The organism is Haloarcula halophila, from assembly GCF_029278565.1.
Taxonomy (GTDB): domain Archaea; phylum Halobacteriota; class Halobacteria; order Halobacteriales; family Haloarculaceae; genus Haloarcula; species Haloarcula halophila.
Genome location: NZ_CP119559.1, coordinates 168,277 through 614,276, shown reverse-complemented (window position 1 = coordinate 614,276; position 446,000 = coordinate 168,277). Strand labels below are relative to the sequence as shown.

Genomic DNA, 446,000 nt, shown 5'->3' with positions numbered 1-446,000 from the left:
AGGAGTTCCGCGGTGCCCACTGGCGCGCGGAACACCAGGAGCGGAAAGACGACGAGTGGATCAAGCACACGATGCTCGCCTGGAACGACGGCGATCCGGAACTGTACTACAAACCCGTCGAACTCGACGGCGACGAGGAGACCTACGAGCCGAAAGAGCGGTCGTACTGAGCCCACACGATCGGAACGGCGAATCGAATCCCACCGGGACTGACTCTTCTCGCCCCCGGAACCGTCGGTCTGTTCGCGGTCGAACTCCCGGGACGGCTCGCTGTTGCTGTGACCCTCACACTGAGCAGGAACTCCCGTCCTCACGGAGCGAGTGACCGACGCAGTCGCTACGTAGCGGAACTCACTGAAAGCAAGATTGGGGGTGGGTGGGGGGTGATGGCACCAGAACGGTGCCTACCGTAGTACAGGGAGCCTTCGATTATAAACGTGGCGTCGCAGTTATCATCTTCGAGAACGCTTCCGGTCCGAACTACCGGCGGTCGCTTCGTTCGGTTCGGGGTTCGGTTGCCGTTCTGCTCTCCATGCTCGTTCGTCACTGAAAATGCGTGGGACCGGATTCGAACTGATCGGAGACGGTCGCTCACTGCGTTCGCGCTGCGACTCCCAGAGTTCGAATCCGTCAGACGGTCTTGTCACTCACGGATTCGTTCGTAACAAAAATGCGTGGGACCGGATTCGAACCGGCGGACCCCTACGGGACAGCGCCCTCAACGCTGCGCCGTTGGCCTGGCTTGGCTACCCACGCGCTCGCTGTCTTACTGCACTCATTCGTACCCGACGGTCCAATAAAAGCGCTTTCGTTTCGTCGTCGGCTGCGGGAGAGAGTCCCATTCGTCCGAACCGGACGTTTCAAATACGACGAGGCAGCTACCTGCCTCATGGCCAAATACTCGACCGGCAGCGGGGGGAGCGACGCCGGCGGGAGCTGTGAACTCTGCGGTGCCGACGGCGGCGACCTCCAGACGGCGAGTGTCGCCGGCGCGACGTTGCAGGTCTGTGACGACTGCGCACGCGACCACGGCGAGAACGAACGGACCTCCACAGGCGACAGCTCTCCCGACGAGCGTGACCGACGCAAGCGCGCGGCGCAGAACGTCGCACGCGCCCACGACGCACAGCAAGCCGACCCATCCCACTGGGAGGACGGCGCGGACTACGACGACGACCAACTCCCGTATCTCGTCAGCGGTTACGGCGACGTGGTCGTCACCGCCCGCCAGGAAGAAGGCCTCCAGACTGCCGAACTCGCCGAGGAGCTCGGACTCGACGAAGCCGACGTACTGGCCGTCGAACAGGGCCGTGCGACCCAGGCCAACGTCGGTGGCTCCGTCATCGCCGCCCTCGAACAGTTCCTCGACGTCGAGCTGGTCGAGGCGAACTGACCGAGTCGACTCCCGAAGTCTCTTTCCATGCCGGCGTGCAACTGTGTCGCGTGACACACGACGCTGTCGTCTACGATCTGGACGGGACCCTCGTCCGCCTGGCCGTCGACTGGGACGCTGTCGCGACGGAGGTCGCGACCGTCCTCCGAGAGCGCGACGTCGACCCCGGAACGGGCGATCTCTGGTCGATGCTGGAACTGTCCGACGAGGTCGGCCACCGGTCTGCTGTCGAGGAGACGATCACCCGACACGAACGCGACGGGGCCGACCGCTCCGAGCGACTCCCGCTGGCTGAGGGACTCCCGCACGGCGTTCCGGTCGGCGTCTGTTCGCTCAACGCCGAGGTCGCGGTCCGCGATGCGCTCGACGTTCACGGGATCGAGCCACACGTCCAGTCGGTCGTCGGGCGGGATACCGTCGGGTCGTCCAAACCCGATCCCGAAGGGTTGCTCCGGGTGATCGACGATCTGGACGCGTCTCCGGAGGCGACCGTGTTCGTCGGGGACTCCGAGAGCGACGCCGAGACCGCCCGTCGAGCGGGCACGGACTTCGAGTGGGCTCGGGCGTTCGATCAGCGCCGGTACCGGGCGTAGAGATAGACGCCGATCGCTGTCAGGAACCAGACGACGGCACCGACTCTGACGGCGAACAGTGCGCGGGCGGTCCACGTCGACAAGGTGAGCGGGATCGACGCCACGGCGACGATCGGCGAGCCGACCAGGATCGTCGTGACGAAAGTCACCTGCATCACCCACCCGAAGTCGACGCCGTCCGGATCGGTGTGTTCGACTGCTGGCACGAGTAGAGGTTGACGTGGACCCGGCAAGCCGCTTCCGGTTCGGCGAGGACGAAACACGAAGACGTAAGCCCCAGGCGCGCCCGCTCACGGACATGACGACCGTCCGTGACCTCCAGGCGATGGCGGGCGAAGAACCGATCACGATGCTGACGGCATACGACGCCGCGACCGCCGAGATCGTCGACGAGAGCGGGGTTGACGTCGTTCTGGTAGGCGACAGCATGGGAAACGCCGTCTTGGGCCACGAGAACACGCTTCCGGTGACAGTCGACGAGGTAGCTTCCCACGTGGGGGCCGTCGCACGGGGAACTGAGGACGCGCTCGTCGTCGCCGACATGCCCTTCCTCTCTTTCGGTGCCGACGAGAGCGAGAGCGTCAAGAACTGTGGGCGGATGCTCAAAGAGGAAGGCGCAAACGCCGTGAAACTCGAATCCGGTCCGCACACGATCGAGTTGACCGAGCGCTTGGCCGATCTCGGAATCCCGGTGATGGCACACCTCGGTCTCACCCCACAGAGCGTCAACCAGACGGGCTACACCCAGCAGGCCGACGGCCGCGAGGAGGCCGAGACGATCCTGGAGCTGGCGCGCGAACACGAGGCCGCGGGCGCGTTCGCGCTCGTCCTCGAACACGTCCCAGCGAACCTCGCTGCACAGGTGACCGAAGCGATCGACATCCCGACGATCGGGATCGGTGCCGGCGGTCAGTGTGACGGCCAGGTACTCGTCTTCACTGATGTCGTTGGCATGGCCGAACAGAGCCCCCCCTTTGCCGAGCAGTTCGGTGACGTCCGCGGTGAGATGCGCGAGGCCGTCTCGGAGTACGTCGAGGCCGTCGAGTCGGGATCGTTCCCGACAGCGGAGCACGCGAGCCGTTCCGAGGAACTGGACGACCTGTACTGACGGCCTCGGCCGCTCGCTCTCCGCCGTCTCGTCGTTTACTTCCACCGGTGGCTGATCCGATAGCGGTCACAGCTACCATACTGCTATTAGATCTGAAATTTAGGCAGATATCTTGATAACCCGTCTTACTACTCGTGTAACCACATGGTATCGCGAAGGGGATTTCTGAGGGGTGTCGCTTCGGCGAGCGCCCTCGCCGGCGGTGCCGGTTGCTCGGGCCTCCCGTCAGGATCTGGCGACTCGGCGGCCACGTCGGGAACTATCGTGGTCGGGTCGAAGACGTTCACCGAGAACCGGATCCTCGGCTACATGGCGTACGAGGCACTGAACGAACTGACCGATCTACAGGTGGTCGACGAGATCGGGTACGGGGCGACGTCGACGGTCTGGAGCGGGCTGACCGGCGGCGAACTTGACCTGTACTGGGAGTACACCGGGACGCTCCGGTTGACACACCCGCCACAACAGGACTCGCTGATAGCCGATCCGGAGGAACAGTTCCAGCAGGCGAGCCAGACGATCGCGTCGGAGTACGATCTCCGGGTGTTGAACCGCGCGCCGTTCAACAACACCTACACGATCGTGACCCGTCCGGAGTGGGCCGAGCGGACCGGAATCGATTCGGTCGGTGCCCTTGCTGAGCATGTCAACGCCGGCAACACCGATGTGACGATCGCACTCGGCCCCTCGTTCTACGACCGGGCGGACGGATGGCCGGGACTGCTAGACCACTACGGGTTCGAGGAGTCTGCCGTCGAGACCTGGTCGGACAACGTCGAGGTCGTGTCGCTGGGGCTCACGTACGAGTTCCTGGGGACCGGCGACGCGGACCTGGCCATGGGATTCCTCACCGACGGGCAGATCGGTATCCAGAACTTCCAGCCACTGGCCGACGATCAGAACTTCTGGCCGATCTACAGCCCCTGCCCCTGTGTCTCGGCGTCGGTCGTCGAGGAAAACCCAGCGGTCGCCGAGGCGTTGAACCCGATCGGACCCAGCATCGGCGACGAAGCGACGATCCGGGAGCTGAACGCGGCCGTGACCAACGACGGGGAGTCCCCGCAGGCAGTGGCTCGAACCCATCTCGAATCTAACGGGGTCGTGTGACAATGTCGGGACAGAATACGGGTCTCTCCGCGCTCGTTCCGGACCGGATCCGCGGGTCGTACTTTCTCAAGTTCGCGATCGCGACCGGGCTGGTCCTCCTCGCGATCGGCCTCATCGGCTACGGCGTTCAGGCACAGACCTCCGAAACACTCAGGGAGGACGTTCAGAAGTCGCTGACACAGCAGACTGCCTCGGAGGCCGGGAGCCTCTCGGAGTTCATCGAGAGCCGGCGGGGACCGGCCCGGTTCATCTCCGACGCACCGGTGTTCGAGAACGGGTCGAACGCGGAGATCCGCTCGTATCTCCAGGAGCAGCGTGAATCGAAACTGTCCGGTTCTGTCACCGGAGTCCACTATATCGACACGCGCGAGGAGCGCATCGTCGCAAGCACTGCGTCGGGACGTGCCGGCGAGGACATCAGCGACGTGCCGTGGTACGGTAGCTACGCGTTCGGTGATTTCGACGACGTGATCGTCAGTGAACCGTACGAGGGGTCGGACGGACGGACCCAGATCGCGTTTATCAGCCCGGTCAACGGTGTGTTCAACGGCGGACTCGTGGTGACATACACCGCGGACGAGGTCGGCACACGGTTCCAGAGTCCCATCAGTGGCACCTTTACCAGGGTCGTCGATTCCAGCGGGAGAGTCCTGTTCGCCGACGAAAACGCCACGACGCTCCAGCCGTATCTCGACGACGAGAACGCGACCTCCGTCGCGGTCGCCCGGGGGTCCGAGGGCGAGGCGGGCTTCGTCAGCGACCCCGCCATCGACTCACAGCAGTCACAGAACCTCGTGGTGTCGTACGCTCCGGTCGCTGGAACGGACTGGGTCGTCCTCAAACACGTGCCGGCGGCGAACGCCTACCAACTGGCCCGGAGCGTCGGCAACGGGGTATTGCTGTTGGTCGGGGTGGCACTCGTCGGTGTCGTGGCTATCGGGGCGACCATCGGCCGGAACACCGCCATCGCCGTCCGCGAGCTGTCGGATCGCGCCTCGGCAATCGAACAGGGGGAGTACGACGTGACGCTCTCGTCGGGCCGGATCGACGACGTCGGACAGCTGTTCGACTCCATTGCAGGGATGCGGGACAGTCTCGTCGACCGGATCGAGGAGGCCGAGCGGGCCGTCGAGGAGGCCGACGAGGCCCGCACGACCGCAGAGGAGGCGAAGGCCAGTGCGGAGCAAGCCCGTGAGGAAGCCGAGGCACTGAGCGAGCAACTCGAAGCCACTGCGAGCGAGTACGGGGACGTGATGGCCGCCTGCGCCGGGGGTGATCTCTCCCGTCGGCTCGACACGGACGCCCAGAGCGAGGCCATGCGTGACATTGCGGTCTCGTTCAACGCGATGCTCGAAGAGTGGGAGGAGACGATCGTCAGTATCCAGACGTTCACTGACACCGTCGAGGGGGCGAGCCAGGAGAGCGCGACCAGCATCCGGGAGATCGAATCGGCGAGCCGGGACGTGAGTGAATCTGCCCAGCGCATCACGGAGTCGACCCAGGAACAGCGTGAACAGGTCGAACGCGTCTCGAGTGAGATGTCGGACCTCTCGGCGACCGTCGAAGAGATCACGTCGACCGCCGAGACGGTCGCTGCGACCTCCGAGGAGACCGCCCGGACCGGCGAGGAAGGCCAGTCAGCCGCGACCGAGGCCGTCGATGAACTGGATGCGATCCGGAACCAGACCGAGCGAGCCATCGCGTCGGTCGAACAGCTCGACGAGCAGATGGCCGCTATCGGCGAGGTCGCGCAGGTCATCGGTGACATCGCGGAGGAGACGAACATGCTGGCGCTGAACGCCAACATCGAGGCCGCCCGCGCGGGCGATGGCAGCGGCAGTGGTGAGGGGTTCGCCGTGGTGGCCGACGAGGTAAAGGCCCTGGCCGAGGAGACCAAGGAGTCCGCCGAGCAGATCGGCTCGCTCATCGAGGAGGTGACGGAACAGACCGAGCAGACCGTCGACGAGATGCAGGACGTCGGCGAGCGAGTCGACAGCGGCAGCGAGACCGTCGAGAGCGCGCTCGACGCGCTCGACACGATCGCTGAACAGGCCCGGGAGACCAACGCTGGGGTACAGGAGATCTCCCAGGCGACGGACGAGCAGGCCGACGCCGCCCAGCAAGTGGCCTCGATGACCGACGAAGTGGCCGACATCGCCGACGAGACCTCGGCCGAGACCGAACGAGTGGCCGCTGCCGCCGAGGAACAGGCGGCACAGGTACAGGAGGTCAGCCAGCGGATCGAGGAACTCTCCGACCAGGTGGGGGAACTCCGGACGGAACTCGAAGCGTTCGAGACCAGCGACGCAGCGACGACGAGTGTCACGCCGGCGAGCGCCGACGGTGGCTACCCGGACGAGCGCACCGACTGAGACGACTCGTCATCGGCGCTCCCCGCCAGCGCCTGGCTACTTCCGGCGGACGTGACGGGACCGTCCGACATCGGCCACCCGAACGTTTAATTATCTGTCAACCGCCGGTTCGAGTGTGGTTTACGAGACGGGCAACCGCACGGTCGACGACGCAGTCGCGCGCGTCCTCGACGGCGAGCGACTGGACCGCACGGACGGAACGGCACTCATCGCACAACCGGTCGATGCGCTCGCGGCGGGCGCGGACTACGTCCGGAGCCAGTTGGGCGACGGGACCGTCGACGCGTGTTCGATCGTGAACGCAAAGGCGGGCAACTGCGCGGAGGACTGCGGGTTCTGTGCCCAGTCGGTCCACTTCGATACCGGCATCGACAACTACGGCTTCCTGGGTCCGGAAAAGGTCCTCGAAGCCGCGAAACGGGCCGAACGTGACGGCTCCCAGCGGTTCGGGATCGTCGTCGCCGAGAAGGGCGTCTCCAAGGAACAGCGCCCGGACGAGTGGGAAGAGGTTCTGGAGGCGATCCGACTGGTTCGGGACGAGACCGACGTGGAAGTCGACGCCAGCCTCGGCATCCTCACCGAGGAGGAGGCCGCGATCCTCGCCGAGGAGGGGCTCAACCACTACAATCACAACATCGAGACCTCGCCGCGGTACTTCCCGGAGATCGTCGACACCCACTCCTTCGAAGACCGGGTCCACACCCTGGAAGTGGCCAAGGAGGCCGGGATGGACCTCTGTGCCGGCGTCATCCTGGGGATGGGCGAGACGCCGACCGATCGCGTGGAAGCTGCGATCGCCTTACAGGAGATCGGCGTCTCCTCGCTGCCGGTCAACGTTCTCAATCCGGTCGAAGGGACACCGCTCGCGGCGCGCGGGTTGCCAGACATCACGACCGAAGAGGTCGTCCGGACCATCGCGGTCTACCGATTGCTCCACCCCGAGGCCCGCGTTCGGCTGACCGGCGGGCGCGAAGTGAATCTGGACACCGAGGGCCAGGTGGCCGCTCTGGAGGCCGGCGCCGACGGTATCCTCACCGGCGACTACCTCACGACCGAGGGCCAGTCCGCCGCCGACGATCTGGAGATCGTCGAGGCTGCGGGACTGGAACCCAACACCGAGGCCAACGAGTTCGACCCCGAGGACGTCAAGACACGGGCCGAGGAGGGGACCGACACCGAGACGGCCGCCGGCACCGCACAGACGAAATCAGAGCTCCAATCCGACGACTGACCGAACGTCGACTCGTCAGTACTGTTTCGGCGAACCGCTTTCGGACAAAGGGTCGAATGGGGGTGGATAGCCCCCAGCGTGTGACACTACGGAGCCTTGCGGCTCCACCCTCGATTATGGCGGGCGATCGTATAAGTATCTGGTACGTTTCACGTGGAGATCGGTGGGAGACACCACCATACTGCCCAGCAGCGAGAGGGGGATGCGCAGCCGAAACGGGGGCTCACTCCAGTGAGAGGAGCTTGTCGATATCGACGCCGTCGGTCAGTAGTTCCGCCATCCGCTCGACCGTGGCCTCGTTTCGGGTTCGCCCGGACCGAAGAACGTCTTCCAGTCGGTCGATCGTCCGTCGAGTGTCCGATTGGACCAGCAACACCGGGACGTCTTCTTCCTCGGCCCGGCCGAGGACGGCGCTGGCTGGTCGGAACCCACCGGTCAGTAATAACGCTTTGATCCCCGAGGCCTCCAAGGCGGCCGTCTGGACCTCCGAGCGGTCGCCGCCGGTGACCATCACCGCGTCGCGGGTCCGACGGAACTGGTCGAGCGCACTGTTGCCGCCCATCGCACCGACCGAGAACCGTTCGACGTGTGCGTCCATCGAGGCGCCCGTCGTGAGCACGTCGGCACCCACGCTCCGGGCGAGATCCTCGACGGTGACCCCCGCCAGTTCCTGTACCCGCGGGAGCGAGCCATACACCGGGACGCCCTTGCTTTCGAGGAACGGCAACACGTCGTCGACGAGTTCGCCCATCGCGGTGTCGGTGACGCCGTTGAAGAGGACGCCGGCCAGGCGGTCACCGATGGTCTCTGCCGCCGCCAGCACCTCGTCGGCGTCGCCGGGGGTGGCGTAGCCACAGACCAACAGGACGCGGGCGTCGATCGCCTCGGCGATATCGACGTCGGTCAGGTCGACGATGCCGCCGGTGTCGAGGCGGTCGCTCCCCTCGACGACCATCAGGTCGGTCTCGGCCGAGAGCGACTCGAAGTTGTCGAGGACGCGCGTCCGGAGTTCCTCGGGGTCTTCACGGCCGCGGATCGCCTCCTGGATGAACGTCGGCGAGTAGACGATCGGCTCCATCTCGTGCATCTCCGCGTCCAGGTCCAGCAGGCTGCGCGCGAGCATCGGGTCCTCGTCGCGGGTCTTCCCGACGGCGCTCTGGAGCCGCGTCCCCTTCGGTTTCATGTAGCCGACCTCGTGGCCGGCGTCGTGTGCGTGTTTCGCGAGCGCGAGCGTGATCGCGGTCTTGCCGATACCTTCCTCCGTAGACGTGACGAGCAGCGTGTTCTGGTCGGTCATAGTTCGTCCTGGTCGATGGTGAGTCGCAGGTCGACCGCCTGCACCCCGTCGGGGGTCGCGACGAGTGGGTTGATGTCCAGTTCGACGATGGCCGGGAAGTCGGTGACGAGCTGTGAGAGCCGCTGGACGGTCTCGACGAGGGCGTCCTCGTCGACGGGCTCCCGTCCGCGTGCGCCGCGTAGCAGCGGCGCCGATTCGATGTCGTCGAGCATCTCGCGTGCCTCGGGTTCGCTCACCGGGGCGACCCGCACGGTGTTGTCTTCGAGCACCTCCACGAAAATACCACCGAGGCCGAAGAGCAGCAGCGGGCCGAACTGCGGGTCCCGGTTCATGCCGAGGATGGTTTCTGTGCCGGAGTCGAGATCGACCATCTCCTGGACCTGGACGCCCAGCACGGTCGCGTCCCGCTGGTAGTTGCGGGCACGGACGACGAGGTCTTCGAAGGTGTCCCGCACGTTCTCGGGGGAGACACCGACCTCGACGCCGCCGATGTCCGATTTGTGGAGGATGTCCGGGCTGACGATCTTCATGACCACGTCGTCGCCGATCTCATCGGCGATCGCCTGGGCCTCGGAAGGCGTCGTGACCACGTCACCCTGTGGTGTCGGGATACCGTAGGCGTCCAGCAGGTCCATCGCCTCGACGCCCAGCCGGTTGGTGTTCCGGCGCGTGGCGGATTCGAGTATCTCGCGTGCGCGCTCGCGGTCCACGTCGAAGGCCGCCGGCTCCTCGAACTCCCGGGCCTGGATTCCGCGGTACTCCCGGAGGACGTCGAGGCTGTCGACGGCCCGCGCAGGGTCGAAGTAGTTCGGGATGCCGGCCTCGCTCAGTACGTCTTGCCCCGCGCCGACGGATTTCCCGCCCATCAGCGTCGTCGCGATGGGGACGCCGGACTCCTGTTGTTGCTCGACGACAACGCTCGCCAGTTCCTCGAACGACAACACCGCGGTCGGACAGGCGACGACGACGGCCATCGAGACGTTGTCGTCGGCAAGCACCGTCTCCAGCGCGATCTCGAAGCGCTCTGCGGGAGCGTCGCCGATGATGTCGACGGGGTTGTAGATGTTGGCCTCGTCGGGCAGCACCTCGCCTAGGCGGTCCAGGGTGGCGTCCTCGAACTCCGCCAGCGAGAGCTCCGAATCGCCGACGGCGTCGGTCGTCATCACGCCCGGGCCGCCGGCGTTCGTGACGATCGCGATCTCGTCGCCCTCCGGGAGCGGCTGGCCCGAGAGGATCTGCGCGTAGTCGAACAGTTGCTGGACGGATTCGACACGCACCGTGCCGGCCTGTTCGAGACCGGCCTCGTAGGCGCGCTCGGAGCCGGCCATCGCCCCGGTGTGTGAGGCGGCGGCGGTCGCCCCGGCGTCGGTCCGGCCGGACTTGACGAGCACGATCGGCGTGTCCTGTGTCACCTCGCGGGCCGTCTCGATGAACTCCGTCCCGTCGCTGATGTCTTCGAGATAGCCCAGGATCACGTCGGTCTCGGGGTCCTCACCCCACTCGGCGATGAAATCGCCCTCGTCGAGGATCGCCTTGTTCCCCAGCGAGACGATGTCCTTGAACCCCACGTCACGTTCTGCGGCCCAGTCCAGGACGGCAGTGACGAAGGCCCCCGACTGGCTCATGAAGGAGATGTCACCTTCGGTGGCCATCTCGTTGCCGAACGTCGCGTTCAGGCCGACGGGCGTCGACATCACGCCCAGACTATTGGGGCCGACGAGGTTGAGATCGTACTTCTCGGCAACCGCTCTGAGTTCCCGCTCGCGAGCGGCCCCCTCGCTGCCGGTCTCTCCGAACCCTGCGGTGATGACGACCACGTTCTCGATGCCGGCCCCACCGGCGGTTTCGATGGCATCGACGGCGACATCCGGCGGTACGACGACGACGGCGACGTCGACGGTCTCGGGCGACTCGACCGACGTGACCTCGTCGTAGCAGTGCAACCCCAGAGCGGACTCCTTGTAGGGGTTGACCGCGATGACCTCGCCGTCGAACGATTCGAGCAGGTTCGACGTGATCGCACGGCCCACCGACCCTTCCGAGTCTGTGGCGCCAATCACGGCGACTCGTTCCGGCGCAAACAGCGTCGATAGTCGTCCCATTCCTCTGGGTGGGGGTACCGGTGCCTCGTGGAAATAACTGCCGAGGTGTCCCACGCGTTGGGAACTATACTGGTAAATTCGGTACGTCTCGTGTCCGTAAGCGTCGGTCTCGTCGACGACGGGGACCTTTTGAGGACGCTATGCGTACGGACAGCTATGACGGACGAAGACCTGCTGGAACCGTTCCACCTCGCGGTCATCCGGAGCGTGGCGAACGAATCAGACGTTCCCGAACCGACCCTCCGTGACGCGCTCGAAGCACACCAACAGACGATGCGGGACTCACCCGGTGTCGACGAGTTGGTCTACGAGTGGCGAAAGCGATTCGACGCGCCGGTGCTCGCACAGTCGGACTCAGTTTACATCGTCGCGGTCCATCCGGGCGTCTGGGAGGAGTACGGGGAGCATCTCGACCTGGAGGAGGACGTTCTCGGCGCGGTCGCAGCCGTCCACCAGGAACAGACTCTGAGAGACGACCGCGTCACGTTCGAAGACATCGACCCCGACGCCGTTCCGTTGATCGTCGCTCGGCCGTCGTGAGTGGGCCGTACGACTCATTACTGGAAAGTATTATTACCGATACGCAAAATCTATTTTTCTCGTTCGCAAACGTTTAAGTGGTTGCCGGTCGTACTTCGAATCGAATATGGCGACACAAGAACACGTCCGTCGAGAGTTCGGTGCTGTCGAAGAGAACGAACTCCGGCTCGACAAGGAGAAGTCCGAGCAGATCATCACCGCGCTCAACCAGGACCTCGCGGACACGTACACGCTGTACCACCAGCTCAAGAAACACCACTGGAACGTCGAGGGTGCCGAGTTCCGCGACCTCCATCTGTTCCTGGGCGATGCGGCAGGCCACGCCGAAGAGGCAGCGGACGAACTCGCGGAACGCGCCCAGGCTCTCGGCGGAACGCCGATCGCCGGCGGCAAGGCCCAGGAGGAACACGCGACCGTCGAACCCGAGGGCGAGGACGTCTACGACATCCGGACATCCCTGAAGAACGATCTGGAGCTGTTCGGTGACGTGATCGAGTCGCTGCGGGACCACATCGAACTGGCCGAAAACCTCGGCGACCACGCGACCGCACAGATCCTCCGGGAGATCATCGTCCAGACCGAGGAAGACGCACACCACATCGAACACTACCTCGAAGACGACACGCTGGTCCAGTAAGCGCGATCCGGCGGACGGTTCGGTATCCACTGACCGGGTTTTCGGGAGCCAGGGAGAAACGAGGAGCGCTATTGCCGGAGGTCGACGGTGAGGTCCGTCGCGATCCAGCCGTCGGTGTTTCCGTCTTCGGTGAACACTGTGCGCTCTTGCCCGCAGTCCAGGGCTGTCACCAGCGGGTTCTCCGCCTCGTCGTCATCGGATACGACGTCGTCCGTCTGTGGTGCCATTACCGGGATTAGGCAACCCTAAAGACATAAGGGTTTTGGTACACCTAGTATGTTCCCCGAGTACCGACAGGCGAACTTTTGTATTCGACCCTGTTAGGGCGACACATGAGTACCAGTCCGGACGAGGACATTACCGCCCTGTTGACCGACCTCGTTTCGACGCTCCGGGAACTCGAGACGGAGGTCGAACCGACCACGGAGAGCGGTGTCCCGCGACCGCCGACGCCGGAGGAACTGCTGCGGTTCACGAGTGACGTGACTATTCCGGCCGCGATCCTCATCCTGAAGACGAACATCCAGGCGCTGAAACTCCTCCGTCGCGCCCTTCGGATGGCCGAGGGGCGACCCACCTCGACGGGGTCGGCGTCTACCGAGGTGAAAGACCGGGCGACGAAACTGAGCAAGGCGACGCTCTCGCGTCTCGACGAGGCGCTCACCGACATCCAGAGCGCCGTCGAGGGTCGACCCGAGGACGAGGACGCGCGCGAACTACTGGAGGAGGCCCGTCAACTCCGTTCGGACCTCGAAGAACGCCTCGACGAGGAGGCCCCGGAGACGAACGGTGGCGTTCCTGCGGACGACGAGACGGACGACGTCGCCGTCGACGTCGATGCGGAACTGCGCTCGATCAAGGACGACCTCGACGATCTCGACGACCCTGGCCGTGGCGAATCTACCGACGGAACCGACGACGAGGACGACGAAGCGGGTTCGTAAAGCCGATTTTCGGTCGGGCGCGATAGTATAATACAAAAAACATAATGTTTTATTATGATGGGGGCGCGACGTACAGGTATCGATGCCGGAAACAGAGTGTCCTCCAACACGGCGTGTCGAACTGTTCGTCAGAGCTTCTCTGCCGACACCGTCCCGCGAGCGTCGGACGGCGATCGAGACAGCGCTCGAAGCGTTGGCACGGACCGACGCCGTCGACGAGACGAACACGACTCTCTGGGAGAAACGCGTTCCCGTCGAGGACTGTGGGGACCGGCTCGAACGTGACCGCTACAACGAGTTCGCGGCGTGGGCGCGCGAGGAAGGCGTCCGGCTCGCGCCGTTTTTCGACACCCGGACGTGTTACAGCATGCAGACCGGACGGAAACGCGAGGAACTGGTCATGCCGGTGATGTGTGTCGCGGTCTACGAGGACGGCGACCTCCGACAGGTCGCGCCCGTGGCCGGCGACGACGGTCCGATCTCGGTCGATGACTGTCTCACCGACCTCACTGCCCACACTGAGACCAGGCGGCCGAACACGAGAACCGTCCCGACGGCCGACTGATCATGCCTGGAGCGTACACCGATACGGCTATCGTATCACCTGTCGTAAGACACTCGGAACTCGGTGTACGATACCATGGCACAAACTCGTCGGGCAGCGGTGTACGTCCGCTCGCCCGCTCCGGCGGCCACTGAAAGCGCCAGGAAACCGTTCTGGCTCGGTTGCAGTCGCTTCGTACGGCCGGCGTACTCGAGGACTTCTCGGTAACCGACTGGGTCCGACAGGCTATCGACGGTGATCCGGCGCTCCCTACCGTGGCGGACCTCCAAGCGTGGGCAGACGACCACGGCGTCTCGCTGGCCCCTGCTTTCGACAGCCACGACCGCCACAACTGGTACACTGGGGTCGACGATGCCGTGACTGCGCTCCCGATCGTCTGTCTGGCTCTCTACGAGGACGACGAACTGACCGCAGTGTACCCACACGTCTGTGACCGTGGCCCTCGCAGCGTCGCCGACGGGATGGAGCAACTCGAAGCGGGCAGCACCGGGAGACCGTGACCGAACCGATCAGACCGGGTCCCAGCGGTAGCCGTCCCAGGGTTGGCTCTCGGGGTTCGGACTCTTGAGGCCGACCTCGGGGTCGCGCAACTCTTCGACGTAGACCGGCTCGACGGTGTCGCCGGTCTCGACCTCGTCGGTGGTGACCTGCCCGAGCGCGCGGACGAACTCATCGTCGGTGTCCAGATCGGAGATGTCGAACTCGACGAACGCAAGCGTGTTCGGCTCCCGGACGCCCGGCGGTGTCGCCGTCGATTTCGTCCAGGTGACGACCTCGGCGGTCCGGTCCGAGAGGTCGAGGCTGTCGTCCTGCGGTTCGCCACAGTCGGGACAGCGCGGGTGGGTCGGATACGACACGTGACCGTTCGGACAGATACCGGCTTCCAGGCTCATTCTGCGGCCTCCATGATGGTGGTGATGACACAGTTCCCGAAGCCGCCGACGTTACAGGCCAACCCGGTTTCCGCGTCGACCTGGCGCGGACCGGCCTCACCGACAAGCTGTTCGTAGATCTCGACGCCCTGTGCGACGCCGCTGGCACCCAGCGGGTGCCCCTTGGACTTGAGTCCGCCGGAGGTGTTGATCGGCAACTCGCCGTCTTTCGCCGTCGAGCCGTCCATGGCCATCTCCCAGGCGGTCCCCTGGTCGGCGACGCCGATCCCCTCCAGCTGGAGGAACTCCAGGATGGTGAACATGTCGTGGAGTTCGGCCACGTCGAGGTCGTCGGGGCCGAGGTCGGCCATCTCGTAGGCCTCCTCGCTGGACTCGACGACCCCGCCCATGATCGTCGGATCGTCGCGTTCGTGGACGACGTGGGTGTCGGTCGCCCCGCCGATCCCGGAGACGACCGCGTACTCGTCGGCGATCTCCGCGGCCCGTTCTTCCGTCGTGAACATCATCGCCGCGCTCCCGTCCGTGATGGGACAGAAGTCGTACAGTCGGAGCGGATCGGCGATGATCGGCGACTCCAGGGCCTTCTCGACGGTAATCTCCTTCTGGAACTGTGCGTTCGGGTTGTCGACGCCGTTCTCGTGGTTCTTGACGGCGACCCGGGCGAGTGACTCCCGGGGCGCGTCGAACCGTTCGAGGTAGTGGCGCGCGGTCAACCCGGCGAACGACGGCAGCGTGATCCCGTGTTTGTACTCGTCGGGGTGGGTGATCGAGGCGATGATGTCCGTCGCCTCGCCCGTGGTCTTGTGGGTCATCTTCTCGCCGCCGACCAGCAGCGTCATCTCGCTGGCGCCGGAGGCGACAGACTGCCAGGCCTCGTAGATCCCGGCCCCGCCCGAGGAGGAGGTCTGATCCACCCGTTCGCTGTACGCCGGCAGCAGGCCCAGATCGTGGGCGAGCGCATTCATGACGCCCGTCTTGCCCTCGAACTCGCCGCTTGCCATGTTCGAGACGTACAGGTGCTCTACTTCGTCGGGTGTGACGCCGGCATCGTCCAGACACTCCTCGCCCGCCTGCGTGAGGAGTTCCTGGAGCCAGGCGTCACGCTGCCCGAACTTCGTCATCGACGCGCCGATTACTGCGACTCCCATGGCTACGTCCACTCAGGGGTCTGGTGTATTCGTTACGGTCCCTTCGGTGGTCATCCCGACGGGACGACGGCCAGCGGCCCTTCGGGTGTCTCCGCTCCAGAGCTGAGGTGAACTGTCCACCCGTCTCTGGTCCGGGCGACGTGGCCAAACTGCGGCGGTGGCGACTGTCGACGGAGGAGTTCGACGGCGACGGGCAGGACGATACAGTCACCGTCCCGGTCGTCGACGCGGTAGCCGTGCAGGGTCACGCGGTGCCCGTCGTCGGGGACCGGGTTGAGTTCGAACGAGTGGAGTATGTCAGTCGACCGCAACACGGAGAGGGTGTCTCGAAGCGGCGCCTCCGTCCCGGGGGACTGTGGTAACCGGTCCGCGGTCGCCCGGAGCAGGTCGTACTGCTGTCTGGCCGTGTAGTGTGCGTCGATGGCTTCGGCGAGACTCTCGATCAGCAGCAAGGACAGTCGGTCCCTGTCGGGCGTGTTCTCCGCGGCGTCCAGATACCGGTCCATGACGCTGCGCTGGACGCGGCCGTCCCGTCGGGACAGGATCTCTAGTAACGCGGCCGTGACCGAGTGACAGTACTCGGGGAGGTCCTCGGCCGGGAACTGCTCTTCGGCGGGGGACAGTCCCTGATCACAGACGATCAGATCTTGCACGTGGACCGCCGGATCGTACCGCCTGAGTGCGGTCCGGTAGGCGGTCGCGACACTGGCTGCCTCTGCCGCTGTTGCCCTCGTCGGGAACTGGAGCCCGCTGACGGGGATCGGGGAGTGGCCCGTCTTCGCACTGACGACTCGATAGGGACCGACGGCCACACTCAACTCCTCCAGTCGCGTCCGAATGTCCAACAGTGTGTGTCCGACCATCGCTACAGGGAGGTGGTCGGGATACGTCCATCGGACACACGCATTGTTGCTCCGGCGCTGTCCAGCGTTCTCTCGGCGTCGGTACCAGCCGTCGGCGAGTCGAAGCAGTTCATCGGATATCACCCAGTTGGTTTCGCGTGTCTAGCAGAGCGGGTCCACTGAACACTCCCGATCCCGTGGGAACCGTTCGCTCCCAATCCTGCCAGTCCACTTCCGGTCGATCGAACGAAGCCACGGAGACCCATATTTGCTTTAGGCTCACCTAACTATCTTAAGCTTTCCCAATCTTAGGCGTGCCTAATTCGTGCGGTCCTGGTAGTCCTGGGAGACGGGAACCCACACAAGATTCTTTACCGACTGTCTGTCACTCACAGGCATGCAGGAAGCATGGGTCACACTGCAGTGTCCCGATTGCGAGGAGAACTGGGAAGCCCAGGTCGGCGATCTCGCGGCCCCTGACACGGACTTCGACTGTCACGGCTGTGAGACGGCCGCCCCGCTCGCGGAGTTCATGCAGACGACGAGAGATCTCGAAGTGCTTCAGGAGTTTCACTGATCTGTCGGCCCCCGCCGAACGGTGACTGATTGTCGCTGTTCGGCCGGTTACAGCGGGATGTTCCCGTGGTCCTTCGGCGGGGTCTCCTCGCGCTTGCGCTGGAGGAGATCAAGGTCTTCGATGAGTCGTTTCCGGGTGTCTTTCGGTTCGATCACGTCGTCGAGGTAGCCCCGCTTTGCCGGGCCGTAGGGGTGGGCGAACTCCTCGCGGAACTCGTCCATCAGTTCCTGGCGCTTGGCGTCGGGGTCGTCGGCGTTGGCGATCTCTCTCCGGTAGAGGATGTTGACCGCGCCACGGGGACCGAGGACTGCCATCTCCGATCCGGGCCAGGCGTAGTTGACATCGCTGCCGAGGAACTTCGAGGACATGACGATGTAGGCCCCGCCGTAGGCTTTCCGGACGACCACGGAGAGCAGCGGTACCGTCGCCTCGGCGTAGGCGTAGATGAGCTTCGCGCCCCGGCGGATGATCCCGTTGTGCTCCTGGTCGGTCCCGGGCATGAACCCGGGCACGTCGACGAACGTGAGGATCGGGATGTTGAACGAGTCACAGAACCGGACGAACCGGGCGGCTTTCTCGGCCGCGTCGATGTCCAGCGTACCGGCGCTGACCCGGGGCTGGTTGGCCACGACGCCGACAGCCTTGCCGTCCATCCGGGAGAAGCCGGTGATGACGTTGCGCGCCCAGTTGTCGTGGACCTCGAAGAACGAGCCCTCGTCGACGATGGTGCCGACGACCTGGGTCATGTCGTAGGGCTTCCGGGGAGCGGAGGGGACGATGTCGGTGACCTCCGGCACTTCGCGGTCGGGTTCGTCCCACGGTTTGACGGAGGGTGGGTCCTCCATGTTGTTCTGTGGCAGATAGGAGAGCAGTCGGCGGATGTTCTCTAAGACCTCCTCCTCGGAGGGGTACGAGAAGTGGGCCACGCCGGATTTCGTCGAGTGGGAACTGGCCCCGCCGAGTTCCTCCTTCGAGACCTGTTCGCCGGTGACGGTCTCGATGACGTCCGGGCCGGTGATGAACATGTGGCTGGTGTCCTGGACCATGAACGTGAAGTCGGTCAGCGCGGGGCTGTAGGTCGCACCGCCGGCACACGGGCCCATGATCGCCGAGATCTGGGGGATGAGTCCACTGGCCTTGGTGTTTCGCTCGAAGATCTTGGCGAAGCCCACGAGCGAATCGACCCCTTCTTGAATGCGTGCGCCGCCGGAGTCGTTCAGCCCGATGACCGGGACGCCGTTCTGGATGGCCTTGTCCATCACCTTACAGATCTTGTCGGCGACCACCTCGCCGACAGATCCGCCGAGGACGGTGAAGTCGTGGGCGAACAGGAACACCTTCCGGCCGTCGACCTCGCCGTAACCGGTGACGACGGCGTCGCCGGGGTAGCGTTTCCCCTCCATCCCGAAGTTCGTCGAGCGGTGTTCGACGAAGGGGTCGACCTCGTTGAACGTCCCCTCGTCGACGAGGAAGTCGATCCGCTCGCGGGCGGTCATCTTGCCTTTCTCGTGTTGGGACTCGATGCGGGCCTCCCCACCGCCCAGGTGTGCCTCCTCGCGCTTTTGGCGGAGTTCTTCGACCGGATCTGTCGTTTCTTCGTCGTCTGGTTCTTCCTGTTGACTCATGTTACCACTCCATGCCGCCGTTGACCCCGAGTACTTGCCCGGTCATGTAACTGGACTCCTCGCTGGCGACGAACCGGACGATCCCGGAGATGTCCTCGACGCGGGCGAACCGGTCCAGGGGAATCTCCCGGAGGATCTTCTCCTGGACGCGCTGTGGGACCTCTTCGAGCATATCGGTCTTGACGAAGCCGGGTGCGACACAGTTGGCGGTCGACCCCGTATGTGCCAACTCCAGGGCGAGCGTCCGGGTGAAGCCAAAGAGGCCGGACTTCGTGGTCGCGTAGTTCGCCTGGCCGATGTTGCCCTGCTGACCGACGACACTGGAGATGTTGATAAGACGGCCGTGGTCGGCGTCGCGGATGTCGTCGTAGAACGCCTTCGTACAGTTGAACACGCCGCCGAGGTTCACGTCGATGACCGTCTCCCAGTCCTCGCGGGTCATGTTCTCGAACTTCTTGTCGATAGTGATGCCCGCGTTGTTGACGAGCACGTCCGCGCCGCCGAACTCGTCGGCGACGGCCGCTTGCATCGCCCGGACCTCCTCTAGCTTCGAGACGTCGGCCTGGGCGGCGACGGCGTCGCCGCCGTCCTCGCGGATCTCGTCGACGACTGCCTCCGCCTCCCCTTCGGACGATCGATAGTTCACCACGACGTTCGCGCCGTGGGCGCCGAGGTCCTTCGCGATGCCCCGGCCGATCCCCCGTGAGGAGCCCGTAACGACACAGGTCTGGTTGTCCAGGTTCATTGCAGACTCGTCCGTCCTCGTTCGGTTCCCGTACTCATCTCTTACGTCTACAGGCAGAGCACAGCCAAATAATAGTTCGCCTCGAAATATCTAGATGGTTGATAGTTCTGGCTGAGAGCGATCGGAATAGTACACACGTGGGTATCGATCCGATTGCGACAGACATTTTAGGGATGCCTAAAGAGTTGGTACTACCGATGGATTCGGACATCTGTGTCGTCATTCCGACGATACGAAACCCCGACTGTCTGCGCACCTACGTACAGAACGCTCGCGATCACGGGTTCGAGACCGACCGGCTCTTCTTCGTGCTCGTCACGGAGGAGTTCTGTGACACAGAGGAGATGGAGGCGATGCTCGACGAGGAAGGCGTCGACGGTGCCGTCTTCGACGGTCCCGCTCGCGACGAGTGGTTCGCGGACCACGGCGCCGCCGAGTACGCGGACCTGATCCCCGAGGCCAGTCACGCACAGACCTCCTTCGGACTGCTGTACCTCTGGGCCAACGAGTTCGAGTACGGCGTGTTCATCGACGACGACACGGCCCCACACGAGGACGTGGACTTCTTCGGCACGCACATGGAAAACCTCGCGTTCGAGGGCCAGATCGAGACGGTCAGTTCCCCGGAACGCTGGGTCAACGTCCTCTACCAGAACGAGGACGAACACGGCCTCTACCCGCGTGGCTACCCCTACGCGGCGATGGACGAGACCGTCGAGACCGAGTCTACCTACGTCGACGACGTGGTCGCCTCCCAGGGGTTGTGGACCAACGTTCCCGACCTCGACGCCGTCCGTATCCTGATGGACGGCGACCTCCAGGGCCAGGCCCAGACCCGGACCGAGGCGAGCGACTTCGGCACCGATTTCGTCGCCGCCGAGGGCAACTACCTCACCGTCTGCTCGATGAACCTGGCCTTCCGTCGGGAAATCGTCCCGGCGTTCTATCAACTGCCGATGGACGACAACGAGTGGGACGTGGGTCGGTTCGACGACATCTGGTCCGGACTGTTCCTCAAACGGGCCTGTGACGTGTTGGGCAAACAGATCTACAACGGCGATCCGCTCTGTGAACACAACAAGGCCCCGCGATCGACGTTCTCGGACCTGACGAACGAGGTCCACGGGCTGGAACTCAACGAGCACGTCTGGGAGATCATCGACACGGTTGGCGACGACGCCGATTCCTACGCCGAGGTGTTCGAAGCGATGGGCACCGCGATGGCCACCGGCGATTTCAGCGACTGGGAAAACGGTGCCTTCCTTAACTACTGCGGGGAGTTCATGCTCGACTGGCTGGACTGTCTCGACGTGGTCGAATCCGCGGACGCGGGCCGCGTCCCGGCCGCGGCCGACGACTAAAACACAAACCATTTAGGTGAACCTAAATCAACACCACAAACGATGACTGATACTAACGACACTTCCGCGCGTACCGGATCGTCGCGCCGCCGGTTCCTCGCAATCGGTGGGGCTGCGACCGCGACGGCGCTGGCTGGCTGTAGCTCGCTCTTCGGTGGCGACGAGGCCGCCGGCGACGGCGGCTCGGGCAGCGACGGCGGTTCCGGCGGCGACGGTACGACCGGCCAGCAGGGAACAAACGTCGAGATCCCGTCACTGTCGGCGTTCCGCGGTTCGGGGACACTCGTCGAGGGACGCCCCGCGCCGGGTGGCACCTCCATCCAGGACCTGCCGGACCTCTCGGGCTCGCTGAACCTCTATATCGGCGGCGGTGAAGGGGGCATCTACTTCCAGTTCGTGGAGATGCTCCAGGAGATCTACCCCGACTTCGAGGTGTTTGCCAGCAGCGCCGCCTCCTCCTCGCTGGCTCAGACCGTCGTCGAGGAGGTCAACGCCGGGTCACCGCAGGCCGACGTGTTCTGGTCGATCGACGCCAGTTCGCTCGGCTTCGTCGCCGACAACGACGCCTACGAACCGTTCTCGGACGACGTCGTCGAGCCAGTCCCCTCGGGCTTCCGGGGCTCGGACAACGCCTGGGTCGGCGTCGCCGGCCGCGCCCGCAGCATCCCCTACAACACGAACGAACTCAGCGAGAGCGACGTCCCGAACAAGGTCGCGGACTTCCCCGACACCGACGCGCTCCGCGGAACGATGGGTTGGGCGCCGACTTACGGGGCGTTCAAGTCCTTCGTGACGGCGATGCGCCTGCTCCGGGGCCGCGACGCCGCCAGGCAGTGGCTGGTCTCGATGCGGGAAGCCGGGACCGAGCAGTACCCCAACGAGTTCGTCGTCTCCAACCAGGTCGCCGACGGCGCGCTGAACGCCGGTTTCGCGAACCACTACTACGCGCTGCGGGTCCAGAACCAGCGGCCCAACGCCCCAATCGACCTCGCGTTCACCGAGGGCGACGCCGGGGCGCTGGTCAACGTCGCCGGCGCGCTCCAGATACAGGGGACCCAGAAGTCCGACCTCGTCAACACCTTCGTCCGACACCTGCTCTCGGCGGAGGCCCAGGAGTTCTTCACGACCGTCAGCTTCGCGTACCCGATGATCTCCGGCGTCGAACCGGTTGGCGGCCTTCCCACCGTCGATCAGCTGAACCCGCCGGACATCGACCTCTCTGAGCTGTCGGACCTCGAACCGACCCTCCAGCTGATGCGCGAGGCCAACGTCCTCGGATGAAGATCAGGGAGCGTGTCGCGGCTGCCCGAACGCGTGCCACAGACGAGGACTCCGCCGTCGGCCGCGGGCTGACGCTGTTGTCGGCGGCCGTCGCGGCCGCCCTCGTCGCGCCGTTAGGGTGGCTTGTCGTCGACGTGTTCGGACTCGGCTCGCGGGCACTCTCGCTGACCGTCGCGCCACAAACGCTACAGGTACTCGTCAGGAGTGTCGCCCTCGTCGGCGCCGTCACTGCCGGGAGCGTCGTCGTCGGCGTGCCCCTCGCGGTCCTGACGGTCCAGGGGGGGCTACCGTTCCGCCGATTCTGGACGGTCGTCGCGGCGCTGCCGCTCGCGATACCGAGTTACCTCGGTGCCTTCGCGGCCGTCTCGGTGTTCGGCCCCCGCGGGGAGCTGGCCGACGTGCTCTCACCGCTGGGGATCGACCAGATACCGACCATCTACGGGTTCACCGGCGCCGCTGTCGTCCTCACCCTGTACACCTACCCGTACGTGTTCCTGACGACGCGGGCGTCGCTGCTGTCGCTCGACGCCTCGCTCGTCGAGGCCGCGCGCACCCTCAACGCCAGCCGGTGGGAGGCGTTCCGCCGCGTCACGCTGCCACAGATACTGCCGGGGATTACTGCCGGGGCACTGCTCGTCGCGCTGTACACGCTCTCGGACTTCGGGACGCCGAACATCATGCGCGTCGAGGTGTTCACACAGTTCATCTACGCCCGCTACAACGCGTTCATGCGGGAGTACGCCGCACTGCTGTCCCTGGAGCTGTTCGCGGTGACCGCCGTCGTCCTCGCGCTCGAATCCCGGACGGGAGCCGACGACTCCGGCGCGTACGGTAGCAGCGGGAACCGCGGCGCCTTCGATCTGGACCTGGGCCTGTGGCGTTTCCCGGCGACGCTGTTGCCCGCCCTCGTCGGCGCCGTAGCGATCCTGCTGCCGATCGCCATCTTCGGGATGTGGTTCCTCCGGAGCGGTCCGGGCTACGCCAGCGGGTCGATGGCCTTCTCGTGGTCCTACGGGCTCAACTCCGTCTACGTGGCGCTGCTTGCCGCCGGCGGTGCCGTCCTCGTGGCGGTCCCTATCGGACTCCGGTCTGCTACCTCCGACTCCCGGCTGGCGTCGCTCGCGGACCGTGCACCGTACGTCGGCTACGCTGCTCCGGGGATCGTGCTGGCGATCGCGCTCGTGAGTTTCAGCCTCGACGTCCTCCCGGCGCTGTACAAGACGATCCCGCTGTTGGTGTTTGCCTACGTGGTCCGGTTCATGCCACAGGCCATCGGCTCGATCCGCACGTCGCGGCTCCAGGTCGACCAGGGGCTCGTCGAGGCCGCCCGCGTCCTGGGGCGGTCCCGTGCGGGCACGTTCCGGTCGGTGACGCTCCCGCTCGTGTTACCGGGGATCGCGACGGGTGCGGCGCTGGTCTTCCTCACGACGATGAAGGAGTTGCCGGCGACGCTGATCCTGCGGCCGCTCCGGTTCGATACCCTCGTGACGTACATCTGGCGGGTCCAGGAGGCAGGGTTGTACGGCGCCGCCGCCGTGCCGGCGCTGGTACTTGTCGTCGTCTCTGGACTCTCGATGGCGGTCATCCTCGCACAGGAAGGACGGAGCGACTGACGAGGACCGATGACTCGACTACCCGATCTCCACTGGAACCGCTTGGCGACGGCCGCACTCGGTGTCCTGACCGCCGCCGTCGTTGCGTTCGTCTCGACGCAGGTGTTCCCGTACCACTCGCTGAACCACGACGAGGGGGTCTACCTCCAGCAGGCCGCGATGTTGCTGGAGGGGCAACTGTTCCTGCGATCGCCCGTCGAAGGGGCCGTCCGCCCGTGGTTCTTCATCGAGAGCGAGCGTGGGATGTATCCGAAGTACACGCCGGTCCCGGCAGCGATGTTCGCCGTCGGGAAACTGCTCGGGGGGTATCGCGTGGCGCTCGTCGCCATCGCTGCGGGGAATGTCCTGGGGGTCGTCGGGCTGGTCCGGGAGGCGTTCGACCACCGGACGGGCCTGCTCGCCGGCGCGTTCGTCCTGGCTTCGCCGCTCTTCCTCATCGACTCCTCGGTGTTTCTCCCGTACGCCCCGACGACTCTGCTGAATCTCGCGTTCGGCTACGCGTACCTCCGTGCGGATCGGACCGGCGACCGGCGCGTCGCGGCCGCGGCCGGGGCGGCGATCGGGCTGGCCTTCTTCTCGCGGCCCTACACCGCGGTCCTGTTCGCGACGCCGTTCATCGTCCACGCCTGTTGGACGCTCCGGCAGAACCTCCGCGGGGCGCTTCCGCGACAGGCGGCGACGGCGGCGCTCGGGTCGGCGGGTGTCGTCCTCACGCTCGGGTACAACGCCGTCGTGACCGGTGCACCGTTCCGGTTCCCCTACCAGGTGTTCGCGCCCGAGGACGGGCTGGGCTTTGGCCACCGCGAGATCCTCGGCCACGAGATCGTCTACACGCCGGAACTCGCCCTCCGGGCGAACCGGGTGGTGCTGGACCTGTTTTTCACCGAGTGGATCGCCGGCGGGCTCGCGGGGGCCGGCCTCGCGGCTGTCGGCGTCGCCCTCGCCGTCCGGGCCGGGGTCACCGCCCGCCAGGCGATCGTCGGTGGGATCGCCCTCAGCGTCGCGGCTGGCAACGTCTACTTCTGGGGGAACTACAACATCCTCGGTGACCTCGAAGTGGCGGGCGACGGACTGGTCTCGGCGCTTGGCCCGTACTACCACTTCGACCTACTGGTCCCGACTGCGGCATTCGCCGCCCGGGGGGCGCTCGGTGCTGTCCGGGCGATCAGGGACGCCCTCATGGACCGGGCCGGCGGGCGGTCCGTTCGTGTCGTCGTGGCCGCGCTCGTCCTCCTGAGCACCGCGTCGCTGGGGGGGATCACTGCGGGCAACATGGAGGCCCCACTCTCGGAGAACTTGGAGGTGACCCGGACCTACGAGGACGCCTACGAGCCGTTCGAGGGGGGCTCGCTCGAAAACGCCGTCGTCCTCCTGCCGGACCCGTACGGCGACTGGCTCAACCATCCGTTCCAACACCTCCGGAACGACCCTGGGTACGACGGCGACACCGTCTACGCTATCGACGACGAGCCCTTCGCGGTTCACGACGCGTTCCCCGACCGCCAGTTCTACCGGTACGTCTACCGCGGCGCCTGGGCGCCCTACGCCGGCTCACCGAGCGAGGCGTACCTCCAGGGGGTCCGTGACGTCGAGGGAGACCGGACCCGTCTTGGGACGATCGTGGGGGTCCCCGATGGTGCCACCGGTGTCACGGTCCGGCTCGGGGTTGACGGCCGAAGCATCTACTACGTGGTGCCAGATCCCGGCGAGGAGGTGTCGCTTGCCGTCCTCGTGGACGACCGGGCCGAACTCCAGGGCGACGCCCGTCCCCTCCAGAACGAGACGTTGGCGGTCGAGGGCAGGGAGACGGTCCGGACGACCGTCTTCGTCGACTACGGCGGCGGCAGCGGCTTCGCCTACCGGTTCGACCTCCCTGTCGACGTTGCCGACGACCGGGTCCGGGCGCTCACCCCGCGGATCGAGCGGTGTCGTAACGCCCGCGCCTGTGGCGGTGCGGCCGCCTACGTCCCCGGGACGGGTCCCGAGGGAACCTTCGTCGAGACGAACCTGACCGCCGTCGAACGCAATTCCTAAGTTTAGGCTCGCCTAACAGACGTGGTATGGAACTGAGTCGCCGGGACGCGATAGCCGCCCTGTCCGCGGCCGGCGTGGCGGTGGGCGGCGGTGGTGCCGTTCTCCTCGCGGACGATGACGGGAACGGCGCGAGCACGGGGACCGACGACGGTGATACCCAGACTCCGTCGGGGCCACTCGACGAAGCGCAGTTCGAGACGCTCACGGCGGCGGCCGAAGTACTCTACCCGGAGGAACTGTCCGGCGTCGACGAGTTCGTCCGCCGGTTCGTCCGGGGGCGGGCACGCGACCGGCCCGACCACGCAGCCGGGATCGCCGACGCGGCCGCCTACCTCGACGAATACGCCCGGGCGTGGTTCGACGCCGAGTTCGCGGCGCTTCCCCCCCAGACCCGGGACCAGGCGCTCAGACGGATGAACGCCGACACGCTCGAACCGGACCCGGAGGGGTCGGACGAACAGCGGGTCCGGTACTTCGTTGTCAACGAACTCCTGTTCGCGCTGTATGCCTCCCCGACTGGCGGGGAGCTCGTTGGCATCGAGAACCCGCAAGGCCACCCTGGCGGGATACAGAGCTACCGGCGGGGGCCGGACGCGTGACCCCCGATCGCCGCGACGGCGGTTACCGCCGCGATTCCGTCACGTACATCCGACTGGTTCTCCCACCCAGGAACAAGCGATGCCGTCCGCCGGTGGCGACCGGCGACGGCCCACAGGAGAGTCGATACAATGTCACATAGAAACCAGGAACAGTACGCCTCGGACTTCGATACGGTCGAAGCGGCCGTCGACGATCCCGAGCGGACCGTCCTCGACGTGGACGGCGTCACGAAGGATTACGGCCAGGAACTGGCCGTCGACGACCTCTCGCTGTCGGTCAAGGACGGCGAACTGCTCACGCTGTTGGGGCCCTCGGGCTGTGGGAAGACAACGACGCTCCGGCTGCTGGCGGGCCTGGAGCGTCCGACCGAGGGGTCGATCTCGATCGCCGGCGAGACGGTCACCGGCGGCGAAGGGAGCTTCCGCCAGCCCGACCAGCGAGACGTGGGGATCGTCTTTCAGGACTTCGCCCTGTTTCCCCACCTCACGGTCGCGGAGAACGTCGCCTTCGGACTCACCGACGACGAGGCCGCGGTCGAACAGCGAGTGGACACGCTGTTGGAACTGGTCGATCTCACCGACCACCACGACAAGATGCCGAGCAACCTCTCCGGGGGGCAACAACAGCGTGTCGCGCTTGCTCGGTCGCTGGCACCCGAACCGGACGTACTCCTGCTCGACGAACCGTTCTCGAACCTCGACGTCCGCCTGCGGGTGGAGATGCGCGAGGAGGTCCGGAAGATTCTCAAGCGAGCCGGGGTCACCGCGATCTCGGTCACCCACGACCAGGAGGAGGCCCTGTCGATCAGCGACCGGGTAGCGATCATGAACGACGGGACCGTCGAACAGATCGGCGATCCGACGACGGTGTTCGAGAACCCCGAGAGCCGGTTCGTCGCGAGTTTCCTCGGCCAGGCGAGCTTCCTCTCGGGACAGGTCACGACCGACGGCGTCGAGACGAGCCTGGGGACGTTCCCGACCGAGCGGCTGAACGGCTCCGTCGGTGCCTACAGCGGGGCGACGGTCGACGTGCTGGTCCGCCCTGACGACCTCCGCGCGACGCCGACCAACGAGGGGACTGCCGACGGCTCCGTCATCCACCGACAGTACAACGGCCCCTCGTTCGTCTACCGCGTGGAGCTCCACAGCGGCGACGTGGTCCACTGCATGCACAACCACGTCGAGACGTTCGAGGCGGGGGAACCGGTCAAGGTGGACCTCGTTGCCGACCACGAACTGGCGTGGTATCCGGTCGAATGAGCCGGCTGCGACGCCCGGGGGTCCAGGCCGCCGTCGTCGCGCTGTTGGGCGGGCTGATCGTCTTCGTGCTCGCACACGTCGTCTTCCCGTACCACACGAGCAACCACGACGAGGCGGTCTACCTCCAGCAGGCCGGGATGCTGCTGAAGGGGCGACTGTTCCTCCGTCCGCCCGTCGAAGACGTGTTCCGCCCGTGGTTCTTCGTCGAGAGCGAGCGGGGGCTGTACTCGAAGTACACGCCGGTCCCGGCAGCGATGTTCGCCGTCGGGAAACTGCTCGGGGGGTATCGCGTGGCACTGGGACTGACCGCCGCCGGGACTATCGCCGGCCTCTACCACACTACCCGCGAGGCGTTCGACGCCCGGACCGGCGTCGTCGCGAGCGTCCTGTTGCTCGCGTCGCCGCTGTTTCTGGTCAACGCCGCGGTGTTTCTCTCATACGTCCCGGCAACGTTCTGGAACCTCGCGTTCGCCGCGAGCTACCTCCGTGCCGACAGGACGGGGAGTCGCCCGATCGCTGCGCTGGCGGGCGCCTGTGCCGGGATCGCCTTCTTCACTCGGCCCTATACCGCGGTACTGTTCGCGACGCCGTTTATCTGTCACGCCCTCTTGACGTGCCGGACGCTCCGCCGTTCCGATCTGGAACGGGTCGGTCTCACTGCCGCCTTCGGGGTCGCCGGCGTCCTGCTGGCGCTGGGGTACAACGCTCTCACCACGGGCGACCCGCTGGTGTTCCCCTACCAGGCGTTCGCCCCGAACGACGGGCTCGGCTTCGGGGAACGGTCGATCCTGGAGTACTCACGGGAGTTCACCCCCGCGCTCTCCGCGCGGGCCAACGGGGAACTCCTCCGGAAACTCGCCACACAGTGGGTCGTCGCCGGCCCGCTCGGGACAGTCGCCGCGGCGGTGGGGGTAGCGATCACACGCCGGCGCGGGTTCGACGGCCGGCAGGCGGCGCTCGCGGGGGTCTTCCTGACGGTCCCGCTCGGGAACCTCTACTTCTGGGGGACGGTCAACATGCTCGGTGCGCTGTCGGACCCGACCGACGGCCTCGTCAGCTTTCTCGGTCCCTTCTACCACGTCGACTTGCTCGTCCCGGCGGCCGCGTTCGGTGCCGTCGGCACGCTGTGGGCCGCCGACCGACTCCGGGTGGTAGTCGAGGCCAGGGTTCATCAGAACCGTGTCCGGCCCGTCCTCGTCGCGGTCGCACTGGTCTGTGCGACCGTCGGGGGTGGCGTGGCCGTGACGACCGCCGCGGAACCGGTCCGGGACAACTACCTAGTCACCCAGCAGTACGAACAGGCCTACGCACCCTTCGAGGAGCGGGACCTCTCGGACGCCGTCGTCTTCCTCCCGACGCCGTACGGTGAGTGGCTGAACCATCCGTTCCAGTATCTCCGGAACGATCCAGGTTTCGACGGCGAGACGGTGTACGCGATGGGAGAGCGGCAGTTCGCGGTCGTCGACAGCTACCCCGACCGGCGGTACTACCGGTACGACTACCGGGGCGAGTGGGAACCCTATCGTGGCCAGGCGGTCGACCCGCGGATCCAGCGGCTCCGTCTCGTCGAGGGGACGGCGGTAACTACCCGTGTCGAGGCGACAGCGCCGGCGCCGGCACGTCTCACATCGGTCCGACTCGCGAACGGCGATAGCGAGATGGCGGCCGCAGTCGACGGGACGGAGCCGCTCTCCCTGCGGTTGGTGACCGACGCCGAGACGACGCGGTTGGATGGGGCCACACCGAACGGGACCCTCGCGGTGCCGACGCCGGACACCGGCACGATCACGCTCGTCGCGTTCGTCGACTACGGCGCGGGTTCGGGCTACAATTACCGGGTTGAACTCCCCGTCAACCGGAGCGATGAGAGCGTACGGACCCTCACGCCCCGGGTAGCGGTCTGCTGGACGGATAGGGAGTGCGAGGCGCCCTCGGCACACGTTCCGGGCAGCTACCAGTACGACATCGACCTGAACGTGACGGTCAGCGCCGCGGCTGAACGGAACCGGGAGTGAGACCGCTTCGACACTCTCGCCCGCGGGTGTAGCTCTCGTGGGACTACCGGAGTCGCTCTTCGACTGCGACCCGGACGATCGACCCGGCGATCTCGGCGCCACCCGAGAACGGGTCGAGTTTCGTCTCACCTTTCCGTTCATCGTACTCGATTGGTATCTCGCGGACGTCGTAGCCACGCATCAGCGGTCGCATCAACAGCTCCGCCGAGAGGCCGGTGTTTTCGGTCCAGCGGATCTTCTGGACGATTTCACGCCGGTAGGCCCGCATTCCGGTCGTCATGTCGTGTGCCCGCTTGCCCATCAGGACGCTCCCGGCGAGTGCGAACAGTTCGTTGCCCAGGCGGTTCATCGCCGGCATCTCCTCGGCACCGTGATAGAGCCGATCGCCGCTGACCACGTCGGCCCCGTCGTTGATCTCGTCCAGGAACTCGGGAAGTCGCTCCATCGGGTAGGTGTCGTCACAGTCGGTCGTGACGACGACGGGTCGATCCGGCGTCAGGACGGCCTCGCGGACCGCGACACCGTATCCCTGTGGCTCCTGTTCGATGACCGTCGCACCGTGGTCCCGTGCGATCTCCGGGGTTCGGTCGCTGGAGCCGTCGACACAGACTACGTCCGCCTTCCCGTCGGTTACGCTCTCGATGTCCGAGAGGACCGTCCCGATCGCGTCGGCCTCGTTGTACGTCCCCATTACGACTGCCAGATCGTCGAACGTGTACTCCGCTGGCGCTGTCCGATGGCGCTGTTGACTCATTGAGTGACTGTGTGGACTATGCAGCCTTGAATGTTTAGGTTCGCCGAAATTCTAGTCAACGAAGTGACTTTGTTCCGGCGAGGTGGCGTCGGCCCACACCGTCTCGAAGAGGCCCCGTCCCCACTGGATCGCCGAGTCGTCCTCCGAGACGAGCGTCGCTCGCGCCCACTGTCCGTTCCGTTCGGGCAGTGTGAGGATCGTCCACTCGTCGGAGACCCCCAGTGCGAACGGTACGTCGGCGATACGGACAGCAGTCGACTCCCATGACGAGTGGGGATGTCGTTCGGGACTGGGTCCCTCGACGAGGTCCGTACTCAAGACGAGTCGTGCGTCCTCGTGGTCCGGCATCGCATCGCCGTAGGCTTCGTGGTAGACTGGCGAGACGATATCGCAGGCCTCGACGGCGTCGATCCGGCTGGCGATATGTCTGACCTGTCTGTTGAGGTCCGACTCGCGAGCCCGCAGGATCTCGTAGTCGCCCAACTCCGGCAGCCGACAGCGGTACACCTGCGGGAGTACCCTCGTATCGTGGTCGTTCCAGTAGTCCTCGTCGTCTGCCAGCAGCGACTCGGTGTCACGTATCCGACCGAGCGCGTCCGCGACGAGTTGGCCGCCACCCGTCAGGCTCCAGCCGTCCCGGTGGGAGTCGACGAGCCCCTTCTTCTCCAGGTTCGACAGCGCGTCGTACACCGCGGACTCGCTGGCATCGAGCGCGTCGAGCAACTCGCCTGTCGTCCTCGACATCTCACCCAGTTCACAGACGAGATCCTCACGAACCGACGACGTACAGACGTACCGTATCGGCCGCTGTCCGGACATGGCCACGTCGTCGTTCCCGTCGATCCGACAGTACATATCACTTTCCACTCAGGTCGGAATCCCTCGTGCTGGACCGACTGTTCCCCGCTGAGATACTGTGGGGTTTTTCACCTATCGCTGTGCAGCCACGATTGCTGTCAGGAGCCACGCCGGGTCCCTGCTGTCGTATGCGACCGCTGTCGGTGTGGTCCCAGACAGCCTGACATCCCCACACGATGCCTCTGACCGAGGCTCGCTTCGAGCCTCGTCGTGGGCCTCCCACCCCCACGTCCGTTTCAAGCCCGATAGCCGGTGTGTTACTTTCCGGGTGGTTCGTCACGGCCGATACGGATCTCGTAGGCCTCGATGTCCTCGTAGGCGGCTACCTGTCCACCAACGTCGACCGGGCCGTCCGCCGTCTCGACGACCATCGTCGCGATTTCCCTGTTTGAGCCGAACGACGCTTCGGTGACGCGGCCGCTGATAACCCAGTGGTCCCCCGTCTCGACGTCCCGTCCCTCGATCGTCGCGTAGAACTCGCCTTCGATCGAGGTCACGTCGGAGATCGCACGACGGATGGTTCCATACCGCCGCGGGAACGGGATGTCGCTGTCGTCGGTCGCGATGACCTCACCGGTCGTCCACAGCACGGTGTTGAGGAAGCCGGAGACCAGAAAGCCCAGTTCCGAGCGGTTGAAAACGACGCCGTAGCGGTCCGTGTTCCCGCTGATGCTCTCCCGTGTCGCATACATCGAGTAGTTTCCGTCGGCGACCGCGACGACCGGCGTCGTGACACCGCGACGCCCCATGGCGGTCGTCGCGACCGACGTGTAATCGAACTCGTCCGGGTCCGGGACCTGATCCGCCGGCGAGATGAGGATTTCCGTCGCGATACCGGAGTCGCGTTTGGCGGCCAGTCGCTCCTCGAAGCGACCGAGGAGCGACGGCGTCAGCGACAACAGGAGTTCGTACTCGGCCGCGTCGATGATGTCTTCCAGGTACCGGAGAATGGTCGGGCGGGATTTCACGAGCGAGACTGCCTCCGGTTCGCGTGCCGGTGCCGTGTACCGATCCGCGAGGTCGTCGACGAGCGTATCGAGCGACTCCTGGATATCACCGAACGCCTCACGGGGGTCGATCGCACGGACCTTCATCGGACGTGACTCCTCCAGTTCGACGAGGCCGACAGCGCTCAGACTTCGAGCGGTATCGTACACCCGTGGCTGTGGGATATCGGTGTGTTCGGCGATCTCGGAAGCTGTGAGCTCGCCGTGTTCGAGAACACAGATGTAAGCGGCCATCTCGTATTCGCCCAGATCGAACCGTGTGATAACACGTTCGAGCGCAGCTTCGAGACTGTCGTCGGGCATATCCCAGGGTTCACCGGAAAGCTACAAAGAAGTTCTCACCTGCTACTGAATCCGGGGCGACTCCGCGGCGTCGAGTTCACGGTTCCGAAGCGCTTTGCCGCTGGACGCCTCGAAGACGTGGATCGCGTCTTCCGGGAACCCGACGACGATCCGTTGACCCGCGGTGACGCTTTTCATCCCGTCGATGACTGCCTTGAACGTCCCGTTTTCGGGGTCGTTGCCCTCGAAGACGAGGTGGACGACGTTCTCGTCGCCTTTCGGTTCGACGACGTCAACGATCGCGTGGTAGTCGGTGTCGGACTCAACGCTGGATTTGAGCACGACGTCCTCCGGCCGGATACCCAGTGTCAGGTCCGTGGTGTTGCCCAGTTTCGAGACAGTCGTGTCCGAGAGCGGGTACTCGAAGTCGTCGGCGACCAGGATCGAGCCGTGGCGCTCGATGTCGAAGAAGTTCATCGACGGCTCGCCGATGAACCCGGCGACAAAGAGGTTGTTCGGCTGGTGGTAACACTCCAGGGGGGTGCCACACTGCTGGAGGACACCCTCGTCGAGGATGGCGATCCGATCGGACATCGTCATCGCTTCGACCTGGTCGTGAGTGACGTACACCGTCGTCGTCCCGAGGTTGTTCTGGATCTGCTGGAGCTCGGTCCGCATCTCCGCCCGGAGCTTCGCATCGAGGTTCGCCAGCGGCTCGTCCATCAGGAACACTTCGGGTTCGCGTACGATCGCCCGACCCAGTGCGACTCGCTGCTGTTGCCCACCGGAGAGTTCCGAGGGTTGGCGGTTGATGAGATCGCCGATCCCCAGTAGCTCCGCGGTCTCCTCGACCCGGCGGCTGATCTCGTCGTCGGGCATGTCCGTCGCCTCTTCCAGTCCGAACGCCATGTTCTCCTTGACGCTCATGTGTGGGTACAGCGCGTAGGACTGGAACACCATCGCGATATCTCGGTCGGTCGCCGGGATGTCGTTGAGGACCGTCTCACCCAGCCGAATTTCGCCGTCCGAGATGTCTTCCAGGCCCGCGATCATCCGGAGTGTCGTGGATTTCCCACAGCCGGACGGGCCGACCAGTACCAGAAACTCGCCGTCGCCGATCTCTACTGAGACGTCGTCGACAGCGACGATCCGCTCGCCGTCGTCGTCGAATACTTTCGTTACCTTATCGAGTGTCAAGCGTGCCATCGCTTACCTCCCCAGTTACCGTACCGCGTATTTGATATTTCGGGACCGTCCCGAGCGCGTTCGTCTACAAGGCTCTCTGGACACCGTATAATGCTACCGCTCTCCGATCGAGCGATAAAAAGTCCGGTGAACGAGGTGCCGCCGTTAGCTCCAGGCGTTGACCATCTGGTTGATGACCTCTTCGTTCGAGGCACCACTGATGAACGAGGAGACGGCCGAACTCGCGCCGGAGGCGACTTCGGGCGGTGCCGCCAGACCGTGTGCCAGCGACCGGGGCTGTGCGTCGCTGTTCTGGAAGTCCTCGATCTGGTCGGCCGAGAAGTCGTTGAACGGCTCGGTCGAGGCGTCGCCACGGGGCGGGATCGCACCCTTGCCGGGGCAGAAGATCTCCTGTGCCTCGGTCGTGCCGACGAACCGGCACCACAGCGTCGTCGCTTCCGGTGACGGGTTGTCGACCGGGTACGGGAACGAGTCCATGTTCAGCGAGTAGTAGCCCTCCGTCCCGGGGTACGGGATGTAGTCCCAGTCCTCGCCGTAGTTGAACCCGTCAGTCGTGACGTAGGTCCCTGCCGCCCAGTCACCCTGGTGGATAAAGCCGGCGTTGCCGTTGATGATCTCGGAGTTCCCTTCGGTCCAGGAGATCGAACCGGCGTCGCTGGGGTAGAATTCGCTGTAGTCCCGAACGATGTCGAGTGCCTCCGCGAGCGAGTCGCGGTTGGCCTCGATCTGGCCCTCCTCGAAGGTCTGGGCGTAGGTCTCGGCGTCGGTGACACCGAGGTACACCGTCGCGAACAGCTGGATGGTCGACCATGGCGCGTTGGTTTGGTGGGCCATCCCCGTGTAGCCTGCTTCCGAAACCGCCTGGAGCGCGTCGGTAACGTCCGACGGTGAACTCAGGCTGGACGGATCGACACCAGCATCCTCGATGACGCTGACGTTGTAGAACAGGTTGTTGATCCGGTGGATGTTCAACGGCACCGTCACGTAGTTTCCGGCCGGCTGCGCCGCGGCCTGGGGACCCGCGAGGTACCCATCCTTCATGTTGTTCTCGTTCCAGACGGACTCCTCGATATCTTCGAGCAGGTTGGCATCGGTATACGGCGTCAGTGCCGCACCGGGCCAGTTCTGCCAGGTACTCGGGTGGTTGCCGTTCTGGATCCGGGTCCGGATGTTCGACTGGAGGTTCTGCCCGGCACCGCCGGCGATGAGGTTGTCGTCGAAGTCGACGTACGGATACTTCTCTGTGAAGGCGTCCATCACCGATTGGATGGCCTCCAGACCGTCGCCCTCTCCCCACCAGTGAGCGACTTCCAGCGCGTTTGTCTGTGTCTGCTCGTCTCCACCGTCGCCGGAGCTGCCATCCCCGGAGCCACCGTCACCGGAGCTCCCATCTCCTGAGTTGCCGTCACCGGAGCCACCGTCCCCACCGGAGCCACCGTCACCACCACAGCCAGCCAGTGATGCAGCGCCAGCAGCACCCGCGATGCGCAGCGCGTTCCGTCTCGAAATCCGTTTGTCAGAGTTGTCGTCAGTCATGGTTGCACCAATACCTCACGATTTCATATTGAGGAATTCCACTTAATACTTCTGTATGACAACAACAGCCGTTTGACTTACAGAAATGACCGCCAGATACCGCTGCAGTCTTGCGGTTTTAATTGGTATTCGATGTTGAAATAATCCTTTTTCGCCGTGTCCCGGAATCGGCTCGAACTTCTAATTCCGATCTGAAAAGCACTGAATTATCTGCCTGAGTAGGGGATTATTCGCCTGGAAGGGGTATTCTGCTCGCGCGCGTTCACAACGAGTCGAATTCGACGACCGCCTTGATCTGGTCGTCGTCGTTCTCGAAGGCGGGTGCGACATCGGTCGGCTCCGCGACCGTCGTTATCAGGTCGTCGAGCAACCAGTTCGGTGCCGCGGAGAGCGTCTCCACGGCGTCCTCGAAGTGGGTGATGTGTGAGTTGACGGTCCCGATGAGACACTTGTTGTGCAGGACGATCTCGTTGTGAAGCGACCCGCCGTCGATCTCGAAGTCCCACGGTTCGGGGATACCGAGCAGGGCACCGACCCCGTTCGGCGCGAGTGCCTGCACGGTCTGGACGGAGTGGGGGGCGAACCCGGTCGCCTCGTAGACGTAGTCGACCGACTCGTGGGCCTCCGGAATCTCGTCGACAGCTGTCTCCCGGGAATCGATGTAGGTCGAACCGAGTTCGTCGATGATCTCGATCGTCGGGTCCGGGCGATCACGGCGGCCGACACAGTAGGTTCGGTCGAACTTCTGTTGGAGCATCCAGAGCGTGAGCAGTCCCAGCGACCCGTTGCCGAGGACACACGCCGACTCCGGTCGCCACTCGAACGGTTCCCGCGTCGAGAACGCGTGTTCGTTGGCCTTCTCGGTGATCGAGACCGGTTCGACGAACAGGCCGTACTCGGCCAACTCCGCGGGGACCGGAACGAGAAAGTCCGCGGGTGACGTGAAATACTCGGCCATGTATCCGTGTTCGCCGACGATTCCGCGTTCGAAGTACTCGCCTTCGGGTGCCATATCCGGTTCCCCACGCCGGAAGTACTCGTTGGTCTCACCGTTCGGCTTTCGGCGCACCGTCGGGACGACGACCTGTCCTTCGTCGAATCCCGTTCCGTTTGGCTTTTCGATGACGCCGACCGCCTCGTGGCCCAGCACCATGTGGTCCTCCCCATCCGGATACCCACCGTGAGCGCCACCGATGACTTCGTGATCTGTTCCGTCGACACCGACCCGTAGCGTCCGGACGAGCGCCTCACCCTTCTCTGGTGTTGGCCGTTCCTTCTCGAGCAGTACGGGGTGGTCCCCGTCCCGCCGAACACCGATTGCCTTCATAATACACCGGATTGTGAGAGCATGAGGGATTAAGTCTTTCTTCAGCGTTTGTTATTCGATCCGAACGGCCTCGCCGGCCTCGCTGGAGCGGTAGATCCCGTCGATGACCTTCTGGACAGTGAGGGCCTCTTCGACGGTGTTTCGCTCGGGCGCTTGCCCCTCCGCGACGGCCTCGACGAACCGGGTCGTCTCGGCGACGTGTGCCCCGCCCTCTCGTGTCTCGATCTCCGTGGTCCTGTGGTGGTCTCCCCCCTGGCTGCTGCTCTCGTAGAGGGTCAGCTCACCCGACGCCAGATCGAGGCCGGCACCTGCCTCGTCGCCACGAACGTAGTACTGCTGGCTGTTCGATCGATTGCTCGCCCAGGCGACCTCCAGCGAGATCGTTGTGCCGTCCGCACAGCGGGCGAGTGCGCTAACGGAGTCATCGACGTCGAAGCCACTCGCTCCCTGGTCTTCGCCCCACATCTTGACGTAGGAGTAGTCGTCGTCGGTGCCGAAGTTCGCCCGCGTGACCCCGGAAACCTCTGTGACTTCCGGATACCCCGACAGATAGAGCGAGAGATCGAGTGCGTGGACACCGATATCGATGAGCGAGCCACCGCCCGACACCGACTTCTGGGTGAACCACGAGCCTCGGGCGGGGATCCCCCGACGGCGGATGTAGTCCGCTTCCACGTGGTTCACGTCGCCGAGTTCGCCCCGCCGACGGTAGCCGTCGAGTACCTCGACCGGTTCCGCAAACCGTTTGTGGAACCCGACCATACAGAACCCCTCGGCGTCCTCGGCGGCCTCCGCGATACGGGTTGCACTCTCCAAGGTGTGGGCCAGTGGTTTCTCGACGAGTACGTCGAGTCCGGCGGCGAGCGCGTCGACGACGTATTCCTCGTGAAACCGGTTCGGTGTCGTCACGAGGACGGCGTCGATCTCCGCGAACATCTCTTCGTGGTTCTCGTAGACGTCTACGCCGTACGTGTCGGCGAACGCGGCTCGGGCGTCCGCATCGATATCGACGCCGGCGACGAGCGTCTCTTCGAGGCCACTCGCTTCGAGCGCGTCACAGTGGATATTCGCGATGTTGCCGAGACCGACGATTCCGAGTCGAACTGAAGACGGGTCACTCATGTCTGGACGGTGGGTATGTACACTGGGTTGGGAAAGCGCTACCGGGTCAGTACAGCTGTCGTTCCTTTTCCTCTCGTTCCTCGTCGCGTTGCTGCTGTGCCTTCTGGCGGCGGCGGCCACGTCTGTATTGGATGACGCCCGGGATGATCGTGTTCTTCAGATCCAGAACGAACGACACGAAGCCGTACGCCCAGAAGAAAAACAGGACCAGCATCAGGCTCCACCAGAGGGTACCAGGCATTGTGTGTTAGTCGTCGGATTCCGCTTCGCTGCCGGCTGTCGCGCCGCCGGCTCCGATCGGTTCGAGCTTGTGGACGATCGCGTCACCCGAGGCGGAGTCGAACAGGTGGACGTTCCGCCTGTCGATGACGACCTCGACGTCTTCGTCCTCGGCGATCGCCGAATCGGGGTCGATGCTCATCAGCAGTTGGTCGTCGGTCGTCCGCTCTTGATCCATCGAGGTCTCCCCTTCGCCCAGCAGCAAGTAGGCGAAGATCTCGTCGCCCATCGGTTCCAGGATGTCCGTCCGTGTCGGGATCGGCATCGACGGGTCGGGAACCTCGCTTCGTTCCTGTGACGGATAGATGTCCTCCGGTCGGATGCCGATCGTCAGATCGTCACCGACACCGACGCCCTCGACGGTCGTCGGATCGAACTCTAAGGTAAAGTTCGGCGTCTCCAGCGCGTTCTCCGAGACCGTCGCCGAGACGAAGTTCATCGACGGCGAGCCGATGAACCCGGCGACGAAGAGGTTGTCGGGCTCGTTGTAGCAGGTCAGCGGCGGTGCGATCTGCTGGAGACTCCCCGCGTTGAGGACGGCGATTCGGTCCGAGAGGGTCATCGCCTCTTCCTGGTCGTGGGTGACGTAGATGATCGTGGTGTCCAGTTCCTTGTGGAGGCGCTGGAGTTCCGTCCGCATGTGGACTTTCAGTTTCGCGTCGAGGTTCGCCAGCGGTTCGTCCATCAGGAACACGTCCGGTTCGCGGACGATCGCCCGGGCGATCGCGACGCGCTGGCGCTGCCCGCCGGACATCTCTTCGGGCATCCGCCCGAGCATCCCCTCGAGTTGGACGATGTCGGCCGCTCGCTCGACGCGGCGATCGATCTCGTCCTGTGGGTAGTCTCGGAGTCGGAGGCCGAAGCTGATGTTGTCGTAGACGTCCATGTGGGGGAACAGCGCGATGTTCTGGAACACCATCGCGATGCCCCGGTCTTTCGGCGGGAGGTTCGTCACCTCCCGGTCGCCGATGAATATCTGCCCCTCGGAGGGGATTGTCAGCCCGGCGATCGTCTCCATGGTCGTCGATTTCCCACAGCCGGACGGACCGACGAAACAGATGAACTCGCCGTGGTCGATGTCGAGGTTCATGTCGTCGACCGCGGTGACTACTTCACCTTGATCGTCGTAGCGTTTCGTGACGTGTTCGAGTTTGACTCGTGCCATTGTGTTACTCCTTGAGTGCTCCTGAGGTCAGTCCGCTGACGATGCGTTCCTGTGCGACGACGACGAGGATGACGACGGGGAGGACCCCGACGATACTCGCAGCCGCCATGAGGTTGTACTGGGTGGTGTACTGGGTCTGGTAGCTGAGTATCCCGCCGACGATCGGTGACCACTTCGCCGCCTCGGGCGAGGTAGCCATGATCGAACTGAAGAAATACTCGTTGTACACCGCGATAAAGGTTAGCACGGAGGCCGTCGCCACACCTGGCGCCGACAGCGGCATGATGACCCGGAACAGCGCGCCGAGCCGTGTCGTTCCTTCGACGCGTGCTGCGTCCTCTAACCCGTCGGGAATCTGTCCGTAGAAGGTCGTGAGGATGAAGATCGACAGCGGCATGAACAGTGCGCTGAAGGGAAGGATCATCGATCCCGGCGTGTTCAACAGTCTCGGCGGCGTGAACAGCGGGATCTGTGTGAACGGCAGTAACAACGGCTCGTTGCCCGCGAAGGCCTTGAACAGCGGGATGACGAACGCCGCCGGCGGGAAGTAGCTGATCGCCAGGATACCCAGCATCAGGAGCGCACGGCCGGGGAACCGGAGTCGACCGAAGACGTATCCCGCGAGACTCGCGACGATCAAGACGATGATGGTCGTGGTGACCGCCAGCGCGAAGCTGTTCAGCATGTACAGGTGGAACGGTACCTGCTCGAAGACCGTGATGAACGCTTCCGGATTGAACCCCTTCGGCGTCGGCAGGGGGATGGTGAACCCACCGAGCTGGGGCAGGAAACTCCCGGCCAGGAGGTTCCCTTCCGGCGTGACTGCCAGCACGGCCAGCCAGTAGAAGGGGAACAGCGTCGTCACGAGGAAAAACACCATCGCGGCGTAGAACAGCGACCTGTAGAGGCCTTCGGGGTTGGCTATCACACGTTTGGCCCAGCCACTGATCCCGCCTTCGTCACTCGCGTCGGTGTTGCCAGTTGTCGTTGCCATGTTAGATCGCGTCCTCCCCTTGCCAGAGGATGATACCCATCACCACGATTCCGATGATCGCCGCAGTGACGAACGCGACGGACGCGGACACGCCCTCACGCGTCGTGAACGTTGCCACGACCATACAGGACAGCGACGGAACGACGGTACAACTCGACACGGTATCGATGATACCGTAGACCCGCATCGCCTGCACGGAACGGAACAGCACGGCGATCCCGATGGTGGGCAGGATCAGCGGGAAGGTGATGTACTTGAACTGCTGCCACTTGGTCGCGCCCGCGACCTTCGCGACGTTGTAGAGGCCGCGGTCGATGCTCTGGAGCCCGGCGAGTATCAATAGCGCCATGAACGCCGAGGTCTTCCAGATGTCAGCGACGATGATGATAAAGACCGCACTGGCGGTGTCGTTGAGCGTGTTCGTCGGCGCCAACAACCCCAGATCCGCGAGGAACGGCGTCGCGAACCCGATGTTGGAGTTGAACATCAGGAAGAAGATCATCCCCTGGATGACGACCGGGACGGCCCACGGGATGATGATGGCCGCACGGATCCACCGCCGGCCGTAGAAGTCCTGATCCAGGATGAGTGCCTGTCCCAGCCCGATCAGGGTCTCGAAGAGGACGCTCACCACGGCGAAGATGATCGTGACGACCAGGGCGCTGTTGAGCATCCCCGTCAGTGTTAGCTCGCTCGGGAGGAACGAGGTCCCACCGGGAAGGTACCGATCCAGCCCACCGGTGAACAGGTCGACGTAGTTCCCGAACCCGACGAAGGTCGTCGAGGAGAAGTCCGTCGAGAGACGGAACAGCGACAGCTCGAAGGTCCTGAGCAGTGGGTACAACGCGACGATACCCAACAGGACGAACACTGGGACCAGTAAGAGGTAGGCGTACTGCGTGTCGCTCAAGTTTTCCATCCAACGCATCACTTGCACTAACGCGCCGGAACGCCGGGACTCACGCCCCGTGTCGGCAGTATCAGTGCTCATCTCCGTGTATCCCTCCTATAGGTTCCATAATCAATAATAACGCAGTATTGGTTTAAAGCTAGGCGAGGCCCCAGTGGTTACGACTCGGTCTCCACGAGGCTCTCACGCAGCGTGTCCATCGCCGACTGTGAGTCGGCCTCCTGACTGACCGCGCGGTTGGCCTGCTGGGCGATGTTGCTCGACTGGTTGCTCCAGACGGCGGTCACGGGACGTGGCATCGTGTTGTTCCCGGCGACCTGCAGCGTGTCCATGTACCGACCGACGACAGGCACGTTCCGTGCTTCGTCGGAGTTGAACAGCTCCGGCCGCGGGGGCAGCCAGCCCTGGATGGACAGCAGCCTGAGCTGGAAGTCCGGCTGCATCGCGGCACGGATGACCTCCGTGACCGCCGAGTCCTTGCTGCTGTTGGGGTTGACCGTCATGTGCCAGCCACCCAGCGCGGAGGTCGTGCCACCGGTTCCGGGCTGTGCGGCCTCTGATTCGGACACGGCGTACGGGATCGGCATCGCACCGAGGTCCTCGCCGAGTGCTGGGTCCTCGGTCTCCTCCGGGTTCCGACCACAGAGCGCGAGCGAGTACGGCCAGTTGCGGTGGAAGACGGCGTTGCCGCTCGCGAACGGCGCACGGGACGGCTCCTCGTTCCACCCGAGGATCTCCGTCGGGGTGAACCCGCCGCCGTACCCCTCGAAGTCGCCGCCGAAGTCCTCGTCGTGGACGAACTTCCGCATCATGTTGAGCGAGTTGACGACCTCGGGCTCGTTGACCGTGATCGGCCGGTCGCCGATCGGCCCGAAGAGGTTGTCCCGGCCGCCGAAGTAGGCGCCGCCCCACGAGGACATGACCTCGTTGAACGTACAGCAGGAGGTTCCCTCGTAGATGTCCCACTGTGTCGTGAAGCCGAAGTCCACGTCGGCGTTGTCGTAGGTGTCGGCCGCGATGTTGGACCACTCCTCCCAGGTCATCGGCTCGGTCGCCCAGTTGTTCGATTCGGGACTGTAGCCGGCGTCCTCGACGAGGTCCTTACGGTACTGCATCGTCGGGAAGTCGGGGAACACCGGGACACCGAAGAGGTTCCCGTTGCTCGGGTTCCGGGCCGTATCGGTGAACGCCGAGAAGTAGTTGTCCTGAACGTCCGTCAGGAGTTCCTCGGGCAGGGTCTCGGTGAGGTTCTGGAGCTGTCCCCGCTGGATGAAGATGTTCGTCCAGCCGTTGTCCATCAGGAACATGTCCGGCGACGTCTCGCCGGCGCTCAGGAGGCGATTGTAGTTCGACCGTGCCGCACCAGTGTCCTGGTCACGCGGGACGAACTCGATCTCGACGTTGTCCGGGAGGCCGTTGTCCCGCAGTGCCTGCTTGATGGCGTCGCCGTTGTTCTGGACTGCGACGGGGTCGAACCCCCACTCGACCGTCGTCGTTTCGCTGCCACCGCTGCCGCCGCTGCTGCCGCCGTCGCCGCCGTCTCCGCCCGAACCGCCGTCTCCGCCGTCTCCGCCGGAGCCCCCGTCACTCGCACAGCCAGCCAGTCCTGCGACCACACCGGTCGCCCCAGCCGCTTGGACAAACCGTCGTCGCGAGATACCGTTCGTTCCACTGTCACCTGTTGTGCCGTTGTCCGACATGTCTATCCTGGTTCTTACTGGGTTAGCACTTAAAGGTTATCCATAATTAACCACAGGTGTTGTTAATCGACTGTGAACGGACCATCAAACATGAATATATCTGATAGATACACCCCGATCTCAACTGTCAGTATATAAAAACTCGGTAATGCACAACGGTCGTTTGGGATAGAGTCCCGCTCAAACGCGTAAACTGTGGGACCGTTTTTTCGGCCGTCCTACTCGTACTGTATATCCGTGACCGTGATGTTGGTCGCCTCGATCTCCTCGATCACGGCCCCCCATCCACCGATCTCGTACGTCCGATCGTCGGTGACGACCGTCGCCGCGACACGGCCCGCCAGCTGTGCCAGCGGGACCGGTTCGACTCGGCCCATGTTCTTCCCGGTGTAGTCTACGTCCGTGATGATCCCGGTGATCTCGACCGATTCGTTGGTCTGGGTCTTGTACCCCGCGACGACGACTTCGATCCGAGCACCTTCGTCCAGTAACGGTTCGATATCCCGAACCGCGTGCCGGAGATCGACGTACGTCGTCGGCGTCTCCGGGCTCCGACGTGTGTAGATCGTATCCCAGATCTCCCAGAGACACGTCAGGAAGAACCAGTGGAAGACGTACGTATGGGTTCGATCGTTGACGAGGACACCGTAGTTGCTGATCGAGTGTCGGTGGGGAGCGAAACACGTCCACGCCCGGTCGACCAGGACCAGAAACGGTGCGGGGATCGAGCGATGGCGTGCTTCGGTACAGACGCCCTCTAGTTCCTCGTGTGTCGGGATCTCCGCGTCCGGTTTGGTACAGATACTGAGCTTGATGTCGACGCCGCGTTCGCTGGCCTCCCTGAGGGCCGGTTCGAGTTCGTAGAACTGCTGGGTATTGACCCCGATCTGGATCTGGTTCTCCGCCCCCTCGATCAGTTCACGGGCACGGTTGAGAACCGTCTCGAACCGTTTGACGATACTGACTTCGTGATCGCTGATCTCGGGTTGGTCCCACCGTTCCTCGATGGTTTCGGCGGCGTCGAGGTACTTGTTCGAGCGCGAGCGCAGGTCTTCGAGCACTTCCTTCGGGTCTCTGGCACGTGCCGTCAGACTGTCCTGCTGGAACGTCTCGATATAGCCTTTCGATTCGAGGTCCCGGAGCACGTCGTAGATCCGCGGGTCCGGAACGTCACACGATTCCGCGACGTCTGTCGCGGACGCCGTTCCCAATTCGAGCAAGGCGACGTACGCCTCGGCCTGGTAGGGAGAGAGTCCAGCGTCTTCCAGTACGTCGGTGAGTTCGTCGTCGTTCATCTGTGTGTCATCTGCGTAGATATCCTGTTGCGAACGCGAATCGCGCTCAGTCTTTCCCTGGGACCGGCCACTGCGGGTATTTCGGTTCCGCGATGCGGGCACACTCCTCGTCGCTCAGCGACAGCGTGACCGCATCGATGTCTTCCTCCAGGTGATCGATCGTCCGAGGGCCGATGATCGGCGCGTCGACCACGTCCTGTTCGAGGAGCCAGGCGAGACTCACCTGTGCCGGTGTGGCGTCGTTCTCGGCTGCGATATCCCGAACCGCGTCGAGCACTGCCCAGTTTTCCTCGGTGAACCGGTCCGCGGTGTACTCGTCGTCAGTGGCACGTCCTGCGGTCGGCTCGTCGCCACGGTCGTACTTGCCTGCCAGGAACCCCCCACCGAGCGGCGACCAGGGGATCACACCGATATCCTCGCTCTCACAGACCGGCAGGAGGTTCGCCTCCTCGTGTCGGTCGACGGCGTTGTACTCCGGTTGCATACAGACGAACCGCTCGTAGCCCTCGATATCCGCGGTGTACAGCGCCTTCTGGAACTGCCAGTTGGCCATCGTACTGGCGCCGATGTACCGGACGTACCCCTCGTCGACGAGGTACGTGAGCGCCTCCAGCGTCTCCTCGATCGGCGTCTCCTCGTCCCAGCGGTGGATCTGGTAGAGGTCGATGTACTCCACGCCGAGCCGATCGAGACTGGCGTGGCACTGGTCGATGATGTGTTTCTTCGAGAGGCCGCCGCCGTTCGGGCCGTCGTGCATGTCGAAAAAGACCTTGGTGGCGACGACCAGTTCGTCCCGGCGATACGAATCGAGGACCGAGCCGACGATCTCCTCGCTCTCGCCGGCCGAGTAGGCGTTTGCGGTATCGACGAAATTGATCCCGAGATCCAGTGCCCGCCGGAGAAGCTCCCGGCTCGCCTCGGCGTCGTTCATCATCCAGGGTTCGCTGCTTCCGAAGTTCATCGTCCCCAGACAGAGTGTAGACACCTCTAGGCCCGTCGAACCGAGAGCCGTATACCTCATCTCCGATTCCGGCATGAGAGTATGTAACAACACATGTTGTTAAAAAGTTTGGTGAGTGTGCTACTAGCCGCTTGTGTGGGGAGATTGATAAGGGACGTGTTGTAAGTGCAGGACACGATGACAGTTCTCGATTCGATACGCGACGAGACACATACCGGGAAGAACAGATGCTGGCCGTGTACGATCGTCAACGTCGCTATTCTTGGGTTACTAATACTATTTCTGGCGGTTCGTCGACGGCGATTGGTGGCTGCTGTCGTGGCGACGCTGGGGCTCGGTGTGATCGCCCTGCGGGGCTATCTCGTCCCGTACACCCCTGTGTTCGCTCCCCGTCTGGTCGCGGCCTCACCACTGCCTGACGAGTGGTTCCACGACGACTACAGCGTACCTACCGCACCTGTCCACGAACCGGAGGACGTCGCCGAACAGTCTCCCGACGACACGACAGATGACCGAGAGCCAACCGAAGACACGTCGCTCGCGGCCGCTGTCGACCTGGACGGTGAAACGGTGATGGCGGCTCTGGCCGAAGCCGGCGTCCTAGACGCGGACGGGGAGATGCTGTTTCTCGCCGACGATATCGAGACCGCCTGGCACGAGCGGATGGCGGACCTGTCGACGCTTTCGCTGGACGCCCTCGCAGACGATGTCCGAGAGACGTTTCCCCACATCCAGCACGCCGAAGGTCTCCACATCAACGGGCGGGAATGGGTCGCCGTCGGCGAGGGACAGAGTACCCTCGTCGGGAAACCGGTCGTTGTCGCGGAACTCGCCGCGTACCGAGTGCTGTCGGATGTCGTCGACGACGACCGGATTCGAACCGCCGCCGCTGAAACGTTCCGGATGTTCCTTGACGACTGTCCGGTCTGTGGGTCGTCCCTCGTCGAATCGACGGAGGTCGGCTGCTGTGGGAGCTACACGACCCCACGCGAGTCGCCCGACGAGACCCTCGTCTGTCCGTCGTGTAAACAGCGGATATACCGGTTCCCGACCGAGTGAGTACGGGAGGATCGCGTCCGAACAGATCAGAACGGAGTGCGGGAAGGGTCCCGCCGGCAGGATTGGTGGCAACCATGCGCGACGGCCTGGCAGACCCGTCGCGGATACGTCGGTCGATCGCTGGCCGGGTGTGCGACAGTATGGGGGGAAGAGTCCTGGCATAGGGGGATGACGATGGCACGTCGCCGGACTCGTTGGGGCCATCAGTGTCGTCCGAGCACGCGGACGACGGGACACGACCCAGCCACTACCGAATAACAACGGGTGTTGTAAATAGTTTGTGGGGAACGGTTAGCCGATAGCACATGCTATTAAACCCTCCCACACGCAGGAGGGCATATGAAGAACACGGACGACCTCGTCGCGAGCGCGGCCGACCTCGCGGAACGAGGGCTCTCCAAAGGTGAGATCGCAGACGAACTCAACGTCTCGCGTGAGACCGCCAGCTGGCTGGTGGAACGCAGCGGAACGGGTGCGGAGCCGACCTCGTCGCCGTCGGGTGGCCCCCACGACATCCACGTCGACTGGTCCGCGCTAGGGCGGGACTCCGCGCGGCTGTACCACGCCGGTGCCGCCATGGCGGATCTAGCAGCTAAACAGGGCCAAGATGTCGATTTGACCATCGGAATCGAGAAGGCGGGCGCTCCCCTTGCGACCACCGTCGCCCACGAGCTCGACACCGATCTGGGAACCTACGCGCCGACCAAACACCAGTGGGACGACGACGACAGCGAGGCCGCAGACGGCTCGTTCTCGCGGAACTTCGCCGAGATTCGCAACCGAGACTGCTACATCGTCGACGACACGATCACCAGCGGGAAGACGATGTCCGAGACCATCAGCGCCATCCGCCAGCAGGGCGGCAATCCGGTCGCCTGCGTCGTCCTGGCCGACAAACGCGGCGTCGAGGACATCCAGGGCGTCCCCGTCTACTCGCTGTTGCAGGTCATCCGTGTCGGTAGCGACGACGGCGAGGAGTGATCGGCCGAACGCCACCCGAGGGTTCCGAGGACGGTCGCCCCGGAGACGTGTTTTTGCGGTCCCTGGCGGTATCAGCCGGACTGAAAGCGTCTACACTGTCGCGGCTTCGTCGGCGACGGCATGGACGCCGACGACACGCCAGCAGTTACCGCGGGCGAGAACCCGTTCGATGTCGGCGTCGACGGCCGACCCCGGCTCCCTCCCGGCCGTGCCGTCGACCCGAATAGCCATGCCATGGTTGACTAGGATCTGAGGCCGGACTCCCTTCGTTATGGACTCCCTACGCCCGTGGTATGACCGTCGTACCGCCAGCATTGGGCGCGAGAGGGACGAGCCACCGTTTCCGACCCTACACCTCGAAGACGGTCGCTTCGAAGGGTGCCAGCGTGAGCGTCGGTAGGTCGGTCGCGGGGTCGTCGTAGTTCGAGACGAGGAGCCGACCGTCGGACTCGCCGAGATCGACGGTCCGGGGCTCGTCGCTGAAGTTCAACACGACGAGGACGCGTTCGTCGTCTAGGCTCTGGGTAAAGGCAAATATGTGTTCGTGGTCGGGCAGGAGCATCTCGAACTCGCCGTAGACGAACACGTCCCGCTCGTGCCGGAGGTCGACGAGATCACGGTAGTGCTCGAAGACCGAATCGTCGGCCGTTCGGTCTGCGGCGACGTTGATCTCGGTGTAGTTGTCGTTGACCTTGAGCCACGGTTCGCCGTCGGTGAAGCCGGCGGAGTCGCTGTCGTCCCACTGGACCGGCGTTCGTGCGTTGTCGCGGGATCGAGCGTTGACGAACCCACGGAGTTCTTGATAGTCGTCGATGTCGTGTTCCGCCATCAGCAGTTCGACGTGGTTGATCGTGTCCACGTCGACGACCTCGTCCAGGTGTTCCCAGTCGACGTTGGTCATCCCGATCTCGTCGCCCTGGTAGACGTAGGGCGTCCCCGAGAGCGTCAGGAGGAAGGTTCCCAACAGTTTCGCGGACTCGACGCGGTACTGACCGTCGTCGCCGAAGCGGGAGACGATCCGGGGCTGGTCGTGGTTCCCCAGGTAGTTGCTGTTCCAGCCCTCCTCGGCGAGGCCACGTTGCCAGCGGCCGACGAACTCCTTGAGGTCGCGCAGGTCCCACGCCTCGTAGTCCTCGTGGAGGTCCCACCGGCCGCCGTCGTGGTCGAGGTTCATATGTTCGAAGGTGAATATCATCCCGAGTCCGTCGCCGTCCGCACCGGTGTACTGCTTGGCCTCGTCGATGTCGACGCCGGGCATCTCCCCGACGGTCATCACGTCACGGCCGGCCAGCACCTCGTCGTACATCTCCTGCAGGAACTCGTGGATGCGCGGGCCGTTCATGAAGTGTTCGACGCCAGTCTGCCAGTCACCCGCCTCGCCGTCCGGTAGTCCCCGAGTCTTCGAGATGAGGTTGATGACGTCCATTCGGAAGCCGTCGACACCCTTCTCTAGCCACCAGTTCATCATCTCGTAGATGTCTTCTCGGACCTGTGGGTGCTCCCAGTTGAGGTCCGGCTGCTTCTCGTCGAAGAGGTGGAGGTAGTACTGCTGGCGCTGCTCGTCCCAGGACCACGTTTCGCCGCCGAAGAAGGACTCCCAGTTGTTCGGCGGGCCGCCGTCCTCGGCCGGATCGCGCCAGTAGTAGTAGTCCTCGTAGCCGTCCTCGCGGCGGCGGGACTTCTCGAACCACTCGTGTTCGTCGCTGGTGTGGTTGACCACCAGGTCCATCACGACTTTGATGTCCCGGGCGTGGAGTTCGTCCCGCAGGCGCTCCCAGTCGTCCATGTCGCCGAACCTGTCGTCGATCGACCGGTAGTCGCTGATGTCGTAGCCGTTGTCGGCGTGTGGCGACGCGTAGACCGGCGAGAGCCAGACTACGTCGATCCCCAGGTCGTCGAGGTGGTCGACCCGATCGATGATCCCCTGGATGTCGCCGACGCCGTCGCCGTCGCTGTCGTTGAAACTCTTGGGGTAGATCTGGTAGACGACCGCCTCCTTCCACCAGGTCCGGTCCTCGCTCGTCCGGTCGGGTGTCTGGGCACTCTCGTTCATAGCACCCGGTCTTGCACCGTGGACGGTAAAAGTATATCGCGTCTGATATTTATTGGACTATTCGAACAAACGACTCAGTCCCTCACCGAGAGAGCACGTCGTGACGTGACAGTGTCAGATCGTACCCGACGGCCTCGACGGTTCGGGTGGGCCACTCCCCGGTCGTCGAGAGCGTCTCGACACCGTCGGCGGTGACCAGATGCGTGTCCTCGCTCTTTGCGCCCTGAACGGTCGGGTTCCAGGCGTATCCCTGCGGGAGGACGACCGAGGCGTCGTTCGACGGCGTCGCGATCCACTCCCGGCCGGCGAAGCCGGCGGCACCGCCCTGGTGGTGGTTTCGCCACTCGCCGTCCCAGCCGACGGCGTCGTAGGCCGCCTGGACGGCCTCGAAGACGTCGGCCGCGGTGCCCCCTTCCCGCCCGATTTCGCGCGTCGCGGCCAGCGCGGTCGCCTCGACGCGCATTGCCGCCTCCGTCCTGTCGGCGAGCCAGTCGGGCGCGTCGAACGCGACTGTCCGGGTACAACTGGTGAACAGTCCCCCGCGGGTGGCAGTCACCGACAGAAGAGCGTAGTCGCCCAGCGGTTCGTCTTTGGGCGTGTAGTGGCGGTACGACTGCGCGCGCTCGCTCCCGCCGACGAGGACGACCGGGGTCGCGATCCCCTCGCGTTCGAGTTCCCGACGGAGGGCGGCAGTCACGTCCAGTTCGGTGTCGCTCGGCTCGGTCCCGCGGGCGACGGACTCGACCGCCGCAGCCACGTCGGCACTCAGTTCTCGGTAGGTCTCGGCCTGTCGATCGGTCAGTGGCTGCCGGAGTACCCCCGCATCGACGGATTCGAACCCGTCGACGTCGAAGTCGGCCGCCGCCGGTGTCGGGCTGACGCTCTCGACGACCTCGGCCAGCCCCCGAGCGTGCCAGTCGAAGGTCTCGATCGGGACGCCGTCGGCCAGTTCCTCGTCGCGTAGGCGCGGTGCCTCGATGTTGTCCGTGACGACCTGGACCTCGTCGCCGTCGTAGCCGGCGGCGGCGACGCCGACGTCGCCCCCTCTGTCGACGACGTTGTCCCCGCCACCGGTCAGCCAGGCGAAGGAGTTCGGTCGCGCGAACCAGACCGCTTCCAGCCCGTTGTCGTCGAGATACGCGTCCAGTCGGTCGGTGAGTGACATACCACCGCTATCAGAAAGACCGGTAATAAAGACTGCCGACGACTACAGGTCGAAGCTCTCGTCGCCGTCCAGGACGACGACCTCGGTGTCGCTACCGACCCCTTTGACCTCCTTGACGAAGTCCTCGGTCTCGATCTCGATAGGCGGGAACGTGTCGTAGTGCATCGGGAACGCGTAGTCCAGATCGAGCCAGTCGACGGCGACGGCGGCCTGCATCGGCCCCATCGTGAAGTGGTCGCCGACCGGGAGCGCGGCCGCGTCGGGTTCGAGGAACGGGCCGATGACGTCGCGCATCTCCGTCATCAGGCCGGTGTCACCGGCGTGGTAGAACGTGGTCGACTCCTCGTCGCTGACCTGCGTCGGTTTGGTATCGGAGATGACGAAGCCGCCGGGCATCCCGCCGGTCGCCCCGTAGCCGGTCTCCATCCCGTTGGTGTGGTCGGCCCGGTGCATCGTCACGAAGGCGTCGCCGATCTCGACGGTGCCGCCGAGGTTCATCCCCATGCCGCCGACGGCGTCGAACTCGCCGAAGGTGTCCTGGCAGTAGCCGACGACCTCCGGCGTGGCGACGAGCGTCGTCCCCTCGTAGCGGTCCACGTCACCGATGTGGTCGGCGTGGCCGTGTGTCAACAGGACGTAATCGGGGTCCAGTTCCTCGGGGTCGGTGTCGGTCTTGGGGTTGTCGAAAAAGGGATCGATGAGCAGGTCCGTCTCGTCTACCGTCACGTGCCAGGTCGAGTGGCCGTACCAAGTCAGTTCCATAAGCGGACGGACGTACTTCCGGCTGACACTTAAGACTGTACCGCAACCAGGTGGGCACCGGTGGGTTCTTCGCCCGGGCGCCGGACGTACGCACATGAAGCTCGATTCGCCGTCTCGCAGGAGGGTTCTCGGTGCGTTGGGGGCCGCCGCGGCCGGTATCGCGGGCTGTCAGTCCCCTGGGCGTTCGGACCCGGATGCGGACCCGGGTTCGACGGGAGTGGACGATCAGACGGGCTCGACCGGTGAGAGTGCGGTTTCAGAGGCTTACGGGTCGGCCGCCGACGCCGTCGCGTCGATCAGAGTCTACGCGGACGACGGGAGCGGCTCACAGGGCAGCGGCTTCCTCGTCGACGACCGACACCTGGTCACCAACGAGCACGTCGTCGCCGGCGGGAGCGAGTACCACGTCCGGTTCGCGGACACCGGCTGGCGGGAGGTCTCGCTGGTCGGGGCAGACGTCTACAGCGACCTCGCGGTCCTCCGGATCGACGACTCTCCGTCGGGGACCACACCGCTGTCGTTCGTCGACAGCGACCCGCCGGTCGGGACACAGGTCGTCGCTATCGGCAACCCCTTCGGGCTGGCTGGCTCTGTCTCGGCCGGCATCGTCAGCGGCGTCGACCGGACCTTAGAGAGCGCGAACAACTTCTCGATCGCCGACGCCGTCCAGACCGACGCCGCGGTCAACCCCGGCAACAGCGGCGGCCCACTCGTCACAGTCGACGGCGACGTCGTCGGCGTCATCAGCGCCGGCGGCGGGGACAACGTCGCCTTCGCCGTCTCGGCCGCACTGACTCAGCGAGTCGTCCCGACACTCGTCGGTGGAGACGAGTACGAACACTCCTACATGGGCGTCGTGCTCCAGGACGTGACCCCTCGACTGGCCGAAGCCGGTCGTATCGACCCGGAAGCGGGCGTCTACATCGACCGGGTCGTCGAGGGCGGGCCGTCCGACGGCGTGTTACAGGGGAGCGACCGGAATGTCGTCCAGTCCGGCGTCGAGGTCGGCGTCGGGGGCGACGTGATCAGGCGCCTGAACGACACCCGAACGCCGACGCGCCAGGAACTGTCGACCTTCCTGGCGCTGGAGACCAGTCCCGGGGACACGATCGACGTCACGCTCGACCGGGACGGCCAGCGTCAGACGGTCCAGTTACCGCTCGGAACGCGACCCGACCCCTCATCGTGATTGTTGTCAGTCTGTTCCGGATCGACTGCACGAGAGCGTGCGGTCGTCCCGGTACATCCCGACAATGATCAGTACGAGTGCGGGTCGCAACGCTTACTACAACCGGCTTGTATCACTAGCTAATAAATGCCGAACGACAGACGCCAGACCGTCCTGTGGGCCAGCTTTCTGATCCTGTTCACCGTCTTCGTCGGTGCCGTTGGTCTCCCGACGGCTCCGATCGTCGGCGTCGTGCCGGCGTGGGCGGTCGTCGTCGTCGCCGCGATCGTGGCGATGGCGGCCGTCGCGGCGGCCGTCGCACGGACCGGGTGGCCGGCACAACCGGGTGAGTCACCGCGATGAGTGCCGTCGCGCTGGCGCTGATGGGCGTCTATCTCCTCGTGACGCTGGGTATCGGCGTCTACGGCTACCGGCGTACCGGCGGCTCCCCGCAGGAGTATTTCCTGGCCGGCGGCTCGCTTGGCCGGGTCGTCTTCCCGCTGACGATGTTCGCGACGCTGATGAGCGCGTTCGTCTTCCTCGGCAGCGCCGGCTTCGGGTACCGACACGGGCTGGGGTGGCTGGCGCTGTTGGGTGTCGAGGCGCTGGCCGTCGTCCCGCTGGCGGTCGTCGGGCTGCGGGCGTTCCGGCTCTCGCGCCGGGAGGGGTACATCACGCCGACCGAGATGCTCGGCGATCTCCTCGACAGCGACGCGGTGAAACTGCTCGTCGTCGGCGTCCAGTTCGCCTGGGCGGTCCCCTACGTGGCGATCCAGGCGATGGGCGGCGGGCTGATCTTCCGGACGATCTCGGGTGGGACCGTCTCCTTCACCGCCGGCGCGGCGATCGTCACCGTCGTCACGGCCGTCTACCTCGGGATGGGAGGGCTCCGAAGCGTCGCCTGGTCGGACGTCCTCCAGGGGGTGACCGTCGTCGTCTTGCTCGTGGCGGCGTTCGTCTTCGTGGTCCCCGCGGTCGAACCGCTCGCGCTCACCCGCCGGATCGCCACGGAGACCGACCGACTCACGCAGGCCGGCCAGGTCGGCTTCTTCACCCCGCGCGTGTGGCTCTCCTTCCTGCTGATGAACACGATGGCAGTCGTCGCCTATCCGCAACTGTTCCAGCGGTTCTTCGCGGCCACCGACGAGCGGTCGTTCCGCGCGCTGCTGGCGTGGTGGCCCGTGATGGTGCTGATCGCGGCCGTCGTCCCGGTCCTGTTGGGCGTCTGGGGCGGGACGGTCCTCCCCGACCTGGGGACCCCGGATCAGGTCGTCCCGGCGATCCTCCAGGCGTACGCACCGCCGATCGTGGTCGGCGTCGTCATGGGTGGCGCGCTCGCGGCGATGATGAGTACGGCCGACTCGCTCGTGTTGACCCTGTCGTCGCTGGTGACCCGGGACGTCTACCACGACCACCTGGCCGGCCCCGACGCCGACGAGCGGAGGGAGCTGTGGGTGAGCCGCGGGACAGCCGCCGTGTTGCTCGCCGGGGGGTTCGTCCTGGCTCACGCCGCGACCGGCAGGCTCCCCGGCATCGCCGCGGTGGGGACCATCGTCGACCTCTCCGTGTACTTCATCCAGGGGAACGCCCTGCTGTTGCCGGTCTTTGTGGCGGCGCTCTACTGGCGGCAGGCGACGGCGACGGGTGCGATCGCGGCCGTGATCGTCGGCCAGGGCTACTTCCTCGGTGCGACGTTCGCCGGGCTCCCGACCTTTCGGTTCCTGCCGTTCGTCCCCGCGCTCGTCGTCACGGTGTTGGCGCTGGGCGTCGGATCGCTGGCGACCGACCGAACCCGAACTCCACACTCCGAGCCCGAGGCATGAATCCCCACGTCCCGACCGAGACGGACCGAGACGAGTGGACCCGACACGTCGTCGAGACGCACTTCGATCCCGACACCGGGACGCCCTACTGGCTGGAGTGGGCGGCCGACCGGGGGATCGACGTGCGATCGGCCGTCGACGGCTTCGCCGACCTCGACTCGGTCTTCGGCTCGTTCGACGAGGACGTCCTTCGGTCGCTCCCGGTCGAGCGGTTCCACCCGCAGTCGCTGTCCGGCCCCCGCCGGGTGTACGAGACCGGCGGGACGACCGGTCCGCCGAAGCGGGTCGTGATGGCCGACTACTGGCGCCAGCAGGCGGCGTGGGCCGGCCGGGTCCTTCCCGAGGCGTTTCCCCGCGGGAACCTCCTGATGCTCGGGCCGCCCGGCGGCGCGAACAACGCCGGCGTGTTCGTCGAACACCTGGCAGACCTGTGGGGGACGCTCCCCTTCTTCGTCAACATGGACCCGCGGTGGGCCAAACGACTCGCCGACGATCCGCGTCGGTTCGACGAGTACGTCGACCACCTCCTCGAACAGGCCCGGCGCGTCGTCTCGACCCAGGACGTGACAGTGCTGTTTACGACCGCGCGACTGCTCGAACGGCCTGCCGTCCGTGACCTGGTCGCCGATTCGGGGATCGACGCGGTCTACCACGGCGGGACCGCGCTCGATCCCGACACGCACGAGATCTTCCGGGAGGAGTGGTACGCCGACGTGGCCGTCGCCGGCGAGTACGGCAACACGCTGATGGGCGTTGCACAGGAGGCCCCACCGCGACTCCGTCCCCCGGCCGATCGGAACTACAGCCTCGATTACATCCCCTGCGAGCCGTATTTCGTCCCCGAAGTCGTCGACGACGACGGCGACCCCGTCGCTTACGGCGAGCGTGGCCGCGTCCGGTTGACCGTCCTCAGCGAGGAGCTGTTCCTCCCGAAGCTCCTCGAACGCGACAGCGCAGTCCGAGTCCGCGGCGAGGCCCCACTGGAGTGGGACTGGCTCCGGAACCCCGGCACCGCACAGGCGGCCACAGCCGAGGCGACGGAGGGCGTCTACTGATGGCCGAACCGACCGTCCCGGTCGTCTCCGGTGGCGAGCGAGCGACACGCCGGACCCGGACGCTCACCGGCGTCGGCGGCGACCTGGCGACGGTCGCACAGGCCCCGCGAGTCCGGGTCCACGACGCCGTCGAGACCGCGCGGGAGTCGGGCTTCGACGACCTCCGGGCGATCCCGGTCCGGGAGTTGCTCGACCGTCTGGCCGACGCCGGTCGCCGATTCGCCGGACACGGACCGACCGACGACCTGGCGCCGGTCGGTGAGTACGCCGAGCGGGTCGCCCGGGCGAGCGGGCTCCCGGTCGGCTGGGTCCGGACGAGCGTCCACTGGCTCGCCCACGGGCTCCGACACGCCGCCGAGAGCCTCCGGGCACAGTCGCCGACCGGCGACCTCACGGTGTACGACGACCCGTCGTACGTCCGCGAACGGGACGTCGGTCTGGCCTTCGCCCCGCGGATCCGTGTCCTCGGTGGCGTCATGCCGGCGAACGATCCAGCGGTCTACGCCTGGCCGGCGCTGGCCGTGGCGATGAAGATTCCCGTCGTCCTTCGGCCCTCCCGTCGGGACCCGTTCACCGCCGTCCGCCTCGCCCGGGTGCTGCTGGCTGCGGGGGTCCCGGAGTCGGCCGTCCACGTCCTCCCGGGCGACCGCTCGGTCGGCGAGGCGGTCGCCACGCGGTCCGACCACGCGCTCGTGTTCGGCAGTCGGGAGACGACGGCCCGATACCGCGACGACCCGGCAGTCGAGACGTACGGCCCCGGACAGTCGGTCGCGGTCCTCGCTCGCCGGCCCACCGACCGGGAACTCGACAGCCTCGCCCGCGGGATCGTCCGGGCCGGCGGTCGGACCTGCTTCAACCTGACCCGGATCGTCGCCGTCGAGGCGTGTGACGCCGACGAACTCGCGGCCGCGCTGGCCGAGCGTGTCGTCGGGGCCACCGACGGGCCGGTCACCGACCCCGCGACCGACGTGCCCTCGTTCACCGACGGCGATCAGGCAGGACGGGTCGACGACCTGGCCGAGGGAGCGGGGCGGGACGTGACGGCACCGCTTCGGAACGGCCCGCGAGTACGCGACTACGGTGACCACGCACGCTTGGCCCCGACAGTCGTCCGAAGCGATGCGTTCGTCGAGGAGCTTCCCTTCCAGTTCGCCGGCGTCACCGAGCGCTCGCCGTCGTCGCCGGCCGAACTCCTCGCGTCGCTCGACAGCGCCTACCTCGGTGTCACCGTCGGCGACGACTACGAGGCGGCTATGGCCCGCTCACCGCACGTCCGGAAGGTCTACGGCGGCGGCTATCCGGCGAGTGTCGATCTCCGCGAGACCCACGAGACGTTCCTGGCCGCGTTCTGTTACGAGACGACGACCTACGATCCGTCCTGAGACCGCCGATACGTTCGGTTGATCCCCCGCGCTCGCCATCGAAGCCTCAGTTGACGACGACGAACTGGTAGTTCAACACGACTGCGAAACTCACCCACAAGAGATACGGGACGAGCAACCCGCCGGCACGGCGGTCGACCCGCCAGAACGCCCAGAGTGTCGGCACCAACGCGAGCCACAGCCCCACGACGACGGCGAGGGCGACGGTGAGATCCTGTGCCGTGAAGAACGTCGGCGTCCAGGCGAGGTTGACCGCCATCTGGGCGACGAACAGCCGGATCGCGACCCCTCTCCGTGGCGTCGTCTGCCCCTCGCGCCAGACGAGATACACGGCGACGCCAAGCAGCGTAAACAACAGCGGCCAGACCACGCCGAACACCCACGGTGGCGGGTACAGCGCCGGTTTGGCGAGCGACTGGAACCACGCCGAGTCCGGGCCGCCGAGTGCCGCCGGGAGCGCGCCGACGGCGTTGACGAGGACGACGGCGACGACAACACCCGGCAGATCCTCCCTGTCCAGCGCCGTCCGACGCCCACCGGCCTCGCTGTGGTCACTCATGGGCAGGGTACGTGACGGCCCCGGATAGGGGTTCTCTCTCGTCAGTCCAGCGCCATCCCGCCGTCGACGTGGAGGACCTCGCCGGTGACGAACTCGTGGCCGAGCAGGAACCGAACGGCGCGTGCGACCTCTGCCGGCTGGGCAGCGTACCGATCCAGCAGCGTCTCGACCGTCTCGTGGCCGCGGAACCGTCGCTCCTCCAGCGATTCGACGATGGCGTCGTTCATCGGCGTCTCCACCGGTCCGGGGGCGACGACGCTCGCTCGGACTCCCTCGGGGCCGAGTTCCCGGGCTAACCCCCTGATATACCCCTCCAGTCCGCTCTTCGAGGCGGCGTAGGCCGTATCGACCGTCCCCAGCGACGCCGCGACGCTGGAGACGGCGACGACGGCGCCACCGTCGCTCGCTCCACTGTCGGTCCCGGTCCGCATCCGTTCGACGGCCGGTCCGAGGACGTTCGCGGCCCCGGTGACGTTGACAGCCAGATGTCGATCCAGGTCTGTGGCGGTCCGGTCCTCGATCGCGCCGGGATCGGTGTACCCGGCGCAGGTGACGACTGCTTGCACTGGTCCGAGTTCCGTCCCGGCCTCGACGAGGGCGGCAGCGGCGGACTCGTCGGTCACGTCGGCGGCCACGGCGCGAGCGGTCACGCCGTGGGATTCGGCACGCTCGACGGCCTCCGTCGCACCGTCCCGATCCGTGTGATACCCGACCACGACGTCCGCACCGCCGCGGGCCAGTTCGTCGACGATCGCGCGGCCGATGGCTCCCGACCCGCCCGAGACGACCGCGACGCTGTCTGTCAACTCCATAGCGGTCCTCGGGAACGCGCCACAAAAGCGGTTGCGTTCACTCCAGCGGTTCGGCTGCGTCCTGTTCGACGAGCGGATCGGCGTTGTCGGCCGGCAGCGTCACGACGTCGTCGGCCGAGAGGTCGTACTCGCGCTGGTCGACACCGAATATCTCGCCTACGTCGGCCGTGATCCGGACCGTTCGTCGGTCCACTGTCGTCTCACCGCCGTCCGGCTCGGGCCGCGGATCGCCCCCGGATTGTGGGCCGGACTCCGGAGACGAAGCGTCCTCGGCGTCCCCTTCGTCGGCGACCACCGCAGCCTCGTGTGGCGGCCGGTCGGCTCCGTCGTCGGTCGTCGAGGGAGTACCGGTCCCGTCGTCCGAGTGGCCTGGTCCTCCTCCCATCAGGTCGGCCGCGTCGACACCCGGCTCCGAGTCGGTCGGCTCCGTTGGGTCCGGTTCGGGGGTGTCACGGTCAGCCGGTGTCTGCTTCGGTGGCTCGTTACTCACGTCGACCGTCTCGTTCGCCTCGGACTGTTGCCCGTCGACCGCGCCGGTCGGGGCTTCGCCGGCGATGACATCCAGTACGTGCTGGCGGTTGTCCTCGATCGCCGTCACGAGCGTCTCGAACAGCCCCCGTTCCTCCTGGGTCAGTCCGCCGTCCTCGGTTGGCATGTCGGCCGCCGCGAGCGATGCCATCTTGACGATCTTGCCCACGCGACGCTCGTAGATCGCTTCGACGGTCTGTTCGGCGGTCTTGATGTCGTCGGTGAGGCGGTTGACCTCCGGGGAGTCGAAGGGGTCGTCGGCCTGGTCGGCCGCGCGTTCGCGCTCCTCGCGCAGTTGGTTGACGAACTGGCCAGCCTCCTCGTAGAACGTCGGGCGGAGCTGCTGAAGCTGGTCGGTCTGGCGCTCGCGGGACTGGACTGACTGGAGTTCGTCGAGATTCATTCCTGGCTCTTTTCAGCGCGCCCGCGGACCATCAGGAAGACGCCCACGGCCTCTGGTACCGTTACCTCTCTTTCCTCCAGTGTAAAACTATCGCCGTCGAGCTCGACCAGGCCGCCGTCTGTCACTTCGACGGTGATCTCGTGGCCGCGGAACGTCTCCGGGACGGCGTCGACCAGCGGGTCGAAGTCGCCGAGTTCGTCGCGGTCGATCCGTCTGACGGCCAGTCCGCTCCCACCGTGGAGCGATCCCGGGAGCCTGATGAGCCGGTTCGTGTCCGTCGTCACCGGCTCGTCGATCGGCGCGTTGTCGGCCGCGACCGCCTCGTGGACGACCAGTTTCGCGATCTGGAACACCGCCGGGTGAACGTCGATGTTCCCGGCTTCGAGTTCGTCGTAGTTGGTACGGGCTGCGGTCAGCGCGGCCTTCGCTTTCCCCTCGCCGATCCGGTCGTACTCCCGGAGCCGGGCGACGGCGTCGTCTTCGTCCATCGCGAGTAGGTCGTCGAACAGCGAGAGGAGCTGGCGGTGTGCCCGTGCGCTCCACCCGCCGCTCGTATCGAGCAGCCGTTTTTGGGCTGGACTGGACCGCCCCGCGGTCCCCGCGACGGCCTCGGCGGAAACGAGTTCCTCGAACTCCAGGCCGATCCCGCGGACGTAGTCGACGATCTCCCGGCGAGCGTTCCGTTCCAGCGTCTGGATCCCCTCGTCCCGGACGTGGACGTGGTACCCGCGACCCCCCGAGAAGACGATAGTCAGGTCCTCGAACCCGAAATCGTCTTCGAGAAAGTCCAGCAGTCGACGAAGCGCGTCCTGGCACTTCGCGAGCATCTCGGCGTAGCTGTCCTCGCCCAGCGTGACCGACGGGAGGTGGTCGGCGTCCAGGTCGAAGACCAGATCGGACGAGCGCCACCCCTTCTCGCTCATCTGTGAGGCGCCGGGGTCGTCGTACCGGCCCGCCGAGAAGTAGACGTGCCGTGGCCGGTCCCGTCCCAGGAACCCTTCGATGTCACCCAGGTCCAGCAGCGACTCGTGGCGGATCATCGTCTCCCCCGGCCCCTCCGTCCAGGGGATGTACCCCCACTCGCGCTCGTTTGCGGCCGGCGGCGGCGTCACCGACGCCTGTCGGTAGTGGTCGCCGAAGCGGCCTTTGAGATAGGTGCGCGTCCGCTGTTCCATCGGCTACCGGGTTGGGGTGGTCGATTCAAAAGGGTTCCCTTACCTGCGCAGCAGGCTGGTCAGTTTCTCCGTGATGGAGTCCTCACCGAGTTTCAGGTAGTAGGCGTCGCCGCCGTCCTCGTAGTAGTCGTCGATCCGCCGGCGGACCTCGAAGCCGATGTGGGTGTAGAACTCGATGGCCTCGCGGTTGGTCGTCCGCGCGTGACAGGTCACGCTCCCGTAGTCCTCGGCGACGCGGGCGACCAGGCGTTTCCCGAAGCCGTGGCCCCGGTACTCGCTGTCGACGGCCAGAAAGAGGATGTACCCGTCGCGCCGGACCGACGCGAAACCGACGAGACGGTCCTCCGAGCGGTCGACGTAGAGGTACACGCGCGACCGTCTGTAGGCGTTCTGGAAGAAGCCCCGCCGCTGTCTGAGGACACCTTCGGACTCACGGATCGACTCCTTGAGGCGCCAGGCTGCACCGACGTAGTCGTCGTCTCCCCTGTCGACGACCTGTGTTTCGACGTTGACGCTCACTGCCCCGTCTGTAACGGTGGCACGAATATAATTCCACCGACGACGCCTCAGACACGGGATTTCACAGCGCTGTCGGAACGACACCGCTCACCGATACTTGGCGGTCAGACAGGGTTAGGTGTCTCGGGCACGACGATCTAGTATGTCCACTGTGCAGTCCGCCGGCGATCTCGACCCGGTGAGCCTGTGGCTGACACTCGCCCGGAGCCACCCGGCACACGTCGACTACGTCACTGACGGCCCGGGAGCCGCGATCGATGCCGTCCAGTTCGTCATCGGCGTGCTCTCGAACCCGTTCAACGCGGCCCTACTCGCCCTCTCAGCGCTGGCGGTGACCGGCGGGCTGGCGGCCTATCTCTGGGTGCGGCCGACGATCACCGATATCGTCATCCTCCGGGAGAAACTCGCCGGCTACACGGACCTCGTCCCCTGGATGATCCGACTGAGCGTCGGGCTCCCGCTGGTCGGTGCAGGGTTTCAGGGCTACCTGTTCGCGCCCACGGTCGCTTTCGATACAGGCGCGAATCCCCTCGTCAGGCTGTTGTTCATCGGAGTCGGATTTCTCCTCCTGTTCGGGCTGGCGACCCGGATCGTCGCTACCATCGGCCTCGGAACCTACGGTTCTGCGCTGCTGGTCGACCCTGGGGTCGTCCTGGCGCTGGAGTTCGTCCCCGCGTTCCTCGCGCTGGTGATCCTCGGCGGCGGGCGGCCCAGCGCCGACGATATGCTTCAAGCCGTCGCCAGCACCGAGGGGACCTACTACGGTCGTGTTGACCCGGTACATCTCCTCAAAGGGTACCTCGACGACGCGACACGACCCTACCGACGCTACGTCCCGACGATCGTTCGGGTCGGGATGGGCGTGTCGTTTATCTACCTCGGCTTGATCCAGAAACTCGCCCAACCTGGGAGCGGCCTGCTCGTGGTCGCGAAGTACAACCTCACGGCGGTCGTCCCGGTCGATCCGGGACTGTGGGTGGTCGGTGCCGGGCTGACCGAGATCGCCGTCGGAGCGGCACTGATCGTCGGCCTGTTCACCCGCGGGGCCGCTGCGGCGTCGTTCGTCCTGTTCACGACGACCCTCTTCGGACTCCCCGACGATCCGGTCTTGGCCCACGTCGCGCTCTTCGGTCTCGCTTCGGCCGTGTTCACCATGGGATCGGGACCGCTCTCGCTCGACTACGCGATCGGACGCCCGGCGGAGGACCCCGAGAACAGGGGCGGACTCGCGGCCGACTGATCGGCTCAGCCACCGGACCACTCGTCGAGCTGTGTCCGGTTTTCGCTCGTGTTGTAGTAGATCGTCACCGTATCCTGCTGGGTCACGTCCGCGCCATAGGCGTTGCCCGAACTCAGTTGGGCGATGTCCCCCGGACCGATGCGTGCCGACTCGTTGGTGTTTGCGACCTCGGCCCAACTGACGCTGTTCTGTGGCCCCTCGATTTCGAGATTCCCGGCTTCGAGTTCGTCACCCTGGGTGTGTGTGATAAGCAGGAGGCTGCTGTCCTGGACGTGGTCGAACGAGAAGTTCGCCTGGGGGCCGGCGTCTGCCTGTGTGTCGAACACCAACACGCTCAGGCCGACAGTGGCGGTCATCACGATCGTCATGCCGATGAGCACCGCGACACCGATCGATTCCGACATCCCGACCGAGTCACGCCAGAACTGGCCTCCCATTCGTGGTGTCGAGTACGTGAGCCCACGTAAAGTCTGTTCGGTCCAGGGGGGAAGACACATATCGGTCCGGGACACAGCCATCCACATGATAGACGAGACCGTCGAGCAGATCGAGGAGATGCAGACACACAGCTCATCGGTCGTCGCCGTCAAGGCCGCGGAGGCCCTGGAGACGCTCACACAGCGTGACTATCCCACCGTCGACGAGTACCTCCGGGCGCTGGAGCGAAACAGCAGCGCGCTCCGCCGTGCCAATACCTCTCACGCCTCGCTGTACACGACACAGCGACGGATCGTCCGGGAAGTGACGGAGGCCGACCCCGGAGACATCGAGACCGCCAAGGACCTGACTCGGAAGGCCGTCGACGCCGTCGTCGAGGACGTCGAGACGGCTAAGGAGGAAGCGGCCGCGCGTGCGGCCGACCTCATCGCCGACCACGACGTGTTGTTCACCCACGAGTACTCCACGACCGTCCTCGACGCCATCGACGTGGCGCTTTCCGACGGGGCCTCCTTCGACGTGTACGTCACCGAGTCACGACCGCGGTATATCGGCCGGAAAGCGGCCCGAAAGCTCGCCGACCGGGACGGTGTCGACGTAACGCTCATTGTCGACAGTGCCGCCGGCCACTACCTCACGGAGGCCGACCGCGTCCTCGTGGGGATGGACTGTATCGTCGACGAGACGCTGTACAACCGGGTCGGGACGTACCCGATCGCAGCGACGGCGGCCGACGTGGGCGTGCCGGTCACCGTGATCGGTGCTGCCGCGAAGTTCGCGGACGGCGCGTTCGCGTTCGAGAACGATTTCCGCTCGCCGACCGAAGTCATGCGGGAACCGGCAGAAGGGTTCGATATCGCCAATCCCGCCTACGACGCGACACCGACGCGGTTGCTCGACTCGGTTGTCACCGACGAGGGGATCACCGAGTACTGAGTTACCGGTCTGTCACGACCGCGTCACAGTTCGGACAGCACCGCCGCTCGTGGCTCCCCTGCTGACTGATCTCCCAGTCACCACCCACCGGATTCTCGTACCCACACTCCGTACAGAACAGCACGCTCTTGGAGCGAGCGCGGGACGGGCGCCTCGTCTGAGCCCGGTCGATCGAGTAGGTATCGGTGGCAGTCATCAGTGAAATGGAGGGGCTCTACGGCCAAATACCTGTTGGATGATTGTTTAATTATTCATTCGGTTGTGGCCCAATTATGGGATAACATTCCTGATAAACCGAACTACATGGGATCACATATACATTCGGTCGTCGGGTACCCCGGTATCCCGTTCCGAATCGAGCCGCTCGGCGAGTGCCTGGTAGTGTGATTCGACACTCGCGGCGAACGCCTTCAGCGGTCCGGTGTCGATATCGATGTCGTGGACGGCCGACAGCACGTCGAGCAGGCGAAGCGCCGCAGCGGCGTCGGGGGTCTGTGCGTGGACAGGTGTCGTGAACACGCCAACGTCGAGGCCCGCATCCTCGATCCCCCGATCGAGTAGTTCGGCCGGGAGCCCGTCGATGTAGCCGTTCCCCATCGGGCGGATGTCGGCCGTTTCCAGGAACGACGATCTGTACCCCTCCGTTGCGATGTAGAACGGGACGTGGTCGTCCGGCCCGTGTGCGACCGGGACGCCCGAGAGGATCACGACCGTCTCGGTCTCGGTCCGCTCACAGAGGCGCTCGATCGCGTCGGCGACTCCGGTCGCCGCTTCGACGGTCACCATCCGTTCGCCGACGACGACGCCGATCGATCGCTCGGTATCGACGGACAGCCGAGTGTGATGGCGTGGACTGCCGTCCTGAAACGGCGTGATCACCGGCTGGTCGCCGCCGGTCAGGTAGCCCACCTGCTCCATCGGGCGCTCGTCCGTGAGGTAGTCGACGGCGGTCAGCCCCGCTAACCCGTACGTCGAGACGCCGACGATGAGTGTCTCGACGGGTTCGGGCGAGGTGGTCAGTTCGAACCGTGGGTGTTCGGCCATACTGTCCCTGTCTGTCGGCGTGTGGTAATCAGTTGCGGAGGGGGAACGCTTTTCTCGGGGGGTCGTACACTGGTAGACATGGGTGCTGTCTCGTTGTTGCTGCAGACGCCGACTCCGTCGCCGACCCCCGATCCATCCACGACGACGTTCGGTGGTCTCTTGCCGGTCGCGATTCCGGTGTGGCTCGGCCAGATCTTCCAGACGATCGTCGTGTTGATCGGGGCGTATCTGGCGTCACGGATCGTCGTCCAACTCCTCGGGCGGCGGGTCGCACAGCGGTTCAAGCGGCCGAGTCTGACCCGCACCGTCCTCCGGGGGATTCGTGCGGGTGTCTTCCTGCTCGCGCTGCTGTCGATCATGAACATCTGGGGGCTCGCCATCGGCGAGATCGGACTCTCCGTCGCGGTCTTCTCGGCGGTCATCGGTGTCATCGTCGCTCCGATCGTCGGGAGTTTCGTCTCCGGCGTGTTCCTGCTGGCCGACCAGCCCTACGAGATCGGGGATATGATCGAACTCGCCGACACGGACGAACGAGGGTTCGTCGAGGACATCACGCTCCGGCACACGAAGATGTTCACGCTCGACAATACGTTCCTGGTCATCCCGAACGGTTCGATGCGGGACCGTGACGTGGTGAACTACTCCGCCGAGGACTCGCGGACGCGCCTCTCGCTCGACGTCCTCGTCACCTACGAGAGCGACATCGAGGAGGCACGTCGACTGATCGAGGAAGCAGCACGCGAGGTCGACAACGTCATCGGCGGCGGGCCGAACATCCGGGTCGGCGCGGCCCGATACCCCTCTGCGCCGACCGCGTACATCAACACATTCGGTGACCACGGCGTCCTGCTGACGCTGCGGTACTGGGTGACCGAACCCTACAAACTGCTGGCGGCCCGCTCGAAGGTCCAGACGAACGTCTGGACTCGGCTGGAGGACGCCGACGTGGAGATCGCCTACCCCCACTCGCACCTGTACTTCGACGACACGAGCGGGCAACTCCAGGTCTCGATGGACGAACAGGACGGGACGGCGGGTGACCCTGCTCAGTTCTCGGAGGACGCGGAGTACCGCGAGGGCTGACTGTCGGGGTTGACGGTGACGATGTCACAATCCAGTTCCTCCCGGAGGAACTGTTCGATGTTCGGGTCGTCGACGAGTCGTCGGATCATCTGTCGCCAGCGGCTGACCTGTTTGTCCCCGATGACGACCACGTCGGCCCCCTGTGCTGCCACCTCGTCTAAGATCGTCTCCTCGACGAGCATCCCCGACCGGACGATGTAGCGTGACCGGGGGAGGTGACCGAACTCCTCCTCGACCGTTGCCTTGAGTTCCGCACGCGAGACGTTCTGTCCGTTCTGGTAGAGATTGACGTGTAGAACCGTGAGATCAGCGTCGGTAGAGTCGGCGATCCGGATTCCCTCCGCGAGTGTCGCCCGCGAGTTCGCCGAGAGCGGATACCGGACCGGGACGACGACCTGTGTCATTGACCGTGCGTTCGATTGCGGGGGGTAAAACCCTAGCGGCGCAGGACTCGTCCCTCGACGGACGGGTCGATACCGACCGCCCGGGCGTAGTCGGCCAGCACCTCGTACTGGAGTTTCGTCTTCTCGACCCGATTGGCGTCGGTCAGGACCGGGAACTCCATGGCGGACGTGAGTACGTAGTCCGTCGTCGCGAGGGTGTACGTCCGGTCGTCCTCGACCGGTTCCCCGCCGACTGTGAGCCGATCGACTCTACGGCGTTCCCGGTTCCAGACGACTTCCAGTCCGCTGACGTGTGCGTGCCACCACGCCGAGTCGCCGTAGTCGACGACCTGGCCGCTGGCCTGTCGGCACAACCGACGGAGTTCCGCCCCGGTGACCCTGGCGACGGTGACCGGTTCCTCGAAGGGGACGACCGAGACGAGATCCGCCACGGTCACCGCGCCCGACAGCGGCGTCTCGTCGGTCCTGACACCGCCGGCGTTCTGCAATCCGATGTCCGCCCCGGTGTACCAGCGATAGGCGTCGGCGACGAGGTTCCCGATCCGACTCTCCCCACCCTTGGTCGCCTGCCGGGACCGGGAGATCGGTTCGTCGACGTGGGCGACCGTCTCCGTCAGACCCGACCGGTCGAGTCGCCGTTCGATCGCCCGGGCGACCGACGCTTCGACGGTGTCCGTTCCGTCGACCGTCCGAAACGCGGCAGTCGGCTTCGAACCGCCGAGATCGACTTCGACGACGGTGTGGCCGTTCGATTCGGGGCGAGCGAGGAGGGTGCCATCGATCCGTGTCACCCGTCGCTCGTGGACGTGGCCCCCGAGGATCACGTCCACGTCACAGCGCCGGGCGAGTTCGTCGTCGCCCCGGCCGAGATGTGAGAGGACGACGACCTGCTCGGCCCCGCGAGCCTCCAGTGCGTCCACGGCGTCGGCGACGGCCGGGACGGGGTCGGTGACTGCAAGCGGTGCCGCACCCGGACTCGTCGCCTCGGTATCGGGGGTCGTCACGCCCACCAGACCGATCCGGACCCCGTCGACCGTTCGGAGCGCCCAGGGTTCGGTCTCGGCGGCCGCGAACCGATCCCCGTCCTCGCGGACGTTCGCCGTGAGCCACGTCTGTGGCGATTCCTCGATGATGTCCCCGATGGCCTCGACACCGTGGTCGAAATCGTGGTTCCCGAAGGTCTCGAAGGCCGGCTTGACCGCGTCGAACAGTTCCAGGGATTGCCGTCCGTCGGTCACGAGCGAGAGAACGCCGGGACCGGTGTTGTCGCCGGTCCCGACGACCAGCGCGTCGGAGCCATCGAGGGCGTTCAGTGTTCCGGCCAGGCGGGCCAGGCGCTCGGGGTCGTCGTGGGCGTTTTCCACGTCGGAGTAGTGGACGAGCCGCGGACTCATCGGATGGATGTGGGTGGCCGAGCCGGATAGCCGTTCCGCAGTCGTTTAGCCGCTGGCCCGCGACTGTCCGGTATGGAACAGCGAGAGGGACCCGACGGCGAGACGCTGTTCGTCGACCGCGAGGACGACGATATCGGCACCAAAGCACCGTTTTTCGTCGTCTACGTGGACGCCGACCGCGAGCGCCGCTGGGGATTCTTCTGTGGCAACTGCGAGACGTTCAACAACGCGATGGACTCGATGGGGCGTATCCAGTGCAACGACTGTAGCAACCTCCGCAAGGCCGAGGAGTGGGACGCCGCCCACGAGTGACCTCTCAGACCGAGCCCAGCGCCGTCGCCTCCGGCGCTTCGAACAACTCCGCGACCGCCGCCGAGGTGTCGGTCCGTTCGCTGGCGTTCTCCAGCAGGACCGTCTCGCTGGGGAACAGCCGCTCGCCCAGTTCGAGCCCGTGGTCGTGGGCCGTCGATCCGGTCACCGTGAGGTAGACGCCGATCCCGGTAGCGGCGATGCCGGCCTCCTCCTCGACGCCCTCCGCGGGGTAGGTGAAGCCGATCCCGTCGAGTGCTGCCGTCCCCAGGATCGCTTCGACCAGACGCTCGTACCGGGGCGAGATACAGAACTCCCCCTCGTAGTTGGCGACGAACGCCCGGTCGAGCGGTCCGTCCTGGCTGTCGATGACCTCCGGCGTCGCGAGCAGCGTGTGATACACCGTATCGCCGAGGCCAGTCACGACCCGAACGTCGGTGTCCAGCGGATCGATGCGGTCGTTGATCTCCGCGATGCTCGTCAGTGCCTCGTCGCGCAACTGGACGACCTCTTCGAGGACAAGGTCGGCGCTGTCGAACCCGAGCGCGAACTCGTGGGTCCGCAGCGCACGGAACGGCTCTTCCCGGCCGATCAACTGGACCTCGCCCGCCGCGGTCGGGACGGTGACGCTGTCGAAGACGATCCGGCGGGGCATCCCGTCCCGGTCGTCCCGCAACATCGAGAACTCCGGTTCGGTCGGGTCTGACAGCGTCGAGTACGACGAGAGACGATCGTAGACGTCCCGGTCGGTCGACTGGTTACCCTTGGTGACGGCCTTCTCGTAGCGCAGTGTCGAGATGATGTCGTCCGCCAGTTCGGTCGTCCCGGTCCGGGCGGCGAGCCGTTCGAGGACCGCTTCGAGAGGCCGCCCCTTACGTGGAACGGCCACTCTAGTCGTCGTCATTGTCGGTAGGCAAGACAGGGATCGGTAAAACGAGTTCGATTAGGTGCCGCCGCCGATGACCGACGAGAGCTGTTCGCGCCACTCGTTGAGCTCGACGATCTCGTTTTCGAGTTCGGCGAGCCGCTCGTCGATCTCACCGTCGCCCATCTCCTCGCGCACCTGCTCGACTTCGGACTCTATGTCGGAGAGTTGCTCGTCGAGTTCGGCGATCTGGGCGTCGAACTCGTCGACGTCGTCCTCGACGGTTCGGAGGCTGTTGCCCATCGAGTTGACCTCGGACCCGATCTCCTCGACGTCTTCTTCGACCAGCGATACCTCCTTTTCGAGGCTCTCGACGCCGGAGTTGGCCGACTGGGCGGTCGAGCGAGCGCTCTCGATCTCGGACTCGAAGGAGTTCAGTTCCGTCTCGAACTCTTCGAGACGTTGGCCGAACTCCTCGATCATCTCGTCGCCGGTCCCGTTCTCTTCGAGGAACTCTTCGAGGGCGTCGGTGTAGGCGCGTAGATCCGCGATATCCCCCTGGAGCCGTTCGATCTTGGCCTGTATGGCACCGTCCGTATCGCTTCCGCTGTCACTCTCCTCGTCCGAGACCGCGTCCAGCGCCCGCTGAAGTAGTTTCACGTCGTCCGGCGAGACGTTGCTGTTACGGATCTCGTCGGCCATCGCGGCGATGACGGTCCCCTCACCGACGTCTCCGTTCGTCTCCGCGTCCCCGCTTTCGGGCTCGCCGTCGTCGTCGTCCGCCGACGTGGACGCGCCGCCGGCTTCCGGTGTCCCGGTTCCGTTCGGGTCTTTCAGATCGAGGGTCTCGATGTCCTCGTCCTCCTCGTCCTCTTCTAGCCCCGGAACGCTGTCCGCGTCGCCGGCGATGACGTCCTTGACGGCGTCGTCGCCGCCGCCGACGAGGGTATCTTCGTCATCGTCGAGTGGCGGACTGACCGATTCGATCTCGGGTTCGGTGAGGAACTTCTCGACGTCGTCGGTTCCCGTCGCACGGATTCCGTACACCGTGGTGTACTCGGAGTCGGCCTGGATCTCCTTCTCGAAGGCGATGCGGTCCTCGTTGATATCCCAGTATTCGCTCCCGTACTCCGGGTGGAAGCCCAGATCCTCGACGGCGACGTCCTCTGGAACCGTATCCACCAGACGAATGGTCACCGGCTCGGAGCGTTTCGACACGACGTTGAACGCGATCGCCGGGACGGGAAACTCGTCGGCTTCGAACCGCTTCGTGACGATTACCCCATCCGAGCTAACCGTGACTTCTTCGTATGTTTGTGCATCACTCATGTATTCTACTGCGTGACCCTACAGTAATAAATATGCATTGTATAGGCAATCCGACACCACCGACGTGAGGGAAGGGCCGTCTACAGGTCCACTCGGTCGCCGATCTTGGCGATCCGTAACGAGTCGGGATAGGCGAAGCTACTGGCGTGGTTGTGCAAGACAGTGGGTTCGGTCGTCATCCCCTTCCACATGTCCCAGTGGCTCGGCAACAGCGTATCGAGTCGGAGTTCGTTGGCCGCCTCGACGATCATGTTCTCGTCGTTGTACCACTTGGTACGGACCGGTTCGCCGGTCTCCGAATCGTCGATGTTGCCGATCGCACCGAACGCCAGGACGCCCAGGTCGATGTCGTAGGACTCGCCCACGGACTCGAACGCGCCCGGCCTGGCGTCGCCGCCGTGGAAGAACGTCCCGGCGTCGTGTTCGAAGACGTACGAGACTGGGTGGGCGGCGTCGGGGTCGTTGGCCGGCTCGACGTGGATCGTGAGGTCGCCGATCTCGATCGTGTCCCCCTCCGTCACCTCGTGGAGTTGGTCGTCGGTCACCGACCAGTTGTCCGTCCAGCCTTCCTCGTGGATCACGTCGTGGCCGCTGTCGGTCGTGTAGTAGTCCGCACCCGTCCCCGCGAGGATCGGTGCCTGCGAGGGACCGTGGACGTGGTCCGTATGCTCGTGTGTCCCCAGCACTGCGTCGGCTTCGGAGACGTCCTCGGGGTTGAACGGCACCGGTACCATCCGGACGGTCCGTGGCGGGTCGCCGATCCCCAGATACGGGTCGATGAACACCGTCGTTTCGCCGCTGGATTTGACGATGAAGCCGTTACAGCCGAGATACCAGATCGCAAGTCCGTCGGGATCGGCCGCTTCTACCTCGCGCAAGAGCCAGTCGTCCCAGTCAGAATCGACAGTCATGGGGCTCACTGCACGTGGGGGCGATTAAACCGTTACGGGTCGGCTAGCCGATCCGTTCAGTCGGCGAACTCGGCGAGTCGATCGTCACCGCGTCCACCGGCGGAAACGACCGCAGCGGCTCCGAGCCAAGCAGCTATGCGGTTCGACGAAGCTCGGACGCGTCGGGCTAACCGACGACTGTGACGGTCTGTCTCGCGTCCCGACGGAACGGCGTTACGCCAGCGCGTCGGCGAGCCGTTCGACGGGGTGGGGCGGTTCCTCGCCGTCACCGAGCGGGCGGTCGGCCAGTTGCGTCCGGCAGGAGGCACCGGGGGCGACCACCGTCTCGCCGTCGCTCTCGGCGGTCTGCTCGTAGAGGATGCCGGCGATAGCCTTGCTCATGGAGTAGTGTTCGGCCTCGTAGCCGAAACTGCCGGCCATGCCACAACAGCCCGAGTCCAGTGGGTCGACCTCGTAGCCGGCCCGCCGGAGGACGCCGACGGCGTGGTGGTCCTTCTTCGTCGCCTTCTGGTGACAGTGGCCGTGGTAGGTCAACGACTCGTCCGAACCCGTCCAGTCGACGCCGCTATCCAGCGCGAACCGGTCGAGGTACTCACAGACCCCGAAGCTGTTGGCCGCGACCGTCGTCGTCGCGTCGTCGTCGTGACCCAGCAGGTCCAGGTAGTCGGACTGGAACATCACGGCGTCGGAGGGCTCGACGACCACGATGTCCCACCCGTCCGCGACGCGATCAGACAGGGCGTCGACGTTCGTCCGCGCCCTGGCCCGTGCTTTGTCGATAAACCCCTTCGAGTGGGCGGCCCGACCCGAGGCGGTGACGTCTCCCGGTACCCCGACGTGGACGCCGGCGGCCTCCAGCACCTCGACGGCCGCTCGCAACACCTCCGGATGGCTGTAGTTGTTGTACGTATCCGGGAAGAGGAGCGCACGCCGCTCGGCCTCGGCGGCCGGGACCGCCGGCTCACGACCCGCCCACCAGTCTTCGAAGGACTGCCGCCGGAACGTCGGCAGGTCCCGTTCGCCGGCGATGCCCAGCACGTTCTCGGTCACGAGGTCGCTGCCCGGGAGCCGCTGCGCCCAGTTCGACACCGGCGCGAGCGCGCTGCCGATCTTCGAGAGCGTCTCGACGTTGGCGAACACCTTGTCACGGAGGCTGGCGCCGTGTTCCTGGTGGTGAGCGTGTTCGACTTCGGTCTTGAGTTTCGCCATGTCGACCTCGCTGGGACAGTCCCGCGCACACCCCTTACAGCCGATACAGAGGTCCATCACCTCCGAGACGAACGCCTCGTCGGTCGGGTCATCGGGGAGGTCCCCGCTCATCGCCGACCGGAGCATGTTCGCCCGGCCGCGCGTCGCTGTCACCTCCTCGTCGGCGGCCCGGTAGGTCGGACACATCACGCTGCCGGTGGTCTCCTGTGGACCGCGACAGCCCCCACAGCCGTGACAGAGTTCGACCATCCCCTGCATGCCGTTCTCGTTGGTCCAGTCAAGCGCCGGGTCGAAGTCGTACTCGAACTCGTAGTCGGGCGAGAACCGCAAGTTCTCGGTCATGTCGACGGTCTGTGCCCGCGGGGGTGCCTCGCCGGCGTCGACGGCCGCCTCGTCGACGCCGACGACCTGGCCGGGGTTCAACAGCCAGTCCGGGTCGAAGGCGGTCTTGAGGTCACGGAACACCCCCCAGACGTGGTCGCCGTAGAGTTTGTGGTTCCACTGGGTCCGGGCGCGGCCGTCGCCGTGCTCCCCGGAGACGCTGCCCCCGTACTCCCGGACGAGATCGGTCGCACCGTCGGCGATGGCCTCCATCCGGTCGACTCCTTCGACGGTCTTGGTGTCGACGAGCGGTCGGATGTGCAAGCAGCCAGGCCCGGCGTGGGCGTAAAAGGAGGCGAAGGTACCCTCGTCCTCCAGGAGGTCCTGGAAGTCGCTGACGTACTCCGGGAGGTTCTCGGGCGGCACCGCGGTGTCCTCGATGAAACTGATGTGTTTGGCGTCGCTGGTCCGGGACAGCAGGATCGGGAGGCCCGACTTCCGGAGCTTCCAGAACCGCTCGCGCTCGGCCTCGTCGTGGGCTTCCCGGCCGTGGAAGGCACCGACGGGTGCGGCGGTCAGGTTCTCGGCGTCCTCCTGTGGGACGCCCACGGTAGAGACGCCACCCACGCGGTCGGCCAGTAGGTCCGCGACCTTCTGTTTGCCCGCCGCCGTGCTGTCGGCGTAGAACTCCACGAGTAAGACCGCGCCGGTCCCCTCCGGCACGATGTCGGCGACGAGGTCGCCGAACTCCTCGGTGTCGCCGGCCAACTCCAGCAGTACGTCGTCGAGCACCTCGACCGCGGCGGGATCGTGTTCGAGGATCGGCGCCACGTCCGCCATCGCCGTCACGAGGTCCTCGAAGGCCAGCAGCGCCAGGGACTTCGTCTCCGGGATCGGTTCCAGCGAGACCGTCGCCTCGGTGACGATCGCCAGGGTCCCCTCGCTGCCGGCCAACAGGCGCGCGACGTTGACCGTGTCGGGGTCGCCGTACTCACCCTCGACCTCGGCGATCAACCGGTCGAGGTTGTACCCCGAGACGTTGCGTTTCAGGTCGGGGAAGGCGGCGTCGATCTCGTCGCGCTCCTCGTCCAGGATGCGGACCAGTTCGGCGTAGATGCGCGCTTCGAGGTCGCCGTCCGGATCGGCAGCCGTCCGAAGTTCGTCGAGAGTCATCTCGCCGAACTCCGTCACTGTCCCGTCCGCGAGGACGGCCTCGCATTCCTCGACGTAGTGGTCTGTCTTCCCGTACTGCAGGGAGTGTGCGCCCGTCGAGTTGTTGCCGATGGCACCGCCCAGCGCGGACTTGTCGCCCCAGGCGGGGTCCGGGGCGAACTTCAGATCGTGCGTCGCGAGTTCGGCGTTCAGATCGCCAAGCGTCGTCCCCACCTCGGCGACCGCCCGCCGTTCGTCCGGGTCTACCTCGAGCAGCGAGTCCATGTAGCGCGTGAAATCGAGCACGACGGCCTCGTTGACGGCCTGGCCGGCGAGGCTCGTCCCGCCGCCCCGCGGGAGGACGGGTATCTCCCGCTGTGCGCAGTAGGAGACGACCGCGGCCACGTCGTCGGTCGACCGCGGGTAGACCACGCCGACGGGCGTCATCTCGTAGGCGCTGGCGTCGGTCGCGTACAGCTCCCGCGAGTAGTCGTCGAACCGAACGGTCCCCTCGATGCGTTCCGTGAGGTCCGCGACGAGTGCCGGACGGGCGACGCTGTCGGACTGGTGGTCGTAGTCGGCCCGTTCGTCGTCGGCCGGCTCACCGCGTGGCCCCTGCTCGGTTGCGCCCATGTACTGGCCTTCGGACGGGACGACGTTATACTGTCGGCTACCGTTACTGGATGTAGGAGGGGTCCTCGTCGTCGCAGTTGGACTCGTGTTGCCGGGCGTCGTCCTGGTCGTCGAACATGAGTCCACAGGATTCACACTCGTACCAGGTCATCCCGTCGCGTTCGGTAGCGACTACCATACTCGAAGCTCCGAGGGCCTGTCGTATAGTGTTTTCCCGTGACACGAGCGACGGGTGTCGCTGTCGAAACCAGCCCGGGAGCCGACTTGTGGGCGTTGTTGCAACACTCGGCCGGCGACACATTTCGTACGGGTCCGGTCAGTAAGGGGGAAGACGGATAACAGACAGTTCAGGTGGAGGCAGAACGTCCGTTAGCAGCGTGGACTCCGATACGGTAGATGACGATAGCAACAAGTTCGGCGACAACGACTCCGAGGACAGTATTGAACACGAACGCGAGCCCCACTCCCAGTAGGAAGACGGATACTCCCGGGACTAACGGGGCGCGTGAGCCGGACTCTTTTGCCTCAGCGTAAACGAACGACGAGACGAGGGCCTGTACGACGAGAAATACGAGGAAGCCGAGGCCGAACGCGGGCATAGCGATTCGTTCTTTCTGATCGTATAAGTATTTTCGGCGACAATTGATGCGACACCCGGCGAAGGGATACCCGCTAATTGCGCAGCTCTCATCCACCGACTATTTTATATAATCGACTGTCCGAAAATAGGGTTTCGACGGAGCCAACTGGCGGTCTCAGTCGTCGGCGGGAGCCGATCCAGTGCTCGGTTCGCGCTGTGTCGTGGCGACGGTCCGCTCGTTGGCGGCGACCCACCGCAACAGGAGGAAGGCGAACACGTACTTCGCGAGGATGTCCAGCGCGGAGTAGCCCCACGAGGTGACCCCGACCGACTGGACCAGCGCGAGCCCCTCGACGCCGACCGCCCAGATGATCGGGTACCCCAGCCACAACACGACCGTCAGGACCCGGAGGGTACCGAAGATCTCGCCCGTTCCAGCGTCGGCGGCGGCCGTCGGCCACTCCGTCAGGAGGGCGTAGAGGACGACGACGAAGAACGCACAGCTGACAGCGTAGAACAGCCAACGGAACAGATACGAGGAGGTGATCAGTGCCGCCGCGAGCCCGGTCACACACATCCCGATGTCGGCAGTGATGACGGTAAAGAGACTGCTCCGGTCGACGTCCGCGAGCAGTCCCAGCGCGAGCAGGATCATCGGCGTCGAGAGCGCCCAGGTGAGATACCGGCCCCACTGGCTCATGACCTCCTCGCCGGCCAGGGCGTGGCCGGCCGGCATCTCGATGAATCCGACCGTCAGCCCCGAGAGCAGGCCCAGATAACTGGAGATCGAGACCAGCGGGATCAGCAGCGTCGCGGCCCAGATGAACCGGGCGCGGTCGCTGGTGACGTTCCGGCCCATGTAGACGAACAGAAGAATCGATACCCCCGCGAGGGCGATGTTGACCCACAGCGACGAACTCAGCAACGCGTCGTTCTGTATCTGTGCGAACGCTTCCCCCTGTGTCGCCTGTAACAGGATGCTGCCTGCGTCTACTGTGTTTATGAGTGGCATACTCACACCACTTCGAGTCTCAGACGTATAAACACAGAAGGTAACTGATGGGGGTCGACCGGACACGTCGGGGATTCGATCGCCTGTCGAGGGGCAGTCCTCGGACGGCCCGCCCTTCGGGTTCCACACCGGAAACGGCGTGCCGTCTTGCCGACACAACGGGAACGCTGAAGAGTCTCGACCGGCTACGCGGCGGCATGAACGGGTCCCCAGACGGCGGTATCGAACTCACGGTCGAGGGAGCGAACAAGCGCGACGCCGGGCGTGGCATCGCGCGGCTCCCCGAGTCCGTGCGAAGCAGGCTCGGCGTACTGAGCGGTGATCCCGTCATCGTCGAGGGCAACAAGACGACCGTGGTGAAGGTGTGGCCGGCCGACGACGGCGGCCAGTTCGTCCGGATCGACTCCGACACCCGGGCGAACGCCGGCGTCAACATCGGCGACACCGTCAGCGTCCGGCAGGGGTCGGTCACGGAGGCGGTCGACATCACGGTTCAGCCGGCCGACCCCCTCCCGGGGACGGAGGAGTACGAACACACCGTCCGCTCGCGGCTCGTCGACCGGATGGTCCGGGCCGGCGAGCGGGTCCACGTCGACGGGCTCGGTACCTTCCTCGTCCGGTCGACGACGCCCGACGAGTCCGTCCGAGTCACCGACCGGACGACCGTCACGGTCCTCCCGCGGACGGACGACGCCGGCGGCTCCGACGCGACCGAACAGCCCGACTCGGCACCCGCCTCACAGGCCGAGTCCGACACCGGTGTCAGCTACGAGGACATCGGCGGGCTGGACGACGAACTTGATCGGATCCGCGAGATGATCGAGATGCCCCTCTCGGAACCCGAGCAGTTCCGTCGGCTGGGCATCGACCCGCCGAAGGGCGTCCTGTTGCACGGCCCCCCGGGAACGGGGAAGACGCTGATCGCCCGCGCGGTCGCCAACGAGGTCGACGCCTACTTCGACACCATCTCCGGGCCGGAGATCGTCTCGAAGTACAAAGGCGAGAGCGAGGAACGGCTCCGGGAGGCGTTCGACCGGGCGACCGCCAACGCCCCCTCGATCCTGTTCGTCGACGAGATCGACTCCATCGCCGGCTCCCGGGACGAGGACGCCGACATGGAGAACCGCGTTGTCGCCCAACTCCTGACCCTGATGGACGGCCTGGAAGACCGGGGTCGCGTGGTCGTCATCGGGGCGACCAACCGGGTCGACGCCGTCGATCCGGCGCTCCGGCGGGGCGGCCGGTTCGATCGGGAGATCGAGATCGGCGTCCCCGACGAACCCGGCCGACGGGAGATCCTGGACGTCCACACCCGCGGGATGCCGATGGCCGACGACGTGGACCTCGACCGCCTGGCCGCACAGACCCACGGCTTCGTCGGTGCCGACCTCGCCTCGCTGACGACGGAGGCGGCGATGGCGGCCCTGCGCAGGGAACACGACGACCCGGACGTGACCGGCCCCGACTTCGACACCGCGATGGCGACGGTCGAACCCAGCGCCATGCGGGAGTACGTCGCGGAGTCGCCGACGGTCACCTACGACGACGTGGGTGGGCTCGACGATGTCAAACAGACGCTCACCGAGGCCATCGAGTGGCCGCTGTCCTACGGCGAACTGTTCGCGGCGACCAACACCGATCCGCCGAGTGGCATCCTCCTCTTTGGCCCGCCGGGGACCGGGAAGACGCTGCTGGCCCGGGCAGTCGCGGGCGAGAGCGGCGTCAACTTCATCCACGTCGCCGGCCCGGAGATCATGGACCGCTACGTCGGCGAGAGCGAGGAGGCCGTCAGGGAACTGTTCGAACGCGCCCGCCAGACCGCGCCGAGCATCATCTTCTTGGACGAGATCGACGCCATCGCCAGCCATCGCGGCGACGGCAACGAGGTGACCGAACGGGTGGTCTCCCAGTTGCTGGCGGAACTCGACGGGATCACCGAGAACCCCAACGTCGTCGTCCTCGCGGCGACCAACCGCCGGGACATGATCGACGACGCGCTCCTGCGACCCGGGCGACTCGAACAGCACGTCGAGGTGCCGAACCCCGACCGGACCGCCCGCGAGGAGATCCTGGCGGTCCACGCGGCGGGCAAACCGATCGCCGACGACGTCTCGCTGTCCGAGATCGCCGAAGAGACCGGGGACCTCTCCGGGGCCGAACTGGAGGCCGTCGTCCGCGAGGCGTCGATGCTGGCGATCCGCGAGACCGCTGCGGAACTGGGTCCCGAAGAGGCGACCGAGCGGGCCGACGAAGTCGAGATCACTCCCGACCACTTCCGGCGGGCGCTGGACCGCGAGCGCTGACCCGTTCCACAGTCCGTTTTTGTGGGGTGTGTTGACGCATCTCTTTTATCGCTGGCACGCCAACTAGTCGGTATGACAGGTCAGCCAACCAGTTCGTTGCACCACTACGTCGACGGCGAGTGGGTGGCGAGCGACGACGGGGAGACCTTCGAGACCGTCGACCCGGCCACCGCCGAGACTGTGGCGACGGTCCAGATGGGGTCCTCGACAGAGATCGACCGGGCGGTGACGGCCGCCCGCGAGGCCGCCGACGAGTGGCGCGGACTGTCGTACATCGACCGGGCGGAGTTCCTCTGGGAGATCTACCACGAACTCCGCGAGCGGACCGACGAACTCGGCGAGATGGTCTCCCGTGAGTGTGGCAAGGAGATCAGCGAGGGGCGGGCAGACGTCGTCGAGGCCGCCCACATGGTCGAACTGGCCGCGGGCAACGCCCGCCACCCCCACGGCGACGTGGTTCCCTCGGAGGTGGCCAGCAAGGACTCGTACATGCGCCGGCGCCCGCGCGGCGTCGTCGGCTGTATCACCCCCTGGAACTTCCCGGTCGCGATCCCGTTCTGGCACATGGCGACCTCGCTGGTCGAGGGCAACACGGTCGTCTGGAAGCCCGCCGAACAGACCCCCTACTGCGGCCAGATCGTCGCGGAGATGTTCGACGACACCCCGATCCCCGACGGCGTGTTCAACATGGTCCAGGGGTACGGCGACGCCGGCAACGCCATCGTCGAGGACGACCGCGTCGACACTGTCCTGTTCACCGGCAGCGCAGAGGTCGGCCACAGTATCGACGAGAAGATCGGCGGCCGTCTGGGCCGAAACGCCTGCTGTGAGATGGGCGGGAAAAACGCCATCGTCGTCACCGAACAGGCCGACCTCGACATCGCCGTCCACTCCGCGGTGATGTCCAGTTTCAAGACGACCGGCCAGCGATGCGTCTCCAGCGAGCGACTGCTCGTCCACACCGACGTCTACGAGGCGTTCAAAACCCGGTTCGTCGATCTGGCACAGCGCGTGACCGTCGGCGACCCCTTGGAGGAGGAGACGTTCATGGGGCCACTCGTCGACCGCGAGCAGGTCGAGAAGTTCGCGCGCCACAACGACGCCGTCCGCGAGTCGACGGCGACGGTCCTCGTCGACCGTGAGGAACTCCCGGGAGCGGAACTCCCCGAGGGGCAGGAAGCAGGGTTCTGGGTCGGCCCGTTCGTCTACGAAGTCTCGCCGGAGACCGACCTCTCGGCGTACCACCAGGAGGTGTTCGGACCACACGTCGCCCTGGTCGAGTACGACGGCGGGGTCGAGCGAGCGGTCGCGCTCCAGAACGACACCGACTACGGGCTCGCCGGCGCGATCATCTCCGAGGACTACCGCCAACTGAACTACTACCGCGACAACGCGGCGGTCGGCCTCGCCTACGGGAACCTCCCGTGTATCGGCGCGGAGGTACAGTTACCGTTCGGCGGCGTCAAACAGTCCGGGAGCGGCCCGCCACACGGCCGGGAGGTCATCGAGGCCGTCACCGAGCGGACGGCCTGGACGTTGAACAACGCCAAGGAGATCCGGATGGCTCAGGGCCTCTCGGCCGATACCACGACTGACGAGGAGTGAGAGAAAGGCTGTCCGGACAGCCTTTGGCGGACGAGCGACGCCGGGTGGCCGAGCAGCGAGACGGGCTGTGTTGTTGCCGGGTACGACGTGAAAAGCGTCTCACCGGCAAACAACAGTTCTGGACCGAGCGTAAAAAAAGTCCGGTGTCGGGAAGACAGGGGGTTACTCCGCCGCTTCGTCGTCGTCGGTCGTCTCGGCGGTCTCCTCGTCCGGCTGCTCGGTGGGAGGTTCGTCCGCTGCAGGCGTCTCACTACTGCCCCCGCCGAGCAGCGGGACCGAGCGCCCGCGCAGCAATCTGCGGAGCCCGAGCGCTGGCACCACGGCGACGGCGAGCCACGGGAGCGCCCCGGCGATGGTCACGAGCGAGGCCTGTGCGAAGACGATCACGTCGTTGACCGAGCCCACGAAGACGGCGACGAGTGACTGCTCGTGGTACTGGGTCCGGATCTGGTCGATCCCCGGTTCGGGCTCTTGGAGTTCGATCCTGACAGTCGAATACGCGACCCGTTGCTCTAACGACTGCTTTTGGGCTTCCAGCCGCTCGATCTGTCGTTGGACATCGGAGAGTTCCTCCTCGATTCGCAGGAGTTCCTCCGTGCTGTTGGCCTGATCGTAGAACTCCCGGAGCCGGTCCCGCCGGCTCCGGAGGTTCTCCAGTCGCGCCTCCAGGTCGACCAACTGGTCGGTGACGTCCTCCGTCGACGTCTCTTCCGAGAGAACCGTCCCCTGATCGGCCGCCAGGGCCTGGGTATCCTCGTAGGTGTCACTGGGGACGCGGACGACGATGTGGCCGGTCAGCCACGTCTCGTTGCCGCTGCGGTGGAGTCGCTGATCCGAGCCACTGACGTAGCCACCGCGCTCCCGGACCCGGTCGGCGATCGTCGAGCGTGCAGTCGAGAAGTTGTCGACTTCGACCACCATCGAACCGGTCTTGATGATCGCCCGCTGCGTGGGATCGGGGACGCTCCCGTCGCCAGCGCCGCCGGCACCGCTGCTTCCGTCACCGCCGTCGCCGGCATCGCTCGACGCGTCGCCCGCGGCGTCGCTCTGTGCTCCGCTCGCGGCCTGCTGGTTGGCACTCAACTCCGCGCTCTCACCGCCGTCGCCACCGCCGGCCTGTGGCCCGACGCCGGTACAGCCCGCCAGGAGGAGGCAGGCCGCCACCGCCAGGATCGCTGCTCTGTTGGACATCACGACTTACGCTGTTCGCCAACAGGGGTTAATAACAACGTAGGCTCAAAACGGATTTTCTGTGAAAGAACGGCTGTAGCTATCCCCAGTCCGTCCGTCGGTCGGCCAGCGCCGGGAACTCATCGCGGACCCGCTCGACCCGGTCCGGGTCGAGGTCCGCGGTCACGAGCGCGGGTTCGTCCGCGGAACTCGCGAGCACCGTCCCCCACGGGTCGTACACCGTCGATCGGCCCAGTAGTTCGGCGTCGTCGAAGGCTCCGACACCGTTGGCGGCGGCCACGTACAGTTGGTTCTCGACGGCTCTGGTCTGTCCGAACAGCTCCCAGTGCTCGACCCGGGGATACGGCCAGGCGCTCGGGACACAGACCAGGGTCGCCCCCTCGTCGACGAGTCGGCGGTACAGCCCCGGGAACCGCAGATCGTAGCAGGTGGTCATCCCGATCGTGAACCCGCCGAACTCGACGGTATCGACCCGTTCGCCGGGCTCTAACAGCGAGGATTCGGCCGAATCGTACCCGAAGAGGTGGTGTTTCCGGTAGGTCCCGCGCCGGTCACCCTCCCGCCCGAGAAACACCGAGGTGTTCGCCAGCCCCGAGGACTGTGGCACCTCGATGCCGTCAGCGGCGCTGGCGGCGAGGTCCTCGACGATACTGCCGGCCAGCACCGCCGTATCGGTGTCCCGTGCCGCGTCGGCGAGTCGGCCGATTGTCTCGCCCGCGACGCTCTCTGCGTGGCGTGCGTACAGATCGAACGCGAAGTAGCCGACGGTGAACAGCTCCGGGAGGACGACCAGATCGGTGCCGTCCGAGCCCGCACGCCGGATCGCCTCGATGGCACTGTCGACGTTGTGCTCGACGGCGCCGGCCTCGATCTCCAGTTGGGCCAGTGCGATCCTCATACTTCCATTCCGAGGTCCTCGCGCAGTGCCGTTTCTAGGTTGTCGATCTCGTCGCCGAGGTTCCGTTTGAAGAAGCGTTCGACGCCGGGAAACCGACCGTCGACGACGAAACGGTTGTGTAGCGCCGTCCCGCCGTCCTCGGTCGCCTCCAGTTCGTGTTCGCCCTGGACGCGCATCACCTTCGACTTCCCGACGAACCGGACGTACTCCGGCGGTCGTCGCTCGACGTCCTCCGTGTCGACCGTGACGGTCCTGTTGATGACGGGGATCGGAAGCCGCAGGAACCACGTCGAGGTCCCGTCACCGCGGTCTTCCCAGTCGGTAACGACGCTGATCGAACGGGCACGTTTCTCCGGGTCGGCGATAAACTCCCAGACGCGTTCGGGGGGCGCCGACACTCTGATGGTCTGCTCGACCCGGACGGTCATATAGGGACTCCGAACTACTCCCGAATGAATCCACCGACTAACTGGTGGTCACGCGCCAGGTCGTCGACCGGGCGCGGCCCCACTTCTCGATGTCGACTTCGTCGGCCTCTTCCGCGAGCCGCGGCAGTCGTGCACCGACCTGTTTGGCGGAGAGACCGATCGACTCAGCGATGTTCTTGGCGCGGAAGTAACTCTCACCCCGCGAGACGCTGTCCCGGAGATGCTCGAGGATGCGTCGGTCCTCTTCGCTGAAATCGGTCATATCCGAACTACGTGACGGATCGATTTAACGATTCCTTTCTCCGTATCGTCTGCGAGAACAGCTGTCGTCGGCTCGGTCGTCAGCCGTCGAAGACGTGGACGGCGACGATAGCGAGCCCGGCGGCGAGCATGGCGACACCGAAGGCGACGCCACTGGAGACCTGGAGCCCCGTCGCTTCGAGCCCCTGCGCGGTTCGTGTGGCGTACGTGTACCCGTTGACTGTCGTCAGCAACGCTGCACCGACCGCGACGAGCCCGAAGACGAGTCCGAGCCCGAGTCCCATGTCGGTCTCTGCGTCCGTTGAAGCCATACCGGAGCATTCGCCGTCGGCCACTTAGTTCATTCGGGCCGGCCACAGGACATATGTCGACCGCCACGAGAGGAGTGGACGATGAGACGGACACGTGCGGTCGCGGTCGTCGGTGTCGGGTTGGCCGTGTTGTTGGCAACTGGGGTATACATCGGCGTCCTCGGCGCACCTTCCTTCACAGCCGTCGAGAACCGATTTACGGGGGTTTCCGAGGAGACGACGACCATCGGGACGGAGCTGGTGATAGAGAACCCGAACCCGATCGGTGTCCGACTGGGCGGGGCGTCGGTCGACTACTCGGTCCGGATGAACGGTGTCCCGATCGCCGCGGGCGGACGTGAGGGGTTGCAACTCGGTACGGGCCGGTCGACGCTCGCGTTTACCACGGAGATGGACAACGGGCAGGTCCCCGCGTGGTGGTACACGCACGTCGAGAACGGTGAACGGACCCAGGTCGAGATCGACGGCGAAGTCCGGTCCTCGACCCTGGGTCGATCGCTGTCGGTCACACAGGGGGATTCTATCGAGACCGACATCATCGGGCAGTTCAACAGCACAGAGACCCGGCCAGTCGACGCGAACGTACCGTTGGTCTCCGATCCAGTCCTCTATATCAACGAGACGCGTGGCACCTGGGACCGACCCAACCTGACCCGCCAGCAGTCGCCGATGGACCTCGCATTCACCGTCCACAACCCCAAGTCGCTCCCCTACACCGTCTCGCGGATCGGCTACACCGTCTCGATGAACGACGTCGAGGTCGGGTCCGGCGAGACGACCGCCAATTACGTCATTCGCCCCGGCGAGACCGAGACCATCGACGCTCGGGCCGCTATCGAGAACGAGAACTTAGACGAGTGGTGGGTCACCCATCTCCAGCGCAACCAGCAGACACAGCTACGGATCGACTTCTCTCTGGTTCTGGAGGCCAGGGGAACCCAGATCCGGATTCCGCTGGACCCGGTCGACTACGAGAAGTCGATCGAGACTGATATCTTCGGGAACAAAGCCGAGTATCCGACCGGAGGCGGATCGAGTCAGGGAGATATCGGCGATCAGGAACCGAGGACGGCGACGCCGACCGGGACCCCGGACGACGGCGTCCTCGATACCGAAACTGTGACGAGTACCGACAGCGGGAGCGGACTACTCGGGGGTAACGAGACAGTCACGCCGATACCTGGCGATTCGACGACCGACGACGGTATTCTCGCTATTTAAGTCCCGTCGGCGAACCGTTCGTCCGGTACCCTATGGTCACCCGACGAGCGACGCGTCTCGTGAGTTAGCTATCGACGAAAATCTACTGCGCGGAGTTAGTAGTTCTCACAGGGTGTCATAGAACGGGTCATACACCGGAACATCCGACTGTTTGAATCGGTCAGTCTCGGTAAATCACTGAACAAACCACGTACCAAGGACCGGGCGACTGAGCAGTTCAACGGAGCCGCAGGTCGCCGCCTTACTCGCTATAGTCGGATTCGTTGGTGGTCGTCGATTTGACTGGGAAGATCCGCGTGTCAGGTGCGTTGAGTGGGCTGTCCGAGCCGGTGAGCCACGCGGTGAGGTAGACGACGCAGGCTGCGATGACAGCAATGGGGACTTGGAGAGTGAAAACGCCAAAAATGAGTACGACGACGATCGTTGCGCGAGTGAATGCCTGCCGGTTGGCGTCTCCGTAGTACGCGAACGATGCGACGACGAAGGACGTAAACGCGACACCCGTACCGAGGAGATTAGGAGTGTCCACAGGGAGCGCAGTCTACATAGGCGTTCCTGCGGAGTGACCCACGTCTATAGTAACAATTGAAACGATGTACACACCGATTGCACTGCTATCGTGCGATCGGATGTGCATTGATTTTCAATGGTTACGATAGTTCAGTCGGGATCGGCCGAACGGAACGTCGTACGAATCGCCCGCTGATATTCTTTCTCTACAGTCGATTACTAATAGCGCCGAGGACTCCGCCGATAACTACGCCTCCAATCCAGGCACCGAGAGGGGCGCTCAACCGAGTATCGAGTAACAGCGCCACCGTAGCGAAACACAGGCTGCATACGACCATACCGACGAGAATACGCTGATAGACCCCGTATGCGCTCCCCTTGGCGTGGGTCTCGGATGCTGGTTCAGCAGTACTGGAGTTCGCCGATACGGTTGTCGGTTGTGTGGATAACGACGTTTTCGTCCTTGCCGTACCGTCGTCGGCCTCTGGTACTGTTCTCTCTGTCTGTCCAGTGTTTTCCACGGGTTCGTCCGATCCAGTCTGCTCAAGTACCACATACTGGATGACGTGGTCTCGCCCCTCCGGTTCGATATACGTGTCCCGTGACTCGTGATTGGCCGCGTCGACTCGGATTCCGAATCGCTCGATGGTTCGGTCAAAGATGAACCGGACGTATCCGGTTCCAGGCACTCTCTTCGTCTCACACTCGGTCTGTTTCGACACCGTAACCATGGCATCGGATGGGACAGCGACCGTTCCGTCGGATCGAACTCTCAGATGCAACATCCGTTTTCCGTCCGGACACCCGAGACTGTACTTGTCGATCGCAGCTTCGAGATCGCTGGCTAACTCAGTTATATAGCTCTCCGATACTCGGTAACAGGCCCGGTTATGGCTGATCACGTTGTCGCCGAGGTCCTGTGACTTCGCTTCGAGCACCGCGATAACATTGCCCCGATCGTTCCACTCGACGGCCGAAACGGGTCGCCGAGCGACACAGACCTGTGGGTCCGCTTCCGGATGGGGAAGCATGTCTGCCTCACCGATGTTCCCGTTCATGTTGTCGTTGTCCGGGTGCATCAACGCGTGACAGTGGTGACACAGCCCGACGAGATTGTCGAGGTGATTGGAACCACCGTCGGAGAGAAACTCCAGATGGTGTAACTCGAACCTGTCTACGTCCCCTTTGTAATCGTCACAGCGTGCACATCGGTAGTTTTGAAACGCGAAAACCGCCTCTCTTCGGGCGTCCCAATCGGGCGGATACCGGCCGTCGCCGTACGCCGAACTCGCCTCTCCGTAGTTCGAAGGGTCGTCCCATCGTCTGTTTATCTCGTGCTGGAAATAGAGCGAACGCTTTCCCGCCATAGGTACGGATTCCGACAGCTGACGGGACGGGCCTTTATTTTATTATAGCTTCGGAATAAAATACAACGGTATCAATGGTGGAAAGTCACTCGATCGTGGTGTGTTCGGACTCCTCGTTGAGCGCGAGGTTCGTCGCGATTTCGGCGTTTCGGACGGCGTACTCGGCGGTCTGTCGGAGGCTGACCAGCACCTCTCGTATCTGGAGCAGGGACTCGTTGTCCATCTCCGGGAGATCGTCGAGGATCTCGTGTTCCCGGTCGCCGATCTTGGCGTACTCCTCACGGACCTTGATCGCCGTGTCGTAGTCCCGTTCGACGGCGGCCTGGACCGCGAGTTCACTGATCTCGTTGACTTTGTCGGTGAACTCCCGGATGCGCCGCATCGTCGAGGACTCGACGTTCAGCGAGTGGTCGGTCGCCTCCAGTGCGATCTCCGCGATGTCTTCGGCGTTGTCGGCGGTCAACTCCAGGTTCTTGGCGATCGAGCGGTAGCCGATCAGCGGGAACCCGTCGTCGAGACCGATCGCCCGGGCGAGGTTGGGGTTCTGGTAGGCCGTGAAGATGAGACGAAGCAGGAGGACGAAGATCTTGTTGGCCTGGCGCTCGCGGTTCAGCGCCCGCTGGGCGAGGTCGGGGTTCCCGTGGGCCAGGGATTTGATCGCCTCGTTACGCATCGTCGACCCGGTCGACTCCAGCCGTTCCAGCAGATTGTTCAGCGTGAAATCCTCGGGGTCGACGGAACACCGGATCGCGATCCGTTCGGGCGTCTCCTCGATGACGCCAAGGCCCATCAACTGCGTCTCGGCGTTGTAGACGGCGTTGATGTGTGCCGAATCGAGTGTGCCCCCCTCCGGGGCTTCGACGTGGATGATCCGTCGGCCGAGTACGTACTGTGCGACGATGGCTCGCTCGACCGCATCGGCGTTGAGATCCGCGGCGTGGATCGTCGCCTGCGATTCTTCCGATTGGACCGACTCGGGCAGGACCGTCAGCGTGCCCTTGCCACCCATCCGTAGCGACACCTCGTCGCCCTTCTCGACGTTGTGTTTCGACGCCCATTCCGCGGGAAGCGTCATCGCGAGCGTCGATGGCCCCAGACGTTGGACTTTCCGCGTTTCCATATACCCTTTGTTGACTGCCGCCAACCTTAATCTTGACTATACACCCACTTATCTCGATATCAATATACAAACACGCAAGTCGAGACAGCGAGACCTATACGTTCGTCAGGCGACGACCTCGACGAGTCGCTGTTGGTACCGACCGACACGGACGCGGAGCCACCCGGTAAGCGACTCGTCGAGGTCTGAGTCGCCGGTGTCGACCCTGAGACGTCCGATCTCGTCTAACTTCCGGCTCGACGCGACGACCTGGATGCTCGACCGGCGTATCACCGCCGGGGAGAGCTGTTGGTTCCCGCGACCGAAGACGAACCCCTGGCCGCCGATCGGCGAGACGACGATGACGTTTTCCTCACCCAGCGCGTCCAGAATCTCCTGTTCGCTGGCGTCCGCGGCCACCACCTCGCCGTCACGCCAGACGTCGACGCCCAGCGCCGTCCCGTCGAAGCCCAGCCGCGATTTGATCTCACCGACGGTACTGCCCGGGCCGAGCACGTAGGTGACGCCCGGCTCGGCCTCCTCGGCGACGGCCGAGGCCAGTGTCTCGATCGATCCGCCGCCCCGTTGCTTGGCCGACTGGCGCTGGTCGGCGACCGGGACCGTCGCAACTGCCCGCAGTTCGGTCACCACCTCGCCGCCGCGGAAGGCGTCCTCGTCGATGTCGTTGACCTCGGCACGCTCGGTGGCGGCGAACGTCGCGACGATGTGTCCGGCCGCTCGGGGCGTCACTCCGAACACGGAGGAGTAGACCTTCACTCCCGCCGGCACGCCGAGCATCGGTGTCTCGGAACCAGCGCCGTCGATCGCAGTCGCCACGTCGACGGCGGTCCCGTCGCCCCCGACGAACAGCACCACGTCGACACCGGTATCGACGAAGGCCCGAACGGCACTCCGCGTGTCCTCGCCGGTCGTCGCGTCCGGATCTGCGGGTTCGCCGACGACGGTCGGGTCGAACCCGGCCTCGCGGGCCACCGTCTCTCCCATCGGGTCCCCGTAGGTCAGCAGGTCCACGGCGGCGTCCGTGTCGTCGACCGCTTCGAGTGCTTCGCGTGCCCGGTCGGGCGCGCGCGGTTCGGCCCCGCGGCGCTGTGCCTCCGCGACTTTCCCGTCCGTCCCCTTGAGTCCGACGCGGCCGCCCATCCCGGCGATCGGGTTGACCACGACACCGATCCGTCGCATCGTGTCCCGGTATGAGGCCCCGCGGCAAAAGGCGACCGGGAGCGTGTGATTCAAGCCATCGGGCCTGGTTGGTCCAGCTATGCTCCCAGTGTTGGCAAGCGGCGTACAAGCGGGGATAATCAACGGCGCCGGCGCGGTCGTCACCGTCGGTGGACTGCTGTTGACTGCCTTCTGGCTCCAGTACCTCTATCGGTAGCTCCGACGGGCCTTACTGGTCGACGCGCTCGCGGAGCCACGCTGCGGCTTCCTCGACGGCCGTCTCGTCGGTCCCCTTGAACCGGATCGTCACGTTCTCGCCGGGGTAGCTCCCGACGCCGACCGTGGGGAACTGTTCGCGGACGCCTGCGAGCCGATCGAGGAGCGCACTCTCCGGTTCGCTGGTCTCGACGGCGACCACGTGTTCGGGATCGCCGCTGAACTCCTCGGCGACCTCCTCGAACATCCGCTTCATCTCCGCCGGCACGCCGGGGAGGACGTAACATCGCTCGACGACACAACCCGGGGCGACGCCCTCGTGGTTCGGCAGGACCCGCGCACCCTCGGGGACCTCACCGGTCCCGTCGGTCAGATCGTCGCGGGTGTAGCCGCCGTGTTCCGCGAGCCAGGTCAGGGCCTCCTCGCTCTCGACGACCTCCTGGCCGAACGCCGCGGCGACCCCCTCGATGGTCACGTCGTCGTGGGTCGGGCCTAGCCCGCCGGTGACGACGACCGCGTCGTAGTCAGCGTGGTACTCGTTGACGACTCGGGCGATATCTGCGGTCCTGTCGGGAACGACCGTCGCCCGCTCGACGGTGACACCCCGCTGTGCGAGTTGCTGTCCGAGCCAGGCGGCGTTCGTGTTGACCGTGTCTCCGGCCAGCAGTTCGTCCCCGACGGTGACCACGGCGACGCGCATACCTCCCGGTACGATCGGGTGACACAAATACTGTCGGACAGCGCGCTCCCCGAGGGGTTATCTCATCCCCGGCGGCGGTCCACGGTCCCGTGGGTCGTCCTCCTCTTCGATATCGATCCCGGCCTCTTCACGGCGACGCTTGACCGCCTGGAGCTGGCGGTAGTAGTAGACGGAGCCGACGATCGCGACGACGATCCCGCCGACGGTCAGACCGCCGAACAACAGCAGATCACGCTGGAGGTAGTACCGGACGCTGAGCATCTGTGCGTCGACAGCGCCCCACGAGACGGTCATCCGGTCGCTGGTCGGGGGGACAGTCGTGTTGGCGTTCCCCGGACTGACTTGCGAGAGCAGCGGGATGCCGACCCGGGCGTTCGGTGGGAGCGTGACGGCGTAACTTCCACCGTCGACGTACGTCGGCGTCGTGAACTGTTTGCCGGACCGCGGTGCCGAAAAGGCGACCTCGCCGGAGACGTTCCCCCCGAACTGGATCTCCGTCCGCTGGCTGCCTTCGGTGGCACTCAGCGACGAGTTCGCCGGTTCGATCACGGTCCCGTTCTCGTAGCGGAACCGCAGCCCACGGATCGGGACACTCCGCTCCCGACCCAGTCCGTCCCGCGTGTACACTTCGAAGGTCGACCGGTTCTCGACGTCGTAGACAGCCGTGTACGACGACCGGTTGACGACGATGGTCGCGTCCTCGGTCGTCTCCCAGTCGTAGCTCGCGTTCTGGTTCAGTCGGTCGGGATCGGACGGTTCCGGTCCAAACAGGCCGGTACAGCCCGACAGCGCGAGCGTCGCGAGGACGGCGACCAGTGCGAGGTGGCGGCGGTTCATTGTCTCAGGGGACGACAGCGAGCAACTCCGAGGGCATGTACTGTCCGATATCCGACAACAGCCCCGGTGCGTCAGTGTCCGGGTTACAGATGATGCTCTGTTCGAGGAGCCCGATGCGTTCGACGGTCACGATGTCCTGTGCGTGGCCCGCCCGGTTGACGGTCGCGCGGGCTTCCGACCGAGTGACGCTGTTGGCGTTGACCCGGTCGTTGCCCCGGGACCAGTCGTAGAGCCGATCGACGGTCTCGTCGGCCAGTCGGGGCTCCTCGCCGGCGATGAACTGCAGCGGCATGTGCTGGACGATCCCGAACCGTTTGCGGATCTGGGCGGGTGAGCCCCGGCCGAGGTTCAGTCCGTCGGTCGGGATACGGACCGTCTGGCCGAAGCCGACGTCCAGCACGAACCCGTCGTCGTCCCACTGTTCGAGGGTCCCGACGTAGGTCTCGCCGTCCTCGTGGGTCGTGACGAGTTCGCCGAACTCCTCGCGGAGCAGGTTCCGCGCGACGGTCGCGTCGGGGCCGTCGACGGTCACCGTCGGAAACTCGTCGTCCCGGAGGCCCACGTCGAAGGAGACGTCGAGTTCGCCGAACCGGTCCTGAACGATACCACGCAGTCCATCGAGTGTGCGATCGCGGGCGTCGCCGGCGACGTACACTTTCGTTCCGAGGACGACCATCAGGCTTCCACGTGTTCGACGTTCAGTTCGTCGCGCAGTTCCTCGATCCGCGTCTCCATGGCGGCGACGAGCCGGGTGTTCTCCATGGACTCGACCTGGTTCCCACACTCGGGACACTGGAAGCCGAACTCCATGGCCTCGCCGAACTCGAAGCGGATGCCACAGTTCTCACAGAGGTAGAACTCGTTGTCACGCTCGTACTGCCGGCGCTCTTCGAGTCCGTCGAGCAGCCGGTGCATCTCCTCTTCGAGTTTCTCGGGGATCTCGTCGTACTCGAAGGTCCAGAGATAGGTGAGCCACCCCGAATCCTCGTCCCGGAGCCGTCGGTACGACGCCAGGTCGTTCTCGTAGAGGATAAACAGCGCCCGGCGCACGTCGTTCAGTTCCAGGCCCAACTCCTCGGCCAGTTCCTCGTCGGTCACTTCGCCGTCCGGCGGCGCGGCGGCGACCGGCATCCCTTTCGGTCCGACAAGCTCGTGGAGGTATTTCTGTATGACGGGGTCCTCCAAGAGGTCCTCAAAAGCCATTACTCTTCTGTCGGGGGGTCACGTGGTTAAAACCTCCGGCTCAGGGCGTGGGTCCCGGTGGCAGCCGAGGAGAACGCGGCCTGCGTGTGGACCTCGACACCGCTCAGCTCTCGGTGTCGGCCCACGGCCCGAGTCCGGCGTATCGGCCCAGGAACCACCCGAGAGCGAACGGCGTCAGGACCGCCAGACAGCCAAGGCCGACCCACCGGGCGGGCGGTGGCTGGGTCGCCAGATAGCCGAGGTACAGCGTCCCGAGGACGGGAACGACCCGCGAGGTCGGCGACGTGAGTCGGTCGAGCACTGGCAGGTGATTCGTGATGGGCCTACTTTGCTGGCCCGGTCCGGTGGCGTCACCACACCGCGGCCGCCAGATGGAACAGCCCGAGCAGCGTGAACCCGCCGGCGACCAGCCAATCGCCCGGTCGCGAGCCCATGTGGCGCTGTGTCACTGCCCGGAGGAACCACCAGCCGGCGATCCACACGAGGAGGTACGGGGCGAACCGCGTCCCGAGCCAACGACTCGCCAACAGGTCCAGCACACCGATTGTCACCAGCGTGTAACTGGCAGCGTGGTTCATGATCTGGGCGATCCCGCGGATATCCGAACGTTTGGTCTGGTAGGTAACCACGCCGAGATGCAGCGGCTTCAGCGGGCCGCCGTCGGTCGGGATCGCGCCGTCGAAATCCAGCAACCGGGGCATGACGAAGTGGACGAGTCCGAGCACGAGCGTGAACGTCCCGCAGACGGCGAATCCGACCGTTTGGAGGGAGTCGAGGAGCATCGGCGGAGTGGTCTCACAACCGCTACGTGAGGTGAAAAGTATTCCGTCCCGATCACTCGTCGTCGGGCTCGACGACTTTCTTCCCCGTCGCTTTGGGGACGACGACGCGGTCGGGGTCATCCCACTCGCGGTCGAGTTCCCGGCCCTCGAACAGCCGGTCGAGGAAGACGGCCAACGACGCCACCTCGGAGTGTGGTTGGTTGGTCACACCGACGTTGTAGTCGGCGTGTTCGTACACCTCGAAAGGAACCTTCTCGGCGCCGACGACCACCAGCAGCGGACCGGTCCCGTGGTCGGCTCGCACGTCGTCGACGACGTCCTGGATCGGTTCGCCGTACATCGTCAGATGGACGACCCGCCCCTCGAAATCGCGGATGGTCCGTTTGGGTTCCTCTGTCGTCTCGACGGCGAAGGGGCCGCCGAACCGCTCGGTGATGTCGACGATGGTATCCGTCCGACCGCGGGCGGAGCCGGCCATGATGACACGGTCGGCGCCAAGCGCGCGAGCGGTCAACCCGACGTGGGTCGTCATCCGCTCGTCCCGGCCGGGGCGGTGGCCCAACCGGAGGACCGTCACGTCGTGGTCGTCGTTCATCCGTTCAGGGCCGCGTCGATCGCCTCCTGGACGGGGCCGAAGGCGACCTCGCTCCACTGGACGGACTCGCCGTCGACGAAGACGGTCGGCGTCCCGCTGACGCCGCGTTCGCGGCCCGCGGACCGGTCGTCGGAGACTGTCGGTCGGTAGGCCTCGCCGACGCCTTCCTCCCGGATCGTCTCGCCGTCGACGTCGAGACCCTCGGCCAACTCCGCGTACACCGACGGTCCGAGGCGGTTCTGGTTATCGAACAGCCGTTTGTTGTACGTGAAGAAGGCCTCGTCGCCGGCACGGTCCTGGACCGCCCGGGCCGCGCTCGCTGCCTCCCAGGAGACCGCATCGTCGACGGGAATCGGGAAGTCGTTGAAGACGTACTCGATCGACCCGTCCGAGATGTAGTTCGTCTGGATCTGCGGATAGACGTCGAGCGAGAACGTCCGGCAGTGTGGGCAGGCGTAGTCCTCGTAGACTTCGACGGTCACGTCCGCGTCGGCGTCGCCAGCTACCGGGGCCGGGAGGGGTTGGCCCTCGGCGGTCGGCACCGACGGGGAGCCGCCGGAGCCCGAGAGACACCCGGCAGTCAGCCCGACGACGCCGACGCTAGCGGCTAGAAAACCGCGTCGTGTCGACCTGTTCATACCCATCCTCTCTCCGGAAGGCATAAAACCATTCTGTCACGCCCTCCGCCGAGACCGGAATCTTATTTCCGTAGTGCGGTCTGGCGTCGGTATGGACCTCTCTGACAGCCGGATCGTCGTCACTGGCGGCGCGGGATTCATCGGCTCACACCTCGTGGAACGGCTCCTCGAAGACAACACCATCACTGTCGTCGACGACGGCTCGAACGGGAACTTCGAGTGGGTCGCCGACGAGGCGACCGTCGTCGAGGGATCGCTCACCGACGAGTCGGTCGTCGCCGAAGCGATCACCCCGGACACCGATCTCGTCGTCCATCTGGCCGCGTCGAAACTGGTCGACACGGACACGCCCCGCCGGCAGTTCGAGGACAACAGCGAGATGACCTACAACGTCCTCGAACGGATGGACGCGGTCGGTGTCGAACGGCTGGTGTTCACTTCCTCCTCGACGGTCTACGGCGAAGCGCCGCGGCCGACGCCGGAGGACTACGCCCCGCTGGAGCCGATCAGCGTCTACGGGGCGACGAAACTCGCCGAGGAGTCACTCATCTCGACGTACGCCCACAGCCACGACATCCAGTCGTGGGTGTTCCGCTTCGCCAACATCGTCGGGCCGCGGCTTCGTGGGGCTGTCATCCCGGACTTCGTCGAGAAGCTCCGCGAGGACCCCACGTCGCTGACGATCCTGGGCGACGGTCGACAAGAGAAGTCCTACATGCACGTCTCGGAGTGTCTCGACGCGATGGTGTACGCTGTCGAACACGCCGACGGAGCACACAACGTCTTCAACCTCGGGACCCGGACCACCACGTCGGTCGACCGGATCGCCGACATCGTCGCCGACGAGATGGGCATCGACCCCGGCCGGGAGTACACCGGCGGGGACCGTGGCTGGACGGGGGACGTGCCCCGGATGCGTCTCTCGGTGGAGAAACTCGCCGGCCTGGGGTGGGAACCGGCCCAATCCAGCGACGACGCGGTCCGGCAGGCGACGGCGGAGCTACTCGACGAGTTGTAGCTCAGGGCGCGTAGGTGCCGTGGAGTTTGGCCTTGTCGAGCACGTGGCCGCCGGCTGCATCGTAGAGGTCGTCTTTCGTGGCGTTCGGTGACAGTCCGAGCTTCGTATCCAGGGCGTACAGCAGGAACCGGTAGGTGTGTTCCCGCTCCGGTGGGTTGGGGCCGCCCCAGCCGGTCTCGCCGTAATCGTTCTGCCCCTCGCTTACGTCCTCGGCCGACCAGCCTTCGGGGATGTGTTCGGTGTCGGGTGCGACGTTCCAGACGACCCAGTGATCCCACACCTTCCCGGCTGGCTCCTCCGCGTCGGGATCGTCGACGACCAACGCGAGCGAGAGGGCGTCGCCGGGGACTCCGTCGATGTCCAGTGGAGGGTTCGTGTTCGCCTCGGTGTACCCGTGTTCGCGGGGGATTCGTTCACCGTCCTCGAAGGCCGGGCTGGTCAACGAGAGGTCTGCCATGTGTGAGCATATATTTCTCCACCGACAAAAGACTCGTCCCGGTACGCCTTTGAGCGGGTATCCCCAACCCGCTCCCGTGCAAGTCGTCGGCTATCGGCCCCGTGACACCGACCCGGCAGCGCTCGTTCTCGCCGAGGAGCGCACCGTCGAACTGCGCCCGCTCGTTCCCGGGACCGAACTCTCCTACACCCTCGGGTCACGCCACTGTGCCGGCACCGTCGACGGCGAGGTCCACTATCCGTGTGCCAACGACACCGCACCGTACTGTCCGGAACACACCGACAGGTGGCCCTGCGCGCGGTGTACCGGCGACTGCGACAAGCCACTGGACGCCTGCGAGGAGGAACACGCAGTCTACCTGGCGGCGTTCGCGCCGGACGTCGTGAAAGTCGGCGTGACCCGCTCCTGGCGGCTGGAGACCCGGCTCAGAGAGCAGGGGGCCGACCGCGCCGCCCACCTCCGGACGGTGGCCGACGGACGCATCGCCAGACAGGTCGAAGCCGACATCGCGACGGATCTCGGCGACCGCGTTCGGGTCCCGACGAAGATCGACGGGCTCGCGGACAGCGTCGACGAGCGGTGGTGGAAGTCGCTGCTGGAGCGGTTCGCGCCCATCGAAACGTACGACTTCGACTACGGTCTCGACCTGGCGGACCGCCCCCTCGCCGAGACGCTCGCGACGGGGACGGTCCGCGGGACGAAAGGCCGGGTCGCCGTCCTCTCGAACAACGGGAGCACGTACGCGGTGAACCTCCGGGATCTGGTCGGCTGCGAACTCGACGAGGGGAGTGCCGACAGGGACCTCCAGTCGAGCCTCGGCGCGTTCTGATCCGTCATCTCAGTCACAAGATACTTACCACACCCCTGTGGCAGTTCCGCTGTGCGACGCGAACTCACACTGGCCGCCCTCGCCCTCCTGCTGTCGCTCGCGATCCTGGGTTCGCTGCTTGCGACCCCCGGCGCGTTCTCGGAACCCGAAGAGGACGTCCGGCCCAGTAGGCTGGACCTCCGGGAGACGACGATCGACGCGCGGAACGTGGGCGGTGAGACCGTCACGCTCTCGCTCGACTCGCGGCTCGAACACCGTGGTGGAACCGCACGCAACGTCACCGTCGAGACGCGAGCGATCGACGCCGACACCGGCCTGGTCGCCACGCGGACGCGGCAGTCGCTCGGGAACGTCAGCGGCGACCGCGAGATCCAGGTCCTGACGAACCTCACGGTCGAACGACAGGGGGACTACCGCATCGAGACGATCGTCTACGCCGACGAACAGCGCCGGACGTTCGGCCGGACGACCGTCCGCAACGTCGACGCGCTGACCCCGTCGTACGCGAAGAGTACCGTCTCCTTCCAGGAGTTCGAGAACGCCGACGTCCCACTGCGGGCGATCTCCTACCGGATCGAGTCGGTCGAGGACAACCGGACGACGATGAACGTCTCGGTGTTCCTGACGAACACCGGCGACGAACCGGCCGGGGACCTCCAGTTGCGCCTGCGGGCTCGCCAGGCCGAGTCCAACGTCATCGCCGACGAAGCGACGATCCGGGTCGGGCAGATCAGGCCCGGACGGACGACGACCGTCAGTACCGAACTGACGGTTCCCGACGGCTACAACTACTGGCTCGACGGCATCCTCCAGTCCGACGGCGTCATCATCGCCACCGAGAGTGCGCCGGCGAACCTCGACCCGACGGAGGTCCTCGAAGAGAACGTCACTCGCCGTGACACCGGCTTCCAGTCCGGCGACTTCGAGGAGCAACAGACGGGGATGCCACGAGCGACGGACGAACCGACGTTCACGTCCGGTAGCGGCCCCGGCTTCACCGCGGTCGCGGCGCTGGCCGCGGCCCTCGTCGCGGCGCTCGCTCTCGCACGGAGGAACGTATGACCGACACCCCATCCGACACCGACGACACGACCGAACCGCCCGCCAGCCCCGAGATCCCCGAACCGTCGCCGGACCACACGCCGGAGACTGACGACGGCGGCCGATCGATCGCCGTCTACGCGCAGTGGGCCGCGTTCGGGATACTCGTCCTCATCGCGCTCGTCGCCTCGTTGCAGTTCTACTTCGCGGCCTCGGCCGCGGTCAACGAGTTCGTCACCCGGCGGTACCGACCGCTGTTCCGGGCTGGCTTCAACCTCGTGGTGGTGCTGGTCGCCGCGACCGGCATCTCGCTGCTCGTCCGTCGCCTCGCCTGAGGACGGAGACGACAACCCTTTTCCGCGGCCCTACCGAACCCGCGTCCATGGCAGACGACGAACACGAGGAGACCGCGGAATCGGACGGATCGGGCGACGACGGCGAAGAGAAGTCCTTCCGGGAGCGCGTCGAGGAGATCCGCCAGCAACGCGCCGAAGAGCGCGAGGAAGGCGAGGAGGGCGAGATGAGCCGCGAGGAGCGCATGGAAGAGATGATGGGCGGTGGCGGCGGTGGCGGTCCCGGCGGGATGGGCGGTAACCCCTTCGCACAGATGATGGGCGGCATGATGGGCGGCGGTGGCGGCCCCGGTGCGGGCGGTCCAGGCGGGATGGGCGGCGGGCCGCGAGGCCCCGGCGGCGAGGAAGAGAGCAGCGACAACGAGGAACTCACCCGCGAGATCCGCAAGCTCCGTGACGAGGTCCACGACGTCCGGCGCTCGCTGGACCGGATCGCCGACGCGCTCGAAGACTGAGCTGCGCCGAGGCTGTGTTTCTCCTATCGAAGCTCCGATCAGCGCCAGCGGTCGGTACGGGGTCGCTTCCTCAGTCCTCGTAGGCCAGCGTCATGATCCACTGTGAGAACGTATCGTCGTGTGGATCGACTTCCTCGTCGCCGATAAACGGCGAGAGTTGATCGCCGGCCATCAGCAGGGAGAACTCGAGGTCTTTCGCGGCCGGCGTGAGGAAGTACGTGTTGTGGCCGTCGTAGACCGTCTCCTCGCGCTGGATGAGCCCCTTTTCGAAGAGGGACTCGACGATCCGACTCCCCTTCCGGGAGGAGACGTCCAGTTCCTTCCAGAACTCGCTCTGGTGGATGCCTCCCGACTCTCGGATAAGCTCCAGGCCGGCGCGTTCGTCCTCGGAGAGGTCCGCCTCCGCGGTCGCAGAACTCATGTTGTCCTACACCAGAACGGTCGGGCGGTTAAATCTGACCTTCGACCGGCCGGTACTCCGTCCGGCACGGCGGCCCGTCGGCGTACCGAAACGTCGCGGACTCACCGAGGGTTACGAGCGACGAGGACCGCGTTCCGAAGCCGTCGCCGTGGACACAGACGCCGTAGTCGTGGTCGCCGATGACCGACGCGGCCCTGTCGAGCCACGCGTCGGCGTCCTCGCCGGGTTCGACTTGGACTGTCTCCCGGACGCGGTCGGCGTTGCGGGCCTGCCGTTCGCCAGCGTCGGGGCGGCCACCGGGAATCCGGTAGTCGCCGTCGGCACCGACGTTGACCACCACGTGGACGCCCGGTTCCAGCGTCCGGACGGCCAGTTGGCCGTCCCACTCCAGCAGGACGGCGGCGTTCTCGTCGGCGAGCACTAGGTTGAACCCCTCGTACTCGGCCTCGCGGACGGCACCTTCGACGGCGCGGGCGGCCGATTCCGCGCTCTCGTGACCGAGTACGTCACGGACGAGCAGGCCGCGCGAGCGCTCGCCGGCGAGTTCGGTATCGACCCAGCGGTTCGTGACTGCCGCGAAGACGCCGTGTTCGTTGTACCCGAGCCAGGTCCCGCCGGCTTCGGCGTCGCTCGGAGCGACGACGCGTGCGCCCCAGTGTCGCCGTTTCGGCGGCTCCGACTCACGGTCCAGCGACTCGTCTCGGTTCGTTGCCGCGACGACAGGCGCGTCTTCGAACACCTGCCACGCGAGGACGATGGTACACACGGACGCCCGTAGGTGCCCGACAGGAAAAACGGTTGGCGCTGTTCACTCGCTCCCGTCGACGAGCGCACGTGCCGCCTCGCGGTCGACGGTCCCCGAGGCCGTTCGTGGGAGCGTATCGACGACACGGATCGTCTTCGGGACTTCGTACGGCGCGAGTCTGGCCTCGCAGTAGTCCCGGACAGCCCCGGCAGACACCGTCCCCGTGACCAGGGCTGCGACCCGCTGGCCCCACTCCTCGTCCGGGACGCCGACGACGACGGCGTCTGTCACGTCCCCGTTCTCCCGAATCGTCGCGGCTACGTCGCTCGCGACGACGTTCTCGCCGCCGGTGACGATCCGGTCGTCGACCCGGCCGACGATCCAGAGACGGCCGTCCTCGTCCCGATAGCCGAGGTCGCCGGTGTGTAAGCCGTGGCTCCCGAACGCGGCAGCCGTCCGCTCGTCGTCGAGGTAGCCCGGCGTGACCGTCGGTCCGTCGACGACGAGTTCGCCGCGCTCGCCGGGCTCACAGGGAGAGCCGTCGTCGACGACGGTCACCTCCGTGAACACGAGCGGCTGGCCGACCGTTCCGGGATGGTCGAACGCCGTCTGTGGCCGGGCCGTCGCGATCTGTGACGCGGTCTCGGTCATCCCGTAGGTCGGGTGGACCGGTACGCCCGCGTCCCGACAGCGATCGACGAGGGTCTCGTCGGCGGGCCCGCCGCCCAGCAGGACGGTCCGCAGTGACTCGGGCGGTTTCCAGCCCGCGTCCAGCAACCGCGCGAGCATCGTCGGGACCAGCGAGACGCCTGTCACGTCGGACTCGTCCATGACTGCCGCCGTCCCGTTCGGGTCGAACGAGCGCTGGACGACGACCGTCGTCCCGTACAGCGCCCCACGGAGGAACGGTGCCAGCCCGCCCATGTGGTAGGTCGGGAGGGCGACGAGCCACCGATCGTCTGGCCTGACGCCCAGCCGGAACGCCGAGGCGGTGGCGCTGGCGACCAGGTTCCCGACCGTGATCCGGACCCCCTTCGGATCGCTCGTCGTGCCGGACGTGAACAGGACGACCTGCTCGTCAGTCCGGGAGAGCGCCACTGGGTCCGGCGGTGCTCGGTCGATCGCCAGGGGAACGACGCCTTCGCTGCGTGGCTCGTCGACCGACACGACTGGACAGTCGGCGATCTCGCGGGCCGTCCGCTCGGTACCGCGCTCGCAGACGAGCAGCCCCGGGTCGACGCGGGCCAGTTGCGCGGCGAGAGTCGCGGGTTCCAGGCCGACGTTCAGCGGGACCAGCGCCACCCCGGCACGCATCGCGCCGAACAGCAGGGGCGCTATCTCGACGCGAGTGTCGACCAGCGCGGCGACGCGCTCGTTCTCGCCGCCGGCCGATCCGGTCTCGGCGGCGAAGCGAGCGGCGACGGTGTCGACTCGGTCGTCGAGTTCGCGGTAGCGCCAGGTCGGGTCGCCGTCCGCGTCGACGACTGCCGGCCGCTCGGGTGTGCTCGCGACGCGGTGGCTCACCAGATCCTGGGTCGGCCAGTCGACGGGTTCACGCATCGGTGGCCACCTCTCCGGGATCGACGCCCAGCCCGTCGGTCTGTGGGACCGACAGCGTGCCGTCCGCCAGCGTCGTCGGGTCCGGCGCGAGATCTCCGGCGAGTCGATCGCCAGTTGCCAGGCCACAGGGGGCGATGCCGGGAATCGCCGCCGCGACGTGGAGCGCGGCGAGTCTGGCGACGACGCCGTCGATGGTAGTCGTGACGACGGGTTCGATCCCGCGCTCCCGTGCCCGCAACGCGAGCGTGTGAGCGTTACCGGGGCCGCCGACGACCATCGGTTTCAGGATCAACACGTCGGCCGCGTCGGCGTCGATGACGGTGTCGACGCGGTGCTCAATCAGGCTCTCGTCGAGGGCGATCCCGACCGGTCCGCCCCGGAGATCGGCGTGGCCAGCCAAGTCCTCGGCCGGGAGCGGTTGTTCGACGTAGGCCACGCCGTAGTCGGCGAAGGCCTCGACCGCCTCGGCAGCCGTCTCGCGGTCCCAGACACCGTTTGCGTCCGCCCGAAGTGTCACGCCGTCGCCGACCCGCTCGCGGACCGCCCGCAGGCGGTCGAGATCCGCCGAAAGCGTCCGTGCGCCGACCTTGAGTTTACAGCAGTCGAAGCCGGCGTCGACGGCCTCGGCGACGTCGCGGGCGGTCTCGGTCGGCCCGGCGTCGCCGACCGTCGCGTTGACCGGGACCGAACGGCAGTCCCGCTCCTCGTCGAACCACTGGTACAGCGGGACGCCGTCGGCCCGCGCGTCGGCATCGAGTAGCGCCGTCGCGAAGCCGTGGCGGGCCGCCGGCACCTCGTCGGCCGCGAGCGCGAGCAGGGCACCGGTGTGGCCGCCCTCGGGTTCGGCCGCCGCGGCGGCCGCCAGTCCGTCCTCACAAGCCGATAGCGTCTCCGTCCAGCCCGGTAGCGGCGTCGCCTCCCCGACTCCGGTGTGCCCGCGGTGGTCGTACCGGACGACGTACCCGCTCCGGTCCCTGATCGTCCCCTGTGACGTTCCCAGCGGCTCGGCCAGCGGCAGCGAGAACCGCTCGTAAGTGAGATCGGTCATAGCCCGGCGACTCCCAGCCCGACCGCGAACAGTAGCGAGTGGAGAAACAGCGTCTTGCCGACCCGCTCTAACGCGGGGTTCAGCGCCTCGCCGTCGGATCGCGTGAGGACGGTCCTGCTCACCGCGACTGCCAGCGGTAGCGAGAGCAGCGGGGCCAGCGCCGGAAGCCCGTAGGCCGGATCGAGGGCGAAGACGACGGGGACGACGTAGGCCATCCCGACGAGCGCGAGGTACTCCACGCGACTCCACGCGTAGCCCAGATAGACCACGAGCGTCTTCTTGCCGGCCGCGGCGTCGGTCTCGCGGTCGCGGATGTTGTTGACCACGAGGATCGCCGTCGAGAGACCGGCGGCGGGCAGGCTCGCCACGACGACGGCCGGCGGGACGCTGCCGGGTGGGAGCCCGGCCGGGAACAGGCCGACGCCCTCCATGCTGGCGACCGCCTGGACGTAGTACGTACCCGTGACCGCGACCAGCCCGAAGTAGACGAACACGAACAGATCGCCCAGCCCGCGGTAGCCGTAGGGCAGCGGCCCGCCGGTGTAGAGAACGCCGGCGGCGATCCCCGAGAGGCCGACGACGACGATGGGGACGCCCCCGACGGCGACCAGATAGCTCCCGACGAGGACGGCCAGCGCGTAGGTAGCGATCATCGCACGCTTGACCTCCCTGGGTTCGATGAGCCCGCCGGCGGTCACTCTGGTGAACCCCTCGCGCTCGTCGGTGTCCGCGCCCTTTACGGCGTCGTAGTAGTCGTTCGCGAAGTTCGTCCCGACCTGGAGGAGCAAGGCCCCGACGAGCGCGGCGACCGCCGGCACGGGAGCCGCGACGTCGGCGTGGACGGCCATCCCGACACCGACGACGACCGGCGCGGCGCCGGCGGGCAGCGTCTGGGGTCGTGCGGCCATCACCCACGCCTTCCGCTTCGAGACGTCTGCCGTCGCTGTACTCATTGTGGTCGTGTCGGGCCGCGACGTTCAAAGCGACTGTGGTTCCGGGGGTCAGTTCTCGGTGCAGTCGGCCACCGCCGCCCACCAGACCGGTCGACGACGCTAGAGACTGGGACGGAAGCGGATTCGGCAATCGCCGTCGGGAAGCGACGCACCCGACCGCTCGGTCAGTAGTGCCAGGGGACGTCGTCGAACTCTGGCTCCCGTCCCTCGTTGAACGCGTCCCGGCCCTCCTGGGCCTCGTCGGTCATGTACGCGAGTCTGGTCGCTTCGCCGGCGAACACCTGTTGGCCGACCATCCCGTCCGAGTCCAGATTGAACGCGTATTTCAGCATCCGCATGGCCGTCGGCGACTTGCTGTTGATCGCTTCGGCCCACTCGATGGCGGTCGCCTCCAGGTCCTCGTGTGGGACCGCTTCGTTGACCATTCCCATGTCGGCGGCCTCCTCGGCGCTGTAGGTCTTCCCCAGGAAGAACACCTCGCGAGCCTTCTTCTGGCCGATCTGACGGGCGAGATACGCCGAGCCGAACCCGCCGTCGAAGCTCCCCACGTCGGGATCGGTCTGGAGGAACTTCGCGTGGTCGGCGCTGGCGAGCGTCAGATCACAGACCACGTGCAGGGAGTGACCACCGCCGACGGCCCATCCGGGGACGACGGCGACGACGACCTTCGGGATGTGACGGATCTGGCGCTGGACTTCGAGGATGTGGAGCCGACCGACGTTCTCCGGGGCGTCGTCGGCCTCGGGCGGGGCTTCGTCGGCTCGCGGTTCGCTGTGCTCTCCGCCCTCCGTCTCCGAGTCGCGTGGCGACTGGCTGTACTCGTAGCCGCTCTCGCCGCGGATGCTCTGGTCGCCGCCGGAGCAGAACGCCCACCCCCCGTCCTTCGGAGAGGGACCGTTGCCGGTGATGATGACACAGCCCACGTCTGTCAACCGCTTGGCGTGGTCCAGGGCCGTCGCCAGTTCGTCGACTGTCTCCGGCCGGAACGCGTTTCGTTTCTCCGGCCGGTCGAACGCGATCCGGACGGCGCCGGTCTCGGTCGCGCGGTGGTAGGTGATGTCGGTGAACTCGAATCGATCGACCGGTTCCCAGCGATCCGGGTCGAACAGCTCAGAGACCATACCGCCCGTGGGGACGGACGTCGCAAAAAGATTCACTTGTGGCGAAACACTTTCGACTGCGGCAGTCCAGCGTGGACGCGTATGCCCTCCGACTCGACCGATCGCACGATCAAGACTGTACTGGCCGTCGGGACTGTCCTGGTCCTGGCGTACAGCCTGGTCATCGCCCAGCAGATTCTCCTCGGGGTTCTCGCCGCCGTCGTCCTCTGGGGTATCTACCTCGTCTGGCGACTGATCAGCGTTCTCGAACGGATCGCGGGCTCGCTGGAGTATCGCATCGCCCAGTCCGAGCGGGGGGCTGACGATCGGACGGCCACAGAAAGCGAGTTCGACGGCGCCCGGGAGCGGGAACGGGAGCCCGAACACGAACGCTGAGAACCGGGCGCAAGGATTTATACCGACCTGTTACTCATCAAGAACTAACTGGCCGTCAATGACAGAGACGTACTACGACGTACTGGGGATCGCCGAGGACGCTTCGGCGGACGAAGTCGAGATGGCGTACCGCGAGCGCCTCAAGGAGACACATCCCGATGTCAGTGACGACGACGACGCACAGACGGCCACCCAGCGGATTGTCGAGGCCCGCGACGTACTGGTCGACGACGACGAACGGGAGACCTACGACCGCGTGGGACACACCGCGTACGTCGATGGAGAGTCGACGGCAACGACCCCCGAAAGCGACGTCTCCGCCGCGGCACGCCAGGCGGGATACGGTGAGGAGACCGACGGGTCGGCCAGCGAGTCGTCTACGACGCAGTCCCAGGGCTCGGGGAGCGACGGCCGCGGGCGGACCGACCGGGAACGTCGTGCCCGTGAACGTGTCTCCCAGTACGCCGGCCGGTCACAGCGTCGCCGGAGGACCGACAACACGGGGCCGACAGCCAACGCGTCGGCCGCCGGCACGACTACGGGGTCGTCGGCGTCCGGATCGTCCAGTGCGAGCGGTTCCTCGACGGACTACGCCGTCAGACAGGACCACAACTCGGTCAGAAAGCCCGAAGATCTGCTCCCCAGCGGTCGCGCACTCACGGTTCTCGGGCTGTCCTTTGCGTTCTACCCCGTATTGCTCGCCAGCGCGGTGTTCCCACCGTTCCCGCTGTGGGTGAACGTATTGGTCGGCCTCTGTGCGGTGTTCGTCTTCGGCTACCTCCAGTCGATGCCCCGGATCGCCGTCGCGGTGTTCGGCGGCTGGAGCCTGCTCGCACCGCTGATCCTGCTCGGGTTGCCGTTCGGCATCTTCTCGATCGTCGGCATCTTCACCCTCTGTGGGACCTGGCTCCCCTTCGCGTTCTCGGTGTTGACGCTCTCGATACTCCGATAAGGTCAGTTCAGGACGCCGATCTTCTCCGCGGTGTACCCGAAGACGTGTTCGTACCCCTCCGGGGAGAGCAACACGGGGTGGAACGGCTCGTCGGCGACGACGGTTTCGCCGTCCGCAGCAGCGATCGGTTCGCCCTCCGGAACCTCCTCGAAGTTCCGGGCGAACACCTCGTAGCTGTCCGCCGCGTCCTTCGGGATCGGCTCGCCGAGCTGGAACACCGGAAGGGGGTCCGTCCGAGTCGTCGACGCAGCGTCGGTGACGCCGGTCGCTGCGAGGAACTCACGGATCACTTTCGCCGCGTTCGTCGCGGCTGTCGACGACCCTTGATAGCCACATTCGACTTCGATGGTCGAGGGGACCGCCGAGAAGATACGCCCCTCGTTTGCCCCCGCAGTTCGGACGACGGCGTCGACGGAGAGTCGCGGGCAGATCTCTCGTGCCAACGGTGTCACGTCGTCGACCAGGGCAAAGAGGTCGTCGTAGGACTGCGTGGAGTGCAGTGCAAGCACCGTGCATCCCTCCAGTTCGGCGGTGAGTTCGGCCGCCAGTCGCTCCTCGTGGACGTCCGATTCCGGCGAACCCGGGAACAACCGATTGAGGTCGGCGTCGACGTACCGGGTGCCTGCCGCGAGCGCTCGCTCGTTGGCGACGACGAACTTCACCGGCCGCGAGACGTCAGGCGGGTCCGCGAGCACTGCCTCGATACCGGCCGGCCCACACGGTTCGTCTCCGTGGATTCCGCCGACGACTGCGACCTCTGGCTCCCCCTCACCCAGTTGCTCGACTCGCATTGTCTACTGATACGGCCCAGGACATTTAGCGACTACGGAGTCGGTCAGTGGTCCAGTCCCTCCGCGTAGGCTACGTCCTCGGGGCCTGCTTCGGGATAGCCGTCGTCGAGACGGATCTGCCATCCTTCGAGCGCCGCGGGGTCCGAGAGCGCGTTCGTGACTGTCGTGCGAACGTCCAGCAGGTCGACTCCGTAGAAGTCACCGGGGAGCCCCTGAAAATACTGTAGTGACGTCCGAAAGAGCGATCGCATCCCCTCGTCGTTCTCGAAGTCGAAGTGTTTGTACGCGCCGGCAGCGACCTGGACCATCCCGTGGAGGAACTTGCTCTCGGCAGTCCCGCGGCCGTAGTTGTACCACTCGTCCTCGAAACAGTCGTGTGACTCGTGGAACTCGCCGGAGTTGTACAGACGCACGCCGTGGACTACGGCCTGCCGGAGCGTCGCGTGCTCCCACTGCCCGTCGGCCCGCCATCCAGTCGGGTTTCCGACTGGCGGATCGACCGACGGGTCGCGCGTGTGGTCGTCCATACCACGTGTAGGCCGCCGGCTCGGGTCAATCCTCCGGTCGACCTACAGGTCGTAGCCACACTCCGGGCAGGTCCCGGTCGCTCCGTCGGCCGAGTGCTGACAGCGGGGACAGACCACCTCGTCTCCGACCCCACCCGTGTTCTGGTAGCCGGCCTCGTCCTGGAACGCGAACGCGACGACAGCGACGAGAATCAACAGGAGTAAGACACTCACGACGGGCAAGGCGCCGTCGAACTGGAGCGCCATGCCAGCGACACTCATGCCCCCATCGTCGCTGGGGAGGCGTATATACGTTCTGCCGAGGACAATCAGTTGGCTGTCTGCAACCGACACCCAGCGACGCTCCGTGTTCGTGTAACCTTTATATCAGCGACCACTGAAACCCAAGTGCGGAATTCCGAAACTCGAAAACGGCACGTGAGAGGCTGTAAACGGTACCGTGCCATCGATGTGCGAGGGTAGCCAAGCCTGGAAACGGCGGCGGACTCAAGATCCGCTCCCGTAGGGGTCCAAGGGTTCAAATCCCTTCCCTCGCACTGTTGGACCCACGCGGTCCCTCGCATAACAGTGCGGAAGACTGCAACGGAGCGGTCTTCCCTCGCAATTCCTACGAACACCCGACCCCGTAGCGCCTGCTTCACTCAAGATCCGCTCCCGTAGGGTCTCCACGAGCGAAGCGAGTGGAGGCAGGGAAGTCGCAGCACGCGAGTATCACGAGCGTGATCGTCTTCCCGTGGTCCAAGGGTTCAAATCCCTTCCCTCGCACTGACCGACTGCTATCGCCGTCGGGCGGTGTCGCCGAAGGCGGCGACGCCCGAGACGAGAAAGCAGTCGGGACGAGGACCCACGCGGTCCCTCGCGTAACAGTGCGGAAGACTGCAACGGAGCGGTCTTCCCTCGCAATTCCTACGGACGACCTGTTCGGGAGCGGCGCGTCGAGCCCATAGCGACCACTACAGCCACGGTAGCGCTTCCGCTGTTGAGTTGGCCCCACACGCCGCCACCGGGGCGTAGATTTATGCCGATAGAATAGGTACGTTATAGCATGGCAACCGATCACTCCGACGGGTCGCGTCTGCGAGTGCCGCCGTTCGAGAACACGGCGTTGTTCTCCATCGAGACGGACGATGGGTACGTCCGCATCGAGCAGTCCCTCGGGAACCAGGTGCGTTACACTCCCGAAGAAGCGAGGGAGATCGCACACGAGATCCTCGATACGATCGACACTGTCGAGAGCGAGAACTAACTGGTTTTGCTGCATACCGAGGTGGTTTGAATCCGGGGGTGCCAGCGCAAGGCGTGACCGACAGACACCACAGAGCAGCGGTGGCCGAGCGCGCTGCGAGAGCGGGCGGAGCCGTCGCCCGCGAGCGGTTCCGTGGGGCGTTGACCGTCGAGACGAAAGCCAACAAGAACGACGTGGTGACCGAGGCAGACAGGGACGCCCAACAGCAGGTACTCGCGACGATCCGGGCGGAGTTCCCGGGCGATACGTTCGTCTGCGAGGAGGATATCGGCTCCGTCCCGGGTACGGACAGCGAGGGGCTCGTCGACAGCGTCCCCGACGCTGGACCCACCTGGATCGTCGACCCTATCGACGGAACGGCGAACTTCGTTCGCGGGATGCCGCTGTGGACGACCTCCGTGGCAGCCGTCGTCGATGGCGAACCGGTCAGCTCGGCGACGTACGTCCCGGCTCAGGGCGACCTCTACGCGGCGGGGGAGAGCGCAACCCGGGACGGAGCGGGACTCACGGTCAGCGAGCGAACCGATCCGGAGACCTTCGCCGTCTCGGCTGTGGGGTGGTGGGACCGGGACGACCGCAAGGAGTTCGGTCGGCTCTGTACCGCCGTCGTCGAGCGGTTCGGGGACATGCGCCGGTTGGGGTCGTTCCAGTTGACGCTGGCGACGGTCGCCGACGGTGGGTTGGAGGGGGCGATCTGTACGCGCCCGATGAACCCGTGGGACACCGTCGCCGGCGTCCATCTGGTTCGGGAAGCAGGCGGGACTGTGACGGATATCGACGGGAACCGATGGACACACGACAGCGGCACGCTGGTCGCCTCGAACGGCGAGGACCACGAGGAACTGCTGGCCGCGGCGAACCAGGCGCTGACCTGATGGGAACGGCGATGCGGGGGGCGCACACTGTACCGGAAGCCTGAAATCGACTGCCGCCGGTCACTCGGCCATGAGCACGCTCGATCGGGTCGTCGACGAGTACGGGGCCGAGCGGCTGTGGCTCGCCTCGTTCGTCGGACTCGTCGTCGTCGGTGTCGGTGCCGTCCTGGCCGCCCCTGTTCAGGTGTGGGATCGGTTCCTCTGGCACTACTTCTGGGGGCCGGTCTACGCCGACGCAAAGGCGGCAGGCTGTGCGGTCATGACCGAGCAGGGTCCACAGGCGCTGTATCAGGGCTGTAACGACGCGATCGCTGCCGGCCGGATCGTCGCGGAACCGGGCTATACGATCGTCTCCGAGGTCGGCTACATGCTCATCCTCGTCTACATGCTCGTCGGGGTGTACCTCCTCCTCGAAAACCTCGACGTGGCCGAGGACATCCAGCTGTACTTCGCGCTCGTCCCGTTCATGCTGCTCGGCGGGGCGCTCCGGACCGTCGAGGACCTCGGCGACCGCGCCCTCGAAGCCGGGGTCGACCCCCTGATCACGTACCCGCTGAACTCGCTGATCATCAGCCCGGTCATCTACGGGAGCGTCTTCCTCCTGACGCTCGTCTCCCTGATCGCCTGTGTCTGGCTCGACACCAACGGCTACGTCGACAGTTACTACCGGGCGACAGCGGTGCTCGGGGGGACCTTCGTCGCGGCGACCATCGCGTACCTCACGATCGCCGCCCTCACGAGGGCGTACGCGACGCTGTACCCGTCGGTCCTGCTGGTGACTGTCGTGTTGGCGTCGGCCCTGTCGTACGGGCTCTATCGGCTGTACGACTCCGTCTGGCCGGCGGTCAACGTCGGGACCGGTGCGGTCGGGCTGTTGGTCATCTGGGGCCACGCCATCGATGGCGTCGCCAACGTCGTCCTCGCCGACTGGCTCGACGTCCTCGGTGTCCCACTGACCTATTACCCGAAACATCCGGCTAACGCGTTCATCATCTCGGTCACCGAGTCGCTCCAGCCGGCCGGACTGACCGCCGCAATCGGGACCTCCTGGCCGTTCCTGATCGTCAAACTCGCGGTCGCGTCGCTTGTCGTCTCGCTGTTCAACGACGAGTTCCTCGATGAGAGTCCCCGCTACGGGCTGTTGTTGCTCGTCGCCGTCACGGCGGTCGGTCTCGGTCCGGGGACGCGTGATATGCTCCGGGCGACGTTCGGAGTCTGACTCGTGTTCAGGGATACGGGTGGTGTGCCCGGTCCAGTCGCGGTTCGAAGCCCAGTTCTGCCGGGACGGACCGCGCCCGGTCGCCGAAGTAGCTGTTCCCGAAGAACAGCGGTTGTGCGCTCGGACAGACGACGCGGACGGCTTCGAACCCCATGACTTCGAGGTCACGCTGTGTCAATCGGACGCCGTAGGGCTCGATGCCGGCCGCTGTAACTCGCTCGATCAGCGTTTCGAGTTCGGTCTGGGGGTCGCCGACCCGATCCGGGCCGAGACTGCCGACCGGGACCGCCGTCTCCGTGTCGGTCAGCGACTGGACCGACCGGGGCCGATCGGCGTAGCGTCCGATGGCACCGTCGGCGTTCTGTGCCTCCGATCGCCCCATCCCGCGCAGTTCCATCCAGTTCTGGAGCGCTTCGGCGAGCGCACCGACGGCGGCCTGACCCGGATCGAGGTTCGCGTCCATCCCCAGGGCGAACTCCGGCCAGGTCTCACCCTCGACCGCGACGGCGACGACCGGGACGTCCACGTCCTGGGTCAGTAACAGCGGCGTCACGGACAACCCCTCGGCGCTTGCCCGTCGACGCAGCGTCTCGAACTCCTCGTGGTCGTCGACACGCACGGCCAGGGGCTCGTAGGTGGAGTACCACGCCAGGATCGCCGCATCGCGTTCGACGATCTCGTACAGACCCGCGAGCAGCGCGTCGGTCCCCGAGCCTCCCAGTCCCAGCCCGGTCGTGGTCGCGGGTCTGACCCGTTCGGACGGCGGCGGATAGACCACCGTCTCGACCGGGAGGCTCGTCTCGGAACCGGTAGCCAACTGTTCGCCGGGAACCCAGCCGACGGGCGGCTCGGTCGTCTGTGCTTCGGGTGTGACGAACGCGTCCGGATCGACGTGGTCGGCCGGCGGTCGCTCGGTGAAGGTCGCGGTGCGATAGACGCCGGCGGCGTACCGCTCGTAGCTCTCGCCGAGAGCCTTCATGAACGCGGTGTCCCAGTCGACGGCGACGCCGGCGGCTTGCCGAGGCGCCGTGACATCGCTGAACCCGCCCGTGTCACACACGGTCGAGAGATAGTACGGGGCGGGGAACGACTCCGCTTCCCCGACCTCGGTGACGATACCCGTCCGCTCGTCGACCCCACGCTCCGCACGCGTCAGCGCCTCGATATCGGTGTCGTCGGTCCCACGTCGAAGGTGCCAGTCCCGCTCGCCATCACAGTGACAGCCCGGGACCGGGAGGAACTCCCGCTCTGTGTGTGGGACTTCGACGATAGTGCCCGCCAACTCCCCCAGGCTATCGAGCGTTCGCGCGATCCGGTGGCCGGCCACGGCACCGGCGTAGTGCTGTGTCGCGGCGTCCGGGAGTTCGGCCCCGTCAGCGGGCTGTTCGGTCGCAGCCCTGATGCGTGTCTTGAGACAGTCGTAACAGCCACTTTCCGGCCCGAACCCACTGACTGCGGCGTCGACGACCGGGTAGCCACCGATGCCGCCGAGCTCGACGGCGACCCAGTGACGTCCGTCGGCCCGCGCACGCTCGGCGACCGTCTCGACGGCGTCGGCACCTGTCCGGTCAACGACGACGACGAACGAGGCCTCGACGGCGTCGGGGTCCTGCTGGTGCTCGACGGTCGTTCCTGTCTCGGAAAGCGCGGCAGTGAGTGCGTCTGCTGCCGGCCCGCTGCCGACAACGGCGACAGGTGTCATACCTGCCGACTCACGGAGGGCGGTCAAAAGCCTGTATGTCTCGGTTCAGGCCGCGAGGATGCTCTGAGCGACTGTCGCGAGTTCGTCGGCATCGGCGTTTTCGAGCCGTTCGTCCCCCAGCAGCAGGCGGAGCCGCGGACGACCGACGTCGATCGGAACCTTCTCCGTGTCGATCAGCCCCATCTCTTCGAGCTTTGTCTTCGTCCGGGAGAACGTCGCCTTGCTCGCTAGCCCGATGTCCTCACCCCACTTACTGATGTCGTAGAGAAGCTCACCGTTCCGGGCGGCGACCAGGAGGCTGATCGTGACCTCGTCGAGTCCATCACCGTCGCCACGGGCCGTGGTCAGGGAGTCGAGGACGCTGTCGAAGTCCGTCGCCGTCTCCGGCCCGATATCGGACTCAAGTGTCGACTGGACGCGCGAGAGCGGAGGTGTCCGGAGCGAATACTCCTCCGCACCGGACCACTCGGTGTTGTACTGGTCGTAGGCTTGTTCGACGAACTCGTCGTCCTCGGTTCCGAGGCCGCTTGCCGTATCGCCGATCTCGACGATCGCGTGGACCGTCTCGGGTGTTACGGCGATGGAGTGGTTCGGAACGTCGTCGAGTACCCGCAGCGAGAGCTGCTCGGTTTCGATCAGATCGGCGGCCGTACTCGCGACGAGGAAATCGTCCATGACGTCTTTCAGCGCCCGTTCGTCCGCGAGCATACGGACCGTCGGGGCGTCTTCGACTCCCTGAAGAGTCGAGACGAGTTCCGAGATCGTCTCCCGTGACGGGTTGACGATGTACAACGGCCCTGCTGCCTCCGTGAGTATCGTTGACAGCATCGAGCGGCTGTCGTCGTGCAGTAGCGCAGCACTCATGATATGACTAAGTATATAGGGGCCTATCGTATTTAATTTTATCTTCTCGAACTCATTGAATTCTCGTCAGTACTGTAAACACCCAGCTACGTGTTGCCATAAATATATTCTCTCAGAAGTATTAACTGACTGCTATTTGCGCCCGTACTAACTGATAGCAAGACGGTTTCCGGGCGAAATCGACTGCCGAACGGCGCTGTTCGGTTACTGTCTGAGTGTGTCTGCGAGTTCCTCCGACCAGTGGAACTCGCCACCGTAGATTACCGGGAGCGACCGCTGTTCGAGGACATCGACGAGTTCGCTGGCGGTGACTGTGTACTCTCGGGTACGACCGTTGATGGCCTCGGTCCCGCCGTCGAACGGGAGTTGGTAGCGTTCGCCCGCGCGTCGCGGTGAGACGACATCGTACGTGAGGTTGTACCCGTCGTCGCCGTCAGCGAGCCATAGGACGGCCGGTTCACCCGGGCTGGGGAGAATCGCGTACGTCCCGTCGCCGACGACCGCGTAGTCTTTCCCCATCACGATCCGGCGGCGTGCAAGCTGGAGCGCACGGTCGATACTAAACCCGTGGACCAGCAGCCGTGCAAACGCGGTTCCGACCGTGGCCGCGTGTTTGTCCAGTACGTCGGTGAACGTCACAGCCCCCGCGACCGCTCCCCGTCTGACGAAGTCCAGTCCCTCGTCGTACGAGCCACAGGCGTTCAGGAAGAACGTCGGCGTTCGCACCTCCGTGAGTTCACAGGCCGAGAAGGACCCGTCGGGACAGCGGAGCCCGTCTTCGTCACAGTGGCCGATGTAGTGGACGAAGTCGTTGTTCGCCTCGAAGACACTTCCCAGACAGTCGGTCGGGAGCTGTTCGTGGACGGTCACGTCCATCGGGAGACTGTCCGCCCGCTCGCGATAGATCTCCGCGACGGCACTGTGTTCGTCGCCCATCTCGCGGTCGTTGAGGACGACTGCGACCTGGAGCCGGTCGTTGTCTCGGTCCCGGAACCGGTATCGGTTCTCGTAGGCCGCCGGGATCGTCTTGTGTGCGTCGATCGGTGTCCCCGGCGCGAGCCAGGCGTGAATCCGACCGGCCTGCAGGTTGGGGGCGAGGACCGACGATCGGTCGGCGCGCGTCCCCCGGGTCGGGTATGCGTCCGAGAGCGTCCGCTCTAGCAGGTCGCTCCGGTCGAGTTCGGTCCCATCCGGCAGGTAGATCAGGCTGAGCTTGTCGAGCAGAAAGGGGAGACAGCGAACCCGTTCGGCCGACGGGCGTGCGTACGTCGACAGATGCCAGTCCGGCAGGGACTCAGCCACTCTACCGGCCGGGATATCGAGATACCGATCGAGGCGACCGGCGGGTGAGAGTTCCTGTACCGTTGCGGGATCGATGTCGATATCGGCAAGCAGGTTCACGTTGGCGCGGTTGGGATCGACGCGTCTGACGAGACAGTCGAGATAGAAGACATGCCGCAACAGCGCCGCGACGTCCTGCTGGAACGCAGGCAGCGGGTCGAACTCGTGGTGGACGGCACCGTCAGCCGTAGTCAACACAGGTTTGTTTCGGTCGGCGACACTCATCTCCGCCCCGAGATAGTACGCCAGCGGTGCTGCCACGAACACTGACGGGAGGTCCGCGGGGAGTCGGAGTTCGATGCCGGTCTCCGTGCGGTCGCTCTGCACACTGTCGGGAACCGACAGCGACTCGCCGACTGTCAACAGGGGTGGGTGATCACGGAGTCCCGGATGGGACCGCGACGGTGCGATGGTGTGGTGCGCAACGCTCAGCGCGGAGACACCGGCTGCGATACCCGCCGGGGAATCCGGGACCGTGATCCGACCCGGCGTCGCGCGTGCGATCTCCCGGTAGCCAACGGTGACGGGTTTCCGGTCCCAAAGTGAAAGGACGACGCCGTCGTCGGTCGGTCGGAGCGATGCAGGTCCCTCGAAGCGGACGAATACCCGGCAGGCACGGCCAGTCAGCGGATCGGTCGTGTCGCCGCCAGCCGTTCGTACCGTCGTCGTGACGAGGAACCCACCGTCGGGGAGTTCGGACGCGGTTGTCAGCTGGTACTGGGCGTCAAACGAGAGCGACGTTACCGTCGTTTCGCTCCCCGGGAGGACTAGTCGTGCCGTCTCGCCGGCGAAGCTCCCGTCGGTTCGACGGGGGATCGGGCGGTCAGTCGTCTCGGTACACTGCCCGAGCTGTGCGCGGATAGCTGCCGGGATATCCCCGTCAGAGACGCCACCAGCTACTGTCGAGGCGGACTCGTCTGCCGGGTCTGTCACCCCCCAGGTGACCATATGTGCTACCGTGTGTCTTTCTCGGATATATACATGCTGGTCGACAGATCGGTCCGTCGGAGCACGGGAGGGGAGCTGCCGGTCCCCATGACGGTTATGTGACACTCTGACATGCCCCGCACCCAAAGGGTAGATTATTGACGGGCCCGTCCTGAGTGGGGAATATGACCTACGAGAAAGTACGGGAGGCGGACCCGGCAGTCGCAGACGCCCTGGAGGGCGAGCGACAGCGACAGAACGAGACGTTGGCGATGATCGCCAGCGAGAACCACGTTTCGGAGGCGGTCATGGAGGCCCAGCGTTCCGAGTTGACGAACAAGTACGCGGAGGGCTATCCGGGCGAGCGCTATTACGGCGGTTGTGAGTTCGCTGACGACGTCGAGGAGTTGGCGATCGAGCGCGCCAAGGAACTGTGGGGTGCCGAGCACGTCAACGTCCAGCCCCACTCGGGGTCCCAGGCCAACATGGGCGTCTACCTCGCCGTGTTGGACCCTGGTGACAAGATCCTCTCGTTGGATCTGACCCACGGTGGCCATCTCAGTCACGGCCACCCGGCGAACTTCGCCGGCCAGGTCTACGAGGTCGAGCAGTACGAGGTCGACGAGGAGACGGGCTACGTCGACTACGAGGCGTTGGCCGCGACGGCGGAGTCCTTCGAGCCGGATATCATCGTTTCGGGCTACTCGGCGTACCCGCGGGAGGTCGAGTTCGAGCGGATCCAGGAAGCAGCCGATTCCGTCGGGGCGTACCACCTCGCGGATATCGCCCACATCACGGGCCTGGTCGCCGCCGGAGTGCACCAGTCACCGGTCGGCGTCGCGGACTTCGTGACGGGGTCGACTCACAAGACGATCCGGGCGGGCCGGGGTGGGATCATCATGTGCGAGGAGGAATACGCCGAGGACATCGACAACGCGGTGTTCCCCGGTAGCCAGGGCGGGCCGCTGATGCACAACGTGGCGGGCAAGGCAGTGGGCTTCGGGGAGGCATTGAACCCCGAGTTCGAGGCCTACGCCGACCAGACCGTCCAGAACGCGAAAGCGCTGGGCGACCAACTCCAGGACCACGGGCTCGAACTGGTCTCCGGGGGGACGGACAACCACCTCGTCCTGATCGACCTCCGGCCGTCACATCCGGACACGACAGGCAAAGAGGTCGAAGAAGCATTAGAAGACGCCGGGATCGTACTGAACGCGAACACCGTCCCGGGAGAGACGCGGTCGGCGTTCAACCCCTCGGGTATCCGGGCGGGCACGCCCGCGCTGACGACGCGTGGGTTCGACGAGGCCGCCTGTCGCGAGGTCGCGGACCTGATCGCCGAGGTCGTCGACGCGCCCCACGACGAGCGCGTCGTCGCCGAAGTCAGCGACCGCGTCGACGAACTCACCGACGACTACCCCCTCTACGACTGAGTCGTCTTCCCCGACGGTTTTTATCGCCTGGGTCCTACGAGCAGCCGATGCCAGGCGGGGTTCCGACCGCGATGTACCGCGAGCGGATCGACGCGCTGTCGACTGTCTCGGGCGATGGCCCGCCGGTCCTCTGTCTCCACGGGACGCTGATGGACCGGACGATGTTCGATCCCCAGCGTCGAGCGCTGTCCGACGACTACTGCGTGGCTGCCTACGATCTCCGGGCGCGGACGGAACACGGCGTCGATCCGTACGACCTCGACGACCTCGCGGCCGACTGCCTCGCGGCGATAGACGCACTGGCGATGGAGAGACCGGTTCTGGTCGGCATGTCGATGGGCGGGTTCGTCGCCTTGCGGACGGCGCTGGCTGCGCCCGACCGCGTCGGCGGGCTCGTCTTGCTGGACAGCACCGCCCTGCCCCACTCACCGAGACAACAGGAACAGTACGCCGCGCTGGTCGAGCCGCTGGCGGGCCAGTCGACGGTCCCGTCGCCGATGGCCGACGGGATCGCGGAGTCGCTGTTCGGCGAGACCACCCGCACCGAACGGCCTGCACTCGTCGACGACTGGATCGCACGCTGGAAAACCTACCGCGGTACGGCCGTCTACAACGAGGTCCACTCCTGGCTCGATCGGCCCGGAACGGTCGACCGACTTCCGGCGATCGACTGCCCGGCGCTCGTGGTCCACGGTACCGAAGATGCGGCGATCCCCCCGGAGCTCGGCAGACAGACCGCGGACGCGTTACCGCTCGCCCAGTTCGAGGCGGTCGAGGGTGCGGGACACACTGTGAACCTGGAGCGGCCCGCGGCCGTGAACGACCACATCCGTCGGTTCCTCGATGGTGTCGTCGACACACATTGACCGGGGACTTTTGTCTCGTCCGGACGAGCGGGCCGGCATGGACGCGCCGACACGACGCCGGCTTCTCGGGCTCGTCGCCGGCGGCCTCGTCACAGTTGCCGGCTGTACCGAGTCGTCGGAAGGCGACGCGGGCGGACCGACGGCCACGTCGGCCAAGCAGACGACGACAGAGGGCGATACGCCGACGGATCGCCGGACCGAGCCGGACGGTACCGCGACGCCCGAACTCGATCTGCGTGAGGCTAACGTCGTCGGTGTCACGGTCGAGTCCACCGACGACGGCCAGTACCGGTTCGACGTGACGCTCTACCACGACGACGACGGCGAGGACGGCTACGCCGACTGGTGGCAGGTCGAGACGCTCGACGGGGACAAACTCGGTCGACGCGAGTTGCTGCACGCGCACTCGACGGCCCCGTTCACGCGGTCCGAGACCGTCTCGATCCCCGACTCGGTCTCCTGTGTCGTCGTCCGCGGCCACGACCGGACCCACGGCTACGGCGGGCAGGCGATGCTCGTTGCCGTTCCCGACGGGGCGACGAACGCCGGACGGCAGGGGAGCGAGCGGCGGGAGTTCACCGCCGAGGCGTGCCCGTAGCCGGCCACGCGTGACTGTGACACCGTTGCCGACAATGTCATAGTGACGTTTTTGCCTCGCGGGAGTCCCACTCCAGGTGATGACAGAGATTCTCGACGGGAACGCGGTCGCCCAGTCGGTTCGGGACGACCTCGCGACGGCTATCGACCAACTCGCAGACGAGGGCGTCCAGCCGTCGCTGGCGACGGTGCTGATGAGCGACGACCCCGCGAGCGAGACCTACGTCTCGATGAAACAGGACGACTGTGCGGAGGTCGGGATCGAGGCTATCGACATCGAGATCGACCCCGAGGCCGACGCCGACGAGTTGTACGACACTATCGACGACCTCAACGCCGACGGGAACGTCAACGGCATCCTCGTCCAGATGCCTGTCCCCGACCACGTCGACGACCGGGCGGTCCTGCGGGCGATCGACCCCGAGAAGGACGTCGACGGGTTCCACCCCGAGAACGTCGGCCGCCTGGTTGCTGGTGACGCCAGGTACAAGCCCTGTACCCCCCACGGTATCCAGAAGCTGATCGAATCAGCGGGCGTCGACACCGAGGGGAAAGACGCCGTGGTCGTCGGCCGGTCGGACATCGTCGGCAAGCCGATGGCGAACCTGCTCGTCCAGAAGGCCCCCGGCGGCAACGCGACCACGACGGTCTGTCACTCCCGGACCGAGGATCTCGCCGCGAAGACCGGCGAGGCCGACATCGTGATCGCGGCCGCCGGCGTCCCGGAGATGATCGACGGCGAGATGCTCAAGGAGGGTGCGACGGTCATCGACGTGGGGATCAACCGCGTCGACGCCGACACCGAGAACGGAAGCGAACTGGTCGGCGACGTGGACTTCGAGAGCGCGAAGGAGGTCGCCGGTGCGATCACGCCGGTCCCCGGCGGCGTCGGGCCGATGACCCGCGCGATGCTGCTGTACAACACCGTCAAGGCGGCGAGCCGCCAGCACGGGATCGACGTCGACCTCCCCTGAGCGATGTCCCTGGAGGCGTTTACGGACCGGGACGTGGTGACGCGCCGAGTCACGAGAGCGACCGACGCCGCGAGCTTCGAATCGATCCAGCGTCGGATCGAGGACGGCCTGGAGTGGGGCGTCGGCGGACTCGTCGAGGACGACGACGGCCGCGTCCTGTTCGTCCGTGAGGGCGACAGCTACGAGGACGCGACCTGGAAGCTCCCCGGCGGTGGCGTCGAGGCGGGCGAGAGCCGTGCCGAGGCACTCGTCCGAGAGATCCGGGAGGAGACCGGCGTCACGGTCGCCGTCGAGGAGTTGCTGGCCGTGAGCGAGATCACCGTCGCCCACGGGGATCGCTCGGCGCAGTTCCACTTCGGGACCTACCGGGCAACCCCCGAGACCACGACGCTGACAGACGATCCGGGCCTCGCCGACGAGGGGATCGTCGAGGTCACCTGGACCGACGCGATCCCGGAGTCCGCCCTCGACGCGGCGTTGCTCCGTCGGGTCCGGTGAGCTACGAGCCGTCCTCGATCCCGGCGAGCCAGTTGTCGGCGGTGACGTAGGCGGTCTCGTCGCCCTCGATCGCGAACCGGCCGAGGTCGCGGGCCGCGCTGACCAGGCGGTCTGCGTCGGCGGGGTCGATGTCGCCGTCGAGCGCCTCGATCCGTTTGCGGTGATCGCGAATCCGTCCGGAGAGCCGTCGCGCCTGCTCGCTCGGATGGTCGTCGAGGTACGTCCGGAGGTCACGTTGGTAGTCCCCGACGGCAGCGGCCATCGCCAGTCCGTAGGGGGATCGCAGTGTCGACGGGACCTCGTCCGGTGCCGGCCGCTCGCCCGCGTCGGCACCGCTCAGCAGGTCGTAGAAGTACAGTTCCACGTCGTCCTCGATCCGGAGGCCGCGTCCGATCTCGTCGCCCACCGCCTGGAGTTCCCGCGCGGCGACGAACGTCTCGTCGAGGGGTCGGAGCTCGCCCGCGTCGATGAACCCTCGCTTGCGGGCGTAGCTCCGACAGCTCTCCGCCGCTTGCGTCGCGAGTTCCTCGACCGTATCCCGCTCGATCCGGTTTCGGACCGGCGTCAGGTCGAGCGTCGCAGGGGCGTCGGTGTGTCGTGTCCGATCGTCGATCCCCACGCTGTGGACGCTCCCGCACTCCGGACAGGCGATACTTCCGGTCTCGTAGTAGGACCAGCGGGTCCCACAGTCCTGACACTCCCGCTCACCGCGAACTCTCATGCCGTACTCTCGACGCCGAGGACTCAAGTGGGTTCCGCGCTCACTCCCAGACGTGGAACTCGGTCCCCGACAATTTGGTTCTCGGACAACTACTTCGAAAGATAACACGCTCTCACCGGTGCCGGTACATTTAAGTTCCTCACTCTCCTTCACCTAAGTGACGCTTCGCTTGGAGGGCCGAAGCGTCAGCGGGGACCAATTCAGGGCGGCAAGTGGTCGTGTTTTCTCACGACCGCTTTCCACTTACTTCGCTTGACCGATACCGAACAGCAGTAGTGCCGTCGTTCCGTCTAGTTGCCCGCCACTGTTTGAGCAGCCTGTCGGCCACGGACCGCAGGCGGAACGGATTTGTTCGGACCGAGTGCCTCCGGTGTATCGTTTCAGTACAAATAATACCTCATCGTCATCTTTCGGGGAGTGAAGAATTCCTGACTCGAAACCCACCGTTCGTGATTCGCCCCTTCCGGGCTCTTTCCAGGCGGTCTTATCCGGTGTATGGATCTCCAGCCTGACCGGAAACCCTCTGTTCCGACATATTTAAAAGATTTAGACAGTAATATGTGAGCAGGAGAACCCTATGCACGACCTGACCGGCTTCCAGCGCGACCTCCTCTACGTCATCTCCGGATTAGAGGAACCCCACGGGCTGGCGATCAAGGACGAACTCGAAGAGTACTACGAGAAGGAGATCCACCACGGACGGCTCTATCCGAATCTCGACACGCTCGTCGAAAAAGGACTCGTCGAGAAAGGGCAGCGTGACCGGCGGACGAATTTCTATACACTGACACGCAGGGGGCGTCGCGAGATCGAGGCTCGGCGCGACTGGGAAGCGCAGTATATGGGAGAGTAACGGCGCCGTCCCGCGGGGTTTCTGCACTCGTTAGTCCGTCTCCGGAACGACCTCGTAACTCCGTTCGCCGAGTTCGTCCTCTTCGAAGACGAAGATCCGACCGTCAGCGACCTCGAAGTCCACGTCGACGACGACACGCATCTGTTCGTCCCGAACGGTGATCCCAGGGAACAGCTCGTCAGTGTCGCCGTCGTCGAGAATGACGCGGCCGACGCCGGTCTCTTCGAGGATGTCGTCGTGGGTCCGGAGGTCGTTGACGTAGACCAGGATGCCCGTGGTCTCGCTCCGGTCGGTCACCAGGACGTGGGTGTCTTTTCCGGGCGGCGTGCGGACGCTGCCCTCGACGGTTTCGGGGACGCCGTAGTAGTAGACGCGCCTGCCGTCGAGATACTCGACGACGACGCCGTCTTCGGTGAGTTCGACGGACAGCGTATCCGGCGGAATGTCCGAACGGTTGCTCATACGCGACGTTTCATCCGGGTAGGCAAAAGCCACGCGCTGTCGATCCGACCGCTGGTTCCACAGGTGGTAAGTACTCCCGGACGGGAGTAGCGGTCGATGGAAGGTAAGGCAGTGGCACCGGCGGCGGGCACCGTCCTCAACGCCCTCGCGACCGGGCGCGGATCGGCGTTCGCTATCGACGAGTACACGACTGCGACAGTCGAGGTGACGACGGAGACCGGCGTCACCGGCGCGATCGACGGCGCGCCCGAGGCGGATACGCGACTGATCGAACGCTGTGTCGAATACGTCATCGATGCCCACGGCGACCAGGACGCCAGTGGCGGCCACGTCTATACGGAGAGTGAGGTCCCGATGGCCTCCGGGTTGAAAAGCTCCAGCGCGGCCGCCAACGCCACGGTGATGGCGACGCTGGACGCCCTCGACGCGACCGACCAGATGTCGCGTGCGGATATGGCCCGACTCGGCGTGATGGCAGCCCGGGACGCCGGCGTGACGATCACCGGCGCGTTCGACGACGCCTCGGCCTCGATGCTGGGCGGGGTCACCGTCACCGACAACGAGACCGACGACCTGCTCTCCCGCGAGGCCGTCGAGTGGGACGTGTTGGTCTGGTCCCCGCCCGAGCAGTCCTTCTCCGCGGACGCCGACGTCGAGCGCTGTAAACAGATCGCTCCGATGGCCCGACTGGTCGAGGACCTCGCACTGGACGGGGAGTACCAGCGGGCGATGACGGTCAACGGCCTGGCGTTCTGTGCCGCGCTGGGGTACGACACCGATCCACTCGTCGAGGGGATGGCAGCCGTCGACGGCGTCTCACTCTCGGGGACCGGCCCCTCGTTTACCGCCGTCGGCGACCGTGAGGCACTCGAAACCGTCAAGACCTACTGGGACCGCCGAGACGGAGAGACGCTACTGACGACCACACAGACAGCGGGAACACAGACAGTATGAGTTCAGAGCCAACCCCCGAGGACATGTCCCTGGAGGAACTGCGCGACGAGATCCGGACTATCGACCGCGAGATCGTCGAGAAGATCGCACAGCGGACCTACGTCGCCGACACGATCGCGCAAGTCAAAGACGAACGGGGCCTGCCGACGACCGACGAGGAACAGGAACAGGCCGTGATGGACCGCGCCGGCGAGAACGCCCGCCGGTTCGACGTCGACGCGAACCTGGTGAAGGCGATGTTCCGGTTGCTCATCGAGTTGAACAAGGTCGAACAGCGAGAGAACCGGTGAGAGTCAGTTAACCGATACCGTTCGGAAGATCCGTCCCGTTCCTCACGAGGCTCGACGGACTGAGGAGTCCGGACCGAAGCGTCGGCTACCGACAGCACGGCCCGTATCGACGTGTCACGGAACTGGCGCCCTCGCAGCACTGCCCGCTCAGTACTCCCAGAGGCGATCGATCCGATCCCCGATCTCGGGGTACCGCTCACGGAGCGTGTCGACGCTCGTCTCGCCGCCGACGTTGACGACCTGGAGTTCGCCACGGCGGTCGCTGTACACGTCCTGGAAGTCGTAGACGACGCCGACGACGTCGACGTCGTCGGCTACGTCGTCGCTTTCGCGGAGGAACTCCACCTGCCGATCGACGTTGTACTCGACGAGCCGGTTGATCGCGCCCGGGCGATCGACGTCGTCGGGAAGTGCGTCGACGCCGGCTTCGAGGTGTGGTTTGAGCAGGCCGAGACAGTGTTCGATCCCCGGGGGCTCCGAGAGACCCTCGGTCAGGTCGTCGTACGTCGCGGTGACGGCCCCACAGCCGGTGTGACCGACGACCACGGCGGTCTTGGTGCCGGTGTGTGCCAGCGGATAGAGCACGTCGCCGGAGACGGCCTCGCCCGATGCGGTCCGCTGGACGACGCGGTTCCCGATGTTGCTACAGGTGAACAGACGGCCGGGGTCGTCGTTGCCGAAGATGTGGTCTTGCAGGACACGCGAGTCAGCACAGCAGACAGTGACGGCTTCGGGATGTTGTGCGTCCTGCACGTCGCCGAACCGGGATCGAAACGAATCGGCGTGTTCGGCGTTATTGGCGAGTAACTCGGCGACCACCTGGTTCATACGGAATCCACAGTTTCGAGGGATATAGCAGTTGGTGGTCGGGGTGTCACCGAACGGTCTACACACCGTGTTATCCGCCTATTCAGATCGGTCTCCTCCCCAGCCACATCCTGACAGGTAGGAGATTTCCGTTTATAATCTATCACTGCAACCGCCGATACGGTCCGCCCCCTGCTCCCGGCGATTACAGAGGCCGTCGCCGATAGCAAGGACGTTGGACCGGACGAGGCGGAGAGTCCACGCGGCGATTACAGCGACCTGGACGCCTGGACCAACTTGCGGACCACAGTCCCAGTCCGTGGCCACTCTGGTTCGAACTGCCAGCCCAAACCGTGACTGTGGCGAGCGACGGACCGATCTTCGTTGATAGTCAGCCAGAACACGACTGGATGACCGCCTGAGCGGTACACACCGGCTTCGAAGGTGATTCGATCCCTTCGCGTCGAGATCGAAACTAGTGGACACCGGATCGACCGACAGCAGGACGATCGGCTGCTGCTACAGCACTGCGCACGACGACTGTATAGACCGTGCGCTCCTGTTCGACAGCCCTCTCACAGCGAAATCCCGTCCGCTCCGGTCGCCAGAGCCGACACCTTTCGGTCCTGGACCAGCGAATCGAGCGGAGTTGGTTCGGAGGGAGCTTCGTCGTCGCCCTGGAGCGTGCGGCCCCACCACTCCACGTCGTGCCACTCGCCGTGTTTGTAGCCGACGTTCTCGTAGGTCCCGACCCGATCGAATCCCATGGCCTCGTGGAAGGCCCGACTGGGTTGGTTCGGAACGGTGATCCCGGCGTAGACGTTCCGGTACCCCTGTCGTTCCAGGACGGCAAACAGGGACCGGTAGAGCCCGCGGGCGACACCGCTACGGCGGGCGTCCTCGGCGACGTAGACCGACGACTCGACTGCCCACTTGTACGCGTCCCGGTTCCGGTGTGGGCTGGCGTAGGCGTATCCGAGCACCTGCCCGTCGTGTTCACAGACGAGCCAGGGACGGTGCTCCAGGGTCTCGGTGAGACGCTCGGTGAACGCCGCCTCGCTCGGGAGGTCGGTCTCGAAGGTGATCGCGCTGTCCCGGACGAACGGTGCGTAGATCTCACGACAGGCCGGCGCGTCGGCCGGTCTGGCGAGCCGAATCTCGACCATCTGTCCGGGGTAACGCGGGAACGAATATAAGTCGAAAGAACTCGTCGCCGAGTCGCCCGAGCCGTTAACCTACCGCTGTGTCTATCGGAGGTATGCCCACCGAGAAGGAGAAGATGCTCGCCGGCGAGCGATACGACCCGAGCGATCCCGAACTGGTCGCCGAGCGCGAACGGGCGCGTGAACTGACCCGCACGTACAACCGGACCGATCCCGGCGCAGACGGTCGGCGGCGGGAGCTGCTCGACACGCTCTTCGGATCGATCGGCGAATCGATCGTCGTCGAGCCACCGGTTCGCTGTGACTACGGCGAACAGATCCACGTCGGCGACGACTTCTTCGCGAACTTCGGCTGCGTGTTCCTCGACATCTGTCGGGTCGAGTTCGGCGACCGGTGTCTGCTGGGGCCGGGCGTCCAGGTCTATGCGGCGACACACTCGCTGGACCCGGCCGAACGCGCCGCGGGGATCGAGTACGGCAAGCCCGTGACGGTCGGCGACGACGTCTGGATGGGCGGCCAGGCCGTCCTGAACCCGGGCGTAACGGTCGGCGACCGCAGCGTCGTCGCGTCGGGCGCGGTCGTCACCGAGGACGTTCCCGCGGGCGTGGTGGTCCAGGGGAACCCGGCGACGGTGGTCCGTGAGATCGACGAGTAGCTGTCAATCGTCGTCGCGTATCATCATCACCTTGACGCGGCCGACGGCGTCGAAGTCACGGAGTCTGTTGGTCAGCGCCCGGACCCGCTGGGCCGGTCCGCGACAGAACAGCGACTCCAGACACCACTCGCCTTGGTGGGTGTGGCTCGTGTTCAGGATCACGTCCTGGTAGTCGTGTTGGACGGTGTGGAGCGACTCGATGACGTCGTGGTGGCGGTAATCGAAGCCCACGAGCGCGACGATTTCGCCGGATCGCTCCTCGAACCGGGAGTGGGCTTCGATGTACTCCCGCATCGCTTCCCGGACCGCTCGCGAGCGGTTGTCGAGGCCCTGGTCTTCCCAGACTCGGTCGAACGTTCCGACCAACTCGTCGGGGACGTTGAAACTCGTTCGCATCGTCGGACTCTGCTCGTGGGAGACACATGAACACCGCCGGCTCACCTGCGATCGTATGACGATCCCCCCGAACGGGTATTAACTACCCTTAACGGGCCGTTGGTGCTACGTTCGCTCGTGATGATCGAGCGCGAACTGGCCGGCCTCCTCGCCGGTGCCGTCGCCCTCGGAGCGGTCCACGGAATAGAACCTGGCCACGGCTGGCCGGTCGCGGCCGCCTACGCGATGGAGCAGTCAAACGAGTGGGTCTCCGGTATCGCCGCGAGCACCATCCTCGGGCTGGGCCATCTCGTGAGCAGCCTGGCGATGGTTGGCGTGTTCTTCTACGCGAAGTCGTACTTCTCGCTGACGCAGGTCGACGAGCCGCTGACCGTCGCCGGCCTCCAGATCGGCGGCCCGGTGAGCGTCGTCGCCGGTGTCCTCCTGATCGTGCTCGGCATCCGGGAGTACGCTGGGGACCACAGTCACGGGATCAGCGACGGTGACACGCACGACTACGCCGACAGTCACGGCCACACGCGGTCCGACGGGCACCACGATCACGGATCGCTCTCGACGGCTGCCGACCGCGGACTGCTCAGCATCGCCTGGGCCGCGTTCCTGTTGGGGTTTGCACACGAGGAGGAGTTCGAAATCATCGCGCTCTGTGCGGGATCGAACTACTGTCTGGAACTGATGAGCGCGTACGCCGTCACCGTGATCGCCGGGATCGTCGGGCTGACGGCGCTGCTGCTGGCCGGCTACGACCGCTACGAAGACGAAGTCGAGCGGATCACGCCGTATCTCCCCCTGTTCTCGGCAGCGGTACTGGTCCTGATGGGAATCGGATTCGTCACGGGCCTGTTCTGAACGCTCAGTGGTCCCCCTCTGTGGGCCGTCCAGTCCCGATCAGTTCCGCGCTGATCGCCTCGCGTTTCAGCAGGACGAACCCCGCGAAGATGAGCGCGAAGCCGGCGACGGTCGCCGCAGTCAACTCTTCGGGCAGGAACAGGACGCCGGTGATCGCGGCGACGATAGGCGCGGCGTAGGAGACCAGGTTGATCTCGATGGGGCCGAGCCGCTCCAGCAGATCGAAGTAGACCAGAAAGCCCAGCGCGCTCGCGACGACGACGAGATATCCGAGGGCGACGATCCCACGTGGCTCCCAGCGGACCGCCGCGAACGACTCCCCGATGGCGACGCTCGCACCGTGCATGATGCCAGCGCCCAGCAGCATCGACCACGCCTCCATCGTCTCGATCGGGAGATCGGCGTCGACGCGGCGGGTGAGGACACTTCCGAGGGCGAACGCGGTCGCAGCCAGGAAGACGAGAAACAGCGAGACGGTTCGGCTCGTGACGAGCGCACCCTGCTCGGGGTTGCTCAACACGGCGACGCCGACGAAGCCGACGAGCAGGCCGACAACACCCAGTGCGGTGAGGCGCTCCTCGGGGAGGAACACACGAGCGAAGGCGGTCGTCAGGACCGGCGAGAGACTCACGACGATCGCGGCGACGGCGCTGGTGACGCCCAACTCGCCGACAAAGAGGAACGCGTGGTAGGCGGCGATCATGAACAGCCCGCCGATCCCGACCAGCGTCCACTCCGGCCGGGTCCGGGGTCGCCAGCGGTCGGTGGCGTAGACGGCGTAGCCGAGCATCAGGAGCCCAGCGAGGTCGTACCGGAACGCGGCAAAGAGGACCGGCGGGAAGTAGTCCAGGCCGGCTTTGATCGCGGTGAACGCGCTCCCCCAGGCGACAGCTAACGCGACGAACAGTAGTGCGTTCCTGAAGCGCATCGGCTCGATGTCTCCCAGTTCGTGTCCGGCGGCATAACCCTGACCATCGAAGCTACTCCAGTGCGTGCCAGACCGACGCCGAGAGGTACACACTCGCCAGGCCACCGATCGTCAGGATCAGCCAGTACGTCGCCAGGCGATACAGGAGCACCCCGGCAGCGGCCTGTTCCAGCGACGCGCCCGTCAGCAGCGTGAACACGGCGGTGAGCCCGACCTCCGAGCTTCCGAGCCCGCCCGGCGTCGGGAGGAGTGTCGCCACCCCGCTCGCGGGGGCCAGAAACAGCGCCAGTCCGAGCGGGAGCGAGATGTCGACGGCGACGAGGCCGTAGTACAGCGCCAGGCCGAACGCGAGCCACCCGGCGACCCCGAACAGCGCTGCGACCGCGACCCGGCGCCTGTCGGCCGTCGCCGCTTCGAATCCCGTGAGAAACGACTCGACGGCAGTCCCGACTCGCGCTGGCTCGACGAGCCGTGCGACACGCTCGGAGAACGGCGAGAGCGCCCAGTGAACGCCAGCGGCAGTGGCGACGACGAGCGTCCCGACGGCGCCACGGCGGTACGCGACGAGCGCACTGCCGACGACGAGGACAGCCAGTATCGCCACGGACCCTCCCAGGACCACCGGTCCGTCGAACCCCGGACGGGGCCACAGGACCAGTTCGAAGAGCCCGAGGGCGGCGACGCCCAGCGACCCGGCGAAGATGACCAACTCGCTTGCAGTGACCGCCGCGAAGACGTCCCTGAACCGCTGGCCCAGGTCCTCGGAGATGACGTACGCGAGGATGGCCGTTCCGCCGACGTTCCCCAGCGGGAGGATCTGTTTGCCGAAGGTGCCCGAGAGATAGCCCAACTGAACGCGGTGGCGGGGAAGCGAGTCGTTCGTCCCCGCCAGCAGCGTCGCCGTCGTCAGACTCCAGCACAACTGGGCGGCGAGTGAGGTCGCTACAGCGAGGACCACGAGCGCCGGATCGGCACTGGCGAGGGTGTCGACGATAGCACCGGTATCGAGCCCGAAGACCAGAAGTGCGATCAGTGCAACCGCCAGCACGATACCGGCCACCTGTCTGAACTGGATCGAGTGGCCTTCGGTGGCGGTCGCCATCGTACTACAGGCGGCGTCGGCGAGAGTCTTGAACGTATCGGCGGTCAGGCTTCCGGATCGTAGGTCTCGGCCAGCGCGTCGAGCGCTTCGTGATGTTCGGTGGTATGTGGTGCAGTCAGCGGCGAGACGCTGACTTTCCCGTCGACGACGGCACGCCGGTCGGTCCCCTCGGGGTCGGGGATATCGCCGTCGGCCATGTGCTCCCAGATCCGGTCGTGCAGCGTCACCGCGTCGCCGTCGTGGACGGCGTCCATCTGGTAGAGCTGTGAGGGACGTGTGATCTCGATGTCCGCGGGTCCCCACTCGGCGACCGGCGCGTTGACGTTGAGGTAGTCACACTGCTCGAAGACGCCGGCGCCGAGGGCGTGATCGGCGAGGTACGTGGTCGCACGCGCCGCTTCGCCGTAGCTGTCGCCGTTGGCCTCGATGTCGGAGAAGGCGGCGTCTTCCCTGACGGGGATGTACATCGAGACGGCGATCGCGGGAACGTCGAAGAACGTCGCCTCGACGGCGGCGCTGACGGTTCCGGAGCGGCCCAGCACGTACGCCCCGAGGTTGGCCCCGCGGTTACAGCCCGCGATCACCAGGTCGGTCTCGGGGAGGAGTGCCTCCAGCCCTGCCACGACACAGTCGGTCGGCGTCCCCTCGACGACGTAGCCGAGTTCGTGGTCGCGGACCTCGACCTCGTGGGAGATCGCTCGGCCGACGGCGCTCTGGTCTTCGGCCGGAGCCACGACAGTGACGTCGCCGACCGCCGAGAGCCCCTCGTATAACGCCTGCAGCCCGGCGCTGTCGATGCCGTCGTCGTTCGTCAACAGGATCGCCGGTTCGTCCTCGTCCATACCCTTCGTCGGGCTGTCCGGGAGAAAAGCCCACCGCTCAGCGCGCCCGGTCGACGACCGTCTCGCCGTCGACGACGACGTTGTAGGCCGCCTCGTCGTCGTTCCAGAGGACCAGCCCGTTCTGGATCGAGAGGAGGTCCCCGTAGTCGGCTTCGACCAGGTCGGCGTTGAGCATCGAGGCGTCGGTCCGGACCGCGAAGTGGTCGGTGGCCTCGCTACCGTCGCCGATCAGGAACAGCGGATTCCCTCCCTCCGAGAGGTCCGGACTCAACTTGATCGCCAGGAGGTTCACCCGGTCGGTGACGAACTCCTCGGCGTCGGCCATCGGTGCGTGGACTCCGCGGTCTGGGGTCATCTCGATGCGGGTCCGCCCGTCAGTCCGGAGGACGCTGTAGGCGTACTGGACGTCGGTGTTGACGAACTCTCCCGTCCCGCCGCCGGCGTCGTCCAGACGGCGCTGGAGGTCCGGAACGTCGATGTCGGGCTTGCGGTCGAACGACCAACAGTCTCCCTTCGGACGCTGGTGTGGCCAGAGCCGGACCGTCGGGGCGTAGACGGTCGCGGGACCGTCGTCTGCGACGGCCCGTTCCGTCTGCCGGAGGTCGGTCGCGGTGGTGCGGTCGGCCGGAGCGATCGCCAGCATCGTCCCGTCGTCCTCCAGAACGCCGAGATACCGGCGGACAGTCGCTTCCGGATCGTCGAGTTCGCTGAGGACGTTCCCGAAGAGGATCAGGTCGAACGGTCCTTCGGGGTCGAACTGTTCCGCCTGCTCCCGGTGGATCGTCGTTTCGACGTGTGGCGGCGCGCTCTCCAAGAGGTGCTCCAGTACGTCCGCTGCCGCGCTCGGTTCGACGGCGTGGTAGTCGAGCAGTCCGTCCTCGGGCAGGAGATCGAGCAGGCCAAGCGCCGGGCCGCCGACGCCGGCACCGACGTCCAGCATCCGGAGTCTGGACGGGAGCAGGCCGTCACGAGCGAGATCGGCCAGCAGGTACTGGGCGGTCGCGTAGTAGTCCGGGAGGTGGTAGATCGCGTACCCCAGCGCGGTGAGCCGGTCGTACTCGACTGACGCGCCCTGGAGGTACCGCTCCTTGGTGTCCCGGATGGGCTCGCGGAGTCGGTCGCCGCTGTCCCCGCGGTGCCAGTCAGGGCCGAACTCCTCGACGAGCAGGTCCTCGACGGCGCGGGCGTACGGCGTCGGGAACGAGTCGACGCCGTGGAACGGGACCGACAGCGGTTCCTCCGGGGCCGGCACGAATGTCCCGTCCTCGCGCTCGACGATGGCGAGGTCGAACGCTTCCTCCCGGAGTACTTGCCGGACCACCGCGGGATGGGGGCGGTCCTCGACGTACTCGTGGATCTCCTCGGGGTCGAGCGGACGGACGCTCCGGAGGTACTGGGCGTTCTCGCGGATCTGTCGGCGTGTGTCGGCGTTCATAGCTCCTCGTAGATGCGGGCGAACTCCTCGGGGTCGGCGTCGGCCAGACGGCGGGCGGCGTCGGCCACCCCGCCAGCGCCGTCGAAGGCCCGCTGGATGTCGGCGTAGACGCGGGGGTCACCGCCGGTGACGGCTTCGACGAGGTCGGCCAACCCGGCCGATATCGGCGTGTGGAACGACTCGGGGACGTCCTCGGCGGCCAGCGCGAACGCCAGGACGGCAGTGTGGGCAGCGGCCTGGACGGTCTCCATCGCGGTGTCGTGCTCCTCGACGGTCGTCTCGAAGAGCGCGTTCCCGGCCGCCGATAGCGCCTCCCTGAGCCGCTGAACGGTCGGTCCCCCGGCGTCTCTCACGACGGCGACGTTTCCGGGGGCGTTGTCCGGGGCGAAAAGCGGGTGGAGGCTCATCCGTTCGACGTCGGGCGCGGCCGCCCGCATGGCCTCGACCGGTTCCCGCATGCTCCCGGTCACGTCGACGACAGCCTCGGTCGCCAGGGGCGCGTACTCCTCGATGGCGACCCGTGCGACCGGCATCGGGACGGCCAGACAGACCACGTCGAAGCGCTCGTCGGTGTCGGTCTCGACGGCGCGGCCGCCGACGGCCCCGGCAGCGGCGTCGGCAGCGCTCGGATCGGTGTCGGTGAAGGCGACCGTCGCGTCGGCGTGATCCCGGAGCGTCCCGGCGACCCACCGCCCCATCGCGCCCGCGCCGACGACGAGAACGTTCATCGACCGGGCGTAGCCCGCCCCGTCTCAAAAGGCGTTCGGTCACCCGTGGGACGGGTGGCGAACGACCCGTCGGTTCCCACTCTGACGATACCGACGTAGACGCCCGTCGAAATCGACAGAGGGCGTCCGGACGCCCCCTCCTAAACGCTTATCCGTCACCAGAGAGTGGAGCAAGCCATGAAGCGCGTTCGATTCCGTGACTCCGGGGGGAACGTCCGAGGCGGCCGCTGGACCGTCGAGGACGGTGAGCCTGTCGTCACTGCCGCGGCCGGCCCCTACGGCCGCATCGCCTTCGGGGACGAGAGCTACGACCCCGACGAGGTGGATATCCTCCCTCCCTGCGAGCCCACGAAAGTCGTCTGTATCGGCCGTAACTACGCTGAGCATGCCGACGAGATGGAAGAGGAGCTGCCCGACCGGCCGATGTTGTTCCTGAAAGCTCCCAACGCCATCGCCTCTCACGGCAACACGCTCACGCTGCCCTCGGGCAAGGAACGGATCGATCACGAGGCGGAACTGGGCGTCGTCATCGGCGAACAGTGCAAGAACGTCTCCGAGTCCGGCGCGATGGACGTGGTCGCGGGCTACACCTGCGTCAACGACATCTCGAACCGCGACGATCAGAACCGCGAACAGAACTGGGTCCGCGGGAAGGCCTTCGACAACGCCTGTCCGATCGGTCCCCTGGTCGCGACGCCGGAACACGTCCCCGAGGACGCGACCATCGAGTGTCGGGTCAACGGCGAGACCCGCCAGTCCTCCTCCCGTGAACACCTCATCTTCTCTATCCCGGAACTCATCGCGGAGATCACCGAGTACCTGACCCTGGAACCGGGTGACGTAATCGCCACCGGAACGCCCGAAGGCGTCGGCCCGCTCTCGGACGGCGACACCGTCGAGATCGAGATCGAGGGCGTCGGCACGCTCGAACACTCGGTCAAGATCCCGTAATCGCGCATAGCAACGCATAAGTTTAGGATTGCCTAATCCAGCGACGAGATGGAGCAGCGCGAGCCGTCAGACCGCGCGGACGTCTGTGTCGTCGGCGCCGGCCCCGCGGGTGCACTCGTCGCCAGTCGACTCGCTAGCGAGGGCCACGACGTGGTCGTCCTGGAAGCTGGCCCCCGCTTCGACTTCGACTCCCGCCAGGAGCGGATGGAACGGGCTATCAGACCGGGCGACGGCCGGGATGTCTGGGAGATGGGGGGCGAGCGAGACGCCTACAGCGCCAACGGCGAGCGACACTACCCGCTCAACATCTCCCGCGTGAAAGGCGTCGGCGGGTCGACGTTACACTGGCAGGGGATGGTGATGCGGCTCCACCCGACGGATTTCGAGGGGGGCCACGACACCGACGACCCGGCCTGGCCGATCAGTTACGACGACCTCCGGCCTTACTACGCCGAAGCCGAGCAAGCGATGGGCGTCGCCGGCGACGCCGACAACCCCTTCGCGCCGTCCCGGGAGACCCCCTATCCGATGCCGGGGTTCCCGCCCTCCTACAGCGACTCGCTGTTCGCCGACGCCTGCGAGTCGCTCGGGATCGCCACCCACTCGGTGCCGAACGCACGCAACTCGGAGACCTACGACGGTCGGAGCCAGTGTGTGGGCTACGGGACCTGTCAGCCGGTCTGTCCCTCCGGTGCGAAGTACGACGCCAGCGTCCACGCCCGGGACGCCGAGGCGGCCGGCGCACGGATCGTCGATCGTGCCCCCGTCCAGCGTCTGGAGACCGACGGCGAGGGCGGAGTCACCGCCGCCGTCTACGCGACACCGGACGGGACCGAACACCGACAGCCCGCCCGGGAGTTCGTCCTGGCGGCCGGCGGCGTCGAGATCCCCCGGCTGTTGCTGTTGTCACAGTCCGAGCAGCATCCCGACGGCCTCGCTAACTCCTCGGGGGTGGTAGGCCAGTACTTCATGGAACACCTCTACGCCGGGGCCGACGGCGTCTTAGACCAGGAGACCCGCCAGAACCACGTCGGGTTCATCACGAGCGAGAGCCACCAGTTCTACGACGACCCCGGCCAGGCCGTCGAGCGTGCCGACACCGGTGAGACGGTCGTCGAGTCGGCCGACGAGTCGCTCTCGCCGATCAAACTGGAGTTCCTGAACTACGCCGGCCCCTCCCCGGTCGAGATGGCCCTCGGCGGCGAGTCCTGGGGTGACGAACTGCTCGCCGATCTCCGGGCAGCCTACGGAACGCACATCGCAATGGGCGGACTCGTCGGACAGCCACCCAGGAAGGAGAACCGCGTGACGCTGGACACCTCACAGACCGACGACCACGGCAACCCGGTCCCCGACATCCAGTGGTCACTCGGTCCCCGGGTCGAGCGCTCGCTCAGGCGGGCCAACGAGATCCAGCGGGCGATCCTGACGGAACTCGGCGCGGAGATCGGCGGCACCATCGGGCCGGACGCGACCGGTCCCGCCTACCACCACATGGGGACCACCCGGATGGGGACCGATCCCGCCGAGAGCGTCGTCACGCCGACGCTGCGGACCCACGATCTGGCGAACCTCTCGATCGCCTCCTCGTCGGTGTTCGTGACTGCGGGATCGCTGAACCCGACGCTCACGATCGGTGCGCTGGCGCTGAAATGTGCCGACCACGTCGACGAGCGTCTCTAGTAGTACAGCCCGAGGATGGCGCCGGCGTCGAGCAACAGGAGGACAGCGACGACGGCGGCCCCGAGCAGGAACGGCCGGGCCTCGCGGGCCGGTTCTCCGACCTTCTTCTGTTCGAACCCGTCGGAGAGTTTCGACGCGCCGACCTCGACGAGGCCGGCCAGCAGGAACCACAGCGCGACCATCGTCAGGACGAGATGTCCCCGACCGCTCCCGGTCAGTGACGCCGCCGTGTATCGGGTCGCGGCCATGTGACCGCCGGTCAACAACAGTATTAGCGCGCTCGTCCGCGAGACGATCTTGAGTTTCCCCACGACGGGTTCGAGTGCCCGTACCCGGGCGTCGCCGTCCATCGCGACCGGTAACACGGCGTAAACAGTAAACAGGACACTCCCCGACCAGAGCCCCGCGAACACGAGGTGGGTTCCGAAGATCGCGGCATCGACGATGCTCATGGACGGTGGTCGGACGGGACCGTCTTGAACGTCCTGCTTTCGCCCGCCTGACGGCCGGGACCGTCCCCGAAGCTGTCGACCGTCGCGGTGTCGTTCCACCGTCCCGGTATGTGAAAAGCTTTCACCGCCGGCGCTACCACGAACAGATATGCCAGGCGACATCGACAACACGGCCGATGCGCTCTCCCGTGTTCGGACGAACGGGAACCTCGATACGGTCGAGATCACGGACGTGACCGAGGAAGGACACGAGGTCTGTCTCCACATGGAACTGCCCGGCGGTGCCTCCCTGGAGCAGTGTTTCAAACGCCCGCCGGTCTGGGGCGCTAACTGCGACCTCAAGCGGTTTCTGGACGCCTACGGGCTGGCACCGGACGAAGTCGACGAACTGACCGGCAAGCGGGTTCCGGTCGATCGCGAGGTCGTCGACGGGACGCTCCAGTTCGAGATCGACATCGAGGCGCTCCCGATCGAGTGACGACGGGGAAAGGGATAACCACAAGCCGTCCCCCCGATAGTGTATGGACGTTCTCGTTACTGGCGCACACGGAACCGTCGGGACGGCGATCACCGACCATCTCGGTGACGACGATCGGTACACGTTCACTCTTCTAGATATCGAGGACGTGCCCAGCCCCCACGAGACGGTCGTGGCCGACATCCGGGAGTACGACGAGATCCGCCCCCACTTCGAGGGGCAGGACGCTGTCGTCCATCTGGCGTTGATTCCGGGCACGGGCGGCCCCGATTCCCGAGCGCTGACCTGGAACACGGCACAGGCCGAGAACCTCGAAGCGCTCCACAACGTCTACGAGGCGGCGATCGACGCCGGCTTGGACAGCATCCTCTTCGCCTCCTCGAACCACGCCGTCGGGATGGTCGAGGCCAAGAACGCTCCCGAGGTCTACCACGACCGTGGCATCGTCGCCGGCCACGAGGAACCACACCGGCCCGATTCCCCGTACGGGCTCACGAAGAGCTACGGGGAGGATCTCGGTCGTCTCGCCGCCGAAGCCCACGGGATCAGGGTCTACGGTCTCCGTCTCGGGACGATCCGGAACCCGGAGTACGACCATCCCTACGGCGACGCCGAATACGGCGTCGACGAGGGTCGCTGGGAACGGGGAAGTGATGCCTACGAGAAGTGGGTCGCACGCATGAAGGGGCTCTGGCAGTCCCGGCGCGATCTGGCACAGATGGTCGCGTGTTGCCTCGACGACGACTCCGTCGAGTGGGACCACTTCTACGGCGTCAGTGGCAACGAGCGGCGGTGGCTCGACGATCTCGACCACGCCCGGGAGACGATCGGGTACGAACCACGGGACGACGGCGAGCAGTGGGACGGACCGCCCGAGTGAGTGTCGTTCCAGGCTGGTTTCGACGAGGTGAAGATTTATTTACCGCTACGAAGAACTATGTTCTATGGCAACAAACCGCAAGGGCGGTGCGTCGCCGCTGGCACGCATCCAGAGCCGCTACGAGGGAACGAGAAAGAAGTGTCCGGAGTGTGGCTTCGTCGACGAGGCCGGCAACTGGGAGAGCCGGACCAACGGCGGGAAGATCGTCTACCGCCACACCTGCCCGAGTTGTGACGCCGAGCGCGAACACACGTTCTCGATCCTCGGGTAGACCGGCCGTTCCAGCGCCCGGAACAGGTGGTCACTCTTAAGCCGCCCCACCCGCTTGGCACATCCATGGAGCCACGCGATCTCTCGTCGCACACGGTCTATCGGGCGGGCCGGGGTATCGAAGAAGTCGCCCGGGAACTCGGGATCGATCCCGGCGACCTCGTGAAACTCGCCTCCAACGAGAACATGTTCGGGCCGAGCCCGGCAGCAGTCGACGCGATCCGGAGCTCGGCAGAGGGGATGCATTCGTACCCGAAAGCCTCTCACGCCGACCTCGTGGCGAGGATCGCCGATCATTGGGACTGTGAGACCGAGCAGGTCTGGCTCGGGAACGGCGGTGACGGGGCGCTGGACTGTCTCGCCCGGGCGATGCTGGACCCGGGGCAACGTGTGCTGGTCCCCAACCCCGGGTTCGCGTACTACCCGATGAGCGCTCGCTATCATCACGGGACCGTCGCCGAGTATAGTCTCTCGAAGGCCGACGACTTCGCGCAGACGGCCGAGACAGTCCTGGAGGACTACGACGGCGAGCGGATCGTCTACCTCACGAGCCCACACAACCCGACCGGTGCGGAGTTCTCGACCGACGCAGTCCGGGAGATCGCCGAGGACACTGACGAGCAGACACTCGTCGTCGTCGACGAGGCCTACGGCGAGTTCTCCGACCGGCCGAGCAAACGGTCGTTGCTGGCTGACCGCGACGACATCGCGATCCTCAGGACGTTCTCGAAAGCCTACGGCCTCGCCGGTGTCCGGATCGGCTACGCGATCGTTCCCGAGACCTGGGCCGACGCCTACGCCCGGATCAACACGCCCTTCTCGGCGAGTGAACTCGCCTGCCGGGCCGCCCTGGCGGCGATGGACGACGACGAACACGTTCGCAAATCCGTCGAGACGGCCGCGTGGGCCCGGGAGTACATCTACGACGAACTCGCCGCGGACACCTGGAAGAGCGCGGGGAACTTCGTCCTCGCCGAAGTCGGGGACGCCGAGGCTGTCACCGACGCCGCACAGGAACAAGGGGTCATCCTGCGGGATTGCTCCTCGTTTGGCCTCCCCGACTGCGTTCGGATCACCTGTGGGACCCGCGAGGACACGCGCCGGGCCGTCGACACACTCAACGGGATCGTCGAGGTGACAGAGGCGTGAGAGTCGCTGTGACCGGGACACCGGGGACGGGCAAGACGACGGCGACCGAGCGACTCGACACCGATCTCGACGTAGTCCATCTCAACGACGTCGTCACCTCCGAGGGGTTCTCGACCGGCGTCGACGAGGAACGCGGGAGTCTCGTCGCCGACCTCGACGCGGTGGCCGACTGGCTCGACGGTCACGAGGACGTCGTCTTCGAGTCTCACCTGGCACACCACTTCGACGCCGACCGTGTGGTCGTCCTCCGAGCCCACCCCGAGACCGTCGCGGACCGGCTGCGCAGCCGCGGCGACGAGGAGGCCAAGGCCGCCGAGAATGCCGAGTCGGAGGCCCTGGACGTGATCCTCTCGGAAGCCGTCGACCGTCATGGGACCGATGCCGTCTACGAGGTCGTCACGACCGACAGCGACCCCGACGAGGTGGCGGCGGCCATCGAGTCCGTGATCGAGGGCGAGCGCGAACCGAGTGCGGGAACCGTCTCGTACGTCGACTGGCTATGACCCTGGACCGGTTCAGACCCCTCGCCGACCGCGCACTGGGGCCGTTCGTCAGCGCCGCCCGGATGACCGGCCTCTCGCCCAACGGCGTGAGTGTCATCGCCTTCCTGCTGGCGGTGGCTGCAGGCGGCGTCTACGGCGTGGCGACGCGGGACCCCCTGTTGTACCTGCTCGGGGCTGTACTGGTCTTCGCGAACGGCTGGCTGGACCTCGTCGACGGCGCTCTCGCCCGGGAACTCGACGTGGCCTCCTCGGGCGGTGATCTGCTCGATCACGTCCTGGACCGCTACGCCGACATCGCGATCATCGTCGGCCTGGCCGCCGGAATCGACCGGTGGGCGCTCGGTATCGCGGCCGTCACCGGCGTCCTGATGACCTCGTATCTCGGGACACAGGCCCAGGCTGTCGGACTGGACCGTGTCTACGGTGGGGTGCTCGGCCGGGCCGACCGGCTAGCGCTCGTCGGTGTCGTCACCGGCATCGCCGCGTTCGTCCAGGCCCGGCCCGCTGGCCTCTCGCTCGTCGGCTGGCTCCTCGTGGTCTTCGCACTGGTCGGGCATCTCACCGCTGTCCAGCGGTTCTATCACTCGATGCGGGCGTTGGACTGACACGATCGCCGGCACACCATTTATACACTCCCCTCTCCAACCCGGCAGTATGGTCCAGTGCGAGATGTGCGGCAAGGAGGTCTCGTCTCCGAACCGCGTCAAGATCGAGGGTGCTGAACTCGACGTCTGCGACGAGTGTACCGACTTCGGCACGGAGGTCACGACCGAGGATTCCTCCACGACGTCGACGAAGTACTCGACGTCCTCCAGTGGGTCGGACAGTTCGTCCTCGACCGCTTCGAGTGCGAACTCGTCCAGTTCCGGCGGTGGCCGTCGCCGTGACATGTTCGACGAGATGGACGAGGTGGCCCAGGACTACGACCAGCGGATCCGGAACGCCCGTGAATCCGACGGGATGAGCCAGGAGGACCTCGCACGGAAGCTCAACGAGAAGGCGAGTCTCATCCGGAAACTCGAACGCGGGGATACGCTCCCGACCGACGAGATCCAGACGAAACTCGAACGCGAACTGGGAATCTCACTGAGCGAGGGGGGAAGCAGTGAGGAGAACGAGTGGTCGAGTGGCGAGAGCCAGGGGAGCTACACCCTCGGGGACATGGTCGAACGCAAAGACTAGAGTCTGAGGTCTTCTTCCTCGACGTCGAGTTCGTCGGCGAGTGCATCCACGCTCGTTTCGATCTCGTCGATATCCGATTGGAGTCGGTTGTACTGGTCGCTCTCACGGAGTTCCGATTCGGTCTTCTCCAGTTGGAGGACGTTCCGTTTGAGTTTCTTCGTCGTCAGCCGTCGGAGCTGGTCGTTGTAATCCGCGATCTTCTCCAGGCGCTCGACCACCTCGACCAACTCGTCGCGCGTGACCGGCTTCACGATGTAGTCGTCGACGCCCATCTCGATGATCTCGAAGTCCGGGTTCACCGCCGTGACCATCGCGATCTGGCAGTCCACGCTACTCTCTTCGATCTCGGCCAGGACCTCGTTGCCGGAGACGACGGGCATCCGTCGGTCCAAGAGCACGATATCCGGCTCGCGGTCGAGGAGTTCGATCGCCTCTTCGCCACCGTAAGCGGTCACCACGTCGTACTCCGCTGTCGCGAGATAGTCGGTGTAGAGGTCGGCGAGATGCTGTTCGTCTTCGACGATCAGGACCGTCTGTGTTCCCCCAGCGCCACGGTTCACGGTTCAGTTGTCGATGAGGGCGTAATCCGTCTTAATACCCCCAGCTTTCGTGTGGTACCGGGACCCGCACAATCTATTTGCCCGTCGGGTGAGGTGGTAGTCGTATGTTCGTTCTCGTCAATCTGAAGGCGTACCCGTGTGATCCGATCGAGGTCGCGACTGCAGCAGCGGATGTCAGCGACGACGCTGGTGTCCGCGTCGCCGTTGCACCCCAGGCGGCACACATCGAGTCCGTCGCCGAGACGGGCGTCGAGACGTGGGCACAGCACGTCAGCCCGGTCGAACACGGCAGCCACACCGGCAGCACGCTGGCCGAGGCCGTCGCCGACGCCGGTGCCGTCGGGACCCTGCTTAACCACTCGGAGAACCGGCTCAAACTGGCAGACATCGACGGCTCCCTGGACGCTGCCGACCGAGTCGGGCTGGAGACGATCGTCTGTGCGAACAACCCGGCACAGATCGGTGCCGCGGCCGCGCTCGGCCCGGACGCCGTCGCCGTCGAACCGCCGGAACTCATCGGGACTGGGACGCCGGTCAGCAAGGCCGACCCCGACATCGTCACCCGCGCTGTCGACGCGGCCGCTCGGGTCGACGGTGACGTGGACGTGCTGTGTGGCGCAGGAATCTCCACCGGCGAGGACCTCGTCTCGGCGAGTGACCTCGGCGCGTCCGGGGTCCTGCTGGCGAGCGGCGTCGCGAAGGCGGACGACCCGCGGGCCGCACTCGAAGACCTCGTCGAACCGCTGGTCTGAACCTACTCCTCGGTGTCGACGATCTGTCCTTCGAGTCTGTCGGCGTACTCCTTGCGCTGTTCGGCGGGGAGATCCGTCGCCGTCTCCTCGTCGAGGAGCTGGTCCAGTCGCACGTCGTAAGAGCCACGCCCGACGTGTTCGACGAGTCCGCGAAGCCTGAGGGTTCGGTTCCGGGCGTAGGCTGCAGTTCGGTCCCCCGAGCCACCGGCCGAGAAGTGTGCGTTCAACGGCGTCCCGGGACCTTGTTCGACGTAGAAGGAAAGCATCTGCCGCGTCTTCCCCTCCAGATCGGCGATGTCGGCAGCGAGATCCGCGACAGCCTCCGGGACCGAGCCGTCGATCGGATCGATCGGTGCGGCCGCGTCGCCGGCCGGAGCCGTGGTCCCACTCTGGGCGGTCGCACCGCCGGCGTCAGCCTGCTCGCTGGCTCCCGAGGACCCGCTGCCAACCGACGCCATCGCCGCGGCGAAGGCGGACTCGGCGTCGTCGCCGTCCCCGTGGCCGTTGGCTGACACCGCGTCCGCTCCGGCGGATTCGCCGTTAGCGTCGGCGGTCGGCGGGCTGTCCATCCCTTCCTCGGGTACGAAGTCGCCGAACGCGTCGCCGAAACCGCCGCCGGAGGGGGTCTCCGGTGTCTCGTTCTCGGCAGCCGCGTCGTCCCCGGCGTTCTGTCCGTCGGCGGCATCAGTGAACCGGTCCTGGCGTCTCCGTTCCTCTTCTTTCGCGGTCCGTCCGGGGTTGTAATCGTCGACGTGGTCGACCAGTGCCTCGGTGAACTGTTCGGCCATCCGCGAGAGGTCCCGTGCGTCCTGGAGTTCCCGTTCCAGTTCCGCGATCCGTGAGTTCTTCTCGTCGAGTTCCTCCCGTAGTTCCTGGATGCGGTTCTCGGTGGCCTGTTGCTCCTCGCTGATCGTCTCCAGTTCCGAGACGAGATCCTCGCTGACGGACTTCAGTTCCGGGCGCTCGAAGTCGTCGAGGCCCGGCGTCGCGCCCGCGTCGAAGGTCTGCTTGCGGCGAAACTGGACCCGGTGGACGGCTTCGGCCCAATCCGTCATCAGGAACGCTTCCCCGTCGGCGAGATCCTCGACGGCATCGGCGTATGTGGAATCGAGGATCCGCCCGACGACCTTGGTGTCGTTGTTCCAGGTCAGCCGGTGCCAGACGAGCCAGTCACACTGGGTGATGTAGTCTTTCTTGACGTCGGCCGGCCGCTGGCTGATGCCGACGATCCCCAGCCCGTGTTTCCGGCCGCGTTTGCCGATCTTGATGAGCATCTTCCCGACTTCGCCCATCGACCCCTTCTCGGGCATCCACTCGTGGCACTCCTCGACGAGCATCAGGAACGGCTGTTTCTGCTTTTTCGCCTTGGCGAACAGTTGCTTGGCGACTTCCGTCAGCAGCGTCTCGGCCGCTTCCTCGTCGAGAAACGACGAGATGTCCAGGATGATCGGGACGTTCTGTTCCAGTGCGAGCGACGCGATCTTGCCCGCGTGATCCTCGGTGACCTGGATGTCACACTCCTCGTCGCCGCCGACGTGGAGGATCTCGTACTCCTCTTTGAGCCCGTAGTACTCCCCGTCGATGTCGACGATGAGCAACCCGAACCCGTTGTCGAGCAGTTTCTCCGCGATGACGCTCGCGGAGTTGCTCTTCCCGCTCCCGCTCTTGCCGGTGATGAACCCGCGACCGGTGAGCAGTTCCACCACCGGGAGGTTCACCGGGCGACCGGGATCGGTGTTCCCGCCGACGCCGTCGCTCGTATCGGCGACGGTTATCTGTTCGGTCTCTGCCATTCGTACTGTGTCGAAGACACCCACAGCCCATAACTATCCGTCAGACAGGCGTCTGTCGTCCGTTGACGCCACTGATCCGGGAAATCCCTAATGCCGTGGGAACCGAACCCCCATGTGGTCTGGTGAGTGATGGCACGGTACGAGACAGTCGTCCAGGACGGGACCGTCTACGTCGGGACCGCCGAGGGGCGGATCGAGATCGGCCCGCTGGAGGCCATCGTCGAAGCCGTCGGTGGGCCTGCCTGGACGATCGAGTACACCGACGCCTACAGGGAGCAGTTCCCCGAGGTCGACACCTCCGACGAGGGGTTGACCGTCGACGTGGTCGACATGCTCCGGGCGATGACTCACGGCGAGCAGTTCGTCCGGACGCTCGCGGCTCACCCGACGACGGTCCCGCCGGAGGACTCGCTCTCGCCACGGGCGGGGTTGTTCGTCGGGAAACTCCTAGAGAACCTGGAACACGGCGTGGACTGACTCAGCGGAACTCGTCGAGCGTGGTCTGGCCGTTCATCGTATCGAGTCGGGTCGGGCCATCGGCCGCAGTCGATCCGTCGAACGTACCGAGATGTGTCTGTCCATCCGTCCCCGGACTATCGGTCGGTTCCGCGCTCTCCTCGCCGGCGGACTCGAACCCGTCGAGACTGGCCTGCTGGCCGGCAGAGAAGTCCAGGTTGGAGACCCGAACGCCGACCTTTCGGATCTCGGTCTCGGCGAACTCTTCGAGGAGATCCAGCGCGACCGATTCGACGAGTTCCGGGTCTTCGACGGGTCCGGGTAACGAACGGGCGCGCGTGTTGCGCTCGAACGGCGGGGTGACGACCTTGATCCCGATCGTCTGATATCTGGCTTCCTGGCGCTGTGCGCGGTCCGCGACGGCCTCGGCGAGCGTCCGGACGCGGCGTCGAACCGTCTCGCCGTCGTCCGTCGCCTCGGTGAACGCGGACTCCCGCGAGAGACTCTTTGGGTCCCCTTTCGGGGTCACGTCGCGGTCGTCCTCGCCGCGGGCGAACCGGCGGATCTCCCGGCCGCGCTCGCCGAACGCGCCCGCGAGCAGTTCCGGATCGGCGTCGGCCAACTCGCCCGCTGTCTCGATCCGCATACTCGCGAGTTCCCTGGCAGTCACCGGACCGACGCCGTGGACCTCTTCGACGGGCAGCGGCGCGAAAAACTCCCGGATTTCGCCGGGTTCGACGACGACCAGCCCGTCCGGTTTGTCGTAGTCGCTGGCGACTTTCGCCGCGCTCATCGTCGGTGCCAGCCCGACGCTTGCGACCACCCCGACCGACGCCTCGATCCGGTCTTTGAGCGTGGCCGCCCACTCCCGTGCGCCGTCCCACTCGACCACGTCGGTGACGTCAAGGTAGGCTTCGTCGATGCTCACTTCACGGACGGTCTCGGCGGTCTCCTGGAGGATCGTCTTCACCTCCCCGGCGACGCGCTCGTAGTAGTCCAGGTCGACCGGGCGGTAGAAGCCGGCGTCGGAGACGTCCAACTCGGGGTCGTCCGCGGCCTCGACGTTCCGGGGGAGCAGGTCCAGCGCCTCGGAGATGGGCATGGCCGACTCGACGCCGTACTCCCGGGCCTCGTAGCTGGCCGTCGCCACTGCACCGTGTGACTCGTCGGGTTCGTAGCCCATCCCGACGACCAGTGGCTCGCCGCGGAGCGCCGGTTCGCGCCGCCGCTCGCAGGCCGCATAGAAACAGTCCATGTCGACGTGGGCGACGACCCGCTCGCGTCGGCTCGTCCCGGGCAGTCGCTGCCCGTCCATGTCTGCCCATGCGTGGTCGCTCGCCAAGTCGGTATCGTTGTCAGTCACTGTCGGCTGTGTAGACCGCCGTGGTGCCGTCGAGTCGGTCGAGGTTCGCACGGAGTCCCTCCCGCCGGCGCTCGCTCACGCCCGGCAAGAGCGTCACGGCTGCGACGCCGTCGAACGGGTGTGCCTCCAGTTGGCTCCGTCCCTCGAAGAGCCGCCCGTAGCCGTCGCTTCCCCACTCGACGTCGGTCGTCAACACCATCGCCTCGAAGGACTGCCCGTAGTTGGCTTCGGCCTTCGTCGAGAGGGTATCGAGGCGCTGTCCGACCGAGGAGAGTCCACGGGCCTCGGGGAACGCGAGGAGCAGATCCGTCACCGGATAGGCGGGGTCGGCGTCGAAATCCGCCGCGTACGCGCCCGGAACCCGTTCGAGTTCCGGCCCGTCGGTGACCCGGAAGGCGACGAACCTGGCCAACCCGTCCCCGTAGAGGTGGGCCTCTACCACCGGGACGACTCCGTCACCGAGTGGCTGGTGTTCGCCGAACCGGACGACAGCGCGCAACGCGGTCATGGACGCTACGCACTGCTACTGGACGAGTCAATATAAGGGTGAAGTAGTCAGCGGGGTGGCCGTCCCCCGCTGCATCGGTTGGCCGTCGGTGCCAATCCCGGAATAATACGACGGTGGTTCCCGCCGGGAGTCGTGCGCTCCATGTTAGCGTATAACACGAATCGACTTCAATCTTTCCCCGACCGGTCAGTCAGTTACCGGAACCCGCGTTCCCGCTGTCGTTGCGAGCGAGGTCGTCGTCTCGACTCGGTGGTCGCCCCGGGTCGGGTCCTCGGCTGACTCGCCCGCGACGACACTGACCATCCGCCCACACGCCATCTCACGGAGCTGGTCTCGGGCCCGGACGAACGGCTCGACGACGTCGTTTGATCGGTCACCGAGGGCGGAGGTATCCGTGACGAGCGTGAATCCCGTATCGAGATGTCGTGCCGAGGTGACCGCTTCGACGGCGAGCCGGGTGGCCTCCTCGGGGGTCGGCCGTCCCCGGAGGACGAGATGCAGCGTGTTCTCCCCCTGATCGGCGACCACCTCGGACCGTGCTTGCGTCAGTTCCATACCGTCTCTGACAACGGCGGGGAGCCTCACTCGCCCCCCTTACTGGTGAGGGCCGATCCCAGGGGGTGACGGTCACACTGTGAGCCGCCTGACGGTCGTTCCAGCGGACTCGATGTCGCGCTCGGCCGCAGCGGCCACCAGGATATCGTTCTCTCCGTACTGGATCGCCAACCGCTCCTCGAACGCCCCGTCGTCGGGTTCGACCAGCGCGGTGTCTGTCGGCGTCTTGATCGCGACGACCGCAGCAGTGGTCTCGACGGTGACGACGACCTGGTTCCCCTCGAAACTGGTATCGACCCGGAGCCCCGGGCTTCGGTCCGGATCGTGGCGTCCAGCCTCGCTGTAGCGCTCACGGACGAACGCCGGTGTTTCCGCAGGTCGTCCCTCGTCGATCCCGTGGGCGAGCCTGATGAACTGTGCCATCGCCCAGGCGAGCGGCGTTGCCGATCCCGTCCCTTCGCCGTACTCCCAGTCGTACTCCGTGCTGTACTCCCTGTCCCAGACCTGTTCCGCGATCATCCGTCCGGAGTTCGCGAACCGCTGCATCGTCCGGAGGAGTTCGGTCGGTTCCAGGGCGTCCTCGTCGGTGTCGGCCAGCAACTCGTACTCGCCGCGCTCGCCGGTCAACAACGGCCAGAGCCGGCCCTTCCCGCTGTTCTCGATGGCCCACGGTGCGCCGCTGTTCTCGCGGTCGCGTTCGCCGTAGCTGTCGCCGTTGTACCGGTAGAAGGCCGCCCCGGCGGGGAGATCGACGCGGATCGTGTCGTCGACCTCGGCGACCGAGTTCCGGACCGTCTCGTCGTCCCACGGGACGACCCCCAATCGCACCAGTTCGAGGAACCCGGCGTCGATGATATCCCGTTCGTCCAGTTGTGGGCCGCCGTTGGCCAGCCGCCGTCGGAAGCCCGTCTCCGGGTTGCCGTCACGGGTGATCCGGACGAAATACGGCGTTCGGGTATGCCTGTCCGTTCCGGTGTGTGTCGCCGTCCAGTTCTCGACCATGTTTGCCCAGCGGTCCGCAAGCGAGAGCCACACCAGCGCGTCGGCGTCCCGGTCTGTTTCCAGAGCGATCTGTGCTGCGCAGGCTAGCCCGGCGATCTCGGCGGCGATGGTCGACGGCGAGTAGCCCGACTCCTCTTCCCAGCGCTCCTGGCCCGTCGCGGGGCCGTTGCGGACCACGTAGTCGGCCGACCGGCGGACGTGCTCGTAGTCGTACCCGACGTCCGCGAACCCGTATCCCCGTTCCAGCAGACGGGCCGCCATCACCTGCGGGAGCGAGATGTTGTCCATCTGTTCGCCGCCCCAGCGGGTGTTCCCGTTGAGGTACGTGTTCTGCGGGATGAAGCCGTTCTCGTCCTGCTGGTACCGATAGATGTACTCCAGTTGGGTGACGGCGGTGTCCAGGTCGTCGACGAGTTCGAACGCGGTAAACACCTGATAGAGGTCCCGCGCCCAGACGAAGTTGTAGCCGTACCCCTTGGGCTCCTCGGCCGTGACGGCCTCGCCCCACGGGACCGACGGCGACGCGATCGAGCCACCCAGGAACGTCTTGTCCTCGACGGCGAGCAGCGTCATCAGTGCGGTCCGGTACTGGGCCGCCAGTTCGGGGTCGCCGGCCACCGACTCCGGAAGCGGACGGTCTTCGAGGAACGACTGCCAGGACTCCACGTACCCGTCCCTGACAGCGTCGTACCCGGTCGCCAGTGCGCCTTCGGCCTCCCCCAATGCCGCGGCAGTGTCGGCCTGTCGGGCGAAGCCAAGCGCCAGCGTCTCCGAGAGGCGCTCGCCGGCTCCCAGTTGCCCGACGAGGACGACGCTCTCGTTCGATATCGACTCTCTGGGCTCGGGCCGTCTGCCGTCCGCGAACAGTTCGCTGATCGGTCGGCTCCCGCTGGTGCCGACGGTCGCCCAGTCGAAGCGGTCGGCCGCGACCATCGCGAGGGCGACCGAGTATCCCTCCCCGTCCTCGTCGACCAACCGTGGCTCGGTTGAGGACCCGGTGTAGGCGCTCGCGTCCCTCGCTGCGAGGTGGTACCGACCGGGCTGGCCCAGTCGGAGGCCGCGGTCCTGCGTCCCGCTGTTTGCCAGTGCCACGTCGGCTGCCGCGAACAGGTCGTACTGGTTCCCGTCCCGTGCCTCGAACTCGACGTCGGCGACGACCGCGTCGTGGTCGGGATCGGCGACGTATTCGACCGTGAGCCGCCACTCGTGGCCCTGTCCGTCGCCGGTTTCGGTGACGACGTGGCGGAAACAGAGCGCGTCCGCCGCCGTCGGCTCGACCCGCCGCTCGACGGACCCGTCGGCCCGGCCGGCCCCCTCGACGTGGGTCCTGACCGTGTAGTCGTCCGTCCGACAGGAGACGATGAAATCAACTGTCCGGAGGTTCATCAGGTCCACCCGCGGGAACCGGACTTCCGTCAGCGCACCGGCAGTGAGCGTGAACCAGACCCGAGAGGGGTCCGCAGTCCGGTGGTCGGCGACGGTTCCGACCCCGAATTTCTCGCCGGTCGTCCAGCGGGGTCTGTCCGGCGGCCCGGAGGGCGAGGGCGCGGCGCTGGGCAGCGCATCGTGGGCCGCGAGGATCGCAGTCGCCTGCAACCGATAGCCGTGTGCGAACCCCAGCGGCGTCCCGCTGTCGGCCCGCCCGTCGTCGTAGAGCTGTTCGGGCAGGTATCCCAGATCCGTCACCAGCGGCCCGTCGTGTTCGAGCAGTCCGTAGAGTCCGGCGGCACGCTCGAAGAACGCCGTCCCGTCGCGACCGTTCGCTTCCAGCACCGCACCGAGTCGCGCGGCCGCGGCGGCGCCCATCGCCGTCGTCAACCCCCAGATCTTCTCGCCGTCCTGGCCGTCGGTCCGCCAGGTGTCCCCCTCGTACCGGATCAACCCGGCTACCGGCTCGCCGGCCGGGTTCCGGTAGAGTTCGTCGAGACACGCGCCGACGTGGTCGGTGAGCCGCTCGGCCGTCTCGGCGTCCATCTCGACACCGTCGAGCGCCGTGTACGCGGCGAACGCATCGACGAGCGCGAACGTCGCGGCGTCGAGCCGCAGGTCCAGTCCCCCGTCGGTCAGCCGAAGCGCGTACGTCCGGGTCGCGTCCTCCCAGAGTCGATCGAGTCCGTCCGCGACTGCCGCTGCGCCACTGCGCGCTCGCTCGCGGAGGTCGTCGGCGACCGGTGCGCCCGCGACAGTCGCGAACGCTTCGAGGTACGTCGCCGCCGTGTGGGTGAACTGGCCGACCATGTCCTCCCAGAGATTCTGACACGGACCGGGGAGGCCGCCGTCGTCGAGATGCCGCTCCATCGCCCCCACCGCTGCTTCGATGGTCTCCCGGATCTCGCTGGCGGTCTCGGGGGAGAGCAGGTCCCGCCGTTCCCGGAGTAGCGCCGCCAGGAACGCGGCTACCGTCGCCGTCTGGTCGGCCTGGTACTCCAGGGAGTCGTCGTCGCCCTCGACGTGTGCGTGCGCCCAGCCGGGTGCTAGCGATCCGTCGCGCGCCCAGACACGGTGGGGCCAGGTGCCGTCGGACAACTGTGTTCGACAGTACAACTGCGCGCTCTCGACGAGTTCGTCGTCGACAGTCAACCCCAACTCGGCGGTCGCAGTCAGCAGCGACTGAGCGATACGTGCGTCGTCTCGGAACCACGTGTAGCCGTATCCGCCCGAGTTGCGGTAGAACGGATCGAACTCCGGTGCTGCGATCCGGCCGCCACTGGGCGCTCGCAAGAGATCGAGTGCCCTGAGATCGCTCTGGACGACGCGTTCGCGGGCGATGTCCTCCGGGACAGTGATCTCCGTCCGGTCCCGCGCGGCCGCTTTGATGTCCCGGGCGCTCTGGAACCGCTCCGTACACGACTGGAGATCGCGGATCGCCGTCTCGCGGTCGATATCCCCGTGGTCCGAGAGCTGTGTCACGATCGTGGTTCGGAGCCCCCGCCCCTCCTGTTCGAGCGGTGCCTGGACGACCACGTCGCCACTCAGATGTGTATCCTCGTATCGCTCGCGTGGCTTCTCCCGGGGAAACCCGACCGGGTCGTCGGCTACCAGTTCGGGGAACGTCTCGGGAACTTGCCCGCGAACGCTGGCCAGCCCTGTCGTGGCCGAGACGTAGTCGTGTTCGTCGTGGTGAAACACCTCGACGACGGTCCCGTCGTCGGGGCCTTTCTCGGGGTGGACGAGCCGACCGACCTGTGTCTCTCGCCCCTCTGGTGCCAACGTGAGAAAGGCGAGCAACGACGCGTTCGGTGGGACTGCTCCACGGAGTTCCACGTGCGTGAGATGGGCACGGCCCAGCGTCAGGTCGTACTGGTGGACGGTGAACTCCCCGGCGTCGTACTCCGTCTCGATCAACGTCGTCTCCCGGTAGTAGTGTTGTCTGACCGTCTCTACCTCGTCCAGCCAGATCGTCCGGCGCGGCGTCTCGATGCCGAACCGCGAGCGATCGATCCCGTACAGCCCGGAGATCGCACTGGAGTAGTCACGGACGCTCCCCGATGGCGCGACGTGGACGAGTCGGTCCCCGTGTCCGGAGAACGCACCCGTCGACGCCTCGGCGTCTCCCCCACGCTTGTAGTCGTTGAGTGCCGTTCGCAACCGCATCTTCCTGCCTACAACAGCCCACGAGATATATGTCTCATGGTGTGTGTTGACAACCGGACGGAGATACGTCGGCAGTATCGCCGGTCCCCCACTGTTGAACCCTCGGATGGGGAAACAGTATAAGTGAGTTCGCGGTCAGGGTCCGGTATGAGCGATCCAGAGGCCGACTCCGGAAGCCAGTCGATCCCGATCTCGGTCGAGGTAGATATCGACAACGGCCGGACAGTCATCACTGCGACAGGTGACCGGGACGCCGCTGTCGTCGTCGAATCCCGCTCGGGCGAGCGGATCTACCTCCCGCCCGAGGACTTCGAGCGGCCACCGGACTCGGCCGGCGACGGGACGCCCCACTCGGACAGTCCGTACCAGTCTGCGGAGTCGGACAGCCCGTACCAATCAGTCGACGACTCCGACAGCCCGTATCAGTCCGCCGACGGCTCCGACAGCCCCTATCAGTCGGGCGGTGAGGGACCCCAACGTACCGGACTGTCACCGACGGCCGACGGGTTCCGCATCGTCCATCCCGAACCGGTCACGGACCTCAGAATCCTTCGCTGATCAGTTCTCGACGTCGTCTTCGCCGTCCTGTGGATCGGTATCGCCAGCTCCGGCGATCTTCTTGTACAACGTCGCGTGGTCTTCGGCCACTTCGTCCCAGGTCCTGACGTCGTACTCGATGGGCGTCTCTAGCGTCAGTGCGTACTCGATCCCGTCGGCGATCGAGTCCGACTGCGGTTCGACCTCGATGAGGCAGTCGTCCGGGAGTACTTCCGCCGCGCCGGCGTTACTCGCGACGACGCGCGTCCCGACGGAGAGCGCCTCGGTAAAGGTGATGCCGAACGGCTCCGAGAGCGACGGCGAGACGAACAGATCCGCACTGGCGTAGTAGTCGCCCAGTTCCTCCTCGGGCAGGTAGCCCACGAACTCGACCTGGTCGTCGATCCCGAGCAGATCGGTGAACCGTTCGAGCTGTGCGGTGAGGTGACCGGACCCACCTAACACGAGCGTCAGGTCGTCGCGACGGAGCTTCGAGAGGGCATAGAGGAGATACGAGATCCCCTTCTGGTCCGTGTGCCGGCCGAGGAAAAAGAGCATCTCGCCGTCGATCCCCAGTTCGGATTTGAGATCACGGCCGGTGGTTTCCACCGACGAGAACCCGTTGTAGATGACCGTGGACTCGCGGCCGTACTCCCGCCGGACCTTCCCCGCAGTGTACTCGCTGACGGCGACGAGATGGTCGGCGCGGTTGACGACCCGCTGTTCGGTCTGGACCTCCCGGTCCGGGGGTTCCATGTTACGGTCCGAGGACAGTGAGTGAAACGTCGTCACCCACTCGACGTCGTGTGTCGACTGTGCCCGCGATCCCGGATTGTAGCCGAACCAGTCGTTCGTGTGGACGATATCCGCATCGGCCGCCCGGTCGACGAACTCCCCCGAGAGCCGGCCGATCCGGGTGATGATGTCTCCCTGTCCGGTCGGGACGCCGTGGATGTTGTCGTACCCATCGGGGGCGTACTCCGCTGGCAACACGAGTTCGATGTCGATGTCGTCTCTGGTGGTGAGTCGCTCGAACAACTCCCCGACCGCCGTGTCCAGCCCTCCGGTCACGTTCGGCGGGAATCCCCACGCCAGCATCAGGACCTGTGTAGCCATCACCTACATGATTGACGGAGGGATACTTATACTGTTTCCCGGAACGCGACCCCAGTATCACTCGCCTACCGTACAGCTGTGTCACGCTCACATATCATGTTAGAAGGAAAAAAGAGATACCCTCCCCCCGAGAGAACCCCCCTATGGACGCAATAGTTCTAGCAGGTGGGTACGCGACTCGACTCTGGCCGATCACGCGGAACCGTCCGAAGATGCTACTTCCTGTCGGGGACGAGACCATTATCGACGGTATCCTCTCGGATCTCGAAGCCGACGACCGTGTCTCGGACGTGTACATATCTACGAACGAGTACTTCGCCGACGAGTTCCGGAGTCACATCGAGGACAGCGACTTCGAGAAGCCACAGCTCTCAATCGAGGACACGGCCGACGAGGATTCGAAGTTCGGCGTCGTCGGGGCGCTGGCTCAGCTTATCGAGCGTGAGGGCATCGACGACGACATGCTGGTCGTCGCCGGTGACAACCTCATGGGGTTCGATATCGGCGAGTTCGCCTCTTTCTTCGAGGAAGCCGGAACGCCGTGTCTCGCCGCCTACGACGTGGGTTCGAAGGAGCGAGCGACCTCCTACGGCGTGGTGGAACTCGACGGAACGCAGGTCGTCGGCTTCCAGGAGAAGCCGGACAACCCCAAGAGTACGCTCTGTTCGATCGCCTGCTATGCCTTCCCCAGTGAGACGCTCCCGCTGTTCGACGACTACCTCGCCGAGGACAACAACCCCGACGAACCGGGGTGGCTGATGCAGTGGCTCGCCGAGCGGGACGCGGTCAACGCGTTCACCTTCGACAGCTACTGGTACGACGTGGGCGAGGCCGACGCCTACATCGAGGCCGTCCAGTGGGCGCTGGAAAACGAATCGATCGTGGCCGACACGGCGACGGTCACCAACAGCAAACTCGGCGACAACGTCCACGTGATGGCCGACGCCACCGTCACCAACGCGATCCTCGAAGACTGTGTCGTGTTCCCGGGCGCCACTGTCGAGGACGCGGCCGTCGAGTGGTCGCTGATCGACCGGGAGTCGATCGTCGCGGACGTGGACCTCCAGGGCGCGCTCGTCGGCGAGCACTCGAAGGTCAGATAGCGACCCGATGGTTGAAATCCCTCCCCGGTGAACTGTCGCGTATGCGTTTTAGTCGCCGCAGCGGCGTGTTCCTGCACCTCAGTTCGCTCCCGAGCCCACACGGTATCGGCGATCTCGGCGCTGGTGCCCGTTCGTTCGTAGACTTTCTCGACCGGGCCGGGCAGTCGCTCTGGCAGATCTGTCCGGTCGGACCGACCGCCGCGATCCACGGCCACTCGCCGTACCAGACCTTCTCCGGGTTCGCCGGCAACCCGCTGCTCGTCGACCTGGAGTGGTTGGTCGACCGTGGCTACCTCGACAGCGGGACAGCGACCCCCCCATCGAGTGTCGACGACCACGAAGTGAACTACGAGGCCGTCGCCCAGTTCAAACGCGACTGCCTGCGGGAGGCCTTCGAGACGTTCCAGGACGCGCCCGAAGGGTCGGACAGTCAGTCCCTCGCCGAGTTCCGCGAGCGCGAGGCCGACTGGCTCGCCGACTACGCGTTGTTTCGCGCACTCAAACGGGAGTTCGACGGTGCTCTCTGGACGGAGTGGCCCGACGACGTGACGACCCGAGAGCCGGAGACCCTGGCGACCTACCGCGAGGAACTGGCCGACGAGATCGAGTTCCGCGCGTTCTGTCAGTGGGTATTCGACGAACAGTGGCGCGACCTGCGGGCCTACGCCAGCGATCGCGGGATCGATCTCGTGGGCGATCTCCCGATCTACGTCGCCCTGGACTCGGCGGACGTGTGGGCCTCGCCCGAGGCGTTCCGGCTCGACGACGACCACCGGCCGAAAGACGTTGCGGGAGTCCCGCCCAACGCCGGCGACACCGGCCAGCGCTGGGGCAATCCCGTCTACGACTGGGACCACCTGGCCGCGACTGGCTACGAGTGGTGGCTGGGCCGGCTCGACAGGCTGTTCGACATGGTCGACATCGCACGTATCGACCACTTCAAAGGGTTCGACGAGTTCTGGGCGATCCCGGCCGACAGCGACGACCCGGCCGACGGCCGCTGGCTCGACGGCCCGGGTGCCGCGTTCTTCGAGGCCGTCCGCGACCGGTTCGGAAACCTCCCGTTCATCGCCGAAGACCTGGGCTTCGTCGACCACAGCAGCTACGACCTCCGCACCCAGTTCGACTTCCCCGGGATGCGGGTCCCTCAGTACGCCGACTGGTGCGAGGAGGGGAACATGTACCAGCCGATGCATTTCCCCGAAAACAGCGTCGGCTACACGTCGACACACGACACCGATACGATCGTCGGCTATTACGAGTCCCTCGGCGAGCGCCAGCGCGACTGTCTCCACTACAATCTCGGCTCGGACGGCGAGGACGTCCACTGGGACATCATCGAGGCGGTCTGGAACGCGGACTCGACGATCGCGATGACGACGATGCAGGACCTCCTCGGGCTGGGGAGCGAGGCCCGGTTCAACACGCCGGGGACGGCCGACGGCAACTGGGCCTGGCGCGTGACCGAGGCACAGTTGACCGACGAGACTGCCGACGAGCTACAATTGATCACCGACGCGACGATTCGCTAGGCCCTACTGAGTCTGGCGACGACGTCGTCCAGCCACTCCGGCGTGTCGAGGTCGGCCAGGGTGCCGTCGCGTTTCGTCGTGACGATCTCGCTGTCCCCGTTCCGAGTCACGTCCACGCGCCAGGTCCGCCCGTCGTCGGTGCTGAGGTCGAATCGAGCGCCGCCGTCGGGCAGCGTCTCGACGTGTTCGACGGTCACGACGTCACCAGTGTAGACCTCGATCGTGTCTGGCATCGACGGGTCGTAGTTCCCCCGGTCGTAAAAACGTCCGCGGCCGAGTTGACTTCTGGCCCCTCGTCGGCGGCACGGATTTCGGAGTCGCCTCTCGTGTCCTGTTCGTTCGTTTCGACGGTTCGTGATCGCCGAACCGGGGGAGAGAACCGAGAGTAGCTCGGTTGAGATCATCCGGATCGACGGGGGTGGAATGCTCGATATCGAAGAGTCAGCAACACCTGTCCGTTCTGTGGAACGTTCGATACCCTCGAACTGACCACCCCGACTTATCAGAAATTTGAGTATGAAAATCGAGTATTCTGAGAAACCCGAAAATAGCCGCTACATGTCTGCTACCTTTAGAAAATTTAAAGATCGAGATGGGGTCGGAGGGATCAGTACCACGGCCGAAATCGCAGGTTTCAGGGCCTGAGACGGCAGATTCGGGCTTAATCATCTTTGGAAAGTGAGAGGTTTCCAATGTGGTTGCGACGGCGCTCTTCGAGCTTCTCCTCACCGGTCGCCACATCGTAGTGCCGGCGGATCGTCGACGGGGCCGAGTTGACCCGCTCAGCCACGTCCTCGATCGGCATTCCGCAATTGAGTTGCCAAGTGATCGAGCCGGTACGGATCTGGTGTGGTGACCGGGACGAAGGACACTGACTCGCGTGGGTCCGCTTCCGGTACTTGCAGATCTCTCTGTTGCGGCCGTGGGGACAGGACGTGTAGAGACATGGCTGGGTTCCCAGGTAGCACCAGGAGCGAACCGACGTATCAGAAGCGCGTCCCTGTCGCGTCGAGAACAGCGGGCGACGGCCGTGATCGTCACGCTTGTCTGGACGCTCCCGAGCGATGAACTCGTCCAAGACCTCGACGACCTGGGGCGGAACTGCGACCGGCCGCTCGCCGTCGTTCCCGTTCTTCAGACGAGTTCCAGTCTGGGGGCGATTGACGAATCGGAGAGTTCCTTTCTCTTCGTCGTAGTCGTCGAGATCGAGCGCCATCACACCGCTCATCCGGCAGCCGGTGAACCACAGCACTTCGAGCATCGCGTGCTGGGCCGTCCCGCGCATGGCAACCGAGTTCCGATAGTACTCGATCAGTTTCGCCGCGTCGTCGGGAGCGAGCTTCACCTCACTGCGTTCGTCCTCAGCTGAGAGCGAGGGAATCGGAACCTTGTCTTCGAGATCGTCCTCGACAGCCTCGATCCGTTCGAGGTAACCGACCAGCTGCTTCACCGCCATCATCTTGCCCTTCACCGTGACCGGAGCGTCTTCAGTAAGGGACCGGCGGTACTCGTCGAGGAGCCAGCCGGAGAGGTCGCCGACCTCGGTGATCCCTTCAGCTTCGCACCACTCGACGAACGGGGTGAGCCGGTTCCCGTAGCTGCGGATGGTCGAGTCGGTCGAGTCCATGCGACACTCATCGAGGAACCGCTCGCGAGCAGCGCGCGGTGCGAGATCGGACGGCGATCGGGTCACTGTGGACCCTCCAAGACAGCACGTTTTTGAGCGAACGGGGCAACGTAGGTCGTGCGGGCTGTCTGGCCCGCGCAGGTTTCGGAGTGCATCACTGACCACCGGAACCACCTTCTGGGGCCGTGTATCAGCACGGTCCCGCCGTGATCTGGGAAAGCACGGAGTATCTGATACTTCGGTGGCTCCCAGGTGCACTAATTCTGTCGCCGTAAGTTATAGTTTACGACCACTGCTTAAGAAGTACAAGTAGCTTAAAGAGTAACAGGACTGTTGATTTGAACGTGCCTGTAGTATAGCGCAATAGGACAACTAAAATGCGGAAATCAGGGAAGTGGATGACGATCGTCGATGATCGAGTCCTGGAGTACATTCGCGAAGAGGGACACGGTTCTCCGACAGAGATGAAAGAGAATGGGCCGATTCGATATTCTCGACAATATATCGCAGAGCGATGTCGGAAGTTAGCAGATCATGGGCTACTGAAACCAGTCGGAAATGGAGTATATACGATCACCGAGCGAGGCGAAGCCTATCTCGACGAGGAACTCGACACGCATGAGGACGCACCCGAGCAGGAGTTAGACGAGCAGGGTGACGAGAACGGGGCTCATTCTGAAAGTAATTCCTGATATGAGGAAGAACGCGTTCTGGATGAAACAGCAGGATGATCGGATCTTAGAGTATCTGAGGTCCGAGGGAATGTCGTCACCAGAGCTGATCGAGCGGGAAGCGAGTATCGACATCTCTGCGGGACATATTGAGGAGCGATTGCTGATGCTCTGGTACGCTGGGTTCGTGGCACAGCTATGGAGTGACACCTACGAGATCACGAGCGAGGGCCGTCGGTATCTGCGAGGGGAGCTGGACGCGGAGCATCAACCGACACCGACAGTTGATAGGGTACTACGGGGATACTGATCTGAGATTCACCCGGTGGGAGGGTGGAGGGGTGGGTTATAATAAGATAATATTGATCATGAGTCGTCGTCCTCGACCGTCGTTATATATTTTACAGTGTCTCCCTGTTGTACGTAATCTCGTCCGGGTTCAAACTCTGGGTCTTTTGCCAATTTTTTTGGCTTTTGTTGCAACTGTGATGTAAATGTGAAACCGCCAGTAGTCTCGTCAGTAGTCATGATTGCGTAATCTGGATGTATGTCTACAGGCTTCACCTTGATTATTTTATATTCAATTCTCCCGAGTTTTTCACCAGTTTCTGGATCTTCAATTGGATCACTTTCAGTATAAACACCGTATCGGTGATCAGGTTCAACCCCATCATCTGATCCAATATTGACAACAATGTTGTAGTTATCGATCACTTCAGCAACGAGACCATTAGGTTCCATACTCGACCTCACTTTGTCGTTTCATTTTTTCAAGACATTCGATGGCGATTTCGAGTTTGCTTGTATCCATATCTATCACGTCATGATTTATAACTCTCATCCGAGCATGGCCCTGGGATAGATCTGACTGTGCATCAATCTGCCAGTCCTGATCATCACTTTTCCACTCTAAGACTTCAAATTCAAAAAGATCGCCGTCAGTACTGTTATTTTCGACTAATTCAGCCTTACCAATTCTACCATTCACATTTGAGTTTTCATCGTCATCTGATAGTATCAGAAACTCAAGCCCTTTCGGAAGATCCAATTCCTTTTCCGCATGTGCTGTGACACGATTATTACGGTATCGCACAACCCTCAGATCATGGCTTTCGCCTGCGGACTGTGTGTATTCATTAATTGCTAATTGTCTGCTCAATTCATTCATCACAAATTGGATATGGGTGTCATATTGTACTTCCTCATATTTTTGTTCTTGTATTCTGATGTGTTCTGATATTTCCTCAAGAAGTGGACGGATGTTTTCTATTTTATCTAATTCATTATCAGTGTCTTGTTCACCAGAATGAGCGCCAATTGAATATTCTTTGTCTCGAATGGTTATTTCGGTTACATTTGCCTGTTCTTTTAGAAATAACAGTAGAGGGACCGAGACGAGGCCAAATCCAAGTACTGCGAAAGAGAACAACAATAGACTGACTCCACCATTAAAAAACTTGTAAGTTGATACACTCATCATACAAAATCCTAGAATGAATATTAAAGAAAGAATTACAGTACCAAGTATTCGCATTCTCTTGTCCCGGTACATCTTGTTAGTGAAGATGTGTAATATCTTTCTTTTAGATACATTAATAGCAGGATACACTCCGCGAATTCCTTCATAACGAGGGACAGGACCGATTCGACCAGTTGACCAGCCTAACCAGAGGATCTAACGCAGCCTACTCATCGGTCACCGTCCGTATCGGGACCCTTGTCACGAAGCAGATCGAGGAGCTGGGACCACTCGACATCTTGCTCGAACAGTCCAGCTCGAAGATTCCACGCCCAGGGCGCGGCGTCGTCGGGATCATAGCCAACAGCCTTCTCGATCTCTTCGAGACTCCCACCGAACAGCCGATCGGTCGGCGCGTCAGCGTCAGCGGGCCACGTCTCGAAGAACTCGCCTGATTTCTTCGCAGCCTTGTAGAGCGCCAGCGTCGAGAGTCGCTTTCGCTCGGGATGGAGGTCCTTGCCGGTGTGGACAACGACGGCCTCCATGTCGACACCGAGCTTCGCGTACCGCTTCGCCAGTGGCGTGTACTGTTCGGCCACCTCGCGCCGGTTCGTTCGAGCGTCGAAGTGCGTCGATCCTTCGTCGATCAGGATGGCCTTCGGTTGGTCACGATGTTCGAGCAGCTGCACGGCGAGGTCGTGCGCCGAGGTGACGACGATATCCGTCGCGTCCCAGGAACGCACGTTCGAGAGTACGAGAAGGTCGTCGAGGTCGAGCGCACGGAGCTGGATCAGGAGGATGGCCGTGTTCGTCTTGCCAGTGTTCGGGTTCCCGGCAGCAGTGACGAACGCCGGAGCGCCGTTGTTCTCGATCTCGTCCAGGAGCATCATCGGGAGCCGCAGCGCGGAGGCGTCGAGATCCTGCTCGGTCACGCCGACGATGTGGGACATGACCGAGCCGTTGCCCTGGGCGACGGCTTCGGTCGCGGTGTCGGTGAGGAACTTCGAGGCGAGTACGTCGCCGAGTTGGGTACCCTCGAACGTCGAACTACCGGCCGGTGACCGGTCAGTTTCTCGCATGGCAGTCTCGACGAACGACAGCGCCGTCCGGTGGCGGCTGTCCTCGACGACGCCGGTGTGCGGAAGCAGCCGGTCGTCGCCGTCCATCTCGCCACGGACCTGTTCGTAGAGCTTCGCCGCCGTAAGCAGGTGCTCGTCGACGCTCTCGCTCATGCGTACCCAAGCCTCCAGAGGTGCAGCCAGACAGCAGAAACGACGATCGCGAGCGTGAACGCCAGGACAATCTCGACGGCTTCAGTCATCGCCGGAGACCTCCGTGGCGTCCTCGATCGCTTCCTCAACCGCGTCGTCGGTCGCCTGGTCGATGTTGACCGAGACACCCGGCACGTCGGACTCGGGCGAGTCGTCGGTCTCTGCATGGCGAATGAGTCGTTCGAGTCCGAACCGTTCGACAGCGCCGTCGATCTCCTCGGTGATCGACTCGCCTTCGTCGGGGAGAGTTCCGTTCTCGAAGGTCTCGACGATTCGGAACACGGCCTTCCGGGTAGCATTGCGGACGATGGTGAACGCCTGGGACTCGATCGCGAAGCCACGCTTCGCATCCTCTTCGAGCTGGCCGCGACATTCCTCGACGGCCTGGATCGCACGCATCAGCTCCCGATCGGAGAGGGTACCGCGCCAGGTGCCTTCAACGGTCTGTTCTACGAGATCGACCTGTTTACCGAACGCGAGGTTCGGACTCACCCAGTCGAGTGATCCCTCGGTGACTGTCCACTGTTGGAACCGCTGGGCAGGCATGTGGAAGATGCCGCCCTCCAGGACGCGAGCGTCGACGTCGACGATCCAGATGTAATTCGGGTCCCACAGCATCGAGCGGACTTTCTTGCCAGTCGGCCGACCGAGGAAGACGAGACTGATCAGTCCACTCAGGCCGATGATACGGACGTTGCGGGGAATATCGACGCCGATCACAGCGGCCACGGCGAAGATCACTAAGCCGAGTACACCACCGACGAGCAGCGCGTTGTCAGCGAGCCACGCGAACAGCCGGTAGAGTCGGGAGTGATCACGGCCAACGTCGGCCTGCTGGTGCAACTCGGCACGATCGCGGTCGAGGTCGGTGTCGACTGGCGGGCCGTCCTCGGTCATGCGACGCGCTCACCTCGTTCAGCAGCGCCGATCTTCGCCGCGACGGCGTAGTACAGACAGGCGAAGGCGACACCGATCGCGCCGCCGAGGCCAGCATCACGAACGTCGGACCCACTCCAGGGACCGGAGACGAAGAACGTACTCGGTTTGCGGAGGTAGTGGAACCGCTGGTTCTCGATCGACTTGTCCGTCCAGAGCGTGACGCCGCTGGGCGAGGCGACACGGACGGTTGTTTTCCGATCAGCGTCGACGACAGCGGCCTCGAAGCTCACCGTACCAGCGGAGGATTGCCCAGCTGCGGGCGCGATGTTGACGGCCTTGTACTGGCTGCTCCAGAAGGTAATAACCATTTCACCGTCCTGGTAGCGGTAATCGGTCACGACGAGATCGTCGTCGACGACCAGCTCGGCAGCCGGGGCCTGGGCCGGCGCGGTCACGTTGGCGGTCCCGTTCGCTGTCGGCGTCGGGGTCGAGGTCGTTTCTTGCGCTCCGACGGTGGGAACGAGGGCGATGCTACAGGCGACTATCAACAGGAGTGCGAATCGTCGAATCATGGGTGGAAAACGCGGTTAGGTCACCACGGCAGGGCGTGGGTACTGAGCTGGGAGCCGAGCCAGTCGAGCGCCGGTGTCACGAGATCGACGCCGATCGCGTACAATCCGATCAGGATGACACCGAAGACGACGACCTGGCGGATGGGAAGGAGCCGGTAGAGCATCAGTCACCTCCAGCCAAGATCAGAGCGACCACGGCACCAGCCAGGACCAGGAGCATCGCAGAGTTGCCACCGGAGCCGATGATTCCACCACCGGCACCGTCGTCGAGGTTGTTCTCGCGAGCTTCCTGTTCAGCGCGGAACTCCTGGAGCCGTTCGATCTCCTTCTTGAGGGCAGAGACGTTCGCGGTCTCGTAGGTCGTTTTCTCGATGGTGACGTTCTGGCGAGTCTGGTTGTTGACCGTCCGAATCTCGTGAATCGTGAAGTTCGATTCAAGTGTTTCGTACCGTTCGCTCAGAATGACATACTGGGTACCGTTGATGTTGTCGGGGTTGTATGTCCTGTTCACCTCGAACTGCCCGCTCGGAGGGTTCTCCGGGCTGGTGAGGATTCCGGTGTACTGATTCCCGTTTTCGGTGGTGATGTTGAACGCGCCGAGAGTCGAGAAGTTATCGGGGACTCCCTGGCCGGACATGACCAGCTGGCCGGCGACCCAGGTTTGGAAGTCGTCGCCGGGAGATCGACTGGCGCTAACGTAGGGGTCGTATAGGTCCGAATTATTAATATCTCCACTCTGGTAGGAGTCGTAGGTGTTATTGACCAGAGTATCCATCTCGTTTTGTATCTGTGTGTTTTGACTCTCAATTTCCGACCAAAGATTTGCGTAGGTGTCGAAATCTATGTATCTGAGGTTGTTGTAGTCACTATTTGGCCTCTTTACTTCAGCACCTTTTACAACGACACTATCGCCTTGGGGTTCAATAACCCAGGAGGTTGTTGTGGGTCCGACCGTCTTGTTATCCCATTCCGTAGTGGAGACTGGAGTTTTGTAGGATACCCTCACGTCGAGGGCAAGTACAGACATTGTTTCTCCATTTGCCAGCGTTATCGACGTTGTTGTGTCACCGTAGCCAACGGGGACCGGAGTGGGGTGAGAGAGAGAACCTTGCCACTCACCCGCGATCCGAGACGCGTAATTATCACTGATTTCGCTTTCATTTTTGGCGACAGAAGCCAGACCTTTCCCGTGAATTACCTGTGTCTCCCATTGGGAAATGATATTTTTCTGTTTTGTGGCATAGTAGTCCTGAACTGCGTCCTTAGCCTCTAGTCGTGCAACTGATTCTGAACTTCCGTTATTGAGAGCGCGAATATAAGCCTGTTTCCCGAGAATCCTAGCTTTAGTGGCGGTGTCCTGGAGATGATTGTTTTGGGTGGTGTGGTAGTTTTCAGTACTGGACTTGACAGCGGTAGCAGAACTATAAATATCAGTCTTAACCTGCTGTGCGTCGAGGCCAGAAGTGTCTACAGAGCCGATAGTTCCAGGGTTAGGAGTACAGTCGACAACAGTGGCCCACGGGTTGACCGACTGCATGAGGCGATCCGATGGATCACACTGCATGTCGTCGTCACCGCCTGTGACGCCGATAGTCGGGTAATTCAGATTTCTATTTAAGTCCCCGAAGTTCTCGAACTCGGGTTCTCCGGTCCCATCCGGGTTCTCCACGTCGACGGAGATGTTATAGGATTCGTACGCTCCGCCGTTTTTGAACAGAACGCCGTCTTCAGACGCGGAATATGTCTCCCGAGCGAGGACAAACCGGCCGTCCTTCGACGGGACTCCCCAGGTCGAGACGGTCACAGTGGCTTCGGAGTCGACCTCGGAAAGATCGACTTTCGCCATGTTGACCCCTTCAAACTCGTACTGAGGGATACCACTGTCTGTGGACTCGGGGGTATCGAGTGCGGGATCGTCGAGTTTCCAGTGGTGGGCGCTTGCCGTCCCGACTGTCACCTCATTAATCTCTGCTGACGTGACTGTCACATCGACGGGTTTAGAGTCAGATACGTCGAGCGTATATGTGCGGTAGTCCTCGGGGACCGTCTTGTCTACTATGGTGTGCGTGTCGTTCTCGACGGTGATATGGGCAGTCCGTTGGCTCCCGTCATCCGATCCATCGAAGGATATCGACAGATAACTCGATGGTGATAGAGTCCAGGTTTCGGTGCCGGCATCCGAGGGAACGGCAGCAGCCGGACCGACAGCGCCGACCAGGGCCGATGCAACTACCAGGAGTGCAGTCAGCACGCGGAAAATACGGGTCATGCGTAACTACCTCACTGGACTGCGACCGACCACGAGATGATGGTCGCGAGGAAGGCGATTTGCATTCCCAGCGGATCACCGAGCTGTGCGAGCAGGTTACCGAATCCGGGGAAGAACTCGTACATCAGGATCACGGCGGGACCGGCGAAGATCGCCACCTGTTCCCAGCTCCGGTAGTACTCGAAGCTCTTCGTCTCCGAGCTGGCGAACGCGACGGCGAACGCGCCAAGCGAAACCAGTAGCGAGTGCGAGGTCGAGAGCGTGTAGCCGAACCACACGAGATCGATCGTACTGACTCCGCCGAACTGGTAGAGTGACGCCATGATGAACGCCACTGAGAGCGTGGCCGGGATCGTCCGGATGTTCGCGTAATCCGAGAGGAACGACGAGTTGTAGTAGCTCATCGCTGGACCGCCACCTCACGCGGGTTGTACTCCTGCTCTTCGCCGTCGTCGTTTTCGAAAGTCTCCGTGTCTTCGGATTTCCGGATACCAATGTTAGCACCTTTAACCAGACCAGCGACGATCTGCTTACGCATGGTCGAGTTGAGCCGGTATGGACGGCCGTCAATCTCCACCACGCCGTTGTAGCTCGCCAGTGGATTGAAAGCCGTAATCTGGCCGGTGATCTCTTCGCCCGGTTCGAGTTCTATCCAATCGCTACCGTCGTTGTCGTTAGAGACCTCGACCGTATCGAGGTCGTCCCACGATGGGGTATCGTTGGCAGACATGATACAATGACAAATACTAGATGTGTTATAAAAGAGATGGGCCGTGAGTAACTTTTATATACCATTTCAATCCTCCGCTAAGGGTCCACGCACAGCAGTGACAACTTCGTCGACAGCACGAGGGTGGACAATATCATGTTTCAGAAGATAACCAGCCATCGCTCTCCCTCGATACATATGAACATCAGTCCGCTCACAGCGCCAGCACGTCGCTTCATTCCCGTCGTCTCCGAGCTTCGTCTCTTCGAGAAGCCGCTCGACGGGCATGATCGTCTCGACCATGTCGACACCGTTCCCTGAGGAAGCAGGATACTCCTCTTCTCCGACGGTGACCGATTTGACATGCCACTCAGGACCAGCGTGGAACGAGTGTACCTCTGTACGGTCTATGCCAGCAGCGACCTCTTCGATTACTGTCTCGGCACGATGAGGGAGATCGAGCGCACCGCGAATCTGCGGGATTGATGCGTCGGGATACCGTTCGAGATAGTTCTCGATACGATGTCGCCACTGTTTGCGAGTCGGTCCTTCTCCGATCGTTGCAGCTGCACGAGCCGACGGCCACGCTCGGCGGAGTTTTTCAGCTGTATCGACACCACCATCAGCGACAGGTTTCGCTGCCGTCCGGGCCGCTGTGAGTGTGTCGTGCGACTGGTCGATTCCGTGGGGCGACCCGCAACAGGCACACTCGAAGTCGTATCCACGGCGATCACTTCGGAGGATCGACTCGCCGTGATCGACTCCCTGGTCGGACCGATCAGACTCGTATCGCTGTTTGCAGGCATCGGCCGCAGCCGCGTGTTTCGCCGCGTCAGACCGGGAGACGGTTTTCACGTTGGCCGCAGTGACAGCCGAGGCCCAAGCGATGTACTTCGTGGATCGTTCAAGCAGATCCGTCGGTTGGATTCCGCAGTAGCTCGCGACGTAGTTCGCGAGATCGTCGACCTCCGACGCTGGTTTGACCGTCACAGTATCGAGATCGTCGCGGTTCGCGTCCCAGTCTGTTTTGTGTAGCTCGTGAGCCTGTTTACCGGCCCAGTCGCATGACTCGACGTGTTTCTCAACGACAGGCCGGAGGTCCGACGGGGTGACCTCTCCGTCGGTGACGATCACAATATGATCATGCCCGTAGCAGTGATTTAGACCGCCGCCACGTTCGCCAGTGTGTGGCTCTGATCGACGGTCGTACTGCCAGCCGTCACCAAGATCGAGGCCGAGTGATCGCATTGTGTTCCGAAGCGTGTGGTAACAGTCGGACCAAGAGCTACGGCGCGTCTCCATGTGATCGATCGGACCAACCCGCTCAGTATCGGGTACGCTGGAAGCAGACAGTGTCACGAGCGCGATATGCGGATCATCAAAAGCGCCCTCGGACAAGCCTCCGGAGGGACGTTCACCACCAACGATCTCGCGGAGCCACGCCTTCATCTGAGCGTAGTAGCGTCGTTGGTACGAAGCAAACCATCGGTTGTCAGCGTCGATCGAAAACTCGGCATACTCCGGATCGGAAGGACGGCCACACTCTAAATTGATGGTCGTTCGGCGTGTCTCCTCGTGGTTTTCGAGAGTTCGACGGACGGCTTCGGCCCAGGTGACAGGTTTCCTCCAGACGACTTGAGAACCTGAAACTGCGTTCTCCGTATCTTGGAGCGGCTCACTATGGTATTCCTCTCGCCGCTCCCATGTGTATTCTCGACGGAGGGAGCTGCCGTGAGTCTCAGTTAGCGGGAGAGATGCCCGGTCTGGAAACTCCTCGTAGAACTCTGCCATCCGTTCGTCGACCGTGGGTAACTCGCGTTCAGAGTTCGGCGGGTTACCGGGCTGAGACGGGGTTACAGAGTTGTTCTGGTTGGTGTGCCGAGAGCCGCCGGAGGTTGGTTCACCACTACTCATCGAAAGCAGAATGAGAACGAACGCCATCCATCAGCGACTGCACACCACCGCACCCACGTTCCGGGCCTCCGGCCGGGCTTTCGCGTTGGGATTCCCCCCGTCGCTCCGCTCGGGGGGTTGCGCTCACTCGGTCAGTCGGACCCCCATGGGAGGGGGCCGCTCCCTCCACTCGCTCGCTTGTGTCGGCTGGTGTAGCGAGGAGAGAATGAGGGAGATCGTCAACACAGGGATGGCAGAAGTTATTCCGAGCAGCTGCAGTGTCGAGGCGGTTGATGCAGACATCGCCGCAGCGATTACAGCGATAGTGACGGTAGGCGGACCAGACGGTCACCGGAAATCACCTCGCTCCTCGTTCAACGGAGGGTAGTCTGTCGGATCACCACCAGTCCGACAGACTGGGCAGAGATCTGTTCGTTCGGGGTTCCGCTCGACGATCGTCACAGAGCAGTTGTCACAGGAGTAGGTAACTGCGGTCACCGACGATCACCGTCCTCGACGCGCTGGACAGCTCGACGAACTTCTTCGTCGGTAGCCTCCAGGAGGCGAGAGGCGCGAACGAACTCATCAGCTGGGAACGGCCAGTCTTCGCGAGACGGCGATCGACTCACGAAGGGGCACCTCCGTTGAGATGGTAGTCGGTGTGATCAGCTGGGGACCGAGCTTCGAGGTTGTCGGGATCGTTGTTCCAGCGATCTTCATCGACGTGGTGAACGTGGAGCGGAGACCAGAGATCGTCGAGGTCGCCGTGGGCGTAGGCGGTCAGCCGGTGGAGGTAGAGATACCTGTCGTGACCAGCCTTCGAGTCCCACACGCGGAGCCGTGGATAGTGGTCGAGATCGAACTCTACACGGGGCTCGAAAATCACGCTGACCACCCCGACTTATCAGAACTTTGAGTATGAAAATCGGGTATTCTGAGAAACCCGAAAATAGCCGCTACATGTCTGCTACCTTTAGAAAATTTAAAGATCGAGATGGGGTCGGAGGGATAGCGGGACTTCGGATACTCGTGCGGGTATCAACGATGCGTCTCTCGGTGGTAGTGCTGTCAGTTGTCATCGGTCTCAAAGTTCAGCTGATCGACGAAATCGCGACGGCGTTCTTCCAGTTTCTCGACATCACTGGCCTTGTCGTAGTAGCGCCGGAGCGTGTCGGGGTCGGAGTTGGCACGTTGGCCGACGGCCTCGTACGACCCGCCGCAGTTCAGTTGCCAGGTGATGCTGCCGGTTCGGACCTGGTGGGGCGATCGCGACGACGGACATTTGCTGGCCTGGTTCCGCTCGGTCCAGTCACAGGTTCGCGGCTCCTTCCCGTGGGGACAGGACCCAGCAGTACACGGCAGCGTCGCGTGGTACATCCAGTTCTGGAGCGTCGAGGCCGCTGGCCGGCCCTGCCGGCCACACAACAGCGGTCTCCGACCCCCGTCATCGCGTTTCTCCGTGCGGACGTGCTCGATATATGCATCCAGCGCCTCGCAGGTCTCATCAGGGAGGCCGACTGGCCGCTCACCATCGAGCTTTTTCTTCAACGGCGTCGCCTCACCCTCCAGCCGGTGGGAGAATCGGACAAACTGATCCTCGGAGTGGTAATCCTCAAGATCGAGTGCCCGAATCCCTCCCAGCCGAGCCCCAGTGAACCACACCAGTTCGAGGATGATATGGCGCTCAGACGCGAACTCGACACGAGACTCGCGGTAGTGTTCCAGCAAGCGCTTCGCGTCGTCGACATCTAACAGCGTATCGTCGGTCTCGTCGGTCTGGGTCAGTTTCGGGATATTCACTCGGTAGGGCAACATCTCGTCGACGGCTTCGATGCCAGCTGCGTACTCCAGCCAGACCTTCAGCGCCGTCATCTGGCCCTTGATCGTCGTCGGGGCCAGGTCCTGGCCCTGTCTGAACAGCTTGAACTGCTCCAGATGCCAGCCAGTCACGTCGGCGATCGTCTCGATATCGTCCTGGTCGTCGGCCCACTCAACGAACTGGCGAAGACGCGTCTCATAGTCTCGAAGCGTCTCCTCAGTGTAATCGAGTTGCTTGGCGTCCAGAAACATCTCGTAGACCTCGCGGACGCTCATCTCCGCGGGGTCCTCGCCTGGTGGAGCGCTCACCGGGCGACACCTCCGTAAGTTCCAACAGTCGGCTCTGTGTATGCAAACATGGGTCTCTAACAGGTGGCCGCGCCCCGCGAGAGATTGGTATCCTGGCGCGGGACGCGACCGATGGACCCAGCGGGACTTGCACCCGCTTTTCACCACTGTGGGGGTCTATTGGAACTACGAGTCGGCTTCAATATCCAAACAGCAAGCGCTCAAGCAGATCTAGTCCGATAGCGGTGCCAAGCATGAGCCCCAAGAGGATCGCAGCCTCCTTGATCATCTGCTGTCCTCCCGGACGGCGAGCCGATGGCCCGTCCGCTTGATGTGGATCGACGCCTTCCGACGAACGAACGCCTCCGCACCGGTGGCGACGAACACACAGTCCTCGCAGTTGCCGACGTAGGCGTCGGTCTGCTGGTGGGGACTACTGGCCATCACGCATCACCTCCGACCAGTCGCTCTTTCGCCCGTTTCACCCGCTGGAACTCCTCGCGATCGCCACCGTTGTCGGGATGAACCTCCTTGATCTTCGCCCGGTAGGCGGCCTCGACGACCGACTCGGGCGCCTCGGGTGACACGTCCAGCACCTCATGCGGTGGCGCACTCACCACGACCGCCTCGTCGTCGCCGCTGGGAAGCTTCGCGGCCGCGAACTCGGATTCACCAGTCACGACCGCACGGGTCCCCCGCATCCGGGTCTCGTTGATCCATAGGTAGACCTCGCGGACGTTGTCGCGGAGCCGCGAGTATGCATCACACGCGACCGCGAACTGCTGACCACTCCTCGTCCAGTACAGCACGAACCCAGGATCGTCGGGGTTGGCGTCGTAGCGCGGCAACGTGTTCGACTTCGTGTGCGAGTTCGCGATACTCGCCCGCCACTCGTCGGCGCCGAGCCGATCCATCTCGGCAGCCAGCGCTTCCGTGGTGTCGCTTAGGTCTGCACTGAAGTTCCGGTTCGGCTCGCGACGGCGAGTCGGCGTGCGCTCGAAGCCGGCAGGCCAGTCGATCATCGGTCGACCCTCCCGACCGCGTCCCGGACCTGCTCGTGCGTGGCTTCGGTCGGCTGGTTCTCCCGAGCGGACGCGGAACAACACCGCAGCGCCGCCCCGCGGTCGCCGTAGCGGGCACCACACAGGACACACGGGAACTGATCCCGCCCGCCGTCGGTCACCATGTCCGGGCCGGCGTCGTCGAGGACGCCCGCCAGCCCCGACAGGTCGGGATCGTGCTTGGGCTCGCGTCGGGCCGGCTCGTCACACAGGTTGCCACAGTTCGCACAGCGATACTGTTGAGCGGTCTCTGTCGTGCCCGAACTCACGGCTCCGGGATTCCGGGCTCGGAGCTTGGCCTTATCGCACCGCGGGCAGACCTCAATCTGGCCGCCGTCGGGCACGATGTCGTGGTCGTCTCGAACCGGCTCGGGCTCCATCCCTTCGGGCATGTCTTCCTCGATGATGTGGCCGGTGTCGGGATCGCGTTCGAGCTCCAGGAAGCCAGCCACGTCCTCGCCGCCGACGTAGACGACGTGTTTCCCCTCGCCGATGTGGCGCGGGCGCACCGTGAGTCCGAACTTGTCCCGCAGGCCGTCGGCCATGTTGATCAGCAACGCGACGACGGTCTCGGGTTCGGCGACGACCAGGTCGTTGTAGCGGGCGAACACCGTATCGAGTTCCGAATACATATCCTCGACCAGTGGGCCGCCATCGGTGACGAGCCGCTGGTCCTCGGGCACCGACTGCACGGTCTCCCAGTAGGCGTCGACGGCCTCGATCGTCTCCTGGTGGCGTTCGTCGAGTGCGAACCCACACTGCGTGCAGTGTTTGGGCTGCCCCATCCCCTGCGTCCAGCGCGTCCCGTCACACTCGGGACACTCGGGTGGGTCGGCATCGGTCCGGGCGCGCATCTCGTTCCACAGCTCGTGTCGCCGATCGACGGCGGCAGTATGGCCTTCTTCGCCGTGGTGCATATGGCGGAGATTCTCACAGATTTCGGACCACTCGGCCACGAGCGCGGCCTTCGAGAGGGCAGTCACGTCCCGGTCGGTGCGTTCGTGGACCACGTCGTCGGGCACGCCGCCGTCCGCGATCGGCGGCCCGCGCTGGATGCGATCGGCACACGACTCACAGAAGTTTCGCGGCGACTGCCCATCGCTGCCCGGAACCGCGACCATGTCCTCGACTGTCTCGAACCGCTCGTCACAGTCGGGGTTGAAACAGGCGACGGGCAGGTCAGTCATCGGTCCCCTCCGTCGCCGCCGTCAGTTCGAGCCGTCTTGGGCCGGATGGTCAGGTCGTCGATCTCGTTGTCGCTCAGGAACCACTCGGTGGCGAGCCGGTCTTTCGCGATATCGCGGGCGTTGTCCTCCGAGGTCGCGGTCACGTCGATCGAGTCCGTCGACGGGAGTCCGTCGTTGTCGGTCCACTCGAAGCGCACTTCGTATTCGGTTTCGTCGTCGGTGCTCGCGAGCGATCGGCTGATCTCTTCTCGGCGTTCCTTCGGTGGGGTCCAGCCACAGGAGCCACATTTGAGCCGTCCAAACTGCGGGCCGGTGCCCCAGTCCTGTTCGCCACACTGCTGGCAGGCTTCGGGGCCGCCGTCGGTTAGCAGTCGATGCGCGTCACTGTCGGATTGGTCTGGCATAATCGATCGGAGTGGTCGGTCAGCGAGGGCGTGCCCGCAGGGGGCAACAGTCCGGCGCGGGTCCGACGCGATCGACGCGATCGGCTCGTCACAGACGGGACACGTCCCCTCCGGTAGGTCTCGGTTACTGGGCGAGCGGTGCGCGAATCGTCGGGGGGCTTTTTGGCCCGTGAGCGTGTGGTTTGGCATAGGTCGCGGGTAGACCGACGCGGCATCCGTGTTGGTACCACGGTGCCGCACTCGCCGTTTTTCGCGAGACGAGTTCGACAGCGCCGCGTCGGCCTTGCTCCAACAGTCTCTACCCCAACCACTTAGTAGTTTGCGTAGACTAATGCAAATATGAACGTGCCAAGCGTAAATTGCGTAAGTAACACGCATTCCGTAATATTCGGTGGGAATAAACACGAAGTGGCCGACGGTGGAGATATGCCGCCAGAGGCCCGCAGAGAGTTGGTTCTTGAGTTCATCGCGGAGAAGAATATTCCGCTCCCTCCTCTTGCAATCTGGGCGGGTCTCAATCGAGAACACAGGGTGACGTTCTCCTACCGGACGATGCAGAACATCCTGAGCGACCTCGTGGAAGACGGCGACTTGTTCAAGGTCGATACTGGAAATCTTCGTGATGGAGAAATCACCGAAATCTCCGGCGACAGTTCCTCTCGGCGGGCTTACTACTTTATCACGGACAAGGGCCTGGAGCGTATTGCTGACGCAACTAACGATTAGGGTGTCGTTATTTTCGTAGACAAACGAAATCACTAAGTGGCTGGCAGTGATTACTATCGAGTAGGAACAGACGCGCTGCTGGGCGATTATCACGAATGAGTGATGCTCGCCCGACCTGTCTCCAGCAGGCCAGGCGCGTCGGTTCCTGTTGCAAGAACCATGAGCAAATCTGTCACGCCGACTAGTAAACCTGTCGGCACGGATGCACTCGAATCGACCACTGGCCGAACTACCGTCGCCACGATCGTCACCGACCACCAGTCGTTCATGGCCGACTGGGGCGCGTTCCGCACGATCGCCGAACTGTCCGAAGACACGATCCACCGGTTGGCATGAACGACCGAACTGTCGCCGACGCCCACGGGTTCGTCTACCAGCCCGTCCGCGGGCCGAAACGGCGCGTCGAGTTCGAGCCACGCAGTGACGGCCGGTTTGAGCGTGTCGAGTCCATGTGGAACGGCTGTCGCTGGAAGGAAACCGGCCGCGAGGCACTGGCGAACGTCCGCCGGATCTGACTGCGGCAACTTTATCCCCTCCGGCGATTATCGTCCGATGGGCGCCACGTCGAGCCATCGTTACTCGACACTCCCCCCAGATGGCGCCCGCTTTCATGCGTCGACCTCTCGATCGTAGGGACCCGTCTCGGTCTCCAGGCCGATCTCACCACACTTTTTAACGCCGCCACCGACACCCCAGTGGGGGCCGGGCCATGTCACTGACCGACACTTCCCCTCACCGGCGCCCACTTTCATACGTCGACCTCAATACCCATCCCGGCCAGTGACTCGTCCAACCAGTCAGGAACTTCCCGCGACCCTAAGCTCGTCGACAGCAACGTCGCGACTCCGTCGTCGTCGATCCCGAACTCCCAGCGGTCCAGCCGATCCACTTCGATTCGAACCGCGTACTCGGGATCGCGGTGGTAGATCGAGATTTTCGTCTGGATACCTTCGATCTTCTCTCGCTCCACGCGATCGGGCGTCTGACTGCGTTGCATACCAGACCCGACCGACGGGGGCCTAAAGGGACTAACCGGGGCGCGTGAAACGAAGTCAAAACTCACCCAAACCTACCTCGAAAATTAGACGCTCAAACCTGCCAACCCCCGCAGAACAGCAGTGAAACGAAGATGAAACGAAGTGCAACGAAGTACCCCCCTCTGGCGATTACAGGAGTGAAACGTAATCGGTGCCGCGCCCCTGGCCACGACTCTCGATCAGCTCGTACTGCTCCAGACTTTTCAGATATCGCCACCGCGTCGTCCGGCTTTTCGGAGCGTCACACCGCGCCTCGTACCGTGCATGGACCGTCTCGCCGTCCAACTCGCCGGCCTCGTTGATGATCTCGAATAACAGTCGTTGATGCGTGCCCAGCGACCGGACCCGGCGTCGCTGCATATCCGCCTCGGCATCGGGCGCGACCGCCTCGACGACGTCGACAGTCAGGTGCGCGCGATCGCGCCCGGCGACCTGCTGGGCCGCCCACCGGAGCACCGTGATCGCGTGGCGAGCGTTCCCGGCAGCGATATCCGCAATGCGTGCGATCGCGTTGTCATCGACGCGACTCCGGATCAACCCGTGGGCGACCCGACTCGCCAGGATATCGACCAGTTCGGCCTGACTGTACTTGTCCAGCCGCAGTGTCTGTGTCGATTGCATCCGCGAGATCGCGGGCTGGGACAGTTCGGCGAGCCACTCGTCCTCGTCGACCGTGATGCAAATGAGGGACACCCCGGGACGTTCGACAGCGCTAACAGCAGTTCCTCGTCGGCGACACCGACCTCGTCCAGCACCGCGATGATATGCTCGTCGGCGGTCCGCAATCGATCGAGCGCCTCGGACCGCGGGGTGCCCTCGCGCCGGAGATCGGCTCCCAGCCCGACCTCGCGGATCAACTGGTGCAACGCCGCGGCCTCTGTCGGATCGGCGATGCAGTCGACGTAGCCCCAGCGCACATCGAGTGTTTCACGGCGCAACTGCCCGAGGACGTACTTCGCGAGCGTCGTCTTTCCGGCGCCGCTGGGACCAAAGATCGTCACCGACTCGGGTGCGTCGAAGCCGGTCGGGTCCAGCACGGCAGAGAGATGATCGATCTGGCCGTCGCGGTGATAGAGGTCCTGTGGGACAGTGTCAGTGCGTAAAGCGCGGGCGTCGGTAATCATATGGTATCTGTCGTGTCGGCCGGGGAGGGTGATAAGACCGATCCGTCCGGAGTGAAAGTGAAACGCGAAGCGTGTTAACCAACACGCGCCCCGAACCACCGCCTTGTTGGTTAAGACCACGGCGAATCCCTGTTCCACCCAGCTACGGAGAGGATTTTCCGGTTTCAATAGCTGGACGCTGTATTTTTGGCATTCTCGCAAATTGAAAATAGGAATTCAAGGGCCAGTTGAAATCACTCCGAGCAAAGATGTCATGGTGAGGCGACATACCAAGACAACTGGGCCAACGAAAAGCTAATTCAGCAGTTTCGGGCGCTGAAAAGACCGCTCAGGCACAAGACAGAGTGCCAGCGTCTTCATATTGTGGTGTTCAAGACCGGCTTGAGAGCGGCGCTGAGGCTGAAACGTCTAAGTGCTTTATTACAATACCTCGCAACTCGATAGCTGTAATGCGAATCAAGGAACTCTTCGACGACGATGATGCCGTTTCGCCGGTTATTGGCGTCATCCTAATGGTCGCGATTACGGTGATCCTCGCCGCAGTGATTGCATCGTTCGTCCTCGGGCTCGGGGACCAGACGCAGAGTGCCACGCCGCAGGCCAGCTTCTCGTTCGACTACGATAACAGTGCTGGCGCTGACGATGATGATGGATTGTTGTCCGTTACTCACGACGGCGGCGATACCATTCAGGCTAGTGAATTATACATCCGCGGTGGGCCATACGATACTGGCAGTACATTCGGTCCTAGCAACGTAATCACCTCCAATGGTGACTGGACTACCGGTGCTGCCCCGACTGAGGTGAGTGCCGGCGCCAGTGTCAATGTCGGAGTGGAAAGCGACTACGAGATTCGCGTCGTCTACGAGTCCGCTGAAGGCGACTCCTCGGCCACGCTCGGTCAGGACTCCGGTCCTGACGCATAACTGACGCGCCGCTTTTCCGTTTTTTTAGACAGCATAGTCACAACTCACCCGCGATCAACCCACTCAATACCGGGCTGAAACCGCTTCAACCCAGGCCTGAACGACAATTGTATCCTGCGTATATCGCCGTCTCAGACATTTCCCCCGAAGATTAGACTTTCTGGACAACTGGCATTCTCATATTTTGTAAAGAGTACGTGGAGTATAAGTGCGGCTACGCACTAAGTTGGGCCACTGGAAAGTCAGGTGGAAAACCACCCGGTCCCCACGGGTACTTGTTGAAGATTCAACAAAGCTCTTTCGCCGGCTTTCCGGAGACAACTATGGAAATACGAAACCTGTTTGACGACGAGCAAGGTGTATCGCCGGTTATTGGCGTCATCCTCATGGTCGCGATTACCGTGATCCTCGCGGCTGTTATCGCAACATTCGTGCTTGGTCTCGGTGACCAGGTCAGTAATACTGCACCACAGGCCAGTTTCAGCTTCGATTACGACACGAGTGCAACTGGTTCTGGTGATTTCACTGGGTCTGGTGATGGAATCCTTACGATCACCCACGATGGCGGTGACACAATCCAAGGGTCAAACCTGAACATAAATGGCGGTGCAACTAGTGGTACTGTGACCTGGCAAGACGCGGGTCAAACAGAAGTTACGGCTGGAGTGAGTGTCGACTACCCTGTTAACAATGAGGACACAGTCCGCGTGACCTACCAGAGCGCCGAAGGAAGCAATTCCGCAACGCTCGGTCGCTGGGACGGCCCGGAAGCCTAACTGAGAACCACCTTTTCTATTCGTGCCTTTGAGCGACCCGACTGACAAGGATGACCTCATTGCAGCGTTCATTGCGACCTACAAGGGGAGTGAAACGGCCACACCGGCGGAACTAGTCCGACAGTACCACCGGGTGAACGAATATACAGCGAAACACCCGGACAAAGGGTCAACTGCTGTTTCGTCGGCTGTGAATCTCCCCGCTCCCGCATCCGAGCGTGGGTCGACAACGACGGGATGCCGGATGCCGCCCGCGGGATGCAGGTCGCTGAGGGTCGCGGGTGGTTCGATCTCACCTGGGAGGAACCCATGTGCCGCGCACTCACGATCGCCGTCGCCTGGATCTTCAGCGGCGGCAGTATCGACGAGACATGGGTGCCGTCGTTTACCGTCACCGAGGACACCGATGAGTTTGCGACCAGCGTCTACGAGGCACTGGGCGTCGGCGCACGAACCGTCCGTGAGGACGACAACGGTCGAGCGACCGAACTCTTGCCAGCCGCCGATGCAAGCGTACTCGGACGACTATTATCGGCACTGGGCGCGCCGACCGGATCGAAAACACCCGACAGAAAGTTCTCTCTGCCGCCGTGGCTCGACGAGGCTCCGGAGGACGTACGACTCGCATTCGCACAGACGTTCGTGGTCAACCGCGGGGTCGAGCGGCACGATCGGCCACAGACGCCAGTGCAGCTCCGAACGACACGGAGCGACGAGTTCCGGGATGCCATCCAAGCACTCTGTGAGTCAGTGACTGCTGAAGAGGCTGTGACAGGCGATTCAGAGGTATGGCGGCTCACCGACTCCGCAGCGGACCAACTCTATCGGATGCCCGGGGTTCCCACTGGATCAGCGTGAGGTAGCGTCCTGCACGTCCTCGATCGCGTCACCCGGTGCGGGCACGTTCTCACACGCAACAGCGACCTTATTCGACCGTTGCACGTTTCTGTACAAACACGCAACCGAAACCCCGCGGTTCCACTGAAACCCGCGGGTTCGGCGCGCTCACCACCCGACCGAGCTCGTCTGTGGGCTTGAAGTTGCACACTATCCACGACGAACACGAATGCGAACCAAACGGAACAAAGACGGCTCGTTCAACGTCTGGCTGACTCGCGAGGAGTATCGCGAACTCCCGAGACACGCCGCGACCACCCAGCGCGAGATCGCGATCCGGCTGATGGGCGACTGCGGACTCCGTGTCCGGGAAGTGCTCGACATCGAACCCCGACATATCGCCCGCATGACTGACGGTCGCCACTACGAACTCGAAGTGGTCGCCGGGAAGGATACCACAGGCGAGTACGAGGGTGGAAAGCATCGCGAGACCTGGCTCCCAGTCGACCTCGAAGCGACGATTCATCGCTACGTCACCGAGCACGACCTCGCCGACGACGAACCACTGGTCGACAAGTCGAAGCGAACCCTCCAGTACTGGGTCGAGGACGCGGCCGACGCCGCTGCCGACGAGATGGTCGACGACGACTACCGGCGCGTCTCGACACATGACCTTCGGCGCTGTTGGGCGAACTACCTGCTGGTCGAGGAGAACGTCTCACCGCGGATCGTCATGGCCCTGGGCGGCTGGTCGTCCTACGACGCGATCGAGCCTTACCTGGCGGCGCCAACCGAACAGAACATCATCGAGTCGATGGAGAAGACGGTGTTATAACCCGCAATCTAACGCTTCAGGCTAAACCCGATCTGCGTGGGTTTGATGCAAGCATGGGTTTATATTTACTTGATTAAAATAGAGTTCTGTGGTAGAGAGCGAGACATTGCTGCTGGCAACAGCAACGGTCGTAGCAAGTATTTTGGGGAGCCTCACAGTCGTTGAGTATCGCCTTTTTCGTGAGCGGCAGATGGAAAAATACGAAAGAAAGCGACAGTGGTACATCCATGCAGAGAATTTAGCGGACCAGATTTATAGGGAGTGCGTAGATTTGGAGGGGAAAGTAAGTGGCACGAAAAATTTTCAGGAATTACAGGATGACGGGACATTACGAAAGCTAGAAGAACGCGTCCAGCTCCTCAAGGATCATATCAGTGAAGCTCCGATGCAACTAGATTCTAATATTCAATACAAATTAACGGACGTTTGGACAAAATATGCGATGCTGAATGCTGGAAAAGTGGATATGGATGAAATTGAGAGGTTCCCACAAGCGTCCGCTGAAGCTTGCTCAGAGGCCTTACAGAGACGTATAGATGATTTAGAAGAACCACCAACCTCTTTCCACATACTTAAAAGCAAGATCGCGTCAATGACCACTCCCTCAACCTTATTAACGATTTTTATATGTGTGGTTGTTTTTCCATCTATTCTATATTTACCATTAAACCAGTATCAAAATGAACTTTGGTTCGCTTGTGTGTTAACGTTCTTCATTGGAGATTCAATAACAACTTCACTCCTAAGTAAATTTGGCTTGGAAGAGCGTGAAAAAGGGTATACAAGAGCGATTTGTGGAGCAGAGCCCAGTTGGAGGTGTTCTTTCGCCACTCGTGCTTTGGCCCTGATAGGGCTGTTCAGTGCACATTGGCTCATTCTGCGGTATGAAATTGGACTTTGGTTTGAACCGGTCGCCTCTGGTATCTTCTCGCTTCCATTGATTTTGGCTGTAGGGGGCCTCGGAGCTACATGTCTAAATTCATATGCAATATATAGGTCTTGGCGAGGGTGATGCGGGTCTTGAAAATGCATTATTCAACTGAACAATAGTAAAAATAGAATATACTCAACATTGCCTATCCTCGTGAACACGACGCCTAAACCCCCTGTTTTTCGCCCACCTGGAACCCCCAGAACACTCGAAACAGCGGGGAACCATTCACTCAACTGAGATAGCACAACCAGAGAACTACGACTACCAGCTGAATATGAACACATCGATAGCGGGGTTCGTGTTCATATTGGCTCGATCGCTCACGTCAACGCACAACCGCGGGCGGTCGTAGCCGGATTGTAGATGGAAGGTTAGATATCTTCTCTCCACAGACTTCAGGACGATTTTGGAGTAACCCGTTCCAGGTTATCGTAGGGAATATAGCCAACCACATTTTTCCCTGGATTCTCAACAAGGGTTAGACCATTCTCACCCTCTTTAAAAGTCGAACACTCTACGGTCTGTATATTTCCTCTCTCATCACGGTATGCAGCTTCAAGCGTCATGCAATCAGATATCATACCTGTTGGGAAATATATCTTTTGCTGATTTTAATTCATTCAATCAATTCAATACAAATTTGATATTCATTAGTCTGGCTGGTTCCCAAACACGTCCTGATCCAGCAACCGCTCGGCTGCCAACCGTCGAATCTCCTCACACTCCGAGAGCTCTGGAATATCGCCGTCACAGATCCGGATTGCATAGACTCGTTCTCCCAACCGTTCGATCGCCAGGTGGCTCTCGACGATCTCGCCGTCGTCGTCGACGAGCCCGTCGCGTTCGAGCTTCGGTTTCGGGAGCGTCACCATGCCAGACCCTTGACGGTTCAACAACTTCTGCATATCAAAAGGAGTCAGCTATTCGAACTTAAACACCACCGACGAGTCACCACTGATGCACTGCTGATGCACCAGCGATGCGACAAACCCTGACTCAGACGCGCTCTTAAGCCATATCTCTGGCATACCGCGCCCAACCCGCGGACGGCCCGCGGGGGGACACCACAGGTATGCCACCAACCGACGCCGGCACGAGACAACCGCCGGACAGCGTGGTCGAACCCACGCCTGAAACCTGGCGCACCGACTACCAAAACATCGATCAGCGACGCCGCGCCCGAGACCGTGCCGAAGCCGCCGGTGCGAGTCGTGACCTCTCGTTCTCGGACGTGTCGAACACCCCATCCATCACATGAGACGCCAACTGTCAGCACTGCTCGTATCGCTCCTGCTGGTCTCGACGATCGCCGTCGGACCAGTGGCCGCCGCGAAGATCAACCCCAACGCCTCCGCGGCACACAACCCCTACGTCGAGGCCGACGTGACCAAGGCCGAACACACCGTCGGCGACGACGACCTCCGCGAGTACGAGGCTAACAACGGCCAGAGCGCCATGCTCCCGGCGACGATGAACGACTCCGCGATCAACCCAGTGTCGTTCGCCTTCTCGGACATCGAGGCCACCGCCTACACCGACTTCCCGCGGTCAAACGACACCGTCGACACGTGGGCGAACGCGCGCTGGTGGGTCGAGGACGAAGCCAACACCGCCGGCTCGGGCACGGTCACCAACGTCACGACCGCGCCCGACGTCGAGGCCCTGGAAGTCGCCACGACCAGCCAGACCAGCGGCGACACCTACGTCGCCACCTTCGACTCGGTCAGCCTCACGAGCGACGTGGAGAAGCGCCATCTCCAGCTCGTCGCCGACGTTGAGGCGCTGGACTCCGGTGCCTACGCCGAGGTTCGCCTGAAAGACGCCGACGGCGACTACGTCCGGACGATCATCGACGGCCGATCGGGTGCGATGGCCTCGTGGGACAACACCACCGCCAACCAGACCGGCGAGGGGTTCGTCTACCAGGAACAGATCGGCCAGATGGCCGTCCAGGGGACCGGCGACGGCACCATGGGCGAGATCCAGTCCGTCGAGGTCGCCGTGATGGACGGCAACGCCGACATCGACATCGCTGCGCTCAACGCCGAGAAACTCGGCCAGTGGGATCTCGGCGACCGCCGTGAAGACACCGACGGCGACGGTGACAACGAGACCATGCAGGTCGAGAACGTCACGATGCCGGGCGAACAGTCCCGGACGGGCCTGGACACGCTCGGGCCGGCCTTCGACTCGACGACGATCCATGACCTCACCGTCCCGATGCAGTTCTGGAGTTCGATGCAGCCCACGGGCGAGGAACCCCCGCGGGTGTTCGTCAACTACTCCGACGCGTCGGCGTTCGCGAACTTCGACCAGCGGGTCAACGACTACCGCCGGATCATCCTCCCGGAAGCCTACGACCTGAGCTACGCGAACACTGAGTTCGTCGCCGAGGTCCGGGTTCCGTCGACCCGGTACCAGTCCGTCGAGTACGGGACCGGGATCGGCGACTCGACGAACATGACCAACGCCAGCCTCTCAGACGTGACCAGCCAGTTCAGCAGTCTGGACAGCGAGGTCCAACTGGCGACCGGCATCGGCGCGGGCGAGGGCGTCGTCTTCCACGTCGACTACGTCGTCACTGCCGAGGAACACGATGCACTCACCACTGCCCAGCAGAGCGGCGGCGGGGGCGGCATCTTCGCCGGCTCCGGCGGCTCCGGTGGCGGGTTCTTCAGTACGATCGGTGGTCAGATATCCAGCATCGTCGGGGGAATCCTCGGCTTCCTCGGGCTGAAGCGGAAGTTCGGGAGCTGATCGACGATGGCAACTGCTCGCCAACTCATCGCGCGGGCTCGCGATACCGATAACCTCGGGACAACGATTGTCGGCGGCATCGGCGGGACCTTCCTGGCGGTGTTCTACAGCGGCATCGACCTGATCCAGGCGATCGTGAACCTGCTCGTCCTGCCACTGGAGGCGCTGGGAACCAACGCAGCCGCCAACGTCACGGCACTGGTCGGCGGTGCGGCCCGGATCGTCCAGCAGGGCGCGCTGACGACCCAACAGTCAATCTTGCCCGGCCAAGCGTGGGCGGTCGGCCCACTCACCTTCGGGTTCTCGATCGCTGCGACGGGCGCTGGACTGTTCATCATGAGCGAGATCCTGGCCCGCGCACCGACGAGCGACTTGATCCCGTTCACGTTCACCGATGTGCCGTTCGTCGGCGTCGACGAGGAAGAGGAGGGGTCGGAGTAACGATGTCGCCCGGGTCCAGCGCGGCCGCTGCGGGCCGGGCAATGACTGGCGAGACCGGAGGCCAGCATGGTCGACGGTGAAGAGTTCATCTCGGTCAACGGGACGAACGTCCGACTGGATATCGTCGGATTGGTCATGTCGCTGGTCAGCGGATTCATCCTCGCCGTCCAGACTGGGATCGTCTCGTTCATCAACGTGGTCGGTGACGCGATCGTAACGAACTACAACGCAGTCTCGTCGTTCGTGGTCGACCTCATCGACGCGCTCTTTCCGACCAGCACGTTCCGGATCGCGACCGACGCCGCGATCCAGACCGTCCAGAACAGCGGCATCCTCGGGTTCATCGTCGGGGCGATCGCTGTGGCACTGTTGCTGTTCGTCGTCAGCGAGGTGGTCCAGCTATGAGCGCAAGCGACGGGTCATCGGGTCAGGACGTACTCGTATTTTCGGAGAACCCTGTCCCGGACTGGGTATACCGGTACGGTGGCCGGATTCGATCGTTTTTCCGCGACCCGAAGGCTGCGGTCTTGGGATTCGTCGTCACCTACGTCGTCGACGAGTTCGTGACGCCGATCTTCAACGGCGTTCTCGCGACGGGGGCGGTACTGATCGACACCGTCCTCCTGATCGCGTTCGGCGAGGACCGTGTTGTCGGCGCAACTGGCCAACTCGGCATCGTCGACCTCCCGATCTGGGCGGCGACGACGCTGGTCAATGCGTTCGAGGGGCCAGCGGCGTCGATCTTGGCGGTGATCCAGTCCTACAACATCACCGTCGGGCAGGTCGCTGCCCAAGCCGGGATCGCGGCACCCGCGGTCGCGTTCGTACTGTACACCGTCCCGATCGCGCTCTTCCTGTTCGGAGCTTGGACGATCATCCAGGCGATCGACATACCGTTCGTCGAACTCTCCGGCCTCGTCAGAATCGTCATGGCACCAATCAATGCACTCAGAAACTTCATCCGATGAGAGGTATCGATTCACTCCGCGAGTTCGCAACACACCCGCTGTCCGTGTTCGCGGCCGGACTGACAGGCGTCGCCCAACTGTTCCAGATCCCGTTCGTCGACGCACTGTTCGGGACGCTTGTCAGCCAGTCGGGCACGCTGTTTACCGTCTTCAGCGTGGCCGCGGGTACGTTCGCGCCGCAGGTGTCCTGGCTGCCGGTGCAAACACTCCAGGTGGCTGCGCTCATCACGGGCGCGCTGTTCCTGGCCAGCAAAATCAGGAGCGTCATCATGGGCTTCCGTAGCCGGCTCAACGGAGGTGAAGACTCGTGAGCGCGTCCGAAGGCGCCAGCACGCTCCGAGACAACATCGTCAGCGCCATCTCGGGTCTGATCCCGTTCCTCGCCGCGGCGGCCGTTCTGGCCGCGGGCGGAGCCGGCGTCGGCGGTCTGTTCGGCCTCAGTCGCATCCAGACCGCGGTCGTGCTGGCGATCGTCGTCACGCTGATGTACGTCGTCGTCCGCTCGGAATCGGAACTGTCGATTCCGTTCCTCATCACGCTGGTCGCCGCACTGGTCGCGGTCTACCAGTTCATCCTGCCGGCGGTCATCAAGTCGGCGTTCCAGCCTGTGTTTTCGGCACTGGGTCTGAACCCCGGCGCCGTCGACGCGATCCAGTTCGTCGTCCTATCGATCGCTGGTGTGCTGGTCTACTGGGCAGTCCAGATCCGAACCCAGAAACGCAACGCCAGCAGCGTCGCCACCGCGATGTTCGGCAGCGGTCGCGGTGAGCGGAAAGGCGTCGTCACGAAACTCGTCGACGACTACCTGACGATCGGCCGACTGCTGGTCACGTTCTCGCTGGCCGGCGTTGCACTCATCGCCCGCGAGGGTGGCGAGGTCGCAGCGATCGCGGGCGACTTCGTGGCTGACGCGCCACTGGTCGCGACGAACGTCGTGACTGGCCTACTGGGCTACCTGACCGGCGGCGGCCCGCTGCCGTCAGTCATCGCCGGCATCCCTGGCGTCCAGCCCATCGCGGCCTGGCTGGGGAGCCTGCCACCGATCGCGTTTCTCGCCATCGCTGTCGTGCTGACAGCGGGCGCCTGGGCGGTGAGAGAACAATGATTCAGACACCAGCCGCACAAGCACTCGAACTGGCAGCACAGTTCATCAACCAGTTCGCCGCACCCATCGCGATCGCGGTCGGGCTGTACTGGGCCTGGATACTGTACCGCCGAACCATCGACGACACCGACCCCAGCGTCCGGAAGTTCGGTTCGTCCGCGCTCGGGTCGTGGTCTGTTCTGGTGAGCGGTGCATACGCCTCAGCGCTGCTGGCGGCGTTCATCGCGTTCGTCACCTGGCCGGCGCCGATGGAGACGCCAATCCTGGCCGCGCTCCTGCTGGGTGGCGTCGCCTTTCACGCCGCGATGGAGAAACGCGAGGACATGGAGGCGGCGTCATGATCGACATCGACGGCGTCCGCGCTCGGGACCTCAACGTGTTCGGGGCGCTCGCGATCGTACTGGCTTCTGGCCTCGCGGTAGTCGCAGTTCGGAACGCAACGGGCCTCTTGCTGGGCTTCTCCGGCGTCGATGTCGACCTCACCGTTGGTGCTGCGGTCGGTGCGGTGGTCCTCGCCGGCCTGGCCTACCAGCAGGCAACCCCGGACCTCGATGCAGTCTGTGATGGCTGTGGTGACCACCTCCGACTCAACACCGGCACGGACACCGAGGATACAGTCGTCACGATCCGGAAGGCCGGCGCTCCACAGCGCGCCCGTATCGGCCCGATCTCCCTGGTCACCGAAACCCAACGCGCCGAACGCGAGTACTGTTCGCCACAGTGTGCTGACCTCAACGACGTGGCGATGATCCCACTCGCCGATGACGAGTCCCAGACGGTGAAAACCAGCGTCGCCACGGGAGGTGACGACTGATGTTCGTCCAAATCGACCGCGGTGCTGCCGTCATCCTCGGGGTCGCCCTCGTGCTGGTCGGGATAATCGCGGTCCAACCGGAGACGATTGACGGTGCATCCCGAATCATCGAATCAGGCTGGGAAACTACGACAGACCAACTGACGGAGGTGCTCTGATGGACCGGGGTCGCATCGCCGTCCTGGCCGTGCTGGCACTGAGCCTGTCGATTCCGGCAGCATCGATGGCTGTCGCGGCCGACGCCTCGGACCCGTCAGCGAACATCGTCCGGCCGACTGGCACCTACACTGACCTCGCCAACGCCGTCGACTACGGCGGGATCACGGCGACCGTCGACGACCCGCAGTTCCCCAACGAGACGGTCACCGTCGATGCGTCGGTCAACGGCTCACCCGTGGCCGGCGGCGAGACGGTCAGCACGGGCGGCCGGACGATCACGATCGGCCTGCCGCCGTCGCTGGTCGAGACCGGAACAAACACGATCACGCTCACCATGACCGACAGCGACGGCAACGTCGCCACCGCGACCGAGACGTTCGTGTTCCGCACGACGACGCCGACCGCAACGCCAACGCCGACGGCCACCCCGAGTCCAACCCCAACACCTACCCCTACCCGGACGGCATCGGAGCCAGATCCGACGCCGACGCCCACTCGGGACTCCACGCCGACGGTGACCGCGACCCCGACGCCAACGCCCACGCCCGAACCGACGCCACGACCCGATCGCGACACCGATCCCAACGCCTGGATCGACGTGGATGACGACGAGGTTGGCATCGACGAGCCGGTCGAACTCGACGCCAGCGACTCACTCGACGCGGACGGCCAGGTCACCAGCTACGCCTGGGATCTCGACGACGACGGCGGCATTGAGGACTACGGCGCAGCGACGATCACCTCGTTCGACGATGCCGGAGACTACGAGGTAGAACTGACCGTCACCGACGACGACGGCAACACCGACACGACCGAGGAGACCATCGAGGTTGTCGGCCCGACGGCAACGCCGACCGAGACGCCAACGCCGACAGCCACGCCGACGGCCACGCCACAGACCTATCCGGAGTCGGTGCCGACCGACACGCCGACGCCGACCGCGACACCTGTCCCAGCCGGCGCGGCCGCCAGCAGCGACGCGACGCCCACGCCGACACCCACCCCCGCATCCGGAGGGTCCAACGCGAACACGGGCGCACAAGCGGCTGGGTCGTACTCGATCGAACAACTCCGTCGCGGTGGTCGCCAACCAGCCTCGGCACCACAGTCTGTCCGTGTGCTCGGTTCGACCGGCGCGCTGGCGGTGCGCTACGAGCCGGCGCGGCCACTGAGCGACCAACTCCAGTATCTCGAACCTGGGAGCACGATCCATACCGATGACATTCAGTTGTACTCGACGCGCTTCGGCGAGTCAATCGAGACGCGTGACGTGCAGCTACACGTCGTGTTCTGGCAACCCGTCGACCGGCAGGTCCAGACCGAGAACGGCACCCGCACGGTCGCCGTCGCTGGCAACCAGTCGGAACGCGTCTACGATGTCAGCCTCGGCACGGGCTACTCGACGGCGAACGTCACGTTCCCAAGCCACTTCGACCAGCGCTACGAGGCCACGATGTGGCTCTCTGACGGCGGCCAACCCATCGATGGCGCCCGCTGGCGATTCGGCCATCAGTCCAGCCAGTCCGCGGCTGGAACGACCGTCAACAGCCAGGGCGACCTCTGGGTGTGGGCGGCCCAGAACATCCTCATCATCGCGATCCCGGGCCTGCTGGGCTGTGCCGTCGGTGTCCGGTCGATTATCCAGCGCACCGCACGCGGGCCTGACAAGGGCGCGATGTGGTGGGCACTGGTCGTCGGAATCGGCCTGTTCATGGTCGCGACGATGGCGTACTTCCAGACGGCACAGGTCGTCACCAGACTTCCGCAGGTGTTCGGCGGCATCATCGTCGCGGTCGCCGCGATCGCCATGCTGGAGACGATGGGGCCACGCAAGCGCACCGACGAGTTCGTTCGCGACGAGTTGGGCGAGGCGGCCGACGCACTCGGCGAGGAGGTCCAGAACCACCTCTACCGAGATAAGGCACGCATCCAGACGGTGCGCCGAGACGACGGAACCCTCGGCCTCATCAAGTCCGGCATCCGGCCGTTCCTGGCACGCCTGTTCGCCGACCCGGCCCGGATCGACGACAGCAAGCTCAAGACGGACATCGAGATCCGCCAGGGGCCGGACGATCACGTCTACCTGGCCGATCCCGATGCTGACGAACCGCTGGACTGGACGCCCGCCCACTGGGAGTTCGAACCGGAGCTACTGCGTGAGGATGTCGACCTCGACGACGATATCGGACAGATAGAGCGCATCCTCTCGAAACTGAACGTCCGCCTGCTGGCTGTCACTGGAATCGGCGGCGCTGCCGGGTGGCTGCTCGGCGGCTGGCTGTTCGGCGCCGGGACGACGCTTGCACTCGTCGGTGCCGGTACCGGATTCATTGCGGCGGCGGCGAAAGCCCGCGATGGCCACGCCGAGTTCCAGGCCGCCCCCATCCACTACCGCAGTGCCCGGGCGACGTTGTCGAAACAGGGGCCAGCCCACGCCGACGCGAAGGGGCTTCGAGAGGCCTGGCAAGAGGTCCACAAGGAACGCGCCTCGACCGCTCAGGACGCCAAGGAGATCGAGCAAGACCGCGACGAGACGATCACTGGCAAGATCAACAAGGAAATTCTCGGCGTCGACGTCGAGGACTCGACCCGGACCAACGGCCACGACGAGGAGGGCACGGCCGATGACTGAGGCCGAACCGGCCCGGCCGGCGCTCCCGAAGCTCCAGCAGGACCAGCGGGCACTGATCGACCAGGACACCGCTCAGGAGGTTGGCGGCGGGTTCGCACTCCGAGCGGGGTTCCCGAACCGCCGGGAACTCATCAACTGGTACCAGCGGGCCGCTGTCCGGACGCTTGGCCACATCGGGGACGACTGGCCGGCCGTCGACCTCGGTCGGGACCGAACGCTGTTGTCGGCGACGATCACCTCCGGCGCCCGTCACACCTGGTCCGACGACCCGCTCGATCCCGACGAGGCTCGGGAGTATCGCCGCCGGCTGGAGAGCCAGGTCGTCCTGCCGGCGTGCAATCGCGCCTACAACGACCTCCGGAAAACGGCCGGCGAGTACATCGATCACGACCAGTTCGATCTCGGTGATATCGACCCGCTCGACCAGGATCACGTCGCGATGCGACCGGGCTTCGAGAACCTTGATCGCCAGCAATCGCACGCGCTCGGTCGCCTGTGGGGTGGATTCGACAACAGAGACGCACTGTTCGACTGGATCCACTGGCTGGACAAGCCCAGCAACGGCGCCGTCTCCGACGACCTCGCCAGCCGGCTGGATCGCGACCCAGTCGCCACGAAACATCTCCTGAAGACCGGCGTCGACCAGGAGTCGGCCCGGCGCTGGCGGGAACACTTCGCGATCGTCGAACTGCTGCCAGCGTTCGTCGAGGGCGTCGAGCGCCTGGAAGCCGGCGAACTGGCGAAACAGACGACCACGGAACTCACTGCACCACATGGCTGAATCGAAAACCTGGACCCCGAGAGAGGGGCACGACTGGGGTACCGGCACGCAACAAGGGCGCGCGATCCTCGACGATGAGGATGACGCCCCCGACTGGTGGACTGATGGCTACGAGATGCGGATGCGCTTCGGAATCCCGGAGTTCGACGCCGAGGCGTTCGACTTCGAGGTCTACCCGGACTGCCTGGTCCACGAGAAACCCGCCGACAAGACTAAGAGCGCCGGCGGGACCGACTGGCTCAAGATCGGCGAACGTGGGTGCGGTAAGTCCACCGACAACCTCCACTGGACGATCCGCCTACTCGAAGAGAACGGCCCGAAGGGCGAACAGGTCGTCTGGCGTGGCTCACCGGAACGCTCGGAGTGGCTGCCGCTCCGGGAGTGGGCGACGCTGTGGCTGCCCGAACACGCCGATCCCGATCCGTCCTGGGAATCGGAAGGCGAGCAGTTCGTCGCCGACGACGCCGATCTTGACGAGGTCGTTCGGTCGGTCGAGACCTACGCGGACCCGGCTGACCTGCTGGCCCAACTGGAGGCCCACCCCAGCGGGACGTTCAACGTCGTCTACCCGGACCCGTCGTTCGCCGGCTGTGAGGAACTGACTGCCGACACCAACCGCGTCGCCGAGACGCTGCCGTTCGTCCCCGAGTGGCGGACGATGGGCGACGAGACCGGGACACCACTCTCCCACTGGTGGTACGCGTTCATGCTGGCCTGTGTCGAGGCCCGCCCCACCTACTCCTGGCTGTCGGTGATCTTCGACGAGGCTGGCGACCTGACGCCCGAGGACGCGGAAGACGACGAGCACCGGACATTCAAGAAGCTCAGTCTGCTCCGGTCGGTCTACGCCGACAGCCGCCGTGCCAAGCTGTCGATCTATTGGTCGGCCCACTACGAAGAGAACCTACACCACAAGATCCGCCGGGAGGTGATGTGGCGGGTCGATATGCCCGACGAGACGCCCAACCCTCGGACCTCCTACCGGAACTCGGTGCCGGTCGGCTACGGCACCGTCCCGATGCACACGGACGTGATGAGTTCACGAAAAGTCGGGACGGCGTTGATGTACAACCAGAAGGAGTTCACGCTCTATCGCTGGAAGGATATCCCGCAACTCGACGCCGACGAGGGACGCTGGCTCCAGCTCGAACTCGGCGAGCCCGACACCGAGGACGACGACCAGGAGACTGGTCCGACGCTTCAGTACGACTCGGCGATCTTCAGCCGCTGGCGGAAAGGCGACGAGGATCGCCTGTATGTCAAAGACCCAGGCGACGGCTACCTCGACGTCCAGACCGGCCAGGAGGTCGACGCGCTGGCCTCGCCGAAAGACGGCCTGACCTTCGGCGGGATCGAGCCGACCGAGGAGTACTATCTGGTTCGGATGCGCGATGAAAGCGGCGAGGAGACGATCGTCGCCAAGCTGCCGAAACAGGAGATCGGACTGGGCGACGGCGTCGACGGCGCCGGTCGAGAGGTGGAAGGATGATCCCGGTGCCATCCGGCGGTTCGGGTTCGCGGCGCCGATCGGCAGTTCATACGCGCGCGTGTCGAGTTGCGAGTCAGCAGGACCCCCAGCTATCACACGCGCGTGAGCACCCACAGACCGCAGTCAGTGCGCGAGCGAGTGCATGGATAATGCGCGCCCGGCCAGCCGCGGGGACTGTGCGCGAGTCCGCGGAGGGGTGCCCGTGAGCGTGGCCGCGCAGTTCGCGACGCCCACGGGCTCGGGTGCGTCCACGACCGGGAGTGCAGGCGGGCTCGTACTCGTGGCGGTCGTGGCCGCGCTCGCACTCGCCGCGCTGGACACGTTCACCAGGGTCGACGTGCTTGGTTTCCTGCCATCGTTCGGCGGCTCGTCGAGCACGGCCAGCGACGGAGGATTCATCGCCTCGACGCTGGCGTTTCTCACCTCAACGCCGGTGCTCCTGTTGACTGGCGTCGCGACGCTGCTGGTCCTGATCCTCTCGGGCGCGTTCGCGCTGCCAGAGGGCACTGGCCTCCAGCTCGTGATCGCCTTGGAGTTGGTCGCGACGTATCTGATCCTCCAGGCACTGGATCAGTACTCGTTCCGGTTGTTCGCTCTGGTTGGGACCGCAACCGTCGTGATCGGCCTGTCGGCACTGGGCGAGCCCGTGATTGGCACCGTCGTCAACTCGAACGTCGGCCCGATCGTCGCCGTCGGCACGATCGCACTCCTGTGGCGTGCGCTGGGGTCGGACGATGATGGCCAGCGCCGAATCGTCGTCCGTGGCCAGGTCGAGGACGGTGATGACCAGTGACCGTCCTCGTGCTCGGTGACGCGCTCAAAGCCATCGGCCTGCCGGGCTCGATCGCCGTGTTCGCGTCGGGCCTGGTCGCGCTGTATCACGGCCGCTCGATCATGGCATTTCTCGGGACACTGGGCTTTGCCGCGAAGGTCGCCGGCCTGATCGGTGTGATCCTGTTCGCGGCGTTCCTGGGCCTGATCCCTGGTGTCACGCTCGACGTGTCGCTGACGACGCTGACCGATCTGTTGAGCGCGCTCGTCGACGTGGCGACCGCGATCGCGGAGGTGGCACTGTGAGCCAAGCAACGAATCTCGTCGCCTGCCAGCGCTGTGCGGCCGGAGACGACGAGTGCCGATTCTGCCCGGCCTGTGGGCGCGACAGGCGGAGGTACGCATGACAGACACTGAGCGACTGCCCTACGCGGGCATGGCTGTGAGGTATCGGTTCCGACTGAGCGCGTTGCATCGGCTGTTCGCCGTCGCCGTTGTCGTCCTCTACGGGATCGGCGACACGGCGACGACGGCGCTCGTTCTCGCCAGCGGCGGGGTCGAGTCCGCAGCGATCGCGACGGCCGCGATCGATCAGGTCGGGCTGATCGGCCTGGTCGGGCTGAAGCTCCTGGCGCTGTCGTTCGCCGCCGTCGCCTGGCTGTTTCTCGGTCACGTCGGCGAGCGCCTGCGGATCGACGCCACACCATTCCAGGTTGGGCTGCTTGCGATCCTGGTGGTCCGGGGTGCCTGGCTCACTCTCTGGAATCTGACTGTCTTGGCCGAGTTGCACGGCATCGGTGTGACTGCTCCCGTCCCGTATCCGGGGGTGGTGGCGTGAAACGGACTGTAGCAGTTTCGCTCGTAGTTGTGATAGCACTAACGTCGGTGTCTGGATTGCACGGCGTTGCCAGTGCAGATACCCCTGGCTTTGGCGAGAGTTCATTCGGACACTGGGATGACTTCGAGGATGGCTCTAGCCAGGGCTGGTCCGGCGGCAGCGTCGTCTCGTCGTCGTTTGAAGATAGCTATTCGTACCAGATTTCAAACGACAATAAAATGTATTCTGGAATGTCGTTTGACTGGTCCAGTAGCGAAGGGGTGTTCTACTACAAGGCGAAATTCGACACCAACGGCGATGCTGGCACGGATTCGGGATCACTCAAGGTCAATTTAGGGAACGGTAATTACTTCGAGTTGATCGCCGATACAGGAAGTGGCGGTTCGTATCGAATGACAGACAATTCTGATGGGAGTTATAATTACCCTGATGATTTTAGCGAATACACGGGCGTGAATCCGGCCAACTGGCATAATCTCTATATCGAGATACAACCGGATAGGAGCATCAACGTCTACATCTGGCCCGCCGGGAACAGCAAGCCGTCAAGCCCACAAATCAGCAGAACGCTAAAAGCGGGCCAGGAAGCGACTGGGTCGAGTGTTGACAGTATCAACTTAGCCACCAATCACATAGACGAGGCAGGGACCAATTACACACCGAGCTACACACTATCGGGGACGGTCACCGACGGCTCGGGGAACGTCGTCGGTGCGGCCGACGTGACCGTCACCGACAGCACGGGTGCAACAATCGCCACCACCACGACCGATGCAGGTGGCGACTACTCGGTCACTGTCACGGATGGCACCGACGCAACCGTCGAAGTCTCGAAACCCGGCTACAAGACCGCCAGCAAGACGACGACTGTCAGCGGCGCGACCACGCTGAACCTCACGATGCCCCAGTCCGATCAGACGACGTTCGTGCTGGACGACCAGACCCAGCGAGACCTCTTCCCGGCCGACCAGACAAAACTGGTCGTCGAGAAACGCTCCAGCCTGCGACCGCCCTACACCTACGAGACGGTCGCCAGCGAGACCTTCGGCAGCGACGAGGAGGTCACCACGAACCTGAAACTCGGCTCGAAGTACCGCGTCGAAGTGAAAGCGCCGGGCTCATCACTGTCCTGGCGTGGCTGGCAGTACACACAGAACACGCCCGACGTGATCCGGATTACGCCGACCGGCCCGTCGAAGTACATCACGAACCAGACCGAGCCGACGCCAACACCGACCCAGGAGCCGATCACGCCCGAACCCACGCCGACGCCGGCCGACGGCGGGTTCATCACGCCTGAACCCACGCCAACGCAAGCGCCGATCACGCCCGAGCCAACGCCAACGCCGGCCGACGACGAGTTCGTGACGCCGACCCCGATCACGCCCGAACCCACGCCGACCCAGGCACCAATCGACGGGAGCACGCCAGCGACGGCCACGCCGACACCCGTAACGACCCGTGACTATCCCTACAAGGAGGGCTACGCCTGGGCCACGCGGCGCTGTAGGATGCCGGATGGCTCACCCGGCCTCTACATCGAGTACTACGACAGCGACCGCGAGACGACGCGGATTAGCACGACGGCAGGACTAACCGACGCACAAGGCTCACCAGATGTCACGATCGACAAGACGTTCGTCGAGCCAATCGGCTACTGGTCGAGCTGCATCGCGATTGATGAGTTCCCTGACGCCCCTGAGCCAACGCCGGAGCCCGACCCATCTGAACCCACGCCGACGCTCGCGCCGGGTGCCACGCCCACGCCGACCGAAGACGATGGGTTCCTCGATCCGTCGACGCCGACGGAGGGCGACGAGTTCACCACGGCAACGCCGATCGACAGCGGCGACATCTGTGACACGGCAACGGTCCAGTTCAAAGCCTACAACAGCAGTGGCGGGACGGTCGCCAACGGCACCCAGGAGTGTCGTGACGACCTGCCACCGGCGGATTCGGGCTGGAACACGACCGATCCGACACCGACCAACGGGACTGCCGTCGGCGGCGGTGCCGGTGGTGGCGCCATCATCGGCGACGATGCTGGCTCGGGTGCTTCGCCGCTCCTGATCGGCGTCCCAGCCGTCGGCGCGATCGGCCTGGCGCTGTACCGGCGCTATCAGGGTGGCGGTGGCGCTGGCGGCGCCGGCAACGCTGGCGCACCCTGACGATGGCCGATCCCTCGGTCGGCCTCATGGCCGGCCTCGCGACCATGCTCGTGGTCCAACTCCCGCGGCTCAAACGCACCGTCGCCGACGCCGCTGACTTCGAGTGGATCGACGGGATCGGAGAGAAACGTGCTGAACGGCTGGTTGAAGAAATTGAGTAGCTGGTTACAGAGGATTTCTGGTGGGTGATCTATTCCGGTGGGGCAGCTATGTACAGCCCGCATCTTCAGAACTCGCCAGGGATAGCTATGAGTGATTGAGACATCTACTAACAAACACAATGGGACATAAACGAAGCAATAGAATCCCAGAAATTCGTGCTGCAACCTGTCGCGTGGATGTGGCAAACAAAAAACTGGGGACTGCATTTTGGATAGGTGATAGATACCTACTTACTGCGAATCATGTTGTAACTGCTATTCACAGAGATAAGTTCACTATCGTAACTGAGGGTGATAGCGATGTAGTGGTACAGGTGACTGAACAAGACCAAGGTTCTGATTTGGCTGTATTAGAGGCGGATGAGCGTCCTGATGATGTTGAGTCATTATCGCTCAGCCCAGAAATCCCAATTATCGGAACAGAGGTCGTTTGGTCAGGATATGCCCGGCTAATAGGTGAATCAAAAATTGATCGTCAGCGGTTCGGTTGGGGGCCGGTTGCATCCGGCAGTTTTGACGATGGTGGTGGCCACTTCTTTGAAGTTGATGGCTTATTCAACTCTGGTCACAGCGGTGGGCCGGTCATTGAGCAGGAAACTGGTCAAGTAGTAGGTGTTGTTTCAGCAAGCGCAGGGAATTTCGAGCAACAACTTGAACGATGGGATGATCAAATTCATCGGCTTGAGAACCTATTTCATGTGACAAGTGAGATTTCTGGAAGCCACAAGAACGGATTCTTAGTATACGACACAGTTGAGGATGCTGTTTACGAGAAAGATATTTTAGAAGGATATGGGTTAGATGTGGAGTTATCTCAACGGGAAGATGATGTTCTCTTGCGTTTTGACTTGCAAGAGGCGTCTATTTTGGTAAGTAAAATCCAAGCAGAAATGGCACGAACACTTCTTGACACAGTGATGAATACGTTTCAGATGGGTATCGGTGTAGCATCTGGTGGCCAAGGCATGATGGATATTATTCGGCAATATATCTGAAACCAGCCTCTGTACTCAGCATGAACGCCATGTCAGTTGATAACCGTATCAAATCTGTTGACTTACCCTAAGGCCATCTGGGGTATGATCGCCCCGTTTGACCCAGTGCCGGTATCCTGCGGTTCAGAACCTCTCGCAGTCGTCAGTCCAGAAACCGGCCGACCAACCGACTGCGGGAGCGCGGCGAGCGCTATGCGAGCCGCGCAATTGGACTGGCCCCTTAGGGGCAACTACCGTAGGGGTATGTGGGGACCGCCGACACCGGGCCGAACCCGCTACGCCCCGCTGAGGGCGTGAGAGCGGACGGCTGCGGCCGGAACCGGCCGACCACCGCCACCGAGAAACTGGCCAGGAACTGGCGCGGATCGAGGCCGACACCAATGCATCCGCCGAAGTGACCGACGAAACGAAAACCAGCCAGCAGAGTTACCTAACGAGAGTGAAACGAACGGAGAAAAACGGCGTCACAGAACAGCGCTGTCGCTATCGATCCGGCACGCCCGTGGGACTCTCGCCCCAGGCTACCGGAGTATCAGCCAGTCGTGGCGATCGACGTTCACCTTCGCGGCGTCGGGCTCGATCTCGCCGCGCTCCAGGTACCGACCCACGTCCGCGGCGGAGTAGTCCAGGTCGGCGACCGAGACCCAGGTCGGGCTGTCGTCGCTACCCGTCTCGTCGCCGCTCTCATCGGTCGCCGAGTCGGCCCCGTCACTGTCCTCGTTGTCGTCTTCGCGCTGCGTGCGCCGTTCCTCGCGACGCTCGTCGGCGTCTGCCCGGATGTCGTCCAGGGCACGGTCGGGGTGGACCTGTTGAAGCGCCTCGATCGCGTTCAGCCGTAGCTCCTCGTTGTGGTAGACGACGACACGCGGGTAGGTCGTCCGGTGCAACACGTCCTTCTCTTCGAGGTCGCGGACGATCTCGCGCACGTAGTCCCGCGAGTATCCGGTAAGCTCGACCAGCGTGTCGTACTCACAGCCTTTCGTCGTCGCGACCGTCCAGAGCACGTCCCAGCGGGCCTGGGACAGCGACTCGTAGGTGGTCTTGAGGATACGGCGCTCCCGTTCCTCGTTGGCTTCGGCCATCGCCTGGCGCCAGCCCTTGGGCACGATCACGTCGATCTGGTCGCGCTCCATCGGCTGGTAGTAGTCGTCCTCGCGGAGATCGCCCAGGGCGACACCGCTCCGGATCGCGAACGTCGAGACGAGCTGCCGGAGCGTGGCCCGGAGTGCGGCCCACTCGTCGGCGTGGGGCAGCGTCGTCCCGTCGTCGGTGCCGCCGAAGAACGCTTCGAGCTTCGGATGCCGCAGGCGCTCGTCGGCTGGGTTCCCGCCGACACGGTAGACCTTCAGCCCGAGGTTGTAGTCGTCCCGATCGGCGTAACCGGCGAAGCCGATCCGATGCCACATATCCGAGACGACACGCTCCTCGACGTGCTGGCCGCCAGCGTACTGCCCGCCACCGCTGGCGTCACCGTCGCCGCCGTACTCGACGAGGGTGCGCGCACTGCGGAGCTTGTTCGCGACAACGTCCATCAGACTCTCGTCGATCCGGTGGTGGACCTCGCCTTTCCAGACACGCCAGGACTCGCGGTTCATCCGACTCCAGTCCGGCCTATCCTGGTCGAGCGCGTCCATCGCGGCGTTGACGACCTGGACCGTCCGGGCTATCGTCTCCGCCGAGCCCGCATAGGTCGTCTGCGTGCGGAACTTCGTGCCCTCGCCGTACTGGCAGATCAGCGGGTCGTTGCTCTTGTAGACCAGATCCTCGTTCTGTGGCTGGACCCAGGTCTGGCAACTGACGGGCGCCCGCAGAGATTTCTCGTGATTCGCCGCGAGGGTGTCTGACTCCGGATCGTAGCGCATCACCTGGATCGAGTACTCGTAGCGCCGACTCCCGGTGATCCTCTGGCCGTCGGCCTCGGTCCCGACCTTCCACGGCTTCGAGGAGAGCACCAGGTGGGCGGGATACTCGTCGTGCAACCAGTCGAACCACTCGTGTACGTCCTCGACGAGCACGTAGGGCTCGTTCTCCGCGTCCGCGACGTGCTCGCGCCAGCCGTGGAACAGCCGACGGTACGCGAAGTCCTCGCCGTCGTCGAGGTCGTTGACGACCATTTCCAGGCCGTGGCCATGGTCGATCGGGTCCGGGTAGTCCAGGGAATCCCACTCGCCGGCCGCGCCGTCTCCGGCGTCCTCGATCGCGCCCAGGTCCGGGCCGGGCGTCGACAGCGTGCCGGCCTCCGTTGGCGTCAGACTCGCCATCAGCGATGCACCTCCGGTTCCGGCACCGCAACAGGACGCGTCTCGCCCTCGACGCGGGCCGAGAGTCCGACCGCTACGTCCGGGGCCAGTGCCATTGGCAGCGGCAGGACCACGTCACGACCGCGATGGCGGCCACAGACGTATGCGTAGACTGGGGCTTGGTCACCGTCGACGGCGGCCGGATCAGCCAAGAACTCCACCGGAACCGCAGGGGTGCCGATGTCGTCGACACGCTGGCTACAGATCGGACAGAGCGCCGTGTCGTCGTAGGGCAACACGTCCGGTTCCAGTACGGAAAGTTGCGTCGCCGCCGGCTCCTGGTCGGGCGTGATCGTCACTGAGACTCACCCCCGTCGGTCGCCAGCGACCCACTGGACCGGAACACGGCCCGATCACTGGCCGTCTCGACATCGGGCCGGTCGACCCATTCGGTTTCGACGGGCGGGAGGTCACGATCGTGCTCGCGTTCTTCGAGCCGATCAGGCCGCTCGCCGTGGAGTTCCAGCCACGCCTCGCGCTGGTCCAGGCGCTGCATGATCCTCGCCCGCGGTTCCTCAAGCGGGTTCCGTGGGGTGTCGTCCTCCTGGGGGTTCGCCAGCCGCAGTTCACACGCTCGCCAGGCACGAACCCGCTCGATGGAGTCCATGCTGTCGGTCAGCGTCAGGACGATGTTCCGGCGGTCGGCGTCGGTGATCAGCTCCCGATCGAGCCAGCGGGCCGGGTCCTCGCCGATACGGTCGCGAGTTTGGGGACAGCGAAGGCGATCGTCGCGGTCGCCTGCCTGCGTGGTGGAGGGCATCTACCGCCCACCTCCGTCGGCCAGCGTCCGCGACCACACATCCTCGTCGTACCACAGGCACTCAGGACAGTCCATCCACGTCGCGATGGGATGGCCGCAACTCGGGCAGGAATAGTAGTGGCGCGTGACCTCGCCCTCGATCGCGTCGGCGTGTGTCTCCGACCCATCGTAGTCGAGGGTGTCGACGCAGACGGCTGGGCGGCGAATATCGCTCATCTACCGCTCACCTCCGGCGAACGCCGCCAGTGATGCCTGTTCGTCGTCGTCCTCGGGCTCGTCGGGCGTGCTGCCGTCCCAGCAGAATTTCAGGAACGCGTCACACTCGTGGTTCGTGCAGCGCCCGAACGTCGGCGTGTACTGGCGCGGCGTCGACGTGAGGATGTTGACCTCGAAGCCCTCGCCACACTCGGGACAGTCGACCGTGACGCGCTCGTTGAAGGGCAGTTCCAGGTCGGCGTCGGCGCGTTGCTCCCGGCGCTGGCGGGTCTTGCGTCGGGCGTCGGTCGCGATCGTCACGCCGACGCACCTCCGTCGAACTCGGAGAAATCCGCCTGGTGCTCGGTCTCGCCGATCACCTCGAAGGCCGGGGCAGCGAGCGGATCGGGGCCATACGAACAGTACACCGCGCCGTCCCGGGCGATGAGTTCGCGCTGGCCACGTGGCGGGAGCCGACCGGACAGCAGATCGTCGTCGACATCACAGTAGTTCACCGACCAGGTCGGCAGGCCGAGCGACCGAGTCTCGCTGACGGCGCGCACCTTCTGTTCCCGATCACCGGGCACGATGATCCGGTCGCCACGCTCGACGAGCGCTGGCACGTCCTGGGTCGTCCGTGGGAACTCTGCTTGTCGGACACTCCCGTCGGCGGTGCCGTATCGGTTCTCTGCGACACTGAGGCCGAGCTTCGAGTCGTCCAGTGTGCAAGCGGTTTCGTCGTCCAGCAGTTCGACGACCGTGTAGGTCCGATCCCCGCGGTGGTACTGACCAGACCGGAGTTCGTGGTCGTAGTGCCGTTCGCAGGCTGTGGCCGCGAGGTCGGCGTCGGGGAACAGCCCCTGCCACTCACAACTGAGGTTCGTACAGGTGACGAGGTAGCCCTGGTCGATGGCGCGAAGCGTATCGCGCCCGATCGGGCGGGCGACGACGATATCGGAGCGATCGACGGCCTGCATCTATCGCTCACCTCCCAACGCACCGCACTCGGGACAGGCCTCGAACGTGGGCCGCCGGTACCCGCAGTTCGAACACTCGACGCGGTCGGTCCCACCGTCACACCGCACGTCGGGATCGGTCTCGACGACGAACTCGACGGCGGGTTCGCCCTGGGGCTTGATCGTCAGCCGGTCGGGCGCCAGGTCGGGGTTCTTCGGGTCGCGGAACGCGTCGGGCTCGTCGAAGTCGCCGGCCTCGATCATCCCGTAGTAGGCGTCCAGGTCGGTCGAGCCGAAGTGCTGGATCGTGCTCCGGGGCGTCCGGAACACGATCTGGCCCTGGAACTCCCGGAGGTCCTGAGGAACGAACAGGCCGGACTCGCCGATGTGGGTCTCGCGAACGCCGCCGTCGGTGACGAGCTGGTCGTCGTCCGCTAACCGATCGGCCCACTCGGCGATAACTTCGGCGTGGCAGGCGGGTTCGTCCTCGTCGAGTCGCTGGCACCAGCACCCGAGCGTCTTTCCGGCGAGGTCACGGACAGCACGTCGGAACCGTTCGTCACCGTCGATCTTCGCCTCGAACGCGTCTCTGAAGTGCTCGATAGAGCCGTCACGGCCGTGATCCTCGACGGTATACGGGTTCCCGAGCCAGCCACGCATCCCTGGCGAGGTATCGAGCATCGAGCGACCGCCAGGACCGCGACCGGTATACACATCCGTCTCGTCGGCCTTCGTGTGGCCGACGCGTGTTTTCTGAGTGCCGCCGTCGGTCGCGGTCACCCGCGGCTGAGCACCAGTCCCGTCACACGCGGGACAGCGGTCATTCCCGTTGTGGATGCACCGCCCCTTTGCATGGCAGATATCGTCGATGCAACCGATCACCTCACCGCTTCCCCGACAGCGCTCACAGTCGACCCAGGCGACCTCTTCGATCGAACAGTCCCGAACGCCGTCGGCGTCGACGGCATCGAGGCCCCCCTCGCGAAGCTCGTGTTCGATCCGAACGTGGGTCTGGCAGTCCCCGCAGAACAGCGTGGCCCGACGGACCGAGTCGGTCGTGAAGGCGGCGGTCTCGATCATCCGGCCGCCGCAGTCGGTGCACTCACCGATGATCGCGGCCTCAGGCTGCATCGGACAGCACCTCCTGGTCAGGGTCGGCCAGCCTGGACGATCGGATAACCTTGCCGTGGTCGGGAAACTCGTCGGGCCGGCGTGGACAGCCGATGTAGTGCCCGTATTCTACGTTTTCCGTCGGGGACGCAGAGACCCGTGCCCGACACTCAGGACAGCGAAACTCGCAGTCCTTCGTGGGTTTGACGTTCTGCTGCCGGCGACGGAGTTCGGCCAGGTCGATCGTCACGCCTGGCACCTCCCGTCGTCGCGACCAGGGCAGTCCTCACGCCCCTCTGGCGGGATGAAACACCCACACCACTCACAGATGAGCGGCAGCGTTTCGGTTTCCTCGACGCGACTCACTGCCGACCACCTCGGTTGGCAGTGGCTCTGGAGTGGTGAAGCGAAAGCGGCAAGAAACACCGCTTTACTTTTATACTGTATGGGGTCGGAGGGATTTGAACCCCCGATCGGCTGATATCTCCGTCCTGTGCCTCGGAACTCCAGAGGGTCATCGTCGCGAACCGGTGATCAGCCGGCCGCTCAGTATATCAGCCCTTAGAGTCTCGTCCCAGGCACGTGGCCTCTGGAGTCAGCCGCCTTCCCGGACTAGGCCACGACCCCGCACTCCGGCGTATGCCCAGTTGTACTAAAGGGGTTTCGGTTGCTGGACGGCGATCAGTCCCGATCGGTCTCGGCCCAGTCACACTCCTGGCATTTGTAGCCCGTGACAAACTCCAGGGCCGAGGGCATGTATCCCACTGTGACGACGTTTTCGCCACAGTCGGGACAGTCTTTTTCGGCGTCTTCGATCGGTTCTGCGTCCATGACACTCTCACCTTCGATGAGTTCGGCGAGGCTCTCGGGTGTCTGCATTCGCCCCTGGATCACGCGGTTATCGGCCATGTTCGCCCGAGGGGCCGGGACGCGCCTAAACCTTCTCCCTCAGAGCCAGGGAGCGCGTTCGGTGTCGGGTTCGTAGTCGACTGCGGCGCCGTCATCGGTCCGCTGGTCGCCGGCGACACCCTGAGACGCGCCGCCGTCGGAGAAAGCGGCGGTGAGATCGACCTCGTCGGGGTGGTAATCGGAGTGGCGCTCCCGGGCGTTGCCGGGATCGAACGACAGCAGTGCGGTGACTGCGAGGACGCCCAACGCGACGGGGGCAGTCGTCGGGAGGATACCCAGAACCGATAGCGAGAGCACACCGAGTGCGATGGCGCTCCCGAAGCGGAACCGGTCGATGTCGACCGCGTTGCGCAGCCACGGGCTGGTCAGCGCGATGGCGAGCGCGAACCCGACGCCGATGCCGGCGGTGCCAGCGGCGCGGGCCACCATCCAGGGGTCGATTGCCGTGACGAGCGTCGCACCGGCCGGGTCGAAGCCGGCCAGTAGGCCGAGGCCGATGATGACGGCCGGCCGTGGGAGCAACTCGCTGACGCGCGAACTGGCCGTCTGGGCGGCTATCGCCATGATGACGATACCGGCGAACCGCTCTAGGACGCCGGTTCGGACGAGGCTGTCGATGGTGGGGGCGAGTGCGGCCTCGATCACCGCAAGCGGGATCAGCAGGCTCCCGATCAGGAGGACGGTCGTGGCCTGTTCGCGTGGGCCGCCGTCCATCTCGGCGAGGACGACCGCGACGGTCGCGGACCCACCGAAGACCAGCAGACCGACTTCGAGCATCCCCGTCCAGGTGGTGAGCGCACCGGCAAGTACCAACACCGGGAAGATGCCGTCGATGAGCGGCAACGCCATGACCGTTCCCAGCAGGCGGCCGCCACGGCCGACCCGCCGCTCCACACGGAGTGCGACTGGATGTCTGGAGCTACTCATCCTGGTTACAGCCCGGGTTCACCCGGTACCCGTCGGGTGGTTACCGCACTGGACGCACACGGAATGGCGGACCAGAGCTGTTTCCCGGTACCGAACCCTGTGAAGAACGGAGTGCCAGCCGCGGTCGAACTCGGTTGCGGGACCGTGTTGGCGACGGAGGGTTCGGTAGTTCGCATATGTAACATTATCTTTCGTCGGAGTATAAACGTTGTGTGAGAACCGAACACACGAGACGTGAAACAGGGGATAACCCGAGTCTCGTGGACAGATGTCACAGTTCGAACGGCGCGATTCGCATGGCAGCGGTCCACAGAGTCGGCACGTCTCGCAACGTTTTTGCCCGGCCGTCGAGGACGATTTACATGGCGAACGATCCCGAGCCTTTCTCCGAGAAGCTCCGTGTTCCGGAGGCTCTCACATTCGACGACGTACTGCTGCGACCCAAAGAGTCACGCGTCGAACCCGACGAGGCCGACACCGCGACCAGCGTCTCCCGCTCGGTCGAGCTGAACGTCCCGGTACTGACGGCCGCGATGGACACCGTAACCGAGAGCGACATGGCGATCGCGATGGCTCGCCAGGGTGGACTCGGTGTCCTCCACCGGAACATGAACGCCGAAGAGATGGCCGACGAGATCGAGCGCGTCAAGCGTGCCGACGAGTTGATCATCCGCGATGTCGTGACCGCGAGCCCCGAACAGACTGTCCGGGAGGTCGACGCAATGATGGACCGACAGGGCGTCTCCGGGGCACCAGTCGTCGACGACGAGACGGGAAAGGTCCTGGGGATCATCTCCGGAACGGACATCCGGCCGTACCTCGAAGTCGGCGAGTCCGACGCCGTGACCGAGGCCATGACCGACGAGGTCGTCACCGCTCCAGAGGACGTCTCGCCCCGGGAGGCCCTGGAGTTGATGTACGATCACAAGATCGAGCGGGTCCCGATCATCGACGACGAGAACCGCCTGGCCGGACTCGTGACCATGAAAGGCGTCCTCCAGCGCCGAGAGTACGACGAGGCCGCCCGTGACGAGGACGGCCACCTCCGGGTCGGTGCCGCTGTTGGCCCCTTCGAACTGGACCGCGCACAGACGGCCGACGAGGCCGGTGCCGACATCCTCTTCATCGACTGTGCCCACGCGCACAACGCTAACGTCATCGACAGCGCTCGGGACATCAAAGGCGAGGTCGACGCCGACGTCGTCGTCGGCAACATCGGGACCCGGGAGGCAGCGGAGGCCGTCGTCGACTTCGCCGACGGCGTCAAAGTCGGCATCGGCCCGGGCTCGATCTGTACGACCCGCGTGGTCACCGGCGCTGGGATGCCACAGATCACCGCCGTCGCGCAGGTCGCAGACGTCGCCAGCCAGCACGACGTGCCCGTCATCGCCGACGGGGGCATCCGCTACTCCGGCGACGCGATCAAGGCCATCGCCGCCGGTGCCGACGCCGTCATGCTCGGCTCGTACTTCGCTGGAACCGACGAGGCACCGGGCCGCGTCATCACGATGAACGGCAAGAAGTACAAACAGTACCGCGGGATGGGCAGCGTCGGCGCGATGAACGAAGGCGGCGGCGAACGCTACCTCAAAGAGGACGAGGAAGACGAGGATTACGTCCCCGAGGGCGTCGAGGCGGCGACTCCCTACAAGGGCTCGCTCGAATCCGAACTCCACCAGCTCGTCGGCGGGATGCAGTCCGGGATGGGCTACGTCGGTGCCGAGACGATCCCGGAGTTCAAAGAACGAGCCGAGTTCGTCCGCGTCTCGGCGGCTGGCCAGCAGGAGAGCCACCCGCACGACGTGATGATCACGGACGAAGCGCCCAACTACAGTCCGGATAGCTAACCGCCGTCAGTGTCACCCTCCTGCGGACTGACACGTGGGGCTGCAGTACTGGGTTTCGGCCGCTCGGGCGCTCGGATGTGCGGCGAACGATTCACCACAGTTCGCACAGTCGTAGCGCTCGAAATCGGACATCGCAGTCCGGGATAGCCGTCCCTGGCTAAAAACCGTTGTGTCAGGCATTCGTAAAAATCGTCGTCGAACGGGACTTCTGCGTCCGTCCCGGTCACAGCGGTGACCGGCCCGGTCAACGACGGTGGCTCGCTGCACTCCGGACACAGGACGGCGACAGCGACGTACAGTCCCCATCCTGCCCGTACTGTCGAGCACGTCGGCGTCCTCCGGGTAGCGATATCCGAACAGTTCGTGGTCGCTGGCGGACCCACCGGACAGACACGTGAGAATATCATTGTCGGTAGCTTAGGGGTTCGACAGTCACTGTGACGGAGATCCGAACACAAGACTCTCCGACACCACGGCCGTAGCTCCGGCCATGCCATCGTACACGCTGGAAGTCGGCGACGACGACGCTGTCGGCGACGAGGCCCGACAGGTCCGCCGGTCGGTGTTCATCGACGAGCAAGGCGTCTCCGAGAGCGAGGAGATGGACGACAAAGACGGCGCGGCGACACATCTCCTCCTTTCCGACGGGGATCGCCCGGTCGCCACGGCACGCTACCGGTTCGTCGACGAAACGACGGTCAAGATCGAGCGTGTCGCGGTGTTGTCACAGTATCGCGGCGAAGGGCTGGGTATCCGGATCATGGAGGCTGCCGAGGCGGCGGCTCGCGACGACGGTGCGATGGAGGCAGTCCTGCACGGCCAACGCCGTGTGGAGGAGTTCTATACGGGGATCGGGTACGAGATCGTCAGCGACGAGTTCGAAGAGGCGGGCATCCCGCATGTCGAGATGCGAAAGGAACTGGCGTGACTAAGCGGGACTCGTGGACTGGACCACCCGGTTCGAGGCCCCGATCCTCACGGGGGTGGTCACGACAAAAGCGGGCCGGAAGGGATTTGAACCACGGTCGGACGTGCTCGCTCCGCTGTGCGCGACCTCTCTGGTTCAAACCCGCTTCGTAGCCGCTCTGCTCCGCACGAAACGTTCGTCGCAAAAGCGGGCCGGAAGGGATTTGAACCCTCGACCGACGGCTTAAGAGGCCGTCGCTCTGCCAGACTGAGCTACCGGCCCAGTACACCTGATTCTGTGGGCGGCCCGCTCAAATAGGTTTTCATTCACCGGTCTCGTGTCCGGCGTTCCCACGGTATTGTGGGTCCTGGAGGTAACGAATGGACGTGATTAAAGAGGCTGGCCACCAAGCGATACAGACACTTATGAGTGCAGCCAGCGGCATCACGATGGCCTCCATGTCCACGTACGCGATCCTGGGGTGTGGGAGCGTTGGGCATGCAGTGGCTGAAGAACTCGTCAACGAGGGCAAAGACGTGCTCATCCTCGATGCCGACGAGGGTCGCGTGGAGGCGCTCCGCGATCAGGACCTCAACGCACAGCAGGCCGACATCGTCGAAGAAGCGGTCGTCGAGATGGTCAGCGACCGCGATGTCGTCCTCATCATGTCCTCCGACGTCTCGGCGAACGCGAACGCCGTCGAGAACATCCGTGCCGCCGACGGTGACCAGTTCATCGTCGCCCGTGCCGACGACCCTGTCTCGGCCGACGAACTGACCGAACTCGGTGCCGACGTGGTGATCAACCCCTCGGCAGTCATCGCGGACTCGGCACTTCGCGCGCTCGAGACCGGTGAACTAGAGTACAAAGCGACACAACTGAGTGACGTCATCGATGGCACCGAAGAGCGGATGGCGATCCTCATCCACCGCTCGCCGGACCCGGACTCGATCGCTTCTGCGGCGGCACTTCGGGCTATCGCGGCCAGCCGTGACGTGGAGGCGGATATCATCTACGAGGGCGAGATCGGCCACCAGGAGAACCGTGCGTTCGTCAATCTCCTGGGGATCGATCTGGAGTCCCAGGACTCGATCGACCTCGACGACTACGACACGCTCGCGCTGGTCGATGTCGCGAAGGGGGGTGAACCACTCGTCGACCCGGTCGACATCGTCATCGACCACTACGAACACGAACACGAGTACGAACACGACACCGCCTTCTCCGATATCCGACCGAACGTCTCGGCGACCTCGACGATCCTCACGAAGTACATCCAGGAACTGGATCTCACGCTGGACCAGACCGTAGCGACGGCGCTGTTGTACGGAATCCGTGCCGAAACGCTGGATTTCAAACGGGATACGACGCCGGCGGATCTGACCGCCGCCGCGTATCTCTACCCCTTCGCCGACCACGACACGCTCGAACAGGTCGAGTCGCCGTCGATGTCGCCGGAGACGCTCGACGTGCTGGCCGAGGCGATCCGTAATCGGGAGGTCCAGGGGAGCCACCTGGTCTCGAATGCCGGCTTCATCCGGGACAGGGACGCGCTGGCCCAGGCGGCCCAACACCTCCTGAACCTCGAAGGGATCACGACCACGGCGGTGTTTGCCATCGCGGACGATACGATCTACCTGGCTGCACGATCGAAGGACATCCGCATGAACATCGGGAAGGTGCTCTCGGACGCCTTCGGGGAGATGGGCGAGACGGCAGGTCACTCTACCGACGCGAGCGTCGAGATCCCGCTGGGTATCTTCACCGGATTAGAGACCAACGACGACAACCGTGATACGCTGTTGAAGTTGACAGAAGAGGCAGTGAAACGGAAACTGTTCGAGGCGATGGGCGTCGACAGTTCGAGCAGTGAAAGCGGAAACGGTAACTAAGCCGCGACTTCCTCGCTGTCGCCATCGGAGTCAGCCTTCCGGAGTCGTTCGACGACATCGTTGACGATAACTACGTCGCCGACAGCCTGGACCCACCGGTACGGGATGATGACGCCGCGGGAACTGCGGGCCTGGTCGCTGAACAGTTCGTTGTTGAGTTGGTGAAGCGCCAGCCCCGTCACCGCCTGGCGGTCCAGATCGAGACGGATGTCCTCGACCTCTCCGACGAACACACCGTTTTTCGAGTAGACTTCACGCCCGACGAGCGTCGTGATCTCCTGTGGGACAGTTTCTGGGTCCATACGGAGGTGCTTGTCCGGACACCCCTTAAATGTTCTTTGCGGTGGCGGAACCGCGACAGACAACCGTCGGACGCGAGGATGACGGATTTACCCGGCAGCAGTGATATCGCGGCGGACAGCGGCATCGGCCAGATCCGTGTACGCCGCCGCGCCGTCGTCGGTGAGATCGTACGCCTCGTGATAGTCGTCCGGGTCACGGCCGCGGCCGCTAGCGAGTCCGACAACGCGGGCGATGGTCTCGTAGTTGTCCCTGACTAGCGAGCCGACGATCCCTGGCATCCCGGCGCGGTCGGCCAGTTCTTCGGCCGCCGACCGGCCAGCGTACACCCGCCCCTCGTCGGTGTCGACCAGAACCATCGCGAAGGGGGTCGCACCGAACTGGGCGTCGAGAAACCGTTGGGACGGGTCGTCGTACCACGAAATCGCGCCGACGTCGTCGAGTTCCTCCAGCGCACGCGCGGCGACCGAGCAGTACGGGCACTCACCGTCGTAGATCAGTACGGAGGCGAACGAGGCCATAGTCGAACGTAGGGACTCGACGGTCATATGTCCGTCTCCCGAGCCACGTGTTTTTGCCGATCCAGCGCGTAGATGGGTATCATGCGGGAGCTTTCGGTTTCGGTCGAGATTCCAGTCCCGCCCGAGACAGTGTGGCGTGTCCTGACCGATACCAGCGCGTACCCTCAGTGGAACACGTTACTCCGTATCGAGGGCGAAATGTCCCCCGGCCAGACTGTCGACGCACAACTGTCGGTCCCCGGGCTACCGACCGTCTCGTTCAGTCCGGAGATCCTGACCGTCGACCCGGGGCACGAGATCCGCTGGCGCTCGGGCTTCCTCGGCGTGTCCGCGGAACACGCCTTCCTGCTGGAACCGATCGACGGGGGGAGCGGGACGCGGTTCACCCAGTACGAAGAGATCAGCGGGCCGTTGACCGCTCGCGTCGTCGACCGGCTGGCGAGACGACTCCGTCGTGGGTTCGAGCAGATGAACGTCGGCCTCAGACGGCACGCCGTCACCGTCGCGGCGGACGGCTGAGGTAACGACGGTCAGCGGAGGTCGATCTCGGTGTCGACACACCGTCGCAGCCGTGCATACGTCGAGTCGTCGACGGCGTCTCGAACGACCCCGTAGCTGCCACAGATCCCGTGTTCTCGGGCCTGAGTCGTCGTATGATCGAAGAACCTGACGACCCGTTCCTCGGCCGCGTACATCAGGAACACGTTGAGGTTGTCGAAGACGACCCATCCGAGTCCGTCTTCGAGAGCTTCGAACGCCCGTGAGAGCCGCATACTCAGACCAGTCAGGTCGTCGGGGACGAACGGCTCACAGACCCCCATCTCACCCTGGTACGCTGTTTCTGACCCGGAGATCGGAACGTGGCCGACCGACGCGAGAGCCACGCCCGCCGTCTCCAGCGTTTCGGCGACCTCCTCGGGAGCGGATGCCGAGACGACAAGGAGGTTTTCGTACGCTGTGGGCGGCAGTTCACGGATCGGAGACTGCATCGTCGACACCGAGACGAGCGCCTGGTCTCCGGTTTCGAGGTGGAACTTCTCCCCACGCGAGCGGCCGATATCGTCGTTACTGCTCACTGTCGGTCCCCCACAGGTTCTCCGGTTCCCACCCGGTTTCTCCCACCCACTGGATGCATTAGTGTTCTTGAAGCGTATCTGTATAGCCCCGGAAATATAGTTTTCGGCTGCACCGCAACACTCATTCCGAACGTGTGTAACTGTCACACATGCCGTCGTTAGTGGTCCACTACGCGTTCGTCGGGCTGCTCGCAGCGACGCTTTTGGGTGCAGCGTTCGACAGGCGATCACTCCTGCTCGCGCTGGCTGTCGTAACGGTTCCCGACATAGATTCGTTCATTGCACTTGTCTCCGAGGTCGGCCACCGTGCGGCACTGACGAACCTCGTCATCCCGGCGGTTCTGGGCGGTCTCCTCGCGATCGATCTCTCCGTGCGGACGGAATCGTTCGTCCGTAGCCGCTGGGGGGCCTACGGTGTCAGAGTGGCGTGGTTCTGTGTCCTCGTCTACGCTGTCGGGCACGTCCTGTTCGACGCCGTCAGCGGCGGAGCGAACCTCTTCTGGCCGATCCACGACCAGTTCTACCAGTTCAGGGGGCGGCTCGAACTCTCCACACAGCGAGGGATCGTCCAGACGTTCGTCGAGACGGGCGGAAACGGTGGTGCTGGCGGAGGCGGTGGCAGTTCCGGGGGCGGCGGTGGACTGCCGACGCCCGATGCGATGGGGAACACGAGCGAGATCCAGATGGACACCGCGGTCGACCCGGACCCGTCGGGAACCCAAGACGGACCTGTCGACCGGATCTTCCCGGTGGCTCGCGGGGGGTGGCAACTCTACCTCCTCGTTGTCGGGACCGTCGCCACTATCGGTCGGTTCGTCGTCGGTCACGATCTCCCCGAGGAGTGATCGACGTTTCGGACCCTTCATGTGGGTCCCTGGCGAGCAAGCAGGCATGGGCTTCGAGGTGTCTCGACGACTCGGTGTTGCCGACACAGTCACCCTGGTCAACGCTGTCGTCGGATTCGTCGCCGGTGCGGTCGCGTTCGCCGACCTCCACCTCGCGGCGCGACTGCTCTTGCTGTCGGTGATAACCGACGCGCTCGACGGGATTGTCGCTCGGGGAAGCGAGAGTTCGGCGGTCGGACCGCTGCTGGACTCGATCACCGACGTGGTCTCGTTCGGAGCCACACCGAGCCTCTTCGTCTACGTGCTCCTCGTCGAACGGTTCGGGACCGTCACCGAGACCGGTCCCGCGATGGGAGTCGCTATCACGCTGGTCGCCTCCGCCTACGTGGTCTTCTCTATCGTCAGGACCGCTTTCTACGAGACGTACATCGAAACCGCCGACGGGCGGCCCGGGATGCCCAACTCGCTCGGAGCGATCGTCCTCTCGACGGCGTATCTCGGTGGAATCCACCACCCAATCGTGCTGGCCGGCGTGATGCTGGTGTTCTCGGTCGCGATGATCGCACCCTTCGATTACCCCAAACCCGGCCCGAAACACGTCACGCCCGTCGGTGTCGTCCTCGCACTTGCTGTTCTTGCACCGGATGCACTCTATCAGTTCGGTCCGAGAGCCGTGTTGGTCGTCGCCCTCCTGTTCTTCCTCGCCGGTCCACGGTACTATTGGGCGGACTGACCGGTAGCCACGATACGCGTCACCGTCTTTCCGCTGCCACCACACTGATACAGGTCCCGATCGTAGTGTGAACCGCAATCAATCGATTGTTCCCTAACCACCTTACGTGGGAGGGAAACCGACGAAATCTTTATATAGTTATCCCACTTACCTATAGTTAGGATGAATACAGAACAACAGCTATTCGACGAGACGCCCCTCCGCCGGTTCGAGTACGACGACAGCGTCGTGCTCGCGGCGGACGTGGGTGCTGCCGACGACGCTTCCGTCGACGTGGTCGACGGCACGGTCATCGTCGTCGCCGGCAATGAGCAACACGAGTTTGACGTTCCTGATACGGACGCACGAGCGTTTATCAACCACGGCGTCCTCACCATCGAAATGTCACTCGACGAGGGAGATAACTGATGAAACTCACTGTCAAACCCTTAAAACAGAAGGACGCAGGCCGCGGGCTCGCGGCGATCGACCGGGCCGCGATGGCGGAGATGGACCTCGAGAACGGCGACTACATCGTTCTCAGCGGGCAGGGTAACCGTGCGGTCGCGCGGGTCTGGCCCGGCTACCCCGAAGACGAGAACAACGGTATCGTCCGGATCGACGGCCAGCTCCGTCAGGAAGCCGGCGTCGGCATCGACGACAACGTGACCGTCGAGAAGGCGGACGTCCAGCCGGCGACCGGTGTGACCGTTGCGCTCCCCCAGAACCTCCGCGTTCGGGGGAACGTCGCCCCGATGATCCGGAACAACCTCAGCGGCCAGGCCGTCACGCAGGGACAGACCGTCCCGGTGAGCTTCGGCCTCGGCCCGCTGTCGTCGATGTCCGGCCAGAAGATTCCACTGAAGATCGCCGAGACCGAACCCGGGGGGACGGTCGTCGTCACCGACTCGACCGAGATCCAGGTCAGCGAGAAACCCGCCGAACAGATCCGTGGCAGCGAGGGCGAAGCCAGTAGCGACACGCCCGACGTGACCTACGAGGACATCGGTGGCCTGGACAACGAACTCGAACAAGTCCGGGAGATGATCGAACTCCCGATGCGCCACCCCGAGCTGTTCCAGCAACTCGGCATCGAGCCGCCGAAGGGCGTCCTCCTGCACGGCCCGCCCGGCACCGGGAAGACGCTGATGGCCAAGGCCGTCGCCAACGAGATCGACGCGTACTTCACGACGATCTCCGGCCCGGAGATCATGTCGAAGTACTACGGCGAGAGCGAGGAGCAGCTCCGTGAAGTCTTCGAGGAGGCCGAAGAGAACGCCCCCGCGATCGTCTTCATCGACGAGATCGACTCCATCGCTCCCAAGCGTGGCGAGACCCAGGGCGACGTGGAACGCCGCGTCGTCGCCCAGCTGTTGAGCCTGATGGACGGGCTCGAAGAGCGCGGGCAGGTCATCGTCATCGGGGCGACCAACCGCGTCGACGCCATCGATCCGGCGCTGCGCCGCGGTGGCCGCTTCGACCGCGAGATCGAGATCGGCGTCCCGGACAAGGAGGGCCGCAAGGAGATCCTCCAGGTCCACACCCGTGGGATGCCCCTCTCCGAGGAGATCGATCTCTCGGGCTACGCCGAGAACACCCACGGCTTCGTGGGTGCCGACCTGGCTTCACTGACCAAGGAGGGCGCGATGAACGCGTTGCGGCGCATCCGGCCCGAACTCGACCTCGAATCTGACGAGATCGACGCCGAGGTGCTCGAACACTTGGAGATCACCGAGGAAGACTTCAAGGACGCGATGAAGGGAATCGAGCCCTCCGCGCTCCGCGAGGTCTTCGTCGAGGTCCCGGACGTCACCTGGGACTCGGTCGGTGGACTCGAAGACACCAAGGAACGGCTCCGTGAGACCATCCAGTGGCCGCTGGAGTACCCCGGCGTGTTCCGGTCGATGGATCTGGACGCAGCCAAGGGTGTCCTGTTGTACGGTCCCCCCGGCACCGGGAAGACGCTCCTGGCGAAGGCTGTCGCCAACGAGGCCCAGTCGAACTTCATCTCCGTGAAGGGGCCGGAACTGCTGAACAAGTTCGTCGGCGAGTCCGAGAAGGGCGTCCGCGAAGTGTTCAGCAAGGCCCGCGAGAACGCCCCGACCGTGGTGTTCTTCGACGAGATCGACTCCATCGCCACCGAGCGTGGTGGCGGCCAGACCGACTCTGGCGTCGGCGAACGGGTCGTCAGCCAGCTGCTGACCGAACTCGACGGCATCGAGGAGATGGAAGACGTCGTCGTGGTCGCGACCACGAACCGGCCGGACCTGATCGACGACGCGCTGCTGCGGCCCGGCCGTCTGGACCGCCACGTCCACGTGCCGGTGCCCGACGAGGAGGCCCGCCGTGCGATCCTCGAAGTCCACACCCGCGATAAGCCCCTGGCGGACGACGTCGATCTGGACAAGATCGCCCGCCGGACGGAAGGCTACGTCGGTGCCGACATCGAGGCGGTCGCCCGCGAGGCGTCGATGGCCGCGACCAGGGAGTTCATCCACAGCGTGGACCCGGAGGACCTCGACGACTCCGTCACGAACGTCAAGATCACGAACGATCACTTCGAGGCGGCTCTCAGCGAGGTCGGCCCCAGCGTCACCGAGGAGACGAAGGAACGCTACGCGGAGATCGAGAAGCGCTTCGACACGGCCACTCCCGACCTCGAAGAGGAGAAGGTCGGCCGGACCTTCCAGTAGGTCTCTCGAACTCCGCCGATACCGCTCTCTCTTTTCTATGACTCGCTTTCACTGTCCGCTGCCCCTCCCGGTTCCCGTCCGTCGGTAACGCAACGCCCTTGCCCCCGCGTACCCCAGAACAGAGCATGCAGGCCACGGCACGGAACCACGTCGGGAAGCTCACGGGGCTGTTGACGGTGGTCTCCCTGGCACTCGTGTTCGGCGCAGTGCTGGGGGCGATCCCCCAGCGACTACTGCCACAGGCTCCGGCGACGGTCCTCGAAGCGATCCCCCACGCCAACGCGGCGATCAGCGCGCTCGCGATCGTGACGATCCTCGCCGGGATCAGGGCGGTCCGTCGGGGTGACATCCGCCGGCACCGACAGTTGATGCTCACGACCTTCGGGCTCTTTGCCGCGTTTCTCACGCTGTACCTCTATCGGGTCGTCATGCGAGGGCCGACCGACTTTACCGGTCCCGCGGCGGTCGAGACCTACGTCTACTTCCCGGTCCTGGGAATCCACATCCTGCTTGCGATCCTCGCGATCCCGCTGGTCTACTACGTCCTGTTGCTCGCCGCCAGCTACCCGGTCGCACAACTGTCGGAGACGAACCACCCGCGTGCGGGGAAAGCGGCGGCGACGCTCTGGCTGATCTCGTTTACGCTGGGGATCGTCGTCTACGCGATGTTGTACGTGATCTGGTAGCACGAGCAAGCCCCACTCCTCGTGAAACGGCTCGGCTCAGTAAGCTCTAGTTCACCCGGTAAAGCCCGTCGAAGAGGCCGAATTAGTCGACGACTGCTATCGACCGATCGGTGTCGGGGAGGACACGAGCAGCACTTCCGCAGGGGTCGTCGTGCCCACGGCGCTATCGTCCGCGTTCGGAGGCCGCTCACTCCGTCTTTGGGCCACGAATCACCCGATCGAGGGACCGATGGAACCGTTCCGTTCGCGCCCCTCGTTAGTCGTCGGCGGGCGTCGCCGACCCACCGATCTCCGGCCGGATGACATCGCGGTCGGTCTCCTCGCCCTCGATGTCGTACGGGTACTCGCCGGTGACACAGCCCAGACAGAGGTCCGTCCGACTGGTCTCCAGCGTCTGTGCGATCGCGTCGATCGAGAGATACGACAGCGAGTCGGCCTCGATCTCGTCGCGGATCTCCTCGACGGACTGGTCGCCGGCGATCAGTTCGTCCCGGGAGGCCATGTCGATGCCCATGTAACAGGGCGCGACGATCGGCGGGGCACCGATACGGACGTGGACCTCCTCGGCACCGGCGTCTTTCAGGAGTTCGATGAGCTGTGTCGAGGTGGTCCCACGGACGATCGAGTCGTCGATGATCGTGACCTTCTTCCCCTCGATGGTGGATTTGATCGGGTTCAGTTTCAGCCGGACGGCCCGCTCACGCTCGTCCTGGGTCGGCATGATGAACGTGCGCCCGACGTAGCGGTTTTTCATCAGCCCCTCGGCGAACTCGATGTCCGAGCCGTCGTTCTGGGCAGCCTCTGCGTAGCCGGAGGCGAAGGCTCGCCCGGAGTCAGGCACCGGGAGGACGACGTCGGACTCGACGCCGGATTCCCCCCAGAGCTTTCGTCCCAGTTCCCGCCGGACCTCGTAGACCAGGCTCTCGTCGATGGTCGAGTCCGGGCGAGCGAAGTAGACGTGCTCGAAGAAGCAGTGGGCGGTGTTCTCCCGTTCGATGAGCTGGTACGTATCGTAGCCCGTCCCGTCGGGGTGGAGCACGACCAGTTCGCCGGGTTTGACGTCACGGATGAGGTCCCCGTCGAGCGTGTCGATCGCGGCCGACTCGGAGGTGAGGACGTAGCCGTCTTCCAGTTCACCGATACACAGTGGCCGGTTGCCCTCGGGATCACGCACGCCCAGCACCGTCTCGTCGTGCATGATCGTCAGCGAGTACGAGCCGTGGATTCGCTCCATGGTCCGCTTGACCGCACGGACCAGATCCTCTTCGAGCAAGTTCCGTGCGAGGTCGTGTGCGATGACCTCAGTGTCGCCGTCCGAGGTGAAGGCGTGGCCGAGGTCGGCCAGTTCGTCGCCGATCTCGTCGGCATTGACGAGGTTGCCGTTGTGTGAGAGGCCGAGCGATCCCGACTTGAACGAGACCGAGAACGGTTGTGCACAGGAGGTGTTGACGCTACCCGCGGTCGGGTACCTGACGTGGCCGATCCCGTTCGAGCCGTTCAGCGATTCGAGGTCGCCGGGGCTGAACGCGTCGCCGACGAGCCCCATCTCGACGTGGCTGTGTTGCTGGAACCCGTCGTGGGTGACGATACCGGCCGACTCCTGGCCGCGGTGCTGGAGAGCGTAGAGGGAGTAGTAGAGGGGACGGGCGGCGTTTCGATCCCGAAGCGAGATGCCGACAACGCCGCACTTCTCGTGCATGGATTGTGGGCCTTATTCGCCAGCTTTCGATTGCCACTCGTAGTCGCGTCGCTTCGCCGAATTGCCGAAGCCACACGACGAACAGACCTTCTTCTTTGTGTGATAGGACTTCTCGCCACACCGACGACATTTCGTGTGTGTCGTGGTGTTTTTCTTACCCTGGGAGGGAGTTCCCTTGCCAGTCATGGGTTGATCGAAACCACGTTATCCCCGCGTATAATCGTTGTGTCTTCGTCCTCGATCACGAGATTCATATGCTGATCGTAACCCGAGAGTTCCCCGGTGAAGATCTCGCCGCCTTTGAGTTGGACGGTGACTTCCTCACCGAGCGACGCTTCGAGTACGTCCAGCGGTCGACCACTCATGTTCGGGAAGGATAGTGTCGTGCGCTTAAACGTACCGCTTGCGTGGTCCCTTAGAGGTCGACACTGAAGGGTTCATGCTCGGTGGCGCGGACGGCGAAGCCAGCCATGAGGTCCGCGACGGCATCGAGGTCCTCTGGATCGATGACTTCGACGGGCGTGTGCATGTACCGGTTCGGGATGCCGACGTTGACCGACGGGATGCCGCCGCGAGCGGTATAGAAGGCGTCGGCGTCGGTTCCCGTTCGGAGGCCGGTCGCCTGCAACTGCACGTCGATGTCGTCTTTCTCTGCCGTTTCTCGGAGCGCCTCGACGAGGACGGGATGGTTCGCGCTCCCCCGAGCAACTGCGGGACCACCGCCCAGTTCGACGCCGGTCGATCGCTCGCCCGGAGTGTCCGGGGAGTCGGTCGCGTGGGTGACATCCGCCGCCAGGACGGCGTCCGGGGCCAGATCGAACCCCACCATCTTCGCGCCCTGGAGGCCGACTTCCTCCTGAACTGTCGAGACGGCGTGGACGGTCACGTCGGCCCCGCGATCGGCCGCGCGTCGGAGCCCCTCGGCGGCCGCCCAGATGCCGACGCGGTTGTCCATCGCCCGCGCCGAGAGCCGGCCGTTTTCCAGTTCGGTGATCGTCTGGGTGAACGTCACCGGATCGCCACGGTCGAGCAGCGCCTCGGCCTCCTCGCGGTCGGTCGCGCCCACGTCGACGAACTGCTCGGCGATCTCCGGGACGCTCTCGTCGTCGTCACGATCCCGGAGGTGGATCGCTGTCTGCCCGACGACCCCCGAGACCGGCCCGTCGGCGCTATGGATCGTAACGTGTTGGCCCCGCGAGACAGTCTTGTCGGAGCCGCCGATCCGCGAGAGGCGTAGGAAGCCGTCGTCGGTGATGTCCCGGACCATGAACCCGATCTCGTCGCCGTGGCCGGTCAGCGCGACGGTCGTCTCGCCGCCCTCGACGGTCGCGACAGCGTTCCCGTAGTCGTCGACGGTCACGTCGTCGGCGAACTCGCTGACGTAATCGATCCAGACCCGCTGGCTGTCGGTCTCGTAGCCCGACGGACCCGGGGTCGACAACAACGATTCGAGAAACGCGCGTCGGTCCTCGTCCATGCCACCCAATTGCGGTGTCTCCGGTATCAATCATCCGGACAAGACGGATAAGGCACGCCCGTCTACCCCCACGTGTATGACGAAGATCACGTTCTTCGAGTTCCATCTAGACGGTGCCGAGTTCACGGCGAACGCACCGGGAAGCGGACAGGAAGAGGCCGACGAGGCGGGCGTCGAGACGGCAGTTGACGCCGACGAATCGGGAGCGGGTCCGTTGCTCGCGCTCGTCGGGTTGGTCCTCCTCGTCGGACTCGTCGTCGCCGCCAAGAAACTGCTGGGCGGTGACTCCGAACTGTCGTCGGAGGCGATCGAGGCGTAGCGCAGTCGGGGAGAAGGCATATCCCAGTCGCTCCCGTGGTCCGGGTATGGGCCTGTATCACAGCGTCCGCGCCGTTGCCGGAGCCTCCGGGGACGGCCCGATCGACTGGGCCGCCGTCGCAGAAGCCGCCAAGGAGTCGACCGAACCGGGTGATCTGACCGTCTCCGAGGCCGAGCAGTCGGGCTACGCAACCGACGTCCGTGACGCACGCGATCGCGTCCGGGCGGTCGGAGGTATCGAGTTCGACCTTCCCGAGACCGTCGAGATCCAGCACCGACACCACTGGATCGACGCCAACATCGAGACGTTCAGGCGGGTGATGGCACCGATCGAACAGCAGGCCGAGATGGTCCCCGGCGTCGCCCGGGTCGTCAACACCGGGTCGATGGCGTTTACCCTCTCGTTTCTCGCGAACAACGTCCTCGGCCAGTACGACCCGCTGTTGCTGGCCGACGGCGACGAACACGCGCTGTACTTCGTCCGTCCGAACATCCAGCGAGTGGCCGAGCAACTGAACGTCGACGGCGACCGGTTCCGCCGCTGGATCGCCTTCCACGAGGTGACCCACGCCGCCGAGTTCGGTGCCGCGCCCTGGCTCTCGGAACACATGGAGACGGCGATGGAAGACGCCATCGAGAACCTCTCCGGCGGGAGTCTCGACCGTGAGTCGCTGGGCCAACTCGACACGACGATGACGGCCGTCGAGGGGTACGCCGAACTCCTGATGGACCGTGCCTTCGACGACGAGTACGACGACCTGCGGGCGAAGATCGACGCCCGGCGGGAAGGGAGAGGCCCCCTCGCCGAACTGGTCCGGGAGTTGCTGGGCATGCGGATGAAACGCCAGCAGTACGAACGCGGCAAGGCCTTCTTCGACGTGGTGGCCGACGCTCGCGGGGTCGCGGCGGCGGGACGGGTCTGGGAATCGCCCGATCACCTCCCGACCGACGCCGAGATCGAGGACCCGCAGTTGTGGATCGACCGGATCGATCCCTGACCCACGGGGGTCCACGTCAGGTGGCGACGCCGCGGTAGTTCTATGCGCTCCCCGCTGGTACGTCGGAACGTGCCAACGAGCCAGTACGAGCCGTCAACGACACTGACGCCGGCATCGCCCGACGGCTACGGTCCGCCGGAGGAGTTCCACTACTCGCTGCCAGCCATGCTCGGGCTGATCCTGCTGTTGCTCGGCCCGGCACTGCTACTGTTCGGGAGCCTCCTGTGGTACGGCCAGGGCAGTACCGCGCTGGCTGAGTTCTTCGGTGTCACGGTCACCGACGACACGGCCTTCGAGGCAACCGTCCCGATCGCCGTCGGTGGCGTGTTCGTCGCCGCTGTCGTGGCCGTGACCGTCCTCCACGAACTCGTTCACGGGCTCGCCTTCCGACTCCAGGGCTATCAGGTCTCTTACGGCGCGGCCCCGCAACTGGGCGCGTTCTACGCCGCCGCGTTCCACCAGTTCCAGACACGGAACGACACCATTCTCGTCGGTATCGCGCCCCTCCTCGTGCTGGACGGACTCCTCGTCCCGTTGCTGTTCGTCCCGGTTCCGACGCTCGCGTTCTTCGCCTTCGTCGCGTTGCTGTTCAACACGTTGGGGGCCGCCGGGGACCTCTACTTCCTGGCTCATCTCCTCCGGATGCCCGCCGACGCCCTGCTGTACGACAGCGACATCCGCCACTCCTACGTCTTCTATCCGGAATCCTGAGGGGGGTTCCAGCGGATCAGGGGATCTGTCCGCCGCCTGTCGGTAAAAATTCGTCTTGAACGAAAGGTATCTTATCGGTACTGTCGTGTGAACGGCCGATATGCGAACACAGTACACCGCTGTCGTGTTCGTCGCCCTGCTCGTCGGATCGCTCGTCGGGGCTGGTACGGTCTTCGCCGTGGCGCCCCCGGGTAGCGACGATAGCTCCACCCAGTCCGAACCCGACACGGCCGGGACGACGACTGTCCCAGCTGTCGAGGAATCCGAGACTGGAACACGCAGCGCCGTCGCCCAGTTCGGCAGCGAAGCGGCGTTCGACAGCTACGTCAGACGGGGGCTGCGCCGAACCGAACAGCGCCAACCCAACCCGCGACCGGTCGTTCGAGACGGGCCGAATCTGAGTATGAATGTCCCGCTGGCGACCGATGCCGCAACGGACGACACTGGAGGGACCAGGAGTGTCGTCGAGACCCCGTCACGTGTCGGCACGACGAACGTCCAGATCGCCGGTATCGACGAGCCCGACGTTGTCAAGACCGACGGACGGAACTTCTACTACACGCCCGCTCGGGCAGGGAGTCCGGTGCCGATCTTCCAGCCGCAGGGCCGGCCGACGGACATCTCGGCGCTTCCGGACGCCGAACGTCCGGACCAGGCGACCCACGTCATCGACGTGACCGATCCCGACGCCCCCGAGGTCCACAGCGAGATCAGCGACTCCGGGAAGTTGCTCCAGACCGGCGATACCCTGGTCGTGATCGGTCATCGGAACGTCACCGGCTACGACGTCAGCGACCCCGAAAACCCGGAGCAGTCCTGGGAACGCTCGCTGAACCACACCGCTGTGACCGCGCGACTGCAAGACGGGACCGCCTTCCTCGTCACGCGATCCGGTGTGGGCCTCGATACGCCGTGTCCGATCAGGCCCCTCGGAGCGGACCACGCGATCGCCTGCGGCGACGTCTACCGACCCGAGGCACAGGTTCCGGTCGACGCGACCTATACGGCGCTGTCGATCGACGCCGCGGACGGGACGGTCGAGGACTCGGTCACCTTCGTCGGGACCAGCAAGAACACGGTCGTCCACATGTCCGGGGACGCGCTGTACGTGACCTACACCGAGGAGACGAGCCAGGCCCGGCAACTCGGTGAGTTCCTCCGGACCGAGTTCGACGAAACGCCGGACCACGTCGAGGATCGAGTCGCCGAGATCCAGTCGTACAACATCTCCGCACGAGCGAAACACCAGGAGATCAACCGCGTCTTCGATCAGTGGCTCGCGACGCTTTCCGCGGAGGAACGCGAGCGACTCCGTGCGGAGTTCGACCGCGAGTTCGCCGACTACCGCGGGGCTCGGCAACGCAACGCGACCACGACCGGAATCGTCCGCGTCGGGATCGACGACACCGACCTCTCGGTCGAAGCGACCGGGACAGTACCTGGCAGGCCGCTCAACCAGTTCTCGATGGACCAACACGAGGGGACCCTGCGGATCACGACGACGATCCCGGCGGTCGGGACCGCCGATAGCACGAACGATCTCTCCGTTCTCGACAGTCAAACGCTTGAGAGACGCGGTTCCGTCACCGACATGGGGGTCACCGAGCGGGTGTACTCGGTCCGCTACGTGGACGATACCGCCTACGTCGTCACGTTCCGCCGGATCGATCCGTTCCACGTGGTCGATCTCTCCGATCCCGACGACCCCGAGGAGACCGGCGAACTGAAACTCCCTGGCTTCTCGTCGTACCTACATCCCATCGACGACGACCACGTCCTCGGTATCGGGAAGGAAGACGGTACCGTCAAGACCGTCCTGTTCGACGTCTCCGACCCGTCGAACCCGACGATCGACGACCAGCGGGTGCTCCGGACCCACCGCTGGTCCGCGATCTCACAGAGCCACCACGCGTTCACGATCGACCGCAAGCACGGCGTCTTCTTCCTGCCGGCCGGCGAGGACGGGGTCGTGATGAACTACACTGACGGATCGGTGTCCGAAACGGCGACGATACAGACCAACGGGACGGTCTCGCGTGCCCGCTACGTCGAGGACTACCTCTACGTCTTCAGCGACGACGAGGTCGTCGTCGTCGACGAACGGACCTGGGAGCGGGAGACGACGCTGCGACTCGACGACTGACTACTTCCGGTTTCGGTCCGGTGACCGGCCGTTCCCGTCGGCCGCACGCGGCTGCTCGTCCTCGCCACTGCGCTGTTGTTCGCGCAGCGCGTCACCCGGCGTTCGGCCGCGTTGAACCGTCTCGCTGCGCTCGTCGTACGCGATCCCGCCGACGCTGTCGGGGATCGTAAACCAGGCGAGCACTCCCCCCACGACGGTAGACCCGATCGTCACACCGGCCACGAGCGGGAGTCGGGCACCGGTGTACAGCGTCACCAGTCCCATCGACAGCCCGACCAGGAGTGCGAACCCGACTTTCAGCCGTTTGACGAAGGCTTTCCGGTCGTCCTCGGTGATCGACGGGCCGACCATCAGCGTCCACCCGCTCCCGCAGCGATCATCAGTAGAACCCCCGTTCGACGTCCTCCTCGATGACGTCCTCGAACTCCTTGTCGAGGAGTTGCTCGGCCTCCTCGAACGTCTCGGTGAGGTCGTCCATCCGCTCGGGGCGGTCGTGCTGGTCGAACTCCATCGGCCCGTAGGCCGGCGAGTCGACGGCGTCCATGATGTCTTCGAGCATCGCTTTCGGGGTCGTCGGGGCGTCGGCGTGTGTCTCCAAGACCGTCTCTAGCTTCTGTGCTTTCGCTTCGGCTTCGTCCGCGTCTTCGACTCCCTGCTGGACGCCGAACAGTCCGCTTCCGTCTTCGGGGAACAACGGGTCGATCTCGTCGTCGACCCGTCGGGCGACCTGCGAGCCGACCCCCTGGACCTCGAAGGGGTTTTTCGCGTAGGTCTTCATCTGGTAGACCCCAGCCTCGGGGTGGCCGAAGTAGATGTCCTCGCCGATTCCGTTCGCGCGGTCGCCCCCGACGGCCCGCCAGCCGCCAGGGTCAGCGTTGCTCTCCGTAACGTCGTCGAGGATATCCTGCCAGTCACGAACGCGCATTGTCGATTGTGCGTTCGGTCTGGTATCGAATGAAGCCATCGGTCCGATGGCTTCGAGGCCACCGAACCACTTTCCCGGCCAGCGCCGCCAGAGCTGATATGGAGAGCGAGACCAACGTCCTCGGTGGCGAACTCGACGGGTGCTCGATGGACCCGGTGACGGGGTTCATGCGGGACGGCTACTGCTATCCCCTCCAGCGTGACCCGGGGCGACACGAGATCTGTGCGGTACTGACCGAATCGTTCCTCCAGTACAGCAAGGCACAGGGGAACGACCTCGTCACGCCCCGTCCGGAGCTGAACTTTCCGGGGTTGGAGCCGGGCGACCGCTGGTGTCTCTGTGTCCCACGCTGGATCGAAGCCGAAGCGGCCGGCCACGCGCCGCCAGTCGTCCTCGAAGCGACGAGCGAGGCCGTCCTCGAAGACGTTTCGATGGAGACACTCCGGGAGAACGCACACGAGGACGGTCAGACGGCCTGACCCGGCCGTGTCCGTTCTCCTGTGAGGACTCCGGTGTCACCCGATCCGAGTTATCAGCATCTGATAACAACGGAGAACGTTAAAGAGGATTTCCGAGGGAGATCCGTGTAGGATGATCGATAGCCTGATCGCGTGGTACAAGACGCAGATACGCCGGTCGCTTGATCTTGTCGGTGTCGCCGACTCTATCGAGCGGAAGGTTCTGGCCGCCGTCGCGATACAGTTCGGTGTCTCGATCGGACAGGCGGTCGTCGCGCTGGCAGTCGATGGCCTGCTTCAGATCGCCCTCGCGGGGCTCCTGCTCGTGGGTGCAGGGGTCGCCTTCGCCAACACGTTCTTTATCACCCGCGAAGATCTGGTCGAGCCGATCACGACGCTCGCGGACCGTGCCGACCGGATCGCCCGTGGCGAGGTCGATGTCGAGGTCCCCGAACACGACCAAGACGACGAGGTCGGCAGCCTCGTCGACTCCTTCGGTGCGATGCAGGGCCATCTGGACGTGGTCTCTCGACAGGCCGACGCCCTCTCACGCCAGGAGTTCGACGCACCGGTCCTGGAGACGGACGTGCCCGGAACCTTCGGGGAGTCGCTGGATCGGATGGCCGACAACCTCGACGCCTACACGACCGAACTCCAGGAGATGACCGAGCAACTGGAGGTCCGTTCCGAGCGGTTACAGGAACTCGTCGAGGCGTTCGGCGCGGCGGCCGAGCAAGCAAAGGACGGCGATCTCACGGCGACGATCGATCTCGACATCGAGACGAACGACGACGAGGCCGTCGAGGCGGTCGTCCGGAACTACAACGAACTCGTCGGAACGCTGGCCGACACCCTCGGCGAGGTCACGACCTTCGCCGGATCGGTCTCGGAGGCCAGCAGCCGCGTCAGCGAGAGCATGGCGGAAGTCGACGCAGCCAGCGACGATATCGCCCGTTCGGTCCAGGAGATCTCGGAGGGCGCGACAAAACAGGACGAACTCAACGCCGACGTGGCCAGCGAGATGAACACACTCTCTGCCACCGTCGAGGAGATCGCTGCGACGGCCGACAACGCGGCCGATACCGCCAGGACTGCGGCAGAGCGTGGCCAACAGGGCCGGGACGAGGTTGCGGACGCGATCGAGGAACTCGACACGCTGGAGGACCGGATCGACCACATCGCGGACTCCGTCGAGCGGTTGGTCGACCACGTCCAGGAGGTCGACGACATCATCGAAGTCATCTCCGAGGTCGCCGAGGAGACGAACATGCTCGCGCTGAACGCCTCGATCGAGGCCGCTCGCGCCGACGAGTCGGGTGCCGGCTTCGCCGTCGTCGCCGACGAAGTCAAGGCGCTCGCAGAGGAAACGCGCGACTCGGCCGACGACATCTCGGGGCTCATCGCGGAGGTCCAGAACGCTGCCCAGGACACCGCGAGCGATGTCCACGAGATGCACGACCAGGTGACCGACTCGACGAGTACGATCGAGTCGGCGCTGCGTGACTTCGAGGACATCGTCGACGTGGTCGGCGAGGTCGACGAGGCGATGCAGGAGATCTCCGATGCGACCGCAGAACAGGCCGAGACGACCCAGGAAGTCGTCACGATGGTCGAAGAGGTCGGCGAGGTCAGCGACCGGACGAGTCGGGAGGCCGAGAGTGCCGCCGCAGCGACCGAGGAACAGACCGCGACGATCACCGAGGTGAGCGGCGACATCGACGGTGTCGCCGACAGCACCGACGATCTGATGGCGCTGCTGTCGACGTTCGAGTTCGGCGACGGGGCCGTCCCGGATTCGGACAGTCGTCCCACGGCCGTTGCGGACGGCGGCCGCTGACCCTCACCGACAGCGTTTTTCCGTGGCCCCCCGTGACACGACGCGTGCAACTCCGCGGCGTCGTCGTCGACGTGGCCGATCCGAAGACGGTCAGTACACAGTACGGTGAGAGCGAACTCTGTGAGGTGACGGTCCGACCCGAGCGGGGCGCCGGCGAGCCGACGACGGTGACCCTGTGGGGCAAGTGGACCGAGACGGCCGACTATCTCGAACCCGGAATGGAACTGGCGGTCTACGACGCCGAGCAACGGCAGTACCAGGGGGAGACCCAGTACTCGGCCGGCGGTGACGCCAGTGTCGTCGTGGAGCCGGACTTCCTGGTCGACGTGACCGACATCCGGGCGTGGGTCCAGTGTCCGCGGATGTACTACCTCCGGAAACTCGACGGGGCCGAGTTGGCTTATCCGCTCGTGAAGGGGACCGTCGTCCACGAGGTGTTCGGCGACCTCCTTCGTGGGCGGGACCTCGACGACGCGATCGAAGCCCAGATCGAGGCCGCGGGACTCGACATCGGACTGCTCGGGCGCGAGGCCGACGAGGTCGCCGGCGACGTGCGCGACCACGCGGCGGCAATCGAGGGGTGGCTCGAACAGGGGACGCTGACCGAACGCGACGAGTGGCGCTCGGAGATGACGCTCATCTCCGAACGGTACGGCATGAAAGGGCGGGCCGACGCCGTCCGACGCGGGATGCCCGTCGAGTTGAAGACCGGCAAAAACACCAAGCGGGAGCCGCGCTTCCAGGACAAGATCCAGGCGACCGCCTACGCGTTGATGCTGGGCGAGCGGGCCGCCAACACCCTGGCCGCCAGCGACGTGATGGCCGACGGCGGCACGACGAGTCCGCTGGAGGCTGCGCCCGACACCGGGACCTTGCTCTACACCAAAAACGCCGCGGTCGACAGGAACGAGGAGAGCGGCGACCTCTCGCCGGCAAAGGAGTTCTCGATCGGCTCCGGCCTGCTCCAGTACGTGATCCGCACGCGCAACGAGATCGCGGCGATGGAACACGATACCGACGTTCCAACCGGCTACGAGGCAAACGCCAAGTGCGAGTACTGCTTCGAGCAGGACACGTGTATGGCCGTCTCCGGCCGTCTCGATCAGGAATCGAAGGCCGGCCAGGTCGGAGTGGCGATCCCGGAAGAGGAACGGGAGTACTTCCGGCGGTTCTACGACGCCATCGAGGCCGAGCGCCGGGCGGTCCACCGCGAGTACGCCAAACTCTGGGAACAACTCCCCCAGGAACGGGCCGACGACGACCGGGCGCTGATCGATCTGGAACCGCTCGGCCGCCGGGAACTCGACGGCGGACGCTGGGAACTGCGCGCTCGCGGGACCGGCGCGGTCTCGAAGATCCGCGAGGGCGACCTGGTGCTCGCGAGCGACGGCCACCCGATCACCGGCGACGCGGAACTGGCCCGCGTCGAGCGTATCGGCGGCGGAGACCAGGCAGACGGAACAGCGAGCGCCGATGGTGGCCGCGAGATCGTCGTCACCGTCGACGAACCGCTCTCGGTCCGCCGACTGGACGTCTACCCCTCGGAGTTGACGACCGATCGGCTCCAGAACGCGCTCCACGACGCGCTGTTGACCCAGTCCCCCGAGCAGAAGGACGTCCTCTTCGGCCGTCGCGCTCCTGAGTTCGACGAACCAGCAGAGACGTTCATCGACAACAACGACGCCCAGGACGACGCGGTCGCCAGGGCCGTCGGCGCCGAGGATTTCGCACTCGTTCACGGCCCACCGGGTACCGGCAAGACCTACACGCTCGCCCGGATGGTCCGGGCGCTCGTCGAACGGGGCGATCGGGTCCTGCTGTCGGCGTTTACCAACCGCGCCGTCGACAACGCCATCGAAGCGTTGGAGGAACAAGGTTACACGGACATCGTCCGCGTCGGAACCGAGAGCGGCGTCCGAGAAGACATGCAGAAGTACCGACTCGACCAGTCCGGCGATCCGGGCGAGTGTGCGGGCCGGCTCCAGGGTGCCCAGGTGGTCGCCGCGACGACGGCGACCTGTGGCTCGACGGCGATGGCGAGCCAATCGTTCGACACCGTCGTCGTCGACGAGGCCGGTCAGTTGACCGAGCCGGGGACGCTCGCGGCGACGACGCTGGGCGATCGGTTCGTCCTCGTCGGCGACCACCAGCAGCTCCCGCCGGTCGTCCAGTCCGAGGACGAGACGCTCACGCGGTCGCTGTTCGAGCGACTCATCGACGCCCACCCCGAGGCCGGCGTCATGCTCGACAGACAGTATCGGATGGCCCAGCACATCCAGGCGTTCGCCTCCCGGGAGTTCTACGACGGGCAGTTACGTCCGGCCAACGGCGCCGTCGCGGCACAGAAAGTCGACGACCTCGACGGGGTGACGGTCGACGCGCTCCCGAGCCATCTCCGGGAACGCGTCTCCTTCGTCGATCCCGACGGCTCGCGCACCGGGAACACGAACCCGACCGAGGCCGACGCCGTCGCCGACGTAGTCCGGGCCTATCGCGAAGCCGGGGTCGCCGCCGCCGACATCGGCGTCATCGCCCCCTACCGGGCGCAGGTCGCGGAACTGAACCGGCGGCTGTCCGACGTGGCCGTCGACACCGTCGACCGCTTCCAGGGGTCCAGTAAGGAGGTGATCGTCGTCTCGTTCGTCGCGACCGGCGATCTGGACGGTCCGCTGTTCGAGGACTACCGACGGATCAACGTCGCACTCACCCGAGCGAAGAAGGCCCTGGTGCTGGTCGGCGACCGGACGGCGCTCTCTTCTGACGAGGTGTACGAGCGGATGGTCGAGTGGGCCAGCGGCTGATGGTGAATATTGTCGCGATGTAGCGGTACGCGCCTTCCCGGGTGTCGGCGTGATCCGGAACCGATCTACAACGATCACTGTGAGTCCGGTCGCTTCGCCGGGTTATCGACCTGTTCGCCGCCAGACTGTCGACGGAACGATACTCCTCGTGTGACTCACACAAATGGTTTTACCGTGGGTGACTCACATACGATAATCAATGTCCGGCCCGGAGACTGACCGAGACGGGGACCCTTCGGAGGCTGCCGACTGGGCCACCCGGATCGACGAGGACGCCGACATTCCCCAGCCGGATGACGAACCGCTCGATGCGGGTCGTGACCGGCCGGACGAGAACATCGAACAGTTCGATCCGGTCACGGAGCCACCACCGGAGCCACAGCAGACGGTCGTCGGCGACCTGAAAGCGTACTTCGAAGCGTACGACGGGGATTTCGCGCCTGCGCCATCCGAGGGGTTCCTGGAGACGGAGTTTTTCGATTTCACGTACCGCGAGGGGGTCGAAGAGATCGACCGGTACTGGGTCGACGAACCGTTCGCGTACGTCGCGATTCTCGACGACGGCGGCGATATCCAGTACCACGTCGTCGAGCCGACGCTGTCGGAGTTCGAGCGGTACGTCCAGGAGGACATCATGGTCGACTTGCGGGACATCCTGATGCACGTCCGGCCCGGCGAGACCGACCGAACCCAGCGGTTGACGACGGAACTCGATACGCTGTTGAGTCGGTACGCCCGGGGTGCGGACCCGGGCTCGCTGCACAAGATCAGATACTACATCGAACGGGACCTGCTGGGGTACGACCGGATCAGTCCGCTGCTCGCCGACCGGAACCTCGAAGACATCTCCTGTGACGGGACCGACATCCCGGTCTACGTCTACCACCGGGAGTATCGGGACATGCGGACCAACATCTCGTTTTCGGCGGACCGGCTGAACTCGCTCGTCGTCCGGCTCGCACAGCGGTCCGACAAGCACGTCTCCGTGGCCGACCCGATGGTCGACGCCAGCCTGCCGAACGGCTCCCGGATCCAACTGACGCTCGGGACCGAAGTCAGTTCCCGCGGGTCGAACTTCACGATCCGGCAGTTCTCGGACGTGCCGCTGACGCCGATCGACCTGATCCAGTTCGGGACCTTCTCCGTGGAGACGATGACCTACTTCTGGATGGCGATCCAGAACAACCTCTCGCTGTTGTTCGCCGGCGGGACGGCGTCCGGCAAGACGACCTCGTTGAACGCGATCTCGATGTTCATCCCGGAGAAGAACAAGGTCATCTCTATCGAGGACACACGCGAGATCACGCTCCCCCACGAGAACTGGATTCAGAGCGTGACTCGGGAGGGCCAGGCGTCCGGAAGCGGGGACATCGGGATGTACAAACTGCTGGAAGCCGCCCTGCGACAGCGTCCGGAGTACCTCCTGGTCGGCGAGATCCGGACCGAGCGGCAGGTCGCGCTGTCGTTCTTCCAGGCGATGGCGACGGGCCACGCGGCGTACACGACGATGCACGCTGACTCGACTGCGACCGTCCTCTCACGGTTGCAGAACCCGCCGCTGTCGGTGCCCGAACAGATGGTGCGGGAACTGGATATCACGGCGATCCAACAGCAGATCTTCGTCGGGGACCGTCGCGTCAGGCGAAACGTCGGCATCTCCGAACTGGAACGCGGTGACGGCGAGTCGACGGGGGTCCGTGATATCTACGAGTGGAACCCGTCGACGGATAGCTTCCGGGGGGCACAGAAATCGAAGAAACTCCGCGAGATCATGTACATGAACGGCTGGGACGAACCACGGCTGGAACTGGAACTCTCCAGACGGGAGCGGTTGTTGCGATACATGGTCGAGGAGGACATCTCCGACTACGAGTCGTTCCAGGCGATCATCTGGGAGTACGACCGGAACCCGGAGGACGTGATCGAACTGCTGGACCGTGACGCAGTAGCGGAACTGGTCTGACATGGCGGTGCCCGACCGGACCGAGACACAGCGCTGGCTCGTTCGACAGGTGTCGTGGCTCTACGAGCCGCTCCGACGGTTCTTCTCGACCCGGACCGACCGCCATCTCGGACTCCGGGAGACGCTCAACGCGGCCAGGATACCGGTGACCGTCGAGGAGTATCTCGCCCGGTCGACGGTGCTGGCGATAGTCGCGGCCGTCTTCGGGATCGCTGTGGGCGTTGCGGTCAGTTGGTGGGCGGCGACGACCGGCCTCCTGTCGACGCTCTCGGGGGTCTCCGGAACGGGTGTCGTGGGTCAGGTCGTCAGCGAGAACCGCACAGTCGTCGTCAGTATCGTCCTCCCGGCGGTCCTCGCGGGGCTGTTCGGGGTCGGGACCTGGTACGTCCGGTACTATCTCCCCGGGCAGAAGGCGACGGCCCGGGCGAGACGGCTCGCACTCGTCTACCCCTCGGGCGTCGCGTACATGTACGCGCTCTCCCGTGGCGGGCTGGACATCGTCGAGATCCTCAGACGCCTCTCGGAGGACGAGGATACCTACGGCGAAGTGGCTCGCGAGGCGGCGCTGGTCACGAACCAGATGGACTACCTCGGACGGGATTTCCCCCAGGCGCTCCGGGAGGCCAGCGAGGTGACGCCGTCCCCGATACTCAGTGACTTCTTCAGCGACCTCCTGAGCATCGTCGAGTCCGGTGGCTCCGTCGAATCGTTCCTCGCGGACCAACGGGAGGACGCTATCCAGGACGCACGGTCGGTCCAGGCCGAGTACCTGGAGCGGGTGGAACTGTTCGCGGAGGTCTACGTGACGCTGCTGATCGCCGGGCCGTTGTTCGTCCTCATCCTGCTCATGGTCATCGGGATTACCGGGACGTCGACGCTGACCGAGGTCAACGCGATCGTCTATCTCGGCATCCCGGGTGGATCGGTGTTGTCGATCCTCGTCCTCGACCAACTGGGTGCGCCGTTCCGACAGAACGCGCTCACGGCCGATGCTCCGGTCTTTGACTCCCCTGCTGTCCCCGATCAGGAGGACGCTAAGGCCTACGCGAAACGGAAACGGCGAGCGAAGCGACTCGATACGCTGACACACCCGTGGCGGCTGTTCGTCGAGCGACCACTGTGGGTGCTCGTCCTCTCGGTCCCGCTCGCTCTCGCCGTCGTCGGCGCACTCGTCGCGGGGAACGTCGTCGCTGTCAGTATGTCGGCTCTGCTTGGGGCACCGCTGGGGACGACGGCACTGCTGATCGTCCTCCCGCTGTTCGTCGCACTCGGCCCGCTCGCGGTGTTTCAGGGGATCCGTCAGCGGCGACTCGATACCATCCGCCGCCGGTTCCCCAGCGTCCTCTCCTCGTGGGCCAGCGCGAACCGGATGGGACTACGACCGTCTGAGGCCCTCCGGATCGCCAGCGAGCGGGCAGACACCGCGCTCTCTGCGGAGATGGAGCGGGTGAACAACGAGACGGCGTGGTTCGACGACCTGCGGGGTGCGCTGTTGCGACTCGCTCGCCGCTCCCGGACCAGGATCGTCACCCGGACGCTGCGTCTCATCGTCGAAGCCGACGAGGCCAGCGGGAACCTCGACGAGACGCTGTCGGTCGCCGCGGAGGACGCACGGATGCAACGCGAACTCGAACGGGCGCGGAGTCGCGAACTGTCGTCCTACGTCGTCGCAGCCATCGTCTCGTTTTTCGTCTATCTGGCTATCCTGCTGCTCATCAACGAGTTCTACTTCGAACAGGCAGTCGCGGTCGGCCAACAGGCCGGTGACCAGGCGACGGAGCTCCCCGTCAGCCTCCAGTCGATCGACGCCGATGGGTTCAAACTCGCCTTCATCCACTCCTCGCTGGTCCAGGCGCTGTTTATCGGGCTCATGGCGGGGAAACTCTCCAGGGGAAACGTCCTGGCTGGACTCAACTACAGCCTCGGAATGATCGCGATCACGCTACTCGCGTTCGGGGTGGTCTGAGATGAGCGATCGATTCCCGGGCGACAAGCGGGGCCAGTCGGCAGTCGTCGGGTTCGTCCTGATGTTCGGACTCCTGATCCTCCTGATGGGAATTTTGCAGGTCAGTGCCGTCCCCGCCTGGAACCAGGGCGAGGAGTTCGCCCACAGCCAGCAGGTCCGTGGCGAACTCGAACTGCTGCGGGACGACGTGACGACTGCGGCGACGAGCGGACGGGTCACCTCCGAATCCGTCACGCTCGGACTCCGGTACCCCAGACGGCCGTTCCTGCTGAACCCGGCGGACCCGGCGGGCCGGCTCACCACCACGGCCGTCGGGACCGTCGAACTGGAGAACCTCACCGCCAGCGGTGAAACGAACGACTACTGGGGTGGAGGGACACACCAGTTCGACACCCGCCACGTCGTCTACCGGCCGCGGTACAACGAGTACGACAACGCACCGACGACCGTGCTGGAAAACAGCGTCCTCTACGACCGCTTCGGAGAGCGAACGCTCCCCCTGACGGCCGAGCGGGTGGTCAGCGGTCGCCGGATCACGCTCGTGACGCTCAACGGCTCGCTCTCACGCAGCGCGACGACTGCCACCGACATCGAGGTGACGCCCGTGAGCGCACCCGAGCAGGTCACCAGTGTCGAGGGCGACGGGCCGGTTCGGATACGGCTCCCGACCCGGCTGGACGAGTCGACCTGGAACGAACTGCTGCAGGACGAACTCGTCCGGAACGGCGGCTACGTCTACGACAACGTCTCGGTCACGCCCGGGACACCGTACGACACCGTCACGATCACGCTGGACGGTGACCAGACCTACGACCTTCGCATGGCGAAGGTCAAACTGGGTGGCCGATCAGATCAGGCCACGGCCCACTACATCACGACCGAGGAGAACGCGCTCTCGACGCTGCCCGTCGGAAACTCGCGACGGATCGTCTTCGAGGTCAGGGACCGCTACAACAACCCGGTCAGCGGTGTCGAGGTCAACGTCACCAGGAGTGGGACGAACGGAACGGTCGCGCCGATCGATCCGGTGACGAACCGACGGGGCCACGCGGTCTTCCGGTACAGCGGGACAGAGCCGGGACCGGTGACGATCAACGGGACGTTCGACCCCAGCCCTGCCGAGTTGGAGACGGCGACGGTCCGTTTCGACGTGGCTGATGCGGGGGGCGGCACTGGCGACGACGAGGGACCGCTCGTGACCAGCGTCGACACGTCCGAGACGACAGCCAGCGGGCAGTCGATCCCCCACGGCGAGACGGTGACGCTGACGGCGACGGCGACGGACTTCCAGCGTGGCGGCGTCGACATCTACGCCGTCGAGTGGCGGTCCAACAGGACGGCCCCCGGTGGCACGTTCGCCCCGGCGGACGGGGAGTACGACAGCGTCGACGAGTCCGTCACCACGACCGTCGACACGAGCGGTTGGGACACCGGGGCACACAACCTCTCGGTCCGTGCCCGTGACGCCAACGGGAACTGGGGGCCGGTCGAGTCGTATACCGTCGTGCTCATGTCCGGGAGCACCGACCCACCGGGAGCGGTGGCCTACGACGACGCGAACGACAACGGCCGGTACGACGCCGGGGAGACGACGTACACGAAAGCCGAACTGGAGAACGGGCTCGACGACCCGGCTGTCCATCTCGTCGTCCCGAGCGACGTGGGGACGCTGGACCTCGGCGGGAACACACTCAGCACCCGAACCATGAGGATCAGGACCGATATCGACATCCGAGGTGGCGGCGTGCAACTGCGAGCCGAGGAGACCATCGATATCGCCGGACAGACGGTCGTCGTCCGCGGCGGTGACATCGAGATCAGTGCGGGAGAGGGTGGCTCCGGCCGACTCGTCGCCACCGGCGCGACGATAGACACCAACAGAGAGCTGCGACTGCGATCCAACGGTGATCTCTCCATCGACGGCGCTACGGTCAGATCGGGCTCCAGCCGGAACATCGAAGCGACGCTCGGCACCGACGGTGCGACACTGTTCGTCGACGGCACAACGATCAGCGACAGGGACGATACGATCGAGTACGCGCCCGGCGGCGTGACGGTCGACGGGACCCCGACACAGGGGAGTACCACGGCGGCGTGACGATCCGATACGCTTTCGCTCCCCGTCGACATAGCACCGGCAGTGACAGTGACGCTCCCGCTCGGCGATGGCACGGTCGACGTGTCGCTGCCGGACTGTGAGGTAACGGTCTGCGAGCCACCGGGCGGCGAGCCAGTCGACCCGGCGGCCGCCGCCGAGGCGGCGCTCTCGAATCCCCGTGGTCGGTCGCTGGATCACGTGGTCGATTCGGACGAGACGGTCGCCATCGTCGTCACGGACGTGACGCGGGCGACGCCGGACGACGTGTTGCTCGATGCCCTGCTCTCCCGCTTGCAGTCCCTCGGCGTCGCCCGCGAGCAGGTCACCGTCGTCGTCGGCCTCGGCCTCCACAGACCGATGACCGACGCGGAACTGGCCGACGCTCTGGGTGAGCACGCCGACCTGGCGACGAACCACGACCCCGACGCGACGGTGACGGTCGGTCAAGTCGACGGGGTCGACGTCGAGATCCACGAGACGGTGGCTGCGGCCGACCGCGTCCTGGCGACCGGGATGGTCGAACCCCACCAGTACGCGGGCTTTTCCGGCGGTGCAAAGACCGCCGTCATCGGCGCCGGCGGCGAGTCACAGATCGGCTACACGCACGGTCCCGATCTCCTGGCCAGGGACGGCGTCCGACTGGGCCGGGTCGAGGACAACCCGTTCCGGTCGTTTCTGGACCGCGCCGGCGACCGGGTGGGGGTCGACTTCTGTCTGAACGTCACCCACGGCCCGTCGGGCATCTTGGACGCGGCCGCGGGCGAACCGCGTGCGGTCGTCCAGTCGTTGGCGGCCAGTGCCCGCGAGGCACTGTCGGTCCCGATCGAGGGAACCTACGACGCGGTCGTCGCCGGCGTCGGCGCTCCGAAAGACGCCAACCTCTACCAGGCGACCCGGGCGGCGACCTACGTCGCGCTGGGTGACTACGACCCGCTGGTTCCCGACGGACGCATCGTCGTCCCGGCCCGCCTGCCGGAGGGGGCCGGCGACGGGACCGGAGAACAACGGTTCTACGAGTGGCTCTCCTCGGCCGAGAGTGCCGAAAGCCTGTACGCCGAGATGGCCGGCGGGTACGAACCCGGTGCACAGCGGGCCTTCGTCGTCGCCCGCGTCCTCCGGGCGTACGACCTCTACGTGACCGACAGCGAGCACCCGACAGTCGTCGAGGACTGTCTGATGCACGCGGCCGAGCACGTCGAGGACGCGATCGAGCCAGCCAGCGACGTGCTCGTCGTCCCGGACGCCCTCGACACGCTACTCGTCGAGTAGGTCGTCGTCGGATCGCTCGTCGTCCGGTCGGGTCTCCTCGACTTCCGGTTCGGTCTGTGAGTCGAGGTCGGGGGTGGCTTCTCGCCGGTTCCGCTGTTGCCGGCGCTCGGTGAGGGCGTCGTACAACCGCCTCCTGAGCGTCTCGCGTAGCTCCGTGGCCGTCCCCTCGTCGAGGTCGTACGCACGGGCGTCGCCACCCAGAACGCTCGCCGTACTGGCCGTATCCGCGCTCAGTGTCGCCAGGTGCCGCCAGCGCTGGAACGGCGAGCGCCCGACGAGGACTGTCTGTATCCGATAGTACGGCACCACACGGGTCGTCCGCCGCCAGAACCCGCTGCGCGTCGCGACGGCGTCGTCGTCAAGCGCGTAGCCGCGGTGGCGCCATCGGAGGTGTGCTGCGGGGATAGCGAGGGCGAACAGGCCCACCAGCGGCCACCAACTGCCCGACTGGAGGACGAACTGATCGACGGCGTACCCGACGGCGGTGAGTACCCCGGCCACGAGGGCGAACCGGACTGCGTAGCGACGGCGTGCACGCGCCGGCGGGCGCTCGAACTCCAGGTCGCCGAACGGTTCGATGTCCCGCGCCAGGTCGTAGACGGTGTCGCGTGGTGCCATCGGCACCGCCATGCCCTGTGTCGATCCCTGTGAACTGGCCGCGTAGCCGGCCGTCTCGACTACCAGCGTCGCGTAGCCGAACCGGCGCATGAGGATGTTCTCCCGGACGGTGACAGTCTGGACCTTCGCCAGCGGGATCGTCCCGCTGTAGCGCCGGACCAGCCCCCGTTCGTACCGGAGATCGTCGCCGTCCCGACTCAGTTTGAAGCCGTAGTATTCGAGCAGTGTGAGGACGATACTGACCACTACTGCGACCAGGAAGAACTGGGCGAGTGACAGGCCCGCGAGCGCGACCAACCGGGGGACAGTTGTCTCGCGGAGCACCGGAAGCCCGACGCTGTCTCCGGCCCCGACGAACCTGAGGTTGAACCGCAACACTTCGAGGACGAGATCCTGGCCCAGCGGGAGCCCCACGAGCGTCAGGACGGGTGCCGCGGGCCGAACGGACACGGCGGCGTAGGTCAACAGCTCTCTGGGGCCGAACGCGAACAGCTCGGTTCCGGCTGTCTCTCGCTCCGGCTCGTGGGTCGGTTCCTGCCCGGCCGACTCCGCGTCGGGACGGTCGGGTTCGGCCTGTCGGTCGTGTTGCTGGACTAGCCGGCGTAGCCGGTCGGCCTCTCCCATCTGGACCGACTCCAGTGTCGCCTCCGTCGCGCTCCCGCCGGCCGTCTCGAACTCGACGATCGCGAGCCCGAGTATCCTGTTGAGGATGCCCTGCCGGACATCGACGTTCTGGATTCGTCCCAGCGGAATCTCCCGGGACTGTCTGGCAAACACCCCGGATTCGACCGCGAGCGTGCCGCCCGTGATCTCGTAGCGAAAGCGCAGATAGCGGGCACCCGAGTAGGCACCGAACAGTGCCGCACCGCCAAGCGTCAGTCCCGGGATCGAGACCGCCGGGAGCGATCCCGTCCCGGCCAGGGCGCTCCCGGCAAAAAAGCCCAGGAACGCGCCCTGGAACATCGCCTGAGCGACGCCGATGACGCCGCTCGTTGGGTGGAGTCGCCTCATACTGCGTCGGTCGCCTCGCTCTCGATTGCCAGGTCCCGGAGCTGTTCACGCAGTTCGGTCGCTCGGTCCGGACGGAGGCCGGGGATCGTGATGTCCGCGCCGCGGGAGCCGGCGGTGTAGACGACGACACTCGCCAGTCCGACGCTTCGCTCGATCGGCCCGCGGGTGGTGTCGACATGTTGGACACGGACGTAGGGAACGGTCGTGTCGGTCCGGGTCAGGACTCCACGGACCAGGAACAGCGCGTCGTCCTGGAGGTCGAACCGCCAGATCCGGTGGGCCAGGACGGCGTGGACGATACCCACCACGACGAGCACGACCACGCCGCCGACGAGGATTGCCCGTGGCAGCGAGACGGCGAACCGGTCGATCAGGTACGCGACGACCCCGAGTATCGACAGTCGGAGGACCGTCGACAGGACCCACAATAGTCTCACCCGCGGGTGCAGCGACTCCATGTTCGACCCGAGGGGCCGACCCCGGATTAACGGTTTGGCTACGGGACGAAATTGGGTCGGTTCTGGCCCGGCCACGGAGCCGAGTGTGGCCCGATTCGACCGCGAGTTCGAAAAATCCCCTTGTACGCAGGTCCCGCCGCATGGCGTGTATGCCACGAACCCGACGGACGTTCCTGACCACGATCGCCGCCGCAGGTGTCACGCTCCCGGTCGCAGGCTGTACCGGAGGCGACGGGGACACCAGCGGCGGGGAGACGACGGAGACCGACGCGATGGACGGAGGCGGCGATTCGATGCAAGACGGCGGCGACTCTATGACCGAGGGCGGGGAGTCGATGGAGTCGACCGACCCGATGGGTGACGGGATGAGCCCGACCGACCCCGAGGACGCGCCACGGGCCTCCGTCGACCGGTTCAGCGACAGCGCGGGGACGCTCCACCGCCGGAGCCGGAACGGCGACCTCCCCGGACCGGACGCGGCGATCGACTTCGACTCGCTGTTTCTCACCCGGGGCTACGGCCCCGGGGGCGACATTGTCGAGTACTACGACTTCGACGTACAGCCGACCGAGTCAGCCCCCATCTACGCGCTGTTCTACGAGGACGGCGATCCTGTCGAGGGGCAGTTGAACATCGTCGACGTGCTCCCCGGCGACGAGGGGTACAACGACTTCTGGCGGGTCCACATGGTAACCGTCCCCGACGACTACGAAGCGAACACGGTGACCAGCGTCCAGGGCATCCGGGACGCCGGCTTCGATATCACGCCGACGGACACGATCAAGAACTGTCCGATCGTCCCTGACGGGTCGACCGCGTCGATGCGTCACAGCGCCGACGGGAGCCCCGCGTCGCTCGTCGAGGGGTGGTACGACGGCGAGGTGGTCTCGTACTTCCTGTTCGAGGAGGCCGCGCTGTCGACGACCGACGGGAGCGTCCCGCAGTCCCCGATCTACGTCACCTTCGAGACGAACCCCGGTGAGGACGGCGGCGGGCCGGCCTCCGGCTTCATGACCGAGACCGACAGTGATCAGACGCACAACGTCACGGCGACCGTCCCCGACGACGACAGCTACTCTCCGTTGTGGTCAGTCAACGTCTACGACAACGCCGATTTCGCGGCGGTCTCGGACCTCGACACCGCCGGCTCGGCGGAGATCCTGGCGGCCGGCACGGCGACGGTCAACTGTCCGATCGTCGCCGAGCAGTAGCCCGGTGACGGTCCGAGGGTGCGTGTCAGCACCCCGCTCGACCCTCCCGCTCACCCGTCGGTCGCGACGGCACCCTCGCCGTCGATCTCGTCGAGGACGCGCTGGTGGAACTCCTGGAGGACCGCCGACTCGTCCTCGGCGAGGACCACGTCGCTGGCCATCAGCGTCGCCAGGCCGAACGCCCTCGGTGTCGGTGAGTCGACCCGGGTGGCGACCACCTCGATCGCCCCCCGATCGATATCCGTCAGGACCGCCTCGATCCCGCTGACGTTGAGTTTGTCCTCCAGGATCTCGCGGTAGGTCTCCTCGACGACGGCGAACTCGCCCAACTCCTGGGCGAACGAAAGCAGCATCTCCGCGGAGACCTGCTGTTCGCTGGCGGACTTCTCGTAGCCCTTGTACCGCTTGAGGATCATCAGCGAGCGGGTGGCGTTGATCCGGAAGTACCGCTGGAGGAGGTCGGTCCCGTCGAGGCTGGCCCGTAAGTCCGTACGGATCGCCGTCGGGTCTATCTCGCGGATCACTCCCTCGATGTCGACTTTCCTGTTCAGGGGCATCGAGAGCGTGAAGCCGTTGTCGGCGACCGCCACCTGGACGTTGGCGTTTGCCGTCTGTGCGACGTGATAGGCCAGCAGGCGTGAGAAGCCGTCGTTGAACCGCCGGCCGTAGTTCGAGTGGACGTAGTACCGGCGTTCGTACTCGCCCTTGTCGAGTTCCTCCTCGACGACCAGCCGTTCGTCCGTCGAGACGCTCTCGCTGCCGGCGTAGGCGACCTGCTCGCGGAACATCCGTGCGACGGCGCGGACGCTGTGCTCGTCGAGAGGGTACTCACGGAGCCAGTTACGGACCTCGGGCATCCCGCCGCGTTCGAGTCTGCCCAGGAGGTCCCGCTGGAAGGTCAGTATCTCCCGGCCGAGGTCGTACGACAGCGGCAGTCGCTCGGAGAACCACGACGGGACCGTCGGCCGGGCGGCGGTCGGATCGACGTAGACCTTCGATCCGCGGCGGTAGCGGTACTCGTAGTTGTCTCCGCCCAGCACGAACACGTCACCTTTCTCTAACGTGTCCAGATACTCCTCGTCGAGTTGGCCGACCCAGCTGTCCCCGGCCCGAGTGAACACGTCACACGTGAACGAGTCAGGGATCGTGCCGATGTTGGTCATGTAGATGACCCGCGCCATCCGGCCACGCTTGCCCATCAGGGGTTCGCCCACGTCGTACTCGTCGTAGTGGTACTCCCCGTCGGGCGGGTCGTTGGTGTCCCGCCAGACCTTCGCGTAGACGTTCTTGTCCTCCATCCCGTCGTAGTCCGCCGTGAGGTACCGCAGCAGTTGCTCCCACTGCTCGTCGGTGTAGCCCCGGTAGGGGTAAGCCCGCTGGAGGATCGATCTGACCTCCCGTTCGGGCCGGACCCGGTTGATCGCCATCCCGTAGACGTGTTGGGTCGCCACGTCCTGGGCGTTCTCGGGGACGAACACACGGTCGACGAACCCTTCGTGGGCCTTCTTGAGCATCACGGCACACTCGATCAGTTCGTCACGGTCGAGTGCGACGACCCGCCCCTCGACAGTCTCGCCGAGCTGGTGGCCTGCGCGGCCGATCCGCTGGAGCAGGGCGGCGACCGACTTGGGCGAGCCGACCTGGACGACCAGATCGAGGTGGGGCATGTCGATACCCAACTCTAGACTCGTCGAGGTCGTCACCACGTCCAGATCGCCGGCTTTCAACGCACCCTCGATCTCCTGGCGTTTCTCCTTCGAGAGCGACCCGTGGTGACAGCCGGAGTTTCCCTCGTCGTAGGCGTCGAACCGTTCACGGAGCCGCTTGAGGACTCGTTCGGCGCCCGAGCGGGTGTTCGTGAACACGAGCGTGTTGGTGTGGTCCCGTATCAGTTCGTGGAGTTCGCCGTAGAACCGCTCGGTGACGACCTCCTGTGGAGTGTTGATGAGGTCGTCGGTCGGACAGGAGAGTTCGACGTCGAACTCCCGGGCGAAGCGGGTGTCGACGATCTCGTAGTCCCGGGAGTCGTACGCGCCGGTTTCGGGGTCGTACTCGCCGCCGACCAGGAACTCCGCGACGGTATCGAGCGGTTCGACGGTCGCCGAGCAGCCGATCCGGGTCGGCGAACCCTCGGCCATCGCCTCCAGCCGTTCCAGCGAGACAGAGAGGTGGGTCCCCCGTTTGTTCTCGGCGAGGCTGTGGATCTCGTCGACGATGACGTACTCGACGGTCCGGAGTTTCTCCTTGAACTTCGGCGAGTTGAGGAGGATCGCGAGCGTCTCCGGGGTCGTGTTGAGGATGTGAGGCGTCGTCTCCAGCATCGCCTGTCGTTCGCTGTCGCTGGTGTCCCCGTGTCTGATCGCGTGACGCAGCTCCACGTCCTCGCCGCGCTCGTCGAGTTTCCCGGAGATGCCCGACAGCGGCACCCCCAGGTTCCGGTGGATATCGTTGGCCAGCGACTTCAGCGGCGAGACGTACAGACAGTAGACGGAGTTGTCCAGTTCGTCGGCGCGGGCCTTCCCGAACAGTTCGTTGATGATCCCGGTAAACGACGCCAGAGTCTTCCCCGATCCCGTGGGCGCACAGATCAGGGCGTTCTCCCCGCGGTGGATCAGCGGGATCGCCTCCTTCTGTGGCGGCGTGAAGAAGCCGCCGTTCCCGGGGACGAACTCGCCGAACTGCTCGACCCACCACTCCTGGACGACCGGATCGAGCAAGTCGAGCACGTCGGCGTCGTCGATGTCGACCGTCCCGGCGTCGAACGACGGATCGAGTGCTGCCAGCCGCTCGCGTCCTCCCATTACCCGACGGTAGGACTGGGGCATCAAGTGGGTTCCGGCGCGGCCGGCCGACCACACTCCCGGGGGCACGGTGTTCGACCGCCTGGGCCGAAACCCCGTGCCGGCGAACGCTCCAGCGGGGTTTCACCGTTCGGGCCGACGGTGAAACCGAGATTGGAGTTATCACGAGATTCATTACGCTGGAACGTGGTACACCGGAATATGTCGCTGTTGCCCTCCAGAGGCCCCGACGCCAGTACGTCCCAAGAGGGGGAGCTGGAGATCGTCGGTGTCGACGAAGACGTCTCCGCCGTCCTCGACGCGCTCTCTTCGGACACGGCACGCGAGATCCTCAATACGGTTTACGAGGACCCGGGCACGCCGTCGGAGCTGGCCGACCGGCTCGGGATGTCGATCCAGAAGGTCTCCTACCACCTGGAGAAACTCGAAGAGGAAGAGCTGATCACTGTCGCTGGGACACGCTACTCGGAGAAGGGCCAGGAGATGAAGGTGTACGAACCGCCCGAGGACCCGCTCGTCCTGTTCGTCGGCACGCGCGAGCGGAAACGCTCGCTGCGCTCGCTCGTCAAGCGCCTCGTCCCCGTCGTCGGACTGCTCACCGCCACCAGTTTCGTCATCGAGTTGCTACTGGGTAACTTCCCGCTCCCGTTCGGGCTGTCCAGCAGCGGTGGTGAGGACGCCGGGCCACAGTCCAGCGGTGACGCCGGCAGCCAGTCGGGTGGTGACGGTGGCGGCGTCGACCTCAGAAGTCAGGGGACTGACTCGTCGGACTCCGGTGGAAACGTCACGATCCAGGAGGAACCGACACCTGCCACGACTGCGGAACCACAGACGACCGCTGGCGACGGCGGTGGTGGGATCAGTATCGCCGAGGCGACGGAGACGGCGACGCCCGAGGCGACTGGAACCCCCGCCGAGTACCAACTCGACGCCGCGACCGAAGTCGCCCGGACGGCCGCCTCGGACGGCGGAACGGCCCTGTCGCTCTCGCCGGGACTGGCCTTCTTTCTCGGGGGACTGCTCGTCCTGGCTATCGTCACCGTGGCCTGGGCCTACGGCGAGCGGGTCTGACGCTAAAACGCCGTTTTGAGCATAGACCGGGGTTATAACCGTCGCACCTGTAGGCACACTTGCACCGTCGACGGGCGATCCGGTCCCGGGCCTGCCCTGTCCCGCCGGTCCCCGACGACGGCTAGCCGCCACCCCCCCTCCGCTGACGCGGCCCTGAATTGGGCTCCGACGCCGCCCACCCCGCCCTCCACACACCTCCATCCCCCCTAACCCCCCCTGACCCATATTTTCGGTCCGCCGTCCCCGCTGGCGATCACGAAGTAACTGCTTAGGGGCTGGGGCGTCCTGGTTCGGCTATGCAACTGACGGTTCTCGGTACGGGGAGTGCGATGCCGACGGGGACACGCGCACAGTCCGGCTATCTGCTTCAGGACGGCGACAACACGCTGCTCGTCGATTGCGGGAGCGGTGTCCTGAACGCGCTGGCCCGTACAGCTACCGGGTACGAGGGCGTCGACACGGTGCTGTTGACCCACCATCATCTGGACCACGTGAGCGATCTGGCCGTCCTGATGAAGGCCCGCTGGCTCGCCGGGGAGACGACCCTGACGGTCGTCGGCCCGCCCGGAACGAGCGCGCTCGTCGAGGAGACGCTCGCGGTCCACGACTACATGCAGGACCGACTCGACCTGATGCTGCGGGATCGGACACCGGGTGCGTTCGACCTCGCGGGCTTCTCCGTCGAGTCGAGGGAGGGCCAGCACTCGATGCAGTGTTTCGCCTACCGGCTTCGGCCCGCGACTGGTGGTCCGAGCGTCGTCCTGAGCGGCGACACCGAGGCCGACTCGGAGTTGATCGAGTTCGCAGACGGGGCGGCCGTTCTGGTCCACGACTGCTCGTTCCCCGACGACGTCGACGTCTCCAACCACCCGACGCCGACGACACTCGGCCAGGCCTTGGCCGCCGCTGATGCGGACATCGGCCGAGTCTACCTGACGCACCTCTATCCACACACGGAGGGGCGCCACGAGGAGATGCTGTCGTCCCTGGCGGATCACTACGACGGACAGGTAGCGTTCGCTGAGGACGGCCTGACGGTCCGTGTCGACGACGCTTAGACGCGCTGGAGCGTGACGCGAAACTCCGCGCCGCCGTGCCCGCTCTCGGCGACGGTGACACTGCCGCCGTAGGACTCGGTGAGCGCCCGGACGAACCCGAGTCCGAACCCGCTCCCGTTGCTTTCGGGGCCTTTCGCACCCATCTCGAAGAGGTCTTCCCGGATCTCCGGATCGATACCGCGCCCGTCGTCGGCCACGCGGACGACGACTTCGTCCGGCGTCGGCGTCGCGGCAGCTAGCTCGACGAACACGTCGCCGTCGTTGTGGACGGCTGCGTTCGAGATCAGGTTCGTGAACACGGAGTCGAGCAGTTCACCGCCGTAGACACGATGTTCGAACTCCGCGGGATCGAACTCGATCGAGAGCCCACCGTGGGTGTCCTCTGCCTGGGAGACGGTCGCCGCGAGGATCGCCTCGAGGTCGCGGGGCTCCGGTTCGTCCTGTTGTTCGAGCGTCGAGACGAGATCGCCGACCCGCTTGATGAGGTCCGCGGAGTTGCGGGCGGCCCGTTGTATCTTGCCGGCGTACTCGGCAGTCTGCCCGTCGACCTGGGCCTCGACTGCGTCGGCAAACCCCGTGATGATCTGGAGATCGTTGCCGAGGTCGTGACGGAGCAGTCGGTCGTACAACTCGATCATCTCCTTTCGCGTCTCTAAGTCCTGGCGGGCACGTTCGAGTCGCTCGCGCGACCGGATGTTGCTGATCGCCGTCGCCGCGTGGGAAGCCAGGATTTCGAGAGGGCGGCTGTGTTCGTCGCCGAAGGCGTTCTCCGAGGTCGACCGGGCGACCAATACCGCAGCGACTTCGTCTGCCATCTGGGCCGGGACCGCAAGCGTCGCAGTGACGTCCGAGTGGTCGGCTACGCCGGCGGAAACACCGGTTTCGACGATCGTCTCACCGGACTCAAGGGCACGCTGGGCGGTCTCGCTCGGCTGATCCCCCGGCGTGAACTGTGGATTCGTACTGTGGACGACCCGGAGTTCGCCGTCACGAGCTTCTACGAACGTCGAGTAGGAGAGATCGAAGAGCAGTGACATCGCTTCGAGCGTCAGCGAAACGACCTCCTCGACGGTCTCGCAGCGGTTGAGCGCCTGACCGTATTTGTTCAGATCGGCGACCTGTCGTGCGAAATCTGGTTGCTCCTCGAATGACATCCTACTAGCTCCGGCGGCTGGGTAGTATCAGAACGAGGGCAGCCGTATAAAAAACCGTTTCGGGCGAATATCCGAATCGATAACTGGGACTGCGACTGCCGTCAGTCGAGCCGATACCGGAGCAACGCGGCGATCCCGCCGAGGTTCGACAGCTGCTGGCCTGGTGCGAACTCCGCGGAGAACACCGTCACCGAGCCGCCCTTCTGTTCGGTGGTCTCGATGAGGTGGTCGACGTCTACGTCCCACTCGCCCTCGCCGGCCCGTTCGGCCCTGAGTCGTTCGTCGAGCACCAGGAGCGTCTCGATGGCGCCGTAGTCGGCCGCCTTCGCGACCTCCTCGGGGCCGTAGGCGACTTCGCTTCCCTGCCCGATCCGTTCCATCAGTTCGTCGATGAGGTCCGCTTCCTCGGCGATGCGGGTCTGTTGCTGGACGTCCTCGACGGCACCGCGTTTGAGTACCTCGTGAACCCCGCGGTCACCGACACTCGCCGTGTCGACGACGGTGATCTGTTCGGCGACCTCGGGGATCTCCTCGGCGAAGTAGTCCAGCGCGTCCTGTTTGGTAAAGCCCGGACCGGCCAAGATGTACGCGTCGACGTCCTGGCGTTTCAACACGTCGGCCAGTTCCGCGAACAGTTCGGTCCGCGGGCGGGCGTAGTCGCCTTTCCCCGTCGTCGAGGTGATCGAAGCCCGTTCCTCGGTGCCGTACTGAGCGACCGTGTGGACGTGTGCTTCCCCCTCCTCGACGGTCGCGATCGCCACGTCGGGGTTGTCCGTCGACTCGACGGCCTCCTCCAAGCGGTCGTTCTGGTCCGGCTTCCAGTGCTTCTCGATCTCCAGTTCGGTGTGTTCCTCGACGTTGAGTGTGTGGTGAAAACCCAGTTGGTCCTCGCGCGAGCAGTCGACGATCTCGCCGCCGACCCGCAGTCGGTTCGCGAACTTCGCGAACTCGACGTCGGTGACCTCGATCTTCAGCCACATGTGTTCGCGCTCGCCGCCTTTGTCGCGGAGGTTGTCGTCGTTGCGCTGGATGCGCCGCGTCGTATCCCCGGAGACGTGGTCGCCGGGCTCGACGATATACGAGAGATGCCAGAGGTCGTCGAGCGTCTCGGGGACCACCTCGACGCGCTCGCGACCCTCGCCGGTGGCCTCCCGGCTCTTGATCTGCATGGGTGAGTCTCCGCCGTAGGGACACAAGTGCCCTGCTATTCTGGGGCAGAAGTGAAGGAGCGTAAAACTGGTGTGGGTGACCGTTCAGGCCATCGGCTGGCCGGCGGGGGTCTCGGGCGACTCCGCGACGGCGGGCATCTCGCGGACCGCGCTGGCGATAGCGTGAGCCCCCGCGACGTTCGCGTAGAAGGTCACGAAGGGGGCTAACACGGCGCCGATGACGACGGCGTTGAGCAGGCCGATGACGACACCACTGAGTAGACTGATCCCGAATGCGACGGCCCAGCCAGTGGCGTAGGTCCGGCTGAAGGCCAGCCGGCGGATCTCGGGGACCGAGAACGCCGCACTCATGCTGTCGGTCCGAACGTAGGCCACGATAGCCGCCGGGAGGACGTAGGCGATCGCGAGCGAGACGGCGGCGATGGCCAGGACCGCGACCAGCGCGATCAGGGAGGCCACGAGGCCACTGCCTGCGCTGCCGTTCCCGAGTCCGAGCGACATGATTCCGCCCAGCACCGCGACGACGGCGATCGACGCCGGGACGAGCGAGTAGACGAACCCGATGACCGAGGCCTTCAGCCCGTCAACCGCGAGGGCACCCCAGTCTTCGAACACCGGCAGTTCCTCGTCGCCGTCCATGACCGACCGGAGGACGTTCAGGAGGTAGCCGACCACAACGAACAACGGGACCAGCAGGAAGCTGAAGAACAGCAACACGCCGCCGATGACCGTCGTCTTCAGTACGTCGTCGCTCTCGCGCGGATAGGTTAGTGCTTCTTTGAACATTTGTGCTTTCCTGGTGGACGTCCGCGGCGCTTTCGGGTCAGTACCACGTCGAGCGTCGACGGAATCTCCGAGTTATACTACGACCAACAAGTATATGAACGTGCGTGAGACGTGCTATTCGGTAGCATACCAGTACCGATCGGGCCGAAACCGAACGCCTGCGCTCACTCGTCGACCATTCGGCTCCCGCCCGGTGGCAGGAACTCCTGGATCCGGTCCGGGCTGGCGACCTTCCGGACGAACGTCTCGTCGGTGAAGCGGGACTTGAACTCACGGTAGAGTCGCTTGGCGATGTCGTTTTGGGCGTACTGGCCCGGTTCGACGGTGATGCTACTCGCGGTCTGGGGTGCGATCGCCGCCGGCGGTCCACCGATCACCTGCGTCACGTCCTCGCAGGTGATACCGACGGCGACGCCGACCTCGGTGTCCTCGAAGTAGGTCCGATCCCCACGAATCGCGAACCCACCCTTCTCCAAGTATTCGCCGCTTTCGGGCGTCTTCGACACCTGATCGGGGTCGACCATGTAGACGTCGCCGGCGTATTTGCCGTCCTTCCAGACCGAGGAGTAGGAGACCGCGAACTGCGCGGCCTGCTCCAGCGACGACTCCGGGAACTCGACCTCCTTTGCCGGCTCGCTGGGACCGGTCGCCTTCAGGACCGTCACCGGCCCGCCGTGGGCCTGTGCGTGGAAGAACTTGTCACCGCGTTCGAGGTACTTCTTCACCAGTTCCTCGTTGTCGTCGGCGTCCCGGCCGCCGATGACGAGGTAGCCGTCCGACGTGTGGAACCACCGGAACTGCTCGTACCACTGTTCGGTGTTCCGGATCGGGATCGACGGCTCGGCGAGCCAGTCGGTCGGTTCGTCGTCGTCCTCGTCCTCGACTGTCTCGTCGGTATCGTCGGCCTCCCAGGCGTCGCGGCGGTCCTCGACTTCGGCCAGGTCCTCGCGCGTGTCCTCGATAGCCGCGAGCGCGCCCTCTTTCTTCTCCTCGATGCGTTTGGCCTCGGTGTACAGTCGATCGGCGTTCTTCTCGACGCCCATCGAAGCGTCGACGGTGACGCGGGTGCCGTCGATCTCCAGCGTGACCGTCCCCTCGCTGCCGTCGACACCGACGACCGACTCGGCGGCTTCGATCCCCCTGTCTGCACCCTCCGCGAACGTCGCCTCGATCTCGTCCCAGGCCACGTCGTCTTCCCGTGCGGCCTGGACCGTCGAGATGACCTCGTCGATCAGGTCGTACCGAGCGTAGAGCAGTTCGGCCTTCTCCCGTTCGGCTTCGGCGTCGGCCTCGAAGTCCTCGATGGCCTCCTGTTGCTGTCTGATGATGTGTTCGTACTTGTTGATCTCGGCCTCGAAGTCCGGTCGCTGCGTCTCGCCGCCCTCGACTTCGTCCTCCCGCTGGACGTTGAAGAAGTAGTCGTCCAGCGCCGCGTTGAACTCCCCGAATGACTCGCTGTACAGTTCCTCGTACTCCTCCAGCGGCACTGGGGTCGCGTCGACCGGCTGTCGGTCGTCTCCCTCACCCTCGTAGTAGACCCGGGGGTCGAGATCGCCTTCTCGAAGGCGGGTCGCCAGGTCGTCGACGATGTCGTAGAGCCGCCGGAACTGGTCCTCGGTGAGTTCCTCCACCTGGACGTTGTAGTCGATGTCGGCCCGCGTACACAGTTCCTCGCCGTAGAGGCCACCGAAGTTGAGCTGGGTCGCCAGCGTCCGCACGAGGTCCGCGTCCGAGGACTCGATACGCGCGACGAACCGGTCGTAGTCGACTGTCAGGGGATTGAACCGTGCCGAGGGGAACTCGTAGGGTGCCCCCGGTGCGACGGTCCGGGACTTCAGGCGGACGGTCTCCAGACAGTCGACGACGTCGCCGTGTTCGTCCAGCACCACGACGTTGCCGTCGCCGAACAGCTCCGCGATGACGGTCGTCGAGCCGTCCTCCCGGTCGAACTCCAGTTCGAGGATACGGTCGAACTCGAACTGCTCGATGCGGACGAGGTCGGCTCCCGAGAGCCGGTTCCGGAGCATCATCGCGAAGTCCGGCGGTCGTCCGGGGGCGTCCGGGACGTGTTCGGCCGCGGCGACGTGGGCCCGCATCACGTCCCCGAACTCGATGATAAACTCGACCCGTCCGCGGTCGAAGTCACGCAGTTTCAGTCTGACCAGGTCGTCGTCGGTGTAGAGATAGGCCTTGTCGAGTTTCGCGCCGGCGTAATCGGCGAGCTCGCCCGACAGCGCCGCCAGGTCGACGCTGGTCATCTCCCGTTTCGTGTCCATGTCGGTGGCTGTCGGTCCCCGCTGAAATGCCTATCGGGACGGCTGGACCGAGCGACGGGTGAGTACTGTGTCCGGTCGCACAGATCCGACGTGTCAGGCCGTGATTGCCAACGGTCGTTATCGAGAACGGGCGTAACCGGGAGTCAACGGATGGCATCCACAACCGGGAGTTGTTGGGGCTGTGGAAGCGCCACCTTCGAACGAGCGGTGCCGACTTGTTGCCACACCAAGGCGTATATAGACAGGGTCCGACAGTTAGACGTGGACGACTCAACTGACGAACTCCCTGCGGAACCGCGGAGGACTGACATGGGCGTAGCCGGGATTGCATCGCTTGTCTCGGTCGCTCTGGCTCTGTACTACTACTACGTCCGTGGAGACAAACAACGCGGGCAGTTTGTCGGCCTCTGGCCGGCGACGATCCTCGGGCTGGCCGTCTACCGCAGACTGGGCGAACTGCGACAGACACTTCAGGAGTCCCAGGAGTAACTAGATGCGTTACACCAGCGAGTCACACCGACAGACTGGGAGCCGGTAGTTCGATTCATGAGCGCGACAGTTCCGGACAAACTCGGCGACATCGACCTCGATACTCGAATCCAGTACGGACTAATGTTCCTCTTCGGGGCGCTGTGTCTCGTTGCGGCAATCGCACCGCTGGGGACGCTGATCAAAGCCGTCACCGTCGCAGCCCTGTTTGGACTTACGGCCGGTATCTGGATCTCGCACCTGGTTCAGACGATACAGAAAGCCGCCAGCGCCCCGACCGGGCGGGAGAGCGGATGACGACCGATACCGTCGACGAGGAGCCACGGTCATCGACCTTTCTCACCGGTCTCGCGTTCCTCACCGGGGAGGACCCTAATGCAGGGTCGTTCCTGCTGGTCGTCGGGCTGGTCACCTGCCTGTTCATCGCCGCGTTCCAGTTCCTGCTTCAGGCTCCCGTGTCGAACCTGCTTACTGCCTTCGTCTTAGTCATCGCCGTCATCAGTTTCCTCATGGGTGCTATCCTGGATATCCTCGGCTACTTCGATACGCCGATGGATGGAGACTGAACGCCTCAGATGGAGTCGCCGATACGGTCCCCGGTCTCCAGTCCGCTCCGGACTGCGGTGTGGAGCCGCGCCTCGTCGGCGACCCAGTCGCCGGCGAAGTAGAGGTCGTGGCCCTCAGCGATCGAGAGTGCCTCGGTATCGACCTGCTCCTCGGGCTGGGAGTAGCGCCAGTGCTGGTAGTCCGTCCAGTCAGGGTCCGTCAGCCGCTCGTCGTCGAGTAAGTGAGCGGTCCGCTCGGCGATCTCCGAGAGCATCCGCTCGGGTCGTTCGTCGTAGTTCGCGACCGACCACGGTTCGTTCATCTGGACCAGGAGGAGCGATTCGCCGTCCGGGACGTGGCCGGGCTTGCACTCCTCGCGTGCGATCCAGCCGATGTCGTGGTCCTTGTCGGTGTTGACCGCGCCGTACCACGGGCGGTCTACCTCGAAGGGGTAGTGCAAGACGCCGGCCACGACCGTCCGGTAGGGGACCGACGCGATCGCCCGTCTGAGCGCGCGCCGGTCGTCGTGTTCCCAGGTGGCCTGCCCGAGGAGATCGGCCGTCTGTGGCGCCGGCGGCGTGAGCAAGACGGCGTCGAACTTCCCGAGCGCCGTCCCCTCGGCGTCGACGAGCGACCAGCCGTCGTCGAGTCGGCGTAGCGTCTCGACGCGAACGCCGTTGTGGACGGTCGCCTCTGTCGCCCCGAACAGCCGTTTCGCCAGTTGGGTGATCCCCGACTCGTAGGTCCACTTGTGGTCGTCGGCGTCCCGGCCTTCGTCGATACCGCCGGTCCGCTCGAAGGCGTAGACCGGCTCCTCGACGTCGATCAGCCCCTCAGTCGGGAGCCGTTCGGTGACCAGTTCGGTGACGCGCTCGTCGTCGGCCTTCAGGTAGTTGGCGCCGTACTCGTAAGTGCAGTCCTCCTTCCGGCGGGTGGCCGCTCGGCCACAGACGCCGCGGCTCTTCTCGAAGACGGTGACCTCAACCGGAGTGTCACGGAGTGCGTAGGTGGCCGCTGCGCCGGCCGCCCCGGCACCGACCACAGCCAGCGTCGTCGCCATATCGGAACCGAAGGACGGCGCGAGTAAATAACCACGGCACGGATCAGAGCGACGCCGCCAACCGTTTGAGTGCGTCGCTGCCGTCAGCGGTGATCGGGTCGCCGTGGCCCATCGCCGCGATATCGAACGCCGGGAGTGTGGCGGCCAACGCCACGACGCTGTCCCGTAACTCGTCCATGTCGTAGGAGTCCCCCCAAAAGGGTGTCGTCAACCCGCCGTCCTCGCCCCAGACGAGATCCCCGAGGAAGGCCGTCGACGCAGCTTCGTGGTAGTAGACGACGTGTCCGGGGTTGTGTCCCGGCGTGTGATAGACGCGGAACCCGCCGACGGTGTCACCATCGGCGAGCGGTTCGACGTCCAGATCGGGAAGCGGGAACAGCCGACGGCTCAGACGGTGGAACAGTCCCTTGTGGTGGAAAACGGGGGGATCGGTTCGCCCCTCAAGCAGCGCCAGGTCGTCGCTTCCGACGCCGACCGGGCCGTCGAACTCGGGGACGAGGCGGTTGAGCCCGCCCACGTGGTCGAGGTCGTAGTGGGTCACCAGCACGCGGTCGAGATCGCCCGGCCGAACCCTTAGCCCGCCGAGTTCGTCGACGATGGTCGGCTCGTTCCACCACAGCCCCGTGTCGACGAGCGTGATCGCGTCGTCGGACCCGCCGAGCTTGCGGCCGTCGACGAGGTAGGCGTTCGACGCCAACGGCGGCACGAGCCCGAGTTCCAGTAGCCAGACGCCGTCCCGGAGTCGACGAACCATAGGGGTGGTACGGTAACGACGGACAAAACGCCGTGGGTATCGCTGTGCGACGGCAGACGTGGCGGGGTCTCCGCCGAGCCGAACGTCCTTGCCACTGCGGGTCGAACCACCGATATGAGTCGGTCGAACGTCCTGGCTGGACTCCTCTGTTTCGTCGGGGTGGCGATGCTAGTCGTAGTGTTCGGCCCCGAGGCGATCAGTTCGACCCCCGGCCGAACGGCGTTCACTGGAGCGATTGCGCTCGCCGGCCTCCTGTTCTCGCTGGCGGCGACCCGACGACGGGGTAGGCTCGCCGGACGGCCGATCGATCTCCACGACTGCAGCGCACTGGGTGACGTTGCTATCGGACTCGCAACGCTGACCGGCCTGGCGGCCGTCCCGGGGGGTGTCGCCGGCGTGTTGTATGCCGCGCTCGTCGTCGCCGGAAGCCTCAGTGCTGTGGCGTTCGGCGTCGTCGGCCTCGCCGAAAAGTACGGGCTGCTATCGGCGACCTAGTCCAGGCGCTTCGAGACGTAGGGACCGTCCTGTTGGTAGTCCAGCTTGTTCCGGTAGTACTCGCGGACGCCGATCCCCGAGATGACGGCGAGCTTCGAGTAGCCGGCGTCACGGGCCAGTTCTTCGGCTCTCCGGAGGAGCCGACGGCCGTACCCCTTGTGCTGGTGGTCCCCGTCGTCGCCCTCCTGGCCGACGCCGACGGCGTTGCCGTAGACGTGGAGTTCCCGGACGAGCGCGGCGTCTTCCAGTTCCCGTCGGACGGGGTCGTTCGGGAACCGGAGCCGGCAGAACCCGACCAGGACGTCCCGTTCGAAGTCCTCGAAGGAGATGAACTGCTCCGTCCCGCCACAGGCCTCGTAGGTCATCACGTCCAGTTCGACGTTCTCGGCGGTCTCCTCCTTGTGACCGGCCTCCCGACAGCGGATACAGTCACAGCTCCAGTCGTGGTCCTCCATCTCGTTCCAGGCCAGTTGCCGGAGGTTGGACTTCCAGACGCCGCCCTCGATGAAGTCGGCCGGGATGTCACGCTGGACGCGCTGGAGGCGCGTGTATCGGGGGATCATGTCCTTGATCTCAGCGACCAGTTCGGCGGCCTCCTGGTTGTCCAGCGGGTCGAAGTCGTTCTGCTTCCACCAGTCGTAGGTCACGGTGCCGGGGACGACCAGCGTCGGGTAGATCTTGAGGTAGTCGGGGCGCCACTGGGACTCCTCGAAGATCCGGCGGAAGTCCTCTAAGCACATCTCCTTGGACATCCCCGGTTGGCCGGGCATCATGTGAAAGCCGACCTTGAACGCCGAGTCCCGCAGCCGGCGGTTGGCGTCGATCGACGCCTGGACCCCGTGACCACGGTGCATCTCCCGGTTGATCCGCTCGAAAGTCGTCTGGACGCCGACTTCGACTTTCGTCCCGCCGAGGCGGAGCATCCGATCGATCTGTTCGGGGTCACACCAGTCGGGTTTCGTCTCGAAGGTGGTCGCGACGTTCCGGACGTCGGCGGTCTCGTTCTCCGCGATAACGTCCTCCAGATACGAGAACTCGTACTCCTCGGGGTCCTGTGCGAAGCTCTCGCCCTCTTTCGGGTTCGGATCTGCCTCGGGATCGAAGTCGTTCATCGCCTCTAAGGCCCGCTTGACGAACCACTCCTGGTAATCGTGACTGCGGGCGGTCATCGTCCCGCCCATGATGATGAGTTCGGCCTTGTCGACAGGGTGGCCGATCTCCCGGAGTTGGTTCAGGCGCAGCGTCACCTGGCCGTACGGGTCGTAGTCGTTTTGCTCGCCCCGAGCGGCGGCCGGTTCGTGGCCGGTGTAGGACTGTGCCGAGGAGAACTCCGAGTCCGGCCCGCCGGGACAGTAGAGACACTTCCCGTGTGGACACCGGTGCGGGGAAGTCATGATCGCGATGGGGGAAACGCCAGAAGCGGTCCGGACTGGCTTTCGCTGGAGGACTTCCTCTAACACATCGCGGTGTTCCTGTGGTGCGTAATCGAGGAGTTCCGAGTTCTGCGGGACCTTCGGCGCCGAGTACTCGCGACAGACGTCGATCTTCGCGGACTCGACGTCGTCGCGTTCGACCTCGCCGGCGAGGATGCGGTCGACCAACTCCGCACACACCTGCTGGAAAGCTTCCGTCTCGCGGGGGTCGTCGCTCTCGGTACTCACAGTGTCAGTTCTCGTCGCCTCGATCGAATAAGCGTGTCGCTATCCCACCTCTACAGCGGGTCGACCAGAGTATCGGAGGTGGTTCGGTACGATCGGGATCAATAATCCCTCAGGAGAGGAGAGACCATGCCGTGACTCCGAGGTTTCACATCACGAATTAAATTCGGCGATTACTGTGAGAACGTCGGAGAAGCCGATCTCGCCGGAGGTATTGTAGTCTTCGATAGCAGCCAACACCTCTCTGAACTGAATCCCCGGCACCCCATTCGTATCGTATCTGTCGATAACAGACTGTTCGATATTCACTGCCGTAACCGCCCGATCGGAACCGTCCACACCCTGTATCGAACCGGTAGCGACGATTTGTCCCGTTTCGGCTGTCGTATTCTCTCTGACGACGTACGAGACGGTCGTCGTCAACGTCGATCCGCCGGCGATGGGGCCTGAAACCCCATAGAAGACGACAGGGTCGCTCCGATCAAGGGCTTTGATTCCGTCGCCGTAACTGGTCTGTGGGACGATATTGGTAGAGACGTTAAACTCGATGCCCCCGGAAGACGCCGGTACTGCCCTGTTGTTCGTGAACTGGTAAGTTACGTTGAACTGCCCTCCGGCTTGCGTGTTGACCGTCTCCGGAGCGGCCGACAGTTCGAAGGGGGAGGGCTTGTCGACGGTGACCACGGTGGCGGTCGAAGCCGACGCGTTGGTCGCGGTCCCTTTGAAGAACCCGTCAGCGCCGATCTGGACATCCCCACCGGGGGCCGCAGACGTGACGCTGAACGTCACCGTCGTCGTCTTGGTCTCTCCCGGTGTGATCCGTCCGTTGAGCCCGTAGAAGACCGCCGGTGGATCACTGTTGGGGGTCGATATCCCGTCACCGGAGACGCTCGTGACGTTGATTCCGGTTGGTGTCGTGAGGTCGAGCCGACCAGCTGTGGCATCGTCGCTGCCGGTGTTCGTTAGCTCGTATGTCACGGTAAACGTCTCACCGGGAGCGACCGTTCCGGCGTCGGTGGGTGCATCGATACCGACCTGTGGAGCGGCAGCGACCGGACCCGAGACGGCAACCATCGAAAGCGCTACGAGCACGGTCATTACGATCGTTCGAGCGGGGACAAGTTGAGATCTCATCGGGGGAGGATGCTCTATCGCTCCGATACACGGGAGAGAAGGATAAGGGTACCGCTGAGTCGAAACGGTTGGAATTTGTCTCGAACCATCCGATGCGGTGCTGAGACGGCCGACCTGGGTTCGTTTACTCCTCCCAGTAGTCCAGTGTCGCGTCCAGATCGAGCATCGTCGAGAGGTCGCGCTCGTCGGCATCGCCGCCCGGGGGCGCCCCGGCAAAGAGGTGGACCGCCCCCCGGCCTGGCATGTACGTGATGTCGGGATCGTTCATCTCGGAGACGACGAGCAGGCGCAGGCCGTCGTCGCCTGCCTCGACCTCGTGGGTGTGTTCCTCGCCGGTCGGCAGGGCGACGTAATCGCCCGGTTCGAGCGGGTGGGACTCGCCGTCGATACCCAGGAACAGCGTCCCGGTGCCGTCGAGGACGAAGATCGCTTCTTCGTTGCCGTAATGGCTGTGTGGCGGCCAGGTCCGTTTGCCGGCGGGAATCTCGTAGAGACTGGTCCCGAGGTTCGCTCCCCCAGCGGCGGCGCCCAGCCGTTTGCGTTTGAACTGCCGGTCGCCGTGGTCGTAGTCGGTCCACTCCAGATCGGCGGCGTTGACGGGGCCGTCGCTCATACTCGGGGGACAACGGCCGGGAGGAAAAAGCCCTGTCTAAAGCCGGTCGGTCAGTCGATCCAGCGTCGCGTCGAGCACCGAGTCCCGGGCACCTGCCAGGAACCGGATCGATCCCTCGCGGACGCTCCGGGTGGCGACACCGCCCTCGGGAACCCACTCGCCGATCTCGGTCGACAGGTCGTGGATGTCGACGTCGGCGTTGGTTCGCACGTACAGCGTATCGGTCGCGATCCCGACGATCGCGTCGGTGTCCTCGCTCATCTCCCGGTGGAGTTCGTCAAGCAGGAGCGTCTCGGGCGGGAACTCGTACTGGTGGACGTAGGCGTCGGTGTCGAGCACCGCGATGTCGGCCCCGTTGACGGTCCGGTGTTCGAGGTTGACTCGGGCGGTCGAGACCTCTTCGTCGACCTTCTCGCGGAACTGCTCGGCGATGTGACCGGCCAGCCCGCCCACGTCGTCCTCGTCGTCGCCGAACACGAGGTCGGTGATCAGTTCGCGCTTGTCCTCGTAGGACTGGTAGTGGGCCTCCAGCGCGACGGCTTCGCGGAGCTGCGTGACCGCCTCGGCGTCGTAGCCGGCGTCGGTCGCGGCGTCGAGATAGGCAGTCGGCGCACCTTCCCAGAAGCTCACTGCGGGGAGATGCATCAGGTCCGCCCGAACGTCGTCGTTGACGTGAGCCGCGACGTTGGCAGCCAGCGCGGTCGCGGTCGTCTCGGGGGCGTCGACGACGGACGGTGCGACGACGGCATCGACGGCTTCGGTGACCGTCTCGTCGACATCGACATCGTCGATGACGATGCTGGGTGCGCCATAGACGTCGAGCAGGTCGAACCCGTCCAGGCTCTCACGGGTGCCACCGGCGGCGACGAAGACGAACAACGGGAGGTCCTCGCCGTGGCGTTCCCGGTTGTCCAGCATCGTCGTCGTGTCCTTGGTGGCGTCGTCCATGTCGTAGACGCCGCCCTCCAGGGGCCGGCGGTCGAAGTAGTGGTACTGGGCGTCGTCACGGCGGTGTTGCTCCCGGACCAGCGGGAGCGTCGCGCGTTCGAGCGCGCTCCCGGCCAGGTAGCCGTCGGCCGTGTTGGCGTGACGGACGATGACCGGCCGGTCGGTGAGGACCGCCTTGCGGATCTGTGTCGCGGCCTCGACGAGTTCGCCCGACAGCGCCGCGATCGCGGCGTCTTCGGCCAGGGATTCGACGGCGTCCGGCCGTGCCTCGTCGTCGAGCGCGTCGGCCAGTCGCTGTTCGACCGCTTCTCGCTCCTCGCCTTCGAGGACGGTCAGCGTCTCGGTCTCGACCTGGAGTTCACCGCGTCGCTCGCGGACGTCGCCTTCCAGTCGGACCACGTCGCCCTCTTCGACCTCGGGGTAGGCGCGGACGCCGGCTTCGACGAAGGCCGCACAGTCGACGGTCCCGGTCGAGTCCTGCAGTTCGAAGACGGTCGGACCAGAGGTCTGTCGGATCCCGACGACTGTCCCTTCGAGTCGGATGTCGTCGCCGACACGGTCGGATAGCTCGCCGACGGTCGCGTCCTCGTACTCGACGGCGGACTCGTCGTCTTCGGCCGTCTGCTCTTCCTCTGTGGGAGGCTCGTCCGCTGTATCGTCGTCGGCGTTCGAACTCTCGTCGTCTTGCCCACCTTCCGCGCTCGGTCGGTCGTCCGCCGTGTCGTCGACGGTATCGGTCGCGTCGTCGTCGCTCGTCTCGCCGACGCTGCCGCCGGCACCTGCGACGCGATCGGCGTCCCCGGCGGGGCTTACACCGCCAGCGGACGCTTCGACCTGTGTGGCGCCGCCGTCGGCCGTCTGTGTGGTCGACCCACCGTCGTCTTCATTTCCCTCAGCCGAGGCCTCCTCGCCGTCGTCTGTTTCTTCGAGCAGGACGGCGTGCCCGATGTCGGGATCGTCGACGAGATGACCGCGGAACTCCCGTTCGGCCTGTCGGATCGACCAGCCGAGGTCGACGTTGCCGTTGTCCCGAACGTTGGTGACCTGGACGTAGACGTCGTCGCCGGGCTCCCAATCCAGGGAGTCGAGCCGTCGATCCAGCTCACTGCGGTGGAGGAGACCGGTCACGCTGTCACCGATATCGACGAAGACGCCGAACTCGGCGAATCCGTCCACTTTGCCGCGATAGTAACGACCGACTGTCAGTTGATCCGGGCGATTCCCGCGGAATTCGAACAATGCATCCTCCTCGTGGAGGTCACAGATGTGACCCTCGACGGAGGTGCCACAGATGATACACGAACCCATTGCTCGGTGAAAACGGTTCGGGCCTAAAACTGTTGTCGGATTCCGCCCGCCAATCCAGGGGGAACTCAGTCGACGATGTCACTCTCCTCGCGGAGCGCGTCCAACCCCGCGGAGAGCGCCTCCAGTTGTTCGGGAAACAGCGCGACCTCGACTTCGCTGCCCTGTTCGTCCTCGAAGGCGAGCTTGACGCGCTTGTCGCCGTACTCGCGGACGTCGACGCCCTCGACGTCGTACAGTTTGATCGTCGCCTGCTTGTTGGCGGGGCCGACGTTCTTGAACGCGCCGTCTTTCAGTTCGAGCATGAAGTCGTCGATGTCCAGCGTGAGCATGTCCGTCTCTGGGACCACCAGCCACCTAAAGGCGACTCATCCGAGCAGGACACCGGCAGCGAGGACGCCACGGAAGCCGTAGCCGAAGACGATCACGGCGGGGAGCGCACCGAGGACGGCCGCCCGCGGGAGCGAGAGGTCGTGGACCACCGACAGTCCGGTGACGTACAGTACCCCGCCCCAGACTGCGACGAACACTCTGAGTTCGGGGAACGGAAGGCCGGCCAACAGACACGGTGCCATCGCGTAACACATGACCTGAACGGTCTCGCTGATCCCACCCCGGTCGGGCGCGCCGACGACGAGGAACAGCGTCTGGAGCGCCGCCGTCAGATGGACGGTCGCCGGCATGACGAACATCCCGATGGCCAGCAACACGAGGAGCGCGATCGCCGGGGAGAACTCCGCGACGCCGGGGTACGTGAAGGGACCGGTCGAGACGACTCCCTGCGTGGCCAGTCTCGCGACGGCGACGCGGCTCAGTTCCTCGGCCATGACGACCATCGCGGCGAAGACGAGTCCGGGTGCCTGGTCGCCCGGTGCCACGCCGGTCCGGAAGAACCGCCGCGGTCGGACGAGCACTTCCCCCCAGGCACGCAGGACGGCGACCGGTCCGCGCTCGCGACCGCCGGTCGGGTTCTCTACCCACTGGGTCACAGGCCTCAGTTAGGAAGCGCCTGATTTGACGGTTCCGTCTGCGACCGTCAGTCGTCGGCACCGATGTTCTCGGTGCTCTCGAAACACGGCGGATCGGGTTCGATGTTGGCGTACGTGACCGCCTCCTCGCCGAGCGTATCGACCCGTTCCGTGATGGCCTCGTCGACGATCCGTCCGTCCTCGATACTGTTTCTGGCCCGCGGGATGGCCGCTTGGTGGGGAATCACCCAGCAGTTCAGCGACCGACAGACCGACCGAAGGTGGTCCAAAGCGGTGATGGGGAACCCTCCGCCAGCCACTGCCAACAATCCGACCGTCTTGTGCTCGAACTCGTCGAAACCACAGTAATCGAGCGCGTTCTTCAGCGGCGCCGAGTACGAGCCGTGATACACTGGCGTCCCCAGCAGGATCGTGTCGGCCTCGTAGATGGCGTCCATCAGCGCGACGGCATCGCCGGCCTCGCGGTGATCGGCGTCGAACACCGGGAGATCGTACTCTCTGAGGTCGAGCAGTTCCGTCGTTGCGCCCGCCTCTTCGGCGGCATCGAGGGCACGACTGATTCCGACGCGGGTGTAACTCCCCTCCCGGAGACTTCCGGCGAGACCGACGACGTGTGGTCTGGACATGTTCTTGCGTCCGTTCGGAGCCGGTAAAGTGGTACCGTCGTTCCGATATCCCTGGGTCGCGCCATCGATTCCTCGTGCGCGCGTACGGAGATGTTCACGTCCACGAACGCCGACGATCTCTGGGGAACGAGTGATTCGAACCCATCGGTGAGCCGGGCTTACCGACTGAGGGCGACCGTTCCGGCCCCTTCGTCGAACGCCACCAGTCCGTCACGGTCGAGATCCGAGAGCAGCCCAGCGAGCCACTCCCGGCTTCCTTCACCGTCGCTGTCCGGAACGTAGTCGACGCGGATTCGCGGCCCCAGGTCGTCGACAGCCAGTTCGCCGTGATCGCTGAGGACGCTGACGATCCGCCCGCGAAACTGCCGTCGACTCCCCTCGAAACTCGGTTGTTCGGGGACATCTGGCGCGGTGAAGTCGCCGGTCTGGTAGGCGTGACACCACTCGCGCCACGGACAGCCTTCCTCGTCGCACCGGGGTTTCTTCCCGCAGGCCACGCCGCCGAGTTCCATGACGGCGTTGTTCCAGACCCGGGACTCCCCGGCGGGCATGAGTGCCGACGCTACCCGCTCGAAAACGTCGTCCTCGTCGGGCACGTCGAACGCGCGATAGAGGACCCGTTTGACGTTGGTGTCGACGACCGCGTCCCCGTTGTTGAACGCGAAGGAGGCGACGGCGTTTGCCGTGTACGGCCCGACGCCCATCAACTCCGACAGTCCGTCGGGGTCGCGTGGCCACTCGCCGTCGCGGTCCTCGGTGATCTGGCGGGCGGCCTCGTGGAGGTACTTCGCGCGGTTGTTGTATCCCAGAGAGTGGTCCGTCCAGAACGAGACGACGTCGGCGCGGTCGGCGGCCGAGAGGTCGGCGGCGGTCGGCCACCGATCGAGGAACTCCGTCCAGGCGTCGACGACACGGTTCAGTTGCGTCTGCTGGCTCATCACCTCGGAGACGAGAATCTCGTAGGGGTCCTCGGTCTCCCGCCAGGGGAACGCCCGGTGGTCGTCCTCGTACCACTCGACGAGAGCCGTCTGGACGGCGTCGACATCGGCCGGGAGGTGTGTCGCCGGTTCGGACTGCTCGGTCATCGCTTCCCGTCTAACGGCCGTCGGGGCTTGTGTGTGGCGGTCAGTCGTCGGCCGCGAGTTCGACCCACTCGAACTCGCTGTCGTACCAGTCGGGGTCGTCCTCGTCGAAGACGTCGTCGAAGACGAACATCGCGCCGTCCTCGTAGGTCGTATCGACGTAGAGGCGCCACCCGTGGGCCTCGGCGATGGTCTTGACGATCGAGAGCCCGATCCCGGTCCCCTCGTCGCTGGTCGTCCGGCCGTACTCGAAGAGGTCGTCGACGGCCTCGCCTGGGATACCAGGGCCGTCGTCGACGACGCTGAACCCCCCAGCGGTCAGACGGACCTCGACCGAGACTGCCGGTCCGACGTGGTCGATCGCGTTCCGGAAGAGGTTCTCGAAGGCTCGCAGGAGCCGCGTCCGGTCGGCCTCGAAGGTCCGCGTGCCGGTGACCGAAAGCGTCGCGTCCTTGCTGTCGATGTTCGCCCACGCCTCGCGAGCGACCTGTTCGAGTTCGACCGGTGCCGTCTCCTCGACGCTTTCACCTTCCCGGGTCAGCGTGAGCACGTCCTGAATGATCGAGTCGATCCGGTCGTGGGCGTCCTCGATCGTGTCGACGTGTTCGAGTAGTTCCGCCGGGTCGTCGGAGTCGTCGTCGAACCCGTCGAGACGGGCCGAGAGCAACTCGACGTGTCCGCGGGCGACCGCAAGCGGGTTCCGGAGGTCGTGGCTCAGTGTCGAGGCGAACTGGTCGAGGCGGTCGTTCTGGCGCTCCATCTCCTGGCGCGACTGTTCGGCCTCCTCCCGGGCTTCGCGTGCCTCCCGGATCTGTCCCCGAAGCGCGTCCCGCATGTTACCGAAGGCGGTGTAGAGCCGGCCGATCTCGTCTGTCCGAGCCGTCGAGAGATCGACGTCGAGTGTCCCCGCTTCCATCGCTTCGATCCGTTGTCGGAGCGTTACCAGCGGCGTGACTGTCTGTCGGCCGAGGACGACCGCCACGGCACTCAGCGAAACGACGCTGGTGAAGATGACCACGACGATACTGTGTCTGATCGTCCTGCTCGCCCGGAACAGCTCCGATCGCTCGACTGTAGTCACGGCGATCCAGTCCACCCCGTCGATCGGTGCGTAGGCGTACACACGATCCGCGGTCTGTGCGGTCGACGGACGGGTCCCCGAACCGTCCGGAAGCCCTGGTCCCGGATCGTACTCCGACGCTGCCAGGCCCGGTCCCAGCACGGGTGACCCCGAGTCGTCGATGATCGTCGTGGTGAACGCCGCTCGCTGATCGTCGAACGAGGGCAGGTCGTCGGAGAAGACGCTGACGACGACCAGGACGCCGTCGCCACCGGTAACCGGACTCGCGAACGCCATCTCGGGGTCGTCCCGCGTCCGATACGACGTGTTCGACAGGACGACAGCGTCGGGATCGTCGGCTGACTGGGCTCGCCGGACGGTGTCCGCGAGTGTGGTATCGATCATCCTGGTCGACTGCCCCTCGAACCGGTCGACCGTACTCGCGGCGATCACGTCAGATGGACCCGACGTATCGACGTAGTGGAGTTGTACCTGGCGCTCGGCTGTCGGGGCCGGGACGCGCTCGATGTATGTGTCGATCTGTGCTGTCGTCCCGTTCTCGTAGACTCCCGACACCGAGAACGCGCGTGCCTGTGTTCGCATGTTCGAATGCCACTCGTCGACCGCCTCGGCGCGGAGTTGGGCGCTCGATTGCAGGTTCTCGGTTGCCGTCGCCTGGGACGTATCACGAACCTGTAGATAGCTGGCTGTTCCGACCAGCGCGACGAGGAGGATGACGACGACCAGCGAGAGCGTGAACTTCGCGGCGTAGCTCCGCCGTACTGCTTCGGGAACGACCGGATCGACAACAGCGGTCGCTGACGAGGGTGCCTCCTGATCCTGACCGCCGTCTGGTCCTGTCATACTCGCCGGCCCGACAACAACACTTGATAATCCCAGCCGACTTGCAATAATGTTGCGGTACACCAACGAACCACACGGCTAGCCGAGAGTCGCCCGGCGAGACACAAGGTGTTTGGCCGTTCCCCCGAACGGTACGATATGACGCTTGAGGACCTACAGGACGATATCGAATCGGCACACAGCGAACACGGCGAGAGGCTCACAGTCGATACCGACCGGCAGACGCGCCACGAACTCGCGATGCTCGTCGCCGCACTCGATCCCGAAGACACCGACGAACTCGTCCGGACTGCGATCCATACGTACTTCCAGTCGATCGTCGACAGAGGGACCCTCGACTTTCATCTCCGGTCGGGCTACGACTGTACCTACGACGAGTATCTCTCGGGGATGACCTACGATCAGATGGCGGGCAACCAGTTTCCCCAACAGCAGGACAACGACGACCGTCGGTATCAGTTCTGAGAGAGGCCCTCTCAAAACGCGACTGAAGTAAACCCCGCCTTTATCTATTCGCCCGCAGAAAATCCGGTGAGTACGCCGCTCCCCTGAGACGATGCAACTCGCCGACGCGTTCCAGACTCCGACCGGTCTCGTTGCCCTCCTCGCACTGGTCCCGCTGGTCGTCCTCTATCTGATCAAGCCGGACCCGCGTGAGCTACGGCTACCGACGCTGCAGTTCCTTGCTGCCGACGAGGGGGACGGCGGGGCGACTCCCGTCCTCGAACGACTCACCCGGAACCTGCTGTTCCTGTTGCAGGTGCTCGTGATCGTCGTGCTCGCGCTCTCACTGGCGTCGCCGACGGCATCGATCGCCCAGGAGCGCTCGGCGGCCTCGACGGTCGTCGTGCTCGACGCGAGCGCCAGCATGGCGACCGACACCGGCAGTGGGACGCGGTTTACCGCTGCCAGAGCCGCCGCCAGCGACGCGCTGGGGACGGAGACGACACTGATCGTCACCGGCGCGGAGACGACGACCGTCGTCGACGATGCGCCGGCCCAGCGGGCCGAAGAAGCGATCGCGACACTGTCGGTGACCGACGGACCGGGCGACCTCCGGAGCGCGATCTCGCGGGCCGGTTCGACCGTCGGTCCCGACAGCCGTGTCGTCGTCCTGAGTGACTTCGTCGACGAGAGCAGTTGGCGGTCGGCGGTTCGGGCGACCCGCGCTCGCGGTGCGACCGTCGAACTCCGGCAGTTCGACGGCGGCGGTGGTGACAACGTCGGCTTCGTCGCCCGGGACGTCACCGAGCAGCGAGTCACGCTGACCGCGGCGAACTTCGGGACGGCGACGGCCGAGCGGACGGTCAGTTTCGCCGGGCAGTCGGCGTCGATCAGCCCGGCACCTGGCGACGCCGAGTCCGTCTCGTTCCCGCTCCCGACCGACGGTGCGACCGCCGAACTCTCCGGTGACGACGACTTCCCGACCGACGACACCGTCCCGGTCGCGGCACCGTCGACCCCGACGGTCGACGTCCTCTTACTGACGAACGACCCCAACCGGTATCTCGTGACCGCCCTGGAGGTCAACGACGCGGTCTCGCTGACCGTCAAGCGACCGCCGACGACGGTCAACGACGCCTACGACGTGTTCGTCTTCGGCGACGTGCGGGCGGACGCGGTCCTCGACAGCACGATCGAATCCGCCCGAAGCACGGCAGCCAACGGCGGCGGTGTCGCGATCGTCGCCCAACCGGACGTGGGACAGGTCGGCTACGGCGACCTGCTGGCGATCGATCCCGATGGAGTCCGCGAGGACCCACAGTTGGGCTCGATCACTCGCCACCCCGTGACCGAAGGGTTCGACTTCCCGGTGCCGGAGCAGTACGTCAGCGGGAACGCCAGCGACGCGCAGTCGCTGGTCACCTTCGACGACGGCTCGCCGCTGCTGGCCGTCGGGAACCGCGGTGCGGGTCGGGTGTTGTACTACGGCTATCTCTCGGACGGTTCGGCGTTCGAGGACGGGTACCGATATCCGGTGTTCTGGAAACGCGCCGTCTTCTTCCTGGCCGACCGGCCACAGGCGGCGACGCTGAACCGACAGACCGGACAACGCCTCACGCTGGGTGCGAACGCGACGATCACCCGTCCGGACGGGAGCGCGGTCACTGGCAACACCCTGCTCGATACACAGGGCTACTACGCCGCCGGGGGGCAGCGCTACAGTGCGGCGTTGCTCTCACAGGCCGAATCGAACGTCACGGCACCGTCGATCGAGGACATCGCCACCGAGACCGGGGACGGCGAGACGACCACGCAGCAACAGTCGGTCGATCTCACGCCGATCGCCGTCGCGCTGGCCGCACTCCTCCTCCTCGCGGAACTGGCCTTCCTCCGCCGTCGAGGTGATCTCTGATGGCGGTCGAGTTCGTCGTCGAGGGGACGACTGTCGGCTTCGAGCGCCCGCTGGTGCTTGTCGGGATCGTCGTCGGGCTCCTCGGGGTGGCAGCGCTCGTCCTCCGGCCGGGCGTCGGGTCGGTCTCCCGTCGGAAGCGCGGACTGCTCTTCGCCAGCCGTGCGCTCGTTGTCACGCTCCTCGTCGTCGGCGCGGCCGGCCCCTACACCGTCGCGACGGAGACGACGACCGCCGACCCACACGTGACGCTGCTGGCCGACCGCTCGGCGAGCATGGGCGTCGGCGACGATCCGACCGGCCGGCTGGCGACGGCGATCGAGCAGCGCGGCGTCTCCGTGAGGACCCGGAGCGTCGGTGACACGACCGCCTCGCCCGTCGGCGACGCCGTCGCGTCGTCGCTGTCCCCGAACGGGACCGTCGTCGTCGTCTCGGACGGGCGAGTGACCGACGGACAGTCCCTGGACGCGGCCGCCGAACTGGCGACCCAGGTCAACGCGACCGTCAGCGCCATCCAACCCGAGGCGACCGAGACCGAGCGGTACGTCACCGTCAACGGTCCCTCGAAGATCAGCACCGGCGTCGAGAACACGTATCTCGTCGCCGTCGACGGCGTCAACCTCAACGACAGTGAGGCGACGCTGACGCTCTCGATCGACGGGTCCGAAGTCGAGTCACGGACCGTCACCGACGCGACGACCTTCGAGTTCAGCCAAACGTTCAACGAGACCGGCAGCCACCGAATCACCGCGCGTCTGGACGGCGAGGACCGATACGAGCAGAACAACGTCTTCCGGAAGTCCGTGCGTGTGGTCGAACAGCCCCGAGTCCTCTACGTCTCGCGGGGATCGTATCCGCTGTCGTCGTATCTCTCCTCGCTGTACTCCGTCGACAGAGCCGAATCTATCCCCGACGACCTCTCGCAGTACTACGCCGTGGTCGTCCAGGACATGGCAGGGCCGGATCTGGGCAACCAGACCGCACTCCAGCAGTCCGTCGTCGACGGGACGGGACTGGTCGTCGTCGGCGGACCGAACGCCTACGAACACGGCGGCTACAGCGACGCGGTGATCGGCGACCTCGTCCCGGTCCGGCAGGGTGATCCGGGGAGTCGCTCCTCGATCGTCATCGTCGTCGACATCTCGGCGAGTGCTCAAGAGGGGCTGGCAGTCCAACAGCGGCTCGCACTGGACGTCCTCGACCAACTCGGCGACGAGAACCAGGTCGGCATCGTCGCGTTCAACACCCGTCCGTACGCTATCGCGGAACCACGACCGCTCGGCGGGAACCGGCCGTACCTCGAAGACCGGATCCGGCGGCTCCAGACGACCGGCAGCACACGCATCGCGTCGGGACTCGACGGCGGGGGCGAGATGCTCGGCGACGGTGGCGGGACGGTTATCCTACTGAGTGACGGTCGGGACAAGCGTGGCGGTGCTGTCTCCGCCGCACAGGAACTCGGTAGCCAGGGGACCGAAGTGGTCGCCATCGGCGTCGGTGAGCGCCGAAACGAGACGTTGCTGCGTGAGATCGCCGACGCAAGCGGCGGGACCTATCTCCAGGCCGACCAGACGAGTCGTTTGCGCCTGCGCTACGGTGGCCCGGATCGTCGATACCAGGGGTCACAGCTCACCGTCGTCGACGGGAGCCACTTCATCACCGACGGTGTGCAGTTTACGGCCGCACCGGGACAGGCACACGAGGTCACGGTCAAGGACCGGGGTCAGTTCCTGGTTGCCAGCGCCAGCGGCCGGCCGGCGATCTCGGCCTGGAACTACGGGCTGGGTCGGGTCGTCTCGATCACGGCCTACGGACCCGATGGCACACTCGGTGGTCTGCTCTCCCGGCCGGACTCGCTAGCGACGACGAAGTCCGTCAACTGGGCGATCGGCGATCCACAGCGACTGGCAACCGGGGTCACGGACGTGCCCGATACCCGTATCGGGAGCACGACGACGGTCCAGTATCGCGGCCAGAGCAAGCCGACCGGGGCAAACGTTACGTTCGCCGCAACCGGAACGGACCGCTACCAGGGGACGATCGTGCCGACCGAGCAGGGGTATCACTCGGTCCTGGGTGCCGAGTACGCCGTGAACTACCCCACGGAGTACGCCGGGTTCGGCCCGTCGCCCGCGCTCCGATCGGCGACCGAGACGACCGGCGGGCGGCTGTTCGACGCCAGTTCGGCCGCCGAGATCGCGCAGTTCGCTCGGGAACAGGCGACCCGGCCCCGGACCGTCCGGACGGACTGGTCGTGGCTCCCGCTCGCGGCCGCACTCGTCCTGTTCGTCCTGGAAGTCTCGATCCGGCGGCTCGACGAGATCTACGCGTGGAGCGGAGGGACATCCTCATGAGTTACATCGGACGCACACTGAACCTCGGCCTGATCTTCGTCACGATCCTGGCGACGGCCAGCGTCGGGGCCACGACACTGTACTACCAAGAGTCGGTCTCGGAGGTAACGGAGCAAAACGACAGGCTTCGTGCCCAGAACCAGGAGCTTCGGGGAGAACTGGAAGCGACTCGGTCGAACGTCACGACGCTCCGGGGGAAGATCCAGCGGATCAACCAGAGCCTCGAGACCCGTCAGCGTGACCTCCAGTCGCTGACGACCCAACTCAACCGGACAGAGCAGAACCTGACACAGACGAGACAGGAACTGCGCGAGTCACAGGACCGGGCACAACAACTCCAGTTGCGGGTTCGAAACCTCGAATCGAGTCTCGACCGCGCGGAGGACCGCAACGAGGAACTACAGGAGGAACGGGATCGGCTCGAACGGATCAACGAGGACCTCAACGAGACGAACGAGGAACTCCGCAGCGAGCGGGAAACGCTCCGCCGTGAGAACGGACGCCTCGAAGACGAGGTCCAGTCGCTGGAGGACAACGTCAGTGACCTCCGACGGGAGAACCAAGTCCTCGAAGCACAGATCGAAGATCTCGAAGACCAACTCGAGGAGGCCCGACAGGACGATGGGAGCTGAACGCGACGAGGTCGAAGCGGCACTGGCGGCAGTCCACCGCGAGCGGTACAAAGCCACGCTCGTGACCGCCGTCGCCGACGCGGTCGTGACACTTCTGGTCGTCAACCTCGTGTTCTCGATCCTCGAAATCGACGCGCTGCCGGCGGCGATCGGGCCGGTCGCGACTTCGACGGCGGTCGGTATCGCGGCTGCCCTCCTCGTTCTCCTGTTCGGGACGATCGTCCACGCCCGACGGTTCTCGCTCGAAAAGTTCGAGGCGGCCAACCCGACCCTCGAAGCCGCAGTCCGAACCGCCAGAGACGTCCTCGCCGACGAGAACGACGGGACGATGGCCCGGCTACTGTACGGGGATCTGGTCGAACGACTCGGCGAGGCATCGAGCCAGCAACTCCTTCGGACACGATGGCTCGCCGTCAGACTGGTCGTCGTGCTGGTGATCAGTCTGGTGACGCTCCAGGTCGCCGTCGCCGGCATCAGTGTCAATCCGATCGCAGCAGGCGGCGCGACGAACGGCGACGGCGGTGCCGGCGAGCGTCCCGCGTCGGGCGGCTCCCCGGAGCCACAGACACCGGGCGACGAGGGGCTCCAGTCCGGCGACGAGGTGCTCGGCGACCCACAGGACGTCCCGGAGGGGAGCGATCCCATCGAATCGAACGTCTCCGGTGGCCCTGGCGGCGACGGCGAGCGGAGCCCGGCGAGTTACGACCGCCAGGGGCTGACTGCCGGCGACGAAGGAATCGAGACCCAACGCGGCGGGTTCGACGATCCGGGAGAGGTCGAGGACGCGGACCTCATCCGCGAGTACACACTGCGCGTCACGAGGAACGATACAGATGAATGATACCGATATGGACGAAACAGACGTACAGGAAATCCAGCAGTCCCTCCAGATGCTCCGTCGGGAGGTCGGGAAGCGAATCGTCGGCCAGAAACCCGTCATCGAACAGCTACTCGCTTGCCTACTCTGTGATGGCAACGCGCTGTTGGAGTCGACGCCAGGGCTGGGGAAGACGCTCCTGATCCGGACAGTCGCCGACGCGACCGCGCTGGATTTCTCCCGCGTGCAGAACACTCCGGATCTGATGCCCTCTGACATCACCGGGACGGAAGTCATCAGCGAGACCAGTGAGGGGACACAGTTCCGTTTCGACCCGGGACCGATCTTCGCGAACGTCGTCCTCGCCGACGAGATCAACCGGGCGACACCCAAGACCCAGGCGGCACTGCTCGAAGCGATGCAGGAAGGACAGGTGACTGCCGGCGGGAACACCTACGAACTGCCCGAACCGTTCTTCGTGCTGGCGACACAGAACCCCATCGAGCAGGAAGGGACCTACCCCCTGCCCGAAGCACAGCGGGACCGGTTCCTGTTGAAGATCCTGCTGGACTACCCCGACCGCGAGGAGGAACTCGACATCGTCAACCGGTACACGCGGGGGGCGACGGAGACGATCCCCGTCGATCGGGTCCTCGACGACGGCGATTTCACCCGGGCACAGCGGCTCGTCCGCCAGATGCCCATCGCCGACGATATCACCGCACGGGCGGTCGAACTGGTCCGGGCGACCCGTCACGACCAGCGCCTGGAGTACGGTGCTAGCCCGCGTGCGAGCATGGGGATCGTCCTGGCGGCGAAGGCCAAAGCGTTCCTGGAGGGGCGCTCGCACGTCGTCGAGGGCGACATCGAGGCGATGGCCCGCCCGGTGTTGCGCCACCGTATCATCGTCGACTTCACGGCCGAACGAGACGGTATCACGCCCGACGACGTCGTCGCCGACTTGCTATGATCTCGCCGTCCTTTCTCGACGAACTCGACCGGTTCCGGGGATCGATCGACCGGCTGGCAAACGCCAGACAGCGTGGCGAGCAACGATCGACGGTGCTGGGCGAGGGGCTGACCTTCAGCGACTACCGCAACTACGTCCCCGGCGACGACACCCGGCTGGTCGACTGGAAACTCTACGGCCGGACAGGGGAGTTGTACATCAAGCAGTTCGAGTCAGAACGTAACTTGACCGTCCACGTCCTGCTGGACGCCAGCGAGTCGATGGCCGCCGGCGAGGGCGACCTGAACAAGTTCGAGTACGCGGCGAAACTGGGGCTGGGGTTCTGTTCGCTGGCCGCCGGCGAACACAACGAGTTCCGGTTTTCGCTGCTGGGTGAGACCTTCGAGCGACTCGATACCGGCGCGTCGAACCAGGGCGCCGTGCTCGGGTTGATCGACCGCCTGAACGCGATCGAGCCTGCGGGCGAGACGGATTTCGCCGCGGCGCTGTCGGAGTACGCCGGGACGATCAACTCCCGCTCGCTCGTCCTGGTCGCGAGTGACTTCCTGGCCGACGCGGAGGCGGTCGCCGAGGGACTCGACGCGGTGGCGGACAACTATCTGGTGCTCGCCCACGTCCACTCACCGGACGAACGGGACCCGCCGACCTCGGGTGAGACGATCTTCAAAGGGATGGAGCGCCCACAGACGATCCGGACCTACTTCGGTGCCCGACAGCGCCGCACCTACCAGGAGCGCCTAGAAGCACATCTCGAGGAGATCGCCGAGGCCGCACGACGCCGCCGGGCCAAACACGCGGAAGTAACTACGGACGAGGAGTTCTTCGATGCGTTCGCACGAACGTGGATCGGTTGAGAAGCAGTATCTGAGCCGAACACAAAACTGATTACGAGCTACTCACACCCCCATACTGGGGGCACCTGGTTGTGGCATAGTGCGCCAGGGTCCCCGTCTCGATACGATTGCAGAGCGGCGGCACTGGGCGGATCGGTGACTGTCACTGTCGGGACAGCTTTTTGTCCGCCGGTGTGGAACCCGGAGTCATGGCATCGTACGACGTGGACGTCAACTGGCCACGCGCCTTCTGGATCGGCTTCGGCGTGTTGTTGGCGGCCGCCCTCCTCTTCGTCGCCTACTCGTTCGTCGGTACCTTCGTCTTCGGGGTGTTCCTCTACTACGCGACACGCCCCCTGTTCCGGCGGGTGTATCGACACGTCAAGCAGCGGACGCTCGCGGCAATGCTCTCGCTGTTCCTGCTCGCACTCCCGGTCCTGATACTCCTGTATTACACGATCGCGATCGCGCTCCAGGAGTTCGAGCGGTTCAGCCAGAACGTCGATCTCGGACCCTACGAGAACGTCCTCGATCCGTATATCGACGTCTCGACAGTGGTCCAGAACCCCCAGTCGCTCATCAGCGGCGCCGCCAGCACGGACGCGGTGATCGAGACGCTCTCGCAGTTCATGGGCTTTCTGGGCCTGATCGGGACGGGACTCGTCCACACGTTCGTCATGTTCGCGTTCGCGTTCTACATGCTCCGGGACGGCTCCCGTCTGGCCGAATGGGGAAAGGATCTGATCGACCACCACGGCGTCCTGGACCGGTATTTCCGCGAGGTCGACCGGAGCTTCCACCGTGTGTTCTACGGGAACATCCTGAACGCGATCGTGACGGGAGCGATCGGCGCGATCACGTTCAGTCTGGTCGATGTCGTCGCCCCAGGGGGACTCGCAGTGCCGTATCCAGCCTTGACAGGACTCCTGGCGGGCATCGCCAGCCTCATCCCGATCATCGGAATGAAGATCGTCTACATCCCGATCACTGGCTATCTCGGGGTCCAGACGGCGTTCAACGGGCAGGAATGGTGGTTCGTGGTCCTCTTCTTCGCGACGGCGTTCCTGGTCGTCGACACGATCCCGGACCTGCTCGTCCGCCCGTACGTCTCCAGCGGAGGGTCGGTCTCGTTCGGCCTGTTCGGGTCCAGCGAGAGCGAGTCAGCCAGTACGCCACAGCCGGCACTGCATACGGGAACGCTGATGTTCGCGTACATCTTCGGCCCGTTCCTGTTCGGGTGGTACGGCATCTTCCTGGCTCCGATGCTGTTGGTCCTGATCTTTCACTTCGCTCGCTTCGTCCTCCCGGAGTTGGTCAACGGATCGACGATCGAACCCTACGCTGTCGACCCGTCGATGGCCGCCAATCACGAGCCGGCCGTCGGGGAGTCCGATTCTCCGGGGACCGAGCCCTCGGCCGACGTGAGCGACGACGAACCGGCCGGTGATCCGACTCCGGAGTGATCAGTCGTCGAGTTCCCGGAGGAGTTCCTCGGCCGTATCCGTCGTAACGTAGTAGGTGTGTTTGCGGTGTGTCTCGTCTTTCGGTTTGAGCTTTCGCTCGGTCCCTTTGATGATACTCCCTTCGTAGGTCGTGACGAGTCCGACCTGGCGGAGCGCGCGATAGAGGTGCCGGACGTACTCGAACTCCATCCCGAGTTCCTCGGCAGTCATCCGTGGGTAGTCCGGCCCGCCCCGGGCGAGGCGGTGCGCGATCGTCCGGCCGTCGGGGAGGTGTCTGAGGACGTTCTGTCTCCCCTCGCGTTCGCGGAGAAAGCGAAGCAGGTGATCGCCCTCCCGTGACAACCTGTAGTACGTGTGATGTTGGCGTACTTCGTCCGCCTGTTTCGCTTTCACGCGCCGCTGTTTGACCGTGCCTGATTCGACTCGTTCGAGCAACCCGGCAGTCGTCAGCTCGTCACAGAGCCGTTCGACCGCTTTTCGCTCGGCGTCCAGGTGGCCGGCCATCGAACGTGGGTAGTTCCCCTCGACGGTATCGAGGTGATAACAGATGAGATACGCGACCGGGTCCGCCGGCATGGGGGTGAGTTGTCCGACGACCGCCTGCTGACGCTCGAAGTCGGCTTCGAGTTCCTTCGCCCGTTCGTATCGCTGCTGTGCGTTTTCGGCGGCGTCGGCGTCCAGATCCAGCGTCACTTCGATATCGTCGCCCTGTGGTGTCTCCAAAGTGATCGGGAGCGTGCCGTCCTCCCAGTGGTCCCCCGACTCGTGGCGGGCCTGGTCGAGTTCGTCACGCACCCGCTGGAGACGGGTCATGATGGTGTCCGCTTCCGTCCGCAAGCGCTCGATCTCCGTCCGAGAGACCATCGTCGACCGATACCGCTGTCTTCGGTTTCAACCTGTTGCCGTCACCCACGTACTACGGCTGTCCTGATGCTCGCTCGGACCGCGACGCGACGACATCCAGTCCCGGACTGTAGTAGTACGTCGGCTCACCGTCGGGCCGGTCGAAGCCGTCCGCGGACAACAGTGTGTCCCGCTCGATGTCCGCGGCTGCCGGATACAGCGTCCACGGTTCGTGGTCGACATCGGTGTACCTGATCGTTCCGTCGGGGGCCTCCGTGTAGAACCGATATCGCTCGACGAGAAACTCGGCGAACGCGTCGTCGGGAGCGGCGAACGGCTCACCAGTCGGCCAGTACGACCCTTCGTAGTGTGCAGGCCGCGCCCCCGGGTGGAGCCGGCGACTGGAGAACTGGACTCGCCCGTCGGCCAACGCCAACGAGATACGCGCGTAAAAATAGGGCAGGTGATGGAACAGTCGCGCCCCCACGACACTTGTTATCCCCTGGGCATCCAAACTGAAGAAGTAGACACTGGGTGTCCCGTCCCTGGTGACGTAGGTCCTGACGTTGAGTTCCGGCAGTCGGACGCCGAACCGCGCCGGGACACCTTTGGGGCGAACAGCGACGTTGGTGAACGGAACGACCGAGAGCCATGCGGACCCATCAAACACGTCCGGTTCCAATCCGTCGGGAAGGTGTGCGTCCATGACGGCTGGATCAATCGGCCAGTTCTCGAACAACAGATGCCGCCACCCCATTTCCAGTGGTACGACCATAGGTTGTCTGCGAGACACGAACAGAAGGCCGTTGCGGACGTTCACGCAGCACACGGTGGGCTTCGCTGTCCCGCATTGAGTACGGGTGTCTTATTCGGACACAACCTCGGAGGATGGTTCTGATGTGTGCCTTCTATCGCTGCTTCTATTCGGTGAATAATGTCAATCGACGTCTTTCGAGTGTCGTTCCTCAACCGGCAGCACAGTCCTGAGTTGGTCAACCACGGTCGGATCATTACCCCGGCAGCTCCATCGCCTCTGCTTTGTGTGTCTCCGGTTTGAGCACACTCTGCAAGAACCACAGGAGAGTCACGTAGGACTCGTGCTGGTCTGTCGCTCGCTCGCGCCTGAGTCCGTGAGCGTCGCCCCTTCGAACGCACGTACGTATTATTCGACAACAATCAAGTATCGTGTAAGAGTATCCTGTTTACGAGATTTGAAGCATATGACGAATTAGGTTCGACTCTTGATGATGAGTCCGTCTACGTCGAGATAGAGAATCCGCTCGCCACAGCTTTTAGGTTGGCCTAAATCAGCAAGGTTAAGTACAATTAGTCTGGCCTAAAAACCATGGCCGACAATAACGGCTCACAGAAGGTACCGACGCGGCGAGATGTCCTCAAGTACGGCGGCGCTGTTGGAGGTAGCGGATTGCTCGCGGGTTGTGCCGGTGTATTTGGAGCTGATACCGAATCCACCCCGACAGAAACATCAACCGAAGAATCTACTGACACTTCTGAAGAGACCTCTACTCCAGAGTCAACTAGCTATTCAGTGACGATGGAGCCGATGGGCGAGGTACAGTTCGAGTCAGTTCCTGAAACGTGGGCGCCGTATAGCGGCGATTACGCTGATATGGCCGTCGCGCTCGGACAGGCTGACGGAATCACAGGGATCGGCGGCGCAGACCGCTACTACACTTACCTCTACGACGAGCTCAACGGCGTGAGCATCGACCGGGAGGTCATCGAGTCCAACCCCGAGGTCCGGACCAAGGAGCAGTTCTACGAACTGGACAGCGACGTGCACCTCTACGACCCACAGATGCTGGTCAACTGGTTCGACTGGGACCAGTCCGACGTAGAGGAGATCAGCGAGAACGTGGGTCCGTTCTTTGCAAATCTGATCTTCCGGCGGGAAGACGGCTGGCACGACTACCGTTACTACACGCTGTACGAGGCCTTCGAGAAGGTTGCGGAGATGTTCCAGGAGCAGGAGCGCTACCGCGCTTTCGCGGAGCTCCACGAAGAGTTCATCAGCGACATCCAGAAGCAGCTCCCGCCGGCCGGCGAACGGCCGCGCGTAATGCTACTATACAAGCAGACTCAAGAAGCCGATACGTTCTCACCTTACCGGCTCAATGATATGGGAACGAGCAAGAAGCAATGGCACGATCTCGGGGTCTCCGACGCGATTACGGGGACCGGCATCGAGGGGATCAGCACCACGGATCGGGGCGAACTCGACTACGAGACGCTGCTCGAAATCGACCCCGAAGCGCTCCTCATCCGTGGCTACGGGCGGATGTCCGTCTCCGAGTTCCGGGATACCGTACTCCAGAAGTTCCGTGACCACCCCATCGGGAGCGAGCTGACGGCGGTCCAGAACGGCCGCGTCTACCGCGGCGGGTTCCTCTATCAGGGCCCGATCCACAATCTCTTCCTGACCGAGCGGGCAGCCAAACAGATGTACCCCGACGTGTTCGGCGACGTGACTAGCGACAACGAGCTGTTCGACCGGCAGCGGGTCGCGGACATCGTCAACGGGGAGTTCTAAACCTCCAACAATCAATATTCGTCCATCTCGGCCTCGATTTCCGCGGCGCGGTCGAGCACCGCATCGTCGTCAAGGTGTTCTACGAGACGCCGATGGCCTCGCCGACGCCGCTCGCGCTGTTCTCCCGGAGCGATCGCTTGCTCCACCTTCCGCTCGACGTACTGTGACCGTAGCTCTTCGAAACGTGCTTCGGAGAGGTCGGCGTCTTCGACCCGTTCTGGGAACTCGTTCCGGACGTGCTCCTCCCAATCACCGTTGATGATAGACCCTTCAACGAACACCCAGTCAGTGTAGTGAGCTGCGAGGTCTTCGGGCAAACCCTCGTCGCGTCGCACGTCATGGATCAGCCCGAGCGCAGTCTCGCCCGCTTGTCCGGCGGCGACCACGACTTGGTCCTCAGCCGTCCCGAGTCGGCCAGCGAAATAGAGTCCATCTACTGATGTTCGACCGTAGCGTTTGTGCCCTTCCCAATTGATATCCACCTCCCCATCGGCTCCCAGAAATTCTCCCTCGTCGAGTGTTTCGAGCCACTCTCGTCCGTACTTCGCCGCCGCGACGAGCGATTTAGTCGCATACTCATCTCCCGTTTCAGTTTCAATACGAAAGCCGTCTGCTGTCTGGGCTGCTGACACGGCCTTCTCACGCGTTATCTCACAACCGGCACGCTCGGCCTGTGCGTGCGAAAGTTTATGGAATGTTGGTATATCGATTCCAGCAGGGAAGCCGGGGAAGTTCTCCAGATGTGCGATCCGGCCCAGCGATGACCGACCGCGATCCAGAATTAGCGTGGAGAGCCCGTATCGACTCGTAAAAACACCAACTGTAACCCCTCCGACCCCACCGCCAACAATGACAACGTCGTATTCCTCCGTGACTGCTGTTCGGGACTCGTTTGTCATAGACGGGATTAGGCAAGCCTAAAAACTAAAACTCACCGATTTACTGTTTATGATATGCCCAGTGAATGTCCTCGGAGCCGTTATGTCTGTGAGGCGTTTCAAATCGGTATTAGCATTCGGAAGGGGGTGGAAGGTACCGATCTCGTCACAGCGTTCGAGAATGTAGACCACTCGATTGATGCTATCGAGGATGGGTATCCAGCGTAGCATCCTGCTCCACTCTCCTTTCGCGGGCTGGTTCTCGCGTTCGTTTTCATGGAGATTACGGGGGAGTCGTACGCCGAGTTCGCACGACGACTGACCCGGTAATCGGAAGTGGCAACGACCTTCGGGTTTAGTCGAGTGCCCGACGAATCAGCGTTCTCGCGGGCGTGGCGGAATCGATTCGACGACGCTGTACGAGTGTGTCCAGACGGCAGCTCACTTCGTCGTCAAAGAGGTCCACGATTTCGACATCCCTGCGCCCGAAGTGCGCCCCAAGGCAGAGATCGTCGACGAGCCTCCAGTAGAGGAGGATTCAGTAGAAGAAGAGTCGTTCTCGCAGGACGAGATTGTTCAGACGACGCGACTCGCGCGAGATCACGCTTTTGGATACTTCGAGTCTGGCCGGGCCGCGAACGCATCCTACACGGACACGCGGTTCTTTGAGTTACAGACATTCATGTGGATGGTTAGGTGCGGCACCGTACAAGGTGCTGCGCGGTTCCAGTATCGGCGTAGTGAGGACTACGGCCCGCATGGCGATACCCACCTCCGCGCTGTCAAACAGTTCGCTTCCGAGGGACTCGTGGATGGATTCAATGAGACGACGGATTGCTTGCTCTCGGTCATCGCCTCCAAAGCGTCCTTCCGGCGGCCTGTTACTGCCGCCATCGATATGACGACCGTTCCCTACTACGGGGATGTCCAAGAGATGCCGATGGTGAGCGGCACAAAGACAGTGAGGGACGGGCGTTCAAGTTTGCGACCCTCTCGATCATCGGGCCGAACATCCCGCTCGTCCTCACAGTTGAGCCGGTGCGAGAGAGCCCGGCGTGGGATGAGAACCCGCCGAACCAGATTCATCGTACTGTACGGCGACTCGTTCGACGCGCGAAAGAACACGTCCCCATCGAGACGGTCCTCTGCGACCGCGAGTTCGACTCAATACAGGTGTTCCAAACCCTCTCGACTCTCGACGTGAACTACCTTATTCCAAAACGTATCACCAGTACTGAACGTGAGGTGATTGAGCAGATGGAAGAGGATGATCAGGAGGTGGCTGTTGAACCGGTCTCCGTTCACGTCGAGGCGGGGTCGCATCCCATGCGGTTTCTGTACGTGCCGTCGACGAGTGGCGAGGGAACGACCGTCTTCGCGACGAATCTCCGAGTAGGACCGGATGAAGCCGAGACGTTCTGTCGCCGCTACAGCCGCCGCTGGCAGATCGAAAACGAATTAACACGACTTCCTCGCGAAGACCTCCTCGAAAGACTACCCCGTCCGGCTGTTCTACTTCGTGTTCGCCGTACTCCTCTACAATATCTGGCGACTCACGGACTACCTGCTGAAAGCGGGTGTCGATGGCGAAATGGACTATGCGCCGATCCTGACCGCGGGTGAGTGTGTCGAGATCGTCGTTTCGGCATTGATCCCGCCCGACTGAGTGACCGATTCTCCACCGCGGTCGCCGCTTGGGAGTGGCGACGCTCTGTAGGAGCACCAAAATCCGCGCAATTTCCCATGCTCGCCCGATTATCTCGTTCTGAATGAACAGGAATCGAGCGATTCGTTGGGAAATAGACCACGAACCGGCGGAGATTCGACTCGAAGCTGGCCTATCCTCCGAAGTTGTGTTCGGACGAGGGGGTCGATTGGGTATAGCGATATATGGTTTACGAGTCCGAAGCCCGTCACCAGTATTATCAGGTTACTGAATATATATGGGTCGAATATACGTCGCGAACACGTGATCCCCACTCGTGTGTGTACGTATCGATGACATCCTGTGCGACATCTCCACGGAGATACTTCACGATCCCTCTGTCGCCGGTCCGATCACGGAGGTGTGTCGTGAAGAAGTGTCGGAAGTAGTGTGGTGTAACGTTCACTTCGGCTCCACCCCCAGACTCGTACCAGCCACGTTCCCGTGCGTGGGTCTCGACGATGTGATGGACCATATCCGGCGTGAGACGCTCACCCCAGCTGTCGACCGTCGAGACGAACAGCGGATCAGCGTCGGACTGCGTATCGGGACGAATCGCCAACCAGTGGCGTAACACGGTCGCAAGTTCACCGTCAACCGGTATCGTCGTATCGCGTTTTCGCTTGTTCGATGCGGACCGTTCTTCCCCGTTGACCACTGCCCCGCGGGTCGGTTCCGAGTCGACATACAGCGAGTTCGGGCGTCCGTCGATAGCAGCCCGGACCGGAACGGCCGGCCGTGGCCCCGATCGATCGAGATGGAGGTCCTGGAGGTCCAGATTACAGAGTTCACCGGCCCGTATCCCGGTCTTGAGCAACGTCACGACGACAGCGCGGTCGAGTGGGTGTCCAATATCGGCGACGAACGAACGCATGGACTGAATATCTATCTCCCGGCGTGTCGGATCGGTGTTGATAGATTCGTCCATCTCTTCCATGACGAGAGCCATCGGATTCGAATCGAACACACCCACCTGTGCCATATAGTCGAAAAACCGGTGCAGATAGGACGCGTAGGTCGCAACAGTGCTTTCTCCGAGGTCCCGCCGAAGTCCATGGACGTACGCCAGACAGTCCCTGTGTGCTGCATCGCTGATCGAACCCCCTTCGAGAGACGTCTCGAAGTCCCGCAACACCCGTTCGTAGAACGCACGAGTTCGTTCGCTTTTCCCATGGAACGTGATATCGTCGAGGAAGTACGCGATCGGATCGTCGGTGGCCTGTGGATCGGCCGAGTGGCTCCGTTCGGAACTCATGTGTCGATCACGTACCCGCCGTTGCGGCCACTGTGGGTCACGGTGCCCTCGGCTTGCAGTTCCTGAAGCGCGTCTTCGAGTCGGTCTTCAAGGCCATTTGTCAACTCATCGACGAGGTCATCCCAGTTGTAATACTCCCCGTCGGCTAAAACATCCTGGACACGGGTCTTCACCCCGTTGACCCCTGGGGTAGCATCGGGAGAACCGGACTGCTCGCTCGGTTCGGTCGCACTGCTCGCGGACGTGTCGTCTTCGGACGGTTCGAAGCCACTCCGGCCTGCCTGGACCATCGTGCGAACGAACTCGCTCTGACTCATGCCAAGTTCGTCGGCGTGGTCCTGCCAGCGTTGTTTCTGATATGCTGGGACGTACGTGCGAACGGAGGTCCGTTCAGTGTCTCCACGTTCGTCTGCCATACGATAGTCGTCACCCGGCGCACATATCAAACTATCCCTAGGTACACCGATAAAGAGCCTTATTTGGAAACCTCGACTCATATTCCGTCGTCTTTGCAGTGTCAAGCTCACAGTTCTTAGGGGTCATGTCGTGCTTACAGGTCATTTTCACAAATATACGGGTTCCTGTCGGCGTACTGGTATAGGAGGGCCAAACCACGGGCGAGTTCGTGCTTGGTGATCCGGTCCTTTCCGGTCGGCTCGGCTCCGGTAGCTTCTCGATAGGCTCGCAAAACTCCTTTCCGCTCAAGCTGAAATGCGAGCCAGTCGGCTTGGTGTTCGAGCGGCCACCGTCGCCACCCAGTCGGGAGCGACGGCGGCTCGTGTTTCCCTCGGATCGATCCGTGTCCGGGCTCATTGTTTCACCTCGTTACCTTCGGTGAGGTCGGAACCCTGAACGCCATTTGAGTGGACTGTAACAGTGATGCAGGTGCCACAGTGGTTACAGTTGCCTCGTGGCAAGTCGACAGTTGTAGCCATCTCACAGTCAGGGCAACCAAGATACACGTCTCTCCATTCGGGGGAGACATGGCCACCATCTAGCTGGTAGCTGTTTGCTTCGTGGCAAACCTGGTTCTCCAGAGCTTCGGAAGGATCGATGTCCTGAACGAATATCCGCCGAAGTGGGTCGCTATCTTCACATTGCGGGCAGTACTGTTGTGCGGTTAATCGACCCTCGCCGTCAACGTAGCTCACCTGAAGATCGGTGGGGAAATGCTTGCCACAGTTCTCACAACTCACTTCTACTCGAACGTTTTCGAGAACACTCCCCAGAGTCTCGGACTTCGGGTGTTCGCTGAGGTAGTGGCTCAGTGCCTCGGAAAGCGGCTTATCGGCCGATGAGAGGGTTGAACCACACTCCAAACAGAAGTTTCCCGACGGGCTCATAGGTCGGCACACTCCTGACAGACGCCAGTATCCCACTCGATTGCCCCTTCCAGTTCGTCCCCACAGAGGACACAGTGCTGGTATTCTCTGTCGGGCTCTGTACTCGTAAACCCTGTATCGCTATACGTTTCCGTCCCCCCGTCGGTGACAAGTCGGCCACCGGATTCGTCGGGAGAGAAGTGTTCTGATTCGACGTAACCACGAGGTGTCAAGGGAGTTCCGTCGACAAAGGTGGCGAGTGCGTAGGCCCACACCTCGCCAGAAATATCCTCGCGTTCTCCTCTCGGTGCTTTCGCCATCCAGTCCGTCACTTCCCCAGCAAGGCCACAGAGGAACGAGAGCGGGTAGTTACCACCACCGTCGGTGACGAGCCGGCCGTCGGGCTCGTCGTGGGACGGGATAGGGCACGACTCGGCTCGGTGTTCGCAGGTGGTACCGTCTCGACACTCGGCACCGCAGAGTTCGGGGCCGGGGTCCTGCTCGAAATGGTCGGTGTCATAGTCACTCGGCGAATCGGCGACAGCGACGGGCGTCACACCCCGCAGGCGGTTACACCGGACGCAGGTTTGGGCTCCTGTGCCGGGCCGAGTGTCGGAGACGTCCCGGTTTCCACAGTCGGGACACCGGAGAACGAACTTCTCGGGATCGTGCCGGTCGACAGTGTAGCCGGCGGGCAGCTGTGGCTCGGCGGTCGACCGGGTGGCCGTCCTACTCATCGTCGCCCTCCCGGCTGCGTTCGTCGAGAAACGTAATCACGGCCTCGCCGGCGTCGGTGAGCCCGTAGATACGCCCCTTCTTGCGGTCCTCGGAGACGAGAAGTTCCACAATCTCGGCGTCTCGCATCTCCTGAAGCGCCCGCGAGACATGAGAAATGTCGTGAGGCGTACCGTCTGCGATCTCCGAGGGAGTCGCCGGCCCGTGGGCGAGTTCACGGACGGCGGATTCTCGGAAACTGCTGGACTTCACAACCGACACGTTGTCAAAATCAACGTCGGCGCTCATCGGCTGACGCCTCCGATCACCGCATTCTTTTGACCGCTCGATGCGAACCGTCGAGTCCGGGCCTGCATACGGCCCGGCGAGTTGGTTCCGTTCATTATCCGTTCCGGAACCACCTTTCTCGGGTCTGCGTCCTAGCGCAGGCCCGCCAACACCCGAGTAGCAGCCTCGGGTATAGTGGTAAGTTGGTGGTTCCTAATCCTACTGTAGATACGCTATTTCATAAATGCAACGATGAGCCTATTTCAGAACAACATATTGATTTAGAGATTATCCAAGCAAGTATGAAACAACGCTGAGTTTATAGGACAAATGCGGCGCTCGGGATCTTGGATGACCATATGGGATGACAGAATTCTCGAATACCTACGAGAGAACGGACCTACAGCAGTTGGAGAGATAACCAAATCTCTCGATACCTCAAAATCTACTGTCTCTCGTCGGTGTAACAAGCTCACAGAACACGGGCTAACTCGTGCCGTAGGGAATGGTGTCTACATGATCGAGGAGCGGGGAGAACTCTATCTTGATGAGGAGATCAGCACCTACGAGGACGAACCCGACGAGATACCGGAGGTGGACGATTCGACCGAACCGCCAAGCACGGAGGAACCCGACGGTCCCAACGGAGTAGGTAACTCGTGAGGCAGCCGGCGCGATGGATGACCCGAGAAGATGATCGGATACTCGAACATCTCGATAGCGAACGGTGGTCAACATCTCGGATCATGGCGACGGAGTTGTTCAAACAGGTTCGGGAGGGGCACGTCCGAGAGCGGCTGCAGTATCTCGAATACGCGGGCCTGGTAGCTCGGTTGTACGCGGATACGTGGGTGATTACGAGCGACGGAAGCCGGTACGTCGACGGTGATCTAGACGCGACACACCAACCGCGACCGAACCGGAGTAGTGTATTTGGGAAGTGGTTATTGTCGGCGTAGCTCTACCACTGATCGCCTGAGAGTGAAAGCCGATAATATCAAACAGAAATTCACCGGATCCTCGGTTATCACAAACTATAGTATGGGCGTATTTGACAACATTCATACAGCATCCCAACTGTATGCTATTTATGCCCAAGGCACTGTCTATTGGTCATGATTTAGAGTTTGCTGATAGAAACTGTAATTGGTCGGCCAACCCAAATATCAAAGACTATAAATATGTATTTATGGACATCTCTACGTTAGACGCGGCGTTCAGGGTTTCTGAAGCCGACCTTCTCACTGAGCATGACTATATCAAGGAAGTCAATTTCCCAGAAAAATCTCAAGTAAGGAAAGCAATTGAAACTGGGACGAACTTTATTGCGACACTCCCAAGGCACATTAAACGACCCTATGACACGAACCCATACGGGAGAACATTGTCAAAGAACTACTTTGCATGGTTACCTTCGGGACTAGATATAACAGTAGAGTACGGTAAGTCAATCAACCCAGACTCAATAGACTCTGATTGGGACTGGTATTTCAATGGAAATGAGTTTGAATGGTTTTTACACTTTGCTTCACAGGAACGTCTGTCCTTAGGAAGCACTAATTTACGCGCTTCCTCCATCGTTGAAAACGAGTTTGAGCGCTCTGTTGCAGTGAAAATCTGCCCCAGTATAGCGAATCCTGGAAAGATTTACTTGATACCTCATCTGTCAAATTGGGAGTACAGAGACTTGATACAAAATATCTTGACGCATATTTTTGAGGAAGGTAGCACCAGTGAAGTCGAAAATTCTCCAGACTGGACATCAAAATATGAATTGCCGGATGAATCAACGACAAAATCAGAAATAGAGTCAATAAAACAAGAGATAGCTGAATTAGAATCGAGTCTTAAGCAAGCGAACGAGAGACTAGAAGATCTGAAAGAATACAAACTCCTCCTATATGGTGGTGATAAAGAGCTGGAGGATCTGGTACCCAAAGTGTTTCGAGAATTCGGATTCGATGTAGAAGGCGAGCAACCACACGGGAGAGACGGCTTAGTTGAATTAGACAGTCAAAATATAGTCCTCGAAACGACCGGCACAACAGGCGGCGCAAAGAAAGAAAAAGCACGCCAACTGGACGATTGGGTTGAGGAACTCGTATACGATGATCCAGAGAGAGACTACACTGGTCTGCTAGTAATCAACCCGTTCAGACGTGAAGACCCAGAAGATAGGGACGAATTTCTCCATAATCACGTAGAACAATACATGGACCAGAGGGGGTACAAAGTGCTAGCAACAGAAACGTTGTTCAGAATATTGGTCGATTATAGGAAAAATGAGGTTGGGCAAGAGGACATTAGGAGCCTTTTGCTCTCTGATGAGGTCCGTATTGAGTATACCTCATAACCGCTTGGATTTCTCCTGCTCTCTTTGCCGGGGTAGGGCTGTGGGTTCCTCGAGAGTGGTTCGAGATCTTCTGTAAATCGTCCTACCTGCCCCAGTCGCACACTACCATAGCGTTCCGACGTAGCTCCATCAGGTGTCACTTTTCTGCATCATGTAATTCCTGATGGACTACAGGGGGAAGATAAGCGTCTTCGAGGTATGGATCTAAATTGTTTCGATAGTCGTTCTCCTTGATTCCACACCCTTCAAATGTCGTCATTAGAAACTTTGCCGACCACATAACATCTACATCAAGGTTCTCTGCCATCTCCTTGAGCGGCTTGTCTCTGGTGATGAGAATTCCATCATGCTGTTCAGCGTGTTCAAGACACTTCCAGTCGTATACACTGAGGTTGCTTCGATCCTCCCCCTGAGCGGACTCCACTTCTACTAATTCGATCCACTCTGGCCGGGACACTTCTCTGGTAGCTGCAAACTCGTCGTCCCACACTGCTTGGGGAATTTCGATATCGTACTCTGGCCGCCAGAAGGCGATTGAATCGAACCAGTCTACCTTATAGAAGGCTATCAGAACGTTTGCGTCAGGAACCAGCGTATCCATCTGTGTGGCGCGTCTACTTTGTCAGGGTTGGGCCGTCATTCAACTCTTCGCGGTTCTCGGGGCCATAGTTCGGGCTGACTCCATGCTCTTCTAGCAAACTCTCGAACTCCTCAAGAGGGAGGTGCGCAAGTTCGGCACCGCGACTGATCGAGATATCCTGCTCTTCATAGATCAATACCGCTGCCTTCATTTCTAAGCGCCTGGTCATGTCATCGAATTCTAGTTCTTCTGGATCGTTCTCCGGGTCAGTCCCTCGGCGGAGCGATCTGTAATATCGGGCTCTGTAAATGTCCCGAACAAATTCTTCGCCAAGCTCTTGCTCTTCGCCAGCGCTGATCAACATGAAATGGCTGCTAAGTGCCAGGAATTCCGAGAGCAGGCCCGTTTTGTTAGAAATCTCTTCTCCGGAGAGGCCCTGGAAAATTTCGTCAACCTGCTCAAGGAGGTCATCGAGATACGCTAGGAAAATCAGATACTGGCGTTCGTGCTCCCGATCGCTCAACGCCTTCAGAATGATACTCTCTTTCATCTCACGGAGCTGCGACCCCAGGAACAGGAACACAGACTTTGCCAACTCCTCTTTCTCAGAGGTTTCTGAAGGAAGGGTGTCAGTAAGTCCCGCTGGTAGATCTTCTACCCCAGCGTCGTCAATATCCTCCAACCCAAATAACTGCTCGTAAACCGATCTAGCGTCAGTAAAGCGCTCGTCCACGGGCAGGTCCTGGACATTCTTATAGAGATCAATGATTGAGGGAAAGCCGAAAGCAGAGGAGAAACCTTCGATAAGGCCAATGATCTCAGACCATTGGCTATTGACATGGGAAATCGGGCTCTGACCGTTAGGGTCCTTCCCAGCCGAGGACATGGTTCGTGTTATAGATTATAACAGCTATCGGTAAATCCCTACTGGTCAAGCTCAAGAAATACTCCCCCCGGGTAAACCAACCCAGTATTTTCCCTGAGTTGTGTTGGTGTGCAACGGTTCGAAAGCGTCTGCCGGGGTGGAAATCAAGTATCTTCAAGTTGGCTGCAACTTACGGACTACCTACTAATGCAGAGACGGGAATTTGTCTCCGCGCTCTCCGCTGGAATCGCGGCCTCCTCCGCCGGATGTATTGGAAGCCTCAGTGAGTCCGACAGTACTCCAACGGAACAGAGGGACACGCAGACACCAACAGCGACACGAACCGAGACGCCAACAGCAACCCAGACGGAGAAGTCGACCGACACACCCACAGAGACACGAACGCCCCCACCGAAGCCTCCCGAGCATATGTTCGGGCTCGAAGGGCGGACCGTCCCGAGGCTCGAAGACACAAGCCCGGTAACGCGGAAGTTCACGCAGTCCATCGGCCGGATGCGAACCGAGTTTACCATCAGGTTCGCCGAGCAGCTATACGACTACTACCAAGGGCGGGTTCGGACCGGGAACTACGGAGCCTACACCTCCGATACGTTTGATAAGAACGCGATTTCCGGTATCACAAACTCCCTCGAAGCCTACCGGGATCGGAATGACATGACCGACCGGCAGATGATCGACCACGCGATTGCGTGGGTTCAGGGGATGGAATACACCCAGGACAAGCCGGCGACGGGGTACAACGAATACCCGAAGTACCCCCTCGAAACGCTGTACGATCGAGGCGGCGACTGCGAGGATACCGCGATCCTGCTGGCGGAGGTGTTCAACAAGCTCGGCTACGGGAGCATCCTCATCGAGTTGCCACAGGCGAAGCACATGGCCGTCGGAGTCAAGGGTAACGACGAGATTCCGGGGGCCTACTACACGAAGAACGGAAACAAGTACTACTACGTCGAGACGACCGGCTCCGGCTGGCGGGTCGGAGAGGTACCGGATGACGTGAAGCAACAGGGGGCACAGGCGAATCTTCTCCCGGTGAACAAGTATCCGTCTCTGTCCCAGCAATGGCTTACCGGGCCGTTGTCGAATGGAAAGTTTGAGACGCTGGTAGCAGTCTTCAACTTCGGAACTCGCCCCGCGACCAGCGCCGAGGTGCAGGTAGAGCTTGAGACGGAGGGAGGGGAGATAGTCGCTCAGAAGCGAAAATCGGTGTCGACAGTTGGTCCCACCGGGAGGAAAGAGGTAAAATTCACTCTTGACCCACCCGAAGGAACGCCGGTCAGGCTCCGCAGTGGGGTAGTATCTGATGGGACGGTGGTAGACCTGAGTGAAAGCGATATGCAGAGTCCGGATTAGAGCCAGTCGACTTTCTCGCGTTCACGACGTTGCGCCTCGGGGCTGTGGGTTCCTCGATAGTGGTCTAGGAACGTATCGAGATCGTCCCACCCGCCCCAGTCGCACACGACCATAGCGTCCACGTCTGCCGATCGGAGCGACGTAGCCCAGGTACGGCGTAGGTCATGCATCCCGACGTAGCTCCATCCGGGGTCATTTGTCACAGATTCGAGTTCGTCGGTAGCGTCTCCTATCCAGTTCCGAAGGGTCCGGGTGGTAGCGTCGACGGCGGGCTCGTCGGCGGGCTCGTCTCGAATGTCTCCGACGGTTCTGATTGTCGTTGCCAGATTCGGCGGCACAGGCGTCTCTCGGTACTTGTCGGTCTTGGCCGACTCCCACACCCGAAGCATCGTACCGGCGTCTGTGTCGGCTACGTGGGCCGGTGCGACGTTCAATACCTCGGACGACCGGAGCCCACACCGAGCGGCTAGCTGTATCGCTATCCGTCGCTCGGTATCCTCGAATTGCTCGATAAGTTGCTCCACCTCTCCCTCGGACAGCCACACCTTCATACCGTCTTGGTTCTCGTATTCCTCTAGATTCATTTTCCGGTAAGTGTGCATACCGGAAGGATAACCTAGAATCTTGGGGTGCCTACGGGGGAGTTCGGGGGTAGATCGGGCCGATTCTTTCCGGGTCTATCCACAGAACCGGAAGCCCACACTATCGGAATTATCATTCAGATCGGGTTGAGAAAATTCATAACCAGGTACCAGTCACGGTCAACCAGACAAACAGGGCTTTAAGAGAGTTGTAGAACACGTACCGGTAAAAGAAAATAGCGACTACCAGTGATATAGCATATATCGAGTACTCCAATATCGTTTCAACAGACTGAAAATCATCAAGATAATCTTGAAGCTCTGGATAAATTCTTATTTTTTGTATGGCCCATACGGTTGCGACAATACTGAACAACGAGACCGATAAGTCAAACAAAAGTATATTTATCCCACCAATTATGTAAAATGACCAAAATCCAGAGGCAGCAAATATTAGCATCAGAACACCAAGACCTGATGAGATGTATGCTCTCATCAACAGAATCTTAGCCCTGTGTTTCGCTCTCCAGTACGCAATTGCCTTCTTATTCTCGGAAGTGAATATTCCCGTTGGTTCTGGCAAAAACAGGACTGAGGCGGCTAACAAGGCCGATATAATAATAGAACATAAACCAAGAACAACAAGAGCTTTTAGGATATTTCCGTTGTTCAATACAATAGTCGGAGATAGGTTAGTAATCTGACCCAACTCTCTGTTCGCAGTCAATCCTGGAGTTGGAGTTGAGGCGTTCGTCATATATTCAACCCAGCTCGGCTTTGCAAAAACGAATCCTAAAGCTAGAATAGCAATTGTTAGTCGTAAAAATCGCTGCGCCATCCCCTCGACATGTCTGAACCCTTCTCTTTCCAGTTCAGGGTTTAGATCAGATCTGGTCAATGTGATATTATATTGGTGGGTAGCTGATAAGTTAATTTCGGCAGCTACCGAATTTCACTTTCGCTGTGCATTACAAGATATACTTACCCTCTCGCTTTGGAATCGAAGCTATCGGTCCAGTTCGGGCCGGTGGTTCAATGGCAACAGGAAGATTCGACATTCCCGACGCGGCGATCTCGCCCGTTTTCGTGGCGGCGTCGATGATCTCGCTCGGGTTGATCGATTCGCAGTGGTTTGGAATCGACTTCGGTTCTACCGTGTTTCAGTTCACGGGGGGCGGAGATACAACGACAATCACCATTGCCACGCTGATCTCGCTGTCGGTTATCGGGTATGCGTACTACACCAACCGACAAGACATTAGCTCGATGGAGCGGGTAGAGATTTGGATTATCACGGCCACAGTGGCCCTAATTCTCGCCCCTCCATTCGTGCCGGTCCTAAACGAGTTCCTGAGTGGGGACTTCCCGGCATTCGTGGCACTGATCGTACAGGCTGGCGGTTACTACGCGCTGTCGTTCACCGGCTAAACACAACGGAGAAACATCAACATGGACGATTACCTCAACATTGGAACGTGGATCGTTAACGCAATTGCGGCCCTCAACTGGGGGCTCGTAGAGCTTACAGACACCAACCTGCTCACCGATACGGCGGGGCTCGATCCGTCGGCGGCGGGAATGCTGTACGTCGTGATCGGTGTGTCCGGCGTCCTGTCGCTCTACCAGTTCGCAGACATGGAGCTAATGGAGGGCTAAAATGTTCCGACTGGATAGCCTCGAAGCCACAATAAAGCCCTTTGAGGTGCTGACAGCGCAAATCAGCATCACGTCGGTGGCGGCGTTGTGGGTTATTTCGCCGGGTGAGCCGGTGAGTCTTCTCCCATTCCTGGGGACGGCTTACGTCGCTCATTCGGTTCACTCTCGACACAAAGAGGCAGAGGCGTGGGTCGGAAACGACGAGGTAGAGGGGGCCAAACAGTGAGCCTGCGCGGTCATAGTCACACAGCGTTCTCGGTTCTCGTCGGGCTCCTCGTTGTTTCCTCGACCGTGGCTAGTGTCGGGTTCGTCGGGATCGCATCTGCACAGTCGGCGTCCCAGGTAACGCTCACAGTCGATGGAACTCCCGAGGCTGTAGTCGTGGACACCTCCAACGTCACGGGACAGTTCACCGCTGAGTTTCGGGGCGAGGAAGATGTCCTAATCACGAGACAGAAGTACGACGCTTCGACTGTCAACTCGGACAAGCTCTTCCTCGAAGGGACCCAAGTATATGATAGTGTCTCGGTGACGCTAACCAGCGAAAACGGGGGCGTGAGTGGCGCGACTGCCAAAGGACGGCAGGGAATCAGCCCCGTGAACTTCGGCGCTACCGTTGTCGGCTCGACTGGCGGGGACGCTGATACCCAGTGTGACCTAAACGACGGTATCGGCAACGCTATCGGCCCATATCCGAATCTCGACTGTAGCGGGTCCGTGGCCGATCCTGGCGAGATCGTGGGAGACGACGCGACGGACGCAACCCAGGTCAAACTCGACCTGTATCAATCTGCACAGACCAGTGCCGCAGGGACGGACAACTTCCAGACCACGCTGGATAATTACCTCAATGATACCGCGAACACCGCCCGCATAGTCGGTAAAAATGCGTATATCCGTTCGCTGAACAATGGCAGCAGCAAAGCAGCGGCTCGAACTGAGGCAAAATCCGCAGTAGCGGACTACTACGCGGTGAAACAGAAGAACCTCATTTCTGCGTGGGAGAAATCAATTCTTACCTTCCGTCATTTACAGAACATCGCTGAAAACGAATCTGGAATCACAAGTTACGATTACCACCAGAGCAGTTCTGTGAATTTCGTCCATGCTCAAAATCACACCTATGAAGGTACGACCACATATCAGTACGAGTTAAAGAGCATTGGTACGACTCAATCACTCACCCTCGTTAATGGTGATACTGCCAACTACACCGGCTATACGGTGGGGTTCGTCGATTACGACGGTGGATCGGTCGGCTCTGAGTATGGCGTCGAAACGCTCAGCCTCGAAAATCCAGCAAACAGTCAAGAACAGATCGGCAGTAGTGCCCCGGATGGGGGAGAGTTGGCTGTAAGGCCGCCAGACCCCTCCAATTACGACGAAATCGTTGTCCACGAACCAGAAGTGTTCGCGCGGCTAAATGCCGACATCGAGAGTCAGAACCAGCAGGTGCAAAGCGAGATGGACACTCTGGTGAATAACACGTACAGCGGCTATCAGAAGGGAGAGATCAACAACTCCGACCTGATCGACCCCTACGCTGCTGCCCGCATGGGAGGCAACCAGACGGATGCGTTCAATGCGGTCCAACTGTCGAGTATCGGGGCATACGGCCCTGAGGCGCTGGATCAGACGGGGAGCCACAACGTGACGCTGGTCCGTCCTGACGGAACGACCGTGCAGCGGGAGGGCGTGATTTTCTCGCCCTCGAACCCTGATTCGGGCCAGTGGGAGGTAAACGGCACCTACGACCTGTCGAACGTCAGCGGGACGCAGTACCTCGCCACTCCGAACGGAACAGTCGCCCTGGACGACGATTACGCGAACCTCACGCTGGACCGCATCGAGACGACGGACGGCGAGACGGTCAAGAACTTCACGACGAAAGAGCCAGTCGACTACCAGACGACCAGTATCGACGGGTACAAGGACGTTCTCGACCGGGTTAGCACCGATAGAGCCGAAGCCGAAGCATGGGAGAACAACCGACTCGGTGGCGGTGGTTCGTTCATCCCTGGCCTGAGTGGAAGCGCCAATTCGACAATTATCCTATTAGCTGGCCTGGTGGGGGTGATTTGGGCGATCGGACAACTGACGTAGCGACGGCACCGGCACGCTCCTAACTTCCCCTACCCTTCGCGGCCCCGTGGTGGTTCCTTCCCGGTGGTTCGATCCCACCGGCGGGGAGTGTATGAGACGGATAACAGCCCTGATAGTGGCGCTGGCACTCCTAACGGTGACTCTCTCGGTCGGGTTGGCCGGGACTAGCTCGGCACAGACGATTCCCGAGAATCCTGTGACAAATGACACGGAGAACCAGACGGAGCAACAGACGAACGCGCGGTTTATCGACGAGAATACGCGGGTACTCAGTGTCAACTACAACGAGGAGGAGGAGACGGCGACCCTGGTTTTCGAGAGCGACACGGCCCAGGCAATCACGTTAGCCGACGCGGGATACCTTTCAGAAGGCCAATCCGGCCAAATCCCGCGCAAGTCGAGAGCGATCAACGGCCAGGGGAGTATCACGATCCCAGTAACGCAGGTGGACGGGATGGTAGCCGTCTCTATTTCCACCGAGCAAGTGCTGTATGGGTTGGTGATCGAGCCGCGCACCCAGTCGATATGGGAGCGAACGAACTCCCGAGACGGGTGGTTGGGTGGAGTGTCGGTTACTATCGTAATGGGTACTCTCGCCGCGTATCGAGTGAAGAACAACGACCCAGATAGCCCGGAGGAGCCCGAATAATGGATATTGACCCCGGTACGGTAGTGCCGACGTTCAAAGACAACAAAGACCGACTGGTGTTTCTCGCCGCAGAGTACAAGATTCCGCTCTCGATTATGGCACTCGCGGCCGGTGTGTGGGCTTTCGCTGTGTCGCCGGACCTCCCGACGCCGACCGAGCGACAGCTAACGTTTGCGACTCTGTGGGGTGTGCTGGCACTCCCGACCTACTGGGCGCAGAAACAGATAGCCGAGTATCTATACTCTCCCGACTGGGTATATGTCGGTATCTGCGACCCCGGCGAGGAGGAGATTTACCACGTCGAGAAGGTCCCGCCAGAACTGTGGGAACGCAAGCAGGTACACGGAGCGAACCCGCTGGTGCCGGATGACGGGATATGTGATTACGTGGTTGTTCGGTACAACTACTATGAAGAAATAGACGAGTTAGAGGTTCGAGGCGTGGCAAAAGAGGATATGAGTCCGGCGGAGGCTACCCGGTACGAGGCGAGAGTCGATGAATATTATACGCACCACCACGAGGTTCGGCGGGCCTATTCCTCCCTGAAAGCGACGGTACAGAGGTTTACGACGCAAGTTCACGACGATACGCTAATGCGGCTAGTCGAGGAGCAAGAGGAGAGCCAGTTAGTGCCGGGGTCGTCGGCGCTGGAGTTAGTCGAGGAGATCGAGGAGGAGATTGGGGATATGCCAAACGGCCCGGAGGGAGAGCCACCGGAGCCCGAGCCCGTCCTAGACGAGCAACTGGGGGACCTCGATATTACGGAGACGGAGCTCACGCCAGAGAACCAAGCACCGGAGCTAAACGACGACTGAGTGACTATGACCGAATCAGGAGATAGCGACGGATGGGCTTTCAGTGAATCGAAGGACTGGAAGGACGGCCGGCACAGACGGGAGAATCGGTTTGTTCTCGATGAAGCGGGAGAGGTAACGGACGCCCGTGCCCGTCGAACTCTCGAAAAGCTTCGACAGGCGTACCGTCGGATGTATCGCGCCGGTCGGTTAGCGGACGACGCGCCGGCCAGTATCGAGGACACGAACGCCTACCAGGAGATCAGAGAACACTACGATAGCGAGGCTTTCGCGGAGAGAGTCGAGGAGGGAGACGCCGAGGGACTGCGGGCTCAGGTGGGCTCACAGGACGACGAGGTAGACGTCTCTGGGTGGCACGACATAGAGACGGTTCGATCAATAGCGACCGAGCAACACCTACGGCTCTACGAGTTCGGAGAGCCCGGTACAGGGAAAACGTCGGCGGGCTGTCTCGCCGCCCGGCACTGGTTAGACGCCAGATTGAAAGAGGGACACACGGACGCGCGTGTTCTCACAAACATCCGGTCCCTAGCCGAGCGAGTCGACCGTTGTGTCTACGTCGGTAGTTGGCCGGCCCTACAATCCAAGATCGAGGAGGATATGGCGGATGTTCTCGATGAAAACGTAACGCCGTTCCTGTTCCTGTTTGACGAGGCTTCGAGCCAAGCATCCGGCGGGAAGGACGGATACGAGGCTTCGACAAAGCTAGCGACTCTGGTGTATAAAATCCGAAAGTACGGTGGCGCTCTCATCATTATAGGCCACGACGGGAAGGACGTTCACCCGTCGATCCGGCTACTCTGCACCGTCTTAGAGAAGGAGAGCAAGAAACAAGCTCGTTTCTACAACACGGTAAAGAATAGGAAGGGTAAGGACCCTCTCACGCCGGAAATCACGGGATGGCCTGATTCAAAGTGGAGTCCCAACGACAAAGACCCGGCTCCGTGGTCGTGGTCGGACGACGCAGAGGACGATTCAGCGGATAGCGACGGACACATAGCCCGAGAGGAGGCTTACAGGGAGATGGCAATATGGACGGTAATCAACGAACGGACTGGGAGCGGGAAACCTACCTCGTTCGCGGATATAGCCGACAAGAGGCTAGACGGACTCTTTAGCGCGGAATGGTGCCGACAGCGGTGGAACGAGTACGACGGAGGCCAACACGCCGAGGTAGTTGGGAACGTCGCGGAGACAATTGGGTGAGGGCGGTACGATGGACGAATCCCAACCACCACGGCCCCCCACTTGTGTTAGAGGAAAGACCGCAGGGAGAGACGATAATTATGGTATGACATGACTTGCCAAAGCCGGGGGTGGAAGAAATATATCAATCGCGTGCGCGAAAGTGTCGGACGCAAAGCAACAGAATACAGGAGAACGAGAAAAAATGAAAAATCGCAGTAGTAACGCGGCTCGGTACGGTTCGAGAGCGGAGTACAAGATAGCCGAGGAGTACGGGTTAGAGATCGAGGGAACCCATAGCTCATGGAAAGACGCAGAGTTCCAGAACGGGAGTCCCGTAGAAATCAAGTCCTGTATGGTGTCTACCGGCTATTTCCAGATATACAAGAAGTACCACCGGATTTTGAGACAGCGGGACGGGTGGTATGCGCTCGGTGTCTACAAGCCCCACGGAACGGGCATCAGGCTACTCAAGACCAAACTCAAGCGACCGAGTGAGCTACCACTGTCGACGTGGAGCCCGACAAACCACAGCCAGCGACAGAGTGAGAAAGCCCGTCTCAAGATCGGTGACGTGTTCTAAGCCGGTGGCTAGCCGGTTACAAACGGCGGAGCCCGGAAAGTTCTCCCGCAGTCAGGACGGGGGAACCGGGCTCCGTACCTATGAATATGTGAGACGCTAGGAAAAAGATTCGGGTGGCGCTACTGTCGCTTTCTATCTACGAGTTCGTCCTTCTCGAAGGTGCCACAGTCGGGACAGCGGTAGTTTTCTGACTGGGTGTGTCCGTAGACTTGCCGGCCACAGTCGGGACAGGCAAACCGATAAGGCTCGTCAGAGTCGGGCTTACGGGCGTCGGCGGGGCTGATCGGCTCGGGGTCGTCTAGCTCACTCACGGCTGTCCCACCCGCAGTTACCGCAGACAAGTGCCAGAGCTAGAGCGTGTACGGGGTTCCCGCAGTTCGGGCACGGGTCGCCGGTTTCAATCTCGCGGGCTCGGGTGTCATCTGTCATGTTACCACCGCGCCACAGTCGGTACAGCGGTATATCTCGTCTATCCTGATCCCTCGGTAGGAGCCGGGAGAGTAGGGATAGATGTGTGTGAGCCACTGAATCGTATCCTCGTGGCATTCGTAACAGTAGGCGAACCGACGGGGGGAGACAGCGCGACCGAGGGTAGGGCTAGTGGGGCTACTCACGGTCGTAGGCCTCCGAGTCGAACAGACAGGTAGCACAGATGGCTCGACCGTCTTTGTAGGTACACCGCCCCTGCTCGCCGCAGTCGGGACACCTCGCTTCAAACCAGTCTCTCGGCTCTGTGCGGCCGGTTGACGTGTGGTCGCTATCGGACTCTTTGGGTTCGCCTGATCCCGGCTTTCCTGGCCCGTAGCGATTCGGATACTCACTCATGGCGCTGTTCACCCTTCCAGAGTTCGTACAGGGAGCGGTCTTGTCCGTGTTTCTCGGCCAGATAGGAGCCGTACAGGATACCGACGGCCCAGGACAGGACACAGTAGACTAGCGCTAGCGTGGCGGCTTCTCCGCCGGTCGGGTAGAGGCTCACTGTTCTGCCTCCTGGTCCCGGGCGACGGCTCGGGACACCCAGCTAGCGGTCCTGTCGACCATGAGGCCGGCCTGTTTGCGGGTGTATCCCTCCTCGACAAGATCGCAGGCGATACGCTCTCGTTCGGTCTGGTCAAGTTCGTTGTCTTCGTCGCGGAGCTTGTCGCGGATGTGGCGGGCACAGTCGAGACAGAGCTTTGTGGTGTCTCCGGCAGTGAGTAGGCCGGCTTCGCCGTCTCCGTCGTTCGGTTTTACGTAGTCGTCACACCGGGCACAGGAGTAGCCTTCTCCCGGCAGTTTGAAGCTCGGCGTGGGCCAGTCGGTCGTTTCGCCACCGTCGGCGGCGGGCTCCTCCTCGGGCTCGCCTCTGAGGGCGTGGTCGGCAAAGTAGTCCTCGGTGGTGTAGCTTCGATAGGCGAGATAGCCGCAGATGGCGAGGACACCGAGGGGAACGAGTATCATGCTCTCGCTGATGGGGAGATAGGCGGCGTAGTAGCCGGTTCGACCGTACTCCCCAGGCGTCGAGAGTCCCTTATCGGGGATACTCAGAAGCGTGAACAGCGTGCCGACGACGAACCCCACGCCGATAGCGGCCAGTCCGACCGAGATTTCCCTGTCGGTAAGTCGGTCAATGAGAGTCATTCAGTCATACCTCCCTCGACGTGGAACCACTCGCCGTGGTCGTACCGGGACCTAATCATACCGTATGCGAGATATGAGACGGCGGCAAGGACGGCAGAGAGAACGACTAGCGGGGGCTCACTCCCCAGGAGGAAATTGGATGTAAAGGCGGCGAATCCGGCGGTAGCGAAGGGCCAGATGATCCAGTCTCTCATGGTGAAGGCCATCTATGCCTGCACCTCCTCTTTGCGGGTGAGTGGGTGGACGGCAAGACGGCCCCACTGGACGGCGAGAAACGGGGTGTCTCCGAGCGGGCGGAGTATCCCGTCCTCGATAACCTCCTTTCCGGTGCTTGGGAAAGCGGTTTCTGAGAGTTCGTCTTTCGCCTCCTCGATAGAGATAATACGCTTCTCCTCACAGGCTAGGGAGAGGTAGGCTTTGGACAGTTTGGGGTCCTGGGGAACGACGTAGGGGGTTTGATCGGCCGTCGGGAGGAAGTCGTCTAGCGCTTTCCTGACAAGCTCGGTCTTGGTTAGGCCGTGGTCGTTGATGTATTCGCGGGCTCTGTGTTCAAGCTCGTCGTCTTTGAGGCGTGCATCGACTCGATACGTCTCTTTGTGCCGGTCGTTGCTGTCTGAGTCTCCTGGGAGTCGGCTACCGCTCATTATTGGTCCTCCGTGTCCGCAGATTGGGGGGTGCCTGCGGATGCACATGAAACGGGGGTTCGGCTCCCCCGCATCCGGGGGGTCTGATTTTCGGGGTCGTTTCGACTGGACGGTATGGTGGCGGAAGCCCCCCCGCTGCCTTCCTCTGAGGGGAGTGGGGGGGTCCTGTCTTGTCGCTGTTCCCACCGAACCACCGCTAGGGTAACACCGGCTCCAGCGACAGCGCCGACGGCGGCGGCGACGGCGGGGCTACTGGCGAGGGGCATTACTGGGCCTCCTCGCAGTTCTCGAAGTGGTCTATCTTGATGTGCTGGCCGTCATGGACGTAGAAGGTCTGTCCGCAGTGGTCGCACCGTAGGCGTCCCTCGGCTCGGCTCACTGTCCTACCTCCCCGGCGGTGCCGGCGTAGTTGGAGATAGACGGCTGTTCGCTCCGTGTACCGTTCTCGACAGCATCGAGCCAGTGGTAAAGTAGCCGTCTGAGGTAGGGAGCGGGGACAGCGTGGCGTTTTAGCTCCCGTGCGGGCCAGTCATAGTCATAGCCTTTAGCGAGCCGCCACCCCTCGTTTGTACCTACCCATGCGTTGCCAGTCTCTCCCTGTCCCGACATGGGGCCGGTCGAAGGGTTGAACCGTGGCACTTGCCGGGGTTGTGGGACGGAAAAGCTCGTCTCAAAGGCCCGTGGGTAGTGGATAGGCATACCGAACATACCGCCAGTGAGCTTTACCGGGCTTCGTAGGGGTGCCTGCGGGACGTTCTCGATAACGTAGTGGTCGGCGTACTGCTGGCACACCTCCCGTGCCTCGGTGATGTAGTTGGGGTGTTCCTCCGGGTCTGATCCACCGCCGGCCGTGGCTCTGCTGAACCGTTGGCATGGTGGGTGTGCTACAGCAAGGTCGTAGTGGTCGGATACCGGAGGATTCCGAGCGTCTCCCTGTACTACTTCGGAGTAGGGGTTAGGCGTCGGCTCGATCCCGACACGAACCACGTTACCAAAGGTGTGTAGTACCTCGTCCTCTACTCCCGTGTCGGCGTAGAGGTGTAGGATACGGTAGTTCACTGTCCTACCTCCTGGTCTTCGATGGACAGCCATGCGGGCGGGCGTCGAAGGGTCCGGCCGGCGTCTCTGTCGGTGATGAATGTCTCCGACCGACACCAGCGCCACCAGATCGCGGCGACGTGGGCGCAAAAGCGGCGGTGAGTCCATCCCCGGCAGTCACAGTCACAGCAGAGCGTCCCGTCTTGGACGACAGCGGTGGTACGGTGGATACTCCCGTCGCCTACCTGCACCATATATTCGGCGTCGTTGACTGGGTTAACGGCCGTCTCGTTCTGCTGAACCCGTCGCCAGCTAGTCGACATATGCCAGTCGGCGGGGAAGGTGAGGGCGTCGGGGCCGGCGACCGTCTCGCGTTCGGGCTCGGGCTCCTCGACGGGGTGATGGGCTCGGCTCATTGTTCTGAACACTCCGGGCAAAACCGACGGGGGATACCAGAGCCGGGCCGAGTGTCGGTTTTCATCCGGGTGCCACAGTTAGGACAGAATCTAGACATTATACGACCACCCCGGTAGATTTGTGGCGGGATAATCGCGGTACGATGGCGGGAGACGAGGCTTCTAAGGAAGTGTCAGAAAAGAGAGCCTTATTTGGAAACCTCGACTCATATTCCGTCGTCCTTGTGGTTCTATATTCACACTTCAAAAGATTCGTGTCGATATTACGGATCACTTTCACAAATACAAATACTACTATTATTTTATTTATGTAATGGAGCCAAACATCGGGCGAGTTCGTGCTTACTGATCCGATCTTTGCCGGACCGTTCGATTCCGTTGGCGACCAGATACGCCCGCAGGACTCCACCTCTCTGCAGTTGTGAAATCACAATTGGGCTGTCGGTGACAGTCACGATCCTACTTAATTGGAAGTCGAGGACCCGAGTTCCTCTCAAACTGGTTCCCCATATTAGCCGTCTAATCGCTCTGACAGAGCCGAGTTTCGCGTTCGAGCAATATACAATCCGCTCCGAAAGGTGAACACTGTTACCCGTCTCTGTTTGGTCCTGTACTCGTAAATCACTGACTGCTATACAATTCATCCCCCTGCGAATCGCCACACAGTTGCTCGTTTTACTAGACCACGAGCGATGAATTTTCCGACTTGGTGAGTTGAACGATACGGGGAAATTAGCGGGTAAGCTATAGAGCCAGTGAAGACCAATGTAGACCCAATCGCACGACCGCAGTTCGCTCAGTAAACGGGTGAATTGGTATTATGCTGTCGGCGAACCGATCAAGGAGCAAAGTGCAAGGGATGTGTTGCAAGTGGTGGGGGTGCGTCTAACTGGGCGTTTCTATCGTGAGTCTCGTTTGCTGGACGAGGGGAGTGCATTCAAGGTCGTTGCAGTCAACCTATCAGGTAACAATGGAACGAAGACACTTCCTGAAGCTGACTGGTTCCGCTCTGTTGGCGACCAGTAGTATCCTCGTATCCGGATGCTCCGCCTTCGGAGGATTAGAGGTATCAAGCGTCAACGCTGACACCACTGCGCTGGGGGATATCGAAGTGCTAGTTGTTGTAGAAAATACGGCCAGTAGCTCTCGGGACAGGGAACTAACGACGCAAGTCGACGTACAGAGCGGGGATACCTACACCCAGAGTGAGGAGATCACAGTCCCCGGAGAGTCCGAGAACAGCTACCGGCACACCCACGATCTTGCCCTTTCAGAATCCCTCTCAGCGGACTCCTTTGACTATTCTGCGAGTGTAGAATAGCACCGGCTGTTGATAGCGCTCTCTACGCGGGCGTGTTCTGTTCCGTCTCGGGACTGCTGAACAGCGGGGAGAACTACGCACCCTCGATATCTGAGTCGACGTTTACTAAGTAATTGGCCCGTCCAATCCCAGTCTTCGAACGTCCTGCTCAGGAATCTTGCTGATCAGACCGTCTCGCCATCGATAGTCCTCGTCGCCCCTTCGGGCAACTTATCGCTGGCGATGAAAATTCTACACCTCCTACCAGCGAGCGCGACACTCCGGATCGTATACGCTAAGTCGGTCTCCTCAGATTCTGTATCTAGCTACCAGCTACTGTGGTAGAGCAACGGTACCGGTCACAGAAACAGCCGTCTACACCGACTTCTTCCTGCCCAGTACCGTCTCGAGGGGACCTGCACCACGTGCTCACGTCTCGAACGAATCCCTCTCGAACCCGTGTCTTCGATAGACCTGATTAGAACGAACCGGAGTGTCACGAACGGTCTACAGATGTTAGTAGCTTCCAGAAAACCTGCGTTCAGATTCACTTACTATCCATTCAGAAGCGGTAATAGCGGTCCACTCGGTCGCTTTTAGAAGGCTAGGACTGTTCTGTGACACCGGTCTCTACGATGAAACCCTCCGAGACAGTCCTCCCGACGAGTAATGACGGAACCCATTAGGTGTCTCGTGGCAAATCAGTGGCCATGTGCACGTCAGGTCCGTCGACGACCATGCAGCAGACCGGTGGTTCCGATGGCTGATCCTGGAGCTGTTCGAGTGATCATGATCGGTATCGTTCTCCTCGCGATGGTCGGCAGCATTTTGGGATCGGTACTCTTGCTCAAGTTCCTCATGCGGTACACGTTCGAATCCTAACGGACTGCTCCCCCGCCAAACTCACTTTCGTGTTATTTATATATCATTATCTCAGTCATAGGTTCGTTTCCAGCAAGACAGATAAATCGTATAATGCTATATCGAATGAGTCGGAGATCTCTCCGGAGTCGGGGTTTGGTTTCCCACAGACCACCGAGTCGCTGATACTTCTTGCCGGATGAACACAGGTGGAACTCCTCTCGGACGGCTGCTGACGGCCCAGGTGTGTGCCTTCGCTTCGGCGACAGTTCCGCGGATCAGATAGGGTGCGTGAAACGGGCGGAACACCGCACCATCCGGCGCCCGGATCTCGATCACCGTACTGTTCGCTGTGCGACGCTTCCATCGCTGTCTGGCAGCGATGCCACCGATTGGCCGTATCGGCACCCCAGAGCAGTCTAGCGCGGTCGGAAAATCAGTTCATATCCGCGAGCGGGCCGAAGTCGTCGACGGGTAGCACGGAATAGTCAATCGTGAGCGTATCCTTAGTCGCCCGGATCTTCCCGACGAACGTCGATATCTCTTCGAGCGAGCCTTCGAGGACGAACAGCTCCATGCAGTGGTGACCGCCGACGTGACTGTGGAAGTTCGCGGCGACGATGCCCTCGTGTTCGTGCCGGAGATGCATCATCTTCTCTTCGACACTCGTCGTCTCGTAGTCGAAGACGACAGTAACCACACCCATGAGGTCTCGATCTTCGAGTTTCTTGTCCTCGAACTCCCCTAGCAGGTTACGGCTCGCTTCTCGAAAGACTTCACTGCGACCAGTGTATCCGTGGTCTTCAGCGAACTGATCGATCCGTTCGAGCAGTTCCTCAGGCATCGAGACGCTTACGACACTCATATAACAACTCAGAGCCGCTGAAATATTAAAAGTTATTATTAACGACGTTGCGGTTGCGATAATTACGGAGACGGGAGTCCTCGCTACGGATTCGCCGGAACCCAGAGAACGAGAAGCACACAGCAATTCCAACCTCCGAAGCGGGTGATTTGGATCTCTTGTTCGTTGGACGGGATTTACTGCCGTGATCGGCATCGAACCCAGTCAACGCGACAGAGGGCCACAAAGAATCACCGAAAGACGGCACGACAGCGCCGTCGCGTAGCTCAGTTGTTGTCGTCGTTCTCGCCGAGGCCCTGAGAGGGGCCACCGGAGAAGACGAACTCGTGTTCGGCTTCGGTCTCGAAGCGGCCGAGGATGTCACCCAGCGGCTGGGCGTAGCGTTTCAGCTGCTCGGCACGCGAGGAGACCTCGTTGAGTTCGGCGGCTTGTTCCTCTGCGGCACCGGCGACCGTCTCGGATTCGGCCATCATCTCCTCGCTGGTGTCGGCCGCGTCCTGCAGTGTCGTCGCGACCACCCGGAACTGGTCTAACGACTCCTGAATCTCGACGTCGGGGTTCGTCTCCTGGAGCTGTTCGAGCGTACTGACCAGTTCATCGAGGTCCTCCGAGAGTTCCTGGAGTCGCTCTTTCTGATCGTAGGCGTCGTCGGAGACCTTCTGGATAGATTCGGCCACCTGTTCGGAGGCTTCACGCACCGACTCGGAGCTGGTCAGGACGACATCCCCGGACTCGGCGACCTCGCCGGCGAAGCTGTTGAGCTGCCCGACCGTCTTTTCGAGTTCGTTGATCATGCCGTTGAACTCGCTGGCGATGCGGTCCATCGACTCGTTCTCACCATCGGTCTCCATGCGCTTTGTGAGGTTCCCACCGGCAGCGGCCTCCATGACGTCGGAGAACTCCTCGGCTTTCTCCTGGAGGTAGTTGTTCATCTCCATGGCCTCGGCTCGGGAGACTTCCGCCTCCTTTCGGGCACTCTCGGCCTCTGTGATCTGTTCCTGCAACGCGTCACGCATCTCGGAGAACCCGTTGTACAGTTGGCCGATGTTGTCGATCCGGCTCGTCGAGATGTCGACATCCAGGTTGCCCTGGCGCATCTCTTCGGTCTTGCGAGTCAGTCGGTCGATGGAGGTCGCGGTGTTGTACCCGAGAGCGGCACCGACACCACCGATGACCAGCACCATCAGTCCGGTCCCGATGAACCCTAGGAGACGGACGTTCTCGACGAACCCGAAGACCGCCGAGTACGGCGCGTGGACGAGGACGACCCAGTCGGTCCCCTCGATCGGTGCGTACCCGACCGTGTAGCGTTCGCCGATGACGTTGCTGTTCCCGGGCATCTCACGGATGACACCGGCCGCCTGGGTCGAACCCCGCAGCGACTCAGCCTCCTGGACCGGCAAGAGAGCCTGGTCGCTACCGCCATACGAGGAGAGCGTCGCCTGCCCGCTGCCGGTCGCGGACCCGGTCGGTTCGTCGATCATGACGACGTTCGACGCGTTGACCACCTGTGTAAACCCTCCGTCCGCCCGGTCGGCACCTTGGAGCGATCCGGCGATCCTGTCAGTGGAGTACTCGACGACGATGAACCGGTTCTGTGAGGCGTCGACCTGGCTCATGAACCCGACGACGGGCCCGTCCTGTGATTGATACACGTTCGACATCTGTACTTCGCCGGCCCGGCTGAACGTGGTGTCTTCAGTCCAGCCACGGCCCGCGTCCTGGACACTCGTCCCGGAACTAAGCGCCGTACTCGCGATAATCGTCGTTCCCGACGGACTTCGTTCCAGGACGTGGATGTGCTCGACATCGGCAGAGAGCCCCGCCCGCTGGTTCTGGAGTTCTGTCTCCAGATCCGCAGTTTCGTCAGCGGTCCAAGCGTTACTCGAAGAGATAAACTGTGCTGCCAGCTCGTTGCGCTCGATCCAGCGCTGGATGATATCGCTTTCCTGCGCTGCGAGCCCTTGGTACTCGCCTGTCACCTGTTCTTGCGTGTAGTCCTGGAACTGCTGGGTGGCGACGATACCGACAGCACCGACGGAAAGCGCCATGATTACGAGGACGATACCGAACTTGAGCGCGAAGTTCTTCCGGACGAAATCCGGAACCACCGTCCCAAGGAGACCCGCGCTCGGTCCGTCTTCAGAAGCCGTTCCACCTGTCTGTGATTGTTCCTGCGAACTCATTGTTAGCTACCTCCCAGCGAACACTCGCTCGCTGGTTCTTCTTGACACGAATACTCGATGTCACGGGTCGTATTGACCACGTCGAAATACCGACCGAAGTCCTGCTGGCTCTCCGGGCGCCCACGGACGATGGGGACCGGACGGATCGCCTGGTGGTCACACGCTCGCATCGTCTGTGCCCCGATCCCTGCACCGTACTGTGCTCCTTCGAGCGCACTGATGACCTGGTTCGGGTTGAACGTCCCTGCCCGTGCGACAGCACTCGCGTACAACAGCGTTTGGGTGTAGGCGATGTGGGCCGGACCCGACGGAACCGACGAACTGGACGATGCGGTTCCTCCCTGATACTCGTCGGCAAACGCCGACCTGAACGTGTTCGACAGCGGCGTGTCGATCGAAGGGTCCCAGGCTGCCGTTCCGATGACGTCCTCGATGGCCCCACCTGCCGTCTGTGCAACCGCTCTGGTGTACACCGGAACGACGATGTTCTCGTCCGGGAACGCTTCGCGGAAGGTCCGGAGGGCGTTCGCTGCGTCCAGTCCACGGAGGTTGAGGATCAATACGTCCTCCGACGCGTTCTCGATGTCGGAGACGTACTGGGAGAAGTCGCGGGTCCCGACCTGTGCGACCAGGCTGCCGGTGAACTGCCAGCCGGCATCCCGGAGTGTCTTCGCGAACAGTTGGCGCTGTGCGTTCCCCCAGTCGTCCTGCGAGTAGATCTGGAAGAACTGCGCGTCCTCACCGTATTCGTCGAGGAGAACCGGTGTCAGCGCCCTGGTCGTCATCGTGGAGTTGAACATCTCCCGGAAACTGAAACGGTTGCAGTTCTTGCCGGTGAGACTGTCGATCTGTGCCATCGTCGCCATGTAGATAACCTCGGACTCGCCGGCGATCCGCTGATGTTCGAGGGCCGTATCGCTCGTCGATCCCCCCGAGAGCATGATCACGTCCTGGTTGTCGACCATCGACTGGGCCGAGAGTCGGGCGGATTCGGGGTCACTCTCGGTGTCGCCCACGACGAAATCGACGGTCTTTCCGAGGAGTCCCTCGCCGCTGAGACTACTGAAGAAACTCTCCCCGACCCACCCGCCACCGTTGTTGATGTGTTTGACAGCGAGTTTGTGTCCGCGGAGTTCCTCCTCCCCCGCGGTCGAGAACGGGCCGGACTGTGCGACGTTGAATCCGAACGTAGCGGTCTCGCCAGTTAGTGGGTAGTTACCGATCCGCTCGCCAGTTGGGGTCCCGTTACCACCGCCACCACAACCGGCCAGACCAGCGATACCCGCTGCCCCGACGGTTCTGAGAATCGACCGACGTGAGACACCGGACTCACGACGCACTGACCTACGTCCCATAGACTTGTGTGCAATATTCGAGTACAAAAGCTTTTGGAGCGTTTCGGCCGTTCGATGGACGAACGTAAACAGGGAACCCCTATTCGTGCTAGACAGTACCACATATGGACGGCATCGGCCACTCGTTTCTCCAGGATTTATACCGACTCCGGGTCCACTGCGGAGTATGACGGACCTCGTTACATTCGGCGAGACGATGCTCAGGCTCTCTCCACCCCAACAGGAACGGCTGGAGACGGCCGACCAGTACGACGTCCATATCGCCGGGGCGGAATCGAACGTCGCCGTCGCCGCACAGCGACTCGGGCTCGACACGGCGTGGCTCTCGAAACTTCCGAACTCGCCGGTCGGGCGACGGGTCACGGGAGAGCTTCGGCGCCACGGCGTGACGGTCGAGGTCAGCTGGGACGACAGCGACGACGGGCGGCAAGGGACCTACTACCTCGAACAGGGGGACGTACCGCGTGGAAACGACGTCATCTACGACCGGGCGGGTGCGAGCATCACGACACTCGCCACCGGCGAAGTCCCCGAGGGACTCGTCGAGGACGCAGACGCGCTCCACACCTCCGGGATCACACCGGCGCTCTCCGACCGGGTCGAGACGACCACCGCGGACCTGCTCGAACGGGCGAACGATGCCGGAACGACGACGTGTTTCGATCTGAACTATCGATCGAAGCTCTGGAGCCACGCCGAGGCACGATCCGTCGTCACGGAGCTGTTTCCGGATATCGACGTGCTCGTCGTCGCCCAACGTGATGCCGAACAAGTGCTCGGGCGGACCGGCGATGCCCTCGACGTCGCTGCCTCGTTGACCGCCGACCACGGGTTCGACGTGACTGTCGTGACACGGGGCGCTGACGGCGTCGTCGCGGCGACAGCCGACGACGAGTACGTCCAGGGTTCCTTCGAGGCCAGCGACGCACATCCGGTCGGCTCCGGGGACTCGTTCGTGGGCGGGTTCCTCTCGCAGTATCTCACGACCGGGTCGGTTCCCGAAGGGCTCGAATGGGGCGCTGCAACTGCTGCTCTGAAACGCTCCGTCCCCGGAGATATCGCGGTCGTCTCACCCAGCGAGGTCCGCGAGCTCATCGAGGGAGAGACGGCGGCGATCAGTCGGTAACTATCGGTTCCGTCGGTCGGTTTCGCGCATCCGACAACCTTCTTATCCCCGGCCACGGTATCCACCGCTATGACCCCACGAAATATGCGCGCTCTCCGAGAGATGGAGGGGCCTGCTGATGCGTAGTGCGAAGATCGTCTGTACACTGGGGCCGGCCAGCGAGTCGCCGGATCAGATCGCCTCCCTCGCGGACGCGGGGATGTCCGTCGCCCGGTTGAACGCCAGTCACGGCTCTCCGGAGCACCGCCGGGAGATGATCGACCGGATTCGAGAGGCCGACAACCGGGTCGAGACACCGATCGCTGCGATGCTCGACATGCCGGGGCCGGAGGTCCGGACCGCACCGATCGACGAACCGATCGAGTTGATCACGGGATCGACAGTCGAGTTCGTCGTCGACGACGACGCGACACCCGAACGCGTCGGGCTGTCGAAGTCGATCAGCGCCGCGAAGCCGGGTGACAAGGTGTTGCTCGACGACGGCCGGATCGAGACGACCGTCGAGCGCGTCGACGGCGAGACCGTCTCCGCGTACGTCGAGAGCGGCGGCAAACTCAGCTCCCGGAAGGGGGTCAACGTCCCCGGTGTCGAACTGGACCTGCCGACGATAACCGAAAACGACGAACAGGAACTCGACGTCGCCGCCGAGAAGGAACCCGACTTCGTCGCCGCGTCGTTCGTCCGCACTGGGCAGGATATCTACGATATCAACCGTGCTCTGGAGGACCGCGGCGTCGACATCCCCGTCATCGCCAAGATCGAGCGGGCGGGCGCCGTCGAGAACCTCGATTCGATCATCGACGCGGCCTACGGCGTGATGGTCGCCCGGGGCGACCTCGGGGTGGAGTGCCCACTCGAAGACGTGCCGATCATCCAGAAACGGATCATCCGGAAGTGCCACCAGGCCGGCGTCCCGGTGATCACCGCCACGGAGATGCTCGACTCGATGATGCACTCCCGGCGGCCGACCCGTGCGGAGGCCTCGGACGTGGCAAACGCCGTCCTCGACGGCACCGACGCCGTGATGCTGTCGGGCGAGACGGCGATCGGCGATCACCCGACGCGGGTCGTCGAGACGATGGATCGGATCGTCTGCGACGTCGAAGCAAGCGAGGAGTACGCCGAGTCCCGGGAGCAACGGGTCCCGGCAGCCGGCGACACCCGGACCGACGCACTGGCCCGCTCGGCGCGGTTCCTCGCCAGGGACATCGGCGCCTCTGCGGTCGTCGCCGCTTCAGAATCGGGGTATACGGCACTGAAGTCGGCGAAGTACCGGCCGTCGATCCCGATCGTCGCCTCGACGCCCAACGAGCGAGTCAAACGGCGGCTCGCGCTCTCCTGGGGGATCATCCCGGTCCTCACCGAGTACACCACACAGGGGGCGGACGCGATCATCCAGAGTGCCGCCCAGGCGGCCCTGGACACGAACGCCGCGGAGGGCGGTGACACGGTCGTGGTCCTCTCGGGGATGATGACCGAACTGGAAGGGCTCAACACCGCCAACATGCTGAAAGTCCACGTCGCCGCCGAAACCGTCGCGAACGGCCGCTCCGTGGTCGAGGGCGTCACGACGGGGAAGGTCTACCGGACCGACGACGGGAACATCGAACACATGCCCGACGGCGCGATCGTCTGCGTCCCGAGCGGCTTCGAGGGCGAGTTCGTCGGAGACACCGAGCGGATCGGCGGGATCGTCGACAGCAGTCAGGGGATGACCAGTTACGCGGCGATCGTCGCTCGCGAACTCGATATCCCCATGATCGCGGACGCGAAACTACCTGACAGCGTCGGTGACGGATCGACGGTCACGCTCGACGCCGAACGGGGGGTCGTCTACGAACAACCCGTCGATCGCGAGGGTGACGCGGACCGGCGGCGCTGAGCCAGGTCGAATATGTGTAGTTAAGTATCGGAAGGGCGACGTTCCCATCAGCATGGGCGCATACGCTGGGGTCGACCTCGGTGCGACACACATCCGGGCGTTGATCGCCGACGAGACCGGATCGAAGATCGCGTCACACAAACTCAAGACCCCGCGCGGGCCGACCGGCATCGCCGTCACGGAGGCGGTGCTCGAAGCGCTGCGCGAGGCCGCCGACGCCGCCGGTATCGTCCCCACCGACATCGTCGCAGCCGGTATCGGTTCCTTCGGTCCGATGGATCTCGCCGAAGGCGTTGTCACCAACCCCGCGAACCTCCCGGATACGATCGACCGGATTCCGCTGACCGGCCCCGTCGAGAACCTCATCGGAAGCGATCGGGTCTACCTCCACAACGATGCCATCGCCGGCGTCATCGGCGAACGGTACTATTCTGATCGCAACCCCGACGACATGGTGTATCTCACGATCTCCTCGGGGATCGGTGCTGGCGTCGCCGTCGACGGGAACATCCTCTCGGGTTGGGACGGCAACGCCGGCGAAGTCGGCCACATCACGATCGACCCGACCGGCTACATGACCTGTGGCTGTGGGCACGACGGCCACTGGGAGGCGTACTGTTCCGGCGAAAACATCCCGCGGTACGCCACGCGACTCCACCGCGAGGACCCCGTCGAGACGGCTCTGCCCATCGACGAGGAGGAGTTCACGGCTGCGGACGTCTTCGAGTACGCCGGCGAGGACGACTTCGCTGCCCACGTCCTCGAACAGGTCAACCACTGGAACACCATCGGCGTCGCCAACATCGTCCACTCCTACGCGCCCATCGTCGTCTACGTCGGTGGAGCCGTCGCGCTCAACAACCCCGAACAGGTCCTCGATCCGATCCGCGACCGGCTCGACGATATGGTCATGGCGAACATCCCGGACATCCAACTGACAACCCTCGGCGACGATGTCGGCGTTCGGGGCGCACTCGCGTCCGCGCTCACCGGCGGGACCGGCGACCCGAGCGACGCAGTACAGTAGATCGGTTCTCCCGTCAGGAGAGACTGGGCGGTGGACAGCCTGAGCGGTTCGGGACCGAAACACGTCGGACGGCCCTACTGGGACAGATCGTAGAGCTGGCGGAACGCCGTCGGTGGAAACCGTGGCTCCAGCCGGCTTGGCGGTCGCCCTTGCCCCGTGTCCGTCGTCGACTGTACGCGCTCGACGATCCCGACCTCTGCGAGTTCGTAGAGGAACCGCTTGACGGTCCCCTGTGAGAGATCGACTGCGGACTGCTGGGCGATCGCCTCTGTCGTCTTCGTCACCGAGGCAGTCTCGTCGGTACCGAGATCGACGAGTTCCCGAAGGACCCGTTGTCTGTTGGCCGGCAACGAGAGGACACGGCCCAGTGACACACAGGGCTCGGGGATCTCCTCGATCGCGGCAGTCACGTCGGTCTCGGCGATCCGATCACGGCCACTGCTGTCGGCGTGGACGGCGGCGATCAACAGGGCTGCGAGCGCGTCGTGTGCGTTCCCGTCGGCCCAGTCCGCGATCGTTCGCGCCGATCGATGGTCGAGCGCCTGCTGGGCGAGGCCGTCGGAAGCCCGCGTCATCACCACGTCGACGAGCATCTGTCGGCGGTAGCGATCCACCTGGATCGACCTGGCGGTGTACTCGGTCACCTCGGTCTGTGACGGATCGAGTTCACCGATAGCCAGCCAACTGGCCTTGCTCGGGAGGCCGGCGAACAGATCGACGAGATCGGTCGTGTCGGTCCCGCTTGGATCGTCGATGTGGTCGACGCCGACGACGACCCCGGAGTGGCGTCCGGAGAGTGTCTCGTGAAGCCGGGATCGTAAGGTCTCGGTCCCGATCCCGTGTTCGGGAACCGACTCTTCGATGATGTTGTCCAAGATCGCGTGATAGAACGCGAACTCACTCGTCGTCGCCCGCGTGTCGACGTAGACGAACGCCGGTGAGGTCGGCGTCTGTGCACGCGTCGTCGTGTGGATGACCGCCCGTGCGTCCGTGGGGAGCTGTTCGAGGTGACCGAACAACGCCGTGACGACGGCCGACTTTCCGGCTCCAGCGGGACCGTGGACGTACGCGTTCGGCGGTAGCTTTCCTTCGAAGACGGGATCGAGGTGATCCAAGAGCCGTTCGAAGACCGGGCCGCGGTCTGTCGGCTCTGTGGCGTGGGACACCGGTGAGAGGGCCTCGTAGTCGAGGATCAGCCGGTGCTCTCCGTCGCGGCGTTGGCGCCGTTTGATTCGCGCTTCGATATCCATAGGCGTTCGAAATGCGTTCGTTGTCAGCTACCGACTGCTGTAGCCGTCGGTTTCCATGCTGTCTCCACTGGAGCGATCAGTCCGGGTCCGGCACGTGGACGCAGGGTGAACTGCACCCCTCCGATCCCGATGGGCACGTCCCGAAAGAGTGTCGCGGACACCCGTGATCACTCCTCCTGGGCCCAGTCGAGGGAGCGCCCGACCGCGTCGTCCCAGCGATCGTAGCGTTTGTCGACTTCCTCGCTGGATTTCTCGGGGGTGAACTCACGGTCGACCTGCCAGTTGTCGCGGAGTTCGTCGACCGTGTCCCAGTAGCCCACCGCGAGTCCGGCCGCGTAGGCGCTTCCCAGTGCGGTCGTCTCGTCGACTTCCGGTCGGACGATATCCGTCTGGATGATATCCGACTGGAGTTGACAGAGGAAGTTGTTCTTGACCGCGCCGCCGTCGACCCGCAGCGACGTCGTCTCGATGTTCGAATCCGCTTCCATCGCCTCGGCCACGTCTCGGGTCTGATAGGCGATCGACTCCAGTGTCGCGCGGACGATATGCGCCTTCTCCGTCCCGCGAGTCATCCCCACGATCGTGCCACGCGCCCGCCCGTCCCAGTGGGGAGCACCCAGGCCCGTGAACGCGGGAACCATGTAGACGCCGTCGGTCGAGTCGACAGAGCGGGCGAGTTCGGCTGTCTGTGCGGCGTTGTTGATCAGGTCGACGTCTTCGAGCCATTCGATCGCTGCGCCCGTAATGAAGATCGACCCTTCCAGGGCGTACTGGACGGGTTCACCGGACATCTGGAAACCGATGGTCGTCAGGAGGCCGTGATCGGAAGCGACGGCCTCCTCGCCGGTGTTCATCAGGTAGAACGAGCCGGTGCCGTAGGTGTTCTTGGCGTCGCCCTCGTCGAAGCAGGTCTGCCCGAACAGGGCCGCTTGCTGGTCGCCCAGCGCGCCGGCGACGGGGATCTCCTCGCCGAGGAAGCCGTCGGGGTCGGTGTAGCCGTAGTAGTCCTCGTCCGAGGAGGGTCGCACCTCGGGTACCATCGACTCGGGAACGCCGAACTCAGCCAAGAGTTCGTCGTCCCATTCGAGGTCCCGGATGTTGTAGAGCATGGTCCGGGAGGCGTTGGAGACGTCGGTGATGTGGTTACCGGTAAGGTTGTAGATGAGCCAGGCGTCGATCGTGCCCATGAGGAGTTCGCCGTCCTCGGCACGGTCCCGGAGGTCGGCACCGCGCGAGGACTGCATCTTGAGCGGTTCGGCGTTGTCGAGGAGCCACTCGGTTTTGGTCGCCGAGAAGTACGCGTCACATTCGAGGCCGGTCTTCTCGCGAATCCACTCGACCTTGTCCTGCTCCTGAATTTCCTCGACACGGTCGGTGGTGCGGCGGTCCTGCCAGACGAGTGCGTTGTGGACGGGCTTGCCGGTTTCCTCGTCCCAGACGATAGTCGTTTCACGCTGGTTGGTGATACCCAGCGCTTCGAGTTGGCTGGCGTCGAGGCCTGCTTCTTCGAGACCGTCGACGACGACCTGCTGGGTGTTCTCCCAGATTTCGATCGGGTCGTGCTCGACCCAACCGGGTTCGGGGTAGATCTGTTCGTGTGTTTCGTAGGCGTTCGCGACGACCTGGCCGCTGTGGTCGAACACCATGAAGCGGGTGCCTGTCGTCCCCTGGTCGATCGAACCGACGTATGTGTCTTCCATTACTGTGTACTCCGTTGGCGGCATTGTTTATGAATTATGCCGTGATGGTAGTAAACAAGATAGTGAACCGGTATAAAAATTACTCACAGTGGGGGACCCTCGATAAAAATAGAGATATCCACGATGGCGGCAGAGAAACCATCCTTTACCAGGGTCCCAAGACAGGGAAACCGAATTCACGAGCGCCAACAGACGGATACTAGCCGTAGTCGCCAGTGAAGATCGATGCACACCCGATCGCACGGCTGCAGCACGGTCGGTGTGTAGATCGTTTCGATTGGTACCTGTAGTGTCGCCGAAGCATCGGCCGCTACCTACGGCGAAGAGTTCTTATCGTCCCCAGTGAACGGGGGTGTTCTGGTGCCGGGCGCAGGCGGGACCGCTCGATCGGATTTGCGAGACTGAGATACGTTCTACCGGCGGCGTACTCGCGATCCCTTCGTTGTTTACCGGGACGGGTCGCGTCAGTCGTCTCCGTTGACGTTCATTATTCCTCATAAAATTTATCGGGCGGGGGGATTCGACGGTAAAATAAAGTGGATGGGCGCCAAACTCTACGTAAGATAAATGGCTCCATCACCTCACGTCGTCGTTATCGGTGGCGGCTCCACCGGGGCGGGTATCACACGGGATCTCGCCATGCGCGGGTTGGATGTCACCTTACTCGAACAGGGAAACCTCACACACGGGACGACGGGACGGATGCACGGGCTCCTCCACAGCGGCGGCCGATACGCCGTCTCTGACCAAGCGAGCGCGACCGAGTGTATCGAGGAGAACCGTGTCCTCCGGGATATCGCGTCACACTGTGTCGAGATGACCGGCGGGCTGTTCGTCAAACGACCGGAAGACACCGAAGAGTACTTCGAAAGGAAGCTCTCGGGCTGTGAAGAGTGTGGCATTCCCGCCGATGTCGTCTCCCGCGAGGAGGCCCGGGAGATCGAGCCACACCTCGCGAAGGACATCGACAAGGCGATCTCGGTTCCGGACGGCGCGATCGACCCGTTCCGGCTGGTCGTGGCCAACGCGGCAAGCGCCCAGGAACACGGCGCGCGCGTCGAGACACACTCGACGGTGACGGACCTCGTCGTCGAGGACGACGAGGTCGTCGGCGTCGAGGTCGACCACAGTGCCGGCCCCGGCAAGCGCGTCCACGGGACCGAAGGCGGCACCGAAGAGATCCGCGCGGATTACGTCGTCAACGCGACGGGCGCGTGGGCGGGCCGCATCGGCGATATGGCCGGTGTCGATATCGAAGTCCGCCCCTCGAAGGGGGTCATGACGATCATGAACTCCCGGCAGGTCGACACCGTCATCAACCGCTGCCGACCCAAAGGCGACGCCGACATCATCGTCCCTCACGAGACCACGTGTATCCTGGGGACGACCGACGAGGAGGTCGACGACCCCGAGGACTACCCCGAGGAGCAGTGGGAGGTCGACATGATGATCGAGACCCTCTCGGAGCTGGTCCCGATGCTCCAGGAAGCCCGGACGATCCGGTCGTTCTGGGGCGTCCGCCCGCTGTACGAACCGCCGGACGTGGGTAGCGACGACCCGACCGACATCACGCGGGACTTCTTCCTGCTGGATCACGAGGAGCGGGACGGCTTAGACGGGATGACCAGCATCGTCGGCGGGAAGTTCACCACCTATCGGATGATGGGCGAGCGGATCTCCGACCACGTCTGCGATCAGTTCGGCATCGACACGGACTGCCGGACGGCGGACGTTCCACTCCCGGGAAGCGACGATTTCACCGTCCTGCGGGACTACATGGACGAGTTCGGCCTGCGGTCGCCGATCGGCCGCCGGAGCGTCGAGCGACTGGGCTCGCGGGCCGACGAGGTGCTCAAGACCGACGGTCCGAACCCGACCGTCTGTGAGTGTGAGGGCGTCACCCGCGCGGAGATCCAGGACGCCATCTCCCAGTCCGGTTCCGATCTGAACGCCGTTCGAATCCGGACCCGCGCGTCGATGGGCAACTGCCAGGGCGGCTTCTGCGTCCACCGGATGGCGAGCGAACTCCACGGCGTCTCCGCGAGCGGGGGCTCGGCTGACGGAGCGGCAGCCGGGGAGTACGACGAGAACGTCGCCCGCCGGGCCTGGGACGAACTGCTCCAGGAGCGCTGGAAGGGCCAGCGCCACGCCCTGTGGGGCCAACAGCTCTCCCAGGCGATGTTGAACTACGCCCTGCACGCGACGACCCAGAACCGCGACAACGATCCGGCCGACGGCGACCCGATCGACTTCGCCGCCTTCGACACGGGGTCGGGACGGCCCGGTGGGGCGACCGGAGCCGACGTGGCCGCGGACGGAGGGCGAACGGATGGCAATTGAGTCGGAGGTACTGGTCATCGGCGGCGGTCTCGCCGGTCTCTCTAGTGCGCTCGCAGCCGCTCGCGCGGGAGCCGACGTTCGACTCCTCTCGTACAAACAGAGCACCCTCCAGAACGCTTCCGGACTGGTCGACCTCCTCGGATACACCCACGAGGGTGACGGGCCGCTGACCGACCCCTACGACGCGATTCCCGATCTCCCGGAGGAACACCCCTACCGGACCGTCGGCGTCGACGGCGTCCGCGAGGCGATGGCGATGTTCGACGACGTGACCGACTACCGAGGGGGTCACACGGACACCAACGCCCTCCTGCCGACCCACGGCGGGACGGTCAAACCAACCGCACGGTACCCGAAGGGAGCCGCCGCCGGACTGGCCAGCGACGACCGGGACGTGTTGCTCGTCGGCCTGGGATCGATGGTCGATTTCGACGCGCCCCACGTCGCCGCACACCTCGAGGCCGCCGGCGTCCCTTTCGACGCCCGCGGGGTCACCATCGAGTTCCCGGGAGACCTGCGGGCCGACGCGAAAGTGACCCGGTACGCCAAGCTCCTGGATACCAACGGCGAGGTCGCGGTCGACGGGCGGATGGTCGGCGCCCGGGACGCGCTCGCCGACACGATCGAACCCCATCTCGACGGGGAGGAACGCGTCGGACTCCCGGCCATCCTCGGGGACGACCACCCCGGCGCAGTCCGGGCCGCGCTCGGTGACCACCTCGGTGTCGACGTCTTCGAGGTCCCGATGGGACCGCCGTCCCTGCCGGGCCTGCGGCTAGAAGACACCCTGTTCGAGGCACTGGACGAAGCCGGCGGGAACTTCGAGACGGGCAACCCCGTCGTCGACTACGCCGGCGAGGACGGACACATCGAGGAGGTGTACATCGAGAAAACCGGCGCGAAGATCCCCGTCAGCGGCGATCAGTACGTCCTCGCGACGGGCGGTCTCGTCGGGAAAGGCGTCGAATCCGACCGCGAGGGAGTGTACGAACCGATCTTCGACTGTCACGTCCCTCACGCCGAGGACCGGTACGACTGGTTCGACCTGGAGGTGTTCGGCGACCATCAGTTCGCGCGGTTCGGCCTACCGACAGACGAGCAGTTGCGCCCGCTGACAGCGGACGACGACGTCGAGTTCGACAACCTGCGTGCCGCCGGGAGCATCCTGGGCGGCTACGACTTCGCAGCCGAGAAGTCAGGTAGCGGGGTGTCGATCGCGACGGGCCACGCGGCTGGCACGACCGCCGCACAGGAGGTACAATGAGCGACGCCGAATCATCCACAGAGTTCGACCCGACGGCACCGAACACGGGCGAGGACTTCGAACCCGTCGACGTCTTCCCCGACAGTGACGACTTCGACCTGCGCCCCGGCGCGGATTCGTGTTACAAGTGTTCGACTTGTGATACCAACTGCCCGGTCGCCGAGGTCGACGACGACTTCCCGGGCCCGAAGTTCCAGGGGCCGGAGCAGTGGCGCCTCAAGCAAAACGAGGACGACTACACGATCGACGACTCGATCACGGACTGCTCGAACTGCATGCGGTGTGACAACGCCTGTCCGTCGGGGGTGCCCCTCTCCCAGATGCACAACACCGCCCGCGGGGAGTACGTCAGCGAGCAGATGAGCAAGTTCTCCGTCGAGTACGTCCGGAACCGCATCCTGGCGAACTACCGGACCTCAGCGACCATCGCCAGCAAAGTTCCGCGGCTGGCGAACTTCGCGATGAACTTCGGGCCGGCCCGGTGGGTCATGGAGAAGACCATGGGGATCACCAGCGAACGCGAGTTCCCCGCGTTCGCGAAACAGACCTTCCGGGAGTGGTGGTCTGCTCGGGGCGGCGCGGCGGCCTCGAATGAGAACGCCCAGCAGGCCCGCGAGGCTCGCGGTGAGGACCGCGACGCCGACAAGAAGGTCGCGTACTTCCACGGCTGTTACTCCAACTACAACACCCCCGAAGTCGGGAAGGCGATGGTTCGGGTGTTCGAGGAGTACGGTTACGAGGTCGTCGTCCCCGAACAGCGATGTTCCGGGACGCCGATGTTCGCCAACGGCATGTTGGACGACGCCCGCCGGGGTGCGGAGGTCAACGTCTCCTCGATGGCCGACCTGATCGAGGAGGGGTACGACGCCATCGCCTCCTGTACCTCCTGTTCGATGGCGCTGCGCCAGGAGTATCCCGAACTGTTCGACATCGACGGGATCGACGAGGTGGCGGCAAATACCTTCGAGTCCGTCGAGTATCTACGGATCAACGAAGACCTGAAGGGCGATCTGCAAGCGGCCGAGGTCGAAGGCGACCTCGCTCGGGAGTTCGCCTACCACGCGCCGTGTCACGCCCGCAACCAGGGGTTAGAACACCAGTCCGTCGAACTGTTCCGGGAGCTGGACGGCACCGGCATCGAGGACGTCGGCGAGTCCTGTTCGGGGATCTCCGGGACCTACGGCTGGAAGGCCGAGAAATACGAGAAGTCGATGGCGATCGCCGACGACATGTTCGACCACATGGACGACGCCTCGGGCGACACCGGGATGACGGAGTGTCCCACGTGTGCGATGCAGATGGAACACGGGACGGGGTACGACATCCGCCATCCGCTGGAACTGCTAGAGGCAGCCCTGGTCGAGTGAAAACCACTGGGGGAGCCCCGCAGTAGCGGTCCTAGTCTTCGCCGCGGACGAACGTGACCGGACAGGGAGCACTGAGCATGACTTCCTGTGCGGTCGAGCCGAAGACAGCTTTGCCGGTCGGTGAGCGCTTACGGCCGCCGACGACGACGAGGTCGGCACCGACACTCTCCGCGAGACTGACGATCTGTTCTCCGTGGTTACCGACGGCGCCTCTGACGCTGGTCTGGAGATTCGCGTCGTCCAGTCGTTTGAGGAGTTCTCGGACGGTCGTGTGCCGATCCGCTACCTGGTCGGGGTTGGCTTCCGCGACGGACTCGAACTCCAGTCGGTCGACGACGTTCTCGTACTCCTCGTCAGTGAAGACGTGTGCGACGATGACCTCCGAACCGGCCGGACCCGCGATGTCCGTCACGGCGTCGGCGAGTTCGTCGATGCGGTCCTTGTCGTTCGGGCCGACGGCAAGCAGAATCGTCTCAAGTGCCATAGCAGCCATGCAGCCGGCGGCGGCGTAAATCCTTCGGTAGGTACCACGGGTGTAGTAGCTCGGAGCGGTGCGTGAGCCGGGATAGAGCGGACCGGACGGGGAGTTATCCGGTGTTTTTCATCCCGGCGGCGATCCCCAGGACGGTCAGCCGGAGCGTCTGCTTTTCCTCCTCGGTGAGGTGTGACTGGGCGAGCAGCCGGACCTGCAGCAGGTTCAGCGGGTCGACGTAGGGGTTGCGGCGTTCGAGGTTCTCTTCGAGCCAGTCACGCGAGAGCAGTCCCTCGCGCTGGGTGATCTCCGTGACCAGATCGACGGTCTCCTCGTACTCGTCTCTGATCCGCGGGAAGATGCGCTCGCGGAGGTCGTCGTCGGCGAGATCGGCGTACTCCTCGGCGATCCCCATTTCGGTGCGGGCAAGTGCCAGGGAGGCGTTGTCGAGTTTCGTCTTGAAGAACGGCCACTCCTCGTACATCTCCTGGAGCGTCTCGATGTCGCCGCCGTCGTCGAGGTAGGTGTTCAGCCCAGTGGCGATCGAGTACCACCCAGGGATGATACAGCGGGCCTGCGTCCAGGAGAACACCCACGGGATCGCACGCAGGTCCTCCACGCTGCGGTCTTCGCTCCGGGAAGCCGGGCGCGACCCCATGTTTAGGTTCTCGATGACCGTGATCGGAGTCGCCTGCTCGAAGTAGTCGACGAAGCCGTCGGTCTCCAGCAGCGACTGGTACTCCTCGCGGGCGGCCTCGGAGGCGGTCTCCATGGCCTCGACCCACTCCTCGGGGATGTCCTCGACCGGCTCTTCCATCGCGTTGTGGCGCGCCCGGATCTGGGCGTTGAGCATCTGTTCGAGGTTCCGCTCGGCGATGTCCTCGTTGGCGTATTTCTCGGCGATCGCCTCACCCTGTTCGGTGAACTTGATCTGTCCGGTCACCGTCTCGTTTGGTAGGGCCAGCATGGCGTCGTTCATCGGGCCGCCACCGCGGGAGATCGAGCCACCGCGGCCGTGGAACAGGCGCATGTCGACGTCGAAGTCGTCGGTGATGTTGGCCAGCCGCCGTTGGTTGTTGTACAGCGACCAGTTGGCGGCGAGGTAACCGTTCTCCTTGTTGGAGTCGGAGTAACCAAGCAGGATCTCCTGGACGGTGTTCCGTGCCTCCAGGGCCTGTGCGTAGGCCTCGTTCTCGAACAGCGTCCCCATGATGCGCCGGGCACCCGAGAGCGCGTACTCGGATTCCAGCAACGGGACGATATCCAGGCCACAGTAGCCAGGTAGGTCGACGATGCCGACCTGGTCGGCGAGGAACAGCACTTCCAGCACGTGGCTGGGTTCCTCACACCAGCTGATCGCGTATGTGTCGATAGCGTCGACGCCGAACTCGTTTTGCCAGTCGGCGGTCTTACGGAACCGACGCAGGACCCGGATCGAATCCTCCGAGAGCCCGTCGGTGTTCTCCATATCGATGACCGAACCGTTCTGGAGGATCGCCTCCGTCAGGAACTCGACGCGCTCGTCCTCGGACATCTCCTCGTAGTCGATGCCCTGGCGCTCGACCGCTTCCGCGATAGCGTCGGTGTGCATCTTCCGGTGGTCACGCAGGTCCAGGCTCGCGAGCGTGAACCCGAACGTGTCGACCTTCCGGATGAGGGGGTCGACGTGGGACTCGGCGATGATTGCCGCGTCGTTGTCGCGGAGGCTGGCAGCGATCGTGCGCAGGTCCTTGAGCAGGTCCTCGGGACTGTCGTAGCCGCCCTGCCGGACGTCGCTGACCCGCAGGACCGATTCGCGCATCAACTTGAGCTTCTGGCGGTACGGTTCGTCAGGATACCGTTCTTCGGCCTCGGCGGCGACTCCGGGGAGCCGCTCCTTGTGTTCGGCCAAGCGCTCGGCGAACCGATCGCCGATCGAGAGGTTCGAGGCGTCCTGGCTCAGGACTCCCGAGAGGGCCTTCAGCCGGTCGCGGTACAGCGGTAGGACCGTCTCGCGCTGGCGTTCCAGCGTCTCTTCGGTGACTTCCGGCGTGACGAAGGGGTTGCCGTCACGGTCGGAGCCGGCCCACGAGCGGAACTCGTAGAGTTTCGGGACGTCGATCCCCTCGTCGTACTCCTCGCCGATAGCGCGTTCCAGTTCGTCGTAGACTTCGTCGATGACCTCGAAGAGGACGTTCTCTAGGTACCACTGGATGTTCAGTGCCTCGTCCGTGACATCTGGCCGGCGATCACGGACCTGTGGGGTCTGCCAGAGGCTCGTGACCTCCGAACGGACGTCCCGGCGGACAGTGTGTTCCTCGCGGTCGGTCAGGCGGACCTCATCGAGCGTCTCCAGGCCGTTAGCCACGCTTCGGAGCTTCGCTTTGACGGTTTTCCGGCGGGCTTCGGTCGGATGTGCGGTGAAGGTCGGCTCGATGAACACGTCGTCGAGAACGTCTTCGACCGTTTCCGAACCGACATCGGCATCGGCGAGTCCCTCGATCGCCTCGGCGACGCTGTCCTCGATCGTCCCGTCCTGACTCCCTTCACGGATCTCTCTGACCCGCTCGCGTTCCTCGGCCAGGTTGATCAGTTCGAAGTAGGTAGTGAACGCCCGGGCGACGACGCCTTCCATCTCCGGGTCGAGCCGGTCGAGGGTCTGCCCGATCGTGTCCCGACTGTCCAGATCGCCTTTCCGATAGTCGATCGAGGCTGTACGGATCTGCTCGACCGTCTCGAACGCTTCGGTAGAGGATTGGGTCTCCAGTACGTCGCCCAGTAGCTCGCCCAGTTCCCGGACGTCCTGGGGGAGATCTCTGGCGTGCAAAGTCATACCAGTCCTTCCAGAGTGAAGCCCTAAAACAGTATTGGAACGGGGTGGGACGGGGCCACGACGTCGGTGGACAATGATGATGGAACGACGCCGCTGGCGGCCTGAAACAGTAGCACTGTCAACCGTTCAACGGTAGCGGAACAGCCTTTCCGGACCGACAGAGTAACCCTCGTAGGAAGAATAATTTATAATTGTGGAGGACTCCCGTTCGAGTAGCGGACACCGTGCATGATTGACATTGCCCTGGACATGGAGCAGTACGACTGTCCGTTCATCGACACCACTGCCGACCACGAGATGGCCTTCGCAGCGATGCAGTGGGAGTTCGATCAGAACGTCCGCGAGCTAGAGACGCGGATGGTCGTCGAAGCCGACGACAGGGATGCACTCGATGCGGGATTGGAAGAGTTACAGACACATCAGAACATGAACGACTTCTCGCTACTGCGTCGGCAGGGCGAGGTGGCCGGGATCAGGACGGTTATCGAGGAGACCACGGCGATGCAAACGATCCGGGACAACGACGGCTACATCACCGGGCCGTTCCACATCGAGGCCGGCAGCGAGGTCTGGCACGTCGGCTTCGACACGAGCCGGGACGCCGACAGGACCCTCTCGGAACTTGACCGGGACAACGAGTTCGACGTGGTCGAGCGGGAGAACACCGGTCTCCCGGAACTCCAGGACGTCGTCCAGAACGCCGGCGCGGCGATGACGCTGGTCAACGGCTGTCGGGACCTCTCGGAGACGGAACGGGAGACCCTGGAGACCGCTGTCTCCGAGGGCTACTTCGAGAGTCCGCGTGGCGCGACACTGGGGACCCTCGCCGACGAGTTCGGTGTCTCGAAACCGGCCGTCTCGAAGAACCTCCGGCGGGGCGAACGCAAGATGATCGAACGCGTCGTCGAGGCCCTAGAGGACATCGACGAGTAACACCTTCTCGCGGTCGCCGTTAACATGTAAACGCCCGCTACTATGGGTATCGTACACGATAGATTACTGTGTATGAGAGATTATGCCACACGACGCCGTGTACTGGGCGCACTCGGTGCCGGACTGACCGGTCTCGCCGGCTGTGTCAGCGAAGACGGTGGGAGCGGTGACGGGAGCAGCGGGAGCGACGGCAGCGACGGAGGTTCCGACATGAACGGCGACGGAGATTCATCGAGTGACGGCGGCAGTACTGGCGACGGATCGAGCGGGACGACGAGCGTCTCGATCGGGATGTTGCAACCGCTCGCGGGCGATCTGGCCTACTACGGCCAGCAGTCGCTGTGGGGGTTCCTCTCGGGGCTGGCCTACAAAGCCGGCGACACCCCGCCCGCCGAGCCGAGCACCGGCGAGTTGACGATGACCGTCGACGACGTGGAATACACTATCTACGTCCGGGACACGCAGTTCTCGGCCGACACCGCACAGACGGCCGCGACGACCCTCGTCGAGGATCAGGGCGTCGACATCCTCGCGGGGTGTGCCTCCTCGGCGTCGGCGAGTCGCGTCGTCACGACCGTGGTCAACCAGGCCAGCGTTCCGATGATGGTCGGGCCGGCGGCCTCCGCGGGGATCACCTCGAACAGCGAGACCTGCGGTGATCTGGTCTACCGCGCCAGCGAGAACACGGCGATGGACGCCCGCTCGGGCGGGAAATACGTCGCAAACGAGACTGACGTCTCCAGGGTCTACCTCTTCGGGGCCGACTACAGTTTCGGCCGTGCGGTCGTCAACAACTACAAGGCCGTCCTCCAGAACGAGGGCGTCGAGATCGTCGGCGAACGGTTCGTCGAGCAGGGCTACGCCGAGTGGGAGGGGCTGCTCGACAACGCCGAAGAGGCCGGTGCCGAAGGCGTCGTCGGCGGATTCACCGTCGCGACGCTGCCCAACATGTTCAACGCCTTCCTTTCGGGGGACTACTCCTACCGCGTGTTCGGCGGGTACGCGACCCGCATCACCAACAGCGTCGTCGGCGGGACGATGCAGAACGTCCTGGGCGAACCGCTCACGACGGAGAAGATCCGGAACTCGAAGCTGGGGCCGTTCACGACGCGATACCACTGGAACCAGTACGACAACGAGATCAACAACTCATTCGTCGACACCTACACGGACACCTACGGCGTCGTCCCGGACCTGTTCACGTCGGGGACGTTCACCGGCGCGTCGGCGATCCACCAGGCCGTCCAGGAAGGCGGCTCCAGCGAGGGTGCCGACATCGCGAACGCGCTCAAGGGGATGACCGTCACGGACACGCCGAAAGGCGAGGGCGGTTACACCTTCCAGGAGTACAACAACCAGGCCCGGTCGGCGATGACCGTCGCGGACCCCATCCCGACGACCGACGAGTGGGCCGACAACTGGGGCGCAGCGATCATGCCCGGTGAACCCCTCTCGCGGATCGGCGCCGACGAGACGACGATCCCGGCAGACAGCGACCAGATGGACTGCTCGCTGTAACATGCTCAGAACGCGGGACCTCACGAAGCGGTTCGGCGGTCTGACCGCCGTCGACGACGTATCGTTCGAACTCGGCGACGAACTCTGTTCGCTCATCGGACCCAACGGAGCCGGCAAGACGACGTTCTTCAACCTCCTGACGGGAGTGTTGGAGCCCAGCGACGGGACCGTCGAACTCCGGCGGGACGAGCAGTGGGACGACATCACCGACGCGCCGCCACACGAGACGGCCCAGCGGGGCATCCACCGGTCGTACCAGGTGACCTCGGTGTTCCCCAACAGCACCGTCCTCGAGAACGTTCGGGTTGCAGAACAGGCCCACGGCAGTGATTCGACCCGCTTCTGGCGCAACGTCGATCACTTCGAGGAGTATACCGAGCGCGCACACGAGATTCTGGACCGCGTGGGGTTAGCGGACCGGGCTCACGACCCTCCGAGCACGCTCAGTCACGGCGCCAAGCGAAAACTCGAAGTCGGGATGGCACTGGCCGGCGATCCGTCGGTCCTGTTGCTGGACGAACCCAACGCCGGCGTCTCCTCCGAGAGCGTCGACGAGGTCCGCGACCTCATCGAGGACGTCGCCGAGGACCACGCCGTGTTGCTCGTCGAGCACAACATGGACATCGTGATGGACGTCTCCGAGCGGGTCGTCGTCCTCCACCAGGGTGCTGTCATCGCCGACGGCCCACCCGAGGCGGTCCGTGCCGACCCCGACGTCCAGTCGGCGTATCTCGGCGGGTACGAGCCCGGCAGTCTGGACGAGGGCGACGAGTCGACCGGCGAGGGGGGTGTGGCATGAGCCTGCTGGAACTCTCGGGAGTCAACACCTACTACGGCGACAGCCACATCCTCCAGGGGATCGACCTGACCGTCGCGGAGAGCGAGGTCGTCGCGCTGGTCGGGCGCAACGGCGTCGGGAAGACGACGACGCTGCGCTCGATCCTCCAGTTGACCCCGCCACGGGAGGGGGAGATCACGTTCCGGGGAGAATCACTTGTCGGGTTGGAGACTCACGAGGTCGCCGACCGCGGCGTCGGCTGGATCCCTGAAGAACGCCGTATCTTCGGGCAGTTGACCGTCGAGGAGAACCTCCGGGCGGCGATCCCCGATACGGATTCGATCTCCGAGGGACTCACGCTGGCCTTCGACGCCTTCCCGATCCTCGAAGAGCGACGCCGCCAGGACGCCGGCACGCTCTCGGGGGGCCAACAGCAGATGCTCGCCATCGCCCGCGGATTGGTCGGCGAGAACGACCTCCTACTGGTCGACGAACCCAGTGAGGGGCTGGCCCCACAGATCGTCGCGGACGTGGCCGAGGCGCTCTCGGAAGCGAGTGCCGAAGCGACGATCCTGCTCGTCGAGCAGAACCTCCCGCTGGCGCTCGACCTCTCGGATCGGTTCTACATCGTCGACCACGGGGTCGTCGTCGACGACGGGGACTCGAACGCGGTCTCGGCCGACGACGAGCGGTTCAGGAGGTATCTGTCCGCATGATCCTCGAAACGCTCGGGGAGTTCCTGACGATCCCGGAACTCGGGACGGTCGTCGTCAACGGGCTGGCCAAGTCCGCGCTGTACGTGATGATCGCCAGCGGACTGACGCTGATCTTCGGACTGATGGGCGTGTTGAACTTCGCACACGGTTCGCTGACGATGGTCGGTGCCTACCTGGGCGGGCTGGTGATGGTCACGGCCGTCGGGCAGGCGACCGGATCGGTGACCCGGCTGGCGGTGTTTTTCGTCGCCATCCTGCTGGTCTTCGCCGTGCTCACCGTCCTGGGCGGGGCCATCGAGACCACGCTCATCCGGCCGCTGTACGACCGGCCGCCGATCTACCAGATACTGCTGACTTTCGGCCTGACGCTCGTGATCGACGAGATCGTCCGCATCGTCCTGGGCGTGTTCGGGATGCAGCCGATCTCGGACTGGCAGGCGGCGCTGGCGACGAAACCGCAGTTCCTCCGTGAGCCCGCGGCCGTCGTCGGGATCAGCGTCCGCTGGCTGGCCGTCTTCCAGATCGTTCTCGGAGTCGCTACCGTGGTGGGCATCTGGGCGTTCCTCACCAAGACCCGGTACGGGCTATACATCCGTGCCGGCAGCGAGGACTCCGAGATGGCCGCGGCGCTGGGGATCGACGTCCGGCAGGTGTTCACCGTCGTCTTCGCGCTGGGGATCGGACTAGCCGGTGCGGCCGGGACCCTGTTGATGTGGGACGCGACGTGGGGCGCGAGCGTCCCGCTCGCGGCGGAGACGCTGCTGCCGGCGTTCATCGTCGTCATCGTCGGCGGCCTAGGGACCTTCCGCGGGACCGTCGTCGCCGCCGTCGTCGTCGGGATGACCGACTCGGTGATGACCTGGTGGTTCCAGAACTACATCCAGTTCACCGGGCTGCCGGAACTGGTCCTGTTCCTGGTGCTCGTGGTGACGCTGATCGTCAGGCCACAGGGGTTGTTCGGCGTCGAGGGGGTGGGTGGCCATTAGCACCGAGACCCAGGCCGGGACGCCGACCGAGGTGTCCTGGCCCGTGGCCTACCTCCGCTCGCACGCCGCCCACGTGGCGATCATCCTCCTGTTGGCGGTGTACCCCTCGATCTACCACACGCTGTTGAACTCGCCGGTCCAGTACGAGGCCGAGATGCTGTTGCCGACCGTCGAGACGATGGTCGGTGTGCTGTATTTCGGCCTGTTCGCGATGTCGTTTGACTTCATCAGCGGCTACACCGGCTACCTCTCCTTTGGCCACGCGGCCTTCTACGGGACCGGTGCCTACACCGTCATCCTCGTCGCGAACGGGAAGTTCCCGCTCCTGGGGCCGGAGACGCCCTTCATGCTCTCGCTGCTGGTCGCGGGGCTGCTGGCCGTCGTCGTCGCCCTGCTGGTCGGCCTAGTCTCGTTCCGGCTCTCGGGCGTGTACTTCGCGATGATCACGCTGGGGTTCGCCCAGGTGCTGTACGTGTTCATCCGGGGCTGGGACTACGTCGCTCGTAACCCCCGTGACGGTCCCGCCGTCGGCCCAAGCCACGCCAGCGGCTTCGATATCGGCGTCCCGTGGGTCGACCAGCTCAACCTCGCGATCGGTGTTCTCACCGGCGACGAGGTGTCGCTGCTGGGGACGACGCTGTCGGGGACGACTGTCTCGTTCTACATGGTCGGTCTCGTGGTACTGGTCTGTTACTTCGCGATGCAGCGGATCATCCACTCGCCGTTCGGTCGCGTGATGATCGCCATTCGGGAAAACGAGGAACGGGCGGTCGCGATCGGCTACAACACCTACGTCTACAAGCTGGCCGCCTTCTGTATGAGCGGCTTCTTCGCGGGCATCGCCGGTGCCCTGTTCGCCGGCTTCAGACGGTCGGCCAGTCCCGAGAACTCCTTCTACTTCCTGGTCTCCGGTGACGCCCTCCTCGCGAGTATCATCGGCGGGTTCGGGACGCTCGCCGGCCCGCTGTACGGTCGGCTGTTCGACGAGACGGTCCGCGAGTTCCTCTCGAAGTCCGGGCAGGGTGGCGGGTTGCTCCCGTACCTCCGCCTACTACTCGGCGAGGGGACGCTGTCGACGCCGGTCGTCGGCGGGATGACCGTCGGTGGCCTCATCGACACGCTGTTGAACGGCCACGCCAGCCTCTACGTCGGTGTCGTGTTCGTGCTGTTCGTCCTCTACGTCCCCGACGGCCTGCTGGGGACGATCAGAAACCGCATCGGCGGGACCTTCGCCGACGCTCTCCCGGCGAAACTCCGGGACGAGGAGGAATGACCGTCCACGTCACCGGGCTGGGGACCTACCTCCCCGAGCCGACGATGACCGCCGAGGCGATCGCCGACCGGAGCGAGGTTCCCGAAGCCGTCGTCCGCGAGAAGATGGGGGTCCGTCGGAAACACGTCTGCCCGCCCGACGCCGACCATCCCTCGGAGATGTGTGTCGCGGCGGCCCGGGAGGCACTCGATGACGCCGGCATCGGTGCCGATACGCTGGACATGGTCCGGTACCACGGGAGCGAGTACAAGGACCACGTGGTCTGGAACGCCGCGGCCGCCGTCGCCGAGGAGATCGGTGCGACCGGGGCCAGTGCGACCGAGAGCTACGCGCTCTGTGCCGGCTTCCCCGTCGCACTCAGGGAAGCGAAGGCGTTGCTGGCCGCCGAGCCGGCGACCGAGCGGGTGCTGCTGGTCGCCGCCAGCCGCGAGGAGGACCTGGTCGACTACGACGACGGCGACACCTCCTTCATGTTCAACTTCGGCAGCGGTGCGACGGCCGCGGTCCTCGAAGCCGACGCCGGCGACCGGGCGCTCGCCAGCGTCCGGGAGAGCGCGAGCCTGACCGACGGGAGTTTCGCCAGAGACGTGATCGTCCCGGCCGGCGGAAGCGTCCGCCCGGCGAGCCGCGAGACGGTCGAGACTGGCGCGCACTCCCTCCGAGTTCCCGACCACGAGTCGATGAAGGAACGCCTCGCCGAGGGGAGCCTGCCGAACTTCAGATCGGTCGCTACCGACGCACTGGACCGGTCGGGGTACGGAATCGACGAGATCGACTTCGCCGCGATCACTCACATGAAGCGGTCGTTCCACGAGTACCTGTGTTCGGAGCTCGGGCTGGCCGACGACCAGCACCGGTATCTCGACGACTACGGCCACGTCCAGAGCTGTGACCAGGTGCTCGCGCTGACGGAGTGTCGGGACGAGAGAGACGACGGCGACGTGGTCCTCTGTCTCGCGGCCGGCACCGGCTACACCTGGGCGGCGAGTGTCCTAGAGTGGACCGCATAGCCCCGGGACGTTCACATGGTAACGTCCCCCTTGAAGGAGAACGCGGGAGAACGATACGATATGCCGTATGCGAACAACGACGGCGTCCGCCTGGCCTACGAACGCGAGGGACCGGGCGACGCCGAGACAGTCGTCTTCGTCGAGGGACTGGGCTATGGTCGGTGGATGTGGCGCTGGCAACACCGGGCCGTCAGCGACGACTACGAGAGCATCCGCTGGGACAACCGCGGCACCGGGGAGTCCGACGAACCGGACGGCCCGTACACCGTCCCGGAGATGGCGAGTGACCTCGAAGCCGTCCTGGACCACGCCGGCGTCGAATCGGCACACGTCGTCGGCGCGAGCATGGGCGGGATGATCGCCCAGCAGTACGCACTGGAGTACGACCGCGCCCGTTCGCTGACGCTGATGTGTACCTCACCGGGCGGTCCCGAGGAGGTCCCCATTCCCGAGGAGACGCTGGAACGGATGTTCGGCGTCCCCGAAGACGCCGACGAGCGGGAGGCGATCCGGTACAAGATGCGCCCGGCCGTGACCGAGGGGTTCTGGGCCGACAACCAGGAGTTGATCGACCGGATCGTCGAGTGGCGACTGGACAGCGACGCCAGCGAGCAGGCCCGGACCTGGCAGGCCGCGGGCGTCGAGGCCTTCGACGTCCACGACCGACTCGGCGAGATCACACAGCCGACGCTGCTCGTGCACGGTACCGCCGACCGCGTCGTCCCCTACGAGAACGGCGAACTGCTGGCCGAAGGGCTTCCCGACGTGGAGTTCGTCACGTTAGAGGGCGCCCCTCACCTCCTGTTCATCGAGCGCCGGGAACGGGTCACCGACCGCCTGCTGGAGTTTCTCGACGATGGTTGATCGATCGGCCCCCCAGGAGTGGGTCGGCGCCTGGAGCGAGAAACGGGCCGCGTTGACCCCCGAGCGGGAGGGGCTGGTCGACGCGACCACCGGCGAGCGGTTCACCTACGCCGACCTGGACCGGCGGGCCAACCGAGCAGTCCGTCTCCTCCGGGAGTACGGCGTCGGGACGGGCGACAGCGTCGCCGTCGTCTCGCGCAACCGACCGGCAGTGGTCGACCTGTTCTTCGCCACCGCCAAGACCGGCAGCACGCTCGCGCCGCTCTCCCACCGCCTTGCACCGCCCGAACTCGGCGAACTACTGGCCCGCGTCGACCCGACGGTCCTCGCGGTCGAAGCGCCGTTCGCGGCGGATGTCGCGTCGGCACTCGACGAAGGCGGCGTCGACCCTGCCGTCCTCACGCTGGGAAGCGATGATGGAGACGCCCTCGATGGGTTCCGCGAGCCGGTGCCGTACGGCGACGCAGTTCCGGCGGACGACTCCTCCGTCGAGACGCCACCCGTCGCGCCCGAGGACCCCCATCTCCTGTTGCACACCGGCGGCTCGACCGGGACGCCGAAAGAGACGGTTCTCACACACGAAGGAATCGTCTGGAACTCGGTCAACACGATCACGGCCTGGGGGTTGCGCGACGACGACGTGACGCCGATGGTGTTTCCGATGTTCCACACCGGCGGCTGGAACGTCGTCACGGTCCCGCTGTGGCACATGGGCGGGACCGTCGTCATCGCCCGGGAGTTCGATCCCGGACAGGTCCTCTCGGTCATCGACGAAGAGGGGGGGACCGTCCTCGTCGCCGTCCCGGCCGTGTTGCGGATGATGACCGACCACGACCGCTGGGAGACGGCCGACCTCTCGCAACTGCGCTTCGCCAAGTCCGGCGGCGGCCCCTGCCGGCAGTCGGTCATGGAGACGTGGTGGGACCGGGGCGTCGACCTCTCCCAGGGGTACGGCCTCACGGAGTGTGGCCCCAACAACTTCGCGATGCCCGACGGCTGGCCCCGCGAGAAAGCCGATGCTGTCGGGAAACCGGCGCTCCACGTCGACGCCCGGATCGTCGACGACGACGGCGACCCGGTCCAGCAGGGCGAGATCGGCGAACTCGTCCTCCGATCACCCCACGCCGCCGCCGGCTATCTCGACAATCCCGAGGAGACTGCTGCGACCTTCGGGACGTTCGTCGCGACCGGCGACCTCGCCCGAGAGGACGCCGACGGTTACTACCACATCGAGGGTCGCAAGAAGGAGATGTACGTCAGCGGCGGCGAGAACGTCTATCCCGCCGAAGTAGAGGACGCTATCGCCGACCATCCCGATGTCGAGGAAGTCGTCGTGATCCCGGTCCCCGACGACCAGTGGGGGCAGGTCGGGAAAGCCGTCGTCCAGGGCGACGACGCCCTGACGCTGGCTGACCTCCGCGGGTTCCTGGACGACCGACTGGCCGGCTTCAAACACCCGCGACACCTCGCGTTCGTCGAGGAGATGCCCACGAGCGGCCCGTCGAAGATCGATCGACAGGCTGTGGAAGCCCAGTTCGGCGAGGAATGACCGACCACGAGGGCCGGGCTTTTGTGCCTCCCTGTCGAAGGGGTCCGGCATGGAGTTCGAGCGGTCGAGCGGGATCTTCCTGCATCTCACGTCGCTACCGGGCCCAGACGGGGTCGGGACGCTCGGTGACCCGGCCGAACAGTTCGTCGACTACCTCGCCTCGGCCGGCCAAGGGCTGTGGCAGATCTGTCCGCTGGGGCCGACCGACGGCGCCTTCGGGAACTCCCCGTACCAGACTCACTCGTCGTTCGCCGGCAACCTGCTGTTGATCAGTCTCGATGGACTCGTCGCCGACGGGTGGCTGACCGACGACGACCTCGCCGACCGGCCCGACTTCGACGAGCACTGGGTGGAGTACGACCGTGTCGGCGAGTACAAACAGCGGAAGCTGCGGACCGCGTTCGACCGGTTCCGGGAGACCGCCGGCGAGAGCGAGAACCAAGCGCTGGACCAGTTCGCCGCCGACAACGACGGCTGGCTGGCCGACTACGCGCTCTTCCGGGCGCTGAAAGACCACTTCGGCGGCGACGGCTGGACACAGTGGCCCGCCGACGCCAAACAGCGCGACCCCGACGCTCTCGCCCGATACCGAGACGAACTGTCCGAGGAGATCCGCTTCCGGGAGTTCGTCCAGTTCTGCTTCGACCGCCAGTGGCGACGCGTCCACGAGTACGCGAACGAGCACGGCGTCCGGATCATCGGAGATATGCCGATCTACATGGGGATGGACAGCGCGGACGTCTGGGCGAACCCGGAGCTGTTCGACCTGGACGAGGACAACGAGCCCGCTGCCGTCGCCGGGATGCCGACGAATCCGGACAGCGACGGCACCGGCCAGCGCTGGGGCAACCCACTGTACGACTGGGACGCGATGGCAGCGGACGGCTACGAGTGGTGGATCGAGCGGTTCGAGGCGCTGCTCTCTCGGGTCGACATCACCCGCGTCGACCACTTCAAGGGGTTCGAGCGCTACTGGGCCATCCCGGCGGACGCCCCGGCTGCCGCCGACGGCGAGTGGCGTGAAGGCCCCGGAAAGGAACTGTTCGAGGCCGTCGAGTCGGCGCTGGGCGAACTCCCGATCATCGTCGAGAACCTCGGCGGGATCACCCCGGAACTCCGCGAGTTGCGCGAGTCGCTGGGTGCCCCGGGCATGAACGTGGCCCTCTACGCCGACTGGTGTACCGAGGACCACATGTACATGCCCCACGTCTACCCGCAGGACTCGGTGGCCTACACCTCCACCCACGACACGAACACCGTGATGGGGTGGTACCGCGACGAGATCAGCGACCGCCAGCGGGACTGTCTGCACTTCTACATGGATTCGGACGGTCACGAGATCAACTGGGACGTCGTCGAAGCCGTCTGGGCGGCCGATTCGATCCTCGCGATCACGCAGATGCAGGACCTGCTCGGGTTGGGTAGCGAGACGCGGTTCAACACACCCGGGACCGCCGAGGGTAACTGGACCTGGCGGATCACCGAGGGCGGCTACGACCAGGGTGTCGCCCAGCGACTTCGAGCCGTGACCGAACGCCACGCGCGGGACTGACCGACTCGGACGGTCCGGGGGGAGGCGGCGAAAGCTCGGCTCAGTCCAGCGACCGCACGAACAGTGCGGCCTGGCTGTCCGCCAGCGATAGCTCGTCGCTCACGCCCCCGATGTCCAACCCGGGCGAGGAGAGTGCGACCTCCCAGCCGCCATCGTTGACGCCGGCCAGTTCGGTCGGGGTTACCGTCTCGGCGACACCTTCCATCGTCCCGACGAAGACGAGTTCCTCGCTGTCGTCGGGCGCACGGCGGTAGCCGTAGTACAGTACGGTCCCGTCGGTCGGATAGACGTAGTCCAACGTATCGCCGCCGGTGAAGTCCGTCGTCACCCACTCGTGGTCGTGGCGGAACTCCCGAACGCGGCGGTCGAAGGCGGTGCGCTCGTCGCCCTGTTGGTCGTGCCAGTGCGAGAGGTTGAAGAACTCACCCAGGTCACGCATCCACGCCCGGCCGAGCTGTTCGAGTTCGCTGACCGTGAACTCGTCGCCGATCGGCGTCCCGATGGTGTTGAGCAACTCCGTCATCCCCGCCTTGTCGTAGTCGGTCATGCTGACCGTATCCGCAAGCAGGCCGAGGAACTCACTCAGCTCCTCACGGGATTCGAAGCCCCACTCTTTGAGCCGCTGGAAGTGGGCGTCGTTCCCGAAGTCCCGGGGGCGGATCTGCCACTCGGGGAAGTGCTCTTCCTCCGAGAGGACTTTCAGGTTCCAGACGGCGTCCGTGTCACGGACGAACCCCCACGGCGCGCGCATGTTGGCGTGGGTGAAATCCATCGGACAGCCCGGCATGAACCCGTGGAACAGGATCGTCGACGCCGGATTGTTGTACGCCTGCCGGAGTTGTTCGTTGCGCGTCTCCCCCAGGTAGCGGTTGATCTGGGGCTGGCTGAAGGGTGGGTCCGGGTCCAGTTGGGTCCCGCGGCGGATGGTGTCGTGGTTGGCGACGCCGGAGATCCAGTGCTCGCCCGTGTCCCGGACCTCCTTGACGCGCCACCACTTCGTCGCCCAGAACGTCTGGAGCGCCGGTGTGTTGTGCGCGAAGGTGACTGGCCCCCACTGATACGAGTGTGGATGTTCCTCGATCAGCGTGCGATAGGTCGAGGCCAGTTCCCAGTCCGAGCGGGGCCACGGCCGACCGTCCTCGTAGATCATCCAGGGGCGGTACTCGACGCCGGCGACCTCCTGGGTGACCCGGTCCATCTCGGCGAGGTACTCGTCGTCGTGCCACTCCTCCTCGGCCTCGGAGTCCCAGTTCGTGAAGTCCTGGGCACCGTCGACGCGGATGCCGTCGGCACCGAAGTCCATCTTCCGGCGCTGGAGTTCGAGTAATCCAGCGCGGACGATTGGGTGAGTGTAGTCCAGTTCCTGGCCGTACATCCCGGGGCCGGCGAACCACTCGTCGTTGAGCAGCGGGAGCGCACCGTTGTCGGCGTGACCGAGCGCGATGTCGAAGACGACCTTCATCGGCTCCGGCAACGTATGCAGCGTCGCGATGAGGTCGACCAGTTCGTCGGGGCGGCGTGTCTCCAGAACCGCGGGATTGACGGTTCCGAACCCGGAGATGATGATGTCATAGCCCCAGTTGAGCATGTCCGGCCGGCGGATGGTCGCCCGCAGGCGGTCGCCGGAGGTGACCTCGGGCAACCAGTAGCCCAGTTCGTCCTCGTTTTGCGTGATCGGTGCGACCGGCATCAACTGGACGGCGTCGTAGCCGAGGAAGTTCCGCTCGGCCGGCGTCAGCCCCTCGCCGTCCATTTGTTTCTGGCCGATGGTTTCGAACTGCCGTTTCAGGCCGGCGAGCGTCCCGGATTCGGTGGCAGTTCCGGGGTGGATCTCCAGCATACTCGTCGCCGGCTCGAACCGCGGGAGACCGTCGTCCTCGTGGGCGTGGGGTGTGACACCGTCTTCGTCCAGCCGCTGGAAGTAGTCGCGGTCCGCGCGCTCGTCGTCCAGCCGAGCCATATCGTACAGCTCCGGTGGCCCGTACGCGCCGAATGGCACCGAATCGGCGAAGGGATCGGTGATCGTCTCGCGCTCGCCGTCGGCCTCGTAACTGAGCCGATAGAGCGTCCCGAGCTGTTCGCGCGTGCCGGGACGCGGCCCGTCGACGGCCGTCCAGGTAAACTCTCCCTCCCGCCGCGTGTCGACGAACTGTCGGTCAAACGTGACTTGCTGCTCGTCGGCGGTCAGGTCGACCGACTCCTCGGCGGTGAGCAGTTCGAGTTCGACCTCGCCCGCTGGCACCTCATCGACGAGCTGGGGCGTCCAGAAGCCGAACTCGGCGCGCCCGTCTCGCCAGTGGGCACCGAGGCGTGTCGTCAGTTCCTTCGCGGCTTCGAACCGGTCGTCGTGAGCGTCCAGCATCTCCCGCTGGGACTCGATCAGCGCCGCTGTCGCGTCCTCGATAGTGGTGTACTCCGGCATCCCAGTGTTACTCTCCTGCTGGCAGGACCACGACGTTGTCGACAGTCGCGTCACCGTCGGCCGTGTCGACGCCGTCACCGGACACCGCATCGGTCGCGTCGACGGACTCGGCGGGGAACGAAACCGTCGCGTCGTCCTCGCCGAAGTTCAGTGCGACGACGTAGCGCTCGTCGGCCTCGCGGGCGTAGGCGACGACCTGTTCGCTGTCGGCCTGGTACTCGATCTCCTCGTAGTCGCCCTCGTACTGGAGCGCCGGGATGGCGTTGCGGGCACTGGTCAGGCGCTTGTAGTACTCCCGGAGGTCCTCCTGAGCGTGCTCCCAGTGGATCTTCCCGCGGCGGTTGCGCTCGCCGATCTCCTGGCCGGCGTAGATCATCGGGACGCCGGGCAGCGTGAACTGCGCGGCGGCGGCGGCCTCGACGGCGTCGCGCCCACACTCCTCGACGTAGCGGGTCTCGTCGTGGTTCTCGATGTAGAGCATGAAACCGGCGTGGTCGGGGAAGCCGGTGACAGCGCGCTGTCTGTAGGCCTCGGTCAGATCGTCTGCCGGGGCGTCGCCGCGACCGATCTGGCGCAGCGTGAAATACAGCGTCGTATCGAAGTGGATGTCGAAGGCCAGGTCGTGGAAGTCCGCGATGTAGGGGATGGTCTCGTCGAGCAACAGGAACTCGCCGTCCCGGGAGCGCAGGCGCTCGCGGATCTCCTGCCAGAACGGGTCCGGGACGGCCCAGGCCATGTCACAGCGGAAGCCGTCGACGTACTCGGCCCACTTGTCGACGGCGTCGAGCAGGTGCCGCCGGACCTCCAGGTTGCGGTAGTTGAAGTTCGCGATGTACTCCCACTCGAAGTAGGTGCCGGGAGAGCCGTCCTCCTGCCACTCGTAGTAGTCACGGAACTCCGGATCGTTGGCCTGTGCGCGCTGGAAGAACTCGTGGTCGCGTGCGGAGTGGTTCAACACCAGATCGAAGAGGACGTGCATGTCCCGGTCGTGGGCCGCCGCGACGAGGTCCTCGAACTCCGCCTCGGTCCCCAGGTCGTCGGCGACCGAGAAGAAGTCGGTGATGTTGTAGCCGTGGTCGTAGCCGTCGTGTTGGAGGATCGGCGTGAGCCAGAGCGTGTTGACCCCCAGGTCCTGGATCTCGTCCAGGTTCGCCTGGATGACCTCGAAGACCGACTGGTCCCCGTCGGCCTCCTTGTAGCCCCGGACGTACACCTCGTAGAGGGTCATCCCCGTGCTCCACTCGGGGGGTTCGTTGAGGTTCTCGACGGTCCCGTCCGGATGGACGCGGACGGTGTCGGGCACGCTATACTGCTCGCCGAGCGCCACCGCACGTATCCGGACCGGCTCGTCGATCGAGTCCAGCGAGAACGTCGCGGTCCGGTGGTCAGTCTCGAAGTCCTCGGGGGTGGGGTCACGGTCGTCGACGACGAACTCGACGGCGAGCGTCTCGTCGTCCTCGTCCCCGCGGGGAGTCGTCTTGACCGTCGCCCGGACCGTCACTACACCGTCCTCGGTTTCCCCGCCGAGCATCAGCCGGGGACGGGCTTGCCGGTCACCCTGGCTGGCGAGATTACCCGACCGGGCGCTCCCGCTCTGGCTACCCGAGAAGCCGCTCATACCGCTGGCTCCCGAGAATCCGGAGCCACCAGCGTACCCGCTGGTCCCCGTCCCGCCGCTCGCGACCGCGATGTCGGCGGGGAACACGCGCAACGTGAGGTGATGGGTCGTCTCGGGCGTCGACAGCGAAGCCGTGTACTCGCCGGGTTCGTCGGGTGTGAAGGAGACGACAGCCTCGTCGTCTTCGAGTTCGACAGCGCTGTCGTCGGGGCTGTCCGAGATCTCCCAGCGGTACGTCACGGCGGGGTCTGGGTCACGCGGTGCGAGTTCCGTCGTCTCACCGACGGCGAGAAACCTGGGTAGTCCTGGGTGGTCCATCTCTACGTATTCCCTCTCGGGACGCCGTAAAAGAGCTTTCTCACTCGGGTACTACGGGTGGTATTAAGACTCGCCTCCATCACAGGTGTTATGAATGATCTCCGCTCTCTCTCAAGCATGCGCCTGCGCACGGCACTGAACGACTACAAACGCCGCCTCGACGAGCCGTTCCCCGGCGAGGCCCCGACGACCACGGGGGCGTTCTCCGGGTTCGGCGACCGACTCGTCTACGTCGAGCGCGACGGATCGTTCCGCGACTACTCCGCGGAACTCTCCGGGCTCCACGGCGTCGACCGGTCCCGGCTGGGGATCGACACCGGCGACGGCGTCTTGTGGTTCGACCACACCGAGCCGATCCGACAACACTACTATCGCGAGAGCGCTCTCGTCGAGACCGAGTACGACGCTGGGGAGTTCAGTATCCACCAGTACGACCTGACGCTCGGACGGGCACACCTCACACACGTCGAACTCCGCGGCGAGGTCCCGCCGGACGCACAGCTCGTCGCGTTCCTGACGCTCGCACCCGAGGGGAAGGAGACACAGGTCAGCCGTCTCATCCACGAGGCGGCCGGCTACAACGACGAGCGAGTCGTCGAGGTGTACCACCGCCGAGAACACGACTACGTCGCCGCCTCGACGCCCCTGGAGATGGCCATGGGCAACCGCGTCGAGCGGATGGGCGAGTTGCTCGACGACGCGTCGATCCAGTACCCGCGTGACCGCAACGAGGGCAAGCCCGATCAGGAGGCGCTGACGGGCGACATCGTCGTGACCGCCGACCTCGAACAGGTCGGCCGAGCGGCACGGACGACGCTGACGACACAACTGTCCGACCACGACGAGACGAGCCGCGAGCAGGCACTCATCGACGTGACCCACGCCGCGCGATCACACGCCTCCGTCGACGATCTCCGGGACGCCGCGCTCGAACGCTCGATCGACGAGGTCCCCGACGATACGCCGAACGAGGACGCCGTTACTGCCGACCTCCGGGCGCTGTCGCTGTTGACCGGCCCGACCGGTGCACGGCTCGCCGCTCCCGAGTTCGACCCGTTCTTCGAACACACCGGCGGCTACGGCTACACGTGGTTCCGCGACGACAGCGAGATCTCCGCCGCACTGCTCGATGCCGACAGCCGCCTCGGGCTCGATCTCGACGACCGACTGCTCGACAGCGCGATGCTGTACTGTCGGACCCAGCTCGACGACGGGACCTGGCCACACCGGATCTGGGCCGTCGACGAGCGGCTGGCCCCGGGATGGGCCAACGAGCGGCTCGAAGGCGAAGGCGACGGCTACCAGGCCGACCAGACCGCAGCCGTCACGACCTACCTCGCGGAGTTGCTGCGCGAGCGCGAGAACGTCCTGACTGCCGAGACCCGTTCGAAGATCGTCGAGACCATCCACGACGCGGTCGAGGGCCTCGACGAGACGCTCGCCGACAACGGCCTCCCCGAGCGGTGTCAGAACGCCTGGGAGGACATGTCCGGACAGTTCGCCCACACGACCGCGAAATTCCTGGAGGCGTACGCGACGGTCGCCGACGCCCCCCTGGAACCCCGCCTGCGTGAACACGCCGCCGCCCAGGCCGACCGTGTCTACGGCGCTGTCGACGAACTCTGGAGCGCCGACCGGGAGTTCTACGCGATGCGGCTCGACGACGGGACCCTCGACGAGGTCGCCGACTCCGCCGCGCTGGAACTGGCCGGTGCTGTCCGGGCCTACGCCGAGATCAACCCCGTCGACGAGGCGACGCTGACCCGCCTCCAGTCACACGTCGAGAACGTCGTCGACGCGCTGTACCGGGAGGCCGGCGACGGCGTCACCGGGCTGATCCGCTACGAGGGAGACAGATGGCGGACCAACGGCCAGGGCCACGAGAAGCTCTGGTCGGTCGCGACAGCGCTGGGGACCACTGCGGCCGCGGAACTCGGGATGCTCCTCCAGTCCGAGGACGAGGCTGCCGAGGAAGTCCTCGACCTGGCCGGCGAGCTGTACAGATCCCTGGAAAGCGACGGCCCGTTCGTCACGGACGCCGGCTACCTGGCCGAGCAGGTCTTCGACGACGGCCGGCCCGACAGCGCCGCACCACTGGGGTGGACCCATGCGGTCCGGCTCCGGGCGACAGCCGTCCTCAAAGACTTGGGGGCGCTACCCACGCCGTCGGCGCCCGAGGGGCCAGGTGAGCGACCGACCTGGACGACCGGCGAGAAGTTCGGCGTCGGGACCGTCGCCGACCACCACGCCGACGGCTCGTCGAAAGTGTGGTTCACGCTGGCCGAGGGGGCGTTGACCGAGGTTCGATATCCCCGGATCGACACGATGAACCTCCGGACGATGGACTTCCTGGTCGTCGACACGGACGAAGACTCCGAGTACGTCGCCCGGAGCCACAACGAGACCCGCACGGACGACCACTCCGAGACGATCGAGCGGTCGGCCCAGCTCGTCGAGGAAGACGCGCTCGTGTTCCGTCATTCCATCGTCGAGACTGGCGACAGCCACGGTCACAAGTGGTCGCTGATCGTCGACTACGTCACCGACCCCGAACACGACGCCCTGCTCGCGAAGGTGACCTTCGAGGCCGACGACGACAACACCTACGACGTCTTCACCGTCGCGGACACGGCGCTGACAAACACGGGCGATACGGACCGTGGGCTGTTGCTCGGGCAACCTGGCGACTACTCGCTGGCCGCCCGGGACGCGACCGCGTTCGACCTTCACGACGAGGACCCGCTGTTGGTCGACGACGACGGCGAGCCGTTCAACGTCGCCGTTGCGCTGTCGAGCGCGTCCTCGTTCGACTGGGCTTCGGCCGAAGTCGCCGGCACTGACCGTATCCACGGCCTGTTTGTCGACGGCGAGATCCCCGACTCGACCAACGAGGTCGACGAGGAGAACGTCGTTCTCGTCGGTCGGATCGGTTCCGGCCAATCGCTCGGCGAGACAGTCGCACTGGGCTTTGCCAGGGAATCCGACACAGCCGGCGCGCTCGGTGAGGCAGACGGTGCCCTCGCACGTGGGTTCAGTACCGTCAGAGACGGCTACGAGGACAGTTGGGAGTCGTTCCTGGCCGACAAGGAACTCCCGGCCTCGGTGGCCCACGACGAGGAACTGACGGCACAGTACAAGGCCTCGTTGATGGTCTTGCAGGCCTGCGAGGACAAGACATACCACGGAGCGGCCATCGCGAGTCCGTCCGTGCCGTGGGGCGAGGTCGTCCCCGCGGACCAGCAGAAGGCCTACGGCTACAACTTCGTCTGGTCGCGCGACCTCTACCAGACGTTTACGGCCTTCCAGGCGGTCGGCGAACTGGAGACCGCACAGGAGGCGCTCTCGTACATCTACGAGTACCAGCAGGACGAGCAGGGGTTCATCCCGCAGAACACGTACCTCCAGGGCCGGACCCGCTGGGGCGGCGAGCAGATGGACAACATCTCGTTCCCGCAAGTGATGGCCTACCACCTCGCCCAGGAAGGTATCGGCTTTGGCGACGCCGACTACGAGTACGAGAACGTCCGGCGGTCGTCGGACTACGTCGTCCGGAACGGCCCGGTCACCGCTCAGGAACGCTGGGAGGAGGAGTCGGGCTTCTCGCCGAGTTCCTTAGCCGCGGAGATCGCCGGGCTGACGTGTGCCGGCTCGCTGGCGACGGCGCAGGGGAACACGGCCGATGCGCTCGTCTGGCACGCGGTCGCGGACGCCTGGGTCGACGAGGTCGAGGACTGGACCGCGACCGAAGAGGGAACGAGCGGGTTCGACCAGACGCCGTACTACTGTCGGATCACGCGCCACGGCGACCCCGACGACGGGTCCCGCCGGGCGCTGGCCAACGGCGGGCCGACACTCGAGGAACGTGCGATCGTCGACGCCGGCTTCCTCGAACTCGTTCGCCTGGGGATCAAACCGTGGGACGACGAGACGATCCGCAACAGCCTCTCCGTGGTCGACGACAGCATCCGCGTCGAGACCCCCCACGGGCCTGCCTTCTATCGATACAACGGCGACGGCTACGGCGAACTCGAACGCGAACGCGAGGGCGCGCCGTGGCATCCCCACGAACCCGACGGGAGGGGGCGGCTCTGGCCGATCTTCACCGGCGAGCGTGGCGAGTACGAACTGCTCGCGGGTGCGACGGACGAAGACGCGCCCGAACGGCTACTGGAGACCATGGAAGGGTTCGCCAACACCGGCCGGATGATCCCCGAGCAGGTATGGGACATCGAACGCCCGAGCGACTACAACTGGGAGTTCGGCGAGGGGACCGGCTCCGCGACCCCGCTGGCCTGGTCGATGGCGCAGTTCGTCCGGCTGGCACACGGGATCGACAACGGCGAACCGATCGAGACGCCCGAAGTCGTCCGACAGCGCTACCTCGAAACCGAACGGCCCGACGGCCCGGAACTGTGGGTCGACACGAACTACGAGGCCGGCGCGCTGGTCGTTACCGTCGAGACCGACGGGGATCTCGTGGCCATCAAGACACCGGCGGAGACCGCCGTCACCGAACCCACGAGCGGGAAGTTCGTCGTCAGACTCGACGTGGTCCCGGGCGAGAACCAGGTGACCGTCGCCGCCGCGACGAGTACCGATCTGGAGACCGCCGGGACCACCGTCGATCAGTTCACGCTCTGAGTACGTTCCGGGAGCCGTTTTCAGCCGACACCTGCACTCTGGACGAACAGGAGACCCGTCCACAGGAAGGTCAGCACGCCGGCAACGGCAATCGATCGCGTCGCCAGCCACACCGGCGCTGCGAGCAGATATCCCAGCGGACGCACCGATCCCGGAAGCGCCTTCGCGGTCCGGAACAGCGAAGCAGTGTCGGTGTCGCTGGGCAACGCCGTGAACCCGAAGGCGATGCCGAGCCAGAGCCAGACCCACTGGGCGGGACCGGCAGTGGCGTGGACGGCCCAGAACGCCACGAAGGCGAGCGTCGAGTTGACCGCGAAGGGGGCGACCGCGATGGGGAAATCGGCACCGAAGGAGTCGACCGGTTCGTGTTCCAGAACCGCGTCGTCCGCAAACGGCCGAACCGCAGGCGGCGAGTACACGTCGACTCCCGTCAGGCGACACGCCAGGTAGTGGGCGTACTCGTGGGCCAGGATGCCGGGGCCAGCGGCGACGGTGATCACTAGATTCGAGAGGGCGGGTGCCACACCGACTCGTTGGGGGGCGCGGCCAATGGCTCTATCGGAGCCCCCGCCACAAGTAGCGTCGATGGGCGACCGGTGACAGTCGAGAGGGGCCTGAGAGACCGGAAGCGGGTCTTCGCCCGCTCAGTCCGATGGATCGGTCACCACTTCGAACCGTGCGCCACCGTCCTCGCTCTCGGTCAGCGAGAGGTCCCACCCGTGGACCGACGCGATGCGGTCGACAATGGCGAGGCCGAACCCGGTGCCGTCGGGAGCCGTCGAGTAGCCGCTCTCGAAGACCTGCTCACGGTCCTCCGGCGGAATCCCCGGCCCGTCGTCGGCGACGTAGAACCCGGGGTCCGACGACAGTACCCCGACGGTGATGGTCACGTCTTCACCGCCGTCTTCGACGCTGTCACCGGATTCCGGCGGGGTATCGGTGGAGCCGTGGTCCACGGCGTCGTCGGACGCTGTCGGATTGCCCGTCGAACCGTGTTCGACGGCGTTGCGAAACAGGTTCTCGAAGAGCTGTTTGAGTCGGCTTTCGCTCGCGGCCAGTTCGATAGAGCCCTTGACCCGGAGCCGTGCCCCACCGGTGGCGACGGTCGCCCAGCACCGTCTGGCGACGGCCCCGACGTCGACCCGATCGGTCTCGGTGACCGGGCGTTCTTGCCGGGCGAGCGACAGCAGATCGTCGATGAGCTGTGCCATCCGGTCGACCGCACGACGCCCCCGGTCGAAATGTTCCTGACTTCCCGTCTCTTCCGCGAGTTCAAGCGAGCCGCTGATTACCTCTAACGGGTTCCGGAGGTCGTGGCTGACGACGCTCGCGAACTCCTCCAGCCGTTCGTTCTGGCGCGTGAGTTCTCGCTCCCGTTGCTGGAGGAGTGATTCGCGGTCGACGCGGCGAAGCGCCACCGTCAGCGCGGACGCGAGCAGGTCCACGAGCGCCCGGTCTGTCTCGTCGAAGACGTCCGGGGAAGTCGAGGAGATGACGAACACTCCCCGGTCTTCGATCGGTTGGATGATACCGCTACGAGCCGGTGTGTTCCCCGCCAGCCGGTCGTGGTCGGCCGTGTCCGACACGTGGAGCGGGTCGCCCGACTCGAAGACCTCCCAGACCACCTCCGAGACCGGATCCTCGCTCTCCCGGTTATGTCCGGGCGGCTGCTCGAACGTCTCGCTGATCGGCTCCGTCTCCGTGACCAGGCGCAATTCGCTCCCGTCCTCGGTGAGTTCGTGGAAGCCACTGAGTTCCGCGTCGAGTACCTCCTTGGCAGTCTCGACGGCCACCTGTGCCGTCTCGGTGACCGTCTCGGTCCCCATGAGTGACTGGGTCCGTCGCTGTATCGCTTCGAGGTTCCGGAGATGGGTTCGTCGCTCGGTGACGTCCCTGACGACACAGATGAGCTGTCCGTTTTCGAGCCTCGTCAGTGAGACCTCCTGTGGGAACGTCTCGCCGTCGGCCCGGACCCCTGTGGCTTCGCCGAACCACTCCCCGTGCTCGGCGAGTTCGGGGAGGACCTCCCGCTCGAACCGTTCCGCCTCGTCGGGCTCGTAACACAGTCGCCAGCTCTCGCCGAGGAGCGCCTCGGGATCGTCGTAGCCGTATATATCGGCGTGGGCCGGGTTCACGAAGATATACCTGTTGTCGGCATCCAGAATCGCCATCCCGTCGTAGGCCGCCGTGAGCGCTTCCGACTGTGTCTCCAGTATCTGTTCGCGTTCCTTCCGGTCACTGATATCCCGGCTGTGGACGACAAACTGGGTGTCACCGTCCACCCGGGTCTTTCGGAGGTGGACCGCGACGGGGAACGTCGACCCGTCCTCGCGACGAAACTTCGTCTCCACTTCGTGACGGCTCCCGTCGTCCATCCGGTCCCAGAGCGCCCGGGATTCGGCCGGGTCGATCGCAGGGTCGATGTCCCAGACAGACATCCCGACGAGTTCCTCGGGCGCGTAACCCAACTGTTCGCAGATGGTCTGGTTCGCGTCGACCAACGTCCCGTCGGCCTCGTGGACGGTGATCATGTCGGGGGCATCGGCGAACAACGCCTCCATCCGGACGGTCGTTTGCCGGAGTTCGTCTCGGATTCTGCGGCTGTGAAGCGCGTGAGCGATGTCGTCGCCGAGATCCCTCAACAGGTCTCGCTCCGCCTCGTCGAAGGCGTACGAACGGTCGGCATACACCACGAGCAGCCCGTACCGCTGTGACTCGTACCGCAGTGGGATCGCAGCGACGGACTGGAACCCGTACTCTATCGCGGTGTCGTGCCAGGGTTCGAACGCCTCGTCGTCGTAGATGTTCTGCGAGACGGCGATCTCCCCCGTCTTGACGGCCCGGCCAGCGGGCCCGTTTCCCGTCGGCGTCTCGTCGGCAGTGATCGTGATCGAGTCGAGATAGTCGCCCGCGTCGCCGTCATGAGCACGCGGCTCGATCCGGTCGGTCTCCGGGTCGACGCCGCCGATCCACGCGAACGTGTACGGGTCGGCGTCGCCGAGAATCTCACAGCAGTCCTGCTCGATGTCGGCCTCCGAATCCGCCCGGACCAGCGCCCGATCGACGGCTCTGATCACCCGGCTGATCCGTTCCTCGGCGGCTGCGCGGCGGGTTGCACGGTACCGCTCGACGGCGTTCCGGACGCGGTTCGCCAACAGGTCGAACTGTTCCGTCTCCTCGTCTCTCCGGATGTAGTCGGTCGCACCGCCGGTGAGTGCTTCGCTGGCGACCGCTTCCGATCCGGCCCCGGTAAAGATGATAAACGGAAGGTCCGGGAACTCCTCACGGACACGTTCGAGAAGTGCCAGGCCGTCCATCCCAGCGATCTCGTAGTTGGAGATAACACAATCGATACGGGGGGTAGACAGCTCGTCCAGCGCCGCGGTTGCCCCCGAAACCGTCCGGACCCGGAACCTGTCCCCGACTTGGTCGAAGTACTCACGAGTTCTCTCAGCGAACTCCGAGTCGCCTTCCACGTGCAGAATTTCGACCCGGTCTCCCATATACACCTAACTGTTGTTTGGTTGGTAAATATATTCGGCCGGTTACAAGAACTGATACTCGACCGTGCCACGGGTCCCGAGTGGTATTTTCCCGATATCGGGGCTGTTTTTGTCGTCGCGTTCGTTACTCGACCGTGATGCGCGCCCTCCGCACAACGTCGATCTCAGAGCACTCAGTCGGTGTTCGCCCGGAACCAAGCCGATGCGATCGGTCACTCTCCGCCCGCTGATACCGATGTCTGACAGCGAGCGGTTCGAGGACAAACCCGCGTCACTGCTGACCAAGACACAGCGGTCCCGCATCCGCGACGGGTTCGCCGACCAGGACGAACACCAGCGCCGGCGGGACCAACAGCAGATCCGCGAGCGGGTCCGGGCCGGTGTGACCGACTTCGAACTGCTCGCCGACTATCCGGACCGGCAGTTCGAACTCGCGTTCGACGACCTCGACGAGGAGGAAGTAGCGGCTGCGCTCGCGGACGCTCGCCTCGTCACCGAGCGGCTACGCACACTCCACGGGATCGACCGCGACCGGATCGTCGACCGGGCGAGCGACCGTTCGACGGCGGTGTCACAACGCCTCGCGGACGGGGAGAGTCTGGAGGGCGTGGAACTCGTCCCGGCGGCGACGTACCGGCAGCAGGGGCGTGCGGCCGCCGAGGCCGAACACGAGAACCGGTGGGACCGACGCGCCGACGCCATCCTGAAGACGGCTGCCGTCGCCGCCTTACCGCTCTTGCTGGGCTGGTTCATGGATACGGTGACCGAACAGAACCTGTTGGCGACGCGGGTCGACGTCGCTCTCGTGATGGGACTGTCCGCGCTGGTCGTGCTTGCCGGGTTCGCCGGCGTCCTCCTCATCAAGGGCGCACAGGCGCTGAAACACGACATCATCCCCGGCGTCCGGCGGCTCAGGCACGAGCCGGGGGCCGTCGTCAGCGATGCGTCGGCACTGCTTCGCCGGCCCGGCACGAAACTCCGTTCGGTCTGGGACGAACTCTAGACGGACCCTGTCTGTCCTCAGATCGGGACCAGTTTCAGGACCAACTCGTGGAGGGTGATCGTCCACGTCATCGCGTGGGTGACCGCGGTCACCGCCAGGTTCTCGGTCCGTTCGTAGGCGTAGCCCCACACCATCCCCGGAAGCGCGGTGGTGATGCCCCAGCGGAGGGCACCGGCTGGTGCCACGCTCGGCGTGAGGAGCCCGATCAGGACGTGCATGAGTCCGAACAGAACCCCGCCCAGCAACACGACTCCCGCTAGATCGAACGCCCGGCGGAGCGTCCCCTGGACGATACCCCGGTAGACGAGTTCCTCGGCCGGGGCGGCAAAGAGAAACATCCCGACGAACGCGACCGGCCACAGCAGCGGTCTCGTCGCTAGGTCGACGCTCCCGACCGCTGTCCCCGAGTCCGGGTGGGGAAGCCCGAGCGCGGCCAGGACCGGGGAGAGGACGACGCCCTGTGCGGCGAACACCAACGGGATGACCGCGATCCAGGCGGCGTCTTCAGGCGTCGGGACGCGAACTCTGCAGTAACGGGAGAGATCACCACGCCAGGCGAGGAAGGCAGCGGCGAAGACGGCGAAACCGACCTGGACGGAGTGGAGTTGGAGGGCCCAGACAGCGGGGGCGGTCAGGACGCCGGCGACCCGGAGGACCGCACCGGTGCCGACGATGCCGACGATGCCGATCAGGAGCGAGAGGACGGTGACACCGAGGGCCGCCAGACCAGCCCGCAGTCGTCGGGAGATCGCGGGCCAACTGTCGGCCCCCCGGTCGGTGACGACGCTCACGCCTCACCTCCCTGTAGCGGCCAAACTGGGGGGCAGTCGGAAGCGATACCGTCGCTCCGGTAGCGGGACCGGAATCGTCGTCGGATCGTCGACATCGCAGGTCGAGCCGAGGGGCGAGCCGCATATAATCCCGAGCGGCCGTTTACCGGGGGTGTACGACCGTACACCGAGGGTCACCTCTCTGCCCGATCGGGGTGTACGGCCGTACACCCACCTCTAGGACGGTGTAACCGATGCTCGACTTCGGAAAAATCGAAGGATTGCGTCCTCGACGGTTCGTTTCGTCGTCGAAGACCGACAGACTCGCTCCGCCCGTCTGTCGAACTCGATGAAGGGCGCTACGCTTCGTCGGACACCGCCGGACGAACCGCGTCCGGCGAGCCCGCTCCGGCTTACGCCGGATCGAACCCCGAAACTCCCTGAGTTTCGTGCTCGACGAAGCTATGCTTCGTCGAACACCGTGTCGCCGTCGACCATGTGCTCCTCGACGGCGTCCATGTCGAGGGTGAGGCCGAGACCGGGCTCCTCGGGGATCTCGATGTAGCCGTCCTCGATGACGGTCTCCTCGACCAGGTCGTCCCACCAGCCGAGTTCGTAGGAGTGGTACTCGACGGCCAGGGAGTTCGGGATGGCGGCGCCCACCTGCGCGCTCGCCATCGTCGCGATCGGCGATGAGACGTTGTGCATCGCCACTGGGATGTAATACTGGTTGGCCACGTCGGCGACCTTCTGGGTCTCGCGCATGCCACCGACCTTCGGGAGGTCGGGCGCGATGATGTCGACGGCCTGGTTCTCGATCAGGCGGCGTTCCTCGGTCACGCGGTAGCGGTTCTCGCCGACGGTGATCGGCGTGTTCGTGGACTTCGTGACCTCCTCCTGGACTTCGAGGTTCTCCGGCGGGACCGGGTCTTCGAGCCACCAGACGTCGTAGTCCTCGATGGCCTCAGCGAGGCGCTTGCCCGAGCCGCCGCTGAAGGTCCAGTGGCAGTCGAACGCCACGTCGGCCTCGTCTTTGACCTCCTCGGTGACCTTCTCGACGATCTCGGCCTTGTGGCGGATCTCGCCGGGGCGGAGGTGACGGTTCGCACGGTCTTTCTCCAGGCCGCTGGGAACGTCGAGGTCGAACTTCAGGGCGTCGTAGCCGAGTTCGTCGACGACGCGACGGGCCTCGTCGGCGCAGGCGTCGGCGTCGGCTTCCTCCTCGGTGTGGCAGTCACAGTAGACCCGGACCTCGTCGCGGTACTTCCCGCCGAGCAACTGGTAGGCCGGGACTTCGAGGATCTTGCCGGCGAGGTCGTGCAGCGCGACCTCGATACCGGCGATCGCGGTGACGGTGACGCCCTCGACGCTGCCCTCGCCCGACATCTTCTGGATGAGGTGCTCGTAGAGGCGGTCGATGTCCAGGGGGTTCTCGCCGACGACGAACGGCTTCATCCGCTCGATGAGTTCCGGAACACCGGCTCCCCAGTAGGCCTCGCCCGTTCCGACGATGCCAGCGTCGGTGTAGATCCGGACCAGTGTCCACGGGAAGTTCCCGTCGATCATCGTCGTCTGAACGTCGGTGATCTCCACGTCGCGGCCACCACCGCGTTTGGCGGTGACACCCATCGTCTCTGCGGAGAGTTCACGCATCGTATACTCCGCGTTCGGATCGTGCAGGTCAGCGTAATCCACGTCGTTTGCCTGTCCCATGCGTGGCCATTGCTACCCCCGTCACAAAAGTGTAGAGGAAATCACGATGGGGAGTTCAAGCACGTGAGGGACACACACTGTTGACAACGGGCCTTTGAGAGACGGCGGCCGTCGTCCGCGTGTTAGGACGATTGCTCCAGGGCCGTGATCACGGCATCGGCAGCCGACTCCACGTCCCAGGAGGAGACGAACGCGGAGACAGCCGTCTTGAGTTCGATAAGCTGGTCCGGGCGAACGCCGAGTCCGTGCGTGATCGAGAGCGGTTGACTCCGAGACTGCTGGAAGGCCAGTTGTTGCTCCTGGAGGAAGGGCGTGAACTGTCCGGTGTCGACGTCGGTGCGGGGCGGGATCGATCCCTTCTTCCGGTTGAACCGGCGCTGGCCGTCTGCGGACCCGACGTAACGCAGGAACGTCTCGACGGCGTCGGGGGTGTCGGTGTCGGCGGCCGAGACCACCGAGTCCATGTTCATCGCGTAGTAGCCGTCCGTTCCCGGGAACGGGACGTGCGACCACTCGGACCGGTAGTCGAACCCGTCGGTCTCCGTGTACGCGCCGGCCGCCCAGTCGCCCTGATGGAAGAAGACGGATTCGCCCTCGATGAACCGCTCGTTCGCGTCGGTCAGGGAGAGATACGCCCGGTCGTCGGTCGCGACGGCGCCGTAGCGCTGCACGATCTCCAGGGCCTGGACGATCTCGCGGCGGTGTTGGCTCGCACGCCCGTCACTGATCGCTCGATAGGTGTCGTGTCCTTGTTCGCCCAGGAGGACCGTCTCGAAGACCTGGAGCACCGTCCACGGGTTTTTCATCGGGAACAACATCCCGACGTGGTCGGTCTCGGCGTCGATCCGTTCCAGTTCCTCTGCGAACGCACTGGGGCTGTCGATCCGGGCGGGATCGACACCGACCTCGTCGGCGAGCGAGGCGTTGATAAACAGGTTGTTGATCCGGTGGATGTTCAGCGGGACCGCCCGGTACGTGTCGCCTATCCGAGCGGCATCTTTCGGGCCGTCGAGGTAGTTCTGTTCCATATTGCCGTCGGTCCAGATAGCTGAGAGATCCCCGACGACACCCGCATCGGTATACGGTTTGAGGTTCTTGCCCGGCCATTCGATCCACACGTCGGGCGGGTCCTCTTTCAGGATACGGCTCTTGACCGTGAGACTCAGGTTCTCGTTGGTGACATCGCCCAACGGGACGTCGGGATGCTGCTGTGTGAACCCGTCCAGTAGCGCGTCGAGTGCAGCCCCGCCGTCACCGCCCACGAGTCGGTGCAGGAGTTCGATATCCGCGTGGCCCCCGGTCGATACCCGTGACATACACCCTGGTTTTCGGCTCGTGGTTATCAAGCTACCGCGCACATTCTCAATCCTGAACACGGAGGGGGAGATGATTTATATTACCGATGAAAACACGGGATCAATGGCACGGACAGGACATCGGTGGGTGGCCGCTGGCACGGCAGGTCAGTTCGCTCACGCCCTCTACCAGGTGATCGTGGTCGGGTTCGGCCCGCCCGGACTGAAGTGGCCACTGGCACTGGGAGGTCTCGTCGTCGCAGCGATCGTGGGATGGTACACGATCGTGTCCGTCAGGGCACGGCTGACGGACGCAGTCACGGAACGTGATCAGCGGCAGGCAGAACGGGACGGGGCACGCACCGCACTCGCCGAGACCGAGGGCGAACTCGCCACGGTTCGGGCGGAACGCGAGGCCACGACGGGCGGCGTGGCCCAGCAGGCTCCCGCGGCGACCGACGGCGGCGTCTCTGCCGCCGATGAGATGAGCCACGAGGAGCTATCTGCGTACATCCGGGAGTGCTGTGCGACGATCGACGCCACCAACGAGGGGGATCTTAGCAGGCGGATGGCCGTGGATACACCGTCGGCAGCACTGAACGAACTTGGCACGGAGTTCAACGAGATGACCGCTGCCTTCCAGCAGACGATCGAGACGGCCGACGAGTTCTCGGCGGACGTTGCGGGGTCGTCCGAACAGGTGACCGCCGCGACCCAGGCAGTCAAAGAAGCGTCACAGAACGTGGCAGAGACCGTCCAGGGGATCGCCGACGTCTTCCACGAGCAACACCAGCAGATCACGACCATCAGCGACGAGATGTCACAGATGTCCGCGACGATCGAGGAGATCGCCGCCTCCTCGAAGGAGGTCACCGAGACGGCGGACAAGACCGAACGCCGGACCGTCGAGGGGATCGAAGCGGCTACATCCGCTCAGGAGACCATGTCCGAGACGGTCACGCAGACGGACGAGGTCGTCGAGACAGTCCGGACGCTGGACGACCGGATGACCGAGGTCGGTCGAATCGTCGATCTCATCGACGACATCGCCGAACAGACGAACATCCTGGCGCTGAACGCCTCGATCGAGGCGGCCCACGCGTCCTCGGGGAGCGCGAACAACAACGGGTTCGGCGTCGTCGCCGACGAGGTCAAGACGCTCGCCGAGGAGACCAAGGAGGCGACTACCGAGATCGAGACGCTGATCGGCGAGATCCAGGCACAGACAGCGGACGCGGTCGACGAGATTTCCGAGATGCAAGACGCCGTCGAAGACAGCCAGGACGCTGTCGAGGAGGGACTGACCGCGCTGGAGTCGATCATGGAATACGTCGAGAAGACCTCGACGGGCGTCAGGGAGATCAGCGACGCGACCGACGACCAGGCTGCGACCTCCGAAGAGGTCGCCTCGATCGCCGACGACGTCGCTGAGACCTCCAGACAGAACGTCGAGGAAGCGGAACACGTTGCGGCGATCGCCGAAGAGCAGAACCTCGCACTGGGTGAGGTATACGTCAACGCGAAGATGCTCACGATGCGAGCCCAGCAGTTGACAGCGTTGTTCGAGCGCTACGACACGGACGGGTGAGCGTGCCGGCCCCGACGGAGACGGCAAGTGTCGCTCCGTATAAGCCGGTGTTCGACCACGTTCGAGGGTCGAAATCGGTACTGAACTCCTGTGGTCGAAGGGGATGAATAGCTATCTCGCGTTTTAATTTCTCGTATTCACCTCCGTATTATTGGGATTATTATTTATGCATGTTTTCGGCTCTGTCTACACGAGCGTCTATGACACGTGGTGAAAACAGCGGTAACGACGGCGAGCGGAGTCCGAAAACGGCACAGAGCGGTATTGATCGTCGGAACGTCCTGAAATCGGGTGCTGGATTGTTCGGTGTGGCAGGTCTCGCGGGGTGTCTCAGCGAACCCGGGAGCAACGACGGGGGCAGTAGTGGTGACGGCGAAAGTAGTGACGGAAGTAGTGGTGACGGTGAAAGCAGTGATGGAGGTAGCAATGGCGGTGGTGGTTCCGAGACGACGAACATCGCCATCATATCGAGTCCAGCAGGGTTCGGCGACAAAGCGTTCAACGACCTCGCGATAGAGGGGTTACAGACCGCCGCCGAGGAGTTCGATATCGAGGTCCAACAGGTCGAGGAGACCGAACAGTCCAGATACCAGACCGTTCAGTCTCGCCTGGCCGAGAGCCAGAACCCGGACTACGATCTCATCGTCCTAGTCGGGTTCAACCACACGCAGGCCCTGGAAACGAACGCCTCCGAGTACCCCGACCAGCGGTGGATGCTGATCAACGACGTCATCGACCAGCCGAACGTCGCTGGCTTCATCTGGGCCAACCACGAGATGTCGTTCCAGGCGGGCGTTCTCGCCGGAACGATGACGACGCGGGAACTCACTCACGAGGGGAACTCCAACGACCCCGATGGCAAGGTGGTCGGGTTCACCGGTGGCGTCGACGGACCGCTGATCCGTGCGTTCGAGCAGTCGTACATCAAAGGCGTCGAGTGGGTCGACAGCGAAATCGACGTAAAGGTCGGATACGCGGGGTCATTTTCGAGCCCTCAGGACGGGAAGGAAGTCGCTCTCTCGCAGTACGACAGCGGAGCCGACATCGTCTACCACGCCGCTGCGGCGACCGGACAGGGCGTCTTCCAGGCCGCACAGGACGAGGAGCGGTTCGCCATCGGTGTCGACGCAGACCAGTCCCAGACGCTCCCCGAGTACCAAGACGTCATCATCGGTTCGGCTGTGAAATACATCAACGAAGGGACCGCAGAGGCGGCCCAGGCAGTGGTCGAAGACAACTGGAGCAGCGTCCAGGGCGAGAACATCCTCGGGCTCGAACAAGATGCAGTCGAGGTCGTCTTGGGGCAGGCTATCGGTCCGAAGCTTCCCGACGTGGTCTCCGAAAACCTCGAATCGGCGAGAGAGGCGGTCATCAACGGCGACGTGACGGTTCCCTGTAGTGCGTCCGGTTGTCAGAACTAACAGATCCCCAATTTACCATGGTTGAAATTCGCAAACCAAAATCATGAGCGGTACACGAACTCCGGCTGTCGAACTCGACAGTATCACGAAGCGGTTCGGTGACGTGGTGGCCAACGACGAGGTGAACCTCACTCTGCGAAAAGGGACCGTTCACGCGCTCGTCGGTGAGAACGGAGCCGGGAAGACGACGTTAATGAGCGTTCTCTATGGGCTCTACGAGCCGACAGGGGGAACGGTCCGTATCGACGGCAGAGATCGGTCGTTCGATTCGCCGCGTGACGCGATCGACGCGGGGGTCGGGATGATTCACCAGCATTTCATGCTCGTGGACACGATGACCGTCCTACAGAACATCGTTCTCGGGCACGAACCCACCAGCGGTGGGACGATCGACGAGACCAGCGCGAAGTCCGATATCGAGGCGATCTGTGACACCTACGATTTCGATATCGATCAGTACCTCGATACTCGGATCGAAGAGTTGGGCGTCGGTGTCCAGCAGCGCGTCGAAATTGTCAAGAGCCTCTACCGTGGTGCCGACACGCTGATCCTCGACGAGCCGACCGCGGTGTTGACTCCACAGGAAGTCGTCTCGCTGTTCGAAGTCATGGAAACGCTCGCGAACGAGGGTCATTCGCTGATCTTCATCACGCACAAACTCGACGAGGCCATGGAAGCAGCGGACGAAATCACCGTCCTCCGGGACGGGGCGGCCGTCGGAACGGTCGACGCCGACAGTACGTCGCGCGAAGAACTCGCGCGGATGATGGTCGGCCGTGACGTCCTGTTCGACTTCCAAGAACGGTCGACATCACCGGGCGAAGTGTCCCTTACGGTCGACTCACTGTACGTGGAGGACGACCGTGGGCTCGAACAGGTCACCAACATCGATCTTTCGGTTCGGGAGGGTGAGGTCCTGGGTATCGCTGGTGTCGAAGGGAACGGACAGTCGGAGCTAGTCGAAGCCATCACCGGGTTACGGGATATCGAGTCGGGAGCGATCACGTACCAGGGGGAAGACATCACGTCATTGAGCCGCCGCGAGCGGATCGGGGCCGGTATCACGCTCGTCCCGGAGGACCGACAGGAACAGGGGCTTGTTCTCGACTACAGTCTCGTCAAGAACGCGTTACTGGGGAACCAAACGATCGCCCCGTACGCGAACAACCAGTTACTCAACTGGGATGCAATCAGGGATCACGCCGAAAACATCGTCCAGAAGTACGACGTCCAGCCCCCGAACCCCGACGCGGAGGCGTCTTCGCTCTCCGGTGGGAACCAACAGAAGTTCATCGTCGGCCGTGAACTGGAGCACGATCCAGATCTGGTGGTTGCGACACACCCGACGCGGGGTGTGGATATCGGTTCGATCGAGTTCCTCCACGACAGACTCCGGGAGATGCGCGACGACGGGTTAGCCATCGTCCTCGTCTCGTCGAAACTCGACGAGATCCAGAAACTCTCCGACCGAATCTGTGTCATGTACGAGGGGGAGTTCGTCGATACGGTCGATCCGGACGACGTGACGGAACGTGATCTCGGGTTGCTGATGGCCGGTCAGAAAGTGGAAGACACCGGCGCCACAGCGGAAGTACACCCCGACGGGGGTGAACAGTCGTGAGCGGTGCCGAGAAAAACGGTGTTCGGGCTGTCCTGGAGCGGGCAGCGGGTCGGATGACGAAAGCGACAGTTATCGAGCGGATCCTCATCGCGACCGCATCGATCACGCTGGCGCTGGCTCTCGGTGCTCTCATCGTCGCTGCCGTCGGGTACGACCCCGTTCTGTTCGTCTATTCGCTCCTGTACGGTGCGATCGGGAACGTCTCCAACATCGCGTTCACCCTGCGGCAATCCACGATGCTCATTCTCGCCGGTGTTGCCGTCGCCGTGGCGTTCCGGGCCGGGGTGTTCAACATCGGCGTCCAGGGACAGTTCGTCGTCGGCGGGTTCGCGACTGCGGTGACCATCCTGGTGCTGGCACCGATCCTACCAGGCGGGCTGATCGGTGGGCTCCTGCTCGTGGTCGTCACGACAGTCGCTGGTATCCTCGCGGGCGGCGCCTACGGGGCACTTCCGGGGATGATGAAGGCGTATGCGGACGCCAACGAGGTCATCACGACGATCATGCTGAACTTCATCGCGACTGGGGTCGTCTTCTTCTTCGTCGATCAGTTCCTCCGACCTGCTGGAGCCGCGGCACCGAACACCGAACAGTTCCCGGACTACGTGTCGCTGCCGTCGGTCCTCTTCCAGAGCAGTTCGTTCTCCGTAATCGGGTTCGGCGTCGCACTGGCCACCGCGGTCGGTGTGTATTTCGTCATGACCAGGACGCGGTTCGGATACGACCTCGTGACGAGTGGTCACCAGGAAGAGGCCGCGGCGTACTCCGGAGTCGATCCACAGCGGACCATCGTCTCGACGATGGCGTTTTCGGGGATGATCGCGGGACTGACTGGATCGCTATTCGCGATCATGATCCTCGGCTACTACAGCGATCCGAGTACGTTCCCCACTTACGGGTTCGACGCGATCGCCGTCAGTCTATTAGCCGCGAACAACCCGATCGCGGTCGTTCCGTCGGGCATACTGTTCGGGGGACTGGACGCCGGCCAGCAGTACATCGGTTTCACGCTGGACATGCCCTCAGAGCTAGTCGACGGGATCGTCGGTCTCGTCGTTCTGTTCGTTGCGACACCGGAGTTGTTCCGTATCGCCGGACTGCGTGCCGGTTTCGGGGGTGAAGACGAATGAGTATCGCTCACGAAGTCGCAGATCGACGGGTGACTATCGGCGGCGTAGTGGCCGCCCTGCTGGTACTCGTGATCGGTAGCAGTGTCTGGGACCTCCCGCTCGTGGACATTCTCACTGTCGGCGCGGTCCAGCGGACGCTGCGAGCGGCGACGCCGATCGCACTGGCCGCTATCGGCGGTCTCTACGCCGAAAAGAGTGGGGTATTCAATATCGGCCTGGAAGGGTTCATGATCTTCGGAGCGTTCATCGCGGCCGCCGCCGCGTGGATCGTCTCCGGCGGCGGAACGGTGACCCAGGCGCATCTGTGGGTCGGTGTCGTAACCGCAACCCTCGCCTGTGCACTACTGACGGTCGTGTTTGCGGTACTGACGGTCCGGTTCGAGGCGAACCAGATCGTCGCGGGACTGGCGGTCTGGTTCATCGCACTCGGCTTCGCACCGTTTTCGTCGATCGTCCTCTGGGACGGTGTCTCGAGCCCCTCGCTCCCTAACATCGCGACGCTTACCGTCCCGGGGCTGTCGTCACTCCCGGTCGTCGGACCGATTCTGTTCGATATCTCGCCGCTGGTCGTCCTGACGGTGATCGTGACCGCCGTCGCGTGGGTCGGCCTCTATCGGACCCGGTACGGCTACTGGGTCCAGGCCGCCGGTGAGAACCCGGAAGCGTTGGACACGGCTGGTGTCAATGTCAACCGTGTCCGGTTCGCAGCGGTCATCCTCTCCGGTGCGCTTGCGGGACTCGCCGGTGCAACCCTGTCGGTCGGGTTCGCCGGCGGCTTCACCGGGTCCGGCGTCACGATGGTCGACGGCAGAGGATGGATCGCGATCACGGCGTACCTGTTCGCAAACTACAATCCGATCGGAGCGTTCGCTGCGTCTGTCCTGTTCGGCGGTATGGATGCCTTACAAGTCCAATTACAAACAGTTGGGATCTCACTGCCGAGCAGTCTCACGGGCCTCTTCCCGTACGTCGCTGTACTCGTCGTTCTGGTGTTGGTCGGTCGGACACGGATGCCTGCTGCAGCGGGCGAACCATACGATACCGAGGACTGAGTGCCGAAACATCGTGAATACCATTATATGCCTGAACGGAGTATACCGGACAATGTGACAGACGGGACACAGGAACTTCGCAACGAACTGGCGGAGTTCGGGCTCTCGGACAAGGAGATCGATACGTACCTCTCGATACTAGAGTTCGGCGAGGCGAAAGCGAGCGATATCGCCGAACAGGCAGGTGTGTCAAAGCGGTACGTGTACAACGTACTGAGTTCGTTCGAGAAACGTGGGTTCGTCACGATCAACGATCACGAGACGCCGACGACGGTCAGAGCGGTTGCTCCGAGTGAAGTCATCTCACGGCTGAGTACGCGTCTCGACTCGATGGAGTCGAAACTTCAAGAGCATTACAATCCGAAAGTCGCTCCGAACCGTGAGTTCGAGGTCATCAAGTCACGATCCACGGTCCACAGTCGGATCGTCGATATGCTGAACACTGCTGAGGAGGAGGTCACCCTCTCGATCCCAGCGTCCGTACTCCCGAACGTTCGTGAAGAGCTTTCGAATGCCCTCAGTGAGGGGCTGTTCATCCTCGTTCAGGTCAACGCCGACGAACGGGCAGACATATCTAGATCCACTCTCGAGGGTATCGGGACCGTGGTCCGGTACTGGGAGGAATCCGGGCCGATGCTGATGACGGTCGATAGACAGGAAGGGCTGTTCTCACCCAACGAGTTCCTCGGCGGGAACCAGACGGACAACCAGGCGATCTCGTTCACCGAAGAGCGACTGGCTCCGATACTGGTGGGGTCCTTTCTGGGGAACTACTGGCCGGTCGCCGAGGAGGTATACGTCGATGACCCGTTTGAGCCGCCACACCGGTACGAGCGGTTCCGCCACGCGATCTTCGACGCGACTATCCACGAACGGCGTGGCCGTTCCCTCGTCGCCGAACTCTCGGTTCGGCCCACCGGGTCACAGGAGGACTTCGAGACGCGGTACGGTGAAATAGTCGAGGTCCGACAGGGACTGATAAAACCGATGAACAGCTCGTTCGCTATCGAGCACACGTTCGTCATCAAGGATAACAACGAGACGTTCACGGTCGGTGGAAAAGGTGCGTTCATGGAAGACTACGAAGCCGAGTACGTGATGTTAGATATCGTCGGGGAAGATACCGAGTCGATCTCGGAGATGATGGCACACTCCACCAGGTTGAACGGTACCAAAAACGGGGAGACCGGATAGCGTACAGGTTCCAGTACCCCCTAACCGATAGTGCCTCTCGCCAGCAGCGTCGCTGAAGCGACGTTTGGACAGACGACTTAGCGCAGGTTGAGTGGCCGGTTGACCGTGTTTTTCGGTATTTCGCGTCGGCGGACTCGATACGAACACTGCCCGCTTCCGTGGTCAGCTCCGACGGTCGAATACGACGTCGTCGACCCCAGGTAGTGTGTGAAGCTGTGTCTCATTGTGAGAGCAATATAAGAGCTGTTTGATCACGTTAGGGACCCCTCCTTGGCATCGCGACGAGAGCCGGCCGTGACTGTGAGATACCTGTTCATCACGATTTCTCGGAGGATCGCTCGAAAGAGGCCCAATCCGCCAAGGATTTATTGCCGTCATTTTCGCAATACGAGGTATGCAAGTCGGTGTACTCACCGTCCCGCTGGGGGACCAGTCGCTCGCGGACGCACTGTCGTACCTGGATAGTATCGGCGTCGACGCGGTGGAACTCGGCTGTGGCGGGTTCCCCGGCGACGACCACCTGCCACGCGAGCAGTACCTAGACGACGAGGACGCACAGGCCGAACTACAGGACCTGCTCGACGAGCACAGGATGACAGTCAGCGCGCTGGCGACACACAACAACCCGCTGCACCCCGAGGAGGAACGCGCGAGCGAGGCCGACACGGAACTCCGGGAGGCGATCCGGCTGGCCGATCAACTGGACGTCGACGCCGTGACCTGTTTCTCCGGGCTTCCGGCGGGTGGTCCGAACGACGAGGTACCCAACTGGATCACGGCCCCGTGGCCCAGCGAACACGCCGACGCCCACGAGTACCAGTGGGAGGTCGCGACCGACTACTGGGGCGACCTCGCCGACCACGCCGCCCACCACGACGTGGACGTAGCCATCGAGATGCACCCGAACATGCTCGTCTACGAGCCTCGTGGCATGCTGAAGCTCCGCGAGGCCACGAACGACCACGTGGGGGCGAACTTCGACCCCTCGCACCTCTACTGGCAGGGGATCGACGTGACAGAGGCGATCCGGCTGCTCGGCGAGGAAGACGCGATCCACCACTTCCACGCCAAGGACACCAAAGTCTACGACTCCGAGGCCCGAGAGAAGGGCGTCCTCGATACGACCGCCTACACCGACGAACCGAACCGTTCGTGGCTGTTCCGCTCGATCGGCTACGGCCACGACGAGAGCCACTGGAAGGACGTGGTCTCGACGCTGCGGATGGTCGGCTACGACGGCACGCTCTCGATCGAACACGAAGACTCGCTGACCAGCGCGCGCGAGGGACTGGAGAAAGCCGTCGACGTACTCGACCGCGCCGTCTTCGAGACACAGCCGGGTGACGCCTACTGGGCGGAATAACGATGATCGACACACCACTCGACATCGGCCACCTTTCTCAGCGTCGGGTGCGCTGCGCGCACCACTCCCGGAAAAACGTGGGCGAAAAAGGCCGCTCGCTCACTTCGTTCACGAGCGGTGATCAGATGGAGACGACAGCATGACCGACACACCACTCGACATCGGCGTCCTGGGGTATCGATTCATGGGCAAGGCACACGCCAACGCGTTCGCGCGGCTCCCGATGTTCTTCGAGGATGCACCGGCGCTCAACCGGGACGTGATCGTCGGGCGCGACGAGGGCGCGCTGGCCGAAGCCGCCGACAGACTCGGCTTCGACCGGTACGCGACGGACTGGCGCGAGGTCGTCGACGACGTCGACGTCTTCTACAACCTCGGCCCCAACCACGTCCACCGAGAGCCGACCGTCGCGGCGTTGGAAGCCGGGACGCCGACGTTCTGCGAGAAGCCGCTGGCCCCGACCCTGGACGACGCCGAGGCGATGGCTGACGCGGCGGCCGACGCCGGCGTGCCGGCCGGCATCGCGTTCAACTACCGGTTCGTCCCGGCGATCCAGTACGTGAAGGGACTCATCGAGGACGGCGAACTCGGCGAGATCCGCCACTTCCGGGGCCGGTACCTCCAGGACTGGCTCGTCGACCCCGAGGCACCGTGGTCCTGGCGCAACGACGCCGAGATGGCCGGCAGCGGCGCGCTGGGAGACCTGGGCGCCCACACCGTCGACTTGGCGCGGTTCCTGATCGGCGACATCGACCGACTCAGCGGCCACCTCACCACCTTCGTCGACGAACGGCCGGTGGAGGGCGGCGACGAGACGCGACCGGTCACCGTCGACGACGCCTACAGCGCACAGGTGGAGTTCGAGAACGGCACCGTCGGCACGCTGGAGGCATCGCGGTTCGCCAACGGGCACAAGAACGACCACACGATCGAGATCCAGGGCTCGAAGGGGAGCCTGCGGTTCTCCCTGGAGCGGCTCAACGAACTGGAACTCCTCAGCGAGGACAGCCGGGGCTACGAGACGATCCTCGTGACCGACGAGAGCGATCCCTACGTCGACCACTGGTGGCCGCCGGGCCACGTCATCGGCTGGGAACACACCTTCGTCCATGAGAACTACGAGTTCCTGTCGAGTGTTGCGGCCGGCAGCGAGTACGAACCGAACTTCGCCGACGGACTGGCGGTCCAGCGAGTCCTAGACGCCGTCGAGCGGAGCGACGACGGCGGCGAGTGGGTCAGCGTCGAGTAAGGCATCCCCACCCCGTTCCTGTTCTTCTGCTTAACTTTATATACCATACCGAGCGAACTCCCCGCCATGGAGATCGAACTCACGCACAAGCCCTCCTACACCCACGTCGTCGTCGATCTCGAAGGCGGCGAGTCGATCATGGCCGAACCCGGCGCGATGGTCAGCCACACGACGAACGTCGGCATCGATACGACGACGAGTCGGGGCGGCCTGCTCAGTTCCGCGAAGTCGATGCTCGGTGGGGAGTCGTTCCTGGCGAACGAGTTCACCGCCGAGGGCGGACGGGGGACGATCACACTCGCACCACCGACGCCAGGTGACGTGAACCATCACGTGCTGGACGGGGAGACACTGTACGCCGTCGACGGAGCCTACCTCGCTTCGGACCCCGACATCGACATCGATTCGGAGTTCGGCGGGTTGAAGTCGATGCTGGCCGGCGCGAGCATCACGCCCCTGGCCCTGAAAGGGAGCGGGAACGTCCTCATCGAGGCATTCGGCGGCATCGAACAGACGGAGCTGGCCGACGGCGAGACCTACACCGTCGACAACGAACACGTCGTCGCCTGGACGGAGTCGGTGACCTTCGACGCCCGGCGGATCGGCGGGCTGAAGTCGACGCTGTTAAGCGGTGAGGGACTGGTCATGGACTTTACGGGTCCGGGGACAGTCTGGTACCAGACCCGCGGGCTGGACTCGTTCATGGCTGCCATCGCCGAGTCCTTCGGCGGGGGCGGCGACCAGGGCGGGGACGCCCCGGACATGACCGACTTCCTCTGATCAGTCGTCCTCGACGGTCACGTCGGTCACCGCTTCGAGCGGTTTGATCACAGCACCCATGTCCTCGCTGCCGTGCCCGCTGCCGCGTGCAGCGCTGAACGCTTCCCGAGCCGCGGCCGTCTGTGAGAGCGGGACACCGAGGTCGCCGGCCCGGTCCAGGGCCAGCGAGAGGTCCTTGTGCTGGTAGTCGACGGGGAACCGCGGGTCGAAGTCCCGGTCGGCGATCAGCGCGCCTTTCCCCTCGAACAGCGGGCAGTCCAGCGCCCCGTTCTCGACGACTTCGAGCATGTCGTCGACGCCCAGTCCGTTGGCCTTCCCGAAGACCAGCGCCTCGGCAAACGCGCCCATCGCGTCCCCCAGCAGGAGGTTGATGAACAGCTTCATGTTGGTCCCCTGGCCGACCTCGCCGCAGTGGACCACCGGGTCACACATCGCTTCGAGGACCGGCCGTACTTCTTCGACGACGCCTTCGGGGCCGCTTGCCAGGCCGACGAGGGTTCCCTCACGGGCCGGCCCGACGGTTCCCGACACCGGCGCGTCGACGAACCGGGCGCCGGCTTCTTCGACGAGTTCGGCGGCGGCCATCGTCTCTGCGTAGCCGATCGTGCTCATCTGGACGACCGTCGTCTCTTCGTCGAGGCCGGCCAGAATACCGAGGTCGCGTTCGAGGACCGCCTGGACTGCGTCACCGTCGCTGACGATCAGACAGACCACGTCGACGCGCTCGGTGAGATGTTTCGGGGAGTCAGCGACAGAGACGCCCGCCTCGGCGAACGGTTGTTCGCGGTCGGTCGTCCGGTTGTAGACGACCAGGTCGAAGCCTGCGTCGTCGAGGTTCCACGCCATCGGTGCACCCATCGCGCCGAGGCCGATGAAGCCGACGTTTGTCATGTCGCCGTCTTGGAGTTCGGCTCCCTTGTAAGTCGGGGCGGGAAACGCTCATACATCAGGCCCCCCAACCGACAGCCATGAGCGACAGCAACTGGACCGACCGGATCGCGGCCGAGCGGATGCAGGTCGACCAACAGTTCAACGACCAAGTCGAAGTCTCCTCTTTCTCCAGTCAGCAGTGGGGGCTGGTGATGACCGCCGTGGAGTTCGAGATCGAGAACGCTGAGGACCCCGATTCGGCCCGTATCGTCGCGAACACCTCGAAACTCCCGAGTATCATGCCCGAACTCGATCGGATCGAACAGCAGTCGGCGATGAGTGGGGCACCGGACGGCGACTCCGGGGGGTCCGGCGGCGGCGGCCTCTTTTCGGGCGTCAAAGACGCACTCGGCCTCGGCGGGAAAGGGAACGACGAGCGCATGGAGGAAGCCGACGAGCTGGCACAGCAGTACGCCCAGGAGCTACAGGAGCAACTGGAGTCGAACGGCCGCTGGAAGTCGATCCGCGAGCAGGCCTGAACGACCAGTCCGCCGGTGGTTCGGGTTCCGCTACCGGCCGACGGGAGTGTCGAGCAAAAACGAACAGTAACGGTAGTAAACGATAGATACCGAAAACGGTTAATGTCCGTTCTGGGTAGTTCTGATACATGCGACCAGTGGATGACTCCCCGATCGTTCGCGACGACAAGACGCTCGTGTTGGCCCACGACCACGGCCTGGAACACGGCCCCAAGCAGTTCAGCGGCGTCGAGGAGCGCCTCGACCCCCGGGAAGTGTTCGAGATGGCGACCCACGACGCCGTCACGGCGCTTGCGGTCGGTAAGGGACTGGCCGAGACGTACTACCCCAGCTACGAGGACGACGTGAACCTGCTGGCGAAGCTCAACGGCAGTTCCGACCTCTGGATGGGCGACCCCTACTCCCCCCAGAACTGGTCGGTCGACTACGCCGCGGAGCTGGGTGCCGACGCGATCGGCTACACGATCTATCCCGGAATCAACCGCGAACCGGACTCCTTCGAGGACTTCCGGCCGGTCCAGGAGGCCGCACGCGACCACGACCTGCCGGTCGCGATGTGGTCGTATCCCCGCGGACAGGCGGTCAAAGACCATCGGACCCGGGACATCATCGCCTACGCCGCACGGCTCGGGCTGGAACTGGGTGCCGACTTCACGAAGGTCAAGTATCCCCGCAGCAAGGAGGCGATGGCCCACGCCGTCGACGCGGCCGCGGACAACCGCGTCCTGCTGTCGGGTGGCTCGAAGACCTCCGACCGGGACTTCCTAGAACTCGTCGCGGACTGTATGGACGTCGGCGTCTCCGGGCTAGCCGTCGGCCGGAACGTCTGGCAGCGCGAGGACCCCTACGACATCCTCGACAAGCTCGACTCGGTCGTCTTCGATGGCGCGGCCGCGGACGACGTCCTGTAGGCGATGGCGGAGCCGACACCGAGCCGGGAGACGCGGGACGCGGTCGCTCAGGCACAGCGTGGCCTCGCCGACGGCTTCGAGCCGGTCGACTACGGACACGTCGTCTTCGGGTTCGACGGCTACCTCGACCGCGTCCGCGAGGTCGTCGCCGACCGCTCGGACCCCGAGACCTACGAGCGACTGGCGACGCTCTCGGCGTTCGGCGATCGTGTCGACCGCTCGGTCGCGGCCGAGAGTTCGCTGACCTTCGAGTGGCTCCAAGACGGGAGCCGGACCGGCGGCCACACCTGTCACCTGGCTCGGGCGTTCGACACCTGGGCGTTCGAGACGACGATGATCGGGATGTACGACGACCCCGTCAGAGAGCCGTTCGAGACGGAGTTCGGCCACCTCGACCTCCACAGTATCGGCGAACCCGGCGTCACCGACGCGGTCGAGTTCGACGACGGGAAGCTGATGCTGACCGAGATCGGCGACACGATGGAGCTCGACTGGGCGGCGCTGGAGGAGTGGTTCGGCCACGACAGACTGCTCGATCGCCTCGACGGTGCCGAACTCCTGGGAACCGGCTACTGGTCCGAGACGCCGGACCTCCCGGACATCTACGACGGCCTCCGCGACAACTGGGATCGGATCGACGATCCGCCCGGGACAGTGTTGATCGATCCCGGCGACATCCGGAAACTCGACGCGGACAGGCTCCGGGCCGGTCGGAACGCGATCGGCCGGTTGGACGAGGTGACCGACGTGGTCGTCTCCTCGAACCGGGCGGAGACCGGCGTCCTCGCGGACGCCTACGCCGGAGACGGGGACCGGACCTTCGAGGAGTCCGCGGCGGTCGCCTACGACGCGCTCGAACCGACCTGGTTCGTCGGTCACGGTGTCGACCGCTCGGTGGTCGTCACCGCCGACGGGACCCACAGCGTCGAGGTCCCGGCAGTCGACGACCCGGCGTTGACGACCAGCTCGGGCGATCACTTCAACGCGGGGCTAGCCGTCGGGCGCGTCCTCGACCTAGATGCCCCGGCGTCGATCCTGCTCGGGAACGCGGTCGCTGGCTACTTCGTCCGGACCGCAGATCAGCCCTCCCCGGCCGAGATCGAAGCGTTCGTCGACGGCTACGTCGAGAAGTTCTGAGTTACAGGGTCTGGACGGTCACGTCTTCGCGTAGCGACTCGACGCTTGCGAGCGACGGGATTCCGGTACCAGCCTGCGAGACCAGCAGCGACGAGACCGCGACACCAGTTCTGAGGGCCGCTTCGTTGCTCTCGCCGGCCTCCCAGGCTGCGAGCAGGCCCGAGAGCAACGCGTCGCCGGCACCGACAGTATCGACCACGTCGACGTCCAATGCATCGGCGTACAGGAGCTGTTCCTCCGTCGCCAACACCGCGCCGTCGGCCCCCAGCGACGCCAACACCCGGTCGAACCCCTGGTCCCGGAACGAGCCGGCGGCCCGTGCACACCCCTCCAGGGTCGAGACGTCGGCGTCGGTCGCGTCCCCCAGTTCGTGACGGTTCGGTTTACACATCGAGTACCGGGCGTCCAGTCGCTTGAGGATCGTCCCCTCCACGTCGACGATCGTCTCCCAGTCGCCGCCGGTCGCGATCCGGTCGATGTCTTCGATCTCCAGGCCCGGCGGGAGACTCCCACCGACGAGCACCCAGTCGGGGTCGTGAGCGCGGACGCGTTCGAGGACATCGTCGACGATACCTCGGTCGACAGCCGGGCCGCTGAGATTGAGTTTGAACTCCTCGTCGTCGGCTATGGCGGTCGTGTTCAGCCTCGTTATCCCCTCGATCTCGGTGAAGTCGGTCTCGACCCCGCCGGACTGCATGTCCTCCCGGATGAACCGACCGGTGAATCCACCGGCCAGTCCCGTCGCGACACAGGGTTTGTCCATCGCAGTGAGGAACTGGGCGACGTTGATCCCCTTCCCGCCGGCGTCGTAGCGGGCACTCTCGGCCCGCATGACGTGGTCTGGTTCCATCGGCTCGTCGAACTGGACGGTCTGGTCGACTGCTGGGTTGTAGGTGACTGTGACGATCATTCGTTGACTCCTTCGACGGTGACGCCGGCGTCGTCGAACGCTGTCGCGAGCGTGCCTGTCGGTGAGCGGTCGGTAACGAGCAGATCGATCGCCGACAGGTCGGCAAACGAGACGAAGCTTCGCTCGCCGAACTTCGAGCAGTCGGCGACCAGAACCACGCGGGAGGCTTGGTCGACCATCTGGGACTTCACGGCTGCTTCGTCCTCGTTCGGTGTCGAGAGTCCCGCGGTCGAATCGACTGCGTTCGTCCCGAGCACGAGCAGGTCGAAGTTCGTCCGGTCGAGGAACGCTTCGGCCGTCGGCCCGACGAGTGCCCGGGTCCGAGCGCGCAACGTCCCGCCTGTCAGTTTCACCTCCAGGTCCCGTCGGGAGAGCTCCGTCGCTAACTCCGGCATGTTCGTCGCGGCGACGAACTCCGTCTCCGGGACCGCGCGGGCGACTTCCATCGTCGTCGTCCCGGCGTCGAAGAAGACGACGTGGTCTTCACGGATCTCCTCGCTGGCCCGACCGGCGATCGCACGTTTCGCGTCGAGGTTCTCGACTTCCCGCTGGTCGTACGAGCGTTCGGTGCCGACGGAGGAACTGGGAACCGCGCCGCCGTGGGACCGCTCGATGCGACCCTCGGTTTCGAGGTCCCGGAGGTCCCGACGGATCGTCGCCTTCGAGAAATCCAGTTCCGCCGCTAGTTCCGCGACTGAGCAGCCGTCTCGCTCGGTCACCAGTCGGACGATCGTCCGTTTGCGCTCGGCCGGGAGCATCCTCTTGCTAGTGATCGTTTCGCTCCGGTTTTACGCTTTTCTATCGGATACTGACTGTTTCTGCTCGGTTACAGCGCATCCAGGATCGCAGCGGTGACTTCCTCGGTACTGCCGTCGCCACCGAGATCCGGCGTCCGGGGACCCTCGTCCAACACCGTCTCGACAGCCTCCCGGACCCGATCCCCTTCTTCGTCGTATCCGAGGTGATCCAGCAGCATCGCTGCCGAGAGGACCATCGCCGAGGGGTTGGCGATCCCTTCGCCCGCGATGTCCGGTGCGGAGCCGTGGACCGGTTCGAACAGCGCGTTCTCCTCGCCGACGTTCGCCGACGGGAGCAGACCGAGCCCGCCGACCAGTCCCGCCGCCAGGTCCGAGAGCATGTCGCCCGCGAGATTCGGACAGACGACCACACCGTAGTCCTCGGGATGCATCACCAGATGCATCGCCAGCGCGTCCATCAGGGCCGTATCGTACTCCGCGTCGAGATCCGCCCCGACCCGCTCGGCCGTCTCCAGGAACAGACCGTCGGTCTTCTGCATGACGTTTGCCTTGTGGGCGATCGTCACGTCGTCGAAGCCGTTCTGCCGGGCGTAGTCGAAGCCGAACTCGGCGATCTTCTCTGACGCTTCTTCGGTGATGACGCGGGTACAGGTGGTCACACCGTCGGTGATCTCGCTCTCGATGCCCTTGTAGACGCCTTCGGTGTTCTCCCGGATGAACACGAGGTCGGTGTCGGGCTGGACAGCGTCGAGTGCCGGGTACGCGACCGCTGGGCGGACGTTGGCGAACGACCCGACGACCTGCCGCAGCGGGAGGATCACGTCCGCGGCCGTCTCGCCGGCCGCACCGAACAGCGTCGCATCGGCGTCGGCAGCGAGCGCCGCGGTCGCCTCGGGGAGTGCCGTCCCTGTCTCGGCTTTGACGGCGTCACCGGCGTCGCCTTCGACGAACTCGAAGTCGACTGTCTCGATTGCCTCCAGTACCTCGACGGCAGCGGGCGTGACCTCCTGGCCGATCCCGTCGCCGGGGATGACGGCGATCTCGTGTGTCATGTTCCAGCAGAGACGAGCGGAGAGTGAAAGTGGTTCGGTTTTCCGCGGTCCGCGGTCCTGGTTCGTGGGTAGGTCCCCTTACAGCGCGCCCGTCGTCTGTGCCTGTCGGCGGTGCCGATCGAAGACGTACAGCCCCGCGACGACGACCGGCGCGGCGACGAGCCAGTACGTAACCAGGGTGAACGGGTCCGGCGGTGCTGCGAGGGCCGCGACTGCCAGAGAGAGGACGGTCCCGACGGCTGCCGCTCTGGCGAGGTAATACCGACCGTCGGGCAGACGGACGCGGGCACTCCGACGGCGCAGTAGATAGAACGCCAGTGGGAATACCGGGTACAGTGGGAGAGAGAGGAGCCCCCACAGAAGCGGGTTCTCGTCTCTGGTCCGAGCGTCGAGTGCGATCCAGAGGACGAGCGAGCCGACAGTCGCCCCGAGTAGCAGGCCGAGTAGCGGGACCAGGGGACCGTGCTGTGTCACTGTCGGCAGTTCACGGTGAATCGAGAAAAACGCCGCGGTCGACTGGACTCGTCGTAGCGTCAGGGGGACCGTCAGTGGACCGAACGGGCCTCGGGCGAAGGCCCGTCGTGCGTGTCAGAGGCACACTCCCACCGCACGCAGTGAGAGCGGGCGCGGGGTGGCGACGCCGCCGGGGTGCCCGCGTTGGAGGGCCGAAGAGGGTGGGCACCCGACGACGGGTCGTCGCCGACCCGTGCGCATCCATTGATTCGAGGGATCAGTATGTACGTTCTATCCAGATACTATCGATACAACTGATAGTATCAAAACAGTCTATACTATTGGAACGTTCTTCATCGGCGGAGTATCTGAACCCCGTTGACGACGGACCGAAGCGACAGACTGTGGCCCGATCAGAGCTTGTGACGGAACGCGTGGAGGACGTTGCGTCCGGTCTCGGTGAGCGTGATCTGTTTCGTGCGTCCGACCTCGCGGACGGCAATATAGCCGTCCTCGATCAACGGATCGACGATGTTCGCGTTCAACAGCGCGAACTTCGCCTTGTCGTTGGCCGGGTCGGCGTCGTCGATGAACGCCAGGCCGGCTTCCTCGGCGAACTCGATGAGGTCTTTCTTTTTAGCGGTGTAGCTCTCGGAGTTCGTTCGGTCGAGGTAGTCCAGTACCGCGACCTGATCGCGGGAGATGGTTTCGATCGGATAGGACGGCAACACTTCCGCGTTCTGCATTCCCCGTGTGAGCGGTTCTTCGGCGACCGGCGGAACGTGGCGCTCCGGGTGGACGTAGTAGGCCGTCGCTGCCGTCGCCATGCAGGCGATAGCGCTCCCGATCGCCGCCAGTTTCGGGCCGCTGGAGACGTTGACACGGACGATATCGTCGGAGTGATCGGCCGTGAGCGTCGTCACGACCGCTAACACGTCGTAGAGATCGTGGAGGTCGGTCTCGTGGATGTCGATACTGATGCCATCGGCTTCGAGATCCTCGACGAGCGCCTGCTGGTACGCCGTGAACCGCTGCCTGCGCTCGCTCTGGTTGAGCAGGTAGACGGTGTCGGCGTTGTGTTCCCGGATGGGCTCGACGATGCGGTCGCGTTCGTGACCCAGCGGGGCGATGTGGATCTCGCGTATCCGCTCCATGTCGGAGAGGCGACCCGACGGTAGATGGGTCTTTGCATCACGACCCGTCCCACTCGAAAAAACGGCCCGATTCAGTCGTCAGCCTCGACGTCGGACCGGGTCTGGTCGAGGTACGGCAGGTTCGCCGCCGTCTCCTCGATCGCGTTCCGGTTCGCCTTCATCAGCGCAGTGGTGTCCCAGATCCCCTCGACGAGCGCCTGCCGCTGGGCGTCGTCGACGCTGACGGAGATCTCGTTGCCGCCGTACCTGACGGTCTCGGCGGCCACGTCGACCTCGATCTCCTTGTCGGGGTTGTCCTCGACCCACTGCTGGAGCGCGTTGATCGTCTCGTGGTCCGCGGTCACCGTCGGAATCCCCAGTGCCAGGCAGTTCCCGGCGAAGATCTCGGCGAACCCTTCGCCGATGATCGCGTCGATGCCCCAGCGCATCAGCGCCTGGGGGGCGTGTTCGCGCGAGGAGCCACAGCCGAAGTTGTTGTTGACGACCATGACGTTGGCGTCCTGGAACCGCTCCTCGTTCATCGGGTGGTCCTTCTGGTTGTCCTCGTCGTCGAACCGCAGATCGAAGAAGGCGAACTCGCCCAGGCCGTCGAAGGTGACGACCTTCATGAACCGCGCGGGGATGATCTGGTCGGTGTCGATGTCGTTCCCGCGGATCGGGATGCCGCTCCCCTCGACGTAATCGACTTCGGGGATCTCCTCGGTAGCGTCGGTCACGCCAGGTTCACCTCCTTCAGATCGCGCACGTCGGAGACCTCCCCGGTGATGGCCGCCGCGGCCACCATACGTGGGTTCATCAGCACCGTCCGGCCGTCCTTGCTACCCTGGCGGCCGACGAAGTTCCGGTTCGAGGAGCTGGCACAGGCCTCGTCCCCCTCCAGCTGGTCCTCGTTCATGCCCAGACACATCGAACAGCCGGCGTTACGCCACTCGAAGCCGGCCGCCTCGAAGACGTCCTTGAGCCCTTCCTCCTTGGCGGCCTGTTGGACGCGCTGGCTGCCGGGGACGACGAACGCGCGCACGTCGTCGTCGACTTCGCGGCCCTTGACGATGCGGGCCGCGCGGCGCAGGTCGGGCAGCCGGGCGTTGGTACAGGAACCCAGGAACGCCACGTCGATCTCGTAGCCGTTCATGGTCTCGCCGGGTTCGACGCGCATGTGCTTCTGTGCGCGGCGGGCGGTGTCGACCTTGTCGTCGGCCAGCGATTCGGGCTCGGGAATCGGGTCGTCGATGCCGATGCCCTGGCCGGGCGTGGTCCCCCAGGTGACGACGGGGTCCAGTTCGCTCGCGTCGATCTCGACGACGTCGTCGTACTCGGCGTCCTCGTCGGATCGGATGGACTCCCAGTACGGTTTGAGTTCCTCGAACTTCTCGGGGTTCTCCTGGAAGTAGTCGGTCGCTTCGAGCCACTCGTAGGTGGTCTCGTCGGGGTTGACGTAGCCCGCGCGAGCGCCGCCCTCGATGGACATGTTACAGATCGACATCCGTCCTTCCATCCCGAGGTTCTCGATGGCTTCGCCGGCGTACTCGTAGACGTAGCCGACACCGCCTTCGGTCCCGAGCCGACGGATGATCTCTAAGATGATGTCCTTGGCCTCGACGCCCTCGCCGAGTTCGCCGTTGACCTCGATCTTCCGGACCTTCTGTTTCTCCATGGCGATCGTCTGGGTCGCCAGCACGTCCCGGATCTGGCTGGTCCCGATCCCGAACGCGAGCGCGCCGAACGCGCCGTGAGTCGAGGTGTGGCTGTCGCCACAGACGATGGTCTTCCCGGGCTGGGTGATCCCTTGCTCCGGCCCGATGACGTGGACGATCCCCTGGTTACCGGTCGTCGGGTCCGAGAACTCGATACCGGCGTCCCGGACGTTCTCCTCCAGTTCAGCCATCATCCGTTCGGCCGCGTCGTCGGCGTAGGGCCGGTCCTGGTTCGCCGTCGGGACGATGTGGTCGACCGTCGCGTGAGTCAGATCGGGGCGTGCGACTTCCAGTCCGCGCTCTTTCAGCATCCCGAACGCTTGCGGGCTCGTGACCTCGTGGATGAGGTGGAGGCCGACGAACAGCTGGTCCTGCCCGTTGGGCAGGGTCGTTACTTTGTGTCGGTCCCACACCTTGTCGTACAGCGTGCCGTTGCTCATGCTGTGATCTCCGTTGTGGCGGAGCTACGTCCGTGATTAGTCATCTGCGGGTACTTCTTCGGATGCTTCTTCCTCGTCGTCCCAGGCGAACAGTTTCCGCAGTTCGCCGCCGACCTGCTCGACCTGGTGGCTCTGCTCTGCGGCCCGGTACTGCTTGTAGGACGGCCGGTTGGCCTGGTTCTCGTTGATCCACTCCCGGGCGAACTCGCCGTTCTGGACGTCTTCGAGGATTTCTTCCATCCCCTCGCGGTTGATGACTTCCTCACCGCGGGTGAGTCCGCCGTACTCGGCGGTGTCGGAGACGGAGTTCCACATCTCCATGTTGCCGCCCTCGTACATCAGATCGACGATGAGTTTGAGTTCGTTCAGACACTCGAAGTAGGCCATCTCCGGCGCGTAGCCGGCGTCGACCAGCGTCTCGAAGCCGGCCTTGACCATCTCGGTGACGCCGCCACAGAGGACGGCCTGCTCGCCGAAGAGGTCGGTCTCGACTTCCTCCTGGAAGGTCGTCCCGATGACGCCCGCTCGGGTACAGCCCAGCGCCTTCGCGTAGGCCAGGGCCTCGGCTTCGGCGTTGCCGGTCGCGTCCTGATAGACCGCCATCAGGCCGGGCGTTCCCTCGCCGCGCTCGTAGGTCCGCCGGACCAGGTGGCCCGGGGACTTCGGCGCGACCATCGTCACGTCGACGTCCTCGTCGGGCTCGATCTGTCCGTAGTGGATGTTGAATCCGTGGGCGAACTGGAGGGTGTCGCCGGCCTCCAGGCCGTCCTTGATCGCTTCGTAGACCGCCGGCTGGATCGTGTCGGGAACCAGCATCACGACGCGGTCGGCCGCGGCGGCGGCCACGTCGGGGGTCTCGACGCGCAGGCCGGCGTCCTCGGCCTCGGCCCACGAATCGGAGTCCTCGCGCAGACCGACGATCACGTCGATCCCGGAGTCGTTGAGGTTCAGTGCGTGGGCGTGGCCCTGTGAGCCATAGCCCAGTACCGCGACAGTTTCGGTTTCGATTGTCGATACGTCGGCGTCGTCGTCGTAGTAGACGGGTGCGGATATGTCAGTCATGTTTCTCCAGTGTCTTGGGACCACGCTCTAAGGCGGCGGCCCCGGTGCGAACGATCTCCTGTACGTCGAACTGCTCGAACGCCTCGACGGCGGCGTCGATCTTCTGTTTGCTGCCCGTGATCTCGACGGTCACCGAGTCGGTCGAGGCGTCGACCGCCTGGCCGTCGTACATCTCCGCGACGGCGTTGACGTCGTCGGGTTTCTCGCCGCCCACCTTGATGAGCGCGAGTTCCCGCCGGAGCGCCTCGGGTTCCAGTTCCATCACCGAGACGACGGGCACGAGCTTCTGCAGTTGCTTCTTCGCCTGTTCGATACCCGGCCGTGGTTCCTCGATGAGGATCGTCATCCGGGCTATACTGTCGTCACTCGTCGGACCGACAGTGAGGCTTTCGATGTTGAACTGCCGTCGGCTGAACAGCCCCGAGACCTCGGCGAGTACGCCGGGCCGGTGTTTGACGAGGGCCGAGAGCACGGCCTGTCGTGGTTCGTGAGTCGCTTCGGCTTCCGGGTCGACGCGAATCCCCTGGGAGTTGCGTCGTCCCTCGGGGCGCATCCGGTCGTGTGGCGCAGGGCCAGGCATTCCTCCAGTCATCGTTAGATCTCGTCCAAGTGGTCCTCGTTCAGTGCGAACAGTCCGTTGTCACCGCCGCTTGGCACCATCGGGAAGACGTTTTCCCCGGGGTCGATGTGGGCGTCGATGACCGACGGCCCGTCGTAGTCGCGTGCGGCGGCGATCGTCTCTTCGACGTTCTCGTAGTCCTCCAGGCGGAAGCCGGCGGCACCGAAGGCCTCGGCCAGCTTGTCGAACTGCGGGATCCACGGGTACTCGGAGGCCATCCGACGGCCCTCGTAGAAGCCGTCCTGCCACTGGCGGACCATCCCGACGGCCTCGTTGTTGAGGACGACGTAGGTGATGTCCAGTTGCTCGCGGACCGCGACCGACAGTCCCTGGACGGTCATCAGGAACGAGCCGTCGCCGTCGAAACAGACGACCTCTTGGTCTGGGGCAGCGAGTTTCGCGCCGATCGCGGCGGGCACGCCGTAACCCATCGTCCCCAGGCCGTGCGAGGAGACCCAGGTCCGGGGTTCGGTGAACTCCCAGAACTGGGAGGCCCACATCTGGTGTTGCCCGACGCCCGTACAGACGATGGTGTCGTCGTCGGTCACGTCCGAGAAGTGTTCGACGACGTACTGCGGTTTCAGCGGCTCGTCGTCGGGCGTGTCGTAGCTCATCGGGTACTCGGCTTTCCACGTCTGGCACTGCTCGCGCCACTCGTCGGCGTCGGGCGCCCGCGGCATGGCGTCGAACAACTGTCGAAGGACCTGACGCGCGTCGCCGATCAGCGGGTGGTCGGCGTAGATGTTCTTGCTGATCTCCGCCGGGTCGATGTCGACGTGGATGACGTCGGCGTCCGGTGCAAACGAGTCGACACCGCCGGTCAGTCGGTCGTCGAAACGGGTCCCGATCGCCAGCATGCAGTCGGTGTTCGTGATCGCCAGGTTGGCGTAGCCGGTGCCGTGCATCCCGGCCCACTCCAGGGAGAGTTCGTGGTCCTCGGGGAAGCTTCCGATGCCGGGCATCGTCGTGATGACCGGAATCTCGTACTCCGTAGCGAACTCACGCAGGGCGTTGGAGGCGTTGGCCTTGATGACGCCGCCGCCGGCCAGGATGACCGGCCGCTCGGCGTCGGACAGGACCTCAGCGGCTTCCTGGACAGCCTCGTCGTCGGCTTCCTCGGGCACTTCGTAGGTATCCGGCGTCTCCGGCGCTTTCGGTTCCACGTCGGTCTCGCCCTGGGTGATGTCTTTCGGGAGATCGACCAGGGTCGGCCCCTGGCGGCCGGCGTCGGCCAGCGCGAACGCCTCGCTCACGTCGTCGCCGACGGTGTCGGAGTGGCTCGCGAAGTAGCTCTCCTTGGTGACCGGCTGGGTGATGCCGACGGTGTCGGTCTCCTGGAATGCGTCGTTACCGACGAACTCCGTGGGGACCTGGCCGGTCAGCGCGATCATCGGGTCCGAGTCCATGTTTGCGTCGGCGATGCCGGTGACGAGGTTGGTCGCGCCCGGGCCGGACGTGGCGAAGCAGACGCCCGGTTCGCCCGAGACGATGCCGTAGGCGTCGGCGGCGTGGGAAGCGCCCTGCTCGTGGGCCATCGTCACGTGGGTGATATCGGAGTCGTACAACGCGTCGTAGACGGGCATGATCGCCCCACCCTGGACGCCGAAGATGTACTCCGCGCCGGCGTTTTCGAGTGCCCGGACGACCGACTGTGCACCGGTCGTGACCGGTGCCTGTTCCTCGTCGGTCTCTGTCTGTTCGTCCTCTTTCCGAACTGATGCGCGTTCGCTCATGGTGAGTACCCTCCTGTGGGTCGGTCGGTCGTGGATGTGAATGGAGTCTGCATTGTGGTGTCGCTGATGTCGGATCGAACTTCGATACGATCGGCGTCGGTGTGGGATGTAGTGGGGGCTATAGCGCCCCTACAATACCCTCGCCGAGAAGAACGGACGCGGTGCTGGGAGTCGAGCGGACTCGGCGGCCAGCACGCGCTGTCATCACGTACGGTACCACTCCGCCCCGGATAATAAACGTTCTGTGAGAGGTGCTGACGAACGGCCCGGGACGGCGAGCGGCGGGAACTCACCCGCGGCTGCTGGCGTTGGACTGCGACCGACGAGGACATGGGCCTACGCCCGGACCTCCTCGGTCTCCTCTTCGACGCCGACCTCTTTGGCGAATCGCTCCAGTTCGGTCATGGTGACCTGTTCCTCCGCGCCGAACTCCTTGACGCGGCGGGTCACCTCGCGGACTTCGGCGTCGGTCGGATCGTAGCCGGCGTCGATCAGCCGTTCCCGCACGGAGTGAGCGCCCGTGTGTTTTCCGAGTACCAGTTCGCGCTCGGCGCCGACCATCTCCGGGGTCATGACGCCGGGCTCGAAGGTGTCGGAGTTCTCGATGACGCCCGCGGCGTGGATGCCGCTCTCGTGGGAGAAGGCGTTGCGGCCGACGACCGGTTTGTTCGCCGGCACCGGGATGTCGGACTTCTCCTCGACGATCCGGGACAGTTCGGTGATCCGGGTGGTGTCGATGCCGGTGTCGACGTCGTACAGCGACTCCAGCGCCATCACGACCTCCTCGTAGGCCGCGTTCCCCGCCCGTTCACCGATGCCGTTGACCGACACCTGGGCTTGGCTCGCGCCCGCCTCGAACCCGGAGATGGCGTTCGCCGACGCCAGCCCGAAGTCGTCGTGCGTGTGCACGTCGATGCGGGCGTCGGTGTGTGCGTCGACCTCCTCGATGAGGTCGTAGAACCGCCGCGGCGTCGCGACCCCACAGGTGTCGGGGATGTTGATCCAGTCTGCGCCCGCCGCAGAGGTCGCCTCGATGACCTCCAGGAGGAACTCCCCGTCGGTCCGAGTGGCGTCCATCGGCGAGAACATGCACTCGGCACCGGCGTCTTTGATCATCTCGACACAGTCGACGGCCGTGTCGAGCGCCTCCTGCCGGGTCGCGTGCATGGAATCCTGCAACTGTACGTCCGACGTCGAGACGAAGGTGTGGACCATATCCACACCGGAGTCTAAGGCCGCCTCGATGTCTTTCTCGACCACACGCGCCAGCCCACACGTCGTCACGTGGGTGGCTTCCGCGATGTCGCGAACGGCCTCGAACTCCGCGTCGGAGTTGACGGGGAACCCTGCCTCGATGACGTGGGTCCCCATCTCGTCGAGAATCGCCGCGATCTCGCGTTTGTCCTCGTAGTTGAACGACGTGCGTGGCGACTGCTCACCGTCACGCAGTGTGGTGTCGAAAATCCGTGCGTCTGTAATCTCAGACGTGGAATCCAGTGTGCCCTGGAAGAACTCGATCCGCCGGAGATTCCGACGTGCCCTCAATGTTGGACATAATCACCCGTATCTGGTCGCTTCCGGTACTTATAGTTGTCCATCGGTCCCGGATCTGTCGGCGACGGGCCTACGCTCCGACCAGCGTCAGGTAGTGGCCGTCCGGATCGCGGATACGGACACCCTCGTCGACTGCAGTCACCGAACGCGCCCGGTCGGCCACCTCGCGGGCGACCGAGTCCGGGGCCTCCGCGACGACGCCGAAATCGACGTGGACGCCGCCACGTGCGTCGGCGATCCCCAGCCGCGGCGCCCACAGTTCCAGGTCGAACGCGCCCGTCGAGAGCCGGACACGGCCCTCTTTGCGGCCGTCGTCGACGACCTCGAACCCGAGGTCGGCGTAGAACTCGACGGCCCCGGCTAACTCCTCGACTTCGAGGACGAGTTCGAAGAGGTCGGAGACACCCCCGGGCGCGCCGGGGCGCTCGCCCAACTCGACGCAGTTCCCCTCGGGGTCGTAGAAGTACAGCGACCGCTGGTCGCCGAAGGTGTGTTCGACGAGATCGAACCGCTCGTCGAGGCTGTCGTACCAGTCGTCGTACTCCCCCTCGGCCACCGTCAGCGCGTAGTGGGTGTGGAGCCCACCCCGAGGGACCTCACCGGGCGCGCGCAACCGGAGGGCCGTCTCGCCGGCCGAGAGTACGGCCTCCTGCTCGGACTCGGAGACGACGTCGAGTTCCAGGAACGCCTCGTAGAAGGCCGTCAGCCGGTCCGGGTCCTTCGCCTCCAGCGTGAGCCACGCGGGCGTCGAGAGCATACTCGGGTGTTTACCGCCCACGATGAAAACTGCCTCGGCGTGGGGAGGATTTTTCTCTCCGCCCGTCAACCCTCCCCCATGAGCGATTTCGAGGGGCTCGACCTGCAAGCCGTCGAGGACCAGATGGACGAGGGCGGGGACGGTACCAACAGCGACCGCGTAGTGCTTGGCGTCCTCGACGGGACGACGCCCGACGCCGAGTGGATCGAGACCGTCGAAGACGGTGCAGTCCTCGTTCTGAACGTCGACGGCGATCTGAACCAACTGGCAGCCGGGTTCGCCCGCCCGGTCAAGGAAGCCGGCGGGGAACTGATGCACTTCCGTGGGTTCCTGGTGGTCACGCCCCCCGGCGTCGAGATCGACTCCGACCGGCTCTGAGGCGGTTCGGTGCCACTGGGGTGAACGGGCTTAAGAGCCTCAAAGCCTCAGAGACGGTATGCCGATGAAAGGTTCGGGCACGGCGACGAGCTGGGAAGTGACGAACCGCTGGGATCGCGGGGCGAGCTGGTTCGCGTACCCGCACGAGGAGATGCTACGGGCTAGCCACGTCTTAGCGACCGACGCTGGCGTGTTCGTCGTCGACCCGGTCGACGCGGACGGTATCGACGACCTGTTCGCCGAGTACGGGGAGGTGGCAGGGACGGTCCTCCTGCTGGACCGCCACAAGCGCGACACCGACACCGTCGCGAACCGCCACGACGTTCCCGTCTACGTCCCCGAGTGGATGTCCGGCGTCGAGAGCGACCTCGACGCCCCTGTCGAGCGCATCCACAGGCAACTCCCCGGGACCGACTACGGCGTCCACGAGCTACGGAACAACCCGTTCTGGCAAGAGGCGGCCCTCTACGGCGACGAGGACGACACGCTCGTCGTCCCCGAGTCCGTCGGGACCGCCTCGTTCTTCCTGGCCGAGAGCGAGCGGTTGGGCGTCCACCCGATGTTGCGGCTGCTCCCGCCCAAGAAGCTCACGCGCCTCGACCCGGACCGACTCCTGGTCGGGCACGGCCACGGTATCATGGAAGACGCCACGGAGGCGCTGGCCTACGCTGTCCGTGGGTCCCGCAGTCGGACACCGAGCCTCTACGCCAAGACGGCCAAATCGCTGCTCTTCGGGTAGGGCCGGCGACGGGGTTTTAGCCGTGCCACCCGAACGTCGACTGTGGTGTACGTCACTCGCGGTCTGGTCGAGACGTTGTTACAGATGGCGAGCGACGCGGAACCCGACTCCGTGACGATCTCGCTGGCGATCACGGAGGCCGGGGAGCTTCCCGACAACGATCTCCCGCCGGAGACACCGGTGTTTACCGACTTCTATCTGCCCTCCGCGGGCAGTTCCGTCAACGCGGTCTTCGGGATGGACCTGGGGACGCCGGCCGGACAGACACAGGGTCGGTTCGTCTCCCACCCGAGCGGACGGATGGGCGTCGACGTGACCGACGACCTCCACGAGGTCGTCTTCGTCGGGATCCCACCGTGGAACGAGGGTGCCTTCGGCGCGTACGACCGCTCGGGCCGCGAACAGACGGTCGAGGTCCTCGACATCGAACCGCCCGAGCGGTATCCGGCGTAGTTACTCCAGGTAGCCCAGGTCCCGTAGTTCGTCCGCGATATCCTGGAACTCCGCTTCAGTGAGTTCGCCCTGGCGCTGGTGTTGGACGACGATACTTCGCAGGAGGAACCGGACGAGATCAGAGGTACTGGAGAAACTCGTCCCTTCGATTGTCTCGTCGACGCGGTCAGCGAGGTCTTTCGGGATCGAGACGGTCGTGTAGTCGGCCATGGTGGGAGGACGACCGCCCCAGCCAAATGCGTTCTGTTACTGTGGCTCGTCGGCTTCGGTGTCGAACTGTCCCATGGCGGCGGTACTGGTCGGCGAGAACATCATCGGCGCCCGGTCGCTCCGGTCGGTGTCGCCGAGGCGGGTCGTAGTCGGGTACGATTCGTCGTCGGTAGGTGTCGTGATTCGTGTCGTCATCCTGGGGGTCGTGTGGGTCGCATCGTGTAGTCGGTGGTCGGTTCCGGGCGTGTCGGCAGCGAGCGTACTTTGGGTACAAGCATCGGGTACCACCCACTTTCGGCCCATATATAATAAAAGTTCATGATGTATTCTGTGGCGCGTTCACACACCCCGTGACAACTGGTCAGACGACCAGCGTCTGCTCGTACTCCGTGAAGTTCTCGTAACCGTCCTCGGTGACCACGGCGATGTCCTCGATGCGGACACCGCCGATCTCGGGATCGTACATCCCCGGTTCGATGGTGACGACGTGGCCCGGCCGCAACTCCCCGCCGTTCGGCGAGAGCCGCGGGAGTTCGTGGACATCCAGTCCGACGCCGTGGCCGGTGCTGTGGATGAACCCCGTCTCGGTGCGTTCGTCGCTTCGAAGCGTCGGTTCGCCGGCCTCCTCGTAGACATCACAGACAGCGTCGTGGACATCCGCGCCCGTGGCACCGGGTTCGAGTGCGTCGAAGGCAGCGGCCTTCGCCCGCTCGGTCAGGTCGTACCACTCGCGGATCTCGTCGCTCGGCTCGCCACGCAGGAACGTCCGTGTCATATCCGCGTGGTACTTCGTGGACTTGTCCTGCGGGAAGATGTCGACGATGATCGGTTCGTGAGCCGACAGCGGGCCGCTCCCGCGGTCGTGGGGGTCCGCCGCGTCGGCCCCGCAGGCGACGATCGTCTCGTCCAGCGCACAGCCGTGGCGCAACAGCGTCACCTCGATCTCCTCTTTGACCGCCTCGCTGGTCAGCGCCTCGCCGTCCCGGACCAGCGTCCCGTCCTCGATGTCCGCGCCGGCGACGAGGTCCTCCGCGGCGGCCATCGCCGCCTCGTTGGCCCGCTGGGCCGTCCGGACGTGGTCGAGTTCGGTCCCGGTCTTCGTCGCCCGGATTTCGGTAACCACGCTATCCGTGTCGGCGGTGACGGTCTTCCCCCGGTCCCGGAGCCCGTCGGCGGTTCGGAGCGGGAACCGTGACGGGACGGCAACCGACTCCACGTCGTAGCTGTCGAGAAACGCCGCGAGGACGTGCGAGACAGCCTCGTCGGGGCCGTGTTCCCCGACCAGCCGCTGGTGGTCGAAGTCGACGTACCGCTCGACGGTGTCGGCACGGGACTCCCGTTTCGCTCGACCGAACTCCAGGCTCCGCGGGAACAGCAGGTGTGTCTCGCCGTCGTACAGCGTCACGAACGGGTCTGGCGCGTCGAAACCCGAGAGGTAGTACTGGTCGGACAGCTCCGAGTCGGCGTCGACGAGATAGCCGTCCACACCGGTCTCGTCGAGATAGTCGTCCAGTCGCGAGAGATCGGGGTCCATACCCACGTCTCGGAGCGTCGGCGGCAAAGAGCTACCGCTAGCTGAACCGCCCGATTCCGGTGTGACCGGTCGTGTACACGGCCCCGTCGACCACCGCCGGACCGCTCTCGAAGTACGCCTCCTCCATCCCCCACGTCGCGAGCCGGTCACCCGTCGCGGGGTCGAGCGTCACGAACCGGCCTTCGCGATCGTCGGTGGCGGCGTACAGCCGGCCGTCACCGACGGCGACGCCGGCGTTGTAACCGCCGTTGAGATCGGGTCTCGACCAACAGACCGTCCCGTCCGCGACTGCGAGGGTATGGAGGGACTCCCCGGCGGTGACGTACACCCGGCTGCCGTCGGTAGTCACCGTCTCCGGTACCAGCCGATCGCCGTCCTCCGTCGGGAGCCGATAGCGCCACTGTCGGCTCCCGTCGGCGGCGTCCAGCGCGACGACGACGCCGTCCCGGGAGCCTGCGAAAACCCGACCACCGCCGACGCTGACGTTGGCGTCGATCCGGTGGTCGGCCTTGTAGCGCCACCGCTGGCTCCCGTCGGCCGCCGAGAGCGCCCGGATGTAGGTATCGTTCCCGCCGACGAAGACGGTCCCGTCGGCGACCGCCGGCGTCGCGTCCGACTCCAGTCCGGTCGCGTATCGCCACTCCGTCTGGCCGGTCGCCAGGTCGAGCGCGTGGGTCGCGACGCCGACCTGAACGTAGGCCGTCCCGTCAGCGATGACCGGGCGAGCGTCGAGGAGCCGGCCACCGGTCTCCAATGCCGTCCACAGCGTCTCCCCGGTGGCCGCGTCGAGGGCTCTGACGTCCCGATCCGCGAAGTAGACGAGCGTTCCGTCGGCGACTGCCGGCGCACCCGGGAACTCGGGAACCCTCGTCTCCCAGCGCAGGTCTCCCGACGACGCGTCGAGCGCCCACATGGTCGTATCCAGGTCGCTGACGTAGACAGTTCCGTCGACGACGATCGGCGTGTGGTGGCCGATCGCGGTCTCGAACTCGAAGGTCCAGTCGTGGGACGGTTCCGGCCCGGGCATCGCCTCCGCCGGGACCGTGGCGGTCCCCCGCCGACCGCCCAACCGTGTCGTCCACCCCGCCGTCGCCGAGACCGAGGGGTCGTACTCGGGGCACGACCCGACCTGATCGGAGTTGTCGGTGGACTCCGATCCGATGGCGGAACAGCCGGCAACACCCGCAATACCGGCAGCGCCGAGCGAGCCGAGCACCTCCCGGCGGGTCCGGTCGGTCATGCGAACTTCTGGACCCCCCGAACCGCGTGTGTCAGGTAGAGGCCGTCCGCCGTGAGGGCGAGGTTCGCCATCGGGACGCGGTCGTACGGGTCGGTGAAGTACTCCCCCGAGTCGGCCCAGCTATCGGCGTCGCTCCCCCAGCGACGCGACCCGTCCTCCGGGTCGAACCCCGCCGCCCGGAAGTAAACTGTCCCGTCGGCGATAGCGGGGCGTGCCAGGAACGGGACGCCGTTGATGTCGGAGGTACTCTGTGGAACCGACTCGTTGACCACGCGCCAGCGCTCCGTCCCGTCGGCGGTATCCAGCGCGTAGAGGTTCTTCGCGGCGACGTAGACGCGGTCGCCGTCGGTCGCCGGCGGCCCGGCGCTGTCATAGCCCGTGACGAACTCCCAGTCGAGTTCCCCAGCGGCGTCGACCGCGGTGACGGTCCCGCCGTGAGAGAGGTACAGCGTTCCGTCCGCGAGAGCGAGTCCCCGAGGCCCCACGTCGTATCCCGTTTGGGACTGGAGTTCGAGACGCCACTTCCGCAGGCCGGAGTGGTCGAAGGCGGCGACGACCGACGTGTCTCGGTCTCCGGTGCTGAACGCGGCGTAGACTCGTTCGCTGTCGACGGCCGGAACCGCCCCACGGATCGGATCGTCGTCGCCAAGCAGTCCGTCGAGCGGGTTGCTCCGGGAAGCGGTCCAGCGTGCCGACCCCGACCGGTCGATGCAGTGAAGCGCACCGCTCCCGTCGGGGACGTAGAACCTGTCGCCGAAGACGGCGGGGGTCAGCCCAGCCCCGTCGAGTTGGGCCGTCCAGACGCCCTCGCCGTCCTCGACTGCGAGCAGGCGGCCGTCGGACGTACCGACGACGACCGTCGAACCGACTGTCGCGGGCGCGCCAGTGATCCCTGCGGTGACGGTGTGGGTCCACAACGGCTCCCCGGTCTCGGGTGAGAGGGCGGCCAGGACGCTGTCGCGTCTGTCGGCGTCGAAGTACCCCCTGGCCATCCCGGCGACGTAAACCGCGTCGCCGACGGCAGGCTCTCCGAGGTAGCCGTACAACGGCGGGTCCATCGCTTCGCGGTCGAGCGTCCACTGTTCGGTCGGGCCGTCGGGGCCGGCGGGTGCGTGACTGGTGCCGGCGGGGCCGTAGCCGGCGGCGGGCCACCGGTCTGTGGGCCGTTCGAACGACCCGGTGTACGTCGTGTCGCTCGAACAGCCGGCGACGGCGGTCGAGAGGGCAGTCGCACCCGCCGCGAGGAGGTCGCGGCGGCGCACACTCGACGGTTACCGAGGCTGGGTGAAGTGTCTTCTGGGGGACAATCCCCGGGAACGGTAGCCTCTTGTCGCCCGGCCGCAACGCCCCCAGCATGGACGTTACTATCGGCGAATCGACGGTCGACGGGACCGCACAGGCCCCGCCGTCGAAGAGCTACACGCACCGCGCGATCCTGGCCGCCGGCTACGCCGACGGCGCCGTGGTCACCGACCCGCTGGTCAGTGCCGACACACGGGCGACGATGCGGGCCGTCACGGCCTACGGCGGCAGTACCGACCTCGCCGCGGACGAGGGGGCCCTGACCGTCGAGGGCTTCGACGGCCGTCCCGAGACCCCCGACGACGTCATCGACTGTGCCAACAGCGGGACGACGACCCGCCTGGTCACCGCGACGGCCGCCCTCGGGGACGATCTGACGGTGCTGACCGGCGACGATTCCCTCCGCTCCCGCCCACAGGGCGCGTTGCTCGACGCCATCGAGCAACTGGGCGGCCGCGCCGAGAGCACCCGACGGAACGAGCAGGCGCCGCTGGTCGTCGGCGACGGGATCGACGGCGGCCACGTCGCGATCCCCGGCGACGTCTCCTCGCAGTACATCACCGCGCTGTTGATGGCCGGTGCGGTCACCGACGAGGGCATCGACGTCGAACTGACGACCGGCCTGAAGTCCTCGCCGTACGTCGACATCACGCTGGAAGTGCTGGACGCCTACGGCGTCGACGCCGAGAAGACCGCCGAGGGCTACAGCGTCGCCGGGGGCCAGAGGTACGCACCCGAGGGCGGCGAGTACCACGTCCCCGGCGACTTCTCATCGATCAGCTACCTCCTGGCGATGGGCGCGTTGGCGGCCGACGAGGAAGTGGTCGTCACCTCGGCAGTGCCGAGCGCACAGGGCGATACCGCCATCGTCGACATCCTCGAACGGATGGGTGCCGACCTCGACTGGAACGAGGACGCCGGCGAGATCACCGTCCGTCGGAGCGACCTCTCGGGGATCGAGGTCGGCGTCGAGGATACGCCGGATCTCCTGCCGACCATCGCGACGCTGGGCGCGGCCGCCGACGGCGTCACCCGGATCACCGACGCCGAGCACGTCCGCTACAAGGAGACCGACCGCGTGAGCGCGATGGCCGAAGCGCTCACGAAGATGGGTGCAGAGGTCGAGGAGCGCGAGGACGAACTGCTCGTCTACGGCGAGGACACCGACCTCCAGGGAGCGACCGTCGACGGGCGGGCCGACCACCGGATCATCATGTCCCTGGCCGTCGCCGGCCTCGTCGCCGACGGCGAGACGACGGTGACCGGTGCCGAACACGTCGACGTCTCGTTCCCGAACTTCTTCGAGGTCCTGGAGAAACTGGGAGCGACCCTCGTCCGCAGCGAGTGAGCGGGCTGGTTCGGACGGTTTCCCGCGCCGCAGTCTCCCGCCGTTCCGCCCCGACGACCGCGAACCCACAGCCTGCGCCTCGTACACGATTGTTGTTGATGTAGTAACTATTATGCGCTGATAGAATATAGTACAACACGTGTTGTAAACAATGGTGGCATCCACGTGACACGGACTCCGACAGTCCTCTACCTCGACAGTGAGACGACGCAACTAGACCTCTACGAACGGACGGCGGCGCTCGAACCCGAGTGGTTCGAGCCGTCGGTGACGGCGGACTCGGCGGAGGCACGGGCCCGCGTCGAATCGGACGGGGCCGACTGTCTGGTGACGGCACAGCGGCTCGGCTCGACGACCGGGCTCTCCGTCGCCCGCTCGCTCCGCGAGGCGGGTCACGACCTCCCGATCGTCCTCCACAGTTGGGAGGTACCGGACGCCGTGCTGACGGCCGAGGCACCGCCCATCGAAGCGGTCGTGACAAAACGGACGCTCCCACGGGGGTACCGCTACCTCCACAGGACTGTCGAACAAGTGATAGACGAGCCGCAGGCGCCGACGGCGTAGCCAGTACATCTACAAGGTTCAAATGCCCCCGTCCCCCAGACGTTCGTAATGAACGGCAACGAGTTCGGTCGTCTCTTCCGCATGACGACCTACGGCGAATCACACGGGGAGGCGATGGGGTGTGTCGTCTCCGGTGTCCCCGCAGGAGTCGAACTCTCCGAGGAGGACATCCAGACGGACCTGGACCGGCGGAAACCCGGGCAATCGATGATCACGACCTCCCGGGGCGAACCGGACAAGGTCTCGATCAACTCCGGCATCCAGGACGGTTACACCACGGGCACGCCCGTGGGGTTGGTCATCCAGAACAAGGACGCCCGCTCGGGCAAGTACGAGCCGTTCATCACGGCACCGCGACCCTCCCACGGCGACTACACCTACTCGGCGAAGTTCGGGACGCGCAACTGGGGCGGGGGCGGCCGCTCGTCGGCCCGCGAGACGGTCAACTGGGTGGCTGCCGGCGGCATCGCGAAGCAGGTGCTCGCTCAGTCCGACTACGACGTACAGATTAAGGCCCACGTCTGTCAGATCGGCGACGTCGAGTCCGGCCCCGTCAGCTTCGAGGACATGCTCGAACACAGCGAGGAGAACGAGGTCCGCTGTGCGGACCCCGACGCGGCCGAGGAGATGCGGGCGCTGGCCGACAAACACCAGAAGGAGGGCGACTCCATCGGCGGTGCCATCTACTTCGAGTGTCGCGGCGTCCCGTCCGGTCTCGGTGCGCCGCGGTTCGATAGCTTCCCCTCCCGGCTCGCCCAGGCGATGTACTCCATCCCCGCGGTCAACGACTTCGAGTACGGGATCGGGCGCGAGGCCCGCACGACGAAAGGCAGCGAGTACAACGAGGACTGGGAGTTCGACGACGACGGCCATCCCGTCCCGGAGGGCAACGACCACGGCGGCATCCAGGGCGGCATCACGACCGGGCAACCGATCTACGGCGAGGTGACCTGGCATCCACCGGTCTCGATCCCCAAGACCCAGAAGACCGTCGACTGGGAGAGCCGCGAGGAGAAAGAGATCACCGTCACGGGTCGACACGACCCCGTCCTGCCGCCGCGTGCGGTCCCCGTCGTCGAGGCGATGCTGTACTGTACGGTCCTGGATTTCATGCTGCTCGGCGGGCGGATCAACCCCGACCGACTCGACGACCGGTCCGGCGAGTACGACACCGACTACCACCCGTCCAGTCCGCAGAACGACCCCGAGGACGCGGACACCCGCGCGACCACCGTCGACGAGGACTGAGATGGACGCCAACCAGGAGGAAGCGTCCAACCCCTTCGGGATGGACGAGGACTGCCAGAACTGCGAGGCCCTCTGTGAGAGCCGTCAGAGCGTCGTCCACGGCTACGGCGACGTGAGCGCGGAGTTTCTCGTCCTCGGGGAGGCCCCCAGCGCGACGGCCGACGAGTCCGGCGTCCCGTTCACGGGCGAGCAGGAGCGCGGCCTGCTGGACATCCTCTCGGCAGTCGACATGTGCGACGATCCCGACGCCGCGGAGCCGACGCTGGACAACGCCTTCCTGACGTACGTCACCCGCTGTCGGCATCCAGAACGTGGGGCCACCGACGAGGAAGTCCGGAACTGCGAACTGTATCTCAACAGCGAGATCCGGATGATCAACCCGGAGCTACTGCTCCCGGTGGGTCAGCGGGCGCTGGAAGCGCTCGCCTTCGAGTACACGACGATGAGCGCGGACGAACTCGACGTGACCGAACGGCACGCCACGACGATCCGCGGTCGGGGCTTCGAACTCCTCCCGATGATGACGCCGGCCGAGCAATCCGACGAACAACGGACCGCCTTCCTCGACGCGTTCAGCGAGATCCTGGGCACCGACTACCGACAGACGAAGGGCCGTCGGGGCAGATAGACTGACCGACCCGGACGTACTCGGAGCGCCAGCGGAGCGCCCACCCGGCCACGAACGTAACCGACAAACCCGAGACGGTCGGAGGAGCGGGTATGACGACTGTTGCAGTCCTGGTGGACCCACCCGTCGAGGGGGCCGTGCTCGAACGGTTCTCCGGGGGGCTTCTCGACGCTGGCGAGGCGGCCGACCTCTACTCCGCGATGGTACGTGACATCTGTCGTGCCGTCGAGGACAGCGGCGGCGAACTCCTCGTGAACTACCGGCCGGCCGATCAGGTCCCGGCGGACGTAGACCCGGAACAGTCCCTCCGGGAGGTTCTTGAGCCGGCGCTGGCCTCGCCGGACGAGGCTCGGTACGAGGTCCAGGTCGGGGAGACGTTTGCCGGCCGCGTCGGCAACACCGTCACCTACCTCCTCGAAGAGGAGAACGTCACCACCGCCGCGGCTGTGGATCCGACTGGGGCATTGCTCTCCCGGAAGCGCATCGACAGCGCGGCGATGAAGCTCCGCTCCAGCGAAGTCGTGCTCGGTCCGTCGACGGAGGGACGGGTCTACTACGCTGCCTTCTCCGATACCATCGATTTCGAGGACGCCTACGCGACACCGGCGGTCGAGACGCTGACCGACCGCGCCAGAGCGGCCGGCCTGGGGGTCGATTTCCTCCCGAGCGATCCGGTCGTCGCTCGGCCCAGCGACCTCCGGAGCGTCATCCCGCTGCTCAACGCCCGCCAGCGGGCCGAACGACTCGTTCCACCCCGGACGACGGAGTGTCTGGCGGACCTCGGTCTCACCCTAGATATCGACGGCGACGACCTCTCGCTCGTCCGGTGAACCGACAGGCCTTAGAGGAGTCACACGCAAGTGCCGACCGCGGTGGGATGGCAGAGCGGCCTATTGCGCCTGCCTTGAAAGCAGGTACCGTAAGGTTCCTGGGTTCAAATCCCAGTCCCACCGCTTCGCCGCGCTGTGTCGTGAACCGTCAGTACTGACCCGTAGTCGCCCGTTGATCCGGTCGGCGGCGACGCCCCCTGCGGAATTGTCCGTTAGATAACAACTGTGCAGTTTTATGCCGCTGGTGTTGGTCAGACACAGTCGATGGAGCACCAGCAACGGTCCTCGGCAGCGGCGATCGGTCTCGCTGCTGTCTGTGTCGCCGCACTCGCGCTCGCGGGAGTCGCCTCGACACCGGCAGCTGCCGTACCGAGCACGTACGTCGCCGACGCGAGTGTCGGTCAGTCGTCGGTACTGGTCGGGGAGAGCGTCACCGTCACGGCGGTCGTCGGCAACCTCGGAACGTCGCAAGGCGGCCACACGGTCGAGTTTACGCGTAACGGGAGCACGATCACGACAGAACGGGTCGTCGTCCCAGCGGACGAACGGGAACGGATCTCGACGAACGTTAGCTTCCAACAGCCAGGAGTGTACGAACTCCGTGCCGACGACGAACTCGCGGGGTACGTCCGGGTGACGCGGACGCTCGCGACAGTCGAGTCCCGAACGGAGAGTCAGCGTCGCTTGGCCGTCCGCGTCGACGGGGTCCCGCGTCGGTCGACACACAGCGTGTCGGTACCGGCAGCCACGAACCGATCACTGAGCCTCCGGCAGTGGAACGTGACGACGTCGGACTCCCGCTTCGAACAGACCGTCACCGAATACACCGATCCGACGGACGCGCCGGTCCCGATTCCCTCCTCGGACGCGACCGTCGCCGGGGTCGTCTCCGTCTCGTCGTCGGCTACTGTCCAGTCGACCACGGCGAGAGTAGCGGTCAACCAATCACGGCTCCAATCGCTCGGACTCGCCCCGGAGAACGTCTCACTGTACAGCTACGAGGACGGTCGGTGGCAACGGGTCGAAACGAGAATCGTCGACCGCCAGACAGCGGTACTCGTCTACGAGGGGACCGTCCCCAACGGCACGACGTTCGCCCTCGGGAGGATGTCGCCCGCGTTCTCGATCACCGGGACGGCGCTCGACACGGAAAACGCTCCGGAAGGCCAGCGGATCATCGTCGAGGCCACTGTCGCGAACGACGGCGCGGTCGCCGGCGACTACGAGGCGACGATGATGCTGGACGACGAACCGGTCAACGAGACGACTGTCACCGTCCAGCCCGGCGAGGAGCGGACGGTGACGCTCTCCTCGGTCACTGGCTCGGCCGGCGCTTACAACGTGGGGGTGAACGAGCAGGCCGTCGGCGTCGTTCGGATCGTCGACAGCCAGGTCCAGACCCCGACACCGACCGCGCCGACGGAGACACCGCCCGCGACGGCGACTGCCACACCGACGGCCCAGTCCGGCGGGGGCGGGAGCGATGGCGGCGGCGGACCCGCCGGTGACGGACTGCTCCCCAGTTCGCTCCCGGACACCGTCGCCGGCATCCCGACGGTCCTCGTCGTCGGCGTCGGCGTCGGCGTCCTCGTCTTCTTGCTCATCGGTGGCCTGCTGTGGCGCAGTGGACGGTCCGGCGGTCGGTCCGACCCGAACCGGTGGTGACGCTGAAGGCAATTCTTTTTATCCCGCTGGCCTGAGGTCCAGACATGGACTGGCCGCACGATCCCGATGGAGAGGAGGGGAGCGAAGGACGCCGCAAGTACGGACACGCAGTGCTCGCGAAGAAAATCGACGAAGAGGAGGATTTCCCCCTCTCGGCCGCGGACTACGTCGACCAGTACGGCGATCACCCGGTCCGTATCGACTACGAGACCGTCGTCAGCGTCGCCGACATCTTCGAATACGTCGACCAGGAGGAGTTTCAGGACTTCCCGGACTTCCATACGGCCCTGGGCGAGGCCCTGCGAGAAGCGGACTGGTGGCCGTATCGGCTCTCCCACGCCTGACTATCGCGTGGTGTGAGAACACGACACATACTTGTACCGGGCCGTTGTAGTGGCGACCATGGCCACACGTAGCTCGAACGGGACGGAACGGCCGACGCAACTGCCCGACTACGTCGTCGCGGACCTGTTGGCCCACGATCGCCGCCGGCGGGCGCTCGAAATTCTCCGTGAACGGGACGACCCCGTGATCGTCGCGGACCTCGCAGCCGCCGTGTTGGCCGCTGAGCGGGACCAATCGCCTGCGAGCGTCGACCAAGAGGCTGTCGAGGAACTCCGGAGGGAACTGTACGAGGAACATATTCCGCGGCTGACGGCGACGGGAATCGTCGCATACGACTCACTGAAAGGCACCGTCGAACTCCAACGGCCCGACCTACTGTCGGTCGCCGACTGACGCTGTTCCGACAGACCGATACTGTGTGGGTCCCAACTACCGACCGACAGTGACGAACACGCAGGTAACTCACGTCCAGATCGATAACTACGGTCCCTGGACGGTTACGCCGGAGCCGAGGCGCGAGGTCGACCTTCAGACACTCCAGTCACGGTTGTACGCCGATCTGGCGCAACTGTTTGGCAACCGCGACGGCTACCTCTTTTTCTCACGGTTCGACAACATGGTCGCCGTCACCAACGGACTGGACCGGAACGACCACGCACGCATCCAGGAGTCCGTCGGGAACCGCTACCCTGTCTCGATGAGCCTCTCGGTAGCGACCGCCGACACGCCAGCGGACGCGCTGGGTACTGCGACCGAACGACTCCAGCAGGCCGGGAGCGCACAGGACGAGGGCCGTCGGGAAGTCCTCAAGACGGATATCCTCCCCCCTGAGGATCGGACACCGACCGACGTGCAACTCGCTCACTTCGACGTCGACGACGCGACCGGGAAATACACCGACCAGCTCAACGAGTTCGACACGTTCATCCAGATCGAACAGGGGTACGCGACGCTGATGAAGTACATGCGCCTCGCTCACGATTCCCTGTCGTTTTTCGTCGGTGGGGACAACATCATCGCCGTCTGCTCGGCGCTGGACCGCGAGGACTACCGCGACGCGATCGACCACGTACAGGAGTCCGTCGGTGTCGAACTCAAGGTCGGTGTCGGCCGTGGCCGAGACGCCGCCACCGCGGGCATGGACGCGAAACACGCGCTCGAAGCCTGTCGCGAGACCGGCCAACCAGTCACGTTTGCCGATCGGAGTTAGAAACGTAGGCCGCCGCGGAGCATAAGCGTGGTGGAGGTACCTTTTAGGTAGCTCGTGAGATATTGACACACATGAAGACTGCGGTGACCGCCCGAGAGGTCATGAACCGTGAGTTCGTCGGCGCCAGCGAGTCCGACGACCTCTACGAAACCGCCGAGTTACTGGTTCGCGAAGACGAGACGACGGCGCTCGTCCTGCGAGGGAACGAGCCGATCGGCGTCGTCACCGAACAGGATCTCCTCGGGCATCTCGTCGACACCGACGACGCCAGCGATGCGACGGTCGGCGACGCGATGGTCGAGTCCGTTCCCTCCGTCACACCCGATGCTCGTCTTACCGACGTGCGTGACACGATGCTGGAGTGGTCCGCCGGGTGGCTCCTCGTGATGGAGGACGGCGATCCGGTCGGGACCGTCACCGAGCACGACGTGCTCGCGGCCGCACGGATGGAAAGCGAGAACACAGAACAGGTCACCGACAGCCAGGAGGTCGCCACGGCCGGCCAGGCCGCCACCGTGGACGGCGCTACGACCGCCGCCGAGGACCGGTTCGAACAACAGGGGATCTGTTCGGCCTGCGGAACCTTCACCCGGAACCTCGCCTCGTTCAACGGCCAACTCCTCTGTGCGGACTGTCGGAACGTATAGCGGGCCAAACGTTTTCTCGGTGCCAGCCCGACCACCGGTGTGGAACTCCGGCCCGCACGGCGCGGTGACACCGACGCGATCGTCGACCTCTGGATCGCTCTGGCAGCGGATCAACGCGCCCACGGCTCCCATCTGTCCGCCGACTCGAACCGCTCTTCGATCCGTGAGGTGGTCGTCCGGCGAGCGGTCAGCGACCGACTGTGGGTCGCACTCGCCGGCGAAGAGATCGTCGGCTTCGTCATGTTCTCGATCGAAACCGGTCGGTACGACCAGGACGTGGTCCGCGGTGTCGTCGAGAACCTCTATGTCGTTCCCTCCGCCCGAGACGACGGCATCGGAAGCGAACTCCTTGCCGCGGCCGAGAACGAACTGACTGACCGTGGCGTCGATGTCGTCTCGCTTGAGGCGATGGCGGACAACGAACGGGCACGCCGGTTCTATCGGACTCATGGGTACACCCCACACCGGATCACGTTCGAGAAGTCGACCGAAAGCGATACTCTCTAAATGGTCCCCGCAAAACTACCGGGTGCGACGTGCCAGGGGAGCTTGGGTGGTCCAAGCACTCGACTTGTAATCGAGAGTTCGTGGGTTCAAATCCCACCCCTGGCTTGGGTGAGTTGTCGTGCGGACGCCGGGTTTCGCGATCGCGTCCCGATCTGTGTGCCGGTACCGTGAACCGACACCCCGGTCCGCATCACTACCGGACCCTGAAACGGCCGGATACTTTTATTTGGCTCTCGAACACAGTGGCGACTGTGTCCCCGATGCTTGCGAGTACCCTCTCCGGAAAACAGGTGATGAGTACCGACGGCCAACAGGTTGGCCGACTGCACAATATCACGATCGACCCCGCCACCGGCTCGCTGGAGTCGGTGATCGTCGAAACCGAACGAACTGAGATCTTCGGGACCGAGCAGGACTCGGAGGGCCACATCGAGTTACCTGCGACCGTCTTGGAAGCGGTCCGCGACCACGTGATCATCACGCCACCGCCGACTGCTCAGCCGGAGTGATCGAAGGCCGCACTCACAACCAAGAGGATTGCGAGTGCCGAGTCGAACGCCGCCGAGAGATGCGATCGGTGGCGATGCCCTGGCAGCGATCGAACGGGTGGCATCGACGACGATCGAGAGCGCGACTCGTGCCGAGAGTACCCCAGCAACGGTGTGTGAGTCGGTTACTCGTCGGCTTGGCCGTACACCATCTGGAGCGACTCTCTCAGGTGGTACCGTACCGTGTCGCTCTCGGCGTTCTCAAGTGCCGCCTCGAGATGTTTTTCGAGGGGCGTCGACTCGGGAGCTGATGCCGTCGGTTCCATACACCGGTATTGTCGCTGTATCATACTTCATTCTGGCTATTTAATCCTCGTTTGTAGTAAATTACACATAGATCCGAGCACAACGTCGAAATTCCGAGGAGACAATTCGTGAATGATTTGACGAACGCTGCTACGTCTCAAATTTCTCGAAAGTCGGGGAACCGGTACTACTGACCGGCTCAATCGGTACGATAGCCGGTTGTATCGTCCGCGGTGGCCACGACGATCGGTTCGTCTTCCGGGACGTACTGGCCGAACCGAAGCTCCGTCCAGTAGCGACGGCCGTCGTAGCGGACGAGCCAGGACCCTTCGTACTCGGAGACTGTCACCGGGCGTCGGTGACGGAACCGGTCGACGAGCGACTCGAAGCCGGGATCACCGGCGTCTTCGACGTAATGTGTCCCGCCAACTGCCTGATCGACGATCGCCGACTCGTTCTCCGAGAGGTTCGACAGCGTGAACGCGTACTGACGGTCCAACTGCCGGGCATACGCCTGGCTGCCTGTCGCGACCAGCGTTGCGTCGTACCGATAGGTGTCCAGTGTCGCCCGTTCGACGTCGACGGTGATCGCGTACGTCTCGCCCTGGTACCGAACGCCGTCGTAGGTCTGGTTCGGGACCAGTACCGAGGCGTTTGCCTCCGGGTCGGTGTAGGCGACCGGGATGTCGATGTCGGTCCCCGGCTCGTCGCCCTCGCGAGGGGGCGCCAACAGCGGTTCGAGGGCACGCCGGTCGGAGTCGGGTAGCTGATCGTAGGCGACGACCCGGCCGTCGACCGAACTGGTGTTGTAGTCGATGCCGATCTCGCCCCCGTAGCCCGACTGCTGGCCGACGACGGCCGTCGAGACGTTGTAGTACCGACCGTCGTACTCGAAGGGCAGCCCCGGATCGACTGTCGAGTGTGTCGCGTTGACCGTCGCCGAACCGGCCCGGATCGCTCGTTCGATGTCGCGGTACTGGTGGCGGTCGTACGTGTTCGGATCGTCAGGGATGTCACGGCTCGCCTCGGCCGCCAGCGACTCGCTGTCTTCGACCGGCGTCATCGAGATGTTACCGGCCGCAGAGCAGCCGCCGAGGGCGGCGAGTACGAGGAGTGACCCGAACGCGAGGACCAATCGGTGAGTCACGTGCCAGCCTACCGGAACGGTCGGTGAATACTTTGTGAAACTGACAGCCTACAGGAGTGCCTGCGCTACCGCGCCACCGAGAGCGTTTTTTCCGAGGGCGGAGAGTGAGACGTATGGCTCGGCCACCGACCGGTCCGCTTGTGGTGTCGTTCGACGCGAGTCTCCGATACGTGAACGACGACACGACCCCGACCTCCGCCGCAGTGGGCTGTGTCGTCACCGACGGCGCTGAGACGGTCGCGACCCGGTCGATAGCGATCGATGCGTTCGTCTCCAGTTCGGCCCTCGAACTCCGGGCACTGGTCGAAGCCGCGCGGACGGTGTCGACCATCGCAACCGCGGTCGGTGCCGTCCACGTCAACGGCGACGCCGACGCCGCCGTCCACGCGGCAGACCCGGACCACCCGTCGACGCCGTCGACGCGCCTGGCTCGTCGCCGTGTCCGGACGATCCGGTCGTGTTTCGCTGCGATTCCAGTCGTCACCTATCGGGTCGTTCCGCGGCGAGAGAACGTCCGTGCCCACGAACTCGCGAACGAAGGACACAGCCGTCACCGCTGTTGACCGACACGGTCTGATCGAGCGGACGAGGAGGGCGGTCGAACTGCTCGGTCCGCTCTCCCGGAACTCACGAGCCTCGGTTCAGGTTAGGCTCCTAACGTCTCTGCGAGTTCGTGTATCGTCTCGATCGTGAGATCCGGCTCGGGACCGAACGGCTCCCAGGGCGACGACTGCCGATCCACCCATGCGGCCTGCATTCCGGCGTGGTGTGCACCCATCACGTCGAACCAGCCAGCGGTGACGTGGACGATCTCGTCGATCGGCGTGCCGGTCCGGCCAGCGGCGTGTCGATAGAGCCCGGGAGCAGGCTTGAACAGCCGAACTTCGTCGGCACTGATCGTGTCTTCGAGGATGTCGCCGATATCGGCGTGGTCGACCATCGCGTCGAGCATCTCGGGGTTGCCGTTAGACAGGACGTAGCAATCGTATCCCGCGTCCCGGAGCCGCTCGATCCCGTCACGGACGTCGTCGAAGACGTCCAGTTCGTGGTACACCGCGAGAATCTCGTCTCGGGCCTCATCGCTGATCTCGACACCGTACGCGTCGAGTGCGTACTGGAGAGCGTCCCGGTTCATCTCGTAGAACGGTTGGTACGCGTCGATCTGTGTAGCTACGAACGTGTATTCGAGCGAGCGCGCACGCCAGAGTTTGGAGACCAGCTCCGGATCGTCGACTCGTCGAGCGAGTGCGTTTTCCGCGGCGTCTACGTCGACGAGTGTACTGTACGAGTCGAAGGAGACTGTCGAAACCTGATCGGGTTCGAATACCATTATCGGTCCGAAGAGGACGTACGGGTGTCTGTGTGACAATACTGCTGCTTGTAGTCCCCCGTAAGAATCGTCGACCTCGTCTCGATCCTTCCCGGCGGCGCGGGACGGTTCCAAGCGGTAGCCCAGCGAGTTGCTAGTGGTTCACACCGAGTGTCGGTCACGCCGGATGTTTTTACCGCTCGGGACCGTATACTGAGTATGAGCGAACAAGCGAGTGAGATCCCGGAAAACGACGAGGAATGGCGCGAGATACTCACAGACGAGGAGTACCGCATCCTCAGAGAAGCAGGCACCGAACCCCGGTTCAGTAGTGAGCTACTGGACGTAAAAGGCGAAGGCGTGTTCACGTGTGCCGGCTGTGGGGCGGAACTGTTCGACAGCGACGAGAAGTTCGACTCCGAGACGGGATGGCCGAGCTTCTGGGACATCTACGAGGAGGGCAACGTCGAGACACGGCTCGACGAGAGCCACGGGATGCGGCGGACAGAGGTCGTCTGTGCGACCTGTGACGGCCACCTCGGACACGTCTTCGACGACGGTCCGGAACCGACCGGCAAGCGCTACTGCATCAACGGAGCGGCACTGGAGTTCGAGTCCGAGGAATAACCGCGACCACCACCAGACTCATTTTCCGCCATGCTGTAGCTGAGTCAGTGACGACCCAAGCCGAACACGACGGAGCTACCGAGTCAGGTTCTGACGACCATTTCTTCGCGGCTAGCCTCCGGGAGTTCCCGTGGCCGTGGGCTGCCGGTGCAGCGGTCGCGACCTTCGTGGTCGAGTATCTCCTCGTCGCAGCGCTGTTCGTCCTCGGCCCGTCGTCGGTCGATCGCTCGGTACCGATCATCGACTCGACGATGGCCGTCCTCATCCAGTACGCACACATCCTGTTTAACGCCCACTTCGTCTGGATCGTCCAGGCCGCGACCGTCCCGAACGTCCAGATCCCCGAGCCGTTCTCGAACGATCTCTGGCTCGCGCTGGTCAGCGGCGGCGCAGCGACACACCCACTCGTCTATTTCCTGCTCCCGGTCGTCTCGCTCGTCATCGCAGGCGCTGTCTTCGAGCGTCATCGCGACTCGCCGGCCACCGGTCGGTTCACCGAGGCCGGCCTCGTCGGGGCCGGATTCACCGTCGGCTACCTCGCCGTCGGCATTCTGGGATCGGTCACGTTTGTCCAGCGGGTCCCGATCAACGGTTCGGACGGGTTCCTCACCCAACAACCCGATCTGTACTTCACGGCGATCATGTTCCTGGTGTTCCCGATGCTGTTTGCAACGCTCGGTGCCGTGCTCGCGTACGACCGCGATCAGGCGTAGCTTCGCTCGACGAACTGCAAGATCCTCTCGGACTCGGCCATCGTCACGCCGTAGTCGTCGTCGATCAGGACCGGGACGCCCCGCTGGCCCGACACTCGTTTGACCTCGTCACGGTCCGAATGGAGCGCGTCGACCCAGACACTCTCGTAGTCGATCCCGAGTTCGTCCAGCCGATCGGCGACCTTCTCGCAGTACGGACAGCCGTCGAGTTGGTAGAGGGTTCGCGTCATATCCGTCCGTAGGACCCGACGGCTGATGGGCGTTGTGACTGGCACAGCGAGAAGACCGCAGAAACGCAGTGGGTGGTTATTCGTACAGCCAGGTCTCGTCGACACGCTCCCAGTCGACGAGTTCCTCCTCGTCGAAGAACAGCGCGATCTCGCGTTCGTTCGCGCCTTCCTCCTCGTGGTCGGAGCCGTGGATGACGTTCCGACCGAGGTCGAGCCCGTAGTCACCGCGGATGGTCCCTGGTGCGGACTCGGCGGGGTCGGTCTCGCCCATCATGGTACGGACCTGCCGGGTCGCGTCCTGACCCTCCCAGACCATCGCGAAGACGGGACCGGAGGTGATGAACTCGACCAGTCCGTCGAAGAACGGCTTGTCCTCGTGCTCGCCGTAGTGCTCTTCGGCGAGTTCCTGGTCGATCTGCATGAACTTGCCCGCGACGAGCTTCAGACCGCGGTCCTCGAACCGGGAGACGATGTCCCCGATGAGGCCGCGCTGGACGCCGTCGGGTTTGACCATCACGAAGGTGCGCTCGCTGTCGGACATCAGGCTTCGGCCTCCTCTGCCTCGTCGTCCTCGGCTTCCTCGCTGTCCTCGTCGTCACCCGCCTCGGACCCCTCAGCCGCTTCCTCGGCGGCTTCCAGATCCGGTGCGGCGTCGGACTCTTCGCCTTCGGCCGGTTCGTCGTCCTCGGTGGAGTCGGGTTCGGCCGCGGCGGTTCGCTCTGCTTCCGTCTCGGCTGCGGCGGTCTCCGCGGCGTCGGCCTCGCGGCCGGCCTCGGTCCAGCCGAGGTTGCGGGCCTCGCGGCCCAGGTCGGCGTTGTTCTCACACTTCGAGGAACAGAAGTGGATCGTCGCTCCGTTGTTGCGGACGAACATCGTGCCCGTCCCGGGTTCGATGTCGGCCCCGCAGTAGTCACATTCGCGTGTTCGGGGCATCGTTACTGCCCTCCGATCGAGTCGGCCTCGCGGGCGGTCTCACGCAGCTGGAGCACGTCGCCCTCTCGGACCGGTCCGAGCACGTTTCGGGTGATGATACGCCCCTGGTTCTCGCCCTCGCCGATGCGGCACTTGACCTGCATGGCCTCGCCGTGCATCCCCGTCTTGCCGACGATCTCGATGACCTCGGCGGGCGTGGAACCGCTGCCTTCGGATTCCTCAGCACTCATCCGTCGTCACCTCACCGAAGCTCCTCGACCTTGTCGGCGATGTCCTCGACGTCGGCGTCGGCCTCGCCGGCGTCGACGATGGCGGCGGCAGCCGAACCGACTTCGAGGCCAGCAGCGTGACCGAGGTCGTCCTGCTGTTCGACGAAGATGAACGGAACCCCTTTCTCGTCTGCGAGTTCGGGGATGTGCATGACGATCTCCTCGGGCTGGACGTCCTCGGCGATCAAAACGAGTTCGGCGGAGCCGCGCTCGACGGCCTTGGTCGTCTCGTTGGTTCCTTTCTTGACTGTCCCTGTGTCTCGTGCGACTTCCAGCGCTTCGAGGGCGTCGTCCTCGAGGTCGGCCGGAACGTCGAAATCTACGTATACTGGCATTGGTATGTTCACCTCCTGCGCGCGGGCTCAGGCTCCCCCGCCGTTCGCGGGCGTTCCGCGGCGCACCCCGACGGTGCGCGGTGTCCTGAAAAGGCTGGGAGCATCATCAACCCGGCACAGGCTGTATCCCATTCTGTGCTACCGGCCCTAAAAGCGCTTTCGAAGCCGAAACGACGTGCCAGGCCGCCACACGGTTGCCCTCCGGTGGTCCTACCCGGTTCGTGGAACGTCGCGCAGTGCCGCCGTCGCCTCCGAAACCAGCGCGTCGACGACTCGACCGGCAGACGGTACCCCGTCGGCCAGGCCGACGCTCTGTCCGGCGTAGTGTGGGAGCGCGTCGACGTCGCCGCTCGTCCCTTCGACCGGCGGGAGGTCGGCGTACCGCTCGACGGGGTCGCCGTCGGGGGTGTGAGCGACAGTCTCGCCGTCGCCCGGCCGGTCGTCCCGTTCCCCACGCCGGAGTTCGGCCGTCGCGAGCGCGCGGTGGGGTTGCCCGGGCCAGCCACGGTCGAACGCGGTCGTCCGTCGCGTGTCCGTCTCCGTCGCGTCGCGGAGCGCCCCCCGGTAGGATTCGTGGGCACCGGACTCCCGGGTAGCGACGAAGCGGGTCCCTAGCCACGCGCCGTCGGCCCCGAGTGCCAGCGCGGCGGCCAGACCGCGGCCGTCACCGATCCCACCGGCGGCGACGACAGGCACGTCCACAGCGTCGGCGACACGCGGAACCAGCGCCATCGTGGTCACGTCGCTCTGGACGTGTCCGCCGGCCTCGCTTCCCTGTGCGACGACGACATCGGCCCCGAGGTCGGCCGCTCGGCGTGCGTCGGCGGCGCTGCCGACGGTCACCATCGCCAGCCCACCGGCGTCGTGGACGCGCTCGACGAACCCGGAGGGGTCGCCGAAGGAGAACGAGACGACCGTCGCGCCGGCGTCGAGGCAAGCGTCCAGACACGCCGTCGGTGAGTCGACGCCGGTCGCTTCGTCGAGCACCACGTTGACCCCGACGACGCCGTCGGTCGACGCGGTCGCTCGCTCGAAGGTCTCCCTGACAGCGTCGGTGTCCCGCCAGGACATCGCCAGCATCCCGAGCCCGCCGGCGTCGGCGACGGCGGCGGCCAGCTCCGGCGTCGAGACGCTCCCGACCGGTGCCTGGACGACTGGGTACTCGATGCCCAGCAGATCACACAGCGCCGTTCGCAGCGAGGACATGGCGGAAGGTCCACGTGCTGTCCCCAAAAGCAGTCTGGACGACCGTCAGGCCCATATCGCGGGGTCGACCACCACCGGTATGGAGATCGCGCGGTCGCTCAGAGCCGAGGCGCGACGAGCCGACGAGCGACGCGTCCTCGTGCTGTCCGGCGGCCGAAAGCGGACGCGCAAACGAGCCGCCACCGCGCTGGAGGCCGCCGAGATACCGTGGTCGGGGACGACACTGGTCGGTCCAGAACCGTTCCTCGACTGCGAGCAGTACCCCCAGTCGCAGGCCTCCGAACTGCTCGGTCGGACCCGGACCGCGGTCGTGCTGGACGTCCACGACGAACTACGACCGAACGCGCTGGGTACCGCGGTCGGGGCCGTCGACGGCGGCGGCCTGCTCGTTCTACTGACGCCGCCGCTGGACGAGTGGTCCGAGCGACGGGACGCCTTCGACGAGACGCTGGCGGTCCCACCGTTCGAAGTCGGGGACGTGACCGGCCACTTCAGACGCCGCGTCGTCGAGACGCTCCGTGCGCATCGTGGGATCGCCGTCGTCGACGTCGACACCGACACGGTCGAACGCGACGGGCTGACCGACCCGCCGCCACGCCGGCAGCGACAGCCCCCAGAACCGCCAGCTGACGCGTCCTTTCGCCCGGAGAGCTACGCCGCCTGTCTCACGGACGACCAGGTGCGTGCGGTCCGTGCCTTCGAGACGCTGTCGGCGGCCGGACACGCCGTCGTGGTCGAGGCCGACAGGGGACGGGGAAAGTCCAGCGCGGCCGGGCTAGCGGCCGCGAACCTCGCGCTGGACGGGCAACACGTCCTCGTGACGGCGCCACAGTACCGCAGCGCCGCCGAGCTGTTCACACGCGCGAGCGACCTGTTCGAGACGCTCGATGTCGCGGTCGACCGGGACGACGCCGATCCCCCCAGGCGGCTCGCCGTGAATGGTGGGGAGATCCGCTTCGAACAACCTGACAGTGCCGTCGAGTCGCTGGGGACAGCCGACGTGGTGATCGTCGACGAGGCCGCCGCGCTCCCGGTCCATCGGCTCCGGGCGCTGCTCGGGGCTCCCGCTGTGGCGTTCACCACGACCGTCCACGGCTACGAGGGTGCGGGCCGCAGTTTCGACGTCCGCTTCCGGGACCACTTGGCCGACAGCGACCACGAGGTCACCGACGTGACGATGACGACGCCGATCCGGTACGCGCCGGCCGATCCGGTCGAGAGCTGGGCGTTCCGGGCGCTGTTGCTGGACGCCCGACCGACGGTGGACCCGCTCGTCGCGGACGCGACCCCGGAGACGGTCAGCCACCGGCGGCTGACGACCGCCGACCTGCTGGCCGACGAACATCTGCTTCGGGAGGTCTTCGGCCTACTCGTGCTGGCTCACTACCGGACGGAGCCGGGCGATCTGGCCCGCGTACTGGACGCGCCGAACCTCTCGGTACACGCACTCCTCCAGGACGGCCACGTCGTCTCGGTGGCGCTACTGGCCCGCGAAGGCGGTCTCTCAGCCGAAACCAGGGCGAGGATGTACGAGGGCGGCCGCATCCGGGGGAACATGATTCCCGACGTGTTGACGACGCAACTCCGCGACGAGACGGCCGGCGTCCCGGTCGGCCGGCGGGTACTCCGCATCGCGACCCACGCCGCCGCGCGGTCCCGAGGGCTGGGCTCGAAACTACTCGACGAGATCCGCGACCACGAGGCGGACGGGATCGACTGGCTCGGCGTCAGCTACGGCGCGACCCCCGAACTCGTCCGGTTCTGGCGGGCGAACGGGTACCGGACCGTCCACGTCTCGACCTCGCGAAACGACGCCAGCGGGGAGTACTCGGCGGTGATGCTCTCGCCGTCTTCGCCAGCCGGCCGGGCGCTCGCGGACCGCCATTCGGAATGGCTCTGTGATCGGGCAGCAGCGGTGCTTTCGGACCCGGTTTCCGACGCCGACCCGGATGTCGTCCGGGCGCTCCTCCGATCGGTGGATGCGACCCCGAACCCTGCCCTCTCGGAGTGGGAGTGGCGCGTCGTGGCCGGCGTCCCCGGCGGCGCGTCGATCCTGGAGACCGATCCCGAACCGTTCCGCCGGCTGGCGCTCCGCCATCTGGTCGCCCCCGCGGACCCGACGGCCCTGACCGACCGCGAGGAGCGACTGCTCGTCATGAAAGCCCTCCAGGCACGGCCCTGGCAGGCCGTCACCGAGGAACTGGGGTTCGTCTCCCAGCGCCAGTGTATGCGGACGCTTGGCGGAGCCGTCGAAAGATTGACGCGTCTGTACGGAGACACCAGCGTACAGGAGGAACTCGATAGATGAACTTGCCCCTGCCCCTGCCGGTCCTCGGTTTCGAGACGACACTCCTCGTGCTCGCGTTCGTCTTGCTGGTCGCCGGTGTCGTCGGGAGTCTCGTGCCACAGGTCCCCGGAGCGCCCCTCTCGCTCGCCGGCGTCTACGTCTACTGGGTCGGAACCGGGATGAGCGACCCCGGGATCGTCGTCCTCGCGGCCCTCACGATGATCGGTGCGTTCACCTGGCTCGTCGACTTCGCCGGCGGCGCGGTCGCTGCCCGGGTCGGGGGTGCCTCGACGAAGACGGCCGTCGCCGCCGGGCTCGTGGGCCTGGTACTGTTTTTCGTGACCGGTCCGCTCGGCATCCTGTTGGGCGTCGCGATCACTGTCTTCGCCCTGGAGTTCTACCGCCAGGAGGACGCCCGCAAGGGTCTCAAGGCCGCGCTGGTCACCACTGTCGGTATGCTGGCCTCCGGGATCGTCCAGGCACTGCTCACCGGATCGATGCTGGTGGCGATGCTGGGCGTCGCGCTCCTATGACGACCTGTGCGGAATCGGGCTGTGAGAACGAGGTTGCGGTGGAACTACACGTCCCATGGGCGGAGAACCGACGGGTCTGTACGGCCCACGCGAGGGTGTGGGCTCGGAAAGACGGCGTCGTCCCGGAACCGCTGGCTGGCCACGAAGACGAGTGGCTCTAGAGCGACTTGGCGAGCATCACCTCGTCGGCGTACTCACCGTCGATCTTGTAGTGGTCCTCACGCACCGCTTCAGTCTCCCAGCCGTGGACTTCGAGGAACTCGATCGCGTTCTCGTTCGATGAAGGGACGGAGTTGTACAGTTTCTCGTAGCCGTGGTCCCTGGCCCAGTCGGTGCCGCGGGTCAACAGTCGCGACCCGATACCGTTCCCCCGGTACTGTGCGAGCACGCCCAGCGTGAGTTCGGCGGTGTGGTTGCGTTTGGCGATCTCGGGATGTTTGAGGTGGACCCAGCCGATCACGTCGTTGTCGATGCAGGCGACGAAGAAGATGCGTGACTCCAGTTCGTTGTGCCGCAACAGGACGCCCTCGGTGTCGATCACGTCGGCGACCGTCTCGGCGTCGACGTACTCGCCGCTCCCGATCGCCGCGCGGATCGCCCCGACGAGGCCGGTCAGATCCTCCTGACGGGCCTGCCGGATCGTATACTCCACGTCGTCGGCCTCGAACTCCTCCTCGCCGCTGCCCTCGTAGGCGATGCGGAGTTCCCCGTCTGCCTCCGTGAGCACGCCGTCGCGTTTCATGATCGCGACGTGGTGTCCGAACGGGTGGGCTTCCATCCGGAGGGCTCTGCGTGCCTCCTCGGGGTCGACCGAGCCGTGTGACTCGACGTACTCGTAGATGTCTTTCCGATCGGCGTGGTCGAACTGCAGCGGTTCAGTCAACTCCATGTGTACTGGTACCACGACACAGAACTTAATCTTTTATCACGTTATTTTTTCAGTGATACGTTACCGCTCCGGAACGCCGGTGAGCACCACGGCGACGTCCCTGACGTTGTGCGTGTCCACGAGCAGTTCGGCTGCCTCGCGGACGGTGTGGGTGGTCTCCAGTTCGACGCCGTAACACCGGGCGTACAACGCCAGCCAGTCGTTCATCGTCGCCTCCAGGCGCTCGAACTCGGATTCGCCGAAGCGGACCCAGGAATCGCCGGTCCGGGCCTCACAGTACAGCGAGACGGTCGGTCCGAACCCTTCCCGAAGCAGTTCCATCGCGCGGTCCTCGGCCGGCGGGTCCGGGTCCAGCGACTCCCCGGCCCGCTCGGCCCGCCGTTCCAGTGCCCGGATGCGATCGTGGTACTGGTGGCTCATCCCTGCGTGTAGTCGACGCCCTTCCCGCCGGCGGGGTGTTCCCAGTCGGTGTCGGCGACGACGGCGCAGGTGCCACACTCGACGCAAGGCTGGGTGTCCAGACTCACGAGGTGTTCCTCGTGACCGTTCGTCTGGACCAGTTCGTCGCGGTAACAGCCCCCGCCGAACTCCTTGGCGCTGACCGGACAGGCCGTCACGGCCGTCCCGGAGGCCTCGAAGGAGTTGTCGACCAGTTCGATGTGGGGGTCGCCCACGTCGTAGGTCAGGTCGCCGATGCGGTCGTCCAGTTCCGGCGGTTCGACCGTGTTCTCGTCGGTGACGTAGTCGCCCAGTTCCTCCGCGATGACGGTCGGGAGGGTGACGTAGGGCAGTTTGGTGTCGGGGATCATCGAGACCAGCGTCGGCGAGGCGTAGGCCCGTTCGAGCAGGCCACCGGCCGCGCGGACGCCGAACCGGCCGACCGCGGAGTCGGCGATAGCGTTCGAGAGATCGTCGATGGGTCCGACCTCCCCGAGTTTCCCGACGACGTTGTAGCTCGTCGGCCGGAGCTTGTCCATCACGCCCTCGTCGTGTAGTTTCTGCTCGTAGCGGTCGCCGGCGGCGTGGGGGTCTCCCCGTGTCCGAGCCTCGGTGAACGCCTCGGCGGCCAGGGCGCCGGCTGTCACGGCGTGGTTCATCCCCTTGATGATCGGTCCCTGGGCCTGCATCTGGCCGGCGGCGTCGCCGACGAAGACCAGCCGATCACGGTGGGGCGAGGTGTGAGCCACCTTCTTCGAGTCCGGGACGAGTTTCGCGCTGTACTCCAGTTCCTCGTAGTCGTCGCCGAGCCACTGGGCCAGCAGCGGGTGGGTCAGCAGGCCGTCGAGTAGTTCGTGGGGTTCGGCCTCCTCCTCGGCGATCGAGTCCAGGTGGAAGACGGTCCCGATCGAGAGCGACGCCTCGTTGGTGTAGAGGAAGCCACCGCCGCGGACGCCGTCGAAGAGGTCGCCCGAGAACAGGTGAGCGACCCCCTCGTCGTCACCGATGTCGAACCGGTCGTTGATCGTCTCGGGCTCCATCTCGACGACGGCTTTGACGCCCTGGAACCACTCCTCGGGGTCGTCCCAGTCCATCAGCCCCGCATCGCGTGCGAGTTCGGAGTTGACCCCATCGGCGGCGACGACGATGTCGGCCTCGATGGGATCGATCTCCTCACAGGTGACACCGACGATCTCGCCGCGCTCGCGAAACAGCCCGGTGACCCGTACCTCCGTCAGGAGACCGCCCCCCGTCTCGCGGGTGAGTTCGTGGACCCGCTGGGCGAGCCAGGAGTCCATCGTCCGGCGCAACACCGAGTCGGCCCACTCGGTGTCGTGGTGGTGCAGGTCGCCGATGTCGAAGGATTTGACCTGCTTGCCGGCGATGTTGTGGATGTAGTTCTCCGTCACCGGGCGCTCGCTGGCCTGCTCACGAAAGTCGGGAAACAGACTGTCGATCGTGTAGGGCGCGGACTCCTCGGCGTAGATGAGCCCGCCCGAGACGTTCTTCGACCCGGCGTCGACGCCCCGTTCCAAGACGAGGGTCTCGACGCCGTTGCGTGCGAGCGTCGCCGCGGCCGCGGCCCCGCCGGGACCACAGCCGACGACGACGGCCTCGTAAGACTCGTACTCAGTCATCGCTGGCCTCCACGGCCGCGGCCAGTTCACCGCGCTCGACGGCCTCGGTGAGTCGGGGGAGGACCTCGAAGAGGTCGCCCTCGATCACGTAGTCCGAGAAGTCCGCGATGTCGGCGTCCGCGTTGGTGTTGATCGCGACGATCGTGTCGGACTCGTCACAGCCGACCTTGTGCTGGATCGCCCCGGAGATGCCCGCGGCGATGTAGACGTCCGGCTGGACCTCCTGGCCGGACTCGCCGATCTGGCGCTCCTCGGTGATGTACTGCTCGACGTGGCCGTCGAACGAATACGAGGAGGTGATGACCCCCCGCGAGAGCCCCAAGTCGGCCTCGTCGAAGGCGTCGACGAGATCCAGCGCCAGTTCGACGCCCTTCGTGGGATCGTCGCCGATGCCCCGGCCGACGGCGACGACGACCTCGTTCCCGGTGAGGTCGACACCGCCCGAGAGCCGGTCGAACTCGGTGACCTCGACGAGGAACCAGTCGTCGTCGAGAGTCATCTCGTAGTCGACCACCTCGGCCTCCCGCTCGGGGTCCGGCTCCGGAATCTCGAAACTGCCCGGAATCACCGACGCGCCCTGCGGGTGGAAGTCACGGTTGGGCTTGTCGATACAGAGGATCGTCGAGTACTCGAACCCGGAGAAGTCCGGCCGCTTCATGTGCAGGACGCGTTCGAACTCCTTCTTGTCGCCGGCCTTCCCGGTTTTGGCCGGGTTCGAGATCATCGCCTCATCGATGTACAGCCCCGAACAGTCCGAGGCCAGCCCGGAGTCGAGTTCCCCCTGGACCAGCGCCGAGAGGTCCCGGCCGTTGTTCGTCGCCGGAAAGAGGGTGTAACGGGGTTCGTGGTAGTCCTTCCAGTCGACCGCCTCACGTCCCCCGGCTGCCAACTCGCCCCCTGCCCGGGCCATGTCACAGAAGATCGCCGTATAGGGCTTGTGTCGGAACCGGTCGAGTCGCTCGTCCTCGTGGTAGACCACCAGATCCGCGCCGTAGGCGATCACGTCCTCGACGTGGTCGCTGGCGTCGGCACCGATCAGGACAGCGACGACCCGCTCGTCCGCCTCGTACTCCTCGTTGTACTGGTCCATCAGTTGGCGGGCCTTGCCGAGCATCTCCTTCGAGACGTCGACGAGTTCGCCGGCCTGGGTCTCACAGTAGACCCACATGTCCCGGTACTCGGCGCCGACGGTCCCCTCGACCCACTGCTTGTCGTTGGTCGGATGGTCCAAGTCGGGATACTTCTCCTCGGGCGGGACGTACTCGACTTCGCCGACCTCGCCGTCCTCGTCGTCGCTGCCTTCGACCGACTCGATCCGGCTCTCGATCCGAGAGATGGCCGTCTTGCGGTTCTTCCCCTCCTGCTCCCGGTCGAGCATATCCCGGAGCACGTCGCCGTCGTCGACGTCCCGGACCAGGTTCGCGATGTCGGCGACGGTCAACTCCGAGAGGTCGACGGTCTGGGGGTCGATCTCGTCGTCGCCCTCGTCTTCGAGTTTGTCGATGCGACTCTGGATCAGTGTCTTGACTGGGACCCGATCCTCGCCGGCTTCCTCCAGGGAGCGCATCTCCCGGAGTTCGTCGGCGTCGTCCACGTCTTTGATCTTCGGTCCGAGTTCGGCGATCTCGTGTTCTGTGGGGTCGATCTCGACCATCGTCAGTCACCTGCCGCAAACGGCGTCAGTTCGTCCAGTACCTGTTCCATCCCGGCGTCGTCGCCGGCCTCGACGTGAGTTGCCTCCCGCTCGGAGGGGGCTTTCGGGATCGGGTCGACGCCGGCGACGATGGTCGGGGAGCCGTCCAGCCCGATGTAGTCCGGGTCGAGGTTGAGATCCTCGTGATCCCAGACGGTCACGTGGTCCTCGTAGTTCTCGGCCCGCGCCCGGGTCTCCTCGCGGAGGTCCTTGTGTTTCAGCCGGTGGCTGGCCTTCCGGTAGGTCGGTTCGAACTCGGGGTCTGCGACGACAAAACACGGCATCGGGGCCTCGACGGTCTCGATCTCGGAGACGTCGCCGTCGACGAGCCGTTTCGCCCGGACCCGGCGCTCCGCCTCGTCGATGTCAAGCGAGATGGCGTGTGTGATCGTCGGCCAGTCGAGACACCAGGCGGTCTGTGGCCCGGTGTGGCCGGTCTCCCCGTCGGCGGTCTTGAACCCGGCGAACACGAGGTCGGGTTCGTTTTCCAGCTGCTGGAGACCGGTCGCGACGGTCATCGCCGTCGCCCAGGTGTCTGCCGCCCCCATCTCCCGGTCCGAGAGCAGATAGAGGTCGTCGGCGTAGACGTCACGCATCCCCTCCTGTAACACCTCCTTGTAGCCCGGCGGCCCCATACTCATCAGGGAGACGTGCCCGCCGTTGCGGACCTTCGTCTGGAACGCCGCACGGAGCGCGTGCTTGTCGTTCGGGTTCATCACCGTCGGCGTCTTCCCTCGTTCGAGGTGGCCGTCCTCGTCGAAGGAGACCTGCCCCTCCCGGAAGTCGGGGACGCCCTTCGTCAGAACTACTGTGTGCATGAGTTTCTCACCCTCGTGAACGATTGTCTACCTGGGAGACTAATAACATTACTCACGATTAACCACAATGTATCTGAGCCATCAGTTCGACCGTAGCGAGAGGTGCCCCTCGAATCCCGGTAGACACACTGGGTTAGTGGTTCGCGACACCGGCGTCGGTGGCTCCGGCGATCGAATGCCGAAGCTGACAGATCGGAGCGACGCAACTGAAGCGTCGGTGACACCCTGGGTTCCTCGGCAGAAGCGCTCGTCGCAGTCGTCGGTAGACAGACAGTCTCCCGGGAGAACCGTCAGATACGGCCGGCGCGACCGGGGTCGACGTCGATGGCGTCGACCGGACAGACGTCGACACAGAGCATACAGTCGATACACTGGTCCTCGTGGGCGGGGTCGGCCTTGATCTCGCTCTCGGGGTGGTCGGGCGTGTCGACCCACTCGAAGACGTCGACCGGGCAGTCCTCCAGACAGGCACCGTCGGCCAGACAGATGTCGAAGTCGACGGCGACGTGTGTGCCGTGAATCCCCAGTGTGTCGGGCTCTTCGACGGGTCCCCAGACGTTGTGGCCGTCGTGCTGTTCCACGATGTCGCGGTTCTCCTCGAACTCGGGGTCGATGGCCATTGCTATCTAGCTACACTTCGGCTGCGTAGTTAAACCTTTGATCGGACGGGTCAGGCGTGTTTCCCCAGGAAGTCCCGGCTGCGCTCGAACACGCTGTCGTAGCAGTGGCCGTGAAACGGGAACGCGTGGTCCTCCTCGCGGAGTTCGAGTTCGGCGTCTGTCACCGGTTCCAGCAGTTCGTGGAACAGTTCCGACTGGGGGGCGGGGACGACCTCGTCGTCGGTCCCGTGGACCAACAGCGTCGGCGGGGCGTCCGTGTCGACGTGGCTCGTCGGCGAGGCCAGTTCGGCCCGCTCGGGGTCGTCTGTCGCCGCCGCACCGAGGTAGCCGACGTCGACCCGTTCGTCCGGGTCGGGATCGTCCTCGCGCTGTCGAGCCGCCGCCAGGAAGTCGTAGATGCCGGCGTAGCCCACGACGGCGTCGACCGCCGAGGACGCGCCGGGGTAGGCTTCGGGTTCGAACGCGGGGTCGTTCTGCGTGACTCCGGCCATCGCGACCAGGTTCGCGCCGGCGGAGTGACCGACCAGCGAGACGCTGCTCGGGTCCGCGCCGAACCGCTCGCCCTCGCTGCGGACCCACTCGATGGCTGCCTTCACGTCGACGACCGGCGCGGGGAACTGTGCGTCCGGGGCGAGGCGGTACTGCGGTTCGATGGCGACGTACCCCTCGGCGGCGAAGTCCATGGCTTGGCGGGCGAACTCGCCTTTGTCGCCCACGTGGAATCCGCCACCACGGACGAGGACGACGACCGGGAGCGGTCCGGTCACGTCTGTCGGTTCCACAACGTCGAGACGGAGTGTCCCCCGGTCCGTCTCGTGAAACGGGAGGTCCCGGGTGACCGTCAGCGTCTCCGCGGGCTCTGGCTGTCGCATCGACACCGATTCCGGACGCGGCCCGTTTCAACGTCCCGATGTCGGTACGGGGGACGACGGCGGCTCGGACTCGTCGGCGGGCCGGTAGTCAGCCTCGTAGAGCCACTCGACGGCGCGGTCGGCGGCCTCTGCCGAGTAGCCGGCAGCCTCGACGGCAGCGGCCACGGCCGCGTCCGGGACGGGACCGGTCGACTGTTCTTCGAGCAGTTGCCACTCCTCTAGCGCACAGAGTTCCGCCGCCGAGTGGTCAGCCATCGTGAGCCAGACACGCCCTTCCATGGACGTGGGATCGGCAGCAGGCAGTAAGAAGCCCCGTCAGACGGGCGGCAGACTACAGATAGCCGTTCTGCAGGAGGAGTTCGCCGTTGAGGATACTCGCGCCGGCGGCCCCCCGCATCGTGTTGTGCGCGAGGCAGTTGAACTGCACGCCGTCGGTCGTCTCGCGGAACCCACCCACGGCGACGCCCATGCCGCCCTCGGTGTTGCGGTCCAGGCGGGGCTGGGGTCGGTCGGGTTCCTCGAAGACTTTGATCAGGTGTTCGGGCGAGGACGAGAGGTCGACGCCGGTGACCTCGTCCATCGCGTCCGCCGCCGCGTCGGCAGTGACGTCTTCTGCGGTGTCGGCCCAGACGTTCTCCAGGTGGCCGTCCAGCGTCGGGATGCGGTTACAGGACGCGGCCACGTCCATGTCGTGGAGACGGACCTCCGCGCCGTCGAACTCGCCGAGCAGTTTCCGGGACTCGGTCTCCATCTTCTGTTCCTCGCCCCCGATGTGAGGGATGGCGTTGTCGATGATCTCCATCGATGAGACGCCGGAATAGCCCGCACCGGAGACCGCCTGCAGCGTCGAGACGCGCACGTCGGTCAGGCCGAACGCGCGGTCCAGCGCCTCCAGCGGCGGAACCATCGTGATCGTCGAGCAGTTAGGGTTCTTCAGGAGTGCGCCGTCCCAGCCGCGCTCGTCGCGCTGGACCTCGATGAGGTCGACGTGTTCGGGGTTGACCTCGGGGATCGTCAGCGGGACGTCGGGGTCCATCCGGCCGTTCGAGGAGTTCGAGGAGACGACGTAGCCCGCTTCACAGAAGTCGGGTTCGACCTCGGCACCGACACTGGAGGGAAGCGAGGAGAAGATCAGCGAGACGTCGTCGGGCACGTCCTCCGGTGTTGTCGCGCCGACCTCCATCTGGGCGACTGCCTCGGGGATGGGCGCTTCGACGCGCCACTTCGCGGCCTCGCGGTAGCTCTTGCCAGCGCTTTCCTCACTGGCTGTCAGTGCAGCGATCTCGAACTCGGGGTGGGGGTCGAGCAGTTGGATTAGTCGCTGTCCGACAGCCCCAGTCGCTCCGAGTAGACCGACGCGTACAGTCATCGGTTGACACACGGCCGTGGGTGGTCAAAACAGTTTGGATACGCCTCGCCACGCCCGCTTGCGATCAGGCTTCGGCAGTGTCCTCGAACACCCAGGTGATCACGCGTGCCTCGACGAGGTCCCGATCCTCGACGTGTGGGTCTCCGGGGGAGTCGAGAACGTCCTCGGCCTCCCGTCGCATCCGCGCTTCGACCGCGGAGTGATCCGGCTCGTCGCGGACGTCGTTGAGCAACGCCTCGAAGTCCTCCCGCAGGTCGAAGTCCGCACGGGCCGCGTTACACCGTGAGAGCGGGCTCATCCCGGTCTCCAGGACGAGGTCACGAACCGTCTCCCAGTCGCTGTCACAGAAGTACAGCGACACCTCGCCGACGATGTCCTGCCAGGCGATCGGGCCGGCGTGTTTCAACATCGGGACCGCCCGCGGCGGGAGGTCCAGCCGCGTCGCCACGTCCGGGTTCCCACACAGACAACAGGCCGTCTCTCGCTTCCCCGTATACATGTTCAGGAGTTGGCCTGGACGGACTTGTGTACTGCGTTCGCCGTCCCCCGGCGGAGGAATAGGGCTACGCCGCGTCGGTGGCGACGCCGGCGTCGACGAGATACGCGCGAACGTACGGGTGGAGGTCACCGGCATCGACCGGGATCGGCTCCCAGCGGATGTCGGCGTGTTGGTCGTCGGTCTCTGTCGCTCGCGAGTCCGCTGTCACTAGGTAGCCGATCGGGACGTAGTGTTTCCCGTCGTCGACGTCGGCGTCGGCCACGTCGTAGAAGTGCTCGTAGACGCCCAGTCGGCGCTCGATCTCCACCGCGACGCCGAGTTCTTCCTCGGCGATCCGATGGACTGCGTCCTCGAGTCCCTCGTGTTTCCGGACGGTCCCGCCGGGGACGAACCACTCGCCTTTCGCGGGGTCGTTCTCTCGCTTGCCGAGCGCGATCGAACCCTCGTGTCGAACGACCAGATCGACCGAGACCAGCGGGACGTTCCCGACGATCGTCCGCCACTCTTCGTCGGGAATCCGTTCTTCCTCTGCCATGCTGGATCGGGTCGAACCGCTCGCTGAAACGAGTTCCGTTCGACGCCGCCGGCCTGCAACGACATCCCTAACTTCGTACGGTCGTTCGGGGAGATATGGGCCGATCCGTCCCCGAGCGTAGCGGTTCGCGGACCGTCGTCCTGGCGGTCATCGCGAGCACCTTCTTCGTGGGCTTCGGCGGGGGCGTCGTCTTCCCGATCCTGCCGAACCTGGGCGCGTTGCTCGGTATCTCGCCGTTCGTGGTCGGACTCATCCTCAGCGCCAACCGGATCACGCGCATCGTCGCCAACGCTCCGGCGGGGTCGCTCACCGACCGCGCCGGAACGCGGACGCCGTTCGTCGTCGGGCTGTTCGTCGAGGGGCTGGCGACGATGGGCTACGTCGTCGCGCTCAACGCCAGCGCACCTGCGCCGGTGTTCCTCCTGGCACGAGTGCTGTGGGGGATCGGCAGCGCGCTCGTGTTCGCGACGGCCTACACGATCGCCGCCGACGTCAGTACTGCCGACACCCGCGGAGCGAACATGGGCGTCGTCCGTGGCGGGATCACGCTGGGGTTCCCGGTGGGGCTGTTGCTGGGCGGGATCGTCAGCGACCTCTACAGCGTGACCGCGGCGTTCGTCCTGGCGGCCGGATTCGCTATGCTCGCCGGGGGGATCGCCTACCGGCTGGTCCCGGAGACACACGTCGACGGAACGCGGGGGAACGTCGCTCCCTGGGAGATCGAACGGAGCGCGACGACGTTGACCGTCGGACTCGTCAACTTCGGCCTCTACTTCGCGTATCTGGGCGCGCTGTTCTCGACGCTCGTGTTGCTCGTCGACGCCAGGGACCTGCTGATCTGGGGGTACGGCCCACAGGGGACATCGGGGCTGTTCATGGGACTGACCGTCGCCGCCGCGTCGGTGTTCATGCTGGGCGGCGGGAAACTCAGCGACGGCGATTCCGGTCGCCTCCCGGTCCTCCTGGCCTTTCTCGCGGTCTCGTTCGCCGGCTTCGTCGCGCTCGTGTTCGCTCAGTCGCTGTCGGTCCTGGCGTTGTCCTGTCTGTTCATCGGAGCCGGACAGGGCGGGACCAGCGGCCCATTGATCGCGCTGCTCGCCGATCTCACGCCAGCCGAGCGGATGGGCCGGGCGACCGCGACGAACAACGTCCTGGGCGATTTCGGCGGTGCGCTCGGGCCGCTGGTGTCGCTACCCGTCGTGGATACGCTCGGCTTCGTCCCGGTGTACGTCACCTGCGCCGTCGTTCCCCTGGCGGCCGCGGTACTGCTGGTCGGCAGTATCTACGGCGAGACCGGTGCGCTCTCGTCCCTGGTCGAGAACGCACCGCCGGAGTAGCTACGTCTCGACGACGCCGGTCGTCATCCAACAGCCCTCGTAGGGGACGGTCGTCTGTTTCTCGACGATCCACCGGTAGCGCTGGACAGTGCCGTTGGACGTCCTGACGGTGACGTTCCGGCGTGCGGTCCCCCGCGCGCTATCGCGTTCGATGGGGCCATACGTGACCGATTCGGCGTCCAACAGGGGCCGGTACTCCTCGGTCAGCACGTCGATGAACGACTCGTAGGACTGGAACGAGCCGCGGTTCGACGGCGCCGCGAACCGCCAGGTCGTGTTGATCCCCTCGTGGGTGTCCGGGTCGTCGGTCCGGAGCGCAGACACCTGGATGTGGATGACCAGTCCCGGCGGTCGGTCGCAGTTCGGTTCGAGCGAGTACAGCCGCGTCCGGTCGCGTTCGTCACTGGTGGCGGTGATACTCCCCCAGTACTCGTACTGGGGGCTGGGTCCATTGGGTTCCGCCGCCGTCATCGTCGGTACGGGGGCCGGTGTTACCGCTGACTCCGAGGCCGGCCGTGTCTCACTGCCGACGAACTGGCTACAGCCGGCAGTGACCAACAGGATCACGAGGGGGACAACCGCGAGTCCGTGCCGGCTGCGGGACATACCCACACAGTGGCGCTGGAACGGCTTCGGTGTTGTCCTTCGACCGACCACGGGAGATAAGTCGATCCATCGAGCAGCGTGTACCGATGCTCGCCGACGCACTCCGATACCCACAGCGCGGGCCGGGCTGGCTCAAGACCGTCGCGATCGGGAGCGTGCTGACACTGGTCGGTGCGGTGACGTTCGTCCCCCTGATCCCGCTCCAGGGGTACCTACTTCGCGTTCTCCGGACGACGAGCTTGGGCCAGGACCGCCCGCCGGCTTTCGACGGCTGGTCTGACCTGTTCGTCGACGGCGCCCGAGCGATCGCCGTCCAGGTCGCCTACGCACTCCTCCCGGTGTGGCTGTTGTTCGCCGGGTTCGTCGTCTCCGGCTACGGCGTCTTCTCCAGTCTCGGCGGCACCGATCTGGGTGCGACCGTCGAGGCCCTCGGCTGGGTGCTCATGGCCCTCTCGGCCCTGACGTTCGTCGCCGCGGTCTACTTGGTGCCGGCAGCGTTGACCAGGCTGGCACGGACGGGTCGGCTCCGGGCTGCCTTCGACCGCCGAGAGATCGCTGCCGCCGGTCGCCGTCCGATCTACGTCGTCGCCGTGATCGAGGCGTACGTCGCCCTCATAGTCGTCACCGGCGTCGGGACCGTCCTCACCGTCATCCTCGTCGGTGCCGTGTTCGTCTTCTACGGCCAGGTGGCCGCGTTCTATCTGTTCGCACGGGGGTATACCGAAGCCAGCCGAGGGGCGGACGACAGCGCGGGGTCGGCCTGACGACTCCACACAGGAACGTTTTACTCCTCCGAGCGGGGACCGGGCCGTATGGATACTGACGAGCGCCTCGCCCTGACGACCCGCCACACGCGGGAGGTCGTCACCGAGGACGAACTCGCGGCGCTGTTCGAGGACGGCGACCCGTCGGCCTACATCGGCTACGCGCCGACCGGCGAGATGCACATCGGCCACTTCACGACGATGCGAAAGCTCGCGGATTTCCTGCAGGCTGGCATCGACGTGACGGTGTTGATCGCCGACCTCCACGCCCACTTGGACGACGAGAAGAGCCCCTTCGACCTGCTGGACGCACGCTCCGAGTACTACGAGGTCGCTATCGAGGGGATGATCGAAGCGGCCGGTGCCGACCCCGACGACATCGAGTTCGTCCGCGGGACCGACTTCCAACTCGACGAGGAGTACTCCCTAGAGATGTATCGCATGGCTGCGGAGACGACCATCGCCCGCTCACAGCGGGCCGCAAGCGAGGTCGTCCGCGAATCCGAGAGCCCCAACCTCGGCGGCCTCATCTACCCACTGATGCAGACGCTGGACGTGAAGGCGCTCGACGCCGACATCGCCTACGGCGGGATCGACCAGCGCGGCATCTACATGCTCTCCCGTGAGGTCCTCCCGGACCACGGCGGCGAGTCGCCCGTCTGTCTGTTCGCCCCGCTGCTCTCGGGCCTCTCCGGCGGCAAGATGAGCGCCTCGGACGCGAGTTCGAAGGTCAACCTCAACGACGCGCCCGATGTCGTCGAGGAGAAGATCGGCCAGGCCTACTGCCCCCAGGGCGAGGCCGAGGACAACGGCGTATTGGAGTACCTGGAGTACCTCGTCTTCCCGGTGCTGGCCGAACGTGGCGAGGACCTCGTGATCGAGCGCCCCGAGGAGTACGGCGGCGACCTCGTCTACGGAAGCTACGACGACCTGGAAGCGAACTTCCTGAGCGGCGACCTCCACCCGGCGGACCTGAAGCCGGCCGCCGCGGCCGCTATCTCCGCGGTCATCGACCCGATCCGGGAGCGCCTCGACGCGAACCCGGAACTGCTCGCAGCCGCGTACCCAGAGAAGTACGACCAATAGCGACCGGACCAGTGTGTCCAGCGAGCGACGACTCCCCTCGTCGGGTCGAAAGCGGTAAGCCACCGTTGACGGACAACAGACTAGAGACCGAACCGTGATCGATCACTCCCGTCGAACGGTCCGCGAAACCTACGAGACCATCGGGTCACACTTCGCGAAGACACGCGAGTACGCCTGGCCGGAGGTCGAGTCGTTCGTCGACGAGTACGGGGACCGCGTCGAGGATGGGACGGCCCTCGACCTCGGCTGTGGTAACGGTCGGCACGCGGAGTTGCTCGCGGCCGTCGCGCCGCGTGTCGTCGGGGTGGACGCGAGCCGGGAACTGCTCTCCGTCGCCGTCGACCGCGTCCCCGAGACTGTTGCGCTCCTCTGTGGCGACGCCTCGCGGCTCCCGCTGAGGCCACGTTCGGTCGCGCTCGCCGTCTACGTCGCGACGCTCCATCACCTCCCGTCAGCGCGTGCCAGACAGGCGAGCCTCTCGGAACTGGCCCGTGTGCTCTCCCCGGCCGGGCGCGCGCTGGTCAGCGTCTGGAGTACCGCCCACGACCGGTTCGACGCGCCCGCCGACGCCGACTCCGGGTTCGACACGACGGTCGACTGGACACTGCCGGGCGGCGAGACGGTGCCGCGGTTCTACCATATCTACGCACCCAGCGAGTTCGAGCGTGTCCTCGAAGAGAGCCCGCTTCGGACGGTCTCGTTCGACGTATCCAGCGGGAACTGCTACGCCGTCGTCGAGCCCGAAGGGAAAAGTCCTTAATCACCGTGCGTCTACGGTCGGTTGCTTCCGCTTGCGATCCGCCAGCGGAGGAGTACGCGGCGGTGGTCTAGTGGTAGGACCTGAGCCTTCCAAGCTCATGGCCCGGGTTCAAATCCCGGTCGCCGCATTCTGCGAGAAACAGACGTGACGAGCGAACGTATCCTCCGGCGAGTCGGATTACAGAGACCCGATCGACAGCGAAGAACCGGGCTCTGGAAAGGGCAGACTACGGCTCGACAGTCCAGTACGTATCGGACGTGATCGTCGCTTCGGGATTTGCGCCGAGCGAGAGTGTCAAGCGGTCCGCGTGCTCCGTGACGTCGAGTTCGACCGGGTTCTCGCTGGCGTCTCCGCGGGCTGGCATGACCAGAGGCGTCTCCCGCTGTAGAAGGTCGTCGACCGCGAAACGGGTAGTGTGTGCCGATGGGTCGGCCCGAGAGAGCGCCGCCGTCTCGGTGGTGGACTCGTCCGTAGCGCCGAACAGGCGACGAGTGAGTGGGAGGCGGGCGAGGACATCGCCGGCCCGTGCGCGGAGCCGGGACCACAGTGACTCCGCCGACGCCCCGTCACGCGCCGTCTCGTGCCGGTTTCGCTGCCGTTCGTCGAGGGGCGTGAGACTCATACGCACAGCTACGGCGTGGGTAGATAAAACGGTTGTGTCGACGACAGGACGCTTCAGAGTTCGATCCGTTCGACGATCTGTTCGTCGCCGTCGTGGACGTTCAACGCGACGATACGGACTGTCTCTTCGAGCCCCGAATCGTTCAGCTTCGCCTTCAGAAGGTTGTCGACCTGATAGACACCGGCGGCGTTGTTCATCTCGATCTCGACGAGGACCGGGGACCCATCACCGGGTTTGAGCGTCACCCGCTCGATGGCCTGGCTGGAGACGGTGTTGATACCGCGACCGCCACGTTCGTAGGGAATCCGCGAGCGGCCGTGTTCCATATCGAGGGCGTCGGCGATGCGAACGACACCCGCTTCCAGTGTCAGGGGTGTCTCTTCGGTGTGGTGACAGAGGATCGCGTGCAACACTTCGCCCTTCACGCGGACCGCCTCGGGGACATCGTAGAAATCCGTGAGGAAATCGTCCAACAGGTCCGCCGCGAGGGGAATAGAGTAGTACGGGTGTTCGTCGCGGTGGACGACGTGGCCGATGTCGTGGAGCGTCGCCGCGAGTGCGATGATGACAGCTTCGTCGGCTTCGTCCAGCCCCTGTTCGGCAGCACCGTTGAACTCGACGCCCCCGTGCTTGAGCAGATCGTAGAGACACAGCGCCCGGTTACGGACGATACTGATGTGTTTCCGCCCGTGGTCGTTGTACCGCTTTCGCGTGACGGGGTTGACGTTTTGGGCCTCCAAGTACGCCTGTATCTCGGTGTTCTCCTCGATGGCTCGGAGGATATCGTTGACTCGTTCGTCCGGGAACGCGTGGGGGGCCTGTGGATCGTAGATCCGACCACTGTCGTCGTCGGTGCTCATACCCCGACCACCGCGGCCAGGGAGAAAATCCCCTCGGTTACGCCGACTGGACGGCCTCGACGACCTCGTCGTAGTCCGGTTCGACACCGGGATCGTCGCTGACCCACGCGTACGTGACGACGCCCTCGTCGTCGAGGACGAACACCGCACGCTTTGCGACGTTGTGGACGCCGAGTTCGGCGAAGTCCATCGAGACGTCGTAGGCGTCGACCAGCGTCCGATCGTTGTCGCTGATCAGCGAGAACGAGAGGTCGAGGTCGTCACGGAAGGCGTTCTGTGCGAACGGCGTGTCGATGCTGACGCCGAACAGCGTCGCGCCGGCCTCCTCGATGTCGGCGATGCGGTCCTGGAACGTACTCATCTCGTGGCTGCAGACGCTCGTGAACGCGCCGGGGAAAAAGGCCAAGACGACTGGTCCGTCGCCGAGTTCGTCCGCCAACGAGATCTCGTCGACGTCGCCGTTCGCGAGCGGTGCCGTGAATCGCGGTGCGTCGTCACCTACTTCGACCATATTCGTCTATCCGTACCGGCGGCCCGTTCAAATCCCTTCCGAGATCAGTCCGTCACCGGTGTTGTCACCGCGATCCCGGTGGGGCAGCCACCGATAGCGGACGATCCGCCAACCGCCCGTTTGGACGCACGGAACGTCCGGAACGGCCGGCGTTCGGGAGAACTGCCGTCTCACGGAAGCAGAGCGAGCAAAAAGACTATAATAGCAACCACGTTACGTTCGGTTACAATGTCAGGGACATTCGTACCACTGTTCCCAGGGATGCCGGGGACGACCGAGATGATGGTCATCCTCCTCATCGCTGTCCTACTGTTCGGGGCGAACAAGATTCCGAAACTCGCACGCTCGACCGGTGAGGCCATGGGCGAGTTCCAGAAGGGCCGTGAAGAAGTCGAACAGGAACTCGAAGAGATGCGTGATGGGCCAGGCCAGCCCGAGGAGTCGACGAGCACCTCGACGGACACGTCGACCGAGCGAGCGACCGAGTCCGAGGAATAATCGGCTATATTCTCCGATTTTTGCGGACCACGAGCGAAAGCGTTTTTCGCGCCAGTGGAGACACTCCCACAGGGCGTGTGGCCTAGTGGACTAGGGTGAGGGGTTCCTAACCCCTAGATCGCGGGTTCGAATCCCGCCACGCCCGTGCAGTGAGACGACAAGCGAAGCGAGTCGTCGAACGAACCGGCATGGCGGAATTCTAATCAGGGAGGTCGCGCGCAGCGAAGCGAGCACGTCCGAGCGTGACAGACTCGGCAGTGACAGCGCGACCCCCGAGGGTGAGAACGCGAGGCAGACCGGGGCCAGAATCGTCACGGTGGGTCACCCGGCAGACGGGACCGTGGCTGCTCAGACGATATGGAGGAGGGGCATGGGAAGCACGCGTGAAAACCCCGGGCGGAGAAACGGATCGAACCGAGTGCGTGGCAGCCGAGGGGTCAGACAGCCGCTTCAGTGTTGTAGGCGGTGATCACCGCTCTGACGTCCGTGATCGTGACCGGTTCGCCACCGACCTGCGTGTCGGCGTTGTACGCGGCGATCGCAGTCAGAACCTCCGAAACCCCGATCCGGCCGTCCCGTGGGGCGGTGTCGAACCGGGCCAGCGAGGAGGTGTTCGTCCCGATCGCCTCCGTGACGTCGGCGTTGAGCACGGAGCTGTCGAAGCTGTTTCGGTCTCCATCGAGTGCGCTGTCAGTGTAGCCGGCGTAGAGCTGGAGCGACTCGCTCGATTGAGCCAGGGAATCGAGGGCCGAGCGCTCGAACGTCGCTGTCAGCGTGCCGTTCGAGACTGACGCATCCGACGCGTAGACGACGCCGTCGGACGTGTTCTCGACGTGGACTGTCGAGCCGTTGACGGATTGGACGGTCTCGGGCACATCGACGGAGAGCTGTGTCGTCGCGTCGGCTTCGGTCGCCGACGCATCGGCGACGGTCCGCGTGACTCGTCTGATGCGATCCTCGCCGTCGGGCGAGATCGGTGAGGTCTCGTTGATGTACTCGGCGGTGGCCGTGCCGTAGAGGGTGTAGTCCGAATCGACAGTCCGGAGGTCGCTCATGTTCCAGCCGTACCGCTGGCCGAACGTCCAGCCGGCCATGTAGGAGTTGACCGTGACGTCGTAGGTGGCGGTCGGATCGAGCGGTTCGCCCTCGACGTAGACGTCACCGACAGTGGTCTCGGCACCCGGTCGGTCGACGAACTCGTAGGTGACACCGCTGACCTGGAGTTGTGCTTGTGCGCCGTACTGGGCGTCGAGGCGCGTGACCTGGCTGGCGAGCAGTTCCCGCAGTTGCTCGCCGGTCATCTCCTTCGTGACGAGGTGGTTCCCGAACGGCAGGGAAGTGTAGATATCGTTGTACGTGACGGGTCCGGGATCGATGACGAAGTCCCCGCGGATACCGCCCGCGTTGGTCGCGGCGACGTCGGCACCGGTCTCGGCTCGGAACGCGTCCGTGACCGTGTTACCCCAGGCAGTCTCCTGTGCGTAGTTCGAACTGAACGTCGAGTCCAGCGGGACGGTCGTTCGGCCGGCGACCGTCGAGAGGTACTGTCCGCGGGCGTCCGCGACGGTGTCGTTCGCCGTCCGGTTGATCGGGTAGCCGTTGGAGCCATCGAGGGTGATGAGACGACCACTGTCGAGGGACGTATCGTCCTGTCCGACCGAGAGGTTCGCCTCGCCGAGGTAGGCAGCGCGCGCCTGGGCTTCCATGACGACGGTCCCGTCGACGGTCTTCGGACCGTAGGTCACCTCGTCGTCACCGGTGACGATGACGTCGATGTGCTCCGTGTTGCGTGCGAGGGTCTCGGACTCGGGCACGCCGATGTGTGCCGCCGCGATGACGACGTCGACGTTCTCCTCCTCTTTGAGCGTCGTCGCGACGCGGCTCCCGGTCGAGACGTAATCCGTCACTTCGTACCCCTCGTCCTCGAAGTCGACCGCTGTCTTGGACTTGATCGCGTCGTCGACTAGGCCGACGATACCGATGGTGACGTTCCCGCGCTGGACGACGGTATAGCTCTCCGTCCCCGGGATAGTTCCGCCGTCCTCGTGCCGGACGTTCGCGACGAGCCACGGGAACGCCGAGTCGTCGCTGTACGCCTCGACCGCGGCGAAGCCGTAATCGAGGTCGTGGTTCCCGACGACCTCGGCGGCCGGATCGAGCGTGTTCAGCGTCTCGACGGGGACCGTGTGATTGCTGACCGGCGAGAGGGAACTCGGACTGACCTGGTCGCCGCCGCCGACGACGACCGTCGGGTTGTCGATGGCCGCTTCACGGCTGTTGACGGCACCGACGAGTCGGCCCATCTTCGTCGGATCGGAGGCGGCCGTCTGGATGTCGTTGTACGAGAGGACGGTGAGCGTCGTCCCGTCGACCGGCACGGACGAACCGTTGTCTGTCGGTGCCGTGTAACCGGCCATCGCCGTCGGTTGGATCTTGAACGCACCGAACGTGTAGTGAACCGGCCCGGAGAGGCTGTCGATGGTCCCGCCGGTCTCGCTCGGCACCGTGACGTTCGCGTGTGTCACGTCGTCGACGGCGATCTCGCCACTGCCGTCGGAGACGGCCCACTCGCCGTACTCTCCGGGCGTGGCGGTCACCGAGAGGTTCGAGACGGTGACCAGGACGCCTTCGTACGCCTCTGTCGACGCTTCGCCGGTGCTGACGGCCGTGGCGTCGGGGATCGGCGCGGTCCCGGTGACGCTGACCGCCCCGGCGGCGGTGCCGACGTCGATCTCGGTGACGCCGTTGTACTCTTTGACGAGGCCGGTGACAGTCACCGTCTCGCCCGCCGAGACGGTACTGTTCCCGTAGACGTAGACGCCGCTGTACGGCCCGGTCCCGTTCTGGAGGAAGAACCCGCTCTCGGTGACGGCGGTGACGGTACCTGACGTGGTGACGTTCTGTCCATCGTAGGGTGAGGCGTCACCGCTCCCGGGAGGGGTCTGGATTTCGCTGATCGTGACGGTACTCGCGGTCGCACTGGACTGGGCCACTGCCGTCACCCCGGCCGGCACCGTCGCCAGGACGACGAGCAGTGCAACTGCCAGCGGTGTGATCGATCGTAACTGGTTCGGTGGTGAATCTACCGACATTCGCTTCCAATCCTCAGCCTCTCGGGTAAAGAGTCGTTATATTGTTGTGATATACCGCTCGTATGTGAAAAAGTGGAATATATAGACGTCAGCGGGACCGTCCGGGAACCGAACGGGGTGAGCGCTGGAGGGGAGGGAGGGCAGTAAGGGCCGTAGGGACGGTCGGCCTACTCGACGATGATCGCACCCCGCTGGCCGATTGCCTCGTGGGGCGCACAGTAGTAGCGGTAGATCCCGTCGGCCTCGAAGGTGTGTTCGAACGTCGCCGAGGGCTCGTGGTCGATCCCGTCGGACCCGATGTCGTGGTCCTCGAAGACGACGTTGTGGCCGCCCCCGTCGCCGGTCCACTCCCAGCGGACCGTCGTCCCGGGAGCGATTCGCAAGACCGGCGGGGAGAACGCGAAGTTCCCGCCGTTGCCCGCGGCGCCGACGGTGACTGTCGCCGGGCCGGACCCGTCGTGGTCGGTGACGGTTCCGTCGAAGGACCCGGACGTCGCGAGCCACTCGTCGACCGCTTCGTAGCCCGTCGACGGCGGCTCCCTGACGAGGACGGCGCCTTTCATCCCGTCCTCCCGGTGGGGTTCGGAGACGTACGCGTAGCTTCCCGTCTCCTCGAAGAGGTACGTGTAGCAGGTCCCGTCCTGTGCGTTCGTGCGGCCGCTGTCGAAGGTCCCGTCCAGTGCGACCACGTTGTGCTGGCCGCCGTGGCCAGTCCAGTCCCAGATCACGGTCGTCATCGGCGGGACCTCGATCACCGGTGGGGAGAACGCGAGGCCGTCGTCGGTGGGATGGCCGACATCGACCCTCGGCCGGGAGCGGATGCCGTAGCGGCGACGCTCGCCGTCGTAGCCGTTGGCGTCGGTGAGCCACTCCGAGAGCGACTCCGGTGGCGTCCGTTCGGGCGTCCCCGTCGTCTGTGTGGTCGACGATGGGGCTGTCTCGGCATCGGCGGCCGGGACCGCCTGTGCCGTCTCGTCAGTCGATGTACAACCGGCTACTGCGGTGAGACCGGCCAGGGCAGTACACTGGAGGAACCGTCGTCGGGTAGAGGGCTGGCGCATGGCACTACGATAGTTGGCAACACAGGACCCAAAAGGGCGGGTCCGCTTTCCAGATTCTGGAAATCAACGACCTCCCTTTCAATACGGGCCATTTATTACCGGGTGGACGGACCCGAACCCCCCTCGTGACCGCCATCTTGAAACCCATCCCGTTGGACGGGTACGACGACGGTCACGTCCGTCCACCGGTACGCCGGCGTCCCAGACTCCCCTTTGCCCCCAGTCGGAGGTCCCCAGTCGTGAGACGAGACGAGGAAATCGACACCCAAGCGGTGTTCGACGCGCTGGCCGACCCGGATTGCCGCGAGATCCTGGCGACGCTCGACGAGCCACGGCCGGCCAAACAGGTCGCACAGGAGTGTGGGATGCCCCAGACCAGCACCTACCGAAAACTCGAACGGCTCAGTGAGGCCGACCTCGTCGCGGAGGAGACGGAAGTCCGATCCGACGGCCACCACGCGACGCGGTACGTCCGGGACTGTTCAGGTGTCTTCGTTACGGTGACGGCCGAAGACCAGTTCGACGTTGATCTCCTCCGGGACCAGGAGACGCCCGACGAACGCCTCGTGAGCCTCTGGACGCGGATCAGTGAGGAACTATGAACGAGAACATCCCAGTCGTCGTCCTCGGTTTCAAGACAGTGACACTGCTGCTTGGCGGGTTCATCACGTACTTCGCAGCGAAAGCGGCACGAAAGACACGCTCGGACGCGTTGACCTACCTCGCGCTCGGGTTCGCGACGGTTACCTTCGGATCACTCTTGGCCGGCGTGGCCGATCAGTTGTTCGGGCTGGAGACCGGTGCCGCGCTGATCTTCGAAAACGCACTCACGGCGATCGGCTTCGCCGTCATCGCCTATTCGCTGTACGCGACTAGCGGGTCCTCGATGGACCGACCGTAGTTACTCGACGACGATGGCACCTTTCATCCCGAGGCCCTTGTGGGGCAGACAGAAGTACTGGTAGACCCCGCTGGACTCGAACGTGTGCGTGAACTCGTGGCCCTCCTCGGTGACGGTCTCGCTCTCGAACTCGCCACCCTCGTCGACGACGTTGTGACCCGCGCCTTCGCCGGTCCAGGTCCAGGTGACCGTGGTCCCGGTACTGATCCGGACGGCTGCGGGAGCGAACGCGAAGTTCCCGCCGTTGCCTTCGGCCCCGACCATCACCTCGACGGAACTGCTCCCGGTCTCGTCGACGACCGAGCCGTCGAAGTTTCCGACGTTCGAGAGGTAGTCGCTGACCTCGGCGGGGACTTCACTGCCGCTCGATCCGCCGTCCTCGGCACTCCCGTCTGCGTCGCCATCGCCTGATTCGCCATCACTCGACTCGCCGTCGCTTGATCCGCCGTCGCTGGAACCTCCGTCCGATCCGCCGTCGCCGGAGCCACCGTCGCCAGAGCCGCCGTCCCCGCCGGACCCACCACACCCAGCTAACAGGCCGACCCCGGATACGACTGCGGTACTACGGATGAACGTCCGCCGATTCAGGTCGTCTGACATACGTCCCGAGGTTGGGACCGTGTACTGAAAAGTGAGTCGATTGTGATAGTAGCGTCCGAACGATAATGAGGGTTATAACCCACTATATCCGGGGATTTTCGTGTATTTGTATAAACGAACCGCCGAACATGTAAGCCATCTTTCTACGCTCTCGACGGTCAAAAGCGGACCGGGTACCAACACAGTTCGGACGGGGCTTCTTTGTGGCCCAGCCCCTGTACCCAATCGATGAGACAGAGGGATCTGCCGTGACCGTCTGGGTACGTGGCGACCACCTCGTCCGCAACCGGGGCCCGCTCGCCCGTCGTCCGAACGACGATGTCTTGCTCGTCGAAGCCGAGTCGTTCGGCCGGAGGCTCCCGTATCACCCCCACAAACTGACGCTCGTGTTCAGTGCGATGCGCCACTTCCGGGACGCTCTCCGCGAGGACGGCCGAGCCGTCGACTACCGGCAGGTCGATACCTTCGCCGACGGACTCGAGGCCCACTTCGCGGCCCATCCCGAGGAGACGCTCGTCACCACCGAGCCACAGGCCCACGGCAGCCGCGAACGCATCGAGGACATCGTGGCCGACGCCGGCGGCGATGTCGAGTTCGTCCCCGACGAACGCTTCTGCTGTTCACGCGAGCAGTTCGACGCGTGGACTGACGGCGGGCAGTACCGCCACGAGGGGTTCTACCGGTTCATGCGGCGCGAGACCGGGTATCTGATGGCCGACGGCGAGCCGGTCGGCGGGGAGTGGAACTACGACGACCAGAACCGCGAGACGCCGCCCGAAGACTGGGAGCCAGCCGACCCACCGACGTTCGACCCCGACGAGACGACCACGGCGGTCGCCGAGTGGGTCGAGACGACCTTCGACGGTGGGTACGAGGACCAACCCTACGGCGGGTCCTGGGCCGATCCCGAGCCGTTCCGCTGGCCCGTGACCCGCCGGCAGGCCGTCCGTGCGCTGGATCACTTCGTCGAGCACCGCCTCGCGGAGTTCGGTCCGTACCAGGACGCGATGCGGGACGGGGAGTGGGCGATGAGCCACAGCCTGCTGTCGACCTCGCTGAACCTGGGCCTCCTGCTGCCCGAGGAGGTGATCGAGCGGGCCATCGCTGCCTACGAGGACGGCGACGCGCCGCTGAACAGCGTCGAGGGGTTCGTCCGGCAGATACTCGGGTGGCGGGAGTTCCTCCGGCACGTCTACCGCCGGGAGATGCCCGAACTGGCCACGGCGAACCAACTCGGCGCGGAGGCCGACCTGCCCGAGTTCTACTGGACCGGCGAGACCGAGATGGCCTGTCTCTCGGATGTCGTCGACGGCGTCCGCGAGCGGGGCTACTCCCACCACATCGAGCGGCTGATGGTCCTCTCGAACTTCGGCCTGCTGTACGGCGTCGAGCCCGCACAGCTCAACCGCTGGTTCCACGCGGGCTACGTCGACGCCTTCCACTGGGTGACCACCCCCAACGTCGTCGAGATGGGGCTGTACGGTGCCGGCGTCTTCGCCACGAAACCGTACGCGTCCTCGGCGAACTACGTCGACAAGATGAGCGACTACTGTTCGGGCTGTCCGTACTACAAGACGAAGACGACCGGCGAGGGGGCCTGCCCGTTCAACACGCTGTACTGGGACTTCCTGAAACGTAACGAGGACGAACTGCGGTCGAACCACCGGATGGGACTGATGTACAGCCACGTCGACGACAAGGGCGACGAGGAGTGGGACGCGATCCGTGAGCGGGCCGAGGAGGTACGGACGATGGCCGACCGGGGCGACCTCTGACTCACTGGTCGGAGCTGTCGTCCCGCCGCTGTCGCAGTTCGTGGCGGGTGAACTGCGGGGTTCCGAACTGCGGGCCACGCTGCCGTCGGAACGACCAGACGAGGACGCCGGCGACCACCGTCGTCGCACCGGCGGCGACGGCGGCCGGCTGGAGCCCGCCGGCCAGATAGAGGAAGGCGACGAGTGGAACGCCGACTGCGACGGCGAGCCCCAGCAGGAGCCGCCGGGCCATCAGTCCGAGCAGGCCGTCGCTGTCGGCCAGCACTGTTCGCAGGTGGAGGTCGCCCCGGTCGGCCCTGTCGAGCGCGTCCTCGGCCCGTGGCCCGCCGGTCACGAGCGACCGTCCCGACGAGGCGACGGCGTCGCGGACCTCCGCTCCGATGGCTTTGCCGGCCTCGCTCCGCTGTTGATCGGTGACGTACTCCGTGATGATCTCGATGAAGTCGAACTCCGGATCGAGCGTCCGACAGACTCCCTCCAGAACAGTCGAGACCCGGACCACGAGCGCCAGGTCCTGTGGGAGTCGCATCGGGAACGCGTACAGTTGGCTCTCGAACTCGCCGACGAGCTGTTCGATCCGGAGGTCGCTGATGTCCTCGCCGCGGAACTGGTCGATAACGATTTCGAAGGCCTCCCGCATCACTTCGCGGTCGGCAGCGGGATCGAGTGCGCCCATCGCCACGAAGGCGTCCATCACCCGATTCACGTCGTCGGCCGCCAGCGCGACGTAGAACTCCAGCAACTGTTCGCGGGTCCGGGGTCCCAGGTAACCAGTCATCCCGAAGTCGTAGAAGACGATGGTTCCGTCGGGCTGGACCGCGAGGTTCCCCGGATGTGGGTCGGCGTGAAAGACGCCGTCCTCGACGATCATCTGCATGTACACCTCCTCTAACCGCTGGACGAGCGCACTCCTGTCGACACCGATCTCGTCGAGCCGTTCGACGTCGTCGATCTTCACCCCGTCGACGTAGCTCATCGTCACCACGCGGTCCGTCGAGTGACTCCCGACGACCTCCGGGACGGCGATGCGGTCGTCGTCGGCGAAGTTCCCGCCGATCGTGTCGAGCATCCGTGCCTCGTGGGCGTAATCCATCTCCCGGCGGATCGTCGCGGCGAACTCCTCGGTGAGGTTCTCCAGCGTGAACGCCTGTGCGGGCTCCGCCCCGCGGACCAGGATCGGCGTCAGCGTCTCCAGGACCCGCAGGTCCGACTCGACGCGGGTCCGGATATTCGGCCGGAGGACCTTGACGGCGACGCGCTGGCCGTCGAGTTCCGCAGTGTAGACCTGCCCGAGCGAGGCACCGCTGATGGGATCGCGGTCGAACTCGTCGAACTGCTCGTCGATGGGTCCCAGTTCCGCCTCCAGCGCCGGTTCGATCTCGCTCCAGTCCTCGGGTGGGACCTTGTCCTGTAGTTCCGAGAGGATCTCCGTATACTCGATCGGAAGGGCGTCGGGCCGGGTCGAGAGCATCTGCCCGAGTTTGATGAAGGCCGGCCCCAACTCGACGAAGGTGTCCTTGAGGAACTCGGCGCGGCGACGGCGGTCCGCGCTCGTGACCGTCCGCGAGCGGCCGACGACCAGGAACCGCCGTCGGTCCCGGAGCCAGGCGACCGCGAGCGGGACGAACTGCCAAGCTACGACGAACGCACGCCAGAGGGCCCGAACGCGGATGCCGAGCCCCGATGGACGGGGCCGCTGGGACTCACTCACGATCGGCGTTCAGTGTCCAGCGCAAATGAACGTACTGGATGGGCACCGTCGTCTACCCGGTCACGATGCCGGGGTCGAAGACGATGGCGACGAGGAGACCGACGAACGTGAGGATCGATGCGAGACGGAGCGTGGCGGCTATCTTTCGCCGGTGTATCGGGAGCGACTCCGCGGTGCCCGAGAGCATCGCCCCGAGCGCCATCGCGAGCAGCCAGGTACCCGATGTCTCTCCCAAGTACACGTAGAAATACAAGTATATCACCAGGAAGGCGAACGTGCCGGCGAACTGCACCAGCGAGTTCGGTCGGCCGGACGGCTCGCTGAACAACACGTCATCGACGATGGAGGGCATCGCCCGGTGGAACGCCCGCGGCTGACAAAAATCTCGGGGTCGGGACGCCCGCGACCGCAGCCGAAGGGCGAGTCGACGGACGATCGAAGGCTCGCTTCCGGGTCAGTCTACGGCTGCAGGAACCCGAGCAGCCGGTAATCGCTGTCGGGGACGTACCGGCGGAACGCGAGGCTGTTCGCCAGCACCGACACCGAGGAGGCGGCCATCGCCCCAGCCGCCAGGGCCGGCTGGAGCAGTCCCAGAGAGGCCAGGGGGATCATCACGGTGTTGTACCCCAGCGCCCAGAAGAGGTTCTGTTTGATCTTCCGGAGCGTGGCCTCGGAGATGCGGATCGCCTTGAGTACGTCGGCGGGGTCGTCACGGAGCAGCGTCACGTCCGCGGCCTCGATGGCCACGTCGGTGCCAGAGCCGATGGCACACCCGACGGCTGCGGCGGCGAGTGCCGGCGCGTCGTTGACGCCGTCCCCGACCATCATCGCCCGTCGTCCGTCGGCTTGGAGGTCGTCGACGGCGTCGGCCTTGTCCTCCGGCAGGACGCTGGCCTTGACGTTGTCGGGGTCGATGCCGACCTGCTCGGCGACGGCGCGGGCGGTCCGCTCGTTGTCCCCGGTGACGAGCCACACGTCGGTCCCTCGCTCGCGGAGTTGCGAGACGGCGTCCGCGGCCGTCCCCTTGACCGTGTCGGCGTCGGCCAGCACGCCCAGCAGGTGGTACTCGTCGTCGCCGTCGGCCCGGAGCGCGACGAGCATCGCCGTCTTCCCCTCGCGTTCGAGGGCATCCAGGCGGTCCTCGGCGGGACCCACGTCGACGCCGGCCTCCGAGTGCAGCGTCCGGTTGCCCACCAGCACGTCGCCGTGACTCGTCGTCGCTCGGACACCCTGGCCGGGGACGTTCTCGAAGGATTCGGGCTCCTCGACGTCGATCCCACGCTCGCGTGCGCCCTCAACGATAGCTTCCGCGAGCGGGTGCTCGCTACCCGATTCGGCGCTGGCGGCGACTTCGAGGACGAACTCGGCAGTCCGCTCCCGTTCCGTCCGCAACGTCCCACCGTCGGCAGCGGGGCCGACCGCTTCCACGTCGGTCAGTTCCATCTCGCCTTCGGTCAGCGTGCCCGTCTTGTCGAAGACGACGGTATCCACGTCGCGGACCCGTTCGAGGATATCGCCGCCCTTGAACAGGACACCGTTGCGGGCGCCGATTGCGGTGCCGACCATCGTCGCGGCCGGCGTCGCCAGCCCCAGCGCGCAGGGGCAGGCGATCAACACTGCGGAGGCGAACACGACGACGGCGAACTCGGTGACGCCGACGGCGGCGGGGCCGCCGGCCGCCAGCCCCCAGATCGGGAGCCCGCCGACGAACGACGCCAGCAGATCCGGCGTGAGCGCCCAGACGACCGCCCAGAGGACGGCGTTGGCGATGACCGCGGGGACGAAGTACGCCGAGATGCGGTCGGCGACGTTCTGGATGTCGGGCTGGCGCGACTGGGCCGCCCGCACGCGCTCGGCGATCTGCTGGATGGCGGTCTCCTCGCCGACCTTCGTCGCCTCGACGACGAGGACGCCGTTCTGGTTGACCGTCGAGCCGACGACCTCGTCGCCGGGTTCCTTCTCGACCGGGACGGACTCGCCGGTGACCATCGACTCGTCGACCGCCGAGTTGCCGTCCCGGACGACCCCGTCGGTCGGGATCTTCTCGCCGGGCCGAACCTTCAGTCGGTCGCCGACCTCGACTTCGGAGAGTTCGATCTCCGCCTCGCTGCCGTCCTCGTGGACGACCGTGGCAGTGTCGGCCTCCATCTCCAGCAGTTGCTGGATGGCCGCGCCGGCCTGGCTCTTCGAGCGGGCTTCGAGGTAGTTCCCCAGCGTGATGAACACCAGGATGAACGCCGCGGTATCGAAGTACAGGCCCGTCGAGGCGATCAAACCGAACAGAGCCGCGACGGAGTAGAAGTAGGCCGTCGACGAACCGAGTGCGATCAGTACGTCCATGTTGGCCCGGCGGTTCTTGACGAGCGCCGTGTAGGCGTTCTCGTAGAACGGCCGTCCGAGCAGCGCCTGGACCGGCGTCGCCAGCAGGAAGGCGACGATCCCCTGGTACTGGCCGACGACCGTCCCAGCGAGGAGGCCGAGACCCAGCAGGTGATCGGCCATCATCACCAGCAGCGGGAGCGAGAACGCTGCCCCGAACAGCGTCAGCCGGCGCTGTCTCCGGGTCTCGGCGTCGCGGGCGGCGTCCCGGCGTTCGCTGGAGGACTGGCCGCCCTCTCCGTCGTCGTCCTCGCGAACCGGCGTGTAGCCGGCGGACTCGACGGCGTCATAGAGGTCCTCGATCGACGCGTCGGCCGGGTTGTAGGTGACCTGTGCCTCGTCGGTCGCGTAGTTCACGTCGGCGCTGACGACGCCCGGGGTCGACGCCAGGGCCTCGGCGCTGGTCTCCGCGCAGTTGGCACAGGACATGTCGGTGATGCCGACTGTCACCGTCTCCGTGACGACGCCGTAGCCGGCGTCCTCGACCGCGTCGAATATCTCGGCGAGCGTCACCTGGTCGGGGTCGTACTCCACCGACCCTTCGTCGGTGGCGTAGTTCGCGTCGACGTGACTGACCCCCGCTAACTCGCCGACGCGCTCCTCGATGGTCGCCGAACAGTTCGCACAACTCATGCCCGTTAGCTCCAACCGGGCCGTTGTGGTGGTCATCTTGGGTACTAGTACGCCCTCCCCGTTGATGCGGTTTGTGCCTACGAAACAGAGGCTGTATGCGGATGAAATTTTGGATCGTGTGGGCAGAACCAGGTTTGTACTTCAGAACCGAAACCAGCGCCGCGGCCGAGCGCTCTAAATCCCGTCTTTCAGCGACTCGTACTGGTCGACGAACCGCTTGGCGCAGGACTCACAGCAGAAGTAGTACGGCTCCCCGTCGAGGGTCCGTCGGACCCCCTCCTCGTCGACGGTGTTGCCACACTCGGCACAATCAGGAGCGAACTCCGGGCCGGCCAGGCCGGGCCGCCACTCGCTGTCGGCCAGCAGTCGGACCTCGTAGTCGGCCACGTCGCTCATGTCCTCGACAGCACGGTCCAGCAGCGCGCCCACCTCGGTCTGGTGGACGGTGGCCGTCACGAGGACGTGATCGTCCGCCGTTCGAAAACTGTGTTCGACGGCGTCGGTGTCGGCCATCCCGGCGGCGACGGCTGCTCCCCGCCCGGGCGCAGCGTCGATGTTGATCAGAACGGGGACGCCCGACCGGAGCAGCGAGCGGTCGATATCGACGGTGAACCCGCGGATGATTCCCATCTCGTGTAATCTGTCGACCCGGTCGGAGACGGCCGGCGCCGAGAGGCCGACCTGCTCGGCGATATCGCTGTACGGTCGGCGTGCGTCCGAAAGCAAAAGGTCGAGGATCTCGCGGTCGGTGTCGTCGAGGCCACGCATGGGCCAACAATTTCACAGCCGGAAGAAAGGCGTTTCGTCGGCCGTTCAGACCGGAAGGGCGTTCGCTACCGTGGTCACGAGCTGTTCCCAGACGGAGACGCCGAGGGTCACCTTCAGCCCGAAGTCCAGCGCGAAAAACAGGAACAGTGCTGCCCCTGCGAAGTGGGCCTTCCGGATGTCGAAGGTGTGAGAGAATCGGTGGAAGAACAGCGCGTTAGCGAGGCTCACGGGGATGATCGCCAGCATCTCGCCGGTCCAGATCGCCGTCGGATGGGCGGCGTACTGTGCCGCCAGCGAGACGGTGATGATCTGGGTCTTGTCGCCGAACTCGCCGAAGGCCATCATGGCGAAGATCGGGAGAAAGCCCCCGAGCGCGTTGGGAACTTTCCAGTCCAGAACCGGGACGCGAACGTCCAGTTCGCCGCCGTCGGTCGTGATGGCGTTGGAGGGCGACCGCTGGGGGGCGTCTTTCCCGGGCGCCGTCCGGACCAGCAGGTATGCGAATACGAGAAACAGGACTGCCGTCAGCGCGTCCAGCACGATAGCGGGCAGGAGCTGCAGGACCGTACTCCCCAGCCAGATCTCGATGGCCGTCCAGCCGGCGAAGGCCGTCCCTGCTGCGGCGACGACCAGATAGGGGCTAAACCGCGTCGAGAGGCCAGCGATGATGAACTGGACTTTTTCCCCGGGTAACACAGCGAGTTGCGACCCGGCCGCGATGAGCACGACGGTGAACCAGGTGACCTCGCTCACGCTTTGGTCACTCCGTTCTCGGCGCGGTCGCTCTCCGGCGGATGGACCTGGATCGCGTCCGCGACACCCTCCGGCAGCGAGACCGAGTCCCCCGAGTCGAGCGAGACGGTGACCATCCCGATCGGCGCTACCTCGGTGATACTGAGCACCGTCCCGGGAGTGATCCCCACTCCGTCGAGATACGTGAGTTCGTCGGGCTCTCGGTCCCGGACGCGAGCGACCTCCACCTGGACCCCTTCGTCGTAGTCCGAGAGGACCGACACCGGTACGTCCTCGATCGGCTCCAGGGCGTCGTTGGGGATCGGATCGCCGTGGGGGTCGACGTCGGGGTCGTCCAGTGCCTCGGCCAGGCGCTGTTCGAACTCCTCGCTGATGTGGTGTTCCAGGATCTCGGCTTCCTCGTGGACCGTCGCCCAGTCGTAGCCCAGTTCCTCCGTGAGAAACGTCTCCAGCAACCGGTGGTGGCGGATGACTTCCAGCGCGATGGTCTCGCCCTCCGGCGTCAGGGTGACACCTTTGTACTTCTCGCGTTCGAGAAACTCCTGATCGGTCAGTTTCTCGATCATACTCGTCGCTGTCGGCGGGGTGACGCCCACCGTCTCGGCGATCGTCGAAGTGGCGACCGGCGCCTCGCCCTCCCGTTCGAGCCGATAGATCGCCTTGAGATAGTCCTCCATCTTCGCACTCAACATACGAGAGGATTAGACTAGTCTAATGTAAAAGTGTGCTGGTGTGAAACAACATTTGCTTACGGTCGAATCATTCGTCGGCCACGTAGGTTTCCCGCCGTGAACGGGTGATGACCCAGAGGACGAGGTAGCCGATCGCACCGAAGACAAACAGCGTCGCCGGGATCAGAAACGGTCCGAACGTCCCCACCAGTGTCCGTACAACCGACATAACAGCCATGCGTGGCATAGGAGTGGACGGCTGATAAACGACCGGGCAGCAGGTTCAAACGGGTGGACCCTCTCCTGGCAGCTATGTACCGGCTCGGCCACTATGGGACGGCCCTGCTCGTGTACGCGCCACTGGGACTGGGGTTGCTCGTCGCCGACCTCCCGAACCTGGCGGTCCTGGGCGGCGCGCTCTCACTGGGACTCGCGCCCGTGCCCGACTACGATCAGCGGCTCCCGCTCGTGAGTCACCGCGGGATCACCCATACGTTCCTGTTTGCCGGCGTCGTCGGCGGAGTGTTGGGTGGCCTCGGCTGGGCCGTCGGTGCGTCCACCGACGCGCGATCCGCGATACTCCTGGGAGCGTTCGGCGCGCTCGTCGGAACGACCAGTGTCCTCGCACATCTACTGGCGGATATCATCACGCCGGCCGGTATCGCGCCTTTGTGGCCACTATCGGCCCGGACCTACACGCTCGACCTCGCGCGAGCGGACAACACGCTGGCGAACTACCTCCTGCTCGGACTGGGTGTCCTGGCAGTGACGGCGGTCGCAGCGGTGACGCCGATCAGATGAGGTCCTGGTCTTCGAGCGACGCCATCACGTCGTCGACGAAGTCGTTGACGCTGTCGTAGGGGAACTCGCCGTCGAGTTTCGTGTTGAGTTCCATCGCAGTCATCGAGAACTCCCCGGACTCGAACTTCGTCGACGGCCCGGCCGGCAGCGCCGGCACGAGATCCATCGGGCTGGAGATGGGGTACTCTGCGTCCTGGAACGCCTCGGTGAACTGCTCGCGAAGGTCCGCTTTGTCGACCATGATTCGTCTCCCACTAACGAGACTGGTCCCATAAACCGTTCGTTTTTTGACCACTCTCACGTTGTTGTAAGTTTATTCCGGAGCTGTGACCGTCTCACACCCCTCCAGCAACCGACGCCGGTGTGGCCGGCGTCAGTCGTCGGCCGCGATGGCCGCGTCGCCGTGGCTCACTTCGTCACCCAGCAGGTCCATGAACTGCGCGACCCACTCCGGGTGGTCGGGCCAGGCCTGGCCGGTGACGAGGTTTCCGTCGGTCGTTACCTCGTCGACCCACGAACAGCCCGCAGCCTCACACTCCGCACGAACGGCGGGATAGGCGGTCATCTCGTAGCCGTCCAGGACGCCCGCGGCAGCGAGAATCTGTGGGCCGTGACACAGCGCCGCGACGGGTTTGTCGGCCTCGAAAAAGTGCTGGACGGTCTCGATGACCGAGTCGTAGGTCCGGAGATACTCCGGAGCGCGCCCGCCAGGGACGACCAGGGCATCGTACGTTTCGGGGTCGATCTCGGCCATCGTAGCGTTCAGTTCGAAGTTGTGGCCCCGCTCTTCCAGATACGTCTGGTCGCCCCGGAAGTCGTGGATCGCCGTCTTGATCGTGTCGCCGGCTTCTTTCTCCGGACAGACCGCGTCCACCTCGTGGCCGACTGTCTGGAGTGTCTGGAACGGCACCATGATCTCGTAGTCCTCGCCGAAGTCGCCGACGATCATCAGGATGTTCTTGCCCATTGGTGTCACCACCCAACGCTACGCGGGGCTCCATCATAAACGTGTAGCTCAAGCGATTGGAGCGACGGGCGAGTCAGTTCGCGGTCAGTTCTTCGACGATCGGGACGACCGCTGCCAACGAGTCGACGACGTAATCGGGTTGGACGTCGCTGTGTTCGACTGCTTCCCGGTCGGACACCCCGGTGGTCACGAGCGCGGTGGTCATCCCGCTTCGTTCGCCCATTCGAATGTCCGTGTCGAGGCGGTCGCCGACGACGAGACATTCCGAGGCCGTGCAGCCGAGTCGCTCCAGTGCCGCCCTGACTGCCACCTCCGAGGGTTTCCCGAGGATGCGGTCGGGGTCCCGATCGAGGACGCCCGCGACGGCGCGGATGATCGCGCCCGATCCGGGGACCGGTTCGCCGTTCTCGTCGGGGAACGTCCGGTCGGGGTCGGTCCCCAGGAACGTCGTGTCGTTCCCGACGACCCGAAGTGCGGTCGCCAGATCCCGGTAGTGGAAGGCGTCGGTCCAGGACGCGAGCAACACGTCCGCGGGCGCTGGCTCGTCAGTCAGGATGGCGGCAGTGTCACGGACCTGTTCGCGGACCGCGTCGCTCCCGATGACGAACACCTCGTCGCCGGCGTGTTCCGCGTGGAGATATTCGCTCGTGACGACGCCCGACGAGCAGGCCTCACCTGGCCGTGCGTCGACGCCAAGCCCCTGGAGCCGCTGGACGTAGTCGTCCCCGTCGTGGATCGGGTTGTTCGAGAAGAAACAGAGCGAGCAGTCACGCCCACGGACAGTCTCTACGAAGTCGTCCACGCCAGGCAACACGTTGTCGCCGTGATACACCGTCCCATCGAGATCGAGTACGACGCCCCGGAGTGCCATCAGCGGTGGTTGGGGCCAGGGAGGCAAAAGTCCGTCTCACACGGGATCGACGCCGGTCACCTCGAACCGCGCGCCGCCGGTGTCGCCCTCGGTCGCCTCGACCGTCCACCCGTGGGCGGTCGCGATCTCGCTGACGATCGCCAGACCCATGCCGGTCCCCGCCTCGCTGGCGGAGTTGCCCATCTGGAAGATGTCGTCGACCCCGTCCTCGATCCCGTCACCGTCGTCGGCGACGTAGAAGCCGGTTCCGTCGGTCAGCGTCCCGACTTCGACAGTGACAGGACTGTCGTTGTGCTCGACGGCGTTACGGAAGGCGTTCGCGAGCATGTCCCGGAGACGGCCGGGGTCGGCCCGGAACGTGAAGTCGTCGGTGACGATCAGCTCAGATTCGACAGTCTCGACGTAGTCCCAGGCGTCGGTCGCGATCGTCGACAGCGAGACGACCGAGGGCTCGTCGACGGTCTGGCCGTTCCGGGCCAGTGCGAGCACGTCGTCGATGATCGCGGCCATCCGATCCAGGGACCGGTCGATCTTCGCGTGGTACTCGGCTTCGGTCTCGTCGTCCGGTTCCGACAGCAGGTCCAGCGCGCTGTTTGCGACGTTGAGCGGGTTCCGGAGGTCGTGGCTGACGACGCTGGCGAACTGGTCGAGACGTTCGTTCTGGCGCTGGAGTTCCTGCTCGCGCTCGATCCGTTCGGTGATATCCCGGGAGACGAGTTGGACCCAGTCGGTTCCCCGGTGGCCGTCGACGGGGACGAACTGGTTGCTGTAGTATCGGCCGGCGACAGTATCTTCGGTGTGAACGGGGTCACCGGTTTCGACGGCCTCACGTGTCGCTTCGATACGGGCAGTCGCGGTTTCGGTGTCCATGACAGCTGTCAGTTGTCGGTCGGTCAGTTCGGTCCGTTCCCCACGGAGTTGATCCGCCATCGCCGGGTTGACAGACAGTAACCGCCCGTCAGTGTCCAACTGGGCGATCCCGTCCGGGGAGTTCTCGACGAGCGACTCGAACTTCTTGCGTGTCCGGTTCTGTGAGACGACGTTCTCGATGCGGTTGGCGAGGCGGCCGTACTGCTTGTCTTCGACGACTTCGAGTTTCAGGAGATAATCGGCGACGCCGGCAGCGATCGCTTCGCTCGCCGTCTCCTCGTCTCCCCGACCCGTCAGGAGAATAAAGGGGAGCGTCGGTTCGAACTGCCGGATCGAGCGCAACAGCTCCAGACCGTCCATCTCGGGCATCTCGTAGTCACTGACGACACAGTCGAACGACTCCGCTCGAATCCGTTCCAGCGCACTCTCGGGGTTGTTCACCGCCGTCGCGTCGATCCCGTGCTTTTCCGACAGTGTGTCGGCGGTCATCTCGGCGAAGAAGTCGCTGTCGTCGACAACGAGTGCCCGTATCTGGTAGCTGCCTGTCATTCCTCTAGCTATCGTACCGGGTAATCGGTACATCCGTACTTATAGCCACCTGACCTGGACTCAGGACGAACGGAGTCGGCGGTCCCAACGGGGACCAGCACGGCGAGTGAGCCACGCGCCGATCACGCCCGCGACGGTTGCGAGCGCCACCGAACCGACAGTCAGCAGCGTCGGCGCGGCAGTGACTGCCAGCGCAGCGACGAGCAACGGGACCGCGAGTGCGCCCAGCGCTGCGCCGAACGCCAGGAACAGCGGCGTATCGAACAGCAGTTCGTTCGGCGAGAGCCCGGTGACGAAGGCCGTCACCCCGAAGATGTACACTGCGACACCCGGGAGGACGAGGACGCCGACCGCGAGCCGCGGGGCCGGGAACCACAGCGCTGCGAGTGCGAGATACGCCACACCGGCGGCCAGCGAGAGCGCGAGGTAGGCCAGCCGAAGCGACCGGAAAACCCGCCCGTACGTCACCGGGAACCGCAGGTACTCGCGGGGATCGTCGAACTGCGTCACCCAGCTATACGTCGTGAACGTCCCGAGCCCCAGCAACGTCCCGAAGGCGATCCCCGAATGGGGGCGGATTCCCGTCGCCTGTGTCACCTGCTCCAGCAACAGCGCCGTCACCAGGAACAGGACACCCATCGAGAACGCGACCTTCGAGACCGACCCCGAGGAACGGCTGACGGCGAGGAGCGACCGCCGCGCGAGCGGATCGGAGACGGTCGTGAACAGCCCGTCGAGCCAGCGACTCCCCCCACCGCCGTCGGCGTCGGTAGTCGGATCGAACAGCCAGACGCCGGCGACTGCCAGCACCGCCGTCGGAGCGAGCCCCTGGACGGCTGTCGCGGGGCTGGGTGCCGCGTAGAGCGCGTAGGGCGTGTACGCCACCGGATCGACGTTCCCGACCAGGACTGCGACAGTCCCGACAGCCAGTAGAGCCAGCAGTGCCGCTTTGGCCCGGCTGGCGACCGCGATGAGCGTGATCGAAAGCGACGCGCCGAAGGCGAATGCCGCGACGACGGCGACCCACAGGAGCGCCACGCTGGCGACTGAACCGCCCGTGAGGACCGCGACGACGCCGTAGCCCGCGACGACCGGCGTCAACACGAGCGCGGCGTAGTAACAGACGTCTTTCACCAGAAACGTCGCGAGCAAACGCCGGAAAGACAGCGGCAGCGTCCGGGCCGAGAAGACCAGCAGCGTCACGTCACCGAGTACGTCACGGAGCGCGTCACGGCCGACGAGCCCGATGGTCCCGACCTGGAGCCCGAAGAAGGCGACCAGGGCGACGAGACCGCCGGCGACCGTAGCCGACCCGGTACCTGTCACGCCCAGCAGCCAGGTCGCCAGCCCGGTCAGGGCCGCGATCGCCAGCGGGAACGCGCCGAACCGGGCGCCGCCGAAGAGGTCGCTGTGGAGCCGCCACTCCTCCAGGACCATCCAGCGGAAGACGGCGGCGGTCATGCGGTCGCCTCCGGCCGGGCACCCACCTCCGCGATGAAGTACTCCAGCAGTTCGTCCTCGGACATCCCGCGGGGATCGCACTCCGCGACGAGACGGCCGCCGTCGAGAATCCCGACGTGGCTACAGAGTTCGGCCGCCACGTCGACGTAGTGCGTCGAGAGAAAGACCGTGTTGCCTGCCTCGCAGTAGGCCGCCAGCTGCTGTTTGACCTGTTCCTGCATGATCGGGTCGAGGTTGACCAGCGGCTCGTCGATGAAGACCAACTCCGGCTCGTGGAGGAACGCCGCCGCGAGCATCACCCGCTGGCGCTCGCCCTCCGAGAGCCCCGTCGCGAGCGCCTCCAAGACGCCCTCGAACTCCAGCCGCTCGGCCCACTCGCCGATGCGGGACTCGATATCCTCGACCGCCCGGACCTCGCCGACGAACGTGAGGTACTCTCTGGGCGTGAGAAAACTCGGCGGGTCCTCGCGCTCGGGGAGGATGCCGATGGCCCGCCGGACCGCGAGCGGGTCCGTGGCGGGGTCTTCCCCGACGACTCGCGCGCTCCCGTCACTGGGTTCGCGCTGGCCGGTCAACAGTTCGATCGTCGTCGTCTTCCCGGAGCCGTTCGGACCGAGCAGGCCGAACAGCGCGCCGTCGTCGACGGTCAGCGTGAGGTCGGCCAGTGCCGTCACGTCGCCGAACCGCCGGGCGAGGCCCGTCGTCTCGATGGCAACCATGATGTTCCCAGATGCCACGCCACGGACTTAGCGTTCACTGTCGTCCGGTCCGCCGGCGAGGGTCCACAGTGGCCGACGGTGCGTGACCGCGACGAGGACGACCCACACGGTGACCACGGCCGCGCCGGCCGCTTCCGGGATCGCGAGCCCGTCACGGAACACTGGACCGCCGGTGCTCCAGCCGTACCAGACGCCGACGTGGAGCGCGGTCAGGGCGAGCGTAACCGCGGCGTATCGGGGGCCACCGGTGACGAGCGCACCGATCCCGGAGAGTGCCATCGCTCCCATCGAGAGGACGTAGAACCCGATCGCGACGGGGCCGTGCAGCGGCTGTGACTGCGGGAACACGCCGATCCCGGCCATCGAGACCATCGCCGCGACGAACACCGGGACGGCGGCCCGCCCGACGGTCCCGCTGGCGGTCCAGAGCGCGTAGGCGAAGCCGATCCCGACCACGCCGCCGACGACGAGGCCGCCGTCGAACAACAGCGTCGTCAGCGGCGTCGCGACGGCGTGACCGGGCTGTCCGAGGTTCGAGAGGGCGTTGTCGGTCCAGCGAAACCCCGGTGATGCCAGCGTCGCCGACAGGATCGCGGCGTTCGTCACCACCACCGAGACGAGACCCGCCCAGAGACTGGCCCGTTCCGTTCCGACCATGGACGATAACCTCCCCGCGGGATACTAACTGTACCCCACGGTCAGTCCAGTCCGGTCGGGACCGGCGGAGCGAGTGCGATCGTCCCGCCCGGGCTGGCGTGGACGAGCGGCTCACCAGTCGCTGCGGGGAGACTCAGCCACGAGAACAGCTGTTCCCGACAGGTTCCGGCCACGCTCTGGAGTCGCCAGGTCGGCTGGCCGACGCTACAGACCAACACCCTGCCCGGGGGGCCGTCGAGGAAATACCGCTCGCGGTCCGCGAGAAAGCCCGCCAGCGAGTCCGGCGGCGCGGCCGAAGCTACGTCGAGATCGGCGTCGTGCTCGACGGCGAGTCGCTGTCGGTCCGCGACGGTGACGGTCCGTCGCAGGCAACCGCGGTTGATAGAGTGCTCGACGGAAGCGGGTTCCACCGGGAAGGAAAACAGCGAGAGCGCCTCCGAGAGCCGTCCCCGCGGCAGAAAGACCGCGAGCGGATACGCCCCGCGCTGGTCGGCGGGGCCACGGACCGGTACCTGGACGGTGACGACATCCGTGGGGCCGCCGATAGACCGGCCCAACGCCCGGATCGACTCGACGGTGTATCCGACTGCCGTCAGCCAGGCGGTGTCGTCGGCCGTCTCGACGGTCGCCCACCCGGGGACCGCCCCGGCGACCCCCGACCTGTCGACGGGCCAGTGACAGAACGAGACCGGCCCGATCGTCGCCTCCAGCGGAGTGAGCGAGAGCACAGTGAGAGTGAGCGGCGTCGGGCCATCAGTCTGCCGGCCTCAGAGCCGGTGGAGTCGTCCGGCGGTGACCGGGAGTCCGTCGCTGACGTGGACGAGCGGTTCACCGTCGGGAGTGGCGAACCCGTTTGCCTCGAACAGGTCGTTCCGCCGGACCGTCGCCGCGCCGGGTCGAAGGTCCCAAGGTTCGTGGTCGATGTCGGCGTAGTAGAGCTGTCCCCCGTCGCTGTCGACGTAGAAGCGGTACCGCTCGACGAGGAACGCCGGCAGCGAGCCCGGTTCCGGCGTCGTCGCGACACCGTCGGGTTCGTAACTGGCGTCGAACCTGGCGGCGGGGACGCCGTCGTGGGTCCGGCGGCTCCGGAACCGGACCGCCCCGTCCCGCCGGTCGACGCGCATCCGGGCGCGGTAGTACGGCAACTGGAACAGTCGGCGGGCGACACCGACCCCCAGCGCGTCGTCGGCGTCGAGGTTGTAGAAGTAGACGCCGGGGACGCCGTCGGCCTCGACGTATGTCCGGAGGTTCAACTCGCCGAAGGATCGGCCGATCGGGCTCCCGCGGGGCCTGATGTCGGCCATCCGGAAGGGGACGACACCGAGGTAGGCGTCACCGTCGTAGGTGTCGACCGACAGCCGGTCGTGGAGCGTCTCGGCGACCGTCTCGGGGTCGACCGCCCAGTGCAGGAACCCAACGTCGCGCCAGTCCATGCGCAACAGGTCCATACTCGACGGTAGGGACTGGAGGGGGTTGCGGGTTTCGTGAGAGTGAGTCACAGGGATCGCCAGTAGTTCTTTTTGCGCTCACGCCGACCGCTCGCGTATGGAGTTCGAGGTCATCCAGGGAGACATCGCCCAGCAGTCGGCCGACGCACTGGTCAACGCTGCGAACACGAGCTTGCGGATGGGATCGGGCGTCGCTGGCGCGCTCAAGCGGGCCGCGGGGTCAGGTCTGCCCGACGAGGCCGTCGCAAAGGGACCGGTGGACCTCGGCGGCGTCGCGACGACCGACGCCTACGACCTCGACGCCGACTACGTCGTTCACGCCGCCGCGATGCCACCAGGCGGCCAGTCGACAGCCCGGAGTATCCGGGACGCCACGCGGAACGCGCTCGCGGAAGCGGACGCGCTCTCGTGTGAGTCGCTCGTCCTCCCGGCGATCGGCTGTGGGATCGCCGGCTTTGACTTCGAGGACGGCGTCCGCATCATCTGTGATGTCGTCGACGGGTTCGAACCGGCGTCGCTGACCGACGTGCGCCTGATCGCGTACTCGGACGACGATTACGAGACGATACAGCGGGTCGCAACGGAGGTCCGCGGGTGAGCGAAGACACGGAACCGGACGAGCCCGTCGTCTGTCCGGTCTGTGGGAGCGCGTTCTCGTCGGCATCGCTCCACGACGAGGGGTTGCTGGTCGAACTCGGCGACGACAGCCGGTTCGACCGGGTCTGTGTCGAACCGGTCAGCACCGACGACGGGACGCCGCTGGTTCGGCTGTTCCAGCATCCACGGGAGGACGAACAGAGTGGTGCCGGCGGACGGGTTCCGTAACGACAGTCAGCCGGCGAACAGCCGCCCCGCACGCCACTCCCAGAGGACCTCCAGGACGGCCCAGACGGCGATCCAGAGCGAGATAAAGAGGAAGAGAACTGCCGTCGAGGAGAGATACTGGAGCGGCTCGGCCATCGAGACGACCGAGGAGTACGCGACGAGGGCGACGAGAGCCGTCACGGCGAGGCCGACCAGTCCCGTCAGCCAGTGCTCGAAGCTACTGGCGGACTGACAGCACGGTTCCGAGCGACGACCGTCGGTCCCGTTCGATTCGGGGTTGTGCATTGGTACCAGACACCGTACAAGGACCTCGGCGACCGAGCGTAATAAATGTAGCCTCTAGAATGTTTTGGAGATCGAGCAAATCCATCGTTTCGAGCGATGGAGCGAACGCTGCGTTCGGCCGACAGCCTCACTCGTGGCCCGAGACGCGGACCGGTTCGTAGGGCGCTTCCAGCCACTCGACGTCGCCGTCCGAGAGGTCGATCTCCAGGGCTTCGACGGCTTCTTCCAGGTGTTCCACGCTGGAAGTCCCGACGATCGGGGCGTCGACGGCGTCCTGTTCCAGCACCCACGCCAGTGCGATCTGGGCCATCGAGGCGTCGTACTCGTCGGCCAGTTCCTCGACGCGCTCGTTGACCTCGCGGCCGCCGCCCTCGAAGTAGGGGTGTTCCCGGGCGTAGTCGTCGGTCTCCCCGCGCGTGGTCGCCTCGAACTCCTCGTGGGGCCGGGTCAGGTAGCCGCGTGCCAGCGGACTCCAGGGGATCACGCCGATCCCTTCCCGATCACAGAGCGGGAGCATCTCGCGTTCCTCCTCCCGATAGAGGAGGTTGTAGTGGTTTTGCATCGTCTCGAACCGCTCCAGTCCCGCCCGCTCGCTGACCCGCTGTGAGTGGGCGAACTGGTGAGCCCACATCGAGGAGCCGCCGACGTAGCGGGCCTTCCCCCGCCGGACCGCATCGTCGAGGGTCCGCATCGTCTGCTCGATCGGCGTGTCGTAGTCCCAGCGGTGGATCTGATAGAGGTCGACGGTGTCCATCCCCAACCGAGCCAGGGAGTTGTCCAGTTCCTGTTCGAGGGCCTTCCGGGAGAGCCCCCCGGAGTTGGGGTCGTCCTCGTCCATCTGGAAATACCCCTTCGTGGCGACGACCTGGGCGTCGCGGTCGTAGTCGTCGAGGACGGTCCCCAGCACGCGCTCGGACTCGCCCAGCGAGTACATGTTCGCGGTGTCGAAGAAGTTGATCCCCAGATCGATCGCGCGTTCGATGACCTCGCGGCTCTCCTCCTCGTCGAGGACCCACTCGCGCCAGTCGGGGGTCCCGAAGCTCATACAGCCCAAGCAGATGCGGCTGACCTCCATCCCCGTCGAACCGAGTGTCGTGTACTCCATACCGACACGCGGGCCGGCGAGGACAAAAAGCTACAGCGTCTCCGGTTCGACGGTTCGGACGTATCGCCGGACGACCAGGTATCCGCCGACCGCCACTGCGGCCATCAGTCCCACGTGGGCGTAGGTCAGCGTCGTCGGACTGTCGACGGCGAGTTTCGCCATCGTCGTCGCCGGATGTTCCGGCAGGACGACCGCCCCGCCGAAGATCACCAGCGTCAGCACCGAGTACAGCAGTTGTGCAGGCCGTCGCCGCCCCATCGTGACACCGAGGACCAACCCGATCGCGACGACGATGACGGAGATGGCCGTCACGAACAGGACGATCGGGACGACGTTGCTGACCGCGATCCCGTTTGCCGACAGCAACCCGATCCACAGCAGCGCCTGGGCCGGCGCGATGACCGTCATCCCCAGGGCCTTCCCCTCGACGATGTCCAGCAGCGAGACGGGCGCGACACGGAGCAGTTCCAGGGTCCCGCGCTCGATCTCCTCGGTGATCGTGTCCACCGCGACCGAGCCGCTGATGAACGGCGGCAGGAACAGCAACAGCGGGATCAACACCGTGTAGGTGAACCCGAAGTACGGGCTGGCGCCGATCTCCGGCGGTTGCGGGACCGGCGGCTCGTCGAGGTAGAACGATCGGTCGAGCCGTTCCTGTCGTTCCAGCGTCCCCAGCAACTGCCTGATCTGGACGACGATCAGTGTCGAACGGATACTCCCCTCGGGGATCGTCGCCGTCACTCCGATCGCCCGGCCGTCGCTCTCCTCGCGCTCCTGATAGTCGGCCCGTAACAGCGCGTCCACCTCACCGCGGTCGAACTGCCGTTGGGCCTGCTCTGCGTCGGCAAAGGCGACCACGTCTGTCTCGGGATGTTCCCGGGACGCCTCGACGAGTTCGGCCCGAGCGTCGCCGGTGATCGCGACCTCGACCTCGCTCGTCGCGACCGAGCCGGGGTCGTACAGCGAGGTCAGCCCGACGACCAGGAACGACGAGAAGCCGGCGACGAACAACTGGATCAGCAACGCCAGCACGATCGTCTTCTCCCGGGAGAGCGAGGCCACGTCCCGTCTGGCGATCCGGAGCCGAGCGTCGGAGAGCAGCGAGCGGTCCTCAGACATAGCCGCTCACCGCCGTGACGACAGTGAAGTTGTAGGCGAAGTGGACGAGGATCGCTAGGCCGATACCGAGCAGATACCCCCGCAAGCCCCGCGTCGCACCGACCGACGAGATGCTCGCCGTGACGGTGTGTAACGCCAGCGGGAGCAACAGCAGGACTCCGGCGATCCAGAGCGGGGTGCCGGCCGGCACCGAGGCCCCCTGGAGCGCGGCCTCACCGATCGGCAGCGTATCGAGGTTCGCCAGCCGGGCGATGAGCAGGCCCTTCTCCGCGACGAAAAAGCCCAGCCCCGAGAGGACGCCCAGTCCCAGCGCCGACCGGAGCGTCGCCTCGTACTTGGCGTTCGTGTAGCCGGCGTAGACGTGGAGGCTCTTCGCTAGCTCCTCGACGACGGCGACGACCACGAGGATCAGGACGATCCCCAGCGTCTGGTTCGTCCCGAAGACGTTCAACGAGACCGAGTCCAGCACGAACAGGAACGCGATGGCGACCAGTTCCGCGACGATGATCAGCGGCAGGAGGATGACGGTGATCTTGAACGCGCTCCAGCGGGAGTTGATCCGCCCCGACAGCGTATCGAGCACCTTCAGCGGGATCGACCGCTGGGTGAACATGTCCTCCTCACGATAGAGCCCGGCACCGAGTCCGAACAACAGCAGCGCGGTCAACAACGGCGGCGCCGTCGAGAACGCGAACTCCGCGAGTTCGATCGACTGGCCGGTCAGATCCATCACCACGAGCGTCAGCGGCGAGATGAGCGCGATCGGTGTCACGTCCGTGAAGATCGCCGGCACGAACGCGTAGGAGGTCAGCGTGACGGTGATCGTGACGGTGACGAAGGTGAGTTCCTTGAACGAGCGGGCGAACATCGCGCCACAGAACGTCGCCGAGAGGAACAACAGCGCGACGGGCGCCACCGCCAGCACCGCGATCGGACTCCCGCTGGGGGCGATACCGGTCAGCCGAAGCGCGCCGGTGATGACCGCCGCGACGCCGACGGCCCCCAGCAGGTACGGCAGCGTCTTGCCGCCGATGATGTCCGCCCGGGAGGCGGGAGTGACCAGCAGGAGTTCTCCCCGCCGGTTCAGCCGCTCGGAGAGCATCGAGGAGCCGTAGGCCTGGATGACGAAGTTCATCGGGACGATATAGAGGAAGGCGAGCACGAGCGACTCGAAGGGGAACGGTGGCGAGATGTCGCCGGGGGTCCCGCCGTCCACGTCGCCCGAGAGCCGTGCACCCAGACTCCCCAGGTTCGCGCCGCCGCCACCGCTTGCGGCTCCGTCACCGCCGTCGCCCCCACCAGCAGCGCCGTCGCTCGCACCGTCACCACCGTCGGTTCCGCTCCCGCCGTCGGTACTGCCGTCCCCGCTCCCACCGTCAGTCGTCCCGTCGCCACCGGTTCGAGGGTCAACCAGGCTCGGGCCGTCCTGTTCCGCGTAGCGAAGCGTCACCGTCACCGGGAACGCCGCCGTCCGGTTGTCGTCCCGGCCCAGCAACTCGTCGTTGTACCGCTCGGTACTCCCGCCGAACTCGGCGAGCGCTGCCCGCTGTTTGGGCGTCCTGGGGGCGTGCTGGAGGGTCGTCCCCTCGAAGGTCAGTTCCTGACGGGGTCCGGCTGCCACCCCGGAGACGGGCTGTTGGACCTGGAACGTCGAATCGCTGGCCGCGACGGCGTAATAGGGGCTGGACTGTTCGACGCCCACGCGATAGATCCCCTGGTCGAGCGCGGCCGCTCCGCCGCCGCCGACGGCCGTCGCGGCGACGACGCCCATCGCCAGGATCGCGAGCGCCATCACCACGATGGTCCGCTTGTCGACGCCGCCGGCGTTTTTCGTCACTTCCCACTTGGCGATCCGGAGGAGCTTCCGTGGCTGCATCTACGCCCCGTCCCCCGATTCCCCGTCTTCACCGACGTAGCGGGTGCCGCTGGTCCCGGACTCGGCGACGTTGAGGAACACCTCCTCCAAGCTCGACTCCTCGGTCCGGATGTCGACGACCTCGCCGCCCCGGTCCTGGGCCAGCGAGCGCGTCTCCTCGACGGCGTCCATACTGCCGACCTCCCGGACGAAGTGGCCGTTCCGTCGGGCCGCGTCGGGGACCTCGACGGTCGTGTAGACGTGGTACCGCGTCTCGCCATACTCGCGCTGGAGCGCCTCCAGATCGCCGCGAGCGACGATCTCCCCCTCGTTCATGATCGCGACGCGATCACAGATCGACTCGACGTGAAAGAGGTTGTGCGCCGAGAAGACGATGGTCTTGCCCTCGGCGGCCAGTTGTTCGGTGAACTCGATGACGTAGTTCGTCGTCAGTGGGTCCAGCCCGGAAGCGGGCTCGTCGTAGATGAGGACGTCGGGATCGTTGATCAGCGAGCGGGCGATGGCGACCTTCCGTTTCATCCCTTTGGACATGTCGCCGAGTTTCCGGTCGCGGTGTTCCAACTGGAGTTCGTCCAGCGTCTCGTGCATCCGCTCGTCGGCGACCTCGCCGGGCACGTCGTAGAGGTCGGCGAAGAATCGCAGATACGAGACCGGCGTCATCTCCTCGTACAGCGGGGACTCCTCGGGGAGAAACCCCAGACGCTGGCGCATCTCGGTCGTCTCGGTGTCCAGGCCGGCGATCTCCGCCTCGCCGCCGGTCGGATCGAGCAACCCGGCGAGCATCTTCAGCGTGGTCGTCTTGCCGGCACCGTTGGGGCCGATGATGCCGAAGACCTCGCCTCGGTCGACCGAGAACGTGCTGCCCTCGACAGCGACGAAATCACCGTACTCCTTCCGAAGGTCCCGGGCGTCGATCATTCGCTCGGGGGTTGTGACCGGACCAACCTATACCTTGGCTCCGCCCTATCTTGTCTGATAATGTGGGCTCCCTACGGCGCGAGGGCAGCGATCGAACAGACTCCGGACGGCCGCCGGATCGTCGTCCGGCGGGACGTGGATGCACCAGCCGACACGGTGTGGGACGTCCTCACCGACACCGAGCAGTGGCACGCGTGGGGGCCGTCCGTCTCCGACGTCGAGTGTGACGACCAGTACATCGACGCCGGGACGACCGGACGGGTCCGTGTCGCGGACGCGGCCTGGTTCCCCTTCGAGGTGACCAGTTGCGAGAGCTACCGCTGGACCTGGACCGTCGCGCGGCTCAACGCGACCGGACACCGGGTCGAACCGGGGCCAAGCGGAACCGTCGTCGCCTTCGAGATCCCGCCACTCGCCGCTGGCTACGTCCCGGTGTGTGCGCGAGCGTGCGCTCGTATCGGCGAGTTAGTCGAGGAGAGAGAACGACAGACGGAGTAGTGGAGACGGGCTATCGGAGGTCCTCCGGGGCTCCGATCAGTTGGTGATCCGCGCGTCGGAGACGTTGTGGATGTCCTCGCCGATCCCGCTGCCGTCACAGTCCTCGTTCGGACAGCGATAGTGCCAGCCGTCCTCCGTGGCGGCCCGTTCCGAGAACCGCTCGCCACAGTCGTCACAGAACAGTTGTCCGTCCGAGCAGACGTCGAGGTGGAGTTCGAGTTCGAGTTCTGTTCCGAAGGTCCGCTTGCAGTTCCGGCATGTATGAGGCATAGTCCGAACTACCGATGCCTCTGTAATAACTACACCGGAATGTTCACGTCAGGCGTTTCCTGACGGTTGTAGCGTCCGGTTTTCGCCGGAAGCGGTTGCCATCACGCACCTTCCGGCACCGGGTTCGGGACGCCGACTGCCACGGTCACGTCGTCCGAACGTCGATCCGTGCCCCGCCGGCCTCGCTCTCCGTCACGTCGACGCGCCACCCGAGGGCGTCGGCGATTCGCTTGACGACGTAGAGACCGTATCCCTCGCCGTCGCGGGCGGTCCCGTAGCCGGCCTCGAACACCCGCTGTCTGTCGGCGTCGTCGATTCCCCCACCGTCGTCGGCGACGTAGAACCCGTCGTCCGTCTCGCCGACCTCGACGGTGACGTCGTCCCCGCCGTGTGTGACAGCGTTGTCGAAGAGGCGCTCGAACAGTTCACGGAGTCGGCCGACCTCGGCCGATACGTCGCCGGTCGCCGTGACCGAAAGCGTCGCGTCCGGGACGTTCATCTTCCCCCAGACGTCGGTCGCGACCGTTTCGATGGAGAGCCGTTCGGGGTCGACCACCGGCCGGGCGAGTTTCCCGACCGTCGAGAGTTCGTCCAGCAGCGTCCCGACCCGACTCAGCGAGCGGTCGATCGCGTCCTCGTGTGTCGCGTCGACATCGAGCAGTTCCAGTCGTCCGGTAACGACGTTCAGCGGGTTCTTCGCGTCGTGTGAGAGCCCGCTCCCGAACTCGGCGTACTCCGCGGCCTGTGCGAACGGGTCCAGCAGCGGCCTGGTCGCGTAGCCGCGAACGCGGGCGACCAACGAGGGGGCGTCCGTCCAGCAGACGTAGTCGGTGACGCCGGCGGCGATCGCCGTCTCGATCCGATCGGGGGCGGGATCGGTTCCCACCAGCAGGACGGGGACCGAGGCCTTCCGCCGGGCCGCGAGAAACAGATCGACGCCGTCACGGTCCGGCGGGTCGTCCCGGATCACCACGATATCCGTGTCGCCACCGCCCAACCGCTCCGTGAGTGCGTCGCCGTCGATCCTCTCGGAAGCGACGCCGTCGGCGTCGCGCAACGCCGACCACACGGTCCCACCCTCGTCGTCGACCACCAGACACGCCACCGTATCGGCCATATTCGCGACCTACGAAAACGGGGGATAAGAAACCGTCGGCAGTTTCAGCGTGTAAACTACAGCAGGTCCTCGACGTGATCAGCCACTTCCTCCGGCGTGTCCCCGACCGGAACGCCGATAGACTCGCTGCGCTCGCCTATCGAGCCTCGCCTCACTTCGCTCGGCGAGACGCCGTTGTTCTCCAGTGGATATCCGCTCCTGTGTCGAGAGGAGACCGCTACAGCAGGTCCTCGACGTGATCAGCCACTTCCTCCGGCGTGTCCCCGACCGGAACGCCGTTGTTCTCCAGCGCGTTGATCTTGGACTCGGCGGTCCCGGTTCCGGACCCGGAGACGATAGCGCCGGCGTGGCCCATCCGCTTGCCCGGCGGTGCCGTCCGACCGGCGATGAAGCCGACGACCGGCGTGTCCATGTGTTCCCCGATGAAGCGGGCGGCCTCCTCCTCGTCCTCGCCGCCGATCTCGCCGCACATCGCGACGGCGTGGGTGTCGGGGTCGGCCTCGAACAGTTCCAGCGCGTCGACGAAGTCGGTCCCGATGATCGGGTCGCCGCCGATGCCGACCGCGGTCGTCTGCCCGATCCCGCGTTTGGTGAGGTTGTCGACGACCTGGTAGGTCAGCGTCCCCGAGCGGGAGACGAGTCCGACGTTGCCCGACGAGAAGATGTTGCCCGGCAGGATGCCGAGTTTCGCGACGCCGGGCGTGATGACGCCCGGACAGTTCGGCCCGACGAGGTGGGTGTCGGTCTCCTGGAGTTTGCGGTAGACTCTGCTCATGTCCTGGGTCGGAACTCCCTCGGTGATCGCGACCACGAGGTCGAGCCCGTCGGCATCTAGCGCCTCGAAACAGGCGTCGGCGGCGAACGCCGGCGGCACGAACACGACCGAGGCGTTCGCGTCCTCCTCGCGAGCGGCCTGCTGGACCGTGTCGTAGACCGGGACCCCGGCGACCTCCTGACCGCCGCGACCGGGGACGGCACCGGCGACCACGTTGGTGCCGTACTCCAGCATCTGCTCGGTGTGGAACTTCCCTTCGCCACCGGTGATACCCTGCACGACGACACGTGTCTCTTCGTCGACGAGAACACTCATGCTTCCACCTCCTTTGCGTACTCGACTGCACGCTGGACGGCGTCCTCCAGCGTATGCTCGACGGTGACCAGATCCTCGTTGAGGATCTCCATCCCTTCCTCGGCGTTCGTCCCGGCAAGCCGGACGGTCACGGGCTTGGGGATCTCGTCGAACTGTTCGAGGGCCTGGTTGATCCCGTTGGCGACCTCGTCACCGCGGGTGATCCCGCCGAAGATGTTGAACACGACCGAGTCGACGTTCTCGTCGGAGAAGACCATATCGAGCGCGTTGGCGATCCGCTGGGCCTTCGCGCCGCCACCGACGTCCAGGAAGTTTGCGGGTTCGCCGCCGTAGTAGTCGACCAGATCCAGCGTCGTCATCACGAGGCCGGCGCCGTTGCCGATGATGCCGACGTTGCCCGACAGGCGGACGTAGTCGAAGCCGTACTCGTCGGCCTTCTGTTCGAGTGCGTCGCCCTCGCTGGCTTCCTCGCCCATCTCCGCGATTTCGGGCTGGCGGAAGAGAGCGTCGCCGTCGATGTTCATGACGGCGTCGGCCGCGATGACCTCGTCGTCGGCCGTGATCATCAGCGGGTTGACCTCCACGTCGCTGCCGTCGCGGTCGTCCCAGAGCTGGTACAGCGTGGTCAGGACGCTCGCAACGTCGTTGGCCACGTCGCGGTCGACGCCGGCCTCGTAGACGACCTTCCGGGCCTGGAAGGGATGCATCCCGAACGCGGGATCGATGTGTTCGCGGGCGATGGCGTCGGGGTCTTCCTCGGCGACCTCCTCGATGTTGACGCCGCCCTTGGTCGAAACCATCGCGACGGGGCGTCCCTTGTTACGGTCCATCGTCACGCCGACGTACAGTTCGTTGACGAAGTCGACGGCCTCCTCGACGAGCACCGTCGAGACGTGATACCCCTTGAGGTCCATCCCGATGATGGCCTCGGCGGCCTCGCGGGCCTCCTCTTTGTTCTCGACGAGTTTGATGCCGCCGGCCTTCCCGCGGCCGCCGACGTGTACCTGTGCCTTGATCGCGACCGGGTAGCCGATCTCCTCGGCCGCGTTGACGGCCTCGTCCACTGTCTTGGCCAGCTGAGATGCGGGTGTGGGAACCCCCGCGTCGGCGAAGACCTGCTTCGCCTGGTATTCGTGCAAGCGCATGTCGTACGGAAGCGCGAGCGGTGGCGGTTTA

At 64.6% G+C, this 446,000-nt stretch carries 460 protein-coding genes, 8 tRNA genes and 4 pseudogenes (1 of these 472 running past the window's edge); 215 read left to right on the top strand and 257 right to left on the bottom strand.

Going from position 1 to position 446,000, the window contains the following annotated elements:
• A protein-coding gene (locus tag P0204_RS03230) for an FAD-binding protein (protein WP_276221621.1) crosses the window boundary here: on the top strand, window positions 1–170 show its 3' end. The gene continues 1,660 nt to the left of window position 1, outside the view; only the last 170 of its 1,830 coding nucleotides appear in the window; its start codon lies beyond the left edge, outside the window; the stop codon is at window positions 168–170.
• Between the two features lie 501 nt (window positions 171–671).
• Here the strand turns inward: P0204_RS03230 and P0204_RS03225 are convergent.
• Window positions 672–756: transfer RNA gene (locus P0204_RS03225), tRNA-Leu, on the bottom strand.
• Window positions 757–889: 133 nt separating this feature from the next.
• On the opposite strand from P0204_RS03225, the gene P0204_RS03220 reads away from it, so the two are divergent.
• Window positions 890–1,393, top strand: coding sequence for a helix-turn-helix domain-containing protein (locus P0204_RS03220; protein WP_276221619.1), 504 nt, complete (start codon window positions 890–892; stop codon window positions 1,391–1,393).
• Window positions 1,394–1,443: 50 nt separating this feature from the next.
• A complete protein-coding gene (locus tag P0204_RS03215) occupies window positions 1,444–1,986 on the top strand; it encodes an HAD family hydrolase (protein ID WP_276221618.1) in 543 nt (180 codons plus the stop codon).
• Here the strand turns inward: P0204_RS03215 and P0204_RS03210 are convergent.
• Window positions 1,965–2,192, bottom strand: a complete 228-nt coding sequence (locus P0204_RS03210; RefSeq protein ID WP_276221615.1) for a DUF5822 domain-containing protein — start codon at window positions 2,190–2,192, stop codon at window positions 1,965–1,967. The two genes, P0204_RS03215 and P0204_RS03210, sit on opposite strands and share 22 nt — an antisense overlap.
• A gap of 92 nt (window positions 2,193–2,284) precedes the next feature.
• Here P0204_RS03210 and panB point away from each other — a divergent pair, with 92 nt between their 5' ends.
• The 4 genes from panB (at window position 2,285) to bioB (ending at window position 7,804) form a co-directional block, all read left to right on the top strand.
• A complete protein-coding gene (gene panB / locus P0204_RS03205; protein WP_276221614.1) occupies window positions 2,285–3,094 on the top strand; it encodes a 3-methyl-2-oxobutanoate hydroxymethyltransferase in 810 nt (269 codons plus the stop codon).
• Window positions 3,095–3,238: 144 nt separating this feature from the next.
• Window positions 3,239–4,201: a glycine betaine ABC transporter substrate-binding protein gene (locus P0204_RS03200; RefSeq protein ID WP_276221612.1), complete on the top strand. Its 963-nt coding sequence runs from the start codon at window positions 3,239–3,241 to the stop codon at window positions 4,199–4,201.
• Between the two features lie 2 nt (window positions 4,202–4,203).
• Window positions 4,204–6,573, top strand: coding sequence for a methyl-accepting chemotaxis protein (locus P0204_RS03195; protein ID WP_276221611.1), 2,370 nt, complete (start codon window positions 4,204–4,206; stop codon window positions 6,571–6,573).
• 115 nt (window positions 6,574–6,688) lie between these two features.
• Window positions 6,689–7,804: a biotin synthase BioB gene (bioB, locus tag P0204_RS03190; protein WP_276221610.1), complete on the top strand. Its 1,116-nt coding sequence runs from the start codon at window positions 6,689–6,691 to the stop codon at window positions 7,802–7,804.
• 223 nt (window positions 7,805–8,027) lie between these two features.
• Here bioB and P0204_RS03185 read toward each other — a convergent pair whose 3' ends face one another.
• Entirely contained in the window at window positions 8,028–9,101 is a 1,074-nt protein-coding gene (locus P0204_RS03185; RefSeq protein ID WP_276221609.1) for a phosphotransacetylase family protein, read from the bottom strand.
• The gene (gene acs, locus P0204_RS03180; RefSeq protein ID WP_276221608.1) at window positions 9,098–11,203 is read right to left on the bottom strand and encodes an acetate--CoA ligase alpha subunit; all 2,106 of its coding nucleotides are present in this window, start codon (window positions 11,201–11,203) and stop codon (window positions 9,098–9,100) included. The genes P0204_RS03185 and acs overlap by 4 nt, the downstream gene beginning before the upstream one ends.
• Window positions 11,204–11,359: 156 nt before the next feature.
• Between acs and P0204_RS03175 the strand changes: the two genes are divergently transcribed.
• Both P0204_RS03175 and dpsA read left to right on the top strand, forming a co-directional pair.
• Window positions 11,360–11,743 (top strand): DUF8048 family protein, encoded by a 384-nt coding sequence (locus P0204_RS03175; RefSeq protein WP_276221607.1) that lies wholly within the window; start codon window positions 11,360–11,362, stop codon window positions 11,741–11,743.
• A 106-nt stretch (window positions 11,744–11,849) separates the two neighbouring features.
• Window positions 11,850–12,380: a DNA starvation/stationary phase protection protein DpsA gene (dpsA, locus tag P0204_RS03170; RefSeq protein WP_276221605.1), complete on the top strand. Its 531-nt coding sequence runs from the start codon at window positions 11,850–11,852 to the stop codon at window positions 12,378–12,380.
• Window positions 12,381–12,448: 68 nt separating this feature from the next.
• Here dpsA and P0204_RS03165 read toward each other — a convergent pair whose 3' ends face one another.
• On the bottom strand, window positions 12,449–12,607 hold the full coding sequence (locus tag P0204_RS03165) for a hypothetical protein (protein ID WP_276221603.1): 159 nt from the start codon (window positions 12,605–12,607) through the stop codon (window positions 12,449–12,451).
• A 105-nt stretch (window positions 12,608–12,712) separates the two neighbouring features.
• Between P0204_RS03165 and P0204_RS03160 the strand changes: the two genes are divergently transcribed.
• The 3 genes and pseudogenes from P0204_RS03160 to P0204_RS03150 all read left to right on the top strand — a co-directional run.
• Window positions 12,713–13,324, top strand: coding sequence for a DUF7547 family protein (locus P0204_RS03160; protein ID WP_276221601.1), 612 nt, complete (start codon window positions 12,713–12,715; stop codon window positions 13,322–13,324).
• A gap of 82 nt (window positions 13,325–13,406) precedes the next feature.
• Complete coding sequence (locus P0204_RS03155) at window positions 13,407–13,889, top strand: HTH domain-containing protein (protein ID WP_276221600.1); 483 nt, start codon at window positions 13,407–13,409, stop codon at window positions 13,887–13,889.
• 149 nt (window positions 13,890–14,038) lie between these two features.
• Window positions 14,039–14,389 (top strand): annotated as a pseudogene (locus tag P0204_RS03150) (HTH domain-containing protein); the annotation flags it as partial.
• Between the two features lie 9 nt (window positions 14,390–14,398).
• Here P0204_RS03150 and P0204_RS03145 read toward each other — a convergent pair.
• Genes P0204_RS03145 through P0204_RS03135 form a run of 3 tightly spaced genes read right to left on the bottom strand, consistent with a single transcriptional unit; the run spans window position 14,399 to window position 16,775 of the window.
• Complete coding sequence (locus tag P0204_RS03145; protein ID WP_276221596.1) at window positions 14,399–14,782, bottom strand: Zn-ribbon domain-containing OB-fold protein; 384 nt, start codon at window positions 14,780–14,782, stop codon at window positions 14,399–14,401.
• On the bottom strand, window positions 14,779–15,930 hold the full coding sequence (locus tag P0204_RS03140) for a thiolase family protein (RefSeq protein WP_276221594.1): 1,152 nt from the start codon (window positions 15,928–15,930) through the stop codon (window positions 14,779–14,781). The genes P0204_RS03145 and P0204_RS03140 overlap by 4 nt, the downstream gene beginning before the upstream one ends.
• Before the next feature lie 50 nt (window positions 15,931–15,980).
• Window positions 15,981–16,775: a DUF7551 domain-containing protein gene (locus P0204_RS03135; protein WP_276221592.1), complete on the bottom strand. Its 795-nt coding sequence runs from the start codon at window positions 16,773–16,775 to the stop codon at window positions 15,981–15,983.
• A gap of 394 nt (window positions 16,776–17,169) precedes the next feature.
• Between P0204_RS03135 and P0204_RS03130 the strand changes: the two genes are divergently transcribed.
• Entirely contained in the window at window positions 17,170–17,349 is a 180-nt protein-coding gene (locus P0204_RS03130; RefSeq protein WP_276221590.1) for a DUF7836 family putative zinc-binding protein, read from the top strand.
• Window positions 17,350–17,396: 47 nt separating this feature from the next.
• Here the strand turns inward: P0204_RS03130 and P0204_RS03125 are convergent, their stop codons facing one another.
• Window positions 17,397–18,974, bottom strand: coding sequence for an acyl-CoA carboxylase subunit beta (locus P0204_RS03125; protein WP_276221588.1), 1,578 nt, complete (start codon window positions 18,972–18,974; stop codon window positions 17,397–17,399).
• A 1-nt stretch (window position 18,975) separates the two neighbouring features.
• A complete protein-coding gene (locus tag P0204_RS03120) occupies window positions 18,976–19,719 on the bottom strand; it encodes a beta-ketoacyl-ACP reductase (RefSeq protein ID WP_276221586.1) in 744 nt (247 codons plus the stop codon).
• Between the two features lie 197 nt (window positions 19,720–19,916).
• On the opposite strand from P0204_RS03120, the gene P0204_RS03115 reads away from it, so the two are divergent.
• The 7 genes from P0204_RS03115 (at window position 19,917) to P0204_RS03085 (ending at window position 29,882) form a co-directional block, all read left to right on the top strand.
• Window positions 19,917–21,080 carry an alpha-1 4-glucan-protein synthase gene (locus P0204_RS03115; protein ID WP_276221584.1) on the top strand — a complete coding sequence of 388 codons (1,164 nt, stop codon included), beginning with the start codon at window positions 19,917–19,919 and terminating at the stop codon, window positions 21,078–21,080.
• A 42-nt stretch (window positions 21,081–21,122) separates the two neighbouring features.
• On the top strand, window positions 21,123–22,361 hold the full coding sequence (locus P0204_RS03110) for an extracellular solute-binding protein (protein ID WP_276221583.1): 1,239 nt from the start codon (window positions 21,123–21,125) through the stop codon (window positions 22,359–22,361).
• Window positions 22,358–23,974, top strand: a complete 1,617-nt coding sequence (locus P0204_RS03105) for an ABC transporter permease (protein ID WP_276221581.1) — start codon at window positions 22,358–22,360, stop codon at window positions 23,972–23,974. The genes P0204_RS03110 and P0204_RS03105 overlap by 4 nt, the downstream gene beginning before the upstream one ends.
• A gap of 9 nt (window positions 23,975–23,983) precedes the next feature.
• The gene (locus P0204_RS03100; protein WP_276221580.1) at window positions 23,984–26,008 is read left to right on the top strand and encodes an ArnT family glycosyltransferase; all 2,025 of its coding nucleotides are present in this window, start codon (window positions 23,984–23,986) and stop codon (window positions 26,006–26,008) included.
• Between the two features lie 26 nt (window positions 26,009–26,034).
• Entirely contained in the window at window positions 26,035–26,607 is a 573-nt protein-coding gene (locus P0204_RS03095; protein ID WP_276221579.1) for a gluconate 2-dehydrogenase subunit 3 family protein, read from the top strand.
• 129 nt (window positions 26,608–26,736) lie between these two features.
• Window positions 26,737–27,867: an ABC transporter ATP-binding protein gene (locus P0204_RS03090; RefSeq protein WP_276221577.1), complete on the top strand. Its 1,131-nt coding sequence runs from the start codon at window positions 26,737–26,739 to the stop codon at window positions 27,865–27,867.
• Window positions 27,864–29,882: a DUF7846 domain-containing protein gene (locus P0204_RS03085; protein WP_276221575.1), complete on the top strand. Its 2,019-nt coding sequence runs from the start codon at window positions 27,864–27,866 to the stop codon at window positions 29,880–29,882. The genes P0204_RS03090 and P0204_RS03085 overlap by 4 nt, the downstream gene beginning before the upstream one ends.
• Window positions 29,883–29,925: 43 nt before the next feature.
• Here P0204_RS03085 and P0204_RS03080 read toward each other — a convergent pair whose 3' ends face one another.
• The 14 genes from P0204_RS03080 to P0204_RS03015 form a co-directional block, all read right to left on the bottom strand.
• The gene (locus P0204_RS03080) at window positions 29,926–30,636 is read right to left on the bottom strand and encodes a dolichyl-phosphate hexose transferase (protein ID WP_276221574.1); all 711 of its coding nucleotides are present in this window, start codon (window positions 30,634–30,636) and stop codon (window positions 29,926–29,928) included.
• A gap of 51 nt (window positions 30,637–30,687) precedes the next feature.
• A complete protein-coding gene (locus tag P0204_RS03075) occupies window positions 30,688–31,491 on the bottom strand; it encodes a helix-turn-helix transcriptional regulator (RefSeq protein ID WP_276221573.1) in 804 nt (267 codons plus the stop codon).
• Window positions 31,492–31,751: 260 nt separating this feature from the next.
• Complete coding sequence (gene trmB, locus P0204_RS03070; RefSeq protein ID WP_276221572.1) at window positions 31,752–32,804, bottom strand: HTH-type sugar sensing transcriptional regulator TrmB; 1,053 nt, start codon at window positions 32,802–32,804, stop codon at window positions 31,752–31,754.
• A 42-nt stretch (window positions 32,805–32,846) separates the two neighbouring features.
• Window positions 32,847–33,989, bottom strand: coding sequence for an ABC transporter ATP-binding protein (locus P0204_RS03065; RefSeq protein WP_276221571.1), 1,143 nt, complete (start codon window positions 33,987–33,989; stop codon window positions 32,847–32,849).
• Window positions 33,990–34,133: 144 nt separating this feature from the next.
• Window positions 34,134–35,525: an ABC transporter substrate-binding protein gene (locus P0204_RS03060; protein WP_276221569.1), complete on the bottom strand. Its 1,392-nt coding sequence runs from the start codon at window positions 35,523–35,525 to the stop codon at window positions 34,134–34,136.
• Window positions 35,526–35,787: 262 nt separating this feature from the next.
• Entirely contained in the window at window positions 35,788–36,852 is a 1,065-nt protein-coding gene (locus P0204_RS03055) for a glucose 1-dehydrogenase (protein WP_276221568.1), read from the bottom strand.
• A gap of 51 nt (window positions 36,853–36,903) precedes the next feature.
• Entirely contained in the window at window positions 36,904–37,974 is a 1,071-nt protein-coding gene (locus tag P0204_RS03050; protein WP_276221566.1) for a Gfo/Idh/MocA family protein, read from the bottom strand.
• Between the two features lie 46 nt (window positions 37,975–38,020).
• Window positions 38,021–38,215, bottom strand: coding sequence for a DUF8005 family protein (locus tag P0204_RS03045; protein ID WP_276221563.1), 195 nt, complete (start codon window positions 38,213–38,215; stop codon window positions 38,021–38,023).
• 6 nt (window positions 38,216–38,221) lie between these two features.
• A complete protein-coding gene (locus tag P0204_RS03040; RefSeq protein ID WP_276221561.1) occupies window positions 38,222–39,418 on the bottom strand; it encodes an ABC transporter ATP-binding protein in 1,197 nt (398 codons plus the stop codon).
• 4 nt (window positions 39,419–39,422) lie between these two features.
• Complete coding sequence (locus P0204_RS03035; protein WP_276221559.1) at window positions 39,423–40,412, bottom strand: carbohydrate ABC transporter permease; 990 nt, start codon at window positions 40,410–40,412, stop codon at window positions 39,423–39,425.
• Between the two features lies 1 nt (window position 40,413).
• Window positions 40,414–41,403: a carbohydrate ABC transporter permease gene (locus P0204_RS03030; RefSeq protein WP_276221557.1), complete on the bottom strand. Its 990-nt coding sequence runs from the start codon at window positions 41,401–41,403 to the stop codon at window positions 40,414–40,416.
• Window positions 41,404–41,480: 77 nt separating this feature from the next.
• Window positions 41,481–43,022, bottom strand: coding sequence for a substrate-binding domain-containing protein (locus tag P0204_RS03025; protein ID WP_276221555.1), 1,542 nt, complete (start codon window positions 43,020–43,022; stop codon window positions 41,481–41,483).
• 218 nt (window positions 43,023–43,240) lie between these two features.
• A complete protein-coding gene (locus tag P0204_RS03020; RefSeq protein ID WP_276221553.1) occupies window positions 43,241–44,317 on the bottom strand; it encodes a TrmB family transcriptional regulator in 1,077 nt (358 codons plus the stop codon).
• Window positions 44,318–44,363: 46 nt separating this feature from the next.
• A complete protein-coding gene (locus P0204_RS03015; protein ID WP_379801906.1) occupies window positions 44,364–45,338 on the bottom strand; it encodes an aldo/keto reductase in 975 nt (324 codons plus the stop codon).
• 117 nt (window positions 45,339–45,455) lie between these two features.
• Between P0204_RS03015 and P0204_RS03010 the strand changes: the two genes are divergently transcribed.
• Window positions 45,456–46,337, top strand: coding sequence for a DUF8054 domain-containing protein (locus P0204_RS03010; RefSeq protein ID WP_276221550.1), 882 nt, complete (start codon window positions 45,456–45,458; stop codon window positions 46,335–46,337).
• 339 nt (window positions 46,338–46,676) lie between these two features.
• A complete protein-coding gene (gfcR, locus tag P0204_RS03005; RefSeq protein WP_276221549.1) occupies window positions 46,677–47,318 on the top strand; it encodes a transcriptional regulator GfcR in 642 nt (213 codons plus the stop codon).
• A gap of 90 nt (window positions 47,319–47,408) precedes the next feature.
• Here gfcR and P0204_RS03000 read toward each other — a convergent pair whose 3' ends face one another.
• The 4 genes from P0204_RS03000 to P0204_RS02985 form a co-directional block, all read right to left on the bottom strand.
• Complete coding sequence (locus tag P0204_RS03000; RefSeq protein ID WP_276221548.1) at window positions 47,409–47,549, bottom strand: hypothetical protein; 141 nt, start codon at window positions 47,547–47,549, stop codon at window positions 47,409–47,411.
• 118 nt (window positions 47,550–47,667) lie between these two features.
• Window positions 47,668–49,371 carry a glycoside hydrolase family 13 protein gene (locus tag P0204_RS02995; protein ID WP_276221547.1) on the bottom strand — a complete coding sequence of 568 codons (1,704 nt, stop codon included), beginning with the start codon at window positions 49,369–49,371 and terminating at the stop codon, window positions 47,668–47,670.
• A gap of 82 nt (window positions 49,372–49,453) precedes the next feature.
• Window positions 49,454–50,536: a M24 family metallopeptidase gene (locus P0204_RS02990; RefSeq protein ID WP_276221544.1), complete on the bottom strand. Its 1,083-nt coding sequence runs from the start codon at window positions 50,534–50,536 to the stop codon at window positions 49,454–49,456.
• A 42-nt stretch (window positions 50,537–50,578) separates the two neighbouring features.
• Complete coding sequence (locus tag P0204_RS02985) at window positions 50,579–51,298, bottom strand: metal-dependent hydrolase (RefSeq protein ID WP_276221542.1); 720 nt, start codon at window positions 51,296–51,298, stop codon at window positions 50,579–50,581.
• Window positions 51,299–51,392: 94 nt separating this feature from the next.
• On the opposite strand from P0204_RS02985, the gene P0204_RS02980 reads away from it, so the two are divergent.
• The 5 genes from P0204_RS02980 (at window position 51,393) to P0204_RS02960 (ending at window position 56,726) form a co-directional block, all read left to right on the top strand.
• A complete protein-coding gene (locus P0204_RS02980; protein ID WP_276221540.1) occupies window positions 51,393–52,487 on the top strand; it encodes a S1C family serine protease in 1,095 nt (364 codons plus the stop codon).
• A 126-nt stretch (window positions 52,488–52,613) separates the two neighbouring features.
• Complete coding sequence (locus P0204_RS02975) at window positions 52,614–52,829, top strand: hypothetical protein (RefSeq protein ID WP_276221538.1); 216 nt, start codon at window positions 52,614–52,616, stop codon at window positions 52,827–52,829.
• Window positions 52,826–54,289 (top strand): sodium:solute symporter family protein, encoded by a 1,464-nt coding sequence (locus P0204_RS02970; RefSeq protein ID WP_276221536.1) that lies wholly within the window; start codon window positions 52,826–52,828, stop codon window positions 54,287–54,289. Before P0204_RS02975 ends, P0204_RS02970 begins: the two co-directional genes overlap by 4 nt.
• Window positions 54,286–55,344, top strand: coding sequence for an acyl-CoA synthetase family protein (locus tag P0204_RS02965; RefSeq protein WP_276221534.1), 1,059 nt, complete (start codon window positions 54,286–54,288; stop codon window positions 55,342–55,344). The genes P0204_RS02970 and P0204_RS02965 overlap by 4 nt, the downstream gene beginning before the upstream one ends.
• Window positions 55,344–56,726: an aldehyde dehydrogenase family protein gene (locus P0204_RS02960; protein ID WP_276221532.1), complete on the top strand. Its 1,383-nt coding sequence runs from the start codon at window positions 55,344–55,346 to the stop codon at window positions 56,724–56,726. The genes P0204_RS02965 and P0204_RS02960 overlap by 1 nt, the downstream gene beginning before the upstream one ends.
• A gap of 46 nt (window positions 56,727–56,772) precedes the next feature.
• Here P0204_RS02960 and P0204_RS02955 read toward each other — a convergent pair whose 3' ends face one another.
• From P0204_RS02955 to P0204_RS02935, 5 genes are read right to left on the bottom strand one after another with little or no spacing between them, the layout of a single operon-like run.
• The gene (locus P0204_RS02955; RefSeq protein WP_276221529.1) at window positions 56,773–57,285 is read right to left on the bottom strand and encodes a TspO/MBR family protein; all 513 of its coding nucleotides are present in this window, start codon (window positions 57,283–57,285) and stop codon (window positions 56,773–56,775) included.
• 41 nt (window positions 57,286–57,326) lie between these two features.
• Window positions 57,327–58,097, bottom strand: a complete 771-nt coding sequence (locus tag P0204_RS02950; protein ID WP_276221527.1) for an SDR family NAD(P)-dependent oxidoreductase — start codon at window positions 58,095–58,097, stop codon at window positions 57,327–57,329.
• A gap of 37 nt (window positions 58,098–58,134) precedes the next feature.
• Window positions 58,135–59,028, bottom strand: coding sequence for a hypothetical protein (locus tag P0204_RS02945; protein WP_276221526.1), 894 nt, complete (start codon window positions 59,026–59,028; stop codon window positions 58,135–58,137).
• A complete protein-coding gene (gene priS / locus P0204_RS02940; protein ID WP_276221524.1) occupies window positions 59,025–60,203 on the bottom strand; it encodes a DNA primase small subunit PriS in 1,179 nt (392 codons plus the stop codon). Before priS ends, P0204_RS02945 begins: the two co-directional genes overlap by 4 nt.
• Before the next feature lie 39 nt (window positions 60,204–60,242).
• Window positions 60,243–60,722, bottom strand: a complete 480-nt coding sequence (locus P0204_RS02935; RefSeq protein ID WP_276221522.1) for a GNAT family N-acetyltransferase — start codon at window positions 60,720–60,722, stop codon at window positions 60,243–60,245.
• A 142-nt stretch (window positions 60,723–60,864) separates the two neighbouring features.
• On the opposite strand from P0204_RS02935, the gene P0204_RS02930 reads away from it, so the two are divergent.
• A complete protein-coding gene (locus tag P0204_RS02930; RefSeq protein ID WP_276221520.1) occupies window positions 60,865–61,962 on the top strand; it encodes a DoxX family protein in 1,098 nt (365 codons plus the stop codon).
• A gap of 5 nt (window positions 61,963–61,967) precedes the next feature.
• Here the strand turns inward: P0204_RS02930 and P0204_RS02925 are convergent, their stop codons facing one another.
• Window positions 61,968–62,399 carry a type IV pilin N-terminal domain-containing protein gene (locus P0204_RS02925; RefSeq protein WP_276221518.1) on the bottom strand — a complete coding sequence of 144 codons (432 nt, stop codon included), beginning with the start codon at window positions 62,397–62,399 and terminating at the stop codon, window positions 61,968–61,970.
• 85 nt (window positions 62,400–62,484) lie between these two features.
• On the opposite strand from P0204_RS02925, the gene P0204_RS02920 reads away from it, so the two are divergent.
• Window positions 62,485–63,336: an eIF2B alpha/beta/delta subunit family protein gene (locus tag P0204_RS02920; protein ID WP_276221516.1), complete on the top strand. Its 852-nt coding sequence runs from the start codon at window positions 62,485–62,487 to the stop codon at window positions 63,334–63,336.
• Window position 63,337: 1 nt separating this feature from the next.
• Here P0204_RS02920 and P0204_RS02915 read toward each other — a convergent pair whose 3' ends face one another.
• Both P0204_RS02915 and P0204_RS02910 read right to left on the bottom strand, forming a co-directional pair.
• Window positions 63,338–63,532, bottom strand: a complete 195-nt coding sequence (locus P0204_RS02915; protein ID WP_276221514.1) for a DUF8106 domain-containing protein — start codon at window positions 63,530–63,532, stop codon at window positions 63,338–63,340.
• 113 nt (window positions 63,533–63,645) lie between these two features.
• Complete coding sequence (locus P0204_RS02910; RefSeq protein ID WP_276221513.1) at window positions 63,646–64,380, bottom strand: proteasome assembly chaperone family protein; 735 nt, start codon at window positions 64,378–64,380, stop codon at window positions 63,646–63,648.
• Window positions 64,381–64,458: 78 nt separating this feature from the next.
• Between P0204_RS02910 and P0204_RS02905 the strand changes: the two genes are divergently transcribed.
• The gene (locus P0204_RS02905; RefSeq protein ID WP_276221511.1) at window positions 64,459–65,463 is read left to right on the top strand and encodes a mechanosensitive ion channel family protein; all 1,005 of its coding nucleotides are present in this window, start codon (window positions 64,459–64,461) and stop codon (window positions 65,461–65,463) included.
• On the opposite strand, the gene P0204_RS02900 is transcribed toward P0204_RS02905, so the two are convergent.
• The gene (locus tag P0204_RS02900) at window positions 65,427–65,867 is read right to left on the bottom strand and encodes a universal stress protein (protein WP_276221510.1); all 441 of its coding nucleotides are present in this window, start codon (window positions 65,865–65,867) and stop codon (window positions 65,427–65,429) included. The two genes, P0204_RS02905 and P0204_RS02900, sit on opposite strands and share 37 nt — an antisense overlap.
• Window positions 65,868–65,899: 32 nt before the next feature.
• On the bottom strand, window positions 65,900–67,261 hold the full coding sequence (locus P0204_RS02895) for a bifunctional metallophosphatase/5'-nucleotidase (protein WP_276221509.1): 1,362 nt from the start codon (window positions 67,259–67,261) through the stop codon (window positions 65,900–65,902).
• A gap of 72 nt (window positions 67,262–67,333) precedes the next feature.
• Between P0204_RS02895 and P0204_RS02890 the strand changes: the two genes are divergently transcribed.
• Window positions 67,334–67,573, top strand: coding sequence for a DUF5816 domain-containing protein (locus tag P0204_RS02890; RefSeq protein ID WP_276221507.1), 240 nt, complete (start codon window positions 67,334–67,336; stop codon window positions 67,571–67,573).
• A 4-nt stretch (window positions 67,574–67,577) separates the two neighbouring features.
• On the opposite strand, the gene P0204_RS02885 is transcribed toward P0204_RS02890, so the two are convergent.
• From P0204_RS02885 to P0204_RS02855, 7 genes are all read right to left on the bottom strand, one after another.
• Complete coding sequence (locus P0204_RS02885) at window positions 67,578–68,474, bottom strand: phosphoribosyltransferase HisG-related protein (RefSeq protein WP_276221504.1); 897 nt, start codon at window positions 68,472–68,474, stop codon at window positions 67,578–67,580.
• A 39-nt stretch (window positions 68,475–68,513) separates the two neighbouring features.
• On the bottom strand, window positions 68,514–69,764 hold the full coding sequence (locus P0204_RS02880) for a coiled-coil domain-containing protein (RefSeq protein ID WP_276221502.1): 1,251 nt from the start codon (window positions 69,762–69,764) through the stop codon (window positions 68,514–68,516).
• 80 nt (window positions 69,765–69,844) lie between these two features.
• Complete coding sequence (locus tag P0204_RS02875; RefSeq protein ID WP_276221501.1) at window positions 69,845–70,675, bottom strand: MBL fold metallo-hydrolase; 831 nt, start codon at window positions 70,673–70,675, stop codon at window positions 69,845–69,847.
• Window positions 70,676–70,888: 213 nt separating this feature from the next.
• Window positions 70,889–73,990 carry an FAD-binding and (Fe-S)-binding domain-containing protein gene (locus P0204_RS02870; RefSeq protein WP_276221499.1) on the bottom strand — a complete coding sequence of 1,034 codons (3,102 nt, stop codon included), beginning with the start codon at window positions 73,988–73,990 and terminating at the stop codon, window positions 70,889–70,891.
• Between the two features lie 43 nt (window positions 73,991–74,033).
• A complete protein-coding gene (locus P0204_RS02865) occupies window positions 74,034–74,168 on the bottom strand; it encodes a DUF7128 family protein (protein ID WP_276221497.1) in 135 nt (44 codons plus the stop codon).
• A gap of 169 nt (window positions 74,169–74,337) precedes the next feature.
• A complete protein-coding gene (locus P0204_RS02860) occupies window positions 74,338–74,589 on the bottom strand; it encodes a hypothetical protein (protein WP_276221495.1) in 252 nt (83 codons plus the stop codon).
• Between the two features lie 156 nt (window positions 74,590–74,745).
• Window positions 74,746–75,582, bottom strand: coding sequence for a bacteriorhodopsin (locus P0204_RS02855; protein WP_276221493.1), 837 nt, complete (start codon window positions 75,580–75,582; stop codon window positions 74,746–74,748).
• 197 nt (window positions 75,583–75,779) lie between these two features.
• Between P0204_RS02855 and P0204_RS02850 the strand changes: the two genes are divergently transcribed.
• Window positions 75,780–77,885 carry a CDC48 family AAA ATPase gene (locus P0204_RS02850; RefSeq protein ID WP_276221491.1) on the top strand — a complete coding sequence of 702 codons (2,106 nt, stop codon included), beginning with the start codon at window positions 75,780–75,782 and terminating at the stop codon, window positions 77,883–77,885.
• 72 nt (window positions 77,886–77,957) lie between these two features.
• Window positions 77,958–79,490, top strand: coding sequence for an aldehyde dehydrogenase family protein (locus tag P0204_RS02845; protein WP_276221489.1), 1,533 nt, complete (start codon window positions 77,958–77,960; stop codon window positions 79,488–79,490).
• 162 nt (window positions 79,491–79,652) lie between these two features.
• Here the strand turns inward: P0204_RS02845 and P0204_RS02840 are convergent, their stop codons facing one another.
• From P0204_RS02840 to P0204_RS02820, 5 genes are all read right to left on the bottom strand, one after another.
• Window positions 79,653–80,681 (bottom strand): DUF4349 domain-containing protein, encoded by a 1,029-nt coding sequence (locus tag P0204_RS02840; RefSeq protein WP_276221487.1) that lies wholly within the window; start codon window positions 80,679–80,681, stop codon window positions 79,653–79,655.
• Between the two features lie 79 nt (window positions 80,682–80,760).
• Window positions 80,761–81,579 (bottom strand): carbon-nitrogen family hydrolase, encoded by an 819-nt coding sequence (locus P0204_RS02835; RefSeq protein ID WP_276221485.1) that lies wholly within the window; start codon window positions 81,577–81,579, stop codon window positions 80,761–80,763.
• Window positions 81,576–82,007, bottom strand: coding sequence for an SRPBCC family protein (locus P0204_RS02830; RefSeq protein WP_276221484.1), 432 nt, complete (start codon window positions 82,005–82,007; stop codon window positions 81,576–81,578). Before P0204_RS02830 ends, P0204_RS02835 begins: the two co-directional genes overlap by 4 nt.
• A 37-nt stretch (window positions 82,008–82,044) precedes the next feature.
• Window positions 82,045–82,269, bottom strand: a complete 225-nt coding sequence (locus P0204_RS02825) for a DUF7123 family protein (protein WP_276221482.1) — start codon at window positions 82,267–82,269, stop codon at window positions 82,045–82,047.
• 79 nt (window positions 82,270–82,348) lie between these two features.
• Window positions 82,349–82,579 (bottom strand): DUF7525 family protein, encoded by a 231-nt coding sequence (locus P0204_RS02820; RefSeq protein WP_276221480.1) that lies wholly within the window; start codon window positions 82,577–82,579, stop codon window positions 82,349–82,351.
• 81 nt (window positions 82,580–82,660) lie between these two features.
• Between P0204_RS02820 and P0204_RS02815 the strand changes: the two genes are divergently transcribed.
• Window positions 82,661–83,800, top strand: a complete 1,140-nt coding sequence (locus P0204_RS02815; protein ID WP_276221478.1) for an LEA/WHy family protein — start codon at window positions 82,661–82,663, stop codon at window positions 83,798–83,800.
• Between the two features lie 716 nt (window positions 83,801–84,516).
• Here the strand turns inward: P0204_RS02815 and P0204_RS02810 are convergent.
• The 11 genes from P0204_RS02810 to P0204_RS02760 form a co-directional block, all read right to left on the bottom strand.
• Complete coding sequence (locus tag P0204_RS02810) at window positions 84,517–85,677, bottom strand: HNH endonuclease (protein WP_276221477.1); 1,161 nt, start codon at window positions 85,675–85,677, stop codon at window positions 84,517–84,519.
• Between the two features lie 85 nt (window positions 85,678–85,762).
• On the bottom strand, window positions 85,763–86,797 hold the full coding sequence (locus P0204_RS02805; RefSeq protein WP_276221475.1) for a phosphate uptake regulator PhoU: 1,035 nt from the start codon (window positions 86,795–86,797) through the stop codon (window positions 85,763–85,765).
• A 105-nt stretch (window positions 86,798–86,902) separates the two neighbouring features.
• Entirely contained in the window at window positions 86,903–87,976 is a 1,074-nt protein-coding gene (locus P0204_RS02800; RefSeq protein WP_276221473.1) for an ATP-NAD kinase family protein, read from the bottom strand.
• Between the two features lie 208 nt (window positions 87,977–88,184).
• A complete protein-coding gene (locus P0204_RS02795) occupies window positions 88,185–88,871 on the bottom strand; it encodes a competence/damage-inducible protein A (protein ID WP_276221471.1) in 687 nt (228 codons plus the stop codon).
• A gap of 57 nt (window positions 88,872–88,928) precedes the next feature.
• Window positions 88,929–89,708, bottom strand: a complete 780-nt coding sequence (locus P0204_RS02790) for a DUF5803 family protein (protein WP_276221469.1) — start codon at window positions 89,706–89,708, stop codon at window positions 88,929–88,931.
• 4 nt (window positions 89,709–89,712) lie between these two features.
• A complete protein-coding gene (locus P0204_RS02785; protein WP_276221467.1) occupies window positions 89,713–90,384 on the bottom strand; it encodes a DUF2110 family protein in 672 nt (223 codons plus the stop codon).
• Window positions 90,384–90,911 carry a transcription factor E gene (gene tfe / locus P0204_RS02780; RefSeq protein ID WP_276221465.1) on the bottom strand — a complete coding sequence of 176 codons (528 nt, stop codon included), beginning with the start codon at window positions 90,909–90,911 and terminating at the stop codon, window positions 90,384–90,386. The genes P0204_RS02785 and tfe overlap by 1 nt, the downstream gene beginning before the upstream one ends.
• Window positions 90,912–91,014: 103 nt before the next feature.
• Window positions 91,015–91,212 (bottom strand): hypothetical protein, encoded by a 198-nt coding sequence (locus P0204_RS02775; RefSeq protein ID WP_276221463.1) that lies wholly within the window; start codon window positions 91,210–91,212, stop codon window positions 91,015–91,017.
• Window positions 91,213–91,261: 49 nt separating this feature from the next.
• A complete protein-coding gene (locus tag P0204_RS02770) occupies window positions 91,262–91,693 on the bottom strand; it encodes a hypothetical protein (RefSeq protein ID WP_276221461.1) in 432 nt (143 codons plus the stop codon).
• A gap of 52 nt (window positions 91,694–91,745) precedes the next feature.
• A complete protein-coding gene (locus tag P0204_RS02765; protein ID WP_276221459.1) occupies window positions 91,746–92,288 on the bottom strand; it encodes a tRNA (cytidine(56)-2'-O)-methyltransferase in 543 nt (180 codons plus the stop codon).
• Window positions 92,285–92,926 (bottom strand): DsbA family protein, encoded by a 642-nt coding sequence (locus P0204_RS02760; RefSeq protein WP_276221458.1) that lies wholly within the window; start codon window positions 92,924–92,926, stop codon window positions 92,285–92,287. Before P0204_RS02760 ends, P0204_RS02765 begins: the two co-directional genes overlap by 4 nt.
• Window positions 92,927–93,017: 91 nt before the next feature.
• Between P0204_RS02760 and P0204_RS02755 the strand changes: the two genes are divergently transcribed.
• Window positions 93,018–93,944, top strand: coding sequence for an NAD-dependent epimerase/dehydratase family protein (locus tag P0204_RS02755; RefSeq protein WP_276221456.1), 927 nt, complete (start codon window positions 93,018–93,020; stop codon window positions 93,942–93,944).
• Window position 93,945: 1 nt separating this feature from the next.
• Here the strand turns inward: P0204_RS02755 and P0204_RS02750 are convergent, their stop codons facing one another.
• Window positions 93,946–94,401: a YbhB/YbcL family Raf kinase inhibitor-like protein gene (locus tag P0204_RS02750; RefSeq protein ID WP_276221453.1), complete on the bottom strand. Its 456-nt coding sequence runs from the start codon at window positions 94,399–94,401 to the stop codon at window positions 93,946–93,948.
• A 76-nt stretch (window positions 94,402–94,477) separates the two neighbouring features.
• Here P0204_RS02750 and P0204_RS02745 point away from each other — a divergent pair, with 76 nt between their 5' ends.
• The 4 genes from P0204_RS02745 to P0204_RS02730 are packed head-to-tail and all read left to right on the top strand — an operon-like array spanning window position 94,478 to window position 97,079.
• The gene (locus P0204_RS02745; protein WP_276221451.1) at window positions 94,478–95,230 is read left to right on the top strand and encodes a DUF2797 domain-containing protein; all 753 of its coding nucleotides are present in this window, start codon (window positions 94,478–94,480) and stop codon (window positions 95,228–95,230) included.
• 51 nt (window positions 95,231–95,281) lie between these two features.
• Window positions 95,282–96,292: a DUF7490 domain-containing protein gene (locus P0204_RS02740; RefSeq protein WP_276221449.1), complete on the top strand. Its 1,011-nt coding sequence runs from the start codon at window positions 95,282–95,284 to the stop codon at window positions 96,290–96,292.
• The gene (locus tag P0204_RS02735; protein ID WP_276221447.1) at window positions 96,289–96,606 is read left to right on the top strand and encodes a DUF8060 family membrane protein; all 318 of its coding nucleotides are present in this window, start codon (window positions 96,289–96,291) and stop codon (window positions 96,604–96,606) included. The genes P0204_RS02740 and P0204_RS02735 overlap by 4 nt, the downstream gene beginning before the upstream one ends.
• A gap of 47 nt (window positions 96,607–96,653) precedes the next feature.
• The gene (locus P0204_RS02730; RefSeq protein WP_276221445.1) at window positions 96,654–97,079 is read left to right on the top strand and encodes a hypothetical protein; all 426 of its coding nucleotides are present in this window, start codon (window positions 96,654–96,656) and stop codon (window positions 97,077–97,079) included.
• 70 nt (window positions 97,080–97,149) lie between these two features.
• Here P0204_RS02730 and P0204_RS02725 read toward each other — a convergent pair whose 3' ends face one another.
• The 6 genes from P0204_RS02725 to P0204_RS02700 form a co-directional block, all read right to left on the bottom strand.
• Window positions 97,150–97,500 (bottom strand): helix-turn-helix transcriptional regulator, encoded by a 351-nt coding sequence (locus tag P0204_RS02725; protein ID WP_276221444.1) that lies wholly within the window; start codon window positions 97,498–97,500, stop codon window positions 97,150–97,152.
• Between the two features lie 28 nt (window positions 97,501–97,528).
• Window positions 97,529–98,266, bottom strand: a complete 738-nt coding sequence (locus P0204_RS02720) for an NRDE family protein (RefSeq protein WP_276221442.1) — start codon at window positions 98,264–98,266, stop codon at window positions 97,529–97,531.
• 42 nt (window positions 98,267–98,308) lie between these two features.
• On the bottom strand, window positions 98,309–99,805 hold the full coding sequence (locus tag P0204_RS02715; protein ID WP_276221440.1) for a class I adenylate-forming enzyme family protein: 1,497 nt from the start codon (window positions 99,803–99,805) through the stop codon (window positions 98,309–98,311).
• Window positions 99,798–100,853 carry a mandelate racemase/muconate lactonizing enzyme family protein gene (locus tag P0204_RS02710; protein ID WP_276221439.1) on the bottom strand — a complete coding sequence of 352 codons (1,056 nt, stop codon included), beginning with the start codon at window positions 100,851–100,853 and terminating at the stop codon, window positions 99,798–99,800. The genes P0204_RS02715 and P0204_RS02710 overlap by 8 nt, the downstream gene beginning before the upstream one ends.
• Window positions 100,850–101,806 carry a 1,4-dihydroxy-2-naphthoate polyprenyltransferase gene (locus tag P0204_RS02705; RefSeq protein WP_276221437.1) on the bottom strand — a complete coding sequence of 319 codons (957 nt, stop codon included), beginning with the start codon at window positions 101,804–101,806 and terminating at the stop codon, window positions 100,850–100,852. The genes P0204_RS02710 and P0204_RS02705 overlap by 4 nt, the downstream gene beginning before the upstream one ends.
• Before the next feature lie 164 nt (window positions 101,807–101,970).
• On the bottom strand, window positions 101,971–102,927 hold the full coding sequence (locus P0204_RS02700; RefSeq protein WP_276221435.1) for a 1,4-dihydroxy-2-naphthoyl-CoA synthase: 957 nt from the start codon (window positions 102,925–102,927) through the stop codon (window positions 101,971–101,973).
• Between the two features lie 81 nt (window positions 102,928–103,008).
• On the opposite strand from P0204_RS02700, the gene P0204_RS02695 reads away from it, so the two are divergent.
• Both P0204_RS02695 and P0204_RS02690 read left to right on the top strand, forming a co-directional pair.
• The gene (locus tag P0204_RS02695) at window positions 103,009–103,302 is read left to right on the top strand and encodes a DUF8066 domain-containing protein (RefSeq protein ID WP_276221433.1); all 294 of its coding nucleotides are present in this window, start codon (window positions 103,009–103,011) and stop codon (window positions 103,300–103,302) included.
• 58 nt (window positions 103,303–103,360) lie between these two features.
• Window positions 103,361–104,254 (top strand): J domain-containing protein, encoded by an 894-nt coding sequence (locus P0204_RS02690; RefSeq protein ID WP_276221432.1) that lies wholly within the window; start codon window positions 103,361–103,363, stop codon window positions 104,252–104,254.
• A 2-nt stretch (window positions 104,255–104,256) separates the two neighbouring features.
• Here P0204_RS02690 and P0204_RS02685 read toward each other — a convergent pair whose 3' ends face one another.
• The 3 genes from P0204_RS02685 to P0204_RS02675 are packed head-to-tail and all read right to left on the bottom strand — an operon-like array spanning window position 104,257 to window position 105,833.
• Window positions 104,257–105,045 (bottom strand): M14 family metallopeptidase, encoded by a 789-nt coding sequence (locus tag P0204_RS02685; RefSeq protein ID WP_276221430.1) that lies wholly within the window; start codon window positions 105,043–105,045, stop codon window positions 104,257–104,259.
• Window positions 105,046–105,089: 44 nt separating this feature from the next.
• The gene (locus P0204_RS02680) at window positions 105,090–105,572 is read right to left on the bottom strand and encodes a DUF309 domain-containing protein (RefSeq protein ID WP_276221427.1); all 483 of its coding nucleotides are present in this window, start codon (window positions 105,570–105,572) and stop codon (window positions 105,090–105,092) included.
• A 42-nt stretch (window positions 105,573–105,614) separates the two neighbouring features.
• Complete coding sequence (locus P0204_RS02675; RefSeq protein ID WP_276221425.1) at window positions 105,615–105,833, bottom strand: hypothetical protein; 219 nt, start codon at window positions 105,831–105,833, stop codon at window positions 105,615–105,617.
• Between the two features lie 191 nt (window positions 105,834–106,024).
• Between P0204_RS02675 and P0204_RS02670 the strand changes: the two genes are divergently transcribed.
• The 4 genes from P0204_RS02670 (at window position 106,025) to P0204_RS02655 (ending at window position 108,912) form a co-directional block, all read left to right on the top strand.
• Window positions 106,025–106,108: transfer RNA gene (locus P0204_RS02670), tRNA-Leu, on the top strand.
• Between the two features lie 509 nt (window positions 106,109–106,617).
• Entirely contained in the window at window positions 106,618–106,818 is a 201-nt protein-coding gene (locus tag P0204_RS02665; RefSeq protein ID WP_276221423.1) for a hypothetical protein, read from the top strand.
• Between the two features lie 53 nt (window positions 106,819–106,871).
• The gene (locus tag P0204_RS02660) at window positions 106,872–107,693 is read left to right on the top strand and encodes an inositol monophosphatase family protein (RefSeq protein ID WP_276221421.1); all 822 of its coding nucleotides are present in this window, start codon (window positions 106,872–106,874) and stop codon (window positions 107,691–107,693) included.
• 70 nt (window positions 107,694–107,763) lie between these two features.
• Window positions 107,764–108,912 (top strand): DUF63 family protein, encoded by a 1,149-nt coding sequence (locus P0204_RS02655; protein ID WP_276221419.1) that lies wholly within the window; start codon window positions 107,764–107,766, stop codon window positions 108,910–108,912.
• A gap of 7 nt (window positions 108,913–108,919) precedes the next feature.
• Here the strand turns inward: P0204_RS02655 and P0204_RS02650 are convergent, their stop codons facing one another.
• The 3 genes from P0204_RS02650 to P0204_RS02640 form a co-directional block, all read right to left on the bottom strand.
• Window positions 108,920–110,614: a YcaO-like family protein gene (locus tag P0204_RS02650; protein ID WP_276221418.1), complete on the bottom strand. Its 1,695-nt coding sequence runs from the start codon at window positions 110,612–110,614 to the stop codon at window positions 108,920–108,922.
• A gap of 45 nt (window positions 110,615–110,659) precedes the next feature.
• Complete coding sequence (gene tbsP / locus P0204_RS02645) at window positions 110,660–111,478, bottom strand: transcriptional regulator TbsP (RefSeq protein ID WP_276221416.1); 819 nt, start codon at window positions 111,476–111,478, stop codon at window positions 110,660–110,662.
• A 204-nt stretch (window positions 111,479–111,682) separates the two neighbouring features.
• A complete protein-coding gene (locus P0204_RS02640) occupies window positions 111,683–113,767 on the bottom strand; it encodes a hypothetical protein (RefSeq protein ID WP_276221415.1) in 2,085 nt (694 codons plus the stop codon).
• A gap of 164 nt (window positions 113,768–113,931) precedes the next feature.
• Between P0204_RS02640 and glyA the strand changes: the two genes are divergently transcribed.
• The 5 genes from glyA to P0204_RS02615 all read left to right on the top strand — a co-directional run bounded on the left by glyA (window position 113,932) and on the right by P0204_RS02615 (window position 118,114).
• Window positions 113,932–115,179, top strand: a complete 1,248-nt coding sequence (gene glyA, locus P0204_RS02635; RefSeq protein WP_276221413.1) for a serine hydroxymethyltransferase — start codon at window positions 113,932–113,934, stop codon at window positions 115,177–115,179.
• Between the two features lie 47 nt (window positions 115,180–115,226).
• Entirely contained in the window at window positions 115,227–116,045 is an 819-nt protein-coding gene (locus P0204_RS02630) for an alpha/beta fold hydrolase (RefSeq protein WP_276221412.1), read from the top strand.
• 37 nt (window positions 116,046–116,082) lie between these two features.
• Entirely contained in the window at window positions 116,083–116,643 is a 561-nt protein-coding gene (locus tag P0204_RS02625; protein ID WP_276221410.1) for a hypothetical protein, read from the top strand.
• A 79-nt stretch (window positions 116,644–116,722) separates the two neighbouring features.
• Entirely contained in the window at window positions 116,723–117,616 is an 894-nt protein-coding gene (locus tag P0204_RS02620; protein WP_276221408.1) for a bifunctional methylenetetrahydrofolate dehydrogenase/methenyltetrahydrofolate cyclohydrolase, read from the top strand.
• A gap of 3 nt (window positions 117,617–117,619) precedes the next feature.
• Window positions 117,620–118,114: an NUDIX hydrolase gene (locus P0204_RS02615; protein ID WP_276221406.1), complete on the top strand. Its 495-nt coding sequence runs from the start codon at window positions 117,620–117,622 to the stop codon at window positions 118,112–118,114.
• 1 nt (window position 118,115) lies between these two features.
• Here the strand turns inward: P0204_RS02615 and P0204_RS02610 are convergent, their stop codons facing one another.
• Window positions 118,116–118,835, bottom strand: coding sequence for a DUF7117 family protein (locus P0204_RS02610; protein WP_276221404.1), 720 nt, complete (start codon window positions 118,833–118,835; stop codon window positions 118,116–118,118).
• A gap of 577 nt (window positions 118,836–119,412) precedes the next feature.
• On the opposite strand from P0204_RS02610, the gene P0204_RS02605 reads away from it, so the two are divergent.
• Window positions 119,413–119,688 carry a PadR family transcriptional regulator gene (locus P0204_RS02605; RefSeq protein ID WP_276221403.1) on the top strand — a complete coding sequence of 92 codons (276 nt, stop codon included), beginning with the start codon at window positions 119,413–119,415 and terminating at the stop codon, window positions 119,686–119,688.
• Between the two features lie 30 nt (window positions 119,689–119,718).
• Here P0204_RS02605 and P0204_RS02600 read toward each other — a convergent pair whose 3' ends face one another.
• Window positions 119,719–120,150 (bottom strand): DUF5796 family protein, encoded by a 432-nt coding sequence (locus P0204_RS02600; RefSeq protein WP_276221402.1) that lies wholly within the window; start codon window positions 120,148–120,150, stop codon window positions 119,719–119,721.
• 96 nt (window positions 120,151–120,246) lie between these two features.
• Here P0204_RS02600 and P0204_RS02595 point away from each other — a divergent pair, with 96 nt between their 5' ends.
• Both P0204_RS02595 and P0204_RS02590 read left to right on the top strand, forming a co-directional pair.
• On the top strand, window positions 120,247–121,104 hold the full coding sequence (locus P0204_RS02595) for a shikimate kinase (RefSeq protein ID WP_276221400.1): 858 nt from the start codon (window positions 120,247–120,249) through the stop codon (window positions 121,102–121,104).
• On the top strand, window positions 121,101–121,394 hold the full coding sequence (locus P0204_RS02590) for a chorismate mutase (RefSeq protein WP_276221397.1): 294 nt from the start codon (window positions 121,101–121,103) through the stop codon (window positions 121,392–121,394). The genes P0204_RS02595 and P0204_RS02590 overlap by 4 nt, the downstream gene beginning before the upstream one ends.
• 147 nt (window positions 121,395–121,541) lie before the next feature.
• Here P0204_RS02590 and P0204_RS02585 read toward each other — a convergent pair whose 3' ends face one another.
• Window positions 121,542–122,222: a carbonic anhydrase gene (locus P0204_RS02585; protein ID WP_276221395.1), complete on the bottom strand. Its 681-nt coding sequence runs from the start codon at window positions 122,220–122,222 to the stop codon at window positions 121,542–121,544.
• A gap of 554 nt (window positions 122,223–122,776) precedes the next feature.
• A complete protein-coding gene (locus P0204_RS02580; RefSeq protein ID WP_276221393.1) occupies window positions 122,777–123,367 on the bottom strand; it encodes an arsinothricin resistance N-acetyltransferase ArsN1 family B in 591 nt (196 codons plus the stop codon).
• A gap of 92 nt (window positions 123,368–123,459) precedes the next feature.
• Here P0204_RS02580 and P0204_RS02575 point away from each other — a divergent pair, with 92 nt between their 5' ends.
• Window positions 123,460–124,020, top strand: coding sequence for a sugar O-acetyltransferase (locus P0204_RS02575; RefSeq protein ID WP_276221391.1), 561 nt, complete (start codon window positions 123,460–123,462; stop codon window positions 124,018–124,020).
• A gap of 3 nt (window positions 124,021–124,023) precedes the next feature.
• On the opposite strand, the gene P0204_RS02570 is transcribed toward P0204_RS02575, so the two are convergent.
• Entirely contained in the window at window positions 124,024–124,416 is a 393-nt protein-coding gene (locus tag P0204_RS02570; RefSeq protein ID WP_276221389.1) for a CopG family ribbon-helix-helix protein, read from the bottom strand.
• 120 nt (window positions 124,417–124,536) lie between these two features.
• Between P0204_RS02570 and P0204_RS02565 the strand changes: the two genes are divergently transcribed.
• Entirely contained in the window at window positions 124,537–125,265 is a 729-nt protein-coding gene (locus P0204_RS02565) for a sulfite exporter TauE/SafE family protein (protein WP_276221387.1), read from the top strand.
• 4 nt (window positions 125,266–125,269) lie between these two features.
• Here the strand turns inward: P0204_RS02565 and P0204_RS02560 are convergent, their stop codons facing one another.
• Genes P0204_RS02560 through P0204_RS02540 form a run of 5 tightly spaced genes read right to left on the bottom strand, consistent with a single transcriptional unit; the run spans window position 125,270 to window position 130,300 of the window.
• Window positions 125,270–126,193 carry a DMT family transporter gene (locus P0204_RS02560; protein ID WP_276221385.1) on the bottom strand — a complete coding sequence of 308 codons (924 nt, stop codon included), beginning with the start codon at window positions 126,191–126,193 and terminating at the stop codon, window positions 125,270–125,272.
• A gap of 52 nt (window positions 126,194–126,245) precedes the next feature.
• A complete protein-coding gene (locus tag P0204_RS02555) occupies window positions 126,246–127,295 on the bottom strand; it encodes a lysylphosphatidylglycerol synthase transmembrane domain-containing protein (protein WP_276221383.1) in 1,050 nt (349 codons plus the stop codon).
• Between the two features lie 44 nt (window positions 127,296–127,339).
• On the bottom strand, window positions 127,340–128,137 hold the full coding sequence (gene surE / locus P0204_RS02550; protein WP_276221381.1) for a 5'/3'-nucleotidase SurE: 798 nt from the start codon (window positions 128,135–128,137) through the stop codon (window positions 127,340–127,342).
• A 37-nt stretch (window positions 128,138–128,174) separates the two neighbouring features.
• Window positions 128,175–129,572: a small ribosomal subunit Rsm22 family protein gene (locus P0204_RS02545; RefSeq protein ID WP_276221379.1), complete on the bottom strand. Its 1,398-nt coding sequence runs from the start codon at window positions 129,570–129,572 to the stop codon at window positions 128,175–128,177.
• The gene (locus tag P0204_RS02540; RefSeq protein WP_276221377.1) at window positions 129,569–130,300 is read right to left on the bottom strand and encodes a prephenate dehydrogenase/arogenate dehydrogenase family protein; all 732 of its coding nucleotides are present in this window, start codon (window positions 130,298–130,300) and stop codon (window positions 129,569–129,571) included. Before P0204_RS02540 ends, P0204_RS02545 begins: the two co-directional genes overlap by 4 nt.
• Window positions 130,301–130,477: 177 nt before the next feature.
• Between P0204_RS02540 and P0204_RS02535 the strand changes: the two genes are divergently transcribed.
• Together P0204_RS02535 and P0204_RS02530 are read left to right on the top strand one after the other, a co-directional pair.
• A complete protein-coding gene (locus P0204_RS02535) occupies window positions 130,478–131,251 on the top strand; it encodes a fumarylacetoacetate hydrolase family protein (protein ID WP_276221376.1) in 774 nt (257 codons plus the stop codon).
• 48 nt (window positions 131,252–131,299) lie between these two features.
• Window positions 131,300–132,934, top strand: a complete 1,635-nt coding sequence (locus P0204_RS02530) for a GMC family oxidoreductase (protein WP_276221374.1) — start codon at window positions 131,300–131,302, stop codon at window positions 132,932–132,934.
• Here the strand turns inward: P0204_RS02530 and P0204_RS02525 are convergent.
• Window positions 132,931–133,386, bottom strand: coding sequence for a transporter (locus P0204_RS02525; protein ID WP_276221372.1), 456 nt, complete (start codon window positions 133,384–133,386; stop codon window positions 132,931–132,933). The genes P0204_RS02530 and P0204_RS02525 overlap by 4 nt on opposite strands.
• Before the next feature lie 148 nt (window positions 133,387–133,534).
• On the opposite strand from P0204_RS02525, the gene P0204_RS02520 reads away from it, so the two are divergent.
• The 7 genes from P0204_RS02520 (at window position 133,535) to P0204_RS02490 (ending at window position 137,848) form a co-directional block, all read left to right on the top strand.
• Window positions 133,535–133,864 carry a hypothetical protein gene (locus P0204_RS02520; RefSeq protein ID WP_276221371.1) on the top strand — a complete coding sequence of 110 codons (330 nt, stop codon included), beginning with the start codon at window positions 133,535–133,537 and terminating at the stop codon, window positions 133,862–133,864.
• A 43-nt stretch (window positions 133,865–133,907) separates the two neighbouring features.
• Window positions 133,908–134,744: an NAD-dependent epimerase/dehydratase family protein gene (locus tag P0204_RS02515; protein ID WP_276221369.1), complete on the top strand. Its 837-nt coding sequence runs from the start codon at window positions 133,908–133,910 to the stop codon at window positions 134,742–134,744.
• 64 nt (window positions 134,745–134,808) lie between these two features.
• Window positions 134,809–135,015, top strand: a complete 207-nt coding sequence (locus tag P0204_RS02510) for an HVO_0649 family zinc finger protein (protein ID WP_276221368.1) — start codon at window positions 134,809–134,811, stop codon at window positions 135,013–135,015.
• A 65-nt stretch (window positions 135,016–135,080) separates the two neighbouring features.
• Window positions 135,081–136,163, top strand: coding sequence for a histidinol-phosphate transaminase (gene hisC, locus P0204_RS02505; RefSeq protein WP_276221366.1), 1,083 nt, complete (start codon window positions 135,081–135,083; stop codon window positions 136,161–136,163).
• Window positions 136,160–136,666, top strand: coding sequence for an adenylate kinase family protein (locus tag P0204_RS02500; protein ID WP_276221363.1), 507 nt, complete (start codon window positions 136,160–136,162; stop codon window positions 136,664–136,666). The genes hisC and P0204_RS02500 overlap by 4 nt, the downstream gene beginning before the upstream one ends.
• Entirely contained in the window at window positions 136,663–137,271 is a 609-nt protein-coding gene (locus P0204_RS02495; RefSeq protein WP_276221361.1) for a CDP-alcohol phosphatidyltransferase family protein, read from the top strand. Before P0204_RS02500 ends, P0204_RS02495 begins: the two co-directional genes overlap by 4 nt.
• A gap of 49 nt (window positions 137,272–137,320) precedes the next feature.
• Window positions 137,321–137,848 carry a multiprotein bridging factor aMBF1 gene (locus P0204_RS02490; protein WP_276221359.1) on the top strand — a complete coding sequence of 176 codons (528 nt, stop codon included), beginning with the start codon at window positions 137,321–137,323 and terminating at the stop codon, window positions 137,846–137,848.
• Here P0204_RS02490 and P0204_RS02485 read toward each other — a convergent pair.
• A complete protein-coding gene (locus tag P0204_RS02485; RefSeq protein WP_276221358.1) occupies window positions 137,845–138,408 on the bottom strand; it encodes a response regulator in 564 nt (187 codons plus the stop codon). The two genes, P0204_RS02490 and P0204_RS02485, sit on opposite strands and share 4 nt — an antisense overlap.
• Window positions 138,409–138,512: 104 nt before the next feature.
• Between P0204_RS02485 and tpiA the strand changes: the two genes are divergently transcribed.
• Window positions 138,513–139,160, top strand: a complete 648-nt coding sequence (gene tpiA / locus P0204_RS02480; protein WP_276221356.1) for a triose-phosphate isomerase — start codon at window positions 138,513–138,515, stop codon at window positions 139,158–139,160.
• A 2-nt stretch (window positions 139,161–139,162) separates the two neighbouring features.
• Here tpiA and P0204_RS02475 read toward each other — a convergent pair whose 3' ends face one another.
• Window positions 139,163–140,953, bottom strand: coding sequence for a helicase HerA domain-containing protein (locus P0204_RS02475; RefSeq protein WP_276221354.1), 1,791 nt, complete (start codon window positions 140,951–140,953; stop codon window positions 139,163–139,165).
• 129 nt (window positions 140,954–141,082) lie between these two features.
• On the opposite strand from P0204_RS02475, the gene P0204_RS02470 reads away from it, so the two are divergent.
• A complete protein-coding gene (locus tag P0204_RS02470) occupies window positions 141,083–141,430 on the top strand; it encodes a hypothetical protein (RefSeq protein WP_276221352.1) in 348 nt (115 codons plus the stop codon).
• A 1-nt stretch (window position 141,431) separates the two neighbouring features.
• On the opposite strand, the gene dinB is transcribed toward P0204_RS02470, so the two are convergent.
• From dinB to P0204_RS02450, 4 genes are all read right to left on the bottom strand, one after another.
• A complete protein-coding gene (gene dinB, locus P0204_RS02465) occupies window positions 141,432–142,724 on the bottom strand; it encodes a DNA polymerase IV (RefSeq protein ID WP_276223312.1) in 1,293 nt (430 codons plus the stop codon).
• 40 nt (window positions 142,725–142,764) lie between these two features.
• Window positions 142,765–143,280 carry a hypothetical protein gene (locus P0204_RS02460; RefSeq protein WP_276221350.1) on the bottom strand — a complete coding sequence of 172 codons (516 nt, stop codon included), beginning with the start codon at window positions 143,278–143,280 and terminating at the stop codon, window positions 142,765–142,767.
• Between the two features lie 186 nt (window positions 143,281–143,466).
• Window positions 143,467–143,835 carry a hypothetical protein gene (locus P0204_RS02455; RefSeq protein WP_276221349.1) on the bottom strand — a complete coding sequence of 123 codons (369 nt, stop codon included), beginning with the start codon at window positions 143,833–143,835 and terminating at the stop codon, window positions 143,467–143,469.
• A gap of 72 nt (window positions 143,836–143,907) precedes the next feature.
• Window positions 143,908–148,431 (bottom strand): DUF7997 domain-containing protein, encoded by a 4,524-nt coding sequence (locus tag P0204_RS02450; RefSeq protein ID WP_276221347.1) that lies wholly within the window; start codon window positions 148,429–148,431, stop codon window positions 143,908–143,910.
• Between the two features lie 147 nt (window positions 148,432–148,578).
• Between P0204_RS02450 and P0204_RS02445 the strand changes: the two genes are divergently transcribed.
• Window positions 148,579–148,989 (top strand): DUF7510 family protein, encoded by a 411-nt coding sequence (locus P0204_RS02445; protein ID WP_276221345.1) that lies wholly within the window; start codon window positions 148,579–148,581, stop codon window positions 148,987–148,989.
• Here the strand turns inward: P0204_RS02445 and P0204_RS02440 are convergent, their stop codons facing one another.
• Window positions 148,990–150,084, bottom strand: coding sequence for a glycosyltransferase family 4 protein (locus P0204_RS02440; RefSeq protein ID WP_276221343.1), 1,095 nt, complete (start codon window positions 150,082–150,084; stop codon window positions 148,990–148,992).
• Window positions 150,085–150,227: 143 nt separating this feature from the next.
• Between P0204_RS02440 and P0204_RS02435 the strand changes: the two genes are divergently transcribed.
• Both P0204_RS02435 and malQ (P0204_RS02430) read left to right on the top strand, forming a co-directional pair.
• Complete coding sequence (locus P0204_RS02435) at window positions 150,228–151,187, top strand: nucleotidyltransferase family protein (RefSeq protein ID WP_276221341.1); 960 nt, start codon at window positions 150,228–150,230, stop codon at window positions 151,185–151,187.
• Window positions 151,188–151,228: 41 nt separating this feature from the next.
• Entirely contained in the window at window positions 151,229–152,719 is a 1,491-nt protein-coding gene (malQ, locus tag P0204_RS02430) for a 4-alpha-glucanotransferase (RefSeq protein ID WP_276221339.1), read from the top strand.
• Here malQ (P0204_RS02430) and P0204_RS02425 read toward each other — a convergent pair.
• Both P0204_RS02425 and P0204_RS02420 read right to left on the bottom strand, forming a co-directional pair.
• Complete coding sequence (locus P0204_RS02425; protein ID WP_276221337.1) at window positions 152,716–152,952, bottom strand: hypothetical protein; 237 nt, start codon at window positions 152,950–152,952, stop codon at window positions 152,716–152,718. The genes malQ (P0204_RS02430) and P0204_RS02425 overlap by 4 nt on opposite strands.
• A 428-nt stretch (window positions 152,953–153,380) precedes the next feature.
• Window positions 153,381–154,346, bottom strand: a complete 966-nt coding sequence (locus P0204_RS02420; RefSeq protein ID WP_379801905.1) for a tyrosine-type recombinase/integrase — start codon at window positions 154,344–154,346, stop codon at window positions 153,381–153,383.
• Between the two features lie 654 nt (window positions 154,347–155,000).
• On the opposite strand from P0204_RS02420, the gene P0204_RS02415 reads away from it, so the two are divergent.
• Complete coding sequence (locus P0204_RS02415) at window positions 155,001–155,327, top strand: hypothetical protein (RefSeq protein ID WP_276221334.1); 327 nt, start codon at window positions 155,001–155,003, stop codon at window positions 155,325–155,327.
• Window positions 155,328–155,383: 56 nt separating this feature from the next.
• Here the strand turns inward: P0204_RS02415 and P0204_RS02410 are convergent, their stop codons facing one another.
• The 16 genes from P0204_RS02410 to P0204_RS02335 form a co-directional block, all read right to left on the bottom strand.
• A complete protein-coding gene (locus tag P0204_RS02410) occupies window positions 155,384–155,758 on the bottom strand; it encodes a hypothetical protein (protein ID WP_276221332.1) in 375 nt (124 codons plus the stop codon).
• A complete protein-coding gene (locus P0204_RS02405; RefSeq protein ID WP_276221330.1) occupies window positions 155,748–156,497 on the bottom strand; it encodes a hypothetical protein in 750 nt (249 codons plus the stop codon). The genes P0204_RS02410 and P0204_RS02405 overlap by 11 nt, the downstream gene beginning before the upstream one ends.
• A gap of 209 nt (window positions 156,498–156,706) precedes the next feature.
• Window positions 156,707–157,708 carry a hypothetical protein gene (locus P0204_RS02400; protein ID WP_276221329.1) on the bottom strand — a complete coding sequence of 334 codons (1,002 nt, stop codon included), beginning with the start codon at window positions 157,706–157,708 and terminating at the stop codon, window positions 156,707–156,709.
• Window positions 157,709–157,789: 81 nt separating this feature from the next.
• The gene (locus P0204_RS02395; RefSeq protein ID WP_276221328.1) at window positions 157,790–158,644 is read right to left on the bottom strand and encodes a DUF8125 domain-containing protein; all 855 of its coding nucleotides are present in this window, start codon (window positions 158,642–158,644) and stop codon (window positions 157,790–157,792) included.
• On the bottom strand, window positions 158,641–159,198 hold the full coding sequence (locus tag P0204_RS02390; protein WP_276221327.1) for a DUF8063 family protein: 558 nt from the start codon (window positions 159,196–159,198) through the stop codon (window positions 158,641–158,643). The genes P0204_RS02395 and P0204_RS02390 overlap by 4 nt, the downstream gene beginning before the upstream one ends.
• A gap of 20 nt (window positions 159,199–159,218) precedes the next feature.
• Window positions 159,219–159,362 carry a hypothetical protein gene (locus tag P0204_RS02385; protein ID WP_276221326.1) on the bottom strand — a complete coding sequence of 48 codons (144 nt, stop codon included), beginning with the start codon at window positions 159,360–159,362 and terminating at the stop codon, window positions 159,219–159,221.
• The gene (locus tag P0204_RS02380) at window positions 159,362–161,467 is read right to left on the bottom strand and encodes an Env/VP5 family phage fusion protein (RefSeq protein WP_276221325.1); all 2,106 of its coding nucleotides are present in this window, start codon (window positions 161,465–161,467) and stop codon (window positions 159,362–159,364) included. Before P0204_RS02380 ends, P0204_RS02385 begins: the two co-directional genes overlap by 1 nt.
• Window positions 161,468–161,478: 11 nt before the next feature.
• On the bottom strand, window positions 161,479–161,871 hold the full coding sequence (locus P0204_RS02375) for a DUF8023 family protein (RefSeq protein WP_276221324.1): 393 nt from the start codon (window positions 161,869–161,871) through the stop codon (window positions 161,479–161,481).
• Window positions 161,868–162,197: a hypothetical protein gene (locus P0204_RS02370; protein ID WP_276221323.1), complete on the bottom strand. Its 330-nt coding sequence runs from the start codon at window positions 162,195–162,197 to the stop codon at window positions 161,868–161,870. Before P0204_RS02370 ends, P0204_RS02375 begins: the two co-directional genes overlap by 4 nt.
• A gap of 66 nt (window positions 162,198–162,263) precedes the next feature.
• Complete coding sequence (locus P0204_RS02365) at window positions 162,264–163,967, bottom strand: hypothetical protein (RefSeq protein ID WP_276221322.1); 1,704 nt, start codon at window positions 163,965–163,967, stop codon at window positions 162,264–162,266.
• Between the two features lie 727 nt (window positions 163,968–164,694).
• Window positions 164,695–164,901, bottom strand: a complete 207-nt coding sequence (locus tag P0204_RS21045) for an HNH endonuclease (protein WP_379801904.1) — start codon at window positions 164,899–164,901, stop codon at window positions 164,695–164,697.
• A 236-nt stretch (window positions 164,902–165,137) separates the two neighbouring features.
• A complete protein-coding gene (locus tag P0204_RS02355) occupies window positions 165,138–166,196 on the bottom strand; it encodes a tyrosine-type recombinase/integrase (protein ID WP_276221320.1) in 1,059 nt (352 codons plus the stop codon).
• 264 nt (window positions 166,197–166,460) lie between these two features.
• Entirely contained in the window at window positions 166,461–166,619 is a 159-nt protein-coding gene (locus P0204_RS02350; protein ID WP_276221319.1) for a hypothetical protein, read from the bottom strand.
• The gene (locus tag P0204_RS02345; protein ID WP_276221317.1) at window positions 166,619–167,197 is read right to left on the bottom strand and encodes a J domain-containing protein; all 579 of its coding nucleotides are present in this window, start codon (window positions 167,195–167,197) and stop codon (window positions 166,619–166,621) included. Before P0204_RS02345 ends, P0204_RS02350 begins: the two co-directional genes overlap by 1 nt.
• The gene (locus P0204_RS02340) at window positions 167,194–168,423 is read right to left on the bottom strand and encodes a hypothetical protein (protein WP_276221315.1); all 1,230 of its coding nucleotides are present in this window, start codon (window positions 168,421–168,423) and stop codon (window positions 167,194–167,196) included. The genes P0204_RS02345 and P0204_RS02340 overlap by 4 nt, the downstream gene beginning before the upstream one ends.
• Entirely contained in the window at window positions 168,420–168,827 is a 408-nt protein-coding gene (locus tag P0204_RS02335) for a hypothetical protein (protein ID WP_276221313.1), read from the bottom strand. Before P0204_RS02335 ends, P0204_RS02340 begins: the two co-directional genes overlap by 4 nt.
• A gap of 339 nt (window positions 168,828–169,166) precedes the next feature.
• Between P0204_RS02335 and P0204_RS02330 the strand changes: the two genes are divergently transcribed.
• The 3 genes from P0204_RS02330 to P0204_RS02320 all read left to right on the top strand — a co-directional run bounded on the left by P0204_RS02330 (window position 169,167) and on the right by P0204_RS02320 (window position 170,068).
• Window positions 169,167–169,553 (top strand): hypothetical protein, encoded by a 387-nt coding sequence (locus P0204_RS02330; protein ID WP_276221312.1) that lies wholly within the window; start codon window positions 169,167–169,169, stop codon window positions 169,551–169,553.
• 159 nt (window positions 169,554–169,712) lie between these two features.
• The gene (locus tag P0204_RS02325) at window positions 169,713–169,889 is read left to right on the top strand and encodes a hypothetical protein (protein ID WP_276221311.1); all 177 of its coding nucleotides are present in this window, start codon (window positions 169,713–169,715) and stop codon (window positions 169,887–169,889) included.
• A complete protein-coding gene (locus tag P0204_RS02320; RefSeq protein ID WP_276221310.1) occupies window positions 169,886–170,068 on the top strand; it encodes a hypothetical protein in 183 nt (60 codons plus the stop codon). The genes P0204_RS02325 and P0204_RS02320 overlap by 4 nt, the downstream gene beginning before the upstream one ends.
• Window positions 170,069–170,301: 233 nt before the next feature.
• Here P0204_RS02320 and P0204_RS02315 read toward each other — a convergent pair whose 3' ends face one another.
• The 3 genes and pseudogenes from P0204_RS02315 to P0204_RS02305 all read right to left on the bottom strand — a co-directional run.
• Entirely contained in the window at window positions 170,302–170,550 is a 249-nt protein-coding gene (locus P0204_RS02315; protein ID WP_276221307.1) for a hypothetical protein, read from the bottom strand.
• A gap of 169 nt (window positions 170,551–170,719) precedes the next feature.
• A complete protein-coding gene (locus tag P0204_RS02310; RefSeq protein WP_276223327.1) occupies window positions 170,720–171,283 on the bottom strand; it encodes a Cdc6/Cdc18 family protein in 564 nt (187 codons plus the stop codon).
• 74 nt (window positions 171,284–171,357) lie between these two features.
• A pseudogene (locus P0204_RS02305) lies at window positions 171,358–171,714 on the bottom strand (AAA family ATPase); the annotation flags it as partial.
• Window positions 171,715–172,163: 449 nt separating this feature from the next.
• On the opposite strand from P0204_RS02305, the gene P0204_RS02300 reads away from it, so the two are divergent.
• From P0204_RS02300 to P0204_RS02280, 5 genes are all read left to right on the top strand, one after another.
• Window positions 172,164–172,640: a type IV pilin N-terminal domain-containing protein gene (locus tag P0204_RS02300; RefSeq protein ID WP_276221305.1), complete on the top strand. Its 477-nt coding sequence runs from the start codon at window positions 172,164–172,166 to the stop codon at window positions 172,638–172,640.
• Window positions 172,641–172,918: 278 nt separating this feature from the next.
• Entirely contained in the window at window positions 172,919–173,416 is a 498-nt protein-coding gene (locus P0204_RS02295; RefSeq protein ID WP_336406463.1) for a type IV pilin N-terminal domain-containing protein, read from the top strand.
• Between the two features lie 237 nt (window positions 173,417–173,653).
• Complete coding sequence (locus tag P0204_RS02290; protein WP_276221303.1) at window positions 173,654–174,274, top strand: hypothetical protein; 621 nt, start codon at window positions 173,654–173,656, stop codon at window positions 174,272–174,274.
• 208 nt (window positions 174,275–174,482) lie between these two features.
• The gene (locus P0204_RS02285) at window positions 174,483–175,088 is read left to right on the top strand and encodes a site-specific integrase (RefSeq protein ID WP_276221301.1); all 606 of its coding nucleotides are present in this window, start codon (window positions 174,483–174,485) and stop codon (window positions 175,086–175,088) included.
• 88 nt (window positions 175,089–175,176) lie between these two features.
• Window positions 175,177–176,100 carry a hypothetical protein gene (locus P0204_RS02280; protein WP_276221299.1) on the top strand — a complete coding sequence of 308 codons (924 nt, stop codon included), beginning with the start codon at window positions 175,177–175,179 and terminating at the stop codon, window positions 176,098–176,100.
• A gap of 317 nt (window positions 176,101–176,417) precedes the next feature.
• Here the strand turns inward: P0204_RS02280 and P0204_RS02275 are convergent, their stop codons facing one another.
• Window positions 176,418–176,588 carry a hypothetical protein gene (locus tag P0204_RS02275; RefSeq protein ID WP_276221298.1) on the bottom strand — a complete coding sequence of 57 codons (171 nt, stop codon included), beginning with the start codon at window positions 176,586–176,588 and terminating at the stop codon, window positions 176,418–176,420.
• 84 nt (window positions 176,589–176,672) lie between these two features.
• Window positions 176,673–176,927, bottom strand: coding sequence for a DUF8053 family protein (locus tag P0204_RS02270; RefSeq protein ID WP_276221297.1), 255 nt, complete (start codon window positions 176,925–176,927; stop codon window positions 176,673–176,675).
• A 167-nt stretch (window positions 176,928–177,094) separates the two neighbouring features.
• Between P0204_RS02270 and P0204_RS02265 the strand changes: the two genes are divergently transcribed.
• The 19 genes from P0204_RS02265 (at window position 177,095) to P0204_RS02175 (ending at window position 192,101) form a co-directional block, all read left to right on the top strand.
• A complete protein-coding gene (locus P0204_RS02265) occupies window positions 177,095–177,280 on the top strand; it encodes a hypothetical protein (protein WP_276221296.1) in 186 nt (61 codons plus the stop codon).
• On the top strand, window positions 177,277–178,779 hold the full coding sequence (locus tag P0204_RS02260) for a hypothetical protein (protein WP_276221294.1): 1,503 nt from the start codon (window positions 177,277–177,279) through the stop codon (window positions 178,777–178,779). The genes P0204_RS02265 and P0204_RS02260 overlap by 4 nt, the downstream gene beginning before the upstream one ends.
• Before the next feature lie 6 nt (window positions 178,780–178,785).
• Entirely contained in the window at window positions 178,786–179,220 is a 435-nt protein-coding gene (locus P0204_RS02255; protein ID WP_276221293.1) for a hypothetical protein, read from the top strand.
• Window positions 179,221–179,286: 66 nt separating this feature from the next.
• On the top strand, window positions 179,287–179,625 hold the full coding sequence (locus P0204_RS02250) for a hypothetical protein (protein ID WP_276221292.1): 339 nt from the start codon (window positions 179,287–179,289) through the stop codon (window positions 179,623–179,625).
• On the top strand, window positions 179,622–180,188 hold the full coding sequence (locus P0204_RS02245) for a hypothetical protein (RefSeq protein ID WP_276221291.1): 567 nt from the start codon (window positions 179,622–179,624) through the stop codon (window positions 180,186–180,188). Before P0204_RS02250 ends, P0204_RS02245 begins: the two co-directional genes overlap by 4 nt.
• Window positions 180,185–180,499, top strand: coding sequence for a hypothetical protein (locus P0204_RS02240; RefSeq protein ID WP_276221290.1), 315 nt, complete (start codon window positions 180,185–180,187; stop codon window positions 180,497–180,499). Before P0204_RS02245 ends, P0204_RS02240 begins: the two co-directional genes overlap by 4 nt.
• Window positions 180,496–181,293 (top strand): hypothetical protein, encoded by a 798-nt coding sequence (locus P0204_RS02235; RefSeq protein WP_276221289.1) that lies wholly within the window; start codon window positions 180,496–180,498, stop codon window positions 181,291–181,293. Before P0204_RS02240 ends, P0204_RS02235 begins: the two co-directional genes overlap by 4 nt.
• A complete protein-coding gene (locus P0204_RS02230) occupies window positions 181,290–181,634 on the top strand; it encodes a hypothetical protein (protein ID WP_276221288.1) in 345 nt (114 codons plus the stop codon). Before P0204_RS02235 ends, P0204_RS02230 begins: the two co-directional genes overlap by 4 nt.
• Complete coding sequence (locus tag P0204_RS02225; RefSeq protein WP_276221287.1) at window positions 181,631–182,107, top strand: hypothetical protein; 477 nt, start codon at window positions 181,631–181,633, stop codon at window positions 182,105–182,107. Before P0204_RS02230 ends, P0204_RS02225 begins: the two co-directional genes overlap by 4 nt.
• Window positions 182,107–182,265 (top strand): hypothetical protein, encoded by a 159-nt coding sequence (locus P0204_RS02220; RefSeq protein ID WP_276221286.1) that lies wholly within the window; start codon window positions 182,107–182,109, stop codon window positions 182,263–182,265. Before P0204_RS02225 ends, P0204_RS02220 begins: the two co-directional genes overlap by 1 nt.
• Window positions 182,265–184,898, top strand: a complete 2,634-nt coding sequence (locus tag P0204_RS02215; protein ID WP_276221285.1) for a PKD domain-containing protein — start codon at window positions 182,265–182,267, stop codon at window positions 184,896–184,898. The genes P0204_RS02220 and P0204_RS02215 overlap by 1 nt, the downstream gene beginning before the upstream one ends.
• Window positions 184,891–185,679, top strand: a complete 789-nt coding sequence (locus P0204_RS02210; RefSeq protein WP_276221284.1) for a hypothetical protein — start codon at window positions 184,891–184,893, stop codon at window positions 185,677–185,679. Before P0204_RS02215 ends, P0204_RS02210 begins: the two co-directional genes overlap by 8 nt.
• The gene (locus P0204_RS02205) at window positions 185,672–187,168 is read left to right on the top strand and encodes an ATP-binding protein (protein ID WP_276221283.1); all 1,497 of its coding nucleotides are present in this window, start codon (window positions 185,672–185,674) and stop codon (window positions 187,166–187,168) included. Before P0204_RS02210 ends, P0204_RS02205 begins: the two co-directional genes overlap by 8 nt.
• Before the next feature lie 202 nt (window positions 187,169–187,370).
• A complete protein-coding gene (locus P0204_RS02200) occupies window positions 187,371–187,961 on the top strand; it encodes a hypothetical protein (RefSeq protein ID WP_276221282.1) in 591 nt (196 codons plus the stop codon).
• Window positions 187,958–188,245, top strand: a complete 288-nt coding sequence (locus P0204_RS02195; RefSeq protein WP_276221281.1) for a hypothetical protein — start codon at window positions 187,958–187,960, stop codon at window positions 188,243–188,245. Before P0204_RS02200 ends, P0204_RS02195 begins: the two co-directional genes overlap by 4 nt.
• A 97-nt stretch (window positions 188,246–188,342) precedes the next feature.
• A complete protein-coding gene (locus P0204_RS02190; protein ID WP_276221280.1) occupies window positions 188,343–188,777 on the top strand; it encodes a DUF5658 family protein in 435 nt (144 codons plus the stop codon).
• 218 nt (window positions 188,778–188,995) lie between these two features.
• Window positions 188,996–190,945, top strand: a complete 1,950-nt coding sequence (locus tag P0204_RS02185) for a carboxypeptidase-like regulatory domain-containing protein (RefSeq protein WP_379801869.1) — start codon at window positions 188,996–188,998, stop codon at window positions 190,943–190,945.
• Window positions 190,946–190,947: 2 nt separating this feature from the next.
• On the top strand, window positions 190,948–191,106 hold the full coding sequence (locus P0204_RS02180) for a hypothetical protein (RefSeq protein ID WP_276221278.1): 159 nt from the start codon (window positions 190,948–190,950) through the stop codon (window positions 191,104–191,106).
• Between the two features lie 119 nt (window positions 191,107–191,225).
• The gene (locus P0204_RS02175; protein WP_276221277.1) at window positions 191,226–192,101 is read left to right on the top strand and encodes a S1 family peptidase; all 876 of its coding nucleotides are present in this window, start codon (window positions 191,226–191,228) and stop codon (window positions 192,099–192,101) included.
• A 521-nt stretch (window positions 192,102–192,622) separates the two neighbouring features.
• Here the strand turns inward: P0204_RS02175 and P0204_RS02170 are convergent.
• The 11 genes from P0204_RS02170 to P0204_RS02120 all read right to left on the bottom strand — a co-directional run bounded on the left by P0204_RS02170 (window position 192,623) and on the right by P0204_RS02120 (window position 199,258).
• Complete coding sequence (locus P0204_RS02170; RefSeq protein WP_276221276.1) at window positions 192,623–194,362, bottom strand: hypothetical protein; 1,740 nt, start codon at window positions 194,360–194,362, stop codon at window positions 192,623–192,625.
• Complete coding sequence (locus P0204_RS02165; protein WP_276221275.1) at window positions 194,362–194,700, bottom strand: hypothetical protein; 339 nt, start codon at window positions 194,698–194,700, stop codon at window positions 194,362–194,364. Before P0204_RS02165 ends, P0204_RS02170 begins: the two co-directional genes overlap by 1 nt.
• On the bottom strand, window positions 194,697–195,161 hold the full coding sequence (locus P0204_RS02160) for a hypothetical protein (RefSeq protein ID WP_276221274.1): 465 nt from the start codon (window positions 195,159–195,161) through the stop codon (window positions 194,697–194,699). Before P0204_RS02160 ends, P0204_RS02165 begins: the two co-directional genes overlap by 4 nt.
• The gene (locus P0204_RS02155) at window positions 195,162–195,377 is read right to left on the bottom strand and encodes a hypothetical protein (RefSeq protein ID WP_276221273.1); all 216 of its coding nucleotides are present in this window, start codon (window positions 195,375–195,377) and stop codon (window positions 195,162–195,164) included.
• On the bottom strand, window positions 195,378–195,677 hold the full coding sequence (locus tag P0204_RS02150) for a hypothetical protein (protein ID WP_276221272.1): 300 nt from the start codon (window positions 195,675–195,677) through the stop codon (window positions 195,378–195,380).
• A complete protein-coding gene (locus tag P0204_RS02145; protein ID WP_276221271.1) occupies window positions 195,674–196,333 on the bottom strand; it encodes a hypothetical protein in 660 nt (219 codons plus the stop codon). The genes P0204_RS02150 and P0204_RS02145 overlap by 4 nt, the downstream gene beginning before the upstream one ends.
• Window positions 196,334–197,443, bottom strand: coding sequence for a DUF4326 domain-containing protein (locus P0204_RS02140; RefSeq protein WP_276221270.1), 1,110 nt, complete (start codon window positions 197,441–197,443; stop codon window positions 196,334–196,336).
• Window positions 197,433–197,672: a hypothetical protein gene (locus tag P0204_RS02135; RefSeq protein ID WP_276221269.1), complete on the bottom strand. Its 240-nt coding sequence runs from the start codon at window positions 197,670–197,672 to the stop codon at window positions 197,433–197,435. Before P0204_RS02135 ends, P0204_RS02140 begins: the two co-directional genes overlap by 11 nt.
• A 196-nt stretch (window positions 197,673–197,868) precedes the next feature.
• A tRNA-Trp gene (locus tag P0204_RS02130) sits at window positions 197,869–198,049 on the bottom strand.
• A 54-nt stretch (window positions 198,050–198,103) separates the two neighbouring features.
• A complete protein-coding gene (locus tag P0204_RS02125; protein ID WP_276221268.1) occupies window positions 198,104–198,331 on the bottom strand; it encodes a DUF5795 family protein in 228 nt (75 codons plus the stop codon).
• Between the two features lie 39 nt (window positions 198,332–198,370).
• Entirely contained in the window at window positions 198,371–199,258 is an 888-nt protein-coding gene (locus tag P0204_RS02120) for a DUF5794 domain-containing protein (protein WP_276221267.1), read from the bottom strand.
• A 362-nt stretch (window positions 199,259–199,620) separates the two neighbouring features.
• Here P0204_RS02120 and guaB point away from each other — a divergent pair, with 362 nt between their 5' ends.
• Together guaB and P0204_RS02110 are read left to right on the top strand one after the other, a co-directional pair.
• Complete coding sequence (gene guaB, locus P0204_RS02115) at window positions 199,621–201,105, top strand: IMP dehydrogenase (protein ID WP_276221266.1); 1,485 nt, start codon at window positions 199,621–199,623, stop codon at window positions 201,103–201,105.
• 490 nt (window positions 201,106–201,595) lie between these two features.
• Window positions 201,596–202,033 (top strand): GNAT family N-acetyltransferase, encoded by a 438-nt coding sequence (locus P0204_RS02110; protein WP_276221265.1) that lies wholly within the window; start codon window positions 201,596–201,598, stop codon window positions 202,031–202,033.
• 187 nt (window positions 202,034–202,220) lie between these two features.
• On the opposite strand, the gene P0204_RS02105 is transcribed toward P0204_RS02110, so the two are convergent.
• Window positions 202,221–202,294 (bottom strand) — tRNA-Lys (locus P0204_RS02105).
• 143 nt (window positions 202,295–202,437) lie between these two features.
• Here P0204_RS02105 and P0204_RS02100 point away from each other — a divergent pair.
• Complete coding sequence (locus tag P0204_RS02100; RefSeq protein ID WP_276223309.1) at window positions 202,438–203,904, top strand: DHH family phosphoesterase; 1,467 nt, start codon at window positions 202,438–202,440, stop codon at window positions 203,902–203,904.
• Here P0204_RS02100 and P0204_RS02095 read toward each other — a convergent pair.
• On the bottom strand, window positions 203,901–204,206 hold the full coding sequence (locus P0204_RS02095) for a PRC-barrel domain-containing protein (protein WP_276221264.1): 306 nt from the start codon (window positions 204,204–204,206) through the stop codon (window positions 203,901–203,903). The genes P0204_RS02100 and P0204_RS02095 overlap by 4 nt on opposite strands.
• Before the next feature lie 87 nt (window positions 204,207–204,293).
• Window positions 204,294–204,725, bottom strand: a complete 432-nt coding sequence (locus tag P0204_RS02090) for a DCC1-like thiol-disulfide oxidoreductase family protein (protein WP_276221263.1) — start codon at window positions 204,723–204,725, stop codon at window positions 204,294–204,296.
• Window positions 204,726–204,806: 81 nt separating this feature from the next.
• On the opposite strand from P0204_RS02090, the gene P0204_RS02085 reads away from it, so the two are divergent.
• Entirely contained in the window at window positions 204,807–205,244 is a 438-nt protein-coding gene (locus P0204_RS02085) for an SRPBCC domain-containing protein (RefSeq protein ID WP_276221262.1), read from the top strand.
• 11 nt (window positions 205,245–205,255) lie between these two features.
• Here the strand turns inward: P0204_RS02085 and P0204_RS02080 are convergent, their stop codons facing one another.
• On the bottom strand, window positions 205,256–205,801 hold the full coding sequence (locus P0204_RS02080; RefSeq protein WP_276221261.1) for a DUF7504 family protein: 546 nt from the start codon (window positions 205,799–205,801) through the stop codon (window positions 205,256–205,258).
• Window positions 205,802–205,950: 149 nt separating this feature from the next.
• On the opposite strand from P0204_RS02080, the gene P0204_RS02075 reads away from it, so the two are divergent.
• The 5 genes from P0204_RS02075 to P0204_RS02055 all read left to right on the top strand — a co-directional run bounded on the left by P0204_RS02075 (window position 205,951) and on the right by P0204_RS02055 (window position 210,737).
• On the top strand, window positions 205,951–206,646 hold the full coding sequence (locus P0204_RS02075; RefSeq protein WP_276221260.1) for a hypothetical protein: 696 nt from the start codon (window positions 205,951–205,953) through the stop codon (window positions 206,644–206,646).
• A 19-nt stretch (window positions 206,647–206,665) separates the two neighbouring features.
• On the top strand, window positions 206,666–207,379 hold the full coding sequence (locus P0204_RS02070) for a protein sorting system archaetidylserine synthase (RefSeq protein ID WP_276221259.1): 714 nt from the start codon (window positions 206,666–206,668) through the stop codon (window positions 207,377–207,379).
• A gap of 162 nt (window positions 207,380–207,541) precedes the next feature.
• Window positions 207,542–207,787 (top strand): DUF7127 family protein, encoded by a 246-nt coding sequence (locus P0204_RS02065; protein ID WP_276221258.1) that lies wholly within the window; start codon window positions 207,542–207,544, stop codon window positions 207,785–207,787.
• Entirely contained in the window at window positions 207,787–210,051 is a 2,265-nt protein-coding gene (locus P0204_RS02060) for a CDC48 family AAA ATPase (protein ID WP_276221257.1), read from the top strand. The genes P0204_RS02065 and P0204_RS02060 overlap by 1 nt, the downstream gene beginning before the upstream one ends.
• Before the next feature lie 125 nt (window positions 210,052–210,176).
• Entirely contained in the window at window positions 210,177–210,737 is a 561-nt protein-coding gene (locus P0204_RS02055; RefSeq protein ID WP_276221256.1) for a DUF420 domain-containing protein, read from the top strand.
• A gap of 256 nt (window positions 210,738–210,993) precedes the next feature.
• On the opposite strand, the gene purF is transcribed toward P0204_RS02055, so the two are convergent.
• From purF to P0204_RS02035, 4 genes are read right to left on the bottom strand one after another with little or no spacing between them, the layout of a single operon-like run.
• The gene (gene purF, locus P0204_RS02050; protein ID WP_276221255.1) at window positions 210,994–212,436 is read right to left on the bottom strand and encodes an amidophosphoribosyltransferase; all 1,443 of its coding nucleotides are present in this window, start codon (window positions 212,434–212,436) and stop codon (window positions 210,994–210,996) included.
• A 12-nt stretch (window positions 212,437–212,448) separates the two neighbouring features.
• Window positions 212,449–212,622 (bottom strand): 50S ribosomal protein L37e, encoded by a 174-nt coding sequence (locus tag P0204_RS02045; RefSeq protein ID WP_276221254.1) that lies wholly within the window; start codon window positions 212,620–212,622, stop codon window positions 212,449–212,451.
• Window positions 212,619–212,801: an LSM domain-containing protein gene (locus P0204_RS02040; RefSeq protein WP_276221253.1), complete on the bottom strand. Its 183-nt coding sequence runs from the start codon at window positions 212,799–212,801 to the stop codon at window positions 212,619–212,621. Before P0204_RS02040 ends, P0204_RS02045 begins: the two co-directional genes overlap by 4 nt.
• A gap of 50 nt (window positions 212,802–212,851) precedes the next feature.
• Entirely contained in the window at window positions 212,852–213,913 is a 1,062-nt protein-coding gene (locus P0204_RS02035; protein WP_276221252.1) for a M20/M25/M40 family metallo-hydrolase, read from the bottom strand.
• Between the two features lie 76 nt (window positions 213,914–213,989).
• Here P0204_RS02035 and P0204_RS02030 point away from each other — a divergent pair, with 76 nt between their 5' ends.
• The 4 genes from P0204_RS02030 (at window position 213,990) to P0204_RS02015 (ending at window position 218,083) form a co-directional block, all read left to right on the top strand.
• Window positions 213,990–214,232, top strand: a complete 243-nt coding sequence (locus tag P0204_RS02030; protein WP_276221251.1) for a hypothetical protein — start codon at window positions 213,990–213,992, stop codon at window positions 214,230–214,232.
• A 46-nt stretch (window positions 214,233–214,278) separates the two neighbouring features.
• Window positions 214,279–215,229, top strand: a complete 951-nt coding sequence (locus P0204_RS02025) for a zinc-dependent metalloprotease (RefSeq protein ID WP_276221250.1) — start codon at window positions 214,279–214,281, stop codon at window positions 215,227–215,229.
• A gap of 69 nt (window positions 215,230–215,298) precedes the next feature.
• On the top strand, window positions 215,299–215,940 hold the full coding sequence (locus tag P0204_RS02020; RefSeq protein ID WP_276221249.1) for a DUF3267 domain-containing protein: 642 nt from the start codon (window positions 215,299–215,301) through the stop codon (window positions 215,938–215,940).
• Between the two features lie 100 nt (window positions 215,941–216,040).
• Window positions 216,041–218,083 (top strand): beta-propeller domain-containing protein, encoded by a 2,043-nt coding sequence (locus P0204_RS02015; protein ID WP_276221247.1) that lies wholly within the window; start codon window positions 216,041–216,043, stop codon window positions 218,081–218,083.
• On the opposite strand, the gene P0204_RS02010 is transcribed toward P0204_RS02015, so the two are convergent.
• Complete coding sequence (locus P0204_RS02010; RefSeq protein ID WP_276221245.1) at window positions 218,084–218,434, bottom strand: alpha/beta fold hydrolase; 351 nt, start codon at window positions 218,432–218,434, stop codon at window positions 218,084–218,086.
• 28 nt (window positions 218,435–218,462) lie between these two features.
• Complete coding sequence (locus tag P0204_RS02005) at window positions 218,463–219,008, bottom strand: hypothetical protein (RefSeq protein WP_276221244.1); 546 nt, start codon at window positions 219,006–219,008, stop codon at window positions 218,463–218,465.
• 98 nt (window positions 219,009–219,106) lie between these two features.
• On the opposite strand from P0204_RS02005, the gene P0204_RS02000 reads away from it, so the two are divergent.
• From P0204_RS02000 to P0204_RS01970, 7 genes are all read left to right on the top strand, one after another.
• Window positions 219,107–219,487: a DUF2237 family protein gene (locus tag P0204_RS02000; RefSeq protein WP_276221243.1), complete on the top strand. Its 381-nt coding sequence runs from the start codon at window positions 219,107–219,109 to the stop codon at window positions 219,485–219,487.
• 112 nt (window positions 219,488–219,599) lie between these two features.
• Window positions 219,600–221,303, top strand: coding sequence for a methyl-accepting chemotaxis protein (locus P0204_RS01995; RefSeq protein ID WP_276221242.1), 1,704 nt, complete (start codon window positions 219,600–219,602; stop codon window positions 221,301–221,303).
• Window positions 221,304–221,347: 44 nt separating this feature from the next.
• Complete coding sequence (locus P0204_RS01990; protein ID WP_276221241.1) at window positions 221,348–224,104, top strand: AAA domain-containing protein; 2,757 nt, start codon at window positions 221,348–221,350, stop codon at window positions 224,102–224,104.
• 199 nt (window positions 224,105–224,303) lie between these two features.
• A complete protein-coding gene (locus tag P0204_RS01985; RefSeq protein WP_276221240.1) occupies window positions 224,304–226,067 on the top strand; it encodes a type II/IV secretion system ATPase subunit in 1,764 nt (587 codons plus the stop codon).
• 1 nt (window position 226,068) lies between these two features.
• Window positions 226,069–228,033, top strand: a complete 1,965-nt coding sequence (locus P0204_RS01980) for a type II secretion system F family protein (RefSeq protein WP_276221239.1) — start codon at window positions 226,069–226,071, stop codon at window positions 228,031–228,033.
• Window position 228,034: 1 nt separating this feature from the next.
• Window positions 228,035–230,131, top strand: coding sequence for an Ig-like domain-containing protein (locus P0204_RS01975; RefSeq protein WP_276221238.1), 2,097 nt, complete (start codon window positions 228,035–228,037; stop codon window positions 230,129–230,131).
• A gap of 48 nt (window positions 230,132–230,179) precedes the next feature.
• Window positions 230,180–231,400, top strand: a complete 1,221-nt coding sequence (locus tag P0204_RS01970; protein WP_379801903.1) for a lactate racemase domain-containing protein — start codon at window positions 230,180–230,182, stop codon at window positions 231,398–231,400.
• Here P0204_RS01970 and P0204_RS01965 read toward each other — a convergent pair.
• Window positions 231,386–233,029 (bottom strand): PH domain-containing protein, encoded by a 1,644-nt coding sequence (locus tag P0204_RS01965; RefSeq protein WP_276221236.1) that lies wholly within the window; start codon window positions 233,027–233,029, stop codon window positions 231,386–231,388. The genes P0204_RS01970 and P0204_RS01965 overlap by 15 nt on opposite strands.
• Window positions 233,026–233,487 (bottom strand): PH domain-containing protein, encoded by a 462-nt coding sequence (locus P0204_RS01960; protein WP_276221235.1) that lies wholly within the window; start codon window positions 233,485–233,487, stop codon window positions 233,026–233,028. Before P0204_RS01960 ends, P0204_RS01965 begins: the two co-directional genes overlap by 4 nt.
• A gap of 149 nt (window positions 233,488–233,636) precedes the next feature.
• Here P0204_RS01960 and P0204_RS01955 point away from each other — a divergent pair, with 149 nt between their 5' ends.
• Window positions 233,637–234,698: a hypothetical protein gene (locus P0204_RS01955; protein WP_276221234.1), complete on the top strand. Its 1,062-nt coding sequence runs from the start codon at window positions 233,637–233,639 to the stop codon at window positions 234,696–234,698.
• Between the two features lie 50 nt (window positions 234,699–234,748).
• On the opposite strand, the gene P0204_RS01950 is transcribed toward P0204_RS01955, so the two are convergent.
• Window positions 234,749–237,499: an ATP-dependent helicase gene (locus P0204_RS01950; RefSeq protein WP_276221233.1), complete on the bottom strand. Its 2,751-nt coding sequence runs from the start codon at window positions 237,497–237,499 to the stop codon at window positions 234,749–234,751.
• A 201-nt stretch (window positions 237,500–237,700) separates the two neighbouring features.
• Between P0204_RS01950 and P0204_RS01945 the strand changes: the two genes are divergently transcribed.
• Together P0204_RS01945 and P0204_RS01940 are read left to right on the top strand one after the other, a co-directional pair.
• Window positions 237,701–238,570 (top strand): ArsR/SmtB family transcription factor, encoded by an 870-nt coding sequence (locus P0204_RS01945; RefSeq protein ID WP_276221232.1) that lies wholly within the window; start codon window positions 237,701–237,703, stop codon window positions 238,568–238,570.
• Window positions 238,571–238,866: 296 nt separating this feature from the next.
• Complete coding sequence (locus tag P0204_RS01940) at window positions 238,867–239,628, top strand: MBL fold metallo-hydrolase (RefSeq protein ID WP_276221231.1); 762 nt, start codon at window positions 238,867–238,869, stop codon at window positions 239,626–239,628.
• On the opposite strand, the gene P0204_RS01935 is transcribed toward P0204_RS01940, so the two are convergent.
• The 4 genes from P0204_RS01935 to rqcH all read right to left on the bottom strand — a co-directional run bounded on the left by P0204_RS01935 (window position 239,625) and on the right by rqcH (window position 245,013).
• A complete protein-coding gene (locus P0204_RS01935) occupies window positions 239,625–240,782 on the bottom strand; it encodes a sensor histidine kinase (RefSeq protein WP_276221230.1) in 1,158 nt (385 codons plus the stop codon). The genes P0204_RS01940 and P0204_RS01935 overlap by 4 nt on opposite strands.
• 101 nt (window positions 240,783–240,883) lie before the next feature.
• Complete coding sequence (locus P0204_RS01930) at window positions 240,884–241,951, bottom strand: mRNA surveillance protein pelota (RefSeq protein WP_276221229.1); 1,068 nt, start codon at window positions 241,949–241,951, stop codon at window positions 240,884–240,886.
• A gap of 84 nt (window positions 241,952–242,035) precedes the next feature.
• The gene (locus P0204_RS01925; RefSeq protein ID WP_276221228.1) at window positions 242,036–242,737 is read right to left on the bottom strand and encodes a DUF4013 domain-containing protein; all 702 of its coding nucleotides are present in this window, start codon (window positions 242,735–242,737) and stop codon (window positions 242,036–242,038) included.
• Between the two features lie 164 nt (window positions 242,738–242,901).
• Window positions 242,902–245,013: a ribosome rescue protein RqcH gene (rqcH, locus tag P0204_RS01920; RefSeq protein ID WP_276221227.1), complete on the bottom strand. Its 2,112-nt coding sequence runs from the start codon at window positions 245,011–245,013 to the stop codon at window positions 242,902–242,904.
• Window positions 245,014–245,322: 309 nt separating this feature from the next.
• Here rqcH and P0204_RS01915 point away from each other — a divergent pair, with 309 nt between their 5' ends.
• From P0204_RS01915 to P0204_RS01905, 3 genes are read left to right on the top strand one after another with little or no spacing between them, the layout of a single operon-like run.
• Window positions 245,323–245,502, top strand: coding sequence for a hypothetical protein (locus P0204_RS01915; protein ID WP_276221226.1), 180 nt, complete (start codon window positions 245,323–245,325; stop codon window positions 245,500–245,502).
• A 57-nt stretch (window positions 245,503–245,559) separates the two neighbouring features.
• Window positions 245,560–245,799 carry a hypothetical protein gene (locus P0204_RS01910; protein WP_276221225.1) on the top strand — a complete coding sequence of 80 codons (240 nt, stop codon included), beginning with the start codon at window positions 245,560–245,562 and terminating at the stop codon, window positions 245,797–245,799.
• Window positions 245,796–246,068 (top strand): hypothetical protein, encoded by a 273-nt coding sequence (locus P0204_RS01905; RefSeq protein ID WP_276221224.1) that lies wholly within the window; start codon window positions 245,796–245,798, stop codon window positions 246,066–246,068. Before P0204_RS01910 ends, P0204_RS01905 begins: the two co-directional genes overlap by 4 nt.
• A gap of 5 nt (window positions 246,069–246,073) precedes the next feature.
• Here P0204_RS01905 and P0204_RS01900 read toward each other — a convergent pair whose 3' ends face one another.
• Together P0204_RS01900 and P0204_RS01895 are read right to left on the bottom strand one after the other, a co-directional pair.
• Window positions 246,074–247,108, bottom strand: coding sequence for an NAD(P)/FAD-dependent oxidoreductase (locus P0204_RS01900; protein WP_276221223.1), 1,035 nt, complete (start codon window positions 247,106–247,108; stop codon window positions 246,074–246,076).
• A 43-nt stretch (window positions 247,109–247,151) separates the two neighbouring features.
• Window positions 247,152–247,862, bottom strand: a complete 711-nt coding sequence (locus tag P0204_RS01895; RefSeq protein ID WP_276221222.1) for an MBL fold metallo-hydrolase — start codon at window positions 247,860–247,862, stop codon at window positions 247,152–247,154.
• A 114-nt stretch (window positions 247,863–247,976) separates the two neighbouring features.
• On the opposite strand from P0204_RS01895, the gene P0204_RS01890 reads away from it, so the two are divergent.
• The gene (locus tag P0204_RS01890) at window positions 247,977–248,357 is read left to right on the top strand and encodes a DUF7994 family protein (RefSeq protein ID WP_276221221.1); all 381 of its coding nucleotides are present in this window, start codon (window positions 247,977–247,979) and stop codon (window positions 248,355–248,357) included.
• Here P0204_RS01890 and P0204_RS01885 read toward each other — a convergent pair.
• The 9 genes from P0204_RS01885 to P0204_RS01845 form a co-directional block, all read right to left on the bottom strand.
• The gene (locus P0204_RS01885; protein WP_276221220.1) at window positions 248,354–250,018 is read right to left on the bottom strand and encodes a tRNA uridine(34) 5-carboxymethylaminomethyl modification radical SAM/GNAT enzyme Elp3; all 1,665 of its coding nucleotides are present in this window, start codon (window positions 250,016–250,018) and stop codon (window positions 248,354–248,356) included. The genes P0204_RS01890 and P0204_RS01885 overlap by 4 nt on opposite strands.
• A 150-nt stretch (window positions 250,019–250,168) precedes the next feature.
• The gene (locus tag P0204_RS01880; RefSeq protein WP_276221219.1) at window positions 250,169–251,113 is read right to left on the bottom strand and encodes a COG1361 family protein; all 945 of its coding nucleotides are present in this window, start codon (window positions 251,111–251,113) and stop codon (window positions 250,169–250,171) included.
• A gap of 160 nt (window positions 251,114–251,273) precedes the next feature.
• On the bottom strand, window positions 251,274–251,762 hold the full coding sequence (locus P0204_RS01875; protein ID WP_276221218.1) for a cupin domain-containing protein: 489 nt from the start codon (window positions 251,760–251,762) through the stop codon (window positions 251,274–251,276).
• A gap of 36 nt (window positions 251,763–251,798) precedes the next feature.
• Entirely contained in the window at window positions 251,799–254,018 is a 2,220-nt protein-coding gene (locus tag P0204_RS01870; RefSeq protein ID WP_276221217.1) for an OB-fold nucleic acid binding domain-containing protein, read from the bottom strand.
• A gap of 65 nt (window positions 254,019–254,083) precedes the next feature.
• On the bottom strand, window positions 254,084–254,347 hold the full coding sequence (locus tag P0204_RS01865; protein ID WP_276223308.1) for a hypothetical protein: 264 nt from the start codon (window positions 254,345–254,347) through the stop codon (window positions 254,084–254,086).
• Window positions 254,348–254,383: 36 nt separating this feature from the next.
• Window positions 254,384–255,004: a YIP1 family protein gene (locus tag P0204_RS01860; RefSeq protein ID WP_276221216.1), complete on the bottom strand. Its 621-nt coding sequence runs from the start codon at window positions 255,002–255,004 to the stop codon at window positions 254,384–254,386.
• 47 nt (window positions 255,005–255,051) lie between these two features.
• Entirely contained in the window at window positions 255,052–255,630 is a 579-nt protein-coding gene (locus P0204_RS01855) for an NADPH-dependent FMN reductase (RefSeq protein ID WP_276221215.1), read from the bottom strand.
• Between the two features lie 158 nt (window positions 255,631–255,788).
• Entirely contained in the window at window positions 255,789–256,715 is a 927-nt protein-coding gene (locus P0204_RS01850; protein ID WP_276221214.1) for an HhH-GPD family protein, read from the bottom strand.
• A 40-nt stretch (window positions 256,716–256,755) separates the two neighbouring features.
• A complete protein-coding gene (locus tag P0204_RS01845) occupies window positions 256,756–258,636 on the bottom strand; it encodes a sensor histidine kinase (protein ID WP_276221213.1) in 1,881 nt (626 codons plus the stop codon).
• Window positions 258,637–258,774: 138 nt separating this feature from the next.
• Here P0204_RS01845 and P0204_RS01840 point away from each other — a divergent pair, with 138 nt between their 5' ends.
• The 8 genes from P0204_RS01840 (at window position 258,775) to P0204_RS01805 (ending at window position 268,058) form a co-directional block, all read left to right on the top strand.
• Entirely contained in the window at window positions 258,775–259,101 is a 327-nt protein-coding gene (locus tag P0204_RS01840; RefSeq protein ID WP_276221212.1) for a ribbon-helix-helix protein, read from the top strand.
• A 91-nt stretch (window positions 259,102–259,192) separates the two neighbouring features.
• Complete coding sequence (locus P0204_RS01835) at window positions 259,193–260,992, top strand: DUF7408 domain-containing protein (RefSeq protein WP_276221211.1); 1,800 nt, start codon at window positions 259,193–259,195, stop codon at window positions 260,990–260,992.
• Window positions 260,992–263,343, top strand: coding sequence for a vWA domain-containing protein (locus P0204_RS01830; RefSeq protein ID WP_276221210.1), 2,352 nt, complete (start codon window positions 260,992–260,994; stop codon window positions 263,341–263,343). Before P0204_RS01835 ends, P0204_RS01830 begins: the two co-directional genes overlap by 1 nt.
• A complete protein-coding gene (locus P0204_RS01825; RefSeq protein WP_276221209.1) occupies window positions 263,340–263,975 on the top strand; it encodes a hypothetical protein in 636 nt (211 codons plus the stop codon). The genes P0204_RS01830 and P0204_RS01825 overlap by 4 nt, the downstream gene beginning before the upstream one ends.
• Window positions 263,965–264,816 carry a DUF7502 family protein gene (locus tag P0204_RS01820; protein WP_276221208.1) on the top strand — a complete coding sequence of 284 codons (852 nt, stop codon included), beginning with the start codon at window positions 263,965–263,967 and terminating at the stop codon, window positions 264,814–264,816. The genes P0204_RS01825 and P0204_RS01820 overlap by 11 nt, the downstream gene beginning before the upstream one ends.
• Window positions 264,809–265,762 carry an AAA family ATPase gene (locus P0204_RS01815; protein WP_276221207.1) on the top strand — a complete coding sequence of 318 codons (954 nt, stop codon included), beginning with the start codon at window positions 264,809–264,811 and terminating at the stop codon, window positions 265,760–265,762. Before P0204_RS01820 ends, P0204_RS01815 begins: the two co-directional genes overlap by 8 nt.
• Window positions 265,759–266,616, top strand: a complete 858-nt coding sequence (locus P0204_RS01810; RefSeq protein ID WP_276221206.1) for a DUF58 domain-containing protein — start codon at window positions 265,759–265,761, stop codon at window positions 266,614–266,616. The genes P0204_RS01815 and P0204_RS01810 overlap by 4 nt, the downstream gene beginning before the upstream one ends.
• Before the next feature lie 188 nt (window positions 266,617–266,804).
• Entirely contained in the window at window positions 266,805–268,058 is a 1,254-nt protein-coding gene (locus tag P0204_RS01805) for an AI-2E family transporter (RefSeq protein WP_276221205.1), read from the top strand.
• Here P0204_RS01805 and P0204_RS01800 read toward each other — a convergent pair whose 3' ends face one another.
• Both P0204_RS01800 and P0204_RS01795 read right to left on the bottom strand, forming a co-directional pair.
• Window positions 268,059–268,922 (bottom strand): DUF2250 domain-containing protein, encoded by an 864-nt coding sequence (locus tag P0204_RS01800; protein WP_276221204.1) that lies wholly within the window; start codon window positions 268,920–268,922, stop codon window positions 268,059–268,061.
• A gap of 52 nt (window positions 268,923–268,974) precedes the next feature.
• The gene (locus tag P0204_RS01795) at window positions 268,975–269,676 is read right to left on the bottom strand and encodes a YqjF family protein (protein ID WP_276221203.1); all 702 of its coding nucleotides are present in this window, start codon (window positions 269,674–269,676) and stop codon (window positions 268,975–268,977) included.
• 570 nt (window positions 269,677–270,246) lie between these two features.
• Here P0204_RS01795 and P0204_RS01790 point away from each other — a divergent pair.
• Window positions 270,247–271,452 carry an ABC transporter substrate-binding protein gene (locus P0204_RS01790; protein WP_276221202.1) on the top strand — a complete coding sequence of 402 codons (1,206 nt, stop codon included), beginning with the start codon at window positions 270,247–270,249 and terminating at the stop codon, window positions 271,450–271,452.
• A gap of 11 nt (window positions 271,453–271,463) precedes the next feature.
• On the opposite strand, the gene P0204_RS01785 is transcribed toward P0204_RS01790, so the two are convergent.
• Window positions 271,464–272,351 (bottom strand): NAD(P)/FAD-dependent oxidoreductase, encoded by an 888-nt coding sequence (locus tag P0204_RS01785; RefSeq protein ID WP_276221201.1) that lies wholly within the window; start codon window positions 272,349–272,351, stop codon window positions 271,464–271,466.
• A 54-nt stretch (window positions 272,352–272,405) separates the two neighbouring features.
• Here P0204_RS01785 and P0204_RS21040 point away from each other — a divergent pair.
• Window positions 272,406–273,996: pseudogene (locus tag P0204_RS21040) on the top strand (transposase).
• Between the two features lie 259 nt (window positions 273,997–274,255).
• On the opposite strand, the gene P0204_RS01770 reads toward P0204_RS21040, so the two are convergent.
• From P0204_RS01770 to P0204_RS01750, 5 genes are all read right to left on the bottom strand, one after another.
• On the bottom strand, window positions 274,256–275,290 hold the full coding sequence (locus P0204_RS01770; RefSeq protein WP_276221200.1) for a tyrosine-type recombinase/integrase: 1,035 nt from the start codon (window positions 275,288–275,290) through the stop codon (window positions 274,256–274,258).
• Window positions 275,287–275,706 carry a DUF5805 domain-containing protein gene (locus P0204_RS01765; protein ID WP_276221199.1) on the bottom strand — a complete coding sequence of 140 codons (420 nt, stop codon included), beginning with the start codon at window positions 275,704–275,706 and terminating at the stop codon, window positions 275,287–275,289. Before P0204_RS01765 ends, P0204_RS01770 begins: the two co-directional genes overlap by 4 nt.
• 393 nt (window positions 275,707–276,099) lie before the next feature.
• Window positions 276,100–276,633: a hypothetical protein gene (locus tag P0204_RS01760; RefSeq protein WP_276221198.1), complete on the bottom strand. Its 534-nt coding sequence runs from the start codon at window positions 276,631–276,633 to the stop codon at window positions 276,100–276,102.
• Complete coding sequence (locus P0204_RS01755; protein WP_276221197.1) at window positions 276,630–277,349, bottom strand: hypothetical protein; 720 nt, start codon at window positions 277,347–277,349, stop codon at window positions 276,630–276,632. The genes P0204_RS01760 and P0204_RS01755 overlap by 4 nt, the downstream gene beginning before the upstream one ends.
• Complete coding sequence (locus P0204_RS01750; RefSeq protein ID WP_276221196.1) at window positions 277,342–277,635, bottom strand: winged helix-turn-helix domain-containing protein; 294 nt, start codon at window positions 277,633–277,635, stop codon at window positions 277,342–277,344. Before P0204_RS01750 ends, P0204_RS01755 begins: the two co-directional genes overlap by 8 nt.
• 309 nt (window positions 277,636–277,944) lie before the next feature.
• Between P0204_RS01750 and P0204_RS01745 the strand changes: the two are divergent.
• The 3 genes and pseudogenes from P0204_RS01745 to P0204_RS01735 form a co-directional block, all read left to right on the top strand.
• Window positions 277,945–278,124: pseudogene (locus P0204_RS01745) on the top strand (winged helix-turn-helix domain-containing protein); the annotation flags it as partial.
• 6 nt (window positions 278,125–278,130) lie between these two features.
• Window positions 278,131–278,277 (top strand): hypothetical protein, encoded by a 147-nt coding sequence (locus tag P0204_RS01740; protein ID WP_276223323.1) that lies wholly within the window; start codon window positions 278,131–278,133, stop codon window positions 278,275–278,277.
• 427 nt (window positions 278,278–278,704) lie between these two features.
• Entirely contained in the window at window positions 278,705–279,967 is a 1,263-nt protein-coding gene (locus tag P0204_RS01735) for a hypothetical protein (RefSeq protein WP_276221195.1), read from the top strand.
• 136 nt (window positions 279,968–280,103) lie between these two features.
• Here P0204_RS01735 and P0204_RS01730 read toward each other — a convergent pair whose 3' ends face one another.
• Window positions 280,104–280,568 (bottom strand): type II toxin-antitoxin system VapC family toxin, encoded by a 465-nt coding sequence (locus P0204_RS01730; RefSeq protein ID WP_276221194.1) that lies wholly within the window; start codon window positions 280,566–280,568, stop codon window positions 280,104–280,106.
• A gap of 13 nt (window positions 280,569–280,581) precedes the next feature.
• Entirely contained in the window at window positions 280,582–281,433 is an 852-nt protein-coding gene (locus P0204_RS01725; RefSeq protein WP_276221193.1) for a UPF0175 family protein, read from the bottom strand.
• Between the two features lie 186 nt (window positions 281,434–281,619).
• Here P0204_RS01725 and P0204_RS01720 point away from each other — a divergent pair, with 186 nt between their 5' ends.
• Window positions 281,620–282,789, top strand: coding sequence for a hypothetical protein (locus tag P0204_RS01720; RefSeq protein ID WP_276221192.1), 1,170 nt, complete (start codon window positions 281,620–281,622; stop codon window positions 282,787–282,789).
• Here the strand turns inward: P0204_RS01720 and P0204_RS01715 are convergent.
• Window positions 282,786–283,373 carry a tyrosine-type recombinase/integrase gene (locus P0204_RS01715; RefSeq protein WP_276221191.1) on the bottom strand — a complete coding sequence of 196 codons (588 nt, stop codon included), beginning with the start codon at window positions 283,371–283,373 and terminating at the stop codon, window positions 282,786–282,788. The two genes, P0204_RS01720 and P0204_RS01715, sit on opposite strands and share 4 nt — an antisense overlap.
• A gap of 154 nt (window positions 283,374–283,527) precedes the next feature.
• Entirely contained in the window at window positions 283,528–284,127 is a 600-nt protein-coding gene (locus P0204_RS01710; RefSeq protein WP_276221190.1) for a hypothetical protein, read from the bottom strand.
• A 278-nt stretch (window positions 284,128–284,405) separates the two neighbouring features.
• Between P0204_RS01710 and P0204_RS01705 the strand changes: the two genes are divergently transcribed.
• From P0204_RS01705 to P0204_RS01670, 8 genes are all read left to right on the top strand, one after another.
• Window positions 284,406–284,798, top strand: a complete 393-nt coding sequence (locus tag P0204_RS01705; protein ID WP_276221189.1) for a DUF8023 family protein — start codon at window positions 284,406–284,408, stop codon at window positions 284,796–284,798.
• Window positions 284,799–284,819: 21 nt separating this feature from the next.
• Window positions 284,820–285,026 (top strand): DUF378 domain-containing protein, encoded by a 207-nt coding sequence (locus tag P0204_RS01700; RefSeq protein WP_276221188.1) that lies wholly within the window; start codon window positions 284,820–284,822, stop codon window positions 285,024–285,026.
• Between the two features lies 1 nt (window position 285,027).
• Window positions 285,028–285,252, top strand: a complete 225-nt coding sequence (locus P0204_RS01695; protein WP_276221187.1) for a hypothetical protein — start codon at window positions 285,028–285,030, stop codon at window positions 285,250–285,252.
• Window positions 285,249–287,129, top strand: a complete 1,881-nt coding sequence (locus P0204_RS01690) for an Env/VP5 family phage fusion protein (protein WP_276221186.1) — start codon at window positions 285,249–285,251, stop codon at window positions 287,127–287,129. Before P0204_RS01695 ends, P0204_RS01690 begins: the two co-directional genes overlap by 4 nt.
• Before the next feature lie 91 nt (window positions 287,130–287,220).
• Complete coding sequence (locus P0204_RS01685) at window positions 287,221–287,778, top strand: DUF8063 family protein (RefSeq protein WP_276221185.1); 558 nt, start codon at window positions 287,221–287,223, stop codon at window positions 287,776–287,778.
• A complete protein-coding gene (locus P0204_RS01680) occupies window positions 287,778–288,593 on the top strand; it encodes a hypothetical protein (protein WP_276221184.1) in 816 nt (271 codons plus the stop codon). The genes P0204_RS01685 and P0204_RS01680 overlap by 1 nt, the downstream gene beginning before the upstream one ends.
• A gap of 6 nt (window positions 288,594–288,599) precedes the next feature.
• Window positions 288,600–289,799 carry a hypothetical protein gene (locus tag P0204_RS01675; RefSeq protein WP_276221183.1) on the top strand — a complete coding sequence of 400 codons (1,200 nt, stop codon included), beginning with the start codon at window positions 288,600–288,602 and terminating at the stop codon, window positions 289,797–289,799.
• A 184-nt stretch (window positions 289,800–289,983) separates the two neighbouring features.
• Window positions 289,984–290,361, top strand: a complete 378-nt coding sequence (locus tag P0204_RS01670; RefSeq protein WP_276221182.1) for a PD-(D/E)XK family putative nuclease — start codon at window positions 289,984–289,986, stop codon at window positions 290,359–290,361.
• Between the two features lie 119 nt (window positions 290,362–290,480).
• Here P0204_RS01670 and P0204_RS01665 read toward each other — a convergent pair whose 3' ends face one another.
• The 7 genes from P0204_RS01665 to P0204_RS01635 all read right to left on the bottom strand — a co-directional run bounded on the left by P0204_RS01665 (window position 290,481) and on the right by P0204_RS01635 (window position 294,079).
• Window positions 290,481–290,672 (bottom strand): hypothetical protein, encoded by a 192-nt coding sequence (locus P0204_RS01665; RefSeq protein ID WP_276221181.1) that lies wholly within the window; start codon window positions 290,670–290,672, stop codon window positions 290,481–290,483.
• A gap of 506 nt (window positions 290,673–291,178) precedes the next feature.
• The gene (locus P0204_RS01660; protein ID WP_276221180.1) at window positions 291,179–291,340 is read right to left on the bottom strand and encodes a hypothetical protein; all 162 of its coding nucleotides are present in this window, start codon (window positions 291,338–291,340) and stop codon (window positions 291,179–291,181) included.
• On the bottom strand, window positions 291,337–291,981 hold the full coding sequence (locus P0204_RS01655; protein WP_276221179.1) for a hypothetical protein: 645 nt from the start codon (window positions 291,979–291,981) through the stop codon (window positions 291,337–291,339). Before P0204_RS01655 ends, P0204_RS01660 begins: the two co-directional genes overlap by 4 nt.
• A complete protein-coding gene (locus P0204_RS01650; protein ID WP_276221178.1) occupies window positions 291,978–292,187 on the bottom strand; it encodes a hypothetical protein in 210 nt (69 codons plus the stop codon). The genes P0204_RS01655 and P0204_RS01650 overlap by 4 nt, the downstream gene beginning before the upstream one ends.
• On the bottom strand, window positions 292,188–292,625 hold the full coding sequence (locus P0204_RS01645) for a hypothetical protein (RefSeq protein ID WP_276221177.1): 438 nt from the start codon (window positions 292,623–292,625) through the stop codon (window positions 292,188–292,190).
• A 375-nt stretch (window positions 292,626–293,000) separates the two neighbouring features.
• The gene (locus tag P0204_RS01640) at window positions 293,001–293,684 is read right to left on the bottom strand and encodes a hypothetical protein (protein ID WP_276221176.1); all 684 of its coding nucleotides are present in this window, start codon (window positions 293,682–293,684) and stop codon (window positions 293,001–293,003) included.
• Window positions 293,681–294,079 (bottom strand): SWIM zinc finger family protein, encoded by a 399-nt coding sequence (locus P0204_RS01635; RefSeq protein ID WP_276221175.1) that lies wholly within the window; start codon window positions 294,077–294,079, stop codon window positions 293,681–293,683. The genes P0204_RS01640 and P0204_RS01635 overlap by 4 nt, the downstream gene beginning before the upstream one ends.
• A 970-nt stretch (window positions 294,080–295,049) precedes the next feature.
• Between P0204_RS01635 and P0204_RS01630 the strand changes: the two genes are divergently transcribed.
• Window positions 295,050–295,400 (top strand): hypothetical protein, encoded by a 351-nt coding sequence (locus tag P0204_RS01630; protein WP_276221174.1) that lies wholly within the window; start codon window positions 295,050–295,052, stop codon window positions 295,398–295,400.
• A 738-nt stretch (window positions 295,401–296,138) separates the two neighbouring features.
• The gene (locus tag P0204_RS01625) at window positions 296,139–296,261 is read left to right on the top strand and encodes a hypothetical protein (RefSeq protein WP_276221173.1); all 123 of its coding nucleotides are present in this window, start codon (window positions 296,139–296,141) and stop codon (window positions 296,259–296,261) included.
• Between the two features lie 415 nt (window positions 296,262–296,676).
• Here P0204_RS01625 and P0204_RS01620 read toward each other — a convergent pair whose 3' ends face one another.
• The 3 genes from P0204_RS01620 to P0204_RS01610 all read right to left on the bottom strand — a co-directional run bounded on the left by P0204_RS01620 (window position 296,677) and on the right by P0204_RS01610 (window position 300,646).
• Entirely contained in the window at window positions 296,677–297,105 is a 429-nt protein-coding gene (locus P0204_RS01620; protein ID WP_276221172.1) for a CopG family ribbon-helix-helix protein, read from the bottom strand.
• A gap of 266 nt (window positions 297,106–297,371) precedes the next feature.
• On the bottom strand, window positions 297,372–299,291 hold the full coding sequence (locus tag P0204_RS01615) for a PDC sensor domain-containing protein (RefSeq protein ID WP_276221171.1): 1,920 nt from the start codon (window positions 299,289–299,291) through the stop codon (window positions 297,372–297,374).
• A gap of 2 nt (window positions 299,292–299,293) precedes the next feature.
• A complete protein-coding gene (locus P0204_RS01610) occupies window positions 299,294–300,646 on the bottom strand; it encodes an ABC transporter substrate-binding protein (RefSeq protein ID WP_276221170.1) in 1,353 nt (450 codons plus the stop codon).
• A 166-nt stretch (window positions 300,647–300,812) separates the two neighbouring features.
• Between P0204_RS01610 and kdgK1 the strand changes: the two genes are divergently transcribed.
• The 3 genes from kdgK1 (at window position 300,813) to P0204_RS01595 (ending at window position 304,681) form a co-directional block, all read left to right on the top strand.
• On the top strand, window positions 300,813–301,772 hold the full coding sequence (gene kdgK1, locus P0204_RS01605) for a bifunctional 2-dehydro-3-deoxygluconokinase/2-dehydro-3-deoxygalactonokinase (protein WP_276221168.1): 960 nt from the start codon (window positions 300,813–300,815) through the stop codon (window positions 301,770–301,772).
• Window positions 301,773–301,890: 118 nt separating this feature from the next.
• A complete protein-coding gene (pyk, locus tag P0204_RS01600) occupies window positions 301,891–303,654 on the top strand; it encodes a pyruvate kinase (RefSeq protein WP_276221167.1) in 1,764 nt (587 codons plus the stop codon).
• Window positions 303,655–303,706: 52 nt separating this feature from the next.
• Window positions 303,707–304,681 carry an ROK family protein gene (locus P0204_RS01595; RefSeq protein ID WP_276221166.1) on the top strand — a complete coding sequence of 325 codons (975 nt, stop codon included), beginning with the start codon at window positions 303,707–303,709 and terminating at the stop codon, window positions 304,679–304,681.
• A 74-nt stretch (window positions 304,682–304,755) separates the two neighbouring features.
• Here P0204_RS01595 and P0204_RS01590 read toward each other — a convergent pair whose 3' ends face one another.
• Together P0204_RS01590 and glpK are read right to left on the bottom strand one after the other, a co-directional pair.
• On the bottom strand, window positions 304,756–305,931 hold the full coding sequence (locus P0204_RS01590) for a Cdc6/Cdc18 family protein (RefSeq protein ID WP_276221165.1): 1,176 nt from the start codon (window positions 305,929–305,931) through the stop codon (window positions 304,756–304,758).
• A gap of 167 nt (window positions 305,932–306,098) precedes the next feature.
• Window positions 306,099–307,631, bottom strand: coding sequence for a glycerol kinase GlpK (glpK, locus tag P0204_RS01585; protein ID WP_276221164.1), 1,533 nt, complete (start codon window positions 307,629–307,631; stop codon window positions 306,099–306,101).
• 567 nt (window positions 307,632–308,198) lie between these two features.
• Between glpK and glpA the strand changes: the two genes are divergently transcribed.
• Genes glpA through P0204_RS01570 form a run of 3 tightly spaced genes read left to right on the top strand, consistent with a single transcriptional unit; the run spans window position 308,199 to window position 312,602 of the window.
• Window positions 308,199–309,971, top strand: coding sequence for an anaerobic glycerol-3-phosphate dehydrogenase subunit GlpA (glpA, locus tag P0204_RS01580; protein WP_276221163.1), 1,773 nt, complete (start codon window positions 308,199–308,201; stop codon window positions 309,969–309,971).
• A complete protein-coding gene (gene glpB, locus P0204_RS01575) occupies window positions 309,961–311,235 on the top strand; it encodes a glycerol-3-phosphate dehydrogenase subunit GlpB (protein WP_276221162.1) in 1,275 nt (424 codons plus the stop codon). Before glpA ends, glpB begins: the two co-directional genes overlap by 11 nt.
• Window positions 311,232–312,602: an anaerobic glycerol-3-phosphate dehydrogenase subunit C gene (locus P0204_RS01570; protein WP_276221161.1), complete on the top strand. Its 1,371-nt coding sequence runs from the start codon at window positions 311,232–311,234 to the stop codon at window positions 312,600–312,602. The genes glpB and P0204_RS01570 overlap by 4 nt, the downstream gene beginning before the upstream one ends.
• Before the next feature lie 31 nt (window positions 312,603–312,633).
• Here the strand turns inward: P0204_RS01570 and P0204_RS01565 are convergent, their stop codons facing one another.
• Both P0204_RS01565 and ppc read right to left on the bottom strand, forming a co-directional pair.
• Window positions 312,634–313,086: a universal stress protein gene (locus P0204_RS01565; RefSeq protein WP_276221160.1), complete on the bottom strand. Its 453-nt coding sequence runs from the start codon at window positions 313,084–313,086 to the stop codon at window positions 312,634–312,636.
• Window positions 313,087–313,189: 103 nt separating this feature from the next.
• Window positions 313,190–315,886, bottom strand: coding sequence for a phosphoenolpyruvate carboxylase (gene ppc, locus P0204_RS01560; RefSeq protein WP_276221159.1), 2,697 nt, complete (start codon window positions 315,884–315,886; stop codon window positions 313,190–313,192).
• Between the two features lie 228 nt (window positions 315,887–316,114).
• Here ppc and P0204_RS01555 point away from each other — a divergent pair, with 228 nt between their 5' ends.
• From P0204_RS01555 to malQ (P0204_RS01510), 10 genes are all read left to right on the top strand, one after another.
• A complete protein-coding gene (locus tag P0204_RS01555; RefSeq protein WP_276221158.1) occupies window positions 316,115–316,819 on the top strand; it encodes a helix-turn-helix domain-containing protein in 705 nt (234 codons plus the stop codon).
• Between the two features lie 72 nt (window positions 316,820–316,891).
• Window positions 316,892–318,337, top strand: coding sequence for an ABC transporter substrate-binding protein (locus P0204_RS01550; RefSeq protein WP_276221157.1), 1,446 nt, complete (start codon window positions 316,892–316,894; stop codon window positions 318,335–318,337).
• A gap of 1 nt (window position 318,338) precedes the next feature.
• Complete coding sequence (locus tag P0204_RS01545) at window positions 318,339–319,136, top strand: ABC transporter ATP-binding protein (protein WP_276221156.1); 798 nt, start codon at window positions 318,339–318,341, stop codon at window positions 319,134–319,136.
• Window positions 319,133–319,831, top strand: a complete 699-nt coding sequence (locus tag P0204_RS01540) for an ABC transporter ATP-binding protein (protein WP_276221155.1) — start codon at window positions 319,133–319,135, stop codon at window positions 319,829–319,831. Before P0204_RS01545 ends, P0204_RS01540 begins: the two co-directional genes overlap by 4 nt.
• Window positions 319,828–320,817: a branched-chain amino acid ABC transporter permease gene (locus tag P0204_RS01535; protein ID WP_276221154.1), complete on the top strand. Its 990-nt coding sequence runs from the start codon at window positions 319,828–319,830 to the stop codon at window positions 320,815–320,817. The genes P0204_RS01540 and P0204_RS01535 overlap by 4 nt, the downstream gene beginning before the upstream one ends.
• Before the next feature lie 109 nt (window positions 320,818–320,926).
• Window positions 320,927–322,090 carry a branched-chain amino acid ABC transporter permease gene (locus P0204_RS01530; protein ID WP_276223307.1) on the top strand — a complete coding sequence of 388 codons (1,164 nt, stop codon included), beginning with the start codon at window positions 320,927–320,929 and terminating at the stop codon, window positions 322,088–322,090.
• A complete protein-coding gene (locus P0204_RS01525) occupies window positions 322,087–323,100 on the top strand; it encodes a 3-oxoacyl-ACP synthase (protein ID WP_276221153.1) in 1,014 nt (337 codons plus the stop codon). Before P0204_RS01530 ends, P0204_RS01525 begins: the two co-directional genes overlap by 4 nt.
• A 60-nt stretch (window positions 323,101–323,160) precedes the next feature.
• Complete coding sequence (locus P0204_RS01520; protein ID WP_276221152.1) at window positions 323,161–323,964, top strand: alpha/beta fold hydrolase; 804 nt, start codon at window positions 323,161–323,163, stop codon at window positions 323,962–323,964.
• Window positions 323,957–325,513 carry an AMP-binding protein gene (locus tag P0204_RS01515; protein ID WP_276221151.1) on the top strand — a complete coding sequence of 519 codons (1,557 nt, stop codon included), beginning with the start codon at window positions 323,957–323,959 and terminating at the stop codon, window positions 325,511–325,513. Before P0204_RS01520 ends, P0204_RS01515 begins: the two co-directional genes overlap by 8 nt.
• Window positions 325,514–325,562: 49 nt before the next feature.
• The gene (gene malQ, locus P0204_RS01510; RefSeq protein ID WP_276221150.1) at window positions 325,563–327,065 is read left to right on the top strand and encodes a 4-alpha-glucanotransferase; all 1,503 of its coding nucleotides are present in this window, start codon (window positions 325,563–325,565) and stop codon (window positions 327,063–327,065) included.
• Window positions 327,066–327,105: 40 nt separating this feature from the next.
• On the opposite strand, the gene gghA is transcribed toward malQ (P0204_RS01510), so the two are convergent.
• Both gghA and malA read right to left on the bottom strand, forming a co-directional pair.
• Window positions 327,106–329,487 carry a glucosylglycerol hydrolase gene (gene gghA / locus P0204_RS01505; RefSeq protein WP_276221148.1) on the bottom strand — a complete coding sequence of 794 codons (2,382 nt, stop codon included), beginning with the start codon at window positions 329,485–329,487 and terminating at the stop codon, window positions 327,106–327,108.
• A gap of 7 nt (window positions 329,488–329,494) precedes the next feature.
• Complete coding sequence (gene malA / locus P0204_RS01500; RefSeq protein WP_276221147.1) at window positions 329,495–331,423, bottom strand: alpha-amylase MalA; 1,929 nt, start codon at window positions 331,421–331,423, stop codon at window positions 329,495–329,497.
• A 117-nt stretch (window positions 331,424–331,540) separates the two neighbouring features.
• Here malA and P0204_RS01495 point away from each other — a divergent pair, with 117 nt between their 5' ends.
• On the top strand, window positions 331,541–336,064 hold the full coding sequence (locus P0204_RS01495) for a DUF7997 domain-containing protein (RefSeq protein WP_276221146.1): 4,524 nt from the start codon (window positions 331,541–331,543) through the stop codon (window positions 336,062–336,064).
• Window positions 336,065–336,084: 20 nt separating this feature from the next.
• On the opposite strand, the gene P0204_RS01490 is transcribed toward P0204_RS01495, so the two are convergent.
• Window positions 336,085–336,588 (bottom strand): hypothetical protein, encoded by a 504-nt coding sequence (locus tag P0204_RS01490; RefSeq protein WP_276221144.1) that lies wholly within the window; start codon window positions 336,586–336,588, stop codon window positions 336,085–336,087.
• Window positions 336,589–336,708: 120 nt separating this feature from the next.
• A complete protein-coding gene (locus P0204_RS01485) occupies window positions 336,709–339,567 on the bottom strand; it encodes a PAS domain S-box protein (RefSeq protein WP_276221143.1) in 2,859 nt (952 codons plus the stop codon).
• 202 nt (window positions 339,568–339,769) lie between these two features.
• Here P0204_RS01485 and P0204_RS01480 point away from each other — a divergent pair, with 202 nt between their 5' ends.
• Window positions 339,770–340,570 (top strand): hypothetical protein, encoded by an 801-nt coding sequence (locus tag P0204_RS01480; RefSeq protein WP_276221142.1) that lies wholly within the window; start codon window positions 339,770–339,772, stop codon window positions 340,568–340,570.
• Between the two features lie 17 nt (window positions 340,571–340,587).
• Here the strand turns inward: P0204_RS01480 and P0204_RS01475 are convergent, their stop codons facing one another.
• The 3 genes from P0204_RS01475 to P0204_RS01465 form a co-directional block, all read right to left on the bottom strand.
• Window positions 340,588–341,361 carry a CPBP family intramembrane glutamic endopeptidase gene (locus tag P0204_RS01475; RefSeq protein ID WP_276221141.1) on the bottom strand — a complete coding sequence of 258 codons (774 nt, stop codon included), beginning with the start codon at window positions 341,359–341,361 and terminating at the stop codon, window positions 340,588–340,590.
• A 441-nt stretch (window positions 341,362–341,802) separates the two neighbouring features.
• A complete protein-coding gene (locus P0204_RS01470) occupies window positions 341,803–343,053 on the bottom strand; it encodes a mandelate racemase/muconate lactonizing enzyme family protein (protein WP_276221140.1) in 1,251 nt (416 codons plus the stop codon).
• Window positions 343,054–343,175: 122 nt separating this feature from the next.
• Entirely contained in the window at window positions 343,176–344,369 is a 1,194-nt protein-coding gene (locus P0204_RS01465) for an ABC transporter substrate-binding protein (RefSeq protein WP_276221139.1), read from the bottom strand.
• A gap of 103 nt (window positions 344,370–344,472) precedes the next feature.
• Between P0204_RS01465 and P0204_RS01460 the strand changes: the two genes are divergently transcribed.
• From P0204_RS01460 to P0204_RS01420, 9 genes are all read left to right on the top strand, one after another.
• The gene (locus tag P0204_RS01460; protein ID WP_276221138.1) at window positions 344,473–345,936 is read left to right on the top strand and encodes a methyl-accepting chemotaxis protein; all 1,464 of its coding nucleotides are present in this window, start codon (window positions 344,473–344,475) and stop codon (window positions 345,934–345,936) included.
• A 200-nt stretch (window positions 345,937–346,136) separates the two neighbouring features.
• Entirely contained in the window at window positions 346,137–347,357 is a 1,221-nt protein-coding gene (locus tag P0204_RS01455) for a BMP family lipoprotein (RefSeq protein WP_276221137.1), read from the top strand.
• Between the two features lie 43 nt (window positions 347,358–347,400).
• Entirely contained in the window at window positions 347,401–348,978 is a 1,578-nt protein-coding gene (locus tag P0204_RS01450) for an ABC transporter ATP-binding protein (RefSeq protein WP_276221136.1), read from the top strand.
• Window positions 348,979–349,031: 53 nt separating this feature from the next.
• Window positions 349,032–350,108 carry an ABC transporter permease gene (locus P0204_RS01445; protein WP_379801901.1) on the top strand — a complete coding sequence of 359 codons (1,077 nt, stop codon included), beginning with the start codon at window positions 349,032–349,034 and terminating at the stop codon, window positions 350,106–350,108.
• Window positions 350,105–351,160: an ABC transporter permease gene (locus P0204_RS01440; protein WP_276221134.1), complete on the top strand. Its 1,056-nt coding sequence runs from the start codon at window positions 350,105–350,107 to the stop codon at window positions 351,158–351,160. The genes P0204_RS01445 and P0204_RS01440 overlap by 4 nt, the downstream gene beginning before the upstream one ends.
• Before the next feature lie 54 nt (window positions 351,161–351,214).
• Window positions 351,215–352,354, top strand: a complete 1,140-nt coding sequence (locus P0204_RS01435) for a TrmB family transcriptional regulator (RefSeq protein ID WP_276221133.1) — start codon at window positions 351,215–351,217, stop codon at window positions 352,352–352,354.
• A 394-nt stretch (window positions 352,355–352,748) separates the two neighbouring features.
• On the top strand, window positions 352,749–353,717 hold the full coding sequence (locus tag P0204_RS01430; RefSeq protein ID WP_276221132.1) for a sugar phosphate isomerase/epimerase family protein: 969 nt from the start codon (window positions 352,749–352,751) through the stop codon (window positions 353,715–353,717).
• Between the two features lie 139 nt (window positions 353,718–353,856).
• Window positions 353,857–354,966, top strand: coding sequence for a Gfo/Idh/MocA family protein (locus tag P0204_RS01425; protein WP_276221131.1), 1,110 nt, complete (start codon window positions 353,857–353,859; stop codon window positions 354,964–354,966).
• A gap of 66 nt (window positions 354,967–355,032) precedes the next feature.
• Entirely contained in the window at window positions 355,033–355,746 is a 714-nt protein-coding gene (locus tag P0204_RS01420; RefSeq protein WP_276221130.1) for a TIGR00266 family protein, read from the top strand.
• Here P0204_RS01420 and P0204_RS01415 read toward each other — a convergent pair whose 3' ends face one another.
• Window positions 355,747–356,637 carry an NAD(P)-dependent oxidoreductase gene (locus P0204_RS01415; RefSeq protein WP_276221129.1) on the bottom strand — a complete coding sequence of 297 codons (891 nt, stop codon included), beginning with the start codon at window positions 356,635–356,637 and terminating at the stop codon, window positions 355,747–355,749.
• Window positions 356,638–356,714: 77 nt separating this feature from the next.
• Here P0204_RS01415 and P0204_RS01410 point away from each other — a divergent pair, with 77 nt between their 5' ends.
• From P0204_RS01410 to P0204_RS01400, 3 genes are all read left to right on the top strand, one after another.
• Window positions 356,715–357,155 (top strand): DUF5799 family protein, encoded by a 441-nt coding sequence (locus P0204_RS01410; protein ID WP_276221128.1) that lies wholly within the window; start codon window positions 356,715–356,717, stop codon window positions 357,153–357,155.
• Between the two features lie 128 nt (window positions 357,156–357,283).
• Window positions 357,284–358,066, top strand: coding sequence for a class I fructose-bisphosphate aldolase (locus P0204_RS01405; RefSeq protein WP_276221126.1), 783 nt, complete (start codon window positions 357,284–357,286; stop codon window positions 358,064–358,066).
• Between the two features lie 3 nt (window positions 358,067–358,069).
• Complete coding sequence (locus P0204_RS01400; protein WP_276221125.1) at window positions 358,070–359,203, top strand: carbohydrate kinase family protein; 1,134 nt, start codon at window positions 358,070–358,072, stop codon at window positions 359,201–359,203.
• A 1-nt stretch (window position 359,204) separates the two neighbouring features.
• Here the strand turns inward: P0204_RS01400 and pfkB are convergent, their stop codons facing one another.
• The 12 genes from pfkB to P0204_RS01340 all read right to left on the bottom strand — a co-directional run bounded on the left by pfkB (window position 359,205) and on the right by P0204_RS01340 (window position 371,389).
• Window positions 359,205–360,113, bottom strand: coding sequence for a 1-phosphofructokinase (pfkB, locus tag P0204_RS01395; RefSeq protein ID WP_276221123.1), 909 nt, complete (start codon window positions 360,111–360,113; stop codon window positions 359,205–359,207).
• Entirely contained in the window at window positions 360,110–360,871 is a 762-nt protein-coding gene (gene glpR, locus P0204_RS01390; protein ID WP_276221121.1) for an HTH-type transcriptional regulator GlpR, read from the bottom strand. Before glpR ends, pfkB begins: the two co-directional genes overlap by 4 nt.
• A 68-nt stretch (window positions 360,872–360,939) precedes the next feature.
• Complete coding sequence (locus P0204_RS01385; protein WP_276221120.1) at window positions 360,940–361,923, bottom strand: isocitrate/isopropylmalate dehydrogenase family protein; 984 nt, start codon at window positions 361,921–361,923, stop codon at window positions 360,940–360,942.
• 78 nt (window positions 361,924–362,001) lie between these two features.
• Window positions 362,002–362,397, bottom strand: a complete 396-nt coding sequence (locus tag P0204_RS01380) for a hypothetical protein (protein ID WP_276221118.1) — start codon at window positions 362,395–362,397, stop codon at window positions 362,002–362,004.
• 392 nt (window positions 362,398–362,789) lie between these two features.
• Window positions 362,790–363,530, bottom strand: a complete 741-nt coding sequence (locus tag P0204_RS01375; protein ID WP_276221116.1) for an HFX_2341 family transcriptional regulator domain-containing protein — start codon at window positions 363,528–363,530, stop codon at window positions 362,790–362,792.
• Between the two features lie 71 nt (window positions 363,531–363,601).
• Window positions 363,602–364,246, bottom strand: coding sequence for a 3-isopropylmalate dehydratase small subunit (gene leuD / locus P0204_RS01370; protein WP_276221115.1), 645 nt, complete (start codon window positions 364,244–364,246; stop codon window positions 363,602–363,604).
• On the bottom strand, window positions 364,243–365,664 hold the full coding sequence (gene leuC, locus P0204_RS01365; RefSeq protein WP_276221114.1) for a 3-isopropylmalate dehydratase large subunit: 1,422 nt from the start codon (window positions 365,662–365,664) through the stop codon (window positions 364,243–364,245). Before leuC ends, leuD begins: the two co-directional genes overlap by 4 nt.
• Before the next feature lie 36 nt (window positions 365,665–365,700).
• Window positions 365,701–366,726, bottom strand: coding sequence for a ketol-acid reductoisomerase (gene ilvC, locus P0204_RS01360; protein WP_276221113.1), 1,026 nt, complete (start codon window positions 366,724–366,726; stop codon window positions 365,701–365,703).
• Window positions 366,719–367,306 (bottom strand): acetolactate synthase small subunit, encoded by a 588-nt coding sequence (gene ilvN / locus P0204_RS01355; RefSeq protein ID WP_276221111.1) that lies wholly within the window; start codon window positions 367,304–367,306, stop codon window positions 366,719–366,721. The genes ilvC and ilvN overlap by 8 nt, the downstream gene beginning before the upstream one ends.
• A 14-nt stretch (window positions 367,307–367,320) precedes the next feature.
• Window positions 367,321–369,078 (bottom strand): biosynthetic-type acetolactate synthase large subunit, encoded by a 1,758-nt coding sequence (gene ilvB, locus P0204_RS01350; RefSeq protein WP_276221110.1) that lies wholly within the window; start codon window positions 369,076–369,078, stop codon window positions 367,321–367,323.
• Window positions 369,079–369,414: 336 nt separating this feature from the next.
• Complete coding sequence (locus tag P0204_RS01345) at window positions 369,415–370,623, bottom strand: LeuA family protein (protein ID WP_276221109.1); 1,209 nt, start codon at window positions 370,621–370,623, stop codon at window positions 369,415–369,417.
• A 79-nt stretch (window positions 370,624–370,702) separates the two neighbouring features.
• A complete protein-coding gene (locus tag P0204_RS01340) occupies window positions 370,703–371,389 on the bottom strand; it encodes a VOC family protein (protein ID WP_276221107.1) in 687 nt (228 codons plus the stop codon).
• A 78-nt stretch (window positions 371,390–371,467) separates the two neighbouring features.
• Between P0204_RS01340 and P0204_RS01335 the strand changes: the two genes are divergently transcribed.
• The 3 genes from P0204_RS01335 to P0204_RS01325 are packed head-to-tail and all read left to right on the top strand — an operon-like array spanning window position 371,468 to window position 372,959.
• On the top strand, window positions 371,468–371,767 hold the full coding sequence (locus P0204_RS01335; RefSeq protein ID WP_276221106.1) for a DUF5779 family protein: 300 nt from the start codon (window positions 371,468–371,470) through the stop codon (window positions 371,765–371,767).
• Between the two features lie 58 nt (window positions 371,768–371,825).
• Window positions 371,826–372,506 (top strand): hypothetical protein, encoded by a 681-nt coding sequence (locus P0204_RS01330; RefSeq protein ID WP_379801864.1) that lies wholly within the window; start codon window positions 371,826–371,828, stop codon window positions 372,504–372,506.
• Window positions 372,507–372,548: 42 nt separating this feature from the next.
• The gene (locus tag P0204_RS01325) at window positions 372,549–372,959 is read left to right on the top strand and encodes a JAB/MPN domain protein-containing protein (protein WP_276221104.1); all 411 of its coding nucleotides are present in this window, start codon (window positions 372,549–372,551) and stop codon (window positions 372,957–372,959) included.
• On the opposite strand, the gene P0204_RS01320 is transcribed toward P0204_RS01325, so the two are convergent.
• From P0204_RS01320 to P0204_RS01300, 5 genes are all read right to left on the bottom strand, one after another.
• Window positions 372,960–373,169, bottom strand: a complete 210-nt coding sequence (locus P0204_RS01320) for a ribbon-helix-helix domain-containing protein (protein ID WP_276221101.1) — start codon at window positions 373,167–373,169, stop codon at window positions 372,960–372,962. It abuts the gene before it with no gap.
• A gap of 36 nt (window positions 373,170–373,205) precedes the next feature.
• Complete coding sequence (locus tag P0204_RS01315; protein ID WP_276221100.1) at window positions 373,206–373,364, bottom strand: hypothetical protein; 159 nt, start codon at window positions 373,362–373,364, stop codon at window positions 373,206–373,208.
• 166 nt (window positions 373,365–373,530) lie between these two features.
• Window positions 373,531–374,703 carry a M24 family metallopeptidase gene (locus P0204_RS01310; RefSeq protein ID WP_276221098.1) on the bottom strand — a complete coding sequence of 391 codons (1,173 nt, stop codon included), beginning with the start codon at window positions 374,701–374,703 and terminating at the stop codon, window positions 373,531–373,533.
• Window positions 374,704–374,740: 37 nt separating this feature from the next.
• Window positions 374,741–375,943: an outer membrane protein assembly factor BamB family protein gene (locus P0204_RS01305; RefSeq protein WP_276221097.1), complete on the bottom strand. Its 1,203-nt coding sequence runs from the start codon at window positions 375,941–375,943 to the stop codon at window positions 374,741–374,743.
• Complete coding sequence (locus P0204_RS01300; RefSeq protein WP_276221096.1) at window positions 375,940–377,205, bottom strand: outer membrane protein assembly factor BamB family protein; 1,266 nt, start codon at window positions 377,203–377,205, stop codon at window positions 375,940–375,942. Before P0204_RS01300 ends, P0204_RS01305 begins: the two co-directional genes overlap by 4 nt.
• Window positions 377,206–377,297: 92 nt before the next feature.
• Between P0204_RS01300 and aroA the strand changes: the two genes are divergently transcribed.
• From aroA to P0204_RS01230, 14 genes are all read left to right on the top strand, one after another.
• Entirely contained in the window at window positions 377,298–378,593 is a 1,296-nt protein-coding gene (gene aroA / locus P0204_RS01295) for a 3-phosphoshikimate 1-carboxyvinyltransferase (RefSeq protein WP_276221095.1), read from the top strand.
• A gap of 165 nt (window positions 378,594–378,758) precedes the next feature.
• Window positions 378,759–379,157, top strand: a complete 399-nt coding sequence (locus tag P0204_RS01290; protein WP_276221094.1) for a hypothetical protein — start codon at window positions 378,759–378,761, stop codon at window positions 379,155–379,157.
• Window positions 379,158–379,205: 48 nt separating this feature from the next.
• Complete coding sequence (aroC, locus tag P0204_RS01285) at window positions 379,206–380,405, top strand: chorismate synthase (RefSeq protein WP_276221093.1); 1,200 nt, start codon at window positions 379,206–379,208, stop codon at window positions 380,403–380,405.
• A 1-nt stretch (window position 380,406) separates the two neighbouring features.
• A complete protein-coding gene (locus P0204_RS01280; protein WP_276221092.1) occupies window positions 380,407–381,033 on the top strand; it encodes a uracil-DNA glycosylase in 627 nt (208 codons plus the stop codon).
• A gap of 92 nt (window positions 381,034–381,125) precedes the next feature.
• Window positions 381,126–381,863 (top strand): hypothetical protein, encoded by a 738-nt coding sequence (locus P0204_RS01275; RefSeq protein WP_276221091.1) that lies wholly within the window; start codon window positions 381,126–381,128, stop codon window positions 381,861–381,863.
• Window positions 381,864–381,904: 41 nt separating this feature from the next.
• Window positions 381,905–381,986, top strand: a tRNA-Ser gene (locus P0204_RS01270).
• Window positions 381,987–382,127: 141 nt separating this feature from the next.
• On the top strand, window positions 382,128–383,528 hold the full coding sequence (locus P0204_RS01265) for a PGF-pre-PGF domain-containing protein (protein ID WP_276221090.1): 1,401 nt from the start codon (window positions 382,128–382,130) through the stop codon (window positions 383,526–383,528).
• A 44-nt stretch (window positions 383,529–383,572) separates the two neighbouring features.
• Entirely contained in the window at window positions 383,573–383,872 is a 300-nt protein-coding gene (locus P0204_RS01260; RefSeq protein WP_276221089.1) for a DUF5785 family protein, read from the top strand.
• Between the two features lie 58 nt (window positions 383,873–383,930).
• Window positions 383,931–384,266: a DUF7344 domain-containing protein gene (locus tag P0204_RS01255; RefSeq protein ID WP_276221088.1), complete on the top strand. Its 336-nt coding sequence runs from the start codon at window positions 383,931–383,933 to the stop codon at window positions 384,264–384,266.
• Window positions 384,267–384,315: 49 nt separating this feature from the next.
• Window positions 384,316–385,083, top strand: a complete 768-nt coding sequence (locus tag P0204_RS01250) for a GTP cyclohydrolase III (protein ID WP_276223305.1) — start codon at window positions 384,316–384,318, stop codon at window positions 385,081–385,083.
• 71 nt (window positions 385,084–385,154) lie between these two features.
• Window positions 385,155–385,730 (top strand): CBS domain-containing protein, encoded by a 576-nt coding sequence (locus P0204_RS01245; protein WP_276221087.1) that lies wholly within the window; start codon window positions 385,155–385,157, stop codon window positions 385,728–385,730.
• A gap of 39 nt (window positions 385,731–385,769) precedes the next feature.
• The gene (locus P0204_RS01240) at window positions 385,770–386,237 is read left to right on the top strand and encodes a GNAT family N-acetyltransferase (RefSeq protein WP_276221086.1); all 468 of its coding nucleotides are present in this window, start codon (window positions 385,770–385,772) and stop codon (window positions 386,235–386,237) included.
• A gap of 31 nt (window positions 386,238–386,268) precedes the next feature.
• Window positions 386,269–386,342, top strand: a tRNA-Thr gene (locus P0204_RS01235).
• Window positions 386,343–386,497: 155 nt separating this feature from the next.
• On the top strand, window positions 386,498–386,746 hold the full coding sequence (locus P0204_RS01230; RefSeq protein WP_276223303.1) for a PRC-barrel domain-containing protein: 249 nt from the start codon (window positions 386,498–386,500) through the stop codon (window positions 386,744–386,746).
• Window positions 386,747–386,910: 164 nt separating this feature from the next.
• Here P0204_RS01230 and P0204_RS01225 read toward each other — a convergent pair whose 3' ends face one another.
• Complete coding sequence (locus tag P0204_RS01225; protein WP_276221085.1) at window positions 386,911–387,051, bottom strand: hypothetical protein; 141 nt, start codon at window positions 387,049–387,051, stop codon at window positions 386,911–386,913.
• A gap of 179 nt (window positions 387,052–387,230) precedes the next feature.
• Window positions 387,231–388,178: a hypothetical protein gene (locus tag P0204_RS01220; RefSeq protein ID WP_276221084.1), complete on the bottom strand. Its 948-nt coding sequence runs from the start codon at window positions 388,176–388,178 to the stop codon at window positions 387,231–387,233.
• 113 nt (window positions 388,179–388,291) lie between these two features.
• On the opposite strand from P0204_RS01220, the gene P0204_RS01215 reads away from it, so the two are divergent.
• A complete protein-coding gene (locus tag P0204_RS01215; RefSeq protein ID WP_276221083.1) occupies window positions 388,292–388,741 on the top strand; it encodes a ribonuclease H family protein in 450 nt (149 codons plus the stop codon).
• An 83-nt stretch (window positions 388,742–388,824) separates the two neighbouring features.
• Here P0204_RS01215 and P0204_RS01210 read toward each other — a convergent pair whose 3' ends face one another.
• Entirely contained in the window at window positions 388,825–389,508 is a 684-nt protein-coding gene (locus P0204_RS01210) for a haloacid dehalogenase type II (protein WP_276221081.1), read from the bottom strand.
• A gap of 198 nt (window positions 389,509–389,706) precedes the next feature.
• On the opposite strand from P0204_RS01210, the gene msrB reads away from it, so the two are divergent.
• The gene (gene msrB, locus P0204_RS01205) at window positions 389,707–390,114 is read left to right on the top strand and encodes a peptide-methionine (R)-S-oxide reductase MsrB (RefSeq protein WP_276221079.1); all 408 of its coding nucleotides are present in this window, start codon (window positions 389,707–389,709) and stop codon (window positions 390,112–390,114) included.
• Between the two features lie 47 nt (window positions 390,115–390,161).
• A complete protein-coding gene (locus P0204_RS01200; protein ID WP_276221077.1) occupies window positions 390,162–390,827 on the top strand; it encodes a DUF7978 family protein in 666 nt (221 codons plus the stop codon).
• Here P0204_RS01200 and P0204_RS01195 read toward each other — a convergent pair.
• From P0204_RS01195 to P0204_RS01170, 6 genes are all read right to left on the bottom strand, one after another.
• Window positions 390,818–391,057, bottom strand: a complete 240-nt coding sequence (locus P0204_RS01195) for a glutaredoxin family protein (protein WP_276221075.1) — start codon at window positions 391,055–391,057, stop codon at window positions 390,818–390,820. The genes P0204_RS01200 and P0204_RS01195 overlap by 10 nt on opposite strands.
• Window positions 391,058–391,133: 76 nt before the next feature.
• Window positions 391,134–391,598 (bottom strand): nucleoside-diphosphate kinase, encoded by a 465-nt coding sequence (gene ndk, locus P0204_RS01190; RefSeq protein ID WP_276221073.1) that lies wholly within the window; start codon window positions 391,596–391,598, stop codon window positions 391,134–391,136.
• Window positions 391,598–391,990, bottom strand: a complete 393-nt coding sequence (locus P0204_RS01185) for a 50S ribosomal protein L24e (protein ID WP_276221071.1) — start codon at window positions 391,988–391,990, stop codon at window positions 391,598–391,600. The genes ndk and P0204_RS01185 overlap by 1 nt, the downstream gene beginning before the upstream one ends.
• A gap of 2 nt (window positions 391,991–391,992) precedes the next feature.
• Complete coding sequence (locus P0204_RS01180) at window positions 391,993–392,220, bottom strand: 30S ribosomal protein S28e (protein WP_276221069.1); 228 nt, start codon at window positions 392,218–392,220, stop codon at window positions 391,993–391,995.
• A gap of 11 nt (window positions 392,221–392,231) precedes the next feature.
• Entirely contained in the window at window positions 392,232–392,594 is a 363-nt protein-coding gene (gene rpl7ae, locus P0204_RS01175; RefSeq protein ID WP_276221068.1) for a 50S ribosomal protein L7Ae, read from the bottom strand.
• A gap of 210 nt (window positions 392,595–392,804) precedes the next feature.
• On the bottom strand, window positions 392,805–393,800 hold the full coding sequence (locus tag P0204_RS01170; RefSeq protein WP_276221067.1) for an NAD(P)H-dependent flavin oxidoreductase: 996 nt from the start codon (window positions 393,798–393,800) through the stop codon (window positions 392,805–392,807).
• A 79-nt stretch (window positions 393,801–393,879) separates the two neighbouring features.
• Between P0204_RS01170 and tmcA the strand changes: the two genes are divergently transcribed.
• Genes tmcA through P0204_RS01155 form a run of 3 tightly spaced genes read left to right on the top strand, consistent with a single transcriptional unit; the run spans window position 393,880 to window position 396,781 of the window.
• Complete coding sequence (gene tmcA / locus P0204_RS01165; RefSeq protein WP_276221066.1) at window positions 393,880–396,108, top strand: tRNA(Met) cytidine acetyltransferase TmcA; 2,229 nt, start codon at window positions 393,880–393,882, stop codon at window positions 396,106–396,108.
• Window positions 396,109–396,122: 14 nt separating this feature from the next.
• Window positions 396,123–396,620 (top strand): DUF456 domain-containing protein, encoded by a 498-nt coding sequence (locus P0204_RS01160; protein WP_276223302.1) that lies wholly within the window; start codon window positions 396,123–396,125, stop codon window positions 396,618–396,620.
• Window positions 396,617–396,781, top strand: coding sequence for a DUF8014 family protein (locus P0204_RS01155; RefSeq protein ID WP_276221065.1), 165 nt, complete (start codon window positions 396,617–396,619; stop codon window positions 396,779–396,781). The genes P0204_RS01160 and P0204_RS01155 overlap by 4 nt, the downstream gene beginning before the upstream one ends.
• Here the strand turns inward: P0204_RS01155 and P0204_RS01150 are convergent.
• The 11 genes from P0204_RS01150 to P0204_RS01100 form a co-directional block, all read right to left on the bottom strand.
• Entirely contained in the window at window positions 396,778–397,509 is a 732-nt protein-coding gene (locus P0204_RS01150) for a GNAT family N-acetyltransferase (protein ID WP_276221064.1), read from the bottom strand. The two genes, P0204_RS01155 and P0204_RS01150, sit on opposite strands and share 4 nt — an antisense overlap.
• 60 nt (window positions 397,510–397,569) lie before the next feature.
• The gene (locus P0204_RS01145) at window positions 397,570–397,929 is read right to left on the bottom strand and encodes a DUF8055 family protein (RefSeq protein WP_276221063.1); all 360 of its coding nucleotides are present in this window, start codon (window positions 397,927–397,929) and stop codon (window positions 397,570–397,572) included.
• A complete protein-coding gene (locus P0204_RS01140; protein WP_276221062.1) occupies window positions 397,926–399,584 on the bottom strand; it encodes an FAD-dependent oxidoreductase in 1,659 nt (552 codons plus the stop codon). Before P0204_RS01140 ends, P0204_RS01145 begins: the two co-directional genes overlap by 4 nt.
• Window positions 399,577–401,238, bottom strand: a complete 1,662-nt coding sequence (locus P0204_RS01135) for an electron transfer flavoprotein subunit alpha/FixB family protein (protein WP_276221061.1) — start codon at window positions 401,236–401,238, stop codon at window positions 399,577–399,579. The genes P0204_RS01140 and P0204_RS01135 overlap by 8 nt, the downstream gene beginning before the upstream one ends.
• A gap of 2 nt (window positions 401,239–401,240) precedes the next feature.
• Window positions 401,241–402,095: an electron transfer flavoprotein subunit beta/FixA family protein gene (locus P0204_RS01130; protein WP_276221059.1), complete on the bottom strand. Its 855-nt coding sequence runs from the start codon at window positions 402,093–402,095 to the stop codon at window positions 401,241–401,243.
• A gap of 290 nt (window positions 402,096–402,385) precedes the next feature.
• Window positions 402,386–402,715, bottom strand: a complete 330-nt coding sequence (locus tag P0204_RS01125; protein ID WP_276221057.1) for a 4Fe-4S dicluster domain-containing protein — start codon at window positions 402,713–402,715, stop codon at window positions 402,386–402,388.
• 50 nt (window positions 402,716–402,765) lie between these two features.
• Entirely contained in the window at window positions 402,766–403,587 is an 822-nt protein-coding gene (locus P0204_RS01120; protein WP_276221056.1) for an alpha/beta hydrolase, read from the bottom strand.
• Window positions 403,588–403,614: 27 nt separating this feature from the next.
• Complete coding sequence (locus tag P0204_RS01115; protein ID WP_276221054.1) at window positions 403,615–403,866, bottom strand: hypothetical protein; 252 nt, start codon at window positions 403,864–403,866, stop codon at window positions 403,615–403,617.
• A 52-nt stretch (window positions 403,867–403,918) separates the two neighbouring features.
• Window positions 403,919–404,956 (bottom strand): aspartate-semialdehyde dehydrogenase, encoded by a 1,038-nt coding sequence (asd, locus tag P0204_RS01110; RefSeq protein WP_276221053.1) that lies wholly within the window; start codon window positions 404,954–404,956, stop codon window positions 403,919–403,921.
• 64 nt (window positions 404,957–405,020) lie between these two features.
• The gene (locus P0204_RS01105; protein WP_276221051.1) at window positions 405,021–405,455 is read right to left on the bottom strand and encodes a DUF7960 family protein; all 435 of its coding nucleotides are present in this window, start codon (window positions 405,453–405,455) and stop codon (window positions 405,021–405,023) included.
• A 64-nt stretch (window positions 405,456–405,519) separates the two neighbouring features.
• Complete coding sequence (locus P0204_RS01100) at window positions 405,520–405,990, bottom strand: NUDIX domain-containing protein (protein WP_276221050.1); 471 nt, start codon at window positions 405,988–405,990, stop codon at window positions 405,520–405,522.
• 95 nt (window positions 405,991–406,085) lie between these two features.
• On the opposite strand from P0204_RS01100, the gene P0204_RS01095 reads away from it, so the two are divergent.
• A complete protein-coding gene (locus P0204_RS01095) occupies window positions 406,086–407,327 on the top strand; it encodes an MFS transporter (protein WP_276221048.1) in 1,242 nt (413 codons plus the stop codon).
• Here the strand turns inward: P0204_RS01095 and P0204_RS01090 are convergent, their stop codons facing one another.
• A complete protein-coding gene (locus P0204_RS01090) occupies window positions 407,328–407,933 on the bottom strand; it encodes a DUF4864 domain-containing protein (RefSeq protein WP_276221046.1) in 606 nt (201 codons plus the stop codon).
• 86 nt (window positions 407,934–408,019) lie between these two features.
• Between P0204_RS01090 and P0204_RS01085 the strand changes: the two genes are divergently transcribed.
• The 4 genes from P0204_RS01085 (at window position 408,020) to P0204_RS01070 (ending at window position 410,670) form a co-directional block, all read left to right on the top strand.
• Complete coding sequence (locus tag P0204_RS01085; RefSeq protein WP_276221044.1) at window positions 408,020–408,697, top strand: DUF4013 domain-containing protein; 678 nt, start codon at window positions 408,020–408,022, stop codon at window positions 408,695–408,697.
• Between the two features lie 48 nt (window positions 408,698–408,745).
• Window positions 408,746–409,783, top strand: a complete 1,038-nt coding sequence (locus P0204_RS01080; protein ID WP_276221042.1) for a tyrosine--tRNA ligase — start codon at window positions 408,746–408,748, stop codon at window positions 409,781–409,783.
• Window positions 409,784–409,880: 97 nt separating this feature from the next.
• A complete protein-coding gene (locus tag P0204_RS01075) occupies window positions 409,881–410,543 on the top strand; it encodes a class I SAM-dependent methyltransferase (RefSeq protein ID WP_276223301.1) in 663 nt (220 codons plus the stop codon).
• Between the two features lie 56 nt (window positions 410,544–410,599).
• Window positions 410,600–410,670, top strand: a tRNA-Gly gene (locus tag P0204_RS01070).
• 99 nt (window positions 410,671–410,769) lie between these two features.
• On the opposite strand, the gene P0204_RS01065 is transcribed toward P0204_RS01070, so the two are convergent.
• Genes P0204_RS01065 through P0204_RS01055 form a run of 3 tightly spaced genes read right to left on the bottom strand, consistent with a single transcriptional unit; the run spans window position 410,770 to window position 412,536 of the window.
• Complete coding sequence (locus tag P0204_RS01065) at window positions 410,770–411,165, bottom strand: hypothetical protein (protein ID WP_276221041.1); 396 nt, start codon at window positions 411,163–411,165, stop codon at window positions 410,770–410,772.
• A 53-nt stretch (window positions 411,166–411,218) separates the two neighbouring features.
• The gene (locus P0204_RS01060) at window positions 411,219–412,025 is read right to left on the bottom strand and encodes an HD domain-containing protein (RefSeq protein WP_276221040.1); all 807 of its coding nucleotides are present in this window, start codon (window positions 412,023–412,025) and stop codon (window positions 411,219–411,221) included.
• Between the two features lie 37 nt (window positions 412,026–412,062).
• The gene (locus P0204_RS01055; RefSeq protein WP_276221038.1) at window positions 412,063–412,536 is read right to left on the bottom strand and encodes a redoxin domain-containing protein; all 474 of its coding nucleotides are present in this window, start codon (window positions 412,534–412,536) and stop codon (window positions 412,063–412,065) included.
• A 261-nt stretch (window positions 412,537–412,797) separates the two neighbouring features.
• Here P0204_RS01055 and P0204_RS01050 point away from each other — a divergent pair, with 261 nt between their 5' ends.
• Together P0204_RS01050 and P0204_RS01045 are read left to right on the top strand one after the other, a co-directional pair.
• Window positions 412,798–413,034 carry a twin-arginine translocase TatA/TatE family subunit gene (locus P0204_RS01050; RefSeq protein WP_276223300.1) on the top strand — a complete coding sequence of 79 codons (237 nt, stop codon included), beginning with the start codon at window positions 412,798–412,800 and terminating at the stop codon, window positions 413,032–413,034.
• A 71-nt stretch (window positions 413,035–413,105) separates the two neighbouring features.
• Window positions 413,106–413,179 (top strand) — tRNA-Arg (locus P0204_RS01045).
• Window positions 413,180–413,471: 292 nt separating this feature from the next.
• Here P0204_RS01045 and P0204_RS01040 read toward each other — a convergent pair.
• Window positions 413,472–416,126 carry a 5'-nucleotidase C-terminal domain-containing protein gene (locus tag P0204_RS01040; RefSeq protein WP_276221037.1) on the bottom strand — a complete coding sequence of 885 codons (2,655 nt, stop codon included), beginning with the start codon at window positions 416,124–416,126 and terminating at the stop codon, window positions 413,472–413,474.
• Between the two features lie 167 nt (window positions 416,127–416,293).
• A complete protein-coding gene (locus tag P0204_RS01035) occupies window positions 416,294–417,187 on the bottom strand; it encodes a halocyanin domain-containing protein (protein WP_276221036.1) in 894 nt (297 codons plus the stop codon).
• 239 nt (window positions 417,188–417,426) lie between these two features.
• Here P0204_RS01035 and P0204_RS01030 point away from each other — a divergent pair, with 239 nt between their 5' ends.
• Both P0204_RS01030 and P0204_RS01025 read left to right on the top strand, forming a co-directional pair.
• Window positions 417,427–417,789, top strand: a complete 363-nt coding sequence (locus tag P0204_RS01030; protein WP_276221035.1) for an ArsR/SmtB family transcription factor — start codon at window positions 417,427–417,429, stop codon at window positions 417,787–417,789.
• Window positions 417,786–418,088 carry a DUF7521 family protein gene (locus tag P0204_RS01025; protein ID WP_276221033.1) on the top strand — a complete coding sequence of 101 codons (303 nt, stop codon included), beginning with the start codon at window positions 417,786–417,788 and terminating at the stop codon, window positions 418,086–418,088. Before P0204_RS01030 ends, P0204_RS01025 begins: the two co-directional genes overlap by 4 nt.
• On the opposite strand, the gene P0204_RS01020 is transcribed toward P0204_RS01025, so the two are convergent.
• Window positions 418,089–418,688: a halocyanin domain-containing protein gene (locus P0204_RS01020; RefSeq protein ID WP_276221032.1), complete on the bottom strand. Its 600-nt coding sequence runs from the start codon at window positions 418,686–418,688 to the stop codon at window positions 418,089–418,091. It abuts the gene before it with no gap.
• Between the two features lie 248 nt (window positions 418,689–418,936).
• On the opposite strand from P0204_RS01020, the gene P0204_RS01015 reads away from it, so the two are divergent.
• Window positions 418,937–420,463 (top strand): cryptochrome/photolyase family protein, encoded by a 1,527-nt coding sequence (locus P0204_RS01015; RefSeq protein WP_276221031.1) that lies wholly within the window; start codon window positions 418,937–418,939, stop codon window positions 420,461–420,463.
• Window position 420,464: 1 nt separating this feature from the next.
• Here P0204_RS01015 and P0204_RS01010 read toward each other — a convergent pair whose 3' ends face one another.
• From P0204_RS01010 to P0204_RS00980, 7 genes are all read right to left on the bottom strand, one after another.
• Window positions 420,465–422,174, bottom strand: a complete 1,710-nt coding sequence (locus P0204_RS01010) for an ABC1 kinase family protein (protein WP_276221030.1) — start codon at window positions 422,172–422,174, stop codon at window positions 420,465–420,467.
• Between the two features lie 52 nt (window positions 422,175–422,226).
• A complete protein-coding gene (locus P0204_RS01005) occupies window positions 422,227–422,526 on the bottom strand; it encodes a DUF8011 family protein (RefSeq protein WP_276221029.1) in 300 nt (99 codons plus the stop codon).
• A gap of 107 nt (window positions 422,527–422,633) precedes the next feature.
• Entirely contained in the window at window positions 422,634–425,222 is a 2,589-nt protein-coding gene (locus P0204_RS01000) for a heavy metal translocating P-type ATPase (RefSeq protein WP_276221028.1), read from the bottom strand.
• Window positions 425,223–425,360: 138 nt separating this feature from the next.
• Window positions 425,361–425,954, bottom strand: coding sequence for an AsnC family transcriptional regulator (locus P0204_RS00995; protein WP_276221027.1), 594 nt, complete (start codon window positions 425,952–425,954; stop codon window positions 425,361–425,363).
• Window positions 425,955–425,999: 45 nt separating this feature from the next.
• On the bottom strand, window positions 426,000–426,707 hold the full coding sequence (locus P0204_RS00990; protein ID WP_276221026.1) for a TMEM165/GDT1 family protein: 708 nt from the start codon (window positions 426,705–426,707) through the stop codon (window positions 426,000–426,002).
• Window positions 426,704–427,399, bottom strand: coding sequence for a metal-dependent transcriptional regulator (locus P0204_RS00985; protein WP_276221025.1), 696 nt, complete (start codon window positions 427,397–427,399; stop codon window positions 426,704–426,706). The genes P0204_RS00990 and P0204_RS00985 overlap by 4 nt, the downstream gene beginning before the upstream one ends.
• A 67-nt stretch (window positions 427,400–427,466) precedes the next feature.
• A complete protein-coding gene (locus P0204_RS00980; RefSeq protein WP_276221024.1) occupies window positions 427,467–427,616 on the bottom strand; it encodes a hypothetical protein in 150 nt (49 codons plus the stop codon).
• A 74-nt stretch (window positions 427,617–427,690) separates the two neighbouring features.
• On the opposite strand from P0204_RS00980, the gene P0204_RS00975 reads away from it, so the two are divergent.
• Window positions 427,691–428,179, top strand: coding sequence for a metal-dependent hydrolase (locus P0204_RS00975; protein WP_276221023.1), 489 nt, complete (start codon window positions 427,691–427,693; stop codon window positions 428,177–428,179).
• On the opposite strand, the gene P0204_RS00970 is transcribed toward P0204_RS00975, so the two are convergent.
• From P0204_RS00970 to P0204_RS00930, 9 genes are all read right to left on the bottom strand, one after another.
• Window positions 428,172–428,420 carry an MTH865 family protein gene (locus tag P0204_RS00970; RefSeq protein ID WP_276221021.1) on the bottom strand — a complete coding sequence of 83 codons (249 nt, stop codon included), beginning with the start codon at window positions 428,418–428,420 and terminating at the stop codon, window positions 428,172–428,174. The genes P0204_RS00975 and P0204_RS00970 overlap by 8 nt on opposite strands.
• A 132-nt stretch (window positions 428,421–428,552) precedes the next feature.
• Complete coding sequence (locus P0204_RS00965) at window positions 428,553–429,146, bottom strand: DJ-1/PfpI family protein (protein WP_276221019.1); 594 nt, start codon at window positions 429,144–429,146, stop codon at window positions 428,553–428,555.
• Window positions 429,147–429,219: 73 nt separating this feature from the next.
• Window positions 429,220–430,017: an HAD-IIA family hydrolase gene (locus P0204_RS00960; protein ID WP_276221017.1), complete on the bottom strand. Its 798-nt coding sequence runs from the start codon at window positions 430,015–430,017 to the stop codon at window positions 429,220–429,222.
• A 36-nt stretch (window positions 430,018–430,053) separates the two neighbouring features.
• Window positions 430,054–431,436: an ATP-binding response regulator gene (locus P0204_RS00955; protein ID WP_276221015.1), complete on the bottom strand. Its 1,383-nt coding sequence runs from the start codon at window positions 431,434–431,436 to the stop codon at window positions 430,054–430,056.
• A gap of 60 nt (window positions 431,437–431,496) precedes the next feature.
• Window positions 431,497–432,897, bottom strand: coding sequence for a hypothetical protein (locus tag P0204_RS00950; RefSeq protein WP_276221013.1), 1,401 nt, complete (start codon window positions 432,895–432,897; stop codon window positions 431,497–431,499).
• Window positions 432,894–433,616: an ABC transporter ATP-binding protein gene (locus P0204_RS00945; RefSeq protein ID WP_276221011.1), complete on the bottom strand. Its 723-nt coding sequence runs from the start codon at window positions 433,614–433,616 to the stop codon at window positions 432,894–432,896. Before P0204_RS00945 ends, P0204_RS00950 begins: the two co-directional genes overlap by 4 nt.
• A gap of 27 nt (window positions 433,617–433,643) precedes the next feature.
• Window positions 433,644–434,273: a DUF998 domain-containing protein gene (locus tag P0204_RS00940; RefSeq protein WP_276221009.1), complete on the bottom strand. Its 630-nt coding sequence runs from the start codon at window positions 434,271–434,273 to the stop codon at window positions 433,644–433,646.
• A 41-nt stretch (window positions 434,274–434,314) separates the two neighbouring features.
• Entirely contained in the window at window positions 434,315–435,001 is a 687-nt protein-coding gene (locus P0204_RS00935) for a DUF2071 domain-containing protein (RefSeq protein WP_276221007.1), read from the bottom strand.
• Between the two features lie 39 nt (window positions 435,002–435,040).
• Window positions 435,041–435,721 (bottom strand): YqjF family protein, encoded by a 681-nt coding sequence (locus P0204_RS00930; RefSeq protein ID WP_276221006.1) that lies wholly within the window; start codon window positions 435,719–435,721, stop codon window positions 435,041–435,043.
• Window positions 435,722–435,818: 97 nt separating this feature from the next.
• On the opposite strand from P0204_RS00930, the gene P0204_RS00925 reads away from it, so the two are divergent.
• Window positions 435,819–436,319, top strand: a complete 501-nt coding sequence (locus P0204_RS00925; protein WP_276221004.1) for a macro domain-containing protein — start codon at window positions 435,819–435,821, stop codon at window positions 436,317–436,319.
• Window positions 436,316–436,546 (top strand): DUF8145 family protein, encoded by a 231-nt coding sequence (locus tag P0204_RS00920; RefSeq protein ID WP_276221002.1) that lies wholly within the window; start codon window positions 436,316–436,318, stop codon window positions 436,544–436,546. Before P0204_RS00925 ends, P0204_RS00920 begins: the two co-directional genes overlap by 4 nt.
• Window positions 436,547–436,552: 6 nt before the next feature.
• Here the strand turns inward: P0204_RS00920 and P0204_RS00915 are convergent, their stop codons facing one another.
• From P0204_RS00915 to P0204_RS00895, 5 genes are all read right to left on the bottom strand, one after another.
• Window positions 436,553–436,831, bottom strand: coding sequence for a hypothetical protein (locus P0204_RS00915; protein ID WP_276221000.1), 279 nt, complete (start codon window positions 436,829–436,831; stop codon window positions 436,553–436,555).
• Window positions 436,832–436,958: 127 nt separating this feature from the next.
• On the bottom strand, window positions 436,959–437,936 hold the full coding sequence (locus P0204_RS00910; protein WP_276220998.1) for an aldo/keto reductase: 978 nt from the start codon (window positions 437,934–437,936) through the stop codon (window positions 436,959–436,961).
• A gap of 30 nt (window positions 437,937–437,966) precedes the next feature.
• Window positions 437,967–439,055, bottom strand: coding sequence for an ABC transporter permease (locus P0204_RS00905; protein WP_276220997.1), 1,089 nt, complete (start codon window positions 439,053–439,055; stop codon window positions 437,967–437,969).
• On the bottom strand, window positions 439,048–440,931 hold the full coding sequence (locus P0204_RS00900; RefSeq protein ID WP_276220995.1) for an ABC transporter permease family protein: 1,884 nt from the start codon (window positions 440,929–440,931) through the stop codon (window positions 439,048–439,050). Before P0204_RS00900 ends, P0204_RS00905 begins: the two co-directional genes overlap by 8 nt.
• Complete coding sequence (locus tag P0204_RS00895; RefSeq protein WP_276220994.1) at window positions 440,932–441,849, bottom strand: ABC transporter ATP-binding protein; 918 nt, start codon at window positions 441,847–441,849, stop codon at window positions 440,932–440,934.
• Between the two features lie 60 nt (window positions 441,850–441,909).
• On the opposite strand from P0204_RS00895, the gene P0204_RS00890 reads away from it, so the two are divergent.
• The gene (locus tag P0204_RS00890; RefSeq protein ID WP_276220993.1) at window positions 441,910–442,347 is read left to right on the top strand and encodes an SRPBCC family protein; all 438 of its coding nucleotides are present in this window, start codon (window positions 441,910–441,912) and stop codon (window positions 442,345–442,347) included.
• Between the two features lie 36 nt (window positions 442,348–442,383).
• Here P0204_RS00890 and P0204_RS00885 read toward each other — a convergent pair whose 3' ends face one another.
• The 4 genes from P0204_RS00885 to sucC all read right to left on the bottom strand — a co-directional run bounded on the left by P0204_RS00885 (window position 442,384) and on the right by sucC (window position 445,969).
• Window positions 442,384–442,617 carry an HVO_2901 family zinc finger protein gene (locus P0204_RS00885; protein WP_276220992.1) on the bottom strand — a complete coding sequence of 78 codons (234 nt, stop codon included), beginning with the start codon at window positions 442,615–442,617 and terminating at the stop codon, window positions 442,384–442,386.
• A gap of 145 nt (window positions 442,618–442,762) precedes the next feature.
• Entirely contained in the window at window positions 442,763–443,734 is a 972-nt protein-coding gene (locus P0204_RS00880) for a sensor histidine kinase (protein ID WP_276220989.1), read from the bottom strand.
• 217 nt (window positions 443,735–443,951) lie between these two features.
• Window positions 443,952–444,824 (bottom strand): succinate--CoA ligase subunit alpha, encoded by an 873-nt coding sequence (gene sucD / locus P0204_RS00875; RefSeq protein ID WP_276220988.1) that lies wholly within the window; start codon window positions 444,822–444,824, stop codon window positions 443,952–443,954.
• On the bottom strand, window positions 444,821–445,969 hold the full coding sequence (gene sucC, locus P0204_RS00870) for an ADP-forming succinate--CoA ligase subunit beta (RefSeq protein WP_276223299.1): 1,149 nt from the start codon (window positions 445,967–445,969) through the stop codon (window positions 444,821–444,823). The genes sucD and sucC overlap by 4 nt, the downstream gene beginning before the upstream one ends.
• Window positions 445,970–446,000 lie beyond the last annotated feature (31 nt).

What these genes read in the sequence shown, in the direction of transcription:
- P0204_RS02540 (WP_276221377.1), bottom strand. Translation starts at nt 130,300, where the DNA reads ATGAACGTTCTCGTCGTCGGCGCGGGCGCGATGGGGCGGTGGGTCGCC.
- P0204_RS01455 (WP_276221137.1), top strand. Translation starts at nt 346,137, where the DNA reads ATGACACGTGGTGAAAACAGCGGTAACGACGGCGAGCGGAGTCCGAAA.
- P0204_RS02270 (WP_276221297.1), bottom strand. Translation starts at nt 176,927, where the DNA reads ATGCAGAAGTTGTTGAACCGTCAAGGGTCTGGCATGGTGACGCTCCCG.
- P0204_RS01170 (WP_276221067.1), bottom strand. Translation starts at nt 393,800, where the DNA reads ATGTCCTCGCTGCGAACGGCGCTGTGTGATCTGCTGGGCATCGAGTAC.
- P0204_RS02300 (WP_276221305.1), top strand. Translation starts at nt 172,164, where the DNA reads ATGCGAATCAAGGAACTCTTCGACGACGATGATGCCGTTTCGCCGGTT.
- P0204_RS02595 (WP_276221400.1), top strand. Translation starts at nt 120,247, where the DNA reads ATGGAAGGTAAGGCAGTGGCACCGGCGGCGGGCACCGTCCTCAACGCC.
- P0204_RS01670 (WP_276221182.1), top strand. Translation starts at nt 289,984, where the DNA reads ATGAAAAATCGCAGTAGTAACGCGGCTCGGTACGGTTCGAGAGCGGAG.
- P0204_RS00885 (WP_276220992.1), bottom strand. Translation starts at nt 442,617, where the DNA reads ATGCCTCATACATGCCGGAACTGCAAGCGGACCTTCGGAACAGAACTC.
- P0204_RS02615 (WP_276221406.1), top strand. Translation starts at nt 117,620, where the DNA reads ATGTCCCTGGAGGCGTTTACGGACCGGGACGTGGTGACGCGCCGAGTC.
- P0204_RS01715 (WP_276221191.1), bottom strand. Translation starts at nt 283,373, where the DNA reads ATGAATCTAGAGGAATACGAGAACCAAGACGGTATGAAGGTGTGGCTG.
- P0204_RS02095 (WP_276221264.1), bottom strand. Translation starts at nt 204,206, where the DNA reads ATGGACCCAGAAACTGTCCCACAGGAGATCACGACGCTCGTCGGGCGT.
- P0204_RS02245 (WP_276221291.1), top strand. Translation starts at nt 179,622, where the DNA reads ATGAGCGCAAGCGACGGGTCATCGGGTCAGGACGTACTCGTATTTTCG.
- P0204_RS02070 (WP_276221259.1), top strand. Translation starts at nt 206,666, where the DNA reads ATGTGGGTCCCTGGCGAGCAAGCAGGCATGGGCTTCGAGGTGTCTCGA.
- P0204_RS02535 (WP_276221376.1), top strand. Translation starts at nt 130,478, where the DNA reads ATGAAGCGCGTTCGATTCCGTGACTCCGGGGGGAACGTCCGAGGCGGC.
- P0204_RS01675 (WP_276221183.1), top strand. Translation starts at nt 288,600, where the DNA reads ATGACCGAATCAGGAGATAGCGACGGATGGGCTTTCAGTGAATCGAAG.
- P0204_RS01195 (WP_276221075.1), bottom strand. Translation starts at nt 391,057, where the DNA reads ATGACGCGAACCCTCTACCAACTCGACGGCTGTCCGTACTGCGAGAAG.
- P0204_RS01935 (WP_276221230.1), bottom strand. Translation starts at nt 240,782, where the DNA reads ATGTCATTCGAGGAGCAACCAGATTTCGCACGACAGGTCGCCGATCTG.
- P0204_RS01865 (WP_276223308.1), bottom strand. Translation starts at nt 254,347, where the DNA reads ATGCTCACGCTGGACATCGACGACTTCATGCTCGAACTGAAAGACGGC.
- P0204_RS03000 (WP_276221548.1), bottom strand. Translation starts at nt 47,549, where the DNA reads ATGGCTATTCGGGTCGACGGCACGGCCGGGAGGGAGCCGGGGTCGGCC.
- P0204_RS02570 (WP_276221389.1), bottom strand. Translation starts at nt 124,416, where the DNA reads ATGCGAACGAGTTTCAACGTCCCCGACGAGTTGGTCGGAACGTTCGAC.
- P0204_RS02075 (WP_276221260.1), top strand. Translation starts at nt 205,951, where the DNA reads ATGCCGTCGTTAGTGGTCCACTACGCGTTCGTCGGGCTGCTCGCAGCG.
- P0204_RS01620 (WP_276221172.1), bottom strand. Translation starts at nt 297,105, where the DNA reads ATGAGTGTCGTAAGCGTCTCGATGCCTGAGGAACTGCTCGAACGGATC.
- P0204_RS01705 (WP_276221189.1), top strand. Translation starts at nt 284,406, where the DNA reads ATGGCAACAGGAAGATTCGACATTCCCGACGCGGCGATCTCGCCCGTT.
- P0204_RS03115 (WP_276221584.1), top strand. Translation starts at nt 19,917, where the DNA reads ATGGATTCGGACATCTGTGTCGTCATTCCGACGATACGAAACCCCGAC.
- P0204_RS02190 (WP_276221280.1), top strand. Translation starts at nt 188,343, where the DNA reads ATGACAGACACTGAGCGACTGCCCTACGCGGGCATGGCTGTGAGGTAT.
- P0204_RS02730 (WP_276221445.1), top strand. Translation starts at nt 96,654, where the DNA reads ATGGCAGACGACGAACACGAGGAGACCGCGGAATCGGACGGATCGGGC.
- P0204_RS03010 (WP_276221550.1), top strand. Translation starts at nt 45,456, where the DNA reads ATGACAGTTCTCGATTCGATACGCGACGAGACACATACCGGGAAGAAC.
- P0204_RS02390 (WP_276221327.1), bottom strand. Translation starts at nt 159,198, where the DNA reads ATGATTCGACGATTCGCACTCCTGTTGATAGTCGCCTGTAGCATCGCC.
- P0204_RS02585 (WP_276221395.1), bottom strand. Translation starts at nt 122,222, where the DNA reads ATGAACCAGGTGGTCGCCGAGTTACTCGCCAATAACGCCGAACACGCC.
- P0204_RS02630 (WP_276221412.1), top strand. Translation starts at nt 115,227, where the DNA reads ATGCCAGGCGGGGTTCCGACCGCGATGTACCGCGAGCGGATCGACGCG.
- P0204_RS01065 (WP_276221041.1), bottom strand. Translation starts at nt 411,165, where the DNA reads ATGAGTCTCACGCCCCTCGACGAACGGCAGCGAAACCGGCACGAGACG.
- P0204_RS02680 (WP_276221427.1), bottom strand. Translation starts at nt 105,572, where the DNA reads ATGGACGACCACACGCGCGACCCGTCGGTCGATCCGCCAGTCGGAAAC.
- P0204_RS03095 (WP_276221579.1), top strand. Translation starts at nt 26,035, where the DNA reads ATGGAACTGAGTCGCCGGGACGCGATAGCCGCCCTGTCCGCGGCCGGC.
- P0204_RS02155 (WP_276221273.1), bottom strand. Translation starts at nt 195,377, where the DNA reads ATGAGCGATATTCGCCGCCCAGCCGTCTGCGTCGACACCCTCGACTAC.
- glpB (WP_276221162.1), top strand. Translation starts at nt 309,961, where the DNA reads ATGGCAATTGAGTCGGAGGTACTGGTCATCGGCGGCGGTCTCGCCGGT.
- P0204_RS01740 (WP_276223323.1), top strand. Translation starts at nt 278,131, where the DNA reads ATGATCGAGGAGCGGGGAGAACTCTATCTTGATGAGGAGATCAGCACC.
- P0204_RS03175 (WP_276221607.1), top strand. Translation starts at nt 11,360, where the DNA reads ATGACGGACGAAGACCTGCTGGAACCGTTCCACCTCGCGGTCATCCGG.
- P0204_RS02820 (WP_276221480.1), bottom strand. Translation starts at nt 82,579, where the DNA reads ATGGCTTCAACGGACGCAGAGACCGACATGGGACTCGGGCTCGGACTC.
- pyk (WP_276221167.1), top strand. Translation starts at nt 301,891, where the DNA reads ATGCGTAGTGCGAAGATCGTCTGTACACTGGGGCCGGCCAGCGAGTCG.
- priS (WP_276221524.1), bottom strand. Translation starts at nt 60,203, where the DNA reads ATGGAACAGCGGACGCGCACCTATCTCAAAGGCCGCTTCGGCGACCAC.
- glpR (WP_276221121.1), bottom strand. Translation starts at nt 360,871, where the DNA reads ATGCTCCCGGCCGAGCGCAAACGGACGATCGTCCGACTGGTGACCGAG.
- P0204_RS02040 (WP_276221253.1), bottom strand. Translation starts at nt 212,801, where the DNA reads ATGAGTGGTCGACCGCTGGACGTACTCGAAGCGTCGCTCGGTGAGGAA.
- P0204_RS01275 (WP_276221091.1), top strand. Translation starts at nt 381,126, where the DNA reads ATGACGACTGTTGCAGTCCTGGTGGACCCACCCGTCGAGGGGGCCGTG.
- P0204_RS02650 (WP_276221418.1), bottom strand. Translation starts at nt 110,614, where the DNA reads ATGACACCTGTCGCCGTTGTCGGCAGCGGGCCGGCAGCAGACGCACTC.
- P0204_RS01445 (WP_379801901.1), top strand. Translation starts at nt 349,032, where the DNA reads ATGACGAAAGCGACAGTTATCGAGCGGATCCTCATCGCGACCGCATCG.
- P0204_RS02520 (WP_276221371.1), top strand. Translation starts at nt 133,535, where the DNA reads ATGCCAGGCGACATCGACAACACGGCCGATGCGCTCTCCCGTGTTCGG.
- P0204_RS02795 (WP_276221471.1), bottom strand. Translation starts at nt 88,871, where the DNA reads ATGCGCGTCGCCGTGGTCACCGTCGGGGACGAACTGCTGGCCGGAGAC.
- P0204_RS01830 (WP_276221210.1), top strand. Translation starts at nt 260,992, where the DNA reads ATGGCGGTCGAGTTCGTCGTCGAGGGGACGACTGTCGGCTTCGAGCGC.
- P0204_RS02100 (WP_276223309.1), top strand. Translation starts at nt 202,438, where the DNA reads ATGAGTGCAGCCAGCGGCATCACGATGGCCTCCATGTCCACGTACGCG.
- ppc (WP_276221159.1), bottom strand. Translation starts at nt 315,886, where the DNA reads ATGACTTTGCACGCCAGAGATCTCCCCCAGGACGTCCGGGAACTGGGC.
- P0204_RS02750 (WP_276221453.1), bottom strand. Translation starts at nt 94,401, where the DNA reads ATGGCAGACCTCTCGTTGACCAGCCCGGCCTTCGAGGACGGTGAACGA.
- P0204_RS02470 (WP_276221352.1), top strand. Translation starts at nt 141,083, where the DNA reads ATGGCACGGTACGAGACAGTCGTCCAGGACGGGACCGTCTACGTCGGG.
- P0204_RS01950 (WP_276221233.1), bottom strand. Translation starts at nt 237,499, where the DNA reads ATGGGAGGACGCGAGCGGCTGGCAGCACTCGATCCGTCGTTCGACGCC.
- P0204_RS03155 (WP_276221600.1), top strand. Translation starts at nt 13,407, where the DNA reads ATGCCGGAAACAGAGTGTCCTCCAACACGGCGTGTCGAACTGTTCGTC.
- P0204_RS02375 (WP_276221324.1), bottom strand. Translation starts at nt 161,871, where the DNA reads ATGAGCTACTACAACTCGTCGTTCCTCTCGGATTACGCGAACATCCGG.
- P0204_RS02960 (WP_276221532.1), top strand. Translation starts at nt 55,344, where the DNA reads ATGGCCGAACCGACCGTCCCGGTCGTCTCCGGTGGCGAGCGAGCGACA.
- P0204_RS02400 (WP_276221329.1), bottom strand. Translation starts at nt 157,708, where the DNA reads ATGAGCGAGAGCGTCGACGAGCACCTGCTTACGGCGGCGAAGCTCTAC.
- P0204_RS01595 (WP_276221166.1), top strand. Translation starts at nt 303,707, where the DNA reads ATGGGCGCATACGCTGGGGTCGACCTCGGTGCGACACACATCCGGGCG.
- P0204_RS01695 (WP_276221187.1), top strand. Translation starts at nt 285,028, where the DNA reads ATGTTCCGACTGGATAGCCTCGAAGCCACAATAAAGCCCTTTGAGGTG.
- P0204_RS01410 (WP_276221128.1), top strand. Translation starts at nt 356,715, where the DNA reads ATGAGCGACAGCAACTGGACCGACCGGATCGCGGCCGAGCGGATGCAG.
- P0204_RS02170 (WP_276221276.1), bottom strand. Translation starts at nt 194,362, where the DNA reads ATGGCGAGTCTGACGCCAACGGAGGCCGGCACGCTGTCGACGCCCGGC.
- P0204_RS01005 (WP_276221029.1), bottom strand. Translation starts at nt 422,526, where the DNA reads ATGCCCTCCATCGTCGATGACGTGTTGTTCAGCGAGCCGTCCGGCCGA.
- P0204_RS02380 (WP_276221325.1), bottom strand. Translation starts at nt 161,467, where the DNA reads ATGACCCGTATTTTCCGCGTGCTGACTGCACTCCTGGTAGTTGCATCG.
- P0204_RS02930 (WP_276221520.1), top strand. Translation starts at nt 60,865, where the DNA reads ATGTCCACTGTGCAGTCCGCCGGCGATCTCGACCCGGTGAGCCTGTGG.
- P0204_RS02810 (WP_276221477.1), bottom strand. Translation starts at nt 85,677, where the DNA reads ATGGCGGGAAAGCGTTCGCTCTATTTCCAGCACGAGATAAACAGACGA.
- P0204_RS02990 (WP_276221544.1), bottom strand. Translation starts at nt 50,536, where the DNA reads ATGTCACTCACCGACCGACTGGACGCGTATCTCGACGACAACGGGCTG.
- P0204_RS01155 (WP_276221065.1), top strand. Translation starts at nt 396,617, where the DNA reads ATGACGACCTGTGCGGAATCGGGCTGTGAGAACGAGGTTGCGGTGGAA.
- P0204_RS01210 (WP_276221081.1), bottom strand. Translation starts at nt 389,508, where the DNA reads ATGGTATTCGAACCCGATCAGGTTTCGACAGTCTCCTTCGACTCGTAC.
- P0204_RS01340 (WP_276221107.1), bottom strand. Translation starts at nt 371,389, where the DNA reads ATGCTCTCGACGCCCGCGTGGCTCACGCTGGAGGCGAAGGACCCGGAC.
- P0204_RS01245 (WP_276221087.1), top strand. Translation starts at nt 385,155, where the DNA reads ATGAAGACTGCGGTGACCGCCCGAGAGGTCATGAACCGTGAGTTCGTC.
- P0204_RS02655 (WP_276221419.1), top strand. Translation starts at nt 107,764, where the DNA reads ATGAGCACGCTCGATCGGGTCGTCGACGAGTACGGGGCCGAGCGGCTG.
- P0204_RS01440 (WP_276221134.1), top strand. Translation starts at nt 350,105, where the DNA reads ATGAGTATCGCTCACGAAGTCGCAGATCGACGGGTGACTATCGGCGGC.
- P0204_RS02265 (WP_276221296.1), top strand. Translation starts at nt 177,095, where the DNA reads ATGCCACCAACCGACGCCGGCACGAGACAACCGCCGGACAGCGTGGTC.
- P0204_RS01790 (WP_276221202.1), top strand. Translation starts at nt 270,247, where the DNA reads ATGGCCGACAATAACGGCTCACAGAAGGTACCGACGCGGCGAGATGTC.
- purF (WP_276221255.1), bottom strand. Translation starts at nt 212,436, where the DNA reads ATGCACGAGAAGTGCGGCGTTGTCGGCATCTCGCTTCGGGATCGAAAC.
- P0204_RS01735 (WP_276221195.1), top strand. Translation starts at nt 278,705, where the DNA reads ATGCCCAAGGCACTGTCTATTGGTCATGATTTAGAGTTTGCTGATAGA.
- P0204_RS02060 (WP_276221257.1), top strand. Translation starts at nt 207,787, where the DNA reads ATGAAACTCACTGTCAAACCCTTAAAACAGAAGGACGCAGGCCGCGGG.
- P0204_RS02315 (WP_276221307.1), bottom strand. Translation starts at nt 170,550, where the DNA reads ATGCAACGCAGTCAGACGCCCGATCGCGTGGAGCGAGAGAAGATCGAA.
- P0204_RS02290 (WP_276221303.1), top strand. Translation starts at nt 173,654, where the DNA reads ATGCCGGATGCCGCCCGCGGGATGCAGGTCGCTGAGGGTCGCGGGTGG.
- P0204_RS01400 (WP_276221125.1), top strand. Translation starts at nt 358,070, where the DNA reads ATGGCGGAGCCGACACCGAGCCGGGAGACGCGGGACGCGGTCGCTCAG.
- P0204_RS01945 (WP_276221232.1), top strand. Translation starts at nt 237,701, where the DNA reads ATGTCGCTGTTGCCCTCCAGAGGCCCCGACGCCAGTACGTCCCAAGAG.
- P0204_RS01800 (WP_276221204.1), bottom strand. Translation starts at nt 268,922, where the DNA reads ATGGTCTCTCGGACGGAGATCGAGCGCTTGCGGACGGAAGCGGACACC.
- P0204_RS02490 (WP_276221359.1), top strand. Translation starts at nt 137,321, where the DNA reads ATGGTCCAGTGCGAGATGTGCGGCAAGGAGGTCTCGTCTCCGAACCGC.
- P0204_RS03060 (WP_276221569.1), bottom strand. Translation starts at nt 35,525, where the DNA reads ATGACTGACGACAACTCTGACAAACGGATTTCGAGACGGAACGCGCTG.
- P0204_RS01125 (WP_276221057.1), bottom strand. Translation starts at nt 402,715, where the DNA reads ATGGCCATCGACCCCGAGTTCGAGGAGAACCGCGACATCGTGGAACAG.
- P0204_RS02420 (WP_379801905.1), bottom strand. Translation starts at nt 154,346, where the DNA reads ATGGACTCGACCGACTCGACCATCCGCAGCTACGGGAACCGGCTCACC.
- aroC (WP_276221093.1), top strand. Translation starts at nt 379,206, where the DNA reads ATGAACGGCAACGAGTTCGGTCGTCTCTTCCGCATGACGACCTACGGC.
- P0204_RS02210 (WP_276221284.1), top strand. Translation starts at nt 184,891, where the DNA reads ATGACTGAGGCCGAACCGGCCCGGCCGGCGCTCCCGAAGCTCCAGCAG.
- P0204_RS03040 (WP_276221561.1), bottom strand. Translation starts at nt 39,418, where the DNA reads ATGGCACGAGTCAAACTCGAACACGTCACGAAACGCTACGACGATCAA.
- tpiA (WP_276221356.1), top strand. Translation starts at nt 138,513, where the DNA reads ATGTTCGTTCTCGTCAATCTGAAGGCGTACCCGTGTGATCCGATCGAG.
- P0204_RS02015 (WP_276221247.1), top strand. Translation starts at nt 216,041, where the DNA reads ATGCGAACACAGTACACCGCTGTCGTGTTCGTCGCCCTGCTCGTCGGA.
- P0204_RS02910 (WP_276221513.1), bottom strand. Translation starts at nt 64,380, where the DNA reads ATGGCCGAACACCCACGGTTCGAACTGACCACCTCGCCCGAACCCGTC.
- P0204_RS01535 (WP_276221154.1), top strand. Translation starts at nt 319,828, where the DNA reads ATGATCCTCGAAACGCTCGGGGAGTTCCTGACGATCCCGGAACTCGGG.
- P0204_RS01700 (WP_276221188.1), top strand. Translation starts at nt 284,820, where the DNA reads ATGGACGATTACCTCAACATTGGAACGTGGATCGTTAACGCAATTGCG.
- P0204_RS02255 (WP_276221293.1), top strand. Translation starts at nt 178,786, where the DNA reads ATGGCAACTGCTCGCCAACTCATCGCGCGGGCTCGCGATACCGATAAC.
- P0204_RS01100 (WP_276221050.1), bottom strand. Translation starts at nt 405,990, where the DNA reads ATGGCAGAGGAAGAACGGATTCCCGACGAAGAGTGGCGGACGATCGTC.
- sucC (WP_276223299.1), bottom strand. Translation starts at nt 445,969, where the DNA reads ATGCGCTTGCACGAATACCAGGCGAAGCAGGTCTTCGCCGACGCGGGG.
- P0204_RS01750 (WP_276221196.1), bottom strand. Translation starts at nt 277,635, where the DNA reads ATGAGCGCCGACGTTGATTTTGACAACGTGTCGGTTGTGAAGTCCAGC.
- P0204_RS02625 (WP_276221410.1), top strand. Translation starts at nt 116,083, where the DNA reads ATGGACGCGCCGACACGACGCCGGCTTCTCGGGCTCGTCGCCGGCGGC.
- P0204_RS00890 (WP_276220993.1), top strand. Translation starts at nt 441,910, where the DNA reads ATGTGGGCTCCCTACGGCGCGAGGGCAGCGATCGAACAGACTCCGGAC.
- P0204_RS02710 (WP_276221439.1), bottom strand. Translation starts at nt 100,853, where the DNA reads ATGACCGATCTCACTTACGAGCGGTTCTCGCTGCCGCTGGCCGAGCCG.
- P0204_RS02575 (WP_276221391.1), top strand. Translation starts at nt 123,460, where the DNA reads ATGCCCACCGAGAAGGAGAAGATGCTCGCCGGCGAGCGATACGACCCG.
- P0204_RS01180 (WP_276221069.1), bottom strand. Translation starts at nt 392,220, where the DNA reads ATGAGTGCTGAGGAATCCGAAGGCAGCGGTTCCACGCCCGCCGAGGTC.
- P0204_RS03140 (WP_276221594.1), bottom strand. Translation starts at nt 15,930, where the DNA reads ATGGGAGTCGCAGTAATCGGCGCGTCGATGACGAAGTTCGGGCAGCGT.
- P0204_RS01835 (WP_276221211.1), top strand. Translation starts at nt 259,193, where the DNA reads ATGCAACTCGCCGACGCGTTCCAGACTCCGACCGGTCTCGTTGCCCTC.
- P0204_RS02145 (WP_276221271.1), bottom strand. Translation starts at nt 196,333, where the DNA reads ATGCAGGCCGTCGATCGCTCCGATATCGTCGTCGCCCGCCCGATCGGG.
- P0204_RS02410 (WP_276221332.1), bottom strand. Translation starts at nt 155,758, where the DNA reads ATGGAACCTAATGGTCTCGTTGCTGAAGTGATCGATAACTACAACATT.
- P0204_RS02865 (WP_276221497.1), bottom strand. Translation starts at nt 74,168, where the DNA reads ATGGTAGTCGCTACCGAACGCGACGGGATGACCTGGTACGAGTGTGAA.
- P0204_RS02840 (WP_276221487.1), bottom strand. Translation starts at nt 80,681, where the DNA reads ATGTCCAACAGAGCAGCGATCCTGGCGGTGGCGGCCTGCCTCCTCCTG.
- P0204_RS03065 (WP_276221571.1), bottom strand. Translation starts at nt 33,989, where the DNA reads ATGGCACGCTTGACACTCGATAAGGTAACGAAAGTATTCGACGACGAC.
- P0204_RS02045 (WP_276221254.1), bottom strand. Translation starts at nt 212,622, where the DNA reads ATGACTGGCAAGGGAACTCCCTCCCAGGGTAAGAAAAACACCACGACA.
- P0204_RS00955 (WP_276221015.1), bottom strand. Translation starts at nt 431,436, where the DNA reads ATGACAGGCAGCTACCAGATACGGGCACTCGTTGTCGACGACAGCGAC.
- P0204_RS02345 (WP_276221317.1), bottom strand. Translation starts at nt 167,197, where the DNA reads ATGATCGACTGGCCTGCCGGCTTCGAGCGCACGCCGACTCGCCGTCGC.
- P0204_RS01980 (WP_276221239.1), top strand. Translation starts at nt 226,069, where the DNA reads ATGGCGGTGCCCGACCGGACCGAGACACAGCGCTGGCTCGTTCGACAG.
- P0204_RS01555 (WP_276221158.1), top strand. Translation starts at nt 316,115, where the DNA reads ATGATTGACATTGCCCTGGACATGGAGCAGTACGACTGTCCGTTCATC.
- P0204_RS00950 (WP_276221013.1), bottom strand. Translation starts at nt 432,897, where the DNA reads ATGACCGCCGCCGTCTTCCGCTGGATGGTCCTGGAGGAGTGGCGGCTC.
- P0204_RS02450 (WP_276221347.1), bottom strand. Translation starts at nt 148,431, where the DNA reads ATGCGGTTGCGAACGGCACTCAACGACTACAAGCGTGGGGGAGACGCC.
- P0204_RS02125 (WP_276221268.1), bottom strand. Translation starts at nt 198,331, where the DNA reads ATGGCCGATAACCGCGTGATCCAGGGGCGAATGCAGACACCCGAGAGC.
- P0204_RS02790 (WP_276221469.1), bottom strand. Translation starts at nt 89,708, where the DNA reads ATGAACCGCCGCCACCTCGCACTGGTCGCCGTCCTCGCGACGCTCGCG.
- P0204_RS02425 (WP_276221337.1), bottom strand. Translation starts at nt 152,952, where the DNA reads ATGCCAGACACGATCGAGGTCTACACTGGTGACGTCGTGACCGTCGAA.
- P0204_RS01985 (WP_276221240.1), top strand. Translation starts at nt 224,304, where the DNA reads ATGTCCGGCCCGGAGACTGACCGAGACGGGGACCCTTCGGAGGCTGCC.
- P0204_RS00985 (WP_276221025.1), bottom strand. Translation starts at nt 427,399, where the DNA reads ATGTTGAGTGCGAAGATGGAGGACTATCTCAAGGCGATCTATCGGCTC.
- ilvN (WP_276221111.1), bottom strand. Translation starts at nt 367,306, where the DNA reads ATGCCTGGCCCTGCGCCACACGACCGGATGCGCCCCGAGGGACGACGC.
- P0204_RS02395 (WP_276221328.1), bottom strand. Translation starts at nt 158,644, where the DNA reads ATGACCGAGGACGGCCCGCCAGTCGACACCGACCTCGACCGCGATCGT.
- P0204_RS02180 (WP_276221278.1), top strand. Translation starts at nt 190,948, where the DNA reads ATGGCCGATCCCTCGGTCGGCCTCATGGCCGGCCTCGCGACCATGCTC.
- P0204_RS02945 (WP_276221526.1), bottom strand. Translation starts at nt 59,028, where the DNA reads ATGAATCTCGACGAACTCCAGTCAGTCCAGTCCCGCGAGCGCCAGACC.
- surE (WP_276221381.1), bottom strand. Translation starts at nt 128,137, where the DNA reads ATGGACGAGGACGAACCGGCGATCCTGTTGACGAACGACGACGGCATC.
- P0204_RS01960 (WP_276221235.1), bottom strand. Translation starts at nt 233,487, where the DNA reads ATGGAGTCGCTGCACCCGCGGGTGAGACTATTGTGGGTCCTGTCGACG.
- P0204_RS02220 (WP_276221286.1), top strand. Translation starts at nt 182,107, where the DNA reads ATGTTCGTCCAAATCGACCGCGGTGCTGCCGTCATCCTCGGGGTCGCC.
- P0204_RS01785 (WP_276221201.1), bottom strand. Translation starts at nt 272,351, where the DNA reads ATGACAAACGAGTCCCGAACAGCAGTCACGGAGGAATACGACGTTGTC.
- P0204_RS00970 (WP_276221021.1), bottom strand. Translation starts at nt 428,420, where the DNA reads ATGGTCGACAAAGCGGACCTTCGCGAGCAGTTCACCGAGGCGTTCCAG.
- P0204_RS01140 (WP_276221062.1), bottom strand. Translation starts at nt 399,584, where the DNA reads ATGACTGAGTACGAGTCTTACGAGGCCGTCGTCGTCGGCTGTGGTCCC.
- P0204_RS02700 (WP_276221435.1), bottom strand. Translation starts at nt 102,927, where the DNA reads ATGGTCTCTGAGCTGTTCGACCCGGATCGCTGGGAACCGGTCGATCGA.
- P0204_RS01120 (WP_276221056.1), bottom strand. Translation starts at nt 403,587, where the DNA reads ATGCGACAGCCAGAGCCCGCGGAGACGCTGACGGTCACCCGGGACCTC.
- P0204_RS01910 (WP_276221225.1), top strand. Translation starts at nt 245,560, where the DNA reads ATGAGCGCGACAGTTCCGGACAAACTCGGCGACATCGACCTCGATACT.
- P0204_RS01725 (WP_276221193.1), bottom strand. Translation starts at nt 281,433, where the DNA reads ATGTCCTCGGCTGGGAAGGACCCTAACGGTCAGAGCCCGATTTCCCAT.
- P0204_RS03035 (WP_276221559.1), bottom strand. Translation starts at nt 40,412, where the DNA reads ATGGCAACGACAACTGGCAACACCGACGCGAGTGACGAAGGCGGGATC.
- P0204_RS02515 (WP_276221369.1), top strand. Translation starts at nt 133,908, where the DNA reads ATGGACGTTCTCGTTACTGGCGCACACGGAACCGTCGGGACGGCGATC.
- dinB (WP_276223312.1), bottom strand. Translation starts at nt 142,724, where the DNA reads ATGGACGGGCAGCGACTGCCCGGGACGAGCCGACGCGAGCGGGTCGTC.
- P0204_RS03015 (WP_379801906.1), bottom strand. Translation starts at nt 45,338, where the DNA reads ATGAGGTATACGGCTCTCGGTTCGACGGGCCTAGAGGTGTCTACACTC.
- P0204_RS02895 (WP_276221509.1), bottom strand. Translation starts at nt 67,261, where the DNA reads ATGAGTCCGCGGCTCGTCCACTACTCCGACGTGGAAAACGCCCACGAC.
- P0204_RS02185 (WP_379801869.1), top strand. Translation starts at nt 188,996, where the DNA reads ATGTATTCTGGAATGTCGTTTGACTGGTCCAGTAGCGAAGGGGTGTTC.
- P0204_RS01615 (WP_276221171.1), bottom strand. Translation starts at nt 299,291, where the DNA reads ATGAGTTCGCAGGAACAATCACAGACAGGTGGAACGGCTTCTGAAGAC.
- P0204_RS00915 (WP_276221000.1), bottom strand. Translation starts at nt 436,831, where the DNA reads ATGCACAACCCCGAATCGAACGGGACCGACGGTCGTCGCTCGGAACCG.
- P0204_RS01000 (WP_276221028.1), bottom strand. Translation starts at nt 425,222, where the DNA reads ATGACCACCACAACGGCCCGGTTGGAGCTAACGGGCATGAGTTGTGCG.
- P0204_RS02335 (WP_276221313.1), bottom strand. Translation starts at nt 168,827, where the DNA reads ATGCCAGACCAATCCGACAGTGACGCGCATCGACTGCTAACCGACGGC.
- malQ (WP_276221339.1), top strand. Translation starts at nt 151,229, where the DNA reads ATGCGTTTTAGTCGCCGCAGCGGCGTGTTCCTGCACCTCAGTTCGCTC.
- P0204_RS02880 (WP_276221502.1), bottom strand. Translation starts at nt 69,764, where the DNA reads ATGAGTGATGCACAAACATACGAAGAAGTCACGGTTAGCTCGGATGGG.
- P0204_RS02850 (WP_276221491.1), top strand. Translation starts at nt 75,780, where the DNA reads ATGAACGGGTCCCCAGACGGCGGTATCGAACTCACGGTCGAGGGAGCG.
- P0204_RS01845 (WP_276221213.1), bottom strand. Translation starts at nt 258,636, where the DNA reads ATGACAGGACCAGACGGCGGTCAGGATCAGGAGGCACCCTCGTCAGCG.
- P0204_RS02325 (WP_276221311.1), top strand. Translation starts at nt 169,713, where the DNA reads ATGAGCAAATCTGTCACGCCGACTAGTAAACCTGTCGGCACGGATGCA.
- P0204_RS03200 (WP_276221612.1), top strand. Translation starts at nt 3,239, where the DNA reads ATGGTATCGCGAAGGGGATTTCTGAGGGGTGTCGCTTCGGCGAGCGCC.
- glpK (WP_276221164.1), bottom strand. Translation starts at nt 307,631, where the DNA reads ATGGAAGACACATACGTCGGTTCGATCGACCAGGGGACGACAGGCACC.
- P0204_RS02510 (WP_276221368.1), top strand. Translation starts at nt 134,809, where the DNA reads ATGGCAACAAACCGCAAGGGCGGTGCGTCGCCGCTGGCACGCATCCAG.
- P0204_RS01020 (WP_276221032.1), bottom strand. Translation starts at nt 418,688, where the DNA reads ATGTCAGACGACCTGAATCGGCGGACGTTCATCCGTAGTACCGCAGTC.
- P0204_RS03220 (WP_276221619.1), top strand. Translation starts at nt 890, where the DNA reads ATGGCCAAATACTCGACCGGCAGCGGGGGGAGCGACGCCGGCGGGAGC.
- P0204_RS01550 (WP_276221157.1), top strand. Translation starts at nt 316,892, where the DNA reads ATGAGAGATTATGCCACACGACGCCGTGTACTGGGCGCACTCGGTGCC.
- P0204_RS01310 (WP_276221098.1), bottom strand. Translation starts at nt 374,703, where the DNA reads ATGGACCCCGATCTCTCGCGACTGGACGACTATCTCGACGAGACCGGT.
- P0204_RS02205 (WP_276221283.1), top strand. Translation starts at nt 185,672, where the DNA reads ATGGCTGAATCGAAAACCTGGACCCCGAGAGAGGGGCACGACTGGGGT.
- msrB (WP_276221079.1), top strand. Translation starts at nt 389,707, where the DNA reads ATGAGCGAACAAGCGAGTGAGATCCCGGAAAACGACGAGGAATGGCGC.
- panB (WP_276221614.1), top strand. Translation starts at nt 2,285, where the DNA reads ATGACGACCGTCCGTGACCTCCAGGCGATGGCGGGCGAAGAACCGATC.
- P0204_RS02825 (WP_276221482.1), bottom strand. Translation starts at nt 82,269, where the DNA reads ATGACCGATTTCAGCGAAGAGGACCGACGCATCCTCGAGCATCTCCGG.
- P0204_RS02675 (WP_276221425.1), bottom strand. Translation starts at nt 105,833, where the DNA reads ATGAGTGTCGCTGGCATGGCGCTCCAGTTCGACGGCGCCTTGCCCGTC.
- P0204_RS01625 (WP_276221173.1), top strand. Translation starts at nt 296,139, where the DNA reads ATGGCTGATCCTGGAGCTGTTCGAGTGATCATGATCGGTATCGTTCTC.
- P0204_RS02610 (WP_276221404.1), bottom strand. Translation starts at nt 118,835, where the DNA reads ATGAGAGTTCGCGGTGAGCGGGAGTGTCAGGACTGTGGGACCCGCTGG.
- P0204_RS02805 (WP_276221475.1), bottom strand. Translation starts at nt 86,797, where the DNA reads ATGGAAACGCGGAAAGTCCAACGTCTGGGGCCATCGACGCTCGCGATG.
- P0204_RS01130 (WP_276221059.1), bottom strand. Translation starts at nt 402,095, where the DNA reads ATGCACACAGTAGTTCTGACGAAGGGCGTCCCCGACTTCCGGGAGGGG.
- leuC (WP_276221114.1), bottom strand. Translation starts at nt 365,664, where the DNA reads ATGAGCAACGGCACGCTGTACGACAAGGTGTGGGACCGACACAAAGTA.
- P0204_RS02175 (WP_276221277.1), top strand. Translation starts at nt 191,226, where the DNA reads ATGGGACATAAACGAAGCAATAGAATCCCAGAAATTCGTGCTGCAACC.
- malA (WP_276221147.1), bottom strand. Translation starts at nt 331,423, where the DNA reads ATGGACCACCCAGGACTACCCAGGTTTCTCGCCGTCGGTGAGACGACG.
- P0204_RS02860 (WP_276221495.1), bottom strand. Translation starts at nt 74,589, where the DNA reads ATGCCCGCGTTCGGCCTCGGCTTCCTCGTATTTCTCGTCGTACAGGCC.
- P0204_RS02770 (WP_276221461.1), bottom strand. Translation starts at nt 91,693, where the DNA reads ATGCTCCTCGACTCCCTCCAAACGGTCGGATTCGCCGTCTGCGGGACG.
- P0204_RS02620 (WP_276221408.1), top strand. Translation starts at nt 116,723, where the DNA reads ATGACAGAGATTCTCGACGGGAACGCGGTCGCCCAGTCGGTTCGGGAC.
- P0204_RS02640 (WP_276221415.1), bottom strand. Translation starts at nt 113,767, where the DNA reads ATGGTCACCTGGGGGGTGACAGACCCGGCAGACGAGTCCGCCTCGACA.
- P0204_RS02240 (WP_276221290.1), top strand. Translation starts at nt 180,185, where the DNA reads ATGAGAGGTATCGATTCACTCCGCGAGTTCGCAACACACCCGCTGTCC.
- gghA (WP_276221148.1), bottom strand. Translation starts at nt 329,487, where the DNA reads ATGCCGGAGTACACCACTATCGAGGACGCGACAGCGGCGCTGATCGAG.
- P0204_RS02755 (WP_276221456.1), top strand. Translation starts at nt 93,018, where the DNA reads ATGGACCTCTCTGACAGCCGGATCGTCGTCACTGGCGGCGCGGGATTC.
- P0204_RS02225 (WP_276221287.1), top strand. Translation starts at nt 181,631, where the DNA reads ATGATCGACATCGACGGCGTCCGCGCTCGGGACCTCAACGTGTTCGGG.
- P0204_RS02525 (WP_276221372.1), bottom strand. Translation starts at nt 133,386, where the DNA reads ATGAGCATCGTCGATGCCGCGATCTTCGGAACCCACCTCGTGTTCGCG.
- P0204_RS03030 (WP_276221557.1), bottom strand. Translation starts at nt 41,403, where the DNA reads ATGAGCACTGATACTGCCGACACGGGGCGTGAGTCCCGGCGTTCCGGC.
- P0204_RS03025 (WP_276221555.1), bottom strand. Translation starts at nt 43,022, where the DNA reads ATGTCGGACAACGGCACAACAGGTGACAGTGGAACGAACGGTATCTCG.
- P0204_RS01105 (WP_276221051.1), bottom strand. Translation starts at nt 405,455, where the DNA reads ATGTATACGGGGAAGCGAGAGACGGCCTGTTGTCTGTGTGGGAACCCG.
- P0204_RS01315 (WP_276221100.1), bottom strand. Translation starts at nt 373,364, where the DNA reads ATGACGACACGAATCACGACACCTACCGACGACGAATCGTACCCGACT.
- P0204_RS02800 (WP_276221473.1), bottom strand. Translation starts at nt 87,976, where the DNA reads ATGCGACGGATCGGTGTCGTGGTCAACCCGATCGCCGGGATGGGCGGC.
- P0204_RS01090 (WP_276221046.1), bottom strand. Translation starts at nt 407,933, where the DNA reads ATGTCCCGCAGCCGGCACGGACTCGCGGTTGTCCCCCTCGTGATCCTG.
- P0204_RS01255 (WP_276221088.1), top strand. Translation starts at nt 383,931, where the DNA reads ATGGCCACACGTAGCTCGAACGGGACGGAACGGCCGACGCAACTGCCC.
- P0204_RS02460 (WP_276221350.1), bottom strand. Translation starts at nt 143,280, where the DNA reads ATGACCGCGTTGCGCGCTGTCGTCCGGTTCGGCGAACACCAGCCACTC.
- P0204_RS02815 (WP_276221478.1), top strand. Translation starts at nt 82,661, where the DNA reads ATGAGACGGACACGTGCGGTCGCGGTCGTCGGTGTCGGGTTGGCCGTG.
- tmcA (WP_276221066.1), top strand. Translation starts at nt 393,880, where the DNA reads ATGGAGATCGCGCGGTCGCTCAGAGCCGAGGCGCGACGAGCCGACGAG.
- aroA (WP_276221095.1), top strand. Translation starts at nt 377,298, where the DNA reads ATGGACGTTACTATCGGCGAATCGACGGTCGACGGGACCGCACAGGCC.
- P0204_RS03185 (WP_276221609.1), bottom strand. Translation starts at nt 9,101, where the DNA reads ATGACCGACCAGAACACGCTGCTCGTCACGTCTACGGAGGAAGGTATC.
- P0204_RS01480 (WP_276221142.1), top strand. Translation starts at nt 339,770, where the DNA reads ATGCGATCGGTCACTCTCCGCCCGCTGATACCGATGTCTGACAGCGAG.
- trmB (WP_276221572.1), bottom strand. Translation starts at nt 32,804, where the DNA reads ATGCCCGACGACAGTCTCGAAGCTGCGCTCGAACGTGTTATCACACGG.
- P0204_RS02545 (WP_276221379.1), bottom strand. Translation starts at nt 129,572, where the DNA reads ATGAACGCCGACACACGCCGACAGATCCGCGAGAACGCCCAGTACCTC.
- P0204_RS02760 (WP_276221458.1), bottom strand. Translation starts at nt 92,926, where the DNA reads ATGAACAGGTCGACACGACGCGGTTTTCTAGCCGCTAGCGTCGGCGTC.
- P0204_RS02370 (WP_276221323.1), bottom strand. Translation starts at nt 162,197, where the DNA reads ATGTCTGCCAACGATACCCCATCGTGGGACGACCTCGATACGGTCGAG.
- P0204_RS02965 (WP_276221534.1), top strand. Translation starts at nt 54,286, where the DNA reads ATGAATCCCCACGTCCCGACCGAGACGGACCGAGACGAGTGGACCCGA.
- P0204_RS00945 (WP_276221011.1), bottom strand. Translation starts at nt 433,616, where the DNA reads ATGGTTGCCATCGAGACGACGGGCCTCGCCCGGCGGTTCGGCGACGTG.
- rqcH (WP_276221227.1), bottom strand. Translation starts at nt 245,013, where the DNA reads ATGGACACGAAACGGGAGATGACCAGCGTCGACCTGGCGGCGCTGTCG.
- P0204_RS01930 (WP_276221229.1), bottom strand. Translation starts at nt 241,951, where the DNA reads ATGCAGATCAAGAGCCGGGAGGCCACCGGCGAGGGTCGCGAGCGCGTC.
- P0204_RS01840 (WP_276221212.1), top strand. Translation starts at nt 258,775, where the DNA reads ATGACGCTTGAGGACCTACAGGACGATATCGAATCGGCACACAGCGAA.
- P0204_RS01185 (WP_276221071.1), bottom strand. Translation starts at nt 391,990, where the DNA reads ATGCCCCGAACACGCGAATGTGACTACTGCGGGGCCGACATCGAACCC.
- P0204_RS02140 (WP_276221270.1), bottom strand. Translation starts at nt 197,443, where the DNA reads ATGCAGCCTGAGGCCGCGATCATCGGTGAGTGCACCGACTGCGGCGGC.
- tfe (WP_276221465.1), bottom strand. Translation starts at nt 90,911, where the DNA reads ATGGCTTTTGAGGACCTCTTGGAGGACCCCGTCATACAGAAATACCTC.
- P0204_RS03160 (WP_276221601.1), top strand. Translation starts at nt 12,713, where the DNA reads ATGAGTACCAGTCCGGACGAGGACATTACCGCCCTGTTGACCGACCTC.
- P0204_RS00925 (WP_276221004.1), top strand. Translation starts at nt 435,819, where the DNA reads ATGGAGTTCGAGGTCATCCAGGGAGACATCGCCCAGCAGTCGGCCGAC.
- P0204_RS01430 (WP_276221132.1), top strand. Translation starts at nt 352,749, where the DNA reads ATGCAAGTCGGTGTACTCACCGTCCCGCTGGGGGACCAGTCGCTCGCG.
- P0204_RS01730 (WP_276221194.1), bottom strand. Translation starts at nt 280,568, where the DNA reads ATGGATACGCTGGTTCCTGACGCAAACGTTCTGATAGCCTTCTATAAG.
- P0204_RS01955 (WP_276221234.1), top strand. Translation starts at nt 233,637, where the DNA reads ATGCCACGAACCCGACGGACGTTCCTGACCACGATCGCCGCCGCAGGT.
- P0204_RS02330 (WP_276221312.1), top strand. Translation starts at nt 169,167, where the DNA reads ATGAACGTGCCAAGCGTAAATTGCGTAAGTAACACGCATTCCGTAATA.
- P0204_RS03110 (WP_276221583.1), top strand. Translation starts at nt 21,123, where the DNA reads ATGACTGATACTAACGACACTTCCGCGCGTACCGGATCGTCGCGCCGC.
- P0204_RS01375 (WP_276221116.1), bottom strand. Translation starts at nt 363,530, where the DNA reads ATGGAGCGGATACGCGAGATCCACATCGCCCCGCTGGGTCACGAACGC.
- P0204_RS01770 (WP_276221200.1), bottom strand. Translation starts at nt 275,290, where the DNA reads ATGAGTTCCGAACGGAGCCACTCGGCCGATCCACAGGCCACCGACGAT.
- tbsP (WP_276221416.1), bottom strand. Translation starts at nt 111,478, where the DNA reads ATGAGTGCTGCGCTACTGCACGACGACAGCCGCTCGATGCTGTCAACG.
- P0204_RS01915 (WP_276221226.1), top strand. Translation starts at nt 245,323, where the DNA reads ATGGGCGTAGCCGGGATTGCATCGCTTGTCTCGGTCGCTCTGGCTCTG.
- P0204_RS02285 (WP_276221301.1), top strand. Translation starts at nt 174,483, where the DNA reads ATGCGAACCAAACGGAACAAAGACGGCTCGTTCAACGTCTGGCTGACT.
- P0204_RS02495 (WP_276221361.1), top strand. Translation starts at nt 136,663, where the DNA reads ATGACCCTGGACCGGTTCAGACCCCTCGCCGACCGCGCACTGGGGCCG.
- P0204_RS01795 (WP_276221203.1), bottom strand. Translation starts at nt 269,676, where the DNA reads ATGGTCGTACCACTGGAAATGGGGTGGCGGCATCTGTTGTTCGAGAAC.
- acs (WP_276221608.1), bottom strand. Translation starts at nt 11,203, where the DNA reads ATGGGACGACTATCGACGCTGTTTGCGCCGGAACGAGTCGCCGTGATT.
- glpA (WP_276221163.1), top strand. Translation starts at nt 308,199, where the DNA reads ATGGCTCCATCACCTCACGTCGTCGTTATCGGTGGCGGCTCCACCGGG.
- glyA (WP_276221413.1), top strand. Translation starts at nt 113,932, where the DNA reads ATGACCTACGAGAAAGTACGGGAGGCGGACCCGGCAGTCGCAGACGCC.
- P0204_RS01875 (WP_276221218.1), bottom strand. Translation starts at nt 251,762, where the DNA reads ATGAGCGACGGCCCCGTCAACGCCGCCGATCTGGAGTGGACCGACTAC.
- P0204_RS02705 (WP_276221437.1), bottom strand. Translation starts at nt 101,806, where the DNA reads ATGAGTACAGCGACGGCAGACGTCTCGAAGCGGAAGGCGTGGGTGATG.
- P0204_RS02835 (WP_276221485.1), bottom strand. Translation starts at nt 81,579, where the DNA reads ATGAGGATCGCACTGGCCCAACTGGAGATCGAGGCCGGCGCCGTCGAG.
- P0204_RS01330 (WP_379801864.1), top strand. Translation starts at nt 371,826, where the DNA reads ATGCCGATGAAAGGTTCGGGCACGGCGACGAGCTGGGAAGTGACGAAC.
- P0204_RS01040 (WP_276221037.1), bottom strand. Translation starts at nt 416,126, where the DNA reads ATGTCGGTAGATTCACCACCGAACCAGTTACGATCGATCACACCGCTG.
- P0204_RS02555 (WP_276221383.1), bottom strand. Translation starts at nt 127,295, where the DNA reads ATGGCGACCGCCACCGAAGGCCACTCGATCCAGTTCAGACAGGTGGCC.
- P0204_RS02590 (WP_276221397.1), top strand. Translation starts at nt 121,101, where the DNA reads ATGAGTTCAGAGCCAACCCCCGAGGACATGTCCCTGGAGGAACTGCGC.
- P0204_RS01405 (WP_276221126.1), top strand. Translation starts at nt 357,284, where the DNA reads ATGCGACCAGTGGATGACTCCCCGATCGTTCGCGACGACAAGACGCTC.
- P0204_RS02885 (WP_276221504.1), bottom strand. Translation starts at nt 68,474, where the DNA reads ATGACGACGACTAGAGTGGCCGTTCCACGTAAGGGGCGGCCTCTCGAA.
- ilvB (WP_276221110.1), bottom strand. Translation starts at nt 369,078, where the DNA reads ATGAGCGAACGCGCATCAGTTCGGAAAGAGGACGAACAGACAGAGACC.
- P0204_RS02030 (WP_276221251.1), top strand. Translation starts at nt 213,990, where the DNA reads ATGACGAAGATCACGTTCTTCGAGTTCCATCTAGACGGTGCCGAGTTC.
- P0204_RS02085 (WP_276221262.1), top strand. Translation starts at nt 204,807, where the DNA reads ATGCGGGAGCTTTCGGTTTCGGTCGAGATTCCAGTCCCGCCCGAGACA.
- P0204_RS01095 (WP_276221048.1), top strand. Translation starts at nt 406,086, where the DNA reads ATGGGCCGATCCGTCCCCGAGCGTAGCGGTTCGCGGACCGTCGTCCTG.
- P0204_RS01525 (WP_276221153.1), top strand. Translation starts at nt 322,087, where the DNA reads ATGACCGTCCACGTCACCGGGCTGGGGACCTACCTCCCCGAGCCGACG.
- P0204_RS00880 (WP_276220989.1), bottom strand. Translation starts at nt 443,734, where the DNA reads ATGGCCGATACGGTGGCGTGTCTGGTGGTCGACGACGAGGGTGGGACC.
- P0204_RS01425 (WP_276221131.1), top strand. Translation starts at nt 353,857, where the DNA reads ATGACCGACACACCACTCGACATCGGCGTCCTGGGGTATCGATTCATG.
- P0204_RS02405 (WP_276221330.1), bottom strand. Translation starts at nt 156,497, where the DNA reads ATGATGAGTGTATCAACTTACAAGTTTTTTAATGGTGGAGTCAGTCTA.
- P0204_RS02905 (WP_276221511.1), top strand. Translation starts at nt 64,459, where the DNA reads ATGGGTGCTGTCTCGTTGTTGCTGCAGACGCCGACTCCGTCGCCGACC.
- P0204_RS01765 (WP_276221199.1), bottom strand. Translation starts at nt 275,706, where the DNA reads ATGGCAGACGAACGTGGAGACACTGAACGGACCTCCGTTCGCACGTAC.
- P0204_RS01890 (WP_276221221.1), top strand. Translation starts at nt 247,977, where the DNA reads ATGAGTCGGTCGAACGTCCTGGCTGGACTCCTCTGTTTCGTCGGGGTG.
- P0204_RS02845 (WP_276221489.1), top strand. Translation starts at nt 77,958, where the DNA reads ATGACAGGTCAGCCAACCAGTTCGTTGCACCACTACGTCGACGGCGAG.
- P0204_RS02055 (WP_276221256.1), top strand. Translation starts at nt 210,177, where the DNA reads ATGCAGGCCACGGCACGGAACCACGTCGGGAAGCTCACGGGGCTGTTG.
- P0204_RS02695 (WP_276221433.1), top strand. Translation starts at nt 103,009, where the DNA reads ATGCCCTCCGACTCGACCGATCGCACGATCAAGACTGTACTGGCCGTC.
- P0204_RS01925 (WP_276221228.1), bottom strand. Translation starts at nt 242,737, where the DNA reads ATGTTCAAAGAAGCACTAACCTATCCGCGCGAGAGCGACGACGTACTG.
- P0204_RS02320 (WP_276221310.1), top strand. Translation starts at nt 169,886, where the DNA reads ATGAACGACCGAACTGTCGCCGACGCCCACGGGTTCGTCTACCAGCCC.
- P0204_RS01650 (WP_276221178.1), bottom strand. Translation starts at nt 292,187, where the DNA reads ATGGCCTTCACCATGAGAGACTGGATCATCTGGCCCTTCGCTACCGCC.
- P0204_RS02735 (WP_276221447.1), top strand. Translation starts at nt 96,289, where the DNA reads ATGACCGACACCCCATCCGACACCGACGACACGACCGAACCGCCCGCC.
- P0204_RS02005 (WP_276221244.1), bottom strand. Translation starts at nt 219,008, where the DNA reads ATGCGCGTTCGTGACTGGCAGGATATCCTCGACGACGTTACGGAGAGC.
- P0204_RS01260 (WP_276221089.1), top strand. Translation starts at nt 383,573, where the DNA reads ATGGACTGGCCGCACGATCCCGATGGAGAGGAGGGGAGCGAAGGACGC.
- P0204_RS02260 (WP_276221294.1), top strand. Translation starts at nt 177,277, where the DNA reads ATGAGACGCCAACTGTCAGCACTGCTCGTATCGCTCCTGCTGGTCTCG.
- P0204_RS01080 (WP_276221042.1), top strand. Translation starts at nt 408,746, where the DNA reads ATGGATACTGACGAGCGCCTCGCCCTGACGACCCGCCACACGCGGGAG.
- P0204_RS01590 (WP_276221165.1), bottom strand. Translation starts at nt 305,931, where the DNA reads ATGGATATCGAAGCGCGAATCAAACGGCGCCAACGCCGCGACGGAGAG.
- rpl7ae (WP_276221068.1), bottom strand. Translation starts at nt 392,594, where the DNA reads ATGCCAGTATACGTAGATTTCGACGTTCCGGCCGACCTCGAGGACGAC.
- P0204_RS02955 (WP_276221529.1), bottom strand. Translation starts at nt 57,285, where the DNA reads ATGAGTGACCACAGCGAGGCCGGTGGGCGTCGGACGGCGCTGGACAGG.
- P0204_RS02715 (WP_276221440.1), bottom strand. Translation starts at nt 99,805, where the DNA reads ATGCGTGAACCCGTCGACTGGCCGACCCAGGATCTGGTGAGCCACCGC.
- P0204_RS01470 (WP_276221140.1), bottom strand. Translation starts at nt 343,053, where the DNA reads ATGGGACAGGCAAACGACGTGGATTACGCTGACCTGCACGATCCGAAC.
- P0204_RS02985 (WP_276221542.1), bottom strand. Translation starts at nt 51,298, where the DNA reads ATGGAACTGACTTGGTACGGCCACTCGACCTGGCACGTGACGGTAGAC.
- P0204_RS01905 (WP_276221224.1), top strand. Translation starts at nt 245,796, where the DNA reads ATGACGACCGATACCGTCGACGAGGAGCCACGGTCATCGACCTTTCTC.
- P0204_RS01215 (WP_276221083.1), top strand. Translation starts at nt 388,292, where the DNA reads ATGGCTCGGCCACCGACCGGTCCGCTTGTGGTGTCGTTCGACGCGAGT.
- gfcR (WP_276221549.1), top strand. Translation starts at nt 46,677, where the DNA reads ATGAAGAACACGGACGACCTCGTCGCGAGCGCGGCCGACCTCGCGGAA.
- pfkB (WP_276221123.1), bottom strand. Translation starts at nt 360,113, where the DNA reads ATGATCGTCACAGTCACCTACAACCCAGCAGTCGACCAGACCGTCCAG.
- P0204_RS01450 (WP_276221136.1), top strand. Translation starts at nt 347,401, where the DNA reads ATGAGCGGTACACGAACTCCGGCTGTCGAACTCGACAGTATCACGAAG.
- P0204_RS01940 (WP_276221231.1), top strand. Translation starts at nt 238,867, where the DNA reads ATGCAACTGACGGTTCTCGGTACGGGGAGTGCGATGCCGACGGGGACA.
- P0204_RS01900 (WP_276221223.1), bottom strand. Translation starts at nt 247,108, where the DNA reads ATGGCGACGACGCTGGCTGTGGTCGGTGCCGGGGCGGCCGGCGCAGCG.
- P0204_RS02250 (WP_276221292.1), top strand. Translation starts at nt 179,287, where the DNA reads ATGGTCGACGGTGAAGAGTTCATCTCGGTCAACGGGACGAACGTCCGA.
- P0204_RS03020 (WP_276221553.1), bottom strand. Translation starts at nt 44,317, where the DNA reads ATGAACGACGACGAACTCACCGACGTACTGGAAGACGCTGGACTCTCT.
- P0204_RS01755 (WP_276221197.1), bottom strand. Translation starts at nt 277,349, where the DNA reads ATGAGTAGGACGGCCACCCGGTCGACCGCCGAGCCACAGCTGCCCGCC.
- P0204_RS01685 (WP_276221185.1), top strand. Translation starts at nt 287,221, where the DNA reads ATGAGACGGATAACAGCCCTGATAGTGGCGCTGGCACTCCTAACGGTG.
- dpsA (WP_276221605.1), top strand. Translation starts at nt 11,850, where the DNA reads ATGGCGACACAAGAACACGTCCGTCGAGAGTTCGGTGCTGTCGAAGAG.
- P0204_RS01145 (WP_276221063.1), bottom strand. Translation starts at nt 397,929, where the DNA reads ATGAGCCACCAGTACCACGATCGCATCCGGGCACTGGAACGGCGGGCC.
- P0204_RS03075 (WP_276221573.1), bottom strand. Translation starts at nt 31,491, where the DNA reads ATGTACTGTCGGATCGACGGGAACGACGACGTGGCCATGTCCGGACAG.
- P0204_RS01570 (WP_276221161.1), top strand. Translation starts at nt 311,232, where the DNA reads ATGAGCGACGCCGAATCATCCACAGAGTTCGACCCGACGGCACCGAAC.
- P0204_RS02580 (WP_276221393.1), bottom strand. Translation starts at nt 123,367, where the DNA reads ATGGTCGAGATTCGGCTCGCCAGACCGGCCGACGCGCCGGCCTGTCGT.
- P0204_RS01870 (WP_276221217.1), bottom strand. Translation starts at nt 254,018, where the DNA reads ATGGGTTCGTGTATCATCTGTGGCACCTCCGTCGAGGGTCACATCTGT.
- P0204_RS02445 (WP_276221345.1), top strand. Translation starts at nt 148,579, where the DNA reads ATGAGCGATCCAGAGGCCGACTCCGGAAGCCAGTCGATCCCGATCTCG.
- P0204_RS02725 (WP_276221444.1), bottom strand. Translation starts at nt 97,500, where the DNA reads ATGAGTTCTGCGACCGCGGAGGCGGACCTCTCCGAGGACGAACGCGCC.
- P0204_RS01565 (WP_276221160.1), bottom strand. Translation starts at nt 313,086, where the DNA reads ATGGCACTTGAGACGATTCTGCTTGCCGTCGGCCCGAACGACAAGGAC.
- P0204_RS01225 (WP_276221085.1), bottom strand. Translation starts at nt 387,051, where the DNA reads ATGGAACCGACGGCATCAGCTCCCGAGTCGACGCCCCTCGAAAAACAT.
- P0204_RS01850 (WP_276221214.1), bottom strand. Translation starts at nt 256,715, where the DNA reads ATGACCGAGCAGTCCGAACCGGCGACACACCTCCCGGCCGATGTCGAC.
- P0204_RS02440 (WP_276221343.1), bottom strand. Translation starts at nt 150,084, where the DNA reads ATGGCTACACAGGTCCTGATGCTGGCGTGGGGATTCCCGCCGAACGTG.
- P0204_RS03130 (WP_276221590.1), top strand. Translation starts at nt 17,170, where the DNA reads ATGCAGGAAGCATGGGTCACACTGCAGTGTCCCGATTGCGAGGAGAAC.
- P0204_RS01050 (WP_276223300.1), top strand. Translation starts at nt 412,798, where the DNA reads ATGCCGGGGACGACCGAGATGATGGTCATCCTCCTCATCGCTGTCCTA.
- P0204_RS03195 (WP_276221611.1), top strand. Translation starts at nt 4,204, where the DNA reads ATGTCGGGACAGAATACGGGTCTCTCCGCGCTCGTTCCGGACCGGATC.
- P0204_RS01610 (WP_276221170.1), bottom strand. Translation starts at nt 300,646, where the DNA reads ATGGGACGTAGGTCAGTGCGTCGTGAGTCCGGTGTCTCACGTCGGTCG.
- P0204_RS02605 (WP_276221403.1), top strand. Translation starts at nt 119,413, where the DNA reads ATGCACGACCTGACCGGCTTCCAGCGCGACCTCCTCTACGTCATCTCC.
- P0204_RS01710 (WP_276221190.1), bottom strand. Translation starts at nt 284,127, where the DNA reads ATGACGAACGCCTCAACTCCAACTCCAGGATTGACTGCGAACAGAGAG.
- P0204_RS01385 (WP_276221120.1), bottom strand. Translation starts at nt 361,923, where the DNA reads ATGACACACGAGATCGCCGTCATCCCCGGCGACGGGATCGGCCAGGAG.
- P0204_RS01465 (WP_276221139.1), bottom strand. Translation starts at nt 344,369, where the DNA reads ATGTCACGGGTATCGACCGGGGGCCACGCGGATATCGAACTCCTGCAC.
- P0204_RS01460 (WP_276221138.1), top strand. Translation starts at nt 344,473, where the DNA reads ATGGCACGGACAGGACATCGGTGGGTGGCCGCTGGCACGGCAGGTCAG.
- P0204_RS02925 (WP_276221518.1), bottom strand. Translation starts at nt 62,399, where the DNA reads ATGGGAGGCCAGTTCTGGCGTGACTCGGTCGGGATGTCGGAATCGATC.
- P0204_RS01720 (WP_276221192.1), top strand. Translation starts at nt 281,620, where the DNA reads ATGCAGAGACGGGAATTTGTCTCCGCGCTCTCCGCTGGAATCGCGGCC.
- P0204_RS03125 (WP_276221588.1), bottom strand. Translation starts at nt 18,974, where the DNA reads ATGAGTCAACAGGAAGAACCAGACGACGAAGAAACGACAGATCCGGTC.
- P0204_RS01515 (WP_276221151.1), top strand. Translation starts at nt 323,957, where the DNA reads ATGGTTGATCGATCGGCCCCCCAGGAGTGGGTCGGCGCCTGGAGCGAG.
- P0204_RS02110 (WP_276221265.1), top strand. Translation starts at nt 201,596, where the DNA reads ATGCCATCGTACACGCTGGAAGTCGGCGACGACGACGCTGTCGGCGAC.
- P0204_RS02275 (WP_276221298.1), bottom strand. Translation starts at nt 176,588, where the DNA reads ATGACGCTTGAAGCTGCATACCGTGATGAGAGAGGAAATATACAGACC.
- P0204_RS02980 (WP_276221540.1), top strand. Translation starts at nt 51,393, where the DNA reads ATGAAGCTCGATTCGCCGTCTCGCAGGAGGGTTCTCGGTGCGTTGGGG.
- P0204_RS03045 (WP_276221563.1), bottom strand. Translation starts at nt 38,215, where the DNA reads ATGCCTGGTACCCTCTGGTGGAGCCTGATGCTGGTCCTGTTTTTCTTC.
- P0204_RS01760 (WP_276221198.1), bottom strand. Translation starts at nt 276,633, where the DNA reads ATGAGCCCGTCGGGAAACTTCTGTTTGGAGTGTGGTTCAACCCTCTCA.
- P0204_RS01135 (WP_276221061.1), bottom strand. Translation starts at nt 401,238, where the DNA reads ATGGTCGAGATCGACCCCACAGAACACGAGATCGCCGAACTCGGACCG.
- P0204_RS01320 (WP_276221101.1), bottom strand. Translation starts at nt 373,169, where the DNA reads ATGGCCGACTACACGACCGTCTCGATCCCGAAAGACCTCGCTGACCGC.
- P0204_RS00980 (WP_276221024.1), bottom strand. Translation starts at nt 427,616, where the DNA reads ATGGCTGTTATGTCGGTTGTACGGACACTGGTGGGGACGTTCGGACCG.
- P0204_RS02035 (WP_276221252.1), bottom strand. Translation starts at nt 213,913, where the DNA reads ATGGACGAGGACCGACGCGCGTTTCTCGAATCGTTGTTGTCGACCCCG.
- P0204_RS01035 (WP_276221036.1), bottom strand. Translation starts at nt 417,187, where the DNA reads ATGCGCCAGCCCTCTACCCGACGACGGTTCCTCCAGTGTACTGCCCTG.
- P0204_RS03165 (WP_276221603.1), bottom strand. Translation starts at nt 12,607, where the DNA reads ATGGCACCACAGACGGACGACGTCGTATCCGATGACGACGAGGCGGAG.
- P0204_RS01820 (WP_276221208.1), top strand. Translation starts at nt 263,965, where the DNA reads ATGGGAGCTGAACGCGACGAGGTCGAAGCGGCACTGGCGGCAGTCCAC.
- P0204_RS01485 (WP_276221143.1), bottom strand. Translation starts at nt 339,567, where the DNA reads ATGGGAGACCGGGTCGAAATTCTGCACGTGGAAGGCGACTCGGAGTTC.
- P0204_RS00895 (WP_276220994.1), bottom strand. Translation starts at nt 441,849, where the DNA reads ATGATCGACGCCCGGGACCTTCGGAAGGAGTACGGTGATTTCGTCGCT.
- P0204_RS02830 (WP_276221484.1), bottom strand. Translation starts at nt 82,007, where the DNA reads ATGACCGTCCGGGTCGAGCAGACCATCAGAGTGTCGGCGCCCCCCGAA.
- asd (WP_276221053.1), bottom strand. Translation starts at nt 404,956, where the DNA reads ATGACTGTACGCGTCGGTCTACTCGGAGCGACTGGGGCTGTCGGACAG.
- P0204_RS00930 (WP_276221006.1), bottom strand. Translation starts at nt 435,721, where the DNA reads ATGGACCTGTTGCGCATGGACTGGCGCGACGTTGGGTTCCTGCACTGG.
- P0204_RS00900 (WP_276220995.1), bottom strand. Translation starts at nt 440,931, where the DNA reads ATGCAGCCACGGAAGCTCCTCCGGATCGCCAAGTGGGAAGTGACGAAA.
- P0204_RS02455 (WP_276221349.1), bottom strand. Translation starts at nt 143,835, where the DNA reads ATGGAACTGACGCAAGCACGGTCCGAGGTGGTCGCCGATCAGGGGGAG.
- P0204_RS02890 (WP_276221507.1), top strand. Translation starts at nt 67,334, where the DNA reads ATGGAACAGCGAGAGGGACCCGACGGCGAGACGCTGTTCGTCGACCGC.
- P0204_RS02870 (WP_276221499.1), bottom strand. Translation starts at nt 73,990, where the DNA reads ATGGGCGCAACCGAGCAGGGGCCACGCGGTGAGCCGGCCGACGACGAA.
- P0204_RS00940 (WP_276221009.1), bottom strand. Translation starts at nt 434,273, where the DNA reads ATGGTCGGAACGGAACGGGCCAGTCTCTGGGCGGGTCTCGTCTCGGTG.
- sucD (WP_276220988.1), bottom strand. Translation starts at nt 444,824, where the DNA reads ATGAGTGTTCTCGTCGACGAAGAGACACGTGTCGTCGTGCAGGGTATC.
- P0204_RS02875 (WP_276221501.1), bottom strand. Translation starts at nt 70,675, where the DNA reads ATGACTGTCGATTCTGACTGGGACGACTGGCTCTTGCGCGAGGTAGAA.
- P0204_RS01975 (WP_276221238.1), top strand. Translation starts at nt 228,035, where the DNA reads ATGAGCGATCGATTCCCGGGCGACAAGCGGGGCCAGTCGGCAGTCGTC.
- P0204_RS01825 (WP_276221209.1), top strand. Translation starts at nt 263,340, where the DNA reads ATGAGTTACATCGGACGCACACTGAACCTCGGCCTGATCTTCGTCACG.
- P0204_RS03105 (WP_276221581.1), top strand. Translation starts at nt 22,358, where the DNA reads ATGAAGATCAGGGAGCGTGTCGCGGCTGCCCGAACGCGTGCCACAGAC.
- P0204_RS01115 (WP_276221054.1), bottom strand. Translation starts at nt 403,866, where the DNA reads ATGGAAGGGCGTGTCTGGCTCACGATGGCTGACCACTCGGCGGCGGAA.
- P0204_RS01280 (WP_276221092.1), top strand. Translation starts at nt 380,407, where the DNA reads ATGGACGCCAACCAGGAGGAAGCGTCCAACCCCTTCGGGATGGACGAG.
- ilvC (WP_276221113.1), bottom strand. Translation starts at nt 366,726, where the DNA reads ATGACTGACATATCCGCACCCGTCTACTACGACGACGACGCCGACGTA.
- hisC (WP_276221366.1), top strand. Translation starts at nt 135,081, where the DNA reads ATGGAGCCACGCGATCTCTCGTCGCACACGGTCTATCGGGCGGGCCGG.
- P0204_RS01335 (WP_276221106.1), top strand. Translation starts at nt 371,468, where the DNA reads ATGAGCGATTTCGAGGGGCTCGACCTGCAAGCCGTCGAGGACCAGATG.
- P0204_RS01230 (WP_276223303.1), top strand. Translation starts at nt 386,498, where the DNA reads ATGCTTGCGAGTACCCTCTCCGGAAAACAGGTGATGAGTACCGACGGC.
- P0204_RS01895 (WP_276221222.1), bottom strand. Translation starts at nt 247,862, where the DNA reads ATGGTTCGTCGACTCCGGGACGGCGTCTGGCTACTGGAACTCGGGCTC.
- P0204_RS02690 (WP_276221432.1), top strand. Translation starts at nt 103,361, where the DNA reads ATGACAGAGACGTACTACGACGTACTGGGGATCGCCGAGGACGCTTCG.
- P0204_RS02995 (WP_276221547.1), bottom strand. Translation starts at nt 49,371, where the DNA reads ATGAACGAGAGTGCCCAGACACCCGACCGGACGAGCGAGGACCGGACC.
- P0204_RS03080 (WP_276221574.1), bottom strand. Translation starts at nt 30,636, where the DNA reads ATGAGTCAACAGCGCCATCGGACAGCGCCAGCGGAGTACACGTTCGAC.
- P0204_RS02950 (WP_276221527.1), bottom strand. Translation starts at nt 58,097, where the DNA reads ATGGAGTTGACAGACAGCGTCGCGGTCGTCTCGGGCGGGTCGGGAGCC.
- P0204_RS01420 (WP_276221130.1), top strand. Translation starts at nt 355,033, where the DNA reads ATGGAGATCGAACTCACGCACAAGCCCTCCTACACCCACGTCGTCGTC.
- P0204_RS03090 (WP_276221577.1), top strand. Translation starts at nt 26,737, where the DNA reads ATGTCACATAGAAACCAGGAACAGTACGCCTCGGACTTCGATACGGTC.
- P0204_RS01415 (WP_276221129.1), bottom strand. Translation starts at nt 356,637, where the DNA reads ATGACAAACGTCGGCTTCATCGGCCTCGGCGCGATGGGTGCACCGATG.
- P0204_RS03055 (WP_276221568.1), bottom strand. Translation starts at nt 36,852, where the DNA reads ATGAAGGCAATCGGTGTTCGGCGGGACGGGGACCACCCCGTACTGCTC.
- P0204_RS02970 (WP_276221536.1), top strand. Translation starts at nt 52,826, where the DNA reads ATGAGTGCCGTCGCGCTGGCGCTGATGGGCGTCTATCTCCTCGTGACG.
- P0204_RS03050 (WP_276221566.1), bottom strand. Translation starts at nt 37,974, where the DNA reads ATGAGTGACCCGTCTTCAGTTCGACTCGGAATCGTCGGTCTCGGCAAC.
- P0204_RS02475 (WP_276221354.1), bottom strand. Translation starts at nt 140,953, where the DNA reads ATGGCAGAGACCGAACAGATAACCGTCGCCGATACGAGCGACGGCGTC.
- P0204_RS02120 (WP_276221267.1), bottom strand. Translation starts at nt 199,258, where the DNA reads ATGAGTAGCTCCAGACATCCAGTCGCACTCCGTGTGGAGCGGCGGGTC.
- P0204_RS02855 (WP_276221493.1), bottom strand. Translation starts at nt 75,582, where the DNA reads ATGCCACTCATAAACACAGTAGACGCAGGCAGCATCCTGTTACAGGCG.
- P0204_RS02365 (WP_276221322.1), bottom strand. Translation starts at nt 163,967, where the DNA reads ATGGCAGAGTTCTACGAGGAGTTTCCAGACCGGGCATCTCTCCCGCTA.
- P0204_RS01815 (WP_276221207.1), top strand. Translation starts at nt 264,809, where the DNA reads ATGAATGATACCGATATGGACGAAACAGACGTACAGGAAATCCAGCAG.
- P0204_RS00975 (WP_276221023.1), top strand. Translation starts at nt 427,691, where the DNA reads ATGTACCGGCTCGGCCACTATGGGACGGCCCTGCTCGTGTACGCGCCA.
- P0204_RS01025 (WP_276221033.1), top strand. Translation starts at nt 417,786, where the DNA reads ATGAACGAGAACATCCCAGTCGTCGTCCTCGGTTTCAAGACAGTGACA.
- P0204_RS02685 (WP_276221430.1), bottom strand. Translation starts at nt 105,045, where the DNA reads ATGCGAGTCGAGCAACTGGGTGAGGGGGAGCCAGAGGTCGCAGTCGTC.
- P0204_RS01810 (WP_276221206.1), top strand. Translation starts at nt 265,759, where the DNA reads ATGATCTCGCCGTCCTTTCTCGACGAACTCGACCGGTTCCGGGGATCG.
- P0204_RS01060 (WP_276221040.1), bottom strand. Translation starts at nt 412,025, where the DNA reads ATGAGCACCGACGACGACAGTGGTCGGATCTACGATCCACAGGCCCCC.
- P0204_RS01805 (WP_276221205.1), top strand. Translation starts at nt 266,805, where the DNA reads ATGGCATCGTACGACGTGGACGTCAACTGGCCACGCGCCTTCTGGATC.
- P0204_RS01645 (WP_276221177.1), bottom strand. Translation starts at nt 292,625, where the DNA reads ATGAGCGGTAGCCGACTCCCAGGAGACTCAGACAGCAACGACCGGCAC.
- P0204_RS00995 (WP_276221027.1), bottom strand. Translation starts at nt 425,954, where the DNA reads ATGCGTGGCCTCGACGACACCGACCGCGAGATCCTCGACCTTTTGCTT.
- P0204_RS02785 (WP_276221467.1), bottom strand. Translation starts at nt 90,384, where the DNA reads ATGGTCGTCCTCGGAACGAAAGTGTACGTCGCCGGCGACGCCCGCGAT.
- malQ (WP_276221150.1), top strand. Translation starts at nt 325,563, where the DNA reads ATGGAGTTCGAGCGGTCGAGCGGGATCTTCCTGCATCTCACGTCGCTA.
- P0204_RS02065 (WP_276221258.1), top strand. Translation starts at nt 207,542, where the DNA reads ATGAATACAGAACAACAGCTATTCGACGAGACGCCCCTCCGCCGGTTC.
- P0204_RS01495 (WP_276221146.1), top strand. Translation starts at nt 331,541, where the DNA reads ATGCGCCTGCGCACGGCACTGAACGACTACAAACGCCGCCTCGACGAG.
- P0204_RS02350 (WP_276221319.1), bottom strand. Translation starts at nt 166,619, where the DNA reads ATGGCCAGTAGTCCCCACCAGCAGACCGACGCCTACGTCGGCAACTGC.
- P0204_RS02975 (WP_276221538.1), top strand. Translation starts at nt 52,614, where the DNA reads ATGCCGAACGACAGACGCCAGACCGTCCTGTGGGCCAGCTTTCTGATC.
- guaB (WP_276221266.1), top strand. Translation starts at nt 199,621, where the DNA reads ATGGCGAACGATCCCGAGCCTTTCTCCGAGAAGCTCCGTGTTCCGGAG.
- ndk (WP_276221073.1), bottom strand. Translation starts at nt 391,598, where the DNA reads ATGTCCGACAGCGAGCGCACCTTCGTGATGGTCAAACCCGACGGCGTC.
- P0204_RS00965 (WP_276221019.1), bottom strand. Translation starts at nt 429,146, where the DNA reads ATGGGCAAGAACATCCTGATGATCGTCGGCGACTTCGGCGAGGACTAC.
- P0204_RS03100 (WP_276221580.1), top strand. Translation starts at nt 23,984, where the DNA reads ATGACTCGACTACCCGATCTCCACTGGAACCGCTTGGCGACGGCCGCA.
- P0204_RS01545 (WP_276221156.1), top strand. Translation starts at nt 318,339, where the DNA reads ATGCTCAGAACGCGGGACCTCACGAAGCGGTTCGGCGGTCTGACCGCC.
- P0204_RS02600 (WP_276221402.1), bottom strand. Translation starts at nt 120,150, where the DNA reads ATGAGCAACCGTTCGGACATTCCGCCGGATACGCTGTCCGTCGAACTC.
- P0204_RS01265 (WP_276221090.1), top strand. Translation starts at nt 382,128, where the DNA reads ATGGAGCACCAGCAACGGTCCTCGGCAGCGGCGATCGGTCTCGCTGCT.
- P0204_RS00910 (WP_276220998.1), bottom strand. Translation starts at nt 437,936, where the DNA reads ATGGAGTACACGACACTCGGTTCGACGGGGATGGAGGTCAGCCGCATC.
- P0204_RS01680 (WP_276221184.1), top strand. Translation starts at nt 287,778, where the DNA reads ATGGATATTGACCCCGGTACGGTAGTGCCGACGTTCAAAGACAACAAA.
- P0204_RS02340 (WP_276221315.1), bottom strand. Translation starts at nt 168,423, where the DNA reads ATGACTGACCTGCCCGTCGCCTGTTTCAACCCCGACTGTGACGAGCGG.
- P0204_RS02565 (WP_276221387.1), top strand. Translation starts at nt 124,537, where the DNA reads ATGATCGAGCGCGAACTGGCCGGCCTCCTCGCCGGTGCCGTCGCCCTC.
- P0204_RS02530 (WP_276221374.1), top strand. Translation starts at nt 131,300, where the DNA reads ATGGAGCAGCGCGAGCCGTCAGACCGCGCGGACGTCTGTGTCGTCGGC.
- P0204_RS01150 (WP_276221064.1), bottom strand. Translation starts at nt 397,509, where the DNA reads ATGGAGTTGACTGAACCGCTGCAGTTCGACCACGCCGATCGGAAAGAC.
- P0204_RS02010 (WP_276221245.1), bottom strand. Translation starts at nt 218,434, where the DNA reads ATGGTCGGCCCGTCGATCACCGAGGACGACCGGAAAGCCTTCGTCAAA.
- P0204_RS01305 (WP_276221097.1), bottom strand. Translation starts at nt 375,943, where the DNA reads ATGACCGACCGGACCCGCCGGGAGGTGCTCGGCTCGCTCGGCGCTGCC.
- P0204_RS01540 (WP_276221155.1), top strand. Translation starts at nt 319,133, where the DNA reads ATGAGCCTGCTGGAACTCTCGGGAGTCAACACCTACTACGGCGACAGC.
- P0204_RS02000 (WP_276221243.1), top strand. Translation starts at nt 219,107, where the DNA reads ATGGAGAGCGAGACCAACGTCCTCGGTGGCGAACTCGACGGGTGCTCG.
- P0204_RS02385 (WP_276221326.1), bottom strand. Translation starts at nt 159,362, where the DNA reads ATGCTCTACCGGCTCCTTCCCATCCGCCAGGTCGTCGTCTTCGGTGTC.
- P0204_RS02900 (WP_276221510.1), bottom strand. Translation starts at nt 65,867, where the DNA reads ATGACACAGGTCGTCGTCCCGGTCCGGTATCCGCTCTCGGCGAACTCG.
- P0204_RS01055 (WP_276221038.1), bottom strand. Translation starts at nt 412,536, where the DNA reads ATGGTCGAAGTAGGTGACGACGCACCGCGATTCACGGCACCGCTCGCG.
- P0204_RS01880 (WP_276221219.1), bottom strand. Translation starts at nt 251,113, where the DNA reads ATGACCGTGCTCGTAGCGCTTTCGATGGTTGCCGTCTCGGGTCCGGTC.
- P0204_RS01635 (WP_276221175.1), bottom strand. Translation starts at nt 294,079, where the DNA reads ATGAGCCGAGCCCATCACCCCGTCGAGGAGCCCGAGCCCGAACGCGAG.
- P0204_RS01630 (WP_276221174.1), top strand. Translation starts at nt 295,050, where the DNA reads ATGGAACGAAGACACTTCCTGAAGCTGACTGGTTCCGCTCTGTTGGCG.
- P0204_RS02920 (WP_276221516.1), top strand. Translation starts at nt 62,485, where the DNA reads ATGATAGACGAGACCGTCGAGCAGATCGAGGAGATGCAGACACACAGC.
- P0204_RS02230 (WP_276221288.1), top strand. Translation starts at nt 181,290, where the DNA reads ATGATTCAGACACCAGCCGCACAAGCACTCGAACTGGCAGCACAGTTC.
- P0204_RS00960 (WP_276221017.1), bottom strand. Translation starts at nt 430,017, where the DNA reads ATGGCACTCCGGGGCGTCGTACTCGATCTCGATGGGACGGTGTATCAC.
- P0204_RS03145 (WP_276221596.1), bottom strand. Translation starts at nt 14,782, where the DNA reads ATGAGCCTGGAAGCCGGTATCTGTCCGAACGGTCACGTGTCGTATCCG.
- kdgK1 (WP_276221168.1), top strand. Translation starts at nt 300,813, where the DNA reads ATGACGGACCTCGTTACATTCGGCGAGACGATGCTCAGGCTCTCTCCA.
- P0204_RS02160 (WP_276221274.1), bottom strand. Translation starts at nt 195,161, where the DNA reads ATGCCCTCCACCACGCAGGCAGGCGACCGCGACGATCGCCTTCGCTGT.
- P0204_RS02215 (WP_276221285.1), top strand. Translation starts at nt 182,265, where the DNA reads ATGGACCGGGGTCGCATCGCCGTCCTGGCCGTGCTGGCACTGAGCCTG.
- P0204_RS01085 (WP_276221044.1), top strand. Translation starts at nt 408,020, where the DNA reads ATGCTCGCCGACGCACTCCGATACCCACAGCGCGGGCCGGGCTGGCTC.
- P0204_RS01855 (WP_276221215.1), bottom strand. Translation starts at nt 255,630, where the DNA reads ATGTCCAGACCACACGTCGTCGGTCTCGCCGGAAGTCTCCGGGAGGGG.
- P0204_RS01995 (WP_276221242.1), top strand. Translation starts at nt 219,600, where the DNA reads ATGATCGATAGCCTGATCGCGTGGTACAAGACGCAGATACGCCGGTCG.
- P0204_RS00905 (WP_276220997.1), bottom strand. Translation starts at nt 439,055, where the DNA reads ATGTCTGAGGACCGCTCGCTGCTCTCCGACGCTCGGCTCCGGATCGCC.
- P0204_RS02435 (WP_276221341.1), top strand. Translation starts at nt 150,228, where the DNA reads ATGGACGCAATAGTTCTAGCAGGTGGGTACGCGACTCGACTCTGGCCG.
- P0204_RS01965 (WP_276221236.1), bottom strand. Translation starts at nt 233,029, where the DNA reads ATGAGGCGACTCCACCCAACGAGCGGCGTCATCGGCGTCGCTCAGGCG.
- P0204_RS01655 (WP_276221179.1), bottom strand. Translation starts at nt 291,981, where the DNA reads ATGACTCTCATTGACCGACTTACCGACAGGGAAATCTCGGTCGGACTG.
- P0204_RS03120 (WP_276221586.1), bottom strand. Translation starts at nt 19,719, where the DNA reads ATGAACCTGGACAACCAGACCTGTGTCGTTACGGGCTCCTCACGGGGG.
- P0204_RS01520 (WP_276221152.1), top strand. Translation starts at nt 323,161, where the DNA reads ATGCCGTATGCGAACAACGACGGCGTCCGCCTGGCCTACGAACGCGAG.
- P0204_RS02765 (WP_276221459.1), bottom strand. Translation starts at nt 92,288, where the DNA reads ATGAACGACGACCACGACGTGACGGTCCTCCGGTTGGGCCACCGCCCC.
- P0204_RS03085 (WP_276221575.1), top strand. Translation starts at nt 27,864, where the DNA reads ATGAGCCGGCTGCGACGCCCGGGGGTCCAGGCCGCCGTCGTCGCGCTG.
- P0204_RS02025 (WP_276221250.1), top strand. Translation starts at nt 214,279, where the DNA reads ATGGGCCTGTATCACAGCGTCCGCGCCGTTGCCGGAGCCTCCGGGGAC.
- P0204_RS02665 (WP_276221423.1), top strand. Translation starts at nt 106,618, where the DNA reads ATGGCAACCGATCACTCCGACGGGTCGCGTCTGCGAGTGCCGCCGTTC.
- P0204_RS02915 (WP_276221514.1), bottom strand. Translation starts at nt 63,532, where the DNA reads ATGACTGCCACCGATACCTACTCGATCGACCGGGCTCAGACGAGGCGC.
- P0204_RS02090 (WP_276221263.1), bottom strand. Translation starts at nt 204,725, where the DNA reads ATGGCCTCGTTCGCCTCCGTACTGATCTACGACGGTGAGTGCCCGTAC.
- P0204_RS02560 (WP_276221385.1), bottom strand. Translation starts at nt 126,193, where the DNA reads ATGCGCTTCAGGAACGCACTACTGTTCGTCGCGTTAGCTGTCGCCTGG.